The organism is Bacillus sp. FSL M8-0077, assembly GCF_038050255.1.
Lineage (GTDB): Bacteria > Bacillota > Bacilli > Bacillales > Bacillaceae > Bacillus > Bacillus altitudinis.
On record NZ_JBBPAF010000001.1, the window covers coordinates 417,734 to 879,106 of the forward strand.

At 41.1% G+C, this 461,373-nt stretch carries 436 protein-coding genes, 11 tRNA genes, 3 rRNA genes, 4 pseudogenes, 5 riboswitches and 1 other annotated feature (2 of these 460 only partly in view); of the genes and pseudogenes, 324 read left to right on the plus strand and 130 right to left on the minus strand.

Annotated elements, in window-relative coordinates; all coding sequences use genetic code 11:
• From NST57_RS02055 to NST57_RS02070, 4 genes are all read left to right on the plus strand, one after another.
• A protein-coding gene (locus NST57_RS02055; RefSeq protein ID WP_341297927.1) for a non-ribosomal peptide synthetase crosses the window boundary here: on the plus strand, positions 1-308 show its end. The gene continues 3,526 nt to the left of window position 1, outside the view; 308 of the gene's 3,834 nt are visible here — the last part of the coding sequence; its start codon lies off the left edge, out of view; the stop codon is at positions 306-308.
• 62 nt (positions 309-370) lie between these two features.
• Positions 371-10,513, plus strand: coding sequence for a non-ribosomal peptide synthetase (locus tag NST57_RS02060; RefSeq protein ID WP_341297928.1), 10,143 nt, complete (start codon positions 371-373; stop codon positions 10,511-10,513).
• Between the two features lie 13 nt (positions 10,514-10,526).
• On the plus strand, positions 10,527-18,725 hold the full coding sequence (locus tag NST57_RS02065) for an amino acid adenylation domain-containing protein (RefSeq protein ID WP_341297929.1): 8,199 nt from the start codon (positions 10,527-10,529) through the stop codon (positions 18,723-18,725).
• 6 nt (positions 18,726-18,731) lie between these two features.
• Entirely contained in the window at positions 18,732-19,472 is a 741-nt protein-coding gene (locus NST57_RS02070) for a thioesterase II family protein (protein WP_341297930.1), read from the plus strand.
• Between the two features lie 38 nt (positions 19,473-19,510).
• On the opposite strand, the gene NST57_RS02075 is transcribed toward NST57_RS02070, so the two are convergent.
• Positions 19,511-20,425: an EamA family transporter gene (locus tag NST57_RS02075; RefSeq protein ID WP_142153929.1), complete on the minus strand. Its 915-nt coding sequence runs from the start codon at positions 20,423-20,425 to the stop codon at positions 19,511-19,513.
• Between the two features lie 130 nt (positions 20,426-20,555).
• Here NST57_RS02075 and NST57_RS02080 point away from each other — a divergent pair, with 130 nt between their 5' ends.
• Positions 20,556-21,893, plus strand: coding sequence for an aminotransferase class I/II-fold pyridoxal phosphate-dependent enzyme (locus NST57_RS02080; RefSeq protein ID WP_142153931.1), 1,338 nt, complete (start codon positions 20,556-20,558; stop codon positions 21,891-21,893).
• Here the strand turns inward: NST57_RS02080 and NST57_RS02085 are convergent.
• Positions 21,880-22,581 (minus strand): 4'-phosphopantetheinyl transferase family protein, encoded by a 702-nt coding sequence (locus tag NST57_RS02085; protein WP_341297931.1) that lies wholly within the window; start codon positions 22,579-22,581, stop codon positions 21,880-21,882. The genes NST57_RS02080 and NST57_RS02085 overlap by 14 nt on opposite strands.
• A 125-nt stretch (positions 22,582-22,706) precedes the next feature.
• On the minus strand, positions 22,707-23,351 hold the full coding sequence (locus tag NST57_RS02090) for a YczE/YyaS/YitT family protein (RefSeq protein ID WP_007498187.1): 645 nt from the start codon (positions 23,349-23,351) through the stop codon (positions 22,707-22,709).
• Positions 23,352-23,897: 546 nt separating this feature from the next.
• Between NST57_RS02090 and NST57_RS02095 the strand changes: the two genes are divergently transcribed.
• The 3 genes from NST57_RS02095 to NST57_RS02105 all read left to right on the plus strand — a co-directional run bounded on the left by NST57_RS02095 (position 23,898) and on the right by NST57_RS02105 (position 28,896).
• Positions 23,898-27,935 (plus strand): isopeptide-forming domain-containing fimbrial protein, encoded by a 4,038-nt coding sequence (locus NST57_RS02095; protein ID WP_341297932.1) that lies wholly within the window; start codon positions 23,898-23,900, stop codon positions 27,933-27,935.
• Between the two features lie 6 nt (positions 27,936-27,941).
• Positions 27,942-28,502 (plus strand): class D sortase, encoded by a 561-nt coding sequence (locus tag NST57_RS02100; protein WP_142153937.1) that lies wholly within the window; start codon positions 27,942-27,944, stop codon positions 28,500-28,502.
• Positions 28,503-28,611: 109 nt separating this feature from the next.
• The gene (locus tag NST57_RS02105; RefSeq protein WP_142153939.1) at positions 28,612-28,896 is read left to right on the plus strand and encodes an AbrB/MazE/SpoVT family DNA-binding domain-containing protein; all 285 of its coding nucleotides are present in this window, start codon (positions 28,612-28,614) and stop codon (positions 28,894-28,896) included.
• 40 nt (positions 28,897-28,936) lie between these two features.
• On the opposite strand, the gene NST57_RS02110 is transcribed toward NST57_RS02105, so the two are convergent.
• From NST57_RS02110 to tcyA, 3 genes are read right to left on the minus strand one after another with little or no spacing between them, the layout of a single operon-like run.
• Positions 28,937-29,680, minus strand: a complete 744-nt coding sequence (locus tag NST57_RS02110) for an amino acid ABC transporter ATP-binding protein (protein ID WP_012008904.1) — start codon at positions 29,678-29,680, stop codon at positions 28,937-28,939.
• A gap of 12 nt (positions 29,681-29,692) precedes the next feature.
• A complete protein-coding gene (locus NST57_RS02115) occupies positions 29,693-30,385 on the minus strand; it encodes an amino acid ABC transporter permease (protein ID WP_008347286.1) in 693 nt (230 codons plus the stop codon).
• Entirely contained in the window at positions 30,372-31,187 is an 816-nt protein-coding gene (gene tcyA, locus NST57_RS02120; protein ID WP_007498178.1) for a cystine ABC transporter substrate-binding lipoprotein TcyA, read from the minus strand. The genes NST57_RS02115 and tcyA overlap by 14 nt, the downstream gene beginning before the upstream one ends.
• A 328-nt stretch (positions 31,188-31,515) precedes the next feature.
• A riboswitch (purine riboswitch) is annotated at positions 31,516-31,617 on the plus strand.
• Positions 31,618-31,886: 269 nt separating this feature from the next.
• Between tcyA and NST57_RS02125 the strand changes: the two genes are divergently transcribed.
• The 6 genes from NST57_RS02125 to NST57_RS02150 all read left to right on the plus strand — a co-directional run bounded on the left by NST57_RS02125 (position 31,887) and on the right by NST57_RS02150 (position 38,418).
• The gene (locus NST57_RS02125; RefSeq protein ID WP_341297933.1) at positions 31,887-33,146 is read left to right on the plus strand and encodes a cytochrome P450; all 1,260 of its coding nucleotides are present in this window, start codon (positions 31,887-31,889) and stop codon (positions 33,144-33,146) included.
• Positions 33,147-33,198: 52 nt separating this feature from the next.
• Positions 33,199-33,834: a dienelactone hydrolase family protein gene (locus tag NST57_RS02130; protein ID WP_341297934.1), complete on the plus strand. Its 636-nt coding sequence runs from the start codon at positions 33,199-33,201 to the stop codon at positions 33,832-33,834.
• Complete coding sequence (locus tag NST57_RS02135; RefSeq protein ID WP_341297935.1) at positions 33,831-35,018, plus strand: MFS transporter; 1,188 nt, start codon at positions 33,831-33,833, stop codon at positions 35,016-35,018. Before NST57_RS02130 ends, NST57_RS02135 begins: the two co-directional genes overlap by 4 nt.
• Positions 35,008-35,439 (plus strand): hypothetical protein, encoded by a 432-nt coding sequence (locus tag NST57_RS02140; protein ID WP_234712505.1) that lies wholly within the window; start codon positions 35,008-35,010, stop codon positions 35,437-35,439. Before NST57_RS02135 ends, NST57_RS02140 begins: the two co-directional genes overlap by 11 nt.
• A 247-nt stretch (positions 35,440-35,686) precedes the next feature.
• The gene (locus NST57_RS02145; RefSeq protein ID WP_142153947.1) at positions 35,687-37,120 is read left to right on the plus strand and encodes an amino acid permease; all 1,434 of its coding nucleotides are present in this window, start codon (positions 35,687-35,689) and stop codon (positions 37,118-37,120) included.
• Between the two features lie 108 nt (positions 37,121-37,228).
• A protein-coding gene (locus NST57_RS02150; protein WP_445818773.1) for an IS3 family transposase occupies positions 37,229-38,418 on the plus strand; the annotation gives its coding sequence in 2 pieces (ribosomal slippage) (positions 37,229-37,517 and positions 37,517-38,418; 1,191 coding nt in all).
• Between the two features lie 60 nt (positions 38,419-38,478).
• Here the strand turns inward: NST57_RS02150 and NST57_RS02155 are convergent.
• The gene (locus NST57_RS02155) at positions 38,479-39,972 is read right to left on the minus strand and encodes a peptide MFS transporter (protein WP_341297937.1); all 1,494 of its coding nucleotides are present in this window, start codon (positions 39,970-39,972) and stop codon (positions 38,479-38,481) included.
• Positions 39,973-40,236: 264 nt separating this feature from the next.
• Between NST57_RS02155 and NST57_RS02160 the strand changes: the two genes are divergently transcribed.
• The 10 genes from NST57_RS02160 (at position 40,237) to NST57_RS02205 (ending at position 51,378) form a co-directional block, all read left to right on the plus strand.
• Positions 40,237-42,021 (plus strand): right-handed parallel beta-helix repeat-containing protein, encoded by a 1,785-nt coding sequence (locus tag NST57_RS02160; RefSeq protein WP_341297938.1) that lies wholly within the window; start codon positions 40,237-40,239, stop codon positions 42,019-42,021.
• Between the two features lie 198 nt (positions 42,022-42,219).
• Complete coding sequence (locus NST57_RS02165) at positions 42,220-43,545, plus strand: LLM class flavin-dependent oxidoreductase (RefSeq protein WP_341297939.1); 1,326 nt, start codon at positions 42,220-42,222, stop codon at positions 43,543-43,545.
• A 17-nt stretch (positions 43,546-43,562) separates the two neighbouring features.
• Positions 43,563-44,066, plus strand: coding sequence for a GNAT family N-acetyltransferase (locus tag NST57_RS02170; protein WP_341297940.1), 504 nt, complete (start codon positions 43,563-43,565; stop codon positions 44,064-44,066).
• Between the two features lie 22 nt (positions 44,067-44,088).
• On the plus strand, positions 44,089-44,883 hold the full coding sequence (locus NST57_RS02175; RefSeq protein WP_007498164.1) for an amino acid ABC transporter substrate-binding protein: 795 nt from the start codon (positions 44,089-44,091) through the stop codon (positions 44,881-44,883).
• 24 nt (positions 44,884-44,907) lie between these two features.
• A complete protein-coding gene (locus tag NST57_RS02180) occupies positions 44,908-45,582 on the plus strand; it encodes an amino acid ABC transporter permease (protein WP_341297941.1) in 675 nt (224 codons plus the stop codon).
• Positions 45,583-45,594: 12 nt separating this feature from the next.
• Complete coding sequence (locus NST57_RS02185; protein WP_008347264.1) at positions 45,595-46,341, plus strand: amino acid ABC transporter ATP-binding protein; 747 nt, start codon at positions 45,595-45,597, stop codon at positions 46,339-46,341.
• Between the two features lie 33 nt (positions 46,342-46,374).
• Positions 46,375-47,532: an amidohydrolase gene (locus NST57_RS02190; protein WP_285529117.1), complete on the plus strand. Its 1,158-nt coding sequence runs from the start codon at positions 46,375-46,377 to the stop codon at positions 47,530-47,532.
• Entirely contained in the window at positions 47,523-48,857 is a 1,335-nt protein-coding gene (locus NST57_RS02195; protein WP_341297942.1) for an MmgE/PrpD family protein, read from the plus strand. The genes NST57_RS02190 and NST57_RS02195 overlap by 10 nt, the downstream gene beginning before the upstream one ends.
• Before the next feature lie 408 nt (positions 48,858-49,265).
• Positions 49,266-49,961, plus strand: a complete 696-nt coding sequence (locus NST57_RS02200) for a response regulator transcription factor (protein WP_144740451.1) — start codon at positions 49,266-49,268, stop codon at positions 49,959-49,961.
• Positions 49,951-51,378, plus strand: coding sequence for an ATP-binding protein (locus tag NST57_RS02205; protein ID WP_142153963.1), 1,428 nt, complete (start codon positions 49,951-49,953; stop codon positions 51,376-51,378). Before NST57_RS02200 ends, NST57_RS02205 begins: the two co-directional genes overlap by 11 nt.
• A 186-nt stretch (positions 51,379-51,564) precedes the next feature.
• Here the strand turns inward: NST57_RS02205 and NST57_RS02210 are convergent, their stop codons facing one another.
• The 4 genes from NST57_RS02210 to NST57_RS02225 all read right to left on the minus strand — a co-directional run bounded on the left by NST57_RS02210 (position 51,565) and on the right by NST57_RS02225 (position 56,440).
• A complete protein-coding gene (locus NST57_RS02210; protein ID WP_008347249.1) occupies positions 51,565-52,410 on the minus strand; it encodes a GAF domain-containing protein in 846 nt (281 codons plus the stop codon).
• A gap of 162 nt (positions 52,411-52,572) precedes the next feature.
• Entirely contained in the window at positions 52,573-53,949 is a 1,377-nt protein-coding gene (locus tag NST57_RS02215; protein ID WP_073414896.1) for an aspartate kinase, read from the minus strand.
• A gap of 174 nt (positions 53,950-54,123) precedes the next feature.
• Entirely contained in the window at positions 54,124-55,557 is a 1,434-nt protein-coding gene (locus NST57_RS02220; RefSeq protein WP_142153965.1) for a DHA2 family efflux MFS transporter permease subunit, read from the minus strand.
• Positions 55,558-55,573: 16 nt separating this feature from the next.
• A complete protein-coding gene (locus NST57_RS02225) occupies positions 55,574-56,440 on the minus strand; it encodes a TetR/AcrR family transcriptional regulator (protein ID WP_341297943.1) in 867 nt (288 codons plus the stop codon).
• 247 nt (positions 56,441-56,687) lie between these two features.
• Between NST57_RS02225 and NST57_RS02230 the strand changes: the two genes are divergently transcribed.
• Positions 56,688-56,999 carry an ArsR/SmtB family transcription factor gene (locus NST57_RS02230; RefSeq protein ID WP_041508257.1) on the plus strand — a complete coding sequence of 104 codons (312 nt, stop codon included), beginning with the start codon at positions 56,688-56,690 and terminating at the stop codon, positions 56,997-56,999.
• 81 nt (positions 57,000-57,080) lie between these two features.
• Here the strand turns inward: NST57_RS02230 and NST57_RS02235 are convergent, their stop codons facing one another.
• Positions 57,081-57,632, minus strand: a complete 552-nt coding sequence (locus NST57_RS02235) for a DUF4865 family protein (RefSeq protein WP_024720198.1) — start codon at positions 57,630-57,632, stop codon at positions 57,081-57,083.
• Positions 57,633-57,731: 99 nt separating this feature from the next.
• Here NST57_RS02235 and NST57_RS02240 point away from each other — a divergent pair, with 99 nt between their 5' ends.
• On the plus strand, positions 57,732-58,463 hold the full coding sequence (locus tag NST57_RS02240; RefSeq protein WP_341297944.1) for a LysR family transcriptional regulator: 732 nt from the start codon (positions 57,732-57,734) through the stop codon (positions 58,461-58,463).
• A 66-nt stretch (positions 58,464-58,529) separates the two neighbouring features.
• Here the strand turns inward: NST57_RS02240 and gabR are convergent, their stop codons facing one another.
• The gene (gabR, locus tag NST57_RS02245; RefSeq protein WP_341297945.1) at positions 58,530-59,954 is read right to left on the minus strand and encodes a MocR-like transcriptional regulator GabR; all 1,425 of its coding nucleotides are present in this window, start codon (positions 59,952-59,954) and stop codon (positions 58,530-58,532) included.
• A gap of 108 nt (positions 59,955-60,062) precedes the next feature.
• Here gabR and gabT point away from each other — a divergent pair, with 108 nt between their 5' ends.
• From gabT to NST57_RS02260, 3 genes are read left to right on the plus strand one after another with little or no spacing between them, the layout of a single operon-like run.
• On the plus strand, positions 60,063-61,379 hold the full coding sequence (gene gabT, locus NST57_RS02250; RefSeq protein ID WP_076822676.1) for a 4-aminobutyrate--2-oxoglutarate transaminase: 1,317 nt from the start codon (positions 60,063-60,065) through the stop codon (positions 61,377-61,379).
• A 21-nt stretch (positions 61,380-61,400) separates the two neighbouring features.
• On the plus strand, positions 61,401-62,789 hold the full coding sequence (locus tag NST57_RS02255) for an APC family permease (RefSeq protein ID WP_035703855.1): 1,389 nt from the start codon (positions 61,401-61,403) through the stop codon (positions 62,787-62,789).
• Positions 62,764-64,158 carry an NAD-dependent succinate-semialdehyde dehydrogenase gene (locus tag NST57_RS02260; protein ID WP_341297946.1) on the plus strand — a complete coding sequence of 465 codons (1,395 nt, stop codon included), beginning with the start codon at positions 62,764-62,766 and terminating at the stop codon, positions 64,156-64,158. The genes NST57_RS02255 and NST57_RS02260 overlap by 26 nt, the downstream gene beginning before the upstream one ends.
• A gap of 249 nt (positions 64,159-64,407) precedes the next feature.
• Here the strand turns inward: NST57_RS02260 and NST57_RS02265 are convergent, their stop codons facing one another.
• The 3 genes from NST57_RS02265 to NST57_RS02275 form a co-directional block, all read right to left on the minus strand.
• The gene (locus NST57_RS02265) at positions 64,408-65,004 is read right to left on the minus strand and encodes an NAD(P)H-dependent oxidoreductase (RefSeq protein ID WP_142153981.1); all 597 of its coding nucleotides are present in this window, start codon (positions 65,002-65,004) and stop codon (positions 64,408-64,410) included.
• A gap of 130 nt (positions 65,005-65,134) precedes the next feature.
• A complete protein-coding gene (locus NST57_RS02270; protein WP_142153983.1) occupies positions 65,135-65,749 on the minus strand; it encodes a YcnI family copper-binding membrane protein in 615 nt (204 codons plus the stop codon).
• Between the two features lie 16 nt (positions 65,750-65,765).
• On the minus strand, positions 65,766-67,400 hold the full coding sequence (locus NST57_RS02275; protein WP_142153985.1) for a copper resistance protein CopC: 1,635 nt from the start codon (positions 67,398-67,400) through the stop codon (positions 65,766-65,768).
• A 506-nt stretch (positions 67,401-67,906) separates the two neighbouring features.
• On the opposite strand from NST57_RS02275, the gene NST57_RS02280 reads away from it, so the two are divergent.
• The 4 genes from NST57_RS02280 to NST57_RS02295 all read left to right on the plus strand — a co-directional run bounded on the left by NST57_RS02280 (position 67,907) and on the right by NST57_RS02295 (position 72,851).
• The gene (locus NST57_RS02280) at positions 67,907-69,349 is read left to right on the plus strand and encodes a PTS mannitol transporter subunit IICB (RefSeq protein ID WP_341297947.1); all 1,443 of its coding nucleotides are present in this window, start codon (positions 67,907-67,909) and stop codon (positions 69,347-69,349) included.
• Positions 69,350-69,444: 95 nt separating this feature from the next.
• Positions 69,445-69,879, plus strand: coding sequence for a PTS sugar transporter subunit IIA (locus NST57_RS02285; protein ID WP_142153989.1), 435 nt, complete (start codon positions 69,445-69,447; stop codon positions 69,877-69,879).
• 1 nt (position 69,880) lies between these two features.
• Positions 69,881-71,002, plus strand: a complete 1,122-nt coding sequence (locus tag NST57_RS02290) for a mannitol-1-phosphate 5-dehydrogenase (protein ID WP_341297948.1) — start codon at positions 69,881-69,883, stop codon at positions 71,000-71,002.
• A 100-nt stretch (positions 71,003-71,102) separates the two neighbouring features.
• Positions 71,103-72,851 carry a methyl-accepting chemotaxis protein gene (locus NST57_RS02295; RefSeq protein ID WP_142153993.1) on the plus strand — a complete coding sequence of 583 codons (1,749 nt, stop codon included), beginning with the start codon at positions 71,103-71,105 and terminating at the stop codon, positions 72,849-72,851.
• A gap of 44 nt (positions 72,852-72,895) precedes the next feature.
• On the opposite strand, the gene NST57_RS02300 is transcribed toward NST57_RS02295, so the two are convergent.
• The 3 genes from NST57_RS02300 to NST57_RS02310 are packed head-to-tail and all read right to left on the minus strand — an operon-like array spanning position 72,896 to position 75,174.
• Entirely contained in the window at positions 72,896-73,762 is an 867-nt protein-coding gene (locus tag NST57_RS02300) for an RnfABCDGE type electron transport complex subunit D (protein ID WP_142153995.1), read from the minus strand.
• Positions 73,720-74,697 (minus strand): FAD:protein FMN transferase, encoded by a 978-nt coding sequence (locus NST57_RS02305; protein WP_142153997.1) that lies wholly within the window; start codon positions 74,695-74,697, stop codon positions 73,720-73,722. Before NST57_RS02305 ends, NST57_RS02300 begins: the two co-directional genes overlap by 43 nt.
• Positions 74,698-74,712: 15 nt before the next feature.
• Entirely contained in the window at positions 74,713-75,174 is a 462-nt protein-coding gene (locus tag NST57_RS02310; RefSeq protein WP_341297949.1) for an FMN-binding protein, read from the minus strand.
• A 350-nt stretch (positions 75,175-75,524) separates the two neighbouring features.
• On the opposite strand from NST57_RS02310, the gene NST57_RS02315 reads away from it, so the two are divergent.
• Complete coding sequence (locus NST57_RS02315; protein ID WP_341297950.1) at positions 75,525-75,917, plus strand: RidA family protein; 393 nt, start codon at positions 75,525-75,527, stop codon at positions 75,915-75,917.
• 243 nt (positions 75,918-76,160) lie between these two features.
• Here NST57_RS02315 and NST57_RS02320 read toward each other — a convergent pair whose 3' ends face one another.
• Genes NST57_RS02320 through NST57_RS02330 form a run of 3 tightly spaced genes read right to left on the minus strand, consistent with a single transcriptional unit; the run spans position 76,161 to position 77,130 of the window.
• Entirely contained in the window at positions 76,161-76,403 is a 243-nt protein-coding gene (locus tag NST57_RS02320; protein ID WP_142154001.1) for a DUF2651 family protein, read from the minus strand.
• A 30-nt stretch (positions 76,404-76,433) separates the two neighbouring features.
• Complete coding sequence (locus NST57_RS02325; protein ID WP_341297951.1) at positions 76,434-76,727, minus strand: DUF5316 family protein; 294 nt, start codon at positions 76,725-76,727, stop codon at positions 76,434-76,436.
• A gap of 22 nt (positions 76,728-76,749) precedes the next feature.
• Positions 76,750-77,130, minus strand: coding sequence for a VOC family protein (locus NST57_RS02330; RefSeq protein WP_341297952.1), 381 nt, complete (start codon positions 77,128-77,130; stop codon positions 76,750-76,752).
• Between the two features lie 184 nt (positions 77,131-77,314).
• On the opposite strand from NST57_RS02330, the gene NST57_RS02335 reads away from it, so the two are divergent.
• The 11 genes from NST57_RS02335 (at position 77,315) to NST57_RS02385 (ending at position 86,972) form a co-directional block, all read left to right on the plus strand.
• The gene (locus tag NST57_RS02335; protein WP_017366629.1) at positions 77,315-77,581 is read left to right on the plus strand and encodes an excalibur calcium-binding domain-containing protein; all 267 of its coding nucleotides are present in this window, start codon (positions 77,315-77,317) and stop codon (positions 77,579-77,581) included.
• Between the two features lie 103 nt (positions 77,582-77,684).
• The gene (locus NST57_RS02340) at positions 77,685-78,464 is read left to right on the plus strand and encodes a Cof-type HAD-IIB family hydrolase (protein ID WP_445818774.1); all 780 of its coding nucleotides are present in this window, start codon (positions 77,685-77,687) and stop codon (positions 78,462-78,464) included.
• Positions 78,465-78,907: 443 nt separating this feature from the next.
• Positions 78,908-79,327 carry a hypothetical protein gene (locus NST57_RS02345; protein WP_341297954.1) on the plus strand — a complete coding sequence of 140 codons (420 nt, stop codon included), beginning with the start codon at positions 78,908-78,910 and terminating at the stop codon, positions 79,325-79,327.
• A gap of 17 nt (positions 79,328-79,344) precedes the next feature.
• Positions 79,345-79,776 carry a DUF1878 family protein gene (locus tag NST57_RS02350; RefSeq protein WP_341297955.1) on the plus strand — a complete coding sequence of 144 codons (432 nt, stop codon included), beginning with the start codon at positions 79,345-79,347 and terminating at the stop codon, positions 79,774-79,776.
• Positions 79,777-79,884: 108 nt separating this feature from the next.
• Entirely contained in the window at positions 79,885-81,018 is a 1,134-nt protein-coding gene (locus NST57_RS02355; protein ID WP_142154012.1) for a response regulator aspartate phosphatase, read from the plus strand.
• 602 nt (positions 81,019-81,620) lie between these two features.
• Complete coding sequence (locus NST57_RS02360) at positions 81,621-82,379, plus strand: LamB/YcsF family protein (RefSeq protein ID WP_341297956.1); 759 nt, start codon at positions 81,621-81,623, stop codon at positions 82,377-82,379.
• Positions 82,380-82,403: 24 nt separating this feature from the next.
• Positions 82,404-83,621, plus strand: coding sequence for an NRAMP family divalent metal transporter (locus tag NST57_RS02365; RefSeq protein ID WP_341297957.1), 1,218 nt, complete (start codon positions 82,404-82,406; stop codon positions 83,619-83,621).
• Between the two features lie 4 nt (positions 83,622-83,625).
• Entirely contained in the window at positions 83,626-84,417 is a 792-nt protein-coding gene (locus NST57_RS02370) for a putative hydro-lyase (protein WP_142154017.1), read from the plus strand.
• Between the two features lie 19 nt (positions 84,418-84,436).
• A complete protein-coding gene (pxpB, locus tag NST57_RS02375) occupies positions 84,437-85,183 on the plus strand; it encodes a 5-oxoprolinase subunit PxpB (RefSeq protein ID WP_142154019.1) in 747 nt (248 codons plus the stop codon).
• Positions 85,180-86,184, plus strand: a complete 1,005-nt coding sequence (locus NST57_RS02380; RefSeq protein WP_142154022.1) for a 5-oxoprolinase/urea amidolyase family protein — start codon at positions 85,180-85,182, stop codon at positions 86,182-86,184. The genes pxpB and NST57_RS02380 overlap by 4 nt, the downstream gene beginning before the upstream one ends.
• Before the next feature lie 14 nt (positions 86,185-86,198).
• Complete coding sequence (locus tag NST57_RS02385) at positions 86,199-86,972, plus strand: IclR family transcriptional regulator (protein WP_341297958.1); 774 nt, start codon at positions 86,199-86,201, stop codon at positions 86,970-86,972.
• Between the two features lie 34 nt (positions 86,973-87,006).
• On the opposite strand, the gene NST57_RS02390 is transcribed toward NST57_RS02385, so the two are convergent.
• On the minus strand, positions 87,007-87,642 hold the full coding sequence (locus NST57_RS02390; RefSeq protein WP_024720223.1) for an FMN-dependent NADH-azoreductase: 636 nt from the start codon (positions 87,640-87,642) through the stop codon (positions 87,007-87,009).
• A 413-nt stretch (positions 87,643-88,055) separates the two neighbouring features.
• Between NST57_RS02390 and NST57_RS02395 the strand changes: the two genes are divergently transcribed.
• The 3 genes from NST57_RS02395 to NST57_RS02405 all read left to right on the plus strand — a co-directional run bounded on the left by NST57_RS02395 (position 88,056) and on the right by NST57_RS02405 (position 92,068).
• Positions 88,056-88,688: a GDSL-type esterase/lipase family protein gene (locus NST57_RS02395; protein WP_142154025.1), complete on the plus strand. Its 633-nt coding sequence runs from the start codon at positions 88,056-88,058 to the stop codon at positions 88,686-88,688.
• 87 nt (positions 88,689-88,775) lie between these two features.
• A complete protein-coding gene (locus tag NST57_RS02400; RefSeq protein WP_341297959.1) occupies positions 88,776-89,858 on the plus strand; it encodes a C45 family peptidase in 1,083 nt (360 codons plus the stop codon).
• A 122-nt stretch (positions 89,859-89,980) separates the two neighbouring features.
• Positions 89,981-92,068 (plus strand): BglG family transcription antiterminator, encoded by a 2,088-nt coding sequence (locus NST57_RS02405; protein WP_341297960.1) that lies wholly within the window; start codon positions 89,981-89,983, stop codon positions 92,066-92,068.
• Here the strand turns inward: NST57_RS02405 and NST57_RS02410 are convergent.
• Positions 92,024-92,695 carry a class I SAM-dependent methyltransferase gene (locus tag NST57_RS02410; RefSeq protein WP_341297961.1) on the minus strand — a complete coding sequence of 224 codons (672 nt, stop codon included), beginning with the start codon at positions 92,693-92,695 and terminating at the stop codon, positions 92,024-92,026. The two genes, NST57_RS02405 and NST57_RS02410, sit on opposite strands and share 45 nt — an antisense overlap.
• Positions 92,696-92,850: 155 nt before the next feature.
• Here NST57_RS02410 and NST57_RS02415 point away from each other — a divergent pair, with 155 nt between their 5' ends.
• Both NST57_RS02415 and NST57_RS02420 read left to right on the plus strand, forming a co-directional pair.
• Entirely contained in the window at positions 92,851-93,720 is an 870-nt protein-coding gene (locus tag NST57_RS02415) for an SDR family oxidoreductase (protein WP_341297962.1), read from the plus strand.
• A 293-nt stretch (positions 93,721-94,013) separates the two neighbouring features.
• Positions 94,014-94,436, plus strand: coding sequence for a pyridoxamine 5'-phosphate oxidase family protein (locus tag NST57_RS02420; protein WP_008347166.1), 423 nt, complete (start codon positions 94,014-94,016; stop codon positions 94,434-94,436).
• 565 nt (positions 94,437-95,001) lie between these two features.
• Here the strand turns inward: NST57_RS02420 and NST57_RS02425 are convergent.
• A complete protein-coding gene (locus NST57_RS02425) occupies positions 95,002-95,184 on the minus strand; it encodes a hypothetical protein (RefSeq protein ID WP_142154035.1) in 183 nt (60 codons plus the stop codon).
• A gap of 13 nt (positions 95,185-95,197) precedes the next feature.
• Positions 95,198-95,416: a hypothetical protein gene (locus tag NST57_RS02430; protein ID WP_039963137.1), complete on the minus strand. Its 219-nt coding sequence runs from the start codon at positions 95,414-95,416 to the stop codon at positions 95,198-95,200.
• 160 nt (positions 95,417-95,576) lie between these two features.
• Here NST57_RS02430 and NST57_RS02435 point away from each other — a divergent pair, with 160 nt between their 5' ends.
• Positions 95,577-97,826, plus strand: a complete 2,250-nt coding sequence (locus tag NST57_RS02435; protein ID WP_341297963.1) for a hypothetical protein — start codon at positions 95,577-95,579, stop codon at positions 97,824-97,826.
• 74 nt (positions 97,827-97,900) lie between these two features.
• Here the strand turns inward: NST57_RS02435 and NST57_RS02440 are convergent, their stop codons facing one another.
• Both NST57_RS02440 and NST57_RS02445 read right to left on the minus strand, forming a co-directional pair.
• Positions 97,901-98,197, minus strand: coding sequence for a DUF3817 domain-containing protein (locus NST57_RS02440; protein WP_008347156.1), 297 nt, complete (start codon positions 98,195-98,197; stop codon positions 97,901-97,903).
• A 132-nt stretch (positions 98,198-98,329) separates the two neighbouring features.
• Complete coding sequence (locus NST57_RS02445; RefSeq protein WP_341297964.1) at positions 98,330-99,004, minus strand: GntR family transcriptional regulator; 675 nt, start codon at positions 99,002-99,004, stop codon at positions 98,330-98,332.
• A 156-nt stretch (positions 99,005-99,160) separates the two neighbouring features.
• Between NST57_RS02445 and NST57_RS02450 the strand changes: the two genes are divergently transcribed.
• From NST57_RS02450 to NST57_RS02520, 15 genes and pseudogenes are all read left to right on the plus strand, one after another.
• A complete protein-coding gene (locus NST57_RS02450; protein ID WP_341297965.1) occupies positions 99,161-99,982 on the plus strand; it encodes an AraC family transcriptional regulator in 822 nt (273 codons plus the stop codon).
• Entirely contained in the window at positions 99,979-100,911 is a 933-nt protein-coding gene (locus NST57_RS02455; RefSeq protein ID WP_341297966.1) for a DMT family transporter, read from the plus strand. The genes NST57_RS02450 and NST57_RS02455 overlap by 4 nt, the downstream gene beginning before the upstream one ends.
• 97 nt (positions 100,912-101,008) lie before the next feature.
• Positions 101,009-102,064, plus strand: a complete 1,056-nt coding sequence (locus tag NST57_RS02460; RefSeq protein ID WP_065459876.1) for a tartrate dehydrogenase — start codon at positions 101,009-101,011, stop codon at positions 102,062-102,064.
• Positions 102,065-102,136: 72 nt separating this feature from the next.
• Complete coding sequence (gene topB, locus NST57_RS02465) at positions 102,137-104,323, plus strand: DNA topoisomerase III (protein WP_341297967.1); 2,187 nt, start codon at positions 102,137-102,139, stop codon at positions 104,321-104,323.
• A 196-nt stretch (positions 104,324-104,519) separates the two neighbouring features.
• Positions 104,520-105,602, plus strand: coding sequence for a glycosyl hydrolase family 8 (locus NST57_RS02470; protein ID WP_341297968.1), 1,083 nt, complete (start codon positions 104,520-104,522; stop codon positions 105,600-105,602).
• Positions 105,583-106,434, plus strand: coding sequence for a GGDEF domain-containing protein (locus tag NST57_RS02475; RefSeq protein ID WP_341297969.1), 852 nt, complete (start codon positions 105,583-105,585; stop codon positions 106,432-106,434). Before NST57_RS02470 ends, NST57_RS02475 begins: the two co-directional genes overlap by 20 nt.
• Complete coding sequence (locus tag NST57_RS02480) at positions 106,424-108,142, plus strand: DUF2334 domain-containing protein (RefSeq protein WP_341297970.1); 1,719 nt, start codon at positions 106,424-106,426, stop codon at positions 108,140-108,142. The genes NST57_RS02475 and NST57_RS02480 overlap by 11 nt, the downstream gene beginning before the upstream one ends.
• A gap of 37 nt (positions 108,143-108,179) precedes the next feature.
• Positions 108,180-109,403 (plus strand): glycosyltransferase family 2 protein, encoded by a 1,224-nt coding sequence (locus NST57_RS02485; protein WP_445818811.1) that lies wholly within the window; start codon positions 108,180-108,182, stop codon positions 109,401-109,403.
• 4 nt (positions 109,404-109,407) lie between these two features.
• Positions 109,408-111,489: a cellulose biosynthesis cyclic di-GMP-binding regulatory protein BcsB gene (locus tag NST57_RS02490; protein WP_341297972.1), complete on the plus strand. Its 2,082-nt coding sequence runs from the start codon at positions 109,408-109,410 to the stop codon at positions 111,487-111,489.
• A 66-nt stretch (positions 111,490-111,555) separates the two neighbouring features.
• Positions 111,556-111,703: riboswitch (cyclic di-AMP (ydaO/yuaA leader) on the plus strand.
• Positions 111,704-111,816: 113 nt separating this feature from the next.
• Entirely contained in the window at positions 111,817-113,643 is a 1,827-nt protein-coding gene (locus NST57_RS02495) for an APC family permease (RefSeq protein WP_341297973.1), read from the plus strand.
• 70 nt (positions 113,644-113,713) lie between these two features.
• A complete protein-coding gene (locus tag NST57_RS02500; RefSeq protein WP_341297974.1) occupies positions 113,714-115,435 on the plus strand; it encodes a pyruvate oxidase in 1,722 nt (573 codons plus the stop codon).
• Between the two features lie 232 nt (positions 115,436-115,667).
• The gene (locus NST57_RS02505) at positions 115,668-117,269 is read left to right on the plus strand and encodes a ribonuclease YeeF family protein (protein WP_445818775.1); all 1,602 of its coding nucleotides are present in this window, start codon (positions 115,668-115,670) and stop codon (positions 117,267-117,269) included.
• Positions 117,270-117,285: 16 nt separating this feature from the next.
• On the plus strand, positions 117,286-117,585 hold the full coding sequence (locus tag NST57_RS02510; RefSeq protein ID WP_142154061.1) for a contact-dependent growth inhibition system immunity protein: 300 nt from the start codon (positions 117,286-117,288) through the stop codon (positions 117,583-117,585).
• Positions 117,586-118,061: 476 nt separating this feature from the next.
• Positions 118,062-118,634: pseudogene (locus NST57_RS02515) on the plus strand (pre-toxin TG domain-containing protein); the annotation flags it as partial.
• A 319-nt stretch (positions 118,635-118,953) separates the two neighbouring features.
• A complete protein-coding gene (locus NST57_RS02520; RefSeq protein ID WP_035704194.1) occupies positions 118,954-119,409 on the plus strand; it encodes a hypothetical protein in 456 nt (151 codons plus the stop codon).
• A 347-nt stretch (positions 119,410-119,756) separates the two neighbouring features.
• Here the strand turns inward: NST57_RS02520 and NST57_RS02525 are convergent, their stop codons facing one another.
• From NST57_RS02525 to NST57_RS02540, 4 genes are all read right to left on the minus strand, one after another.
• Entirely contained in the window at positions 119,757-120,020 is a 264-nt protein-coding gene (locus NST57_RS02525) for a hypothetical protein (RefSeq protein WP_008346966.1), read from the minus strand.
• A 99-nt stretch (positions 120,021-120,119) separates the two neighbouring features.
• Positions 120,120-120,689, minus strand: coding sequence for a GNAT family N-acetyltransferase (locus tag NST57_RS02530; protein ID WP_341297975.1), 570 nt, complete (start codon positions 120,687-120,689; stop codon positions 120,120-120,122).
• A 67-nt stretch (positions 120,690-120,756) separates the two neighbouring features.
• Positions 120,757-122,034, minus strand: a complete 1,278-nt coding sequence (locus tag NST57_RS02535) for an Nramp family divalent metal transporter (protein WP_341297976.1) — start codon at positions 122,032-122,034, stop codon at positions 120,757-120,759.
• Between the two features lie 221 nt (positions 122,035-122,255).
• Positions 122,256-122,516, minus strand: a complete 261-nt coding sequence (locus NST57_RS02540; RefSeq protein ID WP_003214275.1) for a GlsB/YeaQ/YmgE family stress response membrane protein — start codon at positions 122,514-122,516, stop codon at positions 122,256-122,258.
• 163 nt (positions 122,517-122,679) lie between these two features.
• Between NST57_RS02540 and NST57_RS02545 the strand changes: the two genes are divergently transcribed.
• A complete protein-coding gene (locus NST57_RS02545) occupies positions 122,680-123,510 on the plus strand; it encodes an EcsC family protein (protein WP_024720476.1) in 831 nt (276 codons plus the stop codon).
• Positions 123,511-123,725: 215 nt separating this feature from the next.
• Here NST57_RS02545 and NST57_RS02550 read toward each other — a convergent pair whose 3' ends face one another.
• Positions 123,726-124,823: a TRAP transporter substrate-binding protein gene (locus NST57_RS02550; RefSeq protein ID WP_007496523.1), complete on the minus strand. Its 1,098-nt coding sequence runs from the start codon at positions 124,821-124,823 to the stop codon at positions 123,726-123,728.
• 67 nt (positions 124,824-124,890) lie between these two features.
• On the opposite strand from NST57_RS02550, the gene NST57_RS02555 reads away from it, so the two are divergent.
• The 8 genes from NST57_RS02555 (at position 124,891) to NST57_RS02590 (ending at position 133,581) form a co-directional block, all read left to right on the plus strand.
• Complete coding sequence (locus tag NST57_RS02555) at positions 124,891-126,510, plus strand: ATP-binding protein (protein WP_445818776.1); 1,620 nt, start codon at positions 124,891-124,893, stop codon at positions 126,508-126,510.
• Entirely contained in the window at positions 126,507-127,190 is a 684-nt protein-coding gene (locus NST57_RS02560; protein WP_039166112.1) for a response regulator, read from the plus strand. Before NST57_RS02555 ends, NST57_RS02560 begins: the two co-directional genes overlap by 4 nt.
• Before the next feature lie 125 nt (positions 127,191-127,315).
• The gene (dctP, locus tag NST57_RS02565) at positions 127,316-128,584 is read left to right on the plus strand and encodes a C4-dicarboxylate transporter DctP (RefSeq protein ID WP_048001258.1); all 1,269 of its coding nucleotides are present in this window, start codon (positions 127,316-127,318) and stop codon (positions 128,582-128,584) included.
• A gap of 209 nt (positions 128,585-128,793) precedes the next feature.
• The gene (locus NST57_RS02570; RefSeq protein ID WP_007496515.1) at positions 128,794-129,816 is read left to right on the plus strand and encodes an AI-2E family transporter; all 1,023 of its coding nucleotides are present in this window, start codon (positions 128,794-128,796) and stop codon (positions 129,814-129,816) included.
• A gap of 63 nt (positions 129,817-129,879) precedes the next feature.
• A riboswitch (cyclic di-AMP (ydaO/yuaA leader) is annotated at positions 129,880-130,013 on the plus strand.
• Positions 130,014-130,090: 77 nt separating this feature from the next.
• The gene (locus NST57_RS02575; protein WP_200831252.1) at positions 130,091-131,332 is read left to right on the plus strand and encodes a cation:dicarboxylate symporter family transporter; all 1,242 of its coding nucleotides are present in this window, start codon (positions 130,091-130,093) and stop codon (positions 131,330-131,332) included.
• Positions 131,333-131,456: 124 nt separating this feature from the next.
• On the plus strand, positions 131,457-132,383 hold the full coding sequence (locus NST57_RS02580; protein WP_341297977.1) for an ABC transporter ATP-binding protein: 927 nt from the start codon (positions 131,457-131,459) through the stop codon (positions 132,381-132,383).
• The gene (locus NST57_RS02585) at positions 132,361-133,128 is read left to right on the plus strand and encodes an ABC transporter permease (protein ID WP_024720482.1); all 768 of its coding nucleotides are present in this window, start codon (positions 132,361-132,363) and stop codon (positions 133,126-133,128) included. The genes NST57_RS02580 and NST57_RS02585 overlap by 23 nt, the downstream gene beginning before the upstream one ends.
• Before the next feature lie 117 nt (positions 133,129-133,245).
• Complete coding sequence (locus NST57_RS02590) at positions 133,246-133,581, plus strand: hypothetical protein (protein WP_142154077.1); 336 nt, start codon at positions 133,246-133,248, stop codon at positions 133,579-133,581.
• Between the two features lie 99 nt (positions 133,582-133,680).
• Here the strand turns inward: NST57_RS02590 and fbpB are convergent, their stop codons facing one another.
• Positions 133,681-133,830, minus strand: a complete 150-nt coding sequence (gene fbpB, locus NST57_RS02595) for a Fur-regulated basic protein FbpB (RefSeq protein ID WP_142154079.1) — start codon at positions 133,828-133,830, stop codon at positions 133,681-133,683.
• Between the two features lie 338 nt (positions 133,831-134,168).
• Positions 134,169-134,489: a thioredoxin family protein gene (locus tag NST57_RS02600; RefSeq protein ID WP_008346934.1), complete on the minus strand. Its 321-nt coding sequence runs from the start codon at positions 134,487-134,489 to the stop codon at positions 134,169-134,171.
• A 184-nt stretch (positions 134,490-134,673) separates the two neighbouring features.
• Here NST57_RS02600 and NST57_RS02605 point away from each other — a divergent pair, with 184 nt between their 5' ends.
• From NST57_RS02605 to NST57_RS02635, 7 genes and pseudogenes are all read left to right on the plus strand, one after another.
• Positions 134,674-135,756: a D-alanine--D-alanine ligase gene (locus NST57_RS02605; protein WP_142154081.1), complete on the plus strand. Its 1,083-nt coding sequence runs from the start codon at positions 134,674-134,676 to the stop codon at positions 135,754-135,756.
• 81 nt (positions 135,757-135,837) lie between these two features.
• Positions 135,838-137,202 carry a UDP-N-acetylmuramoyl-tripeptide--D-alanyl-D-alanine ligase gene (locus NST57_RS02610; protein WP_341297978.1) on the plus strand — a complete coding sequence of 455 codons (1,365 nt, stop codon included), beginning with the start codon at positions 135,838-135,840 and terminating at the stop codon, positions 137,200-137,202.
• Positions 137,203-137,228: 26 nt separating this feature from the next.
• A complete protein-coding gene (locus NST57_RS02615) occupies positions 137,229-137,921 on the plus strand; it encodes an alpha/beta fold hydrolase (RefSeq protein ID WP_142154085.1) in 693 nt (230 codons plus the stop codon).
• 127 nt (positions 137,922-138,048) lie between these two features.
• A pseudogene (locus NST57_RS02620) lies at positions 138,049-138,387 on the plus strand (n-acetylglutamate synthase).
• Between the two features lie 165 nt (positions 138,388-138,552).
• A complete protein-coding gene (cshA, locus tag NST57_RS02625; RefSeq protein WP_142154087.1) occupies positions 138,553-140,043 on the plus strand; it encodes a degradosome RNA helicase CshA in 1,491 nt (496 codons plus the stop codon).
• A 112-nt stretch (positions 140,044-140,155) separates the two neighbouring features.
• Positions 140,156-140,635 carry a PH domain-containing protein gene (locus tag NST57_RS02630; RefSeq protein WP_142154089.1) on the plus strand — a complete coding sequence of 160 codons (480 nt, stop codon included), beginning with the start codon at positions 140,156-140,158 and terminating at the stop codon, positions 140,633-140,635.
• The gene (locus NST57_RS02635; protein ID WP_142154091.1) at positions 140,625-142,124 is read left to right on the plus strand and encodes a PH domain-containing protein; all 1,500 of its coding nucleotides are present in this window, start codon (positions 140,625-140,627) and stop codon (positions 142,122-142,124) included. The genes NST57_RS02630 and NST57_RS02635 overlap by 11 nt, the downstream gene beginning before the upstream one ends.
• Before the next feature lie 56 nt (positions 142,125-142,180).
• On the opposite strand, the gene NST57_RS02640 is transcribed toward NST57_RS02635, so the two are convergent.
• Positions 142,181-142,786, minus strand: a complete 606-nt coding sequence (locus NST57_RS02640) for a rhomboid family intramembrane serine protease (RefSeq protein WP_007496491.1) — start codon at positions 142,784-142,786, stop codon at positions 142,181-142,183.
• A 94-nt stretch (positions 142,787-142,880) separates the two neighbouring features.
• Here NST57_RS02640 and acpS point away from each other — a divergent pair, with 94 nt between their 5' ends.
• The 14 genes from acpS to NST57_RS02710 all read left to right on the plus strand — a co-directional run bounded on the left by acpS (position 142,881) and on the right by NST57_RS02710 (position 154,067).
• Positions 142,881-143,246, plus strand: a complete 366-nt coding sequence (acpS, locus tag NST57_RS02645; RefSeq protein WP_007496490.1) for a holo-ACP synthase — start codon at positions 142,881-142,883, stop codon at positions 143,244-143,246.
• A gap of 160 nt (positions 143,247-143,406) precedes the next feature.
• On the plus strand, positions 143,407-144,423 hold the full coding sequence (locus tag NST57_RS02650; RefSeq protein ID WP_142154093.1) for a DUF4367 domain-containing protein: 1,017 nt from the start codon (positions 143,407-143,409) through the stop codon (positions 144,421-144,423).
• A gap of 327 nt (positions 144,424-144,750) precedes the next feature.
• The gene (gene alr / locus NST57_RS02655; RefSeq protein ID WP_341297979.1) at positions 144,751-145,932 is read left to right on the plus strand and encodes an alanine racemase; all 1,182 of its coding nucleotides are present in this window, start codon (positions 144,751-144,753) and stop codon (positions 145,930-145,932) included.
• Positions 145,933-146,225: 293 nt separating this feature from the next.
• Positions 146,226-146,507 carry a hypothetical protein gene (locus NST57_RS02660; RefSeq protein ID WP_012008995.1) on the plus strand — a complete coding sequence of 94 codons (282 nt, stop codon included), beginning with the start codon at positions 146,226-146,228 and terminating at the stop codon, positions 146,505-146,507.
• Positions 146,508-146,511: 4 nt separating this feature from the next.
• Positions 146,512-146,862, plus strand: a complete 351-nt coding sequence (gene ndoA, locus NST57_RS02665) for a type II toxin-antitoxin system endoribonuclease NdoA (RefSeq protein WP_003214169.1) — start codon at positions 146,512-146,514, stop codon at positions 146,860-146,862.
• Positions 146,863-146,978: 116 nt separating this feature from the next.
• Positions 146,979-147,809 carry an STAS domain-containing protein gene (locus NST57_RS02670; RefSeq protein ID WP_142154098.1) on the plus strand — a complete coding sequence of 277 codons (831 nt, stop codon included), beginning with the start codon at positions 146,979-146,981 and terminating at the stop codon, positions 147,807-147,809.
• Between the two features lie 4 nt (positions 147,810-147,813).
• Positions 147,814-148,182, plus strand: coding sequence for an RsbT antagonist protein RsbS (rsbS, locus tag NST57_RS02675; RefSeq protein WP_003214235.1), 369 nt, complete (start codon positions 147,814-147,816; stop codon positions 148,180-148,182).
• Positions 148,183-148,184: 2 nt separating this feature from the next.
• A complete protein-coding gene (locus NST57_RS02680; protein WP_019744214.1) occupies positions 148,185-148,586 on the plus strand; it encodes an anti-sigma regulatory factor in 402 nt (133 codons plus the stop codon).
• A 10-nt stretch (positions 148,587-148,596) separates the two neighbouring features.
• Entirely contained in the window at positions 148,597-149,604 is a 1,008-nt protein-coding gene (locus NST57_RS02685; RefSeq protein WP_142154099.1) for a SpoIIE family protein phosphatase, read from the plus strand.
• A gap of 59 nt (positions 149,605-149,663) precedes the next feature.
• On the plus strand, positions 149,664-149,993 hold the full coding sequence (locus NST57_RS02690) for an anti-sigma factor antagonist (protein WP_019744215.1): 330 nt from the start codon (positions 149,664-149,666) through the stop codon (positions 149,991-149,993).
• Entirely contained in the window at positions 149,990-150,478 is a 489-nt protein-coding gene (gene rsbW / locus NST57_RS02695; protein WP_060699685.1) for an anti-sigma B factor RsbW, read from the plus strand. Before NST57_RS02690 ends, rsbW begins: the two co-directional genes overlap by 4 nt.
• The gene (sigB, locus tag NST57_RS02700; protein ID WP_341297980.1) at positions 150,444-151,232 is read left to right on the plus strand and encodes an RNA polymerase sigma factor SigB; all 789 of its coding nucleotides are present in this window, start codon (positions 150,444-150,446) and stop codon (positions 151,230-151,232) included. The genes rsbW and sigB overlap by 35 nt, the downstream gene beginning before the upstream one ends.
• A complete protein-coding gene (locus tag NST57_RS02705; RefSeq protein ID WP_148944482.1) occupies positions 151,232-151,831 on the plus strand; it encodes a PP2C family serine/threonine-protein phosphatase in 600 nt (199 codons plus the stop codon). The genes sigB and NST57_RS02705 overlap by 1 nt, the downstream gene beginning before the upstream one ends.
• A 76-nt stretch (positions 151,832-151,907) precedes the next feature.
• Positions 151,908-154,067 carry a Tex family protein gene (locus tag NST57_RS02710; RefSeq protein WP_341297981.1) on the plus strand — a complete coding sequence of 720 codons (2,160 nt, stop codon included), beginning with the start codon at positions 151,908-151,910 and terminating at the stop codon, positions 154,065-154,067.
• A 19-nt stretch (positions 154,068-154,086) separates the two neighbouring features.
• On the opposite strand, the gene cmpA is transcribed toward NST57_RS02710, so the two are convergent.
• Positions 154,087-154,221, minus strand: coding sequence for a cortex morphogenetic protein CmpA (cmpA, locus tag NST57_RS02715; protein WP_142154111.1), 135 nt, complete (start codon positions 154,219-154,221; stop codon positions 154,087-154,089).
• Positions 154,222-154,320: 99 nt separating this feature from the next.
• Between cmpA and NST57_RS02720 the strand changes: the two genes are divergently transcribed.
• From NST57_RS02720 to NST57_RS02780, 13 genes are all read left to right on the plus strand, one after another.
• Positions 154,321-154,794: a SprT family protein gene (locus NST57_RS02720; protein ID WP_142154113.1), complete on the plus strand. Its 474-nt coding sequence runs from the start codon at positions 154,321-154,323 to the stop codon at positions 154,792-154,794.
• A gap of 191 nt (positions 154,795-154,985) precedes the next feature.
• Entirely contained in the window at positions 154,986-155,963 is a 978-nt protein-coding gene (locus NST57_RS02725) for a thiamine pyrophosphate-dependent enzyme (RefSeq protein WP_142154115.1), read from the plus strand.
• Between the two features lie 20 nt (positions 155,964-155,983).
• Positions 155,984-157,021: an alpha-ketoacid dehydrogenase subunit beta gene (locus NST57_RS02730; RefSeq protein WP_341297982.1), complete on the plus strand. Its 1,038-nt coding sequence runs from the start codon at positions 155,984-155,986 to the stop codon at positions 157,019-157,021.
• Positions 157,022-157,038: 17 nt separating this feature from the next.
• Entirely contained in the window at positions 157,039-158,169 is a 1,131-nt protein-coding gene (locus NST57_RS02735; protein ID WP_341297983.1) for a dihydrolipoamide acetyltransferase family protein, read from the plus strand.
• Positions 158,170-158,187: 18 nt separating this feature from the next.
• The gene (lpdA, locus tag NST57_RS02740) at positions 158,188-159,567 is read left to right on the plus strand and encodes a dihydrolipoyl dehydrogenase (RefSeq protein WP_142154119.1); all 1,380 of its coding nucleotides are present in this window, start codon (positions 158,188-158,190) and stop codon (positions 159,565-159,567) included.
• Between the two features lie 108 nt (positions 159,568-159,675).
• Entirely contained in the window at positions 159,676-161,523 is a 1,848-nt protein-coding gene (locus NST57_RS02745) for a sigma-54-dependent Fis family transcriptional regulator (protein ID WP_341297984.1), read from the plus strand.
• 209 nt (positions 161,524-161,732) lie between these two features.
• Positions 161,733-161,807, plus strand: a tRNA-Asn gene (locus tag NST57_RS02750).
• A gap of 4 nt (positions 161,808-161,811) precedes the next feature.
• A tRNA-Ser gene (locus tag NST57_RS02755) sits at positions 161,812-161,902 on the plus strand.
• A gap of 9 nt (positions 161,903-161,911) precedes the next feature.
• A tRNA-Glu gene (locus NST57_RS02760) sits at positions 161,912-161,983 on the plus strand.
• Between the two features lie 25 nt (positions 161,984-162,008).
• Positions 162,009-162,083, plus strand: a tRNA-Gln gene (locus NST57_RS02765).
• Positions 162,084-162,115: 32 nt separating this feature from the next.
• Positions 162,116-162,191: transfer RNA gene (locus NST57_RS02770), tRNA-Lys, on the plus strand.
• 7 nt (positions 162,192-162,198) lie between these two features.
• Positions 162,199-162,281, plus strand: a tRNA-Leu gene (locus NST57_RS02775).
• Between the two features lie 47 nt (positions 162,282-162,328).
• Positions 162,329-162,412 (plus strand) — tRNA-Leu (locus NST57_RS02780).
• A gap of 124 nt (positions 162,413-162,536) precedes the next feature.
• Here NST57_RS02780 and NST57_RS02785 read toward each other — a convergent pair.
• The 3 genes from NST57_RS02785 to NST57_RS02795 all read right to left on the minus strand — a co-directional run bounded on the left by NST57_RS02785 (position 162,537) and on the right by NST57_RS02795 (position 164,573).
• The gene (locus tag NST57_RS02785; RefSeq protein ID WP_335370853.1) at positions 162,537-163,658 is read right to left on the minus strand and encodes a tyrosine-type recombinase/integrase; all 1,122 of its coding nucleotides are present in this window, start codon (positions 163,656-163,658) and stop codon (positions 162,537-162,539) included.
• A gap of 15 nt (positions 163,659-163,673) precedes the next feature.
• The gene (locus tag NST57_RS02790; protein ID WP_341297985.1) at positions 163,674-164,120 is read right to left on the minus strand and encodes an ImmA/IrrE family metallo-endopeptidase; all 447 of its coding nucleotides are present in this window, start codon (positions 164,118-164,120) and stop codon (positions 163,674-163,676) included.
• Positions 164,121-164,192: 72 nt separating this feature from the next.
• Positions 164,193-164,573: a helix-turn-helix domain-containing protein gene (locus tag NST57_RS02795; protein ID WP_019743978.1), complete on the minus strand. Its 381-nt coding sequence runs from the start codon at positions 164,571-164,573 to the stop codon at positions 164,193-164,195.
• A gap of 274 nt (positions 164,574-164,847) precedes the next feature.
• Here NST57_RS02795 and xis point away from each other — a divergent pair, with 274 nt between their 5' ends.
• The 37 genes from xis (at position 164,848) to NST57_RS02980 (ending at position 196,106) form a co-directional block, all read left to right on the plus strand.
• Positions 164,848-165,036 (plus strand): ICEBs1 excisionase, encoded by a 189-nt coding sequence (gene xis, locus NST57_RS02800; RefSeq protein WP_341297986.1) that lies wholly within the window; start codon positions 164,848-164,850, stop codon positions 165,034-165,036.
• A gap of 5 nt (positions 165,037-165,041) precedes the next feature.
• Entirely contained in the window at positions 165,042-165,284 is a 243-nt protein-coding gene (locus NST57_RS02805; RefSeq protein ID WP_080563256.1) for a hypothetical protein, read from the plus strand.
• Between the two features lie 58 nt (positions 165,285-165,342).
• Positions 165,343-165,624 carry a hypothetical protein gene (locus tag NST57_RS02810; RefSeq protein WP_341297987.1) on the plus strand — a complete coding sequence of 94 codons (282 nt, stop codon included), beginning with the start codon at positions 165,343-165,345 and terminating at the stop codon, positions 165,622-165,624.
• A 351-nt stretch (positions 165,625-165,975) separates the two neighbouring features.
• A complete protein-coding gene (locus NST57_RS02815; RefSeq protein WP_144487122.1) occupies positions 165,976-166,359 on the plus strand; it encodes a YdcP family protein in 384 nt (127 codons plus the stop codon).
• Between the two features lie 15 nt (positions 166,360-166,374).
• Positions 166,375-167,721 carry an FtsK/SpoIIIE domain-containing protein gene (locus NST57_RS02820; RefSeq protein WP_341297988.1) on the plus strand — a complete coding sequence of 449 codons (1,347 nt, stop codon included), beginning with the start codon at positions 166,375-166,377 and terminating at the stop codon, positions 167,719-167,721.
• 73 nt (positions 167,722-167,794) lie between these two features.
• Entirely contained in the window at positions 167,795-168,895 is a 1,101-nt protein-coding gene (locus tag NST57_RS02825) for a replication initiation factor domain-containing protein (RefSeq protein ID WP_341297989.1), read from the plus strand.
• Positions 168,896-169,149: 254 nt separating this feature from the next.
• On the plus strand, positions 169,150-169,407 hold the full coding sequence (locus NST57_RS02830) for an ASCH/PUA domain-containing protein (RefSeq protein WP_341297990.1): 258 nt from the start codon (positions 169,150-169,152) through the stop codon (positions 169,405-169,407).
• Positions 169,408-169,413: 6 nt separating this feature from the next.
• A complete protein-coding gene (locus NST57_RS02835) occupies positions 169,414-169,701 on the plus strand; it encodes a hypothetical protein (RefSeq protein WP_341297991.1) in 288 nt (95 codons plus the stop codon).
• A 70-nt stretch (positions 169,702-169,771) separates the two neighbouring features.
• A complete protein-coding gene (locus NST57_RS02840) occupies positions 169,772-170,452 on the plus strand; it encodes a hypothetical protein (RefSeq protein WP_341297992.1) in 681 nt (226 codons plus the stop codon).
• 107 nt (positions 170,453-170,559) lie between these two features.
• On the plus strand, positions 170,560-172,809 hold the full coding sequence (locus tag NST57_RS02845; RefSeq protein WP_341297993.1) for a thioester domain-containing protein: 2,250 nt from the start codon (positions 170,560-170,562) through the stop codon (positions 172,807-172,809).
• Between the two features lie 225 nt (positions 172,810-173,034).
• Positions 173,035-173,307 carry a hypothetical protein gene (locus NST57_RS02850; RefSeq protein WP_341297994.1) on the plus strand — a complete coding sequence of 91 codons (273 nt, stop codon included), beginning with the start codon at positions 173,035-173,037 and terminating at the stop codon, positions 173,305-173,307.
• A gap of 76 nt (positions 173,308-173,383) precedes the next feature.
• Entirely contained in the window at positions 173,384-173,668 is a 285-nt protein-coding gene (locus tag NST57_RS02855) for a hypothetical protein (RefSeq protein WP_341297995.1), read from the plus strand.
• A gap of 16 nt (positions 173,669-173,684) precedes the next feature.
• Positions 173,685-173,966, plus strand: a complete 282-nt coding sequence (locus tag NST57_RS02860) for a hypothetical protein (protein ID WP_341297996.1) — start codon at positions 173,685-173,687, stop codon at positions 173,964-173,966.
• A gap of 23 nt (positions 173,967-173,989) precedes the next feature.
• Positions 173,990-174,253: a hypothetical protein gene (locus NST57_RS02865; RefSeq protein ID WP_341297997.1), complete on the plus strand. Its 264-nt coding sequence runs from the start codon at positions 173,990-173,992 to the stop codon at positions 174,251-174,253.
• Between the two features lie 17 nt (positions 174,254-174,270).
• A complete protein-coding gene (locus NST57_RS02870; RefSeq protein ID WP_341297998.1) occupies positions 174,271-174,552 on the plus strand; it encodes a hypothetical protein in 282 nt (93 codons plus the stop codon).
• A 29-nt stretch (positions 174,553-174,581) separates the two neighbouring features.
• Complete coding sequence (locus NST57_RS02875; protein ID WP_341297999.1) at positions 174,582-174,974, plus strand: hypothetical protein; 393 nt, start codon at positions 174,582-174,584, stop codon at positions 174,972-174,974.
• The gene (locus tag NST57_RS02880) at positions 174,971-176,200 is read left to right on the plus strand and encodes a CpaF/VirB11 family protein (protein WP_283924297.1); all 1,230 of its coding nucleotides are present in this window, start codon (positions 174,971-174,973) and stop codon (positions 176,198-176,200) included. Before NST57_RS02875 ends, NST57_RS02880 begins: the two co-directional genes overlap by 4 nt.
• Positions 176,187-176,999 carry a hypothetical protein gene (locus NST57_RS02885; RefSeq protein ID WP_268496429.1) on the plus strand — a complete coding sequence of 271 codons (813 nt, stop codon included), beginning with the start codon at positions 176,187-176,189 and terminating at the stop codon, positions 176,997-176,999. The genes NST57_RS02880 and NST57_RS02885 overlap by 14 nt, the downstream gene beginning before the upstream one ends.
• 4 nt (positions 177,000-177,003) lie before the next feature.
• A complete protein-coding gene (locus NST57_RS02890) occupies positions 177,004-177,765 on the plus strand; it encodes a hypothetical protein (protein ID WP_268496428.1) in 762 nt (253 codons plus the stop codon).
• A gap of 6 nt (positions 177,766-177,771) precedes the next feature.
• Positions 177,772-178,131 (plus strand): hypothetical protein, encoded by a 360-nt coding sequence (locus NST57_RS02895; protein WP_283924299.1) that lies wholly within the window; start codon positions 177,772-177,774, stop codon positions 178,129-178,131.
• 13 nt (positions 178,132-178,144) lie between these two features.
• The gene (locus NST57_RS02900) at positions 178,145-178,291 is read left to right on the plus strand and encodes a hypothetical protein (protein ID WP_283924300.1); all 147 of its coding nucleotides are present in this window, start codon (positions 178,145-178,147) and stop codon (positions 178,289-178,291) included.
• Between the two features lie 21 nt (positions 178,292-178,312).
• Entirely contained in the window at positions 178,313-178,471 is a 159-nt protein-coding gene (locus tag NST57_RS02905) for a hypothetical protein (protein WP_268496423.1), read from the plus strand.
• Between the two features lie 168 nt (positions 178,472-178,639).
• A complete protein-coding gene (locus NST57_RS02910) occupies positions 178,640-179,068 on the plus strand; it encodes an NUDIX domain-containing protein (protein WP_341298000.1) in 429 nt (142 codons plus the stop codon).
• Between the two features lie 89 nt (positions 179,069-179,157).
• The gene (locus NST57_RS02915) at positions 179,158-180,129 is read left to right on the plus strand and encodes a conjugal transfer protein (RefSeq protein ID WP_341298001.1); all 972 of its coding nucleotides are present in this window, start codon (positions 179,158-179,160) and stop codon (positions 180,127-180,129) included.
• A gap of 12 nt (positions 180,130-180,141) precedes the next feature.
• Complete coding sequence (locus NST57_RS02920; RefSeq protein WP_041092938.1) at positions 180,142-180,396, plus strand: hypothetical protein; 255 nt, start codon at positions 180,142-180,144, stop codon at positions 180,394-180,396.
• A gap of 11 nt (positions 180,397-180,407) precedes the next feature.
• Complete coding sequence (locus tag NST57_RS02925) at positions 180,408-180,911, plus strand: conjugal transfer protein (protein WP_341298002.1); 504 nt, start codon at positions 180,408-180,410, stop codon at positions 180,909-180,911.
• Positions 180,817-183,315: an ATP-binding protein gene (locus tag NST57_RS02930; RefSeq protein WP_445818777.1), complete on the plus strand. Its 2,499-nt coding sequence runs from the start codon at positions 180,817-180,819 to the stop codon at positions 183,313-183,315. Before NST57_RS02925 ends, NST57_RS02930 begins: the two co-directional genes overlap by 95 nt.
• Before the next feature lie 1,118 nt (positions 183,316-184,433).
• On the plus strand, positions 184,434-186,770 hold the full coding sequence (locus tag NST57_RS02935) for a CD3337/EF1877 family mobilome membrane protein (protein WP_341298003.1): 2,337 nt from the start codon (positions 184,434-184,436) through the stop codon (positions 186,768-186,770).
• A gap of 53 nt (positions 186,771-186,823) precedes the next feature.
• Positions 186,824-187,744 carry a bifunctional lytic transglycosylase/C40 family peptidase gene (locus tag NST57_RS02940; protein WP_445818812.1) on the plus strand — a complete coding sequence of 307 codons (921 nt, stop codon included), beginning with the start codon at positions 186,824-186,826 and terminating at the stop codon, positions 187,742-187,744.
• Positions 187,745-187,753: 9 nt separating this feature from the next.
• Positions 187,754-188,254 (plus strand): hypothetical protein, encoded by a 501-nt coding sequence (locus NST57_RS02945; protein WP_341298005.1) that lies wholly within the window; start codon positions 187,754-187,756, stop codon positions 188,252-188,254.
• A 146-nt stretch (positions 188,255-188,400) separates the two neighbouring features.
• Positions 188,401-189,570 carry a Rap family tetratricopeptide repeat protein gene (locus NST57_RS02950; protein WP_341298006.1) on the plus strand — a complete coding sequence of 390 codons (1,170 nt, stop codon included), beginning with the start codon at positions 188,401-188,403 and terminating at the stop codon, positions 189,568-189,570.
• A gap of 343 nt (positions 189,571-189,913) precedes the next feature.
• Complete coding sequence (locus NST57_RS02955) at positions 189,914-190,978, plus strand: hypothetical protein (RefSeq protein WP_268497127.1); 1,065 nt, start codon at positions 189,914-189,916, stop codon at positions 190,976-190,978.
• Positions 190,979-190,990: 12 nt separating this feature from the next.
• Positions 190,991-192,454: a hypothetical protein gene (locus tag NST57_RS02960; protein WP_341298007.1), complete on the plus strand. Its 1,464-nt coding sequence runs from the start codon at positions 190,991-190,993 to the stop codon at positions 192,452-192,454.
• A 542-nt stretch (positions 192,455-192,996) separates the two neighbouring features.
• Positions 192,997-193,782 carry a CPBP family intramembrane glutamic endopeptidase gene (locus NST57_RS02965; protein ID WP_341298008.1) on the plus strand — a complete coding sequence of 262 codons (786 nt, stop codon included), beginning with the start codon at positions 192,997-192,999 and terminating at the stop codon, positions 193,780-193,782.
• A gap of 313 nt (positions 193,783-194,095) precedes the next feature.
• Positions 194,096-194,890 carry an alpha/beta fold hydrolase gene (locus NST57_RS02970; protein WP_341298009.1) on the plus strand — a complete coding sequence of 265 codons (795 nt, stop codon included), beginning with the start codon at positions 194,096-194,098 and terminating at the stop codon, positions 194,888-194,890.
• A gap of 219 nt (positions 194,891-195,109) precedes the next feature.
• A complete protein-coding gene (locus tag NST57_RS02975; protein ID WP_341298010.1) occupies positions 195,110-195,616 on the plus strand; it encodes a GrpB family protein in 507 nt (168 codons plus the stop codon).
• 286 nt (positions 195,617-195,902) lie between these two features.
• Positions 195,903-196,106 carry a cold-shock protein gene (locus NST57_RS02980; protein ID WP_003214229.1) on the plus strand — a complete coding sequence of 68 codons (204 nt, stop codon included), beginning with the start codon at positions 195,903-195,905 and terminating at the stop codon, positions 196,104-196,106.
• Positions 196,107-196,384: 278 nt separating this feature from the next.
• Here NST57_RS02980 and NST57_RS02985 read toward each other — a convergent pair whose 3' ends face one another.
• Together NST57_RS02985 and NST57_RS02990 are read right to left on the minus strand one after the other, a co-directional pair.
• Positions 196,385-196,846 carry a CarD family transcriptional regulator gene (locus tag NST57_RS02985; protein ID WP_050826994.1) on the minus strand — a complete coding sequence of 154 codons (462 nt, stop codon included), beginning with the start codon at positions 196,844-196,846 and terminating at the stop codon, positions 196,385-196,387.
• Between the two features lie 181 nt (positions 196,847-197,027).
• A pseudogene (locus tag NST57_RS02990) lies at positions 197,028-197,342 on the minus strand (alcohol dehydrogenase catalytic domain-containing protein); the annotation flags it as partial.
• 223 nt (positions 197,343-197,565) lie between these two features.
• On the opposite strand from NST57_RS02990, the gene NST57_RS02995 reads away from it, so the two are divergent.
• Entirely contained in the window at positions 197,566-197,967 is a 402-nt protein-coding gene (locus NST57_RS02995; RefSeq protein ID WP_017366673.1) for a MerR family transcriptional regulator, read from the plus strand.
• A gap of 42 nt (positions 197,968-198,009) precedes the next feature.
• On the opposite strand, the gene bglS is transcribed toward NST57_RS02995, so the two are convergent.
• Positions 198,010-198,741, minus strand: coding sequence for a beta-glucanase (bglS, locus tag NST57_RS03000; RefSeq protein ID WP_341298011.1), 732 nt, complete (start codon positions 198,739-198,741; stop codon positions 198,010-198,012).
• A gap of 266 nt (positions 198,742-199,007) precedes the next feature.
• On the opposite strand from bglS, the gene NST57_RS03005 reads away from it, so the two are divergent.
• The 7 genes from NST57_RS03005 (at position 199,008) to NST57_RS03040 (ending at position 206,742) form a co-directional block, all read left to right on the plus strand.
• Positions 199,008-199,586, plus strand: coding sequence for a TetR family transcriptional regulator (locus tag NST57_RS03005; RefSeq protein WP_142154136.1), 579 nt, complete (start codon positions 199,008-199,010; stop codon positions 199,584-199,586).
• A gap of 72 nt (positions 199,587-199,658) precedes the next feature.
• The gene (locus NST57_RS03010; protein ID WP_341298012.1) at positions 199,659-201,098 is read left to right on the plus strand and encodes a DHA2 family efflux MFS transporter permease subunit; all 1,440 of its coding nucleotides are present in this window, start codon (positions 199,659-199,661) and stop codon (positions 201,096-201,098) included.
• 190 nt (positions 201,099-201,288) lie between these two features.
• A complete protein-coding gene (locus NST57_RS03015; RefSeq protein WP_341298013.1) occupies positions 201,289-202,182 on the plus strand; it encodes an alpha/beta hydrolase in 894 nt (297 codons plus the stop codon).
• Positions 202,183-202,315: 133 nt separating this feature from the next.
• A protein-coding gene (locus NST57_RS03020) for an IS3 family transposase (protein WP_142155068.1) occupies positions 202,316-203,469 on the plus strand; the annotation gives its coding sequence in 2 pieces (ribosomal slippage) (positions 202,316-202,589 and positions 202,589-203,469; 1,155 coding nt in all).
• A 156-nt stretch (positions 203,470-203,625) separates the two neighbouring features.
• A complete protein-coding gene (locus NST57_RS03025) occupies positions 203,626-204,003 on the plus strand; it encodes an MmcQ/YjbR family DNA-binding protein (RefSeq protein ID WP_019743360.1) in 378 nt (125 codons plus the stop codon).
• A 111-nt stretch (positions 204,004-204,114) separates the two neighbouring features.
• Complete coding sequence (locus NST57_RS03030) at positions 204,115-204,876, plus strand: SDR family NAD(P)-dependent oxidoreductase (protein ID WP_142154140.1); 762 nt, start codon at positions 204,115-204,117, stop codon at positions 204,874-204,876.
• Positions 204,877-205,593: 717 nt separating this feature from the next.
• Entirely contained in the window at positions 205,594-206,742 is a 1,149-nt protein-coding gene (locus tag NST57_RS03040; protein WP_341298015.1) for a type II asparaginase, read from the plus strand.
• A gap of 34 nt (positions 206,743-206,776) precedes the next feature.
• Here the strand turns inward: NST57_RS03040 and NST57_RS03045 are convergent, their stop codons facing one another.
• The 3 genes from NST57_RS03045 to NST57_RS03055 form a co-directional block, all read right to left on the minus strand.
• Complete coding sequence (locus NST57_RS03045; protein WP_142154146.1) at positions 206,777-207,670, minus strand: alpha/beta fold hydrolase; 894 nt, start codon at positions 207,668-207,670, stop codon at positions 206,777-206,779.
• 56 nt (positions 207,671-207,726) lie between these two features.
• Positions 207,727-208,179 carry a MarR family winged helix-turn-helix transcriptional regulator gene (locus tag NST57_RS03050; protein ID WP_007496431.1) on the minus strand — a complete coding sequence of 151 codons (453 nt, stop codon included), beginning with the start codon at positions 208,177-208,179 and terminating at the stop codon, positions 207,727-207,729.
• Between the two features lie 103 nt (positions 208,180-208,282).
• Complete coding sequence (locus tag NST57_RS03055) at positions 208,283-208,468, minus strand: hypothetical protein (protein ID WP_142154148.1); 186 nt, start codon at positions 208,466-208,468, stop codon at positions 208,283-208,285.
• Between the two features lie 137 nt (positions 208,469-208,605).
• Here NST57_RS03055 and NST57_RS03060 point away from each other — a divergent pair, with 137 nt between their 5' ends.
• Positions 208,606-209,211 carry a TetR/AcrR family transcriptional regulator gene (locus NST57_RS03060; RefSeq protein ID WP_341298016.1) on the plus strand — a complete coding sequence of 202 codons (606 nt, stop codon included), beginning with the start codon at positions 208,606-208,608 and terminating at the stop codon, positions 209,209-209,211.
• Between the two features lie 31 nt (positions 209,212-209,242).
• Positions 209,243-210,445 (plus strand): MFS transporter, encoded by a 1,203-nt coding sequence (locus NST57_RS03065; RefSeq protein WP_341298017.1) that lies wholly within the window; start codon positions 209,243-209,245, stop codon positions 210,443-210,445.
• A 34-nt stretch (positions 210,446-210,479) separates the two neighbouring features.
• On the opposite strand, the gene NST57_RS03070 is transcribed toward NST57_RS03065, so the two are convergent.
• Both NST57_RS03070 and NST57_RS03075 read right to left on the minus strand, forming a co-directional pair.
• The gene (locus NST57_RS03070; RefSeq protein ID WP_341298018.1) at positions 210,480-210,896 is read right to left on the minus strand and encodes a hypothetical protein; all 417 of its coding nucleotides are present in this window, start codon (positions 210,894-210,896) and stop codon (positions 210,480-210,482) included.
• Positions 210,893-211,333, minus strand: a complete 441-nt coding sequence (locus NST57_RS03075) for a LytTR family DNA-binding domain-containing protein (RefSeq protein WP_341298019.1) — start codon at positions 211,331-211,333, stop codon at positions 210,893-210,895. Before NST57_RS03075 ends, NST57_RS03070 begins: the two co-directional genes overlap by 4 nt.
• A 260-nt stretch (positions 211,334-211,593) precedes the next feature.
• Here NST57_RS03075 and NST57_RS03080 point away from each other — a divergent pair.
• Positions 211,594-212,282 (plus strand): annotated as a pseudogene (locus tag NST57_RS03080) (GNAT family N-acetyltransferase).
• Here the strand turns inward: NST57_RS03080 and NST57_RS03085 are convergent.
• Positions 212,274-212,747, minus strand: coding sequence for a GNAT family N-acetyltransferase (locus tag NST57_RS03085; protein WP_341298020.1), 474 nt, complete (start codon positions 212,745-212,747; stop codon positions 212,274-212,276). The pseudogene NST57_RS03080 and the gene NST57_RS03085 overlap by 9 nt on opposite strands.
• A gap of 51 nt (positions 212,748-212,798) precedes the next feature.
• Here NST57_RS03085 and NST57_RS03090 point away from each other — a divergent pair, with 51 nt between their 5' ends.
• Entirely contained in the window at positions 212,799-213,068 is a 270-nt protein-coding gene (locus NST57_RS03090; protein WP_142154157.1) for a YesK family protein, read from the plus strand.
• 12 nt (positions 213,069-213,080) lie between these two features.
• Here the strand turns inward: NST57_RS03090 and NST57_RS03095 are convergent, their stop codons facing one another.
• The 3 genes from NST57_RS03095 to NST57_RS03105 all read right to left on the minus strand — a co-directional run bounded on the left by NST57_RS03095 (position 213,081) and on the right by NST57_RS03105 (position 214,689).
• Positions 213,081-213,605 carry a GNAT family N-acetyltransferase gene (locus NST57_RS03095; RefSeq protein ID WP_048002345.1) on the minus strand — a complete coding sequence of 175 codons (525 nt, stop codon included), beginning with the start codon at positions 213,603-213,605 and terminating at the stop codon, positions 213,081-213,083.
• A complete protein-coding gene (locus NST57_RS03100) occupies positions 213,602-213,997 on the minus strand; it encodes a VOC family protein (protein WP_008346708.1) in 396 nt (131 codons plus the stop codon). The genes NST57_RS03095 and NST57_RS03100 overlap by 4 nt, the downstream gene beginning before the upstream one ends.
• 68 nt (positions 213,998-214,065) lie before the next feature.
• Positions 214,066-214,689: a GNAT family N-acetyltransferase gene (locus NST57_RS03105; RefSeq protein ID WP_060832111.1), complete on the minus strand. Its 624-nt coding sequence runs from the start codon at positions 214,687-214,689 to the stop codon at positions 214,066-214,068.
• Positions 214,690-214,838: 149 nt separating this feature from the next.
• Between NST57_RS03105 and NST57_RS03110 the strand changes: the two genes are divergently transcribed.
• On the plus strand, positions 214,839-215,390 hold the full coding sequence (locus tag NST57_RS03110) for a TetR/AcrR family transcriptional regulator (RefSeq protein ID WP_024719167.1): 552 nt from the start codon (positions 214,839-214,841) through the stop codon (positions 215,388-215,390).
• Between the two features lie 115 nt (positions 215,391-215,505).
• Positions 215,506-216,009, plus strand: a complete 504-nt coding sequence (locus NST57_RS03115) for a dihydrofolate reductase family protein (protein WP_051626197.1) — start codon at positions 215,506-215,508, stop codon at positions 216,007-216,009.
• Positions 216,010-216,050: 41 nt separating this feature from the next.
• On the opposite strand, the gene NST57_RS03120 is transcribed toward NST57_RS03115, so the two are convergent.
• Positions 216,051-217,240 (minus strand): IS3 family transposase gene (locus NST57_RS03120; protein WP_341298021.1). Its coding sequence is split into 2 segments (ribosomal slippage): positions 216,051-216,940 and positions 216,940-217,240, totalling 1,191 coding nucleotides; the frame shifts between segments, so codons are not numbered across the junction.
• Between the two features lie 190 nt (positions 217,241-217,430).
• Here NST57_RS03120 and NST57_RS03125 point away from each other — a divergent pair.
• The 4 genes from NST57_RS03125 (at position 217,431) to NST57_RS03140 (ending at position 220,224) form a co-directional block, all read left to right on the plus strand.
• Positions 217,431-217,904, plus strand: coding sequence for a MarR family winged helix-turn-helix transcriptional regulator (locus tag NST57_RS03125; RefSeq protein ID WP_007496406.1), 474 nt, complete (start codon positions 217,431-217,433; stop codon positions 217,902-217,904).
• The gene (locus NST57_RS03130; protein WP_024719165.1) at positions 217,888-218,511 is read left to right on the plus strand and encodes a nitroreductase family protein; all 624 of its coding nucleotides are present in this window, start codon (positions 217,888-217,890) and stop codon (positions 218,509-218,511) included. Before NST57_RS03125 ends, NST57_RS03130 begins: the two co-directional genes overlap by 17 nt.
• Positions 218,512-218,528: 17 nt before the next feature.
• Complete coding sequence (locus NST57_RS03135; protein ID WP_017358431.1) at positions 218,529-219,581, plus strand: LLM class flavin-dependent oxidoreductase; 1,053 nt, start codon at positions 218,529-218,531, stop codon at positions 219,579-219,581.
• A 349-nt stretch (positions 219,582-219,930) separates the two neighbouring features.
• Positions 219,931-220,224, plus strand: a complete 294-nt coding sequence (locus tag NST57_RS03140; protein ID WP_008346693.1) for a hypothetical protein — start codon at positions 219,931-219,933, stop codon at positions 220,222-220,224.
• Positions 220,225-220,266: 42 nt separating this feature from the next.
• Here the strand turns inward: NST57_RS03140 and NST57_RS03145 are convergent, their stop codons facing one another.
• Positions 220,267-220,821: a helix-turn-helix domain-containing protein gene (locus tag NST57_RS03145; RefSeq protein WP_017358429.1), complete on the minus strand. Its 555-nt coding sequence runs from the start codon at positions 220,819-220,821 to the stop codon at positions 220,267-220,269.
• A 115-nt stretch (positions 220,822-220,936) separates the two neighbouring features.
• On the opposite strand from NST57_RS03145, the gene NST57_RS03150 reads away from it, so the two are divergent.
• Complete coding sequence (locus NST57_RS03150) at positions 220,937-221,524, plus strand: LysE family transporter (RefSeq protein WP_272511991.1); 588 nt, start codon at positions 220,937-220,939, stop codon at positions 221,522-221,524.
• Positions 221,525-221,528: 4 nt separating this feature from the next.
• Here NST57_RS03150 and NST57_RS03155 read toward each other — a convergent pair whose 3' ends face one another.
• The gene (locus tag NST57_RS03155) at positions 221,529-222,080 is read right to left on the minus strand and encodes a GNAT family N-acetyltransferase (protein ID WP_341298022.1); all 552 of its coding nucleotides are present in this window, start codon (positions 222,078-222,080) and stop codon (positions 221,529-221,531) included.
• A 126-nt stretch (positions 222,081-222,206) separates the two neighbouring features.
• On the opposite strand from NST57_RS03155, the gene NST57_RS03160 reads away from it, so the two are divergent.
• Together NST57_RS03160 and NST57_RS03165 are read left to right on the plus strand one after the other, a co-directional pair.
• The gene (locus tag NST57_RS03160) at positions 222,207-222,392 is read left to right on the plus strand and encodes a CsbD family protein (protein ID WP_142154174.1); all 186 of its coding nucleotides are present in this window, start codon (positions 222,207-222,209) and stop codon (positions 222,390-222,392) included.
• A gap of 153 nt (positions 222,393-222,545) precedes the next feature.
• Entirely contained in the window at positions 222,546-223,208 is a 663-nt protein-coding gene (locus NST57_RS03165; protein ID WP_341298023.1) for an O-methyltransferase, read from the plus strand.
• Positions 223,209-223,315: 107 nt separating this feature from the next.
• Here the strand turns inward: NST57_RS03165 and NST57_RS03170 are convergent, their stop codons facing one another.
• From NST57_RS03170 to NST57_RS03180, 3 genes are all read right to left on the minus strand, one after another.
• On the minus strand, positions 223,316-224,671 hold the full coding sequence (locus tag NST57_RS03170) for an IS1182 family transposase (RefSeq protein ID WP_142154945.1): 1,356 nt from the start codon (positions 224,669-224,671) through the stop codon (positions 223,316-223,318).
• 102 nt (positions 224,672-224,773) lie between these two features.
• Complete coding sequence (locus NST57_RS03175; protein ID WP_142154178.1) at positions 224,774-225,094, minus strand: AzlD domain-containing protein; 321 nt, start codon at positions 225,092-225,094, stop codon at positions 224,774-224,776.
• Positions 225,091-225,816 (minus strand): AzlC family ABC transporter permease, encoded by a 726-nt coding sequence (locus NST57_RS03180; protein ID WP_007496390.1) that lies wholly within the window; start codon positions 225,814-225,816, stop codon positions 225,091-225,093. Before NST57_RS03180 ends, NST57_RS03175 begins: the two co-directional genes overlap by 4 nt.
• Before the next feature lie 295 nt (positions 225,817-226,111).
• On the opposite strand from NST57_RS03180, the gene NST57_RS03185 reads away from it, so the two are divergent.
• Positions 226,112-226,987 carry a DMT family transporter gene (locus NST57_RS03185; protein WP_341298024.1) on the plus strand — a complete coding sequence of 292 codons (876 nt, stop codon included), beginning with the start codon at positions 226,112-226,114 and terminating at the stop codon, positions 226,985-226,987.
• A gap of 79 nt (positions 226,988-227,066) precedes the next feature.
• A complete protein-coding gene (locus NST57_RS03190) occupies positions 227,067-228,086 on the plus strand; it encodes a S66 family peptidase (RefSeq protein ID WP_341298025.1) in 1,020 nt (339 codons plus the stop codon).
• Positions 228,087-228,124: 38 nt separating this feature from the next.
• Here NST57_RS03190 and gltP read toward each other — a convergent pair whose 3' ends face one another.
• On the minus strand, positions 228,125-229,375 hold the full coding sequence (gene gltP, locus NST57_RS03195) for a glutamate-aspartate/proton symporter GltP (protein WP_024719154.1): 1,251 nt from the start codon (positions 229,373-229,375) through the stop codon (positions 228,125-228,127).
• 369 nt (positions 229,376-229,744) lie between these two features.
• Between gltP and NST57_RS03200 the strand changes: the two genes are divergently transcribed.
• The 12 genes from NST57_RS03200 to tsaD all read left to right on the plus strand — a co-directional run bounded on the left by NST57_RS03200 (position 229,745) and on the right by tsaD (position 239,039).
• A tRNA-Arg gene (locus NST57_RS03200) sits at positions 229,745-229,821 on the plus strand.
• 15 nt (positions 229,822-229,836) lie between these two features.
• A tRNA-Gly gene (locus NST57_RS03205) sits at positions 229,837-229,910 on the plus strand.
• Between the two features lie 179 nt (positions 229,911-230,089).
• Positions 230,090-231,638: ribosomal RNA gene (locus NST57_RS03210) — 16S ribosomal RNA — on the plus strand.
• A gap of 183 nt (positions 231,639-231,821) precedes the next feature.
• A 23S ribosomal RNA gene (locus tag NST57_RS03215) occupies positions 231,822-234,752 on the plus strand.
• 61 nt (positions 234,753-234,813) lie between these two features.
• Positions 234,814-234,929: ribosomal RNA gene (rrf, locus tag NST57_RS03220) — 5S ribosomal RNA — on the plus strand.
• Together the 16S, 23S and 5S rRNA genes with 4 tRNA genes alongside form the textbook arrangement of a ribosomal RNA operon.
• Positions 234,930-234,946: 17 nt before the next feature.
• Positions 234,947-235,023: transfer RNA gene (locus NST57_RS03225), tRNA-Met, on the plus strand.
• A gap of 49 nt (positions 235,024-235,072) precedes the next feature.
• Positions 235,073-235,149 (plus strand) — tRNA-Asp (locus NST57_RS03230).
• A gap of 278 nt (positions 235,150-235,427) precedes the next feature.
• Complete coding sequence (gene thiL, locus NST57_RS03235) at positions 235,428-236,405, plus strand: thiamine-phosphate kinase (RefSeq protein ID WP_159159410.1); 978 nt, start codon at positions 235,428-235,430, stop codon at positions 236,403-236,405.
• 12 nt (positions 236,406-236,417) lie between these two features.
• Entirely contained in the window at positions 236,418-236,894 is a 477-nt protein-coding gene (gene tsaE, locus NST57_RS03240; protein ID WP_007496038.1) for a tRNA (adenosine(37)-N6)-threonylcarbamoyltransferase complex ATPase subunit type 1 TsaE, read from the plus strand.
• Positions 236,875-237,564 carry a tRNA (adenosine(37)-N6)-threonylcarbamoyltransferase complex dimerization subunit type 1 TsaB gene (tsaB, locus tag NST57_RS03245; RefSeq protein ID WP_341298026.1) on the plus strand — a complete coding sequence of 230 codons (690 nt, stop codon included), beginning with the start codon at positions 236,875-236,877 and terminating at the stop codon, positions 237,562-237,564. Before tsaE ends, tsaB begins: the two co-directional genes overlap by 20 nt.
• Positions 237,565-237,589: 25 nt before the next feature.
• The gene (gene rimI, locus NST57_RS03250; protein ID WP_008344382.1) at positions 237,590-238,018 is read left to right on the plus strand and encodes a ribosomal protein S18-alanine N-acetyltransferase; all 429 of its coding nucleotides are present in this window, start codon (positions 237,590-237,592) and stop codon (positions 238,016-238,018) included.
• Entirely contained in the window at positions 238,011-239,039 is a 1,029-nt protein-coding gene (gene tsaD, locus NST57_RS03255) for a tRNA (adenosine(37)-N6)-threonylcarbamoyltransferase complex transferase subunit TsaD (RefSeq protein WP_341298027.1), read from the plus strand. Before rimI ends, tsaD begins: the two co-directional genes overlap by 8 nt.
• A gap of 268 nt (positions 239,040-239,307) precedes the next feature.
• Here tsaD and NST57_RS03260 read toward each other — a convergent pair whose 3' ends face one another.
• Positions 239,308-241,230: an ABC-F family ATP-binding cassette domain-containing protein gene (locus NST57_RS03260; protein ID WP_341298028.1), complete on the minus strand. Its 1,923-nt coding sequence runs from the start codon at positions 241,228-241,230 to the stop codon at positions 239,308-239,310.
• Positions 241,231-241,368: 138 nt separating this feature from the next.
• Between NST57_RS03260 and moaC the strand changes: the two genes are divergently transcribed.
• Genes moaC through tatC form a run of 4 tightly spaced genes read left to right on the plus strand, consistent with a single transcriptional unit; the run spans position 241,369 to position 243,507 of the window.
• Positions 241,369-241,860, plus strand: a complete 492-nt coding sequence (gene moaC / locus NST57_RS03265) for a cyclic pyranopterin monophosphate synthase MoaC (protein WP_029575453.1) — start codon at positions 241,369-241,371, stop codon at positions 241,858-241,860.
• Positions 241,861-241,875: 15 nt separating this feature from the next.
• Positions 241,876-242,529, plus strand: a complete 654-nt coding sequence (locus NST57_RS03270; protein ID WP_073414387.1) for a redox-sensing transcriptional repressor Rex — start codon at positions 241,876-241,878, stop codon at positions 242,527-242,529.
• 27 nt (positions 242,530-242,556) lie between these two features.
• Positions 242,557-242,736 (plus strand): twin-arginine translocase TatA/TatE family subunit, encoded by a 180-nt coding sequence (locus tag NST57_RS03275; RefSeq protein ID WP_012009077.1) that lies wholly within the window; start codon positions 242,557-242,559, stop codon positions 242,734-242,736.
• Positions 242,737-242,751: 15 nt separating this feature from the next.
• A complete protein-coding gene (gene tatC, locus NST57_RS03280; protein ID WP_445818778.1) occupies positions 242,752-243,507 on the plus strand; it encodes a twin-arginine translocase subunit TatC in 756 nt (251 codons plus the stop codon).
• 39 nt (positions 243,508-243,546) lie between these two features.
• On the opposite strand, the gene NST57_RS03285 is transcribed toward tatC, so the two are convergent.
• From NST57_RS03285 to NST57_RS03295, 3 genes are read right to left on the minus strand one after another with little or no spacing between them, the layout of a single operon-like run.
• On the minus strand, positions 243,547-244,173 hold the full coding sequence (locus NST57_RS03285; RefSeq protein ID WP_341298030.1) for an NUDIX hydrolase: 627 nt from the start codon (positions 244,171-244,173) through the stop codon (positions 243,547-243,549).
• Positions 244,174-244,230: 57 nt separating this feature from the next.
• Positions 244,231-244,425 (minus strand): YdiK family protein, encoded by a 195-nt coding sequence (locus NST57_RS03290; RefSeq protein ID WP_017366710.1) that lies wholly within the window; start codon positions 244,423-244,425, stop codon positions 244,231-244,233.
• Positions 244,422-245,156 (minus strand): CPBP family intramembrane glutamic endopeptidase, encoded by a 735-nt coding sequence (locus NST57_RS03295; RefSeq protein ID WP_341298031.1) that lies wholly within the window; start codon positions 245,154-245,156, stop codon positions 244,422-244,424. Before NST57_RS03295 ends, NST57_RS03290 begins: the two co-directional genes overlap by 4 nt.
• A 229-nt stretch (positions 245,157-245,385) precedes the next feature.
• Between NST57_RS03295 and groES the strand changes: the two genes are divergently transcribed.
• The 5 genes from groES (at position 245,386) to NST57_RS03320 (ending at position 250,278) form a co-directional block, all read left to right on the plus strand.
• Positions 245,386-245,670, plus strand: coding sequence for a co-chaperone GroES (gene groES / locus NST57_RS03300; RefSeq protein ID WP_003214120.1), 285 nt, complete (start codon positions 245,386-245,388; stop codon positions 245,668-245,670).
• A 56-nt stretch (positions 245,671-245,726) separates the two neighbouring features.
• Positions 245,727-247,361, plus strand: a complete 1,635-nt coding sequence (groL, locus tag NST57_RS03305; protein WP_007496015.1) for a chaperonin GroEL — start codon at positions 245,727-245,729, stop codon at positions 247,359-247,361.
• A 326-nt stretch (positions 247,362-247,687) separates the two neighbouring features.
• A complete protein-coding gene (locus NST57_RS03310; protein ID WP_341298032.1) occupies positions 247,688-248,956 on the plus strand; it encodes a deoxyguanosinetriphosphate triphosphohydrolase family protein in 1,269 nt (422 codons plus the stop codon).
• 235 nt (positions 248,957-249,191) lie between these two features.
• Entirely contained in the window at positions 249,192-249,644 is a 453-nt protein-coding gene (locus NST57_RS03315; protein WP_341298033.1) for a MarR family winged helix-turn-helix transcriptional regulator, read from the plus strand.
• 22 nt (positions 249,645-249,666) lie between these two features.
• Positions 249,667-250,278, plus strand: a complete 612-nt coding sequence (locus NST57_RS03320; RefSeq protein WP_341298034.1) for an FMN-binding negative transcriptional regulator — start codon at positions 249,667-249,669, stop codon at positions 250,276-250,278.
• A 35-nt stretch (positions 250,279-250,313) separates the two neighbouring features.
• On the opposite strand, the gene NST57_RS03325 is transcribed toward NST57_RS03320, so the two are convergent.
• The gene (locus NST57_RS03325; protein ID WP_341298035.1) at positions 250,314-251,192 is read right to left on the minus strand and encodes a D-alanyl-D-alanine carboxypeptidase family protein; all 879 of its coding nucleotides are present in this window, start codon (positions 251,190-251,192) and stop codon (positions 250,314-250,316) included.
• Positions 251,193-251,397: 205 nt separating this feature from the next.
• Here NST57_RS03325 and NST57_RS03330 point away from each other — a divergent pair, with 205 nt between their 5' ends.
• Positions 251,398-251,823: a hypothetical protein gene (locus tag NST57_RS03330; RefSeq protein ID WP_341298036.1), complete on the plus strand. Its 426-nt coding sequence runs from the start codon at positions 251,398-251,400 to the stop codon at positions 251,821-251,823.
• Between the two features lie 45 nt (positions 251,824-251,868).
• Here NST57_RS03330 and NST57_RS03335 read toward each other — a convergent pair whose 3' ends face one another.
• From NST57_RS03335 to NST57_RS03345, 3 genes are all read right to left on the minus strand, one after another.
• A complete protein-coding gene (locus NST57_RS03335; RefSeq protein ID WP_008344359.1) occupies positions 251,869-252,219 on the minus strand; it encodes a DUF4064 domain-containing protein in 351 nt (116 codons plus the stop codon).
• Positions 252,220-252,357: 138 nt separating this feature from the next.
• The gene (locus NST57_RS03340; protein ID WP_008344358.1) at positions 252,358-252,825 is read right to left on the minus strand and encodes a hypothetical protein; all 468 of its coding nucleotides are present in this window, start codon (positions 252,823-252,825) and stop codon (positions 252,358-252,360) included.
• A 124-nt stretch (positions 252,826-252,949) separates the two neighbouring features.
• A complete protein-coding gene (locus tag NST57_RS03345) occupies positions 252,950-253,624 on the minus strand; it encodes a hypothetical protein (RefSeq protein WP_341298037.1) in 675 nt (224 codons plus the stop codon).
• 210 nt (positions 253,625-253,834) lie between these two features.
• Between NST57_RS03345 and NST57_RS03350 the strand changes: the two genes are divergently transcribed.
• A complete protein-coding gene (locus tag NST57_RS03350; RefSeq protein ID WP_003213878.1) occupies positions 253,835-254,203 on the plus strand; it encodes an RlpA-like double-psi beta-barrel domain-containing protein in 369 nt (122 codons plus the stop codon).
• A 73-nt stretch (positions 254,204-254,276) separates the two neighbouring features.
• Entirely contained in the window at positions 254,277-255,326 is a 1,050-nt protein-coding gene (locus NST57_RS03355) for a hypothetical protein (RefSeq protein ID WP_341298038.1), read from the plus strand.
• A 218-nt stretch (positions 255,327-255,544) separates the two neighbouring features.
• On the opposite strand, the gene NST57_RS03360 is transcribed toward NST57_RS03355, so the two are convergent.
• The 3 genes from NST57_RS03360 to gabP all read right to left on the minus strand — a co-directional run bounded on the left by NST57_RS03360 (position 255,545) and on the right by gabP (position 259,201).
• A complete protein-coding gene (locus tag NST57_RS03360) occupies positions 255,545-255,919 on the minus strand; it encodes a carboxymuconolactone decarboxylase family protein (protein ID WP_142154212.1) in 375 nt (124 codons plus the stop codon).
• Positions 255,920-256,183: 264 nt separating this feature from the next.
• The gene (locus NST57_RS03365; protein ID WP_142154214.1) at positions 256,184-257,716 is read right to left on the minus strand and encodes a multicopper oxidase domain-containing protein; all 1,533 of its coding nucleotides are present in this window, start codon (positions 257,714-257,716) and stop codon (positions 256,184-256,186) included.
• A gap of 96 nt (positions 257,717-257,812) precedes the next feature.
• Positions 257,813-259,201, minus strand: a complete 1,389-nt coding sequence (gabP, locus tag NST57_RS03370) for a GABA permease (protein WP_341298039.1) — start codon at positions 259,199-259,201, stop codon at positions 257,813-257,815.
• A 482-nt stretch (positions 259,202-259,683) separates the two neighbouring features.
• On the opposite strand from gabP, the gene NST57_RS03375 reads away from it, so the two are divergent.
• From NST57_RS03375 to guaA, 5 genes are all read left to right on the plus strand, one after another.
• Positions 259,684-260,583 carry a cation diffusion facilitator family transporter gene (locus tag NST57_RS03375; RefSeq protein ID WP_142154218.1) on the plus strand — a complete coding sequence of 300 codons (900 nt, stop codon included), beginning with the start codon at positions 259,684-259,686 and terminating at the stop codon, positions 260,581-260,583.
• Between the two features lie 102 nt (positions 260,584-260,685).
• A complete protein-coding gene (locus NST57_RS03380; protein WP_142154220.1) occupies positions 260,686-261,648 on the plus strand; it encodes an AAA family ATPase in 963 nt (320 codons plus the stop codon).
• The gene (locus NST57_RS03385) at positions 261,645-262,835 is read left to right on the plus strand and encodes a DUF58 domain-containing protein (protein WP_341298040.1); all 1,191 of its coding nucleotides are present in this window, start codon (positions 261,645-261,647) and stop codon (positions 262,833-262,835) included. Before NST57_RS03380 ends, NST57_RS03385 begins: the two co-directional genes overlap by 4 nt.
• A 9-nt stretch (positions 262,836-262,844) precedes the next feature.
• Positions 262,845-265,052 carry a transglutaminase TgpA family protein gene (locus NST57_RS03390; protein ID WP_341298041.1) on the plus strand — a complete coding sequence of 736 codons (2,208 nt, stop codon included), beginning with the start codon at positions 262,845-262,847 and terminating at the stop codon, positions 265,050-265,052.
• 185 nt (positions 265,053-265,237) lie between these two features.
• Entirely contained in the window at positions 265,238-266,779 is a 1,542-nt protein-coding gene (guaA, locus tag NST57_RS03395) for a glutamine-hydrolyzing GMP synthase (protein WP_008344342.1), read from the plus strand.
• 170 nt (positions 266,780-266,949) lie between these two features.
• Here the strand turns inward: guaA and NST57_RS03400 are convergent, their stop codons facing one another.
• Positions 266,950-267,402, minus strand: a complete 453-nt coding sequence (locus NST57_RS03400; protein WP_116307536.1) for a hypothetical protein — start codon at positions 267,400-267,402, stop codon at positions 266,950-266,952.
• A gap of 201 nt (positions 267,403-267,603) precedes the next feature.
• Here NST57_RS03400 and NST57_RS03405 point away from each other — a divergent pair, with 201 nt between their 5' ends.
• The 8 genes from NST57_RS03405 to NST57_RS03440 all read left to right on the plus strand — a co-directional run bounded on the left by NST57_RS03405 (position 267,604) and on the right by NST57_RS03440 (position 275,291).
• On the plus strand, positions 267,604-267,924 hold the full coding sequence (locus NST57_RS03405) for a hypothetical protein (RefSeq protein WP_061418139.1): 321 nt from the start codon (positions 267,604-267,606) through the stop codon (positions 267,922-267,924).
• 57 nt (positions 267,925-267,981) lie between these two features.
• A complete protein-coding gene (locus NST57_RS03410; RefSeq protein WP_061418142.1) occupies positions 267,982-268,338 on the plus strand; it encodes a hypothetical protein in 357 nt (118 codons plus the stop codon).
• Between the two features lie 24 nt (positions 268,339-268,362).
• Positions 268,363-269,751: an FtsK/SpoIIIE domain-containing protein gene (locus tag NST57_RS03415; protein ID WP_231101354.1), complete on the plus strand. Its 1,389-nt coding sequence runs from the start codon at positions 268,363-268,365 to the stop codon at positions 269,749-269,751.
• 299 nt (positions 269,752-270,050) lie between these two features.
• Entirely contained in the window at positions 270,051-270,554 is a 504-nt protein-coding gene (locus tag NST57_RS03420) for a hypothetical protein (protein WP_061418145.1), read from the plus strand.
• Positions 270,535-271,563, plus strand: coding sequence for a replication initiation factor domain-containing protein (locus NST57_RS03425; protein WP_061418148.1), 1,029 nt, complete (start codon positions 270,535-270,537; stop codon positions 271,561-271,563). The genes NST57_RS03420 and NST57_RS03425 overlap by 20 nt, the downstream gene beginning before the upstream one ends.
• A 20-nt stretch (positions 271,564-271,583) precedes the next feature.
• Entirely contained in the window at positions 271,584-271,787 is a 204-nt protein-coding gene (locus tag NST57_RS03430) for a DUF3173 domain-containing protein (RefSeq protein WP_056705756.1), read from the plus strand.
• Positions 271,787-273,043, plus strand: coding sequence for a tyrosine-type recombinase/integrase (locus NST57_RS03435; RefSeq protein ID WP_061418152.1), 1,257 nt, complete (start codon positions 271,787-271,789; stop codon positions 273,041-273,043). Before NST57_RS03430 ends, NST57_RS03435 begins: the two co-directional genes overlap by 1 nt.
• Positions 273,044-273,167: 124 nt before the next feature.
• Complete coding sequence (locus tag NST57_RS03440) at positions 273,168-275,291, plus strand: ArsR family transcriptional regulator (protein WP_061418155.1); 2,124 nt, start codon at positions 273,168-273,170, stop codon at positions 275,289-275,291.
• Positions 275,292-275,492: 201 nt separating this feature from the next.
• On the opposite strand, the gene NST57_RS03445 is transcribed toward NST57_RS03440, so the two are convergent.
• The 5 genes from NST57_RS03445 to NST57_RS03465 all read right to left on the minus strand — a co-directional run bounded on the left by NST57_RS03445 (position 275,493) and on the right by NST57_RS03465 (position 280,139).
• A complete protein-coding gene (locus tag NST57_RS03445) occupies positions 275,493-275,978 on the minus strand; it encodes a YbaK/EbsC family protein (RefSeq protein ID WP_142154224.1) in 486 nt (161 codons plus the stop codon).
• Positions 275,979-275,993: 15 nt separating this feature from the next.
• Positions 275,994-277,076, minus strand: coding sequence for a helix-turn-helix domain-containing protein (locus tag NST57_RS03450; protein ID WP_341298042.1), 1,083 nt, complete (start codon positions 277,074-277,076; stop codon positions 275,994-275,996).
• On the minus strand, positions 277,077-278,738 hold the full coding sequence (locus NST57_RS03455) for a 2-isopropylmalate synthase (RefSeq protein ID WP_341298043.1): 1,662 nt from the start codon (positions 278,736-278,738) through the stop codon (positions 277,077-277,079).
• A 55-nt stretch (positions 278,739-278,793) separates the two neighbouring features.
• Positions 278,794-279,058 (minus strand) — a binding site (T-box leader).
• Between the two features lie 217 nt (positions 279,059-279,275).
• Complete coding sequence (locus tag NST57_RS03460; protein ID WP_341298044.1) at positions 279,276-279,452, minus strand: hypothetical protein; 177 nt, start codon at positions 279,450-279,452, stop codon at positions 279,276-279,278.
• A 210-nt stretch (positions 279,453-279,662) separates the two neighbouring features.
• Positions 279,663-280,139 (minus strand): AraC family transcriptional regulator, encoded by a 477-nt coding sequence (locus NST57_RS03465; RefSeq protein ID WP_341298045.1) that lies wholly within the window; start codon positions 280,137-280,139, stop codon positions 279,663-279,665.
• A 608-nt stretch (positions 280,140-280,747) separates the two neighbouring features.
• On the opposite strand from NST57_RS03465, the gene NST57_RS03470 reads away from it, so the two are divergent.
• The 3 genes from NST57_RS03470 (at position 280,748) to NST57_RS03480 (ending at position 284,508) form a co-directional block, all read left to right on the plus strand.
• Positions 280,748-281,764, plus strand: a complete 1,017-nt coding sequence (locus NST57_RS03470; protein ID WP_341298046.1) for an SIR2 family protein — start codon at positions 280,748-280,750, stop codon at positions 281,762-281,764.
• Positions 281,751-283,634 (plus strand): ATP-binding protein, encoded by a 1,884-nt coding sequence (locus NST57_RS03475; RefSeq protein ID WP_341298047.1) that lies wholly within the window; start codon positions 281,751-281,753, stop codon positions 283,632-283,634. The genes NST57_RS03470 and NST57_RS03475 overlap by 14 nt, the downstream gene beginning before the upstream one ends.
• Positions 283,635-283,917: 283 nt before the next feature.
• Positions 283,918-284,508: a DUF6037 family protein gene (locus tag NST57_RS03480; protein ID WP_341298048.1), complete on the plus strand. Its 591-nt coding sequence runs from the start codon at positions 283,918-283,920 to the stop codon at positions 284,506-284,508.
• A 563-nt stretch (positions 284,509-285,071) separates the two neighbouring features.
• Here the strand turns inward: NST57_RS03480 and NST57_RS03485 are convergent.
• The 5 genes from NST57_RS03485 to NST57_RS03505 form a co-directional block, all read right to left on the minus strand.
• Positions 285,072-285,827 (minus strand): CPBP family intramembrane glutamic endopeptidase, encoded by a 756-nt coding sequence (locus NST57_RS03485; RefSeq protein ID WP_341298049.1) that lies wholly within the window; start codon positions 285,825-285,827, stop codon positions 285,072-285,074.
• A 95-nt stretch (positions 285,828-285,922) separates the two neighbouring features.
• Positions 285,923-286,333 (minus strand): hypothetical protein, encoded by a 411-nt coding sequence (locus NST57_RS03490; RefSeq protein WP_046526935.1) that lies wholly within the window; start codon positions 286,331-286,333, stop codon positions 285,923-285,925.
• 5 nt (positions 286,334-286,338) lie between these two features.
• Positions 286,339-286,791, minus strand: a complete 453-nt coding sequence (locus tag NST57_RS03495; protein WP_341298050.1) for a LytTR family DNA-binding domain-containing protein — start codon at positions 286,789-286,791, stop codon at positions 286,339-286,341.
• A 15-nt stretch (positions 286,792-286,806) separates the two neighbouring features.
• The gene (locus NST57_RS03500) at positions 286,807-287,376 is read right to left on the minus strand and encodes a GNAT family N-acetyltransferase (protein WP_341298051.1); all 570 of its coding nucleotides are present in this window, start codon (positions 287,374-287,376) and stop codon (positions 286,807-286,809) included.
• Between the two features lie 4 nt (positions 287,377-287,380).
• Positions 287,381-287,566: a Fe3+ hydroxamate ABC transporter substrate-binding protein gene (locus NST57_RS03505; RefSeq protein WP_341298052.1), complete on the minus strand. Its 186-nt coding sequence runs from the start codon at positions 287,564-287,566 to the stop codon at positions 287,381-287,383.
• A gap of 179 nt (positions 287,567-287,745) precedes the next feature.
• Here NST57_RS03505 and NST57_RS03510 point away from each other — a divergent pair, with 179 nt between their 5' ends.
• Together NST57_RS03510 and NST57_RS03515 are read left to right on the plus strand one after the other, a co-directional pair.
• The gene (locus NST57_RS03510; protein ID WP_341298053.1) at positions 287,746-288,291 is read left to right on the plus strand and encodes a sigma-70 family RNA polymerase sigma factor; all 546 of its coding nucleotides are present in this window, start codon (positions 287,746-287,748) and stop codon (positions 288,289-288,291) included.
• Positions 288,260-289,705 (plus strand): DUF4179 domain-containing protein, encoded by a 1,446-nt coding sequence (locus tag NST57_RS03515; protein WP_341298054.1) that lies wholly within the window; start codon positions 288,260-288,262, stop codon positions 289,703-289,705. The genes NST57_RS03510 and NST57_RS03515 overlap by 32 nt, the downstream gene beginning before the upstream one ends.
• Before the next feature lie 18 nt (positions 289,706-289,723).
• On the opposite strand, the gene NST57_RS03520 is transcribed toward NST57_RS03515, so the two are convergent.
• A complete protein-coding gene (locus NST57_RS03520; protein WP_341298055.1) occupies positions 289,724-290,911 on the minus strand; it encodes an MFS transporter in 1,188 nt (395 codons plus the stop codon).
• Between the two features lie 100 nt (positions 290,912-291,011).
• On the opposite strand from NST57_RS03520, the gene NST57_RS03525 reads away from it, so the two are divergent.
• From NST57_RS03525 to ablB, 22 genes are all read left to right on the plus strand, one after another.
• On the plus strand, positions 291,012-291,890 hold the full coding sequence (locus NST57_RS03525) for a LysR family transcriptional regulator (protein WP_341298056.1): 879 nt from the start codon (positions 291,012-291,014) through the stop codon (positions 291,888-291,890).
• A gap of 126 nt (positions 291,891-292,016) precedes the next feature.
• Positions 292,017-292,118, plus strand: a riboswitch (purine riboswitch).
• Positions 292,119-292,263: 145 nt separating this feature from the next.
• Positions 292,264-293,589: an NCS2 family permease gene (locus tag NST57_RS03530; RefSeq protein WP_056408255.1), complete on the plus strand. Its 1,326-nt coding sequence runs from the start codon at positions 292,264-292,266 to the stop codon at positions 293,587-293,589.
• A gap of 206 nt (positions 293,590-293,795) precedes the next feature.
• Entirely contained in the window at positions 293,796-293,957 is a 162-nt protein-coding gene (locus NST57_RS03535) for a hypothetical protein (RefSeq protein ID WP_008344307.1), read from the plus strand.
• 18 nt (positions 293,958-293,975) lie between these two features.
• Positions 293,976-294,158, plus strand: a complete 183-nt coding sequence (locus tag NST57_RS03540; protein ID WP_008344304.1) for a YezD family protein — start codon at positions 293,976-293,978, stop codon at positions 294,156-294,158.
• 217 nt (positions 294,159-294,375) lie between these two features.
• A complete protein-coding gene (locus NST57_RS03545) occupies positions 294,376-295,173 on the plus strand; it encodes a hypothetical protein (RefSeq protein ID WP_341298057.1) in 798 nt (265 codons plus the stop codon).
• A 377-nt stretch (positions 295,174-295,550) separates the two neighbouring features.
• Positions 295,551-296,105: a DUF2179 domain-containing protein gene (locus NST57_RS03550; protein WP_008344300.1), complete on the plus strand. Its 555-nt coding sequence runs from the start codon at positions 295,551-295,553 to the stop codon at positions 296,103-296,105.
• Positions 296,102-296,302 (plus strand): NETI motif-containing protein, encoded by a 201-nt coding sequence (locus tag NST57_RS03555; protein ID WP_008344299.1) that lies wholly within the window; start codon positions 296,102-296,104, stop codon positions 296,300-296,302. Before NST57_RS03550 ends, NST57_RS03555 begins: the two co-directional genes overlap by 4 nt.
• A gap of 79 nt (positions 296,303-296,381) precedes the next feature.
• A riboswitch (purine riboswitch) is annotated at positions 296,382-296,483 on the plus strand.
• Positions 296,484-296,652: 169 nt separating this feature from the next.
• The gene (gene purE, locus NST57_RS03560) at positions 296,653-297,141 is read left to right on the plus strand and encodes a 5-(carboxyamino)imidazole ribonucleotide mutase (RefSeq protein ID WP_017359824.1); all 489 of its coding nucleotides are present in this window, start codon (positions 296,653-296,655) and stop codon (positions 297,139-297,141) included.
• On the plus strand, positions 297,134-298,276 hold the full coding sequence (gene purK, locus NST57_RS03565; protein ID WP_341298058.1) for a 5-(carboxyamino)imidazole ribonucleotide synthase: 1,143 nt from the start codon (positions 297,134-297,136) through the stop codon (positions 298,274-298,276). Before purE ends, purK begins: the two co-directional genes overlap by 8 nt.
• Complete coding sequence (gene purB, locus NST57_RS03570; RefSeq protein ID WP_056705698.1) at positions 298,273-299,568, plus strand: adenylosuccinate lyase; 1,296 nt, start codon at positions 298,273-298,275, stop codon at positions 299,566-299,568. The genes purK and purB overlap by 4 nt, the downstream gene beginning before the upstream one ends.
• A 72-nt stretch (positions 299,569-299,640) precedes the next feature.
• Entirely contained in the window at positions 299,641-300,363 is a 723-nt protein-coding gene (gene purC / locus NST57_RS03575; protein ID WP_341298059.1) for a phosphoribosylaminoimidazolesuccinocarboxamide synthase, read from the plus strand.
• Positions 300,356-300,610 carry a phosphoribosylformylglycinamidine synthase subunit PurS gene (gene purS, locus NST57_RS03580; protein ID WP_003214349.1) on the plus strand — a complete coding sequence of 85 codons (255 nt, stop codon included), beginning with the start codon at positions 300,356-300,358 and terminating at the stop codon, positions 300,608-300,610. Before purC ends, purS begins: the two co-directional genes overlap by 8 nt.
• Positions 300,607-301,290 carry a phosphoribosylformylglycinamidine synthase subunit PurQ gene (gene purQ / locus NST57_RS03585; protein ID WP_008344292.1) on the plus strand — a complete coding sequence of 228 codons (684 nt, stop codon included), beginning with the start codon at positions 300,607-300,609 and terminating at the stop codon, positions 301,288-301,290. Before purS ends, purQ begins: the two co-directional genes overlap by 4 nt.
• On the plus strand, positions 301,274-303,505 hold the full coding sequence (purL, locus tag NST57_RS03590) for a phosphoribosylformylglycinamidine synthase subunit PurL (RefSeq protein ID WP_098680492.1): 2,232 nt from the start codon (positions 301,274-301,276) through the stop codon (positions 303,503-303,505). Before purQ ends, purL begins: the two co-directional genes overlap by 17 nt.
• Positions 303,481-304,911: an amidophosphoribosyltransferase gene (purF, locus tag NST57_RS03595; protein ID WP_017359819.1), complete on the plus strand. Its 1,431-nt coding sequence runs from the start codon at positions 303,481-303,483 to the stop codon at positions 304,909-304,911. The genes purL and purF overlap by 25 nt, the downstream gene beginning before the upstream one ends.
• 96 nt (positions 304,912-305,007) lie before the next feature.
• Positions 305,008-306,048 (plus strand): phosphoribosylformylglycinamidine cyclo-ligase, encoded by a 1,041-nt coding sequence (gene purM, locus NST57_RS03600; protein WP_019743757.1) that lies wholly within the window; start codon positions 305,008-305,010, stop codon positions 306,046-306,048.
• A complete protein-coding gene (purN, locus tag NST57_RS03605) occupies positions 306,045-306,614 on the plus strand; it encodes a phosphoribosylglycinamide formyltransferase (RefSeq protein ID WP_008344288.1) in 570 nt (189 codons plus the stop codon). Before purM ends, purN begins: the two co-directional genes overlap by 4 nt.
• Positions 306,615-306,629: 15 nt before the next feature.
• Positions 306,630-308,168: a bifunctional phosphoribosylaminoimidazolecarboxamide formyltransferase/IMP cyclohydrolase gene (purH, locus tag NST57_RS03610; RefSeq protein WP_008344287.1), complete on the plus strand. Its 1,539-nt coding sequence runs from the start codon at positions 306,630-306,632 to the stop codon at positions 308,166-308,168.
• 12 nt (positions 308,169-308,180) lie between these two features.
• Complete coding sequence (purD, locus tag NST57_RS03615) at positions 308,181-309,455, plus strand: phosphoribosylamine--glycine ligase (protein ID WP_256689062.1); 1,275 nt, start codon at positions 308,181-308,183, stop codon at positions 309,453-309,455.
• A 151-nt stretch (positions 309,456-309,606) separates the two neighbouring features.
• A complete protein-coding gene (locus NST57_RS03620; RefSeq protein ID WP_071167948.1) occupies positions 309,607-310,248 on the plus strand; it encodes a hypothetical protein in 642 nt (213 codons plus the stop codon).
• Between the two features lie 163 nt (positions 310,249-310,411).
• Positions 310,412-310,606 carry a hypothetical protein gene (locus NST57_RS03625; RefSeq protein WP_341298060.1) on the plus strand — a complete coding sequence of 65 codons (195 nt, stop codon included), beginning with the start codon at positions 310,412-310,414 and terminating at the stop codon, positions 310,604-310,606.
• A gap of 15 nt (positions 310,607-310,621) precedes the next feature.
• Positions 310,622-311,467: a putative beta-lysine N-acetyltransferase gene (ablB, locus tag NST57_RS03630; protein WP_341298061.1), complete on the plus strand. Its 846-nt coding sequence runs from the start codon at positions 310,622-310,624 to the stop codon at positions 311,465-311,467.
• Here the strand turns inward: ablB and NST57_RS03635 are convergent.
• The gene (locus tag NST57_RS03635; RefSeq protein WP_341298062.1) at positions 311,462-313,120 is read right to left on the minus strand and encodes a PucR family transcriptional regulator; all 1,659 of its coding nucleotides are present in this window, start codon (positions 313,118-313,120) and stop codon (positions 311,462-311,464) included. The genes ablB and NST57_RS03635 overlap by 6 nt on opposite strands.
• A gap of 191 nt (positions 313,121-313,311) precedes the next feature.
• Between NST57_RS03635 and NST57_RS03640 the strand changes: the two genes are divergently transcribed.
• From NST57_RS03640 to NST57_RS03655, 4 genes are read left to right on the plus strand one after another with little or no spacing between them, the layout of a single operon-like run.
• Positions 313,312-314,676 carry an aspartate aminotransferase family protein gene (locus NST57_RS03640; RefSeq protein ID WP_341298063.1) on the plus strand — a complete coding sequence of 455 codons (1,365 nt, stop codon included), beginning with the start codon at positions 313,312-313,314 and terminating at the stop codon, positions 314,674-314,676.
• Between the two features lie 12 nt (positions 314,677-314,688).
• Positions 314,689-315,375, plus strand: a complete 687-nt coding sequence (locus NST57_RS03645; RefSeq protein WP_341298064.1) for a CoA transferase subunit A — start codon at positions 314,689-314,691, stop codon at positions 315,373-315,375.
• The gene (locus NST57_RS03650; RefSeq protein WP_341298065.1) at positions 315,351-316,016 is read left to right on the plus strand and encodes a 3-oxoacid CoA-transferase subunit B; all 666 of its coding nucleotides are present in this window, start codon (positions 315,351-315,353) and stop codon (positions 316,014-316,016) included. Before NST57_RS03645 ends, NST57_RS03650 begins: the two co-directional genes overlap by 25 nt.
• Positions 316,017-316,030: 14 nt before the next feature.
• Positions 316,031-317,296, plus strand: a complete 1,266-nt coding sequence (locus tag NST57_RS03655) for a peptidase (RefSeq protein WP_341298066.1) — start codon at positions 316,031-316,033, stop codon at positions 317,294-317,296.
• Between the two features lie 25 nt (positions 317,297-317,321).
• Here the strand turns inward: NST57_RS03655 and NST57_RS03660 are convergent, their stop codons facing one another.
• A complete protein-coding gene (locus tag NST57_RS03660; protein WP_142154275.1) occupies positions 317,322-317,543 on the minus strand; it encodes a YgaP-like transmembrane domain in 222 nt (73 codons plus the stop codon).
• Positions 317,544-317,668: 125 nt separating this feature from the next.
• Here NST57_RS03660 and NST57_RS03665 point away from each other — a divergent pair, with 125 nt between their 5' ends.
• Complete coding sequence (locus tag NST57_RS03665) at positions 317,669-319,411, plus strand: adenine deaminase C-terminal domain-containing protein (protein WP_041093185.1); 1,743 nt, start codon at positions 317,669-317,671, stop codon at positions 319,409-319,411.
• A gap of 528 nt (positions 319,412-319,939) precedes the next feature.
• Positions 319,940-320,254, plus strand: coding sequence for a YerC/YecD family TrpR-related protein (locus NST57_RS03670; protein WP_007496879.1), 315 nt, complete (start codon positions 319,940-319,942; stop codon positions 320,252-320,254).
• Positions 320,255-320,333: 79 nt separating this feature from the next.
• Here NST57_RS03670 and NST57_RS03675 read toward each other — a convergent pair whose 3' ends face one another.
• Positions 320,334-320,828 (minus strand): DUF3916 domain-containing protein, encoded by a 495-nt coding sequence (locus tag NST57_RS03675; protein ID WP_341298067.1) that lies wholly within the window; start codon positions 320,826-320,828, stop codon positions 320,334-320,336.
• Between the two features lie 18 nt (positions 320,829-320,846).
• Positions 320,847-322,427: an FMN-binding glutamate synthase family protein gene (locus NST57_RS03680; RefSeq protein ID WP_341298068.1), complete on the minus strand. Its 1,581-nt coding sequence runs from the start codon at positions 322,425-322,427 to the stop codon at positions 320,847-320,849.
• A gap of 147 nt (positions 322,428-322,574) precedes the next feature.
• On the opposite strand from NST57_RS03680, the gene NST57_RS03685 reads away from it, so the two are divergent.
• Positions 322,575-322,805: a hypothetical protein gene (locus tag NST57_RS03685; RefSeq protein WP_019743748.1), complete on the plus strand. Its 231-nt coding sequence runs from the start codon at positions 322,575-322,577 to the stop codon at positions 322,803-322,805.
• Between the two features lie 20 nt (positions 322,806-322,825).
• Here the strand turns inward: NST57_RS03685 and NST57_RS03690 are convergent, their stop codons facing one another.
• Positions 322,826-323,200, minus strand: coding sequence for a DUF2283 domain-containing protein (locus tag NST57_RS03690; RefSeq protein ID WP_341298069.1), 375 nt, complete (start codon positions 323,198-323,200; stop codon positions 322,826-322,828).
• 261 nt (positions 323,201-323,461) lie between these two features.
• On the opposite strand from NST57_RS03690, the gene NST57_RS03695 reads away from it, so the two are divergent.
• The 5 genes from NST57_RS03695 to NST57_RS03715 all read left to right on the plus strand — a co-directional run bounded on the left by NST57_RS03695 (position 323,462) and on the right by NST57_RS03715 (position 331,001).
• Positions 323,462-324,154, plus strand: a complete 693-nt coding sequence (locus tag NST57_RS03695) for a heptaprenylglyceryl phosphate synthase (protein WP_008344257.1) — start codon at positions 323,462-323,464, stop codon at positions 324,152-324,154.
• A 57-nt stretch (positions 324,155-324,211) separates the two neighbouring features.
• Entirely contained in the window at positions 324,212-326,434 is a 2,223-nt protein-coding gene (pcrA, locus tag NST57_RS03700; RefSeq protein WP_017366764.1) for a DNA helicase PcrA, read from the plus strand.
• 44 nt (positions 326,435-326,478) lie between these two features.
• Positions 326,479-328,485 carry an NAD-dependent DNA ligase LigA gene (gene ligA, locus NST57_RS03705; protein ID WP_341298070.1) on the plus strand — a complete coding sequence of 669 codons (2,007 nt, stop codon included), beginning with the start codon at positions 326,479-326,481 and terminating at the stop codon, positions 328,483-328,485.
• 15 nt (positions 328,486-328,500) lie between these two features.
• Entirely contained in the window at positions 328,501-329,688 is a 1,188-nt protein-coding gene (locus NST57_RS03710) for a CamS family sex pheromone protein (RefSeq protein WP_445818779.1), read from the plus strand.
• A 305-nt stretch (positions 329,689-329,993) separates the two neighbouring features.
• On the plus strand, positions 329,994-331,001 hold the full coding sequence (locus NST57_RS03715) for a phosphotransferase enzyme family protein (RefSeq protein ID WP_341298071.1): 1,008 nt from the start codon (positions 329,994-329,996) through the stop codon (positions 330,999-331,001).
• A gap of 44 nt (positions 331,002-331,045) precedes the next feature.
• Here the strand turns inward: NST57_RS03715 and NST57_RS03720 are convergent, their stop codons facing one another.
• The gene (locus tag NST57_RS03720) at positions 331,046-331,738 is read right to left on the minus strand and encodes an MgtC/SapB family protein (RefSeq protein ID WP_008344247.1); all 693 of its coding nucleotides are present in this window, start codon (positions 331,736-331,738) and stop codon (positions 331,046-331,048) included.
• 168 nt (positions 331,739-331,906) lie between these two features.
• Positions 331,907-333,388 carry a sodium/proline symporter PutP gene (gene putP, locus NST57_RS03725; protein WP_142154291.1) on the minus strand — a complete coding sequence of 494 codons (1,482 nt, stop codon included), beginning with the start codon at positions 333,386-333,388 and terminating at the stop codon, positions 331,907-331,909.
• A 408-nt stretch (positions 333,389-333,796) separates the two neighbouring features.
• Here putP and gatC point away from each other — a divergent pair, with 408 nt between their 5' ends.
• From gatC to gatB, 3 genes are read left to right on the plus strand one after another with little or no spacing between them, the layout of a single operon-like run.
• The gene (gene gatC / locus NST57_RS03730) at positions 333,797-334,087 is read left to right on the plus strand and encodes an Asp-tRNA(Asn)/Glu-tRNA(Gln) amidotransferase subunit GatC (protein WP_003213898.1); all 291 of its coding nucleotides are present in this window, start codon (positions 333,797-333,799) and stop codon (positions 334,085-334,087) included.
• Between the two features lie 14 nt (positions 334,088-334,101).
• Positions 334,102-335,559: an Asp-tRNA(Asn)/Glu-tRNA(Gln) amidotransferase subunit GatA gene (gene gatA, locus NST57_RS03735; protein WP_007496857.1), complete on the plus strand. Its 1,458-nt coding sequence runs from the start codon at positions 334,102-334,104 to the stop codon at positions 335,557-335,559.
• A gap of 13 nt (positions 335,560-335,572) precedes the next feature.
• Positions 335,573-337,003: an Asp-tRNA(Asn)/Glu-tRNA(Gln) amidotransferase subunit GatB gene (gene gatB, locus NST57_RS03740; RefSeq protein ID WP_007496855.1), complete on the plus strand. Its 1,431-nt coding sequence runs from the start codon at positions 335,573-335,575 to the stop codon at positions 337,001-337,003.
• Between the two features lie 352 nt (positions 337,004-337,355).
• Here gatB and NST57_RS03745 read toward each other — a convergent pair whose 3' ends face one another.
• Complete coding sequence (locus tag NST57_RS03745) at positions 337,356-338,201, minus strand: TetR/AcrR family transcriptional regulator (protein WP_008344236.1); 846 nt, start codon at positions 338,199-338,201, stop codon at positions 337,356-337,358.
• 131 nt (positions 338,202-338,332) lie between these two features.
• Here NST57_RS03745 and NST57_RS03750 point away from each other — a divergent pair, with 131 nt between their 5' ends.
• Together NST57_RS03750 and NST57_RS03755 are read left to right on the plus strand one after the other, a co-directional pair.
• Positions 338,333-341,482 carry an efflux RND transporter permease subunit gene (locus NST57_RS03750; RefSeq protein WP_341298072.1) on the plus strand — a complete coding sequence of 1,050 codons (3,150 nt, stop codon included), beginning with the start codon at positions 338,333-338,335 and terminating at the stop codon, positions 341,480-341,482.
• 114 nt (positions 341,483-341,596) lie between these two features.
• Positions 341,597-342,747, plus strand: a protein-coding gene (locus NST57_RS03755; RefSeq protein WP_142152928.1) for an IS3 family transposase whose coding sequence is annotated in 2 segments (ribosomal slippage) — positions 341,597-341,870 and positions 341,870-342,747 — 1,152 coding nt in all. Because the reading frame shifts where the segments join, the coding sequence is not laid out codon by codon here.
• A gap of 55 nt (positions 342,748-342,802) precedes the next feature.
• On the opposite strand, the gene NST57_RS03760 is transcribed toward NST57_RS03755, so the two are convergent.
• Positions 342,803-343,756, minus strand: coding sequence for a nucleoside hydrolase (locus tag NST57_RS03760; RefSeq protein ID WP_341298073.1), 954 nt, complete (start codon positions 343,754-343,756; stop codon positions 342,803-342,805).
• A gap of 181 nt (positions 343,757-343,937) precedes the next feature.
• On the opposite strand from NST57_RS03760, the gene NST57_RS03765 reads away from it, so the two are divergent.
• The 3 genes from NST57_RS03765 to NST57_RS03775 all read left to right on the plus strand — a co-directional run bounded on the left by NST57_RS03765 (position 343,938) and on the right by NST57_RS03775 (position 346,895).
• Positions 343,938-344,846, plus strand: a complete 909-nt coding sequence (locus NST57_RS03765; RefSeq protein ID WP_007496845.1) for a diacylglycerol kinase — start codon at positions 343,938-343,940, stop codon at positions 344,844-344,846.
• Positions 344,847-344,907: 61 nt separating this feature from the next.
• Positions 344,908-346,293, plus strand: coding sequence for a 23S rRNA (uracil(1939)-C(5))-methyltransferase RlmD (gene rlmD / locus NST57_RS03770; RefSeq protein WP_341298074.1), 1,386 nt, complete (start codon positions 344,908-344,910; stop codon positions 346,291-346,293).
• 344 nt (positions 346,294-346,637) lie between these two features.
• On the plus strand, positions 346,638-346,895 hold the full coding sequence (locus tag NST57_RS03775; protein WP_341298075.1) for a hypothetical protein: 258 nt from the start codon (positions 346,638-346,640) through the stop codon (positions 346,893-346,895).
• A 65-nt stretch (positions 346,896-346,960) separates the two neighbouring features.
• Here the strand turns inward: NST57_RS03775 and NST57_RS03780 are convergent, their stop codons facing one another.
• Together NST57_RS03780 and NST57_RS03785 are read right to left on the minus strand one after the other, a co-directional pair.
• Positions 346,961-347,533, minus strand: a complete 573-nt coding sequence (locus NST57_RS03780; RefSeq protein ID WP_341298076.1) for a hypothetical protein — start codon at positions 347,531-347,533, stop codon at positions 346,961-346,963.
• Between the two features lie 55 nt (positions 347,534-347,588).
• Positions 347,589-348,071, minus strand: coding sequence for a hypothetical protein (locus tag NST57_RS03785; RefSeq protein WP_035391418.1), 483 nt, complete (start codon positions 348,069-348,071; stop codon positions 347,589-347,591).
• 351 nt (positions 348,072-348,422) lie between these two features.
• Between NST57_RS03785 and NST57_RS03790 the strand changes: the two genes are divergently transcribed.
• The 3 genes from NST57_RS03790 (at position 348,423) to NST57_RS03800 (ending at position 351,902) form a co-directional block, all read left to right on the plus strand.
• On the plus strand, positions 348,423-349,562 hold the full coding sequence (locus NST57_RS03790) for a Rap family tetratricopeptide repeat protein (protein ID WP_341298077.1): 1,140 nt from the start codon (positions 348,423-348,425) through the stop codon (positions 349,560-349,562).
• Positions 349,563-349,966: 404 nt separating this feature from the next.
• On the plus strand, positions 349,967-350,941 hold the full coding sequence (locus tag NST57_RS03795) for a tRNA dihydrouridine synthase (RefSeq protein WP_341298078.1): 975 nt from the start codon (positions 349,967-349,969) through the stop codon (positions 350,939-350,941).
• A gap of 106 nt (positions 350,942-351,047) precedes the next feature.
• Complete coding sequence (locus tag NST57_RS03800) at positions 351,048-351,902, plus strand: SMI1/KNR4 family protein (protein WP_341298079.1); 855 nt, start codon at positions 351,048-351,050, stop codon at positions 351,900-351,902.
• Positions 351,903-351,956: 54 nt separating this feature from the next.
• Here the strand turns inward: NST57_RS03800 and NST57_RS03805 are convergent, their stop codons facing one another.
• Positions 351,957-352,328 (minus strand): hypothetical protein, encoded by a 372-nt coding sequence (locus tag NST57_RS03805; protein ID WP_007496834.1) that lies wholly within the window; start codon positions 352,326-352,328, stop codon positions 351,957-351,959.
• Positions 352,329-352,509: 181 nt separating this feature from the next.
• On the opposite strand from NST57_RS03805, the gene NST57_RS03810 reads away from it, so the two are divergent.
• Together NST57_RS03810 and NST57_RS03815 are read left to right on the plus strand one after the other, a co-directional pair.
• Positions 352,510-352,947: an Rrf2 family transcriptional regulator gene (locus NST57_RS03810; RefSeq protein ID WP_341298080.1), complete on the plus strand. Its 438-nt coding sequence runs from the start codon at positions 352,510-352,512 to the stop codon at positions 352,945-352,947.
• A gap of 64 nt (positions 352,948-353,011) precedes the next feature.
• Positions 353,012-353,926, plus strand: coding sequence for an NAD(P)/FAD-dependent oxidoreductase (locus tag NST57_RS03815; RefSeq protein ID WP_341298081.1), 915 nt, complete (start codon positions 353,012-353,014; stop codon positions 353,924-353,926).
• A gap of 10 nt (positions 353,927-353,936) precedes the next feature.
• On the opposite strand, the gene NST57_RS03820 is transcribed toward NST57_RS03815, so the two are convergent.
• Complete coding sequence (locus NST57_RS03820; RefSeq protein WP_025206887.1) at positions 353,937-354,137, minus strand: hypothetical protein; 201 nt, start codon at positions 354,135-354,137, stop codon at positions 353,937-353,939.
• Positions 354,138-354,250: 113 nt separating this feature from the next.
• Between NST57_RS03820 and NST57_RS03825 the strand changes: the two genes are divergently transcribed.
• Together NST57_RS03825 and NST57_RS03830 are read left to right on the plus strand one after the other, a co-directional pair.
• Positions 354,251-354,898, plus strand: a complete 648-nt coding sequence (locus tag NST57_RS03825) for a DUF3885 domain-containing protein (protein WP_341298082.1) — start codon at positions 354,251-354,253, stop codon at positions 354,896-354,898.
• 103 nt (positions 354,899-355,001) lie between these two features.
• Positions 355,002-356,164 (plus strand): IS3 family transposase gene (locus NST57_RS03830; protein WP_341298083.1). Its coding sequence is split into 2 segments (ribosomal slippage): positions 355,002-355,278 and positions 355,278-356,164, totalling 1,164 coding nucleotides; the frame shifts between segments, so codons are not numbered across the junction.
• 60 nt (positions 356,165-356,224) lie between these two features.
• Here NST57_RS03830 and NST57_RS03835 read toward each other — a convergent pair.
• Positions 356,225-357,553: a 6-phospho-beta-glucosidase gene (locus tag NST57_RS03835; RefSeq protein WP_341298084.1), complete on the minus strand. Its 1,329-nt coding sequence runs from the start codon at positions 357,551-357,553 to the stop codon at positions 356,225-356,227.
• A gap of 204 nt (positions 357,554-357,757) precedes the next feature.
• Here NST57_RS03835 and NST57_RS03840 point away from each other — a divergent pair, with 204 nt between their 5' ends.
• A complete protein-coding gene (locus NST57_RS03840; protein WP_017366780.1) occupies positions 357,758-358,489 on the plus strand; it encodes a MurR/RpiR family transcriptional regulator in 732 nt (243 codons plus the stop codon).
• A 13-nt stretch (positions 358,490-358,502) separates the two neighbouring features.
• Here the strand turns inward: NST57_RS03840 and NST57_RS03845 are convergent, their stop codons facing one another.
• Positions 358,503-359,705, minus strand: a complete 1,203-nt coding sequence (locus NST57_RS03845; RefSeq protein ID WP_341298085.1) for an MFS transporter — start codon at positions 359,703-359,705, stop codon at positions 358,503-358,505.
• Between the two features lie 146 nt (positions 359,706-359,851).
• Here NST57_RS03845 and NST57_RS03850 point away from each other — a divergent pair, with 146 nt between their 5' ends.
• Positions 359,852-360,331: an aminoacyl-tRNA deacylase gene (locus NST57_RS03850; RefSeq protein WP_073414509.1), complete on the plus strand. Its 480-nt coding sequence runs from the start codon at positions 359,852-359,854 to the stop codon at positions 360,329-360,331.
• Positions 360,332-360,364: 33 nt separating this feature from the next.
• Here the strand turns inward: NST57_RS03850 and NST57_RS03855 are convergent, their stop codons facing one another.
• A complete protein-coding gene (locus NST57_RS03855; RefSeq protein WP_341298086.1) occupies positions 360,365-361,273 on the minus strand; it encodes a LysR family transcriptional regulator in 909 nt (302 codons plus the stop codon).
• Between the two features lie 103 nt (positions 361,274-361,376).
• Between NST57_RS03855 and NST57_RS03860 the strand changes: the two genes are divergently transcribed.
• Positions 361,377-362,576, plus strand: coding sequence for an MFS transporter (locus NST57_RS03860; RefSeq protein WP_341298087.1), 1,200 nt, complete (start codon positions 361,377-361,379; stop codon positions 362,574-362,576).
• A 64-nt stretch (positions 362,577-362,640) separates the two neighbouring features.
• Here the strand turns inward: NST57_RS03860 and NST57_RS03865 are convergent, their stop codons facing one another.
• Together NST57_RS03865 and NST57_RS03870 are read right to left on the minus strand one after the other, a co-directional pair.
• A complete protein-coding gene (locus NST57_RS03865) occupies positions 362,641-363,720 on the minus strand; it encodes a DUF3900 domain-containing protein (RefSeq protein ID WP_341298088.1) in 1,080 nt (359 codons plus the stop codon).
• Positions 363,721-363,920: 200 nt separating this feature from the next.
• The gene (locus NST57_RS03870) at positions 363,921-364,070 is read right to left on the minus strand and encodes a DUF1540 domain-containing protein (RefSeq protein ID WP_008344201.1); all 150 of its coding nucleotides are present in this window, start codon (positions 364,068-364,070) and stop codon (positions 363,921-363,923) included.
• A 355-nt stretch (positions 364,071-364,425) separates the two neighbouring features.
• On the opposite strand from NST57_RS03870, the gene rfbF reads away from it, so the two are divergent.
• The 5 genes from rfbF to NST57_RS03895 are packed head-to-tail and all read left to right on the plus strand — an operon-like array spanning position 364,426 to position 369,207.
• Entirely contained in the window at positions 364,426-365,190 is a 765-nt protein-coding gene (rfbF, locus tag NST57_RS03875; RefSeq protein ID WP_341298089.1) for a glucose-1-phosphate cytidylyltransferase, read from the plus strand.
• Positions 365,191-365,194: 4 nt separating this feature from the next.
• On the plus strand, positions 365,195-366,166 hold the full coding sequence (locus NST57_RS03880) for a GDP-mannose 4,6-dehydratase (protein ID WP_142154322.1): 972 nt from the start codon (positions 365,195-365,197) through the stop codon (positions 366,164-366,166).
• A gap of 12 nt (positions 366,167-366,178) precedes the next feature.
• Positions 366,179-367,090, plus strand: coding sequence for a putative nucleotide-diphospho-sugar transferase (locus tag NST57_RS03885; RefSeq protein ID WP_341298090.1), 912 nt, complete (start codon positions 366,179-366,181; stop codon positions 367,088-367,090).
• On the plus strand, positions 367,087-368,277 hold the full coding sequence (locus tag NST57_RS03890; protein ID WP_341298091.1) for a glycosyltransferase family 2 protein: 1,191 nt from the start codon (positions 367,087-367,089) through the stop codon (positions 368,275-368,277). Before NST57_RS03885 ends, NST57_RS03890 begins: the two co-directional genes overlap by 4 nt.
• Complete coding sequence (locus tag NST57_RS03895) at positions 368,278-369,207, plus strand: putative nucleotide-diphospho-sugar transferase (protein WP_341298092.1); 930 nt, start codon at positions 368,278-368,280, stop codon at positions 369,205-369,207.
• Between the two features lie 34 nt (positions 369,208-369,241).
• Here the strand turns inward: NST57_RS03895 and NST57_RS03900 are convergent, their stop codons facing one another.
• Both NST57_RS03900 and pbp4 read right to left on the minus strand, forming a co-directional pair.
• Complete coding sequence (locus tag NST57_RS03900; protein ID WP_142154330.1) at positions 369,242-370,480, minus strand: MFS transporter; 1,239 nt, start codon at positions 370,478-370,480, stop codon at positions 369,242-369,244.
• 144 nt (positions 370,481-370,624) lie between these two features.
• Positions 370,625-372,664 carry a penicillin-binding protein PBP4(5) gene (pbp4, locus tag NST57_RS03905; protein ID WP_341298093.1) on the minus strand — a complete coding sequence of 680 codons (2,040 nt, stop codon included), beginning with the start codon at positions 372,662-372,664 and terminating at the stop codon, positions 370,625-370,627.
• A 232-nt stretch (positions 372,665-372,896) separates the two neighbouring features.
• Between pbp4 and NST57_RS03910 the strand changes: the two genes are divergently transcribed.
• The gene (locus NST57_RS03910; protein ID WP_341298094.1) at positions 372,897-374,327 is read left to right on the plus strand and encodes an SLC13 family permease; all 1,431 of its coding nucleotides are present in this window, start codon (positions 372,897-372,899) and stop codon (positions 374,325-374,327) included.
• Here NST57_RS03910 and NST57_RS03915 read toward each other — a convergent pair.
• A complete protein-coding gene (locus NST57_RS03915; RefSeq protein ID WP_236810279.1) occupies positions 374,259-374,663 on the minus strand; it encodes a hypothetical protein in 405 nt (134 codons plus the stop codon). The genes NST57_RS03910 and NST57_RS03915 overlap by 69 nt on opposite strands.
• Before the next feature lie 91 nt (positions 374,664-374,754).
• On the opposite strand from NST57_RS03915, the gene NST57_RS03920 reads away from it, so the two are divergent.
• A complete protein-coding gene (locus NST57_RS03920; RefSeq protein ID WP_341298095.1) occupies positions 374,755-374,982 on the plus strand; it encodes a hypothetical protein in 228 nt (75 codons plus the stop codon).
• Here the strand turns inward: NST57_RS03920 and NST57_RS03925 are convergent.
• Positions 374,963-375,442 (minus strand): Hsp20/alpha crystallin family protein, encoded by a 480-nt coding sequence (locus NST57_RS03925; RefSeq protein ID WP_008344182.1) that lies wholly within the window; start codon positions 375,440-375,442, stop codon positions 374,963-374,965. The two genes, NST57_RS03920 and NST57_RS03925, sit on opposite strands and share 20 nt — an antisense overlap.
• A gap of 65 nt (positions 375,443-375,507) precedes the next feature.
• Between NST57_RS03925 and NST57_RS03930 the strand changes: the two genes are divergently transcribed.
• Together NST57_RS03930 and NST57_RS03935 are read left to right on the plus strand one after the other, a co-directional pair.
• Positions 375,508-375,765, plus strand: coding sequence for a hypothetical protein (locus tag NST57_RS03930; protein WP_008344180.1), 258 nt, complete (start codon positions 375,508-375,510; stop codon positions 375,763-375,765).
• A gap of 6 nt (positions 375,766-375,771) precedes the next feature.
• Positions 375,772-376,005 carry a hypothetical protein gene (locus tag NST57_RS03935; RefSeq protein WP_008344178.1) on the plus strand — a complete coding sequence of 78 codons (234 nt, stop codon included), beginning with the start codon at positions 375,772-375,774 and terminating at the stop codon, positions 376,003-376,005.
• A 35-nt stretch (positions 376,006-376,040) separates the two neighbouring features.
• Here the strand turns inward: NST57_RS03935 and NST57_RS03940 are convergent, their stop codons facing one another.
• Together NST57_RS03940 and NST57_RS03945 are read right to left on the minus strand one after the other, a co-directional pair.
• Positions 376,041-377,432 (minus strand): amino acid permease, encoded by a 1,392-nt coding sequence (locus NST57_RS03940; protein ID WP_341298096.1) that lies wholly within the window; start codon positions 377,430-377,432, stop codon positions 376,041-376,043.
• 178 nt (positions 377,433-377,610) lie between these two features.
• The gene (locus NST57_RS03945; RefSeq protein WP_341298097.1) at positions 377,611-378,684 is read right to left on the minus strand and encodes a tetratricopeptide repeat-containing glycosyltransferase family 2 protein; all 1,074 of its coding nucleotides are present in this window, start codon (positions 378,682-378,684) and stop codon (positions 377,611-377,613) included.
• Between the two features lie 132 nt (positions 378,685-378,816).
• On the opposite strand from NST57_RS03945, the gene NST57_RS03950 reads away from it, so the two are divergent.
• The gene (locus NST57_RS03950) at positions 378,817-380,709 is read left to right on the plus strand and encodes an ABC-F family ATP-binding cassette domain-containing protein (protein ID WP_341298098.1); all 1,893 of its coding nucleotides are present in this window, start codon (positions 378,817-378,819) and stop codon (positions 380,707-380,709) included.
• 28 nt (positions 380,710-380,737) lie between these two features.
• Here the strand turns inward: NST57_RS03950 and folE2 are convergent, their stop codons facing one another.
• The gene (gene folE2 / locus NST57_RS03955; RefSeq protein ID WP_142154346.1) at positions 380,738-381,634 is read right to left on the minus strand and encodes a GTP cyclohydrolase FolE2; all 897 of its coding nucleotides are present in this window, start codon (positions 381,632-381,634) and stop codon (positions 380,738-380,740) included.
• Positions 381,635-381,777: 143 nt separating this feature from the next.
• On the opposite strand from folE2, the gene NST57_RS03960 reads away from it, so the two are divergent.
• Complete coding sequence (locus NST57_RS03960) at positions 381,778-382,203, plus strand: MerR family transcriptional regulator (RefSeq protein ID WP_142154347.1); 426 nt, start codon at positions 381,778-381,780, stop codon at positions 382,201-382,203.
• 213 nt (positions 382,204-382,416) lie between these two features.
• Complete coding sequence (locus NST57_RS03965; protein ID WP_341298099.1) at positions 382,417-383,607, plus strand: MFS transporter; 1,191 nt, start codon at positions 382,417-382,419, stop codon at positions 383,605-383,607.
• Between the two features lie 46 nt (positions 383,608-383,653).
• Here the strand turns inward: NST57_RS03965 and NST57_RS03970 are convergent, their stop codons facing one another.
• A complete protein-coding gene (locus NST57_RS03970) occupies positions 383,654-385,207 on the minus strand; it encodes an ABC-F family ATP-binding cassette domain-containing protein (protein WP_341298100.1) in 1,554 nt (517 codons plus the stop codon).
• A gap of 152 nt (positions 385,208-385,359) precedes the next feature.
• On the opposite strand from NST57_RS03970, the gene NST57_RS03975 reads away from it, so the two are divergent.
• On the plus strand, positions 385,360-386,502 hold the full coding sequence (locus tag NST57_RS03975) for a DEAD/DEAH box helicase (RefSeq protein ID WP_341298101.1): 1,143 nt from the start codon (positions 385,360-385,362) through the stop codon (positions 386,500-386,502).
• Between the two features lie 38 nt (positions 386,503-386,540).
• Here NST57_RS03975 and NST57_RS03980 read toward each other — a convergent pair whose 3' ends face one another.
• Together NST57_RS03980 and NST57_RS03985 are read right to left on the minus strand one after the other, a co-directional pair.
• On the minus strand, positions 386,541-387,545 hold the full coding sequence (locus NST57_RS03980; protein ID WP_142154355.1) for a zinc-binding dehydrogenase: 1,005 nt from the start codon (positions 387,543-387,545) through the stop codon (positions 386,541-386,543).
• A 121-nt stretch (positions 387,546-387,666) separates the two neighbouring features.
• Positions 387,667-388,044, minus strand: coding sequence for a DUF3212 family protein (locus NST57_RS03985; RefSeq protein WP_142154357.1), 378 nt, complete (start codon positions 388,042-388,044; stop codon positions 387,667-387,669).
• A 221-nt stretch (positions 388,045-388,265) separates the two neighbouring features.
• On the opposite strand from NST57_RS03985, the gene NST57_RS03990 reads away from it, so the two are divergent.
• The 13 genes from NST57_RS03990 to NST57_RS04050 all read left to right on the plus strand — a co-directional run bounded on the left by NST57_RS03990 (position 388,266) and on the right by NST57_RS04050 (position 404,790).
• Positions 388,266-388,613, plus strand: a complete 348-nt coding sequence (locus NST57_RS03990; protein ID WP_007496775.1) for a general stress protein — start codon at positions 388,266-388,268, stop codon at positions 388,611-388,613.
• A 1,335-nt stretch (positions 388,614-389,948) separates the two neighbouring features.
• Positions 389,949-390,605 carry a class I SAM-dependent methyltransferase gene (locus NST57_RS03995; RefSeq protein ID WP_008343184.1) on the plus strand — a complete coding sequence of 219 codons (657 nt, stop codon included), beginning with the start codon at positions 389,949-389,951 and terminating at the stop codon, positions 390,603-390,605.
• A gap of 20 nt (positions 390,606-390,625) precedes the next feature.
• The gene (locus tag NST57_RS04000; RefSeq protein ID WP_341298102.1) at positions 390,626-390,754 is read left to right on the plus strand and encodes a hypothetical protein; all 129 of its coding nucleotides are present in this window, start codon (positions 390,626-390,628) and stop codon (positions 390,752-390,754) included.
• Between the two features lie 381 nt (positions 390,755-391,135).
• Positions 391,136-391,861 carry a GTP cyclohydrolase II RibA gene (locus NST57_RS04005; protein WP_142154359.1) on the plus strand — a complete coding sequence of 242 codons (726 nt, stop codon included), beginning with the start codon at positions 391,136-391,138 and terminating at the stop codon, positions 391,859-391,861.
• A gap of 32 nt (positions 391,862-391,893) precedes the next feature.
• Entirely contained in the window at positions 391,894-392,697 is an 804-nt protein-coding gene (locus tag NST57_RS04010) for an SUMF1/EgtB/PvdO family nonheme iron enzyme (protein WP_142154360.1), read from the plus strand.
• Positions 392,698-392,701: 4 nt separating this feature from the next.
• Positions 392,702-394,459 carry a WD40 repeat domain-containing protein gene (locus NST57_RS04015; protein ID WP_142154362.1) on the plus strand — a complete coding sequence of 586 codons (1,758 nt, stop codon included), beginning with the start codon at positions 392,702-392,704 and terminating at the stop codon, positions 394,457-394,459.
• 281 nt (positions 394,460-394,740) lie between these two features.
• Positions 394,741-395,823, plus strand: coding sequence for a bifunctional diaminohydroxyphosphoribosylaminopyrimidine deaminase/5-amino-6-(5-phosphoribosylamino)uracil reductase RibD (gene ribD / locus NST57_RS04020; protein ID WP_341298103.1), 1,083 nt, complete (start codon positions 394,741-394,743; stop codon positions 395,821-395,823).
• Between the two features lie 116 nt (positions 395,824-395,939).
• Positions 395,940-397,829 (plus strand): exosporium glycoprotein BclB-related protein, encoded by a 1,890-nt coding sequence (locus NST57_RS04025; RefSeq protein WP_341298104.1) that lies wholly within the window; start codon positions 395,940-395,942, stop codon positions 397,827-397,829.
• Between the two features lie 378 nt (positions 397,830-398,207).
• Complete coding sequence (locus NST57_RS04030; protein ID WP_341299182.1) at positions 398,208-399,803, plus strand: sensor histidine kinase; 1,596 nt, start codon at positions 398,208-398,210, stop codon at positions 399,801-399,803.
• Positions 399,804-399,806: 3 nt separating this feature from the next.
• On the plus strand, positions 399,807-400,505 hold the full coding sequence (locus tag NST57_RS04035; protein ID WP_142154368.1) for a response regulator: 699 nt from the start codon (positions 399,807-399,809) through the stop codon (positions 400,503-400,505).
• A 4-nt stretch (positions 400,506-400,509) separates the two neighbouring features.
• Positions 400,510-401,487, plus strand: coding sequence for a tripartite tricarboxylate transporter substrate-binding protein (locus NST57_RS04040; RefSeq protein ID WP_045034460.1), 978 nt, complete (start codon positions 400,510-400,512; stop codon positions 401,485-401,487).
• Between the two features lie 191 nt (positions 401,488-401,678).
• Positions 401,679-402,977 carry a citrate:proton symporter gene (locus tag NST57_RS04045; protein ID WP_142154370.1) on the plus strand — a complete coding sequence of 433 codons (1,299 nt, stop codon included), beginning with the start codon at positions 401,679-401,681 and terminating at the stop codon, positions 402,975-402,977.
• 181 nt (positions 402,978-403,158) lie between these two features.
• Complete coding sequence (locus tag NST57_RS04050) at positions 403,159-404,790, plus strand: M14 family metallopeptidase (protein WP_341298105.1); 1,632 nt, start codon at positions 403,159-403,161, stop codon at positions 404,788-404,790.
• 73 nt (positions 404,791-404,863) lie between these two features.
• On the opposite strand, the gene NST57_RS04055 is transcribed toward NST57_RS04050, so the two are convergent.
• Positions 404,864-405,349: a phenolic acid decarboxylase gene (locus NST57_RS04055; RefSeq protein WP_008341777.1), complete on the minus strand. Its 486-nt coding sequence runs from the start codon at positions 405,347-405,349 to the stop codon at positions 404,864-404,866.
• 113 nt (positions 405,350-405,462) lie between these two features.
• Between NST57_RS04055 and NST57_RS04060 the strand changes: the two genes are divergently transcribed.
• The 3 genes from NST57_RS04060 (at position 405,463) to NST57_RS04070 (ending at position 407,757) form a co-directional block, all read left to right on the plus strand.
• Positions 405,463-406,020 carry a helix-turn-helix transcriptional regulator gene (locus tag NST57_RS04060; RefSeq protein WP_142154374.1) on the plus strand — a complete coding sequence of 186 codons (558 nt, stop codon included), beginning with the start codon at positions 405,463-405,465 and terminating at the stop codon, positions 406,018-406,020.
• A gap of 104 nt (positions 406,021-406,124) precedes the next feature.
• A complete protein-coding gene (locus NST57_RS04065; protein ID WP_048002057.1) occupies positions 406,125-407,231 on the plus strand; it encodes a nitric oxide synthase oxygenase in 1,107 nt (368 codons plus the stop codon).
• A 100-nt stretch (positions 407,232-407,331) separates the two neighbouring features.
• Positions 407,332-407,757: a hypothetical protein gene (locus NST57_RS04070; protein WP_142154378.1), complete on the plus strand. Its 426-nt coding sequence runs from the start codon at positions 407,332-407,334 to the stop codon at positions 407,755-407,757.
• 14 nt (positions 407,758-407,771) lie between these two features.
• Here the strand turns inward: NST57_RS04070 and NST57_RS04075 are convergent, their stop codons facing one another.
• Positions 407,772-408,044 carry an acylphosphatase gene (locus NST57_RS04075; RefSeq protein WP_341298106.1) on the minus strand — a complete coding sequence of 91 codons (273 nt, stop codon included), beginning with the start codon at positions 408,042-408,044 and terminating at the stop codon, positions 407,772-407,774.
• A 124-nt stretch (positions 408,045-408,168) separates the two neighbouring features.
• On the opposite strand from NST57_RS04075, the gene NST57_RS04080 reads away from it, so the two are divergent.
• Positions 408,169-408,819, plus strand: coding sequence for an MOSC domain-containing protein (locus tag NST57_RS04080; protein ID WP_341298107.1), 651 nt, complete (start codon positions 408,169-408,171; stop codon positions 408,817-408,819).
• Between the two features lie 41 nt (positions 408,820-408,860).
• Here the strand turns inward: NST57_RS04080 and NST57_RS04085 are convergent, their stop codons facing one another.
• The 3 genes from NST57_RS04085 to map form a co-directional block, all read right to left on the minus strand.
• Entirely contained in the window at positions 408,861-408,998 is a 138-nt protein-coding gene (locus NST57_RS04085; protein WP_008341771.1) for a YflJ family protein, read from the minus strand.
• Positions 408,999-409,132: 134 nt separating this feature from the next.
• Positions 409,133-409,294: a hypothetical protein gene (locus NST57_RS04090; protein WP_008341770.1), complete on the minus strand. Its 162-nt coding sequence runs from the start codon at positions 409,292-409,294 to the stop codon at positions 409,133-409,135.
• A gap of 130 nt (positions 409,295-409,424) precedes the next feature.
• Positions 409,425-410,174 (minus strand): type I methionyl aminopeptidase, encoded by a 750-nt coding sequence (map, locus tag NST57_RS04095; RefSeq protein WP_341298108.1) that lies wholly within the window; start codon positions 410,172-410,174, stop codon positions 409,425-409,427.
• 190 nt (positions 410,175-410,364) lie between these two features.
• On the opposite strand from map, the gene nagE reads away from it, so the two are divergent.
• On the plus strand, positions 410,365-411,729 hold the full coding sequence (gene nagE / locus NST57_RS04100; protein WP_142154384.1) for an N-acetylglucosamine-specific PTS transporter subunit IIBC: 1,365 nt from the start codon (positions 410,365-410,367) through the stop codon (positions 411,727-411,729).
• 18 nt (positions 411,730-411,747) lie between these two features.
• Here nagE and NST57_RS04105 read toward each other — a convergent pair whose 3' ends face one another.
• A complete protein-coding gene (locus NST57_RS04105; RefSeq protein WP_341298109.1) occupies positions 411,748-412,506 on the minus strand; it encodes a DUF817 domain-containing protein in 759 nt (252 codons plus the stop codon).
• A gap of 195 nt (positions 412,507-412,701) precedes the next feature.
• Here NST57_RS04105 and NST57_RS04110 point away from each other — a divergent pair, with 195 nt between their 5' ends.
• A complete protein-coding gene (locus NST57_RS04110) occupies positions 412,702-413,205 on the plus strand; it encodes a DoxX family protein (protein ID WP_048002060.1) in 504 nt (167 codons plus the stop codon).
• Positions 413,206-413,247: 42 nt separating this feature from the next.
• Here NST57_RS04110 and NST57_RS04115 read toward each other — a convergent pair whose 3' ends face one another.
• A complete protein-coding gene (locus tag NST57_RS04115; RefSeq protein WP_142154387.1) occupies positions 413,248-413,835 on the minus strand; it encodes a DUF4309 domain-containing protein in 588 nt (195 codons plus the stop codon).
• A gap of 102 nt (positions 413,836-413,937) precedes the next feature.
• Positions 413,938-415,920, minus strand: a complete 1,983-nt coding sequence (locus NST57_RS04120; RefSeq protein WP_341298110.1) for an LTA synthase family protein — start codon at positions 415,918-415,920, stop codon at positions 413,938-413,940.
• A gap of 577 nt (positions 415,921-416,497) precedes the next feature.
• Here NST57_RS04120 and NST57_RS04125 point away from each other — a divergent pair.
• From NST57_RS04125 to NST57_RS04155, 7 genes are all read left to right on the plus strand, one after another.
• Entirely contained in the window at positions 416,498-418,156 is a 1,659-nt protein-coding gene (locus tag NST57_RS04125) for a pyridoxal phosphate-dependent decarboxylase family protein (protein ID WP_341298111.1), read from the plus strand.
• Between the two features lie 31 nt (positions 418,157-418,187).
• On the plus strand, positions 418,188-419,912 hold the full coding sequence (locus NST57_RS04130; protein WP_341298112.1) for a methyl-accepting chemotaxis protein: 1,725 nt from the start codon (positions 418,188-418,190) through the stop codon (positions 419,910-419,912).
• A gap of 251 nt (positions 419,913-420,163) precedes the next feature.
• Positions 420,164-420,550, plus strand: a complete 387-nt coding sequence (locus NST57_RS04135; RefSeq protein ID WP_142154395.1) for a DnaJ family domain-containing protein — start codon at positions 420,164-420,166, stop codon at positions 420,548-420,550.
• A gap of 163 nt (positions 420,551-420,713) precedes the next feature.
• Positions 420,714-422,147 carry a PTS system trehalose-specific EIIBC component gene (gene treP, locus NST57_RS04140; protein ID WP_341298113.1) on the plus strand — a complete coding sequence of 478 codons (1,434 nt, stop codon included), beginning with the start codon at positions 420,714-420,716 and terminating at the stop codon, positions 422,145-422,147.
• Between the two features lie 15 nt (positions 422,148-422,162).
• On the plus strand, positions 422,163-423,863 hold the full coding sequence (treC, locus tag NST57_RS04145; RefSeq protein WP_341298114.1) for an alpha,alpha-phosphotrehalase: 1,701 nt from the start codon (positions 422,163-422,165) through the stop codon (positions 423,861-423,863).
• 19 nt (positions 423,864-423,882) lie between these two features.
• Positions 423,883-424,599 carry a trehalose operon repressor gene (gene treR / locus NST57_RS04150; RefSeq protein WP_142154402.1) on the plus strand — a complete coding sequence of 239 codons (717 nt, stop codon included), beginning with the start codon at positions 423,883-423,885 and terminating at the stop codon, positions 424,597-424,599.
• A 76-nt stretch (positions 424,600-424,675) separates the two neighbouring features.
• Positions 424,676-425,110: a terpene synthase gene (locus NST57_RS04155; RefSeq protein ID WP_142154405.1), complete on the plus strand. Its 435-nt coding sequence runs from the start codon at positions 424,676-424,678 to the stop codon at positions 425,108-425,110.
• A gap of 246 nt (positions 425,111-425,356) precedes the next feature.
• Here NST57_RS04155 and NST57_RS04160 read toward each other — a convergent pair whose 3' ends face one another.
• A complete protein-coding gene (locus NST57_RS04160; protein ID WP_341298115.1) occupies positions 425,357-429,637 on the minus strand; it encodes a multifunctional 2',3'-cyclic-nucleotide 2'-phosphodiesterase/3'-nucleotidase/5'-nucleotidase in 4,281 nt (1,426 codons plus the stop codon).
• Between the two features lie 254 nt (positions 429,638-429,891).
• Here NST57_RS04160 and NST57_RS04165 point away from each other — a divergent pair, with 254 nt between their 5' ends.
• Complete coding sequence (locus NST57_RS04165) at positions 429,892-430,410, plus strand: type 1 glutamine amidotransferase domain-containing protein (protein ID WP_007496591.1); 519 nt, start codon at positions 429,892-429,894, stop codon at positions 430,408-430,410.
• A gap of 107 nt (positions 430,411-430,517) precedes the next feature.
• Here NST57_RS04165 and NST57_RS04170 read toward each other — a convergent pair whose 3' ends face one another.
• Entirely contained in the window at positions 430,518-430,733 is a 216-nt protein-coding gene (locus tag NST57_RS04170) for a DUF1128 domain-containing protein (protein WP_008341757.1), read from the minus strand.
• Between the two features lie 75 nt (positions 430,734-430,808).
• On the minus strand, positions 430,809-432,164 hold the full coding sequence (locus tag NST57_RS04175; RefSeq protein ID WP_144667976.1) for an alanine/glycine:cation symporter family protein: 1,356 nt from the start codon (positions 432,162-432,164) through the stop codon (positions 430,809-430,811).
• A gap of 174 nt (positions 432,165-432,338) precedes the next feature.
• On the opposite strand from NST57_RS04175, the gene NST57_RS04180 reads away from it, so the two are divergent.
• Genes NST57_RS04180 through NST57_RS04190 form a run of 3 tightly spaced genes read left to right on the plus strand, consistent with a single transcriptional unit; the run spans position 432,339 to position 433,999 of the window.
• On the plus strand, positions 432,339-432,809 hold the full coding sequence (locus tag NST57_RS04180; protein ID WP_341298116.1) for a low molecular weight protein-tyrosine-phosphatase: 471 nt from the start codon (positions 432,339-432,341) through the stop codon (positions 432,807-432,809).
• 20 nt (positions 432,810-432,829) lie between these two features.
• Positions 432,830-433,162: a hypothetical protein gene (locus NST57_RS04185; protein ID WP_142154415.1), complete on the plus strand. Its 333-nt coding sequence runs from the start codon at positions 432,830-432,832 to the stop codon at positions 433,160-433,162.
• Between the two features lie 18 nt (positions 433,163-433,180).
• Complete coding sequence (locus NST57_RS04190) at positions 433,181-433,999, plus strand: YihY/virulence factor BrkB family protein (RefSeq protein ID WP_060832167.1); 819 nt, start codon at positions 433,181-433,183, stop codon at positions 433,997-433,999.
• 206 nt (positions 434,000-434,205) lie between these two features.
• On the opposite strand, the gene NST57_RS04195 is transcribed toward NST57_RS04190, so the two are convergent.
• On the minus strand, positions 434,206-435,387 hold the full coding sequence (locus NST57_RS04195; protein ID WP_142154420.1) for an MFS transporter: 1,182 nt from the start codon (positions 435,385-435,387) through the stop codon (positions 434,206-434,208).
• Positions 435,388-435,462: 75 nt separating this feature from the next.
• On the opposite strand from NST57_RS04195, the gene NST57_RS04200 reads away from it, so the two are divergent.
• The 3 genes from NST57_RS04200 to NST57_RS04210 all read left to right on the plus strand — a co-directional run bounded on the left by NST57_RS04200 (position 435,463) and on the right by NST57_RS04210 (position 437,823).
• Positions 435,463-435,840 carry an OsmC family protein gene (locus tag NST57_RS04200; protein ID WP_341298117.1) on the plus strand — a complete coding sequence of 126 codons (378 nt, stop codon included), beginning with the start codon at positions 435,463-435,465 and terminating at the stop codon, positions 435,838-435,840.
• A 65-nt stretch (positions 435,841-435,905) separates the two neighbouring features.
• Positions 435,906-436,973, plus strand: coding sequence for a calcium/proton exchanger (gene cax / locus NST57_RS04205; protein WP_017366829.1), 1,068 nt, complete (start codon positions 435,906-435,908; stop codon positions 436,971-436,973).
• A 67-nt stretch (positions 436,974-437,040) separates the two neighbouring features.
• On the plus strand, positions 437,041-437,823 hold the full coding sequence (locus NST57_RS04210; protein WP_017366830.1) for a YfkD famly protein: 783 nt from the start codon (positions 437,041-437,043) through the stop codon (positions 437,821-437,823).
• 374 nt (positions 437,824-438,197) lie between these two features.
• On the opposite strand, the gene NST57_RS04215 is transcribed toward NST57_RS04210, so the two are convergent.
• The 3 genes from NST57_RS04215 to yfkAB form a co-directional block, all read right to left on the minus strand.
• On the minus strand, positions 438,198-438,917 hold the full coding sequence (locus NST57_RS04215) for a YebC/PmpR family DNA-binding transcriptional regulator (protein ID WP_341298118.1): 720 nt from the start codon (positions 438,915-438,917) through the stop codon (positions 438,198-438,200).
• Positions 438,918-439,199: 282 nt separating this feature from the next.
• Entirely contained in the window at positions 439,200-440,036 is an 837-nt protein-coding gene (locus tag NST57_RS04220; protein WP_341298119.1) for a mechanosensitive ion channel family protein, read from the minus strand.
• A 7-nt stretch (positions 440,037-440,043) separates the two neighbouring features.
• Positions 440,044-441,165: a radical SAM/CxCxxxxC motif protein YfkAB gene (yfkAB, locus tag NST57_RS04225; protein ID WP_341298120.1), complete on the minus strand. Its 1,122-nt coding sequence runs from the start codon at positions 441,163-441,165 to the stop codon at positions 440,044-440,046.
• A gap of 147 nt (positions 441,166-441,312) precedes the next feature.
• Between yfkAB and NST57_RS04230 the strand changes: the two genes are divergently transcribed.
• Both NST57_RS04230 and pdaA read left to right on the plus strand, forming a co-directional pair.
• Positions 441,313-441,504, plus strand: coding sequence for an SE1561 family protein (locus NST57_RS04230; RefSeq protein ID WP_003218031.1), 192 nt, complete (start codon positions 441,313-441,315; stop codon positions 441,502-441,504).
• A 102-nt stretch (positions 441,505-441,606) separates the two neighbouring features.
• Positions 441,607-442,398 (plus strand): delta-lactam-biosynthetic de-N-acetylase, encoded by a 792-nt coding sequence (gene pdaA, locus NST57_RS04235; protein WP_039168013.1) that lies wholly within the window; start codon positions 441,607-441,609, stop codon positions 442,396-442,398.
• Positions 442,399-442,632: 234 nt separating this feature from the next.
• Here the strand turns inward: pdaA and NST57_RS04240 are convergent, their stop codons facing one another.
• The 3 genes from NST57_RS04240 to NST57_RS04250 form a co-directional block, all read right to left on the minus strand.
• On the minus strand, positions 442,633-443,127 hold the full coding sequence (locus NST57_RS04240; protein ID WP_142154432.1) for a DUF2716 domain-containing protein: 495 nt from the start codon (positions 443,125-443,127) through the stop codon (positions 442,633-442,635).
• Between the two features lie 33 nt (positions 443,128-443,160).
• Positions 443,161-444,120 (minus strand): magnesium/cobalt transporter CorA, encoded by a 960-nt coding sequence (corA, locus tag NST57_RS04245; RefSeq protein WP_007496624.1) that lies wholly within the window; start codon positions 444,118-444,120, stop codon positions 443,161-443,163.
• A gap of 131 nt (positions 444,121-444,251) precedes the next feature.
• Complete coding sequence (locus NST57_RS04250) at positions 444,252-444,758, minus strand: stress protein (RefSeq protein ID WP_142154435.1); 507 nt, start codon at positions 444,756-444,758, stop codon at positions 444,252-444,254.
• Positions 444,759-445,191: 433 nt separating this feature from the next.
• Between NST57_RS04250 and NST57_RS04255 the strand changes: the two genes are divergently transcribed.
• Positions 445,192-446,061 (plus strand): DNA-3-methyladenine glycosylase family protein, encoded by an 870-nt coding sequence (locus NST57_RS04255; RefSeq protein ID WP_341298121.1) that lies wholly within the window; start codon positions 445,192-445,194, stop codon positions 446,059-446,061.
• A gap of 102 nt (positions 446,062-446,163) precedes the next feature.
• Positions 446,164-447,549, plus strand: coding sequence for a 23S rRNA (uracil(1939)-C(5))-methyltransferase RlmD (rlmD, locus tag NST57_RS04260; protein WP_445818780.1), 1,386 nt, complete (start codon positions 446,164-446,166; stop codon positions 447,547-447,549).
• Positions 447,550-447,826: 277 nt separating this feature from the next.
• Here rlmD (NST57_RS04260) and NST57_RS04265 read toward each other — a convergent pair whose 3' ends face one another.
• On the minus strand, positions 447,827-448,189 hold the full coding sequence (locus tag NST57_RS04265) for a DUF1433 domain-containing protein (protein ID WP_142154438.1): 363 nt from the start codon (positions 448,187-448,189) through the stop codon (positions 447,827-447,829).
• Positions 448,190-448,239: 50 nt separating this feature from the next.
• Here NST57_RS04265 and NST57_RS04270 point away from each other — a divergent pair, with 50 nt between their 5' ends.
• The 10 genes from NST57_RS04270 to NST57_RS04315 all read left to right on the plus strand — a co-directional run bounded on the left by NST57_RS04270 (position 448,240) and on the right by NST57_RS04315 (position 457,215).
• Positions 448,240-449,655 (plus strand): lipase, encoded by a 1,416-nt coding sequence (locus NST57_RS04270; RefSeq protein WP_341299184.1) that lies wholly within the window; start codon positions 448,240-448,242, stop codon positions 449,653-449,655.
• A gap of 12 nt (positions 449,656-449,667) precedes the next feature.
• Positions 449,668-449,973 (plus strand): hypothetical protein, encoded by a 306-nt coding sequence (locus NST57_RS04275; protein ID WP_341298122.1) that lies wholly within the window; start codon positions 449,668-449,670, stop codon positions 449,971-449,973.
• Positions 449,974-450,295: 322 nt separating this feature from the next.
• Positions 450,296-450,706 carry a DUF6508 domain-containing protein gene (locus tag NST57_RS04280; protein WP_341298123.1) on the plus strand — a complete coding sequence of 137 codons (411 nt, stop codon included), beginning with the start codon at positions 450,296-450,298 and terminating at the stop codon, positions 450,704-450,706.
• A gap of 26 nt (positions 450,707-450,732) precedes the next feature.
• Positions 450,733-451,251 carry a hypothetical protein gene (locus NST57_RS04285; protein ID WP_341298124.1) on the plus strand — a complete coding sequence of 173 codons (519 nt, stop codon included), beginning with the start codon at positions 450,733-450,735 and terminating at the stop codon, positions 451,249-451,251.
• A 133-nt stretch (positions 451,252-451,384) separates the two neighbouring features.
• A complete protein-coding gene (locus NST57_RS04290; protein WP_341298125.1) occupies positions 451,385-452,212 on the plus strand; it encodes a MerR family transcriptional regulator in 828 nt (275 codons plus the stop codon).
• Between the two features lie 26 nt (positions 452,213-452,238).
• Entirely contained in the window at positions 452,239-453,426 is a 1,188-nt protein-coding gene (locus tag NST57_RS04295; protein WP_341298126.1) for an MFS transporter, read from the plus strand.
• A 190-nt stretch (positions 453,427-453,616) separates the two neighbouring features.
• On the plus strand, positions 453,617-454,447 hold the full coding sequence (locus tag NST57_RS04300; protein ID WP_341298127.1) for a DNA alkylation repair protein: 831 nt from the start codon (positions 453,617-453,619) through the stop codon (positions 454,445-454,447).
• A 242-nt stretch (positions 454,448-454,689) separates the two neighbouring features.
• Complete coding sequence (locus NST57_RS04305) at positions 454,690-455,259, plus strand: hypothetical protein (RefSeq protein ID WP_212047346.1); 570 nt, start codon at positions 454,690-454,692, stop codon at positions 455,257-455,259.
• Positions 455,260-455,290: 31 nt separating this feature from the next.
• On the plus strand, positions 455,291-456,565 hold the full coding sequence (locus NST57_RS04310; protein WP_341298128.1) for a hypothetical protein: 1,275 nt from the start codon (positions 455,291-455,293) through the stop codon (positions 456,563-456,565).
• Between the two features lie 368 nt (positions 456,566-456,933).
• A complete protein-coding gene (locus tag NST57_RS04315; protein ID WP_056703350.1) occupies positions 456,934-457,215 on the plus strand; it encodes a hypothetical protein in 282 nt (93 codons plus the stop codon).
• Positions 457,216-457,270: 55 nt separating this feature from the next.
• Here NST57_RS04315 and NST57_RS04320 read toward each other — a convergent pair whose 3' ends face one another.
• Entirely contained in the window at positions 457,271-458,779 is a 1,509-nt protein-coding gene (locus NST57_RS04320) for a helix-turn-helix domain-containing protein (RefSeq protein WP_341298129.1), read from the minus strand.
• A gap of 709 nt (positions 458,780-459,488) precedes the next feature.
• On the opposite strand from NST57_RS04320, the gene NST57_RS04325 reads away from it, so the two are divergent.
• Positions 459,489-461,373 carry the 5' end (the start) of a SpaA isopeptide-forming pilin-related protein gene (locus NST57_RS04325; RefSeq protein WP_341298130.1) on the plus strand. Its footprint extends 4,268 nt past the window's final position, so the window shows 1,885 of its 6,153 coding nt (coding positions 1-1,885); the start codon lies at positions 459,489-459,491; its stop codon lies off the right edge, out of view.

Genomic DNA, 461,373 nt, shown 5'->3' on the forward strand with positions numbered 1-461,373 from the left:
ACGAACTTGCTCAAGGGGAGATCGTTCAAGAAGCGCTTGCCCAAAAGACGCGCGCCTACTATGAAACGTTTGTTAAGGGGGTGAATCAAGGCAAAATACAGGCAGATATTACGTTCATCCAATCTGAAGAACAAATAGCGATCCCGGACTGGATGGAAGAGTGGACACAGGCAACGGCCGGATCTTTTACCCAATACCAAGGCTATGGCCGGCATGCTGATATGTTCAAACAGAAAGAATGTGCAGCTCAAAATGCACAGCTGATCAAACATATTGTCAATCAAACAAATAGAGAACGAGTCTTGTAAACTTTAGATTAGGCAGGATGCAGCCTTGCAGTCCTGCCTAACAAAAAAGGAAAGGAACTCATATGAAACCATCAACCATTAACCAAACGAGTATACATGAATCAATGGATGCGATTTTACAAGATGTAAAAACAACCATTTTACAAACCAACGAAATCGAACGCTTCGCTGTTTTTTCACGTGAAAAAACCATTCGACCGCGGCCGTATCACCTCTCTCATTTATTTCTCGACAAGCACATTGAGCAGGAGGCCGCAGCGGAAACGATACAGACGAAAACGGCTGTACCTGCTTTGGCCGACATGCCGCCCGCTCTTTCCTATGGAGGGGATCTCGACGTCACACAAGGCGCACAGACCTTACAGGACGTCTTAACAGAGGCTGCAAAAACGACAAATGGGCTTACGTATATCGTGAATAGCAAGAACGAACTCACACAATCTTATGCGCAGTTACAAGGAGACGCCGAGAGGGTTCTGACTGGGTTAAGGGCACTGGGGCTTAAGGCAGGCGATCCTGTTTTCTTTCAATTCTCATCGAATCATGCCATGGTCACTGCCTTTTGGGCATGTGTATTAGGCGGATTTGTTCCAACGCTTGTGTCGGCTGCCCCAACCTATCGGGAGATGAATGCTGCAGTGAAGAAGCTTCATCACGCTTGGAAGCTGCTCGAGCATCCGCTCATCCTAACAGATGACTCACTGATCGAGGAGGTGCAAGGGTTAGCCTTACTGTGGCATACAGACCAATTACGTGTCGCAGCAGTTGAGCCGATGCTGACATTAGAAAGAGATACAGACGCTCACCCTGCCACGCCGGATGATTCCGTCTTCTTTATCTTAACGTCTGGAAGTACAGGGATGCCAAAGTGTGTAGAGCATTCCCATAGAAGTGTGCTGGCGAACGTCAAAGGAACAGTGGCAGCGAATCAATTTACACAAGAGGATGTCTCGTTAGACTGGATGCCTTTAGATCATATTGGTGGCATCGTGATGTTCCACCTTGTCAATGTGTACACAGGCTGCGAGCAGATTCGGGCAAGAACAGATGACTTTATCGCTCAGCCGCTGCGGTGGCTTGACTGGATGGACCGCTACCGTGCAACGAAGACATGGGCACCTAACTTTGCATTTGCGATGATCAATGATTATGAGAAAGAGATTTCATCAGGGTCTTGGGATCTGTCGGCGATGACCTGCATGATCAATGGGGCAGAGGCGGTCGTTCCAAAAATCATCCACCGATTTCTACACCTGCTTGCTCCGCACGGCTTAAAGGGAGATGTGATCAGACCGGCTTTCGGCATGTCTGAAATCTCATCAGCGGTTGTGTTTTCCTTTGCGATTGAGCGTGGAGATGAAAACAGCGGGGTTCTGACCTTTGAGGAAACGTCGCTGACAGAGCAGCTAAGACCAGCAGAAGCACGTGAGACGGGAACCGTCAGCTTTACTGAGTTGGGCAAACCGATTCCAGGTATCACGATACGCATCGTCAATCATCAGCATGAGCTTCTTCCAGAAGATCATATTGGCCGTGTGCAAATAAAAGGTCCAACCACCATGAAGGGTTATTACCGGAATGACGAAGCGAATCAAGAAGTATTTCAAGCGGATGGCTGGTTTCACACGGGTGATTTAGGTTTCCTGCACGAAGGAAGGCTGACACTAACCGGTAGAGAAAAAGACATGATTATCATCAACGGGAAAAACTATCACAACTATGAAATTGAAGCCATAGCAGAAGAAGTACCGGGAGTAGAAACGAGCTTTGTGGCTGCTTGTTCTGTCCGAATGGAGGCTTCTGCATCCGATGAACTGATTCTCTTTTTTACACCGAAGCTGTATGAGCCAGCTTATATTATGAGGGCAAGTCAACACATTAAATCCCATATTGCAACAAAAATGGGCTTGTCTGCATCTCGCATCATTCCTGTCCAGAAGCATGCATTTCCCAAAACAAGCTCTGGAAAAATAGAAAGGGCACAGCTCAAGACAAGATGGCAAGAAGGCGAATTTGATGAAATGATCATGGAAATGGACATGAGACTTGAAAATGAACATACCTTGCCTGATTGGAGTTATCAAAAGAAGTGGATACCTGCTCCACTTGATGTAGCTGACAAGCAGATCATAGGGGACGTTGTGATCTTTGCAGATCCATTAGGACTGGCAGATCAATTGAAATCTTTTGCAAACAGTGAACAAACATACATTACGGTTGAACCGGGTCAAGCGTTCAAACAACTCACACACACTCACTTCATCATCCACCCGAATCGGCCGTCTGACTACGAACAACTCTTTGAGACGCTCCGTTCGTATGGCGTTTCGGTGAAACACATCATTCACCTTTGGAACTATACAAACCAAGAAGACAAGCTTTATGTGGACAAGGCAAAACAAGCGCAGAAAACGGGCAGCATGAGTGCATTATTTTTAACAAAAGCCATTTCCGTCTATGAGGAGCAGGTGGCCATCACTTTTGTCTCAGCCCATGCGATGAATGTGCCGGAGGATCAAATCCACGATGTAGAAAAAGCAACGACAGTAGGACTGATGACAGCAATTCAGCATGAATGGCCGTTTATCAAGGTGCAATGTCTTGATTTTTCTCTAGCAGAATCGGTATCTAGTCATTCCCATGCAATGGCGATAATGGCAGAACTCACACATGACCAAAACCGTCATGTCGCTGCTTATCGTCAAGGCGTTCGTTATATTCCCTTTTTAGCACCTCTTCATTTGGAAAAGGAACAGAAAAGGAAAGAGCCGCCATTTGAATCATCTGGGCTTTATGTCATAACAGGCGGGCTAGGCGGAATTGGACGTTTAGTCAGTGAATACCTGCTGACATCTTATCAAGCACATCTCGTGTTGCTTGGAAGGAAAGAGAGAGAGGCACTTTCTAGTGACCAGCAAGAGACATTGTCTTTGCTAGAAAAGCAGGCAAAATTGCATGGCGGCAAGGTTCTTTATGAGAAAGCAGACATCACGGCTGAAAAAGAGGTAGAAGCGATCATCTCTAGACATGAGGTCGCTGGAAATCGAAGGCTGGATGGCATCATTCATTTCGCAGGTATCATTCAAGAAGAACTGCTTGCTGATATGACATCTGTGTCTCTGAATGACATGTACGAAGCGAAGGTATATGGAACGATTGCGCTTCATGAAGCTGCCTCCAAACGCAGGAATGTTTTATTTCTTTCCAGCTCGTCAGCCCGAACGCTAAAGGGCGGTATGACTGTCGGCGCCTATTGCGCTGCCAATGAGTTCGTTGAACAATTTGCTCATTATCAGAAGCTGACATCTACAGTGAAGCCATATTGCTTTAGTTTCAGCATGTGGGACGAGATTGGCATGAGTGAAGGCTCCATGATAAAAGGCATTTTAAAAGAAAGAGGTTATCTCCCAATTTCAAAGCAGGCAGGCTTCCAAACGATGCTCGCATGTCTGATGACAGATGCTCCGCTCATTTATACGGGATTGGATCGAACGAAGAAAGAGATTCAAGGGCTGGTTCATACGGATGCGCAGATGCAAACAGAGCAGATCTTTTATGTTTTCTTCAAAACCGATCAAACAAAGGCGGTGGAAGAGCGGCTGTATCAATCGATTCATACGTGTTTACAGTCCAAACGATCTGGTGAATATGCAGTCCATTTGTTTCCTGAGGAATATTGGAAAGAAACAGAAGATGGATCGCCAGACGAGGCATATTTTCATGAATTAATAGAGGAAATCGGAATGGATTCTGACAACAGAGCACCTCACACAGAGACGGAGAAACTGCTTGCACACATTTGGTCAGAGCTGCTTGGTGTCTCAGATGTCAATTGCGGCGATCATTTCTTTCTACTAGGAGGTCATTCGCTGAAGGCGACGCAAATGCTGTCTGCGGTTAGACAAAAAACAGGGTTTGACGTACCGCTTGCTGTGTTGTTTGAACATACGAGACTCGGAGAATTAGCAGACTGGATCGATTCAAATGCCAAAGCAGATGAAGTGATTCCGATGAGAAAAATGGAGAAGGGTCAGGAAATTCCGATGTCTTATGCCCAGCAAAGACAGTGGTTCCTCTATCAATTAGAGCCGGATCTGCCATTTTACAATAATACGATTTCGTTTCGGATGAACGGGCCTTTAGATATCAAGGTGCTTCAGGAAAGTCTGCATCATATGGTGGAAAGACATGAATCGCTCAGAACGTCCTTTACGATGAGCGGGGATGAACCGGTACAGGTCATTCATGAACAGATGGCCCTTCCAGAGCTTGAGGTGATGGACCTTTCAGGCATAGCGTCACAGGAAGAGAAAGAACAAAAAGCGGCTGAATGGGCGAAAGAAGAGGCATCCACACCTTTTCAATTAGAACACGAAGCGCTCTTTCGAGTGAAGCTGATTCAACTTTCACCCGCAGATCATTTACTGCTGATGTCCATTCACCACATCGTGTCAGATGGCTGGTCGATCGGCATTGTTGCAAGAGAATTATCCGAGTGGTATACAGCGGGGATCGAAGGGAGGGAGCCTCACTTGCCGGCACTGCCAATTCAATATGCGGATTATGCACTGTGGCAGAAGGAGTATTTGACAGGAGAACCACTAGGTAAGCAGCTTTCCTATTGGAAGGAGCAATTTGCGGCACCTGTTGAAGATTTGGAATTGCCGTATGATTATCCGCGGCCGGCCGTTCAATCCTACAAAGGGAAGACGAAAACATATCAGCTGTCGAAGTCACTATCTAAAAAGATTGCGGCACTATCCAAGAAAACAGACAGCACACTGTATATGACCTTGCTGTCGGCTTTCTCTACGCTATTACATCGATTGTCTTCACAGGATGAGTTTGTCATTGGTTCGGTCATTGCTGGGAGAAATCGAACGGAAATGGAGCATTTAATTGGATTTTTCGTGAATACATTGGCCCTGCGAATCGACCATAGCGGAAATCCAGCCTTTACGGAATTATTAGAGCGAGTAAAGGAGACAACGGTCGGTGCTTATGCGCATCAGGATGTGCCGTTTGAGATGGTGGTTGATGAACTGAATATTGTACGTGATGCCAGTAAGCAGCCATTGTTTCAGGTCATGTTTGTTCTGCAAAACCTACCACTGGAAGCTTCTCCAATGGGAGAGGCAACGTCGGTTTTAGCCATCGAAGATAATGATACAGCAAAATTTGATCTTTCCCTGTTTGTGTTTGAAGGGGCTGAAGGGCTTCAGTTAAAACTTGAGTATCATGCGGATTTGTTCTCTGACAACACGATGGAGCGATTCCTCGCATACTACGAGCACCTGCTTGAAGGAATTTGTGAAAATCCAGCGCAGCCGATCAGACAAGTGAATTTCCTGCCAGAGAAAGAAAAGCATCAATTGCTCTATGAATGGAGCGGAAAGACTGATCAACCAAAAGGTCCGCTGCTTATGACGGAACGATTTGAAGCGCAAGTGAAAAAGACACCTCAGGCAGTGGCGCTCGAGTTCCAGGGAGATGAGTGGACGTACCAGGAGTTACATGAGAAAGCCGATCGTCTAGCAGGCTATTTGCAGCAGCGAGGCGTGACACCGCATGAACCAGTTGGACTGCTCATCGATAGATCGCCTGAAATGATTCTTGGGGTGCTGGCCATTGTGAAAGCAGGCGGGGCTTATGTGCCAATTGATCCTGAATATCCAGATGCCCGCATTGATTATATGCTGAGAGATACAGGGATTCAGCTTTTACTGACAAAAAATGAATGGCTGAAAAAAGTATCCATCCATCAAACGGAACTCATTTGTCTTGATCAAGGGTATGAAGAATTTTTACCAGAAGCAGAAGTCATGCCCGCTGCACTAAGACCTGCTGGACTTGCTTATATCAATTACACATCGGGGTCAACTGGACAGCCAAAAGGAGTGTTGATTCCTCACCAAGCAGTCGTCCGGCTTGTGTGTGAAACAGACTATGTCACCCTTGATGAACAAACGCGCATTTTACAAATTGCCAGCTTCTCTTTTGATGCTTTTACGTATGAAATATGGGGAGCCCTTTTAAACGGGGGAAGGCTCATACTGACGGATCGAAATACCATTTTATCAATGGATACATTAGCGGAAGCACTAAAAACTTATCAGATTACAACAGGGTTCCTGACTGTGCCACTGTTCAACCGTTTAACAGAAGAGCATCCAGAAGCTTTATCTGGACTTCATGCATTATTGGTCGGCGGAGATGCCTTATCAGCCGCTCATATCCGAAAAGCACTGCCATATTTGCCTGACGGGCTTTTAAATGGTTATGGACCAACAGAGAATACGACATTCTCCTGTGTGCATCACATTCGAGCACTGGAAGAAGATCAGGTGACGGTCCCGATTGGACAGCCTATTGCTTATTCACAAGCTTATGTATTAGATGATCAGATGCAGCCAGTTCCGCAAGGCGTCATCGGCGAAATTTACGTTGGCGGCACAGGGCTAGCACTTGGTTACCTTGGAGATGAAGAAAAAACAGCATCATCATTTATCCCGCATCCTTTCCAAGAAGGAGCGCGTTTATATAAAACAGGCGATATGGGCCGCTGGCTGTCAAATGGCATTATTGACTGCCTTGGAAGAATCGATCATCAAGTGAAAATTCGTGGACACCGCGTGGAATGTGGAGAAATTGAAGCCGCTATGCTGACATTTGATGACATCACAGAATGTGCCGTTATCCCGCATCAGCACGAGAGTGGTCATAAGCGATTGATCGGTTATTTTGTCCAAAAAGGCGGCATGACTTCGCAAGACATTCGCCAAAACTTAAAAGACATCCTGCCAGATTATATGGTGCCAAGCCTATTAATAGAGCTGGATGAATTACCGCTCACACCAAATGGCAAGGTAGACCAAAAGCGTCTTCCACCGCCAGAGTGGAGACAAGAAGAAGTAGAAACAGCCATTGATAAAGCAGCTACTGAGGAAGAACGTGTGTTAGAAAAAGTGTGGTCTCAGCTGCTAGGCGCTCCTTCTATTGGCGTCCATGATAACTACTTTGAGCTTGGCGGAGATTCCATTATTGTCATACAAATGGTGGCACGCTTAGCACAGGAAGGCTACGTCATCCAGCCGAGAGATGTATTTGAAAAACAGACCATCTCACAACTCGCACAAGCGATGAGAAAGGCAGAGGTCTCTATGGTCTATGATCAATCACCTGTGACAGGAGAGGTTCGTCTTCTCCCGATTCAATCATGGTTCTTTGAGCAATCGATGACCAATCAAGATTATTGGAATCTATCGGCGCATATTGAAATGAAGCGATCTGTTCCACATGAACAGTTAACACAGGTTCTTTCAAAACTGGTCGATCATCACGATATGCTGAGAGCTATATATACAAAAGAGGCAGATGGCACATGGATTCAAACCATTCGTGAGCCTGGTGTCACACCTTGTGTCACATTCTTTGATGTGACGGATGTGTCTCAAGAGGAAGCACGGGAACAAATCCGCTTGGAGACAAGTGCCTGTCAAGGAACATTGTCATTAGAGCGAGGAGAAGTGATCAAAGCGATTCTTTTCCATACAGGTGAAGACACGTCTGAGCTCTTTATTGCTGCACACCATCTCGTCATGGATGGCATATCATGGCGCATGATACAAGAAGATGTACTAAATGGATTGAAACAGCTTGCTACGGGGCAGGACATCATATTTGCGAAAAAAACCGCCTCCTATAAGCAGTGGGCAGATGCCTTATACGAATATGCACAAACCGATCAATTACAAGCGCAGGCCTCTTTTTGGCAAAAAATCAAGGATCAAGAGGAAGAAGGTTCTCCTTTCCAACTGCCTGCGCTTTCTAATATAGAAGAACATGCAGAGATCCTGTCGGTTCAGCTCACAAAGGAACAAACAGATAGGTTACTTAGACAGGCCTCACAAGCATACCGAACAGAGATTAACGATTTACTGTTATCAGGACTCACGCAAGCCATTGGAAAGCCAATGCTCATCACGTTAGAAGGGCATGGACGCGAGGATTTATTTGAACAGATGGATTTGTCACGGACAGTCGGCTGGTTTACAAGCTCTTATCCTATTTTTATTCCTTTTATACAAACCGATGTTGCAAGACAAATCAAAGACGTCAAAGAAACCTTACGAGCTGTGCCGCAAAAGGGAATCGGCTATGGTTTGCTTCAATACATGACAGAATCTCGTTTACTCAAAACGGTAACGCCGCAGATGAGCTTTAATTACCTCGGTCAGTTAGATCAGGCAGATGGCGAAGCCAAGCTTTATATAGCAGACGAACGAAATGGACATGTTCACGATCCGAAAGCGGAAAGACAGCATTTGATCGATGTGTATGGATATGTGACAGATGGTCAGCTGCAGATGAATTTTATGATCAATCGTGAATTGCTGCAAGATCAAGAGGTGCGGTTGTTACCTGAACGTTTTAAAGAAAAAATGGAGATCATCTTGACGCATTGTGTTGAAACGAGCGGCGGATTTACACCTTCTGATTTTCCGATGGTTCAGCTCACGCAAAAGCAAATAGATGAACTTCCAGACAATGTAGTCGATGTGTATCCGCTGTCTCCAATGCAGCAAGGAATGCTGTTTCATGCACTGCTAGATCAAGACTCACAAGCTTATTTTGGTCAGGTGCATATGACACTCGAAGGCTTAACAAATGGCGATGCCTATGAACAAGCTTGGAATCTTCTTGTAGAACGTCATTCTATTTTGAGAACAAAATTCGCTTGGGAAGGGCTAAAGGAGCCTGTTCAGTTCATTCAATCAGAAGGAAGCATCCATCTCACTCAGCACGATGTGCGCCACCTGAGTGACGCGGAGCAAGAAGAGACACTCGAACACTTTTTAGTATCTGATCGTTCAAAGGATTTCCATTTAGATCAGATGGATGAACCGCTTATTCGTATTGCTTTATTCCGTTGTGATGAGGCAAGATGCACGTTTGTCTTTAGTTTTCATCACATTTTAATCGATGGCTGGAGCTTGTTCAGCTTTATTCAGGAATCCTTTGCGCTGTATCGCTCCCTTGTGGACGAACGAAAGATCAGCCTTTCTACAGTCCGTCCGTATAAAGATTTTATCGAATGGCTGCATAAGCAGGATCAAGAGAAGGCGCAAGAATTCTGGCAGCGTTATATGTCAGGAGTAGAGGAAGCGACACCGCTTCCAGGAGACGGCGAAGAACATGCTTCAGATCAAGAAGCAAGCATGGCGCAGTCCAGCGTCAAACTGACGCCAGAGATGCAGCTGAAGCTGGAGAAGATGACTGGCAAGCAGAAGGTCACGATGAGCACACTGATTCAATCAGCGTGGGGACTGCTCTTGCACCTTCATTCAGGCGCAGAGGATGTCATATTTGGGGTAACCGTATCTGGCCGGCCAGCCGACTTACCAGAAGTGGAAAGCATGACAGGGCTCTTTATTAACACATTGCCGCTTCGTCTGCCGATCCATTCGGACTGGACGATTGCGCGATTGCTCGCCTATACACAGGAAACCGTTTTTCAGATGAGAGAATACGAATATACCGTACTGCCAGATATTCAGCAGATGACGGAAATTCCAAATGGAGAGGCATTGTTTCACAGCATTGTCGTGTTTGAAAACTATCCAATTGAATCCATTGAGCCGTATGGCGTACGCATTTTAGACATCGCCAGTCATGAAGAAACAAATTATGACTTAACCCTTGTCGCAGTGCCGGGAGATACGCTGGAGCTCCGGATCACATACAACTTACATCAATATACAGAAAAGCAAATACAAACGCTGATGCAGCAATTGATTCACACACTTGAAGCCATGACAGAACAAGTGGATACGCCGCTATCTTCCTTCACCATTGTGACAAATGAGGAAAAAGAGCGGATGATCAGTGCTTGGGCGAAAAACGCACATGTCAGCGTGCTATACCCAGACCAAGAAGAAGTCTATGCAGGCGTACATGATCCTGCCTATGAAACGGAAATATATGTCCTGAATGAAGAACATCAGCTCATGCCGGTTGGATTTCCTGGAGATATTTTTATCGGCGCAAAAGAGATCAAAGCACTTTTTGGAGAGCTAGCCGATTGGATGGAGGCGCATAAAATTCCGCATCCATTCAAACATCAAACAGGCGAATACCTTTATCCGACAGGGGATGTCGGCGTTTGGACGGAAGAAAGCAAGATTCAGATTTTGGATTGGATGTAGGAGGAGAAGAAGAATGCTAGTTAGTAGACGAAAAGGAAATGCAGCAAATCATATTGTCAGGATCAATGGAAAACGAATCGATCTCAAAGCATTAGAGAAAGTCTTCATGCTTCACTTTCCACTAAAGGAATGTGCACTCATCCCGAAGAAAAATCAAGAAGGAGGCCTGTCGCTTGTGCTGTTTGCACAGGCGAAGGACCCTTCGCTGACAAGAGAGGATTTGATGAAAGGCCCGCTTCATCCTGATGAAGTGCCAGCCGCACTCGTCCTAGTCCCTTCCTTGCCGCGAAAAGAAAGTGGAGCGGTCGATACCGAGGCGCTGCTTGCCATTGATGTACTAGATGAAGAGGAACGAAGAAAGATAGAAGAACGCACGAAAGCCATAGATGGAGTAGAGGAAGCAGCCGTTGTGATAGAGAGTCAGACAGAAAAACAAACACCCTATCATTTAGATGACCTTTTCCCAGATAGACAGCGTACAAATGGAAACGAATCGCTCACAAAAGATGAAGTCAGCCAAACAATACAATCCTCCGTACAAGAAAAACCACCAGCTCTTGTTTATGGAGGTGATGTCATCAAAAAACCAGGTACACCAGTCACATTGACAGAGGTACTGATCCGAGCAGCTTTTATGTCACCAAATCGCGGAGTCACGTATCTCAAAGAAGGCGGTCATGAGGTGTTCCAGACTTACCCGGAATTGCTCACAGGTGCGGAACGTGTCCTATCTGGATTAAGGGCAGCCGGACTTTCAAACGGCGATCAAGTGCTGCTTCAATTGAAAGACCATCAAGATTTTATCACGGTATTCTGGGGCTGTATTCTCGGAGGAATCATTCCAACCCCAGTCTCTGTACCGCCTGTGTACGATGAAATGAATCAAGGTGTGAACAAGCTCAAGGGCGTGTTTCAGCTGCAAAATGAACCATTCATTATTACAAACGAAGCGAGTGCTGAGGACATTGCAGGGCTGCGTAAAACGTTTGAATCAAAAGCGATACCAATTTTAACAATCGAAACATTACTTTCCTGTGACCCAGATGAACAGCATTATGAGCCAGAGCCGGATGAGCCTGTGCTTCAGCTGCTGTCCTCAGGAAGTACAGGTGTGCCAAAGTGTATCCGTCACAACCATCAAAGCATTTTATCTAGAATCATTTCCTTTGAGCAGGCAAATGGTTTCACGCATGAGGATGTATCAATGAACTGGATGCCGCTTGATCACGTAGGGGGCATTGTCATGTTTCATGTCCATGATGTCTACCTCGGCTGCCAGCAAATTAGTCCATCCATTGATCAATTTATCGAACGGCCGATGGTATGGCTGGATTGGGTAGAAAGATACGGTGTCACAAGGACATGGGCGCCAAACTTTGCCTTTGCGATGATGAATGAATATGAAGACGACATTCGCAAAGGGAGCTGGGATCTCTCCACCTTGACCTATATCATGAACGCCGCCGAAGCAGTTGTTCCAAAAGTGACGCAGCGTTTCATGCACATCATGGGTGAGCACGGGTTAAGCCGCCATGCGATGGTGCCGGCTTATGGCATGTCAGAAACATCATCAGCCATTGTCCAGTCAAAAGAATTCATGCGTCATGATGATCAGAATGGACAACTGACCATTGATCAGACCACATTAACAAGTGAGATTCAATATGTGGCGCACGATCATCCGCACAAGATGACCTTTACAGAAGTCGGTGCACCAATCCCTTCTGTATGGATTCGAATTGTAGATGAGCATCACCATGTGCTGCCAGAAGATCAAGTCGGCCGCTTGCAGGTGAAGAGTCCAACGATTATGATGGGCTACTATCAAAATGAGGAAGCGAATGAAGAAGTATTTGCGGAAAACGGCTGGTTTCATACAGGAGATTTAGGATTTATTCATGAAGGGCGCCTAGTCCTCACAGGACGAGAAAAGGATATCATCGTCATCAACGGAGCGAACTATTTAAATTACGAAATTGAAGCCATTGTGGAAGAGGTTGAGGGGGTTGAAGTCACCTTTGCCGCTGCGTACGGCATTTACAATCCCGAATCAAGTAATGACACACTCGCCGTCTTTTTTGTCACGCAAAAGGATTCGATAGAGGATCAAATCACAATGATTCAGCAGATTAGAGAGAGCATCATTCGCAAAATGGGAATCGAACCTGACCACATCATTCCGGTGAAAAAAGACCAATTTCCGAAAACAGAAAGCGGAAAAATCCAACGTGCCCAACTAGGTGCGGCACTGAAAGATGGGGTGTTTCGAGACATTGAACGTGCACTTGATCTTGCTTCGGAAAATGAACAAACCCTCCCAGATTGGTTCTTTAAACGTATTTGGGTAAAAGAGAATATCGGTCCATCTCAGCCGATATCCACTGATCATGTACTCGTATTTGAGGATGAAAAAGGGCTTTATCAATCGCTTTATGCTCAATTTGAACAAATGAACCTGCCTTATGTTTCTGTGAAAAAGGGTCATGAATTTTTACGCCTGTCAAAAGGGATGTATCAGATGAACCCTCGAATCAAGGGGGATTACGTCAGGCTTGTGGCGGCGCTTGAAGCCGATGAATTAAAGATTGACCGTATGCTCCACTTGTGGAATGTGTCAGACAAGGAGATGATTGCCAGCCCTGCGCAGTTCAAAGAACTGAATGCAAGCACTAGCCAATCCATTTTGTATTTGTATCAAGCATTGAGACAAGAAAATAAAGAGCCGATGCGTCTCGTTGTTGTCACAAAAGGTGGTCAATTTGTAAAAACGCAAGATGAGCTTCATGTGGAGAAAACGTCTCTTGCCGGATTATTAAAAACCATCCCGCAAGAATGGGAAGGGGCAGAAGTGTCTCACCTTGATATTGAAGCGGAGAATGTGGAACAGGATGCCAAGCATATTGCGAACGAACTAGGTGCGATTCATTTGAAAGCGGAAGTGTCTTACCGGCATGGCCAGCGCCTCGTACCAAAGCTGGAAAAAGTCAACATGATGGCGGCACCTCAGACAGAAGGGTTTTTAGAATATGAAGGCTTGTACTTGCTGACTGGCGGGCTTGGCGGTATTGGGTTTGAACTGTCTAAGCAAATGCTCCAATTTGGCTTGAAACTCGTGCTAATTGGACGGACATCCCTTGAAGAAGACAGAGAAAAAGAGGCGTCATTCTCACAACTTAAAGATCTGGGAGACGTCCTTTATGTACAAGCCGATGTGACGAATTTATGTGACGTCGAGCGGGCGATTTATGAAGCAGAAAAGCATTTCGGACAGTCGATCCGAGGAGCGCTTCATTTAGCCGGTGCTGGCAATGTATCTGAGCATTTTCAGCATGTGGATACGTACACACTGGCTCATACAACAGAAGAAGATTTCGTCAAAGAACTTTCAGGGAAGGCAGATGGCGCTTGGGTGCTGCAAGAAGCCTTCAAGCATGACCCGTCAGTTCCACTCGTCTTTTTTGGATCAGTGAATGGCTATTTTGGCGGCACCACATTTGGTGCATATTCTGCGGCAAACAGCTTTTTAGATGGACTCGCACATGACCTTACCTATCATGAGGGAAGAAGAGCGATTTCGTTGAATTTCAGCATGTGGGATAATCTTGGTTTGTCTAAGGGGCATACTGGGGCCGCGCTAACCGTTCGCAAGGGCTTTCAGTTGATTGGAAAAAAACAAGGACTCGATTCATTATGTCTAGGTGTTCGAATGAATGAAGCGCATCTATTTATTGGCCTAGATGGGGCGAATCAAGAAATCGCTGAACATCTTCAACCAGCACCAATGCCGCTTTTTGAAAAGAAACTGTACTATAAGGTTCAATCAAGCAAAGAAGTGGATGCTGACAAGATTACAGGCATCATAGAGGGGAACTGGGACATCAGGCAAGTGGAAGATATACCGAAAAAACTAGATGGCTCTATTGATCACGAAGCCCTCAAACAGTTCCATCAAAAACACGCACAGCCGTTTGAAAAGCAATTGCCAGAAACGAAGACAGAGCAGGTGCTTGCGGCCATATGGGAGGATATTTTAGAAGTCGATCGTGTGTACAAAGAGGATCAATTCTTTGACCTTGGTGGACATTCATTAAAGGCCACTCAAACGATTTCTCGTATTAATCATGAGTTTTCAATAAAGGCACCGCTAAAAATATTATTTGAAAGCAAGAATCTGGCACACTTGGCACAAATGGTCGATGACATCATTGGAGCACCAGCCATTCAGGAAGCCAGCATTCCAAAGCTGGAAAAACGAACAAGCTATGAGCTGTCACACGCTCAGCAGCGGATTTGGTTCTTATCTACATTAGAAAAGAGCCATCATTACAATATATTAGGTGCTTGGAAGCTGATGGGCCAATTACACATCCAAACGTTAACAAAGGCGATCGGTCTCTTAACAAAACGTCATGAAGCACTGCGCGCAACATTTCAAACCATTGACGGCAAGCCGGTTCAAGTCATCCGTGAAGACCTTCCGCCATCAGTAACCGTTGCGAATTTCTCATTATTTAATGAAAAAACAAGAGCGAGAAGACTGGAACAGCTGATTCAGCAAGAAGCGAACCGCATCTATGACTTAGAACGGGGGCCGCTTGCGCAGTGGACAATTGTTGATATGGGGAAAGAGGAATATTACTTGCTTTGTGCGCAGCATCATATCATTTCCGATGCATGGTCGCTCAGCCTGCTTATTCAAGAATTAGAAGTCGTGTATGGGGCGCTATTATTAGAGAAAACGCCTGAGCTACCTGCACTTGAGATTGAATGGACCGATTATGTTCATTGGGAGAATGAGCAATTAAAGAACCACCAGGAGGCTCAGAGCTATTGGCTTGAAACGTTACAAGGAGAGCTGCCGGTATTAGAGCTCCCGTTTGACCGTCCTCGTCCGCCGGTTCAAACATTTAATGGGGCTACAGAGCAAATCGTGATAGATGAACCGCTTGTTCGGCGTTTACATGCCTTGTCGAGGGAGCAGGGGACAACACTGTTTATGACGATGTTGTCAGCCTATTATGTCCTGCTTCACAAGTTGTCTGGGCAAACAGATGTCATTGTTGGATCGCCGATCGCTGGCCGTGATGTCGAACAATCAGAGAAGCTCGTTGGCATGTTTGTCAATACATTGGCGCTGAGACAGGACGTTTCAAAAGCCAATACATTTGCTGATTTATTGGCAAAGGTGAAAGAAATGACGTTAAAAGCCTTTGAGCATCAGCATTATCCATTCGACAAGCTTGTGGATGACCTTTCAATTGATAGAGACTTAAGTCGTTCACCAATCTTCCAAGTCGCCATGGGGTATGTCACTGATTCGCTGGATATCAACCTAAAAGGACTGACATCGGAACAAGTGATGGTCCATCATACCGTCTCTAAATTTGATCTCACCTTGCATGTATTTGAGCAGGAGGACAAGCTGTCTATCCATGTGGAATATAATACGGATTTATTTGAGCAAGAAACGATCCACCGTATGATGAATTATTATCTCAATTTGTTAGATGGCATGACGGCTCAGCCTGAACGGACATTTGCTGACTTTTGCGTCATGGACAAAACAGAACAGGATGCCATGATCATAGGGAAAAATCAAACTGACACGCCTTATCCAAAGCGTACGCTGCAAGAATTATTTGAAGAACAAGTGCAGCGTGACCCGCACCGGATTGCTGTATCCTATATGGAAGAGCATATGACGTATCAAGATTTAGACGAGAAGGCGACAAAACTGGCTGCCTATTTACAGTCAAAAGGCGTTGGTCCAGGTTCACTTGTCCCGATGCTGTTTGATCGTTCGTTTGACATGATGGTCTCAGTTCTAGGGATCGTCAAGTCGGGTGCTGCTTATGTACCGATGTCACCTGAGTATCCAGATGCCCGCATCGGTCTGATCGTTCGCGATACACAAAGCGATATCATCTTAACCCAGTCGCATCTGATCAATCGATTAGCCGATCTGAGCGGCACAAAGATTGAAATGGACAAGCCGTTACCAGAAACAGGCGCAGTGTATCAAAGGGAAAAATCGATTGTAGGAGAAGACCAGCTTGCCTATGTGAACTACACTTCAGGCTCAACAGGCACACCAAAAGGCGTGATGCTTCCTCATGCAGGAGTGGTCCGCTTAGTGAAAGAAACAAACTATATTGAGCTTGGTTCAGAAGATAAAATGCTTCAGCTGTCTAACTATGCATTTGATGCCTTTACCTTTGAATTATGGGGAATGATGCTCAATGGCGGTCAGCTGGTTCTGATCCCGAAATATGCTGCTCTGAATATGGACGAATTAACTCGTTTAATCAAAACGCATCAAGTCACAGCCAACTGTTTGCCAACTGCATTATTCAACCGGTTGATTGAGCATGATCCAAAAAGTGTGGCTGGATACCGTACATTACTTGTTGGCGGAGAAGCCATGTCTAGTGAGCATGCACGAAAGGCATTGCCGCATATGAAGGGTGTGCTGATCAATGCTTACGGTCCAACAGAAAACACAACATTAGCGACCACTTATCAAGTCACACACGTACCGGAGGATGCAAGATCAGTGCCAATCGGTGTGCCAGTCGCCAACTCAACGGTTGTCATACTAGATGATCATCTCAATCCAGTACCAACAGGCGTAAAAGGAGAAATCTATATCGGCGGAACAGGGCTGGCGAAAGGGTATCTGCATGACCCAGAGCGTACGGAGGAGCGGTTTATTGACAATCCATTCCCGGCATTAAAAGGCGACAAACTGTATCGTTCCGGTGACCTAGGGAAATGGCGGTCTGATGGCAGTATTGAATACCTTGGCCGAAAAGACAACTTGGTGAAAATTAGAGGCTACCGAATTGAATGTGGAGAAATTGAGACAGCCCTGCTCAAACACCCACAAGTAAAAGAATGTACCGTCATTGCCAAAACGTACGGCAGCTCAAAACGGCTGGCAGCCTACCTTGTCACAGATGGGGGAGAGCCTGTTCCCGGATGGAAAGCATTTTTACAGGAAAGCCTGCCAGGCTATATGATTCCAAGTTACTTTATCGTACTTGACGCAATTCCTGTCACAACGAATGGGAAGGTCGATCAAAAAGCATTGCCGGAGCCGACAGACGCAGTCTCATCCTCACATGAAGACGATCAACCGGTAACAGAAACACAGCAGCTGATTGTGACAGCTTTCAGTGAAGTGCTTGGTGTCAAACGAGTAGGAATTCATGATTCATTCTTTGATTTAGGCGGAGATTCGATTATGAGTATTCAAGCCGTTGCCAAATTAAAAGAAAAGGGTGTCCGTGTTGATCCGAAATGGATTTTCATGCACCCAGTGCCAGCGCAGTTAGCGGCATATTTGGACACAGTGCCAAAAACAGGCGAGCCTGTCGAAAGAGCGCCGAAAGACTATGTGATCGAGTTGAAAAAAGGGGATCCGGCTGAACCGAGAATTTTCTTTGCACCGCCTGCTGGTGGAACGGTGATGGGGTATATCGATGTGGCCAAGCTCATGACACATGAAGGAGCTGTTTACGCCTTGCAGTCTCCAGGCTTGTATGAGGATGAAGAACCACAATTCCTTCATTATACAGAGCTTGTCACCACTTTTATTGAAGCCATTGAGACATTCTATCGACCAGGCATTGATTATTTGGCAGGGCATTCCATGGGTGGACATCTTGCTTATGGAATGAATCAGAGACTCTGTCATGCAGGAAAAGCGCCAAAGGGATTGATCATTTTAGATACGGTTCCTGTATTAAGAGATGAGGCAGATCAAGCGCTTCATGCCGATATGAACGAAGAAGAAGTGAAAATGCTTGCCCTCGTCCTTGGGATGGGGAACCTCGTCGGCATCAAACCGGAAGCATTACAAGGGCTCAGTTTCCAAGAAGTGAAGCAGAAAATCCTTAAAGAAGCAGAAAAGGATGAAGTCGTTCATCAATTTATGAATGATCACTATTTAGATAAATACTTGCAAATGCAGACACATAATACCATCATGTCACAAGCCATTGAATTAGAAAAGGACCCATTCTCTGTGCCGTTTTATATTATACAAAGCAGTGATCACGCCACAGATTTCCAGAAGAAATTTGCCGATTGGGAAGCTTACACGAGAGAAACGTGTTCGTATTTTCAGATAAAAGGCGACCATGTGACCATGATGAAAAGACCGCAGGCAGATCAACTTGCGCAAATTCTTGAAACGATCGTAAAGGGGTAAGGACGTATGAAGCAATTATTTAAAACCTTTGAAAAAAAATCAGATCTCATTCAGCTTATTTGTTTTCCTTTTGCAGGCGGATATTCCGCCTCTTACCGTCCGCTCTTTGAACAATTGAAGGATACGGCCGAAGTGACAGCAGCAGAGCCCCCGGGTCATGGAACGAACCTCATGCCGCTTGAAACAAGCATAGACCGGCTGGCTGAATTGTATAAAGAAGGACTGACAGGCAAATTAAACCGTCCATTTATTTTGTTCGGACATTCCATGGGTGGACTTGTGGTGTACAGGCTCACTCAGCTGCTAGAAAAGGAAGGCATCGATCCGGCAGCAGTTGTCATTTCTGCCATTCAGCCGCCGCAAACAAAAAGACAAATGTTGACTCATTTATCGAATGAAGCATTTGTTCAGCATATAGCAGAAATGGGCGGGATTCCAAAGGAATTGTTAGAGAACAAGCCAATGATGGATTACTTTACACCATCCTTACGCGCCGACTATCAAGCATTAGAATCCTTCCAGCATACGGACAAAACGATCATTGAATCACCCGTTTATTTATTGAACGGAAAGCAAGATAAAAAATGCATGGAAGACGCAGCCGGCTGGCTAACATGGGCAAACTCCATCGAACGTACTGATTTCCAAGGAGGCCACATGTATATCAACACACACCTCGAGCAGTTCGCAGAACATATGAGGCATGTCATTGAGCAGACAACAAAAAGGCAATTCATCAGCCAATAAAAGAAAACAACGGCCCCGTCAAACGAGGGCCGTTTTCTTTATGAATTCCCCTTCCTCACCACATTCCCGCCAATCACTCCGCCAATGACGAGCGCAGCCCCGATGAGGTGAACCATATCAATCGTTTCATGTAAAATCAGCACGCCAGCGGCAATGGTAATGAAAGCAGAAAGATTGTTAAAGATACTCACCTTTGCTGCTTCAAGGTGAGAAAGAGCATAGTTTGATAAATATGCTGTGAGCAGTGATGAGAGAATGCCTAAAAAGAGCATAGACCATACAAAGGATGGCTGCGTAAACGGATTGAAAAACTGCGGTAGTGTAGCATTTACCGAGTGCCGAATGAGAGCAGCAGCATTAAAGAAAACAAATCCAAAGAATGTCATCACGAAAGTCAGTTCAATGACATGGAATCGCCGTGTCATCACCCTGGCAAATACGCTATAGGCACTGGATGATAAGGCTGAAAGTAAGATCAGCACATAGCCGATGAGATGAGAATGTTTCACATCAATTCCCTTCACCACAAAGAGGAGCATCACCCCGGACACAGAAAGAATGGTAAACATCACCTGAATCGAGGTAGGACGTTCTTTTAAACACCATGCTGCAAGCACCATTGTCAAAATAGGGATGGTCGCCTGAATAATGCCGGCCTCTGATGAAGAGGTGAACATCAGCCCCCACACTTGAAATGCAAAAAACAACACAGGATAAAGCAAGGAAAATGGCACAATGTAAATAAGATCACGCCATTGAATGGAAAAACGGTACTTTTTTCGTAAAAATGGAAATAACAAAAGAGCAGCTGCGAAAGAAACGGTAAATCGGTGTGCCAATACATCAATCGGATTCGCTGATGCTAAGGCTACTTTGACAAACAAGAATGAAAAACCAATAATACAGGCGTATGCGATCGAGGCAGCATACGCTTTTTGTTTTGACATATCCATCAGAATTCTCCTTACAAGAGCATGCATGCTTCAGTTGAATTGACCGGTTCTGTCTTTTTATCGTAAACGGGTCAAGTAAAGTGTACAATAAGAGTTATTGATATCTGTACCGGTACAAGGAGGTAGTGCTGTGAGGAAATATGATCAGCTTGTGTTGAATATAAAAAACAAAATCGAGAGCGGTGAATACAATGCTGGAATGAAAATTCCATCCATTCGTCACTTAGCGGCTCAATATGCTGTGAGCAAAAGCACTGTCATAAAAGCACTAGACACATTAGAGCGTGAACACTTGCTGTACTCTGTAGAAAGAAGTGGCTATTTTGTCGTGAAAACCAATCAGTCAGCCGTTAAGAAGGGAAGCACATGGATTGATTTTGCTTCCTCTGCGCCTGATCCCATTGTGTTTCCGTATGTCGATTTTCAGCACTGCATCAATCAAGCGATTGATCTGTATCAAAATGATTTATTTATCTATGGCACCAGCAATGGATTACCATCTTTACTGCCAATCATTTCAAAGCGTTTAACGGATTATCAAGTGTTTGCCTCTCCAGAACAGATCGTTATGACCTCTGGTATTCAGCTGGCTTTATCGATTTTAAGCACCATCCCGTTTCCAAATGGAAAACAGACCATATTGGTCGAACAGCCAGGCTATCACCTATTCCTCCAATACTTAGAGAAAAACAAGCTGCCTGTCCGGGGGATTCAGCGTACGGAAAAAGGACTCGATCTTCAGGAATTGGAGCGTATCTTCCGAGAGGAGGATATTCGCTTTTTCTATACGATGCCAAGGTTTCAAAACCCGCTTGGAACGAGTCTGTCGAAACAAGAAAAAATAGCGATTGCAGCCCTTGCCGAAGCATATGATGTCTACATCGTTGAAGATGATTATTTGGCTGATTTAGAATTCGATACAAAAAGAGACCCGATCTATTCATATGATCAGGCGGGGAAGGTCATTTATTTAAAAAGCTTCTCAAAAATCATTTTTCCAGGGCTTAGAACAGGTGCTGTCGTCTTACCAAACGAGCTGATTGGCCCCTTCAGTGAACATAAACGGCTGATTGATATCGACAGCTCGATGCTGTCGCAGGCTGCTTTAGAAATATATTTGAAAAGCGGGATGTTTGAGCGTCATAGAGAAAGGATGCAGGCGACCTATAGAGCTCGATCCAAACAACTTGTGGCCTGTTTGAAAAATGATCAAGGCGCTTATGAGCTGGGAGAAGAGGAGCCAGCGACCCATACCCACATTCGTGTCGACCGGTCCATTCCGATGAATCAGCTCATTCAGCAGCTAAAAAAGGCTTCTGTGATGGTTCAGCCGATTGACCGCCATTTCATTTCTACTTATCAAAAGGAGCCTATACTTCAGCTGAACATTTGGCATGTAAAAGAAGAGGAAATCGAACGAGGCGTCGATTTGCTAAAGTCATCACTTCAACAAATCACACGTTATTAAGGCGAGACAGCATATTCTCACAAGTGAGTATCTCGACGTGCTCAGCCGCAGCGGGTTTTCTTGTACAAACCGCCATTTGGTAGGCAGGATCAAGTGAATATGTTTGGACAACGCAAGGGGCTTCGTGATCAGGTAATCTCAAAGTAGCCTGTCCATCCTCTGACAAGCGAGCGGTAAAGGATGAAAGACCATAGGATATTCCCTTCCCTGTCAGCTTGATAAAAGCCTCCTTCATGGACCATAAATGAAAGAAATAGGCTTCCTGCCGTTCTGCCGGCTGTGAGAGTAAATCTTGATATTCGTCAGCTGAAAAAAATCGTTTGGCAATGGCTAGATCAATCGGTTTGATCTCTTCAATATCAATACCAACAGGCGCATCATCTACTGCGCCGACGACCCAATCACCAGAGTGAGAAAGATTAAAATGAAACGAAGGAATTTGCCGGACAACAGGCTTTCCATTCCCTTCTGTTTCAAACAGCACCTGTTCCATAGGCAGTGCGTACATCTCATGAATGATGTGACGAATCAGCACCTCACCTAACAGCGTTCTTCTTGCATCGATCAAAAAACGAAAGCGCTCAGCGGCGGCGCGTTTTTCAATTGATACAAAAGGCATCAGCTGTTCTATTTGTTTTCGTGCATTTCTATCATCTAAAGGTTGTAATTGAATAGCGAAAATCTTCATAACGGACCTCAATTTTTTACATTTATTGTACCATTGGATGAACACCTTGCGAAGCATCCTTTTCAATAGAAGGGTAAAGTTGGTCTGCACAAGAAAAGCCATTCTTTTCATAGAATGGCTTGTTCTTATCGGGTAAGGGTTTGAACAGGTTTCTCCGCTGTTTTTGTAATGAGCAGCTGCAAGAGCCGTGTCGATTGCGGCAAGGAAAAGCGAAGGACGAGTCCTGTAAAGATGGCTGTCAGAATCGTTCCAATGCCAATCGGTCCGCCGAGCATCCATGCAAATAGAAGCACTGTTAACTCAATACCATTTCGAACCCACTGTACGTTCAGCCCCGTTTTTGCTGAGATGAGCAGCATTAATGAATCCCTTGGCCCAGCGCCAAGATTAGCTGAGACATAAATGCCAACGCCATACCCAGACACAATCACGCCCGTAATAAACACATATAAAGCAGGTAAATACCCATGTGGTGCAGGTAATACTGCATTAAAGAAATCAATAAACACGCCGATCAGCACCATATTGAGCAGGGCGCCGATCTTTGGAAAAGATTTCGTGAAAACAGATGTCAGTGTCACAATGAGTGCACCAATAATGATGGACCATTGTCCAATGGTTAAACCAAAATGCTGAAACAGTCCATAATGAAAAGCGTCCCAAGGACCAATGCCAAGGATCTTTCCTTTCACTGTCAGCGATAGTCCAAAAGCAAGTACAATCAATCCAACAAAATAAAAAAACCAACGTAAAAGATGTTCCCGCTTCAAAAGCTTTCCCTTCTTTCTTAAACACTCGATTTCAATCGTAACATACTCGCACGCCCCTTTAAATGGCTTTGCTCAATTGTAATCGCTTACTCGATAAAAAGAATTTTTTCCATAAAAAGAGCAGAAAACATCAAATGTTGGAGCAAGACTTTTGAATTGTTTTTTTTAACAAAGCGAACCAATAATTAACAATTTTTATGAAAACAAGAAAAAAATTCAATATAAAATGACAAAAAACCAACCTTTATCCAATTAAAGAATATTGAAGATAAAATAGAATAGATTGTATGTAAATTGCGTCGTTAGGCCTGTTTTTATTGATAGATAAAATATTTGATACACGATAAAAAAACTTGTTTTATTGGAAAAAACATAGATGGATCAGATGTCGAAAGCTGTATATGACCAAAGGGCTATTTTTGTCGAAAATAGTCTTTTGGTCATGTTGAGGGTTCTGAAATGTTACTGATATTCTTTACCAAAGTGTGGGAGGTGAACTGGTACATACCTTTGTTAAATGAAGCAAGAAAAAAGGGAGGTCAAAGAATGAATTTATTAAAAAGAACGAGTCAATTATTTCTTATTTTGGTTCTGATTGCTGGAAATTTATTAACGGTCTCACCATCTATCTCGAAGGCTGCAGGAACGGTAGCAGTGAACAATACAGATTCCTATATGATTGGTAGTAGCCCATTAATTCTTTATCAGCTTGATGGGAATAACCCAACTAACGTAAAGGCTAGTGTCCAAGTGAAAGGGATCAATTCGACTTTAGTGAACGGTGTTGCTGTCAATGATCAAGAGAACGTTGTGTATGCAACGACGACAGCAAGTGGAGAGCCTGTTCTTTATAAAATAAATGCGACGACAGGACAAGCTGAGCGTGTAGGTGTACTAGGTGGAGGTGCTTCTAATGCCGTTGTATATAACGGTAAATATATACATTCGTATGGTGTTAACGGAGAATATTTCCTTGGAACATACGATTTAGTTACTGGTCAAAAAACATCAAAAAAAATTACAGCTTATGATGTCGGCTCTGTCGTTGGCGGGGATCTTGTCATCGATAAAGACGGCTATCTTTGGTTCGCATCTAATGAAAGTGGAGCCATTGCACAAATGAATCCAGATACGGCAGAAGTCATTCGTGTTATTCCAATTAAAAATGCGGATGGTAAAAGCATTGATGGAGGCGTTCGAGGAATTAGCTTTTTGCCAAATGGACAAATGCTGTTGCAGTCTGGATTAAATGAATCGATCGGCCATTCTACTCTTTATACACTTGATGCAAAAACATTAAGTACGACTTATATGGGCACGGCTGGTGATTCATTATCATACGATTTAGCTTCACGGGTGAAGCCAGAATTTGATCCATATCCTCCACAGCTTGAATCAGAAAAATCTGTTGTCTTACAGAAAAAAGCAGAGGGTAACACAGATGAGAAGCACCCCGAAGTGGGAGATACATTACTCTATACGATTAAAGCAAGAAGTACGGTTCAATATGGTATTGTTAAAAACTTAGTCATTTCAGATAACCTTCCGAGCAGCTTAACCTATGTTCCAAGTAGTCTTAAGGTAGATGACGTAAGCGTGACAGATGCAAAAGACCAAGACAAAGGTGACTATACAAATGGCACCGTGACGGGTCAAATAGGCGATGTGAAAAATACCGCTTGGCACACCGTGACATTTGAAGCGAAAGTAGGAACAGGTCAAGCGGGTAAAGATATTCAAAATACAGCCAATGTCAAAGGGGAAAACACACCGCCAGACAAACCAACAACAAACATAGAAATTTATCCTCGTGATCCGAAGCTTGAATCAGAAAAGTCTGCGGTCTTACAAAAAAAAGCAGATGGTAATACAGATGAGAAGCATCCAGAGGTAGGAGATACATTACTGTATACCATTCAAGCCCGTAATGCTATGGAAGACAGCGTGATTGAAGACCTCGTGATTTCTGACAAGCTGCCTCAAGGATTGGCATATGTACCCAATTCACTTCAGCTAGATGGAAACCCAGTGACCGATGCAGTAGATGACGATAATGGAGATATGACAGATGGCGTCATTACTGGAAAGTTTGGTGAGGTGAAAGATGCAAAATGGCATCGTGTGACGTTTGAAGTAACGATTGAAAAAGGTCAGGCAGGCAAAGACATTCAAAATACGGCCAACGTTACAAGCGGTAACACACCACCAGACAAACCGACAACGAATACAGAAATCTATCCACGTGACCCAAAACTAGCTTCAGAAAAAACAGCGGTCTTGCAACAAAAAGCAGAAGGAAACACAGATGAAAAGCATCCAGAGGTGGGTGACACTCTTCTTTACACGATTAAAACAAAGAACACGATAGAAGATAGTCTCGTTGAAAATTTAGTGATTTCAGATGAACTGCCAGAAGGATTAGTATATGTGCCGAATTCACTTCAAGTGGACGGAGAGGCAGTCACTGACGCAAAGGATAACGATAACGGGGACTTCACAAATGGTACCATTTCAGGTCAATTTGGTGACATTCAAGATACAGATTGGCATACCGTGACATTTGAAGTGACGGTTGAAAAAGGACAATCAGGCAAAGATATTCAAAATACAGCGAGTGTCACAGGTGAAAACACACCACCAGACGATCCAACAACAAAAACAGAAATCTATCCTCGTGATCCAAAGCTTGAATCAGAAAAAACAGCCGTCTTGCAGAAAAAAGCAGAAGGTAACACAGATGAAAAACATCCAGAAGTAGGAGACACTCTTTTATACACAATTAAAACAAAAAACACGATAGAAGACAGTCTCATTGAAAATCTAGTCATTTCAGATCAATTGCCAAAAGGGCTGAAATATGTCAGTGGCTCCCTTCAAATTGACGGGGATTCAGTTACAGATGTGAAAGACGATGATAATGGGGACTACACAGATGGAGCTGTCACAGGTTATTTTGGTGATATCAAGGATACAGACTGGCATACAGTCACCTTTGAAGTGACAGTTGAAAAGGGGCAGGCTGGTCAAGACATTCAAAACACTGCCGAAGTAACTGGTGAAAACACGCCGCCAGATGAACCAACCACGAACACAGAAATTTATCCACGTGACCCAAAACTAGTTTCTGAAAAAACGTCCGTCATTCAGAAAAAAGCAGAGGGGAACACAGATGAAAAGCAACCACAGGTAGGAGATACCCTTCTTTATACGATTAAAACAAAGAATCTTGAAGAAGATAGCTTCATTGAAAATCTAGTGATCTCAGATGAACTGCCAGAAGGTCTTGCATATGTTGCAGGTTCACTTAAAGTAGATGGACAAGCGGTGACAGATGCAAAGGATGATGACAGCGGAGACTTTACAAAAGGTACGGTGACAGGACAATTTGGTCAGATCAAAGATACCGATTGGCATAAAGTAACGTTTGAAGCGAAGATTACAAAAGGCCAAGCAGGTAAAACCATTCAAAATACGGCCAAAGTCACAGGCGATAATACGCCGCCAGACGAACCAACAACAGAAACAAAAATTGATCCAAGAGATCCAAAGCTTAAATCAGAAAAAATATCTGAAATCTCTCAAAAAGCAGAAGGTAATAAAGATGAAAAACAAGCTCAAGTAGGCGATACTCTCCTTTACACCATCAAAGCAAAAAATAGTGTAGAAGACAGTGTCATTACAGATCTAGTCATCACAGATGAACTACCAGAAGGTCTTGAATATGTCGAAGGATCATTAAAAGTAGATGATCAAGCCGTCACAGATGCAAAAGATGACGACAACGGAGACTATACAAAGGGAACAGTGGCCGGTCAATTTGGCGATATCAAAGATACGGACTGGCATACGATTACTTTTGAAGCAAAGGTCGCTAAAGGCCAATCAGGTAAAAGTATTCAAAACATAGCGAAAGTCACAGGTGAAAACACGCCGCCAGATGAGCCGACAACCGAAACAAACATTGATCCAAGAGATCCAAAGCTTGAATCAGAAAAAACGTCAGAGCTCCATCAAAAAGCAGAAGGCAATAAAGATAAAAAACAAGTGCAAGTAGGCGACACCCTTCTTTACACCATCAAAACAAAAAATAGTGTAGAAGACAGTATCATCCAAGATCTAGTGATCTCAGATAAACTGCCAGAAGGTCTTGCATATGTTGCAGGTTCACTCAAAGTAGATGGACAAACAGTGACAGATGCAAAAGATGATGACAGCGGAGACTACACAAAAGGTACGGTGACGGGACAATTTGGCGATATTAAAGATACAGATTGGCATACCGTGACGTTCAAGGCAAAGGTTGTCAAAGGTGCTGAAGGTCAGACAATCATGAATATCGCAGTTGTGAAGGGCGAGAATGTAGACGAACCAGATCAACCTAAAAACGAGACAACAGTTGAACCGCCTCATGAACCAGAGGTGCCAACAGTGCCAGAACAGCCATCTGAGCCTCAAACTGACACACCTGGTCATCAATTGCCGAATACTGCAACCGTCATGTACAATCTTCTGTTTGCCGGATTTGCTCTTGTTCTCATTGGTGCATCTCTTATGGTATGGAATAGAAGAAAAAGAAACGGATAATCAGCCATGTTTCAAAAAATCATCTCTGCCGTATTGATCACAGTGGGTTTTTGTTTAGTGATTGGTGGGTATTTGAGTATCATTGATGGACAAAGGAAAGTAGAGACATCGATTCAGTCTGCTCAGGCAGTCATCCAGCATCAGGTGCAAAAGGATTCTTCTTTTGCGCCACAGGCTGGTGAAACCATTGGACTTTTGCATATTCCAAAACTAAATGCTGAGTTGCCGATAGTAGAAGGAACAAAAGCAGATGACTTGGCAAAAGGTGTTGGGCATTATCAAAAGAGCTATTTTCCTAATGAGCAGGGACAAATTGTGTTATCTGGGCATCGAGATACTGTATTTAGACGAACAGGAGAGCTTGTGAAGGGGGATCAGCTCTTCATTGAGCTTTCATACGGTCGATTTGTCTATGAAATTGAGAAAACAAAGGTTGTCAAAAAAGAGGATACAAGTATTATTACATTGCAGCATAAAAAAGAAGAACTTGTCTTAACCACATGTTATCCTTTTTCTTTCATTGGTCCTGCACCAAACAGATATATTATATATGGAAAGCGTGTGTAGACACTGATCCAGCCTGCGGCTCCTCCTTCATTTTCCCACCGATCGAGCAGATCGTCCGATAAGGAGGTGATCGTCCATATAGTATGTATAGATGCAGGAGGGGGTCAATTTGATAAATGAAGACTATGTACGGCATATAGATAAATTTGGGAGAGTTGTTCTCCCGACAGATATTAGAAAACAATTAAAAATTCGACCGCAAGACTTTATAGAGATCTATCAAGAAGAAGGCCGAATTGTGATAAAACCTTATTGGCAGGATAAGCCTTGTATCGTCACAGGGCAAGTCACATGTTCCAATAAGGCGCTGTCAGGCGGAGTAGTTGTCAGCCCAGAGGGAGCGAGATTGCTCTTGCAAGATTTACTGGCGCTTCGGCTGCAAAAAGAGATATAAAAAAAGGCTGTTCTCATCAAGTGAGAACAGCCTTTTTTTATCATACTGGATTCAAAATCCGGTTTAAAAATTGCTTTGTTCGTTCTTCCTTAGGTCGTTTGAAGATTTCTTCAGGAGGACCTTGTTCGACGATCACGCCGCCATCAATAAAAATCACTTCGTCTGCCACTTCTTGGGCAAACTTAATTTCATGTGTGACGACTGCCATCGTCCAGCCTTCTTTCGCTAAATCCTTCATGACCTTTAAGACTTCCCCTACAAGCTCAGGGTCAAGCGCAGAGGTTGGTTCATCAAAAAGCATAAGCTCTGGCTGAATGGCAAGTGCACGGGCAATGCCGACACGCTGTTTTTGACCGCCTGACAGCTGGAAGGGATACAAATCTTTTTTATCCTCAAGTCCTACCTTTTGCAGAAGCTGAATCGCTTCTTTTCGCACCTCTTCTTTTGGCCGGCGCTGGACTTGGACTGGACCTTCCATCACATTCTCAAGAACAGTGCGATGCGGGAACAGATGATAATCTTGAAACACCATGCCTGACTTCCGGCGAAGCTTGAGCAAATCAGCTTGTTTATTTTTTTTAGAAAAATCAATCGAGAAATCATCGAAGGTAAAGGAGCCGGCATTTGGAATTTCAAGTGCATTTAAACAGCGAAGCATCGTTGTTTTTCCTGAACCTGATGGACCAAGAATCGCCACAACCTGCCCTTTGTTGATCGTAAAATCAATCGACTTTAAAATCTCATTTTCACCAAAGGATTTGTTTAAGCCTTTGACTGTTAGCATGTCGTTCCCTCCTTACCTTGCGACATATCGATCAAGTCGTTTTTCAATTTGGTGCTGAACGAGCGATAGAATGAAGCAGAATACCCAATAGATCAGGGCTGCTTCCATATAAATAAATAATATTTGATCCAAGTTCGCCGCAGCAATTTCCTGTGATTTACGGAACATCTCTGCCACAAGGATTTGGGAGGCAAGCGATGTATCCTTCACCAAACTAATAAAAGAATTAGACAGCGGCGGAATCGATACACGCACTGCCTGCGGTAAAATCACGCGGACGAGCGTTTTCCGATGGGTCATTCCGATTGAATACCCCGCTTCCCATTGTCCTTTTGGTACAGAGAGGACGGATGCACGGATAATTTCCGACGCATACGCACCTACGTTTAAAGAAAAAGCGATAATGGCACTTGGATATGGATCAAGTGTGATATTAAATGTCGGAAAGAAATAGAAAATAATAAACAATTGCACAAAAAGCGGCGTTCCACGAACGGCCGACACATAAATGGAAAAAATCCATCTGAGGGCTTTGATTTTAGACATTCTAGCAAGAGCTGTCACAAGTGCGATAAAAAGACCAATGATAAAGGCAATGATGGCGAGGGGAATTGTATAATAAATTCCCTGCATCACCATTGGCCAAAAAGATTGCTGAAGAAGATCCCACGGAATGACGACTCCGAGGATATTATTTTGTAACATCTTCACCAAACCATTTCTTAGAAATCTTAGCAAGTGTACCGTCTTTCTTCATTTCTTTTAGTGCGCCATTCACTTTGTCAACGACTTCGCCGCTGCCTTTTCTGAATGCAAAGTAAGTTTCTTGTGGATCTCCTGTTTCAAATGCAACTTTTAGGTTTTTGTTACCGCTTGTTTTCAAGTAATTCAAGACAGCCAATTTATCATTGAATGTCAAATCAGCACGTCCTTGCTGGATCAATTGAATGGATTGTGCAAGACCTTCAACCCCTTCAATTTTAGCGCCAGCATCTGTAGCTAATTTGTTGTAGTTACTTGTTAATGATTGTGCTGCTTTTTTGCCTTTCACATCAGAAAGTTTCTTGATGTCATTGTTATCTGATTTTGTCACAACAATGGCTTGAGATGTTGTGTATTTATCAGAGAAATCATATTGATTTTCACGTCCAGTTTTACCAACTTGGTTCGCTACCACATCAAAACGTTTTGAATTCAGACCAGCAAACATGCTGTCCCATTGTGTTTCTTTGAATTCTGGTTTTAAGTCAAGACGTTTTGCAACTTCTGTGATGACCTCGACATCATAGCCAGTTAGTTTATCTGTCTTTTTGTCATGGAAGGTGAAAGGAGCATATGTACCTTCTGTACCGATGGTTAATACGCCTTTATCCTGAATGGATTTCCAAAGGTCACCTGACTCCTTAGACCCAGATTGTTTATTCGCGCTGTCGTTTGCAGCTGATCCGCATGCCGTGATCAATGCAACACAAGCGCCTAAAATAATGGCAAAGAACATTTTTTTCATTTTATTCCCCACTTTTCTTGTTGGTATTTACAACATATGATCTTACAGAGAAGCAACCTAAAAGTAAAGCATTTGAAACTAGCTTGAGCGAATCTCACCAACTTTATGCCTGCTGTTACAGCCTTCTAGTATGAAATAGGCCAACTAATGCCGCTATCCATATACCCGAATTAAAAGAGAGATCAAACTAAAATCGAGCAAATAGCGAAATGATCGTCAAGATATTTGAAAAATGTAATCATTTTTTGAACCAATTCAAAGGCAAATATGCTATGATGAAAATGTAAAAATAAAGTATTTTATTGTATTTTTTTACATTCGATTCAAATTTGATGTAGGCAGCAATACTCGTATACCTTCAGAAATATGGTCTGAGAGTCTCTACCTAATTCCCGTAAAGAATTAGACTACGAGAAGATTGCTACTTAATCTTACTTATAGGAAAAATGACAGGAACTATATCATTTTATACTGTTAGATGCCTCTAACTAAAAACCTCTGTGAATCGTTTCAATCATACATTCTTTAAGACCAAGATCAGGTAGAACTTCTCGCGCTATTCAGTGATGGTGCAGGTTCTCTTTATCTTGGTTTTTTATATGCTCCCGCCTGCTGTGAAGAGAAGGTCGTAATATTTCCACTAATCTCAAAAATGAATCGAGAATGTTGTATGTGAAAACAGAAGGGATGATGTTGAAAATGAAAACAGAACAGAGTGTGGAACAGTTGAGTTTGTATAGTAATGAATATTTTGAACGTCGATATGACATTTATCAGCAATTAAGAAATGAAGCTCCTGTGTGTTGGAATGAAGAGATGAAGTCTTGGTTCATTACAAGACATGCTGACATGACCACAAACCTTCCGGGCGATCGGTTTATATCGAGCCAAGTGATTCCTTTAAAGATGAATAACCTAGAAAAAGGTGAAGATCAGCACTTTAAAGATATCATTGACATCATTCAAACATGGATGGTTTATCATGATCGTCCTGACCATACAGAGCTAAGGGGTTATATGAATCGGGCGTTTTTAGTAAATGAAATTGAATTGATCACTCCTGAAATTAAAAAAATAGTTGCGACAATTATTGACCGTGTTCTTGAGGGCCACACAGAATCATTTGATTTCGTAGAAGAAATCGCACATCCTATCCCAGCGATGGTACTGTGTAAAATGCTTGGTATTCCAGGTGCAGAAGTAGATAAATTTATCAAATGGTCCGATGATATTGCTCTTTTTATGCAAAACTTTGTCGTATCTCATGTACCTAGTAAAGAAATAAGCGAACAAGTCAGGGGAAGCGTAAAAGAGATTTATGCATATTTATCAAATGCTATAGCAGAGAGAAGAAAAGAGAAGAAGAATGATTTGTTAAGCCGGCTTATTTCAGAAACACCGGGTGTTAATGGCGAGTTAACAGATGATCAATTAATCGCCCAGACGATGCATCTCATTTTTGGCGGACATAAAATTCCACAGTTTGTGCTCAGTAACTCGCTGCATTTGTTATTTAAAAATCCAGAGATTCTCAATATGTTGAAAAAGGATATGTCATTATTACCTAAAGTCCTAGACGAAACAATGAGGTTAGAAGGACCTATCCAATATATTGTCAGACATGCATCCGCAGATATTGAGTTGCATGGAAAGCAAATTAAAAAGAACGATTCTGTTTACTTTTTCTTGGCATCTGCTGGAAGAGATGAGAGAGTTTTCGCACATCCAGACCAAATGGATATCACGAGAAAGGGATTTCGTCATATGGCCTTTGGTGGAGGGTATCACACATGTATCGCAGCAGCATTTGCTCGAGCAGAAATCATGGAGATATTAAAAGAAGTCATTTCACGATGTCCTGATATACAGCCTTTATACGATCTTGAAAATCCAGAATGGACTTCTAATCCTACATTTACAGGTATTTTACACATGGAAGTAAAGGTGAATGGGAATTAAGGGTGGGGAAAGTCTTCTCGTTTTTCACTCTTAAGAAGGGAATGATAGACATTTGCAAACATTACATCATCAACAAAAACCAGTCATTATCTTAATACATGAGATTTATGGCATAAATGATCATATGGAGACGACGATCAAATATTTTGAAAGAGCTGGTTTTGAAGTCTATTGCCCGCAGCTACTAGGTCAAATCAAACCATTTGATCGTGATAGTGAAGATGATGCTTATCGTTATTTTATGAAAGAAGTAGGTTTTGACCGATCAGTCGACACAGTCCTTCAATTAGCAAGAGAATTAAAAGCAAAAGATAAGAGTATCCGTCTTTTTGCATTAGGTTTCAGTGTGGGAGCAACAGTCGCTTGGCTATGTAGTCGATATGACGGTTTATTTACTGGAATCGTCGGGTTGTATGGTTCTAGAATAAGAGATTACATGACGATTTCGCCTAAATGTGAAACGTTGTTGTTTTTTCCGACCATTGAAAATGCTTTTAAACCCTTGGAGATTGTCGAAGTTTTGGAGAAAAAGAAAGGGGTTCGTGTGAAGATGGTAGAGGGAAGACATGGATTTGCTAACCCCTATTCAGAGGCTTTTAAAGCGCCCTCTAAAGACCGCTGTTTTCAAGAAATGAGTGAATTTATAAAAGGGCAATTGAATAAAGTCAGATCGGCAGAAAGAATATGAATGCTAACAAGTGGATGTCTATGCAGTTTTTTGGCTTCTTTTTCACATTTGGTATATTTGTTCCTTATTGGTCGATATGGCTTGTTGCAGATAAGAACTTCTCACCTGATCAAGCTGGGATCATTATTGCGACTGGGTTACTAACCCGAGCGATGACTACCTTTTTTCTATTTCCTTTGGCAAGTCAGTATATGGGCTTGGCTCGTTTAAATCAATGGGTGGTTTTTTTATCGGTGCTTCTTTTTGTTCTTCTTATACCGGCAAATAGCTTTTCAGCGGTCATTGTGACCACGTTCTTCATTAGTCTTCTCTATCCAATGCCTTTAGCTATGCATGAAGCGATGGCCTCTAGACTGATGAAAAAAGGAGAGATTGCTTATGGACGCAGTAGATCCTTTGGCTCTTTTGGATATATTGTAGCATTGCTGCTTATGGGGATTATGATCTCCTTATTTGGGGAAAGAGTCATTATTTATGTGATGCTTGGGGGACTGCTGCTATTTGCCTTATTGGCTTCTTTACGAGCTCCTAGTACCTTGCGAGAAAAAAATGACCCAGCGGGAATGAACATCAAAAAACTATTTCAGTCAAAGTCATTTGTGTTTGTTCTGCTTCTTTGTGTCATCTTACAGTCGGCTCATGCTGCATATTACAGTTACGCTGTTCTTTTTTTAGGTAATTTAGGGGTACGGCCAGAATATATAGGGTTTCTTTTGTTAATAGCGGTCATCGCAGAAATTGTCTTCTTTTTCATTTCGGATTCGTTGTTTAAAAAGGGTTCGGTGACGACTTTATTGATGTTTAGTGTAACGGCATCCATTATAAGATGGGTGTCACTCTTCCTTTTTGAAGATGTGTTTATTTTCATCCTGTCCCAACTACTCCATGCCTTTACGTTTGGTCTTACTCAAGTTGCCTTTATGAAATATCTAGATACACATATAAAAAATCAATTTTTCCCATATGCTCACGGGTTATACGCAGCTTTAGGATTAAGTCTTGGTAACGGTCTGTTAACAATCGTGAGTGGGTACTTATTTTCTATATCTCCATCCTATGCATTCTTAGGAATGGCCATTATTTGTATGCCGTGTTTTCTTTTGATTTATTTGTTGAAAGTGACTTTGAACAATCACAATGATCATAAAAAAAGTAATGAGGAGCGACAAATGCATGCGAATTAGAAAAGAGAAGGAGTACCAAGAAGTAGATGGCCAATTAGATCAAGTGATGAAAACGGATGTGGTTCATTTTTCAAATGATCAGTCGATACAAGTGAAAATCCATCATACAGCGTCTTCACGTAGACAGGGAGTTGTTCTTTTATCAGAAAATGGTTTTATCGTAGGAGGGGGTGACAAAGTCTCTACTTTAATATTTTGGGAGAATAAGGGAAGTGATGAACATATGGTAACTTGTGTTGGAGGTACTATGAATTTATTCAATATCTGGGAAGAGGAAAGAATGCCTGGTTATCATGATAGAGGTTCGGGGATGAGAGTTGAACAAAATCAATATGGCTTTGTTTATCATTGTTATGACAGGTACACGAAAGAAAAAGATCCTTCCATGATATTCTCTATTTCCTTCTTGTCAGAAAAATAACTGAAAACCAGTGTGGAAGTCTTCAGGTAGACACACACTGGTTTTTTTGATGGTTCGCGAATGTCAAGGTGAGTCTCTTCTTTAAGTTGCGCGAACATTACTAAAATAAAGACTTTGTAACAGTGACGATAGAAGGAAGCATATTTATTATAAAAGATGTATAATTAGTAGGTTGTTTTGAAAATGGAATAATCACATGGAGACATGTTTTGATAACAGAACATCTTAGAAGAAGGAGGGCATCATTGTGGATGTTGGACAAAATCAGCCCGAACAATTGAAAAGGGCGATGACCTCCCGCCATTTATTTATGATTTCTCTTGGCGGTGTCATTGGGACAGGTTTTTTCCTTGGAACAGGCTATACGATTGGACAAGCAGGGCCAGTTGGAGCCGTTCTTTCCTATATTGTGGGCGGATTGATTATGTATTTAACCATGCTGTGTCTGGGAGAGCTATCAGTCGCGCTTCCAGTGTCTGGGTCGTTTCATACGTATGCGACGAAATTTGTGAGTCCTGCAGCAGGATTTGCTGTTGGCTGGATTTATTGGCTTGGCTGGGCAGCCACCGTCGCGCTGGAATTTTTATCAGCAGGGCAGCTGATGAGACGCTGGCTGCCACAAGTGGATGTGTGGATTTGGTGTCTCATATTTGGGATGTGTTTGTTCTTATTAAATGCCAGGTCAGCGAAAGCGTTCGGGGAATCGGAGTTTTTCTTTTCAACCATTAAGATTGTCGCCATCTTACTATTTATTGGCGTAGGCGGAGCGGCAATGTTTGGTTTTATTCAAACGACGAGCGGGGAACCGGCTCCTTACTTCAGTCATTTTGTGAGTGATGGTCTGTTTCCGAATGGCTTGCTGGCCGTTGTCGTTACGATGATCACGGTGAATTTTTCGTTTCAAGGGACAGAGCTGATCGGGATTGCGGCAGGAGAAAGTGAAAATCCAGAAAAAACCGTACCTCGTTCGATTCATCAGACCGTTTGGCGTACCCTTGTCTTTTTCGTTTTATCTATTTTCGTCTTAGCGGGCATGGTGCCTTGGAAGGAAGCGAGTGTGCTGCAAAGCCCATTTGTCACTGTGTTTGAGAGAACGGGCATTCCTTATGCGGCAGATATCATGAACTTTGTCATTATCATTGCTTTATTATCTGTGGCGAACTCGGGCCTATATGCCTCTACGAGAATGCTGTACTCCTTGTCGAAAGAAGGAATGGCAGGGAAGGCGTTTAGACGAGTCAATCAGCGGGGCATTCCGATGAATGCCTTACTGCTCACTTTCCTGTTTACAGGTATTTCATTATTATCAGGCTTCTTTGCAGAGAAAACCGTTTTTGCTTGGATCGTGTCTATTGCAGGCATGAGCGCCCAAACCGGCTGGATTACGATTACATTATCACAGCTGCTTTTCCGCAGAAGATATTTGAAAGCAGGCGGAAAACTGGAAAACTTAAAATTTAAAACCCCTCTTTATCCGGTACTGCCGATCATTGCGATCACGCTGAACTCGATTGTGCTAATCAGTCTTGCCTTTGATGCCGAGCAGCGGATTGGGCTGTATGTCGGCGTACCGCTTATGATCATTGGATATGTTGTCTATCACCGCTATGTGAAAAAGCATCAGGTGAAAAGTGAACCGCTCCAGCTGCAAATCCACGGAGATGATGAGATTCGGTTTTAATTCAAAAAAAAGAAGCCTTCCCATTTGATATTATCCCCTCTAAGTAGACAGTGTAAAAAGCCCAAGAACATATCTTGGCTGTTACACTATACTTGGAGGGGATTTTTTATGGCGAGAAAAGGACAACAATTTCAACAATATTCTAAAGAATTTAAGATGAAAGCTGTCAAAATGTACGAAGAAGGAAACAAAAGTTATCAGTCATTGTCTGAAGAATTAGGTATCAAAAGCTCCACTCAGTTAAAAAGTTGGGTCAGAAAATTTCGTGAGGGGCAATCTTTTGAAGATCAAAGAGGAAAACATACAAAGTCAGAAAATCCTTTTAACGGACGTCCCAAGTTCATGTTTAAAAATGTGGAAGAAGAAAGAGATTATTTAAAGGCACAGGTAGAATACTTAAAAAAGCGTTATCCAAATCTACACGGAGAGGATGGATTTTAAAGAATGTGAGGTTTGAAGTTGTTCACGAATTAAAGAGTTTTTTTCCGTTGACATGGCTCGTCTGCATCGCCAAAGTATCACGATCTGGGTACTATAAATGGCGTAAGAATCAAAAGATTCGAATGGAACGACAACTGAAAGAACAAATCCTCAAAGAACACATCATGGCCATTCATCATTCAAGACCCTTCTATGGCTATCCTCGGGTGACAATCGCTTTAAAGAAAGAAGGATTTCGCATCAACCATAAGCGTGTCTACAGGTTGATGAAAGAGATGAACATCCAATCAATCATTCGAAAAAAACGGCGGTATTTCGGAAGACAAGCTTCGGTTGTCCATCCAAACAGATTAAACCGAAAATTTAAAGCCAATCAATACAATCAGCTATATGTGACTGATATTACCTATATCGCTTGCCAGCATCACTTTTATTATCTTTCAGCTATACAAGATCTATACAACAATGAAATCGTCGCATGGAAACTGTCAAAACGAAATGATCTTGAACTGGTCATGGAGACATTAAAGAACTTGACATCCCTGCGGGATGTCAAAGGAGCCCTACTTCATTCAGATCAAGGATTTCAATATACAACAAAAGCATATCAAAAGCGACTAGAAAACGTTGGTTTGAAGGGCAGTCATTCCCGAAGGGGAAACTGCCTGGATAATGCCTGTATCGAATCATTTTTCTCCCATCTCAAAACAGAGAACACTTACTTTTCTTCGTGTCAAACGGAAGAAGAGCTTCATAAAAGCATAGAAGATTACATTCAATTCTATAATCACGATCGATTTCAGAAAAAATTAAACCAGTGTGCTCCGGTAGAATACCGTCACACACTGGCAGGTTAGGCTTTTTATAATTGTCTACTTGACAGGGGTAAGACCAATTTGGGAGGCTTCTTTTTCAATTTAATGCACGCCTTTCATCGCTTTCTTAATCACTGGTGTAAGCAGAAGCATAGCGCCACATAAAACGATAGCGAGCATACCGATGATTCCGAAATAGACGGTTTCTGGCACTTTATCAAATAGCTTGACCACTTGCGCATTGATCGCCTGTGCCATTGCATTTGAAAGGAACCAAAGGCTCATCGTCTGCGCTGAGAAGGCAGCAGGTGCCAGCTTTGTTGTCGCTGAAAGCCCAACAGGTGATAAGCAGAGCTCTCCAATGACGACAAGGAAGAAGCTCAGAACGAGCCATAATGGACTTACAAGTGTATTCGGACCAGACATGTAGGCAGGAATGATCATGATGATAAAGGATAATCCGGCAAACAGAAGGCCAAGTGAGAACTTAATCGGGGTAGACGGCTGTTTCTTACCGAGTCTGACCCATAACCAAGCAAATACTGGTGACAGGAGCACAATAAAGATCGGGTTCAATGATTGGAACCAAGAAGAGGCTAATGTCATGCCAAGGAAATTCAAGTTTGTTCGCTGATCTGCATATGTGGCTAAAATATTTGAGCCTTGTTCTTGAATGGCCCAGAACATCACCGCAGCTAGGAATAATGGAATATAAGCGAGTACCCTCGACTGCTCCACTGCACTTGTTTTTTTACTAAAATACATCACAATAAAATAAACAATTGGAATAAGCACACCAAGGACACTGACAAACCAAGTGAATAGATTTATCGTGAGCGCTCCTGTTTGAATGCCGATGACAGCAAAAACAGCAAGTACAATCAAGATCAATGTACCGAAAATTTTGAAGTTCTTGCGTTCAGCAGCTGATAGTGGATTTGTGACATAAGTGCCAGCAAGCCCAAGATTCGGCTTTTTCGTGATCACAAATGTAATGAGCCCAACAAGCATACCAACGGCAGCGAGTGAGAAACCAAGATGGAAATTCACTTTTTGACCGAGTGTTCCGACAATTAATGGGGCGATAAAACCACCCATATTGATCCCCATATAGAAAATACTGAATCCAGAATCCCTGCGAGGGTCTGTTTTTGTATACAGGTCACCGACTATGTTTGACACGTTCGGCTTTAGGAGGCCTGTCCCGATAATAATCAGCGCCATACTAATAAAGAGCGCTGTTGCACCGCTTGGCAGTGCCAAAATGACATGACCAAGCATAATGAAAACCCCGCCATAAAAGACCGTACTGGACGAACCAAATACCCGGTCGGCGAGCCATCCGCCAATAATGCCTGACATATAGACAAGCGCACCATAGACAGACATGATCGAATTAGCGGTTGTTTGGTCGAAGCCTAGACCGCCTTTTGTCACCTCTGTGTACATATAATAAATAAGCAGTGCACGCATGCCATAATAAGAAAAACGCTCCCAAAATTCAGTGAAAAATAGTGTGTAAAGTCCTTTAGGATGTCCAAAAAACCCTTTTTGAGGAACACTTTTAACAATTTTATCGTGGTCAATTGTAGACATGGCATAGATCCTTTCTTAAAAAAAAGAGATATGAGAAAAATGATATTCTTGTATAGTTCTTGTGTCAATATAAAACTATTCTAAAACAGGAAAATGTTAGTTCAATAGGCGTAAAGACTCAAAAAGATAAAAAAATCGCTCAAGTGAAAATCATCGGAAAGTTATTCCAGAAGAATTTATATAAAATTTGAAATATCGTACAAGCAAATCTTTCCCACATGCATAGGATGACAAGAGGACATATGTAAAAAGGAGGGGTTTTCATTGGGGGATATAAATGAATCTGATCTGAAGAAACCCATTGTCAATGTATTAGACTTTGGCGTGATTGCTGACGGGAAAACGGACTGTACAGCGAAACTGAACGAATGCCTGGAATGGACAAAAGCACAGGGCTACTCCCACGTCTGGCTGCCGAGTGGAACGTATCTAATAGATGCGGTGTACAGGGGGGATCAATTTTTTCCTTTTCGTAATGCCGGCATACGAGTGCCAAGTCATATTTGTATTGAGATGGCATCAGATGCCGTCATCAAAGTGAAACCAAATGATTCGTGGGGATATGCAGCCTTTTATATAGGAGAGGTAGAGCATGTGACCATTCGGGGTGGACGGATTGAAGGCGACCGTGATGAGCATGTGTACAAGTCACTCCCGCCAGAAAGAAAAACACATGAATGGGGCTTCGGGGTGTGTATTGAAGGTGCTTCCCATGTGAATATCGATCGTGTTCAAATAATCAATTGTACGGGAGACGGTATCATTGTCAGTCCTCACGGTTTATTGACCCATATCGAATCGTACTCGCCTGCCTCGTCTATTCATATTTCTGGCTGCACCATCACTGACTCAAGGCGAAACAATATGTCTATTACAGGCTGTGATGGTGTCATTGTGGAAGACTGTTTGCTTGAAAGGGCAGGGGTAAACGGGGTCGAGCCAAAAATGGGCATTGATATTGAAGGATACGGGGAAAATACGACCAACTTGGAAGAGCCGCTAAATATTCAGATTCGCAACAATATTGTCAGAGGCGGCGCAGCCAGCTCAATCTATAATTTCAACGGCTATGGTGTGATCATTGAAGGCAATCAAACGGACAGCAGTATCTCCTATGGCTTCGCCACTGAAACGATCATTGCAAATAATTTGATTCGTGCAGTGGGAGGGGGCGTGACAAAAGCAGGGATTACGAGTTTAGGAGTGCCGCTTGATCAATCGGAAAACAATGTGATCATTATTGGCAATATGATTGAAGGATTTGAAAAGGGGATTGATGTGAGGGGAGACAGCGTGCATATCACAGGTAATAAAATCAGTCTTTTTGAAGATGCGGCTGTATCTGTCTATATGGCCAATCGTATTTTAATAGAAGGAAATCATATTGAGTCAGGGACAAACACACGGCTTAGAAGTACATCGCTGCGTATTTATCAATCAGACAGCATTGTCTTTTCAAACAATACCGTCTACTCTGTCATCGATGCGGCGATGGTCAGAGGAACGAATATTTTAATTCAGCATAATCAATTCAAGGAATTCAGTCGAGGGATATGGGTGCAGGAGGGAGAAGCGGGGATCAACGGCAATCACTTTATTCAAGAAGGACATTCACAGCTCGCATCTTCGTATACAATCAGCGTGACAGGAAATGCAAAGGCTTTCATATGGCAGAATCGTTTTAAGCACTATCAAAACTATGCCGTCTACAGCAATACGACCGCTCCTTTAGAGATTAAAGACAATTCCTTTGAAGAAACGTCCTTATATGTGGTGATGTATATTAAAAATGGCTCACCTCAAATTGGAGATAACCGCTTTTATTTAAATCGTTCGATCGGACAGCCGACAGCCGTTTTTCTTGATGAGGTTGTCTCAGCACGTGTGCTGCGGAATAACATCATTAATCTCTCTCCTCAAAAAGCGATTGCCGTCCGCACCATATCTTCCACTCATTCGGTGATTGCCCATAACGTACTGGACTGCAGTCAATTGATGACACACTCCACGGACCGGCTCATCGGAAATATTGAAATTGATCCGCCGTAAACGCCTGTAAATCCCTTTTTTTGGAGGTTCAGAAGGCGGTTGACAATCATGTGAAAAGGGCATATAGTAATAATTATTTTTCATTTTTCACAACATTTGCCCTTTTTTTATGGATAAAACCGATTAATTCAATCAGAAAAATGTATCTTGTAAAAAGAACTGCTTGATACAGGAAGATATAGAAAGGATGAAGAACAAGTGTCACAGCCGAAACGGAAGCTCAAGCTAGGCGTATTCATCGCAGGAACTGGACATCATGTCGCCTCTTGGAGACATCCGAAAGCAGTACCAGACGCAGCCATGAATCTTGATTACTTTAAACAATTAGCGAAAAAGGCCGAGGAAGGGAAGTTGGATTTGCTCTTTTTAGCCGACAGCTTATCAATTAATCATACATCTCATCCAAATGTATTAACGAGATTTGAACCGCTCACCCTGCTTTCTTCGATTGCAGAGTCTACCTCAACAATTGGTTTAGCAGCAACAGCATCAACTACATACAGTGAGCCATTCCATATTGCGAGACAGTTTGCCTCACTCGATCATTTATCAGGCGGACGAGCAGCATGGAATGTGGTCACATCTTCTATTGAAGAAACAGCGAAAAATTTTAGCGGAGAAGAGCATTTAGCGCACCACAAACGATACGAGCGAGCTGAAGAATTCGTCGATGTCGTCAAAGGTCTGTGGGATTCTTGGGAAGAGGACGCACTTGTCAGAAACCAAGAAACAGGAGAATTCTTTGAGTCTAGTAAGCTTCATGAGCTGCAGCACAAAGGTGAATTCTTCTCCGTAAGGGGTCCGCTTAACGTATCACGCACCCCTCAAGGACAGCCGGTGATCATTCAAGCAGGGTCTTCTGAAGATGGTCAAAAGCTTGCGGCTAAAACGGCTGAGCTTATTTTTACGGCACAAAACGATCTCGACAAAGCGAAGGAATTTTACCAAAGCTTGAAGGGGAAAGTAGAGGCTGCTGGACGAGCTAGAGAGGATGTCAGCATCATGCCGGGCATCTTCCCAATCATTGCCGATACAGTAGAAGAAGCAAAAGCGAAGTATGAAGAATTACAAGAGCTGATTGTTCCAGAGATCGGCCTTAGCATTTTACAAAACTACTTAGGGGGTATTGATCTTTCGCAGTATCCACTAGACGGACCGCTTCCAGAGATTGATCCAAGCGCGTCAAATGCCGTGAAAAGCCGCTTTGACCTTGTAATGAATATGGCGAGAAAGGACAACCTGACCATTCGCCAACTCTACCAATCTGTTGCAGGTTCCCGTGGGCACCATATCTTCATTGGAACACCTGAGCAGTTAGCAGATGTGATGGAGACATGGCTCGTTGAGGAAGCAGCCGACGGTTTTAACGTGATGCCGCCATTATTGCCAGAAGGACTTGATACATTCGTAGACCGCGTCGTTCCGATCCTTCAGGAAAGAGGCCTGTTCAAAACAGAATACACAGGACAAACTTTACGAGAAAATCTCGGATTAAAACAGCCAAAAAATCGCTACACGACATAAAGGTGAGGTGACCAACGTTGGGATATACGTTTCGTCTGGCAACTGAGGAAGATATAGAAGCGCTTCTGGAACTGACAATAAGAGCCTACGAGCCGATCCGTGAGCTCGGCATCCAGTTCCAAGCAGCACATGCAGATGTCGCCCTCGTTCAGAAAAATGTACAAAAGAACCTTTGCTATGTAATGGAAGAAAACGGAGAGCTTCTCTCCACCTTATCACTCCGTATGCCTTGGGGAGAACAGCCAGGACCATTCGGCGTTCCGCATATATGGTGGTTTGCTTCAGAACCAGCGGCAAAAAAAGGCACAGGCTCAGCCTTGCTTGAGTGGGTTGAAACTGAAGTGCTAAGGGACACACTAAAGGTACCGTATGTCTCTCTCGGTACAGCTGATAAGCATCCGTGGCTCAGGGACATGTATGAGCGTAAAGGCTATGTCAGAGCAGGTGAAAAGGATCTAGGCAAAGGTCATATCACCATTTACTTTAAAAAACAATTAAGATCAGATATTACACAACCATAAGAGGAAAGAAGGGTGTACGAACATGAAAAACAAAAAGTGGCTAGTTGTTTTATTTGCGGCAATGCTTGCGGTGTTAGCGGCATGCGGCGGGGGCAATCAGAGTGAAGGCAAAGACGAAAAAGTGCTTAAAGTGGGCGCTACAGGCCAAAGCTATCCATTTGCTTATAAAGAAAACGGCAAACTAGTAGGATTTGATGTCGAAGTCACAGAAGCCATTGCGAAAAAGCTAGGCTACAAACTAGACTGGCAGCTGAGTGAATTCAGCGGACTGATGGGTCAGCTGACATCTGGTAAGCTGGATACCGTATCAAACCAAGTTGCGATTACAGATGAGCGTAAACAAACGTTCAATTTTACAGATACGTATGCATACGCAGGAACACAAATCATTGTCAAGAAGGACAACAAGGACATTAAAGGACTTGACGACTTAAAAGGAAAAACGGTGGCGGCTGTTCTTGGCTCAAACCACGCCAAAAACCTAGAGAGCAAAGACCCAGACAAGAAAATCAACATCAAAACATATGAAACACAAGACGGTGTATTAAATGAAGTCGCAAATGGCCGTGTAGATGCTTACGTCAACGGACGCAGTGTCTTGTTAGCTCAAATTGAAAAAACAGGACTTCCACTCAAAATCGTCGGCAACCCAATCGTATATGAAGAAGTCGGCTACCCATTTGCCAAAGATGAAAAGCACGACAAGCTAAGAGAAGAATTCAATCAAGCGATCAAAGAATTAAGAGAAGACGGAACACTGAAGAAATTGTCTGAGAAATATTTCAAAGATGATGTCACAGTTCCAATTAAAAAATAACAACAGCGGCGGTGAAAAGCAGACATGAATTACATTGATTGGCAGTATATGGTGACGGTTTTTCCAACCTTGATTCAATACTTGCCGATAACGATCTTCATGGCGATTGTCTCCATGGTATTTGCCATTATCATTGGTGTGGTATTCGCGCTTATAACGAAAAACCGGATACCTGTCTTATACCAATTTGCCAAGCTGTATATTTCTTTTTTCAGAGCGGTTCCAACTTTGGTTCAGCTCTTTCTCATTTATTTTGGTCTTCCGCAGCTATTCCCTGCGATGACCTCAATGGATGCCCTAACAGCGGTCATTATCGGATTAAGTATTAAAAACTCAGCGTACTTAGCAGAAATTTTTAGAGCGGCTCTTAATTCAGTGGATGAAGGGCAGCTTGAGGCCTGTTTATCTGTCGGCATGACAAGATGGCAGTCTTACGTCAGAATTATTTTCCCGCAGGCCGTCAGAAATGCCATTCCAGCGACGGGGAATACCTTTATTGGACTTTTAAAAGAAACATCGCTTGCCTTTACCATTGGGGTGGCAGAAATGTTTGCACAAGGGAAAATGATTGCATCGGCCAACTATAAGTACTTTGAAACGTATTTAGCGGTTGGCATTGTGTATTGGGTGCTCACCATCATTTATAGTTTCCTACAAGACCTATTTGAACGAAAAATCAGCAAACCTTACCGGAATTAAGGAGGTGTGGACATGATCAAGCTCACCAATTTGAAAAAATCATTCGGCGACCTGGTCGTCTTAGACGGAATTAATCTTGATGTGCAAAAAGGGCAGGTTGTGGCCATTATCGGACCTTCTGGCTCCGGTAAATCAACATTGCTGCGCTGTCTAAATCTATTAGAAACGCCAGATGAAGGTACGATTGAAATTGGCGATGCGAAGCTGAATGCGTCTAAATATACACGTAAAGAAGCCCATCACCTGCGTCAGCAAACGGCCATGGTGTTTCAAAACTATAATTTATTCAAAAACAAAACAGCCTTGCAAAACATTACAGAGTCACTGCTTGTGACGAAAAAAATGACAAAACAGCAGGCAAATGAGATCGGCATGGAGTTATTGAAACAAGTAGGGCTAGAACAAAAAGCTGACAGCTATCCGGTTACACTGTCCGGCGGTCAGCAGCAGCGAATCGGGATTGCCCGTGCGTTAGCGGTCGATCCACATGCGATTCTGCTGGATGAACCAACATCAGCACTCGATCCAGAACTTGTCTCAGGTGTGCTTCAAGTCATTAAATCCATTGCCATTCAAGAAACAACGATGATCATCGTGACACATGAAATGGCGTTTGCAAGAGAAGTAGCAGATCATGTGATTTTTATGGCAGATGGTCATATCATCGAGCAAGGGACACCAACCGAACTATTTGACGAAACGAAGAATGAACGAACAAAACGATTTATCCAAAAAGAAGCAGCGGCTGAAGAAGCATAAGCTGCTTTTTACTCTTTAGAGGGGTGAGTATCAGTGAAATCATTAGGAAATGAAGCTTTAAACAAACGTTTAATTAACATGCGCCGAGCGCTTCATGAGCATCCAGAGCTAGCATTTGAAGAGTATGAAACGACAAAAAAACTACGAGGCTGGTTACAAGAGGAAGGGATCACAGTGCTCGATTTCCCAGATCTTCAAACAGGAGTCGTTTGTGAAATCAAAGGAGAACAAGAGGGACCAACGATTGCTCTGAGAGCCGATATTGACGCACTTCCAATTGAAGAAGCATCTGGTGAACCATTTTCTTCAAAGATACAGGGAAAAATGCATGCATGCGGCCATGATTTCCATACCGCTTCGATTTTTGGTGCGGCCGTCCTATTAAACGAAAGGAAACATGAGCTCAAGGGAACAGTCCGCATTTTGTTCCAGCCGGCTGAGGAAGTGGCGCAAGGAGCGAAACACGTCATAGAGGCAGGCGTCTTAAATGGAGTCGATGCGATATTTGGTATGCACAATAAACCTAACCTGCCAGTTGGCACCATCGGGATAAGAGAAAAAGCGTTAATGGCGAGTGTCGATCGGTTTGAAATCGACATTCAAGGAACGGGTGGTCATGCTGGAATTCCAAATCACACAATTGATCCGATTGCCATCAGCGGTCAGATCACAAGCGCCCTTCAGCAAATCGTCAGTCGCCGCATCAGCTCCTTGCATCATGCGGTTGTCAGTATCACACGTATTCAAGGCGGCACATCATGGAATGTGATACCTGATCGCGTCGAGATGGAAGGGACCGTTCGGACGTTTGAACCTGAAGTGAGAGCGATGATTCCAGATCTCATGAAACAGATCGTGAGCGGTATCGCAGAAGGATTTGGCGCAAAGGCAGAAGTGAAATGGCATCCGTATTTGCCTTCTGTGATGAATGACGAGCGTTTGACAAAGGTTGTGGAAGAAACGGCAGGAGCACTTGATCTCGCAGTAGTAGAGGCAGAACAGTCACCAGGCGGAGAAGACTTTGCCCTTTACCAAGAACGCATTCCAGGCTTTTTCGTCTGGATGGGGACAAGCGGTACCGAGGAATGGCATCACCCTGCCTTTACGTTAAATGAAGACGCACTCCCTGTTGCCGCTGCTTTCTTCTCCGAGCTTGCGGTTCGGGCGTTGGAGTCAAGATCATGGAACTAACGAAACAGCTCGCAGAGGCAGTGCTCTCTGCTGATCCGCTGCAAGATCAACAGGCCGTTCAAATGGCTCGAAACGGTCTGTTAGACGCTGCGGCAGCAGCACTTGCTGCAAAAGAGGATGAAGGGATTCAGAAGCTCATGGCGCTGGTGGAACAAGAAGGCGGCGCGGCTCAAATTCCCGTCATTGGTCAAGGGAAGAAGGTCAGCCGTCAATCCGCAGCCATGCTAAATGGCTACCTGATTCACGCCCTTGATTATGATGATGTGCATTCTGATGTGAGAGGACACCCAAGTGCGGTCATCATCCCGGCCTTGCTTTCCCAGCTGACCAACGGGGAGGCGTACGGTGATCGATTTCTAGCAGCCTATATTACTGGCGTCGAAGTAATGGCAAGGCTAGGTGAATCCATCGGCAAGTCGCACTATGAGCGGGGCTGGCATAATACCGGAACTCTGGGAGCCATTGCAGCGGTCTGTGCCATTGGTTATTTGAAACAAGTTTCACAGGAAGAGCTGGCGAAAGCGATCGGCTTTGCTGGTGCGCAATCAGCTGGAATGCGAAAGCAGTTTGGGACTGATATGAAACCATTACAAGCTGGCCTCGCCGCTAAAACAGCCGTATGGTCCATGGATTTAGCTTGTTCAGGTTTTGGCGGGAGTGAATCGGTTCTGGATGGAGAGCTGGGCTTCTTTTCTCTCTATGGGGATCAGAAACTAGCGGAAAGACGTCTGCTAGAGGACTATGGCACTGCGTGGCGTATCGTGTCGCCAGGTCTATGGTTTAAAGTGTATCCGTTCTGTTCAGCGGCACATCATGCAGCTGATGCGATCGAGTCATTAGTACAAGAACACTCTTCCTTACAGGGGAAGATCGAACAGGTCGACGTCATGTTTCCGCCTGGCGGAGATGCCGCACTCACGGAGCGGGCACCTTTGACGGGAGAAGAGGGACGATTTAGTGTCGAGTATGTCATCGCACTAGCGGTGTTTGGACAACCCTTATCACTGGATGCTTTTACGAAAAAAGCCATTTCACCAGAGCTGCGGACATGGATGAAGCGGGTAAATAGAGTATATGATCAAACGATAGAACCCCATCCAGACGCAGTGCCAAAAGGGCGATTTACGATTGTAAAGCTCAACTTATCTGACGGGTCCACCATCAGCAAACGGGTCGATATCCCTCGGGGAGCACCAGGCTGTGCGTTATCGACAGAAGACATCATACAAAAGTTAAGCAGCGTCACCAGCACATCACAGGCAAAGCAGCTTTTACAGGCGGTTGAAGAGGGGAACGACGCTACTTACTTGCAGCTGCTGGCATGACAAGGAAAAGGGCTCATCAATAAGATGAGCTCAGCGTGTAGACAAACCCTCGCATTCTTTGTCAGTCCTGCGTGCTGGTGCTCACGAACGTCAAATTCGCTCCGTGAAAATAGCTGTCCTTCCTAGTTTGCAAAGGTTTTCTATCACGCTGAAAAGAAGACAAAGGGCTAAAATCAAGTTCATTTTAGCCCTTTGTCAACAATCTGGGCTCATCAATCAGATGAGCTTTTTTTAATAACAAAAATCAATGCGGGTCCCCTCAATACCCAGCTCCATCAAAAAGTATGAATAAAAGATGACCAAAGCATGATAAGTTCATGAAATCGTATCAATCCAATTGAGATTTGAGAAGGAACATGTAAAATAAAGCTACATAAAGAAAAACAAAGGCAACAGCGGAGGCTGATGATGAAAATATTAATGATTGAAGATAACCAGAGTGTTTGTACAATGACGGATATGTTTTTTCAACGAGAAGGATTTCAAGCGGAATTCGTCCATGATGGATTAGAAGGATTGAATCGATTTAAGCAAGAGGAGGATTGGGATCTGCTCATCTTAGATGTCATGCTTCCTTCAATGGATGGTCTGACCATTTGTCAAAAGGTACGCCAGATCAGTGATGTTCCGATTATCATGCTGACAGCAAAGGAAACGGAATCTGATCAGGTGCTAGGCTTCGATCTTGGGGCAGATGATTATGTGACAAAACCCTTTAGTCCGCTCACCTTAATGGCAAGAATCAAAGCAGTGAAACGACGCTTTGCTCAAACAACATCTACTCAAGAAGGAGCGAAAGAGGATAAACGGCTGGAGACCGAACATTTTCAGTTAGATAAAAAAACGAGAGAAGTGTTTCTAGAGGGGAAACGGATCGAAAATTTAACGCCAAAGGAATACGATTTGCTGTGCTTTTTTATACAGCATCCTCGGCAAGTATTTTCACGAGAACAATTGCTTGAGCAAATTTGGGGATACCAATTTTATGGTGATGAACGAACGGTTGATGTTCATATTAAGCGGTTGCGCCAAAAAATCGGAGACGGACCTAAGCCCTTTCTGTATACGGTATGGGGCGTAGGGTATAAGTTCGATGAAGATTAAATATTTTTACCAGTTGCTGATTAGTCACCTTGGGTTATTGCTCATTGCCATCATTATTATCAGCACCCTCATGTCTCATTTTGTAAAAGATATTGCCTATCAAAACAGAGTAGATGAAATGAGTTCTTATGGGAATGAAATTTTGCAGAATTTTAAACAGCTGCCAAAAACCGAGATGGTTTTCCGCCTGCGTCCATTTGAAGATATTCTCTCGACAAGACAAATTCGCTTTTTCGTGTTTGATGAGAAAGGGGATGTTTTGTCTCAGCAGCAAGGGATGCCACCGCATGAAGCTTTGTTGACAAAAGATTTGTGGGCCAAGCTCTCAAAAGGAGAGCAAATCATTGTCAAGCGGAGTGATTCACGCCGTCTTGATCAAGAAGCATCGCTTGTGGCACTTCCTGTGATGGAGGACGGAGAGCTAAAGGGCGGTGTCGTTCTCATTGCCCCTATCCAAGGAGCGGAAGAGCTGATTGCTCAGATGAATCGTTATCTGTATATCATCGTGTTTGTGGCACTGACAATTACCTTTATTCTCAGTCTGTTTTTGTCTAAATTTCACGTGAACCGAATCAAAAAACTGAGAGAGGCAACAGAGAAGATCGCTCAAGGTGATTACAACATCAATCTTGAAAACAAACACCTTGATGAAATTGGTACACTCAGTGAGGATTTTAATATGATGGCCAAACGCCTCCAACGATCAAGAGAGGAAATTGACCGGCTCGAAAAGCGTAGGCGACAATTCATTGCGGATGTGTCTCACGAATTGAAAACACCGCTGACGACCATTCGAGGATTGGTCGAATGGCTGAATACTGCCGATGTGCCGGCAGAAGAGAAAGAGAAATGCTATGCGCTCATCACTGATGAGACAAAACGAATGCTGCGTCTCGTCAATGAAAATATGGATTATGAGAAAATCAGGTCGAATCAAATCACCCTTCAAAAATTTCACTATCCACTCATTGATACGTTTGAAGTGATTAAGGAGCAGCTGAGCCGAATGGCTGAAGAGAAAAACAATCAGCTCATGGTAGAGGTTCACCCTGAACAAAAGGTATACGCAGATTATGACCGGCTCATTCAAATCCTCGTCAACATCACAAAGAACGCCATTCAATTTACAGAAGGCGGCCGTATTTCTTTGAGAGGGAAAGAAGAGAATGGGGAAACGATCATTGAAGTAGAAGACACGGGAATCGGCATTGCACCTGAAGAAGTCAAACACATTTGGGAACGTTTTTATAAAGCGGATATTTCGAGAACGAATACACCATATGGAGAATACGGACTTGGCTTGTCTATTGTCAAGCAGCTTGTGGACTTGCATGAAGGACATATCGATTTAAAAAGCGAAAAACATAAGGGAACAACATTTATCATTCGTTTACCGCTACCACAAGAAAAGGGCTAAACTCCGTTTAGCCTCAGCGTGTAGACAAACCCTCGCATTCGGTGTCAGTCCTGCGTGCCGGTGCTCACGAATGCGAAATTCGCTCCGCGCCGGTACTCGTCTTTCCTAGACTGCAAAGGTTTTCTATCACGCTGAAAAGAAGAAAAAGGGCTAAACTCGGTTTAGCCCTTTTTGGTGTATCATCACTTATTCTGTTTTGGAGAACGTTAAGCCGATATGAGCAAGTGCCTGCGGTAAATCCTTACGAATGGTGATGTCTTTAAATGAAATATTCGATTGAATCGCACTCAGCGCAAGGTCTTGCTTAATTCCTGTTAAAACAGCTGAAATGCCTAAAAGTCTTAACGTTTGCGCATAGCTGACCAAGTATTGAATGCTTTGTTCATTGAGTCGTTTTGTCCCTGAAACATCAATGACCAAATGAGAGAGCGACAGCCTGTAGCTTTCCTGTAAAATGGTTTCTAAAATATGCTGCGCACGTGTCTCTTCGATATCACCAAGAAGAGGGAGCACGGCGACACCGTCAACAACAGGTACGATCGGTACAGATAATTGCTGAATCTGCCGGTTGGCTTGGTCGAGTTCTAGGACGTAACTCAATAAAGATGCCATCGTTTCAAACATATGAACATGCTCTTCTGTAAATTGCTGCGGCCTTAGATCAAGTCCACAAATTGTTCCATAGTTCGTACCATCAGTAAAATCGATAGGAACCCCAATGAATGATCCGCCTTGCAGCTGTTTCGTGACGTCTAAGTTTTTTGAACGCTCGTCCAAGCGGATATCAGGGATCAACAGCGTATCGCGATGATCGACCGCCAGCTTGCAAAATGTCTTCTCGTAAGGATTTTCTTCCCCTTCTTCAAGAAGCTGCTCGTCGTGATTTAGCACCTTCACAATCTGATTGGTGTTTTGATCATTTTTAGCAATAAACAGTGTATTCACATGAATGAATTGACTCATCATGTTTAAAATACTTGTAGAAGCATCATGAAAATTGCGAAACTGTTTTAATAGTTGTTGACGAGGCATGGATTAGGACTCCTTGTAGCTCCGATCAATGTCCGGAACAATAGTTGATTTGTCTCTATCATACAAAATCAAACGAGAAATAGATATACTTTAATGCGCAAATCAGCTCGAATCATGCGAGATCAAAAAGACTGCCGATCCGGAGATCTGACAGTCTGCTGATTAAATGGAGACGGGCACCGTGGACATAGAGAAAAATTCCTCATATAAGGCTTGAACGGCTTCTTTTTCTTGAGCTGCTTTGACGCCAAACATCATGCTCACCTCTGAAGAGCCTTGATTGATCATTTCAATATTCACTTTGGCTTTTGACAGCGCTTTTGCGGCTCTTGCTGTTGTACCAACATTATGACGCATCGCTTCTCCTACGACCATAATAAGCGAGAGGTTCCGCTCTAAAACCACTTCATCTGCATCAAGCACAAGCTTTAATCGGTCTAAAAGCTCTTGTTCAATCTGCTGCGCCTCCAGCTGATCCTGCCTTAAAATAATGGTCATATCATCAATGCCAGAAGGCACGTGTTCATACGTAAGTCCATATTCCTCTAACGTTTGCAACACCTTACGTCCAAAGCCCACTTCTCGGTTCATCAAATACTTACTGATATAAATACTGCAAAATCCATTGTCTGACGCGATTCCCACAACAGGGCCATTCGTATGATCCCGTTGATTCACAATTTTCGTGCCTTTGGCCGCTGGATTATTGGTGTTTTTAATCTGTACAGGAATACCTGCCCGAAAGGCTGGAATAAGTGCTTCATCATGAAATACAGAAAAACCCGCATAGGACAATTCACGCATTTCACGATACGTCAGCTCTGTGATTTCCTTTGGCTCATGAACGATCGTTGGATTGACGGCATAGACTGCATCCACATCCGTAAAGTTTTCATACACATCCGCCTTCAGCCCATTTGCCAAAATGGAACCGGTAATGTCTGATCCACTGCGGGAAAAAGTGACGATATCACCAGCTAGACTAAAACCGAAAAACCCAGGGAACACAATGATGCCAGAGCGTTCTCTTAATTTGTACAAATGATCATACGATTCTGGAAGGACTTGCGCTTGACCAGGCTCGTCGCTGACAAATAGACCGGCTTCTTTTGGATTCACATAGTGCGCTTCGACGCCTTGATGCTGAAAGTAGGCTGCAATCAGCTTTGCATTATTATCTTCACCGCTTGCTTTAATCGCATCAAGATAACGCTCAGGATGAGAAGAATCAGCCTGTAATAACGTGTTTACATCTTGCCGGATGGTGTCAATAATGTCATCACCTAACCCCAGCTCATCCGCGATCGAAGCATATCGCTCGATGACAGCTTCTTGTAAATCGTGTGCTTCACCTAAGCGTAAATATTGTTCACCGCAGCTAATTAATAGATCGGTGACTTTCGTATCCGTTGAATGCCGTTTTCCTGGTGCGGAAACAACGACTGCTTTTCGAGCTGGATCTGCTGTGACAATGTCAAATACCTTTTGCAGCTGCTTGCCAGAAGCAAGAGAACTGCCACCAAATTTAACGACCTTCAATGCATACATCTCCTATAGTAAAAATTTTCTCACAAATTGAATAGTTTCTATTATCAACTCTTTTCTTCAAATTATCAAGGGTTTTCTTTTCTGTGTGAACAAATGTATTTTCAGGAAGGACGTTATATGTGAATATATGAAAAAAGAGCCGGCTATATGCCGAGCTCTTTGTTTTTATGAAGAAGAGGAGGAAGAAGATAGCTCCTGCTTCATCACTTTGTTTTTACGTTTTTCTTTTAAGAAGAATGAGAGGACGAGTCCAATGACCGCAATAGCACAAGACACGATAAATGACGTATTCATGCCATGAACGGCTGACTTCATTGGATCGGATAATGCTGCATTGGCAGCAGAGCTGCTCATAATGGAGACAAGCACAGCCGTCCCGATAGAGCCGCCCATTTGTCTCATCGTATTATTCATTGCTGTCCCGTGCGGAATCAAGTGCGGTGGTAAAGAGTTAATACCGGCTGTTGTCAGCGGCATCATGATCATCCCAACCCCGATTAAGCGAAGCGTGTAGGCCACTGTAATGAGGGTAATCGATGAATCAAGGCTCAGCATCATAAATGGCAGGGAAGTGACAGCTAATATCGTAAACCCGCCTAGAGCCAGCCCTTTACCGCCGACTTTATCAAAAATTCGTCCGATAATCGGTGATAGGAATCCCATACAGAGAGCCCCTGGCAATAAGATCAGCCCTGTATCAAGGGCAGATAATCCTCTGACATTCTGCGTATAGAGCGGCAGAATCGTCTCTGTTCCAATCAGTAAAGCAAAGACGAGCATACCGAGAAAGGTCGTTAAGCTGAAAATCGCAAACTTAAAGACGCCAAACTCAAGCATCGGTCTTTTCAAATTCGACTGACGCAGGATAAAGAAGAACAAGCTCACAGCGCCGACAATGAGTGAAATCAGAACGGTCGCACTCGTCCAGCCATACGTTCCGACACTTGAAAATCCGTACAGCAGCCCGCCAAATCCGAAGGAAGACAGGATGACCGATAAGACATCGATACGAGTGTCTCTTTGCTGTGTGACATTTTTCATTAAGAAGAAAGCAAGAATGAGATCAATAATACCGATTGGAAGAACAATATAGAATAGGAACTTCCAGCTAAAGGAATCGACAATCCAGCCGCCAAGTGTTGGTCCAAGCGCCGGTGCGAATGAAATCACAAGTCCGACCATACCCATGGCTTGCCCGCGTTTTTCTTTCGGGAAAATGGTTAAAAAGATCGTTTGCATAAGCGGCATCAAAATCCCTGCACCGGCTGCCTGCACAATACGTGCTGCAAGTAGCACTGGGAAATTTGTGGCGAACGAAGCAAGGATTGTACCTGCTGTAAAAATGCTAAGAGCTGTTAAGACTAAGGAACGGCTTGAAAATTTCTCAATTAAAAAGGCCGTAATTGGGATGAGAATCCCGTTTGTCAGCATAAAGGCTGTGGTCAGCCATTGACCTTTACTGACATCAATATTGAATTCCTCCATGATATGCGGGATCGCTGGAATGAGAAGCGTTTGGTTTAAGATCGCAACGAACGCCCCAACGAGGAAAATCCCAACAATCACAGACCGATTATACGATGTTGTTGATTGGTTCATATTATCCCTTCTTTATCTATAAAATAATGCTTTTCAGCTGTGACACGTTTTGTGATAAAACGCTGTGTTTACCTAAATAATCAAGCAATGAGCTGATTAAAAAGGTTCTCGGTTGGTCCTTTGACAGTTCTTGACTCAGCAGCTCAAATGCAGAGAGGAGATCGTCCTTTTCTACTCCGTTTGATAGTGTGTGAAGCTCTTGTTTCATCTTTGTTAAGTACGAGATGACAAGCTTTTCTTCATCATATTCTTCCTGTGTGGAAAGCAAATAAGAATCCATCAGCTGATCTGTTAGCACAGGCTCAATAGAGCAAGGCTTTTTTGATACACGGTCCATCACACCGATGATCATTTCAGCGGCATTTTCTAATTGGATGTTCTTGTGCTCAATCGCCAACATCAAGATGAATTCTCTCATTAATCCGTTGAGGACAATGACAAGATCCCACACATAAGGCGCAACAGATTCACCATATGTGCTTAAAATCATGTCTCTGTGCCGCTGCATGATAATGGAGCGTGTCTCACGTAAATGCTTAATGACAATGGGTGAATGCTGAGAAAATGCCTCAAAGGACAGCATATTCAAAAATTTATGATTCTCTTTAAACTCTTCAAGCTCAAGCTTAATCTTCTTTGTGAATTTTTCCTTTTTGGACAGCGTCGTTTCTGAATGAATGATCTGAGAAATCTCTCTCATTTTGCGCTGATTGTATTTAATCAGTTCCAATAGAAGAGCTTCCTTTGAATCAAACAGTTTATAAATAGACGCTTTTGATATTTTACAGGCATCAGCAATTGACTGCATGGAGACACTCATATAGCCTTTTTGAGAAAATAATTTCTTCGACACCCGCAAAATCTCTTCTTGCTTTTCATTCATCTTCATAAGTCCTTTCCGAATCGGCAAAACCATAGAGTCACAATGGAAACCGAGTGGTCACTTTTGCTATGATAACAAAACCAATGGCACATGACAAGAAAATGAACTTAAAAAAATACATGTCTCAATGACATGTATCCGATTGTTGACAAAGGGCTAAAATGAACTTTATTTTAGCCCTTTGTCTTCTTTGTCATAGGCGAGTAACGAGATTGTATGTTAGAACAAAATACGATACATTTATCGTATGAATAATCCAAATCATCCAACCCAAGAAAACATGAGACTCATTTCTGTGCTGCAAGCATTGGCTGACCCTGTTCGGCTGGAGATTGTCCGCTGCTTAGCAGAAGCGGGTGAGAGAACATGCGGTACGTATGATATGAACATTGCCAAGTCCACACTGTCGCATCACTTTAAAGTACTAAGAGAAGCAGGCATCGTGAAAGTGAGAATTGACGGGAAGCACCGTTACTACTCTCTCAGAAAGGACGACATTGATACCGCTTTTCCAGGCCTCTTGTCATCCGTATTAGCTGTAGACAAGGAGCGGTGGTAAGAGAATTTTGCATCAATAAATGACAAATCCCCAAGGCATTGTAACCTTGGGGATTTGTGATGCGTCTCGTGTAAAACGGAATTAGGCCATTGAATGATCCATAGACAGATGGATAATCTCATAAGTGTGAATTTGCTTCTCTATATTCACTGGCAATGAGTCTAGAAAAGAATATTTGACGCATTTCCATTTATCGGGGTTATATACGATGACTTCCCCCTTATTGTCGTTAAAATGGGAAAAGAGATGGGCGATATCTAGATTTTCAAGGCAATCAGTAGGATGAATCGTCACATACTCTTCAAGAACGAATGTGCTACGATGAAAATCATCTGTTAAATGAACGGAATATGTGATGCCAATATTGATTTGTTTCCAGCCAAAAGAACGTAAAATATGATCAAATGACCCCTTAAACACAAAATCCGTCATGCCCTCAGATTGTTTCCAAATATACAATGGGCAATAGCCATTGTGTAAACTCCTATGTTTGTCTTTTTCAGTGATCAAATAAGCTTTAAATAATAAATCCTGATATCCATCTGTTTTCCATCCATTGTTTCGTACTCTTTTTCTAATGATATTCATATCATAATCCGCAGGCAGATCCACATGATATTGCATGGCATGCATAGAAACACTCCCTTTCAATAGCCATCATAATCGACTTCAAGCCAGTTGAATAATACATATTTGTGTTATTGTTATCACAAAAAGTGATAGGTGATCATGATGAATATAAATGATTTGATTATTTTTATAGAGGTATATCAAAAAGAATCGATTAATCAAGCGGCTAAAGCTTTAGGGTATGCGCAATCCAATATTTCTCAAAGAATTAAAGCGCTTGAAACTTTATATGATGCAACATTTTTTATCCGGCATCATCATGGAATCAGTCCAACAGGACAGGGGGATTTATTTTATCAATACGCTCAAAAAATCGTAAAAGAAACGAAGGACATTCAACAAAAATTGACTTCAAAGAAAAAGACCGTTTTATGCTCTGAACTTCTATTTAACGTTTTGTACGAGCAACATGTTTTAGAGGATATTCAAGCCACTGATTTTATCATTGCTTCATCAAGTACGATCAACAAAAAGTTAACAGAGGATGTGTATGATCAAATTATTTCTTTTAATCAAATGGAAAAAGCGGAATATCAATTAAAAGAGGTAAAGAGCTTGGCATTGAACGTATATGGAAAATCCAAAGAGATATACGATAATGATATTTCATTGATCGTGAATCGTGATCAGCTTTGCCCATTAAGACATGAGGCCAGACGTATGCTGGGTGATCGAACCCTATTTGAGTTAGATTCGTTTGAAGGAATGATCAAAATCGTTGAACAGGGAGATGGTATTGCGTTACTGCCAACCAGCTTAACAAGCCTTCAAACACTCGTGAAATTGCTAGAAAAAAATATTCACATCAACTATTACGTTTATGAAAGAATGTGATCGTAACACTCCTCTATAGGTTTAGTCCCGTCAAAGGAGCGCCACGATTCATCTACATGAGCTGTTTCATTTCCCATAAATCGAGTCATACAGGCGTCTCACCGCTGGCTTAATATCCTCTGGCCGCATATGAGAGAAACCGAGGACAAGCGGGACAAAGCCTTCTTTGTGACCGGGCACATGCTCATCAAGGGTAAAACGGTCCATCCCGTACATTTTCAGCTTTCTGTCTTTGGCACGCTGTAAAATCTCATGCTGCGTACGATCTGAGCGGAATTCTGCGATAAAATGCAGCCCTGCATTTTCCCCGATAATCCGTACGTTGCCACCAAAGACAGTGTCGAGCTCTCCAATGAGCTGTTTTCGTTTTTCCTCATATAGCCCATTCATTCTTTTAATATGCCGCTGATAGGCTCCATCTTTAATAAAATAAAGAAGGGTGTATTGTGTAAAAAGATTGGCCGTTTGAATAAAAAAGTGCTGTTCTTCTTTATAGCGTCTTAATAAATGCTGCGGTAGCACCATGTAGCTGATCCTCAAGCCGGGCAGCAATGATTTCGAAAAGGTCCCCATATAAATGACTTTGTCATAGCGGTCAAGGCTTTGCAGCGCAGGGATGCTGTCTGTGCCGTACTTAAATTCACTGTCATAATCATCCTCAATGATATAACGATCTGGCTGATCAGCTGCCCAGTTTAATAGCTGTATCCGCCTAGAAATCGGCATGATTACCCCTGTTGGGAATTGATGAGAAGGCGTAATGATCAACACATTTGGCTCTTTCTTCTGAATATCGCTCATCCGCACCCCTTTTCGATCAATGCCAATCGTTTCAATCCGGTGATGATTATTTTTCAGCATTTGATACAGTCTGCGATAGCCGGGGTTTTCTAATCCATATATTTGATCAGCTGGAAGGATGCTAGATAACGAATGAATGAGCGACTGTGTACCTGCACTTAAAATGAGCTGTTCAGGGTAGCATTTGACCCCTCGTGCAAGTCCAATCAGCCGGGCAATCGTTTCCCGTAGCTCATAGACGCCTTGTGGGTGCGGCAGCTCACCAAAGGCTTCTTGGTGGAGATGAATCGCTTTTTGCTCACTTTTCAGCCAGCTTTTAAAAGGAAAATTGGCTGTATCAACAGAAATATGAGAAAAGGAATACCAGTCATCTCGCTCAATCGGATTCTCTTTTAAATCAGCTGGAAGGGAAGAGGGTTTCAGCTGACCTGATTCATGAAATGTTTCCAGTGATTCCACAAAAAAGCCTTTCCGTTCAACTGAATATAAATATCCCTCGGCAAGCAGCTGCTGATAGGCGCCATTCACTGAGTTGACGCTGACGTTTAAAGTATCTGCTAACTCTCGTTTAGATGGTAATTGATCGTGTGGTTGCAGGTTACGGTTTAAAATTTCCTCTTTAATTTTTGTATAAATTTGATGATAAATAAATCCGTTTTCCCCTGTTTGATCTAGTTGAATTGTCAGCATCTCGTCATTCCATCCTCTCTGGTACCATGAAAAAAATGATATTGGTACTTTCTATCATACCAAAAAATATTCAGAATAATAAAAAAGACATAAAGGGGATGGATGACAATGAGTCAAACGACAACAAACCGTTTTTCAACAGAGGAATGGCAGGGGAAAAGAGATCAATACGTCGCAAGAGGCGTAAGTAATGGCAACCGTCATCTTGCAGCGAAAGGGAAGGGAGCCGAGCTTTTCGATATTGATGGCAATCGTTTTATCGATTTTGCAGGCGCCATCGGTACATTAAATGTAGGACACTCCCATCCAAAGGTTGTGGAAGCAGTCAAAGCACAGGCAGATAGCCTGATTCACCCAGGATTTAATGTCATGATGTACGAATCCTATATCGAATTGGCAGAAAAACTATGCCACCTCACACCAGGCGACCACGACAAAAAAGCCATTTTCTTAAATTCAGGTGCCGAAGCAGTTGAAAACGCAGTGAAAATTGCCCGTAAATATACGAAAAGACAAGCGGTTGTCTCTTTTACAAGAGGGTTCCACGGAAGAACGAATATGACGATGAGCATGACAAGCAAGGTCAAGCCTTATAAATTTGGATTCGGACCATTTGCGTCAGAGGTGTATCAAGCGCCGTATCCTTATTACTATCAAAAACCTGAAGGATTAAGCGATGCAGCCTACGACGAATACATCATTGATCAGTTCAATCAATTCTTTGTCGCAACCGTTGCACCAGAAACAGTTGCTTGTGTGGTGATGGAACCAGTCCAAGGGGAGGGCGGATTCATTGTACCATCGAAGCGTTTTGTCCAGCATGTCGCTTCATTCTGTCAGCAGCATGGAATCGTATTCGTGGCAGATGAGATCCAAACAGGATTCGCAAGAACAGGGAAATACTTTGCGATTGAGCACTACGATGTGGTGCCAGACTTAATCACTGTGTCAAAATCACTTGCAGCTGGCCTGCCGCTGAGCGGTGTTGTTGGCAGAAAAGAATTACTTGATGCAGCGGACCCAGGGGAGCTAGGAGGGACGTATGCTGGCAGTCCATTAGGCTGTGTGGCAGCTTTGGCTGTACTTGATATTATTGAAACAGAACAACTGAATGAACGATCTGAACACATTGGACAAGTCATTGAGGACAAAGCGAATGAGTGGAGAAGTAAGTACTCATTCATCGGGGAAGTCCGGCGATTAGGGGCAATGGCGGCCATTGAAATTGTGGAAGATCAAACAACGCGTACACCAGATAAGAAGACAGCCGCAGCGATTGCAGCCTATGCAAACAAGCACGGACTACTGTTATTAACGGCAGGGATCAATGGGAATATTATTCGCTTTTTAACACCACTTGTCATCACAGATGAGCTGCTGCAAGAAGGACTAGGGATCATCGAAGACGCCTTCACAGCACGCTAAACAACAAAGGGGGATGGTTGTATGCAAAAACAACAAATGGCTAAAACCATGTCGCAGTCAGACGTACTGTTTTTATCCATTGGTGCAATGCTTGGCTGGGGCTGGGTTGTACTTTCGGGAGATTGGATTTTAACAGCTGGATTTTTAGGAAGTGTGATTGCCTTTGTCATAGGGGGCATTCTCGTGATCTTTATTGGACTAACGTATGCAGAGCTTTCCTCTGCAATTCCAGAAACAGGCGGAGGACTCGTCTTTGTCCAGCGGGCATTTGGGATCAAATCAGCGTTTGTCTCCGCATGGGGCGTATTGTTCGGTTATGTGTCCGTGATTACGTTTGAAGCGGTCGCACTTCCGACAGTCATTGACTATGTCATTCCAACACAGCATGTTGGTTTCCTATGGAATATAGGAGGATGGGATGTTTACTTTACATGGGTGTTGATTGGATCTGGCGGTGCGCTGTTTTTAACAGCTCTGAACTACATTGGCGCAAAGCCTGCTGCCATTTTTCAATCGGTGTTCACAGTGGCCATTATCCTGACAGGTTTTCTTCTATTAGGCGGAGCTACATTTAATGGAGATTTTGCAAACCTTGAGCCGATGTTTCAAGGCGGGGTTGGCGGTCTGATGGCTGTGTTAGTGATGATTCCCTTTTTATTCGTTGGGTTTGATGTCATCCCGCAGGTAGCGGCGGAGATTAACGCACCGAAGAAGATCATCGGGAGAATTTTGATTATCTCCATTGTGAGTGCGGTTGTATTTTATCTGCTCATTGTCTTTGGAGTAGCGGCAGGGTTGTCAAAAGGTCAGCTTGAGGCTTCATCACTGGCAACAGCAGATGCCATGGTACAGCTTCTTGGTCATCAGGCGTTTGGGACTGTGCTTGTCATTGGCGGTGTAGCAGGCATTGTGACGAGCTGGAATGCATTTATTATTGGTGCAAGCCGTATCCTCTACGCAATGGCGGAAAGAGGCATGATTTCCAAATGGTTTGCGTATATTCATCCGAAGTATAAAACTCCGACAAATGCCATTTTGTTCTTAGGTGCATTGGCCTTTTTTGCACCATTACTAGGCCGACCTGCCCTCGTGTGGATTGTCAATGCAGGCGGTGTGGGCATCATCGTTGGGTATTTGATTGTGTCCATTGCCTTTATGAAACTTCGCAAGACAGAACCTGAGCTTGAGCGTCCATACCGCATTAAATATTGGCGGACGACCGGCGTTTTTGCCATTGGACTTAGTCTCCTTTTTCTTTCATTTTATTTTCCAGGGATGCCGGCTTCCTTGTCATGGCCAGCTGAATGGATCTTGCTTTTAGGTTGGGCACTCATTGGGTATATACTATATGTAATGAATCCAAGAACGAAGGAGAAGATAGAGCATGACAAACGAACTCAAAGTGTATAATCCTGCAACCGGAGAAGAAATTGCCTCAGTTGCTCAGCATACAAAAGAACAGATTGAAGATGCGATCACTCGCTCACACAAAGCATTCAAAACATGGGCAAAAACGTCAGCCCATGAACGTGCAAATATCATTCGCAAATGGTTTGATCTCATGATCGAGCATAAAGAAAGACTTGCAAAAATCATCACAGAAGAAAACGGGAAGCCGTATCAAGAAGCATTAGGGGAAATCGTCTATGCCGCTGGATATATTGAATGGTACGCAGAGGAAGCAAAGCGGATTTACGGCAGAACGATCCCGTCTCATACGACAAACAAACGCCTATTTGTCACAAAGCAGCCAGTCGGTCCTGTTGCGGCCATTACACCGTGGAATTTCCCTGCGGCGATGATTACAAGGAAGGCGGCACCAGCGCTTGCAGCGGGCTGTACGTTTATCGTGAAACCTGCTGAAGACACGCCGCTTACGGCCATTGAGCTTGTCAAATTAGGCCATGAAGCCGGAATTCCAGAGGATGCCTTGCAATGGGTGGTTGGAGATGGAAAAGAAGTGGGGGAAATCTTCACAGATAGTCCATTGATCCGCAAGATCACGTTTACTGGCTCAACACCAGTTGGAAAGCATTTAATCAAAAACAGTGCGAGCACAGTGAAACACGTTTCTATGGAACTTGGCGGTCATGCCCCGCTGATCGTCGATAAGGACGCCAACCTTGAGCTGGCTGTCAAACAAGCAGTGGCATCTAAATTCCGTAATGCAGGCCAGACGTGTGTTTGTGCCAATCGTTTAATCGTCCATGAAGAAATTCATGAAGCATTTGCGCAAAGCTTTAGCAAAGAAGTAGAAAAGCTGAAAGTAGGAAATGGGTTTGAAGAAGGCACGTCCATCGGACCGATTATTAATAAGCGAGGCTTTAATAAAATTGTCGACCAAATTCAAGATGCTGTGGATAAAGGGGCGAAAGTTCTTGTCGGCGGCGATACACATTTTGACGATGAGAAGTCGTATTATTTTGTTCAGCCGACGGTGCTAACTCATGTCGACCCTTCCATGAACATTATGCATGAAGAGACGTTTGGGCCAGTTGCGCCAATTACGACATTTAGTACTTTAGATGAAGCCATTCAATTAGCGAACGATACACCTTTTGGACTTGCGGCTTATTTCTTTACAGAGAATTACCGCAATGGTCTCTATCTATCTGAGAATCTAGATTACGGGATTATTGGCTGGAATGACGGGGGACCATCCGCTGTGCAGGCACCTTTCGGCGGTATGAAAGAGAGCGGTATTGGCCGTGAAGGCGGCATCGAAGGCATCGAACCTTATTTAGAAACGAAGTATGTGTCAATTGGTTTAGACGAATAACGTGTGAAAAAGACTGTCCGAGAAGCCTCGGCAGTCTCAGCGTGTAGGCAAACCCTCGCATTCTTTGTCAGTCCTGCGTGCTGATGCTCACGAATGCCAAATTCGCTCCGCGCCAGTACTCGTCCTTCCTAGGGCTGCAAAGGTTTTCTATCACGCTGCAAAGGAAGACAAAGGGCTAAAATCAAGTTCATTTTAGCCCTTTATCAACAATCTGTGACTGTCCGAGAAGCCTCGGCAGTCTTTTTTATGTTAAACAGCCGGTGGAAAAAGTTGATCCACCGTTTCTTTTGTTTCTTTGAGAATCTCGTGGATGTCGTCTGCAGATGCTTGTTCCATGCTGCTGAATAAGAGCCGTTCGACTGGCTCAACGCCGATCAGATCGAAGGCGGCTGTATCTGTCGTCATGTGATGGCTGGGGGTGATGATCATATTTGAATCAAGAAAGGTCCTCGGTGCATCATGCGTATTAATAATGACCCCTTTTTTGTCTCGAAGCAGATTTTTCACCACACCGTTTTCATTGATTTCATACGCAAACCCCTCTGAAAAAACGCGCTCTACATAACCCTTTAGCATTGCTGGCAAGCCTGTCCACCATATTGGAAAGATAAATGTGAGGACATCGGCTTGTTGAATCAGCTTCTGCTCTCTTTGAACCGTTACCGGCACATGCCCATTTTTCATGGCAGCCTTTTCTGCTGTTGTCAGCTCTGGCGGAAAGCCAATGGCATACACATCACGAACTGTCACATCATGACCATTGTTCAAAAGAGTGCTTACAACAAGATCTAATAGGGTTTGATTTAAGCTTTGCTGGGGATGAGCAAATATGATTAGATGGTTCATCTCATAGCCTCCTAGGTGGTCATGTGTCTCATTATGGCATGCACGAGTATCCTATTCAATCCTATATTGGAAATGATAGGTTGGGAAAATAAAAAGCGACCGCTTGAAAAAACGATCGCTCATGTAAGGTTTATTTCTTTCTAAAAGCAAGCCCAAGTGCAATCAATGCCACAACTAAGGCTGCAATGGACAGACCAAGAACAAGTGGTGAAGAAGAAGCAGAGGCTGTTTCAGATGCCTTTTCTTCTTTTGGTTTTTCTTGACCATGTGAATCCGTTACGGTATTAGACGCAACAATGTTTGTGATCGAATGAGGCTTATCAGCGTCCTTGTCGCCAGTCCATTCAACTACTGTTCCATCCTTATAATATTGATACGCATCCCATGCCGCTTCGCTGGCTTTTTCAGGGTTTTTTGCGACAAACACGAATTGCTGGAACTGCCCAGCAAGGACACCATCGCCAGTTGCTTCCCAAGTGACTCTTGTGACTTTTCCGTTTTTCTCTTCAGTTGTTGTTTTCCAGCCAGGCACTGGCTCGTATTGCTGGAATTCTACGCCTTTAGGCATCGTGATGACAACCTTTGTTGTCGGACTGTCGCTTTCAGAAGGTACTTTTAACGTATAGGTTTCCCAAGCATTTGTTGCAGATGTATCAGGTTTGACTGTCACGTGTGCACTTACAGGAATCGCCAGTAAAAATGAAGCGAGAAGCATTGGTAATAAAGCTTTAACGTATTTTTTCATATCATATAAACTCCTTTTAGTTTCTTCTAATGAATGTTGTATTGATGTTTTCAAAAGAACCAGTTAACGCATGAATGTTAATTTTCCAAGTGCCTTTTTCATTTAGTAAGAGGTTTTCAGCCGAGAAGTGTCCATTCTTTAATCGTTTCAGCTGAAATTCGTTTGGCGTTTCATCACCGAACAAGGAGACTTTGTGGATCTTAGCTGTCACAGATTGAATGTCTGTGATCGTTTGTCCATCCTTCTTCGTAAATGCCACCTCGAACGTGTTTTTACCAGGAGCATTCGGGGTAATGCTCAAAGATACAAGGTCACGATGCTCCACCTGATTGGCTGCAAAGAATGGCTCTGGTGCAGGCGGCGGAGGACTTGGGATATTGGTGAATACGGCTGTTAATAGTAAAATAGCGATCCCAATGATCCACTCTGCTCGTAAAGATACGTTTCGTTTCTGCTTCTTTTCCCATCTCAGCATCAAATAATGGACGAGCCCAAGGAGACCCATGATGATAAATAAACCAAGTTTGATTAAGAAGGTGCGTCCATAAGCTGATTGGAAAAGGGCATCAAATGATTGCAGAATAAAAATCGCATTCACAAACCCAGAAAACACAATCAGTCCAACCGAGAGCAGTGCCCACGGATGAAAAGCTGTCAGGGTGCTGCGTATGAGCGGCTGATCTTCATTCGGCAGTTTCTTCATCAAAAGAAGGACAATGGCTGTTAAGCCGCCGACCCAAATGGATGCAGAAACGAGATGAATGAAGTCAAGTGACGTTGTCAGTATTTTATTATCTGTTGCGGCTGGATGACCGATTTGTGCTTTTAGCCAAAGGAGCACGATGAAAATGAGCAGTGGAAACAGCCATACCCGGAAGGAAGTGAAGTTTCCTTTTTTCATCGTCACAATCGTCCAGATCGTCAGTAGAACAAATGACGCCATTAGCATCATCCACATACTCCCGCCCGAAGTCGACGCAATGGTTTCTTGTAAAAGCGATGGTTGAAATGCCCCTAAAAAGGACACGTCTGCCGCTGATTTAGTTTGAATCGGCAGCTGAAACAAGAGTGCTCCGCCCATCATGATCAGTGAAACAGTCAAAAGTCGCTTCATTCGCCGGGCTAAAACGTCGGTTATGGGCGCTTTAAACCATAGAAGCCCAAATAAAATGGTTCCAAGAAATAAGCTAAATGACGTATACAGAAAGGCTTTGTCAATGGTTGAAGCCATATCGATGGATTCACTTGATTGTCCTTGATCTAATTGATCAAATCCTCCATCCGCTTTTCCAATACTAAACGGAATCATGCCAGACACAGAGTGCCCATCGGCTGATACCGCGTTCCACTGAATGGTGTAAATGCCTTTAGGTAGATTCTTTTTTAAAGCTGCTTCCATGATCTTTTGCTCTTTGATGACCGTATCTCCTTGATCGACACGATCCCCTTTTGCATTAAACACCTTAATGGCATGAAATCCGCTTTCGATTCCTTCACTAAAGGTGATGGAGACTGCCGGAGGCTGCTGATCCAGTTCTTCATTTGCTACTGGATTTGAGCTCACCACATATGCATGAGCAAACGCTTCTTTTGGCATGAAAAAGGAGAACATGAAGAGAAGCAGCAGAAGCCACTTACAATATTTCAACAATGTGAATAACCGCCTTTCTACCTATGAAAATGTCTCATGTATCAGAAAGAAAGCGGCAGTAAACTGTGAGTCACAGAAAAAACCGCTCTTTCTATTGTACCGCTCACTCTAAAAGGTAAACGAAACAAATAGCAAGATGGTTCACTTTTTCTGTGTCATGTCTTGTCTGCGCAGACGTTTCTTGAATGTTTGATCAATATAAGCCTATTCGATTTAAGTAGAGGAAACAAGAAGTGACCATTTGAAAGTTGTGAAATTCCAATGAATTTTGCGCCAAAACAACAGTAGATTCAACTTTTACCCCGCTATCATCTATCGTATGCCGAGAGGTGTCACATTATTTTTCAATTTTGTCACACACTAAGTGACAAAGTGACATTTAGTTTCAATTGAAGGGAAAGTGAAAGCGTTTTACGATAGGTATAAGGGCTTCACTGACTCTTGTTCTTATATCTTTTGACCTATAAAGCCCGAAATAAAGGGAGAGAAGAAAGGGGTTTTCACAGATGCAGGAAAAAAGCGGATTCCGCGTGAAAGTACAGCGCTTTGGAAGCTATTTAAGCGGCATGATTATGCCGAATATTGGTGCATTTATTGCATGGGGACTCATTACAGCTTTGTTCATTCCAAGTGGTTATCTTCCGAATGAGCAATTAGCTACACTCGTTGGACCGATGATTAACTACTTACTGCCGCTCTTAATTGGTTACACAGGCGGTAAACTCGTCTATGACCATCGAGGCGGAGTGCTCGGTGCTACGGCTACGATTGGGGTCATTGTTGGCTCAGACATTCCAATGTTTTTAGGTGCCATGATCATGGGGCCGCTGGGCGGTTATCTCATGAAGAAAATCGACCAGCTGTTCAAAGACCGAATCAAATCTGGCTTTGAAATGCTTGTGAATAACTTTACGGCAGGTATCCTCGGTGCCATTCTTGTTGCCATTGCATTTTATGCCATCGGCCCAGTGGTACTAGGTCTGAATAAAGCCCTTGCGGCAGGTGTAGATATCATTGTCAATGCTCATTTACTACCGCTGGCAAGTATCTTCATTGAACCTGCAAAAGTATTGTTCTTAAACAATGCGATTAACCAAGGTATTTTAGGTCCGTTAGGGGTCGAGCAAGCAGCGAAGACAGGGCAGTCTGTTCTGTTCTTGCTTGAAACAAACCCAGGGCCAGGCTTAGGGGTTCTTCTTGCGTATATGTTCTTTGGAAGAGGAAATGCGAAACAGTCTGCACCAGGTGCCATTGTCATTCAGTTCTTAGGGGGAATCCATGAAATTTACTTCCCGTACATCTTAATGAAACCAAAACTTATTTTGGCTGTCATTGCAGGGGGAGCAAGTGGTGTCCTGACGTTCACATTATTAAATGCAGGATTAAAAGCTGTGCCGTCACCAGGAAGTATTATTGCGCTTATGCTGATGTCTCCAAAAGGCGGTCACCTTGCCGTTTTAGCAGGGGTTGTAGTAGCAGCTATCGTATCGTTCCTTGTCGCATCGGTCATTTTGAAAGCATCTAAAGAAGTTGACGAAGATTTAACAGCAGCAACAGAAAAGATGCAGGACATGAAAGGCAAGAAAAGTGCAGCCGCCGCTGCCCTTACAGCACAAAAAGAAGACGCTGAAGCAAACGAGCAAGCAGCATCTCCAAGTGACGTCAATCCAGATGACGTGAACAAAATCATCTTTGCCTGCGATGCAGGGATGGGTTCAAGTGCAATGGGTGCGTCCATTCTGAAAAACAAAGTGAAAAAGGCAGAGCTTGATATCGATGTGACAAACACATCTATCAGCAACATCCCAGACGATGCGGATGTGGTCTTTACTCATAAAGATTTAACAGACAGAGCAAAGGCAAAGCTGCCAGGCGCTGTGCATATCTCAGTGGATAATTTCTTAAACAGCCCGAAATATGATGAGCTGATTGAGAAATTGAAAAAATAACATGACGAAACGGGTTGAGTCCAATTTTTCCTAATTGAACTCCCCGTTTTGGTTGTTTTCCTGATTTTTATTCTAAAAAAGGTGTGTGATCATGTATGAAACAAGTACTTTCTAAAGACAATATTTTTCTAAACGAACAAGCAGGTTCTAAAGAAGAAGCCATCAAAAAAGCAGGTGAAGTCCTCGTAGCAAACGGCTATGTCACAAGTGATTATGTCGACAAAATGTTTGAAAGAGAAAAGATCTCTTCTACATTTATGGGAAACGGCATTGCGATCCCTCATGGAACAGAGGATGCGAAAGCGGCTGTCCTTCATTCAGGGATTTCCATTATCCAAATTCCCGATGGCGTTGAATACGGTGAAGGAAATATGGCGAAAGTCGTCTTTGGGATCGCTGGGAAAAACAACGAGCATCTTGATATTCTGTCTCAAATTGCGATTGTCTGTTCAGAAGAAGAAAATGTAGAACGTATCATTCATGCAAAGGATCAGGATGAACTGATCGCCATCTTTAACGAGGTGAACTAACATGAAGGCACTTCATTTTGGAGCAGGGAATATTGGCAGAGGGTTTATCGGATCTTTGTTAAAGACATCAGGCTTTGAGCTTGTCTTTACCGATGTGAATGAAGCGGTCATCAATGAGCTGAATGAAAGAGGAGAATACACGGTTGAACTCGCTGCACCAGGGCAGAAGCAAGAAGTAGTCGGGCCCGTATCAGCGATCAATTCTTCGCAAAACCCAGCGGCATTAACAGAGGCCGTTGCCACAGCCAATTTGATTACAACAGCTGTTGGACCAGCCGTATTGAAGATCATTGCCTCATCGATTGCTGAAGGATTAAAACAAAAAAAGCCTGACCATATCATCAACATCGTGGCATGTGAAAATATGATTGGGGGAAGTGCTCATTTAAAAGAAGCGGTGTTCTCTCATTTAACAGTAGATGAGCAAGCAGCGATATCACAAACCATTGGCTTTCCGAACGCTGCGGTTGACCGCATTGTTCCGATTCAGCACCATGAGGACATTCTCAAAGTGTCAGTTGAACCATTTTTCGAGTGGGTCATTGATGAGACGGGCTTTATTGGAGATGTTCCTCAAATTGACGGAGCGACCTTTGTCCAAGATTTGACGCCGTATATTGAACGGAAGCTTTTCACCGTCAATACAGGACATGCACTAGCGGCTTATGTTGGGTATCAGCAAGGCGTAAAAACCATTAAAGAAGCTGTTGATACACCAGACATTCGTCAGGTGGTCGAAGGTGCCCTTCATGAAACGGGCAGTTATTTAATTGACGCGTATGGCTTCCGAAAAGAAGAACATGATGCGTATATTCAAAAAATCATCAAGCGATTTGAAAATGCTTTTATTTCCGATGAAGTGACTCGTGTCGCACGCTCTCCTCTTAGAAAGCTGGGAGCAGATGACCGTTTAATCGGTCCAGCGAAAAAGATCAAGCAGCCAGTGTACTTAATCAAAGGTATCGCTGCCGCTTTGGCTTACGACTTTGCAGAAGACGAAGAAGCGGTTCGCTTGCAGGCATTAAGGAAAGAAAAAGGCATTGAAGGTGTGCTTCAAGAGGTATGTGGACTCAAACCTGAAGACGATCTCTATCAAGACATCCTCAAAGAAACCGAGCTTTAATCAAAAAATCCCTTTCTAACGTAAGAAAGGGATTTTTTTTCATGACTTTTTTAATACTTTCCCCTGCATGACGATATATGTAGTAAGGGGGAATTAGAACATGAAAAAGAAAGCGTTTGCTTCGAGAAGTGTCTTTTTTCAATTGATGTTAGCCATTATCGTTATGACAATTTTAACAGGCGGACTTGTAGGAACAACGGGGTATTTTTTAGCGAAAAATGTATTAATTGATGCAGGGAAAGCAGATTTAAAACACATCGTAAATGGAGCGATGGCCACTCTTGAACAATTGAACGACCGTGTGGAGAAAAAGGAGCTGACGCTTGAACAGGCGCAGGAACAAGCCCGTATTTATTTGAACGGGCCTAAAAATGACGACGGCAAAGGGTACCAATTTCAAAAATCAGATTTTATCTATAAAAATAAAGGCTATCTTGTCGCATATGGAGCCGATTATTCATCACAGGTTCATCCGGTTAACGACATCGGCGTCATCCCAGATAACACGACAAATCGCCAAAAAATGGTTGATGGCGCCACAGCAAAAGGCGAAGATGCACACTATATCACCTATATGGATAAAGACGATGCCACGGGGGAAGAAAAGCAAAAGCTCGCTTATATGAATCAGTTTACTCCGTGGAATTGGAGTATAGGAATCGCCGTATTTCAGGATGAATTTTATAAAGAACTAGAGCAGATGAAGCTCTATATTATTCTCATTACAGCAGGTGTTGCTCTTTTAAGTATGGGTGTCTTTTACCTGTCAGCCCGAGGTAAAGTGAGACTGCTCAAGCAAGTCACGGCTGCTTCAAAAGAAATTGCGGCGGGCAATATTGAACGCACCAGTTTAAAAGAAACCTCTGATGAAATTGGGCAGCTGGCAAAAGGCTTTAATCATATGTCAGGAGAGCTCAGAACACTTGTGAGCGGTTTGCAGGAAACGAGCAGCCAGCTCGTCGAATCTGCGACAGATCTGTCCGCCATCTCTGAAGAAACATCAGCCAGCAGCGAAGAAATTGGCCGAGCAATTGGAGATATCTCAACTGGGACCCTTCATCAGGCATCAGACCTTGAGGTAGCCAATCAACAAATGACTCAGTTCAATCAATCCATTGAAAATGTCAAAGAACAAAGCGACCAGATCAAACGAATTTCAGACCAGTCGAATCAATCTTCCGAGCAGGGTCAGCAAATTGTCCAGCAGCTAAAACAATCAAATGAGCAATCCATTCAGGCATCTCAAGGCATTCGATTAGGGATCGAGCAGTTAAGTACAAAAGTACAAGATATTTCTCAAATCACAGATACCATTGAAAGCATTTCAAATGAAACGAACTTACTGGCCCTGAATGCGAGCATTGAAGCAGCTCGTGCAGGAGAGCATGGCAAAGGATTCTCGGTTGTGGCGAGTGAAGTGCGGAATTTAGCTGAACAGACAAAGCAATCAGCTGTTCAAATCCAACAGATGATTCAAGGCATTAAAGAAGAAACGACCGCTACAGCTGGCATGATGTCCAAAACAATGGATCGTTTTGCCGAGCTTGATGAAGCGGTTCACGCAACAGAACAAGAATTCAATTCCATCTCTACATCGATTTCACAAACCATCGTTGAAACGAATGCGATGGCAAAAGAGCTGAACACATTACTGGAACAAAACGACCTCATCACAAAAGCGATGCATGGTGCAGCGCATATTTCTCAAGAAAATGCCGCAGCGATTGAAGAAATCACTGCATCTACAGACGAACAAGTCACCGCCATCTCCAATGTGGCGAAGGCAGCAGAAAGGCTCAATGAGCTAAGCATGCGATTGAATCAAGATATTGCACGTTATCGTTTATAAGGTATGGTCAAACGGACGTCGAGAAGTCGATGTCCGTTTTTTATTTAGACGACTTTCGTCCGTATTGCCCGTCGCTTTTGATTTGTTTGGTACGTTCGATAGGCTTTCCAAGCATTGGCACATAAAAGCCCTGTGAGTAAGTAAGATAAGCTGTTAAATAAATAGAAGTCCACACATGAAACGACAGCACACAGGATACCAAAGATGATTTGATCACGATTCTTTGCTGGTGAAGTAGGTGGATCAGTCAACATAAAGAATGCAAGGAACAAGACGGCATTTAAGTAGGGCGTCACAAAAGCAGATGAAGCATCCGTTAAGCCAATGAACCCCAATATGAGGTGGATCAGGCCGTATGCTGCTAGAAAGGCGAAAACTTGCGGGAACTTTTGTACGCGGCTTGTCACCAAATAACCGCCGGCCACCACAAGGACTATGGTCCACCAAGGTAGAAGAGACATACCGCCCCACCAGCTTTGATTGGAAGAAAATAAAATGACTGAGAGCCATAAACCAAATGCGGCTGGATTCAAAATTGGTTTCTTTTGATAAGTGATGACATGCTTAGATAAAATGGCCGCTGCGGCTGTGAAAGCAGATACAGCAAAAGAAGTAGCTGGACTGAGAACAATGCCAATAATCAGCCCTGTGAGCAGAGCTCCATCAGGGAATGTGTGTTTATGACGTTTCCGAATCACTCTTGAAATAAAAGTGTCAATAATCAGTGCTGTCCCGATGCTGGTGGCAACTGTAGTGAGACCACTAAGAAATCCAGTGTGCAGACTGCCGGCGGCTAGAAGAACCAAAAGAATGGCAATGACATACCGTTTCGGCGTCCGAATGTAGGTTTTTAGTGAAGGCGATGATTTCAAAAGTGTTTGGTCTGTGATTGGTGCTGGCTGTAATTCCATGATGGAACCTCCTTCATCTCCGGTGTTATGGTCATATCAGCATCTTGATCCACCATCACGGCAGGTATTTCATGTTCGGCTAAAAATGAATAACCCTCTTCTCGGCCTAATAAAAAAGCAGCTGTGGATAGACTATCGGCGAGCATGCCGAGTGGTGCAATAACGGTACAGCTTAACAAACTTTGTTCAGACTGTTTCGTTTGAGGGTGAATCAAATGGTGTGTATGAGGATCATAACGGCTGATCCGTTCATAGCTGCCAGATGTACAAATCGCACAATTAGTTGTTTGAATGACCGAGATGTTGGTCTGTTTGTGAATGGGATGCCGAATCCCAATTGTCCACTCTTCTTGTTGTTCGTTAAACCCAGATACCAACACATCCCCGCCAGCATTCATCATAAAGCCCTCCCATGCTTCAAGTTCTTTTGCTGCAAGATCGCATGCGAATCCCTTTGCAATAGAACCAAAATCCAAAATCAGCGGTTTGTTCAAATAGATAGTCCGATTCTTCTCGTTTAACTGGACATCACGGTAATGAACAGCTGTATGTGGTACGTCATCTGATGAAAAAGTTTGTCCTGTCGTGTACAACCGATTGAATCCTTTTTGTTCCATGACTTTCCCGATGGTTGGATCATACTTTCCATTTGTTAATTCAGCTAACTCTAACGCATAGGCTGTTAAATCGAAAAGCATTTCACTGACAAATACCTCTTGCTTGGAGCGATTGGCTAACTTCATGACTTCAGAATCAGAGCGGAAACGGCTAAACCGATGCTCGATATCGTAAAAAATGGAAAAAGCGCGATTGATGTCTTCTAAAACAGCTCGTCGATCTTCTTCAAAGGCAACCACTTGAATATTGATAACAGTTCCCATAGCCAGCATGGATTTTTGATAAGTCATCAGTTTTTGTTGTCCTAACCATTTCATCATAGTGTCTCCTCTCTATGCCTTTGCCTGCTCTAAAGCCTGAGCAACAGCTGTTTCAAAATCCTGAGTACTTAATGTTGCACCACTCACCGTATCTACATCAGCACTTTGTCTGATAACCACTTCATTAGGTAATGATGAGATGGAGCTTTGCCCGTATCTAGTGTTATCACTCGTAATCTCGACAGAAGTGATATTTCCTTGTTGGATGGTAACAGATACACTGATAGAGCCAATCTCATTTGATCCAGTACCAGAGTAAGTACCATCCTTGAGTTCAGTTTCTGAAGTGGTATCTTCTGTTTGAGTGGCAGTAGTATCTGATGTGAGAGATGTATTATTAGAAGTGTCTGTTTGTGTATTTGATTGTGCTGTCTGAACGGCTTGCGCATGATGGGTAGTTGCATAACCAGTGATGTATAAGCTGCTGATAGCTGCGGTGCAAAGACTAATCATTTTCTTATTTATTTTTGCCATGATGTATCCTACCTCCTATTACCATCTACTATATAGAAGAAATTTGAACAAACCATGAACAAGAAAAGAACGATTTTAGATAATGGGTATGAAGAATCAAAATATTGCACGTTATCGTTTATCATTTATTTTTGACTGTGGTTCATTTATCAGGTAGGATGAAATGAATCTAAACCTTGCTCACGCAATTAAAAAGGAGTGTTTCGACCATGAAAAAGAAAATATTGATGTTCTTACCTTGTGGCTACGGATACTCCACTGCTGTTTTCTTTTAGGATAGACAAAAATTGGTGAAGTCTGTCTACAGGAGGAAAAACACGCAGAAAAATCATAGTGAGTGAGGGATATACATGGAAAAAATCACGAGGAAAAATCCAGAAAGTATGCCGAAACCCGTTGGCAACTACAGTCATATCACAAGGGTGCCAAAGGGTGCGGGGTTATTTGTGACATCAGGTCAAGTAGGGACAGGAGCGGATGGACAGATCCCATCAAGCTTAAACGACCAAGTCACCAATACGTTTGAAAATATAAAAAAAGTCCTTGCATCAGAAGGATTGAATGAAGAACACGTCATCAAAGTCAATATTTGGGCAACAGAAGAAATTGATTGGGATCATCTATATCCACAGTGGGATGCAATCTTCAAAACGGCATATCCATCAATGACCGTTGCCTATGTGACGGCATTAGGGTGGCCAGAGCTGAAAATCGAAATAGAGCTATGGTGTGCGGATATTTAATTAAAAAAAGAACAGTGCAAACTGTTCTTTCAGCGTGTAGACAAACCCTTGCATTCTTTGTCAGTCCTGCGTGCTGGTGCTCACGAATGTCAAATTTGCTCCGCGCCAGTACTCGTCCTTCCTAGGGCTGCAAAGGTTTTCTATCACGCTGAAAAGAAGACAAAGGGCTAAAATCAAGGTCATTTTAGCCCTTTGTCAACAATCTGAAAGAACAGTGCAAACTGTTCTTTTTTTGATGAGTATTTATGAAACAGCTTGGAATCGCTTTGTAATGAATGCACCGAGAAATGCACAGACTGTGTAGATGATGACCCAAATGAGAAAGGTTTTATTTCCACCAATAGAGGTGAACATTAGAATCACACTCGCTACCAGCACAATCAAGGTAGGAAACCAAATGTTCTTTAAAAACAATGTGCCGAAAATCCCAATCAGCACAGAGATCATAGGTAAACCAAATACAACGAATAAGACAAAAACAGCCATGTTGATCACTCCTTTGAACAAACCAACTATTTACATAAAAATATATAATAGTGCAGCACCCATATGCGGAAGGGCAAAGATGATGAAAAGAAAAGCCGTATCAAGACGCCACATCCGGTGTTCTTTTGTTTCAGAATGATAGGCCGCTCGTGCCTCGTCCCCGCTGGTCCATGCACCCATAAGAAATCCAGATGCAACAAACGCAATAATAGAGATTCCACCACTGACAAACCCAATCCATTCATGGTGCTGTAATATGAGCGCCGCACTGCAAATCACAATCATGGAGCAAACACCAGCAAAAAAAGCATGTTTCTTACTCATTACGCTTCACTCCTTCGGACAGCTATGAGGAGACCGCATCACATATTTCAATGAAATGTCCATCAGGATCAGACACATAACTGACCGTTTGTCCCCACGGCTTCTTGGCAGGTTCCTTGATGACAGGTACCCCTTTTCCCTTCAAGGACGCAATGGTTTCATTCACATCATCCACAACAAAGCCAATCTCAAACGTTTGTGATGAGCTGATTGCCTCTGGAACAGGCAGCCCAAGTGCCTCTTTCACATCTTGGCGTGAATTAATCGATAGGGTGACTTCTCCTGTATCAAACTCAACATAGGATTCAACCCTCAATTTAATCGGGAAACCGAGGATATGATGGTAGAACTGAATACTTGCTTCAACATCGTTTACATATAGAATGGTATATTTCATTTTCATATGGAAAGCTCCTTTCTTCATATACGTGTCAAAACCGGAAAGGTTTCCCACTCATTTTACCACATGGGTCATAAGATTCATTGAATTCCAAAAAAACCAATATTTTCACCTCGATCGTCTTGAAAAACAAAATGTGGTGACATATGATAAAAATGTAAAATGAGAAAAAATAGGGGGAACTTACATGTTAAAAAAAATCATGGTCGCTGTCTTGTCTTTCGGTCTTTTACTTAGCTTTACACAAGTTGACACACACACAGCGGATGCAAAGACAGTCAAGTACAAAAACTGCAAAGCACTCAACAAAGTGTATAAAGGCGGCGTGGCAAAAAGCAAAAATACGAAAAACAAAGGTGGAAAAACGAAGTACAAGCCTTATGTATCAAAAGCACTTTACTTAAAAAATAAACACCTTGACCGTGATAAAGACGGCATTGCGTGTGAACGTTAAGAAGAAGTAAAAAGACCTGTCACAAGGTCTTTTTTCTATGGGATCAAACTCGTCCCTTTGTGCCATCTTCATCTTTATATTAAAATAAAGATAGATTCAAAAAATGATACAAAGTGGGGTACTCAATTTGTCAACACAAGCTGATAAGAAAGACATCCGATTGATTGCCATTGATATGGATGGCACGCTGTTAAACAGTGAGCACGTCATTCCTCAGGAAAATAAACAAGCCATTAAAGAAGCAGAAGCCAAAGGGGTCCATGTGGTGATTAGCACAGGACGTACGCTGATGACATGCCGAGAGCTGGTCGAGCCGCTGAAACTCTCTTCCTATCTTGTCACAGCGAACGGAAGTGAAATTTGGGATTCAAACTTCCAGTTGATCGAACGAGAACTGTTGCATCCCGATCACGTTCAGATGATGTGGGATCTAAAAAACAGATACGAAACCGATTACTGGGCATCTACTGTGGATAAAGTGTGGAGAGGAGAATTCCCAGAACGCATTCATGACCACGAATGGTTGAAATTCGGTTTTGATATTCATGACGATGCTGTTCGTGAGGAAGTCCTCCATACATTGAAAACAAATGGACAGCTAGAAATCACGAATTCCAGTCCAACCAATATCGAAGTCAATGCAGCAGGCATTAACAAAGCGGCAGCTCTTGCAAAAGTAGCAGAACGCATAGGCTGTACAATGGACAACGTCATGTCACTTGGCGACAGTTTGAATGATATGGCGATGATTCAAGAAGCCGGATTAGGCATTGCAATGGGCAATGCACAAGAAGTTGTGAAAGAAGCGGCTGATTGGATTACGGCTCCTAATACAGAGCACGGGGTAGCAAAAGCCATCCAACATTGGGTGCTGTCTAAATAAACGAGTAGAAAAACAGATTGTTGACAAAAAACCTTTGCAGTCTAGGATGGACAACTACTTTTGCGGAGCGATTTTTCGTAAGCACTAGCGCGCAGGACGAACAAAGAATGCGAGAGTTTGTCGACACGCTGAAAGTGAGAGGACATGACCTCTCACTTTTTATTTTCTCCTAGTTCTAATGTTATATGAGCTTGAAATACACTGGTATAAAGGGGTTTTTAGGGTATTTATTTTAAACCTCCCCTAGTTTATAAATTGATTGCATCTTCAAAGTATTTACCATAAAGAGTAATATATCCTGATTTTTGTTAACTAAATAAGGATTAAAAGACTAAATGTGTTCAAAATTGATAAAAAATGTATAAAATATTGCCTGGATTTGCTAATGTTTTTTCAGGCCAAAAAACACTTGTGGATGCATCTGCTTTTGAGGAGAATTCAAAATGAAAAAACAAATCATTGCAGGGACACTAACACTAACAACTTTATTTTCAATTTTGTCACCAGTAACTTCTTTTGCAGCGGAGACAAAGACTTCAACAAATGTAGAAACTAAATTGCAAAGAACAGTCTTACAAACAGCTGTTGAAATGAATGAACCTAAAGCAAGCACAAAAGGTTTGAAAAAAGATGCTTTAGTATTTGCCCTAAGGCATGGCGGCCCCCTTATAGGTAAATTGCTAGGCAATTTAAGTTCAAAGAATGGCAAGCGGGTAGCCGAGAACTCAAAAGCAATTGCAAACAAACTTGATAAACTATCAAAAGATATTGAACAAACGATGATTGATTTTATGCACTTTGAGTTAGGTTTTCCAATTAGCGCTGCTCGCTCAATTGCTTGGGCCATTATGCAAGGTATTTAAAAAATGGAGTTGTTTAAATGTCTATTGAAAAAGAATTAGAATTATTAAAGTACCAAGTTTACCTTTTGAAAAAAATGGTGGTAAATGAAGAGCATCCTTTTTTTATGTATGCATTGGATCACAATCTCGATGAAAAACAAGTAAAGATGATTTGTAAAGTGTTAAATGTACTTTCGCATAGACTAACGGATGACACTGATCAAAATTCAAATGAATATCATCAACATGTTAGCGAAGAAGATAAACTTTTATATGAGAATTTCTCAATCTTGCCGGAAGACTTAACAAAAGATGAAAAACCAAGTATAAAGGAATTTGAATTACTAAAAGAAAAAATCTTTTCTGACAGCATTAATTCTAAGTACCTTTTACTAAGTTTGAAGAGACAACATATTCAACCTAAAGTATGTGAATTTCTTCTTGAAGAATTAGAAGCCTCTCTTGATTAAGAGAGGTCTTTTTTGTGTTTGCTTTTGCGGTTTCTTTTCGGTGTGGAATTATTCAGAAAATGATAATATATGTCATTATAGGGAATATCAAGGAAGGTGTAGGGTCTTATGGAGAAAGTGCTTTCTTCTCATGTCGGTATGAAAATCAATGAATGGTATTACCATATTCAAAGATTTAACGTACCGGACGCCGAAGCATATAAAGAAGAAATAAAATCTTTGCTCGATGATATGGAAGAAAACCAAGATTTATTATTATACTTCTCACTTATGGAGTTCCGACATAAATTAATGTTGGATTATTTGAATCCATTGGAAAATGGAAAAGAGCGTGCCAACTTTAGAGAGTTAGCAATGAAGATCAAAAGGGACCAAGAGAAATTAACGGGTTTACTTGATTATTATTTTAACTTTTTCTATGGCATGTACGAATTTGAAAACTATGAATACCTCAACGCCATTACCTTCTACAAACGAGCAGAAAAAAAGCTATCTCTTGTAAGTGATGATATTGAACGTGCCGAATTTAATTACAAGATGGCTGAAATCTATTACCACATGAAACAAAACCACATGTCTATGCACCATATAGCACAGGCGATAGAATGTTACCGAGAAAAAGAAACATACACAGTTAGAGAAATACAATGTTCTTTTGTCATTGGGTTAAACTATATAGATATGGGCTGCCCAGAAAAAGCCTCACCGCATTTTGAACACGCACTAGAAAAAGCTGCCGAAAACTCAACAAAACGATTAGAAGGATCAGCGCTATATAATTTAGGATTAAGCTATTTTCACAACGACGAATTATCTGTTGCAATTAAATACTTTAACGATTCAATAAATTCATTCAAAGAAAGAGGATATGAACATTTAAACAAAATTCTCGATCCGCTAGTCATGTTGACGAAATCCTATTTTAAAAGTGGTCAAAGTGATCTAGGGTTATACGCTTTAAACAATGGCATTGAACTAGCTGAAAAATTAAAAGATGACATATTTGTGAATACGTTTATTTTATTGAAATCATTATACATAGAAAACAATGTAAACCGGATAAAAGAAGCAATGGAATACTTGGAGTCAAAGTCCTTTTTGGCGAATCTTGAAGATTTATCGAAAGATGCAGCGAAGCATTATAATAAAGCAGGAGATATAGAGCGAGCAAACGAATTTTATGAGAAGGTTCTTTATTTCCAACACCAAATTAAAAGGGGAGACTGTCTTTATGAAATTTAAGTCAGTAGTAACCATATTAATAATTGTAAGTGTGTTAGGTGCTTTTAGTTATGTTTCGTCAAACGATACCTACAATGAAGCCCAAAGAGGACATACATCAAGTATTGGTTATTTTGCCTAAAAAAGCCCTATACGGGGCTTTTTTATTTGAATATCTTTTTCATTAGCTTGCCGGTTGTTTTACCCGCAGCACGTCGCATGATACGTTTTCCGATAGTACCTTTTTGAACGGCGTTGACGTCACCTAGGTATTTTGATGTTTTATATAGAAGTGATCTTATTTTGTTTATGTTCATTTTACGCTCCTTTTACGTCTGTCCATTATTAAAAAACTCCCCCAATTCTCCCCCGATACTACCCCAAATGAATGTTTTTATCTGCATTTGTTTGCAAACGTTTGTTCTTGTTTAATATATAAAAAGGTTGATAGAATAACCTTTTTGAGAATGAGACCGAAAGTATGCAAGGGACACAATCCCCTAGTTCTATTGTTATATTTTCTAACAATTTCATGTGCAGTCTATCCAAAGTTGGTATAATCAATATAAATTCGAATATTCGGACTTTCTATTCCGTAATTCGGAACGACAAGGAGGGGTCCTATGTATCAAGTGGATATTAACTGTGATTTGGGAGAAAGTTTTGGTCAATACACCATCGGTTCAGATGAACAAATTCTTGAATATGTTACCTCAGCCAATATTGCATGCGGTTTTCATGCGGGAGATCCAACTGTGATGAGAAAGACGGTTAAAATGGCACTGGATAAAGGGGTCCAAATTGGTGCACATCCAGGTCTGCAAGATTTAATCGGTTTTGGTAGACGTCCAATCGCTATCTCAGCAGAGGAAGCCTATGATCTTGTGATCTATCAAATTGGTGCACTATCAGCCTTTCTGAAAGCAGAAGGCGGTACGATGCAGCACGTGAAACCACACGGCGCCCTTTACAACATGGCGGCTAAAAATACTGAATTATCTGAATCAATTGTGAAAGCTGTATATGATTTTGATCCAAACCTTGTGCTATTTGCACTGTCAGGCAGTGAACTTGCGTCAGCAGGGGAAAGAATCGATCTTCAAGTGGCACATGAAGTTTTTTCTGATCGGACCTATCAACCAGACGGGACACTGACGTCCCGCCGTGAACCTCATGCACTCATTGAAGAGGATGAAAAGGCAGTTCAGCAGGTCATCCGTATGGTAAGAGAGGGGAAAGTGCGGACAGTACAAGGGCAAGATGTTCAGCTCAAAGCAGATACGGTGTGCATTCACGGGGATGGCAGTCACGCACTTCAATTTGCAAAAACCATTACAGCGAAGCTAAAAGAAGCCAATATTCAACTCAAGGCCTTTCGATAAATCGTCATCAAAGGGGGAAACAGCATGAGAAGAGAGAAAGCCAAACACATGAAAGCTCCAAAAGGGAACCGTTCTATGCTGATGGGCGCAGCCTTTTTAATGGCAACGTCCGCCATTGGACCGGGATTTTTAACACAAACAACGGTGTTCACACAGCAGCTCACAGCTAGCTTTGGGTTTGTCATCTTGATTTCGATTTTGCTAGACATTTTTGCGCAAACAAATGTATGGCGTATCATTGCCGTCTCGGAAAAAAGGGGTCAGGACATTGCCAATATGGTTCTGCCGGGGCTCGGATATGTGTTAGCCTGTTTGATTGTCATTGGGGGTCTTGCCTTTAATATTGGAAATATCGCTGGTGCGGGTCTCGGTTTTCAGGTCATATTCGGCGTCGATCCCCGCATAGGGGCTGGGGTCAGTGCAGTCATTGCCATTCTCATTTTTGTCATCAAAGAGGCAGGAAAAGCGATGGACCGATTCACACAAATCGCTGGTTTTGTCATGATTGGTCTGATGCTGTATGTGGCTATTTCCACAGCACCGCCAGTTGGAGAAGCGGTTATGAGAACTTTCGTGCCAGAGAAAATTGACATGTTATCGATTGTCACACTTGTCGGCGGGACAGTTGGTGGCTATATCGTTTTTGCTGGTGGTCATCGTCTGCTGGATGCTGGCATTAAGGGGAAGGAAGCACTGCCTCAAGTGACAAAAAGCTCCGTTTTCGGTATTTTGATCACATCCGTGATGCGTGTGGCTTTATTTTTAGCCGTTCTAGGAGTTGTCTCAAAAGGCTTACAGATTGATCCAGCGAACCCGCCTGCGTCTGTTTTTCAATTAGCATCTGGAAATATTGGGTATAAAATGTTCGGCATCATTATGTGGGCTGCTGCCATTACTTCGGTCATTGGAGCGGCATACACCTCCGTTTCCTTCTTTAAAACCTTCTCACCAAAAATCGAGAAAAATCAACGAGGCATTATCGTTGGATTCATTGCGCTCTCGACCATTTGTTTTATCACGATTGGAAGACCTGTGAACATATTGGTTTTGGTTGGGGCCATCAATGCATTGATCTTGCCGCTTGCACTAGGAACATTACTGATCGCCGCCTATAAAAAAGAGATTGTCGGTGATTATCGCCATCCATTCTTTTTGACAGCAACAGGTGCGTTTGTTGTTGTCATCATGGCAATTATGGGCGGATATACCATCATCAATGAAATTCCAAAACTATGGAGCTGATCATATGAATGCATATCAAACCTACGAGCCGTCACAAATCAGGGAATTGATTCGTAAGCAGAAGATCACAGGACCAACCGCTGGCTTTGCAGAGGGATTTACGCAAGCCAACTTAATGATCGTCAAAAAAGAACTAGCCTTCGATTTTCTTTTATTTTGTCAGCGAAATCCGGCTTCGTGCCCTTTGCTTGATGTGCTTGATGTAGGTGATCCAGTGCCGAGGCGTTCAGCACCTGATGCGGATATTCGAACGGATTTTCCTAAATACCGTGTTTACCAAAAAGGGGTTCTTCAAGAAGAGGTAACAGATATTTCTTCCTATTGGGAAGATGATATGGTCGCCTTCCTCATCGGATGCAGCTTTACGTTTGAGCATGCGCTCATGCTGAATGACATTCCTGTCCGCCATATTGAAGACGGTCATAATGTCCCAATGTATCAAACGAACATACCATGTGAAAGGGCAGGTGTATTTCATGGTCCGATGGTTGTCAGTATGAGGCCGATCCCAGCGCATCAAGTCACAAGAAGTGTTCAGGTGACGTCTAGATTCCCATCAGTACATGGCGGTCCTATCCATATAGGTGATCCAGCTTTGATTGGCATTGAACATTTAGATCAACCAGACTTTGGAGAACCATCTGTGATCAAAGAAGGGGAAGTCCCGGTGTTTTGGGCATGTGGTGTGACGCCGCAAGCCATCGTTATGCACACTAAGCCAGACATTGCGATCACCCATGCACCCGGTCATATGTTTATCACAGACTTAAGAGATCAAAAGCTCGGTGTCCTGTAGAAAGAGAGGTGTCATAAGATTGGCATTTTCAACGATAAAAGATACGATCACGTTCCACCCGCTAGGAGACGCAGCCATTGTCATTCAAGCCGGGACTGACATAAGTGAAGACATTCATAAGCGTGTGAAGCAGCTGTTTTCATGTATTGAACAGCATCCATTTGAAGGATATGTGGAAGCTGTTCAAGCTTTTACAAACGTGACCGTCTTTTATGAGCCTTATAAGGTGTATCAATCTGCTCAGCTTAAGCAACGTGCAATCTCTCCGTATGAATGGGTCAAAGACTATATTGAAAACCTCCTTGAAGACAACTGGCAGGAGGGGAATCAGGCAAAGCGCCGGATCGTCGACATTCCTGTATGTTATGGAGGAGAGCTCGGTCCTGACTTAGAAGAAGTCGCCCGTATCAATGGTTTGACGCCTGAAGAAGTTGTACGTATTCACACATCCGGGACGTATCTTGTCTATATGATTGGGTTTGCTCCTGGGTTCCCGTTTTTAGGCGGACTTTCTGAAAAAATTGCAGCTCCGCGTAGAGAAACACCAAGAATGTCGATTCCGAAAGGGTCTGTGGGTATTGCGGGGAAGCAGACAGGGGTTTATCCGATATCTACACCCGGAGGCTGGCAGCTCATTGGACAAACCCCTTTGTCCTTATTTCGGCCGAATGCTGAGAGACCTAGTCTACTAAAGGCAGGGGACGAGGTTCGATTTGTTCAACTGTCTGAAAAGGAATTTTTCAGCATGAAGGAGGAAGACCGTTGAGTATTCATGTCATCAAGCCAGGAATGTTCACCACCATTCAAGATAAAGGGAGAATAGGCTATCAGAAGTACGGTGTGTTAACGAGCGGCGGCATGGACTCGCTCTCGCTCCGAATCGCCAACATCCTCACCGGGAATCAAGAAAATGAAGCGGTGCTGGAAATCACATTAATGGGACCCGGCCCAGTGTTTACATGTCAGAAGGATCAGCTGATCGCCTTGACCGGTGCTGATGTGGAGGTTGAGATTGACGGGGAACAAGCGCCTCTATGGAAACCGCTCTTCATTCGAGCAGGAAGCACGATCACCTTTGGCCCTTGTAAGAGGGGATGCCGCTCCTACCTCGCTGTAGCCGGTGGATTTGATGTTGAGCCGGTGATGAAAAGTAAAAGTACGTACGTCAGAGCGAAGATAGGCGGGATAGAAGGGCGTCCGCTAGAAAAAGGAGACGTCCTGCCAATTAGAGAACCGTCACCACTGGCGGAGCGCCTCGTTCACATGTTAAAAAGCAAAGGGGAACGTGCGCCAGACTGGACAGTCAATCATGCTCATTTTTTGCCTCTCGGGAAATCACCAGTCATTCGGGTGCTGGCAGGCAGACATCTATCTCATTTTCAGGAAGAATCGCAGCAAGCTTTTTTCGAACGGTCTTATCAGGTCACTCCCCAATCTGATCGTATGGGATGCAGATTGAAAGGAGAACCGATTCGTTTAAAGCAAAAACTTGAATTGATTTCAGAAGCGGTTGCTTTTGGCTCTATTCAAATTCCTCCTGACGGCCAGCCAATTATTCTGCTCGCAGATCGCCAGACGACAGGTGGATATCCCCGTATTGGTGAGGTGGCAACAGTCGATTTGCCGCTCATTGCGCAGGCGATGCCTGGAGCGAATCTCACGTTTCAACAAATTGAACGCCAAGAAGCAGAGCAAGCCTTATTCACACAAGAAGCAGAGATGAAGGACCTGACGGCAAGATTAAAACTAGAAGCATTTTCGTTTTAGAAAAGGTGAGAAACATGCAGAACACAAATAAAACCGTTGTGAAATCAATGGAGATATTACGGCTTTTTATTACAAACGAACAATTAACGTTAAATGACATGATTGAGCTCTCGAGCATGCCCAAAACATCTGTACACCGAATGGCCAACTCGTTAGCTGATACGGGGTTATTAGAAAAGCATCCTTCAGGTGTTTACCGATTAGGATTGATGTTCCTTGAATACGGTCAGCTTGTTGCCGAGCGCCTCGATATCCGTAGAATTGCAAGGCCCTTTATGGAAAACTTGCGTGATGAGGTAGGTGAGGCTGTTCAGCTCATTATTCGTGAAGGAGATGAAGCCATTTATGTGGAGAAAATGGAAGGAACGCAGCCTGTCCGGCTCTATACCGCTGTCGGAAGAAGATCCCCATTATATGCGGGAGCTTGTGCGAGAAGTATTCTTTCCTTTTTGCCAGAGGAAGAGAGACTTGCCTATATTGATTCGGTAGAGCTCGGGAAAATCGGGATCGGGACCATTACCGATAAAGATGTCCTGCGAAACATGATCGAAGAATCAAACAGGCGCGGATATACGTTAAGCTATTCAGAGCTTGAAAACTATACTGCCGCTATTGGAGCGCCCATTTTCAATCATCACGGAGAAGTGGCAGCAGGCATTAGTATTGCAGGGTTTGAGGCCGGCTATCAAAAGGAACGGCTCCCTTATTTAATTGAGCAGGTCAAAAAAGCGGCCAGCGGCATTTCAAAAGAATTAGGTTTTGCATCTGAACAAATAAAAAACCAATGACCGTTAAGATCATTGGTTTTTTGCGTGTTCATGATTAGAAAGTTTTACCTAAAGCTTTTGCACGTTCGATTGCATCTGCTTTAATTTGTTCTGCTTTTGCAGGCTCAGCATTGTGACCTTCAACAATAAGGCCTTCGAAAGAAGGAATACCGAAGAAGTTTGCAATTGTTCCAAGGTAACGGTGACCTGCTTCTAGTTCAGCAGCAGGACCTTCAGTGTAATATCCGCCACGTGCTTGGATGTGTAGCGCTTTTTTGTCTGTTAGTAATCCAACAGGACCTTGCTCAGTGTATTTGAATGTTTTACCAGCTACCGCAACAGAGTCGATGTATGCTTTAAGAACTGGTGGGAATGAGAAGTTCCAAAGTGGTGAAACAAATACGTATTTGTCAGCAGAAACGAATTGATCGCTTAATTCGTTTAGGCGAGCAACTTTCGCTTGCTCTTCAGCTGAAAGTGTATCGAAGCCAGCACCAGATTGAAGCTTGCCCCATCCAGCGAATACATCTGCATCAATGTGAGGAATGTTTTCTTTGTACAAATCGATATGTACAACCTCGTCACTTGGATTTGCTTCCTTATAAGATTCGATAAATGCTTTAGCAGTAGCCATACTGTAAGAAACTGTTTCATCATGCGGATGTGCAGTGATGTATAAAACTTTTGCCATGTTCATTCAATCCTTCCTGTTTCAATGATTTTTTTAGCGTATCCCAAAGATACACTGAATATGTGGCATCTTTAATCATATTGGAATGCTATGAAAAAGATGTAACAAGCACAGTTACATAAAAACTGATATTTTCATTGTAATCACTATATAGTTTGAAGTCAAGGTATAAAGTCTTGAAATCAAGATAAAAAGTTTGTAAATTTTTCTGAAACGCTTCAAAGCAACGGTTTAAGCAAAAAAACCTACTCCCATTGAACAAAAAATGGATCGATATCGCAAGTAAAGTGTTTGTAAATGCGCTCATCCTGCGTCTTTGAAAAAAAGGTGGATGCCTTTAAGCCATCTGCTACAAGCATTTGTTCTTCTTTTTCGTATATATAAGAGAAGGCAGGAGAGAGTGAGGGATAAGAGTGGGACGATCCTATGTTGCGATTGGAGATTCCTTAACGGTTGGGGTGGGGGCACGTTTATTTGGCGGCGGTTTTACGGAGCGATATGCGGCGAAGCTTGAAAAGAAGCTGCATATACCGGTGAAACTGTCCGTATTTGCGAAATCAGGGTTAACAACGGAAGAGATCTTGCAGCTTTTTCAGCGGTCTGATGTAAGACGGGCGATTGCTCATGCTGACATCATCACCATCACAGGCTGCGGGAATGATCTTGTTCAAGCTGTTCTGCAGTATGAAAAAGGTGAAGATGAAAAGACACTGCTGCAAGCGTCTATGCATTGTCAGGCGAATTTTAGCAAAATGGTTCAAGAAATCGCTCTGATAAAAAGAGGGCAGCATCAACCATACTGCGTATATTTATTGAATTTATATAATCCTTTTCCTGAGATTCCGATCGCGGAAAGATGGCTGCAGCAATACAACCATCACCTTCGCCAGCTTGCTGTGAATCCACATGTAGAAGTGGTGGATATTTACCGTGTTTTTGAAGGTCATCAAAGAGCATACTTATCGATTGATCAATTTCATCCGAACCAAAAAGGATATGAAGCAATGGCAAAAGCGCTGTTTCAACAATCCGCTAAGCAACTGTGATCCCAAAGGATTGCAGTTTTTTTCATTCTTTTAAATGGTGGACTGTTTCGATATGATAAAAGAAACAAAGACAAAAGAGGTGTATGCATGCAGGAAATGAACGCGTATTTTCATGAATTGAAAGGAACAGCTTATGAGGTAGGAAAGCAGCAGGCTGTTTGGCTGAAGGATCACCCTTTGCTTAAAAAACAATATATTCAATCAGAACCGTTATCAAAAGAGGCTGTGAAGGAAACGAAGCAGCTGATTCGCCCGTTTCTTCCTCAGTTAGAGGAAGAGCTCACGGGATTTTGTGATGAAATGAAAATAGATGAAAGCGATTTGACCTTTTTCTATTCTTCGCATCTTCAGCCAGGCTGTTCCCATTGTGTGATGCAGGGGAATGAGGCTGCCAATCAACAGACGGTGATGCTTCGCAACTATGATTTTTCACCGCTGTTTGATGATATGCGTCTTGTATCTACACATGTGAAGGGCTCAGCAGTCCATACAGGCTCATCATTAATCTTATTTGGTAGATCGGATGGGATGAATGAGCATGGTCTATCGGTGACATTTTCTGCATGCGGTCCGCCTATTGGCAACGAACCAGGCTTAAAGCCGCCGGCTGTTGCTGGCTTGCAAGTATATCATGTCATTCGAGCTGTGCTAGAGTCCTGTAAAATGGTGGAGGATGCCGTCCGTTTGGTACAGGAAATGCCTGTTGCGTCTAATGTTCACCTGATGCTTGCCGATCGGCAGGGAGAGGCGGCTGTGATTGAAATGATTGATGGGCAAAAAAAGGTAAGAAGGCCGGAGCATGGATTTATTGCGGCAACGAACCATCCGCTTGCTGATCATACGGCAAAAGGGTTGACGAAACATCATTCTGTTGTCAGGTACGACATGTTAATTCAAGCTTTAGAAGAACAGCCGTCAAGCGAGTCTCTTACGGAACTATTTCGGGCAGAATACCCTGCTGGTCTGACTGTGCACAATTATGAAGAGCTGTTTGGGACGATGCGAACCGTCATGTTTCGGCCGGAGGAAGGGACGATGGAGTATTGCTTTGGCTCTCCCGTCTATAATCCTACCTATTCATTAAAGGTCGGGGGCACACTGCCATTTCATGAACAAACGATTCAATTTTATCAAAAGGATTATGGACCTTCATTTTGGAGAAACGTGTGAGTCTTTCATTTTGTCACAGCCCGGTGTGCCAAATTTAGATCAACTTCAGGTTGCATCAATCAGTGAAAGCGTTTTATATTAAATTGTGACAATAGACCTATTTAAGCGGAAGGAGGCATTTCATGTACATAACGGCACGAGAACAGAAAGTGATCAAATATATGATTCAGCAAAATCGTTATGTCACCATTCGTGAGATCGCCGATTCTGTTCAGGTCAGTACAAGAACCATTCATAGAGAGCTTAAATCCATTAAATCTATTTTAAAGAATTACAACCTATCACTTGATAAACAGCCGGGGAAGGGCTTGAAGGCGGTCGGTGAACAGGAAGACAAAAAGCGGCTTCTGTCTCATATTTCAAATGAAGACCAAATTGAATATAGTTCAGATGAACGGAAGCTTTTAATCTTGTGTGCACTGCTTGAAGCAAAAGAACCGGTGAAATTATATACACTTGCAGCCGACCTGCAGGTCACAAATGCGACCATTAGTTACGACTTAGATGAATTGACGGACTGGATCGCTCCTTACGGTTTACTGCTCATCCGCAAGCGCGGGTACGGCATTGAATTAAAAGGACCGGAGGAAGCCAAGCGAAAAATTGTCGGGAACCTGATCGTCGACCGTCTCGACATTCAATTATTTCTCGAAACGATTGAGATGAATATTAAACATCGAACGAAAGCGACTGAAAAGGTGTTTGGGGTAGTCAGTCGAGGACAGCTGCTCAAGGTAGAAAGGCTGCTCTTTCATTTGAAAAACAGACTCTCTCTCTCGTTGTCAGATAGTGCCTATATTGCACTTGTCGTTCACTTAACCTATGCCATTGAACGCATTCAAATCGGTGAAACCATTCGGATGGAAGAGGAAGAATTGCTTGAATTAAAGCGGACGAAGGAATTTGAATCTTCACTCAGAATCGCGCGAGCATTAGAACGCATGTTTAATGTAGAGATTCCTGAAGCGGAGGTCGGCTACATGACCATCCATTTGCGCAGTGCAAATCGAAGCTTTACGGCAGAATACCGCATTGATGAGATTGAGTTAGATATCGCGCTGAGAACGAAGAAACTCATTGACTTTATTTCTCATAAAACAGGCTATCATTTAAATGAAAACGATTCATTGTATGAGGGACTCGTGTCTCATCTTGAACCAGCTATGAACCGTTTAAAAGAAAAGATGCGGATTTACAATCCGCTCACACAACAAATAAAAAAAGACTACTTCTTGCTGTTCATGGCGATTGAAGAAGGTGTGGAGCGCTTCTTTCCTGAGATCGAATTTCCAGAGGATGAAATTGCCTTTATCGTGCTTCATTTTGGTTCGGTGCTTGAAATTAAAAAAGAAGAAACCAAGATTCATGCATTGGTCGTTTGCTCAAGCGGTATCGGTTCGTCAAAAATGCTCGCATCACGATTAAAAAAAGAATTGCCTGAGATCGCCAAATTCGATCTATCTTCCTTAATGGAGCTAAAGGAAATCGACGCTGCGAGCTATGACATGATCGTATCAACCGTTCCGATCCCCTATGAGCATATTGATTACATTATGGTCAGCCCGCTCTTAAACGAGGATGACGCAGTGCGGGTCAAGTCTCATATTAAACGAAAAATTCCTTATCTGATTGAGAAAAAAAGAGCGCAGGAATCTGCAAAAGAATCGGTGGAGGAAACGGTTGATATGATAGGAATGGCAGAGCAAATCACGAATTATATGTCAGTGATTCGCAGCATCTTGTCCCATTTTACAATCGAAAAAAAGAGGACGACGGAGCAGCATGAGTCAACAATGAGAGCGCTGATGCGTCAGGTTGAAAGTCAAGGCTATTTAGAACGTGCAGACGAAGTGACAGCCGGTTTACTTGAGCGTGAGCAGCAAGGTGGTTTAGGCATTCCAGGAACCGAGTTTGCTCTTTTTCACTTAAAGCATCATCTCATTAAGAAACCGGTCTTTCATATCTATGATCTTGATGAGGCATACGAGATCAAAAGCATGGATGGCGGGCAGCAGCTCATGTCCAGAATGCTCCTCATGCTGGCGCCGCTAGAGCTTGGCAAAGAAGGGTCTGAAATGTTTAGCCTAATCAGTTCATCCATCATTGAAAGCGAAGAAAGCATGGCGCTTTATGGACAAGGAACAAAGGAAGAGATTGAACAGAAATTACATCAACTTTTTTATCAATTTGTCAAAGAGGCAAAGTGGTAAGAAAAAAGCCGAGAGCTTATTCGCTTCTCGGTTTTTTGCTGTGACACAGACAGCGAGGGTGGGACGAATCTCCTCATATTCAACAGAAAACTGATCAAATCCAGCAAATTCTAAGTCATTGAGGATGCTTTCGCCCATTTCTTTTGTTCGATTGGCGTCCGCTCCTTTTTCTCTTGGCTGCATCACAATGACGAGTTTTCCGCCCGGCTTCAAGGTGTGATAAAGGTTGAGTGCGCCAGCCTTTGGGTCATCCCAAATCGTATAATTGTTAACAGAAAGTACTTTGTCATACTGATCCGCCGGCAGGCGTGTTTTTTCAATTTTCCCAACATACAGCCGGACCTGCTTCTCTTTGGATCGTTTCTTTATACGCGAATGCGCCTGTTCCTTCATAGTTGAAGAAGCATCTAGTCCATCAATGTGAAGATCGTCAAAATGCTTGAGCATATGTTTGATGCTATAGCCGGGGCCATAGCCTATTTCCAATATGTTTTCACCATCTGATAAATCTAAATGCTGGATCGCCCACTGATTCAGTGCCTTATTTTCATTTGCCATAATAAAACCTGCGATGCTTCCGAGCCAGCCTTTTGGTCTGCTAAAGGTTTTAGAAATGGTTGATAGCATGTGAGAACGCTCCTTTTTCATGTTTATGTAACCGATTTTTCCCATCCTGAAACCTGTCAGTTTTCAAAACGCATTGATGACGCATAGGGATGTTTGAGTAAAAAAATGAAGTGGTAATGAAAGGATACATCAACAAATCAAGGAGGAGCTTACACATGGATTTACGTGAATACTTAACAAATGGCATTCCGCGCCAAACGCAGGATCAGCAGCCGGGCAGTGAAAGAGAAATGAATCCTGCGCCGATCTATGAGGATGAATCGTATAAAGGGTCTGGTAAGCTAAAAGGTAAAGTAACGCTGATTACAGGTGGAGACAGCGGAATTGGACGTGCCGTTTCTGTTGCGTATGCCAAAGAAGGAGCTCATGTCGCGATCGTATACTTAAATGAACATGAGGATGCAGAAGATACGCAAAAACGTGTAGAACAGGAAGGCGTTAAATGTTTAACGATTGCAGGGGATGTCGGGGACGAAGCCTTTTGCGAGAAAGCGGTAGAAAAGACAGTTGAAGCCTTTGGGAAGCTGGACATATTAGTCAATAATGCGGCCGAACAGCATCCGAAAGAACGTATTCAAGATATTTCTAGTGAACAGCTTCACCAAACCTTTAGAACCAATTTCTATTCTTATTTTTATTTTACGAAGAAGGCACTCGATTACTTAAAACCGGGAAGTTCCATTATTAATACAACATCTATTAACCCGTATCGAGGCAACAAAGTGCTCATTGATTATACGGCGACAAAAGGGGCCATCAACGGCTTTACTCGTTCTATGGCACAGTCGCTTGTGAAAGATGGAATTCGGGTAAACGGTGTAGCACCCGGTCCAATTTGGACGCCGCTCATTCCATCTACATTTGATGAAGACAGTGTCGAAAACTTCGGGGCCGAGACCCCAATGGGAAGACCAGGACAGCCTGTGGAGCATGTAGGCTGCTATGTACTGCTTGCTTCAGACGAATCGTCTTATATGACGGGACAGACACTTCACGTCAACGGCGGTTCCTTTATGAATACATGATCAATAGCACGCCGCCCAGATTTAATTGGGCGGTGTATTTAGTATTTCTTCCGATTCTTCTGTACAGATGAGACAGACCATATGATAATGCCCACAACAACAGCTGCAATAACAAGTGAACTCAAATGGAACATCGTTTCATGATGCATGTTCAACTTCCCCTTTCAATGTGTCCGTTTTTTATAGCATCAGCTAGAAGATGTCTTTTTATGAAAAACACATTTCTTTGTTTAATGAATGGATTGTCGTGGAAACCTAAGAGTACGGATGACATTTTGAAGGAGTGAAGATACATGTCACAAGAAGAGTTAAAGCAAAAGGTAATGAACTTATTAGACGAACAAAAAGTTGGAACATTGGCGACTGTTGAACAAGATAAGCCCCATACCCGCTATATGACTTTTTTTCATGAAGGGCTGACATTATATACACCAACAAGCAAAGAAACACATAAAGCTGATGAGATTGAAAAAAATCCGAATGTTCATATTCTCATTGGTTATTCAGGTGAAGGATTTGGGGACACATATGCAGAAATCGCAGGTAAAGCCACATTAACTGATGATCCAGAACTGATCGACCGCCTTTGGTCTGATGAGATGGAGAAATGGTTTAAAGGAAAAGATGATCCAAACCTAGTGATCCTTAAGATTGACCCAACCTCCATTCGTTATATGAACGAAGGAAACCGGACACCAGCAGAATTATCACTTTAACACTTGCGTAAGTTGGGGGAACGTGTTATAGTTTTATATTAAGTGTTGAAATAGCAAATAAATAAAGAAAGTAAACTTTCTTTTTTCTATGACATAATGAGAAGCAATAGAGCTTCTACTTGATAAGAACGAGACGCTGTCAAAGCGAACAAACTTATTCTTTTCCTTCTGCAACCGCCCCCTATAAAAGCGGAAGAATGGAAAAAAGACGTTTTGATTTACAATTCACACTGGCACGGCTTCGGAGCCGTAAGGACGAATGAGAGGTAGGGCTTTCGTTGTCTTGTTATCCAGAACTTCCATGGCGTTTACTTTCAAACGTAGGTTCACTCGGAACACATATGACACACTGATATGATCGAATCTTAATTCATACACTCCGTGACGGAGATTAAACATTGATTATTTATTTGCATGAAAAGAGTAAGAAACGGGCTGCCATCTATTTGGCAGCCTTTTTTAGGTTAAAAGCGGACACCATCCGCATGACATCCCCTTCAAAAAGATTCGCCGCTAACAATAGAACAACGAACACTCATCGACAGAAAGAGGAAATGCTTCATCATCACTCACTTCGCCCTTTCTTCTGATACCTCCAAATCCGGCCAATAAAAAAGAACATCACCGTAAACAAAATAGAGAAGATCAACATGTCCAGCAGTGTCACGCCTCTATCTGGATGCACAACCCCAAACCAAACCCATTGAAGAACAAAAGAGATAGTAAAATAAAAGATGGATTCTTTCATGAAATTCTCCTTTTTACTTGTTTTTTTGACTGTTTAGCCACACCATCCAGATGAAAAAGGAACAAATGGCGCATGCGAGCAAAGTGACAGGCGGCAAGGTGTACCAGCCAGTCAGCCCCTTTACAAAGCACATATAAAAAAAGAAAATGGTCATAGATACGAGCACCCCTTGCTTGAACCAACGGGGAACACGCAGCCAAGCCGCTAGAATGATCGATGATAGCTTATCCATTGAGATAACATCCTTTTTTTGAATCTGATTGGATTTTATCGCAAATAATCAAATATGTAAAATATGGATGTCGGAAGTTAGAATGGTATTCTTCTAGCATGAAACATTCTCGCTGCACTGACGTATAAGAAAAATGAACTCCATGAAAGGAAGCGATCAAGTGAAAAGAATACCAGTGATTTTCCTCAGATATATTGTCTTCTTTATTCCAGCTATCATTCTTAGTGTTTTGGTGTGGAACCATTACCAAGATGATTTGTCCGCAGGGAAAGTAACAGAGTATGACATCAAACGAATGTTTACATTCGATGAAGGAAAACGAGTGGTGAGTGCTGTATCAAAAAACCAGCAGCTCCATTTTGCAATGTATGATCCTCAATCAGGAAAAAGAATCAGTGAATGGACCACGGAAAGCGATACGTTTAATGAAATGCTGCCATCTATTCAAGGGAACCATCTCTTAGTTGCTTTAAAAAATAAAGACGAGCAGCTGTTGATCGAGAAACTGTCTCCTAGCGGAGCAAAGAAAGAAATCGTCAAGCAAAACTTACAGATTCCCTCATTTTTAAAAACGAATACATATCAATGGAATGGACGTCTTGTGTTTACAGGAGAAATGGAAGGCGCTGACGCGGTCCTCGGTGAGCTAAAGAATGGTCAGTTTCATGTCCACAATCTCAACGAGCTGAAGCTGCCAGCAAGACCTGTTTCCATCGATGTCGTCATGAACTCTTTTAGAGGGCAAACCCCATTCCCTATGTTTGAATTGACTTTGAAAAATGACCAAAAGGCGTATGTCAGCGGAATCTCAAATGAGAAGCATCAGCTTGGGGTCTATGTCTCCAAAAGTGCTGAACCGTTTAGCCTCATTGAAGATAAAGTCGTGCAGCAACTGCAAAAAACGATCGGATCATCAGAAAACGTTGCAGTCGCTGTCGAATCTAACTATCCAAAAAGACCAAGGAAAGTGAATGCAGAGGGAAGGCTTGGGGAAGTCGTCCCAACACCAAAACCGATTTACCAAACTTTTATCTACCAGCTGAATGAAGAAGAAATTCTTCTTTTAGGCTCTACAGCAAAGGACGAAGCAAAAGGTAAGCTGACTGGTTATATTTATAATCATCGCACGAATAAGGCGACGTCTGCCAGCAAGCTTTTTCAGTCGTTGTCATATGAATCTTTACAAAAAGAAGATCTCTCTTTCAATAAAAATGTGAAGAGCGATTGGCTCTATTATTCACTTGGCAACCAATTAACGGGGGCATTTGAGACGAAAAGCAAACAGCTAAAGGAATTCCCTTTGCAAAAAGTCATCTCAATCGAAAATGCCAGTCCAGCCCACCAAACGTCTGTTGACACCTTTATGCAATATGTCATGAAGGGCGGACCACTCATTCTCAACTGGGCGATATGGCTCTTGATCCCACTGCTGTTATTTGTACTAGCCATCTTCCTGCCGCCGATCTTAAGACTAATGAGAAAGAACAAGATAAAGGACAGTGTCACATTAGAAGCCAATATCGTATCTGTCAAAGAAACGGGTACCTACATCAACGAACAGCCGCTGGTCAACATGCAGCTTCAATTTCAATATGATGGACAAAACATCGAGAAGACGGTTAAAACGGTTGTATCCTATACCCAGATACCGCAGCCGGGTCAGCGTATCGCCATTCTCTACAATCCGAAAAAGAAAAAAGCGATGCTCTTAAAAGAGGGTGACTTCTCGCAGCCAAGCGAGCCAAAATTCATCAAAGGCGCTGTTTTAAGAAATATAGAATCATATGGAACCGTAGGACGAGGCACGGTCTTATCGCTTACATTTGAAGCAGATCAGAAAAGGTATACCATTCCGATGGTTCAAGCGGCTGGTTTTGAATTTAGAACAGGAGAAAAAGCCGATCTCGTTGACATCAGCGGTCAGTTGAAAATGGCAGCCTATGGCCATGAAGTGAGGAATCGATCAGGAGAAGATGTGACGTTAACAGGTACCATCCAGAGGGTGAAGCCATACCCAGTTACGATTCATGGACAGAAACCGATCATGCTAGATGTGACGGTTTCAAGCGGAGATCAGTCCATCACAAAAACGGTCAGCCAATTCATCCCTGATCATATGCAGGTTGCGCCAGGAACACAAATCACGATGCAGACAAAAAAAGAAGAGTTGAATAGAGAAATGGGACTCATGCAAGAGAAACAAGGAAGTGCAAAAGTGACCGAAGTGTCGTTTGTCGGGGTCATCGGCAATCTTCCGTTAGCGATCATTCAAGTCGAAAGAAATGGTGTGCAGTATGAGATCAAGCAGCCAATCGATCCAATTACTAGCGTATTGCCTGATGATGAATTATGGATAGCGTTTAACGACATGACACGTCAAGCAGCCATTGTGAAATATGCATCGATATAAAAAAGCGTTCCATTATCAGAACGCTTCAACGTAAAGACAAAGGGCTAAAACGACATTCGTTTTAGCCCTTTTGATTAAGCTTTTGTATCATACTGACGGAGCACCTTGTCATAGGCGAAGTTGCCGAAAGGAATGAAAGCCGCAAAGAATCCAGCGATCGACCATTTCAAATGCCAGCGAACTTTAAAGGTCACATATGCCAAAATAAGCATATAGATCACAAACAATGCGCCATGAAGAGAGCCCACAATGGTGACCGCCATCGGAATATCCGCAAAATATTTTAGAGGCATGGCAATTAAAAGAAGGGTTAAAAGAGACATACCCTCAATAAAACCCGCCTGTCTCAGACGGCTAATACTTGTATGCATATACAAATCCTCCTGTATAAAAGCTAGTTTCTCATCTTCTAATATAAACGAAAGATCGCCTGAACATGCGATAATCTACGAAAAATTCAAAATATGTTCAACGAATGCTTAAAAAATGGGAAATGACACGCGTTACTTTTCGGTTGTTTCAGAGAGTACTTGCTTTAAATGCGCCACATCATGTATGAGGTGGTCTGTCATCGCCTGAACGGCTTCAGCAGCTCGGCGTTCTTTTATTTGAGTGAAAATGGCCGTATGCTCTTTTTGAATCGTCTCGGCCCGAGGCCCGCCGCTAAAATGAAAGATGCGGCAATAATGAATGAGTGCATTCACGTGATTCAATTGTTTGGATAAACGATGATTGTGACTGGCTTGAATGATTGTTTGATGAAACGCTTCGTGTAACTGAACGATATCCTGAGATGGCAGCTGCTGTTTGATCGCTTCGTCTGCCTTCGTGAGCACCTGTTCAATGTCATCTATTTCTCTATCTGTGGCTTCTTTGCAGGCAAGCTTAACGGCAAGCGTTTCTAAAGCCATTCGGACTTGATAGAGTTCCTCGACATCCCGCTCTGTTAACGTATAGACAGAGTAGCCTGATTTAGGATCAGCGATTAAAAGTTCATCCTTTTCTAAAAGCCGCATGGCTTCTCTCACTGGTGAGCGGCTTACCCCAAATTGTTTGGCAAGCTGCGTTTCATTGATGCGTTCACCTGGCTGGAACTGCCCGTTAAATATCATTTGCTTCAGCTGTTCATAAAATTGCATATGATACGGTGCTGGTCTTTCAATTTCGAATGAATTCATCCTGTTATTCCCTCTTTTATACATGATCTTTTGTCTCATGTTATCCAAGTTCCTGTCAGTAGGCAAGCCTGCCCGCCAAAAAGTCAATATCGTACAATCTAAGAGAAAAACGGTATGCTACACTAATAACCAGTTCAGCGAAAAGAGGGGATTGAAATGAAAACGCAAGAGGAACGAGAGGTACATTTTGACCAAGACTTGCAAATAGAAGCCTATCGCTTTCATGGCATCATGCAAAAATTCCCGAATCATTTCCATACATACTATGTCATTGGATTTATTGAAAGCGGTCAAAGACGTTTGATCTGTCAAAATCAAGAATACATCATTGAAAAGGGGGATCTTCTTCTTTTCAATCCATATGATAATCACGCATGTGAACAAATAGATCATAGAACGTTAGATTATCGCTGCTTAAATATTGAGGCAGATGTGTTGGAGAAGATGGTTGGGCAAAAGCCGCATTTCAAAGGTCCTGTGTTCTCACAAAGTGAACTGACAAAGCCGTTATATGCGCTTCATCAAATGATCACAGAAGAGACGCCTGCTTTGAATAAAGAGGAAACCTTCTATTTTTTCATGAAGCAGCTGATTGAAGCGTATGCCGATACGACAGAGGAAAAAGCGCCAATATCACATGCCAATGAACAGAAAGTCCAAGACGCTCAGCGATACATCGACACTCATTTCACGGAAAATATCTCATTAGACGAATTAGGTGAACTTTTGTCTATGAACAAATATTCATTGCTGCGGGCTTTTACAAAATTCAGAGGCATTACGCCGTATCGGTATCTACAGACTGTTCGAGTGAACCATGCGAAGAAGCTGCTTGCCCAAGGGATAAAGCCGGTCGATGCGGCTGCCTCCGCTGGATTTTCTGATCAAAGTCATTTGAGTCATTTTTTCTCAGAATTTATTGGGCTTACGCCAGGGCAGTATCAGCAAATTTTTGCAAAGCAGGTAACAGCAAAATGAAAAATAAACAGCTTCTTGGTCATCTAGCAGCCATGTTCACCATTTTTTTATGGGGATCTACCTTTATATCAACCAAAATATTATTAACGGCTTTTTCTCCAACAGAGATTTTATTTTTTCGTTTTTTCCTTGGGTACCTTGCCCTGGTGATCATTTATCCAGTCACCATGAAGGTGCAGCATAGAAAGCATGAAGGGATGTTTGCGCTTGCAGGGTTATGCGGTGTGGTCTTATACTATTTTTTAGAAAATGTTGCACTTACCTATACGTTCGCTTCAAATGCAGGTGTTATCAGCTCCGTTGTCCCATTCTTCTCTTTTCTATTGTCTTATTTTTTATTAAAAGATGAGCCGCTACATAGCCGGTTTTTTATCGGTTTTTTCATTGCGATGACGGGAATTGTGCTGATTAGCTTGAACGGGATGACGACATTCCAATTGAATCCACTCGGCGATGCTTTAGCATTTATGGCTACCATTGTCTGGGCATTTTATTCCATTTTATCGAAAATGATCAATCAATATGGCTACCATATTATTCAGGTGACAAGACGTGTCTTCTTTTACGGGCTGTTATGGATGATTCCACTGATCTGGCATTTTAAGATTCGTTTAGACTGGGAGCGGTTGACGAATCCATCGTTTGCCTTCCACTTGCTGTTTTTAGGCGTCTTTGCATCTGCTATTTGTTTTCTGACATGGAGCTTTTCCGTGAAGACGATCGGTGTGGTGAAATCGAGTATCTACATTTATGGCGTTCCAATCATCACGATGGTCATTTCAATGATCGTTCTCCATGAGAGATTGACCTTCATGTCACTGCTCGGAACAGCTCTGACTTTGGGAGGATTGCTTCTTTCAGATAAAAAAGGAGCAGGTAGAAAAAAACAGTCAGTCCCATTACAGTTGCAGAACAAAAAGGCGCTTTGATCAAAAAGCGTCTTTTTGTTTATTGAAAGAACATGAACTCTTTAGTAAACTCAACTTAATCGGTCGACGGTCGACCATTCATAAGGGGGAGAATACAATGAAACACTTTTCGATTGCGACGATACCTGGTGATGGGGTAGGAAAAGAAGTTGTACCAGAAGCAGTACGTGTTTTGAAAGCGATATCAGAGGTGCATGGCGGTCTGACTTTTTCTTTTCAGGATTTTCCGTGGAGCTGCGAATACTATTTAGAGCATGGCGAGATGATGCCAAAGGATGGATTGGAACAACTGAAAGCCTTTGACAGTATTTTCTTAGGGGCTGTCGGTGATGCCAACTTAGTGCCTGATCATATCTCGCTTTGGGGACTGCTCATTAAAATTAGACGGGAATTTGAACAGGTGATTAACGTAAGACCGGCAAAACAGCTAAAGGGCATCCGTTCTCCGCTTGCTCAGCCAAAAGATTTCGATCTACTAGTTGTAAGAGAAAATGGAGAAGGCGAATATAGTGAAATTGGGGGTCGGATTTATCAAGGGGAGGATCAGCTTGCGATTCAAAATGCCGTCTTCTCTAGAAAAGGGACAGAACGTGCGATGCGTTTTGCTTTTCAATTAGCAGAAAAGAGACGAAAGCATGTAACAAGTGCAACAAAGTCAAACGGCATCGTGCATACCATGCCATTTTGGGATGAAGTGTTTCAAGACGTCAAAAAGGACTACCCTAATGTGGCGGCAGATTCTCAGCACATTGATGCGCTCTCAGCCTTCTTTGTCACAAGACCAGAGAAATTCGATGTGATTGTTGCCAGTAATTTATTTGGCGATATTTTAACTGATCTTGGGGCTGCCATTATGGGAAGTATTGGGGTGGCGCCTGCAGCCAATATCAATGTAAATGGTAAATATCCATCCATGTTTGAGCCAGTACATGGATCAGCACCAGATATCGCTGGAAAAGGGATCGCAAACCCTATCGGACAAATCTGGACCGCTAAACTCATGCTTGATCATTTCGGAGAGGAAGAATTAGGCACACACCTTCTCGATACGATTGAATCTGTCACAGCAGACGGCTTTTTAACGGCAGATATCGGCGGAGCTTATCAAACACAAGAGGTCACAAACGAAATCATTAAACGATTGAAGAAATAATCCGTCATTAGAACCGCATCTCCACGTCTGCTATAATAAAAGGATGGATAGAAGAAAGAGATGTGAAATCTAGTGTCAAAAACAGTTGTATTAGCAGAGAAACCTTCAGTAGGACGTGACCTTGCACGTGTGCTGAAGTGTCATAAAAAAGGAAATGGTTTCTTAGAAGGAGATCAATACATTGTCACGTGGGCGCTTGGCCACTTGGTGACACTGGCTGATCCAGAAGGCTACGGGAAAGAATTTCAATCCTGGCGTCTAGAGGATTTACCAATTATTCCAGAACCACTCAAGCTTGTCGTGATGAAAAAGACAGGTAAACAGTTCCAAGCGGTCAAAGCGCAGCTTGCGAGAAAAGATGTAAAAGACATTGTCATCGCAACAGATGCTGGACGTGAAGGGGAGCTTGTGGCAAGGTGGATTCTTGAAAAAGCACATGTGAAAAAGCCTCTGAAACGCTTATGGATTTCGTCTGTTACTGACAAAGCCATTCAAGAAGGGTTCAAACGATTAAAAGACGGCAGAGAGTATGACAACTTGTACCGTTCTGCGGTGGCCCGTGCAGAGGCAGACTGGATTGTAGGAATCAATGCAACAAGAGCGCTGACAACGAAGTTCAATGCGCAGTTATCCTGCGGACGTGTGCAAACGCCAACGATTGCCATGATCGCCAAGAGGGAAGAAGATATTCAGCAATTCCAGCCGAAGCCGTTCTTTGGGCTGACTGCACAAGTAGACGGACTGACGCTGACTTGGCAGGATGCAAAGACCAAACAAAACCGTACATTCCAAGAGGATGTAGTGAAGGAGCGCTTGGCAGCCTGTAAAGGAAAACCTGCAGTGATTGATGCACTGAAAAAAACAGCGAAAAAAGCCTTTGCTCCAGGATTGTATGACCTGACAGAGCTGCAGCGCGATGCCCATAAACGCTACGGTTTTTCAGCAAAAGAAACACTGTCTACACTTCAGCGTCTGTATGAGCAGCATAAGCTCGTCACATACCCGCGTACGGATTCACGTTTCATTTCGGCAGATATCGTTCCCACATTAAAAGATCGACTCAAAGGAATGAACGTGAGACCTTACGCGCAGCATGTGAATCGCATTTTACAATCAGGCATTAAAGCACATAAAGGATTCGTCAACGACGCCAAAGTGTCAGATCACCATGCGATCATTCCAACCGAGGAAGAGCTGTATCCAGGTGCATTAAGCGATAAAGAGCGTAAATTATATGACCTGATTGCCAAGCGATTCCTCGCTGTACTGATGACCCCCTTTGAATATGAGGAAACAACAGTGATCGCCAAGATCGGTAGTGAGACATTCACAGCGAAAGGGAAAATTGTGCAATCAGCCGGTTGGAAAGCCGTGTACGATGATTCCTATGAAGACGAAGAATCAGCCGAAGTAGATCAGCACTTGCCGGCATTAACAGAGGGGCAGTCACTTGACGTACGCCAATTAAAAGAGACAAAAGGCGAAACGAAACCTCCTGCTCGTTTTAACGAAGCGACCCTTTTATCTGCCATGGAGAACCCGTCTGCATTTATGCAGAACAAGGAAAAAGACTTAGTGAAAACCCTTGGCGAAACGGGTGGATTGGGGACAGTGGCAACTAGAGCTGATATCATTGAGAAACTGTTTAACAGCTTCTTAATTGAGAAAAAAGGCAAAGACATCTTCATCACATCGAAAGGGAAGCAGCTGCTTTCTTTAGTACCTGAAGATTTAAAGTCACCTGCGTTAACAGCGGAATGGGAACAAAAGCTTTCTAAAATTGCGAAAGGCCAATTGAAAGCTTCTCAATTCATGAGTGAAATGAAGTCATATGCAAAACAAGCCGTATCTGAAATCAAACAAACGAACCAAACCTTTAAGCATGACAACATGACAGGCACACATTGTCCTGACTGCGGAAAACTCATGTTAAAAGTGAACGGGAAAAACGGCACCATGCTTGTTTGTCAGGATCGAGAATGCGGACATCGAAAAAATGTGGCAAAGAAAACAAATGCACGCTGCCCGAACTGTCATAAAAAGCTTGAGCTGCGCGGGGAAGGCGATGGCAAAATATTTGCCTGTGTTTGTGGTCATAGAGAGAAACTGTCTGTCTTCGAAAAACGTAAATCACAATCCAATCAAAAACGAGCCAGTAAGCACGATGTGTCTAAATATATGAAGAAACAAAAGAAAGTGGAAGAACCAATCAATAACGCACTTGCAGAACAATTGAAGAAACTAAAATTAGATCAATAGTTGTGTAAAACCCATGTGAATTCGCATGGGTTTTTTGTTTGTTCGAGTATTTTGACATGTTGTTTTTCTTTAAATGGGAATATGTAAGCGAAAAGACTCGTAATTTGGTATAAAATATTTATTTTCATTTAAACAGAAACGCTCTATAATAAATCGTTAGATGCTTAGAGAGAACAAGGATTGAAAGGGGACACGAATGGATACACCCATATATCGTACGTCTATCGCTATACTTATTGTCATTTTACTAGGCGGATGTACCTGGAAACAGCAGCAGGTGCCAGCTCAATCAGAACCTGCAAAGCCAGTATTGTCAGGAGAATATTTTATTACGCATCACTTAATGACAGATCAAGGCATGATTCGCACCTCGCTTGTGGAGCAGCCTACTTACTTATCAGAATCGCTCGGACTTTGGATGGATTATCTTGTTAGAAAAAAAGATCAAACATCTTTTGATCAACAGGTAGACGTCCTGCGCACTCAATTCTTACTGGAACATAATCTTCTTAGCTGGCAAATCGAATCTCATCAAAAAAGCAAAGTCAATGCTTTAGTTGATGACTTACGTGTAGTAACAGCGCTTCAAAAAGCAGATCAATTGTGGCAGAAGTCAGCGTATCAAACCACAGCCAAAAAAATCGCAAAAGCGTTAAAAGACAAAAACATGTTCAAGGGTATGTTGACCGACTATTATGATGCATCGACAAAGCAAACTTCACATACAATCACACTTTCATATCTTGACCCAAAAGCAATCAAAGAACTAGTATCCCTCCACCTATTCACAGAACAAATGATGAACAACCAATTGGCCATTCTAAAAAATGCACCGAGACAAAAAGGATTTTTTCCAAAATCTTATGACATAGCGAAGAAAGTCTACTCATTTGATCAGGAAATCAACTTGATCGACCAGCTTTATACGGCTCTTTATGCCGAACGTGCACAGGTTGATACATCAGTCATCATGAAATGGCTGAAAACCAACTTCCAAAAGGAAGGAAAACTGTATGGACGATATAAACTGAGCACATTACAGCCAGCAGTGACTTATGAATCGCCTTCAGTCTATGCACTGGTGATCTTATACGCACTCAAGCAAGGAGAAGATGATTTTGCAAAAGACGTCTATCACCGAATGAAAGAGCTGCAAATCCAAGATCCTCTCAAGCCTTATTACGGAGGCTACATGAACGAAAAAGATACACACTCATTTGATAATTTATTGCCTCTGATTGCAGAAAGGGAGCTTCTAAATGAAAAGGTTATTCAGTAACACCTATCGCACGTATTATACGCTGCTCCTCACGTTTGCAGGACTCATTTTATTTATGGGCTACTTGAATGGACGTGATGCGGAGAGTGTCATGATCATCACACTCACATTTGTCGTGATAGGATGCGGTATTTTATTTGGTATTTTGCCAGCATTGGTTTTTACTTTGTTGATTTTGTTCTTTATAGGAAGCGGGATGTTCTTTACAGAGCTCGGTCACACAAATCCACTCTTTTCAAACCAAACCTTGCAAGATGTCGTGATATGGGGCGTGGCGCTTCTCTTTTTTGCTATTTCTGCTGGAAACGTGCATGAGCGAATAAAAACGATGCGTCACACCATTGACCAACAAAAGAGGGCCATCAAACAATTTGTAGCGATTGACTCAACCACAGGATTTGATAATGCAGAGCGGATGAGGCTCGAGTTGTCTGAGGAAATGAAACGAGCAGAACGATACAAACAGCCATTCGTCTTTATCCTTCTTCATATGCACTACTCAGCGGAATTTAAAACATTATATGGAGAAAAAGAAATGCAGCATCTTTTCCAGCAACTTAGTATGAAGATTCGCGAAAGTGTGAGAGAAACAGATAAAAAATTCCGATTATCAGAGGAAAGAATGGGTCTCTTGCTCACTCACACACCTGAAGAAAACGTCTCGATCGTTCTTGATAAGCTAAAAGATAAACTGCAAACGCATATCTTGCTAAATGGTCGTGAAGTGACCTTAACTTTTCATGTCTGTCATTTAACAAGCAGTTCGGACTATCGGACACCAGAGCAATTTTTAGATGAACTAGAAAACGAGATGATGATGAATGAACTTTAATGTTTTGACGAAATGTTGTTTGTTATTCGTTCTTTTCTCTATGCTTTCGATCAAAGACAGTACATCAGCTGGTGCACTTGAGAAAGAGTCCAGGACCCTCATCGTCTATTCCACACAATCAGGTGAGGCAACTCCAACTGTTCATATGCTTGATGTACTTGTGGGGCATTTTTCCACACGACCGACCATTTTATCTGATGAACAAATAACTGAAAAGAACCTCAATGACTTTCAGCAAGTTATCTATATAGGAGAAGAAAAGAGAACGTTGAAAGCACAAACCGTACGTCTCATAAACGAATCAAAACGTTTAATCGCAATAGGATACAATGCGGAACAACTTCGCCCATTCTCCAAGCTTACTTTTCACAAACAAGATCACATCAGTCAAATCAAAGATACTGATGATCAAGAATACCGTCAGCTAGAGAGAGGAATCACAGCTCAGGCGGTTCAAGGGACAGATCTGCAACGTAAATTCTTAATGAAGAAAAATCAAGCTGAGCAGCCATTTGTGATTCAAACAAAAGAAGGTGCGGCATATATCGGAATGCTAAATATACTTCAGCACGACAAGCTTCTGGCAGAGGTGCTTGAAAGTCTTCTCCTGCCGGCTTCTAGTCAGACGAAGACAAAGTACTTACAGCTTGGGAAGATTAACCCCGTCACGGATGAGAAGAAGTTACTTGAACTTGGGCGATACGTAACGGCTCGCCATATCCCTTTTCTGCTGGCGGTGACCCCTATATGGATTGATCCGGCAACAGGGGATGAAGTGACGCTCAGTGACCGGCCTAAACTTGTGCACGTGTTAAAACAATTGCAAAGCAATGGAGCTAGTGTTGTTCTTCATGGGTTTAGCCGTACGTATCGAACGGAGGAGTCGGGTAAAGGCTTTGAATTTTGGGATGTAAAGTACGATCAGCCCGTTACGTCAAATGAACCAGAGAAAGCTGATCAGCAGCTGAACACAAGCTTTTTTCCGAATGAAAAAGATTTTAATGCGTATATCAAATCCAATCAACATCAAGAAGCCATCTATACAGAAGAAAAGCTGACAAAAGGCATTGAACTGCTCACGCAGCAGGGGTTATATCCACTTGCATTTGAAGTGCCGAATGATGCCATATCCCTGCAAGGCTATGAAGTGATTTCCCGCCATGTGTCCAGTCTATTTGGACAGGTGCAGCTCTCAGACCGTACATGGAAAACAAGTAGTGCATCACCGTTTTTGTCGACACCCGCCATGCTTCATGGCATGACTTTATATCCTGAACAGTCTATAGATACAGCGTCTGACCAAGAAGGTGCAAACATACTGGCTGAGCAGACAATTCAATCCATGCAGCATATCCAATCCGCCGCCATTGGGCTGTCCTATGATGTGGAAGCGGGGATAGAGGGGCTGCAAGATGTAATCACACAAATGGATGCGATCCCTTCTAGTGAATGGCTAGATTTAAAGAAAACAAAACAGACTGTTGAAACCCCGCATGTCCAGATCAAAACAACAGGAAATGGACATATTCAAATAGAGCAATCCAATATAGCTGAACCAAAAACAAACAAACGAAGCGGGATGGAAAATATGCTACGAATGCTCACAATGGTGGTGCTACTCTTTATTGTGGCATTTGCTTTTTATACATTGTATTTAAGGCTGACGATGAAAAAACGGATCTTTAAGGAGAGAAAATCAGGTGGCTGATATCTTATTTTACCTATCATTAATACTGATTTGGATCATGCTCCTATATCATATGTTTCTGATGCAGGGAGGCTTTCAGCACTATTTAACTTACGAAAAAGTACTGCCTAAATGGACGAAACAAGGGAAAGATCTGCCGACCGTCAGCATTCTCATTCCAGCACATAATGAAGAAGTGGTCATTCGGCAGACGCTAAAAGCCATGGTCCAGTTATCCTATCCCAAACACCTTCTTGAAATCATTGTGATTAATGACAATTCCACTGATCGTACAGGGGAGATTGTGCAATCTTTTAGCGAGCAATACGATCATGTCCATATGATTGAAACAAAACCGCCATTTGCAGGGAAGGGGAAATCTACTGCACTGAATGAAGGCTTGAAGGCTTCGACAGGAGACGTTATTTGTGTATACGATGCAGATAATATGCCTGAAAAGAAAGCCGTCTACCATTTGGTTCTTGGATTATTGAATGATCCTAAAGCAGGTGCTGTTGTAGGGAAATTCAGGGTCATCAATGCAGCCAAAAACCTCCTGACAAAATTCATTAACATAGAAACGATCTGCTTCCAGTGGATGGCGCAAGGCGGGAGATGGAAATGGTTTGGCATTGCGACAATACCAGGCACCAACTTTGCGATCCGTCGGCACATTTTAGAAGAGCTTGGCGGCTGGGATGTCCATGCACTAGCTGAAGACACTGAATTAACGATTCGTGTGTATAACCTGGGCTATGTGATTCGGTTCTTTCCTGCTGCGATTACATGGGAACAAGAGCCTGAAACATGGAAAGTCTGGTGGCGGCAACGAACACGCTGGGCTAGAGGCAACCAATATGTTGTGCTCAAATTTTTAAGACAGTTTATGAAATTAAAACGAAAACGAATGATTTTCGATTTATTTTATTTTTTCTTTACGTATTTCTTATTTTTCTTTGGTGTACTGCTCTCCAACGGCATTTTTATCGTAAACTTATTCGTTGATCTTCACTTATCTGTGGGAGCTGTGGCACTCATCCTATGGGGGTTAGCCTTCTTCCTCTTTTTAACAGAAGTGATGATTACGTTAAGCATAGAGAAAACAGAGCTGACCAAACAAAACATTCTCATTGTGATTCTCATGTACTTTACCTATTCCCAAGTATGGATTGCGCTTGTTGTGTACTCCTTATGTGTAGAGGCGAAAAGCCGATTATTGAAACAAGAAGTGAAATGGTACAAAACCGAGCGTTACAATCAACAACAAAAGAAAAGCGGGTGACATATTGAAATCGTTAAAATGGTTGATTTATATATTAGGATTATCCTTAGCGATCCAGCCTTTTTTCATGGCAGGTCAAGCAATGGCGCAATCCAACCGAGTTCAAGTGAAAGATGATTGGGTTCATTCTTCAAAAGAAAGCAAAACAAAAACGCAGCATCTATCAGAAGACGTAGTGACCTTAGATGGACAAGAAGACCGCACTGAATTTACCTATCAAGTGGATCAGGAAAAAACAGAGTCAAGCACATTGACGTTAAATATAGAGGCTTCACCATTATTGATTTCACCTTCTTCATTCACTGTTATGATTGATGGAGAGATCGAAAAGACCATCCCTGTATCAGGGAAAAACCAGAAGAAGTCGATTCAAATCAAGTTGAACAAAGCACAATTGAAAAAAGGTACTCACCGCATTCAGGTCACATTTTATGGTGTCTTAAAAGAAGGCGTGTGTATCAACCAAGAGACACCTGCTAATTGGCTAAAAGTGTATCCTGAAAGTGAACTTACATTCAAAGGAATCAAGACGAAAGATTTCACATTAGATAGCTTTCCATCACCTTTTATTCAAACAGGTGATCAGAAAGAACAGACAGACATTGTCATTCCTAATTCACCGGATGCAGCTGAATTAGAAGCAGCCATCAAAGTATACCGTACGTTGAAAAACAAAGATCGCCAAAAAGAGATCAAACTTATCCAAGAAAAGGACATCAAGCAAGTGACGCACCCAACGATTGCTGTGGGAGCTAAAGGAAGCTGGGATGGACGATTGAAAACGATTGAACAAGCTGCAGGAATTAAAACAAAAAGCAGTCATCTTACGTTAGCGATGAGAACTTTGACAGCAAAGAAAACAGAACAGCCCATTTTATTTGTGACAGCGGAAAAACCTGTGACAATTGCTGAAAAAATCAATGTTCTGACTCAGTCAGAATTAACGGGTCAACTGACTGGAACGGACTTACTGATTCAAAAGACTGCAGCTCAAACGTCTAAACCATCTCACAAGATTCCTTTGAAAGATTTTGGCGGAGATGATGTCACGGTTGGGACCAACAAGACGGCATCCGACCACTACTATTATCCGAAAGCGCTACTGGCTAACCAAAAATCAGGTGCAAAGCTCAATCTTTCATTCAAAAAATCTGATACAGCAGCAAGCAAAACAGAACGGTTAACTGTTATGATCAATGACGAACCGCACGACGTACCCTTAACAAAACTAGGCAACAAAGATGCGAATGGATTCTATCATGTCTCGATTCCAGTAGATTCAAAGATACTTCAAAAAAATGAATATATTGATTTGCAATTTGTCACAAGTGGTTTTAAAAACATGGAATCCTGCAGACATACGGATGAAGAAGGCTGGATATTCATTGACAAAAATAGCTCTCTTCAAATACCAGAAGGAACAATGAGTGAAAAGCCAGATTTAGCCGCATGGCCGCTCCCGTTCACTTCGAAAAATACATTGATCATCATACCAGATCAAATCAAACGTGAAACAATCAATCAAATGACCATGTTGACGGAATCTTTTAGTCAGCCAGAAGTAGCTCAATATCATTTAATGAAAGCTTCTCAAGTCACAAATGAACAATTGAAAAATCACCCTCTCATTTTCATCGGAGGCATTCAAACATTCTCTCTTCTGAAAGAAAACGCAGCCGATCTCGTTGTTCCGGTGAAAAAGGATCAGTATGATGTATCTTCTTTCGGCATGATCAACGAAACAACGGCTCGAATTGTATGGACACAGCCATCTGTTTGGAATAAAGAACAGACAATGACAGTCTTTTCAGGAATGACTGCAGCTGAAGCTAACGTGTCAAATGAAGTGATGCAATTTCTTCAAACAAATACAGAAAAAGCAACAGTTGCAATAGAGAGTAAAAACAAAGGCATGTTTTCTAATCATCAATCCGTCAGCAGCACATCGAGCAGTCTGAAAACAAGTGAAAAACAAAGCAGCAGCGAGTCTTGGATTTACTTTGCGTGTATCGCTGCACTCATCCTTTTTGTGCTTGTGATGATTGTCTATTTCGTACGAAAAAACCGTAAAAAGACTGAGTTCTAAACGATCAAAAGACCTTGAAAAAATCTCTTTACTTTGGTGTCAAACGGGAGTATGATCTCTTTTATAAAAGACCAATCGCTGAATCATTTCGATGAGCGGGGGAACCAATTGTGGTGGTATAAAACACCACGTGGGGTGAATCCTTTTAAGGTAGGGCAAAATCTCATGCGCCCGAATCCGTCAGCTAACCTCGTAAGCGTTAAAGAGAGCAAAGACCAACCTGTGATCTAAACAATAGGCACAGGGGCATTCTATTGCCTCTGTGTCTTTTTGGCGATCCAAAATTTTGCAACTCAAATCGTTTGACACTAAAGGAGCGGGCAACACATGTACAGTTTGATGAAGCGTATTTTAATTGGTAAACCATTAAAATCACAGGCAGCAGGAGAACAAAAACTATCAAAAATCAAAGCTTTGGCATTATTGTCATCAGACGCATTGTCGTCAGTCGCATACGGTACAGAACAAATCTTGATTGTTCTATCAGTTGTCAGTGCGGCAGCGTTTTGGTACTCACTCCCGATTGCAGGTTGTGTATTAATTCTTTTAATGGCGTTAATTCTATCTTACCGCCAGATTATTTATGCTTATCCAGAAGGCGGCGGGGCGTATGTCGTCTCCAGCAGAAACTTAGGTGAAAAACCAGGGCTGGTTGCTGGTGGATCATTACTCGTCGATTACATTTTAACCGTAGCAGTGAGCATTTCTGCTGGGACCGATGCGATCACATCGGCTTTTCCAGCTCTATATCCATATCATGTCATGATTTCAATCGTATTAGTTCTAGTGATTATGGTGTTAAACCTTCGTGGACTGACAGAGTCGGCATCTATTTTGGCTTATCCTGTGTACCTATTTGTCTTTTCATTGCTCATTTTAATTGGAGTGGGCGGGTTTAAACTATTAACAGGGCAAGTGCCGCCAGCACCTGAACATACAGCATTTGGCACACATGTATCAGGCATCACGTTATTTCTTTTATTAAAGGCATTTTCGTCTGGCTGTTCTGCTTTAACAGGTGTTGAAGCGATTTCTAATACAATTCCATCCTTTAAAAAACCAGCCGCACAAAATGCAGCGAGAACTTTATTGATGATGGGGGGATTACTGGCCGTTCTATTTGTAGGAGTGACATTGCTTGCGTTTGGTTTTGGCATCTCACCAAAGCCAGAAGAAACGGTTGTGTCACAGATTGCATCAGACACATTTGGACGGACATTTTTCTACTATGTCATTCAGGCTGTCACAGCTTTAATTTTAATATTAGCGGCAAACACAGGCTTTTCAGCTTTTCCATTATTGGCTGTCAACTTAGCAAAAGATAAATATATGCCGCGCATGTTTACAGTGAGAGGAGATCGGCTCGGTTATTCCAATGGCATTATCTTTTTAGGTGTAGCTTCTATGCTGCTCATTTGGCTATTTGATGGGAAAACAGAACACCTCATTCCACTTTATGCTGTCGGTGTGTTTATTCCATTTACCTTGTCTCAGACAGGTATGTGTGTAAAGTGGATTCGTGAAAAACCACAGGGATGGAAAGTGAAAATGCCTATCAATATCGTGGGAGCACTTATTTCATTTACGGTTTTCATGATTCTCATTTTGACCAAGTTCCATCTTGTATGGCCAGTATTTGTTTTCATGCCAATTGTTCTATTTATTTTTCATTCTATTAAGAAACATTATCTGTCTGTTGGAGAACAATTACGTTTATTGAATGAAACCGAGCCTGTCGAAATCAAAGGAAATGTGGTCATCGTCCCAATAGCAGGTGTCACACGTGTCGTCGAACAATCTGTGCAATATGCAAAATCCTTATCAGACCAGGTCGTAGCGGTTCATGTATCGTTTGATAAAGAGAAAGACAAGAAAATTGAAGCTGATTGGGAAAAGCTGAATAGTGATGTGCGTCTTGTGATTTTACATTCGTCTTATCGAAGTCTCATTCACCCGCTTGATAAATTTCTTGAAACGATTGAAGCGAAAGCAAATGCACATCAATATAGAGTGATGGTGCTCGTCCCTCAATTTATTCCGAAAAAAAGATGGCACACCATTTTGCACAATCAATCTGCTTTCTTATTAAGATTCCGTTTATTATGGAAACGGGATATTGTTGTCGCCACTCTTCCATATCACTTTAAAAAGTAGCAAGAGCAAGTTGAAACGTTTGATCAAAAGGGTGCGGTGGTATGGAGTAAGAAAAAAGGAGTTTTCTCACATGCCGCAAAGAACCGCAGGAAAAGAAGTAACAGCGCTACTGGAAGAGTGGGGCGTGAAACATATTTATGGAATGCCCGGCGACAGTATTAACGAATTAATCGAAGAACTAAGGCATGAATCAAGCAAAATTCAATTTATACAAACAAGACATGAAGAAGTGGCAGCACTTTCAGCAGCAGCTGATGCGAAACTAACAGGCAAACTTGGTGTTTGTTTATCAATTGCTGGGCCAGGTGCTGTCCACTTATTAAATGGACTATACGATGCAAAAGCGGATGGTGCACCTGTATTAGCGATTGCAGGGCAGGTTGCCTCAACTGAAGTAGGCAGAGATGCATTTCAAGAAATCAAATTAGAGCGGATGTTTGACGATGTTGCTGTCTTTAATCAGCAAGTACAAACAGCAGAAGCTCTGCCTGACTTATTGAATCAAGCCATCAAAGCTGCTTATACCCATAAAGGGGTGGCGGTTCTCACTGTCTCAGATGATTTATTTTCTCAGAAAATTAAGCGGAGTCCTGTTTATACATCTCCTCTTTACGTAGAGGGAGACGTGCGGCCCAAGAAAGATCAACTGCTAAAGGCTGCTCAACTCATTAACAATGCGAAGAAGCCAGTCATCTTAGCAGGAAAAGGATTAAGAAATGCTAAAGAAGAACTTCTTTCGTTTGCAGAAAAGGCAGCTGCACCGATCGTCATTACACTTCCTGCAAAAGGTGTTGTTCCAGACAGGCATCCATACTTTTTAGGGAACCTAGGTCAGATCGGGACGAAGCCTGCATATGAAGCGATGGAAGAGTGCGATTTATTAATCATGCTTGGAACCTCCTTCCCATATAGGGATTACTTACCGGAAGACACACCTGCCATTCAATTGGATATCAAACCGGATCAGATCGGTAAAAGATATCCAGTAGAAGTGGGGATTGTAAGTGACAGTAAAAATGGTCTTCATGAACTAACCTCTTATATTGAATATAAAGAGCAGCGCGGTTTCCTTGAAGCTTGTACAGAGCATATGATGAAGTGGCGAGAAGAAATGGATAAGGAAAAATCTATTGCCACATCACCGCTTAAACCGCAGCAAGTCATCGCTAGATTAGAAGAAGCGGTCGATGATGATGCCATTCTTTCAGTTGATGTCGGTAATGTGACGGTATGGATGGCACGTCATTTCGAAATGAAGCAGCAGGATTTCATTATTTCCAGCTGGCTTGCCACAATGGGCTGTGGTTTACCTGGCGCAATATCAGCTAAATTAAACGAACCAAACCGCCAAACTATTGCTGTCTGTGGTGACGGAGGCTTCACAATGGTGATGCAAGATTTTGTGACGGCGGTAAAATATAAACTGCCAATTGTCGTTGTGATCTTAAACAACAACAACCTTGGTATGATTGAATATGAACAACAGGTAAAAGGCAACATCAACTATGGTATAGAGCTGGAAGATATTGATTTTGCAAAATTTGCAGAAGCATGCGGTGGTAAAGGAATCTCGGTGTCATCACATGAAGAACTAGCACCAGCCTTTGATCAAGCACTTCAAGCTGAGAAACCTGTGATCATTGATGTTGCGGTGACCAATGAACCACCGTTACCTGGTAAAATCACGTACACACAAGCAGCAGGCTTTAGTAAATATTTATTGAAAAAATTCTTTGAAAAAGGTGAGCTGGATATCCCTCCACTCAAGAAAAGCCTCAAACGCTTTTTCTAAACAGCAGGTAGTCGGTCCTCCAATTAGGGGGACTGACTTTTTTGTTGAACAAGGAAAAACATTTCAATTGTCACTTGTTTTCTTTTGTATAAAAATATCCAGAATGGATTTTTGTAACTTAAAGCCTATTTTTCCAATTCGATGAGAAAGGTAAAATAGACTTTATGATCAATAATGGAGGGAGTGGATTTTTCTGGGTAAGATACTTGATGCAAAAGCACTAGCCAGTGCCATGGATACAAGGGCGAAACACTATCAGGCACTCCGTGAAGAAATGGTTGATTTAAAAAAAGCGCTACAGGGCGTGGCGAATCTAGGTGATGACTTTACTGGAAAAGGTGCCGATAACATTAAAAGTTTCTACAAAGAACTCGCCGGAAATGTGGACATGTTCATCAGCTTTATTGATAAGCAAAAAGCCTTTCATGAAGGTGTTTCTGGAACGCTTGATGATACAAACTTTGGCGGCGATACCTTTGTAGAAGAACACTTTTTAGACAACGCTGTACATATGGGAATCAAAAATGCCAAAAGTATTGTAAAGGATCAAAAAAATGCTCTCAAAACCATTTTTCAAGACATCGACGACCTCATTTCACTAGAAGTATTTGATAGCCAAACTTTTGATGAAAAAATAGAAGATGCGGAAGACGAGCGAAAAAAGACAGTGAAAGACCTAAGAGAGCTTGATCAAAATCTAAAAGATGAATATGCTTTGTCAGAGACGGAGCAGCAGGCTACAATGGCATTGTACGCAGAAATGATGAATGCGACAAATGATGGAAAATCCATTTCGCCTATGAATTTTGACAAGAAAGCGTATCAAATTAGCGAAATCTACAAGGCAAAAAACGATATTGAGAAGCAAACTTCTGAATATCTGAAAATCAAAAATGATCAAGAAGAAGCTCGCAAGATCGCAAAGGAACAAGAAGCGCTCGCCAACCGTCCGTGGTATGAAAAAGCACTTGATTATGGCGGGAATATTGTAAATGAATTGACAGGCGTGAACGATGCAAAACGTGCCGCAACGGGCGTTGATCCGATCACAGGTGAAGAACTCACCGCAGGACAGCGAGTCGCCGCAGGTGGCATGGCAGCAGCAGGCTACATCCCGATTGTCGGCTGGGCAGGACGTATTTTCAAAGGCGGAAAAGCCGTCTATAAAACGACTCAAGCCACGTCCGCCGCAGTCAGAGCAGTCGACATTTACAAGACCTCACAGAAGTCTTTCGATGCGTTGAAAACATCACAAAAAGGCTTATACGGTCTTACTGCGACCAACGGCTTCAGCGAAGCGATTACGGGTCGAGACATGTTTGGAAATAAAGTCTCGAAAGAACAGCAGGAAGCGAGTATGAATGCGGCTCTGGGGATGCTTTTACCGTTTGGTGCAAAAGGGTTTCATGGTAAGATGGGAATCAAGAAAGGTGAGAAAAATCCTTTATCTCCAGGTAATGGATTAGCTACACATGAATCCAGAGGTGGGCACTTAATAGAGAGGCATGTTGGGAAAACAGATGAAGAACTATTAGAAAGGCTGAAAAGTAATCCTAAAATCACGGGTTCTTCTACTTTTAACGATAGAATGACAGCAGAAAGAGTTGCTGATTCAGTTCTGGGTGATCCTAAGAGTGTTGATAAAATACAAAAGTGGTTATCCGACCCCAACAGTAGACCTACATTACCATTAAAATATAAGGGTGATGGAGAGGTAATTGGAAGAAGTGTTTCGAGAAATTCAGAAGTAGTTGAGAATGTTACAAATGCAAAAATTATACTGAAAAAAGATGAGAATGGTGGTTTTATTTTAACAGGATACCCTGTTAAATAGAAAGAAGGATGATAAAATGAATGAGGGTTACAGTTATTTAGAGGAGTTAGAAGATTTTTTAGGTGGGACATTTCATCAGGATATCGATTCACCAGAAGAAGCGTTAGAGGAGTTTATTCATGAAGCTACTAAAGAATGTCTGCTATCTACTATAAAGGATTGTCAGGATTTTTTGAATGGTACTTTAACAATTGAAGAAAAAGAAAGTTTTATCGAAAATAATGCAGAAATCTATTTTCCGGCGATCTCATTAAACCCTATACAGTGGTTTAATAAAATAATAGAGGAAATGAAAGAAGCAGTGAAAGTGAAGTAACAAAATGATCCTTGATCGGCCAATGCCTTTCAAGGATCATTTTGTGTATATTGGCCTTCATACCGAGAAAAAGCCGACAAAAAGGGGGATAAAATGGGGACCTTTTTTCCTGTGTGAATCATTGTATGCTTAAGACAAGCAAAACGAATATTAAAGATGAAAAAGCTATGGTAATGAACGTGGACGAAGAAGAGAGGTTAAAAGTTAAATTTTATAAACAAGTTGGAGTGGAGTTACTTTAAAATAGCCTTATTGTATTAGAAAGAAATATAAAACAATTATGATATTCTCTCAGATAAATCAGTAGGTGAAGTAGTTGTTACTTCTAAATATAATGTTATTGTTATCATACTTTGACTGGCTATATGCCTTTCAAGGTTTTTGTGTTTATTGGCCTTCATACCGAGAAAAAACCGATAAAATGGGGATTTTTTTCCTGAGTGGATCATCGTATGATAGAGACAAGCAAAACGAACGCATTGAGCACTATTGAGAAGCACACTTCTGAATATCTAAAAGTCAAAAAAGATCAAGAAGAAGCCCGCAAGATCGCAAAGGAACAAGAAGCACTAGCCAACCGTCCGTGGTATGAAAAAGCTCTTGATTACGGAGGAAATATCGTCAATGAACTGACAGGCGTGAACGATGCAAAACGTGCCGCAACAGGTGTCGATCCGATCACAGGTGAAGAACTCACCGCAGGACAGCGAGTCGCCGCAGGCGGCATGGCAGCAGCAGGATACATCCCGATCGTCGGATGGGCGGGCCGTATTTTCAAAGGCGGAAAAGCCGTCTATAAAACGACTCAAGCCACGTCCGCCGCAGTCAAAGCCGTCGACATTTACAAGACATCACAGAAGTCTTTTGACGCCCTAAAAACATCTCAAAAAGGCTTATATGGACTCACCGCAACAAACGGCTTCAGCGAAGCGATTACGGGTCGAGATATGTTTGGAAATAAGATCTCGAAAGAACAGCAGGAAGCCAGTATGAATGCGGCGCTGGGGATGCTTTTGCCGTTTGGGGCGAAGGGAGTTAAAAGTAATTTAGATTCCATTAAAAAGCCCAAATATATCCCGAAAGATATAAATGGTAAAAATGCGAGTCTGCCAAAATACGAGAATGGGAAGTTAATCAATGGAACGGTTCATAAACCAGATTCACAGTTTCCTCATACGCAAATTGGTTATAGGAAAGGGCGTAAAGAGGGGTACATTCAAACCCTCGAATGGGGAAAAGATGGTACGCCGATACAAAGAACAGATTGGACGGATCATGGTAGAGGTGATCACACAAATCCACACTCTCATCTTGCGGTCTTTAAGGATGGATCATGGAGTTTTAAAGAATAATTTGGAGGAGATTTGAATGGGTGTAAAGGAATCAGCGTTTCTATTAAAAATAAGAGGTATGGAATATTTTAACGATGAATTATCTTGCTTAGGTGATCAACTTGCTGAGATTCTTTTGTGTATTAAGGAATTTAAACAGGATTATCAATGGTATGTATTTGATGTGTTTGGTTCGACTCATTCTTCTCTTTTTGAGCTATTCCCAAGCCAAGATTTGAGTGTAATGTCAACAGACCAATTAATAGATAGTGTAAGACAAGTTGTTCAATTTGAATCAGGTGTCTTTATAGGATTTCAAAAAGGTTTACAGATTGAATGGGATTTGAATTCAATGCCTGAAACAGAAGAAGATGAGGGCATCCAACACTCTTTAGCAGATATTGAAATTAGAGCATTCGATTTTTCTTACTTTGAAGTTTATGGTAATGATGTGGAAATTGAGAAACACCTGGTTCATAACCTGAATAAGTGAGAGAATTTCAATACGTTGTTGAGTATAAATGTATCTTAAAAACGAGGCTAATAAACCACCACAAAAAAAGGGGAATAAACCATGCTATGGATTTTCACACAAAACGAACAAAGTTTCGTTAATGTTCACGAAGTCACAGTAACTGGTAAAAAGATTGTATAGGTCATCGTACCATTTGGGTTTTTTTCAATTACTTTCACAATGTCTTGAAGGATCTCTGACGCTCGATCATTTGAGTCATACTTGCCGAGCGTCTTAACCCAAGAATCACTGCCTGCGATAAACCCTTCCGAATGCCTCAGCAGTAAAAAAGAAACCACCTTTCCATCGCGAAAAGGTGGTTTTGTTTATGAAGGTGTTTTGGTAAAGGCTAAAAATAACGGGATGCCTGTGCCGACAAGTGTTGTGGCAAATAGGAACATACCGCAAATGAATAGAAAATGACTGGCTGAAAAGACGAGTGCCAGAATGAGAAATACGATGCTGAGTCCTGCCATGCTATATGATGGGACAAAGCGGCGTTTGTATGTGGCTTTCTTTGTTAGGAATGAGAAGAAAATGCCAAATAATAAAGGGACAATCCATAAGTAAAATAAAATAATAAGAGACATACATCATACCTCGATTTTTTCCTTCTATTTTATCAGATGCCAATCACAACGGATACTACAAAGCTTCACTTTGTAAAATAGTTCATGCAATCGACACAATTAAGTGGGCTGATTGATCGAATTCGTTTTTTCTTTCGTATATTCAGGCTGTAAAAGTGCGTACACACAGTGATCGGCAAAGTGGTCGCCCAGCCATTCACATTGTCTTAATATGCCTTCCAGTGAAAAAGATAAACGCTCTGCGATGCGCCTGCTTTTTTGATTATCAACAGCGGCCCTTATTTCAATGCGGTGCAGACCGCACTCTTCAAATAAATAGTGAATGACCGCTTTGCATGCTTTTGTCATGATGCCTTTTCCTTGATAGCCTTCCCCGAGCCAATACCCAATGGAAACCGTCCGGTTAATCCAATGAATCTGGTGGGTGCCAATGATACCGACGAGTTCTCCATGTGACCAGATTCCAGCCTGAAAACCATTGTTTTGCAAAGCTTGCTGCATGGCACCTTGAATAAACGCCATGCTGTCTTCTTCTGTCTGCGTCGAATCCACCCATAGCATCCATTCACGTAAGTGCTCTCTTGAGCGTTGGATGAGCAGATACAGACTTCTCGCGTCTCTTGGTTCAAGCAGCCGCATGGATAGATCTTGATCCTGATAAAAAAACATGTGATCACATCCTCTCAAGGGAAATTCTACCACAACCCGATATAAAAGACAGCATGATCACTGTCTTTTACATAAACGTATCCACAATTAAAAACAGATTAAGTGCGACAACAAGAGCTGCTATCACCCAAGATATTCCTGTCACCCAGCGAGCATTCGTCAAATCGCCCATAATTCGTTTTTTACTTGTAAACAAAATGAGCGGAATTAAAGCAAACGCAATGCCAAATGATAAGACCACTTGACTCATCACAAGCGCAGATGTCGGATTGACCCCAGATGCAATGATCGCAATAGGCGGAATGATGGTAATCAGCCGGCGGACATAGAGCGGAATTCGGTACTGAATAAACCCCTGCATAATAATATCGCCTGACAGTGTACCGACAGAGGAGCTGGAAAGTCCGGCTACAAGCAGACCTACACCAAATAAGATCGCTGACACAGGACCTGCGAGAGTTCCAAAATGCTGAAATGCTACATCCAAATCCTCAACAAAAAGACCATTTTTAAAAAATAAAGCCGCAGCTACAATCAACATGCTGGCATTGATGGCGCCAGCAACGATCATTGCAATGAGGATGTCTAAAAACTCAAAACGAAAAATCAGCTTTTTCTCTTTTTCCGTTCTGCCGACGACTCTTCTTTGCGTTAAGGCTGAATGGAGATAGATCGCATGCGGCATCACCGTAGCGCCTAAAATACCAGCGGCTAGCAGTACGCTGTCTGCCCCTTCAAACCTTGGAATGAACAGTCCACCGGCGACACTTGCAAGATCAGGTTTCGCGACAAAGGTTTGTACAGCGAAAGCAATCACGACAACAAACAGCATACCGGTAATTCCTGCTTCTAATGCTCGATAACCTCGTCTTTGGAGCTCTAAAATGGCAAAAGAACCGATCGCTGCAATAATCGATGCTTCAAGAAGCGGGATACGAAAGAGTAAGTATAAACCAAGTGCAGCCCCGATAAATTCGGCTAAATCTGTGGCGATAATGACGAGTTCGCCCTGAATCCATAAACCAATCGAGACTGGTTTTGGAAACTCTTCTCGAGCAATTTCAGGTAAATTTTTCCCTGTTGCGATTCCAAGTTTTGCAGACAAAGACTGGATGAGTAAGGCCATGAGATTGGATATGAGAATGACCCATAACAGAAGGTAGCCATATTTCGAGCCAGCCGCAATGTTGGTCGCAAAGTTTCCTGGATCAATATATGCAATGGCTGCGATAAAAGCAGGCCCGAGAAAAGGAAGGAGTCTTCTAAATCCTTTCACCTTTCCTTCAAGTGCACGCTCCGCTGCCACTGACATGTGGGCCTGTGCTTCGATGTATTTGTTTGTCATATGTCATCACCTAGATTCTACAAAGTTTTGCTTTGGCACAAAAAGTTTCCTCGATGCAATTTTTAATCATCATATGCCCATCTTCATGAAAAGTCAACTATCTGAACTAATAGGTTTGTTTATCTTATGTAAGTGAAAAAAATAGATACCTTGTCAATCAAAACATAAAAAACACCGCCTTTTAGACGGTGTCCCTACTGCTTACTCTGTTATTTGTTTTTTTATGAAACCCTTGATCCCACACTACGGAAGATCAGGCTTAAGATGATGACAAAGATCGCTGCGCCTAAGATTGCTGGAATGATCGCAAATCCTGCTAGACTAGGACCCCATGTTCCAAGTAATCCATGACCAATCCAAGCACCTGCAAGCCCGGCAATCATTGAACCGATCCAGCCTCCTGGTACACTTCCACCAGCGAGTGCACTCCCAATGAGACCAATGACTATCGCCACAACTAATGAAATCAAAAATCCTAACATGTTGATCACTCCTCTTTTGTTTGTTTATTGTTTACTAAGCAATAACCGTTTTAAAAGAGATTAAAACCTTTCGGAACCGCTTCAATGTTCGATACGTATGATGGACAAGGATTGTGTATAATAACAGACATATACTTGAACGGCATCTAAGGAGGCAAATGGCATGGAGGAAAGAGAGTGGCTAAAAGCGCAATTAAAAGAGATTGAAAAATGGGAGAAAGACCAGCAAAAGGTATGGTTTTGGGAGAAACTCAGCCGGCTTCCATTTCAAATGCTGGACAAGCTGACCCCTGCCTTTATTCAAAAGAAAATCGGTGTGTTATTAGATGAGATGGGGCACTACATTCAATCAGGCGGTGTCTATTTGACGTCAGAGAAAGGCATTATTCATCAATTTCAAAAGAAATGTGCCGATGAATCGATTCAGCGTATTGAAGATATTGAGGCGGCTCCGATCGAGGTCATGGATGCCATTAGTGATCAGATGGGGAAAAACCGAACAAACCTCGCCACTGTCCAAGGTGCGACAACAGGTGTCGGAGGTATGTTTACATTAGCGGCAGATATTCCGGCTGTCCTCGGTCTCTCTTTAAAAACATTACAGGATATCGCCGTCACCTATGGCTATGATCCGAAAAATAAAGAAGAACGAGTCTTTATCATTAAATGTTTACAGCTGAATTCTGCTGACGTTGTTGGGAAAAAATCAATATTAAAAGAGCTGAAGAGCTATCATGCATCAGAAGGGAAGCACGAAAACATGATCTCTCAAATTCAAGGATGGCGTGAGGTCGTATATAACTACCGTGATTCGTTTGGCTGGAAGAAGCTGTTTCAGCTAGTCCCAATTGCGGGGATTTTGTTTGGTGCAGCGTCCAATCGCTCACAGTTAAAAGGAATTGCTGAAACAGGCATCATGCAATATCGAAAGCGCAGAATATTAACAAGATTAGAGGAGCTCGCTCAGCAAGAACAGCGTGACTCAGGCGCATAAAAAATCCCTTTCTAAAGGGATTTCAGCGTGTAGACAAACCCTCGCATTCGTTGTCAGTCGTGCGTTCCGGTGCTCACGAATGTTCGCTCTGCGCCAGTACTCGCCCTTCCTAGACTGAAGGTTTTCTATCACGCTAAAAAGAAGACAAAGGGCTAAAATTGAGTGCATTTTAGCCCTTTTTCAACAGTAAAAATCCCTTTCTCGAAGGGTTTTTTTTATTTCGTCTCAGCATCTTCTTCAAACGCTTGAATCGGAGAATATTCATAGCGTGCCCGGAGCTCGCGGATTTGTTTGATCAAGGTGGAACCTATGATCCTTTCTGCTTCATCATATAAAGGATCGAGCGCCTTCATCCATTTTTGCCGCTCTGCTGGTGTTAATTCGTGTATCGCAATTGGAGATTCGCGTTTAATATCCTCCAGCTGATCCTTGTTCATCTGTTCGGCATGTTTTTCGTTCCATGCCGTTGTTTCTTCCATCGCTTCGAGTAAAATTCGTTTCGTCTCAGGTGTCTGACGATCAAAAAAGGATTGATCCGTTAAGACGACATACCCTAAATACCCGTGATTACTGATCGTCATATAGTCTTGTATATGATAGAATTTTTTTGAATAAATATTTGAAATTGTATTTTCTTCACCGTCTACTTTTTTTGTTTCTAGCAGCTGAAACGTTGAATTAAACGATTCCTGATAGGGTTTTGCGCCAAGAAGCTTGAATTGCTTTTCAATCATGTCACTTTGCATAATACGGAGAGATTGGTTTTTTAAATCGCCTGGCTGCTTGATAGGGCCTTTATTCGAAGTGATTTGCTTAAAGCCATTTGTCCAGTAGGCCATTCCCTTTAGTCCGTCTTTTTGCAGTGTGCCGAACAGTCTCTGTCCAATCGCACCATGTAACCCTTCTTGGACAGCATCGTAGTTAGAAAAGGCAAAGGGCAGATCAAGTGCCAGCCATTCAGGGGACAGCATGCCGAGCTTTGACGTAGACGGAGCAATAAATTGAACTTGATTCTCTTTTAGTGCATTAATTTCTTCGATATCAGAATAAAGACTCCCGTTTGAAAAGATTTGAATGCTGATCCTGCCATCGGATTTTTCGTGAACAAGCTCAGCAAATTTCTTTGCAGCCAGCCCTTTTGGGGTATTATCTGCGACAACATGGCTGAATTTGAACACAAGCTGATCCTTCAGCCCTGTCTGTTCATCGTCGAAGGTCGTCGCTGATTTAGGCATCATATGATAAAAGCCAAAGTATAAAGCGGTTACAAAACCGATGATGAGCAATAGCGTATAGGCGAGTAAATTCTTCATGCGTCAGATCCCCCTTATGTCAAGGATACTTGACAGAGGAAGAATTCGTAAAGATACAGGTGAAAAAATGATGAGAAATCGACTGAAATTACAACAATTATCTATTAGATGGAAGCTCACCATCCTCACATATTTCGTTGTCATTTTTGCCCTTTTAATCGGAGGAATTGTTCTGGTCGGGGGAATTCAGCAAACAGAGGAACGAGAACTTCGAAAAAGGCTCATGAACACGGCAAGAACAGTAGCTGAGATGAATGAGGTAAAGCAGGCATTGGATGATCAGACAAAGGAGCGTGCGCGGTTGCAGCATGCCATTGAAGAGATTCGGATTATCCAAGATGCTGACTACATTGTTGTCATGGATATGGATCACGTGCGATTGACACATCCGGTGAAAACAAGGATTGGCCAGCGCTCTGAGGGGACAGATGAAGAACCTGCCTTTGCAGAGCATATCTATTTCTCAGAAGCACAGGGAGAGCTTGGCACAGCCATTAGAGCTTTTTATCCAGTAAAGGATGAAAAATTTAACCAAACAGGGGTTGTACTAGTCGGAAGAACACTGCCGAGTATGGCAGATATATTAGGAGAAATGAAGCAGGATATCCTCATGATTCTTCTGCTCACGCTCAGCTTTGGGCTTGTCGGTTCATTTTTGCTCGCCCGTCATATTAAACAGCAAATGTTTAAGCTGGAGCCGCATGAGATTGTCAGAATGCTAGAGGAACGCACCGCTACCTTTCATTCCATTAATGAAGGGGTCATTGCCATTGATAACCAGCACATGATCACCATTTTTAATGAAAAAGCAAAGCAAATTTTCAGCGTGACAGGTGATGTAGTGGGCCGAAATATTTGGGATGTGCTGTCAGATACAAGGCTTCCAGAAATCATTAACCGCGCAGAACCCGTCTACAATGAAGAAATTCATATGAGCGGAAAGCGGATCATGAGCAGCCGAATTCCGATTGTGATGAAAAAGAAAATCATCGGAGCGGTTGCGATTTTTCAGGACCGGACAGAGGCGGCCAAATTGGCGGAGGAATTAACCGGGGTGAAGAACTTCGTTGATGGCCTGCGGGTGCAAAATCATGAACATATGAATAAACTTCATACAATTGCGGGATTAATTCAGCTGGGGAAAGCCGATCAAGCACTCGATTTAGCGTTTCAAACGACCGAAGAGCAGGAGCATGTGACGGACTTTCTCCACCGTGTGATACAGCATGATGCAGTTGCAGGTTTATTGATGAGCAAAATTAGAAGGGGCAAGGAGCTAGGCATAAAGGTTGAAGTAGATGAAAATAGCAGTCTGCTCGATTTCCCAGAGCGGCTGGATCAGCATGATATGACGAAGCTGCTTGGCAACCTGATCGAGAACGCCTTTGCTGCGTATGATACTGTAGAAAGAGACACAAAACTCATTTCTATTAGTATTGATCAAACAGAGGATGTCCTCGCGATCTTAATTGAAGATTATGGCTCTGGAATAGAAGAGGACATGATTCCTCATATTTTCGACAAAGGCTTTACTCACGGTAAAGAAGGCGGAACAGGCTACGGGCTGTATATTGTAAAAACGATTATCGACAAAGGAATGGGAAATGTAGAAGTCACATCAAGCATCGGCATTGGTACCACCTTCTCAATCGAATTCCCAATGACAATAGAGGAGAGAGACAGATGACTCAGATTAAGGTGCTATTAATTGAAGATGACCCGATGGTGCAAGAAGTCAATAAAGAGTTCATTAAGAGTGTCCCTGGCTTTCAAGTTGCGGCTGTAGCAGGAAATGGCGAGCAGGGCATCCAGCTGATCAAAGACATTCGGCCTGATCTTGTGGTGCTCGATGTGTATATGCCAAAAAAAGATGGCGTCAAAACACTACAAGACATCAGAAAGCAAAAGATGCAGGTGGATGTGATTGTGATTTCGGCAGCAAAGGACAAAGAGACGATCGGTACCATGCTTCAAAATGGTGCCCGAGATTATATCATTAAGCCATTTAAGTTTGAACGGATGAAAGAATCTCTTGAAAGCTATAAAGCGTTCAAATCAAAAATTCGTACCGCAGCAGAATTTTCTCAAGAGATGCTCGATGATATCATACGAAAGCCTGCAGTTAAGCAGGAAGAGACATGGCTTCCTAAGGGGCTGAATGTGCATACGATGAATGAAATTAAAGCCTATATGCGTCTGCAAGAAGGAGCGCAGTCTGCAGAGGAAGTCGCCAATGCACTTGGGATTGCACGTGTCACGGCACGCCGTTATTTAGACTTCCTTGTAAAAGAAGGCGAGCTGAAATTAGATATGCAATATGGCGGGGTCGGACGCCCTGTGAACAAATATATCGTACATTCTGACTAAGAGACCAAAAAGACCAAAATGTACGATATGTCCATAAGCTTCACAGCCTTTGATGAAATCGCTATCATTTATCTACAGATAGCAGTTAAGCGTTTACATCAAAGGGTGAGGGAGTTGATTTTTTTATGAAGAGGCTATTGAAGAACCTGACATTTCAGGTCATTGCAGCTGTCATTATCGGGATCATTGTTGGGATGGTTTGGCCAAACGTCGGGAAAGAAATGAAGCCGCTTGGTGACACATTTATTAATGCAGTGAAAATGGTCATTGCACCCATTATTTTCTTAACCATTGTTCTTGGAATTGCCAAGATGGGGGACATGAAAAAGGTTGGAAAAGTTGGGGGAAAAGCTTTTATCTATTTTGAAGTTGTGACGACGCTTGCGCTTGTCATCGGACTGTTTGTGGTCAATATCATGAAGCCAGGAGCGGGTCTTGACTATAGTAAGCTTGAAAAAGGGGATGTCTCGCAATATACCCAAAATGGGGGACAGGGTATCGACTGGATGGAGTTTGTCACACACATTGTGCCATCTAACATGGTAGATGCCTTTGCAAAGGGAGATATTTTACAGGTCTTATTCTTCTCTATTTTATTCGGTGTTGCGCTCGCTGCACTTGGCGAGAAGGGGAAAGGCATCATCGAATGGCTTGATAAGCTGTCGCTTGTCTTCTTCAAAATCATTGGTTACATCATGCGTGCCGCGCCATTAGGGGCATTTGGAGCAATGGCTTATACCATCGGACACTTCGGTTTAGCTTCAATTAAACCACTGGCAAGTCTGATGCTATCCGTTTATATGACGATGTTCTTGTTTATTTTCGTCGTGCTGAACATCATTTGTAAAATGTATGGCTTCAGCCTGTTAGGTTATCTCCGTTTTATCAAAGATGAAATTTTAATTGTTCTTGGCACAAGTTCGTCAGAATCGGTCCTGCCAAGAATGATGGATAAAATGGAACGCTACGGGTGCTCTAAGTCGGTCGTTGGACTTGTCATTCCGACAGGCTATTCCTTTAACTTAGATGGAACCTCAATCTACTTGTCCATGGCCGTGGTCTTCTTAGCGCAAGTGTTTGGGGTGGACTTATCCATCGGACAGCAGATCACCATTATCCTTGTTTTGATGCTCACATCAAAGGGAGCAGCTGGAGTCACAGGAAGCGGATTTATCGTGCTGGCTTCTACACTTGCTGCACTTCAGGTTATCCCGCTAGAAGGTCTTGCACTGCTATTAGGGGTCGACCGTTTCATGAGTGAAGGAAGAGCGATTACGAACCTGATTGGAAATGGAATTGCTACAATTGTTGTAGCGAAAAGTGAAGGGGAATTTGACGAAGCGAAGAGTAAAACAGCGCTTCAGGAAATGCGAAATATCAAGCAGGCTGTTTAGTATAAAAACATCCAAAAACCGAAACCTTATGTTCTACATGGGGTTCGGTTTTTTCTTGTGTAAAAAAAAAAAAACATGAAAGCTTGATAAATTTAGGACGAATCGTAAGACCTCATTGACCTTTTGTTATATAATTTACAGAAAGATCCGATATAATGAATATGAGATCCAACGAAAAATAGACTTTAGTCCTGGCAGGTGTGTAACGTATGGCGGCATTTTTTAAATTGTTCGAAAAACCTGGTGTCAAGAGGTTTTCAGTATTTGTAGTATTAGCCACAGCATTATATCTATTAAGAGGAATGATGAATTTAATCCTCCTGACCTTCATTTTCACCTTTTTAATGAACCGGTTAGAAGAGGTCATAAGAGGCTTTTTAAATCGCTTCCTGAAAATAGGACAGAAATCAGTCATCACCATTTTGTACATCCTTCTGGCTGGTGGATTGACGTTTGGCGGATTTGTGTTTGTGCCCATCATCGCTAAACAGGTGGAGCAGTTATTCCATTTAGGGAAAAAGATTGCAGATCATCCACAAGATTTACCCTTCTTTGACGTCGTCACCAATGTGTTCGGAGATTTCAAAATATCTTCTTTCTTCGAGAAAGGGTTTAATTTCCTCTATACATACTTAACAGATTTCAGCACGTTCAGTATCCAGGTCATTATGTCCTTAATATTAAGCATGTTCTTCCTGTTCGAAAAGGAACGCCTCATTCAATTCATGAATAAGTTCAAAACGAGTAAAATCTCCGTGTTCTATCATGAAATTGCCTTCTTTGGACGTAAATTTTCCAGAACATTTGGTAAGGTGCTCGAAGCACAGTTCATCATTGCAACAGTTAACTGTGTCTTAACAACAATTGCGCTTGGCATTATGGGCTTCCCGCAATTATTTGGATTAGCGGTCATGGTCTTCTTGTTAGGTTTAATTCCGGTAGCGGGTGTGGTCATCTCCCTCGTTCCACTCAGCATCATTGCGTATACACTTGGAGGCGGAATGTACGTCCTATATATTGTGCTGGTAATCGTGATCATCCATGCCATTGAAGCCTACTTCTTAAATCCGAAGCTCATGTCAGCTAAAACAGAGCTCCCTATTTTCTTCACATTTATTGTTCTGATCTTTTCTGAACACTATATTGGCATTTGGGGACTGATTATCGGCATCCCAATCTTTGTGTTTATCTTAGATATTTTGGAGGTCACGAATAAGGAAGAAAGTAATTAAAAAGATCATATGAACCTGTTTACAATTTTCTAAAAATAAGGTATAAATAGTATGAAAATATCATATTACCACACGCTTAATCCTTCTAAAGGAATGGGGGACCCAAGTTTTTGGGGTGAATTTTTCTTATCTAAGAAAAAAGGACATCTCTTCGTCCTAACCCGTCAGCTAACCTCATCAGCGTGAAGAGAGTAGACAGTGGTACACGTATGGACACGCAGGCCCACGAGAAGACTCTCTCGTGGGCCTTTTTGACGAGGAAGGGGAGATTTTATTGAAGCTTGCGACGAAAATTATTATTGCTTTAATTGTAGGTGCAATCACAGGACTACTGCTCAACATTTTTGCTCCAAATGTATTCAAAGTGTTAGACCCTTATCTATTTACACCTCTAGGTCAAATCTTCTTAAACCTGATTAAAATGTTAGTTGTACCGATTGTCTTCTTTTCGATCACACTTGGTGTAGCAGGCCTTGGCGATCCGAAAAAACTTGGCAGAATCGGCGCAAAAAGCATCTCTTATTTTCTACTGACAACAACATTCGCTATTATCATTGCAATGTCTTTAGCCTTATTGATTAAACCAGGTTCCTTTGGTTCATTCGATACAAAAGGGGCAGAATACAAACCTCAAGAAGCGCCATCAACCACTGACACATTATTAAACATCATTCCATCAAATCCAGTTCAATCTCTAGTTGAAGGAAATATGCTGCAAATCATTGTATTCTGTGTTTTCTTAGGACTAGGAATTGCAGTGCTAGGTAAAAAAACAGAAGGATTACTCAGGATATTAGAACAAGGCAATGAACTCATGATGTACCTTGTGGGCGTGGTCATGAAATTTGCTCCATATGGAACATTCGGCTTAATTGTAACGGCTATTGGAAGCCAAGGTCTTGATGCCATTAAAGCCATGGGGCTGTACTTTACAGTCGTTCTAGTAGCGCTGCTTGTTCATTTCTTTCTCACCTATGGTTCCACATTGGCGATATTTGCAAAACGGAATCCTTTTACATTCTTTAAAGATTTTTCACCTGCGATGGTCGTAGCCTTTAGTACGTCTAGCAGTAGTGCGGTTCTCCCTGTATCAATGGAAACCGCTCAAAAGAAATTGAAAGTACCTGAGCCTATCTCTAGTTTCGTGCAGCCGTTAGGCGCTACGATCAATATGGATGGGACAGCAATTATGCAAGGGGTTGCAACTATTTTTATTGCACAAGTGTTTGGTGTGGAGCTAACGCTCATACAAATGCTTACCGTTGTATTAACCGCCGTATTAGCCAGTATCGGGACTGCTGGTGTACCTGGAGTTGGCTTGATTATGCTGGCCATGGTACTAAATTCTGTCGGCCTTCCTGTTGAAGGCATTGGACTGATCCTTGGGATAGACCGTTTATTAGATATGGCAAGAACGGTTGTCAATATTACAGGTGACGCAGCGTGTGCAGTGATTGTGACAGAGACTGAGAAAAAACATGAGAAAGATGCATCATCACCTCAGGTATCAATGTAATGTTTAAAGGGCTGACTGGATCAGCCTTTTTTTTCGTGGAACGGCTTGTCTAGCGTGATATACTTTTTACAGGATGAGCGGCCGTAACTGCCGCCATAGGTTTTACATAGAAGGAGGAACCACTTTGCAGTCTGCTGTTTTACACATAGAGAACGTCGATAAACAAATTGGCCGGCATCAAATTTTGCAACATATTTCGATGGACATTAGACAAGGAGAAATTGTCGGTTTACTTGGACCGAATGGGTCTGGAAAAACGACCTTGATTCGATTGATTGTTGGCTTGATGAAAAAAAACAAAGGCCGGATCATCATGAATGGATATTCTCAAGATGATGATCATCTAAAGGCGATGTCATCTGTTGGGGCGATCATAGAAAACCCGGAATTTTATTCATATTTAACAGGTTTTGAAAACCTTGAACTGTATGCGTCTATGCATGATGGAGTTTCAGAGGAGCGCATTCTTGAAGTGGTAAAAAGAGTCCGTCTGGAGCACGCCATTCATCAGAAGGTCAAAACGTATTCACTAGGGATGAAACAAAGGCTCGGGATTGCACAAGCAATTTTGCATAAGCCCAATCTGCTCATTTTAGATGAACCAACAAATGGGCTTGATCCCGCAGGAATGAAGGAGTTTCGAGAGCACTTGCAACTGCTTGTACAAGAAGAAGGTGTCTCTGTGTTATTTGCTACACATCTATTGCATGAAGTAGAAGAGCTTTGTGACCGCATGATCATCATTCAAAAAGGACAGATCAAAGCCAATACAAACCTTCACGACATGGAAGGAAAAGAGCAGGTGCTGATGAATATTCAGCCAGTAGAAAAGGCAGTTTCATGGCTAGATATGCAAGGATACACATATGAACAAAGGGATCAGCATGTGCTGGTTCAACTGAATAAAGACCGTGTGCCGGAGCTGAATAAACAGCTTGTCTTAGCAGAATTTGATGTACTTGAAATGACGCCTCAAAAACAATCAATTGAAGAGGCCTTTATGAAATGGACGGAAGGCGGGACGACAGATGCTTCAACTCATCAAGAATGAACATAAAAAAATCACGAGACAAAAGATCACATTCATTGCACTTGGACTGATTGTTGTCTTTCAATTGACGATGGCACTAGCATTGAAACGAGTCATTTCCGGGCTTGGCGGGCAAGATACAGTCGCGAACTATTTTGCTTATTCCACGAATGTTGTGTTTATTTTACAAGTGTTCGCTGTCGTGATTGGCGCCACATTGATCTCAACAGAGTTTCAAAAAAGAACCATCAAGTTCTTGTTGATCAGGCCGAAGACAAGGCTTCATATTTTCTTGTCAAAATACATCACTCTTGTGCTGATGGTCCTTTACCTGTTTGTTTTTTATTATGTGTTCGCTTTTCTTTTTGGCCTTATTTTCTTTGGTACTGATTTTGATGAAAGCACTGGGCGGTTATTTCTGCACACATTTGCTGTGATTGGATCACAGTGGGTGGAAGTGGTCATGATGGCAAGCTTTGCTTTTCTGTGCTCTAGTTTGTTTAGAAATAGTCTGATTGCACTTGTGACTTCATTTTTCGTCTTATACGCGGCGAAATCACTAGTATCGATCATGTCACTGTTAGAAAATCAGTGGGGGAAGATTCTGCTTTTCGCTAATACGGACTTCACACAATACAGCTTTCAAGGTCCGCCGCTCTTTCAGGGCATGAGCCCTCTGTTTTCGCTATTCATTGTGGGAGCGCATTTTGTTTTCTTTGTTGGTGCTGCTTGGCTCCTTTTTTGGAAGCGTGATGTAAATGTGTAAAAATTGTGTCAAATAACAAGAAAAATTCGTGACATCTTTGTGAAAACGAGTCTGTGTTTCACGATATCCGGCTGATTTTGTCTTATAATAAGACAGAGTCATGGAGGTGGCACTATCGTGAAAAATTTTATTACGGCTTTACCTATTTTGCTGCTGTTGTCGTTTTCGTTTGTGTCTTTTGCCTTCCAGTTTGATCATCTTGTTTATTTCAGACTAGCGCTAGGGATCTTTTCATTAGCGGGTCTTTTCTTTCTGTATACACTTAAAAGAAACATGAAATGGTTCATGGTCTATTTATATGCGAGCTGGATCGTGCTTGCTGCCGTTACGACATTTGAAGAACCCGTGTTTTCACAATTCTTCTTCGGTGGTTTAACGATGACAATGGGTTATCTGACATATATGCTCATCTATTTAGGAATGAAACAAGACCGTGTAGTGAAATCACATTAAAACAAAAGCCGATAAAATCGAAGAATAGATTTTATCGGCTTTTTTCCTTTCTTCAGGCAAATAAAAAAGCAGCCATCTGTTTGACTGCTCTTCTTGTGTTTATGATTCACGTCCAGAAGCGGCAAGCTGCTTCTGGTGCTTTTTGTCGATGGTTTCGTATATACTTTCCATCATTTTAGGGTCTTGCATGATTGCTTCCTTGTTTTCTTCGATCAATTGCTGATACGTTTTGATTTTCTTCTTAGACATGTAACTCAACGCTCCTTTGGTAGAATGGACTCTATAAGATTTCACACAGATGAAATTGATAATCATTTTCAATTAGCAACTCCATTATACAAAGCAGAATGTCATAAGTAAAGATTCAATTCAGAAAATTCACGTAACCGACATATTCCCATCCATATCGACGATGAATTCTTTCCCAGGAAATAATCCGCTGTCAAACCTTGTCATGAAATCAGATCAAACATTCCTGCCTATGTTGAAACATTTTAGCCGCACATCTCGTCTTATGAAGAGATTTGATTTAAAAGGAAATATAAAAAGACACCAGCATGAGTTGCTGATGTCTCCATTCAAATGAGTTATGAAACGTGTTCTTGAAGAAACTCCGTTACTTCTTCAGGTGATTTAGCGTTAGCGCTGTGTAAATGGCCTGTTTTTTCGCCATTTTTGAAAATTAACAGGCTAGGAATTCCCATGACCTGATACGTTTCCGCTAACTCAGGAAAGTCGTCTTTGTTTATTTCAAACCATTCATTCTGAGCATAAGCCTCTAAAATGTCTGGAATGAACATGTCCATTCTAGTGCAATCAGGGCACCATGTCGCAAAGAATTTAACAATGACCTCTTTGTCTGATTGAATGATTTCGTTGAATTGTTCAGTGCTTGTAATTTTTTTCAATTTGTCACAACTCCTTTTCAATGTCATTTTAATATAAAATAAAGGCGAATGACATACAAATGCTCGGGGGGCGCTTACAACCTTTACAAATCATTTCAATTCCGTAACAACAAAAATTAATTAGAGCATTTTTGCTTGAAAGTGATAAGATAGTAAAGATGAATTTTAGTGGGGGGAGTATCCATTGAAAATAAGTTTAGGATTGGTTTACGGCGGAAAGTCAGCCGAACATAATGTATCACTGCAAACAGCCCTTGCAGTTACAAAAGCACTTAACACTGAGAAGTTCGATATACATCCAATTTATATTACAGAAGAGGGCGAATGGCTAAGAGGAGAAAAACTCACTGAACCAGTATCAAACGTCAAAATGCTTCAATTTGAACAAAATGCAAAGACGTTTTTACCAACTTCTTTAAATGAAAGCATGTTTCCACAGCCTGCATCAGCTGATGAAAAGATTGATGTTGTCTTTCCATTGCTGCATGGGCCAAATGGTGAAGATGGGACCATGCAAGGGTTACTTGAACTATTGAATATCCCGTATGTCGGTAACGGCGTTCTCGCGTCTGCTGCGGGTATGGATAAAGTCATGATGAAAGATGTGTTTGCTCAAGCTGGGCTTGCGCAGGCAAAGCATCTTTCCTTCAATAAAAAGGATTATGAGAAAGCCATATCAGACAGCCTAGAACAGGTAGAAGCAGTACTCGGGTATCCTTGTTTTGTGAAACCTGCCAACATGGGGTCAAGTGTCGGAATTAGTAAATGCCGCAGCAAAGAAGAACTTCAAACAGCATTTGAGTTGGCTTTCCAATATGATCGTCGTGTTGTTGTGGAAGAAGGCGTTGTAGGGCGAGAAATCGAAATTGGTGTATTAGGAAATGACGAGCCGAAATGCTCAGTCGTTGGTGAAATTGCACCTAAAACAGACTTTTATGACTATAAAGCAAAATATGAAGATGGCGATACAGATTTGATCATTCCTGCGAGTGTGTCAGAGGAAGAGTACAAGACGATTCACGATATGGCCATTAAGGCATTTAAAGCCATTGATGGATCTGGCCTCGTACGTGCAGATTTCTTCCTAACAGAAGAAGGCGAAGTGCTAATCAATGAAGTGAATACAATGCCAGGGTTCACACCTTTTAGTATGTTCCCGCTGCTTTGGAAACATACTGGTGTAGAGTATCCTGAGCTGATTGAGAAGCTGGTGTCACTTGCAATTGAACGCCATCAAGAAAAACAAACCATTAAAACCACTTTTTAATGTAAGAAGCAAGCAGACACTATCCTACAGGTAGTGTCTCTTTTCCTTCAAACGTGAAATGAGAAAGAGAGGCGACAAAACATGATCAAACGTACAGTGAAACAAATCGCCCAAATGGCTGGTGGAACATTATCGAATGAAGCTTTTGGCGAAGAACAGATACACGGAGTGACAACAGATACACGAAAAGTATCAAAAGGCGCACTATTTATCCCACTTATTGGGGAACATTTTAACGGTCACACTTTTGCTTCAAAAGCAGTGGAGCTTGGAGCGGCAGCTGTTCTTTGGAATCAAACGGAAGCGAATCCACCGTTCGATGTACCTGTCATTCTTGTAGAGGATACTCTGACAGCACTCCAACAGCTTGCGAAATCATACTTAAAAGAGGAAAACCCTCGAGTTGTCGGTATTACTGGAAGTAATGGCAAAACAACGACGAAAGACATGATTCATTCTGTCCTACAAACGACATACAGAGTCCACAAAACTGATGGCAACTTTAATAATCACATTGGACTTCCGCTGACCATCCTTGCGATGCCAGAAGGAACCGAGATTGCTGTATTAGAGATGGGCATGAGTGCAAAAGGAGAGATCGAATTTTTATCTAATCTCGCTGAACCTGATGCAGCTGTCATCACCAATATTGGAGAATCTCATATGCAGGATCTAGGATCAAGAGAAGCCATTGCAGATGCAAAATGTGAGATCACAAAAGGGTTAAAAAAGGATGGAACCTTTTATTATTTAGGAGATGAGCCTTTACTCCGCCAAAGAGCGAATACCCTGGCGCGCAGCGCAAAAACATTTGGAGAAGCAGAGGACTGTGATATTAAGGTGATTCACATCCATCAACTCGCAGAAGGCACTGAATTTCAAGTGGAAGGATACGCTCAAGGGTTTCTCATTCCTGTATTAGGGAAACACAATGTAAAGAATGCTCTTGCGGCTATTGCAATCGGCCAGCATTTCGGCCTCAATGAAAGACAAATTGCCCAAGGGCTGATGCAAACGAAATTGACAGGCATGCGTCTAGAACTGTTTAAAACAGAAAAGGGCATCACGGTTATCAACGATGCGTATAATGCGAGTCCTACGTCAATGAAAGCAGCGATTGATCTTGTAGGTGATATGGACGGCTTTGCTAACCGCATTCTCGTACTCGGAGATATGCTGGAGATGGGCAGTGAAGAAGAGACCTATCATTTTGAAGTAGGGGAATACATTAAGCCTGAGTTTATTGATCATGTTATAACGTTTGGCCGTCTTGGGGCATGCATTGCTGAAGGAGCGAAGAAAGCATTTGGAGACGACCGCGTGTCTTCTTATATGGACAAAGAAGAACTAAAGAAAAAACTGGCGGATGTGGCAGGACCTGACGATGTCGTTCTTGTCAAAGCTTCCCGCGGCATGAGATTGGAAGACGTCATTACTGCATTATAAAACAGATTGGCAAAGAAGGTGACAGGGTGATTGGCTGTCTATGTATACATGGTTTTACTGGTGCCCCGTATGAAGTAGAGCCGCTTGCAGAATATTTAAAGGAGACAACAGATTGGATGGTACAATCTGTCACGCTTCCGGGGCATGGGGAGAAACTTCAGCTCAAAGGTATTCTCTATCAGGAGTGGATTGCCACCGCTGAATTAGAACTCTTATCCTTTTACCGAACATGTGACACCATTTATTTGGTCGGCTTTTCGATGGGCGGGATGATTGCCTCATATTTAGCAGCGAAGTATCCAGTGGCTCGTCTTGTTCTTTTAAGTGCTGCTGCCAAATATGTAAACCCAAAACAAATGATTCAAGACACAAGGCAGATGGTGAAGGAATCCTTGTCTGGTTTGATTGATACGAACCCATTATATGATCGATATCGTCATAAGCTGACGAGTACACCGCTATCAGCTGCTGTAGAATTTATGAAATTGGTGAAGCAAACGAAAGGCTCTCTTGAAAAGCTGCATTTACCTGTCTTAATCGTTCAAGGTGAAAGTGATGGGATCGTACCCGCTTCTAGTGCAGAATTCATTTATCATAAAATCCCGTCCCGTCAGAAAGAAATGTTCTATTTACCTGATTGTAAACATCACGTTTGTCATGAGCCTTGTGCACAGCAATTGTTTGAGAAAGTCGAACAATTTCTAAAAAAAACAATTTAATCTATAGAAAAGCTAAAATGTGGCTAAACTAATATAAATTGAATCCCACTTGTTAAAATTTGCATCATTTTTGTCGAATGAGTGACAGGCCTATGTTACAATAGGTAAGAAAAGGTGGTCGATTCGGTTGTTTCAATATGACGGAAAAACCTTTGTCCCGCAGTCTAATTCGAGCAATGGGGAAGTATCGGAAGGAACCATTTTTCAATATCGTCAGGACGGGAATATTTTAACGGGAACATATTAAGGCGGCGGTATTCAATCTGGCGTACTTGTAGGAACTGTGTATAAAGACGGAGCACTTCATTTTAGATATCACCATGTAAGCAAGGATGGCAGCATGAGAAGCGGTTCATGTCATTCCACTCCTAAGCAGCTGGATAACGGGAAAATCCAACTGTTCGAAAAGTGGAAATGGATGGACGGAGATCAAAGTGAAGGTGAATCTGTCATTGTCGAGCAGTAGATATATCCATTTCTGTCTTGTTGAAAAACAAATAGTGTAATGGTAAGATATAAGGTAGGGTAATTCGGGCTTTGTATATAATGGACCTGTCCTTTCGGAAAAGGGCAGTTTTTAATGATCATTCACGAGATTACTGAAACAGCAATTAGAAGGAGTTTGAATAATTTGACTATAACGTTTCAAGATTTTCAATTAAGCGAAAGTCTCATGAAAGCTATTAACCGCATGGGATTTGAAGAAGCAACACCGATTCAAGCGGAAACAATTCCTCTCGGTCTTCAGAATAAAGATGTCATTGGACAAGCACAAACAGGAACAGGAAAAACTGCAGCGTTTGGTATTCCTCTTGTAGAAAAAATCGACCCAGCGTCTCCAAATATCCAAGCGATTATCATTGCGCCAACAAGAGAATTAGCGATTCAAGTATCTGAAGAGCTATACAAAATTGGCCAAGACAAGCGTGCGCGTGTACTTCCGATTTACGGTGGACAAGATATCGGTCGCCAAATCCGTTCGCTCAAGAAAAATCCTCATATCATCGTAGGGACTCCAGGACGTTTACTCGATCACATTAACCGTCGTACAATGCGTCTTCAAAATGTTGAAACAGTCGTGCTTGATGAAGCAGACGAAATGCTCAACATGGGTTTCATCGAAGACATTGAATCGATCCTTTCAAATGTACCAAGTGAACACCAAACACTTTTATTCTCTGCGACAATGCCTGCACCAATTAAGCGCATTGCAGAACGTTTCATGACAAACCCAGAACACGTAAAAGTAAAAGCGAAAGAAATGACTGTCTCTAACATCCAACAGTTCTACTTGGATATCCATGAGCGTAAGAAGTTTGATACTTTGACTCGTCTTCTTGACATTCAATCACCTGAGCTTTCAATTGTCTTCGGTCGTACAAAGCGCCGCGTTGACGAATTGACTGAAGCACTTAACCTTAGAGGTTATACAGCTGAAGGAATTCATGGTGACTTGACTCAAGCGAAACGTATGGTTGCGCTTCGTAAATTCAAAGAAGGTTCAATCGATGTGCTTGTAGCAACAGACGTTGCAGCACGTGGACTTGATATCTCAGGTGTTACACACGTGTATAACTTTGACGTACCACAAGATCCAGAAAGCTATGTACACCGTATCGGACGTACTGGACGTGCTGGACGTACAGGTATGGCGATGACATTCATCACACCACGTGAAAAAGATATGCTTCGTGCGATCGAACAAACAACTAAACGTAAAATGGATCGTATGAAAGAACCTACACTAGATGAGGCAATCGAAGGACAACAGCAAGTAACCATTGATCGTCTGCGTACAATCATCAGTGAAAACAACTTAAACTTCTACATGACAGCAGCTGCTGAATTGCTAGAAGATCATGATTCTGTTACAGTGGTTGCGGCTGCTATCAAAATGATGACAAAAGAGCCGGATGCAACGCCTGTTCGTTTGACAGATGAAGCACCAATGATTTCAAAACGCAATCGTAACAACCGCAGCTCTTCTAAACGCAGAGACGGCGGTGGTGGTGGCGGCTATCGCGGAAAAAGCCGTTCATCTTACGGTGATAAAAAGCGTTCTTCAAATGACCGCAATCGTTCTTCTAACGATCGTCGTCAAAAGAAATCTTATAACAGCTAACATACAAGAGCGAATCCTTTGCAGGGTTCGCTTTTTTTAACAGTCTTAATGAAACTTTTTAGGCTTTCTTTCGTAATATATTGATAGAAAAGTAAGAGAATGGGGGAAGAATGTGAGAAAACAACCGCAACGTCAAATCAGCTTAAACGGATTAAAAGTATGGCGTCTTCAAAATGGAATTATCTCATTGATTTTCTTATTCATTATCATTGGGGTATTTGTTGCTAGTTATTATTTTCAATGGCCATATTGGATTGGAGCCATCCTTATCGGTTTATGGGTCTTACAGGTTATTTTTGGCATTTGGCTTATACCAAAAATCCGTCATCGTATCTGGCGCTACGAAGTATTCGAAAATGAAATTGAAATACAGCACGGACTCATTCGTGTCACACGTGTCATTGTGCCAATGGTACGTGTTCAGCATGTTGATACATCTCAAGGACCGCTTTTAAGGCGCTACCGGTTGGCATCTGTTCAAATTTCTACTGCTGCGACAGTGCATGATATTCCGGCACTGGAATTAGAAGAGGCAGATGAGCTTCGTGATTACATATCTCGTTTAGCAAGGGTGACGGAAGATGATGTCTGAACCAAAACGTGTACATCCAATCTCGATGTTCATTGATTTTATATCAGATGCCGTATCCATGATCAAAAACTTCATTATCCCTTTTTTCGTGCTTATTTTTGTGAACTCGAATTCGAGCATTCGTTTTTATGCATTTATCATTCTTGGTGTGCTTCTTTTATGGAAAGCTGTTTCAACCGTTTTAGCATGGAGGCGCTTCACTTACCGGATGGAAGATGATGAATTTCGCGTAGAATCGGGCGTCATCACAAAAAAGAAAAAATATATTTCGTTAGAACGAATTCAAACGGTGAATACAAGTGAAGGTATCTTCCAGCGGATCTTTGGTTTAGTGCGGGTTCAAATCGAAACAGCTGGCGGAACAGACGGCCCGGAAGTGAGTCTGACGGCGATTACAAAAGCAGAAGCGGAACAATTAAAGCAATCGATTTTCAACCGGAAGAAAAGCTTGCAGCAAGAAGAAATGGTGGATGAAAATGGAGATCTCCCGCATGATCCTCTGACAGCGCAACAGCCTGTAGAAAAAGAAATCAATGTTTCCTACCGAATGGGTATACCAGAGCTGCTTTTGGCTGCGACTACTTCAAGCGGGATCGGAGTCATTATTTCTGGGTGTCTCGCCATTTACACACAAATAGATGAAATTCTTCCTTTGGACGGATTCCTCAAGCGGTTTTCTTTTTTAAGTCATGCGAGTGTTGAGATTTATGCGATTCTCATATTTATTGTCGTATTGATTGCATGGGTTCTTAGTGTTGGGGTAACAGCCCTTCAATATGCGAATTTTAACGCAAAACGAAAAGGGAAAGACATCATCATCACAAGAGGGCTCATCGAAAGGCATCAAATGACCATTCCGCTTGCGAGAATTCAAGCAGTGAAAATCAAAGAAAATATTCTGCGTGAACCATTTGGTTTTGCGACGGTCATGCTTGTCAGCGCAGGAGGTTCGATTACAGAAAAAGAGACTTCTTCTGTTTTATTTCCACTCATACGAAAGAAAAAGATCAATGAATTATTAACGCAATTTACAGATCAATATCAGCTGGCACCAGAAAGTGAACTGAAGAAAGTACCGAAGCGTTCACTGAAACGGTACCTGATTTCTTATGGGTTTGTTCCGTTACTTGTCGGTGTGATTTTATCTGTGCGTTTTCCGCCATGGGGGTATTTGGCGCTGATTCCATTACCGCTTGCCTTGTTCTTTGGGTATTTAGCCTATAAACAATCAGGATATGTGATCAAAGATCAACTGATTCAGTTAACGACAAGAGGTATTGGCAAAACCACCGGAATTGTTTTAAGAAAACGAATGCAAAACTATACGATGACCCAATCCTATTTTCAAAAGAAAGGGCGAGTGGCAAGTATTCACACCTTTGTGAAATCCTCTGCCTTGCTTGATTCCTTTGGTGTGCATCACCTTGAAGAGGAAGACGCTGCACGTGTATGCGATTGGTATTCCTATGAAACGAATCAATCATCTTAAACCAAAAAATGTCGATCAGCTCCCGTTAAACGGAGTGATCGACATTTTTTATGAGCTTAATAGCGTCGTTTTTTTGAATGGAAGAATAGGGTGATCGGTGCTAGGATCATGCCTCCTATCAATCCAAATAAGTGGGCCATGATGTTGATGTTCGAGTTGACGAACGTCATAATAACAGAGACGCCGAGAATCGTTAAGATCACCTGAGAATTACCACGGTCCATCATATGCGGTTTAAATAGGACAAGATAAAGATAGACGCCAAATAAACCAAATATCGCACCAGAAGCCCCGACATGTACGTACTCTAAAGGCTCCACCCAATAGGTTCCGAGATTGCCAATGAATCCTGCACCAAGATAAATCACAAGAAATCGAACCTTTCCAAGCAAATACTCAAGTGCTGGAGCGAATAGGAAGAGCGACATGGAATTGAACAGTATATGTGTCAGACTTCCGTGAAGAAAAATAGGCGTTAAAAGCCGCCACCATTCTCCTGCTGCGACACCATAGTTAAAACCAACGAGATGGTCCTGCCCAAGCTGGATCATTGGAATAGGGATCGCAAATAAAAGCCACAGGCCTATTTGCAAAGCAAGGATCGCTGTTACGATTGGATACGATCTAATAAATTGTTGAAAGCTCTCCGTTCGAATAAACATAACAAACCCCTTTTGACTAGATAATGGTAAGTTTATAGTAACACGTTTATGAAGCGAACATCCAAATTAGTACGAGTATCATAGGAGGTACCTCATGATTAAAGGAATTGGTATGGATATTGTAGAGATCGGCCGGCTGTCACGAGTTCTTAGCAGGCAGCCCCGTTTACCAGAACGAATTTTGACTTTACGTGAACAGGAAGTCTTTCACACACTAAGTGAAAAGAGGCAGCTCGAGTTTCTGGCAGGGCGTTTTGCGGCGAAGGAAGCATTCGCAAAAGCATACGGTACGGGAATTGGTCAGTATGTAAGCTTTCACGACATCGAGATACAAAAAGATGCGAACGGAAAACCTCTCATCAAAAGTGAGAAAACAAAAGAAGACTACGTTCATGTATCCATTACCCACACAAAAGAATATGCTGCAGCACAAGTTTTAATTGAAAGGTTGTCAAGCTAGTCTGCATATTGTTTGTCCCCCCTTCATATATTGGGTAGTGCGATAAGGAAGGGCGAGTTGCTAACAGGCTTTGATGGTTCGCGGTACGCAGTTAACTCTTGAGGCGTACTGTTAAAGTCAAACAAGCGGTTTCTTCCTTTTAACACAATTAACGAAGGGGTTGAAAAGGGTGAGAAAAAGCTTTGTTTTGCTTGTAACGGGGATCCTTTTTGTACTGATTCTCTCCGCATGCGGTCAAAAATCTCAACAGGATATCGTTGGAGATTTAAACAAAAAGGCAGAGGAAATGACATCATACAAAGCCAAAGCAAAAATGACCATTGAGACAGGTAATGATCCGCAGGAATACCACGTGGAAATTTGGTACAAAAAGCCGGAGCTTTACCGTGTCTATTTAGAAAATCCGAAGAAGGATCAGAGTCAAGTCATTTTAAGAAATGGCAATGGTGTATTTGTGCTGACACCTTCATTAAACAAAAGCTTCCGTTTCCATAGCGATTGGCCGAACAACAGCAGTCAGGTGTATTTATTTGAATCACTTGTGAAAGACATTAAAAATGACAGTGTAGCTCAGTTCAAAGCAAAAGAGTCGAAGTACGTTTTTGAAACAAAAACCAACTATCAGCACAACCAAATGCTGCCGACCCAAGAAATTACCTTTCATAAAAAAACAATGGCGCCTGCCAGTGTGAAAGTACTGGACAGCGATAAAAAGCCAATGGTGAAAGTAGAATTCTCTCACTTTGAATTCAACAAATCCTTTGACAAAGACGCCTTTGATGAGAAGAAAAACATGACACTTTCTCAAATGGATGTTGCCACAAGTGCAGATCCATCTGACAGCTTTGCTGTGAAAACGCCTGTGGATATGCCAGAGGGCGTGAAGAAAATGGAAGAGAAAGAAATGACAACAGATGCTGGGAAACGGTATGTGATGACGTATGGCGGAAAGAAATCCTTCACGCTCATTCAGGAAAAAGCGCGGGTAGCAGAAGCTTCTACGCCTGTGACGATGAACGGCGAGCCAGTCGATCTTGGCATGACAGTGGGTGTTCTGACAGACAAATCTCTTTCTTGGACATCTGATGGAGTTGACTACTTAATTTCTTCAAGTGATTTATCGAAAGAAGAACTTTTAATGGTCGCCAAAAGTGTAGAAGGACAGTCAGCGAAATAGGCGAGATTCTTAAAATAACAACAAATCAGCCCTGTGCATGGGTGATTCAGATTGTTGACAAAGGGCTAAAATGAACTTTATTTTAGCCCTTTGTCTTCTTTTCAGCGTGATAGAAAGCCTTTGCAGTCTAGGAAGGACGAGTACTGGAGCGGAGCGAATTTGACATTCGTGAGCACCAGCACACAGGACTGACAAAGAATGCGAGGGTTTGCCTACACGCTGAATCAGCCCTGTGCAGGGGCTGATTTTCTTTGAGTTGTTTCACATTATTCTTGATTTTTAGTATCATTATGAAGTATGGAATCATTCAATAGGGAAGTGTGATGAATGGACACAAATGCCTTTTATAGAGACACATGGGCAGAAATTGATTTAACAGCGATCAAGCATAATGTTTCACATATGAAAGAACATATTGGTCAAAACGTTCAACTAATGGCTGTTGTGAAAGCCAATGCATATGGACATGGAGATATAGAAGTGGCAAGAGCTGCCCTCGAAGCAGGAGCAGACCTGTTAGCCGTCGCTTTTTTAGATGAAGCCATTTCTTTAAGAAATAAAGGCATCAAAGCCCCGATTCTTGTGCTCGGTGCAGTACCGCCAGAGTATGTCAAAGTCGCCGTTAGATACAACGTCATCATGACTGCTTACTCTATCCAGTGGCTGAGAGAAGTCGTCAAATTGATGAAAGGGCAGATGGGACAACCCATTCGTTTCCATTTGAAAATCGACAGCGGCATGAATCGGTTAGGTCTGAAAACAATCGAGCAGGTGAGCGAAGTAAAAAAGCTTGTCCACGATCATTCTTTTTTACAGCTGGAAGGAGTATTTACTCACTTTGCCACAGCGGATGAAAAAGATGAAAACTACTTCGGTATGCAGGTTGATACGTTTAAAACATTGCTTCAACCGCTTCATACGGACAAACTGCTCATTCATTGCGCCAATAGCGCAGCAGGTCTAAGGTTTAAAGACACTTTATTCAATATGGTTCGTTTTGGCATCAGTATGTACGGGCTGTCGCCGTCGGAAGAAATCAAAGATGAATTGCCGTTTCAACTGGAAGAAGCATTATCTCTTCATACAAAACTTGCACATGTAAAGCCCATTCAAAAGGGTGAGAGCGTGAGCTATGGTGCCACTTATACAGCGAATCAAGATACATGGATTGGTACGATTCCAATCGGGTATGCAGACGGCTGGATCAGGAAGCTTGCCGGAACAGAAGTGCTCGTTGGCGGAAAACGCCGAAAGATTGCTGGAAGGGTTTGTATGGATCAATTCATGGTTGATTTGAAAAAGAACATTCCAGCAGGTGAGCCAGTCGTGCTCATCGGGACACAAGGCGAAGACAAGATATCTGTCGATGAAATAGCCAAGCGGCTTGAAACCATTAACTATGAAGTCACTTGTTCTGTTGGCTACCGCGTCCCAAGAGTCTATATAGAGGACGGCGAAAGGGTTCATGTACGAAATCCGCTGCTTCAAGGCGGTCCAAGCTTTTTATAAACAGCATCCAAGGGAACGATGTATAAACTGACATCGTTCTCTTTTATTCAACAAAGGCAGAATAAACATTCTCCCTTTTTTAGAGATTTTGGAAATACCGTATGATTTTCGGAAAAAAGCGTATAATGGGAAAGAGGAACTCCATTATCATCTTGATTTACGGGTGGCGAGCCGCTTCATGTTCTAATAAGAAATCATGAAAAAACAGCTTTGCTTGTGCATTGAATAATGGTATGATTAGTCTTGGAATGGATCGATACGGTATCCGTAAGTTTTGTGGAGGTGTATGTTTTTTGTCTGAATCCAGCGCAACAAATGAAATGAAGATTCGACTGCCGGAGACTTTAATGTCTGAGATCGAACGAGTAGCAGAGCAGGATAAGGTAACAAGAAATGAATTGATCTACCGAGCGACAAAAACGTATATTCGTGAACGTAATATTCGACAAAATCGTGAATCGATGAGACGCGGCTACATGGAGATGGCGAAAATTAATCTGAATATCTCTTCAGAGGCACAATACGCAGAATTTGAGGCTGAGAATACAGTTGAGCGATTAGTCAGCGGGGGTTAAACATTTGATTGTTAAACGCGGTGATGTTTACTTTGCTGATTTATCTCCTGTTGTTGGCTCCGAGCAGGGCGGGGTTCGCCCGGTATTGGTGATTCAAAATGACATTGGAAATCGCTTCAGCCCGACTGCTATCGTTGCAGCCATAACAGCCCAAATACAAAAAGCGAAATTACCGACTCACGTCGAAATTAATGCAAAGCGGTACGGCTTTGAACGAGATTCTGTCATTCTTTTGGAACAAATTCGTACAATCGATAAACAAAGACTGACAGATAAAATCACACATCTTGATGATGAGATGATGGAGAAGGTTGATGAAGCCTTACAAGTTAGTTTGGCTCTTATTGATTTTTAATATGGTGAGATTTGGTTGCTCTCTTGTGAGCAACTTTTTTTTGTGTTCAATTTTTATTAACGTTATAATGAAGAAAGACTAAAAGAAGTGCTTTTTATGTACGCAGGGGGTAAAACATGTCGAATCATATCGTGTTAGCATTCGCAAGAGAGCATCAAAAGGAATTAGAAAAAGAGTGGACGGACATTTTTAAACGACTCGGTGAAGAAGAAACGGACATGATGCTGAACGACAAAATGTATGAAACCATCTGTTACGAATATGTTCAGCTCATTATTGCATCCCTTTCTGAGGGATATGGCGAAGATTTTGAAGAAAAAGTGCAAACTTTTGCTTTAAAAATTGTTCAAATGGGTATATCACTTAAGTTACTGGCAAATGGTCTAACAGAAATCCGTACTCATTTATATCAAAAAATGAACAACGACCAAGATACAGCAGAAGAGAGCAGCGATCTCATCTGGGAAATTGATCGATTCATCACACCGATTCATAATGAAATTTTGAATCAATATTCCATCTCATGGGAAAAAACCGTGAACCTTCAAAAAATTGCGCTGCAGGAACTGTCTGCCCCGTTGATCCCGGTATTTGAGCATATCACCGTCATGCCGCTTGTTGGAACAATTGATACAGAACGTGCGAAAAAAATTATGGAGAATTTACTGAATGGTGTCGTAAAGCATCGTTCACAGGTTGTCTTGATCGATATCACGGGTGTTCCTGTTGTTGATACGATGGTCGCGCACCATATCATTCAAGCATCTGAGGCTGTGAGATTAGTAGGTGCGAAGTGCTTGCTGGTCGGTATTCGTCCAGAAATCGCCCAAACGATCGTTAACCTCGGAATTGATTTATCTCAGGTTACAACAAAGAATACCCTTCAAAAAGGAATTCAAACTGCTTTGGAAATGACAAATCGAAAAATTGTTTCATTGGAGGGATAACCTAGTGAGAAATCACCCGAAGATTCCAATCTTAAAACTATATAACTGTCTTCTGATTTCGATCCAGTGGGAGCTTGATGATCAAACAGCTCTCCACTTTCAAGAGGACTTGCTGAATAAAATTCATGAAACAGGAGCAAACGGTGTGGTCATTGACTTAACATCCGTCGATATGATTGATTCATTTATCGCAAAGGTATTAGGCGATGTGATCACCATGTCTAAGCTCATGGGTGCAAAAGTTGTATTAACAGGAATACAACCGGCAGTCGCTGTGACGCTGATTGAACTTGGCATTTCGCTGGAAGAAATTCAGACAGCACTAGATCTTGAACAAGGGCTTGAGACACTGAAGCGGGAATTGGGGGAATAGATATGAAAGACCAATCCTGTGTAAAAATATTGACGGAATGGGACATAGTCGCAGCAAGACAATTGGGGCGCAACGTTGCAAAAGAACTTGGTTTTGGAACAGTTGACCAAGCAAGAATTACGACGGCCATTTCAGAATTAGCTCGTAACATCTATTTATACGCTGGTAAAGGTCAGATTTGTATAGAAGAAGTAATGGAGCGCGGAAAGCGTGGACTCAAAGTCATCGCAGCCGATGAGGGGCCTGGTATTACGGATATACGCAAAGTGATGGAAGATGGATTCTCAACATCAGGCGGACTCGGAGCAGGTCTTCCGGGAGTCAGAAGGCTGATGGATGATTTCACATTAGATTCCGCACCAGAACAAGGAACTGAGATACAAGCTGTCAAGTGGCTTCGCTAGGAGGGAAACCATGGATTTTAAGGAGGTAATGGAGCAGCGGTACCATCAGCTGCTCAATCGTTATATCAGTGATTTAACTGAAACATCGCTTTATCAAGCTCAAAAATTTAGCCGTAAAACCATTGAGCATCAAATACCTCCTGAAGAAATAGTGAGTGTTCACCGAAAAGTGATTCAGGAGCTTTACCCTGATTTGCCGGAAGATGTCTTTCATTCACTAGACTTCTTAATTGAAGTGATGATTGGATACGGACTTGCCTACCAGGAACATTTAACACTAAGAGGCATCCAGCAAGAAATTAAATCGGAAATCGAAATTGCTGCAAATGTTCAGCAAACCCTTCTGGAAACGAAAATTCCAGAAGGAGACACATTTGATATCGGAGCCATCAGTGTGCCGGCAAAACAGATGAGTGGGGATTATTACCATTTTGTAACAGATCACGATACAATCAATATCGCGATTGCAGACGTCATTGGGAAAGGCATTCCAGCTGCGCTCTGTATGTCGATGATTAAGTATGCGATGGATTCCTTGCCAGAGTCAGGCAGCGGCCCAACGAAAGTGCTCAAAACCCTTAATCGTGTGGTCGAGCAAAACGTAGATCCAAGCATGTTTATCACCATGTTTTATGGCAGTTATAATAAAGAAACACATGAATTTAAGTACGCATCGGCTGGACATGAGCCGGGCTTTTTCTATTGCAAAAAAGAGCATCAATTTTACGATTTAGATGCAAAGGGTCTTGTCCTTGGAATCGCACCAGACTTTGATTACAGGGAGTATGAGCAGCATTTGGACGTAGGGGATATGGTGATCTTATTTTCAGATGGGGTCACTGAATCCAAGTCAGAGGACGGTTTCTTAGAGCGAGAAGATATCAAAGCGCTCATAGCAGAGCATCTATCCTATTCCGCGCAGGAAATGGTGGACGCTATCTATGCAAGCTTACTCAAATTACAAGATTTTCAGCTTCATGATGACTTTACTTTACTTGTCCTTAAAAGAAAGGTTTAGAAAGTGAATATGCGGGTATATAAAACTTTAGGAAACAAGAATTTCGAGGTGAATGCATAATGAATATGTCTGTAAAAGAGCATCAAATAGATCATAAGACGAAAATTAGTGTCAGCGGAGAAATCGATGTGTACTCTGCTCCTGAGCTGAGAGAAACCCTTATGCCCAAAGCAGAACAAGGAGAGCATCTTGACATTTGTCTGAAGGACGTTACTTACATGGATAGTACAGGTTTAGGTGTGTTTGTTGGGCTGTTCAAAGCGGCTCAAAAAGCGGGAGGATCATTAAAGCTTGAGAACTTGTCGGATCGGCTTGTCAGATTGTTTGAAATCACTGGACTAAAGGACATCATTGACATTTCTGCAAAGTCAGAGGGTGGGGTACAATGAACGAATCAGTAGATCTAATCGAGATGAAAATACCGGCGAAACCAGAATACGTAGGCATCATTCGTCTGACTCTTTCAGGCGTTGCAAGCCGGATGGGCTATGCCTACGAAGAGATTGAGGACTTGAAAATTGCCGTCAGTGAGGCGTGTACAAATGCAGTTCAGCATGCCTATAAAGGTGAAGATGGCGAAGATGGAGAGGTAGCGGTTCGCTTTCTTGTCTATGAAGATCGTCTAGAAATCGTTGTCGCTGATAAGGGCGGTAGCTTTGACTTTAAGCAAAAGCAGGAAGACCTAGGGCCGTACACATCTGCTCATACGGTGGATCAATTGGCAGAAGGAGGTCTTGGTTTATACTTAATGCAAACATTGATGGATGAAGTCGAGGTGCAAGCAAACTCCGGAGTTACCGTGGCGATGACAAAGTTTTTAAACAGGGAGCGAGTTGACCATGACACAACCATCCAAAACTATGAAACTAACTAAAGATGAAGTGGATCGCCTCATTCAAAGCTATCAATCCAATCAAGACGAGCAGGCGCAGCTGACGCTAGTTGAGTTTTATACAAACCTTGTGGATATGCTCGCAAAGAAATATTCTAAAGGAAAAAGCTTTCATGAGGATTTAAGACAAGTTGGAATGATTGGTTTACTCGGCGCAATAAAACGTTATGACCCACTTGTCGGTAAATCATTTGAGGCATTTGCCATTCCAACTATTATCGGGGAAATCAAACGCTTTTTACGTGATAAAACATGGAGTGTCCATGTACCAAGAAGGATAAAAGAACTTGGACCAAGAATTAAAATGGCGGTTGATCACCTAACAACAGAAACCCAAAAGTCACCTAAAGTACAAGAAATTGCAGAATATCTAGATGTAACAGAAGAAGAAGTGCTTGAAACAATGGAGATGGGCAAAAGCTATCAAGCGCTGTCTGTTGACCAAGGCGTAGAGGCTGATTCTGAAGGAAGCACCGTGACGATTTTAGATGTTGTCGGCTCACAAGAAGAAGGGTACGAACGTGTGAACCAAAAAATGATGCTAGAAAGTGTGCTTCACGTTCTGACAGATAGAGAAAAAGAAATCATCAACCTCACGTATTTGCAAAATAAGAGCCAGAAAGTAACAGGCGATTTACTCGGCATATCTCAAATGCATGTATCAAGGCTGCAGCGGAAGGCAGTGAAAAAGCTACGAGATGCATTGTCAGAAGATGCGTCTATGGAGCTAGGGTAATGAAGCAGATCGAACAGCATGAGCATGTAAACGCCATTATCTATCAATCGAATAAAGAAGGAAAATCATGCTGCGGGGACAGTTTTTTTATTAAAGCAGATGATGAAGAACTAATTTGTGCTGTAGCAGACGGATTAGGCAGCGGCCAGTTCGCCAATGAATCATCTTCTTTAGTCAGCGAAATTGTCGAAGAATATGGACATGAGGATGTGACAACCCTCATTGATAGATGCAATCAGGCCATGAAAAATAAACGCGGAGCCACTGTGGCCATATTGAAGGTGAATTTTTCCCAGCAGCAGTTTACCTATTGTTCGGTTGGCAATATTCGATTTATCTTGAATGCACCTTCTGGCGACTATATTTATCCACTTCCGACATCAGGATATCTATCAGGTAAACCTAGAAAATATAAAACATATACCTATTCCTACGAAAAAGGATCGACATTCATTATGTATTCAGACGGACTGAATGTGCCAAACATGCGAATGTGTTTAAAGCATAGCCATTCCGTTGCAGACATTGCCAAACAACTTGAATCATACACACAAGACAAGAAGGACGATCTCACCTATGTACTTGGTCAGCTTACATGAAATAGCTGACCTTTTTTCTGTTTTGCCGGTTTTTTTGATACACTAAAAGAGAAGACACAGTGAGAGGATGCAAAGTATGAAGACATCTGACTTTTTATTAAAACAAATTGCGACAGAATTAAAGCTTTCAACAAAACAAATTGGAAGTGTGATCCAGCTATTAGAGGATGGCAACACCGTCCCGTTTATTGCACGTTACCGGAAAGAGCAGACAGGCTCACTAGACGAAGTGCAAATTCAAACCATTTCTGAACGCTATACATATATCCAAAATGTGACGAATCGAAAAGAAGAAGTGATTCGCTTAATCGCTGAACAAGACAAATTAACAGATGAATTAAAACAGAAAATCGAACAGGCGCATAAGCTGCAAGAGGTCGAAGATTTATACCGTCCATTTAAACAAAAGCGTAAAACAAAGGCAAATGTAGCCAAAGCAAAAGGGCTTGAGCCGCTGGCGGAATATTTACTGAAGCTGCCAAACGATGATATTGAAAAGAAAGCATCGGCTTTTATCAATGAAGAAAAAGAAGTCACAACAGCAGAAGAAGCACTGGAGGGCGCCCAGCACATCATTGCTGAACAGCTTGCGGATGATCCTGATATGCGGAAATGGATTCGCAGCGAGACGTACCAAAAGGGAAGTCTTGTCACATCAGGAAAAGACGTTGAAAACGATGAGAAAAACGTCTATGAAATGTATTACGACTATCAAGAGCCGATTAAAAAAATTGTGCCTCATCGTGTACTCGCGGTCAACCGAGGCGAGAAAGAAGGAATTTTGAAAGCAGCCATCGAACCACCTGCTGAAAATATTCGTTTCTACCTCGATAAACAAGTTTTAAAAGGCAAGCAAACGACGGCGAGACCTTACATTGAAGCGGCCATTGATGATTCATATAAACGCCTGATTCAACCTTCAATTGAACGGGAAATACGAAAAGAGCTGACAGAAAAAGCAGAGGAACAAGCCATTCATATTTTCGCTGAAAACTTAAGAAAGCTCCTTCTTCAACCGCCGATGAAAGGAAGACGTGTACTTGGGGTGGACCCTGCGTTTCGTACAGGTTGTAAATTAGCCGTTGTTGACGATACAGGCAAAGTCCATCATATTGGCGTCATTTACCCGCATCCGCCTGTACAGAAAAAAGCAGAAGCCAAACAAAAAGTGAAAGAAATCATTCAATCATCCAACATTGAAGTCATTGCGATCGGAAACGGAACAGCCTCAAGAGAGACCGAACAATTCATCGCAGACTTGATCCAAGAGCTGGACCAGCCAGTTTCATATTTGATCGTGAATGAAGCAGGGGCAAGTGTATACTCTGCATCTGCGCTGGCAAGAGAAGAGTTTCCTGACTTGCAAGTGGAAGAAAGAAGTGCCATTTCTATCGCCAGAAGGTTGCAGGACCCATTAGCAGAGCTTGTGAAAATTGATCCAAAATCTGTCGGAGTGGGGCAATACCAGCACGATGTGAGTCAAAAGCAATTAAACAGCTCGTTAACCTTCGTGGTGGAGACGGTTGTCAACCAAGTCGGTGTGAACGTCAATACGGCCTCACAGGCGCTGCTGCAATATGTATCAGGTCTTTCAAAAGCCGTCGCAGGAAATATCATCAAGCGCCGCGAAGAGATTGGGAGATTCACAAGCAGAAAAGAACTAAAGGACATTCCAAGACTTGGAGCCAAAACTTATGAGCAGTGTATCGGTTTCCTGCGCATCACAGATGGACAAGATCCACTTGACCGCACGGGTATTCACCCTGAAAGCTATAAAGAAACAAAACAGTTCTTACGCATGATCAACATGACGCCAGACGATCTTGGAACAGAACAGTTAAAAGAGAAAATTGCTGAGGTGAAGCTGGACGAAGCAGCAGAGCAGCTTGAAATTGGTATAATCACTCTTCAAGATATCATTGATCAGCTCACAAGACCTGAACGTGATCCGCGCGATGAAGTACCAAAGCCGCTGCTCAAAACAGATGTATTGAAATTAGAGGATTTGAAGCAAGGAATGGAGCTGCAAGGAACGGTAAGAAACGTCGTAGACTTCGGCGCATTCGTTGATATTGGTGTCAAGCAGGACGGGCTTGTCCATATTTCAAAGCTAAGCAACCGTTTTGTGAAGCATCCGCTTGACGTTGTATCAGTTGGTGATATTGTGACTGTATGGGTGGACTCCGTTGATCAGGCAAAAGGCCGCGTTGCCCTCTCCATGCTGAAACCAGAGTAAACAAAAAACGAGGCGCACCTCAGGATGGGGTGTGCCTTGATGCGACTGAATGTTTTTTTCTGTAGAAGTACCAGCATTGATTGAGCAATTTGATTTGATAATGATTTTTCTCATAAAATGCTTTCTGCATCTGATTTTTCAGCCAGTTGGGCATCGCCCATTCCTCCTTTGATCAAAACAGTGGGTGTACCTTCAATGTATGCAAAGGGGAAATTGTCCTGTTCGAGGTTTTTATAGAAAGGAACGATCTTGATTGAAGGAGAGCGAGTTACAACAGTTAACAGAACATATTTCTGAGCAGTACTTTGGTAAGGCATTCCGCCATCAAGCTGTTTTTAATGACCGTCTCAAAACGACAGGCGGGCGGTATTTACTTGGAACACATAATATCGAACTGAACCGCCGATACCTAGAAGAACATGGACGAGAAGAATTAATCGGAATCATCAAGCATGAGCTGTGTCATTATCATCTGCATCTTGAGGGGAAAGGCTATCAGCATCGGGACCGGGATTTTCGTGAGCTCTTGCAGCAAGTAGGAGCCCCGCGCTTTTGTACTCCGCTGAAGACCGTACAAAATAAACGACGTGGACAGAAGCGGCAAGAATATGTTTGCACAGGATGCGGTCAGTATTTTATCAGGAAAAGGCGAGTTGATACCTCTCGTTATGTGTGCGGCGTCTGCAAAGGAAAATTAAAATGGCAGCGTACAATTGGTTCAGAGTGATAAGCATTCCTTTTGGGATGCTTTTTTTGTGAGATGAAGTAGACATATTGAGACAAATAGAGACGCAAGTCTCATTTTGTCTCTTTTTTGATCGGTGTGAATCGCTCAAATCCTAAGTTTTCAAGCGCCATGATGTTGGCACGATTTTTGCTTGTATAGAAGTGCAAGCAAAAAAGGTAGGAGGTTTTATCATGGAAATGGCACTTACAAAAGAAAAAGCCGTTTGGATGTATCGAAAAATGCAGGAAATTCGCCAATTTGAAGATCAAGTACACACGCTTTTTACAAAGGGGATCTTGCCAGGTTTTGTCCATCTTTATGCTGGTGAAGAAGCTGTAGCTGTAGGAGTCTGCGCTCATCTGAATGAACAAGACAGTATTACAAGTACACACCGCGGCCACGGTCATTGTATCGCTAAGGGCTGTGATCTAAAAGGAATGATGGCAGAAATCTATGGAAAAGCCACAGGTCTTTGTAAAGGTAAAGGTGGATCTATGCACATTGCAGATTTTGATAAAGGAATGCTCGGTGCCAACGGAATTGTTGGGGGCGGCTTTCCACTTGCGTGCGGGGCAGCCCTCACGGCTAAATATAAAAAGAAAGATAATGTAAGCGTTTGCTTTTTTGGGGATGGTGCTAACAATCAAGGGACTTTTCACGAAGGAATCAACCTCGCCGCTATCTGGAAACTGCCAGTCATTTTCATCGCAGAAAACAATGGTTACGGGGAAGCGACGCCATTTTCGTATGCTTCAAGCTGCAAATCGATTGTGGATCGAGCCGCCAGTTATGGTATTCCGGGTATTCAAGTGGATGGAAAAGATGTGACAGCTGTTTATCAAGCAGCAGAACAAGCGATAGAACGAGCAAAAAATGGAGAAGGTCCGACATTGATTGAATGCATGACATATCGGAACTATGGTCATTTTGAAGGAGACGCTCAGCGCTACAAAACCAATCAAGAAAAAACCGAACATCAAGAAGAGAAAGATGCCATCACTCTTTTTAAAAATGAATTATTAAAGCAGCAGCTGCTAACAGATCAAGAAATATCAAGTATTGAAGCGTCTGTAGCAGAAGCGATAGATGAAGCCGTGAGATTCAGTGAAGAAAGTGAATATCCAGATCATGCTGAATTGCTAACTGATGTGTATGTTTCGTATCAATAAATCTGAAAGGAGAGAGGGAAATGACAAGAGAAATCAGCATGTCTAGTGCTTTGAATGAAGCGATTAAACTGGCAATGAGAAGAGACGGAGATGTCATTTTAATGGGGGAAGATGTTGCGGGAGGTGCTCATGTAGATCACTTACAGGATGATGAAGCATGGGGCGGTGTTCTTGGTGTAACAAAAGGGATTGTTCAGGAATTTGGGCGTGAACGTGTCCTTGATACACCGATTAGTGAAGCTGGCTATATAGGTGCGGCCATGGCAGCTGCTTCAACAGGGCTAAGACCAATTGCTGAACTCATGTTTAATGATTTTATCGGTACTTGTTTGGACCAAGTGCTGAACCAAGGCGCAAAATTTCGATACATGTTTGGCGGAAAAGCAGAGGTGCCTATCACGATTAGAACGACACATGGGGCGGGTTTTAGAGCAGCTGCCCAGCATTCACAAAGTTTGTATGCGCTATTTACAAGTATCCCTGGTTTGAAAGTAGTTGTGCCTTCTTCACCATATGATGCCAAAGGGCTGCTGCTGGCAGCCATCGAGGATCAGGACCCTGTCATCTTTTTTGAAGACAAGACACTTTACAATATCACAGGAGATGTGCCGGAAAGGTATTACACACTGCCGCTTGGTAAAGCAGATGTGAAGAGAGAGGGATCTGATGTAACCATCTTTGCAGTAGGCAAACAAGTGCATACAGCACTCGAAGCAGCAGAGCAATTGTCTGCTCAAGGTATTGAAGCGGAAGTGATTGATCCAAGAAGTTTGTCACCGCTCGATGAAGAAGCCATTCTGACTTCAGTAGAAAAAACAAATCGACTTGTCATTGTCGATGAAGCAAATCCAAGATGCGGAATTGCCGCAGATATCTCTTCTTTGATTGCAGATAAAGGATTTGATTTACTTGACGCGCCAATCAAAAAAGTGACGGCTCCTCATACACCGGTGCCATTTTCACCACCTCTTGAAGATATATATTTGCCAACACCCGATAAAGTTGTGAACACCGTATTAGAGATGATTGGCAAGAGTCATGACAAGATCTTGAACTAGAGAAAGGAGAGAGAGAGATGGCTGTCGAAGTTGTGATGCCTAAATTGGGCATGTCGATGAAAGAAGGAACGGTATCTGTCTGGAATAAAGAGGTCGGTGAGACCGTAAATAAAGGAGAAAGCATTGCAAGCATCAACTCCGAAAAAATTGAAATGGAGATTGAATCACCTGCTGAAGGAACCATATTGGATATAAAAGTACCTGAGGGAGAAGGTGTACCACCTGGCACGGTCATCTGCTATATCGGTGAAGGAAATGAACAGGTGGAGAGAAAGAAAGAAAAAGAAATCCAGTCAAAACCAAAGAAAGAGAGAAAAAAAATCTCCCCTGTTGCCCGTAAAATGGCGAATAGTGCAAACCTAGACATTGATACACTGGTGGGGACAGGACCAGGTGGAAGAATTACGAAAGAGGATGTGCTTCATGCGCTACCTGAACGGAAAGAGAAAAAACAAAACGAGCCAGAGCATCAGCCTATTAACATGATGCGGAAAACAATTGCCTCAAGAATGATGGAAAGCCTGCAAACAAGTGCACAATTAACCATTACGATGAAAGCGGACGTGACAAAACTGACAAACCTACAACAACAGCTGAATGAAACAGCCATCGCACGTTACGAGACAAAGTTGACCATCACCGATTTTGTAGCCAAAGCAGCGATCCTATCGTTGTTAGAACATCCTGCGATGAACAGTCAATATCATAACGGAGTTGTCGAAACCTTTGAGAATGTTCATCTTGGGATTGCTGCTGCGTTAGATAACGGATTGGCTGTACCGGTCATTCAGCATGCGGAGCGGTTAACACTGATAGAGCTGGCGAAGGGCATTAAATTGTATGGTAAAAAAGCACGTGAAGGAAAGCTTCTACATGACGAAATCAAAGGTTCTACCTTTACCATCACCAATCTTGGAGCGTATGGTGTAGAGCATTTCACACCAATTTTGAATCCGCCGGAAGCGGGGATCCTTGGTGTCGGAACAATGTATGACACCCCTGTTTATCGAGAGGATGAATTGTGCAAAGGGACCATCCTACCACTCAGTCTTACGTTTGATCACCGCGTGCTGGACGGGGCGCCTGCCTCTGCATTTTTATCAACGGTCAAAGCACACTTAGAAGAACCAATATCCATTCTTTTATAGGAAGAAGGTGAATGTACCATGACACTGGTCATTATAGGAGGCGGCCCAGCAGGTTATGTGGCGGCCATAACAGCCGCCCGTTTTGGCAGGGAGGTTGTGTTAATTGATCAAGGTAAGCTGGGAGGTACCTGCCTCAATGAAGGCTGTATCCCGACCAAAGCACTTTTGCAAAGCGCCGATATGTATGAGCATGTGAAATCGGCTGGACATTTTGGAATTGAGCTTCCAGAACATGAGCCTATCATGCAATGGAATGCTGTCCAAAAGCGGAAACAGTCTGTCGTCAAGCAGCTCACTGATGGTGTTCGTTACTTGATGAATAAAAACAAAATTACCGTGGTAAATGGGAAGGCTTCATTTCTATCAGCACATGAGCTATTCATAGAAAGTGAAGGGAAGTCTGAAATCATTCAAGCAAAACAAATCATTATTGCAACAGGGGCTGTGCCTGCGGCTTTACCGTTTGCACCTTTTGATGGCGAATGGATCATTCACAGCAAGGACGCCATGTCACTTTCTTCGATCCCAGATTCACTTTGTATCATTGGGGGCGGGGTGATTGGCTGTGAGTTTGCGAGCATCTTTAGCAGAATGGGATCAAAGGTTGTTATGGTTGAACGGGCAGTGCACATTTTACCAGAAGAAGATCGTGATACAGCACAATGTCTTCACGAGCAGCTCGAAGAAACGGGTGTAAACATTTTGACGTCCGCCGCAGTCAAACAGCTTGATTCCTCTTCAAGAAAAGTAGTGGTGGAGAATAATCAAGGAGAACGTTGTGACATCCAGTCGGATCTTTGCTTAGTGGCGATTGGCAGAACTCCGCAACTTGGAGAGTTGAATCTTGATCAGATTGGAATTGAATTTGATAGAAACGGAATCTACGTCAATGAACATATGCAAACCAATCTCCCGCATATCTATGCGTGCGGTGATGTGACAGGTGGTGTCCAGCTTGCTCATACTGCCTTTCATGAAGGGACGGTTGCGGCTTCCCATGCATCAGGTGAACATCTAAAGGTCAATGAACAAGTGATTCCGAGGTGCATCTACACCTCTCCAGAAATCGCGAGTGTTGGTTTAAATGAAGAGAGTGCTAGAAAACAATATGAGGAGATTCGGATAGGGACATGTGCATTTTCTGCAAATGGAAAAGCATTAATCTTAAATCAACCAGCCGGTCACGTAAAGGTCATTGTAGAGCCGCAATATCAAGAAATATTAGGCGTTTCAATCATTGGACCGAATGCAACAGAAATGATTGGACAAGCGGCGGTGATGATGCATGCAGAGTTGACCGCTGATACATTAGAGCAGTTTATTGCGGCACATCCGACACTGTCAGAGGCGATACACGAAGCCTTGTTGCAAACGATTGGCCGAGCGGTGCACTGCTGAACAAGACTCCTTTTCTATCCGATTGACTTCTTGGGTTAGCCAATGATAATTGAAAGCGCTTTTATGTTTATCTATAATGAATAAAAAGCCCCCAGAGGAGAGGATGGAATGAATCCGACGCCTTGTTATTTAAATACGTGGAAACGTTTTGTTCGTGAAGGTTTGCTTGATCAGTCTCGTCTGAATAAGAGAGTGGCAGAATCATGGCACAGGTGTAAACAGGCAAATGTGAATCCGTATTTAGATAAAGGACAGTCGTTGTTAGAAAAGGAACGATTCAGTGCCCAAAAAAAGAAATATTCATTATTCCTAAATGCGGCTCTTCCTTACTTAAATAAAATCAATCAGCAATTAAAAGATTCTGATATGCTGGCCTTACTCATCGATGCAGATGGTTATGTGCTAAGTCTGACAGGAAGCGAAAGAACGATGGTGGAAGCCAGAAGAATTAATTTTATGGAGGGTTCACGCTGGACTGAAACAGATGTAGGGACAAATGCGATCGGAACGGCACTCGTCATCGGAGAAGCGGTGACGATCAACGGAACGGAGCATTTTTCTATCGCCTCTCATCATTGGAGTTGTTCAGCTGCTCCAATTCGCGATGCGGACGGTACGATCATAGGGGTGATTGATATCTCCTGTATGACGGATAACAAGCACCCTTTTATGCTTGGAATGGCTTCAACGGTTGCTTATGCCATAGAGAGAGAAATTCAAGTCGAGCAAAAAAGGAGAGAGATGGAACTGATCACTCATTGTCTCCAGCAGGTGGAAGCAGATGAACCGTATGTGGTCTGTAATGAAAAAAAGCAAATTGTGTCTGCCAGCAGGTCGATTAGAGATCGATTTTCAGACTGGCATGGAATGGATGTTGATCGGCTTAAGGATCATTCATTTGTTATTCGGGGAAAGGAGATCATTCAATCAGAGCAAGACGGGATGGTGCTAGGTATATCCCTTTCTCTTGAAGAAGCAGCGAAAAGCAGCATTACCGTTTCTTTTGCTCAATTTCCCGGGGAATCAGGAACAAGTAAGGTATTTCAACAGACGCTTAGTGAGATGAAGAGAGCGGCACAAACAGATGCTCATGTGTATATTTGGGGAGAAACAGGGACAGGGAAGGAACTCGCCGCTAGAGCCATTCACTCCGCCAGTGAAAGGCATAAAGGGCCGTTTATTGCTGTTAATTGCGGAGCCATTCCTGAAAGCCTGTTAGAAAGTGAGCTGTTTGGCTATGCTGAAGGTGCTTTTACAGGAGCAAAACGTCACGGAGCTAAAGGGAAATTTGAACAAGCCCATAAAGGAACACTCTTTCTAGATGAAATAGGCGAAATCCCATATGCGATGCAAATAGCGCTTCTTCGAGTGATAGAAGAAAGGGCAGTCGTACCGCTCGGCGGGACACACGAAATCCCTTTGGATATTCGAATCATTACAGCGACTCACCGTAATATGAACGAACTGCTGAAGGAAGGAAAAATACGAGAAGACTTGTATTACCGTCTTCATGTCTATCCGATCAATATCCCGCCGCTTAGAGAAAGAAAAGAAGACATTCATGATTTATATCGTTATTACCAAAAGAAGCACCACTGGAATGCAGCGTTTCCTGAATCATTTTTTCAGAAATTACAGGCGTATCATTGGCCAGGAAACATAAGAGAGCTTTTTAACCTGTTTGAACATCTAAGGGTCCTCTATCCGAAAGGCGGATGGATTGGTGAATCGCAATATGCTTCAGTTTTAGAGGCGATTGATCAGAAAAAGCAGAAGCTGCATCCAGCGGAGTATACCGAGACTTCAAAAGAACTCACATTCAGGGAGCGCATTCAAAAGCAAACAGTGATTGATGCACTGCATAAAACGAAAGGTCATGTGTCAGAAGCAGCGAGGCTCGCAGGAGTGCCAAGAAGTACTTTTTATAAGTGGATGCGAAAGTTTCATCTGTCTTAATTTCATGAAAGGCTGCATCAAGGCCCTTGGTCTATGTGAAGAGGTCAGGGGCTTTCTGCCAAGTTAAACAAATGGCATGGAAAAAGGCTTGACTGTTATATTAGTATATGTTAAATTATAAAAGCCGTCGCAAATGAAGCAGGAATGAAAAGCTTAAAAATTCTTGACACATTTTTCTGGCATATATATAATGAAACATGTCTTATTATTCCGCAGTAGCTCAGTGGTAGAGCTATCGGCTGTTAACCGATCGGTCGTAGGTTCGAGTCCTACCTGCGGAGCCATAATGGAGAAGTACTCAAGTGGCTGAAGAGGCGCCCCTGCTAAGGGTGTAGGTCGCGCAAGCGGCGCGAGGGTTCAAATCCCTCCTTCTCCGCCATAATTTTATGGCCCGTTGGTCAAGCGGTTAAGACACCGCCCTTTCACGGCGGTAACACGGGTTCGAATCCCGTACGGGTCATGTTTTCTTTTTTATGTTGATTCGTTGGGCTATAGCCAAGCGGTAAGGCAACGGACTTTGACTCCGTCATGCGTTGGTTCGAATCCAGCTAGCCCAGCCATTTTTTTATATATGTTTTTCTGCATAGCAGATGAGCCATTAGCTCAGTTGGTAGAGCATCTGACTTTTAATCAGAGGGTCGAAGGTTCGAGTCCTTCATGGCTCACCATTGTCACGCGGGTGTGGCGGAATTGGCAGACGCGCTAGACTTAGGATCTAGTGTCTTTATGACGTGGGGGTTCAAGTCCCTTCACCCGCATTGTTTTTTAAACAGTGCACTTATGAATATATGAGCACATCATACACGCGGTCGTGGCGGAATGGCAGACGCGCTAGGTTGAGGGCCTAGTGGGTGAATAACCCGTGGAGGTTCAAGTCCTCTCGGCCGCATCAATGATACCAAGGGTTTATAGACCTTTGGTATTTTTATTTATTTATAGTATTTCACGTAAATGCCCAAAACGTGCCCACTTACTTTATCTAAGTGGGCATATTTTGTTTGAATTTGATATTTTTAAATAATGTCATCTAATTTATCAGCCATGGATTTTTGTTTGTTTGGAAATAAGTGTCCATATACATCTATTGTTGTTCTTATAGATGCATGCCCTAATCGTTCTTTGATTGTGTGATATTCCTCTCCTTGATCAATGAGTAGTGCGACATGTGAATGTCTTAAATCGTGTAATCTGATTACTTTTAAATTCTCATCTTCTTGACAGAAATATTTAATTTTTCGTGAGAAAATATCTTTTCTAGATGGTGTATCTTTATATTGAAAAATGAATGTTTCGTCTGAATGAGAAATACCTAGATCATCAAAAAGCTTTTCTTGTTCTTGTCTCCATTGATCTAATAAATCTAAAAGTTTCTTGTTTATGCTTATTCGCCTTATAGAGGTTTTTGTTTTGGGTTCAATTAAAACATGTTCTCCATTGATAAATGTTGAGGCTTTGTTGACATCTATCTCTTTTTTATATCTGTCAATATCTATCCATGTAAGACCCAACAACTCTCCACACCTCATTCCAGTTAAATAAGCTGTTGTATAGAATGTTTTGAATAGTAATTGATCTCCAGGGATTAGGCTAAGAAAATCTTTAAACTCTTGTGGAGTCCAAAATTTCATTTTTTTATGCTCTTTGGGTAATCTTTTTATATTGTCGCAAGGATTAGATGTCAAAGCCTCTTCTAAAATTCCAACGTTGAAGATTTGATTTAATATGGTCATGATATTGTTAATTGTTTTATTACTTAATTTTTTTTCTTTTTCTGTTTTAGATTGAAGGTGTTTTCTAAAGTTTAGTATGTCTTTTTTTCTTATTCTTTGTAGAATGCTTTTTTTAAAGTAAGGAAGAATATGCTTATTTATAGAGTACATCATATTTTCGGGATAAGTTCCTTTGTGTGCAGCCTCACTATATTCATAAAACAGATTCAATAAATCGCAGAATTCCATTTTTTCTTTCTGAACAAAATGATCTTTTTCGTACTCGCTTTTGATTCTTACTTCTAAATCTTCGGCTTCTTTTTCTGTCAAAACTTTACGTCTTGTTCGAATTCTCTCACCAGTAATAGGGTCAATGCCAAGACTTACATCTACAAGCCACTGACCATTATCGAGTTCTTTAATCAATAAAACCAACCTCCGTTAAAAGGCGAGGTTAAAATAATTGTTAGAACGGTTCTCAGTTCGTTTTTTCGATAACAATTGCATTTGTGAATATTTATATTGAATAGCTGTAATAGGTAATTTGTAAAAGGTTGCTGCTTGCTCTAGAGACCAGTTTTGAATTTGAGGATAAGCATTCATAACCATTTCATCTGTTAAAAGTAGCTCAGTAGCGAAAATGTCAGCCTGGTGTTCTAATTTATCTTCAAGTGCAGTTGAACAATTAGATATTCTAAAGGTGTTTAAGGTTTTATGAAGAAAATAGTGTCCGAGTTCATGAGCTATGATGAAATCTTTTTCTTCTAAATCGTTATTTATATGGATTAGATAAACATCTTGTTCCTTGTAGTATTGAAGGAATCCGTTCGCGTTTCCTAAAGGATGAGTAAGAATAGAAATATTTAATTGTTCGCAGATGGTATACACATTATTTGTTTTAAAATCTTTTAATAGCGAAATAACCTTGTGTTTAATTCCTTTAGTAGTATAGATATGCGATCACTCTTTCTTTTTCATTTCATCTACAAGTCTAATTCCATTTTTTAAAGCTTTTTTTATGAGAGTGGCTGTTTCAGCATCTATATTGCCACTTTTCATCAATAGTAATGTATCTTCATCCTTTAATTCCTCAATCGCTTCTTTAAAAGCTGCACTTAAGACCGGATCACTAATATCTTCATCTTCATCTCTGCCTAATAAAAAATCAGTTGAAACGTTATAAATTTCGCTTATTTTCTTTAATGTGTTTGTATCTGGGTCTCTGTAATTTCTTTCATAATTGGATAATACGGCTTTTGATATACCTATTTTTTCAGCAGCATATTCTTGACTCCATTTTTTTTGTGCTCTAACAAATTTTAATCTCTCACCTAATGTCATTATTTTCACTCCACGAAAAGTTGATTATGATTTATATAATACAACAAAACGTTTATTTTCCCATTAAAGTAAACGAAAAGTTTATAAAAAGTGTTGACGTAAACTAAAAGTTGTTTTATTCTTATTACATAGTCAACTAATCGTTTACAAAATGGGATGAAAAAACATATAAACTCCACGAAAAGTTGTTTTTTTATATTAAAGTAAACGATTAGTGTATTTTAATAAAGTATTTACACGAAGGGTTGATTTTATTCTGGAAGAGGTGAAAAAAATGAAAGACTTTTTAACAGCCAAGGATATTCAACACATCCTCAAAGTAAAACAAGCAAAATCTTATGAAATTATTAGAGAGTTAAATAGGGAAATGCAGAAGCAAGGTTATAAGGTAATTAGAGGTAGAGTAAATAAAGCTATCTTTGAAAAGGCTTATTTCTATAATGAGGAAGTAAAGACTGGGTGATAAACATGAAGTTACAAGATACTCACAAATTTATGAGTAAAGCTGTTTTACTCGCAAAAACTTTAGAAGGCAACTGGTCGGCAAGAATGAAAATGGCACTAAATAATGTGTACATAGACCATTATTTATCACAGCCACTGACACGAGAAGTAATTGAAAAGTTGTTACTAAAAGGGATGTCGTTTCGCAGAATAAAAAAACATTATAATGTCGGAATGCAAGAAATTTCTTCTCTTCTCGCTAAATGAATAGTGTGAGTTTACACCACTATAAAGCGTGAGAGATAAAAGAGAGGTTGTGAAGTAATTGAGCCTTTTAGAATTTTTCAATCAATCCTTAAAAAGGTTTGAAAATGAAAAAGAACCAATTACATTTGCTCTAGCAGCAGTAATTCAAAAAAAGATTGATGAGTCAATGCACAAAGAATATGAGGAATTTGATCAATGGTTTAGACAAACGTTTTATTCAGAGGGGAAGCCGACGCATTATTTTAGGATGCCTCTTGTTGACGAATCACCAGTCATATTTGGTGGTAAACCAAAAGTTATTCTTTTGAATGGCCCATATGTAAGTGGAGTATCTGTTTAAAAAGGAATGATGTTCCTTGAAAAATACATACAGACAAAAAAAGCGCCCTTGACTGAATCAAGAACGCCGATAATAAAACCTAGACAATTTTATTATAAGGCTTCTTGAATGAAATGTCATGCGTGAGTATTTGACGATTAACGGCAATCATGTTTAATAATGCCGAAGCAGGCTAGAAGAAGCGTGCGAAATAGCTGTAAGCAGCTTGATGATCATAAATGGTCTACTAGGTTGCCATGACTGGCTATGCTGTGAGCGACTGATAAGCGCCATGATGACAGAGTCGGAGCGATTTTATTTTTTAATAAACCAATAAAAACGTGATGAACACGCATAAAAGGAGAACTTATAATGGAATTGAAATTTATTGTACCTAATATTAAAGAAACTTTCGGTGAAGTAAAATTTATGGGCTTTAATCGTGAACGATTCGTTTATGATCGAGTGCGTCAACAAAGAACGGATCAATTGGAATCAAGAACTTATAATCTAGGGTCTAGTTGCCAAGGTGGTCAGATCGAAGTTACAGTACCAGCAGCGGTCGAACTTAAAGAGTTCGATTTTATGAGTGATGTTGAATTGGTAAACCCGATTATCCAGGCACAAGCTCGTGCCAATGGAAACTTTGCTAATTTAGCGTGGACTGTTGTCGCTGATGATATTGTGCAAAAGGGTTCAAATGCTAATACTGCAAAAGTAACACCATCAGCCCCAGCAACAAATGATAAAAAGTAATAGTGTTAGGGGTGGATGACCATTTCTAAGCTATGGAAGTATAAAGGGACAAAGATTCGTCCTAGACATAAAAATAACGTGGTGAAAACAGGTGCATTAATTAGTGTGCCTGTTTTTTTGTTGCTTATGATCATGTTCTGGAAAGAGCATCTTTGGGTTCTATATGAAAAAGGTATAGAACATACATTTCAAAACTTAACTTTTAATGTTCCGTTAATTGTTACAAGTTTATCTGTGTCAATTGTTATTCCAACAGCTATTTTACTTGGTTGGCTTTACATGTTCCGTAAGCAGAAATTCAAAAAAATTTATCATCGTCAAAAAATTTCACGAATGATTTTGTCAAATAAGTTTTATGAGAGTAAAAGCGTGAAAAGCCGTATCACAGGTAGGATGGTTCAAAAAATCACATATTTCCCTAGGTTTTATTATAGGGTGAAAGACGGTCATATCATTATCAAGATTGCAATGGATATGAGCAGGTTCCAGTCTAGATTTATGGAATTAGGGAAGGAATTCGAAAATGGGTTCTTTTGTGATTTAGTGTCTACAGATATGGAAGATGGCTTTTATACCTACAAGTTGCTTTACAATGCGGGTAGAAACCGCATAGGGATTAATGAAGCCATAGTTGAAAAAGGGTCTATGACATTAATGAAGCATATTAAATGGGAGTTTGATAAGCTGCCGCATATGCTTATTAGCGGTGGTACAGGTGGTGGGAAAACGTATTTTATACTTACGCTTGTGAAGTCTCTTGTTGCTTCTGGGGCGGACGTTCGTATATTAGACCCGAAAAATGCGGATTTGGCAGATTTAGAAGAAGTTCTCGAGGGAAAGGTTTTTTCTCGTAAGAACGGTATTATGATGACTTTGCGGAAGTCCGTTGAGGACATGATGCGAAGGATGGATGAAATGAAAAATCATCATAATTATAGGACAGGAAAGAACTATGCTTTCTTAGGTTATAAGCCTGTCTTTATTGTATTTGATGAGTTTGTAGCATTTGTGGATATGCTTGATTTTAAAGAAAGAGAAAGTGTAATACAAGATATTAAACAAATAGTGATGCTTGGCAGACAAGCGGGTTTTTTCCTCGTGGCTGGTGCTCAAAGACCAGACGCAAAATATTTTGCTGACGGAATAAGAGATCAGTTTAATTTTAGAGTATCTTTGGGAAAAATGTCCGAAACTGGTTATGCCATGCTGTTTGGTGATACTGATAAAAAATTCGTTGAAAAGGATATTAAAGGTAGAGGATACGCTTATGCAGGTACAGGAAACATAATGGAATTTTATAGCCCTTTGATACCAAATGGATATGATTTCATAGAGGAAATCCGACTTGCTAAAGGAGCGTAGGGCGCGCAGGCGGCGACAGCCGCAAGCGGCAGCGAAAGCGCCCGAAGTGACTTAGGAGGAGTGAGCGCAGCGAATGACGGGGAAAGTGAAACCCCCCCATGCTAACAGGGGGGTTCTACGGAAAAAAGAAGAAGAAAAAAGTCAATTAACATCAATGGTTGACTATGTTCGAATTAGTTTCAAAACACATGATATTGACCATATCATCCAAAACGTCCTACATATTCATAAAGATTTTATGACAGAAGAGCCGAGGGGCTTTTACGGATATATAGGAACTTGGAGAATGGATATGATCAAGGTCTTCTATAGTGCGCCAGGTGATGACCGAGGAACTTTAATTGAATTATCGGGTAAGGGATGTCGTCAGTTTGAATCTTTTCTCGAATGTAGAAAGAAAACTTGGTTCGATTTCTTTCAAGATTGTTTAAATGAAAAAGGGAGTTTTACAAGACTAGATATAGCAATTGATGACAAGAAAACTTATTTTTCTATACCTAACCTCTTGAAAAGAGTTCAAAAGGGATTATGTGTTTCTAGGTATCGAAGAGTTGATAACAATGGCTCAAATCAAATAGCGGACGGAAGTTCGGCAGGAACGACAATATATTTTGGTTCTAAAAAATCTGAATCCTATCTCTGTTTCTATGAAAAGAATTATGAGCAGGCTGATAAATTTAATTTATCTTATGATGATTTAGAGAAGTGGAATAGATATGAAATTCGACTTAAATCTGAACGAGCGCATTCAGCAGTATGTGAATTAATAGCAGATCGCAATCTGAAAAAGATCGCAATTGGAATTATTAGCAACTGTATTCGCTTTGTAGAAGAGAATGGGGAAGAGGATAAAAGAAAGAGGAAAACCAGTCCTTTTTGGCTGAAATTTATTGGTGATGTTGAAAAGTTGCAATTAACTATTGAACCTAAAAAAGATTTTTATGAAAAATCAAGGAATTGGCTTCAAAATAGTTGTGCTCCTACTATGAGGATGATTCTTGAAGCAGATAGATCATTAGGGAATAGTCGTCTATTAGACGTGATTTTAAATGCAGAAGACGGAGCTTTAGGAGATAGTGATATATTGAATATGATTTTTAATGCAGAATTGCAGGAAAAGCACGAAAAAATGCTAGACACCTATTTAACGCCAATTCATGAAATGGTGGTTTGATTTTAGGTGCTTACTGCAAATAAACACAGGTGACGCGAATATCGCTTGTGTCAACGGTAAGCGCACCGTAGGGAGCATTAAGGAGTTGAAACAATCAGCGCCCCCAAACCCTTTTAATGTCTCAAAAGGTCATCACACCTTTTGAGCTGCCTACCGGCGAGGGAGTCCCCCATGAGTGGGGGACTAGGGGGAAGAGTTCTTAAAGGATAGTCAAAAGACTGTCCTTTTTGTTTTGATGAAAGGGAGGGATTATTTTGAATGAAACAGTACATGACCTTAAAATAATGCCGCAATATTTTTGGGCAGTAAAGACAGGGATAAAGGGCTTTGAAATTCGAAAAAATGACAGAGAATTTCAAGTAGGTGATATCCTTCGTTTGCGTGAATATAAGGACGGACAGTATACAGGAAGGCTTGTTTTGGGGAGGATCACTTTCATAACGTCCTTTGAACAGAAAGATAATTATGTTGTCTTGAATTTTAAAAGACTTAAATTGGATCAAGCTGTGTGAGGTAACATGGGCCAATGGAAAGGGTTAGATCATAGACTATTTAATTTGGGTTTTATGGTTGGTGTTCCTTCTAAGGTTTATGTAAGACAGATTAGTCGTGAGTGGTTTTTGGTTGTGGAGGGAGAACGTATAAAAGGTTTTACTGAATATAGGTATTCTTTCTATAAAACTAAATTTATGAAAGATGGAAGAATGACTAGTACAAAGGTATTTCTTGATAAAAGTAGTGTTCGGCAGGTATATAGAAAGGTAGTAAATTACATCAATTATTTGGAAAAAAACCAAATTTTTTGATGTAAAATACTACAAGAAATGGTATAATTGTAGTAAGGGTAAAACGTAAAAAGAAGGAGTCGGGGAGACTATGAAAGCGAAAAAAGTTGTAATTAGTCTAGGGTTGGCGGGCGTTTTAGTTGGTGGAACTATTTGGGGGTTCTCTGCTGCTAACGCAAAGCAGGAGACACAAGATAAAGAGCAACCAAAAACAGCTACTGTTGTAAAAGAAACAAAGACGACGGAAACTAAGGAACTAAAACCGAAAAAAGAACAAGTGAAGAAGAAGGAATTAAAAGAGATAAAAGAAGTTAAGAAGGAAAAGCCTAAAAAGGTAAAGAAAGTCGAAAAGCAGCAAAAACAGGTCGTTAGTGATCAGCAGCAGCCACAACAAAAAGAAAGAATCGTTGCTGCCAGTGAACCGAAAAAGAATAACAATAGTAGTGTTAGTAAAGCTCCTGTGAAAAAACAACAAACGAAAGTATATAGAAATACAACTGGTTCTTCTAGTCCTTCAAAAAATGTTCAGACAAAAAAGAACTATGTAAGTAATGGTGGTTCTAAAAATAATACAGTTTCGGAACGGAAGGTCAACACTCCGAAAAAATCTAAAACAGTGCCGAAAAAAACTCCTTCTAATGATTCTCAAAAGAAAACAAATAGCGGTACTGATTGGGATAAGGTCGGTAAGGACTTAGAAAATAAAAAATGGGATCATAAAGATTCTGGGGAAATTGATAGTGGCGGAAACACTTGGGATTCTTGGGAATAAGTAAGTTTTAGGTATTCGTATAAACGAATGCCTTTTTTGTTGGAATCAAAAGGAGGAATGAAATTATAAAGAAGCTAATTCTTGTTGGATTATCTATTATATCAGTCTTGCTAGCTGGTGTTGTATTCACTTCCACTTTAAAGGCTTCATCACCTAAAGTAGAGTATTTAGGGCAAGCAAAATATGGTGATTATATTGTTGGGAAATTTAGAGTGAATGGAGAGATCGCTTTTTGTCTCGATCATGCTAAGATTTCACCTCCAACAGGTACATCTTATGGGGGAGGTAATGCTTATAAGAATGAACAGGTTAGGGCAATTCTTTATTATGGGTACGGTGGAGTAGAAAACGAAGTAGGTAACAATGATACAGGTCTTGTTGCCACAACAATTGCTTTAGATTCTGTTATGAACAACAATCATTCATCTGGACGTGAAAGAATACCAGGATACAAGAAACTGATGGAACATGCTAAGAAAAAAGATGTTCCATCAACTAGTATCAAGTTTTCAAAGGAAAAAGTGCAAAGCTACTTAGAAGGAAATGTACAAAAGACTGAGAAAATTATCTTTAAAGCCGATAAGAAGAATTCAATTACTCTAAACATCCCAAAAGAAGTAACTTTGCATTATGATGGGAAAAAGTTTTCTAATAAAAAAGTTAAGATTACTGGAGGAGAAAGTTTTCATTTTACTGCTCCTCTTGATTACGGAAAAGACTTAAAATATGAAAAATTAAAGCCTTCTCTTGGTAAATATCAATCTATTTTGTTCACTGCTTCAAGTTCAAAATATCAGAGGCTTGGTTCTGGCCTGTTGACTGACCCAGAACCAAATATAAATTTGTCAGTGGGGTTTGAAGTGCGTCAGAAGAAAATCAATGTGCAGCACATTGATAAATACTCTGGAGAAGTTATGGAAAAGGAGAGCTATACAAGAAACATAGGTTCAACGTATTCATTTTCGCCTAAAAAATCCATCGCAAAAGGGAAAGAAAAATTTATTCCTGTGAACACAAATAAGAAAACAGGCACATTAAGCAAAGATGTGACCATCAAGTTCTATTACAATTTGGAGCGATCTATAACTGTACATTATTTTGATGATCGCACAGGTGAAAAGATAAAAGAATCTAAGACGTACAAAAAGGTGCGTGGTGTAAAGTATACCGAAAAACATCCTACAATTAAGGATGGTGAATACACGTATCGTTATGTAAAGACAACAGGAGACAAAGAAAGTGGAACGATTGGCGGTAAGAATATCGTTATCAATTATCATTATGATAAGCCATTGGCAAAGCTATCGTTTGATAAACTGCAAATTTACACAGCGAAATCCACAAAGGGTTTACCTGTGAAAGTTCATCTGTCTAAAGTAATGAATTATAAGACCGCTTTAAAAGATTTTGAAGAAAAGAAAATCACAGTGGCTCTGTACTTGAAGAATAAGAAAATCGTTTCTAAGACATATTCTGCGAAAGAGCTGCCTAAGAAAATAGATATGACAATACCATCTGACGGTTTAAAGGTTGCTGTTAAAAATCTCTACACTGTGAAATTCACAGACTTCAACAAAAAAGATTTTAAAATTGATACTGCTGCATCCGAATTGAGTACAGAAGGATATGCAGCGAGCGAAAAAACGATCAAGGCAAGTTCTGAAAAGCAAAAAGATTTGTCATACAAAGGCGTTGTGATGACTGAAAAAACGCCATCAGCAGGAAAGGTTTATTATGAAACACTTACTTTCCCATTAGCGAAAATTGAAAAGAAGAAAACAGGCTATGGATTCAAGCGAAAGGTGAATCTTCATTATGAAAATGAAATTGGCGGCAGCATTAAGCCATCATTTGACTTTGAAGTTCCCACACGTTTAGTCGATAGTTATTTGACGTACAAAAAAAGCGGTGATCGCTCATTGATCACCATGGAACAAACGAAAGTGTCTAACAATAAACAGGGTGAAACGTCAGTCTATGACCTTGTGTATGAGCTTCCTCATATCAATGTGGAACGACACACAGGCAGCCTGTTTAGTGATGATCAAGTAGAAAGCAAAGACAAAAGAATTTCGTATGATCTGGTTGATGGCGGTCGTAAATTCTATTCTCCGATTTGGTCAGACTTGGGGAATTACGAAACGAAAATCAAGTCAAAACCAATGGGTGTCAATTTAATAAAGACAGAAGTCACCGAACAATTGGAGCTTTATGCGTCCATGTATGCTCACATGGATTCAAAGACGAAAGATCAAGATGAAGTGTTGCTGAAACCTGTATATGCTGACAATCCATTTCCTAATGGTCTGCCAGAAGGATGGACTAAAAAGGATTTAGATTGGGTTATGTCTCGTTAAACTCTGACCACTAATAAACACAGGTGATGCGAATATCGCTTGTGTCAACGGTAAGCGCACCGTAGGGAGCATTAAGAAGTTGAAACAATCAGCGTTCCCAAACCCTTTTAATGTCTCAAAAGGTCACCATACCTTTTGAGCTGCCTACCGGCGAGGGAGTCCCCCGAAGAATCGGGGGAATAGGGGGATTGAAGTGTAATTTATGATAGAAAGGAGTTTTTTAAAATGTCTTCTTTGTGGGGAATGTTAGCAAATCGAAGCCAATATGAAGAAGAAATGGAGAAGTTGGGTTTCTCTAGTGTTAGTGAAGAAATGTATGAAGAAGCCAAAGGTTTTTCGGAATCGAATTGGGAGAATGAAGACCCTCCAAACGTTGAGAGAACACTGACTGTTAATGGGGAAGAAAAAATAATAGTAGTCCAATTTTCATGTGATCGGGATAATGAATGTGAGTTTATGCCATATCGATTAAGATTTGATGGATGTAGAGTTTATTAATATAAAACGTGGGAGTAATCACTAAAGGATAGTCAAAAGACTGTCCTTTTTTGTTTCTAAAAAAGGAGGAAAAACATTGATTTTAAATTTTGCTAACGGTTTGCAATTTGCTAGTGAGCTAAGAGAGATTGAAAAAAAGGCTAGAATTGCATGGGAAAGCATCTGGTTAGAAGCGACAGATCAAATTAGGTCTGCTAGGACTATTGAAGAATTTCTTGGAACGATTACCGTCCGAAAGAAAATTGAAATGGATGGAAAGGAATCTATTTTGCAAGTGGATTTTGAAGCCCAGTTTCCAGAAGAGAGAGACGGAGAAACATATGTTGATGTTTTTTATCAGGGATTTGAACTTCAAGAATAATGAAAGGGGGATATAAATGGCTTTTGTTTTTGAGAACATTACCAAATTTGAAAATGAACTAAAAAAGGTTGGGTGTACTTTCCCCAGTGGTTCATTTTTAAAGGCAGTACGTAAAAATGTAGAAGCTGGGACGGTCTCGTTTGATGTTGGGGCAGAAATTGAAGATGGTGAAGACATTTATAAACTAAGAGTCTTCTTTTCAATAGAAGAGCCAAAAGAAGAAGTTGAAACGCCTATTGCTGCTTTGCCGATTTGCAGTTTTGATTGTTTGTGGCTGGAAAAAAAGAATGAAAATTAAATGTAAGTAAGGGGGGCGTAGAATTGAGCTATGATTTGAAAAATCAAAATGACTTGGTGAATGAGTTAGAAAGAGTCGGATGTTTAGGGGTCTATCACAACATAATGATGGAACTCGATTATTTTCCAGTAGATGAAAAAGCCATCGTTGTTGAATTTGTCAAAATTGAAGGAGTTCGCCATAGACTAGCGGTGACTTTTGTGCGTAATGAAGGAAAAGGGGATGAGCTTTGGCGATCATGGTCATTTGATCATTTGACCTTAGAAAAAAGAGAGCGAGGGAGCTAGAAAGGAGGTTAAAGATTATGCAGCATAGTTTTATCAATTACGGTACTTATCAAAAACAAATGTCTGAAATCGGCTGTTCTTCATTAGCAGAAGATTTATATATTCAACTTGTCGAACGTATAAAAGGTGGAGAAATTGGAGGCATTGACCTTACAGGTAACATCACTTTAGGTGATAAGGACAATGAAGGTAATTACAAATTAAGCCTTGTGACTGTTTCTTTCAATGCTCATATGAATGACGATGGGGTATGTGAAATGTCTTTTGAACGTGTCAATGTCTCGGAAGTTGATTGGTGAAAAAAGTTCGTTGAAGGGAGGGAGGGGAGTTGAAAGGTGTACCATTAATTCTTCTCATGGTGGCGGTTATCCTTTTTATTGTGGGTGCGACTACTTACTATTATGTTGCTGATTATAGGCAACATAGCATAATCGCTACAATGAATGAATCGGCACGTATAGCGAGCCTTAGAAACGTAGATAACAGCATTAGAATAGAAGAAGGAAAAGTTGAATTGTCACAGAGGGCTTTCGAATTGAATTTCGAAAGTTCTTTTAATGATAAAAACAACGTGAAACTTGGAAAAACATCTTTCAAATATAAGTACCTCAAAGGTACTGATGGAAAAATGAAAGCTGTAAAAATTATATTAACGGATCAAAAAAACAAAGAATATCGAACAACATTAGTTGTCGATAAACCGAAGGGAGATCGTAAATGATTACCGAAATTGAGGAACAAAAGCAGTTGCTGGAGGATGTACGAAAACATTTAAAACTAAATCATCCTTCGGAATTATTAAAAGCCTTTGTCGATCTTGAAGCAAGGGGAAAAGTGAATGAGGTGGTCAAGAAAGACTTTCCTCATTTGAGTAATGAAGAATTAAAATTTGTCATGGCGGAAGTCGTTGGCTTAGGGGTCATTGAAAAGATCATTGATGAGTATGAGGGCGTAACAGACATTTCGTATAACGGTACACATCTTGACGTCATTACGAATCAAGGGAAATTCCGTTATGGAGAAATCGAAGAATCATACATTATCAAGATCATTCAAAAATTCGCTAATGCCTGTCGCAAAGAATTCACCCGAAAAAATCCTATCTTGGATGCTGCGTTTTCTAATTTGCGTCTGAATGCAGTTCATAAGGATATTGCCCAATATGGCACAACAATGGCGCTTCGGGTTGTCAGACCAAAATTAGCATTACATCAAGAGAACTTTAAATCTTTTGCTCCAGATTATATTTTAGATTTATTGAAAGCGATAGTGGCTTCTAAATCTAATGTCACAATCGCTGGTGAAACTGGAACAGGTAAAACCGAGCTGCAAAAACTTCTGTTATCGTTTGTTGAGTACAAAGATCATATTGTCATGATCGAAGATACTCCAGAGAGCCATGCGAAAATCCTTTTTCCTGACAAGGACATTAAATCATGGATTACTAATCCTTCGATAAACATTGAAATGTTGGTGAAAGCAGGTTTAAGAAATAACCCTGCTTGGCAGGTTGTTTCAGAGACACGAGGTCGAGAAGCATATGAAATGATGCAAGGGATTTTAACGGGTCACAGATTGATTACGACATTGCACGCTGTTAATGCTCGGGCCATACCATCAAGACTTATTAATATGATGAAAATGGGTTACGACATTGACGAAACATCTATGAAAGAGGATATTTTCCGTTATCTTAATTTTGGGATTCATATTGAAAAAATTGAAGATGGAGAAGGACGTATGAAAAGGTATTTGAAAGAGATCGTGGAGTTTTTGCCGAATGGTGAAGTCTTGACGGTTTTTCGTTGTGATCTGACCAATAAAGGATTTGAATATGTGCCAGGTAAGGTGAGTAGCATTTTCGTAAATCGAATGATGGAAAAACGTGTGGATATTCAGCTTCAAAGCAAAATTAAAGATGGGTGGGAGGTACATGAAATTTCGTAAAAAGAAGCTTTATAGCTTAGAAGAAATACGCGCTATGTCTAAAGCATTTGGTCAGCCGTTACAAAAAAGGGAATATGCAAAATTCATTTTGACTCCATTCATATGTTTTGCAGGGTTCGCTTATTTACTTTTTCATTATTGGTGGATGGCTCTTATCTGTGGTTTGATTGGTGGTTCGTATGGTTGGTTTTATCAATTACGAAGGAAAGTCAAAAATGATTATGAGAAGGAAGCGTTTCAAGAAAGAAACAATTTTTTAAATAACATGACCCAGTTATTGACGAACGACGACATGCCATTGGTAGAAGCCTTTTCTACATGTACCAAATACGCAGAAGGTGAGTTGAAACGAAAGCTCATTGATCTTGAAATAACATTGGTTGATTCGGATGAAAAAGAGGTCGTAGAGGCTTTTAAAAGTTTGAGGCGTGCATATAAAAATGACGTTCAATTCGATCAATATATAGAGCAGTTAGGAATCATGTTTGTTGAGGGGCGCACATCCATTTTGACTCTCAAAGATACAAAAGATTATCACAATAAAGTTTTGTTGAAACAGCAAAGATTTATTGAAGATAAGCAGCAACATAAGAAAGACTTTAGAACAATGATTCTCTACTCAATAGGGTTTATTGTAGGCATTATGCTTTCATTTACCCTAAAGAAATACGTTGATATTTACGCACATGCCCTAGTTGGGATGATAGCTAATACAGTTTACTTATCTATCATTTTCTATGTCTATCATCAGTTTAATCAAAGGTATTTTGATGATGCTGTAACGGAGGTGAGAATCTAAAAACATGAAAAATGAGAAGGCGAAACAGACGGTCAAACAAAAGACGGTCTTTTCTTTTTGGGAAAAAATCGGGGAAAGTAACTTGCGTGAAATGTTGCTTTATTTGAATCCAGAATTAAGTTTTGAAAGATTTCAGAAAAAGAGATTTTTTAAAGCAGCTTCAATTTTTTTGGCTGCATTACCAGTGATCGCTTTTAAACCAGTTGTAACACTCATAGCACTGGCTTTAGCTTGTTTCATTTACCATATGGACTACAGGAAAATCAAGGGCTGGTATGAGGCTGAAAAATTTCAAAGAGAGCTTGTCTTTTTCAAGTTCTCTAGGGAAGTCTATATTTATTTGCTGGAAAACATGTCTACTGTCTATCAAGCATTTGAACGTCTGTCCTCAAGGGTTGATGAGGGTCTTTTGAAAAAATCGTTGAGAAAGCTATTAATATCAATGCATGAAAACCCTAATGATGTGCAACCTTTCATAGACTTTGCGAATGATACAAGTGGCAGTGATAGTGCTAGATTGTTCATGCTCACTTTGTATGAGTATCAGCAAAATTCAAATGATGACAGTATTATCTATGAATTAGGAAAGATGACGAACGAACAATTATTCATGACGGTTGATGACATTATTGAATATAAATTGCGTAAATTTGGTACTTTTCCCACAAAGATTGCAATGCCAGTCATGATAGTGATGTTTTGCTTTTTTATCACTCTATTAATAGATGGTGTGAAATCCATCCAGTTCATTAATGGAGGTGGGTGATAAAACATGATTGAAGGATCAGTAATGACATTGTTTAAGATTTTTATATTTTGTTTTTGTCTTGTTCTTGTTGTGGATGCCGCGGGCTATTGCATTAGGTTAAATCAAATAAATGACTTTAAGCAGTATGCAAATTACCAGATTGAAAGAAAAGGAGGATTGACAAAAGATGCGCTTCAAGCAATCTCGAAAAAGAATGAAGATTCGTATGGGGGCAGTTTTCAAATTGAAAGCAGTTCTATGAATCAAAAGCATCCTTATGGAACTGAAATTACTTACAGTATTAAAACTACTTATCAATTTTTAATTGGTGGACATGAACAAGAGATTTCGGCAAGAGGAGGGGCATTGTCTTTGATTAGATAAGGAGGGAGGTAGATTGGAACAGAACATATTTAGATTAGGAATTATGGCGATTTTATTCATAGTTTTGGGTTTAACAATAATGGATTTGAAAGATGATTACCCAAATGTAATGCATGATATTGAAAACTTTATCGAGCATGTCACAGGAGACATGCACTAAAAACAAAGGAGAATGATAATTATGGCAGTACCAGAGAATGTGGATCGTTTTTCATGGGGAACATTAGCAGCAGTAATTGCAGGAGTAGTAGGAGCAGCGTTTATTTTAGGATTGACTGATTTTGTTCCATGGCTTATGGACTTTATTCAAACGAGCATTAAAGGACTCGCAAAAAAATAATAAAAGATGCATGAGCAAGTCTTTCGGGGCTTGCTTCTGTCATGGCTTTATATAAAATTGATTTATTCTTAACAGTTGAATTATGGTAAATTAAATAGTGATATTATGGTTCAAAAAAGCAATCGTCTATTCAAATAATAGACAAATTCAAATAAGGTGATTTAAATGATGATATTTGGAGAGAAAATCTGTGGACTTGACTATAAAATTAGAAAAGGAGTATATGCAGTTATTTTTAATTCTGGAAGGGATAAAGTGATGGCTGTTCGAAATGGACATGGTCATATATTTTTACCCGGTGGTGGCATTGAAAGTAATGAAAATCATTTACGCTGTCTCGAAAGAGAAATGCTAGAAGAAACAGGTTACAAAGTTTTAGTTGAAAGCTACATTGGTAATGCCAATAGGTATTTCAAATCCAGAGCAGATGAACCTTTGCTCAGTGATGCGCATTTTTATTCGGTTAGCTTATCCAATAAAATACATGAAGCAACTGAGCTTGATTATAGTCTAGAATGGATTAATGTAAACGAAGCCAAAAACTATTTTCAGCATGAACATCATTTCTGGGCTGTTAAGGAAGCATTAAATAAGTAATACACAAGGGAACTTCTACAACTAGAAGTTCCTTTTATTATTTATATTTATTTAATTAGAAAATTTTTATTAAAAGGAGGGGAAGAAACATGGCCATTCGAAACAACTCATTATTATCAGCTTTTAAGAAGAAGCTGAAAGGTGTTAAAAAGCCAGAGAAAAAGCCAAAATCAATTCCCAGAGATCGAACAAAGATTATTGCCGTAGGTATATGGTCAATGATTGCAACGCTCATCTTTTTTGCTTTCTTGTCTGTGTTGCTGTCGCTCAATACAAGATCTGTAGTAAACGATATTGAACGAAATCAAGAGCGAAACAGTAAGAAAAAAGAAGAAGTTTCTATTGTGGCAGGGGAACGTTTTTTGTCAGGCTTCGTCACTGAATATATCAACGTAAAGAATGAAAATGAGGCTATTGAAAACCGTCATAAAAAATTAATGACTTACCTTGCTAAAGAAAGCGATGAATTAGAACAAGAAACATTATTTGCTATATCTGGTGCGCAAGGTGATCGAATTTTAAATGATTACACTCTTTACAATGTGAAACAGGAGAAAGAAGAAACTCTATTTCAATACGAAATCGAGTATTCAAACATTGTAAAGGTGAAAAAGAAGGAACATGAAATTAAAAAACAAGCATTGCTGAACATTCCAGTAAAAAACAAGGGAGCTCAATTTGCAGTTAGCGGCACTCCCTATATTTCGGAAATATATGATCTCAAAGGCAGTATTGAAATTAACAAAGAAGATCGTGAAGAATATGACGGAGATCAAACAGCAGCCATAAAAGAATTTGTGAATACGTTCTTTCGGAAGTATGCCGAAGAATCAAAAGACGATATGTCATATGTCATGAAAACACCAGAGACTTTAAATGGTCATCTGGTATTTGGTGATGTCGAAAATGTCCGTATTTACAAAAGCGGTGATGGTTTTGAAATATCTTCTGTGGTCATTTTCAAAGAAAAAGAAACAAGCATACCGGTAAAAGAACGTTTTACTTTGTTCGTTACAAAAAATACCGGTCAGTATTACGTAAACAAACTAAAACATCAATAAGGAGTGGGATACATGGAATTTTTAGATTTTCTTGTTTTGGGAGCTAAAACAGATTTACCAACATTGGGCGGTGTCCAAAGTTGGGGTAAACAGGTTGTTACACAATTTATATTCATTGTTGCTATGCTCTTGATTTCAAAACACCTCATGAAACTAAGTGTTGGGAAAATGGTTGGTGTATTAATCACTACAAGTGCGGGTGTATGGGTGGTACAAAACTGGTCTACAGTTACTGGATGGGTTGGTGCGCTGCTTAAAAAGTTATAAGAGGTGAGAGTGTGTCGAGATTTGTATTCAACTATAGAAAAGCGATGCGTGAGCCTAAAAAAATACAAAGGATAACTGAAAATTATAGTTTGCCGTTTGCGATAGAGTTGATCCCGATGATCAACTATTTTATTTTTGTCGCAATTAGTTTCGGGTTTTTCATTGGCGTGAGAAGAAGTTTTCCTCATGCCTTTGAAAATACTTTCGTGATTGTGATCTTTGGTATTCCACTAGGTTTAACAATTCTAATAACCAAGATTAAACCAGAAGGGAAAAATATCTATTTATATTTTTGGGGGATGCTGAAATACTTGATCATGATTAAGTTGCCTAAGAAGAGATATTGTAATGATAAAGTTATGGGTTTTTCAAATGATCAAGAAATAAAATTCAAGTCTTTAGTAAAGGTGGTGCGAAAGAATGGTGAGTCTGAAAACACCAATGAAAACCCTGTTAAACAACATGATCTTGACGAGAACGGGAGACGTTTGGGCGTATTATCGAATAAAGAGTAGTTCCATTCCATCTCGAAATGAACATGAGATAGAAGAATATAAAGACAGATGGACTTCTTTTTATGAGGAGATAACGGATTATGAAGATTTCCACTTGATGATGTATCCTAGTAGATTTGATTTGGAAGGCCGTTTAAACGTTCTGAAAAAAGATATTCATGAGGACTCTGTGGAAGTTGCTTCTTATTACATGCAAGAAACAGTCAATGTAATGAAGCAGCGTTTAGGTAGATTGACAAAACCCGATTTCATTATTGGAATCAAACTTAATAAGTCATTGCTTAGCTTGGATGCTGATATTAAAGACAACGTTCTTTCAATGTTTAATACGGCGACCGATACAGTGGTGAATATGCTGGGGTGGGAACAAGATGTTTCTTCCCAATTTTTTGAACAATATAAAGAGATTGAGGATGATTTGGCTAGTACGGTTACATCTGTGTTTGGAGAGAGATTGAAAGAGACCGAGCTTAGATATATCAATCGTTATCACTTTATAAGAGGACTTTATCACGATGTTGAGGAAGAAAGCCAAAATGGAGATATTCATTCAATTACAAACACTGTTATAGACCCAACAAATCCAGGCTCTTTAAAACTCGTTAGTGATCAAGATGAGGGGTATATTTCAATGATTGTTGTTGACGAATTTTTAGACAACATGGCAAACAGTAACCTTTTTTATGAAGTACAGTCTTTACCGTTCCCTGTAGAGGTCGAGATAAAAGCAAAAGTAGAAAGTAAGTCTATGACGAAGACTGCATTAAATATTAAGCACCAGCAATTGAGGGAAGAACAAAACGAAAAGTATAGCGTTGGTGATGAAAGTGATCAGTCAACCATGACGAGTGCTTTTCTCGTCAAAGACCTTCAAAATAAAATCAAAAAAGAGGAAGTGTCTTTGATCAACTGGCTTGCGGTTGTGATTGTTGACGGACGCACGAAAAAAGAATGCGCTGAAAAGGCTCGGTTGGTCGTGAGACATCTAAAAGGGGCAGGAATTAAATGCAGGATTCCTATTGCTGATCAACTGTCGCTTTTTTATAAAATGTTGCCTGCTGAAAAGTTAGATTTGATGGACAAAAATTGGGTTCAGAAGACAACCCAAAATGGCTTAGCAGAATGTATGCTAGGCGTTGATTCTTTTGTTGGTTCTAAGATCGGTTTTTTTCTCGGTTGGGGAGATCGCTTTGATAAGCATACAGATTTAGAAAGCGCTATTCGATCAAGTCGAGACTTTGTTTTGTATCATCCTTTTCTTGCGAATCAGCAAATAAAAGGCTCTAAAACCAGATCGCCCCATTGTCTAATAACAGGAAATACTGGCAATGGGAAGTCTTTCTTGGCGAAGGTGCTGTACACATATATATCCTTCATGGATATAAAATCACTTTACATTGATCCGAAAAAAGAAATGCGAAAGTGGATTAAGAAAGTTATCAATAACCCACAAACACGTAAAAACTTTCCTTTGTATATTGATCATTTGGAAAAGTATCATTTCATCACGCTTGATCATGAACAGGAAGAGAACTGGGGCGCATTAGACCCAGTTTCCTTCATGCCGCCAACTAAAGCTAAAGACTTGTTAGAAGTTATATTTGAGCAGGTCTATGATTTTAAAGGCAAAGATAATGTGAGCACTGCTTTTCTAAGAGCAATTACAAAAGTACTTGAAATGAAAGAGCAAGGAGAGCAAGTAGGATCGCTGCATGTCATTTATGAATTGCAGCGGCATGAAGAGGAAGCAGTGAAAAAGGCAGGAGATTATTTATACGAGGTTGTACAGGACTCTATCATGAAATTGCTTGTTCATGATGGCTCTAATCCTTCCCTATCTTTAAAAGAGCGCATCACGATTTTAGAAGTTGAGAACATGGACTTACCAGACTTTGGAGAACGTATAGAAAACTTCACCAAATCGCAATTGAAATCAAGTGCGGTTATGTTTGCGTTGGGAAAATTTTGCGAACTATTTGGCATGAATGCAGAAGAAAAAACAGCGGAGTTTATTGATGAAGCATGGATATTTACAGCATCACCACAGGGCAGAAAAGTGGAACGTCAAATGAGACGTATTGGGCGTTCTTATAATAATGCTGAATTCTTTATTTCTCAATCAACTAAAGACGCACTGCATGAGGATGACACAGGAAACTTTGGTGTAGCATTCGCCTTTGATGAACCTAATGAAAGAGAAGAAGTACTCCGTTGGATGAACCTTGAACCAAGCGAGGAAAATAAAAAAATGCTTGAATCTATGTTTCAAGGTCAATGTTTATTTAAGGACATTTACGGGCGTACTGCTAAAATCAGTATTGAATGTTTGTTTGATGAGTGGATGGGTGCTTTTGAGACCATCAATAAAAGCGAAGTGGCGTATGCTGAAGAGATGTACTTATAAACAACAAATAAGATATGTATTAATAAGGCCAATTCATTCCTTAAATCATTATGGGCGCCCAAATTTGGTTGGATGTTGTTTGATGGGTGGTTGAATGCTGGATGCTTTCGAGACCATTAATAAAAGTGAAGAGGCATATGCAGAAAAGACTCGTTTAGGAAAATACAAATAAGATATGTATTATTTCTATTTTAATGATGTGGTGTTATAATTGATATACGATAAACGATATTCAGAAATGGATATTTTTTTAAAACTTCCTTAAACAAAAGAATTGCAATGATTAATAAAACTAAACAAACCGCAACAAATAATTGCAAAATGATAACACTTCAATATATTTTTCGCCTTTATAATGAGGTGGAATGTTAAACAGTTGAGATCACGCAAGGCAAGGGATTAATTTTTAAAATAACAAATAACACACAGAATTTATAAATGGATATTTTTTGAAATCATCTTAAACAAAAGAATTGCAATGATTCAAACCGCAACAAATAATTGCAAAATGATAATACTTCATTTTGCTTTTATGATTATCTGGAAGGCAAATTCAGGCAAGTTCAGGCGAGGCATTAATTTTAAAACAACAAATAACACAGATTTTGTGGATTTTTGTTTCCGATGAGGTCTTCTAATGCGCTAGCAGAGGGGCGGAGGAAATTAAATAAGACCCTAAACGGGTCCATAGGTTTTTATTGCGATTGCTTTTTTCTTCTTTTTTGATTTTTAGGTCTTCGCTTATTTTTAGAATATTTTTTTCTCTTATTATGAAAGAATTTGTATATGCTAAAGGATAAGCGTATCATTCCTAAAATGAAAAGAGCGATTTGCAATAAAGTTCACCTCCTTATAGTGAGGTGTGGGAATACAGCTATGCCAGTAGCTTGTATTCCTTTTCTTATTGTACCTTGTTTCTGCTTTAGTTGAAACCCAAAAAACATGCCTACAGTATGAGTAGATAGGTTTTTCTAGATTTAATCGCAAATCTGTTTAATAAAATGCAAATTTGATTAAGTGAAAAAGAGATAAATAACCACAAAAAGAAATTAATAGCTTTGAAAATTTAGTCGTTCATATATGAGCGACTTTTTTTATTGGGAAAATAGGAGGTTGAAATGAAGAAGAAAAATTTATTAATAACTTTCCTAGCTCTAGTGATGTTGGTTTCTTCTTTAACTGTAGTCTTTGCAGATGACAAAGAAGGAGACAAAACGGTAAAACCAAAGGTCGAAAAGGTTGGAGGGGTGGAGCTGGAAATTAGTCGATTTCCACTTGAACATTATCAAGCCCACAACCAAGCCGAAGATGGAATGATTAAAGGTGCAATTGTATCTTTGTCTAACACTATGTTAGCTGTGACACAAATCATAGTTCTTGTTGTTGACAAGGCAATGGATTTGTTTATGAGTGCGGAGCCAATTGATAACTTTAGTAGTGCTATTACAAACGTTTCCAAACAGATGTACAATGTCCTAAAAAAGAGTTTTGGAGAAATACTTTTTGTATTTATGATAGGCTTCGTAGTCTATCTATTTTTTATTAAGGGCAGTTTTAAAGAAGGTATGAGACGTTTTGCTTTATTTTTTGTTGTCATGGTTGTTTCTGCACTATGGGTGAACAAAGCTGGTTACTGGATTGAATCTTTGAATGCTCTATCAATTGAGGGACAAGGAAAGCTCATTACGGTTGGAAATAAATTGGTCGGTGCGTTTTCAGATAAAAGTGATTCCACTTTAAAAATGGATAATGTCAAAAAAGGTCAGGAAATTGAAGGGACAACTGCTGTTCTTAGGAATTTTTACTTTGATTCAGCGATGAAAAGCCCATACTTGGTGACCAATTATGGTACACCAAATGAAAAAACAATTTTGAAGAAGGGTGATGGTGAAGGTGGTCTTGATCGAATAGATACGCTGCTTTCTTTTAAATTGACCAGTGAGGGGCAGCGAGCGAAAAAAGACTTTATAAACAAAAAAGAAGTAAAGGAATATAAGAATCAAAGCATTGCAGAGGGAAGTATTTACGTTCAGTTGGGATATTCATTTATAGGTTTGCTAGCTGCTATATCTCTTGGTATGCCATTCTTTTTAATTGCGTTTCTTAATTTCTTAATTCAAATTATCGTGCTTGCGATTGCTTTCTTTCTTCCTTTTGCCTTTATCCTGTCTTACGTTCCACAATTTGCATATAGTGGTTTCGTCTCTTTGGGAAGGATGTTCGCATTGTTTGTCTTGAAAGCCTTGCTGACTCTTGTGCTTGTGTTTGTTTATGCAATATGCGTCATTACGCATAAAACTATCCCACCAACGAATTTAGGGATGTATTTTCTCAATGTAGTAGCAATGTCGGTTATTTTGATCATTGCATTTTTAAAACGTGACAAGATAATCAATTTTGTTACGGCTGGTAAAGTGCAAAATGTGGACGCAAATTTATTAGAGAATACTAGAAAGGCAGTCGTTCAACCTTCTTGGGAAGGAGCGAAAAAAGTTAGTAGTGGTATTGGTGAATGGAAAAAGAAAAGAGATGCTAAAAAAGCTGCTGAAGAACTTTCTTTAGGAGACAAACGAAGTGCGCCGCATCAATCAACGGTTGGGAATTCTAAATTTGATAGAACGTCCCAAAATAATCCTATTAAAAAAGATGCGTCTGAGAAAAAAGAAATTGAAAGAGGACGGCAGCTTAATGAATCAAATGTAGATGTAGATTCGAAAGTAGATGATTATAAGCCGCCATTGTACGTTGTGGATGGTGGAAAGGAGGAAAGAACAGATCAAACGGAAACAGGTGCAAGGGCTTCTAATCAACTACCTAAAGTGGATATAGAGCGAAGCGAACAAGCGACAAAAGATCAACTAGCGGAAGAAAGCAAAAATATGTCAAACACTTCAAATCCAATGTCGAAAGTGGATGTAGAAAGAAGCAAACAAGCGACAAAAGATCAACTAGCGGAGGAAAGCAACAATGTGTCTAACGCTTCAAATCCCACGCCAAAAATGGATGTAGAAAGAAGCGAACAAGCAGCAAAAGATCAACTAACAGAAGAAGGGAACAATAATTCTAGCGCATCAACCAAAATACCAATGGTGGATGCTGAAAGAAGTGATCAAATTAAAGAGCATATTACCGAAGAAGAAAAGACCAATAGTCCGAAGGCTTCAACATCAGTTCATGAGGTTGATGTTGAAAGAAGTGATCAAGGTGTTTCTGAAAAAACGTTAACAGAGGAAAGTATCAGTAATCAAAAGCCTGTGAATCCTGTTCCTAATGCTAACGTAGCAAGAAATGAACAAATACAATCAGATGTTCCAAAAACTGAAAATGAAACAGTTAAGACGTCAGATACACAACCAAAAACTAAAAGGGTTATTCAACAGCCCAAACATGTAAAAATTGAATTAGATCAGATAGAGAGTCGTCAAAGCAAAAATGGTCGAGGTGACAGATCATGAAAAAGCTATTGACGGCTTTTTTTACTTTTCTTCCACTCGTATTTTTTGGGGGAATGTTGGTTGTGGTTGTACTGATTTTCGGTGGTAACAATCAAAAAGAGGATATTGGCGGTGGAAATGAAGAGTACGTGACAAATGGCATTGCGCCAGAAATTGAAAGGTTACGTCACGTATTTGAAAAATATGCCCGCAAAGAAGGTGTTTACGATCAGTTGAACATCATCATGGCGCTAACAATGCAGGAGAGTGGAGGACGATATCTTGATATTATGCAGTCTAGTGAATCAATAGGTTTGCCGCCTAACTCTATAACAAGTCCAGAGTATTCCATTCAAGTAGGTGTGAAACACTTTGCGGCTGTTTTTAAAAAAGCAGGGGGAGACGTTCGATTAACATTACAGTCTTACAATTATGGTGGCGGGTTTATTGATTACGTGAAAAAACGTGGGGGAAAGTACACAAAAGCCCTTGCGTTAGAATTTAGCAGATTTCAAGCTCTTAAATTAGGTTGGCGAAGCTATGGTGATCCTAATTATGTTGATCATGTCATGCGCTATTTGAAGGGTGGAGGCACTGTAAAGCCTGTCAACGGCGCTATGGAGGGATATGAAACTGTAATGAACGAAGCTCTTAAGTATGAAGGTAATCCATATCAATGGGCTGGTTCAACTCCTAAAACAGGTTTTGATTGTTCGGGACTTGTGCAATGGGCTTACAGAAAAGCGGGTATTTCTTTGCCTAGAACGGCACAAGAACAGTATGGCGCAACGAAAAAGATTGCTGAAAGTCAGGCAGTACCAGGAGACTTAGTCTTCTTCACGGGTACGTATCAAGGTAAATTTATTACTCATGTGGGAATTTATGTAGGAGAAGGAAGAATGTATAATAGTAACGATAGTGGCGTCCAATACTCTGATCTTAAAAAAGGATATTGGCGTGATCACTTGGTGTCGTTTGGCAGAATAAAAAATTAGGGGGATTTTATGAAAAAAGTATTCTGGGTATTGGGTGGTGTCATTTTGATTTTAGGGATTACGAGTTATTACATGACATACAACAAGTTAAGTGCTGAAAAAAATCAAGCTATTAAAGACCGCCAAAGAGTAGAGAATCAAATGAGCCAGTTGAAGGAATCAGAAGCTGCTAAAGTGAATCAGAAATTTTTTGAAGCGTTCTTTCAATATGAAGATGCGGATGATCGTGAAGGTGCGGTTAGAAAGCTAGCAACCGATAAGGCTATGAGTTATGCGTTTCCTTCAAAGAGTCCTGAAAAACATAGTGTAACAATGCAGGGAGATTTGTTATCTCTCGAAAGCTATTCAAAGAAGGTAGATGAAGACAGGGAGCTTTATTTGAATGAAGCAAAAATTGCGCTTGCTGTGAATGCTGTGACAACTAAACAAGAATTGATTATTCAAACAGAATTGAAAAAAGAAAAAGATGGATGGATTGTTGATAACGTTCAAGTGAAAGGAAGTAATTGAAATATTTACATGAATGAGAACATTAATATGCTTAAAGTTTTACTAAAAATTTCATTTATGTAACTAAATACCCTTTTGGTGGATTCAATTATTTGTCATAATTCCGTTAATGACAGAAAATTCATTTATTTTAAGGGGGGGATTGCTTGATTTCTAGCAAAATTCCATATGATTTAGTGTCTACACGTTTAAACTTTTGGTATACGGCGATTAAAAACAACTTAATAAATGAAGCGAAAGAAATAAAAAGAGAAGTTGAGCAGCTGATAATTAATATGGAAGAAAACCAAGATGTATTGTTGTATTATCAGCTGTTGGATTTTAGACATGAATTAATGCTCTCTTATATGAATGCAAAGGGATTAAAAGAAGTTAATGAAACATACGAACAATTGCGGCAAAATGAAGGGAATCTCACAGGCATGTTGGAATACTATTTCTTCTTTTTTATGGGGATGTATGAATTCAGAAGGCGTGAGTTAACCACTGCCATAAGTGCTTACAGAATAGCGGAGACCAAATTAAACGATATTGAAGACGAGATTGAACATGCTGAATTCTACTTTAAAATCTCAGAAGTTTACTATTATATGAAGCAAACTTTCTTTTCTTTAAATTATGCAAAGAAGGCTCTAAGAATCTACAGTAAATATGATACCTACCATGATCATATTATCCATGTTCAATGCATTATAGCTGGAAATTTGATGGACATCTTAGATTATGAGGGAGCTCTTATTCAATTCAAAGAAAATCTGAGGATCGCCAGAAAAATAAACAAGGAGTATTTAGTAGGTACATCTTATATGAATTTGGGGATTTGCTGTAATGCTCGTGGAGATTATGAAGCAGCAGAAAGATATTTAAAGTGTGCACTTGAAATTTTTGAAGAAGGGAATCACAGCTTTTTGCCGAAAACAATATTTAATATGGCTCATGTTTTATGCAAGGATAACAGAAGGACTAAAGCTAAGGTTTATGTAAAAAAGGGTGTTTCTTTGGCTCAAATGAATAATGATGTTGAGTATATTTCTAAATTTAATATTCTTCAAGGTCTGTATATAAAAGAAGATAAGCATTTGTTAGACCAATGTTTTGGATTCTTTAAAAGTAGGCAAATGTATGGTGATATTGAAGACTTTGCATTAGAAGCAGCTGAACACTTTAGAAGAGCTGGAAGATTTGAAATGGCTAGTGACTATTATCATATTGTCAATCTAGCTAGAATAGAAATTAAAAAAGGAGAAATCATATATGAAAATAAAAATGATTATCTTAGCATTGATGATAGTCGGGAGCGTAGCTATATCGGGTGAATTAACAAAAAGTGAAAATGCTTATTTTAAAAAGCCGTTTAAGGAGAATTTTAAAACATTAGCTGAGAGAGTGGGAAGTTAAAGTAAACCTGATCTTTATATAAAAATCTTAATGTCTTACTTCTGCCACTAATTATTGAATGCATCTTATTTTTAATAAGGTGCATTTTTATTTTGAAAATTTAAAAGCTCAATAAAATACCCGATATTAACTCTATGGAAGTTGTGATTTTTTTGAAAACTTTTATAAAGAGGGAGAAATTATTTAGAGCTTTTAAGGAATTTGTTAAGACATCACGTTTTTTAATTTCTCTTTCCAAAATTTTGGGAGGAAATGAATAATATGACGAATGTAAGAAGGTACTTTGATAGTATTCATCACATGGATATTAAACAAAAGGAAATTAGGGGTAAAGCAAATAACAATGCATCAATAGAGAGATTTTTAAAAGATCTTATGTACGATATTTTATCAAAAGATGACAAACGTTATTATACTTTTAACACTGAAACAGTAGAGGTATCCACGTTAATGTCTAGAGTTTTTAGCCTAGACTTAACTCAAGACTCTTTAGATACTGATATTCTCATAGATGTCTGTAATACTATTGCTCAACGAGCTCTTGAAAAACATATCGATGCTCAGGAGAAGCATAAGATGACAAATATTCAAGAAGGAAGCTTAATTCAATCATTGATTGAGTATGAATCGGAATTATATTTTCTAATTACAAAAGTTGAGCATGAAAACTTTTTGGATGCAAATAATTTCGAAGAGTTTGAGGGGGTTCCTTACAATAAAAAAACAAGAAGTTTAAAATCTTGTTTAATAAAATTTGAGGATGAAATCACAGATATTATAGTTACTGATACAAATACAACAATTGCTTCATACTGGTATAGAGATTTTCTAGAGCTGAAAGAAGTGAATACAGATGAACGTAATACGAGTAAAGCTTTTACTGCTTTCCATAGTATAATTTCGAGAAATGTATCAAAACATTCAGAGGCTGATTATACTCAATTACACAATAGTCTACTTGGTTACTTCAGGAATCACCAAAATTTCTCTATAACAGGTGTTATAGATGAAGTTTTATCGGAATATGTACCAGAGAATAAACAAAAAATTAAGACGGAAGACCTGATTAAAAAATTTAAAGACGAAATGAAAAAAGAAAAATTTGATACAAAGTTTAAGATAGAGAAAAAAGCAATTAAAAACAGAATGAAGAAGACATATAAGGTGAGCGATAAAATTGAAATCAGAATTAGTGGATATATTGAAGATCTAAGTGATAAAATATACGCATCAAAAGATGACGATGAAAACAGAGTAATTGTTATGAAAGTTGAAGACGAAGAAAAATACAATGAAACGTATAGACGCTTTAAATTTCGTGAATAAGAAGGTGAAAGTTTGGATGTCATATTATATCTTAAAGAAAAATTTGACCTTACAATTGTCAAAACATCTGAAGATTTTAATAGGTGCGAAGTTTATATAAAAATCGATTATGAAGCAGCAGAAGAGAATCTGGGTTATTTGGAGGAATTTTTTTCTCGTGTAAATGAAAGGGATAAGGTCGTAATTGATCTTAAAGTGGATGGTAATACATTAGAGTCTGCACGGAGTACAGAAGAATTAGATGATTTGACCGATGTGATTAAATATGCAGCTAAATCGAGTAATGAGTCAGAATGTATTGTCGTTGTTACAATTAAAAAGAAAATTGTTGATGATTCAATTACTGTTTATAATTTTAATTCTTTTAGAGAATATTTAAGTAAACTGAATTTAAAAGCGACGTTTTCAAAACTAAATGAGTTAATAAAGCAAAAAAACAGATTAAAATTTGAAGTTCAAAATGAGGGAATTGAAGGTGGTACAAAAAGCTTTTATTTCTCTTCAACAAATAACTTTCCAAGCGAATTTTTATTGGAAAGAAATGAAATAACTTCTTTTAGAAATAAAATTAGTAACATTATTAACAATAATGCATTAGATTTAATACCAGAGGATTTTAAATTAATACCAAATTCAACTGGTTTAGGGAAAATGGAAGAAATGTTCAATGATCTTTATTTAATATACTCATTTGCTTTTCTTGCAAATAAAGTCATTATGTTTAGCAATGACACAAACAGTGTTGATTTAGAGTTTTCAGGGCATAGAGACTTAACCTTCAAATTAAACTATAAAGATATGTCTGTAGATGCTGATATTGTAACTTCAATATATCAATGGGTTTATGGGGGATTTCATCCGTTTGAAAAGATTGGTTTAGCCAGAGATACAATTACAAAAGATTGCAAGATAGTAGAAGGAGAAATTAAACTTGATGAGGAAAGTTTCAGCTCATTGCAGACTAGTTACCAAATGTTCCAAAAAGAAAATTTGGAAGAGTATCTAAAGGCTAAAGATACATTATCTGAAATGCTTATTTCTTTGACTAATCAAACTAGCCAAATAGTAAGTGGTTTGGCTAACTCTTTAAAAAGTAATCAGTTGTTGATTATTACTTTTTTTACCTCAATTGTCATATTGAATGCATTCTCAGAGGGACGATTTGAAGGAATCTTCACAAAAGATATCACTGTCATTTCATATGCCATTTTATTAATATCATTTTTCTTTTTATTATCTTCAAAATGGTATGCATGGATGGAACACCATAGATATAAAGTGCAATATAAAAGACTTAAGAAAATGTATAAGAATATTTTAAGCCGAGAAGAAATCAAAGAAATCTTTGACTCCGATGAGCCTTATATGGAAGATTTACGATTTGTCAGCTTTAAGATTTGGTTATTCACTATAACTTGGCTTTTAGAAATTCTGATAATTTTGGGAGTAATACTATACTTAAAAATCTGCTTTTAACTTCTCAATTTATTTAGGAAGTTTTAGCAGATTTTTTAAGTTCATAAGGTATAGGTTAAATTAATACACATCGATTTCAAAGATATTGTAATATAAAATTATAGACATGTTAAGAATGACCAAGAAATGTCCAAACTAAGTGAATACAAATGTAAGCTAACCAAATTAGGATAAATAAATGTAATACCATCAACTTTTCGGAAGTGACAACTTTTATGCTCTGGGTTGAGGGCCTAGTGGGTGAATAACCCGTGGAGGTTCAAGTCCTCTCGGCCGCATCTAAGAAACCAAAGGTTATAGACCTTTGGTTTTTTTATTTTTTACAACTTGTAAACGAATCTGTCCAAATTCTGTTCACTCACCATAAGTAAGTAGTTTTTTTGTTTGAAAGGCATTAAAAGATTTTTATGGTTATTGTTAATTTTTCTTTTTCTTTATGCTATTAAAGTTAATGAAACTAATCATTCGTTGAGAGAGTCTTCATTTTAAATTTCATAGTAAAAGTAGTCTTTTTAATGGAGTGAAAAATTATAAATAATATCATGATTAAAAACATAGTCTCATTATTTTTATTTGCGACACTTATTATTTCGATTCAACTAAACAATTATTTACTTATTGCTATATGGGCCGTTACTTCTATTTTTCTTTTTGTAACTTTTGATAAATCTATGAAATTGTTTGTTGTCACAAATGTTCTATTTGGCATTGGATTTTTCGCTTATTTATATGTAAATTCACATTGGACGATACAATTCCAAACAGAGGAATTACGTATATTTTTCAGCAGGGTATCATTAGTTTTTATATTGGTCCCACTGTTCATTTTATCTTTCTTTTCTAAGTCTAAATTTATAACCTATTTGAAAAAGCCACAGTGGAATGAATTAATTTATTTCCCGTTTATTTGGTCAGGATTTCACCGAACAAGTGTTAAATTCTTTCTTTTCATAGCGCTATCAGTTAATATTGTCAGCTTTGCACCATTTATTATTCAAAATGGCTGGTCATTTATCGAAGAAATATGGCTATTCACTATCATATTTTCAATTACAAACGCTGTACTCGAAGAAATAATTTGGAGAGGTAACCTTTTGGGGCGACTCTCAGAACAATTAGGTGAAAAATGGGCGGTTGTGGTAACGAGTTTAGGTTTTGGATTACAACATTATTCGCTCGGAATTCCTTGGGTTATTTGTATTGGTTTTTCTATTGGAGGAATGTTTTATGGAGGGATCACTATCAAATCTAAAAGTATTATTCCCTCGATTATTTGGCATATTGCTTTAAACACTCTCATGGTTTTAAGTGGTTTAATATTAAAATAAAAATTTTGTAGAAATGGATTCAGGCAATAGAACTATTCTTTGTATGTAATATCAACAATGAATTTTAACAGAGCCTTCCTTCATAATTAAGTTGAATGGTTGGTCAGTATGAAACAGATGTAATTTACAAAGAAACGAAGTAGAAACTTATTATGTAAATTCATTCAGATTGTAGACCTTTGGTTTCTTGTGCTTTCGAAGTAATTTGATCAGTTATATATGACAGTTTGCGATAATATCAAGTTCAGTGAAACGAAGAATATTGCTAAAATTGTGATAAAATATTGAAGGCTAGGAAAGGGGAAATCAATACATGTCAATTTACCATAAAGTCATTGGAGAAGGATTTCCGATCGTGATATTGCATGGTTGGACACTTGACCATCAAGTGATGTTACATGCATTGGAACCGGTATTTGAAAAACAAAGCGGTTGGAAAAGAATATACATAGACTTACCGGGGATGGGACGTTCCAAGCCGCATCCGTCTATTCAGAATTCTGATGATATGTTAGAAGCGGTATTGCGTCTTTTGGATGAGATGATCCCTGATGAACAGTTTATTGTTTGTGGTTATTCATATGGAGGATATATAGCTAGAGGTATTGTTCATTCACGCTGGGAAACCGTTCGTGGATTACTGCTTGTAGCCCCAATGACTATACCTGTATTCGATAAAAGAGTTGTGCCAGAGAAGACCGTTCTAAAAAGTGACAGCAGCTTGATATCACAGCTCTCTCCCGAGGAGACGGATGAATTTTGCTCCATGGCCGTTGTGCAAGGAAAAAAGGAATGGGAAAGATTCCGCGATGAAATTTACCTTCCTTCTAAACAAACAAATCATGAATTCATCAACAATATTCTTCAAAATGGATATGGCTATACTTTCGATATTACTTCTGAATTTCAGTATCCTACGCTCATTATCACAGGACGTCAAGACCATGTCGTCGGATATCACGATGCGTGGCGGCTGATCGAAGACTATCCAAGGGCCACTTTTGCTGTGCTTGATATGGCTGGCCACAACCTGCAAATCGAACAACCCGATGTATTTAACTCATTAGTCCGTAACTGGTTAAACAGATTTGAGTCGGAAAATATGTAGTTGTACACCTTTGTATAAATAGAAGTTTTCTTGATTCGGGTGCGTGCTGTATGAATGATTTTTATAGTTTCTAAACAAGAAAGTCCACTCATTTTATGTGAGTGGGCTTTTTGTTTGAGTTATAATAAATGTCGTTCTAATCGATCGAAAGATTTCAAACTATTAGGTTGTGATGAAATTTCCAACTAAACAACGAAATGATAAGGTGGGATTGAGCTTATGCTTGGATTGCCAAGAGGGGAAGTTTTTTTAGTTCCTTGGTCTGCTGAATGGACCAAAGAATTTGAAAGGGAAAAGGAACGAATAGTAGAGGTCATTGGTCAGTATACAGTGAATGTGTATCATATTGGAAGTACAGCAGTTAATGGTTTGAGTGCGAAACCCATTATTGATATTGCGGTTGAAATAGATTGTTTTCTTGACGGGAAACAGTGTGTAACAGCTTTGCAAGAGCTTGGTTATTCATATAGAGGAAACAATGTTTTACCTGAAAGATACTATTTCAACAAAGGAGAACCACGTACTCACCAAATCCATATGTATCAAACAAGTAATAGATATTTACTTGAACAGTTAAATTTCAGGGATTATTTAAGAAGTAACGAATTAGTAAGAAATGAGTACGAGCAGCTCAAACTGAACCTATCTAGTTTAAATAAAAATGACAAACACAAATATGCCGAGGGAAAAACTAACTTTGTTCGGGCGATTTTAGAGAGAATTTAGATAAAGATTTCTTTTCATGCTGAAAAAAACTAATTTTATGCACAAATGATTTAACGTAGCTAAATGAACAGTTCATCATTAAATCCCTGTCTTATTAGTGTTATCATAGCGCATTTGGTGCTCTTTTAAATCCTAAATTGCAATTATTTCCGATTCATGTTACAATAAGAATAATTATTTTTGTTCGGCGTAAAGGATAGCATGAAGAAAGACTTTTCGTCTTGAGGATACTTTGGGCAAGGATAGTATAATACATTGTGTGGTAACGCACTAGGAGGCAACAAACATGGAACAAGGTACAGTAAAATGGTTTAACGCAGAAAAAGGTTTTGGATTTATCGAACGTGAAGAAGGCGACGATGTATTCGTACATTTCTCAGCTATCCAAGGTGACGGATTCAAATCTTTAGACGAAGGTCAAAAAGTAACTTTTGACGTAGAGCAAGGTTCTCGTGGAGCTCAAGCTGCTAACGTTCAAAAAACTGCTTAATCTTCATTTTTTAAAACAGGTTCTCTGTAGAGAGCCTGTTTTTTTGTGTTTTCATTTATTTCTGCAATAAAAAACCCTACTCAACGTACAAGTAGGGAGATGTTACAAGGTAATCGTAAAAAAATTCATGCTTCAAAGGTTTATCAACAGTATAGCATATTGGATTTACAATATGCGGAATTTGCCTAAATAAATTCTTTTTTCTTTACTGGTTGAAGATAGAGGGATTTGTTCGTAGAGAAAATGTATTCAAAAAATGGGGAAGCAGGTAGACAATATTAGCAGAAACTCTTGATTTGTTTTTCAGTGATTCCTTTGATGACTTCTAGCTCACTAAGCAAATAACCATGAGCATCGTCAAGCATTTTCTTTTCGCTTGCATTCAGTTTTTTTTCTTTCTTCATCCGCATGAGATCACGTACCACTTCAGCGCCTTCTAGTATGTGGCCCGTTTTTATTTTGTCTGTGTTGATTTTATATCTCTCTTTCCATGGCAATAACTTATCTGATGTTCCATTTTGGAAAGTGTGTATGATGTTCTTTAAGGCAAGTATATCTGTAACAGGTCTTATCTTTGACCTTGACATCTTCCTTGTAGGAATCATCACTTTCATATGGCTAACGGCCATCTTAATCACATAATACGATTGTTTTTCATCAGAGAATTCTTTTTCTTCTATGGCTTCAATTATACCTGCTCCGTGCATTGGATAAACAATATTATCACCAATTTGAAACATATCATCCGCCTCCATATCATGTATCTACTTTAAGGGTACCACATTTAGAGGTAAAATAATCAAATTTTTAATAATAACATGTTTATTTATTTTCTGTCAATAAATTTGGTTCTAAAAAAGTGAGATTTTTTCATGAAAATTTCGGGTGGTTTTTGATCATATCCTCAAGAATCCTTGCTCCATTTTGGCAATATTCACATGTACCGCAAGAATCGACAAAACAACCGACGCCTACACGATCACCAATGTTGAATTTCGTGACAGCATCCCCTACAGCTGAAACAACTCCAGTAATCTCATGACCCGGAACCATTGGGAAAATACCGCCGCCCCATTCATCAAAGGCACTGTGGATATCTGAATGACAAATCCCGCTAAACTGAATATCAATTAAAATATCATGTGGACGAAGTGCTCTTCGTTCAATGGTTGTCCGTTCAAAGTTTGCTTTTGCATGGGAAACACTTAAAACGTTTGATTGGTGCGTCTGACACATTCTGGATCATCCTTTCAAAAGTAAGATTCGGTCCTTCCTCTATACTGTACGTCTTAAAGTGAACTTTAAGTCAACATAGAACCTTCTGATCGCCTGAATTCAGGCTTTAGTATCAGCCTTGAATCAAGATTTGAGCCAAAAGTATCTTGTCTTCTCGATTAAAATGGAGATGATGGGAAAAGGGAGATCGTCAAGTAAGAGAAAGAAGAGAAGGGTGAAAACAATGAAAATAGCACAAGCCGCCAAGCAGCTCGATTTATCTACTGCTACGCTCAGGTATTATGAGAATATAGGTTTAATTCGACCGATCAGGCGTGATGAAAATGGTGTTCGTGATTATACAGAAGAAGATATTCAATGGATAGAATTTATTAAATGTATGAGAAATGCGGGTCTGTCAATTGATGCTCTTAGAGAATATACGGCTTTATTTATCGAGGGAGAGGATCGTACATTGTCCTCAAGGAAGCGTATTTTGGTCAATGAGAGAGAAAGACTCGTAGACAAACAAAAGGAAATCGAAGAAACGATTAAACGGTTAGATTACAAGATTGAAAGTTATGAAGATATTATCCACAGTTATGAACAAAAACTAGTTCATCAATTAAAAACGAGCTCTATTTAAATGAAGAAAAACCTGTGACTTGTCACAGGTTTTGTGATGTGGTTATCTTTTTGTGTAACGTACCCAATTGTAATGAGCGTAAAGTGGAGTAACACCGTTGTAGGAGCCGAGCCATTCATCGACACCTGCACCATTCCATAAGTTCATCATAATCTTTCCTGGTGTTTGAGGGATTTGAGTAGTAGCCGTATGTTTTAATTGACCGTCCACATACCATTTAATCGAGTTAGGCTGCCAGTCGAACGCATATGTGTGATAAGAGTTTGCTGCATCAAAACCAAGGTTGACGATTTTTTCATGATTTCCGACACCATTGGTATAATAGTTGAATTGTACCTTCGTGGTATCTTTTCCGAGAAACTCAATGTCAATCTCATCCCAAGGTGTACCATCCGTCGGTCCAGTATAAGTAAAGAACGAAGATACGATCCCAACATTTTTGGCTGGTTTCATGCTGACTTCATAAAGTCCGTAGCCGTAAGTTTGAGTGGAACGGTTTTCTCCGCAGTCAAACTTATTATAGGAAGGACTTGTGAGCGATAAGCGCATTTCACCTAAAGACGTCGTCGAGACATTATTTGCACGCCACGTACAGTTAAACATGTTTCCATTCGAGTACCCATCGGCTTTTTGCCATAACCCGGTATTGTAATTGTTAAATGGCTCATAAAACGATCCACCGGTTTGTGCCGAGGCACTTGCAGCAAATGTGGACAAACTTAAGAATAATCCAGTGACAAACAGCATCAACATTCGTTTTACACGGTAAGACATGTAGGCATTCCCCTCTCTTTTTGAAAGCGATTTCTTGATTGATCATACATGATTCTCTCAAAATGGAAAATCGGTCTAAATAATGATAAACAGTGTGTTTTTTAATAGAATGAAAAGAAAATTGATAGGTAAAAAATAATGATTGACAAAGCGGACAGTTGTCCGTAAGATAATACCGGTACAATTGTCCTAATGAAAATGAAAGAAATTTGATTTACACATAGAGATACATGCAAGGTGGATGAAGGTAAAGAAGGTGATGCATCATGGAAAAGGATATTGGAAAGGAAATTGAAGAGGTCGCTTTTTCTTTGTTTCAGGAATTTGGTGTGGAAAATGTTAGTATGCATAAAATTGCTAAAACAGCTGGTGTTGGGCAGGGTACGCTTTACCGCCGATATGCCAATAAAAGTGACTTATGCCTTTCGATCCTTGGAGAAAGATTTGAACAACTGATCCCTGCGTTGCATCTTTACTTAAGTAAAATCAGTGATCAGCCGGTTCGTGAGCGTTTACGATATGTTCTTGAAGAAATTCATCTCATCGTCGGACATCATTTAGATTGGATTCGCATGCTCACAATCTCTGGGAACTTAGAGCAGACAAGTAAAGTATATGATTGTCATTACAGTCAATCTCTGAAACAAATCATTCGTCATTTGCTTGAGGAAGCAGAAGAAAAAGGGGAAGCAAACATACAGGATATTGAATTGACGACGTTATGCATGTGTTCTCCGATGACACCCGAACTGATGTTTTATATTCATGAATCTGGTTATTCAATTGAAAAAATCGCTCAATTCGCTGCAGAAAAACAGATTTTATCTGTTTTCAATAGACATTGAAGTGGCTCATTTCTGTCCAGACTGACTTCCTATGGTTCATCTAAACTGAAAAAAGAAAAGGAGCCAACTACTATGAACAAACAGCAAACAGCAGCTTCCGACATTCGAACGCTGCCCATTATTATTTCATTTATCACAGCAGGATTTATTGGTCTGTTCAGTGAAACGGCACTCAACATGGCCCTAAGAAGTTTAACGTTAGACTTTGGCATTGAAGCAACGACCGCTCAGTGGCTCACAACCGGCTATTTATTAACACTAGGTATTCTTGTTCCAATTTCAGGCCTCATTCTTCAATGGTTTACAACAAGACAGCTTTTCATAACCTCACTGGTCTTTTCGATCATCGGTACATTTATTGCGGCCGTTGCACCAGTCTTTAGTATTTTAATGGTGGCACGTGTGGTGCAGGCAGTAGGAACAGCCTTGCTTCTTCCATTGATGTTTAATACGATTTTGGTCATCATTCCGCCTCATAAAAGAGGTAGATCAATGGGGATTATCGGTCTTGTCATTATGTTTGCCCCAGCAGTTGGTCCAACGGTCTCTGGTCTGATTCTTAAATCGTTAACATGGCATTGGATTTTTTGGATTTCGCTTCCGTTATTAATTGTTGCACTCGTATTTGGGTATATTTTTATGCAAAATATTACGGAACCCACAAGACCGAAAATCGACATTTTATCGATTGTGCTATCAACCATCGGTTTCGGTGGAATTGTGTATGGCTTTAGCAGTGCCGGTGAAGGCGGTGGCTGGAGCAGTATGCATGTAATTGTCGCGATTGTTGTAGGTGTCATAGGCATTCTTGTGTTCTCCCTACGACAGTTAAACATGAAAGAACCGATGTTGAATTTAAGCCCATTTAAATATCCAATGTTTGTGATCGGGTTACTTCTGATCTTAGTGTGTATGATGGTAATGCTGTCTGCTATGATGATTTTGCCATTATATCTGCAAACGTCCTTGGCACTGTCTACATTTACAGCTGGTTTAATGCTGCTGCCAGGTGGAATTATTAATGGACTGCTATCTCCAATCATGGGTGGGCTGTTTGATAAATTCGGTCCGAAGTGGCTTGTCATCCCAGGTCTTGTCATTGTCGCAGCGACCATGTTTGGCTTCACGAACTTAAGTATTAATACGTCAATCGGTTATATCGTGACGCTTCATATTACGTTAATGGTTGGGATTGCGATGATCATGATGCCTGCCCAAACAAACGGTTTGAATCAGCTGCCACCAGAGCTATATCCTCATGGTACAGCGATTATGAATACATTGCAGCAAGTGTCAGGAGCAATTGGAACTGCGGTTGGTATCTCGATCCTTTCATCAGGAGCCCGCAGTTTTATGCAAAATGTGGCTGATCCTACGAATCCAGTCAACAAGCTGCTAGCTTTTACAAATGGCGTCCAGCATGCCTTTATCTTTGCTGTCATCATGACAGTGATTGGCTTGGTGATTGCTTTCTTTATTAAACGAGTGAAAGTAGAACAGCAAGTATCATAATATATGAAAAGCACTGAGGACTTAGCGCCGCAGTGCTTTTTTTATTTATTCATAGGGGTGAATGCTTGTTTCAAAGGAGCTGAAAATGGGGAGATAGATAAAAAGAAACGACTCTCTGACGACATTGAAGGAAAAGGCGTAATTCGTAACGAATGGATAGAGATAAAAGAATAAGATAGGAGCTGAGATCATGAACTTAGACGAACAAATCAAAATGGCTGAGTCATTACGTCAACCACTTGAAGATTCATTAGCTAGTCAATCGGAACTAAAGCCAGTCCACCCTCCTGAAGTGAACAAAATGGAATATGATATCCCAACGGGTGCTGGAGAAACAAAGGTGTGGGTATTTAAACCTGTGAAAACATTGAAACAACCCCTACCTGTTTTCGTGAATTTGCATGGGGGCGGTTTTATACTTGGAAGTGCTGAAATGGATAATCATTGGTGTCCGGTCATAGCAGATCGTGCGGAGTGTATCGTTGTCAATGTGGAATATCAGCTGGCACCGGAACACCCTTTCCCGGCCGCTCTTCATGAATGCTACGATGTGATGAAATGGTTATATGAACATCCTGATGAACTACAAATAGACCCAAAACGATTAGCCATTGGCGGACATAGTGCAGGTGGGAATTTGGCAACAGCGGTTTGTCTGCTTGATATCCAAAAAGGGAACAAACTTCCGATTGTCTATCAAGTGCTTGATTATCCGCCGCTTGATTTGGCTACTGATCCAGCACAAAAGCCAGCGTTTGAAGAAGCAATTCCAGTTGAAATGGCCAGACTTTTTAATGCCTTCTACCTGCAAGGTCAAGATCCGCACAATCCGCTCGTTTCTCCAGTCTTTGCAGAGAGAGAAGTCTTAGCACAAATGCCCCCAGCTCTTGTTATCACAGCTGAGAAAGATTCACTAGCTGAAGAAGCTGAGCATTATGCGGACAAGCTAAAAGAAGCAGGGGTAGATGTCACATACAAACAATTTAAAGGAGTCCCTCATGCGTTCACTCATGCCGGAGATTTAGAGATAGCTGAAGAGGCTTGGCATCTGATGAGCGATCAGCTTAAGAAGGCGTTTGAATAAGAAATATTCGGATATAAGTAAAAAGCACAGAGCTTTTTGGGACTGACCCCATAAGATGAGACAAATAAAAAACACCTTCAAGTTTGAAAATGGATCGTTGTGATCCGAAATAAAACATGGAGGTGTTTTTTCTATGGGGACAAGAGTGAGTTATCCGGTTGAAGTCAAACAGAAGGCTGTAGAAATGAGATTGGCAGGCGTACCTATGAAAGAGATCATGCAGAAATTGAATATCAAGAATAAGACGCAGGTTCAGACATGGGTGAGGTGGCATAAGGCTGGGGATACACACCGGTTCGAACAGCCTGTTGGAAAACAATATACCTATGGAAAGGGTCCCGAGTACTCTTCCGAATTAGAGAGACTGCAGGCAGAAAATCGCTATTTGAGTCAACAGAATGAAGTTTTAAAAAAGTACAACGAATTGGAAAGGAAGTTGATAAGGAAACGTCAATCAAACTGGTAGAAGAATTGTGCAAAACGATGACAGTACAGGACATCTGTGTCCATTTAGGCATCTCACGCACTTCGTACTATAGATGGAAAAAGGATCTGACTCAGAATCATTCTAAAAGACAACTAGAGAAACAAATCGGCACGTTGTGCCGAAAGCACAAATATCGATATGGTTATCGAAAAATCACAGCCATACTAAAAAGGAGAATGCGTATTAACCATAAAACTGTTCAACGTATCATGCAGAAAAACCAGTGGCAATGCCGGGTTAAAATGAAAAAGCGTAAGAAGAATGGGCAGCCCTATGCCGTGGCCGGTAATATACTGGATCGGAACTTTCAGTCTGATCGCCCTCTTGAAAAACTAGTAACGGACATCACGTATTTGCCTTATGGACAGAAACAATTGTACCTTTCCAGTATATTGGATTTATATAATGGAGAAGTGATTGCTTTTACGATTGGTGATAAGCAGGACACAGACTTTATCTTAAACACACTTAATCAGCTCCCAGCACTGCCTGAGAATTGCGTGTTACATAGCGATCAAGGTTCTGTGTATACATCTTACGAGTATCAGAAAGCTGTTCATATAAAAGGCATTACCATGAGCATGTCCCGTAAAGGGACGCCCGCTGATAATGCCTCCATCGAATCGTTTCATTCCTCACTAAAGTCTGAAACGTTCTATCTTAACAGGATTGACCGCACTACGACCAACATCGTAGAACGCACTGTCAAAGAATACATTTATTATTATAACAACATTCGTATTCAAACGAAACTAAACAACCAATCACCGATAAACTATCGGCAACTGGCTGTTTCATAAAGGTGTTTTGATCCCTGTCTCAAAAACGGGGGTCAGTCCCTTTTTTCTGTGCTTTTTTTGTGTTCTCGCTGACGTCCTGAAAAGAAGTGTAGATACAACAATCGCAGCTGTCGATATAATAGTAAGATAAAAGAGATCTAAAAAGGAGCTAATAGAATGAAAAAAGAGACACTACAGGCATTTTGTCTTTCTTTACAAGGAGCAACCCACGACTATCAACCTGAGTGGCAGGCAGATCGTTATCATATAGGTGGAAAGATGTTCGCCATGATGGGGGGAGACGTCGATCGCAAGCCAGTCATCACTTTAAAATGTGATCCGCAACGCGCTGAAGAATTAAGAGAAATGCATGAAGGAATTATTCCTGGCTATTACATGAATAAGACGCATTGGAATTCTATTTATCTCGATGCAGATATTCCATCTTCATTTGTCGAAGAGCTAATTGAACATTCCTATCAACTGGTTTTTCACAAATTAACAAAAAAAGCTCAGCAGGCTATCCTCCAACATGATTCAAAAGAAACCGATTAAAAGCTGAACGTTCAGTTGTTCATGTCTCTTTGAATCTCTTCAAAATTGACTAGAGTCACATGCTCTCGCTATACTTTAAACAGCTGGAAGATACGAATAGGGGGATATACAATGGGCTATACAGTCATTACAGGGGCAAGTTCAGGTATTGGGTATGAAACGGCTTTGGCCTTTGCAGCAAGAGGGAAAAATCTGATCTTAGCTGCACGCCGGCTTGATAAACTCCAAGAACTGAAAGAAAAGATTCTAGAAACATATCCCGATATTCAAGTGAAAGTCCAGTCTGTTGATTTAACAGACAGAGAGCAAGTGTATTCTTTCTATGAGTCATTAGCTGGTGATGAGTTGGATACGTTCATTAATAATGCCGGGTTTGGCCATTTTGGTTCAATAGGAGAGCAGGATGTGAAAAAAATTGGGGACATGCTTCATCTCAATATTGAAGCGTTAACCATTTTATCCACTCTGTTTGTCCGTGATTATGAGCAAAAAGAGGGGACGCAGCTAATCAATATCTCTTCAAGAGCGGGTTATACCGTCGTCGCCAATGCTGTCACTTATTCAGCCACGAAATTTTATGTGAGCGCCTTTACAGAAGGGCTGGCCCTAGAATTGAAAGAAAAAGGAGCCAAATTACAGGCAAAAATATTAGCGCCTGCTGCGACAGAATCGGAATTTGCAAAGCGTTCATTAGATGTCGATCAATTCGAATATGAAGGCACTATCAAGAAATATCACACATCAAAAGAAATGGCAGCGTGCTTGCTTGAGCTTTACGACAGTTCAAAAACAGTTGGTATCGTTGATGGGAAGACATTTGATTTTGAATTGAAGGGCCCCATTTTTTCACACGCTGGCACAAGCATGAAATAAAAAGTTCCAATCACTGAGGATAGATTCTCTTAGCGATCAGCAGGTCACCGAGCTGAAAGATGTCTTGGATAATGTGGGCCACTGTCAACACATACTAGAATAGATAAAAACACCTACACATTAGGTGTTTTTTTATGCATTCTTTGATGAATGAAAGAATCGCAGGTCCAGTAGATGAGACTGCTGACAATCATGATCGGAAGGGATGTTGAGCTCTCGATTCCATCCATAACAAAAAGCATGACAATCATTGCTATCAGTAAGTAAGCCGCTAAATAAAGAGGATGAAAAGCCTTGGGCTGTAAAGAAAACAACAACTGTAAAGGTACCGCAAAGATGAAATAATAAACAAAAAAGATGGGAGTGTAAAGCATCATAAACGCAGGCTCGCCCTGAATCGGTGGATATACACATACGAACAAGCTGAGTAAAATGGAACTGAAGAATAGTGTGAGTAGGATTTTGTAAAATGGTTGAACGGAACGCACTGTATGTACTCCTTTTTTGTAAGATTTCCTATATTTTATCATAAATGGGTTGAGAACGATTTTTGAAGTCAGTTTAGGTATTATGATACAAAAAAATTTTGATAATAGTGCCCTTTTTCCTTTATTTGGTTCTGTGACTTTCACCTCATGCTGATGAATGAAGGAATGGTATAAAGTAAACCCTATAGACAGATAATTATTCATCACATTTAAGAAAAGAGATGATCTTATGAACGTATCAAAATGGTTTGGTGCTGCCCTTCTTTCTGTTTCACTAATGCTGACAGCAGCTTGTGCCAACAGTGGCACTCAAGAGAATAATCAAAGCAATCAAGAAAGCACTACCAGTGAAACAAAAGGAAAAAACACGGCTGTTGAGACAGGGAACAAGTCTTTATCCAATATTAAGGTGCTAGCAACAGGCGGGACGATTGCCGGTAGTTCAGACAGTAATACGGATACGACTGGATATAAATCTGGTGCACTTGGAATCGATAAAGTCATTGCTTCAGTACCACAGCTGAAGGATATTGCAAATGTCACGGGTGAGCAAGTAGCGAATGTCGGCAGTGAAAATGTTGATAACGCTCTTCTTTTAAAATTAGCGAAACGAGTCAATCAGCTTTTAAATGATGATCAAGTGGATGGCATTGTGGTGACACATGGTACAGATACGCTAGAAGAAACGGCCTATTTTTTACATTTGGTTGTAAAAAGTGATAAGCCAGTTGTGGTCGTGGGTTCCATGAGGCCAGCATCTGCAATTAGTGCGGATGGCCCGCTTAACTTGTATCATGCAGTGAAAATTGCTTCGACAAAAGAAGCCAAAGGCAAAGGTGTAATGGTGACACTAAATGACCGAATCGCCTCTGCTCGCTTTATTACGAAGACAAATACCACCACAACAGATTCGTTCAAGTCTCTTGAGCAAGGGTACATTGGAGAAGTGGCGGGGGAAGTTGTCTCTTTTTATAACGAATCGACAAGAAAACATACAACTGACAGTGAATTCGATATTTCAAAGCTAAAAGAAATGCCGCAAGTGGATATCTTATACGGCTATCAAAATGACCAAAAGTATGTGTATGATGCTGCCGTTAAAGCAGGAGCGAAGGGTATTGTCGTTGCCGCCGCAGGAAATGGGACGATGTCAACAGAAGCGATCAATGGGGCAACAGATGCAGTGAAGAAAGACGTGGTGATCGTGAGGTCAAGCCGTGCAGGAAATGGCATTGTCACACATGAAAAAATGGATGATGAACATCATTTTGTCTCATCGGATTCATTAAATCCACAAAAAGCACGCATTTTACTCATGCTGGCTCTGACGAAAACAAAAGATCCAGATAAAATTCAATCCTATTACGAGCAGTATTAAAAAGAAGAAGACCCGACGAATCATTGGGTCTTTTTTATATGTGTACCTGATGTTCAGCCCGTTTTTTTAAAGAGAGTAAAATGTCTCTCCAAACATCATCTATATCAGTCAGAAAATGTCCTGCTTGCTCGATATAGTGCGTTTTGGCGTTTGGAATGTTGGGAGCAATGCTTTCTATCTCTGCAAAAGGGGCCATCTGATCCTCTTTTCCATGCCAGACATCCACAGGGATTTGTATATCTTTCATATCGAATGCCCATGACCGTGAGAGTAAATCTGGTTCATGAATACATTCATCAACAGATTGACGAGTGGCTTCGTATAAATGCCGCATCATCAGCTCCAGTTGCTCATCGGTTTGAAGAAATTGCCGATCCGATGGATGTAAATGTTTGTTCCCTTTTTTCGTTAGTTCCTTGAATTTTTCTGGTTTTTTTTCAATGAGTTTTTTCTGAGCGCGATAGCTTGCCTTTAAGAGCCAAGGCATTCTTTTACTGAGGAAAAAGGCAATCTTGTTCTCCTTTAGCATACTTTTAGGCGGTTTACCATCCTGAAATGGGGTGGTACTTGAGACGAGAGCAGCTGAAAGAATGCGGTCTGGCAATTGATAGGCACAACCAGCAGCGAATGCCCCACCTCCAGAGACACCAATCACTGAAAAATGGGAGATGTCAAGATGATCGGCCACTTCCTGTACGTCTTTTGCCCAGTCTAAAATGGTACGATCTGGTTGCGGATCAGATAAACCAAAACCAGGTCTGTCTAAAGAAATGAGACGAATGCCAAGCTCTTTTGAGATTGGATCATCATCTAAAAACATCACTCTCGATCCAGGCGTCCCATGAAAAAAGAATACTGGGAATCCTTCAAGATCACCGTATTGAGACAAACCAATATGACGTCCATCTTGCAAATGAATCCTGTCCATATGACCATCCCTTTCATCGTTAATCTAGCTTACATATTCATGCATGAAACGCCGGATTAAGGCGTTTCTTTCGCAATTTGATAGATTTTTTCGTAAAGCGATAATAATGTTTTTAGATCTTCTTTTGAAAGCTGGGCATAGTATTTTTGAATAAGATGCAGCTGAATTTTTTCAATATCTTTATGATAGTCATGGCCCTTTTGAGCAAAATCAACAATGATTTCTCTACGGTTATGTGGGTTAATCTCTCTTTTCACATATCCAAGCTGTTCAAGCTTTGATATGAGCTGGCTAGCGGCACTAGATGAAATGGAGAAATAATCAGCTAGTTCATTGATTGTTCTCGTCTTCGAACGCAGCAATTCAAGGGTCAGTTCTTGTTTGCTTGTTAAATCTGCATACTCATTTTTTAAGAATCGTTGATACTCTTCTACATAGATAGAGCCTAGTGCGTTTGAGTACTCAATGATTTTTTTGCTGTAATGAATGATATCCTCATCCAATGACATCACCTCTTTTCTCCTATATTATATGCGATCTTAATATTTAAGTGAAGTTAAATATTAAGAAAAATTAAATGAAAAGAGGATAGACTTGATGAGAAAATGACCTCTATCTCCACTTTTTCATCAACAATGGACAAAGAATACTTCTTGTTATCCCTAAGCATTCATAAAACATAGTTGGTTTGATTTTGAACATGTAGTAGGCTAAGGTGGCAATGAAAAGGTCATAAAAGAAAAACAAGTATACGTCCTTTTTGGTGATGGCATAAATGATCGTTTTGTTTGTTTTCACTTAGATTCACTCCTTTGGAAGTCGATGACTTTTTCATTGTATTATGGGCGATCTCCATTTATAATAAAAAAATAAACCAACTGGTCGGTTTTATTTGTCCGTGTGAAGAAAAGTAAGGTAGAAGGGATTGTTAATAGATGACAAGTGCACAGAGCGGGGCTGGAAAAAGTGAAAAGACGAAGCAGAAAATTGTCACCGCTTCACGTGATTTATTTGCGAAAAAAGGATATTCGGAAACATCCGTGCGAGATATTCTAGAGGCGGCTGAGATTAGTAAAGGCAACCTCTATCATCATTTTAAAGGAAAAGAGTTTTTGTTCCTTCATATTATGGAAGAGGATCATCGATTCATGATGGAGACATGGCATAAAGAGAAACAAACGCTGCACCGGGCCGTTGATAAGCTCGCAGGGTTTGCAGAGCTGCTTAGTCAAATGGGGATTAACTATCCTCTAATGAGAGCGAGTGAAGAATTTTGCGCCAGTGCATTTACATCAGATGAAGTCATGGAGCGGCTGAACAAGATTGATGTAGACTTTGATGATGTGATGAGAGACATCCTGCTTGAAGGAAACGAAGATGGTAGCTGGTCGATTCAGCATGTTGAATCAAAAGTGAAAATATTACTTTCTGTATTCTATGGATTAGACGTGTTATATAAAAATGACACGATGCAGCAGAGAAAGGATTTACAAAAAGAGGCGATCTCATTGTTTATTCACGGAATCAACCATCATGAGTAACAAGTGAGTCTGTAAAGGGGAAACAAACATCATGCAAAAACCGATTCGTGAGCAAAAAGCGGTACTTGTTATTTTATTAAGTAATATATTTATTGCGTTTTTAGGCATCGGTCTGATCATACCTGTCATGCCGCTCTTTATGAATGTCATGCATTTAACTGGCAGTACGATGGGATATCTTGTGGCAGCGTTTGCTGTTGCACAGCTTATCGCATCACCTATTGCGGGAAGATGGGTAGACCGATATGGAAGAAAGATCATGATTGTGTCTGGGCTGTTTCTATTCGCGTTATCAGAACTCGTTTTTGGCCTTGGGACACATGTGTATGTTCTGTATTTTGCAAGGCTTCTAGGCGGCATTAGTGCGGCATTTATCATGCCGGCTGTCACTGCCTATGTCGCTGATATCACAACCGTTCAAGATAGATCAAAGGCGATGGGGTATGTCTCTGCGGCCATTAGTACCGGTTTTATCATTGGTCCGGGAATTGGCGGATTTATTGCAGAATATGGCGTTCGTCTGCCGTTTTTCTTTGCAGCAGGGATTGCGTTTATTGCCGTGATTTCGTCTATGTTTATGCTGAAGGAACCATTAACAAAAGAAGAGCGAGAGAAACAAATGGATCAAGTGAAGGATTCGACCTTCTTTAAAGACTTGAAAAAATCAATCCATCCAAGCTATCTCATCGCCTTCATTATTGTGTTTGTGCTGGCGTTTGGACTATCTGCATATGAAACGGTCTTTAGCTTGTTTACAAATCACAAGTTTGGATTTGGTCCAAAGGATATTGCGATGATCATTACCGTCAGTTCAATTGTAGCCGTCATCATCCAAGTACTCGTGTTTGGTAAAATGGTGAATGCGCTTGGGGAGAAACGAGTTATTCAACTATGCTTGATTGTTGGAGCAGTTCTCGCTTTTGTTTCTACAGTCGTGTCAGGCTTTATGGTTGTGCTGATCGTGACGTGTGTGATTTTCCTTGCGTTCGATTTATTGCGCCCTGCACTCACGACCTTCTTATCAAAAATCGCTGGCAATCAGCAAGGATTTGTCGCAGGTATGAACTCTACCTACACAAGCCTTGGTACGATTTTTGGCCCGGCACTTGGGGGCATATTATTCGATCAAAATATTCATTTCCCATTCCTGTTTGCAGGTGTTGTCTTATTTCTTGGGTTAGGCTTAACCCTTATTTGGAAGGGGAAGGCGACAGAAGAGGCATCAGCAGAATAATAGACAAGAGACCTTTCAAATAAGGTCTCTTTTTTTAAGGCTGCGGCTTCAGGTGATTCAGTGCCTGCGCCATTTTTTGATTTTGCTGCTTTTTGTAAAATAGAAAGGCGATGATATGGCCTATTAATGTGAGAAAGGCAATACCGATAAAATAAGGCAATATCCATTCGAGCAATGCAGTCGAATATAAAGCGACGGCTCCTACTTGAAATCCTAAATTGACGACAGTGGAGATCAGAATGTTGATGGGTGCTGGAAAGGTAAAGTAGTTCCATAGTAAAGGATACATGACCCCAAAGACGATGCCTGCCAGAGTACCGATGGCAATGATGTGCCACACGTAATGAAAAGGGATAGAGGATGACCATTGAGTGATTGACAGGATGAGTGTCAGCCATACGATAGAGACAAAAGCTGTTTGCATAAATTGATGTTTTAGTTCCTTGATCATTTGAATCGCTCCTTTATATATTTGGCGTAATGACGACTGACGGTGTAGCTGTTTTTCGAGATGGTTTCGACCTCTAAGCGAGCGTACGTACCAGCGACAAAGCTGTCGACTTGCGCTAAATTGAGAATGACTGCATTGTTGATACGATAGAAATGTTCACGCTCTAACGACTTCAGATCCTTCAGCCGTTTGCTCAGAAAATACGTCATTCCTCCGGTTGTGATCACCTTTGACAGATGTCCAAGCGCAGAGATCGCTTCAATTTGATCTAATGGTAAAAGAGACTGCCGATCATTTTTTGGATCTTTGACTGTTAGAGATGTACTTGTCTCCAGCATTGATGCCATCTTTTGTAAACGTTCTTGATTATGTGGATGGCTGATGACGTCTACTTCCGTCACATCCTTTTCTTGATTCCAGATCAAACGAAATTTCATCCCTAAACCTCCTCTCACAATGAGCATAGCAATAGATGAAAGCGAATGCGATGGAATGTTGCTTTGATGCAGAAGAATTCTTTTTGTTGCAAAGAGTCACCGCGTGTCTGCGGCTTTCCTTTATAATGAAAAGATACTCGTTCGTGAATGGAGGAATGATGTTGTATCTTGTAGATCAACAAAGGACAGAAGCGGTAAAAGAGGAAATTCTGCGGATCGATCCTGCATATCCAGTGTTCGTAGATGCGATACTAGATGGCATGATACAAGGAGATTTATATGTGGATCACCGAGATCACCCGTGTGTCTATTTTGCAGGGACGACATCCGGCATTTATTATGTCGCAGGCAAGACAGAAGCAGCGCTCTCATTATGTTCAACGTTCATTGTGGATGTTTATAAAAAGCAGAAAAGAGATAACAGACGGTTCACTTTGTTTTCAGCAAATCCAACATCAGATGAGATGATGAAAAAATGCTTCGGTTCAAAACTGAATGAAATGCAAAGACATGCTTATTCTTATGATTTGACCTCTCCTGATCTGATTGTGCCTGATCAAGACGAAATGATCAAACGCACGAATGAACAAGTCATTGCCGCCAGCAAAGTATTCCCATCCAGCTATTATGAAGCATATTGGGGAGGAGTAGATCACTTTTTATCTAATGGCGTCGGAGTTGCCATTTTAAATGGTGAAGATGTGGTCAGTGAATGTATCTCTATTTTTTAAGTGAAAAACGTGTGGAAATCGATATTTGGACAGATGAAGCCTGCCGTGGAAAAGGATTGGCTTTGTTAGCAGCTCAGCAAATGATCAGCATCTGTGTTGAAAAAGGGAGGACACCGCATTGGGATTGCGATGTCCACCACGCAACCTCGGCCAAATTGGCAGAGAAGCTAGGTTTTCAGTGGACAAAGACGTATCGCTTATTTTATGCCTCACGCTGAAAAGGTTTTGAGATACCAAGCATCCATAGCAGAATGCTCTGAGCCTTCAATCGGTGCAGAAAGAAGAGAAAAGTCATACCGTTGATAAAGACCAGTAGCGGCTGTTAATTCACTGCGGGTTTCTAAATAACAAGCATCGTAGTATGTAGGGGCATATTGTAGGGCTGTATCCATCAATTTCTTGCCCGCACCTTTGCCTTGTGCTTTTGGGCTTAAATAAAGCTTTTGCAGCTCGCAAATGCCATCTGTGAAAGGGGCAATGCCAACGCCACCAACAACTTCACCATGTTCTTCGGCAATCCAATAGGCTGCATGAGTCAATGATTGATAGTATTCGAAAAGCTGATCAAGGTGTGGGTCTGTGTAGGCTGTACCTTCAATCGCAAGATTCGCTGATTCTAATGACTGGCGGATAATGGCCGAGATAAAAGGATTGTCCTGCTTTTGAATCGGTCTAATATTCATTGGAAAAACCTCCGTTGTCATAAGATAAAAAAGAAAAGGAGTTGATGCGATATGTTCTGGCTGCAAACCGCTATTTATACTGTCATTGTGCTTTGTCTCTCATGGTGGGCAGGGAAAAGACGCAGGGATCGCCGTGCCGGGATGGTCGTTCCGATATGTATCAGCTTGTTTGGATTGCTGTTATTGATCGGCAGTTTCTTCATTGGCAGATGGGAAGGGATGGCGCTCAGCATATCAAGCGTCTCTATCGTTCTCTCTTCTATCATTTGTTTGATCATCGTTACAGGGGTTCATTTGTTTAAAAAAGATGACCCTTCGTAGGCTGGGACATCTTTATGATTTGATTCTATCGTATTCCTCACGAAGGATGCCCATCATGATGACATCCGAATAAGCACCGTTGAAATAGAGCGCTTGACGTCTTTTTCCTTCATATTGAAATCCGGCTTTCTCATAACTCCGAAAGGCTCGTGGGTTATGGGAAAAGACTTCAAGCTCAAGCCGATTGAGTTCTAACGTCTCAAAGGCAAATGTTTGAACCATCCGAACAGCCTCAGTGCCATACCCTTTGTGAAAATGCTCTGGACCATGCAGCGCAATGCGAAAACTTGCCGTATGGTTCATCGGATCAATATCCACAATCGCCGCATCCCCGATCATTTCTTTCGTGTCTAGCAGACAAATAGCAAAGTCTCGTCTACTGTCATCCAGCAGAAAACGGGTATAGGCTGAACGAATTTCTTCTAGTGTGAACGTTTTGCGTGTGCCAGTCATATAAAGTGTTTCTGCATGCTGGCATCCCCTATGAATACCAGGATAATCTTTTTCTTCAATCGGTCTCAAGAATAATCGCGTCATGATGGATCAGCCTCCTCTATATATCGGGAGATTTCAATTAAGTTCATATCAGGATCACGGATATAAATGGATTCAATCGGACCTAATGCACCAGAACGTCTGACCGGACCTTCTTCAATTGGAACAACCTGCTTTCGAAGATGAAGCAATAAACTGTCTATATCTAAATCGGTGATAAAACACAAGTCAGCAGATCCAGGCTGGGGATGAGCAGCTTTTGGTTCAAATTCATGACCCGCTTCATGAAGGTTGATCTTTTGTAAGCCAAAACGAAGGGCTTTACGGCCTTCTCCAAAAGTTTCTTCCTTCATTCCTAATACGTTTGTATAAAAGCGAATGGTTTCCTCCATATGTTGTACAGTCAACACGATATGATCAAGTCGTCGTATCATCAGTCTCTCCTCCAAGTATGATCATTGTTTGAACTGCTTCTATTATATCATCCCTTGAAGAAGATACCTTATTTGATCACGGTTTTATAACTCCAGCTTTCTAGGGACATGTTTTCTCCGTGCAGCACTCTCTCATCAAACTCCGTCCACCCATTTTTTCGATAGAAATGACGATTGGCCTCGTTGTGTGTAATCAGTGTGAACAGTCCGCCGCCTTGCCGGGCGATAAAGGGGAAAAGACATTGCTTTAACATACGGCTTCCAAGTTTTTTTCCTTGTTGGTCTTTTGCAACGACAAGAGCTTCTAAATACCAGTAAGGTTTCTTTAAGGAGGAACACGCTTTTTTTGCCTCCTTTAACATACGGAACACATGCTGAATCGCCGATATGCCGCCAGTAAAGAGTAGCTTTAACCCACCAGATAACACATAATCCATGAGTCCTGGTTCAGGAAGACGGGGATGTTTTAACAGGGCGGCAGACACAATTTTCTCGTTCTCAACCCCGACCAAACAGATTTGATGCTGAAAATATACCTTTGTATTGATCAAATGCAGCTGACGGGCGAAAGCAGAACGCTTGGTCACCTTTTCGCATAATAAATCAAAAAATGAATAGTTCTGAAATGAATCATCTAACAACGCTGCCACTTGAGGCAGTTCATCCTCTCTAGCAAGTCTGAATTGAAACATATGATGGTCCTCCTTTTTTGAACAGATATAGATTATTGAACATGTGTCCATTATAATAAGAGGAAAATAAACCGAACATCGGCAATGAATGATCTATTGTTCATAAATAGACAGGTATAGCCAGATTGTTCAAAAATGGAGGGTGTTTGATGAAGGACAGACGAACAATCAAAACCAAAAAGGCGATACGGGAAAGCTTTCTTGAGCTTTTAAAGGAAAAAGATGTTCAACAAATTACAGTATCAGAGCTATCTAGAAGAGCGGATTTAGGAAGAGGGACCTTTTATTTGCACTACCAAGATGTGTTTGACTTGCATGAACAGCTTGAGAAGGAACTATTCGATCAGCTTGGCGGACTATACGATGAATCGTTTCCAAGCCAGGACCCGCTTGATATGCTGTCCTTTTTAAACAAAACAACTGAGTATTTAAAAGAAAAACAATTCATGATGACGTTATTTGTCAAACCGAATAGCCCAACGACGAATCAATTTAAATCGTTTTTTAAAGAAAAAATCATGAAAGAGTGGCAGCTTGATCAGCGTCAAATTACGGAGCATGAACAGATTGTGGCCTCATTTGTTGTGTCTGGTGTTGTTGGTGTACTGGAGGAATGGATTCATGAAGGGATGACAGTTGAAGCGGGGCAGCTTGCACACATCTTGTACAAGCTTCTTATGAAGGTAGAACAGGAATCGTAAGAAACGAATTGGTCATATATCATTTTTCTATTCTTTCTGTTAAAATGGGAATGTACGTTCTTATTTGAGGCGGGGAGTGGTGAGATTGAAAAGGAAATTACTATTTTATGGGGCAATGAGCATTGATGGATATTTAGCAAGGGATGATCACCGTTTAGATTGGCTCATAGGAACAGAGGGCGAAGAGGATACGAGATATGAGGAATTTTATGCTTCAGTCGATACGCTGATCATGGGACGGAACACATACGAACAGGTTCTAAAGCTCTCACCTGATGGGTTTCCTTATGAAGACAAGACATGTTATATCGTTTCTCGCACTTTACAAGACAGTCATACAGGAACCCACATCGTTCGTGAAGATGTTCTCTCTTTTATCAAAAATTTAAAAAATGAAAAAGGCCAGCATATTTGGATTTTAGGGGGCGGGGAACTGCTTCAAGCATTATTAAAAGAAAGATTAGTCGATGAGCTGTATCTCCAAATCGCACCTGTCATGATTGGAAAAGGAATCCCTCTTTTCCCTCCAACTGAACAGGAATCTAGATTTTCATTACAACAAGTGAATCAATACAAACAAATTGCTGAAATGCATTTTGTGTTAAAAGAAGACCACTGAATCATGGTCTTACCCCTGTCAAGTAGACAATTATAAAAAGCCTAAGCTGCCAGTGTGTGACGGTATTCTACCGGAGCACACTGGTTTAATTTTTTCTGGAATCGATCGTGATTATAGAATTGAATGTAATCTTCTATGCTTTTATGAAGCTCTTCTTCCGTTTGACACGAAGAAAAGTAAGTGTTCTCTGTTTTGAGATGGGAGAAAAATGATTCGATACAGGCATTATCCAGGCAGTTTCCCCTTCGGGAATGACTGCCCTTCAAACCAACGTTTTCTAGTCGCTTTTGATATGCTTTTGTTGTGTATTGAAATCCTTGATCTGAATGAAGTAGGGCTCCTTTGACATCCCGCAGGGATGTCAAGTTCTTTAATGTCTCCATGACCAGTTCAAGATCATTTCGTTTTGACAGTTTCCATGCGACGATTTCATTGTTGTATAGATCTTGTATAGCTGAAAGATAATAAAAGTGATGCTGGCAAGCGATATAGGTAATATCAGTCACATATAGCTGATTGTATTGATTGGCTTTAAATTTTCGGTTTAATCTGTTTGGATGGACAACCGAAGCTTGTCTTCCGAAATACCGCCGTTTTTTTCGAATGATTGATTGGATGTTCATCTCTTTCATCAACCTGTAGACACGCTTATGGTTGATGCGAAATCCTTCTTTCTTTAAAGCGATTGTCACCCGAGGATAGCCATAGAAGGGTCTTGAATGATGAATGGCCATGATGTGTTCTTTGAGGATTTGTTCTTTCAGTTGTCGTTCCATTCGAATCTTTTGATTCTTACGCCATTTATAGTACCCAGATCGTGATACTTTGGCGATGCAGACGAGCCATGTCAACGGAAAAAAACTCTTTAATTCGTGAACAACTTCAAACCTCACATTCTTTAAAATCCATCCTCTCCGTGTAGATTTGGATAACGCTTTTTTAAGTATTCTACCTGTGCCTTTAAATAATCTCTTTCTTCTTCCACATTTTTAAACATGAACTTGGGACGTCCGTTAAAAGGATTTTCTGACTTTGTATGTTTTCCTCTTTGATCTTCAAAAGATTGCCCCTCACGAAATTTTCTGACCCAACTTTTTAACTGAGTGGAGCTTTTGATACCTAATTCTTCAGACAATGACTGATAACTTTTGTTTCCTTCTTCGTACATTTTGACAGCTTTCATCTTAAACTCTTTAGAATAGTGTTGAAATTGTTGTCCTTTTCTCGCCATAAAAAATCCCCTCCAAGTATAGTGTAACAGCCAAAATATGTTCTTGGGCTTTTTACACTGTCTACTTAGAGGGGATAATATCATCACAGGGGTCTTTTTTTAATCAAACAAACACGTTGACAAGAAAATATCCTAGTGTTAGGATAAATTTATCCTAGTTTTAGGATTTATTGAAAAAGGAGTAGTTGCCATGGTGCAGCAAGATCAGGAATTAGACTTAAGGCTCTTCCGAGTGTGGATGAAAGCCTACCATGCCCTTTTTGCAAACATCCAAAAAGACATTGAACGTTATGATATCGGATTTGAAAACTTTCAAATTCTTGAATTACTGTATAGTAAGGGACCGCATCCCGTTCAAAAAATTAGTGAGATTCTATCCATTCCAAGTGGGAGCATCACCTATGTGGTCAACAAATTAGAAAAACAAGAATTAGTCAAAAGACAATGTGCACCTTCTGATAAACGTGTATTCCATGTATTGCTGACAGATAAAGGGAAGCAGTTATTTGACGATATTTTTCCAAAACACACAGATGTCATATCACAAAATCTGTCCTTTATCGAAACAGAGGAAAAAGAGCAGCTCATTGAATGGTTGAAAAAAATCGGTTTAGGTGCAAAACAACTTCACGAAAAGGGGAAACAAGATGACACACAGCTTTGATACATTGGTACGTGAAAGACGATCAGCATCAAATTTTTTGCCAAATATCTCGATTTCGAGAGATGAGCTTAATAGTATCTTTGAAGAAGTGAAGCTGGCACCTTCAGCCTTTAATTTACAGCATACGCAATATGTCGTCGTCCAATCAGAAGCGCTTAAAGAGCAAGTAAGAGATGCTGCATTTGGACAATATAAGGTGCATTCCGCTTCAGCAGCGATCATTGTACTCGGCGATCCGAAAGCTTATGAGCAAGCAGGAAACATTTATGAAGGCCTAAAAATGCTCGGCATCTTAAATGCGCAACAATATGAGGAAATGGTCAGAGAGACGATGAGTTTTTATGTGCAGAGAGGATCAGACTTTCAGAAAGAAGAGGCGATTCGCAATGCTTCATTATCTGCCATGCTATTTATGCTTGCCGCCAAAAACAAGGGATGGGATACTTGCCCAATGATCGGCTTTGACCCCGAAGCAATGAAAAAGGTGTTAAACATCGAATCAGATTTGGTTCCTGTATTAATGATCACGCTCGGAAAAGAAAAAGTAGAGAGCAGACAAGCGAGAGGCTATCGCAAGCCGGTCTCTGAATTTGTGACATATTTATAAGATAGGGGGTTCCATTCATGGAACTAGGAATTAGTACATTTGTAGAAACAACACCTGACTTTCAAACAGGAAAAACAGTCAGCCACGCACAGCGTATTCGTGAAGTAGTAGAAGAAATTATTTTAGCAGATCAAGTGGGTCTCGACGTTTTTGGCGTAGGAGAGCACCATCGTGAAGATTTCGCCGCATCAAATCCAGCAGTCGTATTAGCAGCTGCGGCAACACAAACAAAGAATATTCGTCTGACAAGTGCGGTAACTGTTCTTTCATCGGCAGATCCTGTTCGTGTATTTCAAGATTTTGCGACATTAGATGGCCTGTCTAACGGGCGTGCAGAGATTATGGCTGGCCGGGGTTCATTTATTGAATCGTTCCCGCTTTTTGGTTATGACTTAGATGATTATGAAGAATTATTTGAAGAAAAACTAGATTTACTGTTGAAATTACAGCAGTCAGAGCGTGTGACGTGGAGCGGTAAGCACCGCCCGGCGATTCAAGATGTCGGCGTATACCCAAGACCTGTTCAAGATCCGCTTCCCATCTGGATTGGCAGTGGAGGAAACAGAGAATCTGTCGTACGTGCTGGATTATTAGGATTACCACTTGTCCTTGCCATTATTGGCGGCAGCCCTAGACAGTTCGCACCGCTAGTGCAGCTCTACAAGCAAGCTGCGATTCACGCTGGGCATGATCCTGAGAAATTAACGGTGGCATCCCATTCACATGGATTTGTTGCGGAGGAAACAGAATTGGCAGCAGATCAATTCTTCCCTTCTACACAGCATGTCATGAATACATTAGCAAGAGAACGAGGCTGGGGACCTTATACCCGTTCTACATTCGATGCAGCAAGAACATTAGAAGGTGCATTGTATGTAGGAGATCCAGATGCCGTGGCAGAGAAAGTGATTCATCTGCGAAAAAATGTAGGCATCACGCGCTTCATGCTGCACGTACCAGTCGGTTCGATGCCGCATGATCAAGTACTGAAAGCTATTGAGTTATTTGGAAAAGAAGTGGCTCCTAAAGTAAGAGAAGAGGTTGCCCGCTGGGAAGCCGAACAAGCATAACAAAAAAGTCGATCAAGGGAATAGGCTTGATCGACTTTTTCTTATGCTTAAGGATCAATAACACATGGTTTCACTGTAGGGCATGAAGCAGCAGAAGCAAATGGTGTGGCCGTCAAGGTGAAGAGGAAAACAAGTTGAAAACAGATAAGCCATTTTTTCATGAAATCACCTCCGTTATCAATTGTTTCACTAGAACGAGGTGAGGATAAAAGCATAGAAGTATGTAACACCCTCTATCCAGCATAAGACAATCATATCATAATTTTCAAAAAAATGAAAAAATAACTTACGAAAGTTCTAAATTATGGTATGGTTAATATGTTCAACAAAAAAAGGGAGGGATTTTTGTATGAAAAAGGTCATAACTTCTGTTTTGGTTGGAGCAATTGTTTTAACGGGTGCGGGTGTCACCGCTGTCCCGGTAGAAGCGAAGGGGAAAGTAAACAGTGAAGTAACGGTACAAGCAAGTCGAACCGTCTCGGAAACGAGAACATATACGACGTCAAACATCCCATCAAGTATTACATATGCAAAGGATGGATGGGTCGGTATTCTCTATCAATCATCAATTGAAGAGTTAGGTTTAGGAAAATATAGAGTTACCTTTACTGGAACGGTTGTACGCGATCCAGGATTTAATTAAATAAAATGTAAAGCTGACAGGTGGACAAGCCTGTCAGCTTTTTTAATGGGGATAATAAAGAATCATTTGCAGCCGGACCATCTGTTCTCCTGATTGTTTATACTCATGGGCACGGTCAGCTTTAAACCGAATCGAGTCGCCAGCTTGTAATGTGTATTGCTCATCACCGATCGATAAATCAAGTGCTCCCTCAAACACGGTAATCAATTCCTCTGTACCGCCGATATGTTCTTCCGCACTTAACGAGCCATGAGGATCAATTTCTACCTGATAGACTTCAAATTTTCTCAGGTCATCAAATGGGAACGTCGTATATACCCGATACCTTCCCTCGTCCTCTGTTAAAACTTGTCCTTCTTCTTTTCGCACAAACTTAATCTCAGGCTGCGGTGCGTAAATAAGTTCACTAAAAGACACCTTCAACCCATTGGCGATTTTCCACAGAGTGGTGATGGTCGGTGTGGATTCTCCTCTTTCGATTTGTCCGATCATCGTTTTACTCACATTTGTTACCTCAGCCATCTTTTCTAGGCTTAATTTCTTTTGCTCTCTTAGCAGTTTTACATTTCTAGCAATAATCGATTGTACATCCTCCATCAAAAAAACTCCTTTCTGCATTTACTTTATAACGACTGAATAGTACAATAAAACGTAATATATACGTAATAAAGACTTTTAAGTCTAAATAACGTATGGAAAAGGAGGTAACAGTTTGATTGTTTCCATGTTGATTTATGCTTTTGTTACCAGCTTTACCCCTGGACCGAATAATATCATGGCGATGGTCTTTACGAATAAATATGGGGTCAAGCAAACATTTCGATTTTGTTTAGGTGTTGGGATCGGATTTTTGGTCATTTTGTGTTTGAGCGGTTTCTTCAATATGATTCTGTATCAAGTCATGCCGAAAATCGGCTGGGTCATGGCTTTCATCGGAGCCAGTTACATGATCTATTTGGCTGTCAAAATCATGAAAAGTAAAGGCGGAGATGACGAAACCCTAGACCGCTATAATCATTTTATCCCAGGTATGCTACTGCAATTTATTAATCCGAAAGCCATCTTGTATGGATTAACCGTCATTTCCACTTTTGTTCTGCCGTATGGACAGTCCAATATGCAATACATGTTATTGACACTGATTCTTGCCATCATCGGTTTTTTAGGCACATTTAGCTGGAGTTTATTTGGCTCGTTATTCAAGCGTTTTTTGACTCTTTATCAGCGGCCGTTCCAGTTCGTCATGGGACTTCTACTTATCTATAGTGCGATTTCGATGATCTGGGGTTATGTCATGTAAGCGGTCAGGAGACTGGTCGCTGCCTGCCCATCACAACCGTATCATAATACATGCCGTCCGCCAGCCGTTTATCTTTTTTTAACAATCCTTCAATCTCAAAGCCATAGTGTTCATATAAACGAATGGCTTTGAGATTGGTTTCCATTACTTGAAGTGACATCTTTTGAATGCCTTGCTGATCTGCCCAGTCGATCGATGTAGCTAAAAGTTCTTTCCCGATGTGATAGCCCCAAGCGGCCTTCTGTACGGCGACGCCAAACGTTACTTTGTGAGCAGAGCGCTTAAGAGAATGCCCTTCGCATCTTGAAAAACCGACAATGTCTCCTTCAATATCTGCAACTAAAAAGAGATGACGGCATTCATTGGAATCCTCTTGAATCAACGCCTCGAACCCTTTCTCATCAATAAAAGCTTCACCCGGTTCACGATCTAAATATTCGGTTTCACCATCGATTTTCAGTCTGAGAGTTGATAACTGTTTGGCATCTGCTAATGCAGCAGAGCGAATACGATAGGTCACACCACGTACAGTGAACATACTTTCAGAAATGATCATTGAACAGACCACCAACCTTTCATTCCATTATGTCTATCATACCTGAAACGTCCACACAGCACACTCAGATGTTTTGTCATGTGCAAAAAGGATAAATAAACAGTATCAAACGTGGAGGTGGAACAAATGAGGGAACAAAATGGACATATGGATAAAGCGAAAGGAAAAACAAATCAAGTCAAAGGTCAAGTGAAAGAAAAACTTGGCGAAGCGACAGATCGTGAAAACCTGAAAGCAGAAGGAAAGAAAGATCAAGTAAAAGGAAAGCTTCAAGATAAAAAAGGTGACGTGAAAAATAAGCTGAATCAGTAGTTTGCACATACTTGCAGGTACTCGCCCCATGTATCCATCATCACATTCCTTTCATCAATAAAATGAATAGGTGTGTGAAAAGAATTGATTATATATTCTCGCTTCCGTCATGTAGACTTTAAATAGAAGACATGAACAAGGGAGATGGATGAAATGGAGCAAGTATGGGGGAAAGTTGACGAGTATATCAAAGACAAATTGATGGCTAAAGATGACGTATTGGAGCAAACTCTTATCAGGAATAAGCAAGCCGGGTTACCAGAAATAGATGTGTCGCCGGCCCAAGGGAAACTGCTTTATTTGTTAGCAAAAACCAAGGGTGCAAAGCGCATTTTAGAAATCGGTACACTTGGCGGTTATAGTACCATTTGGCTTGCCCGTGCACTTGAAGCGGATGGAGAACTCATGACATTAGAGGCTGTCAGTCATCATGCAGAAACAGCACAGCAAAACATAGACAGAGCAGGCCTAGCAGAACGTGTCACCATTTTACAAGGAAAAGCGTTAGATACTTTATCTCAGTTAAAAGAGCAGGATACGCTCCCGTTCGATTTGATTTTCATTGATGCAGACAAACCAAACAACCCGCAATATTTGAAGTGGGCGTTACATTTCTCAAAAAAGGGAACAGTCATTATTGCAGACAATGTGGTCAGAAATGGGGCAGTTCTTCATGCCTCTGATCAAGATGAGCGAGTGAAGGGAACGCGTGAATTTTTCGATTTACTCAAACAAGAGTCGAGAATAGAAGCAACCGCTATTCAAACTGTTGGCGAAAAAGGCTATGACGGCTTTATATACGGTATCGTAAAATGACAAAAAGCTTAACCGCATCCGGTTAAGCTCAGACCGTAGACAAACCCCACTTTTACTTAAAGTAAAAGTGGGGTTTTCACTGATTTTGATAAAATTTATCTGTTGTCTTAGGCTGGACATGGTCCTTTCCATGTCCAGTTTGCTAGCTTTTTGAGATTCATGGCAGCGAAAGTAAGCATCGCCTGCATTGAAACTTTTTTGAGTCCACGAAGTTTCGTCCAACGCATACCATGCTTTTCTTTTGCATCCGCAAAAACGCGTTCTATTGTTTCTTTCCGTTTTGCATAAATGTCTTTATTCATTTGTGTCAGTCTCAGATGGTCTGCTTCATCTAGATAGTCCTGCCAAATATGCCGATGAATTTGTTTGGTGTGATTTTGACTTTGTGTACAGTTATTTAAAAACGAGCAGGATTTACATACCTCTGAATCAGACGCATATTGCTTATAGCCTTCTCTAGTCGTTGTACGATAAGAGAGAATTTGCCCGTTGGGGCAAATGTAACAATCAAAATATGCATCATACACGTATTCATTCTTTTTCAAATAACCAGCTTTTGTTCTTGGACGAGTGTAAGGCATGACAGGTCTTATCTCTTGATCCATTAAAAACTTAGCGATGTAAGGTGTTTTATAACCTGCATCTACTGCGACTACAAATGGTTTTCCGACTTTTTCTGTCACCTTTAATACGAGTGAATCCAACATACGACTATCATGAACATTTCCACCAGTGACCAGTGATCCTAAAATAAATCCTTTAGAATCACAAGCCGTATGAAATGAATAGGCAAATGATTTTTCTCGCTCATCCTTCACATAGTAGCCACTCTCTGGATCAGTCGTACTTACCTTGATTTCTTTTGTCTCTTCTTTATTCTGTAGGGGTAAAGGCTTTTTTCCATGTTCTTCACGGTCAATATTGATCTCCTCATGAAGCTGATTTTGATAACTTCTCGTCTCTACTCGAACAATTTTCTTTTCAAGTTTTTTCTTATTGGCATTCGCTTTTACATGAGTGGAGTCAATGAAGGCAATAGAAGGGTCAACGAGTCCTTTTTTCATCGCTTCTCTTAAGATTCGGTAAAAAATTTGTTCGAATAAATCTGTATCATGGAAGCGTCTCACGTAGTTTTTACCGAAGGTAGAAAAGTGCGGGATTTTCTCAGAAAATCCATATCCAATAAACCAACGATAAGCCACGTTGGTTTCAATTTCTTTAATGGTTTGCCGCATAGAGCGAATGCCAAATAGATATTGAATTAAGACCATCTTAATGAGAACAACGGGATCAACACTTGGTCTACCATTGTCAGAACTATAATGATCTTTGACAAGATCATAAACGAAATCAAAGTCGATCGCTTGATCAATTTTTCGTACAAGATGATCTTGAGGCACTAATTCATCTAAAGCCACTACTTCTAATTGATTTCGTCTTTCTTCTTCACGTTTCGATAACATATTTATCCCCCACAGATTAGTGTTATTACCCTTATTATACAAAAAAGCCTGTAGACTTTGTCTACAAGCTGAGCTTAACCGCATCCGGTTAAGCTTTTTCTATTAGAAAAACCATCTAGCTGTGCCCATCAGCATGACGCCTACTAGAACGGTGAGGGACAAGCTTTTTGTCCAAATAGCAATTAACACAGTTGGAAGCAAGACAGCAAGGTACATCCAGTGAATGGTGACGCCTGCTGTAGTATGTATGAATAGATGCTCTGCAATCAAAGCGGTAAATATACAAATAGGAATAAACGATAACCATTTGAGCACCACTTCTGGCATCTGGATACTCCTTACAAATAAAAATGGAACTACTCTTGGGATGATGGTCACAATCATACAGCCAAGAATGAGCCATAACATAAAACTGCTCATTATTTATCTGTCACCACCCCGATAGTGGCAACAAGCACAGTTGCCAACAAAACAGCCACGTGTGAAGGAACAAAATGAAGCAGCACAAACATCGCAACAAACATATATAAAACAAGTGACAAGCGATGGGTTAGCTTATTTTTTGGCACCGTCTGTAAAGAAAGAATGAGCAGCGCAGCAAACATCGCAGATAAGGCAAAATCAAGACCAAGCGCCTCTGGATTTGAAATCCAGTGTCCGAATATTCCGCCAAGTGTACACGCAGCAATCCAGCATAAATAAGCTGTAATATTCAGTCCATGCATCCATCTGTTATTCAATTTTCCTTGCTGTGCTAATTTATTCATTGCTACGCCAAAGGATTCATCAGTAAGCAGAAGACCAAACCCGATGTTCTGCTTTACAGAGTAGCGTGTAAAATGGGGGGCAAGCGTAAGGCTGAGTAACAAATGCCGTAAATTGACAATGAACGTGGTGAAAATAATAGCGGAAAGGGGGCTTCCTGTCACAAGTAATGCACAGATGATAAACTGTGAAGCGCCAGCATAAATAAAGATAGAGAGCAGCGCGATTTCCCATATACTTAACTGCGAACTAATGCCAACAATTCCAAAGGCAAACCCAATGCTCATATAACCAAGCAAGGTTGGCACACAATCTTTTATTCCCTCAAGAAACGGTTCGTTTCCGGCAGTGGGAATGTGTTTCCTAGCTTCAACATCCAAATACCTCTACTCCTTTTCTGTGTAAACATCAATTGTTTTACTTACTATAAGAAAACGAATTCATCATGTCAATCCTATTGAACTTCTATTATATGAAGAAACATGGCGATAAAAAGGATTGAAGTGAACCAGATTTTGTTATAAAGTAATCAGAAAATAAACACAATTGGGGTGACTGATATGCAATGGAAGCCTTTATTTGAACATGATGTACCAAATCACCTCCGTCCATAACGGAGAGTGATCTCCGTTTGTGGATATCGCAGTGAATATATCCAGTAACGGAGGGGAAAAAATGAATGAAAAATATATAGGAGCCCTTTACTTAGCGTTAGCTGCTAGTATTTGGGGCGGTATGTATGTAGTGGTCAAAGTAACAGTTGCGGTGGTCCCGCCACTTGAGCTCGTCTGGATGAGATATGCAGTAGCTGGAGTCGTTCTTGTGTTCACGATTTGGCGTTTGGGCTACTCTTTTCGGTTAGACAAAAAGGATATCCCGCTGATTGTGGCGATTGGATTGATTGGCAACTTTCTTTCGATCGTCACCCAAGAAATTGGCACAATGTATACGTCTGCACAAATGGGTGCCGTCATCACATCGGCCACACCTGCTTTTATGGTGCTTTTCGCTTTCTTTCTATTAAAAGAATCTTTCACAATGAGAAAGTGTGTCTCCATTCTGCTTGCTACAGTAGGTGTACTGACGATGATTGGACCTGTCGCTGTTCAAACGGATGAGTTTGTTGGCGGTCTTTCGCTGGTTATCGCTGCATTAACATGGGCGCTCATGTCTGTTCTTTTGAAACGGGTTCCAGGAAAGTATCCTCAAGTAGTGACGACAACATATGCGATTATTGTGGCCTTTATCGTATTAACACCACCTGTCTTGTTTCGTTTGCCTCAACTTGATGTGCAGCAAATGGCAAGACCGGAAATATGGGGCGGCATTCTGTACCTAGGTATCATCTCAACGGCCCTTGCTTTCTTTTTGTGGAATAGAGGGCTTCAACTGATGGACGCTTCAAGCGGTGGTCTGTTTTTCTTCTTTCAACCAATCGTTGGCACGGTCCTTGGATGGATGCTTCTAGGTGAAGAGATGGGCTTACGATCGTTTGTTGGGATTTTGTGTATTTTCGCAGGTGTATATACTGTCCTGCGTCAGAGAGAGTAAGACGAGATTCCCCTTGGAGAAGGGGAATTTTCTTTACAAAGAATAGATGAGAGATTCATAGAAGGTGGAGGTGAGCAGGATGATCCAGTATCCATTTTTGCAAAAAGGACAAACAATTGGAGTGACAGCGCCGTCCTCAGGTGTGCAGCCATCTTTGCATGAGATGTTTCAACTGTCATGCGATCGGATGGAAAAAAGAGGCTATGAAGTCATATGTGGAGAGACAGTATGGAAGCAGGAAAAAGCGAAATCAGCCCCTGCAATCAAACGAGCAAATGAGTTGCAGCGGATGATGACTTGTCATGAGATTGACCACATCATCCCGCCATGGGGAGGACAGCTGCTTATTGAAGTGTTAGAGCATCTTGATTTCTCAGTGATGCAAAAAAAGTGGATTCTTGGTTACTCAGATACAAGTCTCCTTCTATTAGCTTTGACATTAAATACAGGCATTGCGACAGCGCATGGACCGAACCTTGTGGATCTTCAGGGGGAAGAGCTTGATCAGGTGACGGCTATGTGGGAACAAATACTTTCCACTCCAGAGAAAAAGGACGTTACTCAATTTTCTTCTGATATGTATCAAAAGGAATGGCAGTATGACCATCCAAGCATACATGCCTTTCATTTAACGGAGCCAACCGCATGGCGTACTGTTGATCACTTAGAGACGACGATGAAGGGAAGACTGATGGGTGGCTGTATTGATGTGATCCGGCACTTAGCTGGCACGCCTTTTGGAGATGTCAAAGCTTTTCAAGAAACATACCTGAAAGGTGAACCCATTCTATGGTATTTTGAAAACTGTGAATTAAATGCTGCGAGCATGAAGAGATCTCTTGTTCAATTAAAACTAGCAGGCTGGTTTGATCATTGCTCTGGCATCATGTTTGGCCGGAGTGCAGTGGACACTCCTGTGGAAGGATATGAATATACGGATCTATATGAAGAATTGCATAAGGAATTACAAATACCGATTGTTTACGATATTGATTGTGGACACGTACCGCCGCAAATGACCCTCATTAACGGAGCATATGCGGAGGTGCAGTTGCAACAAGAAGGTATAGCCGTGCTGAAGCAGACATTTTTGCCATAAAAAAAGGAAAGGGCGACCCCTTTCCTTCATAAAAAACATTACATTCCTTTTGTTTCTTCACCTGCTTTTGGAACTTCCCATGCAGATTCTCGGAATACTTTTTCCCATTTAGAAACGACAATACAGGCAACCGCATGTCCAGGAACATTCACGCCTGTTCGAGCCATATCCATAATCCGGTCAACCCCGGCGATAATAGCGACACCTTCTGCTGGCAGACCTACTGCATGAGCTGTTGCCAAAAGAACGACAAGTGAGCCAGACGGGACAGCTGCAATGCCTTTACTTGTTAAAACAAGGACAAGCATCATGAGGAGCTGCTGTGATAAACTCATATCGACACCAAACGCTTGTGCAAGAAACACACAGGAAACCGATAAATATAAACTTGAACCATCACAATTAAGAGAAAGACCTGATGGGATGACGAAGGAAACGATTCTTTTTGGACAGCCGTATTTCTCCATCCGTGACATGAGCTGTGGAAGAACAGTTTCTGTACTTGTAGTAGAAAAGGCCACTAAAAACAAATCCCAAATCATTTTCAACACTTCGAAGTAGTTAAAACGGAAGATCAGTGCGACAAGAGGGAACAAAACAAATAGAATAATAAACAATCCTAAGAAGACAGTGCCAACAAGTTTCATCATAGGAATTAGTAAAACAATGCCGTATTGTCCGACAGAAGCTGCCATTAATGCTAAAACTCCAATAGGAGCTGTCACCATGACCATTTGTGTGAGCTTAAACATAATTTGTGCTACTGATTCAAAGAAGGTAAGGACAGGAGCGGAAGCTTTCCCAATGCCGCTTGCGGCTACACCGAATAAAATAGCGAAGAAAATCACTGCTAGTAAATCATTCTGAGCCATGACATCGATGATATTGGTTGGAATGATGTCTAAAACCATCTGTTTAAAATCGACGACCTTTTGAGTATAACCATCGAGTTCCCCAATATCTTTCTTAGCTAATTGAGAGAAATCGAGTCCAACGCCTGGCTTTAACACGTTGGCCAATAAAAGTCCGATTCCAAGAACGATGGTCGTAATGACCTCAAACCAAATGATTGTCTTTAATCCGAGACTGCCCATTTTCTTCATTCCACCGCTGCCAGCTGCGCCGATGACAATCGTAGAGAAAACAATAGGGACTACAATCATTTTAATCAATCGGATAAAGCCATCCCCAATGGGCCGCAGTGCCATTCCGAAATCAGGGAAGAAGTGGCCGATAAGAGCTCCTATCACCAAAGCGATCATGATTTGAAAAGCGACAAACTTTTTCATCATCTCCTACCTCCTTTAAATGCATGGAAAAAATTAAGAATTTTCCAATAAATAAAAATTCTAGGTGACCATGTTTTGTCCTCCTTTGGATTTAGAAAGATTTTATTTAAGAATCATTAGAATTATGAAGAAAGAAATGAAATTAGGGCGATTGAAACTCTATTTATCTAACAAAAGAGCGCTTCTTAAAAAACATGAAACTTTTTTAGAAAAATGTATTGACCCTTTTATATGATCCGTGGTATATTTTTATTCGTCGCTGATGACGCATCTGAAACACTGATGCTCAGACAGATACGACAAACAAACTTCAAAAAGATGTTGACTTAATAAAAACGATATGTTAAGATAATTAAGTCGCCTGATTAAGCGCCCGTAGCTCAATTGGATAGAGCGTTTGACTACGGATCAAAAGGTTAGGGGTTCGACTCCTCTCGGGCGCGCCAATAACATTTAACCACGCGGGTGTAGTTTAGTGGTAAAACCTCAGCCTTCCAAGCTGATGTCGTGAGTTCGATTCTCATCACCCGCTCCATTTTTAAAAAAATGATCTTTGAAAACTAAACAAGACAAAACGTACCTGTTAATTCGAGTTTTTATAAAAAAATCCTATGATACTTCATAGGTAGTCAGTCAAACTGGCGAGGCAGGAAATGATCACATGCTAAGCTCGCTACATCGTGTAGCAACGCATGTGTGATATGCATCCTGCATACCTCGGAGAGTTTGATCCTGGCTCAGGACGAACGCTGGCGGCGTGCCTAATACATGCAAGTCGAGCGGACAGAAGGGAGCTTGCTCCCGGATGTTAGCGGCGGACGGGTGAGTAACACGTGGGTAACCTGCCTGTAAGACTGGGATAACTCCGGGAAACCGGAGCTAATACCGGATAGTTCCTTGAACCGCATGGTTCAAGGATGAAAGACGGTTTCGGCTGTCACTTACAGATGGACCCGCGGCGCATTAGCTAGTTGGTGAGGTAACGGCTCACCAAGGCGACGATGCGTAGCCGACCTGAGAGGGTGATCGGCCACACTGGGACTGAGACACGGCCCAGACTCCTACGGGAGGCAGCAGTAGGGAATCTTCCGCAATGGACGAAAGTCTGACGGAGCAACGCCGCGTGAGTGATGAAGGTTTTCGGATCGTAAAGCTCTGTTGTTAGGGAAGAACAAGTGCAAGAGTAACTGCTTGCACCTTGACGGTACCTAACCAGAAAGCCACGGCTAACTACGTGCCAGCAGCCGCGGTAATACGTAGGTGGCAAGCGTTGTCCGGAATTATTGGGCGTAAAGGGCTCGCAGGCGGTTTCTTAAGTCTGATGTGAAAGCCCCCGGCTCAACCGGGGAGGGTCATTGGAAACTGGGAAACTTGAGTGCAGAAGAGGAGAGTGGAATTCCACGTGTAGCGGTGAAATGCGTAGAGATGTGGAGGAACACCAGTGGCGAAGGCGACTCTCTGGTCTGTAACTGACGCTGAGGAGCGAAAGCGTGGGGAGCGAACAGGATTAGATACCCTGGTAGTCCACGCCGTAAACGATGAGTGCTAAGTGTTAGGGGGTTTCCGCCCCTTAGTGCTGCAGCTAACGCATTAAGCACTCCGCCTGGGGAGTACGGTCGCAAGACTGAAACTCAAAGGAATTGACGGGGGCCCGCACAAGCGGTGGAGCATGTGGTTTAATTCGAAGCAACGCGAAGAACCTTACCAGGTCTTGACATCCTCTGACAACCCTAGAGATAGGGCTTTCCCTTCGGGGACAGAGTGACAGGTGGTGCATGGTTGTCGTCAGCTCGTGTCGTGAGATGTTGGGTTAAGTCCCGCAACGAGCGCAACCCTTGATCTTAGTTGCCAGCATTTAGTTGGGCACTCTAAGGTGACTGCCGGTGACAAACCGGAGGAAGGTGGGGATGACGTCAAATCATCATGCCCCTTATGACCTGGGCTACACACGTGCTACAATGGACAGAACAAAGGGCTGCGAGACCGCAAGGTTTAGCCAATCCCACAAATCTGTTCTCAGTTCGGATCGCAGTCTGCAACTCGACTGCGTGAAGCTGGAATCGCTAGTAATCGCGGATCAGCATGCCGCGGTGAATACGTTCCCGGGCCTTGTACACACCGCCCGTCACACCACGAGAGTTTGTAACACCCGAAGTCGGTGAGGTAACCTTTATGGAGCCAGCCGCCGAAGGTGGGACAGATGATTGGGGTGAAGTCGTAACAAGGTAGCCGTATCGGAAGGTGCGGCTGGATCACCTCCTTTCTAAGGATATATGGAGCAGCGTACGTTTTTCGTCTTGTTTAGTTTTGAAGGATCAACCCTTCAAAACATGTCTCTAGCGAGACAGGATTGTTCTTTGAAAACTAGATAACAATAAGTAATACATTCACATTGAATGCAATGCAAAGTTCATCACACATAGTGATTCTTTCTAAAGTAAGAAATGGTTAAGTTAGAAAGGGCGCACGGTGGATGCCTTGGCACTAGGAGCCGATGAAGGACGGGACGAACACCGATATGCTTCGGGGAGCTGTAAGCAAGCTTTGATCCGGAGATTTCCGAATGGGGAAACCCACTGCTCGTAATGGAGTAGTATCCATACTTGAATACATAGAGTATGAGAAGGCATACCCGGGGAACTGAAACATCTAAGTACCCGGAGGAAGAGAAAGCAAATGCGATTCCCTGAGTAGCGGCGAGCGAAACGGGAACAGCCCAAACCAAGAGGCTTGCCTCTTGGGGTTGTAGGACACTCTATACGGAGTTACAAAGGAACGATATAAGCGAAGAGGTCTGGAAAGGCCCGCCAAAGAAGGTAACAGCCCTGTAACTGAAATGTTGTTCTCTCCAGAGTGGATCCTGAGTACGGCGGAACACGTGAAATTCCGTCGGAATCCGGGAGGACCATCTCCCAAGGCTAAATACTCCCTAGTGACCGATAGTGAACCAGTACCGTGAGGGAAAGGTGAAAAGCACCCCGGAAGGGGAGTGAAATAGATCCTGAAACCGTGTGCCTACAAGTAGTCAGAGCCCGTTAACGGGTGATGGCGTGCCTTTTGTAGAATGAACCGGCGAGTTACGATCCCGTGCAAGGTTAAGCAGAAGATGCGGAGCCGCAGCGAAAGCGAGTCTGAATAGGGCGCATGAGTACGTGGTCGTAGACCCGAAACCAGGTGATCTACCCATGTCCAGGGTGAAGTTCAGGTAACACTGAATGGAGGCCCGAACCCACGCACGTTGAAAAGTGCGGGGATGAGGTGTGGGTAGGGGTGAAATGCCAATCGAACCTGGAGATAGCTGGTTCTCTCCGAAATAGCTTTAGGGCTAGCCTCAAGGTAAGAGTCTCGGAGGTAGAGCACTGATTGGACTAGGGGCCCCTACCGGGTTACCGAATTCAGTCAAACTCCGAATGCCGATGACTTATCCTTGGGAGTCAGACTGCGAGTGATAAGATCCGTAGTCGAAAGGGAAACAGCCCAGACCGCCAGCTAAGGTCCCAAAGTATACGTTAAGTGGAAAAGGATGTGGAGTTGCTTAGACAACCAGGATGTTGGCTTAGAAGCAGCCACCATTTAAAGAGTGCGTAATAGCTCACTGGTCGAGTGACTCTGCGCCGAAAATGTACCGGGGCTAAACGTATCACCGAAGCTGCGGACTGTTCTTACGAACAGTGGTAGGAGAGCGTTCTAAGTGCAGTGAAGTCAGACCGGAAGGACTGGTGGAGCGCTTAGAAGTGAGAATGCCGGTATGAGTAGCGAAAGACGGGTGAGAATCCCGTCCACCGAATGCCTAAGGTTTCCTGAGGAAGGCTCGTCCGCTCAGGGTTAGTCGGGACCTAAGCCGAGGCCGAAAGGCGTAGGCGATGGACAACAGGTTGATATTCCTGTACCACCTCCTCACCATTTGAGCAATGGGGGGACGCAGGAGGATAGGGTAAGCGCGGTATTGGATATCCGCGTCCAAGCAGTTAGGCTGGGAAATAGGCAAATCCGTTTCCCGTGAAGGCTGAGCTGTGATGGCGAGCGAAATTTAGTAGCGAAGTTCCTGATTCCACACTGCCAAGAAAAGCCTCTAGCGAGGTGAGAGGTGCCCGTACCGCAAACCGACACAGGTAGGCGAGGAGAGAATCCTAAGGTGATCGAGAGAACTCTCGTTAAGGAACTCGGCAAAATGACCCCGTAACTTCGGGAGAAGGGGTGCTTCTTAGGGTGTTAAAGCCCCGAGAAGCCGCAGTGAATAGGCCCAGGCGACTGTTTAGCAAAAACACAGGTCTCTGCGAAGCCGTAAGGCGAAGTATAGGGGCTGACGCCTGCCCGGTGCTGGAAGGTTAAGAGGAGCGCTTAGCGTAAGCGAAGGTGCGAATTGAAGCCCCAGTAAACGGCGGCCGTAACTATAACGGTCCTAAGGTAGCGAAATTCCTTGTCGGGTAAGTTCCGACCCGCACGAAAGGCGCAACGATCTGGGCACTGTCTCAACGAGAGACTCGGTGAAATTATAGTACCTGTGAAGATGCAGGTTACCCGCGACAGGACGGAAAGACCCCGTGGAGCTTTACTGCAGCCTGATATTGAATGTTGGTACAGCTTGTACAGGATAGGTAGGAGCCTTGGAAACCGGAGCGCTAGCTTCGGTGGAGGCATCGGTGGGATACTACCCTGGCTGTATTGACCTTCTAACCCGCTGCCCTTATCGGGCAGGGAGACAGTGTCAGGTGGGCAGTTTGACTGGGGCGGTCGCCTCCTAAAATGTAACGGAGGCGCCCAAAGGTTCCCTCAGAATGGTTGGAAATCATTCGCAGAGTGTAAAGGCACAAGGGAGCTTGACTGCGAGACCTACAAGTCGAGCAGGGACGAAAGTCGGGCTTAGTGATCCGGTGGTTCCGCATGGAAGGGCCATCGCTCAACGGATAAAAGCTACCCCGGGGATAACAGGCTTATCTCCCCCAAGAGTCCACATCGACGGGGAGGTTTGGCACCTCGATGTCGGCTCATCGCATCCTGGGGCTGTAGTCGGTCCCAAGGGTTGGGCTGTTCGCCCATTAAAGCGGTACGCGAGCTGGGTTCAGAACGTCGTGAGACAGTTCGGTCCCTATCCGTCGCGGGCGCAGGAAATTTGAGAGGAGCTGTCCTTAGTACGAGAGGACCGGGATGGACGCACCGCTGGTGTACCAGTTGTTCTGCCAAGGGCATCGCTGGGTAGCTATGTGCGGACGGGATAAGTGCTGAAAGCATCTAAGCATGAAGCCCCCCTCAAGATGAGATTTCCCATTCCGCAAGGAAGTAAGATCCCTGAAAGATGATCAGGTTGATAGGTCTGAGGTGGAAGCGTGGTGACACGTGGAGCTGACAGATACTAATAGATCGAGGACTTAACCTATATTCTAATGTGAAGCTTGAACATTGTTATCTAGTTTTGAGAGAACATTCTCTCCATCAGGTTTGGTGGCGATAGCGAAGAAGTCACACCCGTTCCCATACCGAACACGGAAGTTAAGCTCTTCAGCGCCGATGGTAGTTGGGGGTTTCCCCCTGTGAGAGTAGGACGCCGCCAAGCTTGTTATTTTATATCGTCGCGGGGTGGAGCAGTTCGGTAGCTCGTCGGGCTCATAACCCGAAGGTCGCAGGTTCAAATCCTGCCCCCGCAACCAAATTATTTTACCTATTAAATAGGGAGTACTCATTGAGTACAGCCAAAATGGTCCGGTAGTTCAGTTGGTTAGAATGCCTGCCTGTCACGCAGGAGGTCGCGGGTTCGAGTCCCGTCCGGACCGCCATTTTTATAACTTGTAAACGAAAACGTATAGTTTCGTTTTTTTTTATGTCTTTTTCTTTCAATAAGTATCCTAGATGCAATGAAATTCCTTGTGTTTGGCTACACTAAATGTGATAAGAAAAGATCATGACTTCAACAAACAACGCCTGGTTTTTTTATACCAGGCTTTCTTTATATCATTTTTAGTTGGAACCGAGGCTCATATTCGCTACACTAATACTAACTGTGTCTGACATCATGTTTGCTCAATCAGTTGATTGTATGAAGGGGCTGTCTTTTATGGATGAATTTGATCTTATTCGCCGAATTACACCAAAAGAAACGCATCAGCGTTCTTTGGTCATGGGCATCGGTGATGATGCTAGTGTTTATCAACCTCATTCACATTGTGAAGAGGTCGTTTGTGTGGATACAATGGTAGAGCATGTCCATTTTCGATTTGATTTTTCCACACCCTTTGAGGTTGGATTTAAAGCGCTGGCAGTGAATATCAGTGATATCGCAGCCATGGGAGGAACCCCTAAGTATTATCTTGTATCAATTGCGATCCCGCCTCATGGGGATGAAGCAATTGTCGCAGCTTTTTACGAGGGAATGAAAGCATTGGCTGACACATATCATATGGATTTAATCGGTGGAGATACAGTAGCCACCCGCAGTGACTTTGTCATCACAGTAACGGTCATTGGTGAGATTCCAAAGGGAACAGCCTGTTACCGTCATAGTGCTCAGACAGGAGACGTTGTCTTTGTCACAGGTGAACTAGGTTCATCAGCTGCTGGGCTATCCCTTTTAATGAATGAAGTAAATGCTGCACATTCGATTGACACTGCTTTTTTTCTAGAGCGACACAAAATGCCGCAGCCGCATATTGCTGCTGGCCTTATTTGTTCAAGCTTCCCCCGGGTGACCTTGAATGATGTAAGTGACGGATTAGCGAGTGAGCTGAACGAAATAGCGGAGGCGAGTCGTGTAACGCTGGAAATTGAAGCTGATCAGCTCCCAAAACATCCACATCTACCGTTGTTACATAAAGAGTGGCTTGAATGGGTCTTGTTCGGTGGAGAGGATTTTGTCTTAACTGGTACGATCCCTGAAACGGATTGGAAGCGATTTGAGACGCAATGTAAAAAAGAACATATTCAGGTCACGCGTATTGGACAAGTCAAAGATGATCGAGCGTCCAGCGTTATTTTAAAAGACCATGATCAACAAACAATTTTAATGAAAAAAGGATATAATCATTTTAAGAAATGAGGTGACTCCACCATGAAGTTAACGTGGACAACAAAAGGGGCGGATGAGACGAAACGAATTGCTGCTGCCTTGGCTACACTTGTGATGCCTGGCGATGTCTTAACATTAGAAGGAGACTTAGGCGCAGGCAAAACGACTTTTTCAAAAGGTTTTGCAGAAGGCTTAGGTATTACCCGTATCGTCAACAGCCCTACTTTTACAATTATTAAAGAATATACGGATGGCAGACTGCCACTTTATCATATGGATGTGTATCGTATGGAAGATGCGGAAGAAGATATTGGACTGGGCGAATATTTTGAGGGGGAAGGTGTATGTTTGGTTGAATGGGCACATCTCATTGAACCTCAATTGCCTTCATCGTATTTAAAAATTGAAATGCTGAGAACAGAACGTGAAGAAGAACGTCATCTTACGTTTTATGCAAAAGGGGAGCGCTATGAGGCCCTTTGTAAGGAGATGAAAGACATTGACCATACTGGCAATTGATACGTCAAACCATACACTCGGAATAGCTCTTGTCCGTGATGACACTGTGGTTGGGGAAAGTATTACGTACTTAAAGAAGAATCATTCAGTACGTGCAATGCCGACAGTTGAAGCACTGATGAAAGAATGCGGCGTAGCACCGAACGAATTAAGCAAAATTATTGTAGCCAAAGGACCCGGTTCTTACACTGGCGTTAGAATCGGTGTGACCATTGCGAAAACACTTGCTTGGACGCTGTCTATTCCGATATCTGCTGTTTCAAGTTTAGAAACGCTGGCGGCAAATGCTCGATATTTTGATGGAATGATTTCTCCTATATTTGATGCAAGAAGAGGACAAGTTTATACAGGGTTATATACATTTGAAGGTGGAAAGATAAAAGAAGTGAAACCAGATCAAAATATCCTGCTCACTGATTGGCTTGAAGAGCTGAAAAAGGAAGGGAACCCTGTTTTATTTCTTGGACATGATGTGCATCTTCATCAAGAGAACATTTTTTCTATTTTAGGAGAAACTGCTGTGATCGCAGACGATGCATTTCACAACCCAAGACCTTCAGTGCTCGCATTTTTAGGAGCAGACCGCCCTGCTGAAGATGTCCATCAGCTTGTTCCTAATTATATTCGTTTGGCAGAAGCGGAAGTGAAATGGCTTGAAGGACAAAAATAATCTCAACACAGTAGAGATGCGAAGAATGACGGTAGAGGACATCCCAGAAGTATATACGATTGAAGTGCATTCGTTTACAGCACCTTGGAAAAAAGAGTCGTTTGTCTATGAAATTCTCCATAACCAATACAGCCATTATTTCCTTATTGAAGAAGATGGTCAGCCTGTTGGGTATTGCGGAGTTTGGATTGTCATGGATGATGCACAAATTACGAATATTGCGATTCTCCCTGAGCACCGGGGAAAAGGATACGGGGAAGCGCTGCTTCGATATGTCATGGAATTTTGCAAAGAAAAAAAGACAGATCATCTTTCACTAGAAGTGCGGGTATCAAATACGCCAGCACAATCCCTTTATGAAAAGCTCGGTTTTAAACCAGCTTCTATTCGAAAGAATTATTATACGGATAACGGGGAAGATGCATTAGTCATGTGGGTGAAGATAAATGAGTGAAAAAAAAGATCGATTCATATTAGGTATAGAAACAAGCTGTGACGAAACAGCTGCGTCCATTGTGAAAAATGGGAAAGAGATCGTAGCCAATGTTGTCGCTTCACAAATAGAAAGTCATAAACGATTTGGCGGTGTGGTGCCAGAAATTGCTTCACGGCATCATGTGGAACAAATGACGATCGTATTAGAAGAAGTCATGAGCCAGGTCAATATGTCTTTTCAGGATTTAGACGCTATTGCTGTAACAGAAGGGCCGGGCTTAGTTGGTGCACTTTTGATAGGTGTCAATGCAGCCAAAGCATTGAGTTTTGCACATCAGATTCCGCTGGTTGGTGTTCATCATATTGCTGGACACATTTATGCGAACCAGCTCGTTGGTAAACTTGTATTTCCTTGTTTAGCTCTAGTCGTCTCTGGTGGACATACTGAGCTTGTCTTGATGAAAGAGCATGGGTCTTTTGAGGTCATTGGCGAAACGTTGGATGATGCGGCTGGAGAAGCGTATGACAAAGTAGCTCGGACGATGGGTCTGCCATATCCAGGGGGACCTCACATTGATCGATTAGCACATGAAGGGGAGCCGACGATTAAGCTTCCTCGAGCATGGCTAGAAGAAGGGTCCTATCATTTTAGCTTCAGCGGTTTAAAATCAGCGGTTATCAACACATTACACAATGCGTCTCAAAAGGGTGAAACCATTGCGCCTGAGGATTTAGCTGCAAGTTTCCAAGAAAGTGTGATTGAGGTGCTAGTCGGAAAGACATTAAAAGCGGCTGAAGCGTATGGTGTGAAACAAGTCGTTCTAGCTGGCGGGGTCGCTGCCAATAAAGGTCTTAGAGAAGCTCTCACTTCATCATTTGCGAAGCTGCCTGAAGTGAATGTCATGATTCCACCATTGTCTCTTTGTACAGACAATGCAGCCATGATTGCTGCTGCGGGAACCATTGCATTTGAAAAGGGAATAAGAGGCGACATGGCAATGAACGGTCAACCTGGACTGCCGCTTGTCTCCTATGAATAAGAACTCCTGTGGATATACAGGAGTTTTTTCTATTGAAATGAAAGCGATTTATTCACATGTAAACGTTATATATCCACAATTGTTAGAAAATTCGTTTTAAAATGAAGAGAATGTGTATAAATGTGATCTTTTATGTGGATATGTGATTAAAATGCTGTGGATAAAGTGGATAACTTTAAAATATTTAAGAATAATCAAGATGTTATTGTGGGTATCGTTGTGGATAAAGATTCTCACCTTAAAAAAAGAGCACCCGTTAGGGCACTCTTTAAGCATCTGATAGATCTTCCCATTCCGCAAAAAGTGATTCCATCTCTTGATTGAGCGCATCATTTTCTGTTTGAATGGCTTGTACTTTCTCGTGATCTTGGAAAATAGCAGGATCACATAGAAGCTCTTCGTTCTCACTAAGCTTGTCTTCGATGACAGCGATACGCTCTTCAATTTCTTCAATTCGGCGCTGCTTTTGTCTTTCTTTCTTTTTTAGTTCTTTTTCTTCTGCATAGGAAAGTTTTGCTGTTTCTACTGGTTTTTCTGCTTGTTTTTTATGCGTCTCCTGAGTTTGGAGTGCTTCAAGCTCTAATTGTTCGTTTTTCTTTTCAAGATAATAGTCGTAGTCACCGAGGTATTCTTTTGTTTCATTTGGTGAAAGCTCAAGTACTTTTGTTGCCAAGCGATTGATAAAGTAACGGTCATGCGAAACAAACAAGATGGTGCCTGGATAATCAATTAGTGCATTCTCTAATATTTCCTTACTGTCTAAATCAAGATGGTTCGTCGGTTCATCGAGAATGAGGAAATTTGCTTTTTGGAGCATCAGCTTTGCCAGTGCAAGTCGTGCTTTTTCTCCACCACTTAAAGCATGTACAGGCTTTAATACGTCATCACCTGAAAAAAGGAAGTTTCCTAAACAAGTCCGAATGTCTTTTTCAGTCATATGGGGATAATCATCCCAAAGTTCATTTAACACTTTCTTGGAGGATGTCAGCTTGGCTTGTTCCTGATCATAGTAGCCAATCGTCACATGAGAACCAAAGCTGATATCGCCTTTTACTGGTTTTAACGTATCCGTTAAGGTTTTTAAAAGAGTTGATTTCCCGATACCGTTAGGACCGATGAGTGCCACGCTATCCTCCCGTTTAATATGAAAAGAGAGGGAGGATAGGAGCGGCGTTTTTTCATCGTAACTAATATCGAGATCATGCACCTTCAGCACGTCATTTCCGCTTTGCCTCATAATATCGAAATGGAAGTTTGCGGATTTTTCATCTCCTAACGGCTTATCTAAACGATCCATCCGTTCCAGCTGTTTCCGCCTGCTTTGAGCACGCTTTGTGGTGGAGGCTCTTGCTAAGTTGCGATCCACGAAATCTTGAAGCTTCGAAATTTCTTCTTGCTGTTTTTCATACAGCTTCATATCACGCTCTAGCTGCTCAGCTTTTTGGTCAAGATACTTACTATAGTTCCCAGCGAACTTTTTCATCGCTGTTCTTGACACTTCATATACATGGTTCACGACTTTGTCTAAGAAGTATCGGTCATGGGAAACGATGAGAATGGCTCCTGTATAATTTTGCAAATACTGCTCAAGCCATGATAAGGTATCAATATCTAGATGGTTGGTTGGCTCATCCAAAATCAAGAGTTCTGGTTTCATCAATAATAGCTTTCCAAGCGCTAGACGAGTTTTCTGACCGCCGCTTAAGGATTGAACGGTTGTCTGATCTTCAAAATGACTAAAGCCGAGTCCGTGTAAAATGGAGCGGACATCTGCTTCATATTGGTAGCCGCCTTGATCTTTAAATGCTTGCTGCAGCCTGTCATAGGTTTTCATTAGAGAATCTAATTCTGTTCCTGTGGAAGAAGCCATTTTCTCTTCTATGGTTCTCATCTCTTGTTCCATTTCTTTTAAATGATCGAAAACGGATAGTAGTTCGTCTTTTAGCGTACGTGTAGACGTCACATCTGTATGCTGTGCGAGATATCCAATAGATAGGTCTTTCGGTTTGATGATCTCACCTTGTTCGTAAGACATTTGACCGGCAATGATTTTTAAAAGCGTGGATTTTCCTGCACCGTTACGACCGACAATGGCAATACGATCCCTCGCTTTGACTTCCAATTTTATATTCGTTAAAACGGTATCAGCGCCAAACGATTTGGACAGCTGATTCACTTGTAGAATCATCATGTAACTTCACCTCTGCTATAATATGTTAAGTGTAGCTTATCAGCAGTAAACCGGCAAATCTTACATACGGCTGCCATGGTCAAATGAAAGACAGATAGGAAAAAATAGTGTATGATTTGAGTGAGGGAGCGTTGAAAGATGAGTCAATTTAGCCACTTTAACGAACAAGGAAGAGCAAAGATGGTCGATATTAGTGACAAATCGTCTACAGTGAGAACTGCCGTTGCTGTTTCAAGCGTTCGTATGATAAAAGAAGTATTTCATCAAATACAAAAGCATGACATTGGAAAAGGGGATGTACTATCTGTCGCACAGGTAGCTGGCATCATGGCAGCAAAGCAAACATCTACTATCATTCCAATGTGCCATCCGCTTGCATTAAAAGGTGTCGATATCTCCTTTGATTGGGAGGAAGACGGAAATGCGTACATTCTGAACATACAAGTACAAGTGAAAACAAAAGGAAGTACGGGTGTGGAGATGGAAGCGCTCACTTCTGCCTCAGTATGTGCACTGACCGTTTATGACATGTGCAAAGCAATAGACAAAGGGATGATCATCGGCCCGACCTATCTAGTAGAAAAAACAGGCGGGAAAAACGGTGATTTTCACAGAGCATCTGATATTTAAGTTGGAGGATCTTATATGAATATAGACCAGTCAAAAATTCCACAAGCGACAGCCAAACGTTTGCCGCTTTACTACCGTTTTTTAAAAAATCTGCATGCATCAGGAAAACAAAGGGTGTCATCGGCAGAGCTTAGTGATGCAGTCAAAGTGGATTCTGCCACCATTCGCCGAGATTTTTCTTACTTTGGTGCACTTGGGAAGAAAGGGTATGGCTATAATGTCGATTACCTCTTGACCTTCTTTAGAAAGACCCTTGACCAAGATGAAATGACGAATGTCATGCTCATCGGTGTCGGGAATTTAGGGACTGCTTTTTTACACTATAATTTCATTAAAAATAATAATACAAAAATTTCAATGGCTTTTGACGTCAATGAGAGTAAAATAGGAAGTGAGATAGGCGGCGTGCCTGTCTATGATTTGGATAAGCTTGAAGAGCATGTGCAAGAGGTAGGAGATATTCCTGTTGCGATTTTGACAGTACCTGCCGTAGCAGCTCAATCCATTACAGATCGTTTGATTGCCCTTGGCATCAAAGGAATCCTTAACTTTACGCCGGCCCGATTGAATGTGCCGGAACACATTCGAATTCATCATATAGATTTGGCGGTTGAACTTCAGTCTCTTGTGTATTTCTTAAAGCATTACTCTATTACACAGGAGGATTGACGAAAAGGGGTAAAGGGGGTGGAGCAAATGGGTCCGATTGGTCCTGGAAGTTTGGTTCTGATTGCGATTGTTGCGCTCATTATTTTTGGGCCGAAAAAGCTTCCTCAATTAGGAAGAGCAGCAGGAGATACATTACGTGAATTTAAAAATGCCACAAAGGGTTTAGCTGATGATCAGGAAGAAAATAAGAAAAAAGAAGATCAGTAGAATAGGATGAGCTTCATGAATGTCAAAGATATGCCGCTTATGGAGCATATTGTGGAACTGCGAAAACGTTTAGTGGTCATTGCGATGTTTTTTGTCACCTTTATGGTGGCTGGTTTTTTTCTCGCTAAGCCGGTCATTGTGTATTTACAAAATACCGATGAAGCGGCAACACTCACGCTGAACGCATTTAAGCTTACAGATCCCCTGTACGTGTTTATGCAGTTCGCATTTGTCATTGCTCTCATTTTGACGTGTCCCGTTATTTTATATCAGCTATGGGCGTTTGTGAGCCCTGGCTTATATGATAAAGAAAGAAAGGTGACACTTGCTTATATTCCGATTGCACTGCTGTTATTTTTGAGCGGTGTGGCTTTCTCTTATTTTATTTTGTTTCCGTTTGTCGTTGATTTTATGATACGGATGTCGAATGATTTAAATGTAGAGCAAGTCATTGGGATTCATGAGTATTTTACATTTCTGATGCAGTTAACACTTCCATTTGGCTTTTTGTTTCAGATGCCCGTTGTGTTGATGTTTCTCACAAGACTTGGCATCATCACACCGATGTTTTTATCAAAAATACGGAAGTATGCCTATTTTGTCCTCCTTGTCATTGCCGCACTGATTACACCGCCAGAGATCGTTTCCCACCTCATGGTTACTTTGCCGATGCTCGTATTGTATGAAGTGAGTATTGTCATTTCAAGAGTGACCTATCGCAAAATGCAGCAAACAGAGACAGAGGAGAAAGAAAATGATGTTGTCTCATAAAAAAGCATCGTGATCCAAATAGGGATCACGATGCTTTTTCTATTGTGAAAGAAATTGATTGATTGCTTGAAAGAGATGCTCGTAATAGGCAGGTTCATGCGGGACAAAATCATGTACACGGACCTCTCTTTTTTCCTCACGTCGCTTGCCGTCTGCATCCACTTCAAAGCCCTCGATGTTCATTTTTTCGCATTCTCTACTTAAAAGCTGCTGTGCATCTATCAGCTTTGCTCTATAAAGTCCAGCAACCTCTTCTTTCTGTAGATGGACATCCATGTGCTTTTTTTGATCCATATAAAAATACACATGGCAAAACTCACGATCGGTAAACGAAGGCATATGGATTTCATCTTTAATAACACCAGCAAAGGTAAGGTTCTCAAACGAGATGGAGAGACCAAGCTCTTCTTCGACTTCTCTGATGCCATCAGAAGGCTGTTCATCTGCGAGAAGGTGGCCTGCTGCTGTGATATCAAATAGAGAAGGAAAATCTTTTTTGGCGGGACTCCTGAGCTGAAAATAGAGAAACACTGTGTCATCTTCCTTTTTTAAAAGCCAGAAATGAAAGGTTTCATGCCAAAGGCCCTCAGCATGGATATCAGATCGAGCGGCTGTACCAATCGTTTCATGCTGATTGTTCATGATGTTCAGTTTTTCGTGTTCCATGAAAACATGACCTCCATAAAAAAACCATTTTCCAAACGGCGGAAAATGGTTTTTGGTTTATTTTTGCTGCTGTTTTTTCATTTTGACAGAAAAAGCAAACATTTTTAACGCGATATTGATATTATAGGCCGCAAACACCATCAGCAAAATGCTGTAAAATGACCACATGTCACCTGGATTTTGAATGGCCATATAGGTGAACGCCACACCTACGGCAAAATAAATAATGCCCCATACGACAGGGTTTCTCATGAGAAAAAGCCTCCAATAATCATTTGCATTGTTTGGGATTGTTCTTCAATCATTTTTTTCACTGGCTCAATCTGCACAAGAATGACGAGCGAGTTCATCAGCATGTGTGCGCCGATTGGCACAATGATTCGTTTTGTTTTCGCATATAAAAAGGCAAATGTAAAGCCCATTGCGGTATAGAGCAAGATATGTGGGAAATCATTGTGTACAGCAGCGAAAACCACTGAACTGACAAGTGCGCCAATGAAAAAATTCGTTTTTTCATAAACCACACCAAAAATGATTTTTCGAAAAATGATTTCTTCTAATATCGGTCCAATCAGAGCGATGACGATTACAAGCCATGGAACTGCATCCATAATGGCTAAAATGTTTTGAGTATTTTCGGATTCTCGGCCAATGCCAAATGCATATTGTTCAATCGCCCCCGCAATGGATTGTGCAAAGAGGGAAAGAAAGAAACCGCCAATGATCCAAGCGATTGCCACGCCGACTGAAGCCGGTGCTTCATTTCGAAGTGAAGCTTTTGGTACAGTCCGAAGGATGAGCAGAATAATGATTAGTCCAATACAGAAGCTGATGATTGTCCATGTTCCTGACAATTTGGAGAGCTCTGCTTGTGTCATCGGTGTCTGAATGTAACCTAACCACTTCATGATGAACACATACGGAAACGCAGAAAATTGCACCAATATATACGTTAAGATGATGTACCAATATTGTTTTTTCAAGTAACGAAAACCCCTTTACTAAAAGAACTAGATTTATTGTAACACAAGTCTTCTTTTTCGTTGAAAAGGAAAGAATCGGTGATAAAAAAAGATCATGAAAGCGTAAAAATTTTTAAAGGTTTTTACTTGAAATTACAGAAGACATTCTTTATTATAATAAATGTGTTAGCACTCGTTGATGATGAGTGCTAAAAAAGACTACATATAAAAATTGAGGAGGTTGTTTCTTATGTTAAAGCCATTAGGCGATCGCGTAATCATTGAACTCGTTGAATCTGAGGAAAAAACCGCTAGCGGTATTGTCTTACCGGATTCTGCAAAAGAAAAACCGCAAGAAGGTAAAATTGTTGCAGCAGGTTCAGGTCGTGTACTTGAAAGTGGTGAGCGCGTTGCGTTAGAAGTAAACACAGGCGACCGCATTATCTTCTCAAAATATGCAGGTACTGAAGTGAAATATGAAGGAAAAGAATATTTAATCCTTCGTGAAAGCGACATTTTAGCTGTTATTGGTTAATCATATAAACAAAGATTGAGATATATTTCTAAAAAGACTGAGGAGGTTTCGTTATTATGGCAAAAGATATTAAGTTCAGTGAAGAAGCACGTCGTGCGATGTTACGTGGTGTAGATGCACTTGCAGATGCTGTAAAAGTAACTTTAGGACCTAAAGGACGTAACGTGGTTCTTGAGAAAAAATTCGGTTCTCCACTTATCACAAATGATGGTGTAACGATTGCAAAAGAAATCGAATTAGAAGATGCATTTGAAAACATGGGTGCAAAACTTGTGGCTGAAGTTGCAAGCAAAACAAACGACGTAGCTGGTGACGGTACAACGACTGCAACAGTTCTAGCTCAAGCAATGATCCGTGAAGGTCTTAAAAACGTAACAGCTGGTGCAAACCCTGTTGGCGTTCGTAAAGGGATCGAAGAAGCAGTGAAGGTAGCACTTGAAGGCTTGCACGAGATTTCTAAACCAATCGAAGGCAAAGAATCAATTGCTCAAGTTGCGTCTATTTCTGCAGCAGATGAAGAAGTCGGCAGCCTCATTGCTGAAGCGATGGAGCGTGTAGGAAACGACGGCGTAATCACAATTGAAGAATCTAAAGGTTTCACAACTGAGCTTGAAGTGGTTGAAGGAATGCAGTTTGACCGTGGATACGCTTCACCATACATGGTAACTGATTCTGATAAGATGGAAGCGGTTCTTGAAAATCCTTACATCTTAATCACTGATAAAAAGATCACAAACATTCAAGAAATCCTTCCTGTACTTGAGCAAGTCGTACAACAAGGAAAACCATTATTGATCATTGCTGAAGATGTAGAAGGCGAAGCACTTGCAACACTTGTTGTGAACAAACTTCGTGGAACATTCAACGCAGTGGCAGTAAAAGCACCTGGATTCGGTGATCGTCGTAAAGCAATGCTTGAAGACATCTCTGTTCTAACTGGCGGAGAATTAATCACAGAAGACCTAGGACTTGACCTGAAATCAACTGAAATTGGTCAGCTTGGCCGTGCGTCTAAAGTGGTTGTCACAAAAGAAAACACAACGATCGTAGAAGGATCAGGAGATTCTGCTCAAATCGCAGCACGCGTGAACCAAATTCGTGCGCAAGTAGAAGAAACAACTTCTGAATTCGATAAAGAAAAATTACAAGAACGTCTTGCAAAACTAGCTGGCGGCGTTGCTGTCATCAAAGTTGGTGCTGCAACTGAAACAGAACTAAAAGAACGTAAACTACGCATTGAGGATGCACTGAACTCAACTCGTGCAGCAGTTGAAGAAGGTATCGTATCCGGTGGTGGTACAGCACTTGTGAATGTATACAACAAAGTCGCTTCCATCGAAGCTGATGGTGACGTTCAAACAGGTGTGAACATCGTTCTACGTTCTCTTGAAGAGCCAATTCGTCAAATCGCTCACAACGCAGGTCTTGAAGGATCAGTCATCGTTGAGCGCTTGAAAAACGAAGAAATTGGCGTAGGCTTCAACGCAGCAACAAACGAATGGGTAAACATGATCGAAAAAGGAATCGTTGACCCAACAAAAGTCACTCGCTCTGCACTTCAAAACGCAGCTTCTGTAGCAGCTATGCTTCTTACAACTGAAGCAGTCGTAGCTGACAAACCAGAAGAAGGCGGCTCAGGCGGCGGAATGCCGGATATGGGCGGTATGGGCGGTATGGGTGGAATGATGTAAGAAATCTCTAAGACCTTGATCAGTAGCAAGGTTAGAGCATTTATTCAAACCCACAGTCATTTCTAAATTTCATAAGCTTCATTAAAAGCAATAAGAAGAGGTCTCTTAAAAAATTTATTAAATGAGAGGCCTCTTTTTTGTATCTAAAAAATATTTGAAATTTCGAAAAATATTTTTTGGTTTTTATATTGTTATAATATGTAATTAGTGGTACTGTAAAAAATATGTATGTATTTTTAAAGAATAATACCAATTATTATCATTTTTCTGAGTTCAAATATCTATAAGACAAAATCTGCACTTATGTTTTTATTAGGAGTGATTACTTGGAAAACAATCAATTAAAAAATTACTTTGAAAATTACTATGTACCTTTGAAAGAAACAGCTAATGAAAGGTTTTCAATCGAACATAGTGAGAATGGTAGGTCTAGAAATGAGTACCAACGTGATTATGCACGAATATTATATTCATCATCTTTCAGACGTTTACAAGGAAAAATGCAACTATTGGATGTTCAGGAAGGAAAATTCTTCAGAAATCGTTTAACACATAGTCTTGAAGTTGCCCAAATAGCAAGATCAATTGCAGAATTATTAAAAAATAAGATTCCAACTTTAGATGTTTACGGAGAAGACATTTATGTTGTAGAAAGTGGTGCTCTTGCCCATGATATAGGAAATCCACCATTTGGACATCATGGTGAGAAGGTTTTAAACAAACTTATGAAAGAGCATGGAGGTTTCGAAGGGAATGCACAAACAATTCGTATCTTAACAAAATTAGAAAAAAAGCATCCTAACTTAAAAGGGCTAAATTTAACCGGAAGAAGTCTTTTGAGTACTGTTAAATACTTTAGGCCCTATGATCATGATCACCAAGAAAGTAAATTTTTGTACAAGGAAGACTATGATTTCTTCAATGCAAAGCTCAATGATCTAGAAATATACCCTCGAACAATTGATGTACAGATTGTAGATTTAGCAGATGAGATTGCATATTGTGCTCATGATTTAGAGGATGCTTTAAGTTCAAATTATTTCAATATCGAAGAACTTTTATTCGAGATTAAATTACATTGCAAGGATAATTTTAATATTTTAAGCGATTGGGTTAAGAGTGCAAAATGTTATGCTTATAAATCTACTATGTACAATTCTTCAGAAGAATTCGCATTTGTTTTTCGCAAAGAACTGACTTCTATCATAGTAGATAAACTGGCACGTGATATTGATTTAGTCCAGTTAAGCGAAGATTATAAAGTTAAAACAGGAACAAAAAACAATGAAGAGCTTGGGTTTGTTAAGTACCAATCTTTAGTGAAATCATTAAAGAAAAAAACTTTTACTTCAGTTAATCGTACTAATAAAGTTCAAATGTATGAGAGATTGGGTGAGAAAGTAATTAAAGGTTTAATGGAAGCTCTCACAGATAAAGATTTTAATAAAGATCTACTTCTTTTGCCTGTAGAATTTAGAGATACTAATTGTATTCATAGAAGTGTTTCAGATTATATTTCGGGTATGATGGATAAATTTTCGATTAATTTATATACTGAAATTTACGGTGAGTCAAGTTTGTCTAATTTATTGTAATATGTTGTGATCTAACTTGAATATATGAGTTTTAAAATATATAATTCTTTATTAATTTGTCGGGTTCAATTATATTATCCTGTTGTCTGTATTGTTTGGATCGAAGAGGCGTGATGAATAAGAGGCTGAAACCCACTTCTATAGAGGAAGTGGGCTTTTTATTGCATATACAATATTCATGAGCTATACTAATTTTTAAAATTTATGTAAATACAATAAAAAAGAGGCGTGATAAATGAGAGAAATTTTGCGGGAGATTGGCGTGATTGCTCGGGCGCTTGATTCAATTAGTAATATTGAATTTAAAGAGTATGATTTAACGAAGGGGCAGTATTTGTATCTTGTGCGTATTTGTGAGGAGCCTGGCATCATTCAGGAGGAACTAGCGGAGATGATCAAGGTAGATCGAACAACGGCTGCCCGGGCTATTCAAAAATTAGAGCTGCATGGTTTTATTCAGAAGAAAGATGACTCAGTGAATAAAAAAATCAAGAAGCTGTTTCCAACTGAGAAAGGGAAAGTCGTCAATCCAATGATCAAACGAGAACATGATCATTCAAATCGGGTAGCGCTGGATGGATTTTCTGAAGAGGAAGCGGAACAGATTTATCAGTATCTTTTGAGGGTGCGAAAGAATATCGAAAAAGATTGGGAAGGTGTGAAAAAAGGCAAAAAGAGAAGCTACTAATTAAATGAGGGGGGAAGGGAACATGCATATACCATCATTTTTTCAAGTGAAAGATATGGAGAAAATCAAATCATTTATTCAATCCCATTCATTTGCAACAGTCGTGAGCACAATGGATGAAAAGCCCATTGCGACCCATATTCCAGTGAGTTTTCATCAAATTGGCGATTCGTATGTGATCTCAGGGCATATGGCGATTGGAAATCCTCAGTGGAAAACGTTTGAAGAAAATGAGAAGGTGCTCGTCATTTTTCAGGGGCCGCATGCTTACATATCCTCTTCGTGGTATGAGAAAGAAGCCGTACCGACGTGGAATTATCAAGCTGTACATGTATATGGAAAGGCTTCACTGCTTGAAAAATCAGAACTGGTCAAGAGATTAACAGTGATGCTGGAGACATATGAAAGTCATAGAGATCAGCCAGTGCTGTGGGATACGTTGTCTGAGGAACTGTTAGAGAAACAAATGAAAGGGATTGTGGGCTTCAAAATCATCATTGATGAAGTTCAAGCCGCTTTTAAGTTAAGCCAAAATCGCCATGAAAGAGATTATGCTCGCATTATTGAACAGCTGGAAGCAGAGGGTGAAGTGGAAATGGCGGCTGTGATGAAAAAGAGAGAAGAGAATATATGAAAAAAGCACTCTGAAGAAAAAGAGTGCTTTTGTTGTTATCCTTTTATGTTCAAATATTCTTCAAGGGTTTTGCCGCTCTTTTTCACTTTTTTCGCATTGGTTGATCCGAGGTATCTGAGGTGCCATGGTTCATATTGATAGCCTGTCACTTTTTCTTTACCTTTCGGATAGCGGATGATAAAGCCAAATTCATGGGCGTGTTTGGCCAGCCATTTCGCTTCTTTCGTATTGGCAAAAGAATCTTCAGCCCAATGTTTTGAATTGGCACCGCCTATATCAAAAGCAAGGCCGGTTTGATGTTCGGAATAGCCTGGTCTTGCGCTAAATCGATCTGCTTGTTTTTTGCCATGAGAGGCGACGTAATTGTTGTACAAGACACGCTGACGGTCGTATGAACGGAAGGTGCTAAAAGCGGTGAGTCGGATGTTTGCTTTTTTTGCTTTCGCGATCATAGCGTTTACAGCTTTTCTCGCTTGTTTGTTTTCTCCGGGATTGTATGAAGATGGGAGTCTATGTTTCTTATTCACAACCAATATCCCTTTTACATACGTACCTGGCGTTTTAGTGGAAGGAGCAGCATATGAAGCTGGTGAGCTTTTGCCTGCTTTTTTGATATATTGAAAGCTAACGTAACCCGTCTTTCCTTTATACTTTGTTTGAATCCATGAACCATTCTTTTTAAGATAAGGAATCCTTTTCCCTTTTGGAATGGTCAATATCACTGAATATTTTGTTCCAGGTCCCTTGCGAAGATGAACATTCGCTGTTGTCACGTATTTCGGTGTAGCTGCTTTTGCGACTGGTGTCGCATAAGTCATGTGTAAAAAGGGCAGCTGGACAGGAAAGATTCCAAGCCCAAGTACGAGAACCACACTGACAATAATTCCTTTGATCCACGGGTGTTTCATCTTCATTTCTCTCATCCCTTTCAATCTACTAACATACATATATTGAGATAGATTGAAATAAAGTGCAATGGTTTTTTTATGCCAATTGAGATTGAATCATATCATTAGGTTCTTTTTTTTGTTTAAAATTACATAAAAAATCCACTATTTCCAAAAAAAATCAGATGAATTCCTTATAATAAAAGTATCTGAGAACGGGGAGTGAGTCGAGATGTACCAAAACGTGCTGCAAATGGATCAAGACAGATCAGAGAATGAATTCGCGGTTCTTAATATATCTTCTAAAGAGATTGGTGCTCTATCAAAGGGAGCAGCGGAGCAGATTTTACAAACGGGAGATACGGACCGTATTCATCAGCTGATGTACGTTCCGATTGAAAAGAAAGAAGATTTGAATTGGCTGATCCAATGTGTTGGGGAGGCGCTAAAGAATGAAGTTGGTGATGACGTTGCACTAGAAGTAGCTGATTTGCTCTATTTCTTTGTCATTCCGTATTATGGGAAGTATATGTTGAAAGATCGTCATTTGTATGAGTATATCGATCATTTGCTGGTACGATTAGCATCTAGAACTCACTCGGATATTGACACACTGATTGATATCATAAGAGAAGATTTAAACGAAAATATACAATAAAAGAAGCTTGTAGAGCGACCCTCTACAAGCTTTTATATATCCACGTTATTCAGCTGGAACTGTTTTGACAGGCTCTTTTCTAAACACACCCATGCATCCTGCGATGAGGATTAATACAGCTGGAAGGATAAAGAACATAGAAATAGAAATAATACCACCAACAGCAGATACTAATAATAAAATCCCGCCAAGCTTTGCTTTTTTCTTCACGATAACAGATGCCACAATAGCAAGAATAGAGAAAAGCATCGCTGCCCAGCCTAATCCTGTGATTTGACTCGTACCTGATTCACTAAATGCGGCATCGAGTCCTCCAAAGGCAATGGCAAACATTGCACCGAAAAACCCAAAAATTCCTCCAATTAAGCCTAAAACAAATTCCGTTGTTCTTTTCATGATACTTTCCTCCGATATGTAAATAAGAATTATTGGTACTTAAGAACCAACACAATCTTACTCATCGGCATTCTTTTCACAATGTTAATAGTTTTGTTAAAAAAAACAAGAAAATCCATAAAGAATTTTCTTGTCCAATTACTGGGCTCTCTCCCAGGTAATCTTTGTTTCATTTGTTGTTTTCTTTCCTTTTGCCAGTACTTTTCCGTTTTCCTGTTTCACGGTAATATTTAGGTCATAAAAGGAGTAGAGGGCGCCGAGGCTGTCATTTTCCGGTTTATGCAGGTTGTTTTCCTTTTCAGTGGATGCACCAATAGCTAGTGTTTTGGCAAAGTTCAAACCAATGACTTCAGCGTAATCACTATTGGTCTCAGATGAAGCTGTCACGTTTAAGGAAATGACTTTTTTCTTTTGATCAACGGTGATTGTTGTGTCTTTTACGAGCTTAGACTGCTCCATGACCTCTTTCGTTTCATTTTGAATGCGTTGATTAATCGTTGGAAGTGCCGTAGATTCTGTTTTTTCTTCTTTTGCCGTATTTGAGCAAGCTGCTAGGATAGAGAAGGTTGCAACAAGACTCATGAAAACAAGTAGACTTTTTCTCACGTTCTTTCTCCTTTGTTCTTCAAAGTATGTATGCTTATGTTACCACGAATCGATGTTTTGATTAAAAGAGAAGTGTTGATAAGCTGTGAACAATCAAAAGCACCCAAAGGTGGGTGCTCATGTTTTATTGTGCTGAAAGGGTTGTACTAAGTGGGATAGACGAAATGACCGTGAATTTTGGAGTCGGAGCACCTGATTCTAGATTTTTGCGTAAAAGAGATGATTTGATGGTGCTGTCCCATTTTTTATAGACACTTCCAGATGTATTTGCACGAAGCTGTACATTAGAGAAACTTGCTTGCGAGTAGCTGTTTGTTCCATTATCTTGTACGCCGTGTACCATTTTGACGACATCGAGGTCTTTCAGACGACTAGGGTTGAAAACAGGCTGTTTATAACGCAGTTTCCCGTTGACGTATAGTGACACTGTGCCATCACCATTGTTGATGAGCTTTAAGTTGACACGTGCACCATCTTTAATACTTGAATCGTATTCGCTGTTCCAATATTGACTGCCGCCTTGGGAGCCGGTGCCCAGAAAGACCTTATAGCCAGAAGATGTTTTTGAAATCCCGCTTTCAACAACGGCAGAACCGAGGCCAAGATACCAGTCGGCATAGCCATTTTTAATGGTGGCTGTTTTTGGCAGCACAATATCAGCCGAGATACCTGACCATTTGGCTTCATCCGTTTGTGTCACGATGGCGCCGTGACGAGGACCAGCCGCAGAGGCAGGAATACTTGAAAGCATCAAAACGAAGATCAAACTTACACTCAAAACGATGAACCACTTTTTCATGAAAATTCCTCCTTATCTTTGATTCATTTCTATTATATAAAACGTAAGGGAGGGATCTACTGACAATGTTCTGGCTGTTTTTGGTGAAATTTATGAACAAAATCGGTCATTAAGTGGTCAACTTGTATTCGAATTGTAATGTGACTGTAAAATAACTGGGTGCATCTTCATGTATAATAGGGTCAGAAACCAAATACGGAGGATTTTTTAATGAATAAAAAGCTTATCGCGACAATCGTAACAGTAGCTAGTTTATTTTTAGCGTTTAGTTTCTCACATGGAGCAAGTGCAAAAAAAGTAAGCGGCAATATTACATGGTATAATGGTGTCGGTAAAAAAGGCGCAGATGGAAAAAAACTCGGTCATTGGGATGCAGCAACGAAAATGGGATTTGACGTACCGAAAAAAGGTACAAAACTAAGAGTGACAACAAAAGCGAAACCACATAAAGTGATTACAGTATATAAATATGATGTAGGTAGAATGCCAAACGCAGTATTAGACGTAAGTCCGAAAGCATTCAAAGCACTTGGGTATAAAACGAGTAAAGGTGTCGTCAAAGGGCATTACACTTATTAATACATAGGCATGCAAAGAAGCGGGAAAAGTTCATTTTCTGGCTTCTTTTCTTGTGGAGAGGGTCTGAAAGTCAATGAAAAAATCAACATGGTGGATCGTCACAGTGATTGGAGTCGCAGCAATTGCGGCCGTCATCTTCTTCATGATGAAGCCGGGGCAAGAGGCAAAACAGGCAGGAAAAGTGAAAACAAATCACGATGCAAAAGACGAATTGCTTGTTTCATTTACGGATCAAAAGTTAAACAATACTTATTACTTGCATGACAAGGCGCTTCATACAGAGAAACTGACAGCATATCCTTCAATTGCTTATGATCAGGTGAAACAGCTTTTATACTACACGTATACAGATGAAGACACACAAAAAGTAAGTATACGGGAATTAAATGTGAAAACGGATAAAGAAAAAACGCTCTTTACGAGTAACGATTCAATTGACAGTATGAGGCTTTCTGGTGACGGAAAGCAGTTATATCTAAGATATAACAAGGATTCTGGTGAGCAATTTTATGTCGCGTCTTTTGATTTGAAAACACAGAAAGTGAAAGTGTTATATCCAGAAAAAAGTGATGATGATACGGTGAGTTCGTTTGCTTATGATCCAGCATCAAATCTGTTGGCCATTCAGCATTATTCGTTAAAAGAGGATTATAAAAAGACGGATGAGGCAAATGAAAAAGGAATGGATCCTGAACCAACGACCATGAAGATTACCCTTCAAACAGGTGAGAAGGGAAAGCGAATTGCACGTATTTCTCAAACCATCAATGATATTTCTTTTTCACCAGATCATAAAAAACTCATTTATACAGAAGTGAAGGTTCGAAATGAAAAAGAAGTATCATCTATTAAGGTGATGGATGTAGATACAGGAAAAACGAAGACACTCGTTAAAAACAGCCAAGATGTGCGTATTTTAAGTGCTGCCCAGCCACAATTTTCTGCGGATGGTACATCTGTTTATTTCTTAGGTGTTGCAAAGAACGCAAAGGAATTAAAGGATGACACAGGACGAAAGGCGAAGGTCAGAACCATTTTTGAATACGATATAAAGAAGAAAACAGTAGAAGCTGCTTGGGAGAAAGAAGGCGGGATTGTTAACAATTTCACTATCAATCGATAAAAGATGCGCGTTCAGTTATTTCATATAACTGGACGTTTTTTTATTTTGTTAAGGGATGTGTCGGTGAAAAATGCTGATTTGAGAAATGAACATCACTTTTTAAGCAAGGAAATGAGTGGCATTTTTATATTTTGCTGCTGTGACAGAATGAACGTAAGAGAGTAAAATAAGTGGAAATAAAAAAACGAGAGGACAGAAGACTTCTCGTTTTTCCTTATTTATTTAGTGTTTTCATCTAGTAAGTTTTGAAAAATAAACAAGGCATTAATGGAATGAGGGAATCCTGCAACCTTTGTACAGTGCTTAATGATCTCCATAATCTCTATAACAGAGAGCCCGATATGTAATGCTTGTACAAAATGAGCTTTTAACTCTTCATCACAATCACCTTTTGCAATGAGAGCCGATAATGTGCTGATGGCCTTCTGTTTTTCATCTAATATGAAGTGATTGAATTCTTTTTGTTCACCGAGTTCAATTGTTAGTTGTTCAATGTTTGATCGAATGCTCTCGTTTTCATGAATTGAAAGCTTCTCCCTGTTACCTGCCACTGTTTCTTGCTTGACCTGGCAAGTCTCTTTTTCTTCATTCAAATTGAACTCCTCCGTTTTTTATGACGATTTTCTATTTGTTCGTGCATGTTTTCTTAAGTGCCTTTTGATAGAGGTAATGGGTATATAGTAGTATTATCGGTTTACTTCGTCAACTTTTTAAGTATGGAATGTTCAAATAAATGCCATTCATCCGATACATTGTTCGTTTTTTCATGGAGAATGAAAAGAAAATAGAGGGCTAATATATAAAAGCTGTTAGCCCTTTTATCATATTACGCAAATAACGGAAAGGAGGTTTCATATTTATTGAATGATATCCATCGGCCGCATCATGTCATAATCCTCGTGTTCTAAAATGTGACAATGCCACACATATCGTCCGCTATATGGGACAAACCGAGCGATGATGCGAATGACTTCACCGGCATGCGCCTGAATCGTATCCTTGTAGCCTTGTTCATGCAAAGGAGGCGCTTCATTTGGTCCTGTATACACGATTTCACCTGTTGATTGATAGATGTCTGTATCGAATGGTCTTCTATCAATCACTCTGAATTGAACAAGATGTAAATGAATAGGGTGTGTGCCTCTTGTTGGATTGACTATGGACCACACCTCTACACTCCCAAGTCGAGGATTTTCCGTGACAGGATCATTCCAAAACTGGTTATCTAGTAATAAAATTGGGCGCCCATATTTATCTTGTGTGCCAGTAAGGGTTAGCGTCCGCTCGTTATCAGCTCGGCTCGGCCGGAGCGGTGGCAGTGGTTTGAATATCGGACGTAATGTTTTAGCTGCTCTTCCTTTGAGCGGACGAGTGACTTTAAATTGCATAATGTTCGCATCTGTTTCTGGATTGACTTCCTGACCGCAGCCTGCCGTATTTTTTAAAACAATCGTTTTGTTTTCGTAAGCTGAGAAGTCGATGATGACATCAAAACGTTCTGCAGGTGCAATGCTAAAAGATTGATGATGAACAGGTCTTGGCAAAAAGCCGCCATCAGATCCAATTTGTAAGATTGTGGCGTCATTATCAAGATGAAGCTCGTAAGTTCTTGTATTGGACGCGTTTAAGATGCGAAAACGATATTTTCGCGGCTCTACTTCTAAATATGGCCATACTTTTCCATTGACTAAAATCGTTTCCCCGCAAAAAAATGGAACGATAGAGGGATCTGGAAGGTCACTATCTTCTGGTGTGTTATTTGGTCTGCTTGGGTAAAACAGTGCGCCATCCTCCTGAAACGTCCGGTCCATGATCATTAAAGGGATATCATATTCATCTTTCGGTAATTCGAGCGATTTTTCAAACGCATCTGAGATCAAATAAAAGCCAGCTAATCCGGCGTATACATTTAATCGTGTTAGTGCCATGGCATGATCGTGATACCATAATGTGCATGCTTGCTGGTGATTAGGGTATTCGTAAACCTCTCGTTCAAAGAAGGGGCCGGTCGCTTCAAAGTCTCGCGAAAACCAAGCCTCTGGATAACCGTCACTGCTTGCAGGTGTCACGCCTCCGTGCAGGTGAACGACTGTTTTGACTTCGGGTTCATCATGATGTCCAGCGTGAATGGTGTGATCGACAGGCAGAAAGTGTTTGAGCGGCAATTTGTTCATCCATTTCACTTTGACCTTTTCATTTCGATTCGCTTTAATGGTTGGACCAGGCAAACTGCCATTATAGGTCCATAGCTTGGTTGGGGGCAGATCTCTATGAACTTTTAGGAACACCTCCTCCATAGCCATTTCATAATATGTTTGTCTTGGGTTTTTTTTGACGGGCTCTGCGACTTCTGGAATTGGCAGCTCGTCAACAAACTTTTCTAGGTTCATGTTGACTAATCCTCACTTAAAATCAATTTGATACATTATAAGTGCGGACATCCAAATAGGTGAATAAAATAAAAAAACCGCTTTTCAGCGGGAGAATTAAGGGTGTTTATTTTCAAGCGCTGCACTTGCAGGCACTTTTTTATTTGGTTTAAAGATGAAGTAGGCGGCTAATACACTGATGGTAATGATGCTTGTCAGTATGAGCTGAGGTCTCATTGATTCGATAAACAGCATAGAGGCCAAGATGGCGCAGATGACCAAAATGGTAAAGTACGTAAGGTATGGGAACAGCCACATTTTGATTTTGAGTTGTTCTGGATTTTCTTTTTCAATTTTACGACGCATTCTTAATTGTGAAACGGCAATGACCAAGTAGACAAGAAGTGCAATGGCACCAGAGGCATTGACTAGAAATAGAAAGATGGTTTCAGGGTAAAAGTAGTTCATCATGACGGCAATATAGGAAAAGAAGGTACCTGCGACTGTCGCTGCTACAGGGACACCGCGTTTGCTGATTTTCATAAAACGTTTTGGTGCTTCGCCTCTTTCTGCTAATGAATAAAGCATTCTGGACGTTGTGTATAGGCCGGAGTTTAAACAAGAAAGAACGGCTGTTAAAACAATGACGTTCATGACTTGAGCGGCTGATGGGACACCGATGTATTCTAATACTGCAACGAACGGACTTGTTAAAATATTCGCTGAATTCCATGGGAGTAAAGTGACAACGACGGCGATCGACCCGACGTAGAACACAATAATACGCCATACAACTGAACGGGTAGCTGTTGTCACAGATTTGACAGGGTCTGCTGATTCACCTGCGGCAATTGCCACAATCTCGGTTCCCATGAAGGAAAAGATGACGACGACAATCCCGAGGAGCACAGAGCCAAATCCGTTTGGAAGGAAACCGCCATTCCCCGTTAAATTGGCAAGACCTGCAGTATGATGACCGCCAAAACCAAAGATAAATGTAAAACCAATGAGTAGGAATAGAATAATGCTGACGACTTTAATCAATGAAAACCAATATTCAAATTCGCCGAAAGATTTAACAGAAAAGATATTTGTCAAGGTTAAGAGGATTGTGAGGATAAGACTTGTGAGCCAAACAGGTGCATCTCCATACCAATATTGAATAATGGCAGCACCGGCAATGGCTTCGATGGCAATGACGATGACCCAGAAGAACCAGTAAAGCCAGCCGATTGTAAACCCAGCCCATGGGCCGATGGCGTCGCTCGCATATTGTGAGAAAGAGCCGCTTGTCGGATAGGCACAGGCCATTTCTCCAAGCATTCTCATAATAAAGATGACCAGAAGTCCGGCAAATGAATAGGAAAGAATCGATCCAGGCCCTGCAGAATGAATGACAGCACCACTACCAACAAATAGCCCTGCCCCAATGACCCCGGCAATGGAGATCATTGAAATATGTCTTGTCTTAAGGTTTTTTTGAAGACCGTTTGTCATGTTGGACATTTCCTTACCTCCAAACATTTCTCTTTTATTCAAGAGTTTGTTTTTAGAATATTTTAAATTTTATCATACTGAATTGTCATTCAGCATTGGACAGGTTATCAAACTGACATTTCAAACCTCTTAACATGATGTTAAAAAGTATAAAGGATTTGAGAGATTATGTTCCCTCATTTTCCTCTGCCCATTCTTAAAAATAGCATAAGAAGGAAGAAAGAAAAGTTGTGTTTTAAAATAAAATTATTCTGATAATTTAGTGGTAGAGTGGTTTTGTTCTTTTTCATTTTTCGAAGGGATTTTGAAAAACGTTGATGGGAGTAGGTCTTGAGGTCAATTGACCTTATAAAAATAAGTTTGCTTAGGTCAACACATTTCTATGTATCCTATTTTGCTGATTCAAGCGAATCATGTTGCTGTAGACCCACACGGGCTTGGCTTTGTAAGATAAATATAGAAAAGTAATGTGTGAGGAGGCGCTGTTCGGTATGGAGCGCTACAACGAATTAAGACAAGGTGAAACAGGTGCTTGGGTCAGCATCATAGCCTATGTGATCTTATCTGCTGTCAAATTAATCATTGGGTATGTGTTTCATTCAGAAGCCCTTTCCGCAGATGGCTTGAATAATACGACAGATATCATTGCCTCGCTTGCCGTATTAATTGGGCTGCGTATTTCTCAGAAGCCACCTGATGAGGATCATCCATACGGTCATTTTAGAGCTGAAAATATTGCGTCACTTGTGGCTTCCTTTATTATGATGCTTGTCGGGCTTCAGGTTTTGCTGAGTGCAGGCCAGTCGCTTTTCTCATCAGAGCATCAAACGCCTGATATGATTGCAGCTTGGACGGCAGCAGGAAGTGCTGTTGTGATGTATGGCGTGTATATGTATAACCGTAAACTGTCTAAACGAATTAATAGCCAGGCGCTATATGCGGCAGCGGCTGATAATAAATCAGATGCTTATGTGAGTATCGGTACGTTTGTCGGAATTATCGCCTCTCAATTTCAGCTGGCATGGGTTGATACGCTTGCTGCGTTTGTGATTGGCTTAATTATCTGTAAAACGGCGTGGGAGATTTTCAGAGATGCGTCTCATTCGTTAACGGATGGTTTTCATATAAAAGATATGTCTAAATATAAAGAGACGATTGAAGCGACACCAGGAGTGGGCGATTTGAAAGACATTAAAGCTCGTTATCTTGGAAGCACCGTCCATGTGGATGTGGTCGTTGAAGTAGAACCGCATTTAAACATTGCAGAAAGCCATGATATTGCAGATGAAATTGAACGCAGAATGAAAAAGGAACATGATATTCTACACTCTCATGTTCATATGGAACCAGCAAGTGAGCCTAAAGAGGAGCAGAAGTCTTTTCCATCGTGAGAAGGCTTCTTTTTTCTACGTGTTGATGTTTCATGCAAATGCGCGTTGTATGGTAAAGTTAGACTATATGAAAATTGACGGAAACGTGATAGGAGGATCAGGATGGCATTTGATGAACCGATGCATTCAGATTTACAAAAAATCGTAGATAACATCAATAAAGTGATGGTGGGGAAAAAAGATATTGCGATATTAAGCCTTGTTGCAATTTTGGCGAAGGGGCATGTGCTATTAGAGGATGTGCCTGGCGTTGGGAAGACCATGATGGTTCGTGCTCTGGCAAAATCCATTGGGTGTGAGTTTAAGCGAATCCAATTTACGCCTGACCTTTTGCCTTCAGATGTAACAGGTGTGTCGATTTATAATAAAAAGACAAACGAGTTTGAATTTAGACAAGGACCGATTATGGGGCAGATTATTTTGGCTGATGAAATCAACCGAACCTCTCCTAAAACACAGTCAGCCCTTCTTGAAGCGATGGAAGAAGGCAGTGTCACAGTGGACGGAGAAACGATGCCGCTAGCAGATCCTTTCTTTGTGATGGCTACACAAAATCCAGTGGAATATGAAGGGACCTATCCACTTCCTGAAGCGCAAATGGACCGTTTCTTATTTAAGCTGCAGATGGGGTATCCAACCATGCTGGAGGAGCTTGAGGTGCTGAATTTGCAGGAGAAGCAATCGCCAATTGACACGCTTCAGGCAGTCATGACAAAAGATCATATCCGTGCTTTGCAGCAAGCGGTTCAGACCGTACATGTGGATGCATCGATTAAAGAATATATTGTCGAAATCGCCCAAGTGACGCGGAATCATCCGTCTGTCTATTTAGGCGTGAGCCCAAGGGGTTCGATTGCATTGATGAAAGCGGCTCAGGCGTATGCGCTGCTGAACAGGCGGGATTATGTGATTCCTGATGATGTACAGTATTTGGCGCCTTACACATTGCCGCATCGCATGATTTTGACATCAGAAGCAACGTATGAAGGGAAGAAGGCGGAGACACTGCTGCGACAAATGATTGAGCAAATTGGCGTACCAGTTCAAAAGTCGATGACTCAATGAAGTCACGTGACCGTTTCGCTTTTTCACTATGGTTACGGGTGTTTATGCTCCTTCTCCTCACGGCAACAGCCTTTTGCTATGCCATGTTTCAGGGCGGCTTTGTGAGCTGGTTCCTTTTCTATGCATTTTCACCATATGCTTTGTATGCTTTGTTGTTTGCCCTTGTTCCACTTCGTGCAACAGCCAAAAGGACATTACAGCATACCCGGTTAAAGGCAGGGGATGTGCTGTCTGTTGACCTTGAAATCAAGCGGACGAATTTATTTCCGTATGTGTATGTCATACTTGAGGATGATCCGCCGGATACCTTTCATTTACAGGAACAGATTGAAATGAAACGAATGGTCTTTCCGTGGTTTCGGAAAACGTGGCGATTTTCTTATCAATTAAATGATATCGTGCGGGGAGAGCATCAATTGACGGCGGTTAGAATTAAAACCGGTGACATGTTTGGGTTTGTTGAAAAAGAAGTGATTCTTCCATTAGAGAAAAAACTGCTTGTGTATCCGAAAATGTTGGATATTCCGGTTGAATCTGCTGCATCGGTAAATGAAAATGGGGGCAAAGCGGTGCACTCTTGGTTAAATGAACCGACAAATGTGACGACAGGTGTGCGTGAATACCAGCAAGGAGACCGTTTCGCTTGGGTGGACTGGAAGACAACAGCTAGAAGAGGTCAGCTTATGACGAAAGAGTTTGAACAGAATCAGACAAAAGATCTTGTGGTGTTTGCTGATTTTACAGATGAAGCCGCTTTTGAAACGATTGTGTCTATGGCCGCATCGGTTCTGCAAACGGCTGTGAAAAAAGGGGTGCCGGTAGGCCTTGTCCCGCTTGGCGATCAGCACTTATTTCGAGTGGATCAAGGAGAGTGGCACTTACAGGATATGCTCTACTATTTAACAAAGGTGCAGTATCAGCCTTCTCGTTCACCTGATTATCAATCATTAACAGCGAGTGAGCACCAGCAGACAGGAAAGTATGTGGTGACAGGTCATCTGCAAGAAGAGCTTGCTGCCATTTTACTTGGGAATCGAAACAGAAAGAACATCACCGTTCTTTTAGTGAAGAGAGCCGTTGATCGATTGACGGCAAAAGAAAAACAGCTTGTGGACCGGCTTAAAGCTTCTGGGATACACACGACCCTTTTATTTGAGGACCGGCTGCACGAAAGAACTGTGAGGTGACAAACATTTATGCTGCATATGCATCAGCGGCAAAGTCGTTTTGAGTTGTTCATCTATTATGCTGTCGCATTTCTGCTACTTTGGGAGTGGCTTCGTCCGCTTCAAGATTTTACAGAGACGAGTCATACGTCTTATTTCATCATTTTTATAGGGCTTACGTGTTTGTTTACGTTCTTTCGATTGAAGTGGTATGTGACGTTTCCTATTTGTGCTGGATTGATTTTGCTCGCATTATATTTGATTTTTTATCAATCAGAGCCAAGTTATCTGCCTGCGCTGTTTGCTGATATTAAAGATAATATTTCTTTGATGAGCATGGGCATGTGGAGTGACATGTATCCGTCTTTTCGCACATTGTTGTTTTATATTTTGCTTTGGCTACTTGTTTATTTACTTCATTATTGGGTTGTGTATCAGCAGCGTATCTTTTTCTTTTTACTGATGACGATTGTATATGTCACGATTCTTGATACGTTTACGCCTTATGATGCGACTTTTGCGATCGTTCGAATTATGGTATTTGGCTTTTGTTTGCTTGGCCTGCTCTATTTTGACCGGCTTCGTTCGGCTGAAGGTGTGCGGGTGTCACAGAAAGCGCGTCTCAATTGGTTCTTACCCATGCTGGCGCTTGTTCTTGTATCAGCATCACTCGGTGCTTCTTTGCCAAAATCTGATCCGAAATGGCCTGACCCAGTCCCGTTTTTTAAAGCGGTCACGAATCAAGATGGTTCTGCCGGGCAGAATAAGGTGGGATATAGTGCGGATGATTCGTCGCTTGGGGGACCGTTTAGTGAGGACCGTACACCGGTATTTAAATGGAGCGGAAAAGAGCCGTCTTATTTTCGTGTAGAAACAAAAAGTATTTACACGGGGAAAGGCTGGGAGGATGCTTCAAATGATACGAAACCTACTCGGTTAAAAGGGAATGATGTGCCGAACCGGTGGTTTACTAATCGCGTGAAAACAGAGGAGCATGAAACGAGAGTCGATATGGAATCAGATTATCGATTTAATCATGCTGTTTATCCGATCGGTACGGTTATGCTGACGCCAATGGAAAACATTCCACTGCAAATGATGGGCAAAACGGAGAAGATTGTGCCGTCTACTCAAAACCCGCCTGAAAATTTAGGGAACTATCGAGTCAGCTTCTTATCACCTACATTTATCCTAGAGGATTTACAGCGAATCAAAGTGCCGACCAAGAAGCAAGTGAATCAGCAGGTCGGACGTGAATACTTGCAGCTCCCATCCTCGCTGCCAGAGCGTGTGAAAACATTGGCGAACAGCTTAACGGAAACGAAGGATAATATGTATGATAAAGCAAAAGCGATTGAGGATTATTTGGGATCTGCGAAGTTTTCATATGAAACCCAAAATGTCGCTGTGCCTGGACGTAACGAAGACTACGTGGATCAGTTTTTATTTGATACGATGATTGGATATTGTGATAACTTTTCAACCTCGATGATTGTCATGCTTCGCTCGATTGGAATTCCGGCGAGATGGGTGAAAGGATATACGTCTGGTCAGTTATATGAAACACAAATGGATGGAAACAATGTGTATGAAGTGACCAATAACAATGCGCATTCATGGGTAGAGGTTTATTTTCCAAATCGGGGCTGGGTGACCTTTGAACCGACAAAAGGGTTTACGAACCCAGAGACATTTATGAATGAAACCACGGCTAACAACGACCAAACGGATGATCAACAGGATGAAAAAGATCAGCCTGCGTCTGATGAACAAGAAAACGAGCAGACACAGCAGCCGCAGCAACAAGAGCCAGAACAGGCGGCAAAACAAGAGGAACAAGCAGCTAAAGCAAAGCCAAGTATGGTTCATGTTGGTTCAATCTTGGGCTACGCAGCAGGTGCGATTGTCCTTCTTGGCTTCATAGGCTGGATGCTTTACCGGTTCAGAGCAAGATGGCTGCCAATCTTTATTGTGAGAAAGGTAAAACGTCTGCCAGATGAGGAAGCCTTTTTCTATGCGTATGCTGCTCTATTAAAGCAGCTAAGGCGCAGAGGGATCGAGAAAAAGCCAGGTATGACGCTAAGAGAATTTGCTTCTTTGATCGATGGCAAGGAAGGAGATCATCACATGTCTGAGCTGACGCAGCTCTATGAGCGGGCGCTCTACAGGCGAGAAGATGCGTCGGCGCTTTGGCGGCAGTCGGTGAAGTTATGGGAAAATTTAATAAACAGGAGATAGTCTTGACCCCGTACCTTCCTGTTGTTAGAATAGGTGAATATTAAAACCTTCTAAAATACATGAAATTGAAGCGTTCGGATGTGAGTCTGGGCGCTTCAAAAGCGTGATTTACACTGAGAGCAGGTTTTCTCCTCTCATTTTTTCTGTGCGTTTATAAAAACTATATTGGACATAGAGGTGACACCATGACAAATTTAGTAAATGAAATGATTTTGGTTCTCGATTTCGGTAGTCAGTACAATCAATTGATCACTCGCCGTATTCGTGAATTTGGTGTGTACAGTGAGCTTCATCCGCACACTTTAACTGCTGAAGAAATTAAAGAAATGGCGCCGAAAGGAATCATCCTTTCTGGTGGACCAAACAGTGTATATGATGAAGGATCTTTCCGTTGTGACGAAAAGATTTTTGATCTAGGCATTCCAGTTCTAGGCATTTGCTACGGTATGCAGCTAATGACTCACTATTTAGGCGGGAAAGTAGAAGCGGCAAGCCAACGTGAATATGGAAAAGCAGACATCCATATTAACGGAACACCTGCTTTATTCAAAGACCTTCCAACGGATCAAGTCGTTTGGATGAGCCATGGTGACCTTGTCGTTGAAGTACCAGAAGGCTTTACAGTTGATGCAACAAGTGCACATTGTCCAAACTCAGCGATGAGCTTAGCTGAGAAGAATTTCTATGGCGTTCAGTTCCACCCAGAGGTACGTCACTCTGAGTACGGAAATGATCTATTGAAGAACTTTGTCTTCGGCGTATGTGACTGCGATGGCAAATGGTCAATGGAGAACTTCATTGAAATCGAAATGCAGAAAATCCGTCAAACAGTAGGCGACAAACAAGTATTGTGCGCACTAAGCGGCGGTGTAGATTCATCTGTTGTGGCGGTATTGATCCACAAAGCCATCGGCGATCAGCTGACATGTATTTTCGTTGACCACGGTCTTCTTCGTAAAGGCGAAGCTGAAGGGGTAATGAAAACATTTAGCGAAGGTTTCAACATGAACGTGATTAAAGTAGATGCGAAAGATCGCTTCTTAAACAAGCTAAAAGGTGTGTCTGATCCTGAGCAAAAACGTAAAATCATCGGTAACGAATTCATCTATGTATTCGATGACGAGGCGGACAAGCTAAAAGGAATCGACTACTTAGCACAAGGAACTCTTTACACTGACATCATTGAGAGCGGGACAGCAACGGCACAAACAATCAAATCTCACCACAACGTAGGCGGTCTTCCAGAAGACATGCAGTTCGAATTGATTGAGCCACTCAATACGCTATTCAAGGATGAAGTCCGTGCTCTAGGTTCAGAGCTAGGTATTCCTGACGACATCGTGTGGAGACAGCCATTCCCAGGTCCAGGACTAGGAATCCGTGTACTAGGTGAAATTTCTGAAGAAAAACTAGAAATCGTCCGTGAATCTGATGCGATTTTACGAGAAGAAATTGCCAACTTCGGCCTTGAGCGCGACATCTGGCAATACTTCACAGTCCTCCCAGACATCCGCAGCGTAGGTGTCATGGGCGACGCAAGAACATACGACTACACAATCGGTATCCGTGCTGTTACATCTATTGACGGTATGACGAGTGACTGGGCAAGAATCCCTTGGGATGTGCTTGAGAAGATCTCGACTCGTATCGTGAATGAAGTGAAGCATATTAACCGCGTGGTGTATGATATTACGAGTAAGCCGCCTGCTACGATTGAGTGGGAATAAGACATATAAATAAGTTGGTCTGTAAAAGCCTATTTATTGACTTTTTTGTATACTGATAAAGGTTGAGAACAACCTTAAAATAAATAGTTCCCCACCAAAAAACCCCCCAAGAAATTCTTGGGAGGTTTTTTTATTGTTAAGGAAATAATATTCTTGAATTGTAAATCACGCTATGAACTAAACTTAAATTCATTTTTAACTACAAAACGACCTTTAGTCGCTATACCTTTTTCTTCATAAGCTTTAAACAGTTCCTCTATTTCTTGTTCATGGTAAGTATAGTTACTTTTATTAGAGAGATTTGCAATTAAATTCATATCTGCAAATACCTTGGAAAGACGAGTCTGTGCTATTTCTCTAAACTTATCATTTTTTTCATTATTAATTTTATCTGTTCTAAAAGTAAAAGTTTTTGTTAACACTTTTTTCTCTGCAGAAGCTTCAAAAAATGACCTTATCTCAATTCCTTTTTCTTCATAAGCTTCAAACATTTCATTTACTTCTTCAATGGTGTAATCATAATATCGCTTATTGGCTAAATTCTCTATTAATGACATTGTTGAAAATACTCTTGAAAGACGATTTTCTGCTATTCTTCTAAATTTATCATGTCTACTTTCCACTTCTAGCCCCCCTATCCTAATATATTCTAACATTCACTAAGGTTATTATACAAATAATTATTGTATACACGTGTGTATGTGATATATTTAATTTTTTTGAATTGATTTAATAACATTAAAATGTTATAGTATCAAATAACACTATATATGTTGTGTACACATGTGTTTTGCTATTTAATTAATGAAAATGGGGGTGAAAGGATGAATTCGGAGTTTGAAGATATATTGGACAAGCTTCTAAAGGGAGAGTATTCAGCAAGAACGATTCGCAAGGTCCATAGTCAAGAAAAGAAAATTAGAGGAGTAAAAAATGTTCCTCATTATGACCTTGAAGAAACAGCTAGAAAAAAGTTAGAGGAAATTTTCAATGCTGGGGTTCACTCTAAATATGCAAGAGAAGTATTAACAGTGCTCGAATACTCGAATAATCATAATCATTACAAAACAGATGCTTTATTGATAGACGATATTGTCAATCATAAGAGAATTGTATTTAACAATTATCTTATCGAGTATCGGTAAATCAAATAGAGAGTAGCTAAGTGGTTGCTCTCTATTGAAAAATTTTTGGGGGATAAAATGGAAAATAAAATCGAAGTGGTAAAAGAGTTTTTTCTTGAATCTTTAGTGATTCTTTTGCCGTTAATTATTTCATATTTACTACTAGGTATGTGGCTATCTGATGTTACGGATTTTGGTAGAGCATATGTATTACCTTCCGGTGTATCGGATTCCCGCGAGATTTATGAATCAGTAGTAAAATACGGTTGGATAGAGTTTGATTCCATGGGTCAAGGGTTTAAGAATTACAGTTTTGAATTCTCCCACATTTTTTGGGGCGGTTTAATATCGGTAATTCTCCTGATTTTAATTGGCAAGCTAATCCATGTGAGGCTTTCTAAATTAATAGGGAATAGAGTCAATATTAAAAAATAGAACTTGAAAGGGCGTTAGTGATCCGTGAAGCTAGAGGCACTAAAGAATATCCTTAGTAGAAGGCAGAGTGAATGGCATCGTGTTGTTTTTCCGCGCAGGAAAATTAATTTATTAAAATATCTCCTTGGAGTGTTCATTTTTGTGCTGACAGCTTTTTGTGGAATGGTGTCTAATGTTATTCCTCCACTAATAATTAATATTCCTGTGGTGTATCGCTCTGTCAGTTTTAATGGTTTCGTTAATCTAATCATCATCATTTTTTGGGCGGTATCCATTTATAAAAGTATAAGGCTCTACTTTAACTTTGTTGAGAATCCTAAATCATGGATTGCGAACAATTTAGCTTATATGATTGATACTTTGAAATTATATGACGAAGAATACTTTGAATCTATTAAAAACGATAAAGTTGTTAGGGAAAAGCGAATTGTCAGAGTAATCCGTATCCAATATAGGGAAACAAGTAGGCATGTGGTCGTAAGAATTTTACGTGATGGTGACAGGTTTACCAAAGAAGCAACGAAACTAGGAGAGAATTTAGAAGCTGCTTTAGGCTTGGAACTAGACTCTACCAATAAGTCAGTAGATTATGCTGAATATGTATTTTTAAAGTATAAAGATGAACGTATAGATTTAAATTCTACTGTAACTAGCTTAAATGATTCAGATGAAATCAAAATAACGGGCAACATATCTTATGAGCTTCATAAGGTCCCCCATTCTCTTATTGTAGGAGGCACTGGATCGGGAAAATCATTCTTTATATTAGGTAAAATTGTTAATTATCTTAAGTTAACTCCGCAAGCTGATTTGCGAATTATAGACCCTAAAAAAGCCGATTTGAGTCTGTTTAGATTTGTTACTGGATTTGAAAATAAAGTTGCAACTGATGCCAACCAAATATGTCGAATTCTTAGGGAAACTGTCGAATTGATGGAACGAAGATATACGGAGTATTTTAATGATATATCAGCTTTCGGAAAAACGTATCGAGATTTCAATTTGCCTGTCGTTATTGTGATATTTGATGAATTTTCAGCTTTTATGCATTCAGTGGATAAGAAAATTGCTAAAGAAGCATTAGATTATGTATTTACTCTAGTAATGAAAGGTAGACAAGCAGGAGTAATGATCGAGATCCTTATGCAACGTCCATCGGCAGATGATCTACCTACAAATATAAGGGCACAAATGGGGTTTAAAGCTGGGTTAGGTGCCATGGATTCTATTGGTTATAATATGATATTTGATACGAAAAATGTTGAATATAAGACTGTCACAGAAAAAGGTGGAGGTTACATACAACTAGATGGCAAACACACTTCTCCAGTTTATTTCGAAACGCCGTATATAGACAAAGATTTTGATTTTATAGCAGAAATAGAAAAACTAATGATTCAGAGAGTAAATTAAGTGTTTAATGCTATTCTTGTCAAACAGCTATAGCCAATATTGACCGTCAATTTTTGTGAAGGTTTGAGGCGGTGGCAGAGCCATCCGAACGGAGTGGTCGAAAACGTTCAGAAAAAGTGATGGCCAGTTGAGCGATTTTTGCTCAACATGAATCGAAAAATAGGGTCGCACCAGTTGGGTAACACTGGTGAATCTCCCTCAACTAAAATGCTCGAAACCTTTGGTGCTCATGGGTTAGAAGGCTATGCGAAATCCCGAGAGTTGGGGGTTTCTAAAATGATAAAGAGGTGTCTGTAAAAATGGGAAAACTAATATTAAAATCGTCTAAGTTACATTCGTTAAATGACTCGGAAAATGTGGATTTAGCTGATTTCCACTTTGATATTAAACAGTTTAAGATTCCTGCAGCCATGCTGATTCAGAAAGACGGCTTTACTACTCGTATTGAAAAAGAAAAAAATCTAAATGGAGAGTTAGTTGAAACTGGAAAGTATTCTGTCACATTTAAAGTATATGATCGTCCATTTATCGAACTCGTCTTACAAAATGGCGGTACTGAGATTGGCTCTCCTATTACTATAATAGTTGAAAAACAAGATAGCTTACCTATTTTAGATGATTATGAAGATGGTGAGTTCATTCCGATTTCTTTTGCAGGACTAAAAGTGAAACCTAAAAAGGTTCAAAAGAAAGCCTTTGTTGGGCAAGGTAAGCCAATGATTGATACATGGCAGTATTCAGAGCTTAAAGTTGAGGCTGATAGTTATATTATTGGTGAAGCACATGAGCTTAAATCGAAGTAATCAGTGTCTTATTGATTACTTTCGTTGTTCAATTCCGAATAGTGAATTTCCAATCGTTGCTAATGAAATTTTAGGAATCCCTATTTCTGAATTTTCTTCAGAGATTAAGGGGTCGCCTTATCCAACATACGATAGGTGCATTAGCTTTGCGAATATAAAACTCCACTCTTCAGGAAATCATGGAAGCATTCTTGTAGATATGTCAGGACAAGCTTGTCGACAGTATGAGGAATACATGTCAAGAATTGATGGATGGCATTGGTACAAATTTGTATCGTTTATTTTAGGAATACAAGGGAAGGTATCAAGGATAGATTTGGCATTAGATATATTCGATAATGCTTCTCCATCTGTAAAAACGCTACAGGATTATGTGAAACGAGGGCAGTTGAGTACGAAAAGCCATAAATATGTTGAAATAAATAGTGGAAGGATTCTTGATGGGAAACTAACAGGATTTACGTTGTACGTAGGATCATCTCCTCAAATTTTACGAATTTATGATAAGAAACAAGAAAGGCGAGATAATGCAGATGAAGTTGTGAACGTTGGAAAATGGGTTAGATGGGAATTGGAGTTGACAGGAAACAAAGCAATGTTAGTTGCTCTTCAAATCTCAAATGGGAAACCATTGAACGCTATAGTTAAAGGTGTTCTATCAGCACATTATTGTTTCAAGAGGCAACCTAAGAATGTTAGTGAGTTACATAACAAAAATAGGCTTCCTACAATGAAATGGTGGGGAAAATTTATAGAAGGTATTGAAGAAATACCTTTGAAAGTACAGCGTGAAAAGTTAACTTTAAAGAAAAAGAAAAAATGGGTTGAACATTCAACTGTAAAGTCAATAAGTATGATCTATGAATCATTTAGGCGAGTATACGGTGAAAAATATGCTGAGGAATATTTGAAAGAGTTAGTACATATAGGGAAAGGAAAAATCACTGAGTCTGATCAATCATTAATCGAGCAACGTGTTTTAGAACTTGTAAGCGAGGATGAATATTAGTGTGGAAAGGGATATGTGTGATGGGTACAACAATTTGTAAAGATGATTTAATAAAACTAGGCTATAAGAAATATCAAGCTATTTCGCTAATTAGGCAGGCAAAAGCAATCATGGTACAAAAAGGTTGTCCGTATTATAACAACAAAAGGCTGGGGAGAGTACCGAGGGATGTGGTTGAATCAATTTTAGGAGTTTCCCTTTTGGCAGAAATGAGTAACTCCTAATGAAAAATAAAACGCAACAAACAACGAAATACCCTGGTGTATATGTTGATGATAAAGGAAATTTCTTTTATCAATCGGAATTTGGTATTGATCGAATTACGGGAAAACGAATACGTAAGAAGGGAAGAAAAGATGTTAATGGCAAGCCTTTTGCTTCTGCATTTGAAGCAAACAAAGAATTAACTAGATTAAAAAGAGAGTATCATAAGGTTAACAGTTATTCTAACTATAAAATGACTTACGAACAATTTATGAATAGTGTGTACATACCTTATTATCAAACAAATGTTGAGGAAAGTACATTCTCTGTTCGAAAAAGAATATTGGAGAAGATCAGGGATAGATTTGCTTCTATCCCTCTTCGTTCAATTTCAGTAGAAGACGTACAGCATTTTCGGACATGGTTATTAACAAGTAAAGAAAATGGTGGTGCGGGGTATTCACAATCATATGCAAGTCTAGTATTTGGAACGTTCCGTAAAAGTTTAGATAAAGCTGTTGAAATGCAATATTTAGAATACAATATCTCGAAAAAAATAAAGGCAATTCCAAAAGGAAAAGCAATAGTTCCGTATTGGATGAAACAAGAATTTGAAAAAGTGATAAGTCAAATCTATATCGGAGATTTTTATGAACATTTGAATTTCGTAATGGTATGGGTTTATTACATGACAGGAATTCGTGTGAATGAAGGGACGGCTTTACAGTGGAGTGATATTGATTTAATAAAGAAGCGTCTTCGAGTTCATCACATGCTTATTATGAAATCTAGAAAGGATTGGAGAAGAAATTCGTATACGAAAACAGAAGATGGTAAAAGAATAATTGCACTTGATGATGACACAATAACAATTTTAAGCGAATGGAGAAGCAGACAGCGCAAAATAGGGTTGGGTAAAGAGAATGATTTTGTTTTCAGTTATGACGGACTGCCTATGATTAAGTCAACCATAGGTCGAATTATTGCACGTTATGCAAAGCTTGCGGATGTGAAAAAAATACAAGCTAAAGGATTGCGTCATTCACATGCCTCGTATCTTATAAATGAGTTTAATGTGTCAGTACTTGTTTTGTCACAACGTATGGGTCATTCAAGTCCGGAAATCACTTTGAAACATTATTCCCATATGTGGGTTGGTGCTGATACTATTATTACTGAAGCAATGACAGGGAACATTGATATCAGAACTGCTGAAAGAACAAAAATCAAGTTTAATGGAAATCAAGCATTAAACAAAAGTAATGTAAGAGGATAAAATTAGTTTGGCTAACAAATTCTTCGAGGTTATAATGATATTGATGTGAATGTTGTATTATTGAAGCGGATGTTTTGAATTATAAAATAAATAAACCTAAATATTTCTATAAAGGGGAATTTTTGTGGATCATATAAAATTTAAACAAATCGCTGAATCTTTAAGGCAATATAGAAGAGCTGAACTTAGAGACTTTGAAGATGAAATTGGTGTCGATCCAGTTAATAAAATATACGTGGATCCCCTTCCCGGAGATGCGGTATTAAATTCAATATTGTCAGGAAATACAACTTTTCTACTGGGAAGAAAAGGAACGGGGAAAAGCACAGTATTTTCAAAAGCACAGCTTTCTATGAAAGAAAAGAGGAATATAATTACTATCTATTTAGATGTGAAATCTCTTTATGATATGATTCCTAATCAACAATTATCAGATGAAGCAATTCAAAAAGAAGGTATTAGTGAAGGTGCATTTAGAGCCCATATTTTAAGAAAGTCGATGCTAGGACAAGTTATTTCAGATTTACTTAAGGAAATAAAATATGCCTGCGAAAATTTGTCAATTTGGGAACGCTGGAGTGGGAAGAAAAAACAATACGATGAATTAACGAAAAGTCTAGGGGAAATACAGGCTAGGGTAAAGAACACTAAAATGGAATCACATGAACTACCAGTACTACAAAGAATTACAACGCAAATAAGATCTAAGACCCAGAAAGAGAATGCTCAAACTACAAATGCAAAAGCATCAGCTCAAGCTCAATATAAAAATGGGTTACCATCTGGTGGTGCAACTGCAGAATCAACAATAACTGATTTTGATAAATCATTGGATGACAATGAAATTTATAATGAATATTCAGATATGGTCTACAAGTCATTTCCCTTTAATGAGATAATATCGGAAATCCAAACCTTATTGAATGAATGTGGGTTATCTAAGATGGTTATTTTTCTTGATGATTTTTCTGAACTCAATTTTGTAGACCAGCGATTGTTTGTTGATGTCATTTTATCCCCACTTAATAACTCTAGTAATGAGATGATTAAATTAAAAATTGCAGGCTATCCAGGTAGAGTTTATTTTGGGAAAATTGATCCTAATAAGGTAGATACAATTAATTTAGATTTCTCTGAACTATATGAATCAACTGAAGTTCAGGAAATGGAGCGATCTGCAATCAGTTATACTGCTCGGTTATTAGAGACCAGATTTAAAACATTTAATGTAAATATAGAAGACTACTTTGATTGTTCTTCAAACGATATGAATGAATATTATAAGTTATTCTTCCAAGCTTCATTTAATGTTCCGAGAATAATTGGACATTTATTACATGCATGTTATTTGGATAGAGTTTCTAAAGGAACTAAAATTAATTTACAAGCAATAAGGTTAGCGTCACAGAAATATTTTGAGCATACTGTAAGTTTATATTTTGATAAGTTAAACCGTTTTGCACTTGAACCCTTTGAAAATAAGTTAGATCGTTTTAATCAAAAAGCTCTTCTCGATACCCTAATAAAGGAAGCAAGGGAGACTCGTAAGAAGATTTTAAGCGGGGAGGTTGGAGGGAATTATTTCTCTAATATTTCCAATCCTCCTACAAGTCATTTTATTGTTACACCTACATTTAATGATTTTTTTGCTTCACTTGAATCAAATTTCTTTTTATCAAAATATAAAAATACTAGGGATAAAAATGGACAGCAGGTTATAGTCTATGCTCTATTTTTAGGTTTAGTTGAAAGTGAGAGAATGAATTGGGGATATCCTTCAGGAAGGGAATATCGAAATTATTTCGTCCAGCGTTGTTTTGACTACACTCGGGTTGTTCATCACTACCTTTCAAGTAATCAAACCATTGAATGTAATAATTGTGGAACTTGCTATCCTTTAGAAAAAAAGGATAGTTTTGAAATGTTCCATTGGAGATGTCCAGAATGTTCAACTGGGGAATGTTCGGTTGTTTATATTGCGGATAATTTTAAAGAAGAGTTTACTGAATTAGATAAAGACATCATGCTAGATCCTATTGAATTAGAAATATTATCAACATTATATACTGAGGAAAGAAAAATGAGGGCTGGAGAAATATCTCATTTAATTGATAGTACCCATCAGTTGGTTGGTAAAAGAACGAGTAAACTTAAGGATTTAGGATTGATTGAAAAAACAAGGGAGCATCAAGATAAAATAGTAAACGAGATTACCACAAGAGCAAAAAAACTATATTTTGACAATTGAAAAAGAGCAGGCATAAGATAATTGCATTTCCCACCGAACACACCACCAAGACAAAGGGTTTTTTCAAGAAGTGCTGTTGTTTACTAGAAGAGTGAATACCAGCAACTGTTGAGTGGGAATAGATATAATAGAGCTAGAAACCTTTGTGTATCAAGGGTTTCTAGCTCTTTTTTATGTTTAATTGCACTTTTTCCTTCCATTTTATTGTGTGAATTCATCACTCCATCCTTTACACACATCAATCCATTGTGTATAACCGGAGTGTTTTTCTAATTGTTTTATTGTGAGTTCAATAGCACTGTTACTGCTCCCGCAGGCTGGATAGACTGTCTCAAAACGTTTGAGTGACATATCTAAATAAACAGAAACGCCATTCTTTATAGCAAAAGGACATACTCCGCCAATTTCATGACCGACCAAGTCAACGACCTCATGAGGAGGCAGCATTTTCGCTTTTGTTTTAAAATATTCCTTGAATTTTTTGTTATCAACCTTTGCATCACCAGAGGTCACAACTAAAATAGCCTGTCCATTTACTAGAAAGGAGAGTGATTTTGCGATTCTTTCAGGTTCGCAGCCCAATGCAGAAGCAGCCAAGTCTACGGTTGCACTAGATACTGAAAATTCCTGAATTCGAGTATCCATTTCATATTGTTTAAAATAATCTTTTACTTTCTTGATTGACATGATGATTTCTCCTTTTTATTCGTATTCATTTGAAGTTTGCTCGACTTTATTATTTAAACGGTATTGATATGGTGTTAGGTGATACTTTTTCTTAAATAAACGAATGAAATGCTCTACATTTTGATAACCAACGGCTGTCGCAATATCATTTATTTGTAAATTACTGCTGGTTATCATTTCGCAGGCTTTTTCCAGTCTTATTTCTTGTCGAATCTCACTAAACGATTTGCCAAGTTTACGAGCTATATATTTTGACAGATAAGATTGTGAAAGGTTAAATTTCTCTGCCATCTTCTGGAGTGTTATATGCTCACAACATTGCTGAATATATTGAAGCATTTGAATCATACGTATATCACTATATTGTTTGACCTGAATGACGTTCATATGATTTGGTTTGAATCTTAATAAGAGACATAATAATATCTCAAACAGATTATTCATAATCAACTGGTATCCAGGAAACCGATTGTGATTTTCTGTGAAAAGTTGAAGAGAGCAGTCTAGTAAATGTTTATCCAAGTGACTATGGAAAATAAGAATATGTTTATTTTCTTTTATATACAATGCATTCAAAAAGAACTCTGAAATGACATGATTTCCTTTTAACATTTTAAAAAACACTTTTTGAAAAGTACTTTTACGGATCATGATTTGGATTGCGATTGTATTCTCCATTACAATTGGCTTGTGTATTGTGTTAGGTGGAATAAAGGCAATATCTCCTGATTTTAAAGTCATTTTTTTATCTTCCACTTCTACATACATCTCATTTTCCAGAACATAGATCATCTCAAAGAAATCATGGATAGCCGACAATTGAGGCATAAAACGGCTATACTTTCTCACTTCGATATCTTTCTCCTGACCTAACCACATGGTATCCTCTTTTTCAAATTCGTTCTGCCCTCTTAGCAAAAATTCTTCTATATATATTTGCTTTTGCATGAAATTGTTTTGATCATAATCCTTCAAAAATAATTGCAATGATTGATTGTCATGCTTTTTCTGTTGGTATTGTTGATAAAAGATTTCTTGTTCGTTATATTCTCTTAAATATTGCATCGCTTCATGTTTTTCAAGTGTATCTGTTTCCATCTACATCCAAACCTCTAGTTTATTTACTGCAACCACCAAGGCCTTTACTGTTGCTTCTATAATATCTTTATCAATTCCAGCACCCCAATGCATTTTTCCTTGATATGAAATACCAATCTGAGCACAGGCTGTTGCTTGAGAATCCTTGCCCAAAGAATTCTGTTCATAGACTTCCAAATCATACTCGAGGTGAAAATGTGCTTTTAACGCATTACTGATTGCATCTAAACTTCCAGTGCCAGTTCCTTGTATGTCTATTTGTTGATGATCTCTCAGCAAAGTTAAGGTGACTTCCTGCTTCTCTCCTTTATGAAATTGATAATCAAGCAGCTGGAAATGAGGGTGAAAATTAACATACTGCTTTTCAAAAACATGATATATTTTTTCGACAGACAATTCCCTATTTGTCTGATCAGATACTTTCTTCGCTGCATATCCCATGGCTTCATTCATTTGATAAGGAAGTTGAATGCCATAATTTGTTTCTAGGATATAGCCTATGCCGCCTTTTCCAGACTGGCTATTGATTCGAATCACATCCGTTTGATAATTCCTCCCCAAGTCAACTGGATCTACTGGGATATACGGAACGTCCCATTTTTCAATATTATTTTCTTTTCTATATTTCATCCCTTTAGATATCGCATCTTGATGTGAACCAGAGAATGCGGTGAAAACCATCTCCCCAGAATATGGCTGTCTCTCATGAACAGTAATGTTGGTTAGTTTTTCATATTTTTTACGAATCGCTTCTAGGTTATTGAAATTCAATTTTGGATCGTACCCTTGTGAATACATATTCATCGCCAAGGTAATCAAGTCTACGTTCCCTGTACGTTCACCGATACCAAATAATGTACCTTCGACTCTTTCGGCGCCAGCTAGCACACCAAATTCTGCATCACTCACCCCAGACCCGCGGTCATTATGAGGGTGAACAGATAATGTCACACTGTCTCGGTAAGATAGATTTTTGTGTATATACTCAATTTGACTTGCAAAGATATGAGGCATTGAATATTCAACTGTTGTCGGAATATTGATGATCGCTTTATGATGTGGTGTCGGTTTCCAAATATCTAAAACACTATTACAAATATCTAATGCATAATCAACTTCTGTTCCTGGAAAGCTTTCAGGACTATATTGAAAATAAATATCGCTTTCTGTTTTTTCGGCCAGTTCTTTTACTAAAATAGCTCCATCAATGGCAATTTGTTTAATTTCATCTTTTGATTTTTTAAATACTTGTCTGCGCTGCGCTTCTGAAGTCGAATTATATAAATGAACAATCGCTTTCGGTACCCCCTTAATGGCTTCGAAGGTTCGACGGATAATGTGCTCTCTCGCTTGCGTGATCACCATAATCGTGACATCGTCTGGAATCATATGATGATCAATCAGTGTCCGTAATAGCCTAAACTCCGTATCATTAGCAGCTGGAAATGCGATTTCGATTTCTTTAAAACCGATCTCTACTAGTAACTGAAACATTTCCAATTTCTCTTCTAAGTTCATAGGAATAGGTAATGCTTGATTACCATCCCGTAAGTCCACACTGCACCATATCGGAGCACGTTCTAATGTTTCTTTCTTCACCCAATCATAAGTAAGGTTCGGTGGCAAAAAGTATTTCTTTTCGTATTTTTTGTGGTTAAACATCATCGATTCCTCCTGTAATTGGAAATAAAAAAAGCCTATCATCTCCATGATTGAACTTGGAGACGAAAGACTTCTTCTTACGCGGTACCACCCCTGTTTCATGATAACTTTACATTATCATGCCCTTATTCGGATACAGATTGTTTGATCTTATATCCTTCCCATATAACGGTGGGGTGCCGACCTTAACTACATCAATCCTTTTCATTTCACTAAGGCTACTCTAAGGTGAGTTCCCTACCTTTATGTTATTGCTTCTCATCAACCAGCAACTTTCTGAAAACATTTCGGCAAGTACTATTCCTTATCATCGCATTCTAATTTTTCTGATTTTTTCTATTATACCAAGATGACAAAAAAGTGATAGTGGTAGGGATATCTTTTTTAATTGATTTTTTTTGTCCTGTGGGTGTCCATCTTTATTTTATTTATGTTTTAATGTGGTATTCTCTTCACCAAATAAAAATCCAAGGCCCCAAATAAAGGTGAGTGAATTCATAGCGAACAATAAAATAGCACCCATTTTTTTCATGGCAATTAACCTCCTCTTAAATTCACTGGTTCATCCTCTAAATGATCCACAGTATTTTGTTCTGTCACTGGTACACTTTCATCTACCGTTTTAAAACTAAGTTCGTCCATCCAAATGTGACCTGGGTTTTGTAGTAAAATGCCAAACGCAATGACTTCACTTTTGACTGGAACAGATTCCATCCATTTGTTCCTGTAATAGGACGGTTCATCATATTGTCAAACGCAAGAATTTCATCTGAAGAGTGGTCAATCCTCATCCATAAACAGCTGATCCTTTCACATCTTCGCTTTTGACAAAGGCAGAAAATTGAAGGCGTTCTCTTCGGTAACGATCAGACTTAATTTGCTGTATCAATGTTGTGAAACCTCGAGCTTTTTTATCTTTTGATTTTAAATAAGCGGAGTTAGTCCCACTGTGTACAATTCTGTTATCCAAACCTGTTTCATAGTCAGATGGGGTATCCTTGTCATAATCCATCTAGCAGGTGTGTTCTGATGATCAGCCATATTTGTTTCCTCCTCATCAATGACATTCCTTAATAACTTCCGATAATGTGCGGGTGACATGTCATATATCATCTTAAAGGCTCTAGGAAAGGATTCCTGTGAACCAAAACGATAATGCAATGCGATATCGATCGCCCTTTGGTCCATATGAATTAAATCCTTCGCCGCTTGGGTCATTCGACGTTCCCGTATATATTCAACAACTGACTTTTTAATCACTTTCTTGAAAATACGGTGAAAATGAAACCTAGAATAACCAGTGTGTTTCGCTAGAGTTTGAAGCGTTAAATCATCTTTCAGATGCTGTTCAATATAATTCAATGTTTCTTGAATCGTTTTCTCATGTTCTTGATATGACAACCGAGCACATCCTTGCCTTACGAGTTTAGTATAGCGGAAATGCTTTTTAGGAAACTTCACTTTTTGTGCTATGTTGCGATTGTAGAATGGATCTTTTAGTCCTAGGTATCCGTGGACTGGTTGAAATTTCTGTAGAAAAATTAGATATCGTCCGGGAATTGGATGCAATTCTACGTAAAGGAATTTCCTTAGCTTCGGTCTTGGATGACGAAAGAACATACTAACTACACAATTGGCCTCCGCGCTGTATGACGAGTGACTGGGCAAGAGTATCCTTGAAGAAGTGCTTGAGAAGATACCAAATCGTATCGTCAAGGAAGCATGATAACCGCGGGGTATATGATATAACGAGTAAGACCTGCGCGATAGAGTAGAAGTAAGATGGTAACTTAAATGATATTTAATGGAGATTTGTGAGTTTAAAGGTGATTTTCCAAATATAAATTTGTTATCTATGAATTTCCAACCAAATTTCAATATTATGTGAAGATCATCTGTGTAAATTTTGTGATTTTTATCATAAAAATATTCTGCAACGTAAGTTCATTTTTGTGAAGTGTTGTATAATTGTAGTAATCTGGTAATCAATAGTCGAGTAGGAGGGCAATATGGTTGACGAACGGATGAGTAATAACAATGATGAATTAGTAAAAACACTTAGAAAAATGGCTATTACAAAGCAGTTGAATTTTTTAATTGGTTCAGGTAACTCCTTTCCTGCTATACCTTTAATGGGAATGATTGATGAGAAAGATTATGAAAAAAGAAATGAAAAATTAAAACAAAAAGTTAAAGCAGTAAGTAAAGATTTATTAAATAATGTTGAAGAATGTAGCGAAATATCTATTACATTGAATAATTATATAAATTTTCTTTCAACTATAATAGATATACTTAACATGTCAAATTCAAGGCAAACTACTCGTACAGCAAATCTTTTTACGACAAACTATGATTTATTCATTGAGAAAGCTTTTGACAAAGTACTAAAAAATTATAGATTTGTGGTTAATGATGGTGCTAGTGGTTACTTTGAAAGAGAACTTGATGGCTCTAATTATAATCGAACTGTATCATATAAGGGATTAAACGATAATTATACAAATGAAATACCATCACTTACACTAATAAAACCTCATGGTTCTATGAATTGGGAAATAAATAATGATTCAGTGTATATTAGAAATAGTGTTGTTGATAATCCACTTATTGTAAAACCTACAGGATATGAAGAACAAGAGACGTTTTATAATAATCATTTTCATGAGATGCTTAGGGTTTTTCAGTTAGAGCTAGATAAGCCACAAGCAGTTTTATTTGTAATTGGATTTTCTTTTCAAGATAAGCATATTGCAAAGATGGTTAAAAGAGCTATTCAAAACCCAGAATTAATGGTGTATGTTTTTGGGTTCAGTGATAATGATAGAGCAACCTTTTTATCAAATTTAGGATGGAAGGGTGAACGAAGTAATTTTACTATTTTAACTCCTGAAAATTTCTGTGATGAATATAAAACAAAAAACATAATTAATGATGAAGAGATCTGGCACAGTTTTAACTTAATAAATTTAACTGATCTATTTTCTGGTATAAGGTTGGAGGACTTAAAAGATGGAAAGTCCTAAGAAAAAATTAGGAGTAATTACTTCTGTTGATAGTGATGTATCACAAGTTGGAATGTACAGCATGTCAAATGACGCAGAATTCATTTGGTATGGTGAAATATTGGCAGGACCAAAAATTGGAGCTTATCTTACTATTAATCAAAATGAGATTAAAATAATAGTAACTGTTTCAAATGAGAAAGTAATTGATCAACAAAACTCAATAAAAAGTACTGAATTTGATAACAGATATTCTAAAAATTCAATAAATAGAATTGTTTCTGTGAAAACTAAAGGAGTCATTGAAGATGGGAAATTTCAAGTAACAAGTCAATACGTACCCATGATTGGTAATGAGGTCTCTCTCACTAGTATAGAAGAGTTGAAAATTATTTATGGAATTGAAAATAATGAATCAACAATTAAAATTGGAAAATCAATTTTAGAAAATCAACCAATTCAATTATCAATTAATAAGTTTTTTGCTTCTCACATAGGTATATTTGGGAACACAGGAAGTGGAAAGTCTAATAGTTTGCATAAATTATATTTGGAGCTGTTTAGATCGAAATTTTATAATCAAATGATAAATAAATCTCAATTCTTTGTAATTGATTTTAATGGAGAATATTCATCATCAGAAATTGATGGAGCGACTCAAAAAGGGGTTTTTGGTGTTGATGAAGAAGATAAAGAAATCTTTGAAATTAATACTCGAAATCTGTGCGAAGGGAGAAAATTACCAGTTAAAAAGAAATACCTTTTTGATGCAGACATTCTATCAATCCTTTTTGATGCAAGACCGGCTACACAAGTACCTTTTCTAAGAAGTTCGATAACCAGATTTAATGAAGTTTCTCATGAGACCAATTTTTGTTTTGGTGTATATGCAACAGGAACTCTTAAGAAGATATTAACATCTGGCAAGTCTGCTAATCAGGATAGTTTGCAAGACTGGATAGACACAGCAAAAAACTATTTGCAAGACTCCTCTCTGTTTTCAGAATTAGACCAAATTGTGCAATATAATACTGGGGATTATAGTATTCCCTCATTAAAAATCTGGTTCAATAGTGGTTCCGAAGAGGGAATTTCGCAAGATTCTCTTAATAGATCAAAAATTCAAGCAATATCTGAAAGTCTTACTATGTGTTTTAAGCGTATGGAAATTACACCACTAAACCAATTGAAAATATTTTTAGAATTTCAGCGGGTCCATCGAACTGCTTGGGGTAAAGTAAATCGTGAACATTTAAATCCGTTGTTTAGCCGAATCAATTCATCTTTTCAGAGTCTTGAGAAAGTTATTGAAGTAAAAGATAAGGCTATCGACGATTATAAAATGATAAATATTATTTCACTTGTTCATGCAAATCAAGAAATCACTCGTTTAATCCCTATGCTATTATCTAAAATGATATATGATGAGCAAAAAAAAATAGTTTCGGGAAACAGTGTTAATCAAACTAAACACTTAATTATTGATGAAGCTCATAACATTTTAAATTCTGAGTATAAGAATAATGGAGATGACTGGCAAGATTATAGATTAACTATTTTTGAAGAAATTATTAAAGAAGGGAGAAAGTTTGGTTTTTACTTAACTTTATCCAGTCATAGGCCCGCAGATATTTCACCCACGATTCTTTCACAAACACATAATTATTTGATTCATCGTTTAGTGAATGAGAAAGATTTAAGAATGCTTGAAAACACTATGCCTACACTTGATAAAAGTTCGTATCAGATGATTCCTAGTCTAGGACAAGGTGAAGCGATTATAACAGGTAATGCTATGCAAGTTCCTGTATTCGTAAAAGTTGATAAAGAGAAATCACTCCGGCCAGCTAGTGATGATATCAAGCTTACTAATTTGTGGATTGAAACGTAAAATAGTATAAAGTTGTACTAAAGATGAAATATAGCAGATAAAAGAATATACTAAAGATTTATATACAGAGTATAATTTAATTTTAGACATTATAATTCACTTTTATGGCCTATGTGACAAATATAAAATTGTGGTGCTTTGGCCAAGTCAATTCCTTCAATATAAGGAATTGGCTTTTTCAGTTTTTGGTGCTCAGTCCAAATATATGCAAATGAAACCTTTCAAGGAATTAAAACGTAAAAATATAAACGTAATGATTTTAATAAAATAGGAGGTAGACTGTTTGGAATTAAATAATTTGAAATTACTTTATAAGGATATGAAAAGTAAAAATATTGATCGATCTAAATTTGAATTCTTTTTTAAGGGAGTACTATTTAAATGCCTTTTTCTTGTTGATAAATCCCCATTTAAATTAATATTAGCAGCTAGAGGAAAGAATTTTTATTTAGAATTTGAAGTTAAACAAGGTTTTAAAGTTAACTCTTACATAGAAAAAGATAAGTATTATCGATTATGTGAGATATTAGGTTTAAAGAGAGATGATAATAATAAATTTAGCACTAATGCTTTTCTAAATCATATTAATGACAGAGTTCCTCATAATATATCAGAAAATAATCGTCTTGTTCCCGCAGATATTGCTCCCTATCGAAAAATTGTTGAAGAAGAAAATAAAATTTATTTTTTAAAATGGATTCCTCATGATGGTATTAAATCTAACGCCAAACCTGAAAATTTAGAGAAAACAAGATTGTTAATTGGAGAAGAAGCTTATCGAACGTGTAAAGAAAGGAACATAAGTAGTGGCTGGACAGACAATCCTAAGTACGCAGGTAAATTAATGAGAGACTTCCCTAAAAATAAATCGTAAATTAAAAAAAGGCGATGATACTACGCCTTTTTTTAATGATTTTTAACTTAGATGCAAAATAAAATATAAACATCTAGTTTGAGTTAAACTAAGGTTTTGACGAGAATAGATCAATTACAGAGAAAATGTGTTATTTGAAATCGAGTGCTTTGGAATAAGTTCATCACATAAAGCAAAATCTAACCCTGAGGTTAATATATTTCAGACTATTTTTATCTCTCCATAGTAGCTTTTTTGTTCTTTTAACCGTATAGAGTTTCTTGAAACACTTGCGACTATTCAGATTTTTCCAACGTATCTCTACCTATATCATCTAAATTAGTTGTGAATTAAGTGGTTTATTTATGACCTGTTTAACTCATAAAGAATAGATAAAAGCGATACATAGGAAAAGGCGTTACATATCATTTCTGTCACTAGTTTCAAGTAACATCTAATAATTTATTCTATTATATTTACTAATAATCAAAGACAGAATTACTAGAAGGTCATCATATCTATTATATAAATCTTTGAGTTAAATAATATTGTGAAAGTAAGCCGTATCAATTCTTTTCTCCTGCTTACTGCATTCGATCATTGTAGAAAATAAATTTATTGACGATGGTTCGCATTTTTAATCTTCTCCACAACACCACCGCAAGAACAAGCAGAATGACACATTGAACCGAGAGCAAAAGCATTTGCATTCCGACAGGCGTATTTCCACTTGTCATCTGATCCACGATATTATGAACCGCGTGCCATACGATCACCCATTGCAGGCTGTTCGTGAGTGCAACGATTTCAGCTGCAACGAATCCAAATAAGAAGGCGAAGAGGATTTGTGCGACGGTTAAGGTGATGCTTTTTCCGCTTAGTAGATTCGCAGCATGACCAAGTCCGAATAGTACGGCTGAGCCCCATATGGCAGTGCTCAAGTTGATTTGTTTTAAATATTGGAACAGAATGCCGCGAAAAATTCCTTCTTCAAAAAGACTGACACACACCATGAAGAAACAAAGTGCCAGAAAGGAAGAAACAGTTAAATCCTTGTTGAATCCAGTAATAAACGGAATGGCCTCGATGATCAGGATCGGAAATATCCACATACCGAGAGATCCTTTTCGAAAACCTATTTCTTTCAAGTGAAAACGACTTTTTTGAATAATGAATAGAAGTAAAAGACATCCTGCTAGCATGGCACAGCCATTGATGAGATAGATGGTCATTGGGTCGGTTACTTCTTTGATGGATAGATAGACACCTGCGCTTGTTGGAATGATTAAAGAAAAGAGCAGTAGAAGTACTGATTTTCGAATGATTGTGATTGGTTTCATGTGTTGATTCCTCCTCTAACGTCAGAGTAATGGAATCAAGCAGAAGTCACAATGAAATCTTCCTAACCTGTCAATTTTTAGCCCTAAGATGCACATTAAGATGTTGTTCGTTTCTTTCGCTGCTGTAAAAGATCGTTGATTTCCTCAGCGGTTGCTTGATCTTTTTTATACAATAGGTACTTGATCACAAAGAATAAAGCCATGACCACAAGGAAATTCACGATAAACGAAAGGGGGCTGATTTCACCGCTGACGATGATGATGGTGGTCATAATCATACACATCACAAGGACGATATATAGAATTTGTTGAAAAAGAATCCGTTTATGGCTGTACGTTTGTTTTGGGTATAGCAAGAAGGTCAGGGCGCTTGAAAAAAAGGAACTGAACATGATGGCTTGTAAAATATAGATGGGCATCGTTCCAAACGTGAAACAGTAAATCAATACGAGTGCAGTAAAGATCATACAAAATGTGATCAAAAGATTTGTGATATAACGTTTCATCCTGTTCACTTCCTCCGTAATCCAAGCTTCTCTTTTAATGCTTGGATATAAAAACGTGAAATCATTACTTTTTCTTTATTTGTAAGGCTTGCTTCAAAACGGCCACTCGTTTTAGGAGAAATAGCGGCAATAGAATCTATATTCAGAATCATCGATTTTGAAATCCTGACATAATCATGCGCTTCAAGCTGTTCTTCAAGTTCAAATAGCTTTTCCCTTAAGAGAAACACTCCATCTGACGTATACAAGAACGATCTTTTATCAACGCTTTCTATATATAAAATGTCGTGATAATAGACCTTTTTCACTCTTTCTTTCGTAGGTTCTTGTGCTAAGAAATAGGGAGCTGACTGCTCCACTTGCTGGACAAGTTTTTCAATCGCTGGATTGAGTTCATAAATGTGAAAAGAAACATACTCTGGTTGCGGCTTTTGGATGAAATGAATATCCGTTTTCATTTGTTTCTCCTCTGTCTAATAGGATTTTTCGTAATCTCTCTTCAAAATTGAATACATATACACATCATCGAATCCTTTTTGACCCAATTCATACTCTCTTAATAAACCCTCTCGTACAAAATGTATCTTCTCCAATAATTGAACAGAAGACGTATTTGCTGGATCAATGATGGCTTCAATCCGATTCAAGTTCATCTCCTGAAATCCATACCGCAACACCGCAGTAATCGCTTCCTTCATGAAGCCTTTTCTCCAATGATCGTGGTGTAATTCAAAGCCAATTTCCGTACGGCGGTGCTGTTTTTCTAGATTGAGAAAGCCGCAGCTGCCGATGATGGTAGGGTTATCTTTTAAAGAAATGCCCCAGCGGATGCCTGTTTGTTCTTTGAAGATATTGTCATACCACTTGATTTCTCCTTTTGTGTCTTCGATGGTTTCATGTGCATCAATGCCCGTATAGCGGCACACGGTTTCATTGGATAAATAGATGTGCATATCCTCAGCATCTGCGATCGTTGCTTGTTTTAAGATCAGTCTTTCGGTCTGTATCGTTGGAAATGTTTGTGGAAAAGTAATTTTGTTCATGCATTTATCCCCCATGTGATGTCTTTTGTTCTGTACATGCCTTACAATAAAAAACCCCTTCACTCCTCAGCCAAGCCTTTACCTCTGTCATTCCTTTTCTCTTTGGATAGACCAGCTTGACGTACACTTCTTCGTTTCCTTCTATTTTTTTCTGACAGCTAGCACACGTGGGTTCTTCGAATCGAAACAATCGACATACTCCTTTTTGTAGATATTTCTTCAATTATATCAAATATCCAACTTGTTCTTTCGACTCCATTCTTCACTTTCTCTATTTTTATCCGACATATGCTAAGTAAAAGAAATTTCCGAGTGTTGAAACCGTTTGAGAGAAACCTTGCTCTAACAGGTGTAGGAGGTGTGGATGAGATGAAGCAAGTGCGTCTAATTAAAAAAGCAAAAAAAGGGAATGTCCCGGCATTTGAGACATTAATGCTGATGTATCAAGAGCGTTTATATAAAACGGCTTTTTTCTACACAAGAAATAAGGAGGATTCGTTAGATGCTGTTCAAGAGACGGTCATTAAAGCATTTAAACATTTATCTGGATTAAAAGAACCGGCTTATTTTTCTACATGGCTGACTAGGATCTTGATTCATACGATTTTTGCGATGAAGAAAAAGCAGCAAGATGTTGTTCCGTTTGAACAGCATCATGAGAGCGTTGAGCGGCATGATTTTTTGGAAGACAAGCTGGATTTAAAAAATGCACTAGATGTGTTAGATGAGCAATATCAGCTCGTGATTCAGCTATTTTATTTTCAAGATTATTCGATTTCGATGATTTCTGAACAGATGGGTGTGCCTGAAGGAACGGTTAAAACTCATTTGTATCGAGCAAGAAAGTTATTAAAGCAAACATTGGAGAAGGAGGAGAGTGTCGATGGAACGAAAAGAAATGAAAAAGCTTTATGAAGAGATTGATGTACCAAAGGTTGAAGTGACCTCTGTGATTCGTCAAGCAATGGGAGATGTGAAAGCGGAAAAGAAAAGTCATTGGTTCACATGGAATTGGAGAACGCCAATATATTCTGCCATCGTACTAATCGTTCTTTATTTTTCATCCGGCTTCCTTTTTCCTTCTCTTAATACAGCGATGGCTCGAGTGCCGTTTGTTGGACAGTTATATATGATGTTTCACGATAAAGTAGGAATGTCTCTTTTTCAGAGTGAGTTGGTGAAGCATGTGAATGAGGGGGCTGAATCAAGAGGGGTTACTGTGAAAGTGAACAGTGTGTATTATGATGCCGGGCGGCTTGTTTATACGTTTACTGTGGAGAATTTTCATACAAAAGAAGATTTTATACCGATCAAAATTGATTCTGATCAAATCAATGAAAATTTTCAACCCAATATAAATAGTACAGAGTTGAAAAAATTAAAAGATGGTCGATATGCTGGACGAATGGAATTTTTTACAAATGGACAGACGATTAAACAAGGTCAAAAAGCACAACTCGTGATTTCGAAAATTGGAGATATTGTAGGGAATTGGCGCTTTGAATTGCCTGTGGTTAAGCAAAAAACCACCTTATTAGCAGGACAAAAAGAAGTATCTATTTTAAATGGACATTATCAATTGAAAGATATAAAGGTGGAAAATGGAGTGAATTCCTCTGTGATTCAATATGCGATTGATTACAATGGTGTTGCAAAAGATGATGAGATTTTAATAGATAGAATGAGAGATAATTTAGGAAATAAATACAGACTGGAGACTGGGACAAGATTTGAGGAAAAACAACTTTCAAACAAAAAAACTAGGATAAATCATATGACAATCTTAAATCAGCCAATCGATCCAAAGGCGACAGAACTAACATTTTTCACTACTTTATGGGTAGAACATGAAGAAAGTAAAATCATTCCCCTCCAGACGAAGCTGCCTATTCAGTTCAAGACAAAGCATTATGGGATTGGGATTAAAATTAATAAAATTGAGCAAAAAGGCCGTTCTGTGATAGTAGATTATCAATTTACTGGAGTAGATCAGGAAGAATTAGATGAAGATGTGATGAAGAATGTCGGCGGATCAATTGGATTAGGCGATGTGAAAAAAATGAAATCATGGTCAGACCCTGAAGCAAATTACGAAAACGGATATTATTTAAAGGGGAACGATGCAAAGGTGACCAATTTACAGACAGCTTCTATGCAATCCACCTTTTATTTTGATGTGAAGGAGTTAGAAAAACTGTCGTTAAACCATTTTTCATTTAAGGATTATGGGCTGTATCTTGATCTGTCAAATCTGAATCTGTTGGCACCACAAAAAGATATAACGGTAACCATTCCAGTCAAAAAAGAAACATCAAAAGCTAATCGATAAATAAATGAGCGAACATGATTACACATGTTCGCTTTTTACCTGTTCATGCGCCAGTCGATGACGATTGAACGAGTACCGAATCAACATCAATGCAACAAAACTGGCTAGCCCGCCGATCCAACTTAAATTCGTTACATTTGTATATTGAATAATCAGACCACCCATTGACGAGCCGAGCATCATGCCGATATTCATAATCGCTGTATTAAAGCTCAGCACAGTTTCCGATGTTTCGGGTTTTAGGGAGATGAGATAAAATTGCTTCGCTGGTGTTGTTGTCCATGTGGCGGTGCCCCAAATGGCGAGCGTGATGAAGACGCCAACTACAGAAAATTGTGTAAAGGATAACGCAAAGAGCATGAGCATCTGAACCGTGATGCTGATTGAAATGGTTCGGTTTGGCCCCCAATGATCGACAGCGTATCCACCAAAGCGTGAGCCAATAAAAGCAGAAATCCCTAATACAAGCAAGGCAATGCTTGTCATTTCGAGCGTAAATCCGGATGTCTGTCGCAATAATGGCGAAATGTAAGCAAATACCATCGTGTACCCTAAAATCCAAAAGGCAGTCGTGGCTAAGCCGCTTAACACCCTACGGTCTTGAAGAATTTGAATTTGCTGTTTGAATGGCACATGGGAATGTCCCTCCATAGGCGGTAATAATCGATACAGAAGAAACAAGAGACAAGCGGTTCCTATTGCAATGATGAGAAAAATGGCATGCCAATCTACATATCCTGCTAAAAATGTTCCAATCGGTACACCGAGTACTAGTGAAACTGTAAATCCAGTGATTACTGTTGCCATCGCACTCCCCTTTTTTTCTGGCGGGGCGAGCTGCGCTGCATAATTTGTTGCGAGCACAATATATAAGCCGCCACTCATGGCCATAATGACCCGCGAGAGCATGAGCAGCATAAAGTGATGGCTAAAAAAGGCAAGCACATTCCCTGCTATAAACATGGAAATCGCCGATAAAAGAACCTTTTTTCGATTCAATTTCGATGTGGCCATGACTAAAAAGAGGGCACCCACGGCATAAAAAAGAGAATAGATGGTGATGAGCTGACCAGCAACAGGGATGGAGATGTGCAGATCGTCAGAAATGATGTCCAGTATGCCTGATACGACGAATTCTGAAGTACCTGTGACGAAAGAACCGACGGCTAAAAGAAATATGAGCAATGGATAAGATGTACTTTTCATTTTGAACCCTTCCTTTATGTTGAAACGTTGTATTCATTTTAAATTCCGTGCTAACATAAGTAAAATTGATGTTTTTCATGAAAGGGATGAGTGAATACTCATGAGCTTTGTTCGATTCGAGACAATGGCTAAGGTGGTTGAGCTAGGCAGTTTTACAGCTGCAGCTGAAGCATTAAATATGACACAGTCTGCCGTGAGTCATGCGGTGGCAAGTTTAGAGACGGAGTGGGGTGTGTCTTTATTCGTGCGTGACCGAAAAAAGGGCATTACGCTGACAGACATCGGTGAAACCCTTCTTCCGCATATAAGAGAAGTGCTAAATCGAGTAGAGAAAATTCAGCAGGAAATTGCGCTCACCAAAAATATTGAATCTGGCTTGATTCGGATTGGAACATTTGCCAGTGCATCCGCTTGTTTATTGCCAAAGCTACTTGTGAGCTATCAGAAAAAGCATCCAAAGATTGAATTTAAGTTCTATGAGGGGACATATGAAGAAATATTGGAGTGGCTCGATTCTGGCATTATTGATGTTGGGTTTGTTGTAAAAGGTAAAGCGGATGAAGCGTTTCATCTATTGCCACTTATGAAAGATAAAATGGTGGTCGCTTATCACGAAAATCATCGTTTTAAGCAGCAGCCAATTTTAGATATGGAAGAATTAGCGGACGAACCGTTTATTATGCCAACTGGCATGTATCAATCCCATGTAGAGGATATTTTTTCAGAGGCGCAAATCAAGCCGTCTATTTTATTTGAAGTGCATGATTGTACGACCATTGCCCGCATGGTTGGGGAAGGACTTGGTGTGACGATAGGTCCTGAGTTATTCCTGAAAACGCAGCAACTTGTGCAGATCAGTCACCTGAATGTATCGTATCATCGTGAGGTGGCGCTTGCCTGTCCAGCGCTCACCCAAGCTTCTCCTGCTGTGAAGGCATTTTTCGATGTAGCAGAAACGGTTTTTGCCAGAATTCAGTGATGGGTGTATAAAGAACTAGATGTGATTTTCCAAATTCGTGTAATAAGACGAATGAAGCGGACATTTCTTTGAAAAATGTTCGCTTTTTGTATTGTGTTTTAAAAATGAAGTTGGTACAATAGACACAGAAATCAAATAGATAGAAGTCGTATAATGGCGGGGATATGGCCCGCAAGTTTCTACCAAGCTACCGTAAATGGCTTGACTACGTCAATTCACACTCGTTTGATATAAATCATGCATTGTTCTTGTTTGATGTCACGGTCTGAATTCACATTGTAGTCAAGCGTCCCAAAAACTGTTGGGGCGTTTTTTATTTGACTTGTGAATGGGGCAGACTAAAGCAAAAGGACATGAAGGGAGTCAGTTGGCTTTGAAACAGTTTTTTCAGTTTGATGAGTTAGGTACGAATTATCGCAGAGAGATCATCGGCGGTTTAACGACATTTTTGTCGATGGCTTACATCTTGTTTGTCAATCCGATCACACTTGCTTTAGTAGCAGTACCGGATTTTCCAGATAAATTACGAATTGATCAGGGGGCTGTCTTTACAGCTACGGCATTAGCTTCTGCGGCAGGTTGTTTCCTGATGGGATTGATCGCCAGGTACCCGATTGCGATTGCACCAGGTATGGGTCTGAATGCGTTCTTTGCTTTCTCGGTGGTTCTTGGTATGGGGATCTCATGGCAGGCAGCACTTTCCGGTGTGTTTGTGTCAGGATTGATTTTCGTTGCTCTTTCTTTAACAGGTTTCCGTGAAAAAATCATCAATGCCATTCCGGCTGAGCTGAAGCTGGCAGTTGGTGCAGGGATTGGTTTGTTCATTACATTCGTAGGTCTTCAAGGCTCTGGCATTATTGCCAATAACGATAATACGCTTGTATCGATTGGGAATATTCATAGTGGTCCTGTCCTGTTAACGGTATTTGGGATCATTGTGACTGTCATTTTAATGGTTCTTCGTGTGAATGCAGGTGTCTTCATTGGGATGCTTGTGACAGCTATTGCTGGGATGATCCTTGGTCTTGTGCCAGTTCCATCTCAAATTGTAGATAGCATTCCAAGCTTGTCTCCAACTTTTGGTCAAGCCTTGATTCACTTGCCAGACATCTTCTCCATTCAAATGCTTGTGGTTATTTTAACGTTCCTATTCGTTGGATTCTTTGATACAGCTGGTACACTTGTGGCTGTGGCAACGCAGGCTGGTTTAATGAAAAATAATGAGCTGCCGCGTGCAGGAAAAGCGCTTCTGGCGGATTCTTCTTCTATCGTCGTCGGTTCTGTTCTTGGAACATCAACGACGACGTCTTATGTTGAATCTAGTTCAGGTGTTGCTGCGGGTGCCCGTTCTGGTTTTGCAGCTGTCGTGACAGGTATTTTCTTCTTACTTGCGATGTTCTTCTCGCCGCTTTTATCTGTCGTGACACCGAATGTAACGGCACCTGCTTTAATCATTGTCGGTGCACTGATGGTAGCACCTCTTGCAAAGATCGCATGGGATCGTTTTGAAATTGCGGTACCGGCCTTCTTAACCATGATTATGATGCCACTGACATATAGTATTGCGACAGGGATTGCGATTGGTTTCATTTTCTACCCGATCACCATGATCTTTAAAGGAAAAGCAAAAGAAGTGCATCCAATTATGTACGGACTGTTTGTCATTTTTATTCTATATTTTGCTTTCTTAAATCATTAATGGTTTGTCTGAAACAGCAGCTCATGGAGGCTGCTGTTTTTTGTAGGGAAATTTTAAAAACATAGTTGACTTATAGGAATTATGTGTTTATGATAAAAAGACATAATTCGCTGATTGGATCACCAAAGGCGCTTTGATTTCCTTTTTTCTATAGAAGGGTTCAGAGTGCCTTTTTTCTTGCATTCATCATAACGGGAGGGGATGACTTGTCACGCTGGCTTAGGCAGGTGATTGAGCGGAAAAAGCAGGTATTGATTGAGCAGCTCCTTTTATGGGGGCATGAAGAAAAACATGAAGCGCTCATGCATTATACGATTCATGAGCTGGAAAATGAGGTTCTCTATTTAAAAGAGCGCAAGCAAAATTAGTGGGATGGGGGATGAGCGATGGATGAACAAAAGCTGAATTTTATTTTATCTGCCTTAAAAGGGATTGAATACGGGTCGGTGGTGATCACCATTCATAATGGACAAATTACACAAGTCGATACGACAGAAAAGACTCGTTTCCCCGCACACCAGGAGAATCTTCGGATTCAGAAAGCAAAGCAGGGGCGCTATCGTTCATGAAAAGTTATGAAAGATGATGAAAAGCTGATCCACTCATCAGCTTTTTTGTTTTGTCTTATTTTCTCTCCATTTAAAACCTCTTCATTCTTTTATCCGTCTATTCGTATGAACGTCAAGGAATCTTGACTGAATAGAGAGACTCCGCTACTTTAATAGGAGTCATTCGGACAGGTCACTTGAGCCTGTGCGGATTGTCTGAGATAGGAGTTGATATAGGATGTTAGAGAAAGATCAAGAGCAGGTCACATCTGAAACAAAAAACGAAAACGAAGAGCCATCAATAGATCAAGAAACGAGGCAGTCCCGCCTCAGCCGCAGTGCTGCAAAACGAGGAAGAACGGCTAAGCCAGCTGATGAAAAGCGTTCAGCCATTCAGCGCATTGCAAGAGGTGTAGGAGGTGCGTTTAAGCGCTATGGCTCATATGGGTTTGCGATGTTAAAATCACCGAGTCGTGCGATCCATCAAGCGGACACTTTACGCATGAAGTACGCCTGGATTTCAATTGTGTTGTTCAGTGTGTTTTTTGCTTTAGGCAACTACGTTCAATTAAAGGCGTCAAAGACCCGTTTATTAGGTTTTGGTATTCATTATTCTTTTGGTGACGCCTTTTTAAAGGTAGCGGTCTTTACACTCATTCTGTTGACACTGATGATGCTGACGGTTTGGGTGCTCGGTAAGTACATGCTGAAAGGGAACATATCGCTGAAAGAAGTGATCATGAAGTTCGGTGCCGTGCTTGTGCCGGTTTTGGTTTTATCTATCTTTTGGCTTGTATTTGCCATGCTGAATATTCCATATGTAACGGTGATTTTATCCGTCATGATGTTTTTTGGTCTTCAGCTGATTGCCATTGTGCTCTTCCGCTCCATTCAATCAGATCAAGAAGCTGTGCGGGGAGACTTGATGTATGCCGGCTGGGTCTTTTTGTTGATTGAGCTCGTCATCATTGCCCTTTTATGGGGCATTGTCGGAGAGTATTTGATCCCATCACTTGTTCCAGTTCGGTTTGGATAAAAACACGTTTCAGCGTGTAGACAAATCTTTGCAATCGGCTGCAGTCCTGCGTGACGGTGCTCACGAAAGTGAAATTCGCTTCGCACCGGTACTCGTCATTCTTAGAATTCAAAGGTTTCTATCATGCTGAAAGAAGACAAAGGGTTAAAATAATGTTCATTTTAGCCCTTTATCAACCATCTAAAGCCTCCTTTTGAAAAAGGAGGTTTTTCATGTTGAGAAGAGGAAAAAACGGGTAAACTCTTGGTAACAAAGACCACCCCTTGTTGTCGAAAGATATATGTGTTTTTCTCGCGCAAATTTGATTGTATCAAGGTTTGTTCTCTAGTAGAATATGGGGTGCTTTATTTTGATTTTTAGTGCAGGGGGTTCGAATCGTGCTTCAACAACTTTTATCCAATGCGTTCACCATGGTTTTGATTATTTTAGTGATTAACATTGTTTATGTCTCTTTTTCCACTATGCGTTTAATTTTAACAATGAAAGGCAGAAGGTATGCAGCCGCTTTTGCTGGTACTGTCGAGATGCTGATTTATGTCATTGGTTTGAGTATCGTATTAGATAACTTAGATCAAGTACAAAATGTCATTGCGTATGCGCTAGGTTATGGAATTGGAATCATTGTCGGGATGAAAATTGAAGAGAAGCTGGCACTTGGCTACATTACTGTGAACGTGATTACAAAAGAAATCGATCTAGATCTCCCAAAACAATTGAGAGAAAAGGGATATGGCGTCACCAACTGGGTAGTAGGAGGTCTTGAAGGAGACCGGTCAGCGATGCAAATTTTAACACCGAGAAAATATGAACTGCAATTATATGAAACGATTAAAACGCTTGATTCAAAGGCGTTTATCATTTCGTATGAGCCCAAAACGATTCATGGCGGCTTCTGGGTGAAGGCTGTGAAGAAAAGGAGAATTAAAGAATGACCGCAAAACCAAAGAAAAAGAAATTCTACGTGGAAGACAACATGACGATTGATCAAGTGTTGTCCCAGATGGCGGAGGAAGGCTACTCACCTGTCCGACGAATGGAGGAACCGATCTTTCAGGAAAAGAAGGAAAATGGGTCGATTCAGATCATTCCGATTGGGAAAAAAATCGTATTTGAGGGAAAAATACTCTAAATCCGAACATTAAAACGACGACTTCATAGATTGTTCGATAAATCCGTTGACATCATGAACATCCGTTGTTAAGATAAACATGAAATCAAAACACGAGCCTCATATAATCTTGGGAATATGGCCCATAAGTTTCTACCCAGTTACCGTAAATGACTGGACTATGCAGGATAGTGAACAAAACTGACATGGCGTTTTAAAAGCGAACAGCGCTTACCATGGCCCGGTTTGTGTTGCTTCCTAACAATGCAATACAAACCGGGTCTTTTTGTTCGGCGTTTGACAAGCTGCTTAGGTTTGGGAAGCGTGTCAAACGATACAAAATCGAATAATAGCTTAAAGGTGGGGACAAAATGAAGCCGCTTGTAGGTGTCATCATGGGAAGTACATCTGATTGGGAAACAATGAAACATGCGTGCGATATCTTAGAGGAATTAAACATTCCGTATGAAAAACAGGTTGTATCCGCACATCGGACACCTGATTTGATGTTTGAATATGCGACTGAAGCAAGAGGTAAAGGACTCAAGGTCATTATTGCCGGTGCTGGAGGCGCAGCACATTTACCGGGGATGGTCGCAGCAAAAACGACACTGCCGGTCATTGGTGTGCCCGTACAATCAAAAGCATTAAACGGGCTAGATTCCTTATTATCCATCGTTCAAATGCCAGGCGGTGTACCTGTTGCCACAGTGGCAATTGGCAAAGCCGGTGCAACAAATGCAGGCCTTCTAGCCGCACAAATGATTTCAGCATTCGATGAAGCCGTTGCAGCACGCCTTGAAGAAAGAAGAGAGCAAACAAAACAAACTGTATTAGAAAGCAGTGATCAGCTTGGCTAAGCAGACCATTTTTCCAAACGCAACTATTGGTATCATCGGCGGCGGACAGCTTGGCAGATACATGGCCGTCAGTGCAAAGCAAATGGGTTACCGTGCAGCAGTTCTTGACCCCGTCACACATTCACCTTGTGGACAGGTTGCTGATAAAGAAATTACAGCCGCATACAGTGACCTTAAAGCGATCAGGCAGCTGGCGGACATCAGTGATGTGGTCACATATGAATTTGAAAACATTGATTATGATGCACTCAATCAACTGAAGGAAGAGGCGTATTTACCGCAAGGAAGCGAACTCCTTCTTTTAACCCAAAACCGTGAAACCGAGAAAAAAGGGATTGTAGATGCAGGCTGTGAAGTCGCCCCTTATCGCATCGTTCATGATGAGAAGGAGCTGGAAGACGCAGTAAATGCGCTTGGTTTGCCAGCTGTGCTGAAAACATGCAGAGGTGGTTACGACGGTAAAGGACAGTACGTCATCAAAGAGAAGGATCAGCTTCATGAAGCTGCTGCACTTCTCACTCATGGAACATGTATTTTAGAAAGCTGGGTTCCTTTCCAAATGGAACTGTCCGTGATTGTGACGCGTTCTGTTCATGGGGAAATTGCGACATTCCCAGTCGCTGAGAACATTCATAAGCACAATATTTTATTCCAAAGCATCGTGCCTGCACGGGTAGATGGCAGCATTCAGGAGAAAGCAAAAGAACTGGCAACAACGCTTGCTGAAAAGCTAGGGCTGGTCGGTACGCTTGCTGTTGAACTGTTCTTGACAAATGAAGGGAAGCTGCTCGTCAATGAACTGGCACCGCGCCCGCATAACTCTGGACATTACACATTGGATTTATGTGAGACGAGTCAGTTTGAACAGCACATTCGCGCCATATGCGGTTTGCCTCTTGGCGGAACAGCTCTTTTATCAGAGGGCATGATGGTGAATTTGCTGGGCGATGAAGTGGACATCCCAAAAGAACATCCTGAGCTTTTAAAGGAAGCGAAGCTTTATCTATATGGCAAACATGAAGTAAAAGCCGGCCGCAAAATGGGGCATATGACATTTATGAAACAGCTTGATGATGAATGGATGGCAAACATCACAAAGATATGGACTGAAAGAGATGGAGGAAACGGGAAATGATCGAACGTTACGCACGACCAGAAATGTCAGCAATCTGGACAGAGGAAAACAAATTTAATGCATGGCTTGAAGTAGAAATTCTCGCTTGTGAAGCTTGGGCAGAACTTGGTGTCATTCCGAAAGAAGACGTTGTGACTATGCGTAAGAATGCAAGCTTTGATATTGATCGTATTCTAGAGATTGAACAAGACACGCGCCACGACGTGGTTGCCTTTACGCGTGCTGTATCTGAATCTCTAGGAGAAGAAAGAAAGTGGGTTCATTACGGGTTAACATCTACAGACGTAGTGGATACGGCGCTTTCATATCTATTAAAACAGGCGAACGATATTTTGCTCAAGGACATTGAGAGATTTGTTGACATACTAAAAGAAAAAGCAAAAGAGCACAAATATACAGTCATGATGGGCCGTACGCACGGTGTACATGCTGAACCGACAACATTTGGCTTGAAGCTTGCTCTTTGGTACGAGGAAATGAAGCGTAACTTAGAACGTTTTAAACAAGCAAAAGCCGGCATCGAATACGGCAAAATCTCTGGTGCTGTTGGCACATATGCGAACATCGACCCGTTTGTTGAGCAATATGTATGTGAGAAACTTGGCATCAAAGCTGCACCAATTTCAACCCAAACCTTGCAGCGTGACCGTCATGCAGATTACATGGCAACCCTTGCTTTAGTGGCAACAAGCATTGAGAAATTTGCTGTTGAAATTCGTGGTCTTCAAAAGAGTGAAACGCGTGAAGTAGAAGAATTCTTTGCAAAAGGACAAAAGGGATCATCAGCGATGCCGCATAAACGAAACCCAATCGGCTCTGAAAATATGACGGGAATTGCCCGCGTCATCCGTGGTTATATGCTGACTGCTTATGAAAATGTACCACTTTGGCATGAGCGTGATATTTCTCATTCATCTGCTGAACGCATCATTTTACCAGATGCAACGATTGCACTGAACTATATGCTGAACCGTTTCTCTAACATTGTGAAGAACTTGACGGTCTTCCCTGAGAATATGAAACGCAACATGGACCGCACACTTGGCTTGATCTACTCTCAGCGTGTTCTTCTTGCACTCATTGATACAGGTATGGCACGTGAAGAAGCATATGACACGGTTCAGCCAAAAGCGATGGAAGCTTGGGAAAAACAAGTACCATTCCGTTCATTAGTAGAAGCAGAAGAGAAAATCACTTCACGCTTAACACCTGAACAAATCGCTGACTGCTTCGATTACAACTATCACTTGAAAAATGTCGATATGATTTTCGAACGTCTAGGTCTTGCGTAAGAAATGGGCCGCCTGCTAGTCAGGCGCCTAATCCTGAAAATTGCCAACATTCAAATTAGGAGGCCAATCTGAATGACTGTGAAACAAGAACTTCTCTACGAAGGCAAAGCGAAAAGAATCTATCAGACCGATGACGAGCATATTTTATATGTTGAATATAAAGACTCAGCTACAGCATTTAACGGTGAAAAGAAAGCGGAAATTGAAGGCAAAGGCAGACTGAATAACGAAATTTCTAGCTTGATTTTTCAAATGCTGCATGAGAAAGGAATCAACAATCACTTTGTGAAACGCCTATCTGAAACAGAACAGCTCATTCAAAAGGTAGACATCGTACCGCTTGAAGTCGTTGTGCGAAACGTGGTGGCAGGCAGTATGTCAAAGCGTCTTGGGATTCCAGAGGGAACAAAACTGGACGCACCTTTGATCGAGTTTTACTACAAAGATGATGCACTCGGCGATCCGCTCATTACAGAAGATCATATTCGCATTTTACATGCAGCGACACCTGAACAGGTGGAAGAAATGAAACAAATCACAAGACAAGTGAATGAAGAATTGAAGCAAATCTTCTCAGATTGCCATGTGAATTTAATTGATTTCAAGCTTGAATTCGGAATAGATCACGAGAATCGTATTTTGCTAGCTGATGAGATTTCACCTGATACGTGCAGGCTTTGGGATAAAGACACAAACGAAAAGCTTGATAAAGACGTGTTCAGACGAAACCTGGGCGGCTTAACAAATGCATACGAAGAAATTTTCAAAAGACTTGGAGGCCATAAACATGTATAAAGTGAAAATTTTTGTCAGCTTAAAAGAGAGCGTTCTTGATCCACAAGGAAGTGCCGTGCAGCACGCTTTGCACAGTATGTCTTATCAGGAAGTAAAGGATGTCCGTATCGGGAAATATATGGAGCTAGTCATTGAGAAATCAGATCGTGACTTGGATACAGTGGTCAAAGAAATGTGTGAAAAATTGCTTGCCAACACGGTGATTGAAGATTACCGCTATGAGGTGGAGGAGGTTGTCGCACAGTGAAGTTTGCAGTGATCGTCTTGCCTGGCTCTAACTGTGATATCGATATGTACCATGCGATTCAAGATGAGTTAGGTGAACAAGTTGAATATGTATGGCACGACGAAACGAGTCTTGATGGTTTTGACGGTGTACTCGTACCAGGCGGTTTTTCTTATGGGGATTACTTAAGATGCGGTGCGATTGCTCGTTTTTCTAACATCATGCCGGCTGTGAAAAAAGCAGCTGCGGAAGGAAAACCTGTTCTTGGTGTTTGTAACGGGTTCCAAATTCTTCAGGAGCTTGGCATTTTGCCAGGTGCAATGAGACGGAATAAAGATCTAAAATTTATCTGTCGTCCAGTTGAACTCATTGTAGAGAACAACGAAACGCAATTTACAAGCGGTTATCAAAAAGGTGAATCGATTACGATTCCTGTAGCACACGGTGAAGGCAACTTCTACTGTGACGAAGACACGTTAGCGAAGCTGATTGAACGAGGCCAAATCGCTTTCACTTACGGTGACGATATTAACGGCAGTGTCAATCGAATTGCAGGTGTAACGAATGAACAGGGCAATGTACTCGGCATGATGCCGCACCCTGAGCGCGCGGTTGACTCATTACTAGGCAGCGCAGACGGACTTAAATTGTTTCAATCTATCGTGAAAAATTGGAGGGACACTCATGTCACTACTGCTTGAACCAAGTCACAAGCAAATTAAAGAAGAGAAATTGTATCAGCAAATGGGATTGAGTGATGAAGAATTCGCTTTAATCGAATCCATTATTGGCAGGCTGCCAAACTACACAGAAACGGGTATCTTTTCTGTCATGTGGTCAGAGCATTGCAGTTATAAAAACTCAAAGCCTGTTTTAAGCAAATTCCCGACAAAAGGAGAGCATGTTCTTCAAGGTCCTGGGGAAGGCGCTGGAATCGTTGATATTGGAGACAACCAAGCGGTTGTATTTAAAATCGAATCACATAACCATCCATCTGCAATTGAACCGTATCAAGGAGCGGCAACAGGTGTCGGCGGAATCATCCGTGATGTATTCTCCATGGGTGCTCGTCCAATTGCGGTATTAAACTCTCTTCGTTTTGGTGAACTGACTTCACCGCGCGTGAAGTACTTGTTTGAAGAAGTAGTGGCAGGGATTGCAGGCTATGGAAACTGTATCGGTATTCCAACAGTCGGCGGAGAAGTTCATTTTGATCAAAGCTATGAAGGCAACCCGCTCGTTAACGCGATGTGTGTAGGGTTAATCAACCATGAAGACATCAAGAAAGGGCAGGCAAAAGGTGTTGGCAATACGGTCATGTACGTTGGTGCTAAAACGGGACGTGACGGGATTCACGGTGCAACATTTGCGTCTGAAGAATTTTCTGATGAATCAGAAGAAAAACGTTCAGCGGTTCAAGTCGGCGATCCGTTCATGGAAAAGCTTTTGCTTGAAGCATGCCTTGAAGTCATCAAAAATGATGCGCTTGTGGGCATTCAAGATATGGGAGCGGCTGGTTTAACTAGCTCAAGTGCAGAGATGGCAAGTAAAGCTGGTTCAGGTATCGAAATGAACCTAGACCTGATCCCTCAGCGTGAAACAGGCATGTCAGCGTATGAAATGATGCTGTCTGAATCTCAAGAGAGAATGCTTCTGGTCATTGAAAAAGGCCGTGAACAAGAAATCATTGATATTTTTGAAAAATATGATCTTGAAGCGGTATCAGTCGGTCATGTGACAGACGATAAAATGCTTCGTTTACTCCATCAAGGAGAAGTAGTGTGTGAGCTTCCAGTTGATGCACTTGCAGAAGAAGCGCCGGTTTATCACAAACCTTCAAGTGAGCCTGCATACTATCGTGAGTTTTTAGAAACAAAAGTGGAAGCTCCAGCGATCACAGATGCAGCAGATACATTGAAACAGCTGTTAAAGCAGCCAACGATTGCGAGTAAAGAATGGGTTTACGATCAATACGACTATATGGTTCGTACAAACACTGTCGTTGCACCTGGCTCTGATGCGGGCGTGCTCAGAATCCGTGGGACGAAAAAAGCCCTTGCGATGACAACAGATTGTAATGCACGTTATCTCTACCTTGATCCAGAGGTTGGCGGTAAGATTGCCGTTGCAGAAGCCGCACGTAACATTGTCTGCTCAGGCGCTCGTCCGCTTGCAGTAACAGATAACTTGAACTTCGGTAACCCGGAGAAACCAGAAATCTTCTGGCAGATTGAAAAATCTGCTGACGGCATTAGCGAAGCTTGCCGTACATTAAGCACACCGGTCATCGGCGGTAACGTCTCTTTATATAACGAATCAAATGGTACAGCCATTTATCCAACGCCAGTCATTGGCATGGTTGGTTTGATTGAAGATACAGCTCATATTACGACTCAATCGTTCCAGCAGGCAGGCGATGTGATTTTTGTCATTGGTGAAACGAAGGAAGAATTCGCAGGCAGTGAGCTTCAAAAAATGACAGAAGGCCGTATCTACGGAAAAGCACCAGAAATTGATTTGGATGTAGAACTGGCGCGTCAAGAAGCCCTGTTAGCAGCAATTCAAAACGGACTTGTTCAGTCAGCACATGATGTGTCTGAAGGCGGTCTTGGTGTAGCACTAGCTGAAAGTACATTTGGAACAGATGGTCTTGGTGCTGATATCCAGATCGATCTAAACAGCGCAGCATCACTATTCAGTGAATCACAGTCACGTTTTGTCGTCACAGTGAAACTAGAAAACCGCGAAGCGTTTGCTGCGGCTGTGCAAGATGCAAAAGAAGTTGGAACGGTCACAAATGATGGTGTATTCACTGTCAAAAATCAAGAAGGACAACAATGGATTCATGCGGCAGTCAACGAGCTTGAACGCGCATGGAAAGGAGCGATCCCATGCTTGCTGAAATCAGAGGCTTAAACGAAGAATGTGGCGTCTTTGGGGTTTGGGGACACGAAGAAGCCCCGCAAATCACATATTACGGATTGCATAGCCTTCAGCACCGAGGACAAGAAGGTGCGGGAATTATTGCAACAGACGGTGAAAACCTAACGTCACACAAAGGCCTTGGACTGATTACGGAAGTCTTTCAAAACGGTGAGCTTAAGGATTTAAAGGGAAAAGGTGCGATCGGACACGTTCGGTATGCGACAGCAGGCGGAGGCGGCTTTGAGAATGTGCAGCCCCTCTTCTTCCGCTCGCAAAACAATGGCAGTCTTGCCCTTGCTCATAATGGAAACTTAGTCAATGCAACGCAATTAAAGCAGCAGCTAGAGAACCAAGGAAGTATTTTTCAAACGTCTTCTGATACCGAAGTGCTCGCTCACTTAATTAAGCGCAGCGGGTATATGGATTTGAAGGATCAAATCAAAAATGCTCTGTCTATGCTAAAAGGAGCTTATGCTTTCTTAATCATGACGGAAACAGAAATGATCGTAGCCCTTGATCCAAACGGATTACGCCCACTTTCACTTGGTATGCTGGGAGATGCTTATGTTGTCGCTTCTGAAACATGTGCTTTTGATGTCGTTGGTGCCACGTATTTACGTGATGTGGAGCCTGGCGAAATGCTGATCATTAATGATGAAGGCTTAAAATCTGAGCGCTTTTCGATGAACATTAACCGCAGCATGTGCAGCATGGAATACATTTATTTCTCAAGACCTGACAGCAATATCAATGGCATCAACGTGCATAGTGCGAGAAAGAATCTTGGCAAAAAGCTTGCAGAAGAAGCACATGTCGAAGCTGATGTCGTGACAGGTGTACCAGACTCCAGTATTTCTGCAGCGATTGGTTATGCCGAAGCAACAGGTATTCCATATGAGCTAGGTTTAATTAAAAACCGATATGTCGGCCGAACATTTATTCAGCCGTCTCAAGCATTGCGTGAGCAGGGCGTGCGAATGAAGCTGTCTGCTGTTCGCGGGGTGGTCGAAGGCAAACGTGTCGTCATGGTGGATGATTCCATCGTACGAGGAACAACAAGCCGCCGAATTGTAACGATGCTAAGAGAAGCGGGTGCGACGGAAGTGCATGTACGCATCAGTTCACCGCCAATTGCTCATCCGTGTTTTTATGGAATTGATACGTCTACACACGAAGAGCTGATTGCGTCATCTCATTCAGTGGAGGAAATTAGACAGGAAATCGGTGCAGACACCATTGCATTTTTATCTGTAGACGGTTTAATGGACGGGATTGGCAGAAAGTATGATGATCCGCAGCGAGGTCAGTGTTTAGCGTGCTTTACTGGAAAATACCCGACCGAAATTTATGAAGATACTGTCCTTCCTCATGTGAAGGAAACAGTCCTGACGAAATAATCGAATAATGGAGCAGCAGTCAACGTGATTTGATGTGCTGCTCTTTCATTCTGCCGAAAATACATGGAAGACAAGCAGATAAAAGGAGTGAATGGGATGTCAGAAGCATATAAAAACGCCGGTGTCGACATCGAAGCAGGATACGAAGCCGTCAAACGAATGAAAACACATGTAGAACGTACAAAAAGAGCAGGTGTCATGGGGGCTCTAGGCGGATTTGGCGGGATGTTTGATTTATCTGAACTGCCATATAAAAAGCCCGTTCTTGTCTCAGGAACAGATGGTGTTGGTACGAAATTAAAGCTGGCATTTTTAATGGATCAGCACGATACGATCGGTGTAGATGCTGTTGCTATGTGTGTGAACGATGTACTTGCACAAGGAGCAGAGCCGCTCTTTTTCTTAGATTACTTAGCAGTTGGAAAAGCAGATCCTTTGAAAATTGAATCCATTGTCAAAGGTGTAGCTGACGGATGCGAGCAGTCTGGTTCAGCGCTTGTCGGCGGAGAGACAGCAGAAATGCCGGGTCTTTACACAGAAGAAGAATATGATATTGCTGGATTTTCTGTAGGTGTCGTTGAAAAGGATGAAATCGTCACAGGAGAGAACATCAAGGAAGGGCATTTGCTGATTGGACTCAGCTCTAGCGGAATTCATAGCAATGGCTATTCTCTTGTACGAAAAGTATTGCTTGAAGATGCGGGTCTAGATCTTCACCAAACGTATGAACCTTTTACAAGACCGCTTGGAGAAGAGCTGCTTGAACCGACGAAGATTTATGTCAAACCTGTTCTTAAACAAGTGAAAGCTGGCAAGGTTGACGGTATGGCACATGTGACAGGCGGTGGCTTTATTGAGAATTTACCACGTATGCTGCCTGAAGGGCTTGGTGTTGAGATTGATAACGGCTCATGGCCGGTTCCGCCTATTTTCTCCTTTATCCAAGAAAAAGGGCAATTAAAAGCAGAAGACATGTTCAATGTATTTAATATGGGCATCGGCTTTGTCCTAGCCGTCAAAGAGGATGATCTTGTGGATGTGATCAGCGGACTTGAACAAGACGGAGAGAAAGCATTCCTTATCGGACGAGTTCAAAAAGGAGAAGGCGTCACTTTCGGTGGTGGAAGCCTCTCATGAAAAAGTTTGCGATCTTCGCCTCTGGAAGCGGGACAAATTTTCAAGCCATTATTGATACGTTAAAAGAAGAACAGTGGCCGGCAAAAGCAGCCATTGTGATCTGTGATAAACCGGGTGCGAAGGTGCTGGAGCGGGCAGAGAAAGAGGGCATTCCGTCCTTTTCTTTTACGCCGAAGGCTTTCCCGAGTAAAGCCGCTTTTGAGCAAACCATCATTGAACAGCTGAAGCTGCATGAAGTGGAATGGATTTTCCTCGCTGGGTATATGCGACTGATCGGTCCGACATTGCTTGATGCATTTAGAGGGAAAATCGTGAATATCCACCCTTCTTTACTGCCAGCATTTCCTGGACTCGATGCGATTGGACAAGCCTATCAAGCAGGAGTCAAAGTGGCTGGTATCACGGTTCATTATGTCGACGAAGGCATGGATACCGGCCCGATTATTGATCAAGCAGCCATTCATATTGAACAAGGGGAAGACCTTGAATCCATTGAAAAAAGAATGCATGAATTAGAACACACACTATATCCAAAAGTGATCAAATCACTTTTAGAATTATCTTAATGAGGTGACAAAGGCATGACGATCAAACGCGCATTAATCAGTGTTTCCGATAAAACAAATCTTGTACCTTTTGTGAAAGAACTAACAGAACTTGGCGTTGAAGTGATTTCAACTGGTGGTACACACAAACTTCTTCAAGAGAACGGCATTGATGTCATTGGTATTTCTGAAGTGACTGGCTTCCCAGAAATCATGGACGGACGACTCAAAACGCTTCATCCGAACATTCACGGTGGACTATTAGCAGTGAGAGAAAACGATGAGCATATGGCACAGATTGAAAAGCACGGCATTCAGCCGATTGATCTTGTCGTTGTGAATCTATATCCATTCAAAGAGACCATTTCCAAAGACGATGTCACGTATGAAGAAGCGATTGAAAACATTGATATTGGCGGACCGGGTATGCTTCGTGCTGCTTCTAAAAACCATCAGGATGTCACTGTGATTGTAGACCCGCGTGATTATGATTCTGTCGTTCAACAAATCAAAGAAGGCGGCGTCTCACTAGAGAAAAAACGTGAGCTTGCAGCAAAAGTATTCCGTCATACAGCTGCTTACGATGCCCTGATTGCGGATTATTTAACGAACTTTGTTGGCGAAACAGAGCCAGAACAGTTCACAGTTACATTTGAGAAAAAACAATCTCTTCGTTATGGAGAAAACCCGCACCAAGCGGCGACGTTCTATGAAAATGCACTTCCAAGCAAAGGCTCTTTAGCTACTGCAACGCAATTACATGGAAAAGAACTTTCCTACAACAACATCAAAGATGCAGATGCAGCTCTTCAAATTGTACGTGAATTTACGGAGCCAGCGGCTGTGGCTGTAAAGCATATGAACCCATGTGGTGTTGGGACAGGGGAAACGATTGCAGAAGCATTTGATCGTGCATTTAAAGCAGATGAAACGTCTATTTTCGGCGGCATTGTGGCGCTTAATCGTGAAGTAGACAAGCAAACGGCTGAGGTGCTCCATACGATTTTCTTAGAAATCGTCATCGCACCATCGTTTAGCCAAGAAGCACTTGATGTGCTAACAGCGAAAAAGAACCTTCGTCTACTAACATTAGATGTAGAAGCAGATCTTGGGAAAAAAGAAAAGCAGCTCACAAGTGTTCATGGTGGATTGCTCGTTCAGGATATCGACACATACGGCTTAGAGGAAGCAACGATCTCTATCCCAACGAAGAGAGAGCCAACTGAAGACGAATGGAAAGACTTAAAGCTCGCTTGGAAAGTCGTCAAACATGTGAAATCAAATGCCATCGTTCTCGCGAAGGATCAAATGACAGCAGGTATTGGTGCTGGTCAAATGAACCGTGTTGGCTCGGCTAACATTGCGATTGAGCAAGCAGGTGAAAAGGCAAAAGGGAGTGCACTTGGTTCTGATGCATTTTTCCCAATGGGCGATACAGTAGAAGCTGCTGCAAAGGCAGGTGTCACAGCGATCATTCAGCCAGGTGGATCTATTCGTGATGAAGAATCGATTCAAAAGGCAGATGAATACGGCATCGCCATGGTCTTCACTGGCGTTAGACATTTCAAACATTAAGGGGATGACAGTGTGAACGTATTAATTATCGGCAGAGGCGGAAGAGAGCATACCATCGCATGGAAAGTGAATCAAAGCGAACTTGTCAGCCAAGTATTTGTCGCACCCGGCAATGATGGAATGACAGACGCTGCGAAACTTGTACCGATCGACGAAGGCGATCATGAGGCGTTAATTCGTTTTGCAAAAGACAATAACATCGGCTTAACAATTGTCGGTCCAGAGGTTCCTTTAATTGCAGGTGTCGTCGATGCATTTGAAGAAGCAGGTCTAAAGGTATTTGGACCGAATGCAAAAGCCGCAGTCATTGAAGGCTCAAAAGAATTTGCAAAAGACTTAATGAAAAATTATGATATCCCGACAGCCGCTTATGCCACCTTTACATCATTTGAAGAAGCGAAGGCATATGTGGAAGAAAAGGGTGCCCCAATTGTCATTAAAGCAGATGGGCTTGCCGCAGGAAAAGGCGTGACAGTGGCAATGACGCTTGAAGAGGCGATCAACTGCCTGCATGACTTTTTAGAGGATGAAAAGTTTGGCGATGCGAGTGCATCGGTTGTCATTGAAGAATTTTTAACAGGTGAAGAGTTTTCTCTGATGGCCTTTGTCAATGGAGAAAAGGTGTATCCGATGGTGATCGCACAGGATCATAAACGGGCATTTGAAGATGACAAAGGACCAAACACCGGCGGGATGGGCGCTTATTCACCGGTTCCACAAATTTCAGATGAAGTCGTACAAAAAGCGGTGGAAGACGTCGTTAAACCAGCAGCTCGCGCGATGGTGCAGGAAGAGCGTTCGTTTACAGGCATTTTATATGCAGGCTTAATGCTAACACCAGAAGGCTCTAAGGTCATTGAGTTCAATGCACGCTTTGGCGACCCTGAAACGCAAGTAGTACTCCCTCGTCTTGAATCAGATCTAGTCCAAGTCTTCCTCGACATTCTAGATGGAAAAGATGTGGACTTGCAGTGGAAAGACACAGCCGCTGTCAGTGTCGTTCTTGCATCAGAAGGATATCCGGAAGACTACGCAAAAGGCACGCCAATCGGTGCTTTGCAAACAACGGTCTCTGATGTTGTGACCTTCCACGCAGGAACAAAAAAAGAAAACGATCAATTCGTCACAAATGGCGGCCGAGTAGCAAATGTGACCGCATTTGACGACACATTTGAAGCGGCAAGATCAAGAGTGTATGAAGCGGTTGAAGAAATCATTCAGCCAGGTTTATTTTATCGCCGTGACATTGGCGCCCGTGCGCTGAAGGCGGCGGGGAAAACTACATGATTATACTAGACTCTCTCACTATGTGAGTGGGTCTTTTTTTATATTATAAAACTCACAGATAAACCTTAAAATTACTTTAAATGTATAAAAAAACCTTTTTATTTTCATTTTAATGTTATAATTTTAATATATTACAAAGGGAGGTATAATAATGAAAAAAGTGATTTCATCAGTTCTTCTAGTTCTCGTATTAGTAAGCTCAGCTTTTGCTATTCCCGCACCAACTTCTGCTAAAGAATTTGGTTCTATCAATCTTAATAAGGTTCATAATTTGGGTAAAACAGGAAATACCAAAATTGAAAAAATTTCATATGATCAATATGTTAAGGAAGTATCCAAATCAAGGGGTATCTCTAAGAAAGAAGTTCAAAAATCTTCTACAAATTTATCAAAGAAACAATTTAGTACAGCTGCAACAAAATACAGTATGCATAAAATGACAATTGTTCAGGATGTAGGTTTTTTATATCAACCTAAAGTTCAAATTTATGCTTGGACATATGCGAGTGGATCATTTGTACAATTTAAATATATTGAAGATATAGACTTAGACAGATATTCTAGCCTTGGTTCAAAACATTTTGCTGGTAAAGTTAAAGCAAAAATAACTTCTCCAACTGCTATTTGGTGGTATGTAAATGGAGACTTCTATAATAATGGAACCACTAATGTATCAATAAGTGGAAGTGGTTCTGCAGCAGTAAAAGGGGTAACAGTAACTGGTAGTTTCTCAGTTTCTAAATCTTCAAATCACTACAAATATTGGAATAATAGTGGTACTAAACATCGTTAATTATAGAAATTATTTTCTGAAATTTTCGAGAAAATTGGTTTAATCAAAACACCTTTCTATCTGACGAGATGGAAAGGTGTTTTTTCTTCTTCTGTTGATAGGAGGGATGCGGGCAGATTATGAAGAAGTAGTATGGGATCACGAATAGATTTAGGGAGGCAACATGGAAATCAAAGCATTTATCATCTTTGCAAACGTCATGCTTATTTTATATCTCATAACTATAAATAACATCATGGTGACTGCTATTAAGCAGAATAAATTGAAAAAAGGCGTAGCCATTAGTTATATGATCCTATCCATTTTTTCTGGTATTGCTATTTCTTCATTTTTAATTTGGAAGTTTTTCATTAGCTAAGAGGGGAATGAGTGTATGGTGCAATTGAAGAAACTTGCAAACGAGCGTTTTTCTGCTTTGATCTGTATGGATTCATTCAATGAGCGAATTCGTTTGGATGATTATAGCGGCAGGGTGCAGGATGTGATTCAGTCCGTTCTTCAGGAAGCAGCGGACTGTAAGGCTTCTAAGGTCATTGTAAAAGTAAGGCGTGAGCATATGTCTCTTTTCTTAGAGAAAGGCTTTCGACTTGAAGGGGTGTTTTCTCATTATTTCCTGGGAAGTGATGCGTACGGAATGTCGCTCTTTCTGACGGAAGATCGGATGAACAGCCCGTTTTGGCTGAAGGAAGATGAAATGGTTGCGTCTATTCAAGGAAAGCCGATCAAAAAAGACGAGGGCGCGTGGCAGGATGAGTATGTGATGAGGAAAGCCGGTCCAGAGGATGTGCACAAGCTGGCAAAGCTCTATGATACTGTCTTTGAAACGTATCCCACGCCCATGAACGAGCCAGATTACATCCAAAAGGTGATGGAGGAAGGGACTATTTTTTATGCCATTGAACATGACGGACACATTGTGAGTGCGGCATCCGCCGAAATCAATGCACCGTATGGACATGCGGAATTAACAGATTGTGCGACCCTTCCAACATACAGAAAACTAGGATTCATGCATCATTTGATTCTAGCACTCGAAAAAGAACTCCAGTCGATGCATATCTATGTCTTTTATTCTCTTGCACGTGCACTTTCCTACGGAATGAATCAAGTGTTTTATCAGCTTGGGTATACGTATACCGGGCGCTTCCAAAACAACTGCTATATTTTCGATAAAATTGAAGATATGAATCTATGGGTGAAAACGCCGAATGAATCATGAAATGGTTCTCATCTGATCAAGCAGGCCAGATAGGCGGTACGCCATAATACTTAGCTGCAGCTTCATCCGATCATCAGTGGATTTGAGGCTACAGCCTGTTCTCGTTTCAATTTGTTTCAATCGATAGCTTAATGTATGCCGGTGAATAAACAATTCCCCCGCAGATTTTTGAATATTTTCATTGTGTGCTAAATACACTTCGAGTGTATGGATCAGATCAGCCCCTTGTTTTTTCGTATAAAGCAATGGGCTTAACAGCTCCACGTAAAAATCGTGCAAATTCATTCCGGCTTCGTTCATTTCAAGGAGCATGCCATATAAGCCGAGCTTCTGATAATGAATGATGCTCTCGTCTGTCTTTAGAAGAGGAAGAAGCCTTGCTGCATACTGGGCTTCTTTTGCACTTTTGGCAAAGAGACTGATCTGGTCGTAGGCTCTTCCAATGCCAATCACAATGGGATGGACGGGGAAAAAATAAGACCAAGTACTGCGGCATTCTTCTGATGCGCGATACCAATTTGTTTCTTGGAAAGTGCTTTTCCCCGCTGGTGTCAGGACGAAAATGGAATCAAGCCTTGCCTTTAATAAAAAAGGAATTTGTCTGCGTTCAAAAATGGATGTGAGCAATTGAGATAGGCGCTGCACCATCTGATGATCGAGCTGTGTGTGCTGATGCTGAAAGTGAAAGTAGATGACAACTTGTTCATCACTCATATCATATTGAAGCTTTCTTGCTTGTTCGACCACATAGCTTTCTTCTGTGTATTGCTGCTGCAACATATCATCTAACAAATGACCCTGCATTTGATTTTCTGTATCTTGGATGGCCTTTTGTTTTAGCCATTCAATCGCATACACCGCCCCGGCATGCTCAATTGCAATCGCATCGAGATGATGCCACGCCTCCTTTTTCTTTAAAGACACAATAAACCCGAAAATATCGCCCATCGCAATCACTGGGCATGCAGCGAGGACAAACGCACCGCACGTGTCATAGACGAGCCGCCCTTTCTCCTCTGCCTGCTTAAGAAGAGATGTTGTTTCAATTGGTTCACGATCTGTCAGAAAGCCAAAGGCAGGAGAATATGTCACTTCATCCTTTACAAGATGAGCCGCCTTTTGATGCAAAAAGACATCGAGCACGACGATGTTCGCCATAGTGAGATGTGCCAGCTCATCCGTAATTTGCGTCACATTTTTATTGCTCACATTTAATTGGGTCAGTCTTTGATGAATCGCGGAAGAATATTTGAGCTGATGGAGCTGACTGCTGACGATTTGTTCTAGAACGGCTTTTGTGATGTCTGAAAAATTGACATGGGGCGGAATCTCGATGAGCGGAATACCGCTATTTTCGGCGGCTTCAATGAGTGATGCGGGAATTTCCGTTAAGTACACGCCTTTATAAATGGCAATGGCTGAAAGACGATGAGATTGAATCAATTTTTCAAGCCGGATGCGTCTTTCTTTATTTTCTGTCAGCCCAAATCCAGTTGTAACAAGTAATTCTCCTTCGGAAAGTCTAGATGTGTCCTCAATAATTTCCACAATGGTCACCCACTGGATAAGACGATCCAGTCCATTTTCTCCAGCAAGCAGTTTGGTTTCTTTCATCATATCGAGCGAGAGTGCATCTTTGACGAGAATCGCCATAGACTCATGACCTCCTTTTGAACACTCTTATACACCATGTATAAAAAACACGTGTGAAATTCGGGCATATGGCGAATGGAGGATGACTGCCCTCTTGATTAAGCTAATCTTATACCAAGTATACAAAATTTTCTTGCGATTCATGTGAAAAGAAAAGTGCAGCTGCTGACAAGAGAGGGAGGAATGACAAAGTGGAGACCCGGGATTACTTAATCAAACCGATGTTAAATCAGCAATATCCTGTGGCTGTGAGAGGAGAGGGGATTTATTTATATGATCGGGACGGAAAAAAATATATAGATGGCTCATCAGGGGCAGTCACGGCAAGTATTGGACATGGCATACAAGAGATTATTGATGCGATGACGGAGCAAGCGAAAAAGGTGAGCTTTACGTACAGGTCACAATTTACGAATGAACCAGCGGAAGAACTAGCGTATGAATTGAGTACACTTTGCCCAGGTGATCTGAACTGGTCTTTTTTTGTAGGGAGCGGTTCAGAGGCAACGGAGACCGCTATGAAAATGGCGATTCAGCATTGGCAGGAGCAGGGGAAGACGGAAAAAAATCATATCATCTCAAGATGGATGAGTTACCACGGTATTACATTAGGGGCGTTGTCGATGTCAGGTCATATTGCAAGGAGAGAGCGTTTTGAACCACTGCTTGAAAAGCACCCAGTGCTGTCTCCGCCCTATAGCTACCGGTCATGGCTGCCAAAGGAAGACAGCAAGCAGGTCGAGTGGTATGTCCAGGAATTTAAAACCGTCATCCAGCGTATAGGAAAAGAGAGGATTGCCGCATTGATCGCCGAACCGATTGTTGGCGCAGCGGGAGCGGCGCTCCTGCCGCCAGACGGATATTTCGAAGCGATGAAGCGTGTCTGTGAAGAAAACGACATATTAATGATCGCAGATGAAGTCATGACGGGCTTTGGACGAACTGGGAAAATGTTTGCGATGGAACATTGGGGCACGGTACCAGATATCATGGTTCTCGGAAAGGGAATGAGCGCAGGTTATTCCCCGATCGCAGCAGTTGTCTCAACGGATCGTGTGATGGCACCAATTATCAGCGGCTCCGGCTCTGTCATGGCAGGGCACACATATAGTGCCAATCCGCTTTCAGCAGCCGTTTCATTAGCGGTTATTCGATATATGAAAAAACACCAGCTTCCCGAACGGGCTGAACTTTCCGGGCGATATCTGATGAATGCTTTAAAAGATCTGCAAGTAAATCATTCCATCATAGGAGATGTGAGAGGGAAGGGATTACTTATTGGTATTGAGTTTGTCGCAGATCGTTTATCCAAAACGCCATTTCCTGCACATGCTCAGATAACCAATCTCGTCGTTGAAACGGCAAAACAAAAGGGACTGCTTGTGTATCCAGCGAGCGCTGGAGAGGATGGGGTCGGAGGCGCAGCGGTCATGATCGCACCACCGCTTTCCATCACACAGCAGGAGATGGAAGAACTGATTGATATATTCGGGCAGACGATCACGCAAGTTGAACAAGAAGTCATCAATCGAGGGTTTTTCCCATCTGCTATGTAAGGAGGAACGAACATGAACAAAACTGTCGGTTTGGATGAAGTGATGATGCGATTAAAAGATGGCATGACCATCATGTTTGGTGGATTTGGCGGCGTTGGTTCACCACCATCGTTGATTGATGCCATTTTGGAAGCAAATATTCAAGATCTGACATTGATCGGAAATGATGCAGGTTTCCCGCAAATTGGTGTAGGCCGGCTCATCACAGAAGGAAGAGTGAAAAAAATCATCGCCTCCCATATCGGCTCAAATCCCATTGCCGGACAGAAAATGCAGGCTGGTACATTAGACGTTCATTTTTATCCGCAAGGCATTCTTGCAGAAAAAATCAGAGCAGGTGGAATGGGGCTGGCGGGCATTGTGACAGATGTTGGGATGGATAGCCTAAATCTCTATGAGAAACAATTGGTTGAGCTGAATGGAAAGAATTATATGTTGGAGCCTGCGCTCACAGCGGATATTGCCATCGTCAATGCCTATAAAGCAGATGAAGCGGGAAACCTGATTTTTGATAAAAGCGCACGGAATACAAACCCGATTGTGGCGATGGCAGGAGACTGGACCATTGCGGAGGTAGAAGAAATTGTGGCAGCGGGGCAGCTCGATCCAGAAGAAATCGTGACGCCAGGCGTATTTGTGAATCAAATCGTGCAATCAAAAGGAGTGAACTGGACATGGGCATGGGAGACATCGATTTAAGACATCGCATTGCCAAAAGAGCAGCACAAGAAATTGAAGATGGCATGATTGTGAATCTTGGGATCGGCATTCCGACCCTAGCAGCAGATTACATTCCATCACATTACGAGGTGTGGCTGCATGCAGAAAACGGCATTATGGGGGCAGGAGCCTCGCCTCTGCAAGGGGAAGAAGATCCGAATTTGTGCAATGCCGGTGGTTTTCCCATTACGTTGACAAAGGGCGGCTCGTACATGGACAGTACGACTGCTTTTGGCATCATCCGAAAAGGCATGCTGGATATGACGATTTTGGGTGCACTTGAAGTAAGCAGTAAAGGGGATCTTGCCAATTGGATTGTACCGGGGAAAAGAGTACCGGGTATGGGCGGAGCGATTGAGCTGGCGCAAAAAGCGAAAAAAGTGGTGGTGGTGATGAGCCACCTTGATAAACACGGTCGATCTAAAGTGAAATCGACTTGTACATTGCCCTTAACCGCTAAAGCGTGTGTCGATTTGATTATTACGGATATGGCGGTCATTGAGGTCAAGTCTCAGTTGCTCATTTTACGTGAAGTCATGCCACCATTTGAGCCGGAAGATGTCATGAGGGCGACTGAAGCGCCATTAATTTTAGCGCCTGATGTCAAATCTGTTGTGTAGAAAGGATGAGCAACTTGAAGCCAATGACACGTATCAGAAACTGGATGAAAGAGCATCAGGATGAAGCCATTACGCTTCTTCAGCAATTGGTGCAATGTGACAGCACTCAAGGAAATGAAGAAAACGTGCAGCAAATCGTGGCCAATAAACTGTCCGCCATTGGCTTTGATGTAGACGTTTGGGAAATTGGCGGCGATGAATTACTAGAGCATCCTTATTTTTATTCCCAGCGCCGATCTTTTCAAGGGAGTCCCAACGTTGCTGGGCGATTGAAAGGAAAAGGTGGCGGCAAATCGATTTTATTAAACGGGCACGTCGATGTGGTTCCGGCAGGAGATACGAATCAATGGACATATCCGCCCTACAGCGGGCATATCATAAACGGGAGACTTTATGGACGCGGGGCTACAGATATGAAAGGCGGAAATGTTTCTTTACTCTTTGCGCTTGAGGCACTGCATGCGCTTCAGATTCCCCTGAAAGGAGATGTGGTGTTTCATAGTGTCGTCGAAGAGGAAAGCGGCGGAGCAGGCACACTTGCAGCGATATTGAAAGGGTACACAGCGGATGCTGCCATCATTCCGGAGCCAAGTCATATGAACATTTTTCCGATTCAGCAAGGATCAAAGTGGTTCAGGCTGCATATTAAAGGAAGGGCAGCTCATGGCGGAACAAGGTATCACGGTGTTTCGGCTATTGAAAAGAGCACGGTGGTCCTTTCTCATATAGCGGCACTAGAAAAAGAAAGAAATCAGCGAGTGACGGAGCCTCTGTTTCAGCATATCCCGATTCCAATTCCTATCAACATTGGGAAAATTCAAGGCGGTGATTGGCCGTCCTCTGTCGCAGATCTTGTCACAATGGAAGGCAGGCTTGGTGTGATGCCAGGTGAGACAGTTGAGCAGGCAGAGAAGGAATTAGAAAATTGGATGACTGGACTCGCTGAAAAGGATGATTGGTTTCAAGAACATCCTGTGGAGGTGGAGTGGTTTGGTGCTAGATGGCTTCCAGGGTCAATCGACTCTGATCACCCGCTTTTAGGTCTATTGAAGGAACAATATGAAGAGGTCATGCAGCACCCGCCAAAGGTGGAAGCCGCCCCTTGGGGGACAGACGGCGGATTACTGTCACAAGCAGCGGATATCCCAATCATTGTGTTTGGACCTGGAACGACAGAGCTTGCCCATTTCCCGAATGAATCCATTGAGATCAAACATGTGATTGAAGCAGCAGAAATCATTGCTGGTACGTTGGTCAAATGGTGCGAAGCAGCGGAGTGATTCACACACAAAAAAAGAAGGCTGTCTACTCAGCCTTCTCTTTATAGGTGTTCTGCTGCTCACACATATAGGTCACTGGACAAAAACGAAGAATACCTGAACCCAATTTTAATCCGCCGAGCATGATGCCAAAAAGCAGCATTTTACTCCAAGGTTTTCGAGCATATAAGGATCCAGCTACAGTACATATCGTCATTCCGCAGGCAATTCTCATGAGCGCTTCCATTAAGCCAAGATTAGGTTTCATTGCAAGTGATTCTCCTTTTTTAAATTATTTTAAGTGTGATTTCAAGAAATTGTAACGTTTCATTAATGCGTAACGTGGTTCGTTATGTTACGATAGGGCTAATACAAATGAAGGAGAGTATGTGAATGTCCGAACGTACTTTTAATTGGAGAAACAATGACATCCGCACACAAATCGATGTAGTCGACTCAAAAATAGTTCCAACACTCCTTTTAACGAATGGACTCGTGCTAAACCCGTTTTTGAAGCAATGGGTGAAGGCAAATATTTGGATACATGATGATCGAATTGTTTATGTCGGAGCAGAGCTTCCTCAAAATAAATCAGCTAAACGTGTGATTGATTGTGAAGGTAAATACATTGTGCCGGGGTATATTGAACCTCACGCGCATCCGTTCCATATTTATAATCCCCAATCACTTGCAGAATATGTGTCTCAATTTGGCACAACAACGATGGTCAGCGATAACTTATTTCTTCTTTTGCAAAGCAATGAAAAGAAAGCGCTTTCCACTCTATGTGAATTAAAAAAGCAGCCATTTCAGTATTTCTGGTGGTCCAGATACGATCTTCAAACCGAGGTCAGGTATGAAGATGAGATGCTTCCTATTAACTATCGGAAAGAATGGATTGATCATCCCGACGTCCTTCAAGGCGGCGAATTAACGAGCTGGCCAAGATTAATGGACGGTGATGATCTCATTTTATATTGCATGCAAGAAACGAAGAAGCAGAGAAAACGAATAGAAGGGCATTTCCCTGGGGCTTCTGAGAAAACGCTAACAAAAATGAAGCTGTTTGGAGCGGACAGTGATCATGAAGCAATGAATGCAGATGATGTGCTCAAACGCTTGTCTCTTGGCTATCATGTGTCCTTGCGTCATTCTTCCATCCGCCCAGATTTAGTGAATATTTTAAGAGAATTGCATGAGCGTGACTTTAGGCATTACGATCACTTTTTCTATACAACAGATGGATCAGCGCCTCACTTTTATGAAGAAGGCATGATCAATCGTCTCATTTCAATTGCCCTTGAAGAAGGCGTGCCTACTATTGATGCGTACAATATGGCGACCTTTAACATTGCGAAATACTATCAAATCGATGACTTATTAGGCGTGGTCGGTCCTGGCCGATTGGCTTCTTTGAATATCTTAGATGATCCGATGAATCCAAATCCAGAAACGGTGATTTCTAAAGGGGTGATCCTTAAATTAGAGGGGGAGAACCAGCATCAATTCCAAGAGACAAAATGGGAAAATGGCGGGCTCGAACCATTAGACTTAAGCTATGACCTGACAATGAGTGACTTACAATTCTCAATGCCGCTTGGTGTCAAAATGCGAAATGCTGTCATCATGGAGCCTTATACAGTGGAGATTGATAACTCTGTCAACCAGCTGTCCTGTGACCATGATCAGAGCTTCTTCAGCCTGATTGATCGAAAAGGCGAGTGGCGCGTGAACACAATGTTAAAAGGATTTGCAAACAAGGTGCAAGGGTTTGTCAGCTCATTTTCAACCACTGGTGACATTTTAGTGATTGGGAAAAATAAAGATGATATGATGCTCGCTCATAAGCGAATGAAAGAAATTGGCGGAGGAATCGTGCTCACAGAAAACGGAAAGATTTTGCATGAAATCCCGCTGCAATTATCAGGCTGTGCATCAGCTGAACCGTTTGAAACGGTTCTTCAGCAGGAGCAAACGTTACGGGAGCTACTCATTGAGCGCGGGTATCCATTTGACTGCCCGATTGATACACTTGTCTTTTTTCAAAGCACACACTTGCCGTATATTCGCGTGACACCAAGAGGAATATTTGATGTCATGAAAAAAACTGTACTCTTTCCGTCTATAATGCGTTAAAATATAACAGAGTGGAGCTGTATCATATTTGCTAGATTTCTGACCGCTGTTATAGGGCAGAAGCAAGGAGATCTCTTCGCTGCTAGATATGGTGACAAAGCATAGGGCTTTGACATGACGAATGAAGTGCCCAATTGTAAAATGAATCTGTCGGTTACGCTGGCCGACCAACATATTTTGAATAATTAAGCAAGGCGGGGCGCAGGTTTGTCGTCTCGCCAAGCTGTCTACACATACTGTTTTTTAGGGAAAGACTTAACAGAGCAGAAGTGTTCTAGATATCGGAAGCAAACAAGTTTGTCAGATTGTCGCACAAGGAATATGACAAAACTTGTCGAATTTGTTTACGATAAAGAAGCTTCGGCTTACGAAAGAACCTGATGGCATTTTCAGCGTAGAACCAAACCTGTCATGATTCGTTCAAAGCTCATTGCTGAGGTTGAAAAAAATGAGTCAGGAAAGATACCGCTTTCTCGGAAAAGTCAGTGCGGAGCGGTGTGCCAATAGTAAAGGAGAAGATGTATAAAGATGCAAATTGATAAATTAAGGGGCAAAAGCTTAGATCAGCTATTCAACTCCATCTTATCCCTTAAAGACCTGGAAGAATGTTATCGATTTTTTGATGATTTGTGCACCATCAATGAAATCCAATCTTTATCACAGCGTCTTGAAGTAGCGCGTATGCTTCGCGAGGGAAATACGTATCACAAAATTGAAACGGAAACAGGTGCAAGTACAGCCACTATCTCACGTGTCAAACGCTGCTTGAACTACGGAAATGATGCCTATACGATGGCACTTGACCGCGTAGCAGAGCAACAAGCAACGGACGAAACAAAATAAAGCAGCTTTCACTGCAAACATTCTTTATGATTTGTCGTTTTGAAGTTGAACAAGTAGAGCCATTTCATTTGAAATGGCTCTATTTGATATCATCCAGTTCTCCCATAAACCATCGTTCACCTTCATAGGACACTTCATCGTCATCAGTGATCACTTCCTTAAAACCGATGGTTCGCATATTTTGCGCAACAGATAAATCCCATTCTTTTTGAATATTTCTTTGATCAGAAAGGGGAAGCCATGTCTGATACTCATCTTGTCTGTTGAAGAAATCTTTCACATAAGAATCCCCTGTAAACACAATGATTTGTGAATGCCATAATCCAGGCAGATCGACTGCGACCACGACACGATATATTTCCCCGTCGTTTCGTTTCAAATCAATGAGATGCTCAGCTCTATTCAATAGAGTTTGAATGCATAGACGTTTGATCTTTTTCGGTGTTCTGCTGGAAGTCATAAAATCATAAGCCGCTGGTAGAGGCAGGTGCCAGTAGTCATGAGAAACATTCGCCGGAAACGACTGCGTATTTGCGTTAATTTCTTTTATGATCTGTTGAGTCTTTCGTTTCATACCGCGGACCTTTTCAAGCTAGACAGACTGCTCTGTGCCTAAGAACATGGGCACTTCACTTGTCTGGCCGTTTTCTTGTCTAAAAATAATATGTTTTTCGTTAAAATGAATAGGTGATTCAATTCCAGCTGCTGCGCATAAATTAAACAAACCTTCTCTAAGGGACAGGATATAATTGCAGACTCGGTATTTCTTTTCTTCAATGGATAAACCTTTTTGCAGCTTTGGATCTGTGGTGGCAACCCCAACAGGGCATTTATTCGTGTGGCATACTTGCGCCCGAATACAGCCAACCGAGAACATCAATCCTCGTGCGATATTCACAAAATCTGCTCCCATGGAAAGGGCAATTGCGATTTTATCAGGGGAGAGAAGTTTACCAGACGCAAACAACTTGAGTTGATCTCGAACCCCATATTTCTTCAAAATTTGATGGACCATCGGCAGTGCGGTGAAAATGGGCAGGCCTGCGGAATCAGCCAGTTCATGAAAGGAAGCACCTGTGCCGCCCTCTCCGCCATCCACTGTAATGAAATCAGGATGTTTTCCGCTTTTTTTCATATAGAGAGCAAGCTCCTCGAGATCTTCTTTATGTCCAACAACTAGCTTGATTCCAACTGGTTTTCCGCCGATGTTTCGTAGTTGTTCAATAAAATCAAACATGTCAGGAATCGAGTGAAACATCTCGAACCGGTTCGGACTGTCAATGGATTGGTGCGGCGGCAGTTTACGGATTTGGGCAATTTCTTCTGTGACTTTTTCACCGTCAATGTGTCCCCCGCGTGTTTTCGCTCCTTGTGCTAGCTTGAGTTCAAAGGCTTTTACTTCATCATGTTCACTTTTTTTCTTAAACTCTTCAAACGAAAATGCGCCATCCTCCGTTCGAACCCCAAATAAACCAGGCCCAATCTGGCAAATGATATCGGCGCCCCCTTTGAGATGGTAAGGCGAAAGCCCGCCTTCACCTGTGTTCATCCATGTGCCGCCCGCCATTTTTAAGCCGGAGGATAGAGCAGTAATCGCCCGGTCGCCTAAGGAGCCGTAGCTCATGGCTGATTGACCAATCAATCCCTTGACGCGGAAGGGTTTTTGGCATGTATGTTCACCAATGATTTGTACATCTTCTTCATGGAGATAATAAGGTTTTGCTTCAACTTCTTTCGTATGTTCACTTCTTCTAAGTAAATTATCTTGATCAATTTGATACACTTTTGTTTGAATGTTTTCTGATTGGTCGATGCGCAATTCATCTCGCTGCTTTGGAAAGAGGACGTTTCGAATGTAATAACCTGGCTTGTCAAAATCACGTTTTGAACCAAATCCCATTGTCCGGCTGTTGTATTTTCCAGACATGACGGCCTGCTCGTATTCTCTTCTTGAAAAAGGAAGTTCCTCTCGATCATTGAGAAAGAGATATTGGCGAAGCTCAGGTCCTATTTTTTCAAAAATGAACCGCAATTTTCCAATGACCGGATAATTCCGCAGGACGGAGTGTTCTTCTTGTTTTTCATCTCTCATCCAAATCCATAGTAATAGCACGACAGGTACGATCAAACAAATCACAATAAGTGCGCCTATGACAATGAAAGTCGTTGTCATCCATATCCCCTCTTTTCTCTTTCATTGTTGTTGTTATTCCACTTTTCGGTCAAAGAGAAACCACATGGCAGGAATAACATACTGTGACGTTTAGAAATGAAAAGGCAGGGTAACTTAAAATTAAGATCAAAAGGGGAGGGAACAAACATGAATAAGCGTCCAAATACGTATGTACTTGCTGGATTAGGAGTTGGAGGTGCTGTGTTATTAGCGGTTAAAAATAAACAGCATCTGAAAAAATGGATCAGCATGTTCCGATCAGATGAAAAGGTTCCTGAAAAAGCTGGTCACCCTGATCCGTTAGATATTCAAGACAACAAGATGGTCGATGAAGGGGCCATGACATCTGTTCATTATTTTAATGAAGTGAGACAATAGCTTTAAAAAACCGTTTTGAATCAATCAAAACGGTTTTTTCTTGTCTTTCTTTTGACATGATATCTAAGAGAATCGACAATGGTAAAACCAATCAGTCCATTGTGATCAGGCGTCGAGAATTGAAATTCAATGCCCGATAAATGATAGGTTGAGAGAACTTCCTGATCCGTAAAACGTAACGAAAGCTCGTCCTCATAAACGGGTGTGTGCTTCAACACCTTGGCTTCTTCTGCAAATAACTCCAGCCCAGCCACTCGGTCCTCTTTGTCGATGTCTACGTTCACACATTCATTGACGTCTAATTCAATGGTTTCTTTAATTGTCCCGATTCGAGGCGGGATGAGATAGATGTATCCGATGTTGATCGTTTGATCATATGTGATGGTTCTTTTCAAATCATTCACCTGCTTGGTCGATAGTAAAATGTTCCTTTCATGTATAATATCATGTGATGAGATGAAGTAGCTCTCATTTCAGTTCAGTATCGATCTATTGATCTCCCTCAGCGCCTCTTGAATCATTCACCTCGCCTAAAGTGAAAATCGACTATTTTCAAAAGAATGAAACTTTTAGCTGAAGGAGGTTACCCATTTTTTGCGGTGTCTGATTTTGTTATAATATTTAAATGGAATGAAACGAATGGAGGAACGTTTTTCATGTATGATGTTACCGAGTGGAAGCATGTCTTTAAACTCGATCCAAATAAAGAGATTTCCGATGAACAACTTGAAGCGATTTGTGAATCTGGTACGGATGCCATTTTAATTGGCGGCAGTGACAACGTGACAGAAGACAACGTGCTGCAACTGATGTCAAAGGTGCGCCGCTTTCTTGTGCCATGTGTCCTTGAAATCTCGACACATGAGATGATTGTGCCTGGCTTTGACCTGTATTTTATCCCCACTGTGTTAAACAGCGCTCATCCAGATTGGATTGTTGGTCTGCATAAGGATGCGATGAAGGAATACGGTGATTTGATGTCAATGGAAGAGATTGTGCCGGAAGGATATGTCATCTTAAACGAAGAGTGTAAAGCGGCTAAGCTGACAGAGGCAAATACGGCACTGGATATAGATGACGTAAGGGCTTATGCGAGAGTGGCAGAGCACTTGATGAAACTGCCCATCTTCTATTTAGAATACAGCGGAACGCTTGGAGATATAGAGCTTGTGAAAGAAACAAAAGCAGTGCTACATGAAACGGTTCTATTTTATGGCGGCGGTATTGAAAGCGAAGAGCAGGCGAAAGACTTTGCGCAGCATGCAGACGTTGTCGTCGTGGGAAACGTCATTTATGACAATTTTAAAGAAGCGTTAAAGACAGTCGACGCAGTGAAAAAGTCATCATAGTCAAACAAGACGAAACGGGTTAAAATAGAACATAAGTTCGAATTGGCGGTGAATGAAATGAATGAAATATCGAATCATCTATTAGAAGGGCTGAATGACGCGCAGAAAGAAGCGGTCAAAGCAACAGATGGTCCGCTGCTGCTAATGGCAGGAGCAGGTAGTGGAAAAACACGGGTGCTCACACATCGAATTGCGTACTTAATGGCAGAAAAGCATGTGGCGCCGTGGAACATTTTAGCGATTACCTTTACAAATAAAGCAGCAAGAGAAATGCGTGAGCGTGTACAAGCCATTTTAGGGCCTGGTGCGGATGACATTTGGATCTCTACGTTCCACAGCATGTGTGTGCGCATTTTACGACGCGATATTGACCGTATTGGTGTGAATCGCAACTTTTCTATATTAGACACATCTGATCAGCTTTCAGTTATTAAAAATATTTTAAAAGAACGAAATATCGATCCTAAAAAGTTTGATCCACGTAGCATTTTAGGTTCAATCAGTAGTGCAAAAAATGAACTCATTGACGCAGAGGAATACGCTAAAACAGCTGGTGATTTCTATGATCAAGTGGTCAGCGACGTCTACACAGATTATCAAAAACGATTACTCAAGAACCAATCACTCGATTTTGATGATCTTATTATGATGACGATTCGTCTGTTTGAGCGCATCCCTGAAGTATTAGAACACTATCAGCGAAAATTCCAATACATTCATGTCGATGAGTATCAGGATACAAACAGAGCGCAGTACATGCTTGTGAAATTGCTCGCGCAGCGTTTTCAAAATATATGTGTGGTTGGTGACTCGGATCAGTCCATCTACCGCTGGCGTGGAGCGGATATTACAAACATTCTTTCCTTTGAAAAAGATTATCCGTCCAGTGAAGTGATTTTGCTTGAGCAAAATTACAGATCGACTAAACGTATTCTGAATGCCGCAAACACGGTCATTCAAAACAATTCAAACCGTAAGCCTAAAAACCTTTGGACAGAAAATGACGAAGGAGCGAAGATTGCCTATTACCGCGCAGATAATGAATTCGGTGAAGGTCAATTTGTCGCTGGCAAGATTCGTCAGCTCCATCAGAGCGGCAAGCGTAAATTATCTGATTTTGCGATCCTCTATCGAACGAACGCTCAATCACGTGTCATAGAGGAAACGTTAATGAAGGCGAATATTCAATACAACATCGTCGGCGGTACGAAGTTCTATGACAGAAAAGAGATTAAGGACATTTTGGCTTACTTACGCCTTGTGGCAAATCCAGATGACGACATTAGTTTTGCACGAATTGTTAACGTACCAAAGCGCGGAATCGGTGCAACATCTGTTGATAAAATCGCGGCATATGCGGAGATGAATGATCTGTCTATGTTTGAAGCACTTGGTCAGGTAGATTTCATTGGACTCAGTGCAAGAGCTGCCAATGCACTTGATGAGTTCAAACAGCTCATTGATCAAATGACAAATATGCAGGATTATTTATCTGTCACAGAATTAACGGAAGAGATCCTAGAGAAAACAGGCTATCGTGAAGCACTGAAGATCGAAAAAACGATTGAAGCACAAAGCCGTTTAGAAAATATTGACGAGTTTCTATCGGTCACTAAAAACTTTGAAGAACAAAATGAAGATAAATCACTTGTCACCTTCCTGACAGACCTCGCCCTCGTCGCAGACATTGATAAGCTGGATGAGGCTGAGGAAGAAGATCAGGATGCGGTCATTTTAATGACGCTTCACGCAGCAAAAGGACTTGAATTCCCCGTTGTGTTCTTAATGGGAATGGAGGAAGGTGTCTTCCCGCACAGTCGTTCATTAATGGAAGATGCCGAGATGGAAGAAGAGCGCCGTCTCGCTTATGTAGGCATCACACGGGCCGAAGAAGAGCTTTATTTATCAAGTGCGAAGATGAGAACGTTATTCGGCCGGACGAACATGAATCTGGAATCACGATTTATCAGAGAAATACCAGCTGATTTATTGGACAACCTAAATGAGAAAAAAGAAACGAAAACACCGTTTGGCCAAACGAGAGAAAGACCGCAAAGACGAGGGCCTGTCTCACGTCCACAAACGCAAACCATTCAAAACACAGGCGGCGGCAGCATTGGCTGGGCTGTCGGTGATAAAGCCGCTCATAAAAAATGGGGCGTTGGCACGGTTGTGAGTGTAAAAGGTAGTGGAGATAGTACAGAGCTTGATATTGCCTTCCCAAGCCCTACAGGCATTAAGCGTCTCCTTGCCGCATTTGCGCCAATCGAAAAGCAATAAACTGATAGGACTGACAAAACGGATGAAGTGAAAGGAAGAAGCAGATGGATAAAGAAGCAGCGAAACGCCGGATCGAGGAACTACACCAGATTTTGAATCAATACAACTACGAATATCACACACTGGATCGTCCAAGTGTTCCTGACGCTGAATATGATGCGCGGATGCGTGAGCTGATCTCTCTGGAGGAAGAACACCCTGATTTAAAAGCAGCGGATTCACCCTCGCAAAGAGTAGGAGGTGCTGTTTTAGACGCCTTCCAAAAAGTACGTCACGGTACACCGATGCTCAGTCTCGGCAATGCGTTTCATGAACAGGACCTTCTTGATTTTGACCGCCGGGTTCGTCAAGCAGTCGGTGACGACGTCGCTTACAATGTCGAGCTGAAAATTGACGGACTCGCTGTTTCTCTCCGTTATGAAAATGGCGTGTTTGTCCGTGGTGCCACGCGGGGTGATGGGACAACAGGTGAGGATATTACCCAGAATCTCAAAACCATTCGTTCCATCCCGCTCAAAATCAATCGGCCTCTGTCGATTGAAGTGAGAGGCGAGGCATTTATGCCAAAACCTTCTTTTGAAGCCCTTAACGAAAAAAGATTACAAAACGAAGAAGAGCCGTTTGCGAACCCGCGTAATGCGGCTGCTGGCTCACTTCGTCAGCTCGATACGAAAATTGCAGCGAAACGAAACCTTGATATTTTCGTCTACAGTATAGCGGAGCTTGATGAAATTGGTGTTGAAACGCAAAGCGCAGGACTTGATCTTCTCGATGAGCTTGGCTTTAAAACGAACAAAGAAAGACGGATGTGCCAAACCATTGAAGAAGTGATCGACCTCATTGAAACACTGAAAACAAAGCGTGCTGATTTCTCATACGAAATCGATGGCATTGTCATTAAAGTCAATTCATTGGCTCAGCAAGAAGAACTAGGCTTCACAGCAAAAAGTCCACGCTGGGCAGTTGCGTACAAATTTCCGGCCGAAGAAGTCGTGACGAAGCTGATTGACATTGAACTAAGTGTGGGGCGTACTGGCGTCATCACACCAACAGCGATTCTTGAGCCTGTAAAAGTGGCAGGAACGACAGTGCAGCGTGCTTCTCTTCATAATGAAGATTTGATCAAAGAGAAGGATATCCGCCTTTTTGATCAAGTGATTGTTAAAAAAGCGGGCGATATTATCCCAGAGGTTGCAGGTGTCCTTCTTGATCAACGAACAGGAGAAGAAAAGCCGTTTCACATGCCGACTGAATGTCCAGAGTGTCATAGTGAGCTGGTCAGAATTGAAGGAGAAGTGGCGCTTCGGTGCATCAATCCCGAATGCCCTGCCCAAATACGTGAAGGACTCATTCACTTTGTGTCTCGTAATGCGATGAATATTGATGGGCTAGGGGAGCGAGTCATTACACAACTTTTCAAAGAACAGCTTGTCTCTCGTGTATCAGACCTGTACCGTTTAACAAAAGAAGAGTTGATTCAGCTAGAACGAATGGGCGAAAAATCAGTCGATAATTTACTGCGTTCGATCGAGCAATCGAAAGAAAACTCTCTTGAACGGTTATTATTTGGACTCGGTATTCGATTTATTGGTTCTAAAGCGGCGAAGACATTGGCCATGCACTTTGAGGATATCGATCAGTTAAAACAAGCAACGAAAGAGCAATTACTTGAAGTAGATGAAATTGGTGAAAAAATGGCCGATGCAGTCGTCACGTACTTTGAGAAAGAAGAAATACTTGATTTGCTAAATGAACTAAAAGAACTTGGGGTCAATATGACCTACACAGGGCCAAAACCGGTGAAAGTAGAAGAAAGTGATTCCTACTTTGCAGGAAAAACCATTGTGTTGACGGGGAAATTAGAAGAAATGTCGCGAAATGATGCAAAGGCAGCGATCGAAGCATTAGGCGGCAAGTTAGCAGGTAGCGTAAGTAAAAAAACAGACTTAGTCATTGCCGGCGAAGCAGCTGGAAGTAAGCTGACAAAGGCAGAAGAACTCAATATTGAAATTTGGGACGAAGCCAAAATGCTCGAGGAGCTAAAGAAATAAGAGGAGTGTTTTCTATTGAAAAAGTTGCTATTGCTGCTGACAATGCTCACACTGGTATTGTCAGCGTGTGCACCTTTTGGGGGAAAGGATGAGGAAGAGGTCACACAAAAAACGGATGAAACGAAAGAAACAGCGATCATCCCAATGTACAACATCTCTGATTCCTATTACAAAATGGTGCTGCCGTTTAAACAAGGAGCGGCAAGAGGACTAACAGCAGAGCGTCTCAATACACGCTTAGACATTGATGAATTTGAAACAGGACTCATGCGCCTGGCAACAGAATCATTCAATACAAACGATTATCTGTTCCAAGAAGGACAGCATTTAGATGAAGATACTGTTCTCAGCTGGCTTGCCCGCAAAAAAACAGGCAGTGATCTGAAAAAAGCTGAAAAAGAAGACAAAGACTTTAAGAACTTAGGCTTAAACCCTGCTCTTCCAAACTCAGGTTCAACAAAGTCAAAAAATGAAAATAGTCCAATCTACTTAGCTTCCATGCTAGAGCATAATTACTTAATCAGAAAAGATAAAAATAGCTTACAGCTTGGCGGGGTTGTCATCGGTCTTGCGCTTAACTCTGTCTATTATTATCGCGAAAATATCGGAGATCCTCAGCAAGAGGTGACCATCGATTCATCGAAAAATTCAAAGAAACTTTTAGCAGAGGGCGAAAAAATCGCAGAACAAGTCATCAAACGACTTCGTCAAATGGATGGTCTGCAAAAAGTCCCAGTCATGATTGCTCTTTATAAACAAGCACCAAAATCATCTATTGTTCCAGGAAACTTCATCGCTAAAACCGATGTAAAAGCAGGATCTTCTGATATTGGCAGTTGGGATACGATTAAAGAAGAGAATGTCTTCTTCCCTTCAGATAATGCCAAGAGCAGCTATAAAGATGATTCAGAGCGATTTGACCGCTTCAAGACAAAGGTAGAAGACTACTTCCCGAATTACACAGGTGTGGTAGGCAAAGGTTTCTATAAAAACGGGAACTTGCAAAAAATGAAAGTAGAAATTCCAATGCAATTCTACGGAAAAACAGAAGTCGTGGCATTCACGCAATACTTAACAGGTGAAGTCATGGATTACTATAAGAGCACCAATATAGAAATCAACATCACCTCTTCTGATCAGCAAGAAGCCCTCATCACAAAAAATGCTGAAGACAAAGAACCAACTGTTCATATATATGACTAAATAAAAACCGCCTTTTGTCTTCTTTTCAGCGTGATAGAAAACTTTTGCAGTCTAGGAAGGACGAGTACTGGAGCGGAGCGAATTTGACATTCGTGAGCACCAGCACGCAGGACTGCGGGCGAATGCGAGGGTTTGTCTACACACTGAAACCGCCTTTTGGCGGTTTTTTATTTCTAATTAGAGGAATTTTTCAACTTTTGTCAAAGTATGTGAGGAAACCAAAAGGAAAGGCAGGTATGTTGATGCTCGTATAAATGCTGATTACCGTCATGTATAAGTAAAAAGACGATAAAAGGAGAATCAGCATGCATAAAGAAGTAAAAGCACGATACGATGAACAAATGGTCTTAAAGAAAGCGGCTCTACTCTATCATTTTCAGCCAGAACAGGTCACATTTCTAGCCGATGCAGAAAATTATGTGTATGAATATACGGATGAAAAAGGGTCGAGTTATATATTGAAAATTACCCATACCATTCGCCGCTCTCGCACATATATTTTAGGAGAAATGGACTGGATTCGGTATTTATCTCAACATGGAATCTCAGTAGCTAAACCGGTTTTATCCGCAAGAGGAAAAGATGTTGAAGCGATTCCCGATCAAGCAGGAGGCGCTTTTTTGCTGAGAGTGTACGAAAAGGCGCCCGGCAGAAAAGTGACCGAAGCAGATTGGAATGGACAGTTGTTTCAAGCGTTAGGAGCCTATACAGGGCGTATGCATCAAACGACTAAACAATATCAAGTGAAAGATCCTCGCTATAAGCGTCAAGAGTGGTATGAAGAGGAGCAATTAAAGCTTGAAACATATATTCCTTCTGATCAAACGGTTGTGTTACAGCGAAAAGATGAACTGATGCAAAAGCTTCACCAGCTCCGAATATCCAAGGATGTCTATGGACTGGTGCATGCGGATTTACATCACGGGAACTTCCACTATCATCAGGGAGAAATCATTGCATTTGATTTTGATGATTGTGGATATCACTGGTTTATCAACGATATAAGCATTTTGCTATACAACGTTCTTTGGTATCCGGTGATTCCGTATGAGGATAAAGCTGCATTTACGGCTGAATTTATGAGCCATTTTCTCAAAGGCTATCGACAGGAGAATGAGCTTGATGACGCATGGCTGGCGACAATACCAGATTTCCTTATGCTGCGTCATATGCTTATTTATGGGCTTTTACATCAAGCATTTGATCTCCGAACACTAAGCGCTGACGAAAGCGCCATGCTGGCGTGTTTTCGAAAGGAGATTGAGGACAAAACCCCAATTACGCCTTTTGACTTTCATCAGCTAACAACATAAATCAAAAGCCCCTTGCTGTTTGACATAGCAAGGGGCATTTTATCTTACACCGTATCACACTTCACACCAACAACGCCTTCTAAATCTTTAATATCAAAGTACACATCGGTTGTATAGCGGTCTTTATGTACGCGAACACGTACTTCCATGATCGGATAGTCCTTTTCCTTTAAATCATCAATACGTACAGAATGAATACGAATATTGAGTGCTTTCATTTCTTTTAAAATCTCTGTCATGCGGTTTCGATCAGAAAGTGACATTCTGATGCGGATTTCTTTTTCCTGTAAGCGAATCGGTCCAATCCGCTGGAAGAGCCAAGGTAAAAATTCCACACTGACGAGAATAAAGAAAAGACTGAGGAAGGCTTCTTTATAAAAACCTGCACCTGTTGCAACCCCAAGTCCTGCTGCTCCCCAGATCATCGCAGAAGTCGTAAGACCTGAGATGACGTCATTGCTTTTGCGAAGAATCACACCTGCTCCAATAAAACCAACACCAGATATAATTTGCGCCGGTAACCTGAGCGGGTCCATTTGAAGCTTAGAGACTCGAGGGAAATTGTAGGCTGCATCAATGCTGATGATGGTTAATACGCAGGAGCTGACAGCAATGACAATACACGTTTTCAGCCCAAGCGGCTTTTTCTTAAGTTCGCGTTCAAGGCCGATGATCAAACCGATTAAGGTGGCAACGGCTAATTTTAAGACTGTATCCCATTCAATTGTCCAAAACATGCGTATCGCTCCTTTCACTTCATGTACGTTTCACATCATGTATATGATCTTCTCACAGCCCATATGGCTGCACAACTTCTATTTTATTCAGAAATGGGAGAAAGAAAAGCATTTTATTTAAAAATAAAGAGAGTCATCCGCATAATGCAGATGACTCCTCATGTCTGGTTATTTTGTTTCTTCTTCGAGATGGTCTTCCATTTTGTTAAATAGCTTTTTAGAAGCTGTAGACGGTTTATTTGTTAAGAGGCTGACAATAATAGCAGTCAAACCACTTAAAATAAATCCAGGAACCATTTCGTACAAGCCAGTAGCATTATTCAAGCCTGTTGAAATCCAAACGAGAACGACAACAGCCCCAACAACCATTCCAGCTAAAGCGCCGTGATGATTCATTCGCTTCCAGTATAGACATAACAAGATGACGGGACCGAATGAAGATCCAAATCCAGCCCAAGCATATCCGACAAGGTCAAGAATGGTATCACTTGGGTTTAGAGAGAGACAAAGAGCAATAATGGCAACGACTAGTACAGACATACGTCCAATCATGACAAGCTCTTTGTCAGAAGCTTTTCTTCTAAAGAACGTACGGTATAAATCCTCTGTCATTGCACTTGCAGTAACAAGCAGCTGAGAAGAAATTGAACTCATAATCGCAGCTAAAATGGCAGAAAGTAAAAATCCAGTAATATACGGATGGAATAACACTTTAGAAAACACAATAAAGATGGTTTCTGGGTCTGCCAAAGTGGTGCTTGTTTCATGAACATACGCCACGCCGACTAAACCGACAGATAGTGAACCAATGACAGACACAATCATCCAGCTCATACCGATACGACGTGCTGGCTTTAAATCTTTAACAGTCGTAATCGCCATAAAGCGAACAATAATGTGCGGCTGTCCAAAGTAACCGAGTCCCCAAGCGAGGAAGGAAATAATGCCAATGACGCTCGTTCCTCTAAAAATATCAAGCAATTTAGGATCAATCTGTTGAATATCATTGAATGTGGCAACAGGTCCACCTAATTGAGTAAAGGCAACGATCGGCACGAGCACTAATGCTAAAAACATAATAGCTCCTTGAACAAAATCAGTTAAACTAACTGCCAAAAAGCCGCCGAATAGTGTGTACAAAATGACGATACTAGAAGTTAAGATTAAACCAAACATATAATCAGCACCAAATGCTGATTCAAATAAGCGTCCGCCTGATACCATACCTGATGAGGTGTAAAGCGTAAAGAAAATCATAATGATGACAGCTGAGACAGCTTTCAATAAAGTAGATGAGTCTTTAAACCGTTTGTCAAAAAAGTCTGGAATGGTAATCGCATCATCAGCAACTTCTGTATACGATCTCAATCGTGGCGCAAGGAATAAATAGTTTAAATAAGCCCCACTAATTAAACCAACAGCAAGCCATCCAGATGAAAGACCAGTTGTATACATAGCGCCTGGGAGCCCCATCAGCATCCATCCACTCATATCGGATGCACCAGCAGAGAGTGCGGTGACATAAGGACCTAATCCGCGTCCGCCTAACATATAGTCATTCAAGTCATTTGTTTTTCTAAATGCATACCAGCCAATAGCCAGCATTCCAATAAAATAAATAGATAAAGAAATTCCAATTTCAATACTCATGTTTCCATATCACCTTTTTCGTATTAATTTGACATCACCTCAATCAAAATATACAAAGAACAGCCTATTGATTGTCTGCTCACTGCTATGGTTACTTAACCTATCAGAGTATTCCCGAGTGATCAACCTTCTTAAACCTCCTAATGATAAAAGAAAATGCGTGTATCAGTGATAAGAATCTATATGGAAGCGCTTACAAAATTAATTCAAAGAAAAAATTTTCTGAAAAATGAAAGTCACCTTGATGAATATGTTGGACACTGGATGCATCACAATGACATATCAAGGGACAAAGCCTTTCTAGGCGTCCTCGTAAAGTTGCTTTAGAACAGTAAAATTTGATATGATAAAGTGTATATGACTTATGATCATGACCACGAACACGTATCATTTTGGAGGTGAACCTGCATGTCAAGAATTTCAATAGAAGAAGTAAAGCATGTTGCGCATTTGGCACGGCTTGCGATTACAGAAGAAGAAGCTGAGATGTTTACAGAACAGCTTGATAGCATCATTTCATTTGCAGAGCAGTTAAACGAGGTAGATACGGAAAACGTTGAACCAACAACACACGTATTAAAAATGAAAAACGTCATGAGAGAAGATGTTCCGAATAAAGGTCTTTCCATTGAGGCAGTCATCAAAAATGCGCCTGATCATAAAGACGGCTATATTCGTGTGCCATCAATTTTGGACTAAAGGAGGCCTGAGGCATGTCACTGTTTGACCACAAAATTTCTGAATTAAAAGAGCTTTTACATAAAAAGGAACTGTCTGTTTCTGATTTAGTGGACGAGTCTTATAAACGAATCCATGAAGTAGACGGGAAAGTACAAGCATTCCTAGCGCTGGACGAAGAGAAAGCACGTGCGTACGCAAAAGAATTGGACGAGGCCGTTGGTGAAAAGGACGAGCTTGGTCTATTGTTCGGTATGCCGATCGGTGTCAAAGATAACATCGTGACGAAAGATTTACGTACAACGGCATCAAGTAAAATCTTGCAAAACTTCGATCCTATTTACGATGCAACCGTTGTGAACCGCTTAAGAGAAGCGGAAGCTGTCACAATCGGTAAATTAAACATGGACGAATTTGCGATGGGATCTTCTACGGAGAACTCAGGCTTCAAAGCAACGAAAAACCCGTGGAATTTAAACACGGTTCCAGGTGGGTCAAGTGGTGGCTCAGCAGCATCTGTTGCAGCTGGAGAAGTACCATTCTCTCTTGGATCAGATACAGGCGGCTCCATTCGCCAGCCAGCATCATTCTGTGGTGTTGTGGGTCTTAAACCAACGTATGGCCGTGTATCTAGATACGGTTTAATCGCATTTGCTTCTTCATTAGATCAAATTGGGCCGATTACGCGTAATGTGGAGGACAATGCATATGTTCTTCAAGCGATTTCTGGTGTTGATCAAATGGACGCAACGAGTGCAAATGTCGATGTCCCAGATTTTCTTTCTTCATTAACTGGCGACATCAAAGGCTTGAAAATCGCTGTACCAAAAGAATATCTTGGCGAAGGTGTTGGCGAAGAAGCAAAAGAGTCTGTTCTTCAAGCGTTGAAAGTATTAGAAGGACTTGGTGCGACATGGGAAGAAGTGTCTCTTCCGCATTCTAAATATGCGCTTGCGACTTACTACTTGCTTTCATCTTCAGAAGCATCTGCCAACCTTGCTCGTTTTGACGGTATTCGCTATGGCTACCGTACAGACAATGCAGACAACCTGATTGATTTATATAAAAATACCCGTTCTGAAGGCTTTGGAGACGAAGTCAAACGCCGCATCATGCTTGGCACATTCGCTCTAAGCTCAGGATATTACGATGCATACTATAAAAAAGCGCAAAAAGTCCGTACGCTGATCAAAAAAGACTTTGAAGATGTTTTTGAAAAGTATGATGTCATTGTAGGACCAACAACACCAACTCCTGCATTTAACATTGGTGAAAAGACAAGCGATCCACTGACGATGTATGCAAACGACATTTTAACGATCCCTGTTAACCTTGCAGGCGTTCCAGGAATCAGTGTGCCTTGTGGATTTGCAAATGGTCTTCCGTTAGGACTGCAAATCATCGGTAAACACTTTGATGAAGGAACCGTTTACCGCGTGGCTCACGCTTTCGAACAAGCAACAGATCATCATAAAGCAAAACCTGAACTGTAAGGGGTGAATCAGAATGAACTTTGAAACGGTAATTGGACTTGAAGTCCACGTAGAGCTCAAAACACAATCAAAAATTTTCTCAAGCTCACCGACGCCTTTTGGTGCGGCTGCCAATACGCAAACAAGTGTCATCGATCTTGGTTATCCTGGCGTACTGCCTGTGTTGAACAAAGAAGCGGTGAACTTTGCGATGAAAGCGGCAATGGCACTGAACTGTGAGATTGCAACTGATACAAAATTTGACCGTAAAAACTATTTCTATCCTGATAACCCAAAGGCGTATCAAATTTCTCAATTTGATAAACCGATCGGTGAAAATGGCTGGATTGAAATTGAAGTAGACGGCAAAACAAAACGAATTGGTATTACACGTCTTCATTTGGAAGAGGATGCAGGAAAACTGACGCACACAGGCGACGGTTATTCACTCGTCGATTTCAACCGTCAAGGTACACCACTTGTTGAAATCGTATCTGAGCCTGACATTCGTACGCCAGAAGAAGCGTATGCTTACTTAGAAAAATTAAAATCCATTATTCAATATACAGGCGTCTCTGACTGTAAGATGGAAGAAGGCTCACTGCGCTGTGATGCCAACATTTCTCTTCGTCCGATTGGCCGTGAAGAGTTTGGAACGAAAACAGAGCTCAAGAACTTGAACTCATTCGCATTCGTTCAAAAAGGTCTTGAGTTCGAAGAAAAACGTCAAGAGCAAGTATTGCTTTCTGGCGGCTTGATCGAACAAGAAACTCGCCGCTATGATGAAGCGTCTAAAAAGACGATCCTGATGCGTGTCAAAGAAGGCTCTGATGATTATCGCTACTTCCCAGAACCAGATTTGGTGGAGCTTTACATTGATGACGAGTGGAAAGAACGTGTAAGAGCATCGATTCCAGAGCTTCCAGACGAGCGCCGCAAACGCTACATTGATGAACTTGGACTTCCTGCATATGACGCAATGGTACTGACGCTGACAAAAGAAATGTCTGATTTCTTTGAAGCGACCATTTCAGAGGGTGCTGAAGCGAAGCAAGCATCAAACTGGCTCATGGGTGAAGTATCTGCCTACTTAAACTCGGCTCAAAAAGAGCTGGAAGATACGAAGCTAACGCCGCAAGGACTGGCTGGCATGATCAAGCTCATCGAAAAAGGAACGATTTCTTCTAAAATTGCCAAAAAGGTATTCAAAGAGCTTATTGAAAATGGGGGCGACGCAGAAACAATCGTCAAAGAAAAAGGACTTGTCCAAATTTCTGACGAAGGTGCACTGCTCAAACTTGTCACAGAAGCACTTGATAACAACCCGCAATCCATTGAAGACTTCAAAAATGGGAAAGACCGTGCGATTGGTTTCTTAGTCGGACAAATCATGAAAGCATCGAAGGGACAAGCAAACCCGCCGATGGTCAACAAGATTCTTCTCGAAGAAATCAAAAAACGATAAATCGCAAAAACCGCCTCATGGAAGAGGCGGTTTTTAAATTGTTGACAAAGGGCTAAAATAAACTTTATTTTAGCCCTTTGTCTTCTTTTTCAGTGTGATAGAAAACCTTTGAAGTCTAGGAAGGGCGAGCACCGGAGCGCAGAACTGCGGGCGAATGCGAGGGTTTGCCTATACGCTGAAACCGTCTCATGGAAGATGAGGTTTTTTTGTTGATTGACATGACAGGGTCTTATCATAGATCAGACCATCGCCGTATATCAATTCATTGGTTCTTTTTTTATAATGAAGCATAAGCTTTAGCACATATTCAAAGGGGATAAAGGTGAACTAAAGTGAACATCGCCACGTATTGTCATTGGAGGAATAGCTTCAATTGTTCCACAGCTCTTTGGACAGCGGAGTCCTCACACGTTTCTAAATTTGTCAGCATCCCTTGAATGACCGGCTTGCGAGGCTCATCTTTGGCCAATTCTTCTTCAATAACTTCAATGGATACAAGGGTATCATCCGAAAGCAGATGCTCAGATTTTAACAATCGAAGCTCTTCTTGAAGAGTAGCGGCATTTGGCGCTTCATCATCCCAAATGTTTTGCTTTAGAATCGGCTTCGCATGAGAACGGAGAAGCCCATGCACCAAATCATCAAATCGGTCGAGAATAAAGGATGAGAGCTCATCACATGATAATTGCATCTGATCTTGTAAAAGCAGTACCTGCACATAAGATTGGATGATTCCTTGAATCATGACTGACAGGTCAGTTATATATGGTTCGATCTCCTGTCCATACGTGGTCAAAATAGAAATTTGGATTTCATCATTCATCTGCTTTTTAACCGTTTTGGAATACTTTTTAATTTGCTGGTTTTCCGGAATAATGTTCTCGCTGAGGATCAAAATGATAAAATCCTTGTTCTCAGCAAAGTGCTGGAACTGTTGAGCGATTTGTTTCTGAAAGATATCTCTAGGCGCAAGATGCTGATTTTCTTTTCGAATCTTTTCAATACTTTGCATAGACGTGTCGATATAATATTCAAACGCTCTGTTGAAAAGCTGTTCTTTTGATTTGAAATGCAAATAAAATGCACCTTTAGAAATTCCGCATTCATCTGCAATTTCCTGAATGGTCGTAGAAGAAAAACCTTTTTTCGCAAACAATTGAATGCTTGCTTTAATGATTTTTTCTTTTTTTTCGTTCATGAAATAAGGCCCCTTCAGCTTTAGAATGTTACGTCAAACGCAAGTGAAATGGTTGACGGCATTGTATATCACCGTTTATTATGATATAGAATGACCAGTCAGTCAATACATAAAGGAAAATGGAGGACATAATGAATTCGATCATCAATTTTGTATTAAAGAACAAGTTCGCTGTATGGCTCATGACGATTATCGTAACAGTTGCTGGTCTATATGCCGGATTGAATATGAAACAAGAATCAATCCCGAATATCAACACTCCAGTCATTACGGTTTCTACAACGTATCCTGGCGCAACGCCGGACGAAGTATCAGATAAGGTGACAGATCCAATTGAGAAGTCGATACAAAACCTAAATGGAGTGAGTGTCGTCACTTCCAATTCATATGAAAATGCGTCATCCATTCAAATTGAATATGACTATAGCAAAGACATGGATGAGGCGAAAAAAGAAATTGAAGATGCGATTAGCAATATCAACTTCCCAGAAAATGCGGAACAACCAAAAATCGCACGTTTCACCATTAACGCCATTCCAATTTTAGCACTCAGTGTGTCTGGCGATAAAGAATCCTTACAGGAATTAACTGAAAAAGTTGAAAATGATTTGATCCCTGCACTCAAAGGTCTCGATGGAATCTCATCTGTAGATGCATCTGGTCAACAAATCAAAGAAGTGCAATTCTCATTTAAACAAAAGAAACTCGAAGAATACGGTTTAGATGAAGAAACCGTTCAAAACATCATCAAAGGTTCCGATGTAAACCTGCCACTTGGTTTATACACATTTGACAACAAGCAAAAATCGGTTGTCGTGGACGGTAACATTTTAAGCGTGAAAGACTTGAAAAATATGCGTATTCCTGTGACAGGAGGGGCCGGTAATGCCTCTGGCGGAATAGGAAATACAGGTGCAGTTGGAAGTGCTGAGCAACAAGCAGCAGCGGGCAGTCAGTCTGTAGAGCTCCCAACAGTGAAGTTATCTGAAATAGCCAATATCAAAGTAGTAAAAGAAGCAGAATCAATCTCAAAAACTAACGGTAAAAATAGTATCGGACTTCAAATTATGAAGGGCTCTGATGCAAATACAGTTAGTGTTGCAGAAGAAGTCACAAAAGAACTAGACAAATTTAAAAAAGACAACGATGGAATGAACATAAGTTCAACTTATGATCAGGCAGAGCCAATCAAAGAATCTGTCAGCACAATGCTGAATAAAGCAATCATTGGTGCCATTTTCGCCGTTATTATTATTCTCTTGTTCCTTCGTGACATCAGATCAACATTGATCTCGGTCATCTCGATCCCGTTATCACTGTTAATTGCTATCTTAATTTTAAATCAGCTCGATATTACACTGAACATTATGACCCTTGGCGCGATGACCGTTGCAATTGGTCGTGTCGTGGATGACTCCATTGTCGTCATAGAAAACATATACAGACGAATGGCACTCAAAGATGAACCGTTACGAGGAAAAGCCCTTGTACGAGAAGCAACGAAAGAAATGTTCTTGCCAATTATGTCTTCAACGATAGTCACAATTGCCGTGTTCTTGCCATTAGCACTTGTTGGTGGCATGATCGGTGAATTATTTATCCCATTTGCATTAACAATTGTGTTTGCATTACTTGCATCACTTCTTATAGCCGTTACGATCGTTCCAATGATGGCACACAGCTTGTTTAAGAAAAACTTGTATGGCGATAGAAAAGAGCTCAAAGAACACAAGCCAAGCAAGCTAGCACTTGGCTACAGACGTGTGTTGAACTGGACATTAAATCATAAATGGATTACGTCTGGAATTGCCGTTCTTATGCTTGTCGGAAGCTTATTCTTAGCACCACTTGTTGGCGTTAGCTTCTTGCCACAGGAAAGTGAAAAAACAGCAATAATCACGTACACACCTGAGCCTGGACAAACAAGAGAACAGGCTGAAGATGAAGCGAAGAAAGCAGAAGAATACTTAATGAAACGTGAGCATGTCGATACAGTTCAATATTCATTAGGTACATCAAATGCTCTGATAGAAAATGCTGGCGGAACTTCAAATGGTGCGCTCTTCTTTGTTAAATATGAAGATGACACACCGAACTTTGAACAAGAAAAAGAAAAAATCAGCAAAGATATTCAAAAAAATGCATCTCAAGGTGAATGGAAGTTACAAGATTTCTCATCTGGCGGTACGAGCAATTCTGTCACTTACTATGTGTATGGTGATACAGCAAGTGACATTGAAGGTACAGTAAACGATGTAGAAAAGATTTTAAAAGATGAGAAGAACTTGAAAAACGTGAGCACAAGCTTGGCTGATAAATACGATGAATACACATTTAACGCAGACCAAGAGAAGCTTGCTAAACTAGGCCTTACAGCTTCCCAAATCGCACAAGAGATTGCACATCAAAGCAGCGAAATCACTTTAACGAAGGTGACAGAGGGCGGCACAGAAATTGATGTGAAGCTTCAAACAGATAAAGACGAATACAAGAGTAAGAAAGATTTAGAAGATAAAAAAATCACGACACCTACAGGGCAAGAAATCCGAATCGGAGATGTAGTGAAGGTCAAAGAAGGAACAACGGCAAATACAATCACGAAACGTGACGGTAAAATCTACGCTGAAGTATCCGGAGATATTACAACGGACAACGTAGCGAGTGTCACACAAGACGTACAGAAAAAGGTCGACAAGCTTGACTTGAAATCTGGTGTAACTATTGATTCAGGCGGTGTGAGCGCAGATATTCAGGAATCCTTCACACAGTTAGGGATTGCGATGCTAGCTGCCATTGCCATTGTGTATCTGGTATTAGTTATCACATTCGGTGGAGGGCTTGCACCATTTGCGATCCTGTTCTCACTACCATTCACAGTCATTGGTGCCTTGGTCGGATTGTTTGTAGCGAAAGAAACGATCAGCTTAAACGCAATGATTGGCTTGCTGATGCTGATAGGAATCGTCGTAACAAATGCCGTTGTCTTAATTGACCGAGTCATTAATAAAGAGAAAGAAGGACTCTCAACAAGAGAGGCATTACTGGAAGCTGGTACAATAAGAGTACGTCCAATCTTAATGACGGCACTTGCGACAATTGGGGCACTTCTTCCATTAGCATTAGGATTTGAAGGCGGAAGCCAAATTGTTTCAAAAGGCCTTGGCGTCACAGTCATTGGTGGTCTGGCAAGTTCAACATTGCTGACATTGGTTATCGTACCAATCGTATATGAAATGTTAAGCAAATTTAAACGCAAAAAGAAATATGTAGAAGAAGATTGAGATGAAGCCCCGCTTTGATGGAACTGACCCCATAATATGAGACAAATAAAAAACACCTTCAAGTTTGAAAACGGATCGTTGTGAACCGAAATAAAACATGGAGGTGTTTTTTCTATGGGGACAAGAGTGAGTTATCCGGTTGAAGTCAAACAGAAGGCTGTGGAAATGAGATTGGCAGGCGTACCTATGAAAGAGATCATGCAGAAATTGAATATCAAGAATAAGACGCAGGTTCAGACATGGGTGAGGTGGCATAAGGCTGGGGATACACACCGGTTCGAACAGCCTGTTGGAAAACAATATACCTATGGAAAGGGTCCCGAGTACTCTTCCGAATTAGAGAGACTGCAGGCAGAAAATCGCTATTTGAGTCAACAGAATGAAGTTTTAAAAAAGTACAACGAATTGGAAAGGAAGTTGATAAGGAAACGTCAATCAAACTGGTAGAAGAATTGTGCAAAACGATGACAGTACAGGACATCTGTGTCCATTTAGGCATCTCACGCACTTCGTACTATAGATGGAAAAAGGATCTGACTCAGAATCATTCTAAAAGACAACTAGAGAAACAAATCGGCACGTTGTGCCGAAAGCACAAATATCGATATGGTTATCGAAAAATCACAGCCATACTAAAAAGGAGAATGCGTATTAACCATAAAACTGTTCAACGTATCATGCAGAAAAACCAGTGGCAATGCCGGGTTAAAATGAAAAAGCGTAAGAAGAATGGGCAGCCCTATGCCGTGGCCGGTAATATACTGGATCGGAATTTTCAGTCTGATCGCCCTCTTGAAAAACTAGTAACGGACATCACGTATTTGCCTTATGGACAGAAACAATTGTACCTTTCCAGTATATTGGATTTATATAATGGAGAAGTGATTGCTTTTACGATTGGTGATAAGCAGGACACAGACTTTATCTTAAACACACTTAATCAGCTCCCAGCACTGCCTGAGAATTGCGTGTTACATAGCGATCAAGGTTCTGTGTATACATCTTACGAGTATCAGAAAGCTGTTCATATAAAAGGCATTACCATGAGCATGTCCCGTAAAGGGACGCCCGCTGATAATGCCTCCATCGAATCGTTTCATTCCTCACTAAAGTCTGAAACGTTCTATCTTAACAGGATTGACCGCACTACGACCAACATCGTAGAACGCACTGTCAAAGAATACATTTATTATTATAACAACATTCGTATTCAAACGAAACTAAACAACCAATCACCGATAAACTATCGGCAATTGGCTGTATAAAGGTGTTTTGATCCCTGTCTCAAAAACGGGGGTCAGTCCCGATGGCGGGGCTTTTTTATGTTGAAATCTGACAAACAGCTCTTTTCATAAGCTCTTCAAATGCTTGGAAAAATGCATCACGATCGACATGGTCAATCACTTGAATTGATTTTCCATCTGTATGCTCTTCGGTACGTCCTTGCTTTGGCGTTTCGGTGTAAACGATCGCATTCATTTCCTTTGAACGAGTAAATGATGAGGAAGCAAGAGTGATCGTTGTCAGCACGTCCCATAAGTAGTAAGTCGAGTTGGTTTCATGATGAATGAGCGGCGGGCAAAAGGCGTAACACTGTCCAATAAAATCAATCCCGATATGAGAACGAAGGGAAGCCCATCGCTGACGAATATCAGGTGTAAGCGGAACTTGATTTGTGCTCTCAAGCGCGACCATTTCAATAGGAAAGCGCTCCTGAAAAACAGTGCTGACAGCATAAGGGTCCCAAAAGGCATTCCATTCTGCTGTCCCATCATGCTCGGGTTCTTCGACATTGCCTTTTTCAAGGAACGTACCGCCCATCCACACCAATTTCTCAATTTTATTAGAGATTGAAGGATCTTCTTCTAAAGCGCGTGCAAGGTCTGTGAGCGGACCAGTAAAGAGCAGAGTGACAGGTTCTTTTGCCTTTTTAACCGTTTCAATTAGATGAAGGTGTGCTGGAAGCTTGGACACTTTTGTATCAACAGTGCCTTTTTCATTTAAAATCGGCAGGGCATCTACATAAAAAGCATGCATGCGCCATTCCTTTGGAAATGGATTCACACCTCTAGAATTGGAAGCGGCTACTTCAATCTCATATGGGCTAAATCGATCAATAATTTTCTGAGAGGCGCTCAGCGCAGGCTCTAAATAACAATCAGCAGGAATCACAGACGTCCCGATCACTTTCAGGTGTTCCATTTGAAGAAGTAGAAATAAGGACACGAGATCATCAACACCGCCGTCATGATTGAAATAGACAGGCTTTTTCATGGCATACCATCCTTTGCAGCGTTTTCTTTTATCTTATCAGAATGCTGATCTGCTCAGGGAAACGTGCCATGAGATTTCAAATATTAGGGGATTGTTCTGTTGCCATTTTCAAAACTCATAGTATAATTAAAGGTTGTTAGTGGTGAAAATAGATTGCATAATGATAATAGGATGATGATGAATGAAACGTGCTCGAATTATATACAATCCGACATCTGGACGTGAACTCTTTAAGAAGAATTTACCGCAGGTTTTGCAAAAATTTGAACAGGCTGGCTATGAAACATCTTGTCATGCGACGACATGTGCAGGAGATGCAACACAAGCAGCCGAAAAAGCCGCACAGAGAGATTTTGATTTAATTGTAGCAGCTGGTGGAGACGGCACGATTAATGAAGTCGTCAATGGATTAGCACCGCTTGAAAAAAGACCAAAATTAGGAATCATTCCAGTTGGAACGACCAATGACTTCGCAAGAGCACTTGGCATTCCAAGAGAAGATATTTTAAAAGCGACAGATGCCATCATTGATGGTGTAGCAAAGCCGCTTGATATTGGTAAAGTGAATGGACAGTATTTCATTAATATTGCGGGAGGCGGCCGATTAACAGAGCTGACCTATGAAGTGCCTAGTAAGTTGAAAACCATGCTAGGACAACTTGCGTATTATTTGAAAGGCATGGAGATGCTTCCTTCCATTCGCCCGACAGAAGTCGAAATTGAATATGACGGCAAATTGTTTCATGGAGAAATCATGCTGTTTCTTGTTTCACTAACAAACTCAGTAGGCGGCTTTGAAAAGCTGGCACCAGATTCTATTTTAGATGACGGTATGTTTGACCTGATTATTTTAAAGAAGGTCAACCTAGCAGAAGCCATTCGAGTGGTCAGTCTTGCACTTCGAGGCGAGCATATTCATGATAACAATGTCATCTACGCAAAAGCGAATCGCGTGAAGGTAGATGTAAAAGATAAAATGCAATTGAATTTAGATGGTGAATACGGCGGCATGCTGCCAGGTGAATTTGAAAACCTGTATCGCCATATTGAATTTATTGTGCCAAAAGCAACAGCTGAAAAAATAGGGTGAAGACTCAACTTGGTTCCTTATGGCGACCAAGTTTTTCTTTGCAAATGAGGTGATAAAATTGGTGAAAATAAAACCGCCTGTTCAAAAAAATGAATACTACAATGTAACCTTCGAAGATTTAACGCACGAAGGTGCAGGAGTAGCGAAAATCGAGGGTTTCCCTGTGTTTGTACCGAATGCCCTTCCTGACGAACAAGGGAAAATCAAAGTCACTCGTGTCAAAAAAGGATTTGCTTTTGGACGACTCATGGAGCTGACAAAGGAAAGTCAGCACAGGCAAGATGCGCCATGTCCTATCTATAAGCAGTGCGGCGGCTGTCAAATTCAGCACATGAGCTATGAAGGCCAGCTGCTTTTTAAACAGAAACAAGTAAAGGACGTATTGGAGCGGATCGGCAAGCTTGATATGAGCCGTGTAAAAGTTTATCCTGTACTCGGCATGGAAGACCCTTGGAATTACCGAAACAAAGCACAAGTACCAGTTGGCGAACGCGAAGGCGGACTTGTTGCAGGATTTTATCAGCAGCGTACCCATGAAATTATTGATATGGAAAAATGTTTGATCCAGCAGTCAGAAAATGACGAAGTGGTACAGGCTATAAAAGACATCTGCAATGCGTTTGGCATAAAAGCATATAACGAAGAGCGGCACAAAGGCTGGCTGCGTCATGTCATGGTTCGCTACGGTATTGCAACAGGTGAAATGATGGTTGTGTTTGTTACTAGAACGGCTGATTTTCCTCAAAAGCAGCAGGTGATTGAGCAGATTATAGCACGTTTCCCACACGTTCGGTCAATTGTGCAAAACGTGAATTCAAAGAAGACAAATGTCATTTTCGGAGACGAAACGACTGTTTTATGGGGAGAAGAATACATTTATGACACGATTGGCGACATCAAATTTGCCATTTCAGCCCGCTCGTTTTATCAAGTGAATCCAGCTCAAACAAAGGTTCTTTATGATAAAGCCCTTGAATATGCAGAACTGAAAGGCGAAGAAACCGTGATTGATGCATACTGCGGAATTGGTACGATTTCCTTGTTTCTCGCACAAAAAGCGGGCAGAGTGTATGGCGTAGAAATTGTGCCAGAAGCAATTGAAGATGCAAAACGCAACGCTACCTTAAACGGGATTGACAACGTTGAATTCGCAGTCGGCGAAGCAGAAACCGTTATCCCAAACTGGTACAAAGAAGGCGTTAAAGCAGACACTCTCGTTGTCGATCCGCCAAGAAAAGGCTGTGACGAAGCACTGCTTGACACCATTTTAAAGATGAAACCAAAACGAGTTGTTTATGTTTCCTGTAATCCTGGTACGCTTGCTCGTGATTTGCGTATTCTTGAAGATGGAGGGTATGTGACAGAGGAAGTGCAGCCTGTGGATATGTTTCCGCATACGAGTCATGTGGAGTGCGTGGCGTCTTTATTCCTTGAATTGTCTAATTAAAATAAAATTCTCTCACAGATAATTAACATTGTTTAACTCAATATTATCCCGGTATTACTCAATAGGGTTCCGGGATTTTTTTGTCAAATAACTTCTCTTTTCTCTTATAGTTCCTCTACTGTCATAGGATAAATTAACTATCACTCTGAAAAAACGTTAACAAAACATTTGATCGAAAATAGGTGTTTTAAATCGTAAGAAAATGAGGGTAAGGCTCAGATAGGATTAATATTTTGGCACATAAATAATAAGGAGGAAAAGCTGGTAAATCCTAATTGATCACTTAGCTTTCAAATTCATTATTAAGACATTCAAATTAATAAAGCAAGATATTATGAGAACTGATGGAAAATTTAATCTGTATTTTGGATTTTAAAGAGAATAAGGTGAAATTTAAGAGAGGCATTGCTTCCGGAATACAAAAGCTAGTTATTTCATTTAAGCAATGGATAGAACAAGGAGTTTGCGGTGGTGATGATTTTCATTGCTGTGCTGAAACACAGATGAATAATATTAACTTTATCAAGCCAATGTATCCGGATAATGAATTACATATCTATGGTCCAAAGACTAAAGCAGCGTTAGAAAAGTTATTTAAATAAAAAATCTATAGACATATGATTATAGTAGTAAAAGCTATGAATTAAATAAATGCCCCCCTTCTCGACTATTGGATAGGGGGCTCTTCTTCTATGTTCTGATTCTTTTGATCAAGCGCAGAGGATATGATATCAAGACCAATGTATAAAAAGCTAACAAAGAAAGATAAAATCAATATACCATTTCCCCATATAGAAACTTCAACTATCTCCATATTTAGTACATATTTAATTGAAAAGTAAATAAGAGCCCACGAAGCAAAAAATTCTAAAATATAAGTTATCCATTTTGGGACCTTCAACAAAAAAATAATTCCTTTCCCTATAAATAAAACTATAAATGACCAAAAAATTACGATGATGCTAACTAACAAAGAAAAGGTCACCAAAGAGAAAAATGAATCATAAATTATGTATTCGCCGAAAAGAAAATTTACTCCCAATGATACTAGGTAAAGCATGAAAGTCGGAATAGCAATAACGAAACCAAAGGAAAAACATATTAGTAAAATAAGAAGAACGGCAGCAATAGCACCTGGGGGTTCATCTACAACATTTTTTTTCCTTAAAAAAGTATAAAATATGATAGAAACTAAAAGGAGTATTAAAAAAGTCAATGAAATCACATAAGAAAAAGACAATATATACCCTCCATAAAAAAGCGCTATTAGAAAACTAATAGCACTTATTGTTTATTTAAATAAGAGTAATGATGAATTTTGCCAAAGTTTTAGCAACATCTTTAGGTGCACCCATTTTAACAAAAGCTTTTACAAACTGTTTTTCTGTCCACTTTTCCCCTTTATCCATTACCTTTGCGATCTTAGCAGATTTCTTTCTGATCCAAGCAGCAACCTTTGGATTAAAGGGTTTCAATGCTTTTGATAGTAACCATCCACCAGAACGTAAAGCACCTCGGAATGCTTTATATGACCATGAAACAGCCCCTTGAGTAGAAACTTCCCCGTTTGCGGCTGTTTGAGTTGTTAAAGCATTTGATTGAATAGGGCTAGTGCTGTTATTTGTTGCGGCTTGTTGTAAAGATGTTTTATATACCTTTGTATGTACTGGTGCTATTGATTTAGTTGGCTCCGCTGCAAACGCAGTAGTCGCACCAAGACCGGAAGTTAATAAAGTTGCGCTTAATAGTACAGGAACAAACTTCTTTCTAAAAGTCATAGTAATTTCGCCTCCGAAAATTTAATGAAGAGGCTGTTTATAGTGCTAAAAAAATCTTGTTGTTCGAGCCTCAATTATAAAATACATCTTGAGAAAAAACAGTGGCATATGTCTTAAATTCTTATAGGACTTTGATATAAGATAATCACTCCTTTTTTGATTTACATAAAAATTGCAACAACAACCAAATTAAGGGTAAATGTTATTTCAATACTGTATTTTTTCAATATTATACATTTGTGTGTCTATATAATTGTATTTTATTTTATGGAGAAATTGCGGTTTCTTTTCGGTGTGGAATTATTTTGAAAATGATAATATATGTCATTATAGGGAATAGCAAGGAAGGGGATGGTAGGAGTGGAGAGAATTCTTTCTTCTCAAGTTGGTATATTAATAAATGATTGGTATAGATTTATAAGGACATTCAGCGTGCCGGATGCAGAGATTTTAAAAGAACAGGTTGAAAGAGAAATAGAGAACATGGAAGAGGAGGATCAAGATTTACTGCTATATTATCAATTAATGGAGTTTAGGCATCGACTCATGCTTGAAAGTCTTGTGCCTATTGAAATGAATCAACAACGCCCCACTTTACCCGATTTACTCAGAGAAATAGAGAACAAACAGCCCCACGTCAAAGGAACGCTTGACTACTATTCAAACTTCTTTAGAGGTATGCACGAATTCCACCAAATAAATTATGTTGCTGCTATAAATTTTTACAAGGCTGCTGAAGAACATTTAAAGAATGTTCCCGATGATATAGAAAGAGCCGAATTTCATTACAAACTAGCTGATGCATATTATCGCATTGATCAACATTTCGTATCGTTAAACCATTTGGAAAAAGCAAAAGAAATGTATTCAACAAGCGAGTTTTACAAAGCGAAAGTAGTCGGTTGTAATATCAAATTTGGAGCGAATATGTATGACTTATACCGCTTAGATGAGGCAGAATCTTATTATAGGGAAGCCTTGAGCTTGGCTCAAGAGCTTAATGAGGAAACAGCCCAACGGATTATTGGTGTAATACATCATAATTTAGGTTTAGTGAAAAAAAGAGCCGGAGAAATTGAAACCGCAGAAAATGAATTTCTAAATTCAATTCAAATAAAAGAACATGCCGAAACGATCTCGGGAATTAGAACACTTTATATGTTGTCCTGGGTATTCTACGAACAAGATAAAAAAGATAGAGGAAACCAATATTTCACCATTGGCTTAAATAGAGCTAACTTTGCAGACGACCAAGAATATATAGCTAAATTAAAAATCATTTATGCGCTTTTTGAAGAATATAATGAATCGGAGGTAAATGAAAGCCTCAGTTATTTAGAAAGCAAAAGTTTGTGGCAAGATGTAGCGGAGTTATCAGAAAAACTCGCAGATTATCATTATCAAAAAGGGAATTTTGAATTGAATAGAGAATATCTAAAAAAGACCATTAAAGCACAACAACAAATACTAAAAATGGCGGAGGCGTTATGATGAAAAAGTTATTTATCAGTTTAACAATTTTTTCTGTGTTATTCGCTGCCGGTTGGTCACTTGATAAAATCATTACTTCTAACACTTATCATGTAACAGAAAAGGCAATTACAATTTAAAAAGCCCCTGCATAGGGCTTTTTTATTTGAATATCTTTTCATTAGTTTGCCGGATACTGTTCCTGCTGCCCGTCGCGTGACACGTTTCCCAGAAGTAGCTTTTGAACGGCGTTTACGTCTCCTCAAATTTTTGATATTTTATAAGGTGCTGATAGTATTTTGTTCATTTTATACTCCTTTTGCGTTGAATCCTTACAAAAGTATATAATGATAAAAATTGCTGAAAGACTTTATAGAAGGACATGCCCCAAAAGGCGCTATGTCATGAGAGGAATTGGATGAAGGATGAGTAAAAATTTCTGGCGTGATTTACCACGGCCATTTTTTATATTAGCACCAATGGAAGAAGTGACAGATGTAGTGTTTCGTCATGTTGTGAGTGAGGCGGCGAGACCGGATGTGTTTTTTACAGAGTTTACGAACAGTGAGAGCTATTGCCATCCTGATGGTATTCAAAGTGTGAAAGGCCGTTTAACATTTACAGAGGATGAGCAGCCGATTGTTGCTCATATTTGGGGAGACAAGCCTGAGAACTTTAGACAAATGAGTATTGGAATGGCGGAATTAGGATTTCAGGGGCTTGATATTAATATGGGCTGTCCTGTCCCAAATGTCACGCAAAACGGGAAGGGGAGTGGATTGATTCTACGCCCAGACGTTGCGGCAGAGCTGATTCAAGCGGCAAAAGCAGGGGGATTACCTGTTAGTGTGAAAACAAGACTAGGGTTTACAGAGGTCGATGAATGGCGTGGTTGGCTCAGACACATTTTGGAGCAAGACATTGTGAATTTATCGATTCACCTTCGTACTAGAAAGGAAATGAGCCAGGTAGATGCGCATTGGGAGCTCATTCCTGAGATTAAGAAATTGCGTGATGAAGTAGCCCCTGATACGCTTTTGACGATCAATGGTGATATTCCTGACCGTCAAACTGGCTTAAAGCTTGCTGAACAGTATGGAGTGGAAGGAGTGATGATTGGACGCGGGATTTTCCATAACCCATTTGCTTTTGAAAAAGAGCCGAAGGAGCATACGAGTGATGAGCTGCTAGGTCTTTTAAGATTGCATCTTGATCTTCATGATCAATATTCCTCATTAGGCTTGCGTCCATTCAAGGCACTGCATCGTTTCTTTAAGATTTATGTAAAAGGATTCAGAGGAGCGAGCTTCCTAAGAAACCAATTAATGAACACATCATCAACAGATGAAGTGCGTGCAATGCTAGATGAATTTGAAGCGAGAAATCAGGAACAATCATAATCAAAAAGAGGAGGGGTAACCCTTCTCTTTTTTTATGAATAGGACTATTAAACTAGTTCTCTCAAATGGTAAAATGATATAGAAATAACAATTGGAGGTATTTTATTTGAAACCATTTTGGGATACAGACAGAGAAAGTGAAGAGACATTTAAGAAAATCAATGAAAAAGGCATTGCAAAAGCGGAAAAGAAACTAGGCGTCATCTTGCCTGATACATATAAGAAACTGATTCTTGAACAAAATGGCGGTTATACCTTGCATAATGCTTTTCCAACAGACCAGCCGAATGGATGGGCACAGGATCATGTGTCATTTGATCATTTAAGAGGAATTGCCAAAGGCGAAGGTATTATGGATAGTGATTATTTAATAGAAGAATGGGAATTGCCTGAGGGACTTGTGCTTATTTGTGGGGATGGTCATACGTGGATCGCATTGGATTATAGAGATACTAAGGAACATCCGCCGGTTCATTACTTTGATCTGGAATATGAGACGGATTTTAAATTAGCGGATTCGTTTGATGAATTGATTGCGGGGCATTATACCGCAGAGGATAGTGAAGAAGATGAAATGTCGGATGAAGAGTGGCAGGCTGAATATGAAAAACAGAATAAACCATTATCAAAAGAAGAAGTGAAAGATATCTTTTTAACCAAAGACCCTGAGCAACTTTCAAAAATCGCGAATTTCCAAGTGGAACAAATTGATGATATCAAGTGGATTTTTTCTGAGGTGGAAACGTATATGGACAGCCTTCAGAACGAAGAAATGTTAACGACTGCTGGCTGGGCAATCAATACGATCTTTATAATGAATGACGAAATGATTAAGCAGCATGCTGATGTTGTCGAGCATGCACGTCGTTTTGCGAAGCATTTGAGTCAATCAGAAATAGATGAAATGCCTCACATTGCCTTTAATATATCAATCGCATTGGAATTTGATTTAGAGGAATAAGATCTATCATTTTAAAAATAGACCCCCTTACTAAAAAGGGGGTCACCATTTCCTTTACTCCGCACTCTCTTCAACATCACGGCTATCTTCTGTTTCACCAATATAAATAGGACCGTTTGCATGGTCGATTCGGATTGGCCATTCGTATGGGACTTGTAGGCGTCGTGCGATGGCTCTCCAAAACTTTGCAGAATCAAATTCTAGTTCTTGAAAGTCTTTAAGCAATTCTTTATAAGAAGATCCATCAAATTGAATGTACGAGTCTTGCAGACGCATAAAGGCGTAATGTCTCACTTCTAGTGCTGCCGCAGCTTCCATTTCTTCTTCTGTTGCTTCGCCAATGATTGTTCCTGCGGGTGGAAGCATGTCGTATACGTTAAATTCCTCTTCTTCTTCGTGTGCTGCATTGTGCTGTTGATCTGACATTTTTTTCACTCCTTCTAGTCTTCATCAAGCTTTTATTCGTGCTTACTTCTATTATCGGAAGGAAATGCGAAATGTGGAATGAAAAAAGAAGCAGATCCACAATACTTGCTTTTTCTTCTTGAATCTTTTATGATCGATTACAGATATAAAAGGTCTACAATAGATAGAAAGGAATGTTTCGATGAAATATTCTAAAGCGACCAACTATGCGCTTCATACGATGGTATTTTTAACTCTTGCACCAAAGGGGAAAGCAATAGGCGTTGAGCCTCTCGCCAAGATGCAAGATCTTTCGCCCACTTATTTATCCAAAATTTTAACAAAGCTTGTGAAGGCGGGATTGATTGAATCAACACCTGGCGCAAAAGGTGGTTACGCCATTCTGAAAAAGAAGGAAGACATTTCGTTTCTAGACGTCATTCAGGCGGTAGAAGGACAAACCAATTTATTTCGTTGTTCCTTAGCACATGATTCTTTCATGCCTCACGATGACTGTTTGATTGAACAAGTCATGCAAGATGTTGAAACGAAAATGCAGAAGACGTTAAGTCAAAAGCGGTTAGTTGATATTGCAAGCCAAATAGAGCAGACAGAAAAAAATCCATTTTTTAAGATGTGATTTTTTTGAATAAATTATAGATATTAAGAGTCTTTAAAGTCTTGGATAAAAAGGAGAGATTTATATGTTATTAGATTGTGCCATTATTGGAGGCGGGCCAGCCGGATTAAATGCAGCTCTTGTTGTGGGGCGGGGCAGAAAACAGGTCATGGTATTCGATGATGAGATGCCAAGAAATCGAGTGACTCAGGAATCACATGGATTTATTACAAACGATGGAATGACACCGTTTGAGATCAGACAAGCGGGAGAAGCGGATCTTCAAAACTACCCTGATATTCAAATCAAACGAAGCAGAATTGTGGAGATACAAAATCATGAGGACAACTTCGCGTTACTGACACAAGAGGGAGAAAGATTCGAAGCGAAGAAAATCATATTGGCAACAGGACTTCAGGATATACTGCCAGAAATGAAGGGGATTCATGAAGTGTATGGAAAGACGTTGTTTAGCTGTCCTTTCTGTGATGGCTGGGAGCTAAAGGACAAGCCACTTGCCCTGATTGCAGAGAACCAGCGCGCTTTGCATATGGCGAAACTTCTTTCCAATTGGACAAAGGATTTGATTGTGTTTACAAATGGACAGCAAGTGTTAGCTGAAGAGGAGAAAGCACTGCTATCAGCGCATTCTATTCAAGTCATTGATGTACCAATTGTAGCGATCAATCATGACAATGGGCAGTTTCACTCTCTTCACCTTGCGAATGGGGAAACGGTGAAAAGAGAAGGCGGATTTGTCGCAAGTGATTTCAAGCAGTCAACCCCTTTTGCTGAAAAACTAGGCTGTCAAATGACGAAAAATGGGGGCATTGAAACAGATATTCTTGGGCGTACAACCGTCAGCGGTATTTTTGCATGTGGTGATAATTTAGGCGGACCTGCTCAGCTTGTTCTTGCAGCAGCAGCTGGAAGTCAGGCAGGAATGGGCGTCATTCATGAACTTGTGCAGGAAGAGTTTCAACAAAGAACACCTCTATAAAAAGAGATGTTCAGCGATGAGCGATTTTCCGTTTTGCTAAGACGTGAGCAGTCCATTCAAAAAGTGCGTAGATGACAAAGAAGATTAGGATCCAGCTGCTGACATCGACCCATACATTGGTGATATGAATGATGTTCGCCTGATCAAGTCCAGTCTGTATCCACATCGTGATCAATGCGGTGAGGAACACCTGTAAAAACCATTTTTTCAATTGGTCACACCTCCATCTCTTTCTATCATATAAGAAATGACAGTTTATTTCCAATTGAATTTCCATCAGTTTCAACGGTAAAATAAGAAATAAAACCAATGGAAGGACATGAGATGAGCGATCAAACCAATCGTTTTTTAAAAAGTCATTTTCCTGACCTTGTCCTCACGCCGCCTCTTTTTTATGGGTGGCCTTTTGGTCTTCGCTTTGAAGTGGCAGATTGGTCATTAGGAGAAGAATCGGTTGTATTAGAAAAAGCAGACGATCGGGCTTTAAAAATTGTCAGATATGCTTTTGATCCAGAAGACGATATTCTACTTGTCACGGATGTCTATACGCAGCATGAACATGAATTAACGAAGCAAAAGCTCCTAGTTTATCAAAAATATGCCGACCGACAAGTGTGTCACCGATTGCGTCACGAGCGTTTGGCCTATGTACAACCAAAACTAGAAGAAACAATGAAAATAGAGAGATTTACACTCAAGTGTCAGCTGCAAGATATTCGATTGCGCCCGCTATTACAAGCCATATGCCAAGAGGATTTCTACAAACCGAATCAAATCATGAAAGGAAAGCTTGGTTATGACATTTATCTCATCAATCTCTCAAAACAGATGATTTTCCACTTATATGATGATCGAGGCTGTGATCTTATTGCGGCAGATCCAGAACATCTGCATCCAGTTTATGAAGGTTTACAGCACTGGCTATTAGACTATGATCGTGCTCAGATGGATCAGTTGTTTGCCGGGAAATAAGAAAAACCGCACTTTTGACTAGACTAACCTAGTCAAATGGGACATAAAAAAACACCCTTCAAGTGATACACTTAAACTAAGTGATAATTTGGAGGGTATTTTTATGAAAAAAAACAGATATTCAGCTGAAACAAAATGGGCGGTTGTGAAAGATAAATTAAGCGGGCAGTTTACCAATCAACAAATTATGGATAAATATCATATAAAGAATGTATCTCAGATTAAAACATGGATGAAGTGGTATCGAGAAAATCAGTTACATCGATTCGATCAGCCAATTGGAAAACAATATAGCTTCGGACATGGACCTGACAATGTATCCAAAGAGGAAAAAGTAAATAGGCAGATTGAACACCTTAAGATGGAGAATGAAATTCTAAAAAAGTATTTGGAGATCGTAGAGGAGTTGAAAAAGGAGTAGCCTTGTATTTGATCGAGAGATTACGGAAGAACTATACAGTAACGTCTGTCTTAAGTATTTTGCAGATCGCCAGATCGACCTATTATCGCTGGGTATCCGAAGGAATACGTGAAAAATCACAAGTGGAGAAGGCTGTTATTTCCTTATGTACCGAAACGTCGTTCCGGTACGGCCACCGTAAGATCCGAAAGCTGCTTCAGCGCCAATATGATATCAAACGAAACCGAAATACTGTACAGCGCATCATGCAAAAACACCATCTTCAATGTCGTGTGAAGCGTAAAAGGAAATGGAAATCACAAGGGGAATCTGTCATCATTGCCCCAAATATATTAAATCGGAACTTCACCGCAATACACCCGAATTTAAAATGGGTAACCGATATTACTTATATTCAGTATGGACCGAGAACGCTCTATCTTTCGACCATGATGGATTTATACAACAACGAAGTTGTTGCCTATACCCTAGATGATCACCAACAGACATCACTCATATTGGACACATTGAGGGCAGCTTTAGAGAAAAGGAATTCACCTAAAGGTGTACTTGTGCATTCAGATCAAGGAAGTGTATACAGTTCGTATGCATATCAAAAGGAGCTAGGGGTAAGGAACCTCACAAGCAGTATGTCTAGACGAGGCAACTGTTGGGATAACGCAGTGATTGAATCATTCCATTCTAGCTTAAAATCAGAGGAATTTATGTTTACAAAGTTCAACTCTATATCAGAAAAAGATGTCAGGCAACGAATCGATCGTTACATCAAGTATTATAATGAAGAGCGTATCCAAGAAAAATTAGGCTACCACGCACCAAAAACATTTGGTAGCATGTCAGCCTAATAAGGGTGTTTTATTCGTGTCTCATTCTCCTATGTCAGTCTAGACAAGTGCGGCTTCTTTTTATGCTTCTACTTTTTTGAAAAACTGAGGCAGATATTCTTTGTGTGCTTCTAGCATTTCATCTAGGATGCTTTTTGCAACAGCATCTGATGGGACGAGCGGATTGATGGTCATGGCGACAAGTGCTGTGTTGTAGTCACCTGTTACAGCTGCTTCAGCGGCTACACGTTCAAAGGATTTAATTTGAGAAATAAGTCCTTTGACAGCGACCGGCATTTCACCAACAGCGATTGGTTTTGGGCCGTCTTTTGTGATGACACAGTTCAGTTCAACGGCAGAATCATTTGGAATGTCACTGATGGCGCCATTGTTGATTGTGTTTACAGGCTGAATGTCATGCTTGTCGTTATAAATGGATGCAATCAAGTTACATGCTGCATCACTGTAGTAAGCACCGCCGCGTTTTTCAAGCTGTGGCGGCTTAATATCAAGATCAGGATCTTTGTAAAGCTCGAACAGGTCATTTTCAAGTGCACGAACGACTTCTGCACGAGTTCCTTCATTCTCTGCGGCTTTCTTTTCTTCAGCCAGCATATCACTTGTTTTGTAATAGTAGCGGTGGTATGGACAAGGAATGACGCCAAGCCCTTTTAAGAAATCAGCATCCCACGGAATCGCTTGAATGTTGTTCATCGACATCGTAGAGTTTGGATCTGCCATATCTTCGATGACTTGATCCATGATGCTTTTACCATCTAAGAATACGTTGAGTCCAAAGACCATATGGTTTAATCCAGCAAAGCTGACCTCGACTCTGCTTGCGTCGACATCAAGTCCTTTGGCGATGCCCATACGAATGCCGATTGGCACATTGCATAAGCCAACGACTTTGCGGTGATTTGAATAGCGAAGTACGGCTTCTGTGACCATACCAGCTGGGTTGGTGAAATTCACAAGCCATGCATCTGGGCATAATTCTTCAATATCTTTCACAATATCAAGAATGACTGGAATGGTACGAAGTCCTTTGAATAGACCTCCTGGACCATTCGTTTCCTGACCAATGACATCATATTTTAAAGGAATGCGTTCATCCTTCATACGTGCTTCAAGAAGTCCGACACGGAATTGTGTTGTGACGAAATCAGCGCCCGCAAGCGCCTTTCGGCGATCTAATGTTAAATGAACCTCGATTGGAAGTCCCGCTTTTTTCACCATACGTTTTGCAAGATTTCCGACGATCTCAAGCTTTTCTTTACCTGCTTCGATATCGACGAGCCAAAGTTCGCTAATTGGAAATTCATCGTACCGTTTAATGAATCCTTCGACTAGCTCTGGTGTATAGCTTGATCCTCCGCCGATTGTGACAACCTTTAATCCTTTTGCCATGTTCTGCACCTCCGAATAATGTAACGCACAATGTTATAATAGAGTGAATCAATCTTTTATCATTTGTTTGTACATCTATAGCTTATCGTGAGAGTACCTTGTGCGTAAACGATTTCAGCGTCTTTAGGCAAGGGTGCCCTATTTAGAGATTTGTTACATAAAAGAAACGTGTTGTGTCATGTTATTGGAGAAAGGGGAAGTCAGATGTTTTCAAGTGAGGTCATTTCCAGCTTTAATGAACTAGAAAGCGCTTTATACCGATACATTATGGAAAACAGTGAAAAAGTCGTCTATATGAGAATTCGTGATTTGGCAGATGCCGCACATATATCGACCTCATCTGTCCTTCGCTTTTGTCGAAAAGTGAATTGTGAAGGCTTTTCAGAATTTAAGGTGAAGCTCAAAATGTATTTAGAAGCAGAACAAACACCTTCTTTGAAAAGCACGCAGCATTTCCTGTATGAATTTATCGAACGGACACTTAAAGGAGATTTTGAGGAAAAGATTAAAGAGGCAGCGAAGCTGATTGCCGATGCAAAGAATGTGCTGTTTATTGGGACGGGCAGTTCTGGTATTTTGGCGCAGTATGGGGCAAGGTACTTTTCAAGTCTTGAGAAATTTTCATTCTACATCAATGATCCGTTTTTCCCGATGAATATGCAGTATTTAGACAATAGTGTTACCATTGTGCTATCGGTATCAGGAGAGAACAGTATTACGATTGATCATATTTCCAAACTAAAAAGAGAAGGCAGCACGATCATTAGTATTACTAACAATCAGCACTGTACAATTTCTCGTATTTCTGACTTGAATATTGCTTATTACGTCACAGACGAACGAGTCCATAGAGCCAACATCACTACACAGACACCCGTTGTGTATATCCTAGAAGCAATGGCGCGTGACATGTTTGCGATGTTAAAAGAAAAGTAAAAGAGCCGCTGCCTCAAACAGCTGCTCTTTTTTTCTGCATCATGAAAGCGGTGATGGCAATCCCGGAACAGATGAGAACAAACAGTCCGCCTAACAAATACACAAACCGTGCGCCAAAGGCATCTGCAATCATCCCAACAAAGAAAATAGATAAACCGACAGACATAGAAGAGAGGACGTATTGAGCCGAATACACTTTTGATAAATCATGGACTGGCGTTTCCGTTTGAAGAATGGTTTGCTGCGAGACATCTCGAATTTGATAGGCAGGCCCCATTAAAATACAAAGCAGCAATGCAAGCCATGGCAGGCTGTTTAGCGAAAATAGGATCGTCAGCACTGCATAAATAAAAGAGCCCGCTGCCATAAAGAGGAGAAGTTGTTTTTGAATAAACTGACTTAGCCATGCGGCCATGAGTCCGCCTATAATGGCACCTATATAATAGGCGGCATTGATATATCCCCACCATTCCGCACCTTCCTTTAAAACAAGTGTGACAAAGGCAAGCGTAACCGGTCCGACCCACAAAGCACCTGCAATATTTTCACAAACATCCATGAAAGTCAGGATGCGAACCGTTTTGTTTGTCCAAATGATCTTCCAGCCATCCTTGAACCCGTTCATCTTATTTTCTTTTTGAACCGTGTCTTCTTGCTTGAGTAGAGAAAAAACAGGAATGATCAATAGATAGGACAACACAATCATGAAACAAGAGGCCCACATTAAATAAGATGGACCAATCAACAGGACGAGCATTCCAGTAAACGAATAGCCGGCGATTTGAACAGATTGATAAAAAACGGAGGCTGTACTGTTCGCTTTCACAAGCTGATTTTCTGGCACAAGCATCGGCATGATGGCCTGTAATAATGGGCTGATGAACCCGCCTGTGATGGAAATCAAAACGAATGCACTAAACAGCCAGATCAGGTGCTGCTGAAAGAAATCAAATTGGGTCGTGAATACGACGAGCATTCCAATACGTAAAAGAGGGACCCATTTCAATAGACGCTTGGCTTGAAAGAGTTCTGTCAAAACAGGAGAGAGGAGCCCAGCCAATAGCTGACATAGTGTTCTTATGAGCGGAAATACAGCCGCATAGGCGACAGATTGTGTATCTTGATAAATAACCAATGTGACTGTCATCAAAAATAGAATATCACTTAGCATGAGAAGGCTTTTACTGCCTGTATAACACCAAAACTTATTTCCCATATCCAACCGACTCCTTTTCAAAAACAAGTTCAGTATAGCATGTTGGCGAAGTGTGCAGAGGTTTTCCATTGAAAAATACATCTTAAGGATGAGAGGATTGTGATAAGCTAAATGAAAGAACATCGTAAGGAAAGGGGTTCAATCCATTGAAAAAATTACCAGCACATGACTTTTTGGACAAGCATGGCATCCCGTATGACATCAAAACATTTTCTGCCGACACAGAGAAGGGCGCAGCGAATGTAGCGGCAGCTCTTGGTTTTAGAGAAAGACAAATGATCAAAACATTGATCTTTGAAACAGGGGAAGGGGAGCAGCTGCTTGTGATGGTTGGTGCTGACCAGCACATCAAATCAGGGAAACTAAAGAAAGCCGCCGGCTCTCGTAATATCAAAATGGCTTCACCTGACACGGTACTTGAAGTGACGGGCTATCGGATTGGCTCGATTCCGCCATTTTGCTGGCAGCCTGAAGGGTTCCGCACGATTATCGAAGCATCGCTGTTAGAAGAAGAGATATTAGGCGTTGGAGCAGGAGAATGGGGAAATGAAATCCTCATCACACCAGAACAATTAGTGAAAGCCTCAAAGGCGGTCCCATTTGATCTTGTTCAGCCATCCGAATAGGAAAAGTGCCTGTTGCTGAAGCAGGCACTTTTTTTAATTGGAAGCAGGTGGTGTAAAGGGACCAATGTCTTTCATTTGCAAAAAAGCATGTACCGTCCTATTTTCCTCAAGGTCATTCGCCCGTTTGCAGACCACAACAGGTCTGATAATGTCAATTCCTTCGATATACACACGCCCAATTTCTCCACGTTCTAAGCTTCGCTGAACAGCGTCACGAGGAACAAGGGTAATGCCATAGCCAGCTTTGATCATTTGAATGGCTTCGTGGACACCACTGAATTGTAAATCAACGGTCGGTTTTTTAATTCCTTTAGCGGTAAAAAGGGAAAAAAGTTTGTCTCTCGTCGAACTGCCTTCTTCTCGCATTAAAAAGGGTTCATGGCTTAGGCGTTCTAGGGGGACGGTTTGTCCATTTAACGGGTGATCCACAGGCACGATAAAGTCATAACTTAAATCAGTTAAGTGAGAGGTGTGAAGATCTTCGTGGTGCAGATCTTCAATTACAGCAATCGCCACATCTGATTGATATTGAAGCAGGCTTTCGATCACTTGAGCGGAGTTTCCGCTTTTTAATTCAATGTCTGTCTGTGGCGATGCCGTTTTAAAAGAGGCAAGCCAATCAGGCAGCAAAAAGTTAAGTGGTACGTAGGTAGAAGCAATTCTGAGTCTTCCTTTTTTTCCGTTTTGCAGAAGGGTAATCTGATATTCTACTTCTTTTTCCGCCTCGAATACTTGCCGGGCATATGGATAAAGGATCTTTCCCATCTCCGTCAATGTAATCCCCCGGCCGTTTCGTTTGAAAAGACGAAAGCCGATCTCTCGTTCAATGCTTCGTAATTGTGCTGACACAGCCGGCTGTGTCAAAGACAGAACGTCTGCCGTTTGAGTGACACTTTTTGTTTCGGCTACCTTTGCAAAAATACGGAGGGCATGTAAATTCATCTTTGTACCGCCTATCAATTATTTTGATGATTCAATCAAAAACATTCATTAGATTTATTATAAGGGATCCCTTATCGTAAAGATAGCGAAGGGGGAAGAAAAAATGGATCGTCGTCAAAAGCAAGTTGTGTCAGTTGCACTCATCACAGCATTTGCACTTATTGGGGATTCAATGCTCTATATTGTTCTCCCGGTCTATTGGAAAGAGATTGGTTTATCATCCATTTGGGAGGTCGGGTTACTGCTGTCTATCAACCGATTCATTCGTATCCCGCTAGCACCTGTCGTATGGTGGCTCTATCGATATATCCCAATGAAGACCGGTGTACTGATCGCAATTTTGATCGCGTCAGTGACCACGATATTATATGGGATGAGTGGATTTTGGCTGCTATTGATTTGCCGCTGTGCATGGGGCCTCGCTTGGACGTTACTCCGTATGAGTGGGATGAGGGTCTTAGCTGAAATGGACGAAGGCTCACAAGGACATTTGACGGGTCTTTATAATGGGATTTACCGGCTTGGCAGTTTATTTGGCATGTTATTTGGTGGAATCCTTGCCAGCTTGATCGGTTTTCAGTCCATGACGCTTGTCTTTGGCTTACTCACATTAATGGGCTGCATTTTTTATGTATCGTTGGATGAAATTGAAAAGAGAGAAGGCACGCAGGTGTATCATGGTATCAAACAGAAGTGGTTTACACGAGATGTGGTAAAAGTACTGATAACAGGCATGCTGATCGCACTGATCATCCAAGGTTTATTCGCATCCACGCTGAGTCATGTCATTGAAGCAAAGATTGACCAAGATGAATTGACTCTGTTTGGCTTTGTCATTGGAGCTTCGGCTTTAAGCGGTGTTATTCAAGCACTCAGGTGGGGATGGGAACCATTTCTCGCACCGAGAACGGGCAAATGGTTTGATCGTCTTGTGATGAAGGAACGAATGCTATGCTGGATGTTTCTTTCATTTGGAGGGCTCAGTTTTCTTGGGGTCATGCTGAAGGTAAGCGGCTGGTTCCTATTGATGCTGCTTTTGATTCAGCTGATGGCAACAATTGTCACAACATTCACCGATACACTTGTCTTTCAAAAAGCTTCTGCTCAAATAGATAAGAACCGCTTTCTCGTCAGCTATTCTTTTGTTCAAGATATGGGGGCTGCTTTAGGACCTTTGTGTGGGTATACGTTGATCCAGTTTTTCGGAACAAACAGCGTCTTTTGGCTGATGCTTATCATCAGCTTAATGCTCGTCAGCATGTGGATAAGAAGCGGGCAGCGTGTTTCTTCTAGTGCAGTGTAAAAAATAAAGCGTTATATAAAAAAACTGCCTCATGCAGCTGATCGCAGGAGGCAGTCATATTCTCTTATTCTAAGTCTGAATCGTAGGCTTTTTGCGTGAGCTGGCTGACGACCTCTTTCAAGCCATTGGGTTTATGGAATTCAACAGGTGTGCTTCCTTTTTCAAACACAATTTGATCTGCTTCAACGAGTACGACATATCGATTGTTGACCTTTGCAATATGAATCGAGTGGCCGAAGTCGGCTAAAAGTCCTTTAATTTCTGTTTCGCCTAGACGCATCTTCATCGTGATATCAGGGGTTTGTTCAACAATATGTGAAGCCGCTAGTGTGACCTGTTCTGTATCGAGTGTTTCTCTAATTTCTCGTTTTTCACTTGCTTCCCATATTTCAAGGTCCTCTTCAAATTGCTTTAATTCTTCACTTTCATCCTGTAATGTTTCAAATACATGTTCCTGCACCATATTCATGACCTGTGATTTCATGATTTCAGGCATTGATTCTCCGTATTCGACGAATTTCAGAAAGTCTTCAAAATAACGAGCGTGCGAGGATTGGTGAATTTTCACTTCAGCTTCTTCTGTCATGCCTTCTTCTGGCATAAACGGATATTGAATTGATTTCATGTTTTTGGTTGTTATCGCCATTTCAACTTTTCTGATCAAGGTAGATGTATCAGCGATAGAAGCGACTTTCTGTTCAAAATCGCATTTCATGATAAAGACAAAAGAGTCATCGAAATACTTTTTAGGAACCGCAGATGCAACCAAAAACACGCCGCCTCTGACAGCACTTGTATCTAAATAGGTGCGAACAAATTGTTCACTGCATTCGTTAAATACTTCTTTTGTATCTGCAAATCTCGTCTGATGAAATAAATTGTAGTTTGGATTTGAATCGAGCTCATGACCGGGTTCGACAATGAAACGTCCGATTTTAGTCGGTACTTGCTCAGATTTAGGGTGTCTGTCCACTTTTCGTTTGACAATTTTTTTAAGCTCACCGTCTAGAAAGTCCTTCAGCTCACTTTGTTCAAATTCCTCTTGGTCTAATGTTTGGTAATGTTTAAACCGTTTATTTGCTTGTTCCTCTTTGCCTTCTACTTCAACCACATAGAATGATAGAAAACGTATCGTAAAATCCACTGATTGGTCACCACTTTTTCTTCTTTGGATATGTTGAGTATAGAAAAAGGAGTGAAAATCGTCAACGAATGGAGAAATATCGTGTCATTATTTCCCGAGAAATGTTTATTCTAAAACACTTGATAATAATTATCATTCTTGATAGAATGATAAAAGAAAAGAAGGAACCTGCCAGTTCCTTCATCTCAGAAAATCATGTATTATTTTGTTTCAAATGTTTCGCAATCCGTTTCAGCATTGCGAGTCACGTCAGTCATTGTGCTTTTACCAATTTTAATTGTAGAGGCTGTACAGCTGTTGTCAGCCCAAAAACGGCAAGAGTTCACTTCACAAAGTACATTTTGTGCCATGGGAATTCACCTCCGTGATTCATATTCAGAATGAAGCAAGCTGCCACTTGAGTTCATTCAATCTAGTAGTCTCTTTAATGAAAGAGGCTGTTTGTGCTGCATATGCACATGTTTATCATACCATCTACCCTGAAAATATACAATTTAAACTTTTGAAAGAGCGAGAATGCAAATCTCGCTCTTTTTTGTTTGTAAAAATAGTTAAATGCTAGGTGGCACCCTCTCTTATTCCGACATATGAATAGAGTAGATTCAAAACCTGATGTCGGACAAAGTATAAGGGTACATGTACTGATTTTCCGCATGAAGATAGGGTTTTCAATCAAAAATTTTCATAGAGAGATGAGGGGAGAAGATGAAAGCAGTCATTCTCTGCGGAGGAAAGGGAACGAGAATGAGTGAGGTCACACAAGCGCTTCCTAAACCACTTGCTATGATCGGAGACCGGCCTATTCTATGGCATATTATGAAAATCTATCAGTATTACGGTGTAGACGAGTTTATCTTATTGCTTGGATATAAAGGAGAGAAGATCAAAGAGTATTTTCTCAACTACGACTGGCGGAATCACAGCATGCAGCTAGATATGTCGACAGGGGAAATGAAACTTTTAGGGAAGTCGGAGAACTGGAAAATTACCTTTTTAGATACGGGTGAGGATACGATGACAGGCGGGCGGCTAAAGCAGGCACAGGAGTATATTGGTGATGAGACATTTATGATGACGTATGGTGACGGGCTTGCCAATATCAATATGTTTCATTTGCTCAAGCGTCATCAAGAGCTTGGAGCAGCTGCCACTGTCACAGGAATTGAAAAGAAATCACAGTATGGAACGTTGAAGGTGTATAACGGGATGGCACAATCCTTCTCTGAGAAGACAGACAGTATCGGGATGATCAATGGAGGATTTTTTGTGTTGTCTCCAAAGGTTTTTGATTATTTAACAGATGATGATCAATGCGTTTTTGAAGCAGAGCCTCTTCAACATCTGGCGAATGATGGAGAGCTAGCAGTTTATGAGCATCATGGATTTTGGACAGCAATTGATACGTATAAAAACTTGAAAGAAATCAACGACATGTGGACTGAAGGAAAACAACCATGGAAGGTTTGGTGACAGCATGAGCGGATTTTGGAATGGAAAAAACGTATTTGTGACTGGGTGTACGGGATTGTTAGGGAGTTACCTTGTGAAAGAATTGATTGATCAAGGGGCAAACGTAACAGGGCTTTTACGTGATCAAGTGCCAAGGTCGAACTTGTATCAAGGCAGTCAATTTGAAAAGATGAATGTCGTCCAAGGCGCACTTGAGGACATGCAAACGATAGAACGTGCGTTAGGAGAATATGAGATTGATACGGTCTTTCATTTGGCCGCCCAAGCGATTGTTGGGGTCGCAAATCGTCACCCGGTCTCTACATTTGAAGCCAATATTTTAGGAACATGGAATGTACTGGAGGCATGCAGAAGGCAGCCGCTTATCAAACGAGTGATTGTGGCATCGAGTGATAAAGCATACGGGGATCAAGAGCAGCTTCCTTATGATGAAGACATGCCGCTTAACGGTAAGCATCCATATGATGTGTCAAAAAGCTGTGCAGATTTAATTTCTCACACGTACTACAACACATATGGTCTTCCGGTTTGTATTACGCGCTGCGGTAATTTATATGGAGGCGGGGATTTGAATTTTAACCGAATCATTCCGCAAACCATCCAGCTTGTATTAGAGGGAAAGGCGCCGGAAATTAGAAGTGACGGTACCTTTATCCGTGATTATTTCTATATTGAAGATGCGGTCAAGGCTTATTTACTGCTAGCTGAAAAAATGGAGGAAAAAGGGCTTGCAGGAGAAGCATTTAACTTTAGTAATGAAATTCAGCTGACCGTGCTTGAGCTCGTTGATAAAATCTTAAAGGCGATGGGCAGTGAACTAAAACCTCGTATTTTGAATCAAGGAACGCATGAGATTAAGCATCAATATTTATCAGCAGAAAAGGCGAGAAAGCTGCTTGATTGGAAGCCTGATTACTCCATTGATGAAGGGTTAGAAAAGACAATTGAATGGTATCGCGAATTCTTTCAAAAATAGAGGTGTATACAGATGAACAGCATATATTGTACGGTTCTATCAAGTGGAAGACTTTATCAAGCCATTGCGTTTTTCTTATCGTTGAAGCAAGTAGAAAATGATGCTGTCATCAAGACGTTATGTATGGATGATGCTGCATTTGATTTGCTTCATCAAATGAATTTCCCGCATGTCGATCTTGTTCATGTACGGGATCTTGAAACGCCAGAGCTGTTAGAGATCAAAAAGGAACGAAATGATTCGGAATATTGCTGGACATTAAAACCGATTTGGATTGAGTGGCTATTTAAGCAGGGCCAGGCGGAGGAAGTGACGTATCTTGATGCGGATTTGTTCTTTTATGAGAGTCCGCAAGTGATTTTTCAAAACCAGCCAGGGGCCTCCGTGCTTCTATCAAGAGGGGATATTGTCATTCCAAGTTTTGATCCAGAGGAAGTGAAGATGCTTCAGAAACTTTTAGGGCGCTATAACTCAGGCTTCCTGCATTTTAAAGGAGATGAAGCCGGCCGAAAGTGTCTTAGCTGGTGGAAAGAAGAATGTCTAAAAGAATGCAAAAATGCGCCTGGAGAAGGAAAATTTGGCGATCAGGGGTATTTGGATCATATGCCGATGCTGTTTGAAAAAGTAGAGGATATTCAGACAAAGGGTGTGAATATTGGTCATTGGAATTATGGCCAGCATTCTTATCACGAAGAGAATGGACGTATATGGCTTGAGGATGGAAGCCCGCTCATTTGCTATCATTTCAGCGGTTTTCGGATCTTAAGCAAAGAGAATATGCAGCAAATCCATGAAAAAGGAAGAGATGATTTGCCATTTTTCCAAGAAGCCTATCGGGAAGTGCTGCGTCATGTGATTGAATCGGTAGAGCAAGTCAATCCGATGTTTAACGGCTATGCCAAACTGGAGGAGGATGGCGCATGAATGAAAAGCCGAAGGTCAGCGTCATTATTCCGAGCTATAATGCGAAAGAGCGTTTAGAAGGGAGCCTTTTTTCCTTAACACTTCAGGAAACCGATATTCCATTTGAGGTCATTGTCGCTGATAATGGGTCAACGGACGGCACGATGGAAATGCTCGAAAACATTGAGGTGAACTTTCCGTTCAAAAAGGTGCGTATTCCTGTCAATCAAGGAATTGCCAAGGGGAGGAATCATGCCATTCGTGAGGCAGAGGGAGACCTCTTAATATTTCATGACAGCGATATGCTGGCAGAGCCCCAATTTATTCAAAAGCACACGGAGGCACATGCTAATCATGAGGACCGTGTGATTTGCGGTGTATGCTGGAAGCGAATCTATCGTTATTTTTATACCGGTTTTGATCAAGATCATGTGAAGCGATTAAAAAAACAAGGGCTGTATCAGCGGAAAATGAAAGACAAAACGTCTCTTGTGTCGATGGAGGAAATAAAAAACGGAGCATTTCTAGAGAGAAGCTTCGACTTGCAGTCCGAATTTATTGATATCCTGAAAGACATTTTAAACACGTACGACTATGATTTAAGTTCTTATCAATTGCCGTGGCGATTTTTTATCACAAATAACTCTTCCGTCAAGCGAAAGCATGTCATGGAACTAGGGATGTTTGATGAAAAAATCGTTCGATACGGGTTTGAGGATTATGATTTAGGCATTCGTCTGCATCAGCTTGGCCTCTCATTTGAGCTGCGTGAGGATATTTTAAGTGTGCATCAGGAACATCCAAGTAATTTAACGTCATTCGATGACATCAAATATAACATTTTGTATATGTGCGAGAAGTACAACAATATTGATTCGATTGATGTTCATTTGGCTTTCTCGGGCCCCTTTTCTCATACCGTGACAAACGATATCGTGAAAGACATTCGCCAGCTGCGTAAGAATGCAGCATATGATGATCTGCTCGCTTATTTTTTGGAGCTGCTTCATATGATCACAGAGCGGAATGTGGGTATTAAACGTGATCAAAAGGACGTGCTGACCGCAAAGCATTTCCCTTTGAAAAAGTTGTCAGAGGCGGCCCAGCTTGCCAAGCAGGAACATGGGTGCACGGTGCTGGCAGAAGCCATCCAAGGGCTCACAAAAGAGCTGCTGCATGTTGACTTGTTCCAAGTGGATGTGTTGTAGATGGCATCCTATCATTTCACAACCATTGTGTCCAATACCCATGTATTTAAGCTGCTGGCGCTGATTCATTCACTTGAGCAGACGGCTCAATCATATAAACTTTCTGTCTTATGTGCTGATCCTTTGGCTTACAAGGTGTTAAGTCAGTTTCCTCATCCACATGTCCAATATGAACAGCTTGAAGATGTGGAAGATGATTCGCTGCGAAAAGCAAAGGCGGATCGTACGTTCCACGAGTATTGCTGGACGCTTAAGCCTGCGTTTCTACTCAAAATTCTTGAGTCCTCTGATGCAGATTATCTCGCTCATTTGGATACGGATTTGTATTTTTATCATGATCCAGAGGCGATATTTGCAGAAAATCCACTCGCTCATGTATTTTTGACAGATCATATGAATTCCAAGCGGTTCTATCGTTATTACGAGTTATCCGGCCGTTTTAATACTGGCTTTGTAGGCTGTCGTAACACAGATGTGGCCAAACGGGCTGTGACGCAGTGGAAAGAGAACTGCATTGCGCACTGTACAGTAGAAATGGATACGGAAAAAAAGACATATGGTGATCAGCGGTATGTTGAAAGATGGGTCGATGATTTTGAGGGTGTCCATGTGGTGGCATCTAAAGGTGCCAATGCAGCGATTTGGAATATTGAAAACTATAAGCTTTCCATTGTGAAAGGAGACATGTATCTCGACGAATGTCCACTGCTGTTCTATCATTTTTCTGCCTTTACGATCATTGATGAAAAGAACTTTAATCTGAATTGGTATTACTATATGACAGATCAAAAGCTGGTGAATCATTTGTATATCCCGTATGCGGATTTGGTTCACAAAAAAATCAAACAGGTACAGGAAATCTTTCCTGATTTTCAACAAGGATTTATTGCGAAGAAACATGTTCCCGACACACATTTTTATGAGATATGAAAAAAACCGCTCAGTAAATGAGCGGTTCTTCATTTTACGATTCATTCCATTTCGCTATGGTTTGATCGCTAGGTAGTAAGAAGGCTAGGATGCCTAATATCGGTAAAAAGGCGACACCAATCATGGTAGGCGTTAAACCGACTGCATCAATTAATGAGCCGAGGGCAACCGACCCAATCGCTCCCATACCAAACGCAAGCCCAACCGTTAAACCAGACATTGTGCCAATTTTCCCGGGAAATAGTTCTTGGGCATAGACCACGGTGACAGAGAAGCTTGAAGTCAGAATGATCCCAATGAGTCCAAGTAAAACATAAGCAACAACCGGTCCGGCAAATGGGAGAAGCAGGGCAAGTGGAAAGGATGCCAATAAGGAAATTAAAATCACGGTTTTCTTGCCAAAGCGGTCTGCAAGCGGTCCGCCTATAAATGTCCCAATCGCACCCAATATAAGAAATAAGAAAATATAAGTTTGTGATTCTTTAATCGTCAAACCATATTGTTCAATCGCATAAAACGCATAGAAATTCGAGATCGCATTTCCATACCAAGAACGCGCGAAAATAAGAAAGACGATAATGCCAAGTGCTGTGAGCGCTGACTTGCGGTGAAGTTCAGATCTTGCTGCTTTTGCAGGCGCTTTTTTCGCTTGTGCTCGAATGGTTTGAAGCTTTCTTGCGTACCATCTCGAAATATAGAGAAGGAAACCGACAGCAATCATTCCAACAATCGTAAACCAAGCCACACCTGGCTGGCCGAGAGGGACGAGCATGAATGCAGCGATTAGCGGAGCAAAGGCTTGACCTGTATTTCCACCGACTTGATAGATGGATTGAGCAAGACCGCGTCTAGGACCAGCTGCCATGTTGGCAACCCGTGAGCCTTCTGGATGGAAAATCGCAGAGCCAAGTCCAATAAAGACGACGCACAGCAGGATGGTCGCAAATGATGGCGCAAACGCAAGGCCGAAAATGCCGACAGCACTTGAAAATAATGCGATAGGCAGTGCATAGGGCATCGGCCGTTTATCTGTGTACCACCCGATCGCAGGCTGCATGACAGAGGAGACCATATTTAATGTAAAGGCGATTAGCCCTAATTGAGTAAAGGTCAGCCCCATTGAGCGTTCTAAAATAGGGAACATGGCAGGAATCACGGCTTGCAATGTGTCGTTGAGCATATGGCAAATACCAATAATCAATAAGATAGGATAAACCGTTGAACCGGTGACCGCTTTTTGAGGTTTATTCTTTGTTTGAGCAGCAATAGCCAATGAGACTTCCTCCTTTCATTCAACTTGTTTCTTTTTTCATTCTCCTCATTTTATTCATAAGGTGAACTATAAAACAATAGCAATTTGTCATGATTTTGAAAAAAAGAGACACAAGCGCTTGATGGAGCGTGTGTCTCTAAAGAATTATTGATAGAAAGAGGCGATGACTGGCTTCATTTTTTGAATGACAAGACCGCTGCCTCCACGGTTTTTCACACCTTCAATCATGCCGACGAGGACGTAATCTTCTTTTTTAGGATTAAACGCAAGTAAAAATCCATTTTCAGTACCGTCTGTCGCACCTTGTTTGCTCTTTAGTTCCGCTGTCCCCGTCTTAGCTGCTATATCAGCCCCTTTTATTTGCAACGAGTGAGCGGTTCCGTTTGAATTGGTGACGACTTGAGTCAGTGCGTCCTTTACCGTATTTGCTGTATCCTCTTTGATGATCTGCTTTGGTGATGCTGTTTTTTCATCCTGAATGACTCGAGGGTACACAAGCTTTCCTCCTGTTGCAAATGGAGAATAGGCATGTACTTGCTCGATCGGGGACATGAGTAATTCTCCTTGGCCATATGCTGAGTCGGCAAGTAAGATGTCTGATTTGATTCCGTCGTTAGACACTTGTGCCGGTTTCATTGTAAACGGCATGTTTAAATCATCACCAAACCCAAAGGTTTTCACTTTTTTCTCGTAAGTATCTTTGCCGATTTCAAGGGCTTCCTGTCCAAAATAAATATTATCTGAGTACACGAGGGCATCGACCATATTGACTTGTTCTTTGTCATGAACCCGTGTAATGCGATAATTTCCCCATGATTGATCCTTTTGCCATTTCAGTCCATGAATGGTGCGCACTTTATTAGGCTTTGTGACACCTGTTTCCAGTCCAATGGCTGCTGTAATGGTTTTGAAAGTAGATCCTGGTGCATATCTGCTCGCATATCGAGCTTGGAATGGAAGATCGGGATTTTCACTGTATGCTTGATATTGTTTAGGCGTGATCCCGTTGGTCATTAAATTGACATCGTAAGAAGGGGTGCTGACAAGCGCTAATAGATCACCTGATGATGGGTTCATAATGGTGACAGCCCCTTTTTCACCTTTCAGCTGTTGATAGGCCTTTTTCTGTAAAGATGCATCAATGGTCAGCTTGACTGTTTTTCCGTCTTTTCGGTCTGTTTTTTGCAATGTTTCTTCAATACCTGTTTCATCATGGACAATGAGGATGCTTCCACCATCTTGTCCTCTTAAGTTCTTGTCAAATGTGAATTCAAGGCCGGTTTTGCCGATGATTTGATCCGCCTTTAAGGCTGGATTTCTTTTGATATCATCCGCATTTGCTTTTCCGACATAGCCTGTCAAATGAGCAGCGGCTTCGTTATATGGATAGTAGCGCATTTCCTTCGTTTGATAGGTGACGCCATTTATGTCTTTTGGAATCGGCTTTTGCTCTAACATAGACTTTAGCGGGACAAATGTGTCATCTGTGACCCATGCTTGTTTCAGCTGATTTTGAATCAGCTCTTCCTCTATATCAAAAGCGCTGCTGATTTTTTTGATGTTGCTTTCTTTTTCCGTACCTGTCCCGAGCTTTCCAGGGATGATGCCAAGTGCGTGTCCACCAGTTGTTTCTGCTAACGTGCGCCCTTTTCGATCTACAATATTTCCGCGTACCGCAGGATCAGTTGTCACTTTGATGGTGTCACCCTTTTCCATTTGCGGGAAGATGAGATTTGGTTTCCAGTCTACTTTCCACTTGTTATCAACTTCGGAGAGAACGCCCTTGTAAGAGAGTTTGTTCAGTTTTCCAAGCGACGTTTTCATCGTGACTTCATAGGTGAATTGATACCCATTTCCTTTGTCCTGTTTTTCTACTTTGATGTTTGAGACGTTTAGATCATTTGCACCGATGCCGCTAAAGATATGATCGTATTTTTCGGCAAGTTGTTTTTTAGAAAAGTCATTGGCTTTCAGAGAGCTACTTGTGACCTCATCTGCCAGTTTCGTGAATTCTTTTTTCTTCATATGTTTCGTAAAGGATTCAGCGGCTTTCAGCGCCTCTTTTTCTTTTGAGAAAAGCGTATCTTTTAAGAAAAAGAGAGCAGCTGCAATCACGATGATGCTAAGAAGGGGAATGATGACTTTTTTCTGTTTCCAAAATGATTTTCGTTGATCTGTATACAATGAAAACACCTCAATTTTTGATTAGATCCTCTATAGTTTACAGTTACTGTGTAGGATTTGTATAGTTTCTCCTATGAAAATAGACCAAGACATGAAGTGGAAATATGAATCAAGACACAGCTGCTTCTTAAGGATCTCTTCATTTTTTCTTATGATTTAAAGGATTTTTTATGTGATCATCGAATGTGAAAAATTAGAAAAATTTTAAAAGCATTTTCATGAAGGAGGAATTGTGATCGTTTATAAAAAAGTGAATCTGACTGGACTTGTTCTTGGACCGATCTTCTTTTTGCTTATTTTTTTGCTCATTCCAGAAAGTGAATTAACCTATGCACCAAGAGTGGTACTGGGCGTTACGGCTTGGACTGCGACATGGTGGGTCACAGAAGCTTTGCCTATACCGGCTACTTCTTTATTGCCCATCATCCTTTTGCCAACACTTGGCGGGCTATCAATGGAGCAAACATCAAGAGCTTATGGAGACCCGATTGTTTTTATGTACATGGGCGGATTTATGATTGCCATTGCTATTGAAAAATGGAATTTACATAGAAGAATGGCCTTACATATTTTAAACATCATTGGCACAAGAAGTGACCGTATTGTATTAGGGGTTATGATGGCAACGGCTTTTTTATCTATGTGGATTTCAAATGCAGCTACAGCACTGATGATGCTGCCGGTGGCACTAGCTGTCATTAAAGAGGTGAAGGCGAACGATATTTTGTCAGGTGCATCTCTTGACCGATTCAGTAAAAGCATTCTATTATCGGTCGCTTATTCAGCCTCTATTGGCGGGCTGGCGACACTCGTTGGCTCTGTGCCAAATGCTGTTTTTGCGGCGATGTCAAAAAAGCTGTTAGATCGCGAAATTATGTTTTTTGAATGGTTTTTGTTTGGTTTTCCGGTGGCGGCTGTTCTGCTTATTCTCTTATTTCTGTATTTGACCAAGATACAGTTCAAGGTAGAGCACACAGGGGAAATGGGAGCAGCGTTTATACGGAAGGGTTTAGAGGATTTAGGCAAAATGAAACAAGAAGAAAAATGGGTTTTTGCTATTTTTCTCATGACGGCTTTTTTATGGATCTTTAAAATCTTTTTGTTTGGCGGGCTTACTGTCTCCGATACATCCATCGCGATCTTTGGGGCGATGCTGTTATTTCTCATTCCAGCGACAAATGGAGAGAGAATACTAGAATGGCAGGATATGAAACAGCTGCCGTGGGGGCTTTTGCTTTTGTTTGGAGGTGGGCTTTCGCTCGCTACAGGATTTGCAGAGACCAATTTAACAGGATGGATCGGGGAAAATTTACAGCATTTAAATGGGCTGTCGTACCTCATGCTGCTAATTATTTTAACGGCTTCTATTTTATTTATGACCGAAATTATGTCTAATACAGCAGTTGCGAACATGATGATTCCGATTACAGTTGGGCTTGGACTTGCAATTGGCATGGAGCCTTACGGGTTAATGGCTGCGGCTGCGTTAGCATCTTCATGTGCATTTATGCTGCCAATTTCCACACCACCAAATGCGGCTGTCTTTAGTGCGGACGTGCTGAAAATATCTGATATGGTCAAGGCTGGCTTTTGGCTAAATGTGATCAGTATTGTAGCGATTGTGCTTGCGGTTTATTTCTGGCTTCCGGTCGTGCTGAGATGAAGACTTTGATCGAATGGAGACTTTTGGTGTTTTTGTTTCTTTTGGCTTCGGTACTGAAGCTGCCTTTTTGAGGTGCGGGTCCTTTGGCGTGTAATAGGTGGCCCCAATGTTGAGTCTGCCTTTAAGCTGATCAATGGAAAGCTCACCAAACTCTAAATGGTAATCAATTTTGTCCACATGCAGTGATTCAATGTGAATGTGCGTATCCTCAGAGACAGGCGGAGCAGGTGCAGACATTTTTTGCTCAAGAGCGGTAAGTCTTTTTTCCAGCTCGACGACAGATGGAGATGGACTGGATTCAGTTTTTTTAAAGAGTGATTGAATGAAATGTTTCAAGTAGACCACAACCTTTTCTTTCGCCTTGCTCTAGTCTATGGAAAAGCTGCCCGGTATATACTTATAGAGATACATGAAAGGGGAGAAGTGCATGCTGCCTACACGCATTCAGATTACTCATATGAAAACGAATACGATTGGTACAGGGTCCTCGATGACATTTGGTTCAACGATCGTACGAAATCACTGCTCGACGATTAAAAGAAACAATGGTTTTGGTGAACAAAATGCGGATGGCGTGATCACGATCTTGCCGATTGAATCGATTGATGATCGTGATCTAATAGACGCAGTCAGTATCAATATTCGTCATCTATGATAATCGCAGTTGCTTTTCCTTCATCTTTTTGCAGACGAATGTATAGCACGCCGTCTTTAAAGGCCGCATTCATTTGACCAAGAATCATATCTGGGAGCCGAATTTTTCTTTCAAACGGACCATACTTTCCTTGTTTTTGGCGAAAATCCTGTTCGTTAAAAAAGGAAAAACGCTGTCCTTTTACAACCAAATATTCACCATATGACAGCACCTGAACATCTTCCTTCCGGTAGCCAGGCAGATAAATTAAGTACTGAAATTCAGTAGGGGTTTCCACAATGTCGACTGGTGGAAACGATGCATCTGTTCCTCGCTGATCTTGCTGCGAGAATGTAAAGGGAGACGGACCATTTGCCATAAAGGGAGATCTTTGCTCATCATCGAATATCATTTTCCAAAAATCATCTCCATGCATTTGCTGGGCAATGTCCATCCACTGCTTCATTTTTTCGAAGTCCATGTGAAGACCTCCTGTTAACATACTTGATGGGTGCTCGCATATACCTATAAAAAGGAGGTTTATCTGTGGTTCAACCAACTCCGTATATCAATATTAATATTTTCATGTTAAAAATTAATTCCTTTGAAAATGCGTCGGCGGTGAATGTCGGACAAAATTTGTTAGCAGAGTGGCAAAACTCAGATAAAAAAAATCAGGGGTACGGACAGAATTTTGGAGATGCCAGCGGTTTTGTCGGAACAAAGAGCCATGTAGATGATCGAGATCAAGTGGACTCACCTGCCTCTTTTTCGCCAGCAGCTAAACCTATTCCAAGGAAGTGATGTGTGATGTTATTCTCACCCTCAGTCGTCAATGTCGGTGCTTTTAAAATCAATGCAATGGATCGGGGGGCATCACTGACGCTAGGACCTTATCAGCAGATCGATTATTTTCTATCGATGAAATTGAACCAAGGTTTTGGTGAGGACAATGGAGATTGTTCACCGCTTGTCATTCCGATTTCAAGCGTATTAGATCCAGATATGGTGGACTCAAATTCAGTGAAAAACAGTGTGATTTAAACAAAAAAGAGACCGGGATTCCCCGTGTCTCTTTTCTAATGTGTTTGATTCAAATGGCTTTTGCGTCTTGCGTAGGTGAAATACACAACGACACCAATCGCTACCCAGATGAGGAAGGCTCTCCATGTTACCCATGAAAGGGTTGTTGCGAGTTTGATACAAATGACCGCACTGATGATCGGAAGAACAGGTACGAATGGTACTTTAAACGCTGCTTTGAGATTCGGGTGTTTTTTCCGTAAAATGATGACGGCGATTGAAATCACCGTAAAGGCTGCAAGCGTACCGATGCTCACTAAATTCGCAAGCGTTGATAAATTCACAAAGCCTACGATACATGCCGCAACAGCGCCTGTCAGCCAAGTGTTGGCAACCGGTGTCTTCGATTTTGGATGAACGTTTGAAAAGATTTTTGGCATGAGTCCATCTCGGCTCATCGCAAAGGTTAAACGCACCTGAGCGTAGACAAGTGCAATTAACACGGTCGTAATCCCGATAATAGCGCCTGCCGATATAATACCAGCGACACTATTCAGGCCAACCACTTGAAGCGCAAAAGCGACAGGGTCACTGACATTCAGCTTCGTGTAGTGAACCATGCCTGTTAAGACAAATGAAACCCCGATGTATAATATCGTACAAACGCCGAGCGCACCAATGATTCCGATCGGCATCGCTTTTTGCGGGTTTTTGACTTCTTCTGATGCATTAGCGATTGCATCAAATCCAAGGTAAGCAAAAAAGACAGTTGCCGCTCCAGCAATCACGCCATGGAAGCCCATTGGCATAAAAGGTGTCCAATTTTCAGGTTTAACGTAAGCAAAGCCTGAAATGATAAAGAGGAGGACAATGGCAATTTTGATGAGCACAATGATGTTATTCAGCTTTGTGCTCTCTTTTACGCCTCTTGAGACAATAAAGGTAATGAGTAAAATAATGAGTGCGCCTGGCAGGTTAAAGATGGCCCCATCAACGGCTCCAGGTGCAGCCGATAAAGCCTTCGGTATATGCAGACCGAATCCACTGAGCAGTGATTGAAAATAGGACGACCATCCACTGGCTACAGCAGAGAGGGCAATCACATATTCAAGCATGAGATCCCAGCCCATTAAGAAGGCGAGAAACTCCCCAAGTGTTGCGTAAGAATACGTATAGACACTTCCTGACACTGGAATGGACGAGGAAAATTCAGCGTAGCAAAAAGCAGCAAGGGCACATGCGATCGCAGCCAAAATAAAAGATATAATAATCGCAGGTCCCGCATCTTTCGCAGCCGCAACCCCCGTTATCACAAAAATTCCAGTCCCGACCACACAGCCAATGCCAAGCAAGATTAAATCAAATGTATTCAAAGAACGGCTCAGCCGCTTCGTTTGACTTTCAAGTATGAGCTGGTCGAGAGACTTTTTTCTAAATAAAGAACTCATGTTGACCTCCTAATGGATAAATCTTTTCGTAAGACGAATGTTAGTATATGCGCAAATGACAATTTAGTCAATTGGTTGAAAAACGCTTTAAATCACTAAAGTATTAAATGTCACAAAAGTCTAATGTATATGAAAAGACATCCGCCGTCATTGACAGGCGGATGTGATAACAGGAGATTTACGTTTGTTCTGCAAATATTTTTTCATTGTACAGCACACTCGGATGGCTTGGGTAATGGGCTGAGGATGCAAGATGATGGGTTTTGGCTTGATCTAAATCACCGAGCTGATAATAACAATAGCAAAGCTGAAGGTGAGGATACCATGTTTTATATTGTGTCAGTGTAAAGGCTGTTTCGATTTCGGGCGCTTTCAGTGCCTGCTCATACCAATAGATAGCTGCTTTATGTTTATTTTGTGCTTTGAAATGATCCCCAATCCGGCAGCAAAATTCTGGACGGGGCTGATCATACAGGAAGGATCGCAATAAGGAGGATAAGGCGGCTTCCTCAAAACCGACTGCATAATAGCAGTCAGCTAAGTTTTGGCATGTGCGAATTTCATCCTCAATCCAGCATTGTTTTGTGGCTAAAAATTTGTGATAAAAGCGAATCGCCTTCACATGCTGCTTGTTATCTCGTAATTCATTGGCGAAGTAAAAGAGATCACGAGGTGTCATCTCTTCGCCTTTTGCAAGCATGTTTTCATAAATGCGCAGATTGCGTCCAGGCTCTCCAGCGGTTGTTTTCTTACGCTTTTGATGGGTGACGGCGATATCAGCCGGTAAGATGTTGCCATACACCTGAAGAAACTCATGAACGGCCCCATACCACTGAAAGTTCAAGGCACGCTTGACGAGCCGATTTCTTCTATATTTAAAATTCACCTGACCGTCCTCACTAAATCCAACGTGGTAAAACATCGAGACGGCATCTACTGCGGGATCAAGCGTCTGTTTGAGCTGAAGCAGTTTTTGCTGATCCTCTTCAAGCAGGACATCGTCTGCATCCAGCCATAAGATATACTCTTTTGTCGCATGGGAAAAAGCGAAATTGCGTGCTTTTGCAAAATGCTGCACCCATTCAAAATCGAGCACCTTTGCTGAAAAGGAGTGAGCAATGTCCTTCGTTTGATCCGTTGATCCTGTATCAACAATGATCATCTCATCTACAATGTCTTGAACAGAAGACAGGCAGTCAGCCAAAACCTCCTCTTCATTTTTCACAATCATACATAAACTAATGGTTATCATCTTTAGATCACCTCTTCATAGTGTATCGAGCATCAAAAGGAAACATTCTTTTCAGCAGCGGGTTTTTTTAAACTAGTTTTCTGCTACTGGCTGATTTAAAATAAAGGAAGAATCTATGTAAGGGCTGATAAAATGAGTTTATTGAATGTAGAAGGATTATATAAAACCTATGGCGAAAAAACGCTGTTTGATCATATCTCTTTTCATATAGAACCAAAGGAACGAATCGGGTTAATTGGACCGAATGGAACAGGGAAGTCAACGCTTCTGAAGGTGATCGCAGGGCTTGAATCATTTGAGGAAGGCGACATCACAAAGGCAGGGACACTTGATATCGAATTTCTTGAGCAAGATCCTGAAATGAGCGGAGATGAAACGATTCTCGACTATATTTATTCAGGAACAGCACCAATGATTCAAACAATGAAAGCCTATGAAAAGGCGCTGGCTGATTTAGAGCATGATCCACAAAACGAGGCAAAACAAGAAGCGCTTATGCGTATGCAAAATAAAATGGATCAGGACGACGCATGGGATGCGAACCTTTCGGCGAAAACGATTTTGACAAAGCTTGGTGTCAAAGATGTGAGCCGTTCTGTTCATGCGTTATCAGGCGGACAGAAAAAGCGTGTGGCGATCGCCAAAAATTTAATTCAGCCTGCGGGTTTGCTGATTTTAGATGAGCCGACGAACCATCTGGACAACGCAACCATTGAATGGCTGGAAGGGTACTTGAGTCAATACAGCGGGGCTGTCATTCTTGTGACCCATGATCGTTATTTCATAAACCGTGTCGCCAATCGGATTTATGAATTAAATCAAGGGCAGCTTTACACGTATAAAGGAAATTATGAAGTCTTTTTAGAAAAAAGAGCGGAACGAGAAGCAGAAGCTCAAGTAAAAGAAACGAAACGTCAAAACCTGCTTAGACGTGAGCTAGCATGGTTGAGAAGAGGGGCAAAGGCTCGAACGACAAAGCAAAAAGCGCGTATCGGCAGAGTGGAAGAGCTGAAGGATCAAAAGGGACCTGATGCAAAAGGAGAGCTTGATTTCGCAATCGGTTCTCACCGGCTTGGAAAACAAGTGATTGAGGCAGAAGAGATCAGCATCACATTTGCTGGTCAAACCCTTGTGGATCAGTTCAGTGATTTAGTCGTGCCAGGGGATCGTATCGGATTTATCGGACCAAATGGAGTGGGCAAAACGACTTTACTCAATTGCCTGGCGGGTAAAATCGAACCGACGAATGGACAATTGACCATTGGGCAAACAGTCCGCATTGGCTATTACACGCAGGACCATAACGAAATGAACGAAGAGCTGAATATCATTGATTACATCAAAGAAACAGCTGAAATTGTCAAAACGGCAGATGGCGTCATTGTGACAGCAGAGCAGATGTTGGAGAGATTTTTATTCCCTAGATCCATGCAGCGCACGTTTATCCGCAAGCTGTCAGGGGGAGAGCGCCGCAGATTGTATTTATTGAAGGTATTGATGGAAGAGCCGAATGTTCTCTTTTTAGATGAGCCGACGAACGACTTGGATACAGAGACACTGAGCATTTTAGAGGATTATTTGGAGCAGTTCCCTGGCGTAGTCATCACCGTGTCGCATGATCGTTATTTCTTAGATCGAGTCGTCCATCGTCTGCTTGTGTTTGAAGGAAATGGACGCATTTCACACTTCCAAGGTGCTTACAGCGATTACATGGAGCAAGAAAAAGAGCTGAAGCGGACAGAGACAAAACCTGCTGAAAAACAAGTAGAAACTGCCCCTAAAAAGAGAAAAAAACTATCCTATAAGGATCAGCTTGAATGGGATGGCATTGAAGATCGGATACAAGCTTTAGAGGACAAACACCAACAGCTCGAAGCTAGTATTGCAGAGGCTGGCAGTGATTTTGGGAAAATTCAAGAGCTGATGGACAAGCAAAAAGCCGTCGCTGAAGAATTAGAACAAGCGATGGATCGCTGGACAGAACTGTCTATGATGATTGAAGAATTAGAAAGTAATGAAAAATAAAGGTTGGCAAAAAAACTGTAGAGACATTCTACAGTTTTTTTTGATAAGAACATTTGGCATAAGCATCGTGCTGATGAATGGATTCTTCATTTCGGCACTCAATTTGAAAGCCTTTAATCCAGTTTTGCTCATACAGCTCTGCTGCAATTAACCTCGCAACATCCTCTACAAAACGTGGGTTTTCATAGGCCTCTTCTGTCACTTGTTTTTCATCTGGTCTTTTGAGTACAGGGTAAAGGGGCGCACTCGCATTAGACTCGATGATCTGCAGTAGATCTGCTTTCATGTCGTCAGGGAGTTGGCTTTGTTCAAATAGCTCTACCTGAATCGATACAGTGCCACGCTGATTATGTGCGCCGTATTCACTGATTTCTTTTGAACAAGGACATAACGTTGTCACCTGAGCAGTGCAGCCAATATGACAGAGCCATCCGTTTTCTTCATGAAAGTGGATGTCGTATTGCACGTCTGCATGCATCAAACCGGACTTTCCGGTGATAGGACTCTTTTTTTCCATGTACCACGGAAAGGAAACTTGAATCGAAGCAGACGGCTGATTCATATGCTTGGCAAGCTGTGCCGCCAATTCTTTTAAGGAATCCACATCAACCGGCTTTCCGCTCTCATAAAATGAGTGAAGCTGCTCGGTGAGACGGCTCATATGAATGCCTTTTTGATGAGCTGGCAAATATGTGCTCAGTGTAAAATCAGCGGAAGCGGTTTGGTGCCGTGGAGCCGTTTTAGACAAAATATGTACAGGGTACGACACACGGCAAATTCCGACCTGTTCCAGATCAAAATAAAAGTCCTGTTCGGTTTGTTGGATGTCTATCATGTCCTCTTTTTGACAAGGTTTTGTTCTAGCGCTTGGCTGGACAGAACCGAATTGGGCGTGCCGTTCTTTTTTGGATGGAAATGAACGCATATGGTACCTCCTTTAAAACGTAATGGTTCCTATTTATTTTGCATCAAGCGACAATGGAAATCAAGTGATCAAACCTTAACGTTTACGTTAAGGTTATAAAGATGTATAATAAAATATGAATTGATGAGCAGGAGGCACTGGCGATGGAATGGATGAAAATTGATCAAGTGGCGAAAAGAAGCGGTCTGACGAAACGGACCATTCGTTTCTATGAAGAGATTGGTTTATTATCAGCACCAAAGCGGACAGAGGGCGGTGTCAGGCTGTACTCAGAGGACGACATGGAAGAACTAGAAAAAGTAATGCAGGCAAAAGAGGTACTCGGTTTTTCTTTACAAGAGCTTCAATCGTTTATGGAAATAGGAAAGCAGTTAGAGCTGAATAAAGAAGGCTACTTGCTGTCGCTTGATCCGAAGGAACGATTAGAAAAGCTGTTAGATATTGAGGCGCAGCTAACTGTGCAGCATCAATTGATTACAAAAAAGCTAGAAACGATTCAATCCTTTAAAAAGGATCTTGAAAAGATGAAAGAAAGAGCGGCTCATGCCATTGAGCAATTACAAAAATAAACACCTCAGCGTGTTTATTTCAGCGTGTAGACAAACCCTCGCATTCTTTGTCAGTCCTGCGTGCCGGTCACGAATGACAAATTCGCTCCGCGCCAGTACTCGTCCTTCCTAGGGCTGCAAAGGTTTTCTATCACGCTGAAAAAGAAGACAAAGGGCTAAAATAAAGTTCATTTTAGCCCTTTGTTAAACAACTGTAGGAAAGGTTCTGATGGAATGAAGGAAGAAGAAGTATTAAAACAGCGTACGAGTCTGCTTAGACAGCCAAAGGCCGTCTGGGCGGTGGCCTTTGCTTGTGTGATTTCATTTATGGGAATAGGACTTGTAGACCCGATTTTGCCAGCCATTGCGTCGCAATTACATGCATCTCCAAGTCAGGTGTCTCTTTTATTTACGAGCTATTTGCTTGTCACCGGCTTTGTGATGTTTTTTACCGGTTTTATTTCTAGTCGTATTGGTGCCAAATGGACGTTATTATTAGGACTCATCTTTATTATTGTCTTTTCTGCTTTAGGCGGGACCTCTTCAACGATTAATGAATTAATTGGCTTTAGAGGCGGATGGGGCATTGGGAATGCCTTATTTATTTCAACGGCATTATCAGTGATTGTCGGTGTGTCTGTTGGAGGAAGTGCGAAAGCCATCATCTTATATGAGGCGGCACTAGGTCTTGGGATTTCTGTTGGGCCGCTCCTTGGCGGTGAGCTTGGAACGATCTCTTGGCGCGGGCCATTCTTTGGCGTGGCAGTGTTAATGCTCGTTGCTCTTTTAGCTATTATTTTTATGCTTCCACCTATACAAAAGCCGCAGAAAAAGGTGAAGTTATTTGAAGCTGTTGGAGCCTTGAAATACAAAGGGCTTTTAACGATGGCATCTGCTGCTTTCTTATATAACTTTGGGTTCTTTGTTCTCCTAGCTTATTCGCCATTTGTGCTACATCTTGATGAGCATGGTCTTGGCTATGTCTTTTTTGGATGGGGATTATTTTTGGCTGTGACATCTGTCTTCTCAGCGCCGGTCATTCATGGCAAACTGGGGACATTGACAGCTCTTGTTGTTCTCTTTGCTTCGTTTGCTGTGATTTTATTCGGCATTGGAATATGGACTTCACATGTGGTCGTGGTCATTTGCGGTATTGTCATTGCTGGGGGTATCCTCGGTATGATCAATACGGTGCTGACGACGGCTGTAATGGGATCAGCTCCTGTTGAACGTTCAATTGCATCATCCTCATACAGTGCTGTACGATTTATTGGCGGTGCGATTGCGCCTTGGATTGCGGGAGTTCTCGCTGAAACTTACACAGCAAGCACCCCATATTATGTAGGGGCGGCAGTTGTTCTCTTAGGCATGGTGATCCTGCTTCTTGGTCGTAAGCATTTGGTGAATATCCAGGCAGGTCATTAAATAGAAAAAGCCTTATATCTGCAAACGATATAAGGCTTTTTTGTCGTTATAATACTTTGGTTGTCCAGGATTCACAATTCCAAGTTTCAGTGGCCACATCTTGATAAAATTCAGGTTCGTGGGAAATCAATAGGACGCTGCCTTTATATTCTTTTAATGCGCGTTTTAATTCTTCTTTCGCATCGACATCCAAGTGGTTTGTCGGCTCATCGAGAACAAGTAGGTTGGTTTCTTCATTGATCAGCTTACAAAGGCGGACCTTCGCTTTTTCACCACCGCTTAAAACAGACACACGGCTTTCGATATGTTTTGTCGTTAAACCGCATTTGGCAAGGGCAGCTCTGACTTCATATTGTGTGTACGATGGGAAGGTGCTCCACACCTCTTCAATACAAGTGTTGCTGTTTTGTTCTTTTACTTCTTGTTCAAAGTAGCCAATATGCAGGAATTCTCCGCGTTCCACCTCACCAGAAATGGGGGTGATTTCTCCAAGAAGGCTTCGGAGCAGTGTCGTTTTTCCAATACCGTTGGCACCGTATAACGCAATTTTCTGCCCGCGCTCCATTTTTAAATTCAATGGACGAGAAAGCGGTTCGTCATACCCAATGACTAAATCTTTTGTTTCAAAAATCAATTTCCCTGATGTACGTGCAGGTTTAAAGTGGAATTCTGGTTTTGGTTTTTCCGCCGCTAATTCAATTATGTCCATTTTATCGAGTTTCTTTTGACGAGACATCGCCATATTTCGAGTGCTGACACGTGCTTTGTTTCTCGCGACGAAATCCTTTAATTCAGCCACTTCTTGCTGCTGCCTTTTATACGCTGCTTCTAGCTGCTGCTTTTTCACTTCGTACACTTGTTTAAATTGATCATAATCACCAACATATCGCGTGAGTTCTTGATTTTCGACATGATAAATCAAGTTAATGACACTGTTTAGGAACGGGATATCATGTGAAATGAGGATAAATGCATTTTCATATTCCTGCAAATAGCGCTTCAGCCACTCAATATGCTGTTCATCTAAATAGTTGGTCGGCTCGTCAAGAAGAAGAATTTCAGGCTTCTCTAACAGCAATTTCGCAAGCAGTACTTTTGTACGCTGTCCGCCGCTCAGCTCTGTCACATCACGATCGAGCCCGAGATCTGTTAACCCAAGACCTCTTGCAATTTCCTCTACCTTGGAATCAATGATATAAAAATCATTGTTCGTCAGGGCATCCTGAATGACGCCTACTTCTTCTAAAAGCTTTTCTAGCTCATCAGGATCTGCTTCACCCATTTTTTCGTAAATGTCATTCATTGCGGCTTCCATTGAGAATAAATAATGGAATGCATCTTGAAGGACCTCGCGAATGGTTCTTCCTTTTTCAAGCACGGTATGCTGATCGAGGTAGCCGACACGGACATTTTTTGCCCATTCGACCTTTCCTGCATCTGGCTCAAGCTTGCCAGTAATAATATTCATAAACGTTGACTTTCCTTCACCGTTGGCGCCGATCAAGCCGACATGCTCGCCTTTTAATAAACGGAAGGAGACTTCGTGGAAAATGGCTCTGTCGCCAAAGCCATGACTTAAATCTTTAACAGATAATATCATTTTTTACACCTCAAATAGATTCAAAACGGCTAGTGCCTCTCATGATTATATCGAACTGTCCGGCTCGATAAAAGCATCAAAAGAAAAATTGCGTTTCAAAGCTGATTTTGAGATACTTAAGGATAGATTGAATGAGGATAAAGGAGATCAACATGACGGAAAATTGGGCATTTTTTAAAGAAGCAAAGCCATTTATTCAAAAGAACTTTGAAGCGGCTGGCTTTGAGAAGCCAACAGCGATACAAGAACAAACAGCAGAGTGGATTATGGAAAAACGCGATGTGATCGCAGAATCACCGACTGGAACAGGGAAGACCCTTGCGTATGTTCTGCCGCTTTTAAATAAAATTGATGTGACTATCAAACACCCGCAAGTCTTAATCTTGGCACCTTCAAGAGAGCTTGTGATGCAAATTTTTGATGTCGTGCAAGAATTCAAACAAGGTTCAGACATCAAAGCTATTTCCTTAATAGGCGGGGCAAACATCAAGAAGCAGCAGGAAAAGCTAAAAAAACACCCGAATATCGTGGTGGCGACACCGGGCCGCGTACAAGAGTTAATCAAAATCAAGAAACTGAAAATGCATGAAGTGAAAACGATCGTGTTAGATGAGGCAGACCAGCTTCTTGTCCCGGAGCATATGAAAACGATTCAAGCGATCATTAAATCCACATTAAAAGAAAGACAAATCCTTTGTTTTTCTGCGACATTGAAAGAGGAAACCGTTCAACTGATCAAAGAAATGACATCTGAACCAGAAGTATTGAAAATTGCTAGAAGCGAGGAAGAAGCGCAGAAAGTGGGTCACTATTATCTGTTATGTGATCAGCGTGACAAAGTGAAACTGCTGCAAAAGCTATCACGGCTTGAGGACATGCAGGCGCTCGTTTTTGTGCGTGACATTACGAACTTAAGCATTTATGCAGAGAAATTAGCGTACCATCATGTCGACCTTGGTGTCCTTCATAGTGAAGCAAAAAAAGCTGAGCGTGCTGTGATCTTAAAATCATTTGAACAGCGTGAATTCCCGCTCCTTCTTGCAACAGATATTGCAGCAAGAGGAATCGATATTGATGATCTGCCATATGTGATTCATGCAGATATGCCAAATGAAGAGGGCTACATCCACCGTTCAGGCAGAACCGGACGCGCAGGAAAAGAAGGCGCAGTCATCAGTCTTGTCACACCTCAAGAGCAATCAATGCTGAAAAAAATGGCGAAAAAGCTGAATCTTTCGCTTGAAGAAATTGTGTATAAGCAAGGCCAGCTGCACCTTGCGCCCAAGCAGGCATAAGAAAAGGACCCTCCATTATTGGCAGGGTCCTTTTTGTGTTATGAAATTTTGACAAGTTGTTTTCCGACATTTTCCCCATTGAATAGTCCAAGGAATGCATCTGGAATATGGTCAAAACCTTCGATAATGGTTTCTTTGTAAGTCAGTTTGTCTTCTTTTACCCATTGTGCGAGATCTTCTGCCGCCTCTTCAAAACGATCAGAGTAGTTGGCAACAATGAAGCCCTGCATTAATGCACTTGTTTTAATGAGTTTTGTTTGCACACGAGGGCCAATGTCTTCGCTTGCACTAATGTTATAAGAAGAAATGGCTCCGCAGACTGGAATACGTGCAAAACGGTTCAAATGATTCATCACAGCATCAGAGATTTCGCCGCCCACATTGTCAAAATACACATCGACACCGTTTGGACAGGCTTTTCCAATGGCGTCATCTAAATCATTTGTTGTTTTATAATTAATGGTTTCATCAAAGCCCAGTTCTTTTAAATAAGCCAGCTTATCATCAGATCCGGCAATTCCAACGACGTGGGCGCCTTTTATTTTAGCGATCTGTCCGACAACAGAACCAACGGCACCTGCGGCTCCAGAAATGACAACGGTCTCGCCTTCTTTTGGCTGTCCAATCGCAAGGAGTCCAAAATAGGCGGTTTGACCTGGCATGCCCAAAATCCCTAAGTAATAAGATAACGGCGCAATGGATGGATCAATTTTTGTCAGAGACTCCGCTTTGGCAGTAGAATATTCCTGCCAGCCAAGGAATCCAAGTACAAAATCACCTTTCTCAAATTGAGGAGATTTGGACTCGACGACTTCTCCGACGACACCACCTTGAATGACTTCATTCAGCTTGAACGGGGGTGTATAGGATTTTGTATCTTGCATTCGTCCTCTCATGTAAGGATCTACAGAAACATATTTCGTTTGAATCAAGACTTCACCATCTTGTGGCGCAGGTATATCAACTGTTTCAAAATGAAAAACATCTTTAGTAGGTAACCCTTTTGGACGTTTTGCTAATTGAATTTGCTTTTGTTGACTCATGTCAAATCCTCCCTTTTACTTGCAACCTAGATTTACATTAACATGATGCTTCTTTTCGTTCAAAACATACGGTCTTTTCCACGCACATACAAAAAAGCAGCCACCAACTAAAAGAAGGGGACTACTTTTTTTGAAGAGAGACAGAAAGGAGCGGCGGGAAACAACTAAACAGTTGATACTCATCCGCATCACGTTCTTTTAACAAATATTCATTTGCATTTTGCATGGAGGCTTTCATCATATCGTGCGTCACAAAAGGAAAAAGGATATTCAAATATGAGGACAACAGGTCTTGTGGATCTTGTTCGATTGACTCGATATCTCCAATGTTGATGATAATAGAAAAGAGATAATCGATGCAGATGTGAAAGTGCTGTTCAGCAAACAAAGTAAGCGGCTTTGCTTTTGATTCTTCAGGATTCCATTTTTGAAAAAGCTGTTTCACCAAATCACTGACAACCCATGCATTAAACTGCTGCTCAGCTGAAAAATAATACATCAGCTCCACCCCATTTCTAGCCTCCAGTATAAGAATTGTACAACAAATGACAAGGAATGAATACAATTTTTCAGAAAATTTAGTCATTTTTACAGTCTTTTTGTCAAAAATAAGTCCATAGACGCATTAAGTTCAAGAGTAAAAATGGATGTGCTGGAGGAAGGTTTAATGACAAAAGTGACGGGTAAAAGATTCGTAAGACGTTAAAGGAGGAATAATAAATGAAACCTGTTGTAAGAGAGTATTCAAATGATGAAACACTTCAAAGAGATGTAGAGCAATTAAAACAACTCGGTGTTGCAAGAGAGGACATTTATGTTCTGTCCCATGACGATGATCGAACTGAGCGTATTGCAAGCAACGCAGATGCCAATACGATAGGTCCAAAAGAAGTTGGACTCAAGCATGCGGTTGGAAACATCTTTAGCAAAAAGGGAGATGAACTCCGCAATAAGATTCACGAAATTGGTTTCTCAAAAGAAGAAGCTGAGACATTTGAAGAACATTTAGACGAAGGAAAAGTTCTTCTCTTTGTGACTGACCATGAAAAAGTGAAAAATTGGGCATAAACGCCATCGTAAAAAAGCCTCTTACTTTTGTAAGAGGCTCAGGCTGTCGAGAAAACCTCGACAGTTTTTTTGTAGTTTTAAATACACCGTATATTGAATAAATCCCAAATGAAAAACACCATATATCGTTTCTCGGACAGTTCAAAAGACAAAAATGAGGATTTTGTGGACATCTTGTCTTAAAAACCCTCACTTTCTCTTCACGCTGAGCCTCTTACTTTTGTAAGAGGCTTTTTTCAGATTTTTGACAAAGGGCTAAAATGAACTTGATTTTAGTCCTTTGTCTTCTTTTCAGCGTGATAGAAAACCTTTGCAGTCTAGGAAGGACGAGTACTGGCGCGGAGCGAATTTGACATTCGTGAGCACCAGCACGGAGGACTGACAAAGAATGCGAGGGTTTGTCTACACGCTGAAAGCCTCTTACTTTTGTAAGGGGCTTTTTTTCATGTTGAGACAATTAAAATCTACCACCTGTCTTTTTCACTATAATAAGGAAGATTGAAATATTGGAATAAACAGTAAAATGTCTAATTGAAAATATAGAAATATCAAAGGGTATCATCAAAAAAATGAAAAAAGTAGTGAAAATATCACAAAAAACCATTCGGGAAATAATTAGGATATCTTTATTTTTATCTCAAAATGAAATAAAAATCTTGTGTAATTTAGTAGATAAATTTCTTAGTTCTATTGGTTTAAGTTGTATTTTTGTGTATAAATAAGTGTTTTAAGGTCAAAAAACCACGAAATATACCTGTATTTTCAATTAGAAAATCATTCTAATGTTTAGGAAATAATTTGTTGACAAAATAATCTAAAAACAATATATTTGGCTTAATCAAGTTATTATGGAATTAGTTGTTAAATTTTCTGATAGGTGGACTTCAGGATCTATTCTGTTAATGATGATGCATTAAGACCTAGGGGAGAGCGATTCTGAGGCAGAGCGATACTGAAGAAATATCTATTAGACAAAAAGAAATGGATGATAGATAGCTTAGAATGGTAGATTCGTCTTTCTACTATGCCTATTTCTCAATGATATTGTTCAAGGTATTCAGAGGATCATCATAAAGAAAGCGCTTTCTCGGTGCTGTTAAGGAGGTGAATCCATATGAAGAAAATATATAACAAACTGAGGCGCTGTAACAGTTGAATGGCTGGGGTTGTATGTAAAGATGAGTGCTGAAAAAGAAGAGTGACATGTGGGATGCTTCTCTCCTTTTTCAGAAAAAAGATTTCCTGAAAAATCCATCTTTCATTTTATCATAAGGCTTTTTGCTTGAAAACCACCTTTGTTAGGAAAGGTGATTGTGAATTGAAGGAGGTCACGTGATGAAAAAGGCTTTGTATCATGAAGACAGCGGGTTGTATTTAGAAAAAATGCGCATGGCTTTTCAAGAACACTATGAGCAAAGAACAGATATGTGGTCCACTGATCCATCATTAACAGACGCTGCTGTGATGTCTCTGAAGGCATGGCGTTCCAGGGAAAAGGATGCACTTGCTTCTGTGCTGGATATCGGCTGCGGGAACGGCAGGGCTCTTGAACATTTACAAGGACTGTCGGCATATACCGGCATTGATCTTTATGAGCATGAGGAATGGCAAGGATTAAAGAAGAGAAAAGAGGTTCCTGTCCATTTTTATCATCAAGATTTTATGTCCTGGTCGATGAATCAAGGGCGCGAGCTGACGTTTGATTTGATTTTAGATCATGGCTGCTTTCACCATCAGCACCCTGATGACCATGAACGATACTTAAAGCAGATTTCCTCGCTGCTTCATGAAGGTGGTGTCTTTTCCCTTGTTGTATGGGGAGAAGAGTGGAAAACAGGCTTAATCGGAGAAGATGGACGCTTCCATTTTTCATTCTCAGATACTCAGCTTGGAGAAAAGATTTGTACATCAGGACTTGAGCTCGTTTCGATTACACCATTACAAGCGAAGGCTGGGATCAGCCAGCATCATGTCATTGCTGTCAAAATCTAGTGCAAAGGAGGATAAACGCGATGTTTGATGTGATGGTTCTTGGTGCATACCTAGGCGGGTGTCATGCTTCAATCAATGTAGCTGAATTGAAGTACGGACTATTCATCCAATCAAAGGGCACAATCCACAATCGGATGACGTGCATTTGAAGGACCAGAGCTTCTAGTAAAGGAGAAGCAGCTCGAAGCTAGCGGAGATATTCTTTTAGAGAAAGAGCCATTCAAGAATCATCAAATGGTGTTGCTCTCTTACAGAGAATACAGCGTATGAAGCTCGATTTCTGCTCCTTTGTACTGGACAAGTGACAGTCTAAAAGTGACCAGCTCTGCTGAAGAGCCTTTTATGAAAGGTACTGATGGATGATTGGCATCGCACATCTATTCAGCCAGTATGATAGGAAATTTCTCCTGGGCTATGATTCTAGCTGGAACTGGTGCTCAGGATGCAAAGGGAGTGCGTACACATATTCATCACGCCATCACTGCGCTAAGAGAGTTCAATGGGGTGCAGTGATGAATAGGGGGAGACAAATGAACAAGTTTGTAGCTGAACTACAATCAATGATTCATCATTTTACATTTCAAGAAAAACACTATTTGCTCGTGGGGCCAGTGAACCTGCCGATCTCTATTGAACATGAAGAAGTGCAGTTTAAATGGTATGCCTTTGCGTCTGTAGAAGCTGATACAGTGCCAACGGTTGAGTCTATTGTACAAATGAGTACCGAGCAGCAAACATTTTCCTCTTGTCTTCTTTTTGGCGACTTTGAAAATGAAGTGCCGTCGCTTGTGCGAATTCATAGTGTCTGCCAAACAGGGGATGTGTTTGGGTCACTGAAATGTGATTGCGGTCCACAGCTTGCATCATCGCTAAAAAAAATCACCGATTACGGAAAAGGCATGCTTGTGTATATGGCCAATCAAGAAGGGCGCTCTATTGGGCTGATGGCCAAAGCCTTCACGTATAAATTACAGGAAATGAAACTGGATACATTTGAGGCGAACAGGTTGATCGGCTGCGGAGATGATGATCGGCATTACGAGGAAGCAGCGGCTGTTTTGCACTATTTAAACAAAGGGAAACCATTGCATCTCTTAACCAATAATCCAGATAAAGTCGATTCCATTGCTGCTTACGGTCTTCCGGTTTTACGGTTTGATCATACGGTAGAAGCCTCTCTTTATAATGAAGCGTATTTAAAGGCAAAAGCAGCATCAGGGCATATGGTCGATGAGAAGAAATTAATTAATCAGTAGATGAGTTTATTTAAAGAAGGCGGGAGAAAAGCGTGAAACCTGATATCAATTGGATTCAAATCCCAAGCGGCTATGCGACGATTGGAAGTAACGAAGAAGATATGAAAAAGGCATCAGAATTTTGGAAGGACAAACTTCTCAATCCAGCCTATGGCCGTGAGAAAAAATTTCAAAAATGGCTGTACAAAGAATTTCCATCTTATCAGCCGTATATGAGCGAATTTTTCATCTCAGATACGGTCGTCACCAATGAATGGTATCAAAGCTATTGCGACGAGACAGGAAAGCCTTATCCAGAGAGCTTGACGAACCTAGAGCTTGGCGGAGGAAAAGACCATCCAGCTTGGGGCATGGACATCGAGGAAGCTTTCTCATTTTGTCAGTGGCTAAGCGGGAAGCTTGGATACGAGGTATCAATCCCTACTGAGGAAGAATGGGAATATGCTGCCCGGGGCAAGACAAGAAATCAATATCCTTGGGGAGATGAGTTTGATCCCTCTTACTGTAATACGCACGAATCAAATATTGAAAAAACGACACCTGTCCGTCATTACGAAAAAGGAAGATCCCTATTTGGACTATATGATATGGGTGGCAATGTCGAAGAATGGGTCAACACCAAGTATCACATATATGAAGGCGGGATTGGGGTTGTAGATGATTTAACCGAGACACTCGGCAGTGATTACTACATTTTAAAAGGCGGCTCCTTCGCAAGAGGCGGAGATTTATGCAGAGTCGCAAGAAGACACGGGAAACACCCAGACCCTGTTTTTCGATTTACTGGTTTTCGTTTAGTTACTCGTCAAAAACAACATATAAAGGTGGGAGTGTAAAACCATGCATAGAGGACCGATTACATCCGTTTTATCAACTCAGCATGACCAAATTGTCTACACAGGCGGCTATGACCGCTGTATTTATAAATGGGACCGTGCCACGGGAGAAGGAACATTCATTGGCAGTCACGAGCATATCATCAACTCTTTATCCCTTTCGGAAAATGGAACGTATTTAGCGAGTGCATCGTCAGACTATACCATTCAATTATATGATACTGCCACACATACAAGAATTCGTACGCTATATGGTCATGCGGATGATGTGGAAGCTGTCGCATTTGCGAAGCAGGATACGCTTCTTGTATCGGTGTCCAGAGATAGAAGATGCTTAGTTTGGGATATTGAAACGGGAGCCATTTTAAGAGAATTTCATGGACATAGCAAGGATGTATTAGCTGTATGGATTCATGAGGATAAAGCTTATACAACTGGTGACGATGGCTATGTCCTTGTATGGCTCTATGAAACAGGAGAAATTGTAGGTGAAATTGGCCCGTTTGATTATGAGCTGGATACCATCAGCGGAAGCAATCAAAAAGAAGTATTCGCCCTCGGCAGAGACGATGGCACGGTCATCATTTATGATGCCGCTACATTACAGGAGAAAAAAATCATCAAAGCTCATTTACAAGGCGTGAAACGTGTGAATTTTTCACCGAGCGGTAACTACTTGCTCACAGCGGGATATGACCATTTAATTAAGCTCTGGAATTATGAAACCGGTGATTTAATTGATACACTGCTGCCTCATAAATATCAATGGGAGCGCTCGCTTGTTTGGACAGAAGATGAGCAGGCCATTTTAGGCGCCAGCTTTGGGAAAACGTATTGTGAATGGTCCATTCAAGAAGGAAAAGTGATCTCTGATGAGCAGGAATTGGCGACACCTTCTATTAATGATATTGCGTTGACTGAAGCGGGTGATATTATCACTGCATCAGATGACGGAAAATTCAGAAAAAATGGAATCGAAATCGCAAAATCAACAGGTGTTCTCACAAATGGAGTGGCTGTTGCTCGGGATGGAAGCTATTATGCATGGGGCGATCATGCGAGTCAGGTGCATATTGTACACGAGTCATTGCAGCAAATGGTCTCTTTTGATCTCAACACAGGTCCTGTCAATAGTGTGTATTTTCATGAAGAGGATCGTCAATTTTATATCGGCACTTATGGCGGTTATGTGCATGTCATTTCGACAGAACACTTAAAGGAAATCGGCCGTTCTAAAGCACATGATTGCGCGGTCAAAGCATTAAAGGTAGAAGGGGATCATATCATCACAGCGGCAGTTGAAGGAACCATCTGTCTTCTTGATAAAAAGAGCTTGTCCTTAACAGCAGAATATATCGGGGCGACAGAGCTGTTAAATGATGTATTTATTGATAGCAAAAGAGATCGTATTGCCATTGTCAGCCGTGATAAAAACGTCCGATTGTTTGATTTGCATACAGGCAGAATTTTAAATCAGCACAACGAGCATCAATATTCCATTAAATCCATCACTGTGACAGACTCTGGCTATATCGTGAGCGGAGACTATTGGGGGTATATTGTGGTATGGAATCCAGAGCTAGATGTCAATACAGGTCCGATTCGAATTGCTAAGAATGGTATTAGTGCCATTAGGCAACTAGGAAATGATGTGTATGCAAGTTCATATGACGGTGGTATTTATCATATTCGAGAAGATGGTACACATACAGAAGTACTGCGCTTATTTGAACAATTTCCGAAAGAAGTAATCTCTCATTAAGAAAAAGAATGTAAGCGGGGGATTCTCATGATAAGTGTTTGCAAGGAACATATGAAAAAAGGCCTAACTGTACTCAATTGTCCGCATGTGCTCCTCATTAATAAATATGAATGTCGCAAATGCTGTTTTTGTAAACAACGAGCATCATATAAACTGTTTTATTCCTTGCCTTACTATGATCGATCTGAAAAGAAACGGATGGAGAAAATATAGCCCATGAGAATAGAACTCCTTCATTTTCTGAAGGAGTTCTTTCCCTTGAGAGAAGAAAGGAGTCCGAGATGAAAGACGATGTTTTTTATATGAAGCTGGCGATTGCCAACGCGAAGGCGATGAAAGGACAAACCTCACCCAATCCGCTTGTTGGTGCAGTAATTGTTCAGAGCGGTGAGATCGTTGGAATAGGTGCTCATCTGAAGGCGGGAGAGCCTCATGCTGAAATTCATGCGCTGCAAATGGCAGGAGAAAAGGCGAAGGGAGCAGACATGTATGTAACGCTCGAACCTTGTACACATCACGGAAAAACAGGCCCTTGCACCGAAGCGATCATCAAAAGTGGAGTGAAGAAAGTGCTGATTGCCACCCAAGATCCGAATCCGGTTGTTGCAGGTAAAGGAATTGCTTTTTTGAAAAAGGCTGGAATTGAAGTAGTGCAAGGAATATGCAAACAGGAAGCAGATCGTTTAAATGCTCCTTTTTTTCATTTAATGCAAACGAACCTTCCATATGTCATTTTAAAATCAGCTATTTCAATAGATGGGAAAATTGCCACGGCTGATCAAGAAAGCAAATGGATCACTGGAATAGAAGCGAGAACAGAAGTGCAGCGGTTACGTCAAGAAGCAGATGCGGTGCTCACAGGAGTGGAGACGATTATTCAAGATGATGCCGGCTTAATTGTAAAGGATTCATTGAACCATCAGCCCATTCGTGTCATTTTAGATTCAACATTAAGGATACCGCTTCATGCCAAATGCTTAACAGATCATATGGCAGAAACCATGATTTGTACATCACAAAATTATGATCATCAAAAGTATCAACAGTTGATACAAAAAGGTCATCAAGTATTTGTCACAAGCGGAGAACACCGGACAGATATTCAAGATGTGTTACGCATGTTGAAGAAGCGCTCTGTGATGTCAGTGCTTGTAGAGGCAGGAGGCAGTGTGAGTGCTTCATTTTTAGAAGCATCCCTTGTGAACGAAGCTGTTATCTATATGGCACCTTTGTTGATTGGAGGGAAAGATGCACCTACTTTTTTTGAAGGAGAAGGTGTAAAAAAACTAAAAAAGGCGATCCGTCCAGCGAATATTGAATATAGTATGGTAGGAAAAGATTTAAAAATGACGATGATATTTTAACGAAGGAGAGAGGGCCTTGCACGTAGAGTGCAAGACCTTTCAATTTTTTTTATAAAAATAAAATTGTACATACACCTTTACCGATCATGATGAATACGATGGATGGGGGTGATTCTATGAGAAAATGTAGACAATGCGGAAAAGTATTTCCAACCCATCCAAAAGACCACTACCAAAAAGGAAGCTGGTATGATGCGTATAAGGATGATGGCTGGGAATGTGATAGTTGTAAGAAAGGTAAGTCAGGTAAACCAAGGAAACCAGTAAAAAATCCATGCTGCGGAAAAGATCCTTGTGTGTGTGTCATTCAAGGACCGCCAGGGGGAAGAGGAAGAAGAGGTCCAGCAGGTCCAGCAGGCCCAGCAGGTCCAACAGGACCAACAGGACCAGGAGTAGGAGCAACAGGAGCAACAGGAGCAACAGGAGCAACAGGAGCCACCGGAGCCACGGGAGATGCAGGTCCAACAGGTCCAACGGGAGCGACCGGAGATCCCGGAGCCACAGGAGCTACGGGAGCTACCGGAGCCACAGGAGCCACGGGAGCCACCGGAGCCACAGGAGCCACAGGTCCAACGGGAGCGACCGGAGATCCCGGAGCCACGGGAGCCGCAGGAGCCACAGGTCCAACGGGAGCGACCGGAGATCCCGGAGCCACAGGAGCTACGGGAGCTACCGGAGCCACCGGAGCCACCGGAGCCACCGGAGCCACAGGAGCTACGGGAGCTACCGGAGCCACCGGAGCCACCGGAGCCACAGGTCCAACGGGAGCGACCGGAGATCCCGGAGCCACAGGAGCTACGGGAGCCACGGGAGCCGCAGGAGCCACAGGTCCAACGGGAGCCACAGGTCCAACGGGAGCTACGGGAGCCACCGGAGCCACGGGGGATACGGGAGCAACAGGAGCCACCGGAGCTACCGGAGCCGCAGGAGCAACAGGAGCCACGGGAGATCCCGGAGCCACCGGAGCCACGGGAGCCACAGGAGATACGGGTCCAACGGGAGCCACGGGGGCCACAGGAGATACGGGAGCCACAGGAGCCGCAGGGGCCACGGGAGCAACAGGAGCCACAGGAGATACGGGTCCAACGGGAGCCACGGGGGCCACAGGAGATACGGGAGCAACAGGAGCCACGGGGGCCACAGGAGATACGGGAGCAACAGGAGCCACGGGGGCCACAGGAGATACGGGTCCAACGGGAGCCACAGGAGCGACAGGAGTCACAGGAGCCACGGGAGCGACCGGGGATACAGGTCCAACAGGAGCGACCGGGGATACAGGTCCAACAGGAGCGACCGGGGATACAGGTCCAACAGGAGCGACCGGGGATACAGGTCCAACAGGAGCGACAGGAGTCACAGGAGCCACGGGAGCGACCGGGGATACAGGTCCAACTGGAGCGACCGGGGATACAGGTCCAACTGGAGCGACAGGAGTCACAGGAGCCACGGGAGCCACAGGAGATACCGGTCCAACGGGAGCGACAGGACCAGGTGCTATTATTCCATTTGCATCTGGACTTCCGGTCGCAATTACTACGATTGCAGGAGGTTTAGTTGGAACAACAAGCTTAGTTGGCTTTGGAAACGTCGCAACAGGAGTTAGTATTGTAGGCGGACAAATCGATTTAACAGGAGCGGGCGGAACGTTATTAAATATGTCTTTCTCTGTTCCGAGATCAGGTGTTATTACGTCACTTGCTGCTTATTTTAGTGTAACTGCTGCATTAGCTTTAGTAGGGTCCACCGTTACGATCGTCGCACAGTTATATTCTTCGACGACGCCGGACAATACGTTTACTGCGATACCGGGCGCTTCAGTCACATTAAGTCCACCATTAACTGGAGTTGTTTCGATCGGTCAGGTCAGTAACGGAATTATAACGGGTCTGAATATTCCAGTTACACCGGAAACGAGATTACTTCTTAACTTCTCTGCAACAGCTACAGGTCTTTCGCTTGTGAACGCAATAGCTGGTTATGCAAGCGGTGGTTTAACAATTAGCTAGTATCTTTAGAGGATGGCTGTTCATTCAGCCATTCTTTTTTATGTTCAACATCAAATTTGTTTGATCATCAAGAAAATACTTTGATGATCAATGAGGTGCATTATTACGAGGGAATTCATTCAATTTGTGTTATCGGCTAACACATTGTTCTCAATGAACAACGGTTTCAGATTCCTTAAATCTTTTGCTTATTTGAACGTATGAAGCGCCTTTTGAATAAAAGGATACCTTAAAGCCTCAGAACCTATTGATAGAGTCGTCCTCTTTTTCCTTTCTCCCAGTAGAAATTTTTTATCTCAACATTCAAGGGAAAAATGATATGATTTTCTTAGAGAATATTCTATTGATCTATTGAAAATAGGGGTTGTGGCGGTGAGGATAGGCAAAAAAAAAGTCACTTTACAAACAAAAATTTTGGGGTTAATTATTGGTCTTTTGCTTGTTGTCATTGCGTTATTGACCATTTGTTTTGGTTTTCTGCAGACGTCAGAAAGGCAGAGCCAAGCTGAACAGCTGGCGGTGCAAACGGCTAGAACGATTTCATATATGCCACCTATAAAAACATCGGTGGCCACGGGAGATTCCCAAAATGAGGAACAGGCTGTGCTTGAGCAAATGAAAGAGCAAGTAAGAGCGCATGCCATTTTTATCACCAATCAAAAAGGAAGGGTTCTTTTTCATACGAATCATGAGGATGTAGGAAAAACCATCAGTGTGTCAGAAGGAAGAAGTACACTGCTATTTGGAGGAACCTCCATATCAACGGGTGATTCTGGTGGTGAAACCGTTGTCAGAGGAAGTGCTCCGATCATGAAAGAAACAGGCAGTCATGAAGAAATTATTGGGACCGTCAGCGTCGAATTTTTAAAAAGAGATATCGACCAAGCGACAGCTCATCAACTCTTCAAATTAAGTTATATTGCCCTTCTTGTTTTGCTGCCTGGGGTATTTGGAGCCATTTTTTTAACAAGGAGTATTCGAAAAGATATATTAGGGCTTGAACCGCATGAAATTGCTTCATTGTATCGAGAAAGAGAAGCGATGCTGCATGCGATTAAAGAGGGAATCATTGCATTTGACCGTAAAGGTGCCATTACGATGATGAATACGTCAGCTGAACAGATGCTACGCGTCTCTTCAACGCTGCCTCTTCATATTGATCAAGTGTTGCCAAATGCCAATCTTCTATCCTATCTAAAAGAAGAGATGATAGAACCTAACATAGAATCAGTCGTCAATGATAAAACCTTCGTGTTAAATGTCAAAAAAGTGGTGCAGGACAATCGAGTATTTGGAGGAATTGTGAGCTTTAGGGAGAAAACCGAGCTGACAAAGCTGCTGGATACATTGACAGAGGTCAGTCAATATTCAGAAGACTTGAGAGCACAAACACACGAATTTTCGAATAAGCTGTACGCTATTTTAGGCTTGCTTGAGTTGAAACAAGTGGATGAAGCCATTGATTTAATTAAAGAAGAGTATACACTTCAAAATCGCCAGCATGATTTACTCATGAAGCAAATTCGCTCTCCGAAGATACAAGCCATTTTACTTGGGAAGTTAGGAAAGGCATCTGAGAAAAAGGTTCATTTTCACATTGATGAAAATAGTTCATTGGAGCCGCTCCCAGCCCATTTGAGTTTATCTCACTTTATCACCATCATTGGCAATCTCGTAGACAATGCGTTTGAGGCTGTATTGAATAAAGAGAAAAGAGAAGTCAGCTTGTTCATCACAGATATTGGATTTGATATTATCATAGAGGTATCTGATTCAGGGGACGGTGTAGATGAAGGAGCCATTTCACAACTTTTCACAAGAGGACATTCATCAAAGGGAGAAGGGCGAGGTTATGGACTTGCCAATGTCAAAGAAGTGCTAGATGAACTTGGGGGCTGGATTGAAGTTGCGAACCAAAAAGAAGGCGGTGCCATCTTCACTGTTTACATACCGAAAGGCACAAAGGGGGAATAGGTTGTGATAAAGGTACTCATTGCGGAAGATGATTTTCGAATTGCTGCGATTCATGAATCTTATATACAAAAGGTACAAGGCTTTCAAGTTGCCGGCAAGGCAAAGAGTGCAAAGGATCTGTGTGAGGCACTTCAAAAAGAACAAGTGGATCTCATTTTACTTGATGTCTACATGCCTGATGAGCTCGGCACGAACCTTTTGCCGCTGTTAAGAGAGCGCCATCCTGAAGTGGATGTGATCATTATCACGGCTGCAACGGAAACGATGCTGTTAAGAGACGCACTGCATTATGGAGTGGTTCATTATTTAATCAAACCAGTGACCGCCCAAAAATTCACACAGGTTTTAACCGAATATAAAGAGAAGCGAGAGTTAATCAATTCAAAAGATGAAGTCAATCAAACGATGATTGATCTGTTTTTTGGTCAAATACAGGAAGAATCGCAGCAAAAGGATGAGCGAGACTTGCCAACAGGCATTAATTCACTGACTTTGGACAAAGTGAAAACATTCATGGCAGCAGAGATGAACGGAATTACAGCGGAAGAACTCGGAGAAAAAATGGGCGCATCACGTACAACAGCAAGACGATACGTAGAGTATCTTGTGACAACGGGAGAATGCCGGGCAGAGCTGGCGTATGGAATCATTGGTAGACCAGAACGAAAATATTATCCCGCCAAAAAACAAACGGAGTCATAAAAAAATGAAAAAAGGAATACTCCTACTCATTTTGGTCTGCCTTTGTACAACGCTCACCTTTAATGAAAAAACAGCAAAAGATTCTTTCCTGGAGCACAGCCCATTATACATTGTGGTATCAGGTGTACCTGATGGCGGATTTGACCAAACAGCTCAAGTGATGAAAACCGTGCTAGAACAAGAAAAGCTAGTGGAAGAGCCTGTGCATATTCTTTATCAAAGAGGCGGAACGGTTGATAAAGGATGGACCTATATGATGGAGCGAGATGCCAATTATATCAGTTTAAATTCAAGCTTATTATTAAGCCGTAATTTGCTGGGCAGCAGTAACGTGACCATGAATGATGTCACCCCGCTCGCTATTCTTGCGGAAGAGTGGCAGGTAGTCGCAGTGCCAGTTGATTCTCCTTTCTCAGATGGAAAGGAGCTATTACACGCATTAAAAAAGAAACCAGATTCCTTAAAAATTGGGTTTGCCCCGGATTTTGGAAATGATGATCAAATATCATTTGCACGGGCTGCCGAAATGGCAGGGATTGATCCATACCGCATTCAGTTTTTGAAATTTGATAGTGCAGATGATTTATTTCAAGCGCTCATTGACCATGAGGTAGATGCGGCAACTACGACCATTACAGAGGTTCGTCATGATTATGAAAAGAAAAGACTGAAGCTCGTCGCAACCACAACGAATCAGCGTTTAGAGGGATTTAAAGACGTGCCCACTTGGAAAGAACAGGGGATTCCGCTCATCTTCTCTCATTGGCGTGGTGTGATGGGACCAAAGCAAATGAATCAGCACGACATTCGAGCATGGGATCAACTTCTTCAAAAAATGACGCAAACGAAGTCATGGAAAAAGCAGTTAAAACAAAAAGGCTGGACAGGCCGTTATATGAACAGTAAAGAAGCAAAGATCTATATGGAAGATCAATTAAGGCGTTATGAGCAATTTATACAAGGAGAACAAGCGGTCAAATGAGACCGCTTTTTTTCATGTAACCAACAAACAACAACGATTGCACAAAATGAACAAAAAGCATTTATCGACCAAAAAAGAATTAAAATTCATAATATTTACTTCAATTAAGGCGTCAGATATCATGACAGAAAGGGTTGGAAATGGGATACCAACATTTAATGAAAGCGTATACAACATAAGGGGTGAACAAAATGTTAGCGATCTTAGGATTTCTTATGATGGTTGTATTTATGGTTTTGATTATGACGAAACGTATGTCTGTTTTAACGGCATTGGTATTAACACCGATTGCATTTGCTCTTATTGCAGGTTTTCATTTTACAGAAATTTCAGACATGATTGTGAAAGGTGTACAGCAAGTTGCACCAACGGCGGTCATGATCATGTTTGCCATTTTGTACTTCGGGATTATGATTGATGCAGGTTTATTTGATCCGATGGTGGCAAAAATTTTAAACATCGTCAAAGGCGATCCATTAAAAATTGTTGTCGGAACAGCTGTCCTGACGATGCTTGTCGCACTTGACGGTGATGGAACCACAACGTACATGATTACAACAACAGCCATGCTTCCGTTATTTACACTGCTTGGCATTCGTCCGATTATTTTAGCGGGTATTGCCGGAGTCGGCATGGGGATTATGAATACGATACCATGGGGAGGGGCAACACCTAGAGCGGCAAGTGCACTTGGCGTTGATCCATCACTTTTATTTGGCCCGATGATTCCAGTCATTGGTGCAGGGGTTCTTAGTATGATCGTTGTCTCCTACTTTCTTGGAAAATCCGAAAGAAAACGTCTTGGTGTCATTGAGCTAGATCAGCCCATTCATGCAAATGAAATGGCAGCAGCACTGCAAGATGATATAAAACGACCGAAACTTTGGTGGTTTAACCTGACACTGACTTTGCTCTTGGTTCTCTTGCTTGTGTCAGGAAAAGTAAGCTTAACGGTTCTGTTTGTTCTTGCCTTCTGTGTCGCCATTATCGTGAACTATCCGAATCTAGAACAGCAGCGTGAGCGGATTGCGGCTCATTCAACAAACGTTTTGGCGATTGCTTCGATGATTTTTGCGGCAGGTGTTTTTACAGGCATCTTAACTGGGACGAAAATGGTTGATGAAATGGCAATTTCGATTGTTTCGGCTATTCCAGAGCAGCTTGGCGGGTTTATTCCAGTCATTGTGGCGTTAACAAGCGGGATCTTCACTTTCTTTATGCCGAATGATGCATACTTTTATGGGGTACTGCCAATCCTATCAGAAACAGCGGCAGCATACGGTGTCGATAAAATTGAGATTGCGAGAGCATCTATCATTGGTCAGCCGATTCATATGTTAAGCCCACTTGTTCCATCAACTCATTTACTCGTTGGACTCGTTGGGGTATCACTAGATCAGCATCAGAAATTTGGCATGAAATGGGCGGTTCTTGCAGTCGTCGCCATGACAGTGATGGCGGTTCTAATTGGGGCCATTTCGATCTGGTAATGAGAAGAGTGTCTGCTGCTCATGCAGGCGCTCTTTTTTAGGTCCTATTGCAGGGCAACATCCATTCATTTGCCCTATATAAAAATAGACTTGATTCCTCCAAAAGATATATTTTTGAAAAATACTGACACTTTTGCTGTTTTTTTCTTTATAATGCAAATCAACGAAGGGAGAGGATAGCATGTCCAAACAGAAAAGTACCATTCTTTTTGCTGCTGTATGCCTCATGGCAGGAAGTTTGTCGATGGTGACCCCAGCTTCAGCGAATGCAGAGGCCCCTTATTATGGAAAAAGCTATGAGCAGCCAGCCTCGGTTCAAAAACTGTATCCTGAGCCTGACGAAACGTTTGATACTCCTGCTTTTCAGAAAAAAGGAGAAGCATTTACCACACAGGAAGAGCTTCAAGATTTTTTACGTGACATTGTCAGTAAAAGTCCTTACGCCACGCAAAAACAGATTGGAACATCCATTGAAGGCAGGTCCATTCCAGCCCTCTATTTTACAAAGGATCGTCACATCTCTCCACTGTCAAAAAAGCCAACGATCTGGCTTCAAGCACAAATACACGGAAATGAACCAGCCTCCGGTGAATCTGCCCTTGTCATCGCCAAACGACTAGCAGGTGATGAAGGAGAGCGTATACTGAGCCATGTCAACGTCATCATTGTTCCAAGAATCAATCCAGATGGTTCTTATGCATTTGACCGCAGGCTTGCAAACGGAATGGATGGCAACCGTGACCACATGACACTAGAATCTCCAGAGCTGACAGCCCTTCATCAAGAATTTAATCGCTTTGCGCCCGAGGTCGTCATCGATGCCCATGAATATGATGTCGGTCAAAAACAGTTTGAAGATATCGGTGCATCAGGTGCTCTCAAATATCACGATTTGCTGATATTATCCGGTAAGAATTTGAACATTCCTGAAAGTATTCGTTTCACGTCAAATGAATTGTACGTCAACGGAGTGCGTGAAACATTGACGAATAAGGGATTTTCCAACGATTTATATTATACAAACACAAGAGGGAAGGACGGAAAGATCGATCTTTATGAAGGTGGAACTGATGCACGAATTGGCCGAAATGCCCTGGCACTTTCACCAGCTATTTCATTTCTTGTAGAAAGCAGGGGGATTGGAATTGGCAGAGAGGACTTTACCCGGCGCGTGGCAGCACAAGTCACCACTCATGAAAAAATCATTGAGACAACGGTGAAGCATGCCAAGCAGGTGAAGCAGCAAATGGTGACGGAGCGGCTGAAACTTGTGAAAAAAGGTCTTCAACCAAATGATGATGATCAAGTAGTCATTCAAGATGCTTTCAAGGCGCCTGTGAACGATTCACTTGAAATGGTGGATATTGAGAAAGGACAAACCACCAATGTCCCGGTACGTTTTCATAGTGCAAGTGATGCGGTTCCTGTATTGACAAGAGAACGGCCGACAGCTTATCTCATTCTCCCAGGGCATGAAGGGGTAGATAGAAAGCTCAGAACTTTAGGATTAAAAAGTGTGACACTGCCTGTTGGCATGAAAGTGCCAGTACAAGCCTATCAGGTGACAAAACGAGTGGAAACAAGCAAAACAGATATTCAGCTTGAAACGAGACTCGTTGAAAAGAAACGTCAGCTGCCAAAAGGAACAAAGGTATATGTGACGGCACAGCCAGAGACCAATTTGTTGTCACTTGCCCTTGAACCAGAATCAAAAGACAGCTATATGTCGTCAGGTTTTATTGCATCGAAAGTAGGCGATGAACTACCAGTTTACCGATTCTTGTTATCTCAAAAGACGTTAGGTATGAAATAAAAAGGGCTAAAATGAAGTAACTTTTTAGCCCTTTGTCAACCATCTAGAAGCGGCACAGTGCGTGCCGCTTTTTCTATTTTCGTCCAGCTCTGATCTCATCGGTCATGCCTTCATACGGTGCTTCTGCGATAATCGTTTCATCGTTTACCCCAGCATGGTGAATGTACGTAATGTCTGCGAATTCTGGTACGACATACTTCGGATATGTTTCATATTTTTCACGGGATTCTTTCATGAGGTCGATATAGTCATTTTGATAGCAAACGGTGATATCTGGACGTTCATGCACCCATTTTGGGAAGAAAATGACGCCATGCATGCGTTTCTCTTCAGGCATAAAGTTCAAAGACACGTCTGTCCCAGTCGGTTCCGTCCAGGAAACTTTGTATACCCCTTTTGTCAGTTTCACAATATTCACTTCTTGATCACGAACCCAGCGGCCTCCAACCATTCCGCTATGAATGCGGTAATCAATGGTGTGATCATTTTTAATGTAAATCTCATATTCCCAGCCATTTTCATACGTATAAATCATATGAAGTCCAACGAATTGATCCATGTTTATTCCTTCTTTCAATTAAAATGATGTTATTGTAAACATGTCATGATTTACATGTTTATTTTAGGGTGTATGGTATACTATTGTCAAAGAATATGCGTTGGAGGCATGTCATGAGAGTACTGAAATATGCCATTCTTGGCTTACTAGATCAGCGTGAGCTGACGGGATACGATATGAAGAAACACTTTGAAGATTCCCTTGGACAGTTTTGGAGTGCGAAGCATAGTCAAATTTACCCTGAATTAAAGCGGCTAACAGAAGAGGGTTTTATTGAATTTGATATTCACATACAAGGAAAGAAGCTAGAGAAGAAGGTCTATCAAATCACTGATGCAGGAAAAAGAGAACTGCATGAATGGTTAAGGAAAAAAGGCCCGATTCCAGACACAACAAAAGATGAATTTATGCTAAAAACGTTCTTTATCTCATCTATGGATCAAAAAGAAGCGGCCGGTCTGTTCGCACATCAGCTGCTAGAGCGAACAAAGAAAGTAGAGATGCTTGAACAGAAACTGAACGTTTTAACAGAAGAAGATCCATCTGCCCAATCACTGCATTCAACACAATTCGGGCATTATTTAGTGCTGACAAGAGCAATTGAAAGGGAAAAAGGGTATGTTCGCTGGCTCCAAAAGACCCTTGAAGTCATTGAATCATCCATTGTCTAAGGACAATCGTCGCACGATATGATAAAAAATGGTTTGAAACAAGTGAATTTATCAATAGAAACCGATACAATGGATATATTCGTATTAAAGTGAGGCGAGTATGTTTGAGTAACCAAGAAGCGTTGTGGAATGAAGCAGAAGCTTTTATTTCTTTATGCTATGAAGAATTAGGCAAGTCAAATGAAGAAAAAGCAGCACGTCTGCATGAAATAAAAAAAGAAATTGAGTCTGACGGCATGTATACTCATACGCAGGAAGAATTAGCTCACGGGGCAAAAATGGCATGGCGCAACAGCAACCGGTGCATTGGGCGCTTGTTTTGGTCAACACTGCATGTGCATGACTGCCGGCACGTGACAACAGAAGATGAGGTGAAGGAGGCACTCTTTCATCATATTGAGTATGCGACAAATGGGGGTAAAATCAAACCGTCCATTACCATCTTCCCACCAGAGAATAAGGGACGGAAGGAAGTCGTTATTTATAATCATCAGCTCGTTCGTTATGCGGGATATGAGTCGGAATATGGCATCATTGGGGACGAGGCATCACTTGAATTAACCAAGTTGTGTGAAGCGCATGGCTGGAAAGGCGAAGGCACGCATTTTGACCTTCTGCCACTGATGTTTCAGCTAAAAGATCAGCCGCCGGTTCTGTATGATCTTCCGAAAGAGATTGTTCAAGAGGTAGAGATCACTCATCCTGAATATGATGGATTCGGTGATTTAGGACTGAAATGGTATGCTGTTCCGATTATTGCTGATATGAAATTAGAAATTGGTGGCATTCATTACAATGCGGCACCGTTTAATGGATGGTATATGGGAACAGAAATTGGCGCACGTAATCTAGCTGACGAAAACCGCTACAATATGTTGAAAAAAGTCGCTTCTATTTTAGGGCTCGATACAACAAAAAATTCGTCACTTTGGAAAGACAAAGCCATTGTCGAATTGAATGTCGCGGTTCTGCACTCTTATCGCGAGGCAGGGGTAACCATTGTGGATCACCATACAGCAGCCCATCAATTCAAGCAGTTTGAAAAACAGGAAGAAAAGGCTGACCGTAAGCTGACTGGTGATTGGACATGGCTGATTCCGCCAGTATCACCAGCTGCTACGCATATCTTCCATCGTCACTATGACAATACGATCGTGAAACCGAATTATTTTTATCAGGAAAAACCCTACCACGGGACGGAAAGAGCCTAGCGAAAAGCTAGGTTTTTTTGTATGAAATGAGTCTTTTGAATGTTGTTTGATTTGGAAAATGATGGTTTAATGGCGGTGAAATCAAAAAGGGGGAATAGAGATGAAAAAAATGACGTTGCTCATATTTTTGGCTGTATTCAGTTTCAACGGATTTCTACCACTAGGTGATGAAAGAGCTAAAGCAACTACTGGAGCAATGGTTCAGAATGACATCGATTTAAAGGTGACAACCGATCGTTCAACTTATACTTCGCTTCATCCTCAGGTTAACGTCAACATGACAGCAACAACAAATGATACACTTTATTATACAGCTGCTGTTCGAAAACTTACTTTTCCAGTGACACCAGTCTTTACACACGAAGGGTCTATCTCTGGACAAAACACTTTCGCAGCACCTACTCATTTATTACTTCCTAACAGTGGATCAGCCAATTATGATGTTCATGTGAGTCTCTACAAAGATGCTTCACGTACAACCTTGATTGGTTATTATGTTGCAAACCCATTTACTGTTGTGAAATAAAGGACACACATCAACTATCCTCTAATCCGAAAGTCTTGATAATGGGCGAACGTGGTGAGCGGCTCCATGTCCAAATGTGTGACTTTTGAAAAAGGACTGCCTTTACGGACGATCTCTAAAAAGTCAAAAACCTCCTGCTGCTCTCCTTCTACTTTTAACTCCACGTGACCCTCATCTGTGTTGCGTACCCATCCTTTCATCCCTCGATTGATGGCTTCTCCTTGAACAAAATAACGAAAGCCGACTCCTTGCACTCGCCCTTTTACAATAGCGTGATAATGAACCAATGTCAACTCTCCTTTTTTCTCATCGTACCATAACCTGTCTCGTTCCTTCACGTACCGACTATGATTTGACTGTCAAACCATGTAAAATAAAAGGCAATCAGACAATCAAAGGAGATGGGCGAGAGTGGGGCAGACAAGGTACGACATCGAAGGAATTCAAGTAGGACAACCTATCACCACCTATGTGAATGGTAAAGAAATCAAAACAGCCATCAACAAAAAGCGTATTCACGAGCCTGTTTATTTGAGCAAGCTTCATTTTAATGGAGACGGCCAAGGTGATTTGGTTCATCACGGAGGTGATGATAAAGCCGTTTGTGTCTTTCCATATGATCACTATCCTTACTTTGAGCAATTTTTAGGGGTGTCGTTACAGGACGCAGCCTTCGGTGAAAACGTGACCGTGCATCAGCTTGTAGAGACAGAAGTCCGTATTGGAGATGTATTTCAGTTTGGGGAAGCGCTTGTTGAGGTCAGCCAGCCAAGACAGCCATGTGTGAAGCTCTCTCTTAAGCATGGAAACATGAAGCTTGTGAAGGAAGTGCAGCAAACGGGATATACCGGTTTTTATTTACGTGTGCTGAAAGAAGGAATGGTCTCTCCTGATGAAGCTCTTATGTTAGTCAAAAAAGCGCCCCATTCCATCACAGTCCACGAAGTCAATGAAGTTAAATACCGTCAAGTAGATCAAAACAGGCTGAAAGCGGTTCTTGAAGTAGATGCCTTAGCAGATGTGGTCAGGAAGTCTTTAGAAAAACGTGTTCAGCCCATATAAAAAAGCCGTACATCTGCTATGGATGTACGGCTTTTCAACATTTAAGAGCTCGTTTTCTTTTGCTCAAGAAGATTTGCAAGGAAATAAGTTTTAAAGCTTTGAAGCTTTCTTCCTTCATGCTTGGTCACACCAAGCTTCTTTAATTCTTCGACATACCAGCCTTTGCTACCATAATGCATGATAGAAAACTCCTTTCAATGGAAACTGCCTGCATTGTAACATCTCAAAAAAGGACGTGAAAAGTGTGCAGGTGTTTAAAAATGAAAACTGATTCTATCTGCCTATGATCCATGTATATGCTGGAAATGAACATTTATGAATTTGGCGGGTTGAGGGTAACGATGATCATGCCGACTGTCATAATCATGATGACAATACCGAGGTAGGTCATCATAGATTGTTTTTTCTTAATACCTACAACCGTTAAAATAATACTTTCAATAAAGAAGATAACACCGATGATGATGAACCACATATCAAATAAGACCCCTTTCGCATATCTTTGCCTATTTTACCACAGGCATTTTTGTTTAGTCGTGACAGATTCGTGAAAGGGTTTGTCTACACGCTGAAATCCCCTCCAGTGAAGGAGGGGACCCGCTTGCTTACAGCTTTGTTAAAATAATCGGTTCGTCTTTTGTGATCACAATCGTATGTTCAATCTGTGCGACCAGGCTCTTATCAGGTGTTTTAAATGTCCAGCCGTCATCTGCTTGATAAATCGATTCAGCATTTGTTGAAATGAAAGGTTCAAAGGCGATCACTGTCCCATTCTTAAACAAAGCATTATCGAATGGATCATAATAGTTCAAAATATGGTTAGGTGCTTCATGCAGGCTTTTCCCAATGCCGTGTCCTGTCAAGTTTTTAATGACAGTAAATCCTTGTTCTTTCGCTGTATTGTAGACAGCACGGCCAATTTGATTTTGTCTTTTACCGGCTTTCGCGTGCTTTAATCCTTCAAGGAATGCATCCTCTGCACACTGGCATAATGCTTCAAGACGAGCATCTCCTGTACCTAAAACGAATGAAATCCCAGTATCGGAATAATATCCATCAAGCTCTGCTGAGATGTCAATATTAATGAGGTCGCCCTCTTGTAAAATGGTTTTTTCACTTGGAATGCCATGCGCGACTTCATCATTTACACTGATGCAAGTCGTACCGGGGAAATCATATTCTTTTTCAGGAGCTGAATTTGCTCCATGCTCTTCTAATATTTTTTTCCCAATCAAATCTAATTCTTTTGTAGACATGCCTGGCTTCGCTTGGCTTTTCATTTCTTCTCTTGCCAAAGCGACAATTCGGCCGACTTTTTTTAAGGCTTCTAACTGATGATCATGTTTGACAATCACTGTTCATTCCCGCTTTCTATAACTTCATTCTATTCAATAGCTTACCACATTTTACGTCAAAAGAGTAAAGGCTGAGATTTGGGTGAGATGTGGACAAATTGGTATAGATAACTAGATGTGCATATGATATATTTTTTATGAACATCATGAGAGATTTGTTCATGGTGATGACGAAGGGGGGAGAAATAAGATGGTGTTTCAGTTTTTTCAAAAGTTAGGAAAATCATTTATGCTTCCAATCGCTGTGCTTCCTGCAGCGGGTATCATTTTGGCTATTGGGCGGGAAGATGTATTCAACATCCCGTTTATTCATGCGGCAGGAAATGCAATTTTTGCGAATTTGGCTTTAATTTTTGCTATGGGTGTAGCGATTGGTATTTCAAAGGATGGTAACGGAGCAGCGGCGTTATCTGGAGCGATCTCTTATTTTATTTTGTCAGCTGGTACCACATCGATCAATTCGACCAACAATATGGGGGTATTGGGTGGTATTTTGTGCGGACTTTTGGCAGGTTACGTTTACAATAAATTTAAGGACACGAAACTGCCTGAATACTTAGGTTTCTTTAGTGGAAGACGGCTTGTGCCTATTATGACAGCACTTTTTACCATTCTATTAGCAGCCGTTTTTGGATATGTATGGCCTCCAATTCAAAGTGTGATCAATGATTTGGGGGAGTGGATTTTAAGTCTTGGAGCAACGGGTGCCGGGCTGTTTGGCTTCTTTAACCGCTTGCTCATTCCATTAGGACTTCACCATGTGCTGAATAATCTATTTTGGTTTCAATTCGGTGAATTCAGTGGAGCGACAGGTGATTTAGCGCGGTTCTTCAAAGGCGATCCAAGTGCAGGTGTCTTTATGACTGGTTTCTTCCCAGTGATGATGTTTGGGCTGCCGGCGGCATGTCTCGCGATGATTGTGACAGCTAAGCCTGAAAAACGAAAAGCAACAGCCGGTCTTATGATTGGAATGGCACTGACGTCATTTATTACAGGGATCACAGAACCAATTGAATTCTCATTTATGTTTTTATCTCCACTTTTATATGGTGTTCATGCGATATTAACTGGTCTTTCGCTCTTTATTGTCAACACCTTAGGCATTCATAGCGGTTTCGCTTTTTCAGCAGGTGCGATTGATTACGTTTTAAGTTTTGGAATTGCGCAAAAACCCATTCTGTTACTTGTGGTTGGGGTCATCTATGGTGTGATTTACTTTGTTGTTTTCTATTTCCTGATTAAATTGTTAAAGCTAAAAACACCGGGCAGAGAAGATGATGACATCGAAGATATCTCAAGGAATGATACACAGACTGCTGGAGCAAGTATGCTCGTAGAGGGACTAGGCGGCAAAGACAATATCACCACAATTGACCATTGTGCGACCCGTCTACGTTTAACAGTAGAAGATACAAATTTATTAAATGAAGGTACATTGAAAAAAGCAGGCGCCAAAGGGGTACTGACGTCAGGAAAAACTTCCGTACAAATCATCATTGGAACAAATGTCGAATTTGTCGCCAATGATCTTCGCAAGGAAGTCGATCGAGACTAACAAAAGCGTTCAGCCAGATTAAATGGGCTGAACGTTTTTTTGTTTTCGCTGTTCGATCACCAGTACAATGCTGATGACAACAAGTAAAAACCATGAACTGATTTTACCAAGATGGACGAGAGACCAAGCATGCAGCTGATTTGGGTATTGCCATGCTCCTAAAAAGGTCGTGACATTTTCGGCAACCCAAATAAAAAAGCCAATCAGCAGAAACGAGATAACAAGCGGCATACGAAAGGTCGATGAACCGACCTGAAAGGAAACGACTGTTTTTTGAAACACAATCACTAAGAGTAATGTCAGCCACCAGCGTAGATCATAGATCCAGTGATGAGTAAAGAAATTGAGGTAAATACATAAACTGATCCCAATCGAAAGATACGGCTGAGGCCATGCTTTCACCTTCACATGAAGCCGAGTCAGCGCTTGATAAATATAGCTTGCCACGCTTGCATACATAAAGCCGCTATAGAGCGGGACCCCAAAAATTTTCGTATAAGCTTCTTCAGGATAGGACCATGAACCCATATGTACTTTGTAGATTTCTAAGCCTATTCCAATCACATGAAAGAGACAAATGACCTTCAACTCTGTCAGCGTCTCAAGCCGCAGCGTCAGCATGAGAAGCTGTGCCATGAGGCAAAGCAGAAGAATAACATCATATCGATGAAAAAAAGGAATAGACACGACCTTTGATAGGGCAAGCGCCGTAAAGATCATGACAGGAAATAGACAAGAAATGGCCTGTAAATAAGCAAAATGAAATAATGTTTTCATACAAAATGTAACCCCTTTTCACTGTCTGAAATAACTTAGACGGCGATAGCAAGGGAAAAGTTTACCTCAACTAGATATTCATGAACAATTTGTGAATATATATGTGAAAAGGATCACAAATGATTTTTTACATAGTATAATAAGATCATAAAGAAAATGTGAAATATTTCACATAATTTAAAAGGAGGCATCATCATGTTTACAAAATTCTTACAAACGAATGTATGGGCAGCCGTTATTCTCTTGGCAGCAAGACTTTATATCGGATGGACTTGGCTGACATCTGGTATTGGAAAACTAACAGGCGGATTCGATGCATCAGGATATTTGCAATTTGCCATAGCTGAACCTGTTGTGAAAGATGGACATCTTGTTTATCCGTTCTATGTCTGGTTTTTAGAAAATGTCGCGTTGCCAAATGCCGGACTCTTCAGTGTCATGGTCATGTGGGGAGAAATCTTAGTTGGTCTAGGACTAATTGTCGGATTGTTTACAACAACGGCAGCCTTTTTTGGAAGCGTGATGAATGTCTCTTTCTTACTAGCTGGAACCGTCTCTGTTAACCCGCTTCTTCTTCTGATCGCCGTCTTCATTATGGCAGCGAAAGGAAATGCCGGAAAACTTGGCCTTGATTATGTAGCAGGTCCAGTCCTTAAGCGAAAACTGAAAAGAAAGCCGCATTTAGAAGTGGCATCTTAATAAAAGAAAGCATCCTGAGCGAAAACTCAGGATGCTTTTTATTTAGGAACCGGCTTTGATGAGGTTAATATGCACCACAGTCAGCTCGTGCTGATTGATATCTGGATCATGTCCGACGATAAATTCGAGCTCGTAATCACCGGTCTGATAAACGTATTTCTTCTCTTTTGTTTGCGGGATGGTGGTTATTGAATCTGCTGGTCCAAGCTGTTTCTTTAATAGGGAAGGAGTCATTCCTCCGATATTCGTTTCTTTTTCTACATTTGTTCCAAAATAACGGATTTCGTTCATCTTGCCTTTTTTGTCATAGTGAAAAGCAAATCCAGGGTTCCCCATCTCAGCATGATACAAATCAAAGCCGTTTTGCCCGGTTGCTGGATAAGGCTGTCCTAATTTATGCCGCACGTCTTTTTTTGTTTGAACACCTATTTTGAGTCCTTCTGCATAGTATGGCATTTGTCCTTTATGTGCCAGCTGATAAATGCTGTTTAGTGCTGCTTTCGGACCTTGAGGAATGGATTGTTCTGTCTGCGTTTGGGTCAGGGCGTGTGCTGAAATCGCCGGGCTGAAAGCAAATAAGGTGGAAGAAGTGAGTGAAGCGGTCACGAGAAAAGCTGCTGTTTTTTTCATGATCAATAAATCCCTCCTTCCTCACCTATACCCGGTGTCATAAGGATCAAACGTCAAAATCCCCAGCTGATCTTGGATCGGCTGGGGATTTAAATGAGAAAGTTATTTGGAAGACGAGCTGGATTCATCTTTGGCGGAAGAAGAATCTTTTTCATCCTGTACTTTCTTTGTGTAGTCATATTCATTGCGCTCTATCGGTGTAAAGCCTTTAGGTTTGTAGAAACGGAGTAAATCTTCCGTGACAATCTTATCAGATGTCTCAAGCATCTTTTTCACCGTTTCGTTTTCTTGTGATGCCTTTTCAGTCGGCTCGATTTTTTCACCTGTTTTGTTGCTGTAATAGTTGTTGCCTACTTTCGTGTAGTCCTTAGACACGAAGTCTCCATTTATAAATGGCACAAGCTCTTTAAAGTTCTTCGATAAGATATCAGAACCAGACATTAAATAGTTCTTCGTATCATCTCCGAGCAGGTGGAGAAGGGTAGGCGCAACATCGACTTCACCAGAGTATTTATGAATCTGTCCGCCTTTTACGCCTGGCACATGGATAAAGAGCGGCACACGCATAAGCTGGGCATTTTCATAGTCTCCAATTTTTTCGCCAGTCACTTTTTCCATCGCTTCATTATGGTTTTCTGAAATGCCGTAGTGGTCACCGTACATAATGACGACAGTATTGTCATAGAGACCGGATTTCTTCAAGTCATTAAAGAACTGTTCAATGGCTTCATCTAAATAATGAGCAGATTGGAAGTAGTTATCAACGACGGAGTCTCCGAAGTCGCCAGGTTCAAAATCAGTATCACCTTCATCCATACCAAATGGGAAGTGGTTTGACAGTGTAATGAATTTCGAATAAAACGGCTGTTTCAGATTTTCAAGCATTGGCATAGATTCTTTGAAGAACGGTTTGTCTTTCAATCCATAGTTCTTCGTATCTTGTTCATTCATATCGTAGTACTCAGAATCGTAAAATCTGTCATATCCAAAGGACTTAAACATTTCATTCCGGTTCCAGAACGTTTTCGTATTCCCGTGGAATTCAGCGGACGTGTATTGGTCCTTTTTCAAAATGCCAGGAAGCGCCTGATATGTGTTTTGAGCTTTGTTAATAAACACAGAGCCTTGTGATAATGGGAAAAGCCCCGTATCCATCATAAATTCCGCATCAGATGTCTTTCCTTGTCCTGTTTGATGGAAGAAGTTATCAAAATAAAACGTTTTGTTGTCATGGGCTAATGAATTGAGGAAAGGAGTGACCTCTTTTCCATTCACCTTGTAATCAATGACAAAGTTTTGCAGTGATTCAAGAGAAATCGTAATGACGTTCATGCCTTTCGCTTTCCCGTAATAAGCCGGGTTTGGATCAGCGCTGTTCGCCTTTAGATAATTCTCTACATCTGTTACGTCACTTGAATTTGCCAGGGCACGCTGGCTGTTTGATTTCACATTTTGAATGGCATCAAACACCGTAAAATTATAAGCACCCAAGTATTTGACTAAATAATTGCGGTCGAACGATCTTGATAAAAGCTCTGGGCGATCAATTTCTGCTGCGATTAAGTTGACAACAAAGATCAGAACAGAGGACACAAGAACGAGTCTAAACGATTTTGTTTTTTGAACAGGTACAGTCGCTGTACTTGTTTGCTGCTGTCTTTTCATGCGGACTGCGAGTACGATCAAGATGATGGTATCGAGAAAGTAAAACATATCAGTCCAACGCATGAGTGAAAATGCACTATCACCTAATTGTCCGCCATTCGTTCCTGCCTGCATCACTGTAGGCAGCGTGATAAAGTCATTGAAGAATCGATAGTACACGATGTTTGCGTAAAGTAAAAAAGACATGAAAAAGTGAATCACAATGATAGCGGCAGGCTGCCATTTTTTCTTGAACAATAAAGCAAAGCCAAGAAAGAACAAGCTGGAGCTAATAGGATTCACAAAAAGCAAAATATGCTGAAGCACATTTGATATACCAAGTTTAAATTCGATTAAATAAGCTGTATACGTCTTGAGCCATAACAAGATGGCTGCAATCACAAAGAAGCCGAGGCCCCTTTTTTGAATAAATGTTTTCATTTAAACACTCCTTTTCTCCGATAAACGGAAGAGGCGGAACGAAAGAAAACGAACCATTAGAATATACCATGAAATGCGCAAATAGAAAAGTCATAACTGGTGAGCGCCTAATGCAGCCTGTCCGATCTAGAAAAGGAAAGGTATTTAAAATATTCGATTGTCGGAAATGTTTTGTGAAATTTATCCTAATATTAACAGAAAATTCTGTATTTTTCCTGTTGCTATATCAATAAAACAGGTAAAAAGACACGAGTCTAAAGAATTAATTTGATTTCTACAATGGTGCTTTTAGTCGGATTTCCAGTGTTTATTAATGTTTATGCAGGTTAAGTAAAAAAAATGAGTGAATAAACCGTTGAATTGTCTGGATAATAATCCCTTCTTAAAAGTATATTGATATATTTTGTTGTTTCGCAAATATAATGGTTTCGATGTGTATTGTAAGGGTTTTATTCTTTTTGATGGATGAACAAATTATCCAAATATACTTAAGTGAACATTTTGACACTATAAACTTTTGAAACGGGGTCGATATAGACAGTGACAGGAAATCTTCCATTGAAAGGATTGATAGTATATGACTGTACGAGCACAGAACCTCGTTCAGAACTGGTTTCCGAGTGAGGACGGAAATGCAGAAGAGCGGAAAGAACTCGTTAAATTAATGGAACAGATCATTTCAGGGGTCGATGACCTGAAGGATCCGAACCGTGCTCACCTAAAAGGTGAAAAGAATCGCGAGGAGGACTTTTACAAAAAGCTCACTGAAACAAGTCAAATTCCGATGAACGGACAACAAGCGGAACTTGTGAATGAAGAATTACTGAAGCTTTTACATAATCATCCATACCACACGAAGTATTTCTTCACGAACATTTTGCCAATGGCAAGTACACCAGGAATTTTAGGCATGCTGACGGCTATGCTGGTTAACGGAAACAACCTTTGGGATGTGTATGGGCCAGCAGGCGCGGAAGCTGAGGTCAGAGTGGTCTCAATGATGTCTAAGCTCATCGGATATGATCCAATTGTGAGCGGGGGTTACACAACATGGGGAGGTCAAGGGGCTATTTTCTCGGGGCTTCGTTTAGCGATTGCGAAAGCTGCACCGGAGTCATTACGAAAAGGTGTCCCGCAAAACCTTTATGCGTTTTGTTCTGATGCTGCACATTACAGCTTATTTAAGTCAATGGAAGCAACCGGGCTTGGTACAGACAACTTAATCAGAATTAAGACGAATAAAGATCATTCGATGGATATGGAAGATTTGCGTTGTCAAATGGAACGTGTTGCACAAAATGGCGGAATTCCCGTTTATATTGTGGCAACAACCGGAACAACAGATGCCATTGCAATTGATGATGTAAAAGGGGTGCGTGAAACGGCAGAAGCCATTGCTGAGAAGTATGGTCTTAAGGTGCCGCATATTCATGCAGATTCGGCGCTGGGTGGATTCTTTGCTTTCTTTAATGAGTATGATGTAGCTGAAAACCCGCTGCAATTCTCAGACGGTGTTCTTCGTATGTTAAAAGAAATCAAAGCAAAGTTTCAGCATCTTTCTCTTGCCGATACGATGTGTTTTGATTTTCAAAAACTCGGACAAACACCTTACACATCTAGTTTATTCTTAGTGAAAAACGCTGCTGATTTAAAGCGCTTGGACCTAGAAGAACAAGAAACACCATACGTTGGACATAGAGGATACGGGGAATACCATACGGGTTATACGCTTGAATGCTCAAGAATGGGAAGCTCAATCAGCATGCTAAGTGTGCTGCTAACGTTTGGAATTGAAGGATACCAGCGCTTGCTCGGTCAATTTTTAGAGGTGAATCTTGCGTTTAGAGAAGCGCTCCGTCAGGAAATTCCGCAAGCAGAAGTCGTCAATGATGACAATGTCGGAATGGCTACATTGTTTAGAATTTACCTAGACGGCTCTCCTCGTTTTAAGGAAGAAATGTCTGGAGAAGCAACTGCTATGGAAATTGAGCGCAACAATGATTTGAACAAAATACTCTTTGAAAAGCTTGGAGAGAAAAGAGACGAAATGTTCTTTGGCGATACGACGAAGTTTTTACAAGTCAATGCCAAAGAAGGTCAAGAATTCTATCTGAGTGTGAGTAAATTTTTTGTGATTTCACCTTATACGTTACCGGAGCATATCCCTCATATCGTATCTTATTTAAAAGATGTGATTGCATCTGTTTGTGGACAATTTGAAAGTGTAGAGGCTTAAATTAAAATTGAGAGTGGAGATGTAGAAAAAAATGGCGAAACAAAGGAAATTTGGAGGGCTTACGATATCCTCCAAAATCATGTCAGTCGTTGTCGTAACATTACTCGCAACCGTTGCATTATTCGTTCTAACATTTTATTTAGTCAGCCAGGATTTATCTTCCCAATTATTAAAGCAATTTGATTATCGATTAACAACAGATATTGATACGGCTAAAAGAGAAATCGATCATATTGATGGAAATGTCCTTAGCATAAGCGGGAAAGATGATCCCGTTTATGTGGAGATCAAAAAGAAATTCACAGAGCTTAAAGAAGATCATACGCTTGAGAACTTATACGTGTTATCAAATAAGGGCGGTAAAGAAAGAATCATCGTACTAACAGGGGAAGACAATGATTTTGATCAAGATTATGTCTTCTCAGATGAGATGAAACAAGCCCTTTCTGAAGATAAAGTGGTCAAAAGTGATATTTACGTTGATTCGTATGGGACTCATAAATCCGTCTTTTTACCAATTAAAGATTCAGGCGGTGAGCTCACCGGGATTTTAGGAATCGACTTAGATGCGTCTGTCGTTCCAGAAACAACGAAAAAGCTGACAATTTATATCACAGTAGCATCTGCCATTGTGCTCATCTTCGGCCTACTCTTCTCATTCATCATGGGAAGAAAAATTGCAAAACCAGCACGTTCATTAATGGAATCAGCGGATCGAATTGCAGATGGTGATTTAACTGGCATGGTAGAAGTTCAAAGTAAAGATGAGATCGGTCAATTAGCGGCTTCCTTCCAGAAAATGCAGGGGCGGATCAAAGAGCTTATTGGAAAGATCTCAAACTCATCAAGTGAAGTGTCGAAAATGTCTTCACAGCTTCGCACAGTGACAACGGAATCTAGTCAAAGTGCACAACAAGTGTCAGAAGCGATGACGAATATGAGTGAAGGAATCAATGATTCAGTCGCAAACATTACAGACTGCACAACATCTGTTGCGGAAATCGATACTCAAATCGAAGGCGTGACAAAAGAAGTGGATGAAATGAAATCTGTTTCATCAGAAGTACAAGAGCAGTCAGAATCTGGTCAAAAATTAGTGCAGCATGTGCTTGAACATCTCAACATGTTACACGACATGATGACAAGTTCAAAGCAGGCGGCAGAAGAATTGCAATCACATTCAACAGAAATTGAAAGTGTCATCTCCATTATTACGGACATTTCGGCGCAAACGAATTTGCTTGCACTAAATGCTTCTATTGAAGCAGCACGTGTAGGAGAAGAAGGAAAAGGATTTGCTGTTGTGGCTGATGAAGTCCGTAAGTTAGCTGAACAGTCAGCTGATGCAGCTAAAACGGTTTCAGACTTAGTCATTGGTACACAGGAAAATAGTCAGCGTGTCCTTGAAAGCGTGGAGGAAAGCAGTAAAGCAGTGGAAGAAGGCCGTGAGCAAATGAAAGGCACCTCGCAGAACTTCTCTGGTATTTATGAGGGAGTGTCTCAATTTGCAAGCAGAACGAACAATTTGCTTCAATCTATTCAGCAGGTAGAACGAGCATATCAAACAATTTCTACATCGATTGAACAAATTTCGGTCGTGTCAGAAGAACATGCGGCAAGCTCTCAAGAAGTAGCGGCAGCAACAGAACAGCAAAGTGCTGGCATGCAGCAAATTTCAAGTGCGATTGAACAGCTCTCTGACATGTCAGAAGACTTGGCACAAATGGTATCTACTTTTAAAATCGACAAAAAATAACGAGAAAGCTGGCTCTTGGAAGAGAGCCAGTTTCAGAATGTGGGCAAAGGGCTAAAATGAATTTCATTTTGGCCCTTTGTTTCTTTTCAGCGTGAACTGAAAACCTTTGCAGTCTAGGAAGGATGAGTACCGGAGCGCATGCCTGACAACGAATGCGATGGTTTGTCTATACGCAGAGCTGGCTCTTGTGAGAGAGTCAGCTTTTTTGCTATGCTTAACCAAATATCAGACGACCTGAGAGGAGACGTGTCATGGATTTTGCGCAGAGATTGTCAGAAGAACGGATCAAAAAGGCGATGGACAATGGAGCTTTTGAAGGACTATCAGGCTTTGGGAAACCTCTGCCAAAGGATGATGCCGCTCATGTACCTGAAGAGCTGAGGATGGGCTATCGAATCATGAAAAATGCTGGCTTTGCCGGGGAAGAAACAGCTTTGAAAAAAGAATTGATGACGGTCAAAGAGCTACTGAAAACGAGTATAGATGGAGAAGAAAGAAAAAAACTCTCTCTCGTATGTGAGGAAAAACAAAAACGCCTCGATGAACTCACATCCAAACGCCAAACGTTTGCTCGTCCAGCCTCCTCCTTTTATAAGAATAGGGTCTACGAAAAACTAACGGAGCGTAAAAAAAGATGATGACACGCTGCCTCTCTGAGCACATTGAGGGAGCTTTTTTTTATGAAAGCGCTACAATTTATTGTTGACTACATGTATATACAAATATAAAATATGAGGTGAACATGTATATACAAGTTTTGATTCTTTTTTCTTATAAAAAAACGGTCTCGGAGGGGATAGTATGGCTGATTATCAGACAGCGGCAGATCAGATTGTGAAAGCCATTGGCGGCAAAGAAAACATTGATCAAGCCACACATTGTGTGACAAGACTTCGTTTTGTGCTAAAAGATGAAGGTAAGGTGGATGAGAAAGCACTAGAACAAATTGATGAAGTGAAGGGATCTTTCTCAGCGAATGGCCAATACCAAGTGGTCATTGGTCAAGGAGTGGTTAATCGGGTTTATGCCGAAATGGTCAAACAGACGGGAATCGGCGAAGCGACAAAAGAGGAAGTCAAGCGTGCCTCTGATCAGAAATTAAATCCATTGCAGCGTGCGGTGAAAACGCTTGCAGATATCTTCATTCCAATCCTTCCAGCTATCGTGACAGCCGGTTTATTAATGGGGATTAATAATATTTTAACAGCTCCTGATATTTTCTTTGATCAAAAATCCATTGTGGATGTGTATCCGGCATGGGCGGATTTAGCGAATATGATCAACTTGATTGCAGGTACTGCCTTTACCTTTTTGCCAGCATTAATCGGCTGGTCAGCTGTCAAGCGGTTTGGAGGAAATCCGCTTTTAGGGATGGTCCTTGGACTGATGCTTGTACATCCAGATCTGTTGAATGCGTGGGGGTATGGAGCGGCGGAAAAGACAGGTGACATTCCTGTTTGGAATTTGTTTGGACTTGAAGTACAAAAGGTAGGTTACCAAGGGCAGGTTCTTCCGATACTTGTCGCCTCCTATTTACTCGCAAAGCTTGAATTATTTATTACAAAGCGGACACCTGAAAGTATTCAGCTGTTAGTTGTTGCACCAATTACGTTACTACTCATTGGATTTTTATCATTTATCGTCATTGGTCCTGTTACATTTGCGATCGGAAACGTATTAACATCTGGACTCGTCACCGTATTCCAGCAATTCGCAGCACTTGGCGGCCTTTTATATGGCGGGTTGTATGCAGCGTTAGTTATTACAGGTATGCATCATACGTTCCTAGCGGTCGATATTCAGCTGATTAACTCAAAACTGCACGGCACGTTTTTATGGCCAATGCTCGCACTGTCTAATATTGCTCAAGGGTCCGCAGCACTTGCGATGATGTTTGTCTTAAAAGATGAAAAGCAAAAAGGGCTCTCGCTGACATCAAGTATTTCTGCTTACTTGGGCATTACTGAACCGGCGATGTTTGGGGTGAACTTGCGCTATAGATTCCCGTTTATTTTTGCCCTGATCAGTTCTGGGATAGCGGGTATGTTTATTGCCTCACAAGGGGTACTGGCAAGTTCAGTCGGCGTTGGAGGCATTCCCGGAATCTTCTCGATCATTCCGAAATACTGGGGAGCATTTGCCATCGGAATGGTGATTGTGCTGATCGTCCCATTCATTGGTACCCTTTTATATGCAAAACTTAAAAAGAAGGATGTATCACAAGAACTTAACTAGTGGTGGTGAAGGAATTTGAATCAACAAACAAACGAACCGTGGTGGAAAAAAGCCGTTGTCTATCAAATCTATCCGAAGAGCTTTTTAGACACAACAGGCTCTGGTACAGGTGATATTAATGGCGTGACGACAAAGCTCGACTATATCAAAGAGCTAGGGGCGGATTGTATTTGGCTGACCCCTATGTATGAGTCCCCGCAGCATGACAACGGTTATGATATTAGTGATTATACAAAAATTCATGACATGTACGGCACAATAGCCGATTTTGAACACATGCTGAAGGAAGCGCATGAACGAGGAATTCGTGTCATCATGGATCTAGCCGTGAACCATACGTCGATTTTCCATGAGTGGTTTCAAGCCTCCCGAGAGTCGAAGGAAAACCCGTATCGAGACTATTATATTTGGAAGGAGCCGAAAGCGGACGGCTCTCCTCCGAATGATTGGCAGTCAAAGTTTGGCGGGCCAGCGTGGGAATTAGATGAAGCGACAGGTGACTATTATCTCCATTTATACGATGTCACTCAGGCTGACCTTAATTGGGAACATGATGAAGTGCGCAAGAAAGTATATGACATCATGCACTTTTGGTTTGAAAAAGGGATCGATGGATTCAGACTGGATGTCATCAATAATATTTCAAAGGATCAACGCTTTTTAGATGATGCCGGGCAATCAGTGCAAGGTGATGGACGTATGTACTATACAGATGGGCCGAGAATTCATGAATTCTTGCATGAAATGAACCAGGAAGTGTTTTCAAAATACGATAGCATGACCGTGGGGGAAATGTCTTCAACGAATATTGCAGACTGCATCCGGTATACAAGACCTGATCGGCAGGAGCTGGATATGACGTTTAATTTTCATCATTTAAAAGTTGACTATCCTAACGGTGAAAAGTGGGCCATTGCCCCATTTGATTTTCTAGAGTTGAAATCAATTTTGTCAGAATGGCAGATGAAAATGCATGAGGGCGGAGGCTGGAACGCACTCTTCTGGTGCAACCATGATCAGCCGCGCATTGTGTCTAGATACGGTGATGATGGCACGTACCATCAGCAATCAGCGAAGATGCTGGCGACCACCATCCATTTGATGCAAGGCACTCCGTATATTTATCAAGGTGAAGAAATTGGGATGAAGAATCCTCGCTTTGAGGACATTTCGTCATACCGCGATATCGAATCACTGAATATGTACGAAGCGATGCTTGAAAAAGGGAAAACAAAGGAAGAAGCTTTGGCAATTTTACAGGTCAAATCAAGAGATAACGCAAGGACACCTATGCAATGGACTTCGGAAAAAAATGTGGGGTTCTCAAAAGGTACACCTTGGATTGAACCAGCTCAAAACGATATTTCAGTAGAAGCAGCATTAAAAGACGAGACGTCGGTTTTTTACCATTATCAAGCCCTTTGTAGACTTCGCAAAGAACTTGATGTGATCACCTATGGGAGCTTTACTTTATTGCTGACAGATGATCCAAAGGTGTTTGCGTATGTGCGAGAAGGCAAAGATGAGAAGATTCTCGTGATCAACCATTTTTATGCAGGCGAGACGAACTTTACACTTCCAGATGAGCTTGCAAAGGATGTTGATGAAATGGAAGGGCAAGCTCTGCTGTCCAATTATGAGGATGTGCCGGCAGATATCAAGGGATTTACGTTGCGCCCATATGAGTCAATCGTTTATCATTTAACCAAACGCTAGTAAATGGGGCGGAAGGAAAATGAAAGAGAATAAGTTTCGAGTGATTTATGATCAGCTCGCAAGACGAATTGAACAAGGTGAATGGCAGGATAAAGGCATCCTCCCATCAGAACACGAGCTGTCTGTCATGTATGACACATCCCGTGAGACGGTGAGAAAGGCATTAAACATCCTTGTGCAAAATGGCTATATCCAAAAAATCCGCGGGAAAGGCTCAGTATTGCTGAATCGGGAGAAAATGCAGTTCCCGGTTTCGGGTCTTGTCAGCTTTAAAGAGCTTTCCCAAACGCTTGGGCGAAAAACGGTGACAACGGTTCGTGAGTTCGGTTTAATCAAGCCAGATCAATACATTCAGTCTCAGCTGAAAATCAGTGGGCTGGAGGACGTCTGGAAAGTCATTCGCTCTCGCAATATTAGCGGAGAAGAAGTCATTTTAGACAAAGATTACTTTTTGCAAAAGCATGTGCAGGTCTTGTCTAAGGACATTTGTGAAGGGTCGATCTACGAGTATATTGAAGGAGAACTTGGGGTCTCGATTAGCTACGCTCAAAAGGAATTTGTGGTCGAGCCCTGTACAGAAGAAGATGAGAGGTATCTCGATTTGAACGGGTTTGATCATGTGGTGGTGGTGAAGAATTACGTGTTCTTGGAGGATACGAGTCTATTCCAATACACAGAAAGCCGCCACCGGTTAGATCGTTTCAGGTTCGTGGATTTTGCTAGAAGAGAGAAGTAGACAGGGCCGAGGCTCTGTCTATTTCAGGTTGTAGGGAAATAGGGGGAACAATTAGAGCAACATTCTAGGAGGACAAATGATTAGACTGAATAGACCACTAAAATTACGAGATTTAGAAATTTTTAGCGTGATGAAAGATCACAGGATTTTATGTTATGTCATCATTGAAGACACCCGAAAACCGTTTACCGAAGAAGATAGAAAATTAGAGCCGTTATGTTATATGGATGAAGAGGACATTCAAGCGATTTTGAATGTGTTTCATATTTCAATTATTAGTGATGAAACATTAAATGAAGAAGATTTAACCCTTGTGCAATCGTACTTTGCTGAATTTGTGAATAACACGAACTTAACGAATTTTATTACGAGAGAATATGTTCAAGAGGATTTATATGCCGTTGATGATGAAGATGACATCACGTTCTTTAATAGAATGCTGCGTCATATAGGGTCAGATGATGTGAAAGAATTTGATGACCGTCATTGGATTTATTTATCCCAAGATTGATAGTGAGATGCAAAAAGGAGAGAGCCGAGGCTCTGTCCTCAGCGTGTAAACAAACCCTCGCATTCGTTGTCAAATCTGTGCTCCGGTGCCACGAATGTCAAATTCGCTTCGCTCCGGTGCTCGACTTTCCTAGACTGCAAAGGTTTTCTATCACGCTGAAAAGAAGACAAAGGGCTAAAATCAAGTTCATTTTAGCCCTTTGTTAACAACCTGAAAGGACAGAACCGAAGCTCTGTCCTTTTTCTATTAAGAAGATACTTTGTCTCGTGTGCGCTTGCGCTGGTAGTAATAAAGGATACCGCCTGAGGCGAGCATGAGCAAGCCAATTAATACCGCTGTATACATCATCGTTGCAGTATTCGGCAGTGTGCCGCCTGGTAAGCCGCTTCCATCCTGACTTGGATCCGAACCGCCTGGAGCAGAAGTTCCACCGTCTCCACCATTTTGGTCTGGAGCTGTTCCAGCAGCTTCACTTTGATTGAGTACGGTGTATTCACTAAAGTGCTCCGTTTTACCTGAGACAATCCCGTTTTCGTATGAACCGTTACTTGTTTTGGCATAGCGGTTTTTCTCACGATCGACATAATAGACACCTGGTTTTTTCGCTTTTTCAGGCGCGTCTAATGTAAAGAACAGTGTGACGGGATCTTTAAAGGTAGACACATTTTTCTGATCTTGTTTGATTTGGAAATCGTATGTGTCGGTTAATGCGTTTTTCACCTTGCTTGTTTTCGCCATCGATATATCTGCATGTTGCTCTGACAAATTGGAGAGCGGTAATGCTAGACCGACTTTGTCATGATAGATGGTGACGTTTGGATCTTGCTCTCGTTTCTTTAGTTCAGCTACTTGCCCTTTTGATAGAGACAATTGAACCTTTTTCGCTTCGGTTGCTTTGTCTAAATAGAGCAATGCTTTATTCGTATGCTGGATATATGTTTGGAACTTCTCATTATCTTGAATGTCATAGGCGCCTTTTCCTTTCAAGCGAGGAAGGAATACTTCTTTCACTCGATGGTCGATGACTGGAGAAATATGACCGTCTGCCTGTTCAATTTGCTCTTTGAAAATTTCATAGTCAACATAGCCTAAGTCTTCACCATGAGACGCTTCTGTAAAGACGCTGTAGCCATCACCGCCTGTGCCGACAAATGCGTTAGTCGCCACGCGGTATGTTTTCTGATCATCAATGTCAGTCAGATTGCCATTTTGATCTTTCAATTTGACATCAATCAGTCTACTGCCAGCAGGTTTACTGAGCGTAAACGTATATTCAATACCGGCTACATGAGGGAATGCGCCTCCGCCTTCTTCAATGCCTGAAAGACCTTGTTCAAGCGCTTTTTTAATTTGACTGCCTTTTAAATCTGCGACATATAGTGTGTTTCCAAAAGGCATCACCGTTAAAATATCCCCTAATGTGATATCTCCTTTTTCAATGCTGCCTCGAATACCACCGCCGTTTGTAATGGCAAGGTCAGCCCCAGCAGATTCTTGTGCTTTCTTTAACATGCCATCTGCAATAAAGTTTCCAAGGTTCGTTTCCTTCGCACGGACGTGTTCACGCTGTCCATCTAAGAAGACATCTGACGTCCCGACTTTTTCGGTTTTTAAATCTTGGATATCTGCCTTGTACTGATCAAGAATCGCTTTTGCGTCCGCATCTTCTTTCACAGAGTCGTCGATTGTGATGAGGTCAAAAGCAGATTCTTTTGGCTGTACGACGCCTTTTTTGTCAAAGGCTACGTCTACTTTTCCTAAAAATTGTCCGTAGTCTTTTACTTGCGCAACAATTGTTGGTTCTTTTTTATTGACGACCTTTAATTTTTCAACAAGGGTGTGGGTGTGACCGCCAACGATGAGATCAATGCCATCTACTTTTTGAGCCAGCTCTAGATCACGGTTATAGCCAATATGTGTGAGCGCAATAATTTTATTGATTTTTTCTTCAGTTTGAATGGTATTGACTGTTTCTTTTGCTTTTTTGTATGCATCTTGAAATTGAATGTTTGGACCACTGCTGGATGTAATGGCTGTGTCTTCAGTGGTTAGACCGAATACAGCTACCTTTTCACTATTAACATCAAGCAGAATGTAAGGGTAAATGCCAGCTTCTTTTTTCTCACCAGCTTTAAATGTTGCTGGTTTTTTCACTAAATCGCTTAACTGTTTTTCCTTAGAGACATCTACGTTTGATGACACGATCGGGAAGTTCGGTTTTTCAAACTGGTGACGGTTTTTAGCATCTACACTGGATGCATCACCTGTCAGGAATTGACGAAGGACAGATGGACCTTTGTCAAATTCATGATTCCCAAACGTCATGGCATCGTATTTCATTAAGTTCATCAGTTTCAGATCGGCAAGTCCTTGCCATTTTGTGAAATAGAGATCACCAGAGAAGACATCTCCAGCGTCTAATAAAATATTGTTTTCACTTTGGGCACGGACTTCTTTAATCTTAGTTGCGCGTTTTGCTGCATCATCAAGGTGGGCATGTGTATCGTTTGTATGCATCACCGTTAAATGCCAATTGTCTGTTGCAGGCGGTTCTGTTGTACCATCGTCTTTAAACGCTAGCTTGTACACGCCAAGTCCGTCTGTGCTGGCATTCCGTATAAAGTCGACGTTGCTTGATTTTTCTGCAAACGGTTTTGCAAGCAGAGAAGATTCAAAGGTGACTGTAGCGCCTTTTACTGGTGCAATGGACCAGTTTTGATCTGCGCTTGGGTTAATGGTTTTTTGTTCAATAATATAATCCATCAGCACTTGGCGGTTCTCATCTGCTGAGGCGAGCACGACTTTATCTTGTGTGAGGTGCGGGAAGCCTCCGCCGCCAGATGCACGGTAGTTGTTTGTCACGACTAAAAATTCTTGATTGTCAGAAACGGGTTTTCCGTTGTAAGACAAGTTTTTGATGCGGTTCGCACTAGCGTTAACAAGTGTGCCCGTTGTGCTGTATTTAGCAGGCTGTGTGACATCTACTTGGTACGTCACACCATCGATTACATCAAAATTATATGAGCGGTATTCTTCGTTTAAAATAGGCTGTTCATTTGAAGTATTTGGTTTGATTTGGTTAAACTGACCAGCAGACATTTCAAGCCAGTCTTTTACTTCACTGCCTTTTAGTTTTACAATCTGCACGGTGTTATCGTAAAGGTAAAGATCACCGATGTTTTTAATCGCTAAATCACCTTTTGCGATATTTGTATAATAGTTCACACCATTGCGTCCGCCGGCTTTAAATGGTGCACCTGCAGAGAGAATCGGCAAGTTTTTGTACGAAGTATCTTTCATTTTTTCTTGTGCATACCATTTCTGGGCATCTGTCACGATTTGAATAGAAGGGTCATCCATCACTTGAGCGAAAAAGCTGTTAATGTCTGCTTCTGTTTTTCCAACTGGCTTTCTGACATAATCTAGGGTGTTTTGGTGAGTTGTTTGAATGGCATCTTTCACTGTACTGTTTTGAGATGTCACCCCGGCAACGGATTCGATTTTGCCTGTTCCGTCTGTGACTTTCCAGCTGCTTCCGTCTGGCTCTAGAGTTAGATCAATGACCCCGAGGTAGCTTCCCCAGTTTTTTGACATGACGACAGGAATGCCATTAATGGTTCCCTTTGCGACATCAAATTTGTCTACGCCGCTATATTCAGCGCTTGGGAATGTGCCATGCTGGTGGCCAGACACAATCGCATCAATGCCTTTTGTTTTCGTGGCAAGGTCAAAGATCATATTTTCTGATCCTTTAGGTGAAGCTGTTTTTTCAATTCCTGTATGAGCAAGAGCGACGATGACATCTGCGCCTTTTGCTTTCATTTCTGGAATGGTTTCATTGGCAGACTCCACAATATCCTGCACTTGAACTTGTCCATCTAAATGTTTCTTATCCCACGTCATAATTTGTGGTGGTACGAATCCTATGTAACCGACTTTCACAGTTTGGGAGGCTCCGTTTGCATCTTTAAAGGTTTTATCCTGAATGACATAAGGAGTAAATCGGTGTTCTCCGTTTAACTTTTTGACGTTCGCATTGACAATCGGGAAGTTGGCGCCCGCAATGGTACCGTCAAGAAAAGATAAACCGTAGTTAAATTCATGGTTGCCGAGTGTACCTGCATCATATTTTAGTTTGTTGAGTGTATGAATAATGGGGTGAACCTTTGTTTGATTGATGATGCTGTCTTTTTCATTTTTATAAACGTATTCTCCAAGAGGGGTTCCTTGAATCAGGTCTCCGTTATCAACAAGGAGTGTATTGGGATTTTGTGAACGGTGCTTGTCAATCAGCTCGGCTGTTTTTGCCAAACCGAATTCATTTGTTGCTTTGTCACTGTAGTAATCATAATTCATCATGTTCGCATGAACATCCGTTGTGGCTAAGATACTGACCTTTACGGCGCTGCCGCTTTCTGTTTCTGCATGAGTAGGTACTGCTGGGAGAATGAGACTAATCAACATCATGGAAGTGAGCAGAATAGACAGGTTTTTCCTTCGTTTAGACCTATGTGCTTGCTTCTTCACCTGATCTCCGCCTTTCTAATTTTTTTGACCACAATACCTATTGTAGAAATGTTTCGTTAAATTTTGTAGTTATTTTTTGCAGATTATTGTAAAGATAACATAAATCATACGAATTACCTTGTTAAGGGAATGTGAATGAGTCTAAATACTTATTTTTCTGAAAGGGGGTTTTCTCATAGGGATAGGATGTTTGATTTCAACATGCCGGGGTATAGTGTGTAGTGTAAACGATAATCAAGCAGGAGGGTTTCTACATGGGTAAGAAAATTGCAGTTGTCTTAACAGATTACTTTGAGGATGTTGAATTCACCGAGCCTGCAAAAGCCTTTAAAGACGCAGGCCATGAGATCACAGTGATTGAAAACGAAAAAGGAAAAACAGTGAAAGGAAAGCAAGGAGAGGCAGAAGTAAGAGTCGATGCGTCTATCGATAACGTGAAACCAGAAGACTTCGATGCACTTCTGATTCCTGGCGGCTTCTCACCAGACATTCTGCGTGCAGATGACCGTTACGTCCAATTCACTAAAGCCTTTATGGATGAGAAAAAACCAGTATTTGCGATCTGTCACGGACCGCAATTGCTCATTACAGCAAAAACGCTGGAAGGAAGAGGTGCAACCGGCTATACATCCATTCAAGTAGATATGGAAAACGCAGGCGCCAAATTCAAAGATGAAGAAGTCGTCGTTTGTCAGGATCAGCTTGTCACAAGCCGTACACCTGATGACATTCCAGCATTTAACCGTGAATCATTAAAACTGCTCGCAAAATAAATAGTTTTGAAAGGATAAACAAAGCCAGCACCTTATGAGGTGCTGGCTTTTTCTGTGCATGGATGGAAGAAAGCGGCGTAAACCGCAATCTAGTTTCCAGTGCACGATTATTTTCTTAAGCTTTTCAGCTCGCTTGCAATGGCTTGCATTTCACTTGGACTGAATGAAGATTTTTTCATCACCATTTGGTGAAGAAATTCAATATCTTCATACTTATCTGGACTGAAGTCTTCGGCTTTGATGACTCCAATATTCAGCATATTTAGCTTTTGCGAGATGTCTTCAATCAGCTGATTGACTTCAGCCGCTTTTTGCTGTGACAAGGGCGGCACGTCCTTTCCTGCATGTGTCGAATAATATGTCTATTTTAACAGAAAAGCAAAAGAATAAAAGGGCTATTATGACGACACTGAAATGTTTTTTTCCTTTTTCTCCTCTTTGATCTTATCAATGATTCGTTTGGATTCAAACACCACAACACCTGATAAACCGATGAGGCCAATTAAGTTTGGAATGGCCATCAGCCCATTGAGCATATCTGCTACGCCCCATACGAAGTCATTCTTAAACACGGCACCGAAAAAGACAGCAATCACAAACACGATGCGATAATACATAACATACGAATCCTTCGCCAAATATGTAAAGCATTTCTCTCCATAATAGGACCAGCCAATGATGGTTGAATAGGCAAACAGGAGCAGCCCGATTGCCACGATGGTTGAGCCAGCTGGACCGAGGAAGTGAGCAAAGGATAACGAAGTCAGTGCATCACTTTTCACTGTTAAATACATATCTGCCATGACAATCGTAATGCCAGTGATAGAACAAACAATGATGGTGTCAATAAACACTTGCGTCATAGAGACGAGAGCTTGACGGGCAGGCATATCCGTTTTCGCAGCTGCAGCAGCAATTGGTGCTGATCCAAGACCAGCTTCATTGGAAAAGACTCCTCGTGCGACACCCCAGCGAATGACAGTTCCAATTGCACCACCTGCTACAGCTTGACCTGTAAAGGCATCTGAGAAAATAAGACTGACTGCGCCAGGAACAAGATCAGCATTCATGACAAGAATGATTAGCCCGCAAATGACGTAAAATAAAGCCATGACTGGTACAAAAATAGATGTCACTCGGCCGATACTTTTAATTCCGCCTAAAATCACGAGTGCCGTAAAGGCGGTAATGATGATACCTGTTACCCATGTTGGAATTTGAAAAGTAGAATTCATGACGCCTGAGATGGAATTAGACTGTACCAGGTTGCCGATCCCAAAGGCAGCACTGGCACCGAAAACAGCAAATAGCACCCCTAGCCATTTCTGTTTTAAGCCATGCTCTAAATAATACATAGGTCCGCCAGACATTTCGCCTTTTTCGTTTTTGACCCTGTATTTTACAGCAAGAACAGCTTCTGCAAACTTGGTGGCCATCCCGAAAAATGCAGCAAACCACATCCAAAATACTGCACCAGGACCACCTGCAATGACAGCTGAGGCAACACCGACGATATTCCCTGTACCGACAGTTGCAGCAAGAGCCGTCATTAATGCTTGGAAATGAGAGATATCTCCCTCTGATGTTTTGTCTTGTTTTGAAAAAGCGAGCTTTAAAGAATAAGGAAGTAATCTAATTTGAATGAAGAGAACGCGAAAGGTGAGGTAGATTCCAGTACCAACAATTAAAATCAACAGGGGAGGCCCCCACAAAAAATTGTTCATCGTCGTGACAAATTGCTCAATGATTCCCATCTAATGTCCCCCTTTGTTTGTGTAATTCTCCTAAAGTTTCTCCTGTTTTTGTGTAATTTGTCAATGCCGATGGGAGTTTTTCTTGCAAAGTTTCCAAAAGAAAAAGGGCTTGCTATGATAGAGATAAGGTTTTCCAAAGGGATTAATAGGGAAAAGATAGGAGGAGAATGAAGGATGATTCATGTATTATTTGTATGTCTCGGCAATATTTGCAGGTCACCGATGGCAGAGGCGATGTTTAGAAAACGAGTCGAAGACGAAGGGCTGAGTGAACAATTTGTGATTGATTCAGCAGGCATTGGCGGCTGGCATCAAGGCAGTCCCCCGCATGAAGGAACACGAAAGCTGCTTGATGAAAAGGGCATCAGCTATGAAGGAATGACTGCAAGACAAATCATGGATAAGGATATCACCACATATGACTATATCATTGCGATGGATGCTGAAAATGTAGGCGCCCTCCGCAGTTTAGCTGGCTATGGAAAACATCACTTTATTGGCCGTCTTCTTGACTTTGTAGAAGACGACGATCGAGACGATGTGCCAGATCCTTATTACACTGGGAACTTTGAGGAAGTACATGATTTAATTGAAACAGGAATTGATCGTTTTTTGACGTATGTAAAAAAAGAGAAACACCTTTAACTGAAAGGAGATCAGATGAGATGGAAGAGAACAATCAAATCGTGCTTCGGGGAGCTGTTATAGGCGCAGCCTGCGGCATATTGCTGACATTATTTCATCGTCCAACAAGAACTGCACTGAAAGAAAAATGGAATGACTGCCAGCAAAAGCTGGATGAATACCGCCTCGAGCCTGGCAAGATGTCTGCTTGTGTGAAGGAAAAAATGGAAGAAACGAAGCAATTGATGAGAACGGTCTCAGATGATTTGTCTTTTCTGAATGAACAGGTGAATCAGTTAAAGGAAACAACACCAAAGGTATTAGAGATTATTGAAGAAACAAAGGATCACTTTCAAAAGAAACAGAAAGATTGATCATTGGAGATGAGGCGTATGGGTTTTGTTAAAGCGTTAATTGGACGCTTTTTGCTGCATGAAGGACCGGCAAAATCAGCTGAACTTGCGTATTTCTTTTTGCTTTCATTATTTCCGTTTCTCATCTTCGTGCTGACGCTTGTTGGTTATTTGCCGCTGACATCAAAGGATGTTCTAAGCGTCATTTCTGGTTATGCGCCAGAGGGAGCGCTTTCGATGATTGAATCCATTGCCGAAGAGACGCTGAATAACCGTAACGGCGGATTGTTGTCATTCGGGATTATTGCCGCCCTCTGGTCTGCATCCAACGGCATTAATGCGGTTGTCAGAGCATTTAACCACGCTTACGAAGTTGAGGAAAATCGTTCCTTCATTCTCGTACGTTTAACATCGATCATCTTAACCATTGCGATGGTGCTTACGATTATTTTTGCCTTAATGCTGCCTGTCTTTGGAAAAGAGCTTGGCTTATTCGTTGCCAAATTAGTAGGGCAGTCAGATGCGTTTCTCACCATTTGGACAGCCATGAGATGGATTATTAGTCCACTGATTTTACTGATTGTTTTTACATCCCTATATTATTTTGCCCCTAACATCAGGCTGAAATTGAAATTTGTGCTGCCAGGCGCCATATTTGCATCTGTTGGCTGGATTCTCGTCAGCATGCTGTTCTCATTTTACGTAGGCGAATTTGCTAACTATAGTGCGATGTACGGAAGCATTGGGGGAATTATTATATTAATGATCTGGTTTTATTTAACCGGCATTATGATCATCCTCGGCGGCGAACTCAATGCGCTTTTACATAAGCGTAAAATCGTACCAGGCAAGCTGTAAAGAAAACCGGGCATCCTAAAGAAGAACGAACTTGTTCAATCTTATGGATGGGGGAATACCGAATGTCTAAACAATCGAAAAAAGGCGGAAGCAACACTAAACAAAACAAAGGCCATCAGCCAAAGCACAAAACAAGCGGAAGTGCGAATGGGCAAAATGGGTATCACTAGATGAAAAAACTCCTCTGCATAGGTGCAGGGGAGTTTTTAATGAGAAATGGATTCGTTTGGAGTGTCGACCACTGACTGTGTACGCCCAAATCGAACACAACAAAACACAAATAAAATCACAATGCTGACAAGGTAGAGTAAATTCATGCCCTCAAACGTCTGCACAAAGAATCCGCCAAGAACTGGACCGAGTATACTCCCAGCACTAAACGCCATCCCGCACATCAAATTCCCAGCAGGCAGCAGATGCTTTGGCAATAAGTCGGTCATATAACTGATGCCAAGTGAGAAGGTCGAACCTACAGCCATCCCGGCCATAAAGAAACAGATCGCAACAGCCAAAACGGACTGAATGAAAATCCCTGCTAAAAGGAAAAAGAATGAACCGACGAGTGTCACGACTAAAATCATGCGGCGTCTGCCGAACCGGTCGCTCAGCATCCCAAGGGGAAGCTGAAAAACAATACTCCCAATTGCAAACGCAGGTAAAATAAATGCAACAGCATCTATCGTCACCCCGCTCCTTAGTGCGTACACAGGGAAGTTACTATTGAGTGTCGTTTCTAAAAAGCCGTAGCAGAATGGCATCATAAACGCTACCCAGCCAAATTGAAAAGCTTTTTTGAAGCGCTTCAAACTATTTGTCTGCTCTGACGTCTGCATTTCACCTGTATCTGGATGTGCATTTTTTAACACAAACACAAGCAGCCAAATACACAAACTAACTGCACCAGAAACAATGAAAGGTAAAGATGGGTTAATTTCGATGAGTGGTGTTAAAAAAGGTCCAGCGGCAAAACCAAGTCCAAACGATAACCCATACAATGAAATATTTCGCCCGCGATTTCTCGATGACGACGCATAGGTCACCCACGTCTGTGTAGAGAAATGCAGCATATGATCACCAATCCCGATCATGAGCCGCAGGAAGAACCAGACAACATAAGATTCAAAAAACACAAAGCTGAACAAGCTTAAAAAGACAGCGGCGCCTCCAATGACAATTAATGGCTTAAACCCAAACCGGCGAAGCGGCGCTTCCATAAATGGAGATGCTAGCAGCACGCCGAGATATAAACCGGTGGCATGCAGTCCGTTTAACGTAGGAGAAGTACCGGCATGTTCAAAAATAATCGAAATGACAGGCAGTAACGCTCCCTGCGAAAAACCAGATACAGATACAAGTAAAATTAAAATCATAAAATGAATTCTCGACATAAGAAGCTCCTTACAAGTTCATATTTTCATCGTACAATGGAACCATAGGGGTTTCAATAGAAAGGTGGAAAAGGAATGAAGCTGATATACGAAAATGATCGGTGGATCGCAAATGCTGATCAAAGGCAGCTACATATTTCAGGAAATGAAGAAACGGGATACAGACCATCTCAATTGTTCACCTCAGCCATTGCGGGCTGTTTTGGAGAAATGGTCATTCATGTATGCCAGAAAAAACGAATATCCTATCAAGGACTGACCATCATACCTAATACGACAAGAGAAGGAACTGTAAACAAAATCACTCGTGTTCATTTGCATATGATTTTTGAAAGCATCAACACCTCTGATGAACAGCTGGAAAAAGTAATGAAACTTGCGTTGAAGCATTGTTCCATGGTGCAATCCGTGAAAGGAACAATCGACATCACCCTTTCACACGAACAAATTTAAATGTATATGATGCGGGGACTCACGAAAGAATAACAGTCAGACATGATGTAAAGGAGAATGGCTGTATGAATCGTTTGTTTCTTGTGATTGTCGCAATCGGTGTTCCATTATCTGTGATTGGCAGTTTTCTTCATTTTCCGCAAGCTGTCATGTTCGCTGTCTATTGTATCGCCATCATCGGGCTTGCAAGTTTTATGGGAAGAGCGACAGAGAGCCTTGCCATTATAGCAGGGCCAAGAATTGGCGGGCTGTTAAACGCTACTTTTGGAAATGCAGTGGAATTAATCATTTCATTTTTTGCATTAAAACAAGGGCTTACCGCCATTGTTCTTGCTTCACTAACTGGCTCGGTGATCGGGAATTTACTGCTCGTGGCTGGGCTGTCTTTTTTCGTTGGTGGATTGAAATTTAAACGTCAAGAGTTCAATGTCCACGATGCAAGGCATAACTCTGGGCTGCTCATGTTTGCAATTATTGTCGCATTTGTCATTCCAGAAGTCTTTTCTATGGGAATGGCAGAAGATCGTCAATTTGTTTTAAGTATTGGCATTAGCATTGTGATGATTTTGCTTTATGTCGCAGCACTCTATTTCAAACTGGTGAGCCACCGGGGTGTTTATGTTGCCAAGCAAGAAATCGCAGAAGGGGAAGCAGCGACGGAAGAAGAAACACCAGAATGGTCTGGGAAGTTTGCGACGGCGATTTTGCTCCTTGCGACAATTGCTGTGGCGTATATTTCGGAGCGGCTCGTCCATACATTTGACACAGTCGGAGAACAGTTTGGATGGAGCGAGCTTTTTATCGGAGTCATTATTGTTGCGATTGTTGGTAATGCAGCAGAACACGCTTCTGCTGTGATTATGGCGTATAAAAACAAAATGGATGTCGCAGTGGAAATTGCTTTCGGTTCCACGCTTCAAGTCGCCATGATGGTCGCACCGATCCTTGTGATCAGCTCTCTGTTTTTTGAAAAGCAAATGCCACTGATCTTCTCATTACCAGAGCTCATTGCCATGGCATCCTCTGTTTTACTGACGGTCATCCTCTCAAATGATGGGGATACGAACTGGTTTGAAGGTGCAACATTGCTCGCTGCCTATTTCATTATGGCGATTGGATTTTTCCTTTTATAATCTTTTGTGGATAAGGGACGTCTTTCGGGAAAATACTATGGAAAAATGAATGAGAAAGAGTGATGATATGAAAAAGATGCCCCGCATCATGTTTGTTGTTCTCTTATCCTTAAGTTTTCTATACAGCTTTCCAGCCGAGGCAGCAAAGCCGTTTAAGGTGCCATCGTCTGTCGCCAGTATCTCAAAGGAAAATACGTATCCAAATGCGTCACAGGATCAACCGCTGCTCCAGCCGAGCGAGCTGACGGCCGAATTATTTAAAACAACAAGTGTACCAATTGAAAATACACATTTGATTAAAATGCTGAATGAATCCAGTATCTCAGGTACACCGCTAGCAGTTGGCTACAGGGCAACGATTTTTCTTGGAAGATGGGCACTCAGCTATGATTCAAACGAAACCGTCGCCAATTGGGAATACAAAAAAGTGAACACGAATCACATTGATAATAGAGGCGGAAACAAAACAGCCATCGGCAAATATGTGCAAAAGCAACAAGTAAAAGTAAGTGGAGGGCTCACAGCAAAAGTACCAAACCCAGAAGATGTGAAAACATTGATGATGCAAAAAGCCATCCAAAAAACAAAACTTCCGCTCGCCTTCGACACAGTGATTGGTGCAGGAACAAAGCGAGATCAGTCCTACCACGTATCTCCGAAAAAAGCAGCAACCCTGCATGCATACGCTCCAGCCATTAACGAAAAAGGAAAGGTTACTTACGGAGAAGTGTATCTTGTGCTCAAGGGAAATAAACGCAAACTTGTCGTGAAAAATGTGACCTCACAAGGAATCGGCGCTTGGATTCCTGTTCAGGATCACCTGACGTTTGGGTTTCAAGGGATGAATTAAAAACAGTCATCTCCTCTTACCAAGGGGAGATGACTGTTTTTTGATTAAGATGTCCTATCTTTTTTCTTTTTCATTTCATGAATGTAAAAATCAAAGGCGTTATATAAATACCATATAATGAAAAAAAAGAAAATGATTTTAGTGAATATCGTCAAATTGTTGAAAATAAAGCATAGGCCAATATAAGGGAGGATCATAAAGCCAGAATACGAAAACCACCATGTTTTAAAAATGAAACTCAACCCCTTGGTTATTTGTGGAAACGACTCTTTCTTCATATTACATGGTCTTGAGTAGAACGTAAACCTTACCAAGAAAATAAAAAAGCCAACGCAGAAGTTGAATGAATCCAACAACTACGATGGCTTAGCTGATTATTCCCCTAAATCCACATTATGATAAACTTGCTGCACGTCTTCAAGCTCTTCTAATACATCGATGAGTTTTTCAAATTGTGCTTTCGATTCATCATCTAATGTCACTTCGTTTTGAGGCAGCATTGTGATTTCAGCGACAGTAAATTCTTCTACGCCTGCCTGTTTGAACGCTTCTTGAACTTGATGGAATTGATCTGGTTCAGCGTAGACGATCACCGTATCATCTTCTTCCATAATGTCACGTACATCAATGTCTGCTTCCATTAAAAGTTCAAGCGTTTCTTCTTCACTTTTCCCCTCGACACCGATCACCGCTGTTTGGTCAAACATGTAAGCAACAGATCCACTGACGCCCATATTTCCGCCGTTTTTCCCAAATGCTGCACGAACATCAGACGCTGTGCGGTTGACGTTATTGGTCAGGGCATCAACGATCACCATAGATCCGTTTGGACCAAATCCTTCGTAACGCAGCTCATCGAAGTTCTCTTCTGCACCGCCTTTGGCTTTTTCAATCGCACGATCTACAATGTGTTTTGGGACACTATATGTTTTTGCACGTTCTAGGACAAAACGAAGTGCTTGGTTTGATTCTGGGTTTGGCTCACCTTGTTTGGCAGCCACATAGATTTCACGCCCGAATTTTGCGTAAATACGACTTGTACTGGCATCCTTTGATGCTTTTTTTTCTTTAATGTTGTTCCACTTACGACCCATCTTATTCACTCTCTTTCACTTAGTAAATACACAGTATGAGGGTCCCCATGCTGCATGAAATCAATCTGCTTTCTATTATACATGAATCAGTCAAGAGGATAGAAGTAAGAGGGCTGAAATGAAAAGAATTTCTTAGTTGAAGTGTCCGAGCTTGTTTAAGCGTCTTCTCTTTCTCATGGGGTCTAGTCAGCTCTTCACACCGAATAATCCTGTGAACCACATGCATGATAATTCACTTATTAACAAAAAGTAATCAAAAAAATAACCCCATCACAAATGAGGTTATTTTGTAGGCTGTGGATAGACGATATCCTCAAGCAATTTCACATCATGCTGATGAAGTTGTGTGATCATTTCTTTTCGCACAGCGAGGGCGGCTTCAAAATATTTTTCGTCCTCGACCATTCCTTTTACAGTGATCTCAATCCCGCGATTCAACTTATTCAGTCCCATAATGCCATGAACCTGAAAGGGTTCAATGGCGTTATGGAATTCATCTTTTTTCAGTAAATCATGATGCGTTTGATTTAACTGATCACATGCTGTTTCTAACGCCTCGAAAGCAATGTCAGGATTTTGGTTTGCGCTGATTAAGACTGACTCTGTGATACGCATGTAGTGCATATTGTAGTTTTGGATTTGACGAATGTCTCCGTTTGAAATGGTTAACAGCTTGCCGCTCCATTCTCTAATTTGCAGAGACCTGAGACCAATTTCTTCAATGGTTCCGTTAAAAAGATTATTGACCGTCACATAGTCACCTTTATGAATCTGCCGTTCATAAATGAGGAAGATGCCAGCTAAAATGTCACGAATCAAGGTCTGAGCACCAAAACCAATGACAATTCCAGCCACACCAGCCCCCGCAAGAATCTTCCCAAAGTCATGAAAGAATAAAGAAATCACATATAAGACAAAACATATGGAAGCTGTATACTTTGAAACCGATTTGACCAAGCTCTCAATCGTTTTTTTCTTTTTATCTTCAATGAATTCAGTGCGTTTAAAGAAAATCTGAAGCGCTTTGTTGATCATAAAGACGGCAAGCCAAAGAATGAGTCCAACAAGGAGAATTTCAATGTATTTGTTCTTGACCACTGTCAGAAATGTTTCGTCCATCTATCGGTTACCCCCTGACTGTACGAGAAGTAAAATCAACATCTTGATAATAACTGTTTTTCACAAGAACATTCGGACCAAGGCATTGCACACTTGAGCAATGACAATTCAGTTCTTTTGCCAATTTTGTGTTCATCCAGCGTGTATAGGCTGATTGCAACGTATCGGTTTCAATATTTCCTAATGGCGGTGTATCGCCAAAGTCTGTCACAATAATATTCCCATCAAAAATATTCACATTCAACCGTGAACGGCCATCAGGGTCATTACGTACTGTCACATTTTTCGCTTGACGCAATCGAGTCAAGAGGCGCTGGTCTTCTTCATCTGTGCTGCATGAATAAAATGGCAATGTGCCAAACAGCATCCATGTGTTCTCATCACGAACATCGAGCAGCTGATGAATCGCATCCCGCATTTGTGGAAGTGACAATGATTCAAGGGCGCTGGCAAAATCACTTGGATACATCGGGTGAACTTCGTGGCGCTGGCATTTCATCTCGTCCACGATTTGACGATGGATGTGTTCAATATAAGGAAGCGTACGCTTATTCAGCATCGTTTCAGCGGATACTGTTACACCCGCTTTCACAAGTGCCTGACTATTCTCGATCATGCGGTTAAACAATTTTTCGCGCTGCTCAAAGGTTGGCTTTCGGTCCATCATTGCAAAACCAACCGTAGCAAACTCTTCGACCGTCCCCCAGTTATGTGAAATGTGTAGGACATCCAAGTATGGAATAATTTCTTCATATCGAGCCAAATCAAGCGTTAAATTCGAATTAATTTGGGTACGGACGCCGCGTTCATGGGCATACTTTAATAAAGGAACGACATATTCCCGTACAGATTTCAGAGACAGCATCGGCTCTCCGCCTGTAATGCTAAGGGAACGCAAGAGCGGTACTTCATCTAAACGGCGAAGCAGTAAATCGAGTGGAAGTGCATTCGGATCTTTTGTCTGCAAAGTATAGCCAACCGCACAGTGCTCACATCTCATGTTACACAACGTCGTTGTCGTCAATTCAATATTTGTCAGCTTCATTTCTCCGTAATCCTGCACATCGAGATAGGCTTCCCAAGGGTCGAATGCAGGTGTAATCGGACGAAGTGCTGTTTTTTGGTTCATGGTATCTATCTCCTTTTCATTCGGGCAAACATAGACCCGCCAACAGTTAATTTTAAGCCCCATCACCGTTATACGCAAGAGGGGACACAATTGATTTACAAAGGAAAAAAAGATAAGCTATAAACAAATGCTAAAGGGAGTGTATCTATGGGCAAGGCAGCAGACAGCAAAGAGCAGCAGGTTGATTATTTAAAGAACCGATTAGATATGTTTATGAATGTGATTGATTCATTAGATCCTGAATCCACAGACGTTGAGGATATAGACAGACTGATCCAGATGATTGACGACCTAGAAGCGAAATATGAACGGTTTAAAACCGATTGGAAGGAAGAATAGCTCGCGCTGATGCGGGCTTTTTTCTTTAAATTGGCAGGTCAAAAAGTGTATGAGTACCCGGTATATTCTGCACAATAGAAGAAAAACCGGGAAGTGACGTAAATGAAAAAATGCATACTGATCTGTCTATGTGCGCTTTTTGTATCGATGCCTTTTTCAAACTTAGAAGCCGTGTCTAATCAGCCTATTCATTGGGGATTTGCTAAAAGCAAAGAGCACAAGCCAGCAGATGCCGGCAAGGAACTGACGACACTCTTAAAGAAATATGATGCTTTCTATTTAGGAAATACGAAAAAGAAAGAGATTTATTTTACATTCGACAATGGCTATGAAAATGGGTACACACCCAAAATCTTGGACGTGCTGAAAAAACATCAAGTACCAGGCACCTTTTTTGTGACTGGGCACTTTGTAAAGGACCAGCCCAAGCTCGTCAAACGTATGGCAGAGGAAGGTCATATTATTGGCAACCATTCCTATCACCATCCAGATTTAACAACAAAGAGCACGAAAGAAATCAAAGAAGAACTGGATCGTGTCAATGAAGCGGTATACAAAATCACAGGAAAACAAGATAACCTCTACCTTCGTCCACCGCGCGGGGTATTCAGTGAAAGGGTACTAAAGGAAACGAAACAGCTTGGCTACCAAACCGTTTTCTGGTCAGTAGCGTTTGTAGATTGGCACATCCACCATCAAAAAGGAAAACAGTATGCGTACAATCAAATGATGAAACAGGCGCATCCGGGTGCCATTTACTTACTTCATACCGTCTCAAGGGACAATGCCGAGGCACTTGATGATGCCATCACTGCTTTAAAAAAACAAGGATATACCTTTAAAAGCTTAGACGATCTCATGCTTGAAAAAGTATGGCATCTCCCTCAGCTATAGAAAAAAGCTTGCAGACATCTGCAGGCTTCAGCGTGTAGCCAAACCCTCGCATTCTTTGTCAGTCCTGCGTGCTGGTGCTCACGAATGTCAAATTCGCTCCGCGCCAGTACTCGTCCTTCCTAGGGCTGCAAAGGTTTTCTATCACGCTGAAAAGAAGACAAAGGGCTAAAATCAAGTTCATTTTAGCCCTTTGTCAACAATCCGAAGCTTGCAGACATCTGCAAGCTTTTTGACTTATCCTTCTCTTATTTTACGCTGGAACAAAAGGGGACGATGACGAGTAAAGGAGTCAATCAAGCCCTCACCGAAAATCGTGATGCTTTGCTCCCAAGGATGTCCTAGCAAACCCCAATGCATCTCTTTTGATAAAAAGAAATAATAATCCCCATTTGGGAGCACAGGCACTGTCCATTCTCCAAATTCATCTTTTTCAAATGAGCCGTATGGTGTGATCCAATAGCATTCGTGCTGCCAATCAAGTACCAGCATATATTCGCCGGTTCCGGTGATATTCTCCTGAAAAGACAGCAGTACCTTCTTTTCAAGGTCTTCATCCGCACTTAGGAGAGAAGGGTCCTCGAAATAAGCAGAGATATCATATGTGATGTAAGGAGATGGTGCTTGAAAACCGGGAAAGCGTGAGATGCTTGGTTTAAATTTAAACTCTTGATTAAATGTCTTCCATGCGTATTTTAGTTCTTTGTCTGTCAGTGGAATCCAGTTTTCCATAGTATCTCCCTTTCAAGCACTTCTCTCAAAAAACTATTTAAAAATCCTAAACCATCCTTTATGTTTAAACCACAAAAGCATCCCTGAAACAAGCAAACCCATGAAAATCAGTACGCCAAAATAGCCATATTTCCAGTGTAATTCAGGCATGTTATCAAAGTTCATACCATACACCCCAACAATAAAGGTCAGTGGAATAAAAATCGTCGAGACAATGGTCAGTGTCATCATGATGGCATTCATTCGATTGGAATTTAGTGTTTGATAGCTGTCTCGTAAATCGGCTGTCATATCACGGTTTGACTCAACGATTTCTGTTAGTTTCAATAGATGATCATAAATATCATTAAAATATGCTTGCCGGTTTGCATCGCTTTTCATCATATTCGTGTTCACAATTCGATATAAGAGGTCCCTCATCGGGATAATGGTTCTGCGCAGTTTGAGCAAATCGGATCGAATACCGAATACTTCGTTCATTAATGTACCATACGTTTTATGCCCTTCTTCATCCTCGATTTCATTGAGCCTGTCCTCAATTTGATAAATAATAGGAAAATAATCATCGACGAGCTGGTCAATCAGCATATAAGCCATATGCTCTGGACCGCTCTCGCGTGCTTTATCAGACCCCTTGAGCTTTCGAATGACTCGATCAATGTAGGGTGCTTCCTTCAAATGAAAAGTAACGATATAGTTTTCTCCAACAAACAGGTCGACTTCTTCAGATCGAAGTGTTTTTTGATTGAGGGCATGAAGGACGAAAAATAAATACCCTTCATAAAAATCAAGCTTTGGCCGTTGTAAATAATGGAAGCAATCTTCAATCGCAAGCGGATGGAACTGAAAAAATTCCTTTAACAGTGCTGCTTCCTTTTCCGTTGGCGCATAAAAATCAATCCAATACCAGGCAATATCGGGGCTTGAAAGCTGCTGTAATGTTGCATGTTCAATCAAGTCGCCGTTTTTTGTCACTGCAAGTTTTTTCAGCATGTGCACCCCTCCAGACTTGCATTATATCATGAAGCAGCAGCGGTGAACTTATACGTTTTCACCATAAAAAAGCCGATCTCATCGCTGAGATCGGTCCAATGTGCGTGTATGATTGATGGATAAAGCGAGAATTAAGGACGACGGAAGTTGACGAAACCACCGTTACGGTCGAACCAGCCTCTAAATGCCCAGTTGATGTAGCCGCCATCACCTTTGTTTGTGAAAGATCCACTTTCAAATACCCAGACTCCGAACGTAATGCCTCCGTATTTTACAGTAGCAAACGTTTTAACACCGTTGAAACGAGTCTCATAACCTTGGCTTAAGTTAAAGACCATGACATTGTATTTTGCGCCAGCAGCATAGAAAGCAGACTCCATTAATCCTTTGACAAAGCCTTCACGGTTTGTGTTAGCGTTTGCAGCGTTAATTAATGCATTGGCAATTCCAAGAACGTCAAAGTTAATGTTAACATTTGTCGCATTTGTCGTTGCTTTACCTTCAGCAGCTTTGTTTAACACAGTTTGCTGAATAGTTGTTGAAACTGGAGCAGTTTTTTGCTCAGCAGCGTCAGCGAATACTGGTAGTGTCGAAGAAACAGCAGTGGCAAGGGCAACAGAAAGAATTGTTTTTTTCATTGGTCGGATCTCCTTTGTTTTTAAATTTTGGGTCTTCTTTTAGTAAAACGTGAAACTAGGTGAAGCCGGTTATCAATGAGGTAAATATGTTCCTGCAAGATGAAACAAATGATTGCCTAATCCGCTAATTCCTTTGTTCACCTCCTTGATATGTCATAATTATACAAATATTTTTGAAATAGAAGATATCACCCATAGGTTCTATTTCTAATTTAAGGAAAATGATCCTAAAATGTTGAAGACTGCTGTCGCATTTTAGCTGAAATCGACTAAAAATGTTCATCTATCTAACAGGAGAATGACCATAAATAAGGAAGATATAACTGATAAATTCTTGTACTCTTTATATTTAAAAGTATTCAATATAGAGAATCATTCATGCAAAATGAAACAATCACATCTGCGTGTGTTTGCAGAAAGGAAGAGGAAAAACATGTGGGAAAAACACCTATTGGTTGAACCACCCTATCACTTCGATCAAGTGCTGAGACGTTTGTCGAGCGATCCATTAAAAGCGGTCGATCTGGATAAAAGAGAAATCAAAGTACCGATGAGGCTAGATCATCAACCGTACGTTGCAGTCGTTCAAGCGACAGGAACAAAAGAAGCACCTTCGTTCCGGGTACAGGCTAACGGACCGGAGGAAGCCATCCTTTCTGAGGTGAAGCGGATTTTTGGCATGGAGCATCAACTGCATGTCGTGCATGACCATTTTGCTCAAACAAATCTTGCGACCATTTTTGAACGTCATATCGGAACACCACTTATGCTAGATTTCCATCTATATCATTGCTTAATGAAATGCATCATTCATCAACAGCTCAATCTTGCGTTTGCTTATGAGCTGACAAAACGGTTTGTCCACACGTATGGCGAGCAAATAGACGGCGTCTGGTTTGACCCTTTACCGGAAACCATTGCATCACTTGCAACCGACGATTTGAGAAAACTGCAATTCAGTCAGCGAAAAGCGGAATATGTGATTGATGTCTCAAAGCGAATAGTGAGCGACTCTCTGGATTTAGAAGAATTACACGACTTAACGGATATTGAAATTGAAGAACATCTGCTTCCGATTAGAGGGATTGGACCTTGGACGGTTCAAAATGTCCTCATGAATGGACTTGGAAGACCAAATCTCTTTCCAATGGCAGATATCGGGATTCAAAATGCGATCAAACGTCACTTTGACCTGCCTGAAAAGCCGACAAAAGAAGAGATGGCAATTTTAAGCAAGGAGTGGGCGCCGTATTTAAGCTACGCCTCTCTTTATTTATGGAGAAGTATTGAGACAGACAAATAATTGAAAGGCATTTTCTCTCTTCGTCCAAGTCGTGATATACTAATCAGATGGAATAAAATGAGGACAACCGATAAAGGTTTAAATAGAACGGAGAGAATAAACGTGAAAGAAAAACAGCAAGGAGCCCTTCTGCAAAAGGGACAGCAGTTCCCGCTTACCATTAAACGCCTTGGCATTAATGGGGAAGGGGTCGGTTATTTTAAAAAGCAAGTGGTCTTTGTCCCAGGTGCACTTCCAGGTGAGGAAGTAGTAGTTGAAGCAACGAATGTTCAAGCGAAATATGCAGAAGGTACGGTGAGGAAAGTCCGCAAGCGCTCAGAACATCGAGTGAAACCGCCGTGCCCAGTATACGAAGAGTGCGGGGGCTGTCAGCTTCAGCATTTGGCATACGAGCAGCAGTTAAAGGAAAAACGCGATATTGTCATTCAATCAATGGAGCGTCATACAAAGCTGTCGGTTGAAAAGATCGACATTAGACCAACAATCGGTATGGAAGATCCATGGCACTACCGGAATAAAAGTCAGTTCCAAGTCGGAAGATCACATAGTGGCGACATCATCGCAGGGCTTTATGGGCTGAATTCCCATAAACTTGTTCCGATCAAGGAATGTATCGTCCAGCATCCGAAAACGAACAAAACAACAGGTGTCGTCCGCAAAATTTTAGAGAAATTCGGCGTATCTGTCTACAACGAGCGGACAAGAAAAGGCGACGTGCGCTCGATTGTTGTGCGTGTCGGCTTTGAAACAGGTGAAGTACAAGTCGTCCTTGTCACATCAAAGCCTGAGTTTCCAAAGAAAAAAGAAATCGCCGAAGCCATTCAAAAACGTCTGCCAGAAGTGACGTCTATTATGCACAATATCAATGGCGAAAAAACGTCAGTCATCTTTGGGCATAAAACATCGCACCTAGCTGGCAACATGGTCATCCAAGAATTTTTAGGAGACGTCTCCTTTGAACTAAGTGCACGTGCATTCTTCCAATTGAATCCGAAGCAGACGCTAAAGCTTTACGACGAAGCGAAAAAAGCAGCCAAACTGACTGGCAAAGAAAAAGTAGTCGATGCGTATTGCGGTGTCGGTACGATTGGTATGTGGCTCTCAGATGGCGCAAAAGAAGTAAGAGGTATGGATGTCATCAAAGAATCAATTGATGACGCGAAGAAAAATGCCAAAAAACACGGCATGAAAAACGCGACCTATGTGACAGGCACAGCCGAACACTGGTTGCCAAAATGGGTCAAAGAAGGCTTCCGTCCTGACGTCATCGTCGTTGACCCGCCAAGAACAGGCTGCGAACGCACTTTCTTAGACACCGTCAAACAAGTCAAACCCAAACGCTTTGTCTACGTCTCTTGCAACCCATCTACACTAGCAAAAGACCTCGAATACATGTCAAAAGACTACAAGATCGAATACATGCAGCCAGTGGATATGTTTCCGCATACGGCGCATGTGGAGTGTGTGGTGTCTTTAGCCCTTAAATAATAGTGGGCAAAGAACCGCGAAAGGCCATTATGATCATTTAACCTTCTAATATGATGTAATCACCAAATTTTTTTCTGTTAAGTGAGCATAAATATCACCAATCATGTTTTATCAATGGAAGTTTTATGTGAATATATATGCATGGTCTTGTCGCAGATGGTATCTCTGGTCCAAAACCAAAGAAAAAGGCGCAGCTCGAAGCCTTCTTGAAGTAAACAAATAGTCCCCTTGAAATTTCGAGGGGACGTTTTTGTTTATTCGATGATTTATCCTCTTTTTAATACTCGCATACTTTATCTTCGCACTCAGGTTTTTCTTTAGCATCTACAGTGAAAGATATGACTTCGTCATTGCCTTTATCATAGATTCCCCATATTTCTTTTTTCTTATTTTCATTGAGATAACCATTAATTTCAATACCGCCCATTGGGTTTATCTCATAATCATCAGTATAATCAATTCGTTTAATATCATTATAGTTTGTTTTAATAAAGTCAGTCATTCTTTTCTTAGCCAAGGAATACAATTCTTCTTTTTTAGCTTCTTGGGCAGCTGTTTTTTTGTCGAGTTGTTCCTTCATAAATATCCCTCCAAGTGTTATAATAACCAAAGTCACAAGGATAATTATGTATTTTTTCATAAAACCATCCTTTCTATCTTAGATTTTACATGAGAGAAGGGGCATTGTACATGAATACAAAGACCGACATACCTAATTTAACAGATAAAGATTATTTTTCTCTGAGCCAAAATACATATAGTGAAAAGAAAATGAGAAAAGCCTATGAGAATAAGACACCACTTGTAAATGATTCAAAAAAAGCTTTTTATGTAGACAAAATCAAAAAAGACCCTGACACAGGCCTAGATGTTTACGTATTTGTCCAAGCCAAGAAAAAAGATGGTAAATGGGTTAAACCAAAAGAACCTGAGAATGTTGTCGTAGGTTTTCAAGGAACAAATCAAGAACAAATCAAAGCTGACGTGATAAGTGCAGATGGCGGCAACGTGGTAATGGGTCAAGATCCGAAAAAGAAAGTCAAATACATCATGAAAAAAGAGGCACCTGAAAACTCTAAAGCGATTACCAAGTATAACGGTAGTATGGAACAAGCCATGTTGTTGAAAAGTGGAGAATACAAAATTGTCACTAAGACATCTCAATTTGATCAAGGTGATAAGCTCGTCGCCAATGAAGTGAAAAAGTATGCTGGCACTAATACAGTGATTTCAACAACGGGTCACTCACTTGGAGGGGCAGATGCAGAATACGCTGGTGTAAACAATCATGTTTACAGTGTAGCCTTTAACAACCCTTCCATTGTTAAACTGCATGATGAAGAAACTCAGAAGAAAATCAGAAACGGCGAATTTGATTTGTATCATAAAGCCATCATTAATCCCGATGATATGGTGGGGGCAGGTTGGTTGTTAGAATATGACAGGCACAACGGAACGACAATTTATACGAAAGATCCTAGTCAATCACGAAGAGAACGTATAGATCGGTTTGTGTCACCGCTTGGTGTTCCTGGGGTTTTAGGAAATTTGATTACTTCCTTCTATGGCCAAGCATTCGCAAAAGATCCGGATACTCATAGTTTAAATGAGTCGAACTTTACATTTGATAAGAATGGTCATATCAAAAGTGTGGATGGAAGCGAAGGTGTTTATAACCGGAATATCGAATCGTTCTCATCTTATTCAGGTATGAATGGACAAACCATCAAAGTGGATGCCAAATATGCAAAAGAATTAGCTCATCGATTACAGGCAGCTATCGAAGACTTAAAAACAAAAAAACAAGCAATTGAACAATTCCCTCATGATCACAGCAAAATGGTGTATGACGTAAAATCTATTTGTGGAAAGAGGTTAGGAGAATTCAAGGATCTAGATCCAAGTGACGTTGAAAAAGCTATATTGTTTCACGCCCCTTTTGTGAATGATGGAGCAGCATTTTATGACTCAGAAGAACAGTATCAAACTGAGGCTTCTCTACATTATTTGATTAGAGATTTAGAGGATATTAGTGAGTTTATTGTGAAAATGGCGGAGGATTTAAAAGATAAGGATAATGAATTAGCAAGATGGTTACGGTTGTAAGGGGGATTTCAATTGCCATATGGAGTTAATATGGATGCAGATGAGTTTTACAGACGATTACAACAGAATGAGGAATTAAAAAAAATTGTAGGTTCAAGTTTAAAAACGCATTGTCAGCATCTAAAAGAAGACACAAAACATGCGTCAGACTTTTCTTCAGCACAACAGGTTGTAGCTGAAGTGTATGTTGCTTTACTCTCTTCATTTGAAGGAAAAGCTAAGGATGCATTGGTACAAAGGCTCAATGAAAATGCGACGATGCTGACAAATGCAACAGAGAACAGAAGTGCCTTTCTAAGAAGTATAAAGATAAAATAGTGAACATAACCTCTTCGCAACGATGTGACAGAGGTGTTTTTTTATTTGAGAATCGTCTTATAAATTCCTTGACGCTTTATTCACAGCTGGTATCAGCTTATTATTTAATATGACACATAAACGTTGACGAGCAAGATGATTAATACCGTGTATGTGAAGACAGTGGTATCGATGGTACGAGTGTAAAAAGTGAAATGAATAAAAATGGTTCGTGATTTGAATACTGGCTTCTAGTTTGTAGGATCATCACGGATTTGTTTATTAACTTATTCAGAGAGATCGATCAAAGAATTTTTAATTCATGGAAAGGTGGAGGATGAAATTGAGTCAATTTAACATCTTAACAAACTATATCCCTATGCTTCAAGGCGATGATATTGGTGAATGGGTAATAGATAAAGAAAATGACGGAACAGCGGAACACCCCATTCAGATGCCCTATGTGAATTATTCCGAAACGGTCCGACGTTTTATTGAGGATGTCTATACCTTTGCAGAACAACATCAAGAAATGGAGCTTACCCGCTACAATGAAATTCTCAAAGAAAATGGTATTGAGGGTGGAACGAACGATATGGAGAATGTGGACATCTCAAATGTAAATGCGCAGTGTGTGCTTGCTCTTATCATGGGGGTTCTGAGAGCTGAACGATTTTGCGATGGTGTCATACTCGATTTCTTTACAAACGGAACTATTGTTAAGTGGCTTGAAAGATTGGAACGTTTGGAGTAAGAGAGACTAGATTTCGGGGTGATCAAATGAAAAACAAAACAGATGTAGCCCACAGGTTTCCTCCTATGAAAATAGAAGAAATTGATCATATTTTATTATATGATCTTGATGCAATAAAAGTTGAAAAAGAAGATGAACGTATAAAATTCATTTTACAAGATCCCTATTGTCCTGATAAACATCATATTCACAGTGTGTATGTCATCTATAAAAGGTCTATACTCAATTTACTTGAAGGTAGGAATCGTTCTATTCATAGTCATGAATTCATGACTGCTAAGAAAAAGGATCGAACGATTTCTATAGAAGATATAGAATATGTATTAGAGATCGCTACAGTTGTGGTTCTTGCAAGTGAAAATAATGGAATATTGACGAATTATTTTTATAGTGGAGTCGGACAAAGGTTAGATTGTATTTTTAATCTATGCTTAGGTTATTCAACAGATTTACAAAAGAAAGAGCATAAAGTAAGTTTGCAACGATTTATGGAAGATATAAAGATTGTTGAAGAGATGGGATTGTTAGAAAAAATAGTAGGATAATGAGAAAAACCTAGATTTTAGAGAAATCTAGGTTTTTTCGTGCTTTTGAAAAATTTAATCAACTTCATGTTGACTTTCCCCTTAACTGAAAGGTTTATACTGTGATCAGATCAACAAATCGGAGGAGATCAGGATGTTCAAGATTGGCGATTTTTCTATGTTAAGTAAAGTCCCTGTCAAAACCTTAAGGTACTATGACCAGATCGATTTATTAAAACCTAAACAGATCGATCAAGATTCGGGATACCGTTATTACTCAGCTGAGCAGCTGCTTGAGGTCAATCGAATTTTTCTCTATAAGGAATTAGGCTTTACGTTAAAACAAATGGGGCAGCTTCTTCGTGAAGATATTTCGGTAGAGCAAATTCAGGGCATGTTTCTCTTGAAAGAGAGTGAGATCCAGCAATTGATCGAAAGAGAACAACAAAAGTTAGCACGAATTAAGGAACGGATGCATCTCATCAAACGAGAGGGGTGTGTTGAAAAAGAACAGGAGGTCATCATCAAATCGGTTGAAAGCAAATGCATCATGTCTTTTCAATCCAACGGAACTGTTGAAGAAATCCCTTCATTCTTTCAAATGTTTCATCATTTATTACATAAACATCAACAAGAATCGATCTCGGGACCACAAGTGGTGCTATGGAGAGAATCACTGGATAAAGAAAGTGAGTTCGAATTTGAGGTGGGGTATTCCGTCAAATCGTTAAGGTGCTCGCTTCCTCAGGGAATGACAATTCGCACGTTACCTGCAGAAGACACCATGGCGACACTCTTATTTCATTCACATTCTCCATCCGCACAAACTGCTTGTGTTGACCTAGCGACATGGATCGAACATAACGGATACTGCGTGAAAGAAGATCAGCCGGGCCGAGAAATCTATTACCCATTGTCAGAAAATGAAGAAGGCAGACTCATTGAAATTCAAATTCCTATTAAAAATGAAATCAAATCGTAAACATGGCCCAAAGGAGAAACGTCACGATGCAAAATAAAACTGTTGTCTATTTACTTGCTTTAGCAGCTTTTTTAATCGGAACGATCGAATACATCATTACTGGCATTATTCAAATGGTCGCACATGATTTACATGTCACAACGTCTACTGCTGGCTTATTGGTCACATCTTTAGCACTTTCGGCCGCAATCGGTGCACCGATTGTCATCGCACTAACCATCAATATGGACCGCAGAAAAATATTAACATGGACGCTGATCATTTTTATTTTAAGTAACTTCATCACAAGTATCAGCCATTCGTTTGAAATGGTCATGATCACAAGAATTTTACAAGGAATCAGTGGGGGAACGGCGATTGTAGTGGCGATGGCAGTTGCAACTCGTCTTGTAGAACGGGAAAAAAGAGGAACAGCCATTGGCATCATTTTAATGGGATTAAGCAGCTCCTTGGTTTTAGGCGTTCCAATCGGGACATTTCTAAGCAGTATGATCGGATGGAAAGCATTATTCGCAGCCATTGGAGTGATCACGCTTATTCCGCTGATTGTTGTGTACAGGCGAATCCCCTCTATGAAAGAACAAGAGCCGGTGACGCTTCGTATGCAATTATCGATTTTAAAAGACAAGCGAATATTGCTTGCAGTGGCAGTCACGTTATTCTATGTAGGGGGATATTCGACTTTATTTACCTATTTAACGCCCTTCCTGCAAGAATCAGCCAACCTGACCATGACAGAAATCAGTGGCATTTTGTTACTAGCGGGAATATGCAGCTTTTTGGGATCGAGCCTTGGAGGGATGGCAGCAGATAAAAAAGGGCCAATCTTCACGATTTTTTCTGGCATCATCTTGCAAATCATGATGCTCATGCTACTAGCATTTGTCACAGGGAATCTCGTGGTCATGGTGGCTGTTATCATGATATGGATGATCGCAACATGGAGTACATCACCAGCTCAGCAGCTATATCTTGTAACCCTTGTTCCAAAATCTCCTGATATCGCATTAAGTGTTAATACATCATTTATTCAATTCGGATTTGCTTTAGGATCGGGTTTAGGGGGGATTGTGTTAAACGGAACCTCTGTATTGAACCTAAGCTGGCTCAGCGCCGGTACGGTTTTCCTTGCGTTACTCATGACCATTCTAATGGTGGCGTTTGACCGATTTTCTCAACATAAGCGTTTGAAGGTGATCTTGCAAGGAAGGTAACTTAAATTCAATTTTGTATGGAAGGGACTACTTATTTCAGGTAGTTCCTTTTTGATTTGAAGAATGCACCAGTAAAGTTGTTTATTTGATACAATAGGGGGCAATATCCAAAGATTGAAGGCATTCATATATTTCTTTTAAAAATGATGAATATCAAACAAAAGAACCATTAGACGAGGAGAGAAAATAAATGCAAATAAGCGAAGAGATCATCAATCGAAAAGGTGCTCGAAAGGGGACTGATATCCCTCATGACGTCTTGTTCCTTTTGAATCAGGGAAAAATAGAGAGTGTGAATTTAACTGAATGGCTGGCTGTCAATCATCTGACGTTATTACATCATGTGTTGCCATCCGTTGGTTTAGGCCATCATTTAGACGGTTTAACATCTAAGATCGCTCAACAAAAGGCTGAGTCTGGAATGAAAGCAATTCGTCTCATCGGTCAATTGTTAGATGAATGGCTACAGAAAGAGAATGGGGAAAAACAAGCGGAAGTGCTACAGGCATTTACTCACCATGTATCTGATAGCGTCCGCTGTTGGGCTGCTTATATGAACAAACACCGTTTATCAACTTTGGAAGAGAAATTGGCGTACATTCAGCCATTTGCAGCTGATCCTCATTTTGGAGTTCGAGAAATTGCTTGGATGTCAGTGAGAGAAAGTCTAACGGATCAGCTCGATCAAAGTATAGAACATTTAACAGAATGGGCTAAAAGTAAAGATGAAAATATTCGCCGATTCTCAGTAGAAGCTATTCGCCCAAGAGGTGTTTGGACAAAGCATATTGAGTCATTAAAACAAGAGCCAATGAGGGCACAGCCTATTCTAGACTTGCTCAAATCTGATCCATCAACATATGTTCAAGATTCTGTTGGAAACTGGCTCAATGACGCTAGTAAAACACAACCAAATTGGGTCATAAGCCTGTGTGAACAGTGGTCAAAGGATTCTGATACAAAAGCAACTAGCAGAATTGTCAAGAAAGCCAAAAGAACGATTGTGAAGGGGAATTTATAAACACCAACATAAACTGATTAGACAGTTCATGAAAATGAGTAAGCAGTCAATTTAGCGGTTTGAAAATAGGACTAAACCCATAAAGGCAAGTGAAAAAGTAAAGGGAATTATTCTTTACTTTTTTCGTGTGTGAAAAATCTAAATTCACAATAGAAAGGAAAAATATTGAAACATTTTTCCGATAAAAACGTAGTACAGATAGAGCTTTTATTAGAACCAATAGAAACGGAGAGGAGTATTGTATGGAACAGGTAGCACTGAAAAAGATGAGAACAAAACAATTGGTCACATGTAATTTAATAGCTGGCATCATGATCGTGACGTTTTCAATCTTTTTTCAAATCTTACATATTCAATTAACTCATTTGTTTTTTTGTCTAGGAATTGTCATGCTCTTTCAAAGTATTTTAGGATTCTTTAAAAGGAAATCAACAAAATCTTTCATTCCCATTTTTGAGCAGGTAGCTATTTATGAAAAAGAGAAGTTAGGAAAAGAGTGGGAGAAAGAACAGAGAACAGAAAATATTTCGAGAGTAGTATTGAGTGGTCTCATGTTTTTTCAGTCATTTAGCTTCCGAGATGTAACAAACCCATTCTTTGAAATACAACCTGCATTTCTATTTTTCTTAGTGGCTATGTTTCTAGTTATTATGAATGTAAGCATGCTTTTTCGCTTTAGAAAAATTGATCGATCTACTGAGGAACACGAATTAAAAGGGTATACAAAGGAATCAAATATGATGGGTTTGGTTTTAGGCCTTTTATCAGCTATCATCCTATTCGGCTTTATCATTATTTTCGTCCTTCCATAAGATAATCACTTAACAGATTGAGGTGAAACAAATGAATGAAACTCTACAGCATCTAATAGATGATACAAGAAAGAAGTTCGGCTTAGATGATTATCGTTTAAAAAACTACGAGTATTACCGAAATGTCAATATGTTTAATGAAACAATTTATAAATTGTGTATGGAATGGTTTCCTCCACATGAAACGGCACCTGTGGACGAAGATTTAAATCCGGATGGCACAGCCGTGATAGAAGTGAATTTGAATACAGGAAAGGTTGAGAGTGCTGTTTTTGTCATGGGTAAAACATATGCAAAGGAGGGTGTGTGCTTTGATAGCGGCCAGAATGACGCCATCAAATGGATTGAACAAGAAACAGGGTTGATATATGGAGAGCACTTTCACTTGCATAAAGAGGAGAAAGGGGAGCTTATTTTTGAAGAAAAAATTGCTGGTGTACCAGTGACCCCTTCGGGCATGATTGATGTGAAATGGGATGAACATGGACAACTCATTTACTTTGTTCTTCACGGCCCATTTGTTTCTATAAAAAAGCACAGGGCTGAAAAATATACGCTGCTCATTGAGAAGATTGAAAGCTTAGCCCTTCAGCAAGTGCAACGAATCGAATGGCCTTCCTCTGATCAGAATAAAATTCGTCCAATTTATGCGTTAGAAGAAGTGTATGTAAAGAATGATGGAACCGGAATTCTCCCGTTTGAAGGTACGATACAGGAACATCAATGTCTCAATATCAACCAAATCATCAAATGGGATGAACCAATAACTGAACCTTTTGTAAGAAAGGAATTAAATATTCAAGAAGACATCTCAGATGATCAAGCCTTTTCAATTGAACCCTCACCAGATACAATGCCCATAACAGAGGAAGAAAAAGATAAGTGTTTGAAAGCAGTTCAAAACTTGTTGAGTCAGGAATATCCTAACGACACCGGAAAATGGGTTTGCATTTCTCTTCATCGTGATCATTACATTCATGCAACAGTAAAAGCAAATAGACAAGAGAGAAGCTTGCTTACAGATAAAATCTTGATATTCATTGATGCCCTTACATTTGAAGCCGTTAATTACATAGATAGAAAAGAAATGTTTAAGGAGTGTGGCATGTTGGATGAACTCCAACTCCCTGGTAAAATCACCATGACAAAACAAGAAGCCTTCGAAAAATTAAAAGATCGGTTAGAGCTGACCCCCATCTATGTATATGATTTTACAGAAAAGCAGTATGTCTTATGTGGAAAACTAGATTGTCATGATGGAGTGGATGCAGTGAGCGGGGAAGTCATTCCTTTACAGGATATTTGAATTGGCACTTTACGCTATTGAAAGAACAGTCAGTGCTGTTCTTTTTTTGTCCCATCTCCCTCTTTTTTGCAGAAAAATGGAATTTTGTAGCAGGAAGTTGTCGTTTCATCACGAAAGAAAACAGGTAAGAATATGATCATAGGTCCATTGTTTGAATTCGTGGTGGAGTCAATGAGATGACATAGGAAACGTTATACATATTGAACATTCGTGACAGTACAGTTGATCTACAGTTCATGTCTAAAAAGTGAGTGATCATGTCTCAAGCCGTATGCGAAAATACGTGTACCGAGATCATATGATGAGTTGGTTCCGTTTGTTTTTAGGTGAGTTTGAAGCCAAGTTAGAAGAAAGTGAGGATATCTATCTTGAGTACATTGGAAGTGTTTCGTCAGTTTTTGGTTGACCATTATCCTGCGTTACAAGATGAGCTTTGGCTGAAAGATGTTGATACCCTTCGAATCTCTCCTATTCTTCATCCTTTTCTGAAAAGCAAGCTGCCAGAAGGGATTGAAAAATTCACTTGTGTCCTATTCACGCAGCAAACAGATCAAACCACTGCCCCGCTCAAAGTATACCTTTTATTAGATGAATATGAGCAATCGCTTTACGCCATTGATTTGATGAATGAACAAATCGTGCTTCATTAATACAGAACCAAAAAGCTGCTTGAGAAAGTCTCAGCAGCTTTTTTTATGATGAACATCAGTTTGTCATATCAACCAATCTGCGGTGCAAGTTGTCCAATTCTTTTTTTGTTGGAAAAGAGCTGATCAGCAGCGTAGATCGCCCGAACTGAAGAGGAAGCTCAGTATCGGTCACAATCATATCAATCCCAAGTTGATCCATCGTGACATCATTTAACGTATTTTCTGGACTTGTGAAAATGTGAATGAGAGGAGGCACACTTAATTTAATTAAATCAGCAATAAACAAACTATGATAATAGCCTAATGTTGAAGTAACAAAAATGTTCAGCGCGTTTCTCCGTTCCATCTCCAAATGAACAAGTCCTCTCCAGGAAGATGTAATCATACGAATCAATTCCCGTTCATTTTTCACAAAAGAAGCGAGGATATCGTCTGTTTTTAACTGTTGGATGATATGACTAATCCTCGAATAGAAGTAAGGAAACTGTTTTTTCACCTCTGATAAATAGCTCGATTTCTTTTTGAAAAGGAATCCATCTCTCACGGTAATTTCATTGGAATACACATAATATTGGAGAAGAACGAGTGTCATCACCTTACGATTCGCTATTTCTTGATGAAAAATCGACTCCAACTGGGTGATAAATGAATGAATGGCATCATAGAGGCGTGGTGTATGTGACTGAAAGAACGTCAATTTTTCTTCGACAGTTTCAATTGATTTAAAGTGCCCAATAGCTGGTTCGATCAATAGCAAAAAGACAAATTCATGATGATCCAGCGTCACATCAAATACGTCTTTGGTCATTCGACAGATGTGCTCTTCCCATCTTTTGATTTGATCATAGATTCCTTTAGCTGTAGAGGTTTGTTTTTCTTCATTCATTGAATACGTATATTTACGGCTGATTGTAAAACCTTTTCGCATTCGGTGAATGGAAACGCCGAACCACAGGCAGTATTTATCTATCGCCACATCTGGCACATTAACTTCAAGCACCTGAAATAGCTCCTGTAATAAATCAACTGCGTCTTGCTTTTGAATATCATCGAAAGGCCAAAGCCGGCTTCCATACACTTCAAACAAAAATTCAACAAAGAATTGACGAATCTCCTTCTCATTTCCATGGAACTGCATACTATCTGGGCGTAACTCAATGTCATAAGAGATAAGAATCGAATTGATTTTATTGATGGTGTTATACAATGTGGATCTGCTGATATTCAGCGTGTCCATCCATTCATAGAAAGACCTGTTTTGTTCGAAAAAAATGCCGTCAATCAATCGAATTTCAATCGTATCTTTTAAAATTTCTTTGATATAGTAGTCCACTCGTATCGTCTGTGTATAACAAATGGATATGCCTTGTCTTGGTTTTATGTGGATTAACGGCTCTCCATTCTCTGTTTTGAACGATTTCATTTGTTCTAAATCGCTTTGAATGGCACGAACAGAACCGATATGTTCATTCGATATCTCTTGAAGGCTCCACCACTTATTTTTAGATACAAGCAGTTTTAAAATATTTATCCATCTCTTTGATTTATTATCAATGAGCTCCATCAAACAACTAACTCCTTCCTTTGGCTTGCCTCTATATTATGAAGTTCACTTAAAGAACATTTGATTCTCAAAATAGGCATGAAATGATTGTAATGTTTAGGCTAAATCGTTTTGTCTTCACTTTTCATGATAAAAGAGAAAAAAATTAGACGAAAACAAATGTTATGCCCTGATTCTCCATATTTTTCTATTGAAAGGTGATAAATATGCCATGAATCCTATAAAAATGGATCATTTTAGATATTTTGTTTATTTTTTTGCTGCTCAAACGGTAAATGTAAGAATAAAAAGCACCGGTTTTTTGATTACCATATGAAAGGGAGTAGAAGGAATGCGATCTATATGATGCTGAACTATCTCACCATACATACCATATGAGTCATGCTTGTTTTATATGAACGTTCTATATGTGAATACATGCTTATATATGCATGTACTAATTATTTGTTGTTCATTCCAGTATCAATAGAAAAATTCACATTTATTCTTTTCATGTTCCCTCTCACTATTCCTCATTGCTATAGACCCCTATCCAGTTACTATATCTACTACTCATGATGACCTTTCAAACTCATGATTGATCAACTCATTTTATACATAGGGTCTTAAGGTGCAATTTTTAGAAAAAATTTAATCAGAAGCGGAGTGATTGATCAGACAGTATACAAATGATTTTTTAATCGTTGTTGAAAATTAATTGTAGAAAAGGGTGGATGTATTGAAAAGAATATTGTCGCTGGCACTGATGACCATGTTAGTCATACAGTCTAGTATATTAGGAGTCTTGCCTTTAGCAGGGGCACAAGCTAAAGACATTCAAGAGAATATTTATGGGAATATTGAGTTTGCTGATAGCGAAGGCAACAAGTTATCAAGCATAGAAGATCAGCAAGTAAGAAAGGCCATTGTGCATTGGTCTATCAAAGGAATTGATCTCAAAAAGCAATATCCGTATGTTCTCTCTCTTCCTTCAGCCGTTCAGGTAGAGAAGGAGCAGAAAGAACGATTGACTGTCGATGATATACCTATTGGTGAGTATACCGTTTCTAAACAAAACGAAGTGACAGTTACATTTTATGAAGATATTGAGCTTGATCCGAATTTAGAAGGATCTATAGATATTGACGTCACCATTATAGCTGAGCAAAAAGAGAAAACAAAGCAAAATGAGCGTGAAGAAAACCTTTCAAAAGACGATTCAACCTCCTCGCATAAAGACAATGCTGCTAACAATCAAGAAGCAGCGCAAACGACACAAAACGATGAAGATGAGTTACTAAAAAACAAAGTGAATGTGTCTAAGCGTGTAGGATTGCAAAGTGTCTCAAAACAAATGCAGATACAAGAAAATCTCCTTACTGATGCGCAATTGATATTTGAAGATCAAGAAGGAAATTCAGTAGAAAGGCCTGATATCAACTCATTGATTTCCATTAACTATAAGTGGGCCATCCCGAATGGTCATAACTATAATGGCGGGGATGAATTCCATTTCAAGGTTCCAGAGGAATTAGTGATTTACGAAAAAATCGATCGTCTCGAGATGAAATTTAATCAATCGACCATCGGTTATTTTTCTGTAGATGAGAGCGGAAATGCCACTATCGAGTTCACGGATTTTATTAAACAATATTCAAATATCCAAGGAACACTTCAAGTGTGGACGCAATTAGATAAAAAAACAGTGATCACTGAAGAAAAAGAAGTGGTCATTACCCCGATTGAAGGCAAAGATACGATATCAATCCCGATTCAATACATTCCAAATGGTCCAAATGTGTCTAAAAAGGGAGAACCAAATCGATCTTACAATGCTGAAACCATTCAATGGACAGTCGATTTTAATATGGACTTAGACGATGTGAAACAAGCGAAGTTATTAGATCCGATTCAAGAAGGTCAAGCGTTAAAAAAAGATTCAATCAAGCTTTATCGTGTGGATACAAAGCTAAATGGAGAAACATCGCTTGGACAGCTGCTTGACGAAAACCACTACACAATCGGCCAAACAGCAGATGGTCAAGATTTCACGATTGAATTTAAAGATGACGTGCATCTCGCTTACCGTTTAATGTATGAAACGGACATTACGAATCAAGATCAGTCTGCGTTTCGTAATAAAGCGTCCCTTGTCTCTGCTGATAAAGTGATTAGTTCAGCAGAAGGAACCGTGAATGTGACAAGAGGCAGCCCTTTAAATAAAAAAGCCGCCCACTACGATCCAGTCACACAAACGATAACTTGGGAAATTCGGTATAACTATAACGAAAAAAAGCTGGCTCAAAAGGACGCTTTAATAGAAGACTTCTTTAATGGCACACAGGCGCTAATATCTGACTCAATTCAAGTCAAAGAAGTCACAATTGACCAAAATGGCAACGAAGCAGGAACAAAAGCATTTGAAAATTACGTGGTTCAACCTCAAACAAAGGATGAACAAAACGGGTTTACCTTGCAATTCAATCAAGAAATTCAATCGGCTTACCTGATCACATATCAAACAAAAGCAACCGATCGAATTTTCGAAGCTGAAGAGATTATCAATACTGTGACAGCTGGCAAAGAGAGCAAACAAGCGAAGCAAAGAATTGATC

Bases quoted from the DNA above. Each gene is read 5' to 3' on its own strand.
- NST57_RS02795 (WP_019743978.1), bottom strand. From the start codon at position 164,573: ATGACATTAGGTGAGAGATTAAAATTTGTTAGAGCACAAAAAAAATGG.
- pdaA (WP_039168013.1), top strand. From the start codon at position 441,607: ATGAAAAAATGCATACTGATCTGTCTATGTGCGCTTTTTGTATCGATG.
- cax (WP_017366829.1), top strand. From the start codon at position 435,906: ATGAATCGTTTGTTTCTTGTGATTGTCGCAATCGGTGTTCCATTATCT.
- NST57_RS04305 (WP_212047346.1), top strand. From the start codon at position 454,690: ATGGAACAGGTAGCACTGAAAAAGATGAGAACAAAACAATTGGTCACA.
- NST57_RS02210 (WP_008347249.1), bottom strand. From the start codon at position 52,410: ATGCCTCGTCAACAACTATTAAAACAGTTTCGCAATTTTCATGATGCT.
- gatC (WP_003213898.1), top strand. From the start codon at position 333,797: ATGTCAAGAATTTCAATAGAAGAAGTAAAGCATGTTGCGCATTTGGCA.
- NST57_RS02455 (WP_341297966.1), top strand. From the start codon at position 99,979: ATGAAAAATAAACAGCTTCTTGGTCATCTAGCAGCCATGTTCACCATT.
- NST57_RS03095 (WP_048002345.1), bottom strand. From the start codon at position 213,605: ATGACGCGATTATTCTTGAGACCGATTGAAGAAAAAGATTATCCTGGT.
- NST57_RS02410 (WP_341297961.1), bottom strand. From the start codon at position 92,695: ATGCTATCAACCATTTCTAAAACCTTTAGCAGACCAAAAGGCTGGCTC.
- NST57_RS03445 (WP_142154224.1), bottom strand. From the start codon at position 275,978: ATGTCAATCAAGAAAGTAAAAGATTATTTTAAACAATATGAAATGGAT.
- purE (WP_017359824.1), top strand. From the start codon at position 296,653: ATGAAGCCGCTTGTAGGTGTCATCATGGGAAGTACATCTGATTGGGAA.
- NST57_RS03980 (WP_142154355.1), bottom strand. From the start codon at position 387,545: ATGAGTCAACAAAAGCAAATTCAATTAGCAAAACGTCCAAAAGGGTTA.
- dctP (WP_048001258.1), top strand. From the start codon at position 127,316: ATGAAGAGGCTATTGAAGAACCTGACATTTCAGGTCATTGCAGCTGTC.
- NST57_RS03060 (WP_341298016.1), top strand. From the start codon at position 208,606: ATGACAAGTGCACAGAGCGGGGCTGGAAAAAGTGAAAAGACGAAGCAG.
- NST57_RS03110 (WP_024719167.1), top strand. From the start codon at position 214,839: ATGAAGGACAGACGAACAATCAAAACCAAAAAGGCGATACGGGAAAGC.
- NST57_RS03940 (WP_341298096.1), bottom strand. From the start codon at position 377,432: ATGAGTTCTTTATTTAGAAAAAAGTCTCTCGACCAGCTCATACTTGAA.
- NST57_RS02530 (WP_341297975.1), bottom strand. From the start codon at position 120,689: ATGTTTTTTTATCAGGATCAAGATCTATCCATGCGGCTGCTTGAACCA.
- NST57_RS02735 (WP_341297983.1), top strand. From the start codon at position 157,039: ATGGCTGTCGAAGTTGTGATGCCTAAATTGGGCATGTCGATGAAAGAA.
- NST57_RS03090 (WP_142154157.1), top strand. From the start codon at position 212,799: ATGTTCTGGCTGCAAACCGCTATTTATACTGTCATTGTGCTTTGTCTC.
- NST57_RS04055 (WP_008341777.1), bottom strand. From the start codon at position 405,349: ATGGATCAATTCGTTGGACTTCATATGATTTATACGTATGAAAATGGC.
- NST57_RS04070 (WP_142154378.1), top strand. From the start codon at position 407,332: ATGAAAAAAATGACGTTGCTCATATTTTTGGCTGTATTCAGTTTCAAC.
- NST57_RS02330 (WP_341297952.1), bottom strand. From the start codon at position 77,130: ATGAAAATGAAATATACCATTCTATATGTAAACGATGTTGAAGCAAGT.
- NST57_RS02440 (WP_008347156.1), bottom strand. From the start codon at position 98,197: ATGCATACAAGTATTAGCCGTCTGAGACAGGCGGGTTTTATTGAGGGT.
- NST57_RS02505 (WP_445818775.1), top strand. From the start codon at position 115,668: ATGGATACAAGGGCGAAACACTATCAGGCACTCCGTGAAGAAATGGTT.
- purN (WP_008344288.1), top strand. From the start codon at position 306,045: ATGAAAAAGTTTGCGATCTTCGCCTCTGGAAGCGGGACAAATTTTCAA.
- NST57_RS03330 (WP_341298036.1), top strand. From the start codon at position 251,398: ATGTACCAAAACGTGCTGCAAATGGATCAAGACAGATCAGAGAATGAA.
- NST57_RS02420 (WP_008347166.1), top strand. From the start codon at position 94,014: ATGTCACAAGAAGAGTTAAAGCAAAAGGTAATGAACTTATTAGACGAA.
- NST57_RS03320 (WP_341298034.1), top strand. From the start codon at position 249,667: ATGCATATACCATCATTTTTTCAAGTGAAAGATATGGAGAAAATCAAA.
- NST57_RS03620 (WP_071167948.1), top strand. From the start codon at position 309,607: ATGAAAAAAGTGATTTCATCAGTTCTTCTAGTTCTCGTATTAGTAAGC.
- NST57_RS02140 (WP_234712505.1), top strand. From the start codon at position 35,008: ATGCGAATTAGAAAAGAGAAGGAGTACCAAGAAGTAGATGGCCAATTA.
- pcrA (WP_017366764.1), top strand. From the start codon at position 324,212: ATGAATGAAATATCGAATCATCTATTAGAAGGGCTGAATGACGCGCAG.
- NST57_RS02265 (WP_142153981.1), bottom strand. From the start codon at position 65,004: ATGAACCATCTAATCATATTTGCTCATCCCCAGCAAAGCTTAAATCAA.
- NST57_RS02520 (WP_035704194.1), top strand. From the start codon at position 118,954: ATGGGTGTAAAGGAATCAGCGTTTCTATTAAAAATAAGAGGTATGGAA.
- NST57_RS03375 (WP_142154218.1), top strand. From the start codon at position 259,684: ATGGAGCGCTACAACGAATTAAGACAAGGTGAAACAGGTGCTTGGGTC.
- NST57_RS03005 (WP_142154136.1), top strand. From the start codon at position 199,008: ATGGAAAAGGATATTGGAAAGGAAATTGAAGAGGTCGCTTTTTCTTTG.
- NST57_RS02545 (WP_024720476.1), top strand. From the start codon at position 122,680: ATGGAGGAAAGAGAGTGGCTAAAAGCGCAATTAAAAGAGATTGAAAAA.
- gatA (WP_007496857.1), top strand. From the start codon at position 334,102: ATGTCACTGTTTGACCACAAAATTTCTGAATTAAAAGAGCTTTTACAT.
- NST57_RS02870 (WP_341297998.1), top strand. From the start codon at position 174,271: ATGCAGCATAGTTTTATCAATTACGGTACTTATCAAAAACAAATGTCT.
- NST57_RS02705 (WP_148944482.1), top strand. From the start codon at position 151,232: ATGAAGCAGATCGAACAGCATGAGCATGTAAACGCCATTATCTATCAA.
- NST57_RS02460 (WP_065459876.1), top strand. From the start codon at position 101,009: ATGAAACACTTTTCGATTGCGACGATACCTGGTGATGGGGTAGGAAAA.
- NST57_RS03105 (WP_060832111.1), bottom strand. From the start codon at position 214,689: ATGTTTCAATTCAGACTTGCTAGAGAGGATGAACTGCCTCAAGTGGCA.
- corA (WP_007496624.1), bottom strand. From the start codon at position 444,120: ATGCTGAAAAAACTTGCAGTGACAAAAAACGGCGACTTGATTGAACAT.
- gabT (WP_076822676.1), top strand. From the start codon at position 60,063: ATGAGTCAAACGACAACAAACCGTTTTTCAACAGAGGAATGGCAGGGG.
- NST57_RS03835 (WP_341298084.1), bottom strand. From the start codon at position 357,553: ATGGCAAAAGGATTAAAGGTTGTCACAATCGGCGGAGGATCAAGCTAT.
- purB (WP_056705698.1), top strand. From the start codon at position 298,273: ATGATCGAACGTTACGCACGACCAGAAATGTCAGCAATCTGGACAGAG.
- NST57_RS03070 (WP_341298018.1), bottom strand. From the start codon at position 210,896: ATGATCAAGGAACTAAAACATCAATTTATGCAAACAGCTTTTGTCTCT.
- NST57_RS03025 (WP_019743360.1), top strand. From the start codon at position 203,626: ATGAAAAAAGAGACACTACAGGCATTTTGTCTTTCTTTACAAGGAGCA.
- purL (WP_098680492.1), top strand. From the start codon at position 301,274: ATGTCACTACTGCTTGAACCAAGTCACAAGCAAATTAAAGAAGAGAAA.
- NST57_RS03815 (WP_341298081.1), top strand. From the start codon at position 353,012: ATGTTATTAGATTGTGCCATTATTGGAGGCGGGCCAGCCGGATTAAAT.
- NST57_RS02360 (WP_341297956.1), top strand. From the start codon at position 81,621: ATGTATCAAGTGGATATTAACTGTGATTTGGGAGAAAGTTTTGGTCAA.
- NST57_RS04230 (WP_003218031.1), top strand. From the start codon at position 441,313: ATGGGCAAGGCAGCAGACAGCAAAGAGCAGCAGGTTGATTATTTAAAG.
- NST57_RS03925 (WP_008344182.1), bottom strand. From the start codon at position 375,442: ATGGACTTCGAAAAAATGAAGCAGTGGATGGACATTGCCCAGCAAATG.
- folE2 (WP_142154346.1), bottom strand. From the start codon at position 381,634: ATGCGTTCATTTCCATCCAAAAAAGAACGGCACGCCCAATTCGGTTCT.
- rsbW (WP_060699685.1), top strand. From the start codon at position 149,990: ATGAACGAATCAGTAGATCTAATCGAGATGAAAATACCGGCGAAACCA.
- guaA (WP_008344342.1), top strand. From the start codon at position 265,238: ATGACAAATTTAGTAAATGAAATGATTTTGGTTCTCGATTTCGGTAGT.
- NST57_RS03450 (WP_341298042.1), bottom strand. From the start codon at position 277,076: ATGGAAACAGATACACTTGAAAAACATGAAGCGATGCAATATTTAAGA.
- NST57_RS02920 (WP_041092938.1), top strand. From the start codon at position 180,142: ATGGAATTTTTAGATTTTCTTGTTTTGGGAGCTAAAACAGATTTACCA.
- NST57_RS02470 (WP_341297968.1), top strand. From the start codon at position 104,520: ATGGATACACCCATATATCGTACGTCTATCGCTATACTTATTGTCATT.
- NST57_RS02285 (WP_142153989.1), top strand. From the start codon at position 69,445: ATGAAACAAGTACTTTCTAAAGACAATATTTTTCTAAACGAACAAGCA.
- NST57_RS02335 (WP_017366629.1), top strand. From the start codon at position 77,315: ATGTTAAAAAAAATCATGGTCGCTGTCTTGTCTTTCGGTCTTTTACTT.
- NST57_RS03260 (WP_341298028.1), bottom strand. From the start codon at position 241,230: ATGATGATTCTACAAGTGAATCAGCTGTCCAAATCGTTTGGCGCTGAT.
- putP (WP_142154291.1), bottom strand. From the start codon at position 333,388: ATGAGTATTGAAATTGGAATTTCTTTATCTATTTATTTTATTGGAATG.
- NST57_RS03840 (WP_017366780.1), top strand. From the start codon at position 357,758: ATGTTTTCAAGTGAGGTCATTTCCAGCTTTAATGAACTAGAAAGCGCT.
- NST57_RS02860 (WP_341297996.1), top strand. From the start codon at position 173,685: ATGGCTTTTGTTTTTGAGAACATTACCAAATTTGAAAATGAACTAAAA.
- NST57_RS03145 (WP_017358429.1), bottom strand. From the start codon at position 220,821: ATGGAGGATGTACAATCGATTATTGCTAGAAATGTAAAACTGCTAAGA.
- NST57_RS02480 (WP_341297970.1), top strand. From the start codon at position 106,424: ATGAACTTTAATGTTTTGACGAAATGTTGTTTGTTATTCGTTCTTTTC.
- NST57_RS02425 (WP_142154035.1), bottom strand. From the start codon at position 95,184: ATGAAAGAATCCATCTTTTATTTTACTATCTCTTTTGTTCTTCAATGG.
- NST57_RS03890 (WP_341298091.1), top strand. From the start codon at position 367,087: ATGAATGAAAAGCCGAAGGTCAGCGTCATTATTCCGAGCTATAATGCG.
- NST57_RS02345 (WP_341297954.1), top strand. From the start codon at position 78,908: ATGAAAAAACAAATCATTGCAGGGACACTAACACTAACAACTTTATTT.
- NST57_RS02270 (WP_142153983.1), bottom strand. From the start codon at position 65,749: ATGAAAAAATACGTTAAAGCTTTATTACCAATGCTTCTCGCTTCATTT.
- yfkAB (WP_341298120.1), bottom strand. From the start codon at position 441,165: ATGAACCAAAAAACAGCACTTCGTCCGATTACACCTGCATTCGACCCT.
- NST57_RS04120 (WP_341298110.1), bottom strand. From the start codon at position 415,920: ATGAAAACATTTATTCAAAAAAGGGGCCTCGGCTTCTTTGTGATTGCA.
- NST57_RS03660 (WP_142154275.1), bottom strand. From the start codon at position 317,543: ATGAAACCTAATCTTGGCTTAATGGAAGCGCTCATGAGAATTGCCTGC.
- NST57_RS03015 (WP_341298013.1), top strand. From the start codon at position 201,289: ATGAACTTAGACGAACAAATCAAAATGGCTGAGTCATTACGTCAACCA.
- NST57_RS02955 (WP_268497127.1), top strand. From the start codon at position 189,914: ATGACGAATGTAAGAAGGTACTTTGATAGTATTCATCACATGGATATT.
- NST57_RS03855 (WP_341298086.1), bottom strand. From the start codon at position 361,273: ATGAATTTACATGCCCTCCGTATTTTTGCAAAGGTAGCCGAAACAAAA.
- NST57_RS03540 (WP_008344304.1), top strand. From the start codon at position 293,976: ATGGATGAACAAAAGCTGAATTTTATTTTATCTGCCTTAAAAGGGATT.
- NST57_RS03390 (WP_341298041.1), top strand. From the start codon at position 262,845: ATGCTGCATATGCATCAGCGGCAAAGTCGTTTTGAGTTGTTCATCTAT.
- NST57_RS02115 (WP_008347286.1), bottom strand. From the start codon at position 30,385: ATGTTACAAAATAATATCCTCGGAGTCGTCATTCCGTGGGATCTTCTT.
- NST57_RS03385 (WP_341298040.1), top strand. From the start codon at position 261,645: ATGAAGTCACGTGACCGTTTCGCTTTTTCACTATGGTTACGGGTGTTT.
- NST57_RS03885 (WP_341298090.1), top strand. From the start codon at position 366,179: ATGAACAGCATATATTGTACGGTTCTATCAAGTGGAAGACTTTATCAA.
- NST57_RS03435 (WP_061418152.1), top strand. From the start codon at position 271,787: ATGAAAAATAAAACGCAACAAACAACGAAATACCCTGGTGTATATGTT.
- NST57_RS02315 (WP_341297950.1), top strand. From the start codon at position 75,525: ATGGAAAAAATCACGAGGAAAAATCCAGAAAGTATGCCGAAACCCGTT.
- NST57_RS02385 (WP_341297958.1), top strand. From the start codon at position 86,199: ATGCAGAACACAAATAAAACCGTTGTGAAATCAATGGAGATATTACGG.
- alr (WP_341297979.1), top strand. From the start codon at position 144,751: ATGGACACAAATGCCTTTTATAGAGACACATGGGCAGAAATTGATTTA.
- NST57_RS02890 (WP_268496428.1), top strand. From the start codon at position 177,004: ATGAAAAATGAGAAGGCGAAACAGACGGTCAAACAAAAGACGGTCTTT.
- NST57_RS02320 (WP_142154001.1), bottom strand. From the start codon at position 76,403: ATGGCTGTTTTTGTCTTATTCGTTGTATTTGGTTTACCTATGATCTCT.
- NST57_RS02065 (WP_341297929.1), top strand. From the start codon at position 10,527: ATGCTAGTTAGTAGACGAAAAGGAAATGCAGCAAATCATATTGTCAGG.
- NST57_RS03075 (WP_341298019.1), bottom strand. From the start codon at position 211,333: ATGAAATTTCGTTTGATCTGGAATCAAGAAAAGGATGTGACGGAAGTA.
- NST57_RS02970 (WP_341298009.1), top strand. From the start codon at position 194,096: ATGTCAATTTACCATAAAGTCATTGGAGAAGGATTTCCGATCGTGATA.
- NST57_RS03290 (WP_017366710.1), bottom strand. From the start codon at position 244,425: ATGAGAAACCCTGTCGTATGGGGCATTATTTATTTTGCCGTAGGTGTG.
- treP (WP_341298113.1), top strand. From the start codon at position 420,714: ATGGCTGATTATCAGACAGCGGCAGATCAGATTGTGAAAGCCATTGGC.
- NST57_RS03715 (WP_341298071.1), top strand. From the start codon at position 329,994: ATGCATAAAGAAGTAAAAGCACGATACGATGAACAAATGGTCTTAAAG.
- rimI (WP_008344382.1), top strand. From the start codon at position 237,590: ATGACGGTAGAGGACATCCCAGAAGTATATACGATTGAAGTGCATTCG.
- tatC (WP_445818778.1), top strand. From the start codon at position 242,752: ATGAATGTCAAAGATATGCCGCTTATGGAGCATATTGTGGAACTGCGA.
- NST57_RS02445 (WP_341297964.1), bottom strand. From the start codon at position 99,004: ATGAATTCATTCGAAATTGAAAGACCAGCACCGTATCATATGCAATTT.
- NST57_RS03350 (WP_003213878.1), top strand. From the start codon at position 253,835: ATGAATAAAAAGCTTATCGCGACAATCGTAACAGTAGCTAGTTTATTT.
- NST57_RS03420 (WP_061418145.1), top strand. From the start codon at position 270,051: ATGGGAAAACTAATATTAAAATCGTCTAAGTTACATTCGTTAAATGAC.
- NST57_RS02370 (WP_142154017.1), top strand. From the start codon at position 83,626: ATGAATGCATATCAAACCTACGAGCCGTCACAAATCAGGGAATTGATT.
- NST57_RS04000 (WP_341298102.1), top strand. From the start codon at position 390,626: ATGTTTGATGTGATGGTTCTTGGTGCATACCTAGGCGGGTGTCATGCT.
- NST57_RS02075 (WP_142153929.1), bottom strand. From the start codon at position 20,425: ATGGATATGTCAAAACAAAAAGCGTATGCTGCCTCGATCGCATACGCC.
- NST57_RS03485 (WP_341298049.1), bottom strand. From the start codon at position 285,827: ATGAAACCAATCACAATCATTCGAAAATCAGTACTTCTACTGCTCTTT.
- nagE (WP_142154384.1), top strand. From the start codon at position 410,365: ATGGTGTTTCAGTTTTTTCAAAAGTTAGGAAAATCATTTATGCTTCCA.
- NST57_RS03870 (WP_008344201.1), bottom strand. From the start codon at position 364,070: ATGGCACAAAATGTACTTTGTGAAGTGAACTCTTGCCGTTTTTGGGCT.
- NST57_RS04005 (WP_142154359.1), top strand. From the start codon at position 391,136: ATGAACAAGTTTGTAGCTGAACTACAATCAATGATTCATCATTTTACA.
- NST57_RS02450 (WP_341297965.1), top strand. From the start codon at position 99,161: ATGAAAACGCAAGAGGAACGAGAGGTACATTTTGACCAAGACTTGCAA.
- NST57_RS03170 (WP_142154945.1), bottom strand. From the start codon at position 224,671: ATGTTATCGAAACGTGAAGAAGAAAGACGAAATCAATTAGAAGTAGTG.
- NST57_RS04090 (WP_008341770.1), bottom strand. From the start codon at position 409,294: ATGTGGTTCATCATCATCGGTGTTATCTTCTTTATTGAAAGTATTATT.
- NST57_RS02305 (WP_142153997.1), bottom strand. From the start codon at position 74,697: ATGAAATGGTTAGGACAACAAAAACTGATGACTTATCAAAAATCCATG.
- NST57_RS04115 (WP_142154387.1), bottom strand. From the start codon at position 413,835: ATGAAAAAAACAGCAGCTTTTCTCGTGACCGCTTCACTCACTTCTTCC.
- NST57_RS02200 (WP_144740451.1), top strand. From the start codon at position 49,266: ATGAAAATATTAATGATTGAAGATAACCAGAGTGTTTGTACAATGACG.
- NST57_RS02560 (WP_039166112.1), top strand. From the start codon at position 126,507: ATGACTCAGATTAAGGTGCTATTAATTGAAGATGACCCGATGGTGCAA.
- NST57_RS02510 (WP_142154061.1), top strand. From the start codon at position 117,286: ATGAATGAGGGTTACAGTTATTTAGAGGAGTTAGAAGATTTTTTAGGT.
- NST57_RS02280 (WP_341297947.1), top strand. From the start codon at position 67,907: ATGCAGGAAAAAAGCGGATTCCGCGTGAAAGTACAGCGCTTTGGAAGC.
- NST57_RS03010 (WP_341298012.1), top strand. From the start codon at position 199,659: ATGAACAAACAGCAAACAGCAGCTTCCGACATTCGAACGCTGCCCATT.
- NST57_RS02825 (WP_341297989.1), top strand. From the start codon at position 167,795: ATGACGGGGAAAGTGAAACCCCCCCATGCTAACAGGGGGGTTCTACGG.
- NST57_RS03790 (WP_341298077.1), top strand. From the start codon at position 348,423: ATGGTAGGAGTGGAGAGAATTCTTTCTTCTCAAGTTGGTATATTAATA.
- NST57_RS03950 (WP_341298098.1), top strand. From the start codon at position 378,817: ATGAGTTTATTGAATGTAGAAGGATTATATAAAACCTATGGCGAAAAA.
- NST57_RS02230 (WP_041508257.1), top strand. From the start codon at position 56,688: ATGAATAATCCAAATCATCCAACCCAAGAAAACATGAGACTCATTTCT.
- NST57_RS03165 (WP_341298023.1), top strand. From the start codon at position 222,546: ATGGAGCAAGTATGGGGGAAAGTTGACGAGTATATCAAAGACAAATTG.
- purM (WP_019743757.1), top strand. From the start codon at position 305,008: ATGTCAGAAGCATATAAAAACGCCGGTGTCGACATCGAAGCAGGATAC.
- NST57_RS02060 (WP_341297928.1), top strand. From the start codon at position 371: ATGAAACCATCAACCATTAACCAAACGAGTATACATGAATCAATGGAT.
- NST57_RS03895 (WP_341298092.1), top strand. From the start codon at position 368,278: ATGGCATCCTATCATTTCACAACCATTGTGTCCAATACCCATGTATTT.
- NST57_RS03030 (WP_142154140.1), top strand. From the start codon at position 204,115: ATGGGCTATACAGTCATTACAGGGGCAAGTTCAGGTATTGGGTATGAA.
- NST57_RS04190 (WP_060832167.1), top strand. From the start codon at position 433,181: ATGGGTTTTGTTAAAGCGTTAATTGGACGCTTTTTGCTGCATGAAGGA.
- NST57_RS02220 (WP_142153965.1), bottom strand. From the start codon at position 55,557: ATGAACCAATCAACAACATCGTATAATCGGTCTGTGATTGTTGGGATT.
- gatB (WP_007496855.1), top strand. From the start codon at position 335,573: ATGAACTTTGAAACGGTAATTGGACTTGAAGTCCACGTAGAGCTCAAA.
- NST57_RS04200 (WP_341298117.1), top strand. From the start codon at position 435,463: ATGAAGCTGATATACGAAAATGATCGGTGGATCGCAAATGCTGATCAA.
- NST57_RS02805 (WP_080563256.1), top strand. From the start codon at position 165,042: ATGAAGTTACAAGATACTCACAAATTTATGAGTAAAGCTGTTTTACTC.
- NST57_RS02390 (WP_024720223.1), bottom strand. From the start codon at position 87,642: ATGGCAAAAGTTTTATACATCACTGCACATCCGCATGATGAAACAGTT.
- NST57_RS04105 (WP_341298109.1), bottom strand. From the start codon at position 412,506: ATGAAAACATTATTTCATTTTGCTTATTTACAGGCCATTTCTTGTCTA.
- NST57_RS02730 (WP_341297982.1), top strand. From the start codon at position 155,984: ATGACAAGAGAAATCAGCATGTCTAGTGCTTTGAATGAAGCGATTAAA.
- NST57_RS02905 (WP_268496423.1), top strand. From the start codon at position 178,313: ATGGCAGTACCAGAGAATGTGGATCGTTTTTCATGGGGAACATTAGCA.
- NST57_RS03665 (WP_041093185.1), top strand. From the start codon at position 317,669: ATGTCCGAACGTACTTTTAATTGGAGAAACAATGACATCCGCACACAA.
- NST57_RS04060 (WP_142154374.1), top strand. From the start codon at position 405,463: ATGAGAGTACTGAAATATGCCATTCTTGGCTTACTAGATCAGCGTGAG.
- NST57_RS02850 (WP_341297994.1), top strand. From the start codon at position 173,035: ATGTCTTCTTTGTGGGGAATGTTAGCAAATCGAAGCCAATATGAAGAA.
- gabR (WP_341297945.1), bottom strand. From the start codon at position 59,954: ATGCTGACAATTCAACTAGATCAAACAGGGGAAAACGGATTTATTTAT.
- moaC (WP_029575453.1), top strand. From the start codon at position 241,369: ATGAGTCAATTTAGCCACTTTAACGAACAAGGAAGAGCAAAGATGGTC.
- NST57_RS04195 (WP_142154420.1), bottom strand. From the start codon at position 435,387: ATGTCGAGAATTCATTTTATGATTTTAATTTTACTTGTATCTGTATCT.
- NST57_RS03670 (WP_007496879.1), top strand. From the start codon at position 319,940: ATGCAAATTGATAAATTAAGGGGCAAAAGCTTAGATCAGCTATTCAAC.
- NST57_RS04040 (WP_045034460.1), top strand. From the start codon at position 400,510: ATGAAAAAAGGAATACTCCTACTCATTTTGGTCTGCCTTTGTACAACG.
- NST57_RS03115 (WP_051626197.1), top strand. From the start codon at position 215,506: ATGAGCATTGATGGATATTTAGCAAGGGATGATCACCGTTTAGATTGG.
- xis (WP_341297986.1), top strand. From the start codon at position 164,848: ATGAAAGACTTTTTAACAGCCAAGGATATTCAACACATCCTCAAAGTA.
- NST57_RS03945 (WP_341298097.1), bottom strand. From the start codon at position 378,684: ATGATAACCATTAGTTTATGTATGATTGTGAAAAATGAAGAGGAGGTT.
- NST57_RS04125 (WP_341298111.1), top strand. From the start codon at position 416,498: ATGACTGTACGAGCACAGAACCTCGTTCAGAACTGGTTTCCGAGTGAG.
- NST57_RS03185 (WP_341298024.1), top strand. From the start codon at position 226,112: ATGAATGAAAAATATATAGGAGCCCTTTACTTAGCGTTAGCTGCTAGT.
- NST57_RS02710 (WP_341297981.1), top strand. From the start codon at position 151,908: ATGAAGACATCTGACTTTTTATTAAAACAAATTGCGACAGAATTAAAG.
- NST57_RS03680 (WP_341298068.1), bottom strand. From the start codon at position 322,427: ATGACAACGACTTTCATTGTCATAGGCGCACTTATTGTGATTTGTTTG.
- NST57_RS04265 (WP_142154438.1), bottom strand. From the start codon at position 448,189: ATGAAAAAATACATAATTATCCTTGTGACTTTGGTTATTATAACACTT.
- NST57_RS03155 (WP_341298022.1), bottom strand. From the start codon at position 222,080: ATGATCATTTCTGAAAGTATGTTCACTGTACGTGGTGTGACCTATCGT.
- NST57_RS04185 (WP_142154415.1), top strand. From the start codon at position 432,830: ATGGAAGAGAACAATCAAATCGTGCTTCGGGGAGCTGTTATAGGCGCA.
- NST57_RS02555 (WP_445818776.1), top strand. From the start codon at position 124,891: ATGATGAGAAATCGACTGAAATTACAACAATTATCTATTAGATGGAAG.
- NST57_RS03545 (WP_341298057.1), top strand. From the start codon at position 294,376: ATGTTAGAGAAAGATCAAGAGCAGGTCACATCTGAAACAAAAAACGAA.
- NST57_RS02255 (WP_035703855.1), top strand. From the start codon at position 61,401: ATGCAAAAACAACAAATGGCTAAAACCATGTCGCAGTCAGACGTACTG.
- gabP (WP_341298039.1), bottom strand. From the start codon at position 259,201: ATGTCCAACATGACAAACGGTCTTCAAAAAAACCTTAAGACAAGACAT.
- NST57_RS03040 (WP_341298015.1), top strand. From the start codon at position 205,594: ATGAACGTATCAAAATGGTTTGGTGCTGCCCTTCTTTCTGTTTCACTA.
- NST57_RS02635 (WP_142154091.1), top strand. From the start codon at position 140,625: ATGATGTCTGAACCAAAACGTGTACATCCAATCTCGATGTTCATTGAT.
- NST57_RS02365 (WP_341297957.1), top strand. From the start codon at position 82,404: ATGAGAAGAGAGAAAGCCAAACACATGAAAGCTCCAAAAGGGAACCGT.
- NST57_RS03085 (WP_341298020.1), bottom strand. From the start codon at position 212,747: ATGAATATTAGACCGATTCAAAAGCAGGACAATCCTTTTATCTCGGCC.
- NST57_RS04175 (WP_144667976.1), bottom strand. From the start codon at position 432,164: ATGGGAATCATTGAGCAATTTGTCACGACGATGAACAATTTTTTGTGG.
- NST57_RS02175 (WP_007498164.1), top strand. From the start codon at position 44,089: ATGAAAAACAAAAAGTGGCTAGTTGTTTTATTTGCGGCAATGCTTGCG.
- NST57_RS02690 (WP_019744215.1), top strand. From the start codon at position 149,664: ATGAATATGTCTGTAAAAGAGCATCAAATAGATCATAAGACGAAAATT.
- NST57_RS02290 (WP_341297948.1), top strand. From the start codon at position 69,881: ATGAAGGCACTTCATTTTGGAGCAGGGAATATTGGCAGAGGGTTTATC.
- NST57_RS03500 (WP_341298051.1), bottom strand. From the start codon at position 287,376: ATGAACAAAATTACTTTTCCACAAACATTTCCAACGATACAGACCGAA.
- NST57_RS03985 (WP_142154357.1), bottom strand. From the start codon at position 388,044: ATGTATTATTTTTCAGCTGAGCAGCAGTTTAATGCATGGGTTGTCAGT.
- gltP (WP_024719154.1), bottom strand. From the start codon at position 229,375: ATGAAAAAGTTTGTCGCTTTTCAAATCATGATCGCTTTGGTGATAGGA.
- NST57_RS03525 (WP_341298056.1), top strand. From the start codon at position 291,012: ATGAGCTTTGTTCGATTCGAGACAATGGCTAAGGTGGTTGAGCTAGGC.
- NST57_RS03625 (WP_341298060.1), top strand. From the start codon at position 310,412: ATGGAAATCAAAGCATTTATCATCTTTGCAAACGTCATGCTTATTTTA.
- NST57_RS02535 (WP_341297976.1), bottom strand. From the start codon at position 122,034: ATGACAAACAAATACATCGAAGCACAGGCCCACATGTCAGTGGCAGCG.
- purH (WP_008344287.1), top strand. From the start codon at position 306,630: ATGACGATCAAACGCGCATTAATCAGTGTTTCCGATAAAACAAATCTT.
- NST57_RS03140 (WP_008346693.1), top strand. From the start codon at position 219,931: ATGAAAAAGGTCATAACTTCTGTTTTGGTTGGAGCAATTGTTTTAACG.
- ligA (WP_341298070.1), top strand. From the start codon at position 326,479: ATGGATAAAGAAGCAGCGAAACGCCGGATCGAGGAACTACACCAGATT.
- NST57_RS03490 (WP_046526935.1), bottom strand. From the start codon at position 286,333: ATGAAACGTTATATCACAAATCTTTTGATCACATTTTGTATGATCTTT.
- NST57_RS03355 (WP_341298038.1), top strand. From the start codon at position 254,277: ATGAAAAAATCAACATGGTGGATCGTCACAGTGATTGGAGTCGCAGCA.
- NST57_RS02680 (WP_019744214.1), top strand. From the start codon at position 148,185: ATGAAAGACCAATCCTGTGTAAAAATATTGACGGAATGGGACATAGTC.
- NST57_RS03975 (WP_341298101.1), top strand. From the start codon at position 385,360: ATGACGGAAAATTGGGCATTTTTTAAAGAAGCAAAGCCATTTATTCAA.
- NST57_RS02995 (WP_017366673.1), top strand. From the start codon at position 197,566: ATGAAAATAGCACAAGCCGCCAAGCAGCTCGATTTATCTACTGCTACG.
- NST57_RS03785 (WP_035391418.1), bottom strand. From the start codon at position 348,071: ATGACTTTTAGAAAGAAGTTTGTTCCTGTACTATTAAGCGCAACTTTA.
- NST57_RS04255 (WP_341298121.1), top strand. From the start codon at position 445,192: ATGTGGGAAAAACACCTATTGGTTGAACCACCCTATCACTTCGATCAA.
- NST57_RS03315 (WP_341298033.1), top strand. From the start codon at position 249,192: ATGAGAGAAATTTTGCGGGAGATTGGCGTGATTGCTCGGGCGCTTGAT.
- NST57_RS04220 (WP_341298119.1), bottom strand. From the start codon at position 440,036: ATGGACGAAACATTTCTGACAGTGGTCAAGAACAAATACATTGAAATT.
- NST57_RS02895 (WP_283924299.1), top strand. From the start codon at position 177,772: ATGATTGAAGGATCAGTAATGACATTGTTTAAGATTTTTATATTTTGT.
- treR (WP_142154402.1), top strand. From the start codon at position 423,883: ATGAAAGAGAATAAGTTTCGAGTGATTTATGATCAGCTCGCAAGACGA.
- purS (WP_003214349.1), top strand. From the start codon at position 300,356: ATGTATAAAGTGAAAATTTTTGTCAGCTTAAAAGAGAGCGTTCTTGAT.
- NST57_RS03845 (WP_341298085.1), bottom strand. From the start codon at position 359,705: ATGGGAAATAAGTTTTGGTGTTATACAGGCAGTAAAAGCCTTCTCATG.
- NST57_RS03765 (WP_007496845.1), top strand. From the start codon at position 343,938: ATGAAACGTGCTCGAATTATATACAATCCGACATCTGGACGTGAACTC.
- NST57_RS02525 (WP_008346966.1), bottom strand. From the start codon at position 120,020: ATGTCTCTTATTATTTTATTTTACTTATGGATTGTCCCTTTATTATTT.
- NST57_RS03635 (WP_341298062.1), bottom strand. From the start codon at position 313,120: ATGGCGATTCTCGTCAAAGATGCACTCTCGCTCGATATGATGAAAGAA.
- NST57_RS03430 (WP_056705756.1), top strand. From the start codon at position 271,584: ATGGGTACAACAATTTGTAAAGATGATTTAATAAAACTAGGCTATAAG.
- thiL (WP_159159410.1), top strand. From the start codon at position 235,428: ATGGATGAATTTGATCTTATTCGCCGAATTACACCAAAAGAAACGCAT.
- NST57_RS02295 (WP_142153993.1), top strand. From the start codon at position 71,103: ATGAAAAAGAAAGCGTTTGCTTCGAGAAGTGTCTTTTTTCAATTGATG.
- NST57_RS02340 (WP_445818774.1), top strand. From the start codon at position 77,685: ATGATACAAAGTGGGGTACTCAATTTGTCAACACAAGCTGATAAGAAA.
- NST57_RS04210 (WP_017366830.1), top strand. From the start codon at position 437,041: ATGAAAAAGATGCCCCGCATCATGTTTGTTGTTCTCTTATCCTTAAGT.
- NST57_RS02910 (WP_341298000.1), top strand. From the start codon at position 178,640: ATGATATTTGGAGAGAAAATCTGTGGACTTGACTATAAAATTAGAAAA.
- NST57_RS02840 (WP_341297992.1), top strand. From the start codon at position 169,772: ATGAAAGCGAAAAAAGTTGTAATTAGTCTAGGGTTGGCGGGCGTTTTA.
- NST57_RS02540 (WP_003214275.1), bottom strand. From the start codon at position 122,516: ATGTTAGGATTTTTGATTTCATTAGTTGTGGCGATAGTCATTGGTCTC.
- NST57_RS02405 (WP_341297960.1), top strand. From the start codon at position 89,981: ATGTACATAACGGCACGAGAACAGAAAGTGATCAAATATATGATTCAG.
- NST57_RS04015 (WP_142154362.1), top strand. From the start codon at position 392,702: ATGCATAGAGGACCGATTACATCCGTTTTATCAACTCAGCATGACCAA.
- NST57_RS02880 (WP_283924297.1), top strand. From the start codon at position 174,971: ATGATTACCGAAATTGAGGAACAAAAGCAGTTGCTGGAGGATGTACGA.
- NST57_RS04180 (WP_341298116.1), top strand. From the start codon at position 432,339: ATGATTCATGTATTATTTGTATGTCTCGGCAATATTTGCAGGTCACCG.
- NST57_RS02310 (WP_341297949.1), bottom strand. From the start codon at position 75,174: ATGGCAAAAATAAATAAGAAAATGATTAGTCTTTGCACCGCAGCTATC.
- NST57_RS02550 (WP_007496523.1), bottom strand. From the start codon at position 124,823: ATGAAGAATTTACTCGCCTATACGCTATTGCTCATCATCGGTTTTGTA.
- lpdA (WP_142154119.1), top strand. From the start codon at position 158,188: ATGACACTGGTCATTATAGGAGGCGGCCCAGCAGGTTATGTGGCGGCC.
- NST57_RS04250 (WP_142154435.1), bottom strand. From the start codon at position 444,758: ATGAAAAAAACAATTCTTTCTGTTGCCCTTGCCACTGCTGTTTCTTCG.
- ablB (WP_341298061.1), top strand. From the start codon at position 310,622: ATGGTGCAATTGAAGAAACTTGCAAACGAGCGTTTTTCTGCTTTGATC.
- NST57_RS04045 (WP_142154370.1), top strand. From the start codon at position 401,679: ATGTTAGCGATCTTAGGATTTCTTATGATGGTTGTATTTATGGTTTTG.
- NST57_RS03325 (WP_341298035.1), bottom strand. From the start codon at position 251,192: ATGAAGATGAAACACCCGTGGATCAAAGGAATTATTGTCAGTGTGGTT.
- NST57_RS02685 (WP_142154099.1), top strand. From the start codon at position 148,597: ATGGATTTTAAGGAGGTAATGGAGCAGCGGTACCATCAGCTGCTCAAT.
- NST57_RS04110 (WP_048002060.1), top strand. From the start codon at position 412,702: ATGTTTACAAAATTCTTACAAACGAATGTATGGGCAGCCGTTATTCTC.
- NST57_RS03810 (WP_341298080.1), top strand. From the start codon at position 352,510: ATGAAATATTCTAAAGCGACCAACTATGCGCTTCATACGATGGTATTT.
- NST57_RS03510 (WP_341298053.1), top strand. From the start codon at position 287,746: ATGAAGCAAGTGCGTCTAATTAAAAAAGCAAAAAAAGGGAATGTCCCG.
- NST57_RS03825 (WP_341298082.1), top strand. From the start codon at position 354,251: ATGAGCGATCAAACCAATCGTTTTTTAAAAAGTCATTTTCCTGACCTT.
- NST57_RS02110 (WP_012008904.1), bottom strand. From the start codon at position 29,680: ATGCTAACAGTCAAAGGCTTAAACAAATCCTTTGGTGAAAATGAGATT.
- NST57_RS02355 (WP_142154012.1), top strand. From the start codon at position 79,885: ATGGAGAAAGTGCTTTCTTCTCATGTCGGTATGAAAATCAATGAATGG.
- NST57_RS03645 (WP_341298064.1), top strand. From the start codon at position 314,689: ATGAACAAAACTGTCGGTTTGGATGAAGTGATGATGCGATTAAAAGAT.
- NST57_RS03775 (WP_341298075.1), top strand. From the start codon at position 346,638: ATGGAAAATTTAATCTGTATTTTGGATTTTAAAGAGAATAAGGTGAAA.
- sigB (WP_341297980.1), top strand. From the start codon at position 150,444: ATGACACAACCATCCAAAACTATGAAACTAACTAAAGATGAAGTGGAT.
- NST57_RS02500 (WP_341297974.1), top strand. From the start codon at position 113,714: ATGCCGCAAAGAACCGCAGGAAAAGAAGTAACAGCGCTACTGGAAGAG.
- NST57_RS03750 (WP_341298072.1), top strand. From the start codon at position 338,333: ATGAATTCGATCATCAATTTTGTATTAAAGAACAAGTTCGCTGTATGG.
- NST57_RS03405 (WP_061418139.1), top strand. From the start codon at position 267,604: ATGAATTCGGAGTTTGAAGATATATTGGACAAGCTTCTAAAGGGAGAG.
- NST57_RS03965 (WP_341298099.1), top strand. From the start codon at position 382,417: ATGAAGGAAGAAGAAGTATTAAAACAGCGTACGAGTCTGCTTAGACAG.
- purF (WP_017359819.1), top strand. From the start codon at position 303,481: ATGCTTGCTGAAATCAGAGGCTTAAACGAAGAATGTGGCGTCTTTGGG.
- NST57_RS02930 (WP_445818777.1), top strand. From the start codon at position 180,817: ATGGTGAGTCTGAAAACACCAATGAAAACCCTGTTAAACAACATGATC.
- groL (WP_007496015.1), top strand. From the start codon at position 245,727: ATGGCAAAAGATATTAAGTTCAGTGAAGAAGCACGTCGTGCGATGTTA.
- NST57_RS02185 (WP_008347264.1), top strand. From the start codon at position 45,595: ATGATCAAGCTCACCAATTTGAAAAAATCATTCGGCGACCTGGTCGTC.
- NST57_RS04300 (WP_341298127.1), top strand. From the start codon at position 453,617: ATGCAAATAAGCGAAGAGATCATCAATCGAAAAGGTGCTCGAAAGGGG.
- NST57_RS02125 (WP_341297933.1), top strand. From the start codon at position 31,887: ATGAAAACAGAACAGAGTGTGGAACAGTTGAGTTTGTATAGTAATGAA.
- NST57_RS03520 (WP_341298055.1), bottom strand. From the start codon at position 290,911: ATGAAAAGTACATCTTATCCATTGCTCATATTTCTTTTAGCCGTCGGT.
- tsaE (WP_007496038.1), top strand. From the start codon at position 236,418: ATGAAGTTAACGTGGACAACAAAAGGGGCGGATGAGACGAAACGAATT.
- rfbF (WP_341298089.1), top strand. From the start codon at position 364,426: ATGAAAGCAGTCATTCTCTGCGGAGGAAAGGGAACGAGAATGAGTGAG.
- NST57_RS02205 (WP_142153963.1), top strand. From the start codon at position 49,951: ATGAAGATTAAATATTTTTACCAGTTGCTGATTAGTCACCTTGGGTTA.
- NST57_RS03970 (WP_341298100.1), bottom strand. From the start codon at position 385,207: ATGATATTATCTGTTAAAGATTTAAGTCATGGCTTTGGCGACAGAGCC.
- NST57_RS03425 (WP_061418148.1), top strand. From the start codon at position 270,535: ATGAGCTTAAATCGAAGTAATCAGTGTCTTATTGATTACTTTCGTTGT.
- NST57_RS02485 (WP_445818811.1), top strand. From the start codon at position 108,180: ATGCTCCTATATCATATGTTTCTGATGCAGGGAGGCTTTCAGCACTAT.
- NST57_RS02100 (WP_142153937.1), top strand. From the start codon at position 27,942: ATGTTTCAAAAAATCATCTCTGCCGTATTGATCACAGTGGGTTTTTGT.
- NST57_RS03675 (WP_341298067.1), bottom strand. From the start codon at position 320,828: ATGAAACGAAAGACTCAACAGATCATAAAAGAAATTAACGCAAATACG.
- NST57_RS03345 (WP_341298037.1), bottom strand. From the start codon at position 253,624: ATGAAAAAGTGGTTCATCGTTTTGAGTGTAAGTTTGATCTTCGTTTTG.
- NST57_RS02610 (WP_341297978.1), top strand. From the start codon at position 135,838: ATGATCAAACGTACAGTGAAACAAATCGCCCAAATGGCTGGTGGAACA.
- NST57_RS02155 (WP_341297937.1), bottom strand. From the start codon at position 39,972: ATGTCTACAATTGACCACGATAAAATTGTTAAAAGTGTTCCTCAAAAA.
- NST57_RS02325 (WP_341297951.1), bottom strand. From the start codon at position 76,727: ATGAGTAAGAAACATGCTTTTTTTGCTGGTGTTTGCTCCATGATTGTG.
- NST57_RS03720 (WP_008344247.1), bottom strand. From the start codon at position 331,738: ATGTTTTGGACAATTGAATGGGATACAGTCTTAAAATTAGCCGTTGCC.
- fbpB (WP_142154079.1), bottom strand. From the start codon at position 133,830: ATGTCTAAGAAGAAAATCAAAACGTATCAGCAATTGATCGAAGAAAAC.
- NST57_RS02225 (WP_341297943.1), bottom strand. From the start codon at position 56,440: ATGAATGAAAAGCAAGAAGAGATTTTGCGGGTGTCGAAGAAATTATTT.
- NST57_RS04240 (WP_142154432.1), bottom strand. From the start codon at position 443,127: ATGGAAAACTGGATTCCACTGACAGACAAAGAACTAAAATACGCATGG.
- NST57_RS03650 (WP_341298065.1), top strand. From the start codon at position 315,351: ATGGGCATGGGAGACATCGATTTAAGACATCGCATTGCCAAAAGAGCA.
- NST57_RS03685 (WP_019743748.1), top strand. From the start codon at position 322,575: ATGAATAAGCGTCCAAATACGTATGTACTTGCTGGATTAGGAGTTGGA.
- NST57_RS03920 (WP_341298095.1), top strand. From the start codon at position 374,755: ATGCTGCCTACACGCATTCAGATTACTCATATGAAAACGAATACGATT.
- NST57_RS04310 (WP_341298128.1), top strand. From the start codon at position 455,291: ATGAATGAAACTCTACAGCATCTAATAGATGATACAAGAAAGAAGTTC.
- NST57_RS02935 (WP_341298003.1), top strand. From the start codon at position 184,434: ATGAAGAAGAAAAATTTATTAATAACTTTCCTAGCTCTAGTGATGTTG.
- NST57_RS03380 (WP_142154220.1), top strand. From the start codon at position 260,686: ATGGCATTTGATGAACCGATGCATTCAGATTTACAAAAAATCGTAGAT.
- NST57_RS03335 (WP_008344359.1), bottom strand. From the start codon at position 252,219: ATGAAAAGAACAACGGAATTTGTTTTAGGCTTAATTGGAGGAATTTTT.
- NST57_RS03365 (WP_142154214.1), bottom strand. From the start codon at position 257,716: ATGAACCTAGAAAAGTTTGTTGACGAGCTGCCAATTCCAGAAGTCGCA.
- NST57_RS02815 (WP_144487122.1), top strand. From the start codon at position 165,976: ATGGAATTGAAATTTATTGTACCTAATATTAAAGAAACTTTCGGTGAA.
- NST57_RS03995 (WP_008343184.1), top strand. From the start codon at position 389,949: ATGAAAAAGGCTTTGTATCATGAAGACAGCGGGTTGTATTTAGAAAAA.
- NST57_RS03805 (WP_007496834.1), bottom strand. From the start codon at position 352,328: ATGTCAGATCAACAGCACAATGCAGCACACGAAGAAGAAGAGGAATTT.
- NST57_RS03455 (WP_341298043.1), bottom strand. From the start codon at position 278,738: ATGTTTAACCACAAAAAATACGAAAAGAAATACTTTTTGCCACCGAAC.
- NST57_RS03555 (WP_008344299.1), top strand. From the start codon at position 296,102: ATGACCGCAAAACCAAAGAAAAAGAAATTCTACGTGGAAGACAACATG.
- NST57_RS02085 (WP_341297931.1), bottom strand. From the start codon at position 22,581: ATGAAGATTTTCGCTATTCAATTACAACCTTTAGATGATAGAAATGCA.
- NST57_RS02975 (WP_341298010.1), top strand. From the start codon at position 195,110: ATGCTTGGATTGCCAAGAGGGGAAGTTTTTTTAGTTCCTTGGTCTGCT.
- NST57_RS02980 (WP_003214229.1), top strand. From the start codon at position 195,903: ATGGAACAAGGTACAGTAAAATGGTTTAACGCAGAAAAAGGTTTTGGA.
- NST57_RS02945 (WP_341298005.1), top strand. From the start codon at position 187,754: ATGAAAAAAGTATTCTGGGTATTGGGTGGTGTCATTTTGATTTTAGGG.
- NST57_RS02965 (WP_341298008.1), top strand. From the start codon at position 192,997: ATGATTAAAAACATAGTCTCATTATTTTTATTTGCGACACTTATTATT.
- NST57_RS04295 (WP_341298126.1), top strand. From the start codon at position 452,239: ATGCAAAATAAAACTGTTGTCTATTTACTTGCTTTAGCAGCTTTTTTA.
- NST57_RS04165 (WP_007496591.1), top strand. From the start codon at position 429,892: ATGGGTAAGAAAATTGCAGTTGTCTTAACAGATTACTTTGAGGATGTT.
- NST57_RS04285 (WP_341298124.1), top strand. From the start codon at position 450,733: ATGAAAAACAAAACAGATGTAGCCCACAGGTTTCCTCCTATGAAAATA.
- NST57_RS04320 (WP_341298129.1), bottom strand. From the start codon at position 458,779: ATGGAGCTCATTGATAATAAATCAAAGAGATGGATAAATATTTTAAAA.
- NST57_RS02260 (WP_341297946.1), top strand. From the start codon at position 62,764: ATGACAAACGAACTCAAAGTGTATAATCCTGCAACCGGAGAAGAAATT.
- tsaD (WP_341298027.1), top strand. From the start codon at position 238,011: ATGAGTGAAAAAAAAGATCGATTCATATTAGGTATAGAAACAAGCTGT.
- NST57_RS02415 (WP_341297962.1), top strand. From the start codon at position 92,851: ATGGATTTACGTGAATACTTAACAAATGGCATTCCGCGCCAAACGCAG.
- acpS (WP_007496490.1), top strand. From the start codon at position 142,881: ATGATTAAAGGAATTGGTATGGATATTGTAGAGATCGGCCGGCTGTCA.
- NST57_RS03460 (WP_341298044.1), bottom strand. From the start codon at position 279,452: ATGGAATCTGTTCCAGTCAAAAGTGAAGTCATTGCGTTTGGCATTTTA.
- NST57_RS03760 (WP_341298073.1), bottom strand. From the start codon at position 343,756: ATGAAAAAGCCTGTCTATTTCAATCATGACGGCGGTGTTGATGATCTC.
- NST57_RS03470 (WP_341298046.1), top strand. From the start codon at position 280,748: ATGGTTGACGAACGGATGAGTAATAACAATGATGAATTAGTAAAAACA.
- NST57_RS04025 (WP_341298104.1), top strand. From the start codon at position 395,940: ATGAGAAAATGTAGACAATGCGGAAAAGTATTTCCAACCCATCCAAAA.
- NST57_RS02400 (WP_341297959.1), top strand. From the start codon at position 88,776: ATGCAGGAAATGAACGCGTATTTTCATGAATTGAAAGGAACAGCTTAT.
- NST57_RS03495 (WP_341298050.1), bottom strand. From the start codon at position 286,791: ATGAAAACGGATATTCATTTCATCCAAAAGCCGCAACCAGAGTATGTT.
- NST57_RS03050 (WP_007496431.1), bottom strand. From the start codon at position 208,179: ATGTCATTGGATGAGGATATCATTCATTACAGCAAAAAAATCATTGAG.
- bglS (WP_341298011.1), bottom strand. From the start codon at position 198,741: ATGTCTTACCGTGTAAAACGAATGTTGATGCTGTTTGTCACTGGATTA.
- NST57_RS02430 (WP_039963137.1), bottom strand. From the start codon at position 95,416: ATGGATAAGCTATCATCGATCATTCTAGCGGCTTGGCTGCGTGTTCCC.
- NST57_RS03935 (WP_008344178.1), top strand. From the start codon at position 375,772: ATGTTATTCTCACCCTCAGTCGTCAATGTCGGTGCTTTTAAAATCAAT.
- NST57_RS02940 (WP_445818812.1), top strand. From the start codon at position 186,824: ATGTTGGTTGTGGTTGTACTGATTTTCGGTGGTAACAATCAAAAAGAG.
- NST57_RS03270 (WP_073414387.1), top strand. From the start codon at position 241,876: ATGAATATAGACCAGTCAAAAATTCCACAAGCGACAGCCAAACGTTTG.
- NST57_RS03880 (WP_142154322.1), top strand. From the start codon at position 365,195: ATGAGCGGATTTTGGAATGGAAAAAACGTATTTGTGACTGGGTGTACG.
- NST57_RS02195 (WP_341297942.1), top strand. From the start codon at position 47,523: ATGGAACTAACGAAACAGCTCGCAGAGGCAGTGCTCTCTGCTGATCCG.
- NST57_RS02475 (WP_341297969.1), top strand. From the start codon at position 105,583: ATGAAAAGGTTATTCAGTAACACCTATCGCACGTATTATACGCTGCTC.
- NST57_RS03045 (WP_142154146.1), bottom strand. From the start codon at position 207,670: ATGGACAGGATTCATTTGCAAGATGGACGTCATATTGGTTTGTCTCAA.
- NST57_RS03860 (WP_341298087.1), top strand. From the start codon at position 361,377: ATGGATCGTCGTCAAAAGCAAGTTGTGTCAGTTGCACTCATCACAGCA.
- NST57_RS02095 (WP_341297932.1), top strand. From the start codon at position 23,898: ATGAATTTATTAAAAAGAACGAGTCAATTATTTCTTATTTTGGTTCTG.
- NST57_RS02885 (WP_268496429.1), top strand. From the start codon at position 176,187: ATGAAATTTCGTAAAAAGAAGCTTTATAGCTTAGAAGAAATACGCGCT.
- NST57_RS03130 (WP_024719165.1), top strand. From the start codon at position 217,888: ATGACACACAGCTTTGATACATTGGTACGTGAAAGACGATCAGCATCA.
- NST57_RS02640 (WP_007496491.1), bottom strand. From the start codon at position 142,786: ATGTTTATTCGAACGGAGAGCTTTCAACAATTTATTAGATCGTATCCA.
- groES (WP_003214120.1), top strand. From the start codon at position 245,386: ATGTTAAAGCCATTAGGCGATCGCGTAATCATTGAACTCGTTGAATCT.
- NST57_RS02835 (WP_341297991.1), top strand. From the start codon at position 169,414: ATGGGCCAATGGAAAGGGTTAGATCATAGACTATTTAATTTGGGTTTT.
- NST57_RS04270 (WP_341299184.1), top strand. From the start codon at position 448,240: ATGAATACAAAGACCGACATACCTAATTTAACAGATAAAGATTATTTT.
- NST57_RS02725 (WP_142154115.1), top strand. From the start codon at position 154,986: ATGGAAATGGCACTTACAAAAGAAAAAGCCGTTTGGATGTATCGAAAA.
- NST57_RS04130 (WP_341298112.1), top strand. From the start codon at position 418,188: ATGGCGAAACAAAGGAAATTTGGAGGGCTTACGATATCCTCCAAAATC.
- NST57_RS03065 (WP_341298017.1), top strand. From the start codon at position 209,243: ATGCAAAAACCGATTCGTGAGCAAAAAGCGGTACTTGTTATTTTATTA.
- NST57_RS03410 (WP_061418142.1), top strand. From the start codon at position 267,982: ATGGAAAATAAAATCGAAGTGGTAAAAGAGTTTTTTCTTGAATCTTTA.
- cmpA (WP_142154111.1), bottom strand. From the start codon at position 154,221: ATGCCCAACTGGCTGAAAAATCAGATGCAGAAAGCATTTTATGAGAAA.
- NST57_RS02235 (WP_024720198.1), bottom strand. From the start codon at position 57,632: ATGCATGCCATGCAATATCATGTGGATCTGCCTGCGGATTATGATATG.
- NST57_RS02180 (WP_341297941.1), top strand. From the start codon at position 44,908: ATGAATTACATTGATTGGCAGTATATGGTGACGGTTTTTCCAACCTTG.
- NST57_RS03275 (WP_012009077.1), top strand. From the start codon at position 242,557: ATGGGTCCGATTGGTCCTGGAAGTTTGGTTCTGATTGCGATTGTTGCG.
- NST57_RS02240 (WP_341297944.1), top strand. From the start codon at position 57,732: ATGAATATAAATGATTTGATTATTTTTATAGAGGTATATCAAAAAGAA.
- NST57_RS02915 (WP_341298001.1), top strand. From the start codon at position 179,158: ATGGCCATTCGAAACAACTCATTATTATCAGCTTTTAAGAAGAAGCTG.
- NST57_RS02495 (WP_341297973.1), top strand. From the start codon at position 111,817: ATGTACAGTTTGATGAAGCGTATTTTAATTGGTAAACCATTAAAATCA.
- NST57_RS04135 (WP_142154395.1), top strand. From the start codon at position 420,164: ATGGATTTTGCGCAGAGATTGTCAGAAGAACGGATCAAAAAGGCGATG.
- NST57_RS02985 (WP_050826994.1), bottom strand. From the start codon at position 196,846: ATGTTTCAAATTGGTGATAATATTGTTTATCCAATGCACGGAGCAGGT.
- NST57_RS03795 (WP_341298078.1), top strand. From the start codon at position 349,967: ATGAGTAAAAATTTCTGGCGTGATTTACCACGGCCATTTTTTATATTA.
- NST57_RS04085 (WP_008341771.1), bottom strand. From the start codon at position 408,998: ATGCATTATGGTAGCAAAGGCTGGTATGTCGAAGAATTAAAGAAGCTT.
- NST57_RS04215 (WP_341298118.1), bottom strand. From the start codon at position 438,917: ATGGGTCGTAAGTGGAACAACATTAAAGAAAAAAAAGCATCAAAGGAT.
- NST57_RS03515 (WP_341298054.1), top strand. From the start codon at position 288,260: ATGGAACGAAAAGAAATGAAAAAGCTTTATGAAGAGATTGATGTACCA.
- NST57_RS04050 (WP_341298105.1), top strand. From the start codon at position 403,159: ATGTCCAAACAGAAAAGTACCATTCTTTTTGCTGCTGTATGCCTCATG.
- NST57_RS03990 (WP_007496775.1), top strand. From the start codon at position 388,266: ATGAAACCTGTTGTAAGAGAGTATTCAAATGATGAAACACTTCAAAGA.
- NST57_RS02670 (WP_142154098.1), top strand. From the start codon at position 146,979: ATGTCGAATCATATCGTGTTAGCATTCGCAAGAGAGCATCAAAAGGAA.
- NST57_RS04290 (WP_341298125.1), top strand. From the start codon at position 451,385: ATGTTCAAGATTGGCGATTTTTCTATGTTAAGTAAAGTCCCTGTCAAA.
- purC (WP_341298059.1), top strand. From the start codon at position 299,641: ATGACTGTGAAACAAGAACTTCTCTACGAAGGCAAAGCGAAAAGAATC.
- NST57_RS03160 (WP_142154174.1), top strand. From the start codon at position 222,207: ATGAGGGAACAAAATGGACATATGGATAAAGCGAAAGGAAAAACAAAT.
- NST57_RS02135 (WP_341297935.1), top strand. From the start codon at position 33,831: ATGAATGCTAACAAGTGGATGTCTATGCAGTTTTTTGGCTTCTTTTTC.
- NST57_RS03960 (WP_142154347.1), top strand. From the start codon at position 381,778: ATGGAATGGATGAAAATTGATCAAGTGGCGAAAAGAAGCGGTCTGACG.
- tcyA (WP_007498178.1), bottom strand. From the start codon at position 31,187: ATGAAAAAAATGTTCTTTGCCATTATTTTAGGCGCTTGTGTTGCATTG.
- NST57_RS02070 (WP_341297930.1), top strand. From the start codon at position 18,732: ATGAAGCAATTATTTAAAACCTTTGAAAAAAAATCAGATCTCATTCAG.
- NST57_RS03475 (WP_341298047.1), top strand. From the start codon at position 281,751: ATGGAAAGTCCTAAGAAAAAATTAGGAGTAATTACTTCTGTTGATAGT.
- NST57_RS03745 (WP_008344236.1), bottom strand. From the start codon at position 338,201: ATGAACGAAAAAAAAGAAAAAATCATTAAAGCAAGCATTCAATTGTTT.
- NST57_RS02585 (WP_024720482.1), top strand. From the start codon at position 132,361: ATGCTTCAACTCATCAAGAATGAACATAAAAAAATCACGAGACAAAAG.
- NST57_RS03125 (WP_007496406.1), top strand. From the start codon at position 217,431: ATGGTGCAGCAAGATCAGGAATTAGACTTAAGGCTCTTCCGAGTGTGG.
- NST57_RS03285 (WP_341298030.1), bottom strand. From the start codon at position 244,173: ATGGAACACGAAAAACTGAACATCATGAACAATCAGCATGAAACGATT.
- NST57_RS02820 (WP_341297988.1), top strand. From the start codon at position 166,375: ATGACCATTTCTAAGCTATGGAAGTATAAAGGGACAAAGATTCGTCCT.
- NST57_RS03190 (WP_341298025.1), top strand. From the start codon at position 227,067: ATGATCCAGTATCCATTTTTGCAAAAAGGACAAACAATTGGAGTGACA.
- NST57_RS02745 (WP_341297984.1), top strand. From the start codon at position 159,676: ATGAATCCGACGCCTTGTTATTTAAATACGTGGAAACGTTTTGTTCGT.
- NST57_RS02570 (WP_007496515.1), top strand. From the start codon at position 128,794: ATGGCGGCATTTTTTAAATTGTTCGAAAAACCTGGTGTCAAGAGGTTT.
- NST57_RS04155 (WP_142154405.1), top strand. From the start codon at position 424,676: ATGATTAGACTGAATAGACCACTAAAATTACGAGATTTAGAAATTTTT.
- NST57_RS03135 (WP_017358431.1), top strand. From the start codon at position 218,529: ATGGAACTAGGAATTAGTACATTTGTAGAAACAACACCTGACTTTCAA.
- NST57_RS02350 (WP_341297955.1), top strand. From the start codon at position 79,345: ATGTCTATTGAAAAAGAATTAGAATTATTAAAGTACCAAGTTTACCTT.
- ribD (WP_341298103.1), top strand. From the start codon at position 394,741: ATGAAAGACGATGTTTTTTATATGAAGCTGGCGATTGCCAACGCGAAG.
- NST57_RS03695 (WP_008344257.1), top strand. From the start codon at position 323,462: ATGTATGATGTTACCGAGTGGAAGCATGTCTTTAAACTCGATCCAAAT.
- NST57_RS02300 (WP_142153995.1), bottom strand. From the start codon at position 73,762: ATGGAATTACAGCCAGCACCAATCACAGACCAAACACTTTTGAAATCA.
- NST57_RS03100 (WP_008346708.1), bottom strand. From the start codon at position 213,997: ATGATACGACGACTTGATCATATCGTGTTGACTGTACAACATATGGAG.